Raw genomic sequence first — 434,968 nt, 5'->3', positions numbered from 1 at the left:
AAAGCTCGATAATTTTGTAGTTAGTTTTGACAAAATGAACGTTATTTTGATGATGTACCAACCAGTAGTATTGATGATATTGTTTGAAAATTAAGATTATTAAATAAAAATCTAAATTATCAGCTTGATTTAATTATTATTGATTATTTACAATTAATTAGTGTTTCAGATAATGTTAAAGGAAATCGACAACAGGAAGTATCAACTATTTCGCGAGCTTTAAAAACTCTAGCACTTGAGTTAAAAATTCCAATTTTAGCACTTTCACAGTTATCACGAAGTGTTGAAAATCGCGAAGATAAACGACCTAAATTACACGACCTTAGAGAATCGGGTTCAATTGAACAAGACGCTGATATTGTTATTTTTTTAAGTCGTAATAATTATGAACCTAAAGAAGATATAGGATATAACACTTTAGTTTCAGTAGCAAAAAACCGAAATGGGAAATCAGGAATTGCTGGATTGAGATACAATGGTGAAATTGTTAGCTTTAATGAATATACTAGTGCAGAAAATAGATAAAAATCACTTTTTTGAGTGATTTTTTTAATACTTTTTATTCTTTATTTATGAATCCGTTATATTTCAAATATACAAATAAAACCCAAGGAGAATTAATGAATAATTTTAATAAAGAGAATTTATTGAATTTTTAGCTTTAGATAATGACGCTAAAAACGAACTAGAGTTATTGCTTAGTGATGAGTTTGAAAACTCAAATTATTTTAAAATTTTTTTAAGAAAAATAATATTTCAAGCTCAAGGATTTTTCAAAAAACTGTTATTGAAGATATCAAAAAAGAATCTATAAATTCTACATACTTGAAAATTTTAAAAATTTTGGAAAACCAATTATATTATTTAAGTGTAAATCCATATGTTCAGTTTTTTGAAGAATATGAACCTCAATTAGAAAATTAGTTTGAGTTAATAATACACCTCATAATCAAAAGAATTTTTACAAACTAAAGCTCTAAAATCATTTGTTGAAGATACAATTCAGGATAATCAAACACATCTTAAAGATAAATTTAAAACATCTTTATTTAAACTTGGAGAAGATGGTCAGATTACTTTAACCAAAGCTTATTTTTTAGATAATATTGATATCAAAATTCTTTTAACTAAGCTCAAGCACCAACATAAACTTTTGTTTAATAAAAATCAGTATGATGATGCTAAAAATATATTTCTTTATTAGAAAGTATTATTAATAATTACGAAGAAACAGATTATGCTTATAAAACAATTAAAATTTTAGATTTAAATCCTACTTTAGAAGTTGCAAATCAAATAAATGAATTATTAGGTACAAGACTTTACAATTTATCAGAGCTTGAAATTGCTGAAGAATTTATGAAAAATAACAACAATTATATTGGTGATGAATGTTATTGAAAAACAAAAATTAAAAACGAATTCTTAAATATTTCCAATGACAAATTGAAAGGCATATCTAATTTTGTGAATCTAGCACATGTTGTTTTAGAACATACTAAAGATTCAGAGTTTTATGAATATAATAACTCAGACATAGACGCCCCACATAAAGCAGTTCCTGAAGAAGAAATTTATGAACGAATATTAAATTATTGATATAAAAAACTTAATTCTAATAACTAAGAGAAAAGGCAATTCTTTTCTTAAAGAACCACTTTTTAAGTAATTTTTATGTATTTTTTTAGCTTAAAAATTAACACCGTTATACTCTTATTAAACACACAAAATTAACCCAAAGGAGAATTATGTTAAAAACCTTAAAAACAAATGAAAAAAGCTTAAATATACTAAAACAAAAAGGTATTAATATTGCTAAATTAGAAGAACAATTAAGTTTAAATCTTAGTAAATATTCTCAAATAAAGGTAAAAAGATTAAATGAATTAATTAATTTAAATTCTTCAATTCCTATGTTTTTACAAATTCAAGCTCTTCGAATTTTAAGTAATGATGGTTCAATTGAAACCTTTAACAAAATTAGCAATATTTTAGATGAAAAATTTGATGATTATCAAAATCAAAAAGATGAATATATGGCAAATAATTCAATTATGCTAGGTTCTAATTTTAAAACCGAACTAAATCAAGATTTAAACCAAAATGGAATAGAAACTAGATATTCATATGTTTTTAATGATATTTTAAATTGTGATGATGACACATATTATAGCTTAAACGACACTTTAAATGGATTATCTAAAGAAACTTGAGAAGATTTCAAAAGTGAATTACTTGATTCATTATTTGATGAAGTTGGTATAAAAACCTAACAATAATTGACTTACTAAGAAAGAAAATATACAAATATATATTTCTTTTATTGTTTTTATATATTTTGTTGTGTAAATTAAATATTAATAATTAACCAACAAAATGGGGGGATAGCAAAGCGGCCAAATGCGGGTGGCTGTAAACCACTTTCTTATGATTCGGGGGTTCAAATCCCTCTCCCCCCACCATTATAGACTCATAGCTCAATGGTTAGAGCAACCAGCTCATAACTGGTCAAATACAGGTTCAAATCCTGTTGAGTCTACCATATCACCATTATAGGGTGATTTTTATACTTTCAACTTTCAAATTACTATTAATAATATTAAACCTATAAAAATCACTTTTTAATACTATTTTTAAGTACATTTTATACTTTTATGATAAACCTGTTATACTCAAAAAATAGATACATAAAAATGACTTTTTTAGAAACTCCCTTTCTTGTTATTTTTACTGTTGCTAGCTTATTATTGTTAGCTTTTTCAATCACAATTTTATCATTGTTATTTTATTGTTTCTGATTAAAAGCTTGTTATAAGTTCAAATCTATTTTTCTAAAAAATAGATTAAAAATTATTAAATATTTTAAAAAGGATAAGTAAATATGAATGAATTATGAAATGAATTACTTCCATATGTATTTTTTGTAATTATGTCTATTGTGTTTATTCTTTTGTTTTGAGTTTTATAACTAAGTTAAAGTTTATTTTTCAATACAAAAATTTAAAGGAGCAAAAAATGTTATTATACAAATTAGGTGAAATTGTTTATAAAAAGAGCAACAATTTAATTTTTGGAAACAAAGGAGATGGGTATCTTGTTATTGTCTCTGATGAATCTAGATATAAAATTAATGAGAAAGTAAAATTGTATTTATACGAATACATAACTGAATATAACAAAACTACTTATGGTTTTAAAGATTTTAATGAACTATTATTGTTTCTTGATTTAATTTCAATTGATAAAATTGGTCCTAAAATCGCTATGGGTATTCTTGATAAAGGTTGAGAAAATGTAGTTAAATTAATTACTCAAGAAAATTGGCAAGAGATTTCAAAATTTCCATTTGTAAATGAATCTACCGCACGCCTTTTATGCGTTGAATTATCTGAAAAATGAACCAAAATTATGAATTGTAAATCCAAAGATAAAAGTTCTTCTAAATTAAAAATTAACAAACTAAAAGAGATCCTAAATTAGCTTGGATTTAAGAAAAACAAATTGATTTTGATGTTTCTAAAGTTGATATTACAGACAAATTTGACAAGATAGTTGAAGAAAGTATTGAAATTATCGTAGCTAATCATAATGAAATTAATCTTATCACAGATTAATTTTAAAGTTATTAATATCGACTAAAAAATCACTTTTTTAAGTGATTTTTTGGTAATTTTTATCCTTGTGTTTTAAATCCGTTATACTTCAAATATACAACCAAATCCCAAAGGAGAATCAAAATATGTTTGAAATAACTTCGAGAAACTATAAGATATTTGATTATTTGGAAAAATATTTTGGTTTTAAAGAGAAAAACTTTTTTAAATTAATTAATAAATATCTTAAAACTTTATCCCAAGAAGAACAAAATGTGTATTTAAAATATTTAAAAAATATATTTTTAACTAATCAACCAAATATTCTCAAAGATTTATACAATATTTTTTTAAGTGTAAATATTTTGTCTTTTAATTGTACTTTAGAAACTTTAGAAGAAATTCATAACGTTTGAACACTAAATGAAAATCAAGATAATTATTTTTCGGATTTTTTGATGGATAAAGATATATACAGAGGTTTTGGGTGAAAAGAAATTTTAAGAGATAATTCTGAAGAATTCACAGAATTTAAAGAGTTTATTTATAATATGAATGATGAAGAATTTTATCAATTTAAAAAGATAAAATTTATTAAATTTTCCAAAACACAAATAATTGAAAAAGCTTTAATAGCCTTTTATAACCAAACTATTTTAGAAAAAATTTTTAAAATTACTCCCCAAGGAAAACGTAATTTAGAATTTTTAAATACAAAAACCCAAAAGGATTATAACTCATATGAATTATTAAAAAAACTTCAAAACCAAACTGCTTTATTAAATAAAAACATCAAAAATCAATATATTGAAAATGTAAATTATTTGATTAATTTTAAAAATTCTTTTTCTATAGTTTTGTGATTATTTAAATTACTCCTACTTAATTGTTCTCCTAAACTAGTTTTTGAATTAGTTTTACTTTTAAAACAAAATGAAGAAATTTTCAATTATTATAAAAAACAAAAAGATTTAAACTTATTTGAAAATTATTGACAAGGAGCAGAAATTTTAGACATTATCAACAAAGATTACTCACAAGAAAAAATCAATCAAACACAGGCAAAACATATCATTGAAACTATCAAACAAAATAGATACTATGAATTTACTAAAAGTTCATATTTTGTTAAAAAAATATCTAAAGAACAAATTATTTTAGATATTTTAAGAGAAATGGTAAGTATTGAAGAAACAAAAATTCAATATAAAGACTAATATTCCCAATTATTATTGAGAAACTCTAACTTTTTAACTCATTACTTTCAACAATTTTGTGCTTAATTTAAAACCACCAAATTCATTGGTTTTATTTTTATTAAGATTTATAAATATTTTTCTTTTAATAAAATACAAATAAAGTAATTTATACTTAACTTGACATAAAAAATAAAATCGCATTTTTATGCGATTTTTAAGTACTTTTTTCTCATTGAAACTCATTCCGTTATACTCAAAATATGAATAAATACATAACCAAAATCAAAGGACATCAATTATGAATACAATTTTAATTCAATCACAAGGAACGAAAAATTTAGCTTATGTTCAAGAAAAAGTAGATTTTAATGTAAAAGATTTTTTAAGTAAATTAGATATGGAAATTAAAACTCTATCAATTGAAGAGCAAAAAGACTATATATCTAAATGCGAATATTTAATTAATTATAAATTTCAAGACCCTAACCAAGGTGTATTAGTTTTTCAAATTTTAGACTTAGATTATTCATATGATAACTTAACTGAAATTTATTATATTTTAGACGAAGAATTCGATGATACTAGAACTTTTAGTTCTTTTAGTGAAAATAAACCAGATATTAAAGCAGGTTGCGATTGATATGACACATTAGATAAATCACTTCAAGAATATGGACTTCAAAGCAAATATGCTTATTTAACTAATGAAATCTTAGAACTTCAAGGAGATAAAAATTACTATTTTTTACCTGATTATGATAGTCCTTTAAAAGCTCTTTCAAGCACTGAATTAATTAATTTAATTTTCACTTTTATGCTTAACCTTAAGCAAAAAACCAGCAATTTAAGGAGTAAAAATGAATATTTATAAAGATTTTCAAGAATTTATTTCTCTTCACAAGATTAATTTAAATACAACTCAAAAAAACCAAATTCAAAAAGTACTTGATTATTTACAAAGTAAAAATTACTTTTTGACTACTATCTTATATAAACTTAATCTTGCTATTGAATTTGAAAAGGTAAATAAAGAAGAATATTTACAAGATTTTATCGAAATTTTAAGCACTGAATTACTTGAACCAAATGAATTAAAGAAAATTTTAAACATTTTATCTTTGGATATAAAACCACTAACTCTTAAAAACATTAATGAATTATTAAAAGGTAATTTAAAATCCACTGAAGTAGGTCAAAAATATGTTCAAGAAAGCAGTTTATATAATTTTGAACAAATTTATAATTTAGCTAACACAGATATTAAACAAAACCTAAGTTCAAGTCCATATATTAAAGTCTTAACTCAAGCCATCGAAGAACTTGATGAACAAAATTCAACATCTTGATATGAGTTTAATTTAAATACTAAGGAATTATATGGACTGGATTTTAAATCTTTAGTAATTGATATTATTACTCAATTACATTCATCTTTAAAAAATCAACCATTAAATAATAAAGGAGTTTAACAATGCTTAAATTCGAAAATTATAATTCAATAATTCAGCAAAATGATTTTAACGACTTTTTAAAAGTTCTTAATATCGAATTTGATAGTGATAATAAATATTTTGTTGATGAATTAATTTCTGCCATTAATCAAAATAAAGAAAATTCTACTTATTTTTTAAAAGGCTTTTATTCAAAGATAAAAACTTATTTTGAAAAACTTTCTTTTAATGACCAAAAACAATATATTAAATTTTTATCAGGTATTTTTTGACCTACAGAAATTGACATGTCAACTGGTATTTTTGAAGAACAAGAAGATATGTTAAAGTTAGCTATTAAAAATTTAAGTATTAATCCAACATTAGAAAATGTCAAAAAAATTTGAGGTATGTTTAATTATGATTTTTATGATACTCCTGAATGAATTGAATATAAACAAAATAAACTTATCTTAAGTTATGATGAAATTTTAACCCAAGCTGATGAAGATTTTAAAATTAATGGAGCAAGGAGTAAATATCTCTTTATTGTTGATGAATTATTAAAACTAAATGAAGAAGACGAAACTGCAAGTTATCAAGACTACGAAATTGATAAGGAATGAAAATATTTTGATGAAATTAATAGTTCAAAGTGAAAAATCCTTTTAGAAAAAGCACTTGAAAATACAATTAAATCAAAAGTTTCTATGTAGTTTTTCAATAAATAAATTATTAATGTAAGCTAAAAATGTGTATATAGTAATAATTTATAAAACCAAAATCAAGGTTGTCCAAAATGAAAAAAGCTAATATATTAAATTTAATAAAGTATTATAGCGAAAAAATGATTGAGCTTTTAGAAATGAAGTTTATCAAATTGCTAGCAAATTTGACAAATTAGGAGATTATCAATTAGCTGAATATGCGATATCTTTAATGAATCCTTATGATAATTGAGTTCCTGATTTAAAAACAACAGATATAAATGCTCTGAATGCTTTATATTTACCCAAAAAAATTTTTAATCTTCCTAAAATAATTGAAAAAGAACTTTTAGGAATAATGAAAGCTATTGAATTTAAAAATGGACCAAAAAAGTTTCTTTTTCAAGGTCCACCAGGAATTGAAAAAACTCATTGTGTAGGAGTTTTAACAAATACAACTAAAAGGCAACTTTATCTTCTTAATTGAGTACAAATTATTAGTAAATCCTTTGAAGAGTACAAAAAAATATCTTGATGAAACTTCTGAAGAAATTAATAAACATTTTAAACTAAATGAAGTTATTATTTTACTTGAAAATATAGAAGTTTTATTGGAATATCAAAATCATTCAGAATATTTAAAATATTGAATGATTTTAGCAAATCATTTGAAATATCTAAATGAACAAATTATTCTTATATCTACAACTAATAAATATCCAAAACTGCCTAAATTACTAGTAGAAAATTTTGATGTAATAATTGATTTTAGTCAATATCAAAGGGAAAAATTACAATTAATTGCTCAAAATTATTTTAAAAAATATACACAAGATTTTGAAGTTTTGAATTTAAGTTTTAAGCTTTTTGAAAAAATCATTTCAAAAGTTGAGCAACTTCCTTTTCCAGGACAATTAAAAAAGATTATCAAAAACTCACTTGCTTTAAGTGCTGATACTCCAAATAATTTTTGACAATCACTTCATAAGAAATTATTTTCACAAGAGAAAATCGACCTAAAAACCTTAAAAAATCAAGGTTTGAATTTAAAAGAAATTTCCAAAATTACTAATTTATCAATAAGCAAAATTCATTCTCCACTAAGCTAAAATCACTTTTTTAAGTGATTTTTTAGTACTTTTTATATTTATAATTTGAACCCGTTATACTCAACATATACATAAACAAACCTAAAGGAGAAAATATGACAGAAAATATAATAAATTTCAAAAAACAAGAATTTATTGAGTTTTTAAACTTAAATAATACTAATCAAAAAGAATTAGAACTGTTGCTTAGTAAAGATTTTGAAAAGTCAAAATATTTTAAAAATTATTTAAATGAACACAAAATTTATAAACTTTTAGACTTTGAACAAATAGTTAAAGCATCAATTAGCAAAAATCCTATTAATTCTCATTTTATCGGAATTGCAAAAATTTTAGATAGAATGCTTTGGCATAAAGATTTAAATCCATATGTTCAGTTTTTTGGTGAATTCGAACCTCAATTAGATAAATTAGTATGATTTAACAATTCTCCATACGAGCATAGTAAGGAAGTTTTACAAAAAAGAGTATTTATCTCATTTGTTAAAGATACAATCCAGAATAATCAAACACAGCTTAAAGAAAAATTTGCAACATCTTTATTTTGAATTGATGAAGATGGACAAATTACTTTAACCAAAGCTTATTTTTTAGATAATATTGATATTAAAAAACTTTTAGACAAATTTGAAAAACAACATGACATTTTACACCAAAAATTCGAAGATATAGCTCAGGAATATGCTGATAATTTAAGTACTATTATTAATAATTCAGAAAGTAATGAGCTTGTTTACAAAATTTTAAAAGTTTTAAACACAAAGCATAACTTTGAAATAGTTAAGCAAGTAGCGGAATTTAATTCTACAGCATATTCAAATATTAGAGATCTTGAAATTGCTGAAGAATTTATTGATAATAATGATAAATACATCGGAACTGGAATAAATTGAGAAGAGAAAATTAACGAAGATTTAGAACAATATGCTTGAAAGGGAGTTCAAAATTCAGTTTTTGTTAAAATAGCAAATGATGTTTATGACAAAACTGAAGATGATGAGTTTTATGAACTTGATGATTCAATGAATTTAAAATGTGTTCCAAAAGAAGAAATGTATGAACGCATCATTAATTATTGAGTTAAAAGTCTTAAATAATAATTAAACAATCGCATTTTTTATGCGATTTTTTTATCTTTATATATTATTCCGTTATATTCAAAATATAAAAAAGATAAGGAGAACCAAAAATGAAAAAATTTAAAATTAATTGAACCAACCGATTATTTCTACATTTAGAAAAGATAAGTTCTTTTTCGTTAATTAAAAAAGTTAATAAAAATTTATTGTTCTATAGTGAAAAAGAACTTGAAAGAATAAATTATTGAATTGATAATTTTCTTTGAGATCGATTTTCAAAAAAAGCACTAGAAATTTTAAGCTATGATGCTACAATTGAAACTTTTAAACAAATTACTGATATTTTAGATGAAAAATCTACAGATTTTGAAAAATGAAAAAAATATATAGAACTTAAAGAGTTAAAAAGAAGATTTAAAACATCAAATAAGTTTAATCTTGTCTAAAAATATATATTTGTTAAATTGTTTTATTGAAACTTTATTTTCATAAAAATTACATTTTTTAATGTAATTTTTGTCCTTTTTAGAGCTATATTTTAAATCCGCTATACTTCTTTTATATAAATGAACATCAAAGGAGAATAACACATGTCAACAGACAACCAAACAACAATTGAAACTTTAAAAAAATGCTTTAAAAGAGAATTTAATGAGAAAACACTAAATCTTTTAAAAGATATTTTTACAATAGATAATTCACTAAAAACATATGAAAAAATTATCAGAATTTTTCGAAAAGATAATGAATTTTTCGAAAGCGATCAATGAAATGAATACATCAGCTGTTATGGAGTTGTGTATGGTTTAACACTGAAAGAAGAAGTAAATACTTCTTTAGGAAAATATGGTTTAAATAGTTTTTATATTAAAATTGCTGATAAAGTTGCTCAAATTGATGAAAGTCAATGATATGAAATAAACTCCGCAAAGACAGAAATTTGACCAATTAATTGAGTAGAAGTAGAAATTTGAATGTTAGAAGATTTATTATATGAAATTGAACAAGAAAGCGATTGAGAAGATAATGATTATGGATATGAAGAAGAAGAATAGCAAAGCTTTAATTTCACTTATTGACCAATTATCGATAAACAAAAAACAAAAGAAAGATTTATCCTTTTTTAACATTGCTAAAATCGGCAAACAAAATTTACAAGAATTTAATGAGCTTTCAGCTAGAATAACAAATTCAGCTTTAGAATTAATTATCAAATTAAAAAATCAACTTCTTACTATTTGTGATTGACAAAAACAAAAATATATAGAAAATATAAATTACTTAATTAATTTTGATAATTCTAAATTAGGTCCTTCAGTTAATTGACAAATTTTTGCTCTTTTAGAGAAAAATTCTTCCCCTAATTTTGTGTCTGAGTTAGTTTTATTGCTCCAAGAAGACAAAAACACAATTAAGTCATATATAGATGAATATTTAAAACCAAATAAATCCTTTTCTTGAGTAAAATCTTCTTTAGAATTAAAAGAACATTTAATACAATTAATAAACAATTCTAAAGAATTATCTAATTCTAAAAGTTCTTTAAAAACTAATGAACTTTTAAATACTATCATAGAAGATCGTTATTATGGATTTAGAAATCTCCAAAAACTAAATCTTTTAGAAACTTGTTGGGTTGTTTCGTTGATTTTAAGTCAAATTTTTAACACGTTTATAAAAACTCAAAATAGTTTGTAATAAAAAACCAACGCAAAAAAAATAATAAAGACTTATAAATTAGGTATTTTTATAAACCGGTCGCAATTTGCGACCGGTTTGTTTTATATATTAATTAATAAAAACCACTTTTTTAAGTGATTTTTTAGTACTTTTTAGGCTCTATTTATTAACCCGTTATACTCGAAATATAAATAAATATTTAAATATAAAAGGAGCTAAAAATGTTTGAATTAGCCACTAAAACTGTTGTTAATTTTTCAAATAAACAACTTGAAGAATTTACTACATCAATGATTACTACAATTATATTTGTGAGTTTTTTGGTTTCGCTTGGAACGATTGCATTAGTAAAATTAATTAAAAATCTATTTAAAAAAATCCGAAAAACCAACAAATCAATTACTTGTGAATGTAATAATAATTCAGTAGCTCAAGTCGAACAATAATGCTTGTTTTAACTTTATAAAATAAAAAATAATATTAACAAAGGATAACATATGCTAACAAAAAACAAATGAAATAAAGCAACTTTTGAGCTTTTAGAAGATTATTATGATTTTAATACTAATGAATTTTTAAATGTAATTAACAAAAATCTAAAAACCTTACCTACAGATAAACAAACAAAATATCTTAATGAACTTGAAGAAATTTTCAAAGAAAACAATTCCACAAATTCAAATTATTCTGAAGAAGAAAGAGTTAAAATATTATATTTAGCTACTGATATTTTAAAGCTAAATCCACCTTATGAGTTTATTAGAGGAGTTAATTTAGTTTTACAGGAACAATTCGGATATGATGAAGATGCTTACTTTATTTGCGAATATTTAGATCAATTAAATATTAATGCTGGTCGAAGATGATGAGAATATTTAAGTGAAGAACTAAAACAAGATGGAATAAAAAGTTCGCTTTTTAAATTTAATTTTGAAATAGGGGAATTTTCACAAGATGATTATTATATGTTTACAGGTAAGCGATTTGAATGAATTTCTTTAGAAAAATTAGCGTTAAAAGTCTTAAAATCACTTAAAAAAGTTTTATTATTTTTAAATAAACAAATTTGATGAAAACAATCTGATCAATTTGCTCAAAACTTAGATTTTTTAAAACAAAAATATGATTTTGATATTCACAAAAACATTAACGAAAAATTCTTCAAACAAGTAGCTAAGTTTTATACCACCACCCAAATGACATGAATTAAGTATTTAGAAGATATTATTAATTCAAAAATCATTAAAGATGAAAATCTTGGAAAATATATTACTGATATTTTAAACACTACTAAAAATTCCGAAGTTATTTTTGAATTAAATGGAGCTTTTAAAGATGAAAATTATTTTGAACAGTGTCTAAAAAAGGCGTCAAAAGAAAGTGATGAATTTGCTAATGGCACAACAATTTTAAATTTTTTAGATAAAAACCTTAAAGCTCAAGGAACACACTATTTAAAAGATAATGATATCTTTATATATTCTGTCATTGATAAAAAAACTTGGTATTGAATTGATGAAAATTCTTATCCGATTGCGGATATGACCCAGGACGAAAAGAATGAGCAAGTATTAATTTACTTTTCAAAAAAATATTCAAAATAAATTGTTTATTAAAAATAACCGGTAACAAATTGTGACCGGTTATTTTTTGAAATTATTAAATTGAAGAAGATTGATTAAATATTTAATAAAAACTCAAAGTAATATCATAAAAATATCTTATTTTTGGGTTTCCTGGGATTTTTGTTTAAATAAAAGTTTAAGTAATTGATGCTTTAACCTTTCTTCGTTAATTTCTTTAACTCGAATTGGGTTTTCACTAAATTGATAATATTGATCATCTTTCATTTTATCAATTAAATCTAAATATTTAGCATAGTAGCTTTGATAGCCAAGCTCTTTCAATTCTTCATCAGCTTGGGTTTTGATATGTTCTCCTAATTCAATAACATTCTTAGATAAATATTCTTGAGCAAAATTCTCTGAAAATTCGTGTGTTCAAATATCAAAAACTTCTTCAACATTTTCGACACTTGGATCTAGGAAAATAATATTTAAAGCTAGAATATAAATTTTTAAATCATTTAAATAATGATACTCATTCAAAATATTACAATCATATTTCCGATTAATAATGGTGCTTATTTGCTTGATATATTCTTCTTTTTGACATTTATTTGATATTTGCTCAACAACTTCATATAAGATATTTAAAAGCTCAATATGACCAAATTTAGCACCATATAATTTAGCGTCTTTTAAAAAATTTCAAGTTCCTTTGGAAATATTAAAAATAGAAATTGCTCTTTCTCAGTTTGTTAAAGACTTTTTAATCCCTGCTTTGTTTTGATACTTTTCTCACATATGATTAATAATTTCAAACGCAACTCCTGCGTGTCCTATGGAGATTATATCTCCATTAAAAGCAGGGTCATAACAAAAATATGGGCTTACAGTTGTTGGGAATAAAACTTTGGCTGTTTTAATTAAATAAGCATATGGACTTTTAATTCCTTTTTCTTTAAGAGAAATATCAATTTTTTTGATTAAATTCTCTTCCGAATCAATATAAAAAGTTGACATGTATTTTTGAGCAGATTTAGATTGACCAAAATCTAAATAAATAATATTAAATAAATCGCACAACTTCTCATAAGTGGGTTTAAAATTTAAAATCCTAAATGCGTTTAGAATTTTATTATCAGATAAATCTCCCTTGAGTAATTTATTTAATTTATAATCATAATCTTGGACTTGATTTGGCTGAAGTAAACTTCTTTGATAAAGAACTTTCTCTAAAAAGTCATTATCTAAATAATGTCATTTAATTAGATAATTTAAATATTCTTTATTGTAATTTGTCGTCATTTGTCTCCTTTAAATTAATTATTTTTGTTGCAATTGAAGTATAACGGAATATAAAAATAGCCCTAAAAAGTACAAAAAATCACTTAAAAAAGTGATTTTTTAAATAATAGCTATTAAGAAAAACATAATACCCAAAATTAAGGTTAATGTTGATAGTAAATTAAATCTTCTTTTTATATAAGAAGATTTAAAAATTTATTTCTTACTTTGTTTTTACGGTATAATAATCTTGCAGCTGACAAATGTGGTGAAGTGATTAGCACAGTGGGTAATTACTTATAATGTGCAGTTCGAACTTGTCATTTACCCCATTTAACAAAAAACGTCTTCTAGGGGCGTTTTTTCTTGCTAATGCTTATATAATGTTGCTACACAAAAAGCATTTTATAAAAAGAAGTAAAAAACTTCTTTAATATAGGAAGTTTTTAAATAGATATATTAATAAATAAAAAAGTTAGAAAAATTAAGAAAATTTTTCTAACAATATTCAACAAAATTCTTTTAATAAACTAAAAAATACTATATTTTTAAAGGAAAAAATATGTTTTATAAATAGCACTTAGAACTAGTCAAAAAATAATTAAATTTTAATAATGGAGAGATGTTAAAATATCTCTCCATTAAAATTATAACTGGTTTTTAAATATGTTTTCTTTAATTTATTTAAGTATAAATGAGGTAAAGATTATTTATTACTTTGGACAACTTTTATTACAAATTAAAAAATTATCGATTGTCATTAATTTCCTTAATTTTTAATAAAACATTGCGAATTCAAAAATCAAGATTCATTGTGTCTAATAATAAATCTTCCCGAATGTTCTGAGCATAATAAGCTAAATCTCGTATTTCTGAGTTGTTAATGTATTTTTTACCAAGAGTTCTGATTGCCTCAATTAAAATTATAAATTTCAATGAATGTGAACTGATGTATTTTTTTGGTCTGCGAATAAAAGTAATTTTTCAAACACGATAATAATATTCTTTTGAAAGTCCATTCGAAATATATTCAAAAACAGCAGGAACTTGTGTTGATACACCAGTGTAATTAAGTGTTGCATTTTTAGCAGGAGCAATAGTTCAACCATTTTTCTGGGCGATTTTTTGCGCAACTTCTTCGGGTCTTGGATAAGAATATCTTTTAAGGATATTGCTATAATAAGGTTTAACATATAGACCATTAATTAACCTTTCAATTTTACCTTCTTTATTTAACCGGTGTAAAATTAATTTAATATTATTTTTATCCCCTAGTTCTAAAAAATCGCTAGCAATATAAATCTTTCCAGGATTTTGAAACATAGTTTGTTCAATTTGTTGCTTTAATGTTTGCATCTGTACTCCTTTGTTTTTTACTATTAAAATTATAGTGCTATAGATTTAAAATTTTATTAAAAGGTTTCAATATCTATAATTTTCATTGATATTTTTATAATAAAAAGATACTTAAAATAACACAAATAAAGATCAAAATACTTATTTTTGTTGTTTTAAATGTTTAAGAAAAAATAGTGAATAACTAAATGACGAACGAAATGTAAATAAATATATCCTATGATAATTATAGGACTAAATAATTTTAAAAACATCTAATATATATTAAATCTCTCTAAAATAATGATTTTAAAAACTAAGACAACTTATATTTTGTCTTAGTTTTTAAATATAGTTTAAATGAATTTATATACTTAAAAATTAAATTTGAAAATAAGTATTTACACTTTTTGAGCAATAAAAGTTTTATTTGTAATTCTGTAGAAGATATTTGTTCTTTGATGTTTCTTTGATGTTTCTTTGATGTTTCTTTGATGTTTAATATTAATTTTCTAAAGAATGAATTAAATAAAAAGCAAGTTTCATCATTTCTTTGTAAAATTGTTTCAATTTTCTCAAGAGTATTTAATGAATCATCATATATTAAAATTTCATTGATAATATTTAATTCTTTTTCTAAATAAAAATTAGTTTCTAAAATGTTAATAAGAGTTTGAAATTTTTGAGTTTTATATTCAGTGAGTTTGGATTTTATTTGAGATAATTGATTTTTTAAAAAATATTTATTAAGTTTTTTAAAACATCTTCAAGTTTCTTCATATTTATTTCTCCTGAGGGTTAATTTTATGTTTCTAAAAAGAGAATAACGGGATAATGTGTAAGGAGAAAAAAGTACTAAAAATCGTATAAAAATCAAATTTTTAAATATTAACTAAAAAAGATAAAAAAACTAAGTCTAAGGAGATGCTAAGACTTAGTTTTTTATTAATGATCCGATTATAAAATCAAAAATCGTTATTTTTATGAAGAAATTTTTGATTAAAAAATGACATAAAATTAAGAAAAATCAAAAATTTATTAGGAGTTTAAATTTAATTTTTATTTTTGAAAATTAGTATTTTAATAATAAATACTTAATGGAGCAAAAATTATGTATTGCTCCATTAAGATTATAACGGGTTTTTGAAAATGCGATATATATCATTAAAAATATTTAAATACTTTCAGGAAGATCTTTGTATTCGTATTCTTTAGGATTTTTAAAAAACATTATAGTAGTTTCATATGAACTAATTTCAAGTTTAAATTGGTCCATATGTTTAGAACTTCTTTCTAAAAATAAGTCTTCATCATCTTTAAGTTCGAAAGTTTCTTTAGAAAAATTAGTTGTTTCGCTATAATCAAATCAAGTTAAATTAATTGCTTTTCATCTTCCATCAACATAAACTTCGTTTCAAGCGTGATATCCATCTGGAACAGGATTAGAAACATCTATTGCAACAGGTCCACCTAAAATTCGAACTGGAATGTTTAAAATTGTTAGTGCTGCAGCTAAATTCATCGAATATCCAACGCATTGAATTTCAGGATCATTAGTAAAAATTTGAGATGGATTATAAAATCCATATCCATTATAGTTAAATTTATGTTTTATAGGAGATAGATATAAAGAATTAGTAGCAATATAATAAGCTACTGCTTTGATTTTGGTTTTATCATCTCAAGTATTATTGATAATTTTAGGTAAAATTTCTTTTCAATGATTAAATCATTTTTTGTATTCGGGAATTGGGTTAATTCATTTTGCGTCAGTAAAAGTGCTTTTGCCTTGTTTAATTTCTTCTTCGGTTAGAGGGATTGTACGATCTACTATATAATTATTATCTTTTGTTCTTTTATGAACAGGTTTTATTAGTTCTGAATATATAGATTTATATAAACCATCAGAAAATAAGTTTGGCCGCTCTCATAATAAATTATTATAGATATTGAAAGTATTCAAAGAACCTATACCACGTTTGTCTTTTAGTGATAAAAAATTTTGATATTTATAAAATTTTTCGTAATCAAAATGTTTCAATTGGCTAGTATCATAAAATTCGTATTCCTTGTTTTCGACGTTAATTTTTTTAGGCTCAAAATTTAATGTATTTTTAAAATTATTAAATTTTAAATTTAATTTATTTATTTCGTCTATTGTTTGAATATTAGTATTTTCGTATTTTGTGTACAGTTCTTTAGAGTTTTGCTTTTTAACATCATTTATATTTACTTTTTCGGGATGTTGTGGGTTTGCGGTTCAAAGCTCATCATAAATATCTGGAGCAAAGTTAATTTGTCTTTTCATATAATCACTAATTATTTTATTATCTTTAAATTTTTCATCTATTTTTAAAGCTTGAATATTTTTATCTTCAATTTTGTGATTTGCTCTTCTTTATTTACAAAAATTCAATTTCATCTTTGATAGTATTTAAGTCAGTTTTTAATGTATTCGTCATTAATTTGAACTAATTGATAATTTCCACTATAGTATTTGCTAGGGTCTAGCGAGAACTTATTATTTTTATCTATTCCTCATTGAAAATTCACTAATTCATCATAATTATTTTGGTAGTAATATAAAAGTTTTTTTAATCTTTCTAAAGGTTGAAGATAGTAAGGATATTGTTCATATAACTTAATTTGCTCTTGTAATTTATAAATATAAAAATCTTTTAAGTAATATCATGTTGGTATTTTTTGTTATCAGATGTTCATGTATAAATATCATCTGATTTTATAGAAAATAAATTATTTCAATCCTGTATATCTTCTGAATAATCAAATAATTGAGGTTTATTTAAATATGTTTCTTTCCAAGTATTATAATTTTCAAAAATTTTGTTTCAATTTGTTCTGCGAATTTCAAAATAGTCATCAATATTTTTTGCTTGGTCAATTGAATTAATACTATCGCTGAAAAATGCTGAAAAATCTTTTGAAGTTGGAAGTTCTTTTGAATCTAAGACAATTTTTTGAAGTTTGCTTTTCAGTTTTGTCAAATATTCTTGATTTCAATCTGATAATCCTGGTTTTGATGATGCTTTTTTAGGTGGTTGAGGCGAGTTAGGTGTTTGTAATTTTTTATTATTAAAATTGTTTTTTGTTTCACTTGATTCTAATGGACTAGCATTCTTATTTGGTTTTGGATTTAAAGGTGTTTCTTTTTTTAATACATCATTTGAGTTTGACGAATCTTTTCTTGGTATTGTTGGAGATTGATTTTCGTTTTCTAATGGGTCCTTTTTAGATTTGATATTTATGATGTTTGTATAAGATTTTTGTGGAAATGAAGAAATGCTTGTTTCTTTTGGAAACGAAAGACTTGGAGTTAAAAAAACCAAAGCTGTAGTAGCTAATGTGATAGTTAAAAGTAATGTAAATTTCTTGGTTTTTGATTTGAAAAACTTCATATTATTTTAATTATAACGGTATTTATATCAAAAATATAAAAGAAATATCACAGATATTCTGTGATATTTAATTGTTTTTTTCTGAAGGTCAAGGGTTTGCGTCATCTCATCTTTTTTTGGTTTTGTTTCAAAATCTTGCATATTTGGGACTATGAATATTAGAATTAGGATAAAGCAATTCCAGTTCATCCATTGCTGGTTTTTGTTTTTCTGGTGGTAGTTTAGAAAGTTTTTCTTCTAAAATAGAATCATCTAAAAAAGTATTAGGATCAATAAGCGGGTTAAAAAGATTTGGAATATTATTTGTTTCTAAAGGAGTAAGAGTTTGAAGTTCTCAAGGTCTACCTTGAATTTTAGAAACATATTGTTGGTTTTTAACTACTACTTTAACATCAAGAATTTGAACACTATAATTAAAGTCAATTTGAGTATTTTCTCCTTGGGGGTTTGAGAAATTAATATCTTTGATACCCAAATAGTGTTTATATGTTAAGTGATTTTTAGAATCACTTGAAACTACAAAAAGCTCTCTCTTTGATTGATTTGAAGAGATTAAGAAAGAAATTACACCTTGATTTGGGTTATACTGAATTATTTGTTCTTTGATTTTATAATCTTGTTTACCATTTATAGTTGTAGAATCATTAAAATCAACATATTTAACTACTAGAGTGTTTTGAGTATTTGGAGATGTGATTAAAGAAGATTGATTTTCTGTTGGTGTTAAATCAAAAATACTTTTTGAATAATCGATATTTTCTTTTGAAACAAAAACGTCAATTTTATCAGTTAAAGACATATTTTGATTAGGGTGATTGATTTTATATTCTTGTTGGGCTTTAGAAATTCGACGCTTATATGATTCAGATAAAACAAATAAAGAATTGTTTAGTCTCTGGTAGGTTTTAGAATTAAGCAACTTACTGCTTAATTCCTTAACTTGATTAAGTTGGGTTTGTAGTTCAGAGTTTAGTTGGGTAATTTGATTTTCTTGTTGGATAGTTTCTTCGGTTTTAGCTGAAAGTCTTGATTTAACATCGTTTAATTGATTTCTAAGAGAAGAAACTTGTTGATTTGATTGATTTAATTGGTTATTTATATTTTCAATTTGCTTGTTTGAATTTTCTTTATTTTTATTAATCATTAAATCTTGAATATTTAATGATTCTTTATTTAGATTATTAATTCTTTCATCATATTGCTTTAATAATTTAATTTGATCATTTGGAGTATCGGCATTTGTTGGTAAAACAGTTGCTTGTGTTAAATTTTCTAAAACTTCAGTGTTTATTGAAAGTTTCTTAGCATTAGCAACAAGTGTTTTAGCTGAATTTAATTTAGCATTATAATCAGAAATTGCTTTGTTAAGATTTATTAATAAAGCACTTTTAAATTGCGAAGATTTTTCATTTAAAGAATTTAATTCTCTTTCAAATTGCTGTTTTGATGATTGTAATGTTGTGATGGTTTGAGTTTGTTTTTGAGCTTTAGCATCATAATCTTGTTGTAAGGTATTTCTGTAAAGATCATTAAGTCTTGTAGAAGATTCAATTAGAGCTTTAATGCTTGCTTGTTGTTCTTCTAAGGTAGCGTTTTCATCAAAAGTTATAATTGGTTTTGCTAATTCTTGGGTTAACTTATCACTATTAACACTTGAATCTAATTGACTAAGAAAGTTTTGTGCTTTGCTTTTAAGAGTATCATAGACTGTTTTAACAGCCTCATAAGAACTTTTGGCTTGAGTTTTGTTATTAGCCAGTTCAGAATTTAAAGAATTTAATTCTCTTTGGATTTGTTCTTTTGATGCTTGCAATGATGTGATTATTTGAGTTTGTTTTTGAGCTTGAGAATCGTAATCTTTTTGTAAAACATCACCATAAGCATTATTAAGCGATGTTGAAAAATCAATTAAGGCTTTAATGCTTGCTTGCATTTGGTCTAAAGTAGCGTTTTCATCAAAATTTGGAATGCTTTGAGCAAGTTGATTTTGTAAGGTTGTTAAATCCACTCCGCTTTGAGCTACTCCAAGTAAAGTAGTTGCTTTGGCTTTAAGATTATCATATACTTCTTTAACAGCATTGTAGGAGATTTTGGCTTGAGCTTTATTATTATCAATTTCATCATTTAAAGAGTTAAGTTGAGTTTGAGCTTTAGTTAACAATTCGTTAGTAGTTTCTAACGTTTTTTTGTTTTGAGCTAATTGAGCTTGAACTTCTTGTAAAGTGTTTTGAGTTGATGCTAATTCTTTTTGCTTACTATCAAGCTCAGTTTTAGTTATTTCAAGTTCACTTTGAGTTTTGTTTAAACTTGCTTTTGTTTGTTCATACTGAGCTTTTAAAACATCTAAAACATTGCTTTTGTACTCATCGATAACTGCTTGAGCTGAATCAAGTGCTTTTTTCACAACAGGAGAAAAGGTTTCGGTGTAATTATCAGCACTGTATTTGGTTTTGATGTCTCTAAGAGCGTCAATTTGAGTTTTAAGTCTATCAGCTAAAGTAATCGCCTCACTTACAGTTGAAGATCTAATAGTGGTTTCAATTCCGGTAAGGGATGAAATTTGACTATCAAGCATTGAACCTAAGTTGGTGATTAAATCCTTTTTAATTTCAGCAATAGTAGCTTCTAAAGAAGTTTTATCTTTAGTTAAAGCATCAACTTGAACTTGGAGATTTTCACTTTGAGTAGTTAAAGATTCAATTTGCTTTTGTTGAGCTAGAATTTGAAGAGTTTTAGCATTATTTTCTCCCATCAACAATGAAATAGTATCAAGACGAATTTGTTCAAAATTTCTAATTACTTCTTCAAAAGAGTTTTGGACAGTGTCCACATCATAACTAAAGACATTTGAATAATCACTATCTGCTTGAGCTTGTTTTAAAGATGAATTCATTTTATTAAGCAATTCTTCAAAGACTATTTTTTTAGTAGCTATAAGCTCTAAAGTTATTTGTATTTTGGCTTTAAGGTCATTAACTTTAGTAGTATTAAGGCTTTGCAGTTTTAAATTATCAAAATCATTTAAGGTAGTTTTAAATTCTTCTAATAATTGTAAGTAAAAACTTAAATTATCAGCAAGCTTTTCAGAAAGTAATTTGATTTTTTGGTCTCTTAGAGAAATTTGTTTTTCTAAAGAACTCACTTCACTTTGATGAATAGCTATTTGCTCATTCATTAAGTCAATGGCAGTAGATAATTGTGCTAAATAGATTTTCTGAGCTTTAGATAAATTATTAAAAGCTACTGTGGTCTTAGGTAAATCATCAAAATTATTTTCGTTGATATTATCAAGAAACTTTTGAGCTTTTAAAAGGGAATTTTTAATTGCATCTTTTGTTTCGTTTGTAAGATTTTTATTACTTTCTAAAGCCCGTTTTAAAGTTGTGGATAATAAATCTATTTTTGTTTTTAAATCATTTTTAAAATCCATAATTGGAGTTTTAAGGTCTTTATATCCAACGTTTTTAATAACTTCAACAACAGTTTTTCCGCTTTTTAATTCTTGTGAAAGAGCATTTAAGGATTCAGAAAAATCACTATTTGAAATTTTGGAATCTTGTAGGTCTTTAATCATTGTTTCTAAATTTTGTTGTTTTGCTTGTAAAGTAGTAATTTTAGTTTTGTCATTTTGATTTTGAGCTTTTAATGAATTGAGTTTAGCATTAAGTTGAGAAATTGTTTGTTTAAGTTTGGAAATTTTATTTTCATAATTTAGCGACGAGAATAAATATCCTATTCCTACTCCTGTAGCTAAAACACTAACTCCAAGTGAAGATGAAAGTAATATTTTTTTAGTTTTAGGTTTCATTTTATATTCCTTCCTGTTTATTTTTATGTTTATATTTGCATTTTAACGTGCAAAAAATAAAAAATAAAAAAGTACTAAAAAATCACATTAAAATGCGGTATTTTCAAAAATAAAATTATTTCTTTGATAATTACTTAAAAAATCTAAAAATTAAAATTTTAAAATTTTTTACTTAAATAAAAGTAAATATAATACTTAATTTTATGATTAGAAAAAATAATGTAAGTATTTAAAAGATTTTATTTAATATATGTTAAAATTGCATCTAATATATTTAAATTAAATATAAATAGTAAGTATAGTATATAAATTAAGAATAATATTTTATATTCTAGTAAGAATATAAATAATAAATATAATATTATTTTTTAATATCAGTATTTAATTAAATACAAATATAATACTAATCTTTAATATCATAAGAAGTTTTTTGATTTAAAATTAGCGTTATAATATTGCTATGAATGAAAATGCCCAGAGATTAATTAAAGAGCATTTGGAAAGTTTGTTTTTTGAACAAGAGCAAGCTTTTGCTCATTCCCAAGCCCGTAAAGATTTAGGATGAAACATTCGTCAAATTCGTTGTCGAAAAATTAAATCAAAACAAGGGGTATTTAATTTTAAAAGATATTTATTTATCGATAAGCAAAACCAATATCATTTTTATGATAATAATCCTATTTGAACTATTCCAAAACACAAAAATATTGACCTTTCAATTATTGAAAATGTTGTTGCCTTAAAAAAGGAAGGGATGTCTAATCGAGCTATTAAAGAAATTGCATATCAAAATATGATTTGTGCTAAGACAATTACTAATATTTTAAAATCCCAAACCCAACAACAAAAGATCAACTTCAAACAACCAACTGATAGCGGAAGAATTTTGTATTTGGAAGTAGATGATACGTTTTTAGATTTACGCAATAGTTCAAATACAATAAACAAAAATCGTGTTCGAGTAATAGTAGCTCATAAAGGTAAAAATTCAAATAATGAAATTGTTCACAAAACTGTTATTGTAGAATTGGCTTTAACTAAAAGTGGTAGCGGAATTGATGATGCTTATATTGAAACTATAAGAAGTAAAATTGAAGAAATATATGGGAATGATTTTGATCAAATTATTATTTATGGTGATGGCGCCTCTTTTATTAAGACACTTGCTAAAGCTTTAAACGCTAAGTACATTTTGGATTGATTTCACATTATTCATAAACTCTTTTCTCTTTGTGGTTTTGGAAAATATAAAACTGAAAACAAGAAAATTTTTCTAGATTATTTGCTTACTTATGAAGTAAGCTTATTTAAAACTATTAAGTTATTGCTCTTACAAGGAAAGTGAGAGTTGGCACTTCAAATTCTTGTATATGAATTTAAAAATAAATGAGACAAAATCTCTAAAATCAAAAAGAAACTTTTACAAGATTTCATAAAATATATTAAAAATAATAAAGACTTTATTAAGGACTTTGAACAAGAATATCATATCGGTTCACATACAGAGGCGTTTATATCACACCACATAAAAAAATATGGCAAGAAAAAGTTCGCAGTTTTTGGGGTTGATACTTTTAAAACAATTCTCCTTTTTAACACCAAAAGCAATGAAAATTTAATTTTTATTTAACTTTTTATACATTAAATTATTTTAAAAAAATCAATTTTGATATTCTTTTTAGAGAATTAAAAAAGGAACAATTTTAAAATTGTTCCATTTTGTGTTGTATAATTTAATTGCTTTAAGAGATGTATTTTAACTAATATACTCTTACCCACATGTTTTTCCCATCTATCTCAATTGATTTTATAGAAGATAGAAAATTTACGAATAATCAATATTTGTTTTTTATTTCGATAATAAGAAATGCAATTTATGAAAAATATTCCTGAAATAATAAGTCCCATTGAAGTAAGGTTAAAAAAGAAAAAATACTTCTACCTACTATTGAAGGTAAAATAGATTATAAATTTATAGATAATTTTATTAAAGAGCTGGAAGCTCAAAGAATCGCTGAGCTGGAAGCTTATTTAACTGCTACAGGTCTTAAAGATTTTAACTTAACTAAGGAAGAAGACTTAGCGATAAGAAGACTATTAAATGATAAATCATTAAGTTTAAATTGGGAAAAATATAAAATTAAAGATTTATTCGAAGGATTTAACGGAAATTTTGATATTCAAAAGAAACACATAAATAATAAAGGAATATTTGTTGTTTCTTCCGGCCTTACAAATAATGGAATAATTGGTAAAACTGATGTAAACGCAAAAGTATTTAATAAAAATACAATAACAATTGATATGTTTGGTAATGCTTTTTACAGAAATTTTGATTATAAAATGGTGACTCATGCAAGAGTTTTCTCTATGAAAACGTTATTTTATATGTCTATAAAAACAGGACTATTTTTATCTAGCTCATTAAAATTCTTAAAAGAAAAATTCAATTACGATTATATGTGTACTTGGGAAAAAGCTTCAAATGAAGAAATTATTTTACCCACAAAAAATGAAAAAATTGATTTTGAATTTATGGAAACTTTAATTTCAGCAGTGCAAAAATTAGTTATTAAAGATGTTGTTCAATGAGCTGATCAAAAAATTGAATTAACAAAACAAATAGTTCAACAATAGATAGCAGAAGAAATTTAGTAAAAATTCAGTTGTCGACTAAATGTAGACAACTGAATTTTATTTAATTAAATTAATAACAAAAAAATCTAAATTTCTAGTTTTTACATAAATTTTTATTGATATATTCAAACTTCAATAATAAAGAATAAATTATAATTTATTTAATGAAAACAACCGCTTTTATCAATGGGAAAGTATATCTTTCAAATGAACAATTTGCACAAGCTTTTCTTTTAAAAAAAGATAACTTTTTAAAAGTTGGATCAAATAAGGAAATCCTAAGTCAAAAACCAAGCAATATCATCAATTTAGAAGGAAAAGTTGTTATCCCTGGTTTTATTGATAGCCATGTTCATTTCTTTTATTCTGCTAAATATATGCATTATTTAAATATTAGTTCTGCAAAAAGTTTTGCTGATATAGCAAATTTAATTAAACAATATCAAAGCAAGCATAACATTAAACAAAACAGTGTTTTAATTGGCTATGGTTTAAGTGAATTAAACTTAAAAGAATCTAAATTACCCACAAGAGAAGATCTTGACCATATGCTTGAAAAAGTGGCTTTATTTTTATGAAGAAATGATTATCACTCAGGAGTTTATAACACTAAGGCTTTAAAAAGACTTAAAGCTTTTAAGAAAAATATTATCGATCCTGGTTCAATTATTGAATTAGATGAACAAGGATGACCTACTGGTTTTGTTAGAGAAATGATAACTTGAAGAGTTGATAGTCTCATGTCTAATTCACATATTAAAAGAGAAGCTAATTATCTTAAGGATTATGTCAAATATGCAAATTCATTAGGCTTAACTGGGATTTATACTTGTGATTTAAGAAATTCAACCTGAGAACAAAGTCTTGAGCAAATTCAACTACTTAAAGATGAATTATCTTTAGAAGTTTATCACCAACTATGATTAACCGAACCAAAATGATTAGAAGATTTTATTAACAAAAAAGAAACAATTACATTACCTGATAATCACAAATTAGGGGCAATTAAAGTTTTTGCTGATGGCACTGTTTATTCAAAAACAGCAGCTTTTGATGAAGAACTTGCTCAAAAATTTCAACAAAAAGCTTTAAAACCTTATACTGAAAATAGTGATTTTGATAAATATGTCGCAAGGATTAATAAATTAGGTTTAGCAATAACTACGCATGCAATTGGTAATTATGCTATTGCCTCATTAATAAAAAAATATCAAAAAGTCAGCAAAACAAATAAAGCAAGAAATGCAATTATTCATGCTTCATATTTAGATGATAATTTACTTACACAATTATCTCAAAGTAATATCCCCGTTGCTTTTGAAATGTGTTCTATTAACTATAAGTTTTCCGATCAACTCCATGAAAGCTTTTTACCTTTTCAATCCGCTCTTAAAAAACAAGTTCATGTCGGAATGTCAACAGACCATTTAGTATTTCCTTTAAATCCGTTAAATAATATTTATGCAGCACTTAATCATCCAAACAAAGAGCAAAGAGTCACTATTTATGATGCAATAGATGCATATACAAAGGGATCTGCTTATTTTATGAATGCAGAAAAAATAATGGGGCAAATTCAAAAAGATTACCTTGCTAATTTTATTCTTTATGAAGAAGATATATTTAATTTAAATAATTTCGAACAATTAAAAACAATAAAACCATTTCAAACATGATTTCGAGGCAAAGTTGTTTGATCTAAGAAAAAAGAAGATAAATAAAAATAGCAGAGAATTAATTTCTCTGCTATTTTATATCTTTTTATTTAATTAATATTTTAGATTCGTGAGCTTCTAAAACATTAGCTTTTTGATCTTGCATAATTAAAGAACTAAATAAAGTTGTGTGTTGAATATATTCTTCCAATGTATATGTATTATTGCTAAAGTTGTGCATAATAGTAATTTCACTATTGTTATCCACAACTTTATATATAAGCAATCCATCATCATAATTAACCTTAACAAATGATAATTTTTGATTAATTTCTTCAGCAGAAATTAAATTAAAATGAGGGTATTGTAATTTAAATTTGTTTAAATTACTTACAAAATCATAAATATGCTCTTTAACACCATTAATATTTAAGTTATTTCATTTTATTCCATTAACATAATCAGTAGTTTTGTATGAATTTTCATGCACAGAATTTTTATCAGCATTTAAATTCAGATAGTCTTTAATATTCATTTTTTCACATTTATTTGCATCAGCTCCGGATATATCACAAGGTTTACTTTGAAGCAATTCAGTTCCTGCAAGAAGTAGTTTTCTTCCTGGAGTTGTGTAAAGCATAATGAGTGATTTTCGATACATTTGTAAAAGTTCTTTCAAACTTTTATTTTTTGCATGCACTGCAATTTTATCTCACAATGTTAACCCATCATGGCAAGCTACATACCCTAAATTTGTGTTTGTATCATTATTAAAAAGATCATAAAAATGTTCTGAGTGTGGAATATCTTTTCAATGATATTCCTTAATATTTCCTACTACTGAAGAGATATATTTATCAAATTGATCTTTGCTTTTTTCAAAGACTAAGCCCTTGATACTTTTATCATTTTCATAACAAGTAATGGCATTACGCATAGTATCATTAAAATACCCAAATTCAAAATTATTTGTTTTATATCCTTTAATGTAAGTGCTATTAAACTCTAAATCTGAATAAGGTCATGCCTCACCATGTAAAATGATGTTTGGCTTGATTTTCCGAAGTTCTTCGGAAATTTCTTCGTGAGTTTTTTTATCAAAAAAACACGATAAATCAAATCTAAATCCATCAATGTCAAAATACTCAACAAAATATTTTAAAACATCAATAATAAGCTTACGAGTCATTGCTCTTTGAGTTGCAAGTGGAGGTTGGTCAACTGGTTTGACTTTTGCGTTTTCTCTAAAATAATATCCAGGCAAAATGTTATTTAAAATATCATTATTAAATAAGTGATTAAAGACTACATCTAAAATAATTCCAATTCCTTTTTGGTGTGCTTGGTTTACAAAATGTGCAAATTCATCAATTCTCACTTTAGGATTTAAAGGATCTGAACTAAAAATTCCATTAATTGAAAAATAATTATGCGGATCATATCCTCAGTTATAATTGGTGCTAAATCCGCTTCCTTCTCCTTGGTTTATAATGCTTTGATTAAATTCATTAACTGTATAAGTACTTTGAATAGGAAGAAGTTGTAAGTGAGTAAAGTTTAATTGATTTAAATGATCAAAAATCCCCACTTCTAAAGCTGCATTAAAAGTACCTTTGGTATTTTGTAAAGCATTTGGATATAAGCTAGTATAGTCTCGAATTTGAAGCTCGTAAATAATTGCTTCATTAACCGAATTAATTTTCGCTTTTAAAGGAGATGGTTTTTTAATTTCATCTTGTCAGTTGAAAATAAAACCTTTACCCACTTTTTCATGAAAATGGTTAAATGGAGCCATTGATTTTGCGTATGGATCTAAGGCAATTGTGACATGATTATTTTTATGGGTAATTTGAAATTGATAATAAAAATGTTGGTATTTTTTATTTAATAAAATTTTTCAAATTGGACCTTCTTTAATCATTTGTAAAGTTTGATAATCACTTGCTTGATAATTCGAAAAAAGCAAAATTTCCACATTTTTAGCTAGTGGTTGCCATAATTTAATTTGAATATAATCTTGGAAATAGACAACTCCTAAATCATCTTCTAAATAAGCAAATTCCTTGTCAAAAGCTTGTATTTGGCTTTCTGATAATTTTTTAAAATTCATAGTAATTAAATTGTACTTATTTGTTGGTATTTATAAGCTTAATTCTTGAATATACAAGTCAAAAGGTTTTTAAAAAGATAACTTTTGTGATTAATAAGTAAATAATTTGACTTATCAAGAATTTATGAATTTTTTGGAGTTGTTTTTTTATAATTTACATACCTTTAATTTATATTAAATTAAAAATAACTCAAAAAAGGATTAAACATGAAAACAATTAAGTTAGCTGATCGCATTATTTATCAAATTTTTCCTAGATCATTTATGGATTACAATAATGATGGAGATGGCGATTTAAAAGGAATTACTTCAAAACTAGACTATTTGCAAGATTTAGGGATTAATGCAATTTGACTTTGTCCAATTTATAGCACTAATTTTGTTGATGCAGGGTATGATGTGCTAAATTACAAAGATGTATGAAAACAATTTGGAACTTTAGAAGATTTTAAAGAACTTGCTACTGAAGCTCAAAAGAGAGGAATTGACATTATTATGGATATTGTTTTAAATCACGTTTCCAACGAACATGAGTGATTTAAAAAAGCTATTTCTTCAACAAAAAATGTTGAACACAATTACTTTATTTGGCGAGATGAACTATCTGAAGAAGAAAAACAAGCTCAATCAATTTTTGGTGGAAGTGCTTGAGAATATGTCCCTGGAATTAATAAATATTACTTTCACTTATTTGCTAAAGAACAAGTTGATTTAAACTGAGAGCATCCTGACACTCTAAAAGCCATGGTTGAAGTAATTAACTTTTGATATGATTTAGGGGTTAGAGGATTTCGACTTGATGCTATAAAACATGTTTCAAAAAAATTCAACGAATTTAAACATAACCCCAATTTTGCTTGATGTAAGGGAGCAGTTGAATATTTAAAGGAATTTAATAAGCTTGCTTTTACTGATAAACCTGATGCTTTTACTTTAGGTGAAGCTAGCGGAATTACTCATGATGAACTTATTGAATACGGAATTACTAACAAAGTGTCTGATAATTACTATAATTTTGCGTGGTGATGAATTGGTTGAGGAAAACAAACCGGTAGAAATGGATATGATTCACTTTGAGATTACAAAGAATTTGCTTATCAACAAAGAGCTTTCCAAGTTGATGAAAAGATAGCTCCACAAATGATTACCAACTTTTCATCAAATCACGATACTTCTCGGAGCATTTCACGTTGAGGTTCCGAAACCATTTTTCGGAACCAAAGTGCCAAAACCCATGCAATGATGCTTTTTGCTTTAAAAGGAGTTCCTTGCATTTACTACGGAGAAGAAATTGGACTTTTAAATACTCATTTTGATAATAGGAATGAATTTAAAGATGTAGATACTCACAACTCATTTGCAAATATGGTTGATCGAGACCAAATATATAGCGAAGAAGAAATGTTACTTTATTCAAATATTAATTCTCGCGATGCTGGGAGAGTGATCATGCAATGAGATGCTTCGATAAATTCAGGATTTAATGTTGGTGCTAAACCTTGAATTAAAAATGGTAGATTTACTAGTGAAATTAATGTTGCTAAAGAGCAAAGCAGTCCAAATAGTATTTTAAATTTCTATAAAGAAATTATTAGTTTAAGAAAAGAAAAATATCATCAATTGTTAGTATATGGAAAATCAGATATTGAAGTTTTAAATAGTGGAGTTATCAAAATAACTCGAGAAAGCGAAACTGAAAAACTTATTGCATATATTAATTTAACTGAAAAAGAATTAGAATTTAACCAAAATATTAGCGAACTTATTTTATCTTCATGATCAGATAAAAAAATCCCAACCAAATTACTTAGACCATATGAATCAGTCTTAGTCAAAGAATAATAAATTTTTAAAGAGAGAGAAAAACCATGGAATTTTTAAAATATGATTTAGAGAAAAAAACGGTTTCACAAATTAAATTCAACAAAACTAAAACTGCAAAAACCGAGAGTATTTTTGCATTAGGGAATGGATATTTAGGACTTCGAAGTGCTGATGAAGAACCAGCAATTTACAATAAAGAAGACTTTTTTGTTAATGGCATTTTTAACAAATCTTCTGAAGAAGATGTATCTGAATTAGCTAATTTAGCCGATTTAATGACCACTCCAATTTTAATTAATGGAAAACAAATTCAATTAAGCGAAAAAGATTTTTATTTAAAAACTCTTTTTATTAAAGAAGGAGTTTTAACTCGTCAAATCATTATCGAAAGAGAAGAAGGAAAATTTGAACTTAATTTTGAGCGTTTTGTATCACAAGACCAAAAAAATGTGTACGCACAAAAAATAAGTTTTAAAGTTTTAAAGCTTGCTGAAAATCATTCACAAATTAAACTTAGCGTTATTCCTGGTATTAATGCTCAAGTAACTAATACTGGATCGCAACACTTTGCCGAAGGATTAAAAAGCCGTCCTACTACTGAATCGTTGCAAATGAAGCAATGAACTACTTTTTCAAAGCGTTTAGTAGTACATAATTTAGTTACTCAAGCTAAATTGAATAATCAAAAAATTGTTGGCGGTAATGATGATTATTTAATTACAATTAGTCGAAGAAAAGTAGCTTTTAAGATTAATTTAACCTTAAAAGAAAATGATGAATTTGAACTTGTAAAACTTATGTCAGTGCATACAAGTGTTGATTCAGAAATGGAAATTTTAAATGATGAACTTGTTATTAAAGATGCAAATAAAAAGCATCAAGAGCTTTTAAATTCTAATTATGAAACTTTAAAAGAGCAATCAATTAAAGTGATGCACCAAAAGACTTGAAATCAGTTTTTTGTAGAAATTAACGGGAAAAATGAGCAAGCTAAATACGATACTTTAGCATTAGAATTTGGAATTTTTCACCTAAATTCATTTGTTCCTGAAGATTCAATTTACAAAAATGTTGGAGCTAAAGGACTTAGTGGGGAAGGATATCAAGGACACACTTATTGAGACACTGAATTTTTCATTAATCCCAATTACTTATTTACTAACCCAAAAGTAGTTCGTAATTTACTTACATACAGATATTTAGGTCTTCAAGGAGCCCGTAATAAAGCCAAAGAAATTAAAGAAAGGCCTCAAGAAAGTAATCTTGAAGGAGCTCAATTTCCGTGAGAAATGGCTTGACCTACTGATGGAGAAGTATGTCCATATTGAGGTCAAGCAGATATTGAAACTGGAGAACAAGTTCCAATTGCATCGCGTAGACAGGAAATTCACGTTTCTGCTGATGTAGCCTATGCAATTAATCAATATTATCAAGTCACCGGTGATATTGAATTTATGCAATCAATGGGTTATGAAATGATTATTGACACAGCATATTTTTACACAAACAGAGCTGAAAAACAAGCAAATGGGCAATATTATATCAATGATGTTATGGGTCCAAATGAATATAAAGGGAACATTGATAATAGTGCTTATATTAATAAACTTGCACAAATTAATATTGAGTTAGCACTAAAAGTTATTAATGATTTATCTGCAACTTCTGAAGGTAAAACACTTCTGCAACAAATTTATCAAAACATTCCGTATCCAATTAATGTGGATAAAATGAAAGATGTTTATGCAAATTTAAAACAGCAACTTCCTAATGAAAATTTAATTATTGCTGAAAATGATTCGTTTTTATCATTGCCTAAAAATGATGTTTCTGCATTTCAAATGCTTGGAGATGCTGGTAAGAAGCTTTTTAATACCAAAGAAGGACACAAACTCCTTGCTTCACAACTTGTAAAGCAAGCTGATGTAGTGCTTCTTACATCTTTAATGCCACATTTATACGACAAAAAAGTTCGAGAAGCTAATTTTAACTATTATGAACCAATTACCACTCACGATTCTTCGCTTTCAGCTGCAACTTATGCAATTGAAGCTGCCCGTTTAGGCAAAATTGATAAAGCTTATGAGTTGTTTAAATATGCAATTAATATTGACTTAGGAACTAATATGGATTCTTCAAATCAAGGAATTCATGCTGGAAGTTTAGCGGCAATTTGGCAAATGATTGTCTTTGGATTTGGAGGACTTGATTGACACAATGATTCTCTAAGCATTCATCCAAATTTACCAAATGCCTGAGATTCATTAAAATATACCTTTAGTTATGCAGACGGAGAATTTATGGTTCTTGTTGTAAAAGATAGCTTTGAAATTGATTGTTTAAAAGCTTCTTCAAAACCGCTGATAATTAATAATAAAGAAATCTTTTTAACTCCAAATACTAAAGAAACTTTTAAAATTCAAGGATAAAATATATGAATAAAGAAATTAAAGGTTTTGTATTTGATTTAGATGGTGTTTTAACTGACACGGCACATTTACATTATTTAGCTTGAAAAAATGAACTAGCTAAATACAATATTGAATATTCTCAAGAGGAAAATGAACCCTTAAAGGGTCTTCCGCGAAAAGAAACCTTAGTAGCTATTTTAAAATTAAAAAATTTGCTTTCACAGTTTTCAGAGCAAAAAATTGAGCAAATGTGTTTTAATAAAAATGAAGAATATAAACAAATGCTTCAAACATCTTTAAATCCAAGTGCAATTTTACCAGGGATAGAAAATTTTTTAAAAGAACTAAAAAATAAAAAATATAAGCTTGCAGTAGCATCTTCTTCACATAATGCACCCCTAATTTTAGAAAAAATTCAACTAATTAATTACTTTGATTTTATTGTTGACCCTGCAAATGTTAAAAATGGTAAACCGGCTCCTGATATTTATTTACTGGCTGCCCAGGGAATGAATTTAGTCCCACAAGAATGTGTTGGAATTGAAGATGCCCCTTCAGGAGTTAAATCAATTATTGAAGCAAATATGCGTTCAATAGCAATTATTCCGCAAGGACAAGAGCATTTATTTGACCACAGTGATCTTGTAATTCATTCAACTGAAGAATTAATTTTAAATGATATTTTAACAAAAATATAAGCATTACTCTCGATTATTCGAGAGTTTTTAATATTTCAATTTATTTTTTTGTTTTTATATATTTATATGTGTTATAAAATTTAGGTTATGAAAAAATCTAAAAAACTAAAATTTTTATCTACTATCTTTGCTTTTTCAGCTGCAACAGTTGCTTTAGCAACAAGCTGTCAAGATAATAAACCAACAATTCTTAACTACCCTACAGACAAAGCGGCTTCAGATAATAAAATTGTTTTTGCTTCAGGCCAAACTCGTTTTCATCCACTAATGATTGCTTTAAAAGAACTAATTCCTCTTTATAATGAATCAATGAAAAATAATCCTGATTTTCTAAAAGTAGAATTATGAGATCAAGAAAAAACAGGTGCTAAAAGCGAATTGGAATTAACTAATAAAAACGAAGACTATATAAAATTAAATTCTGATAAATTAGCTAATCTAATATTAGGAAATCAAACAACTGCTTATGTAATTAATAAATATGGCAAACTTTTAGATATTACTTCAATTTTACCTACTAGTGATTTTCCTCAAAAAATCCTTAAAGCACACACTCAGTTAGTTGGAGAAAATTTATCAAAGACTAAAATCTACAATATACCTTTTGATGTTTCGGATACAAACGGATTTAGTGTAAATATAGATTTATTAAATAAAGCATTAGAATTAGCCCAACAAGCTGGTGCAACAGTCGATAAAACAGGTAAATTTTTTGAACATTTAGATGCACAAAAAAATAAAGGAAATACTATTCCAGAAAATTCTGCAATTAATTTTTTAAAAGCTAAACCAGATAGCTTAAAAGGTTATACAATTAATGAAAAAACATTTAAAGGTTTAAATAGTTTATTTGAATTTGCTAGAAAATTAAAATCAGCATTAGAAGTTGATAAAGAAAAGGTAGCAAAATACGGTAAAAGCATCAGTAATTTACAAGTATTTTCTATTGATTATCAGCAAGATGAATTCTTTAAATCTATTAACAACCAATTAAAAGGTAAAAAGTTATGAGAATTAGAACCAACTAATGGTCAATATGACTTTTCAAAAATTAAATACAATATCAAAGATAATCAAGAAATGCAAACTGTTTTTAAAAACACTTTTGACCAATTTGTAAAAGATAATCAATCAGATGTTGTACAAGAAGTTAATGCTGTAAGTGGTAAAGCAAATCCAACATTATTTAGAGATGTAAAATATGAGAATAACATTAGCGAAGCAGGCGAATGAGCTTCTTGACATATGAGACAATATCAAACTATTTTTGCTGTTGTTGCATCTGTGGGGTTAGAACAATCGGTTAACTCAAAAACATCTCGTAGTTTTTTTAAAGGTCAAGATCCTAAATCTTGAGCAACAAGAGATGATGTTTTCTTACAAGAACAAGTTACAAAAAATAATGCTGATGATACCTTTTCAACATACATTGAAGGGGGTTCAAGTTTAATTCCTGTTTCAGTAGATAATAATGGCAAAGAAGATAAAGCAACTTTATTATTTTTAAACTGATTATACAAACAAAAAGTTAACTATAATGGAGAAGAAATAGCTGTAAGAGATTTAATGACAAGAAAATCAGCTTACTTTATTCCGTTAAAAGATGTTGTTAATCGTGGTGTTGATTATTACAACAACTCAGAAAAACAAATCAATGATAAAATTACCGAAAATAAGGCAAAAATTAGTCAAAACGATGCTGATAAAGCAAAATTAGAACAAGAAACTGAAGTTTTAGAATCTGATTCTAATTACACTCATTCTGGTGCTTTATCATTTAAATCATTGGATGATTTTTTAAAAGATTCTAATGAAGATTTATTAAACCTACCTAAAAATGAAAAAACCAGCAAGATTAGTAAAAAAATCGAAGACTTATTACTTAGTTCAACTTTAGATAAAAGCCCAACTAAGGTAACCGGAGAAAAAGCTTTAGAAGAAGTATTAAAAATTATTAATGATCAAAGTTAAAAAACAAAAATTAATATAAAAAATGTACCTTTAAAAAGTTATTGTCTAAATAACTAAAAAGTGGTACATTTTTTATTAACTTTAAAGACTATCAGGAAGATCTTTATATTCGTATTCTTTAGGGTTTTTGAAAAACATTATAGTGGTTTGATATGAGGCGATATCAAGTTTAAATTTGTTCATTCATTCTGAATTACGTTCTAAAAATAAATCTTTATCATCTCTAAGTTCATATGTTTGGTGTTCAATATCTGCTTCATATAAGTCTCAATTAGTTAAATCAATTGCTTTTCATCTTCCATCAATAAAAACTTCATTTCAAGCGTGACCTGAATTTGCTATTGTTGATAAAGGAGAACCTGAATATACACCACCCAAAATTCGGACTGGAATGTTTAAAATTGTCAGTGCCGCAGCTAAATTCATCGAATAACCAACACATTCAATTTCTGGATCGTTAGTGAAAATTTGAGTTGGATTATAAATTCCATAACCATTGTAATTAAAATATTTGTTTGTTGGAGATAAATAAATAGTATTGGTAATAATATAATAAGCAACCGCTTTAATTTTAGTTTTATCATCTCAAGTATTATTGATAATTTTAGGTAAAATTTCTTTTCAATGATTAAATCATTTTTTGTATTCGGGAATTGGGTTAATCCAGTAGCCATCATTAAGAAGAGATTTTCCTTGTTTTATTTCTTTTTGTGTTATAGAAGAAGAGGAATCAAAAATTAATTTATTTGATTTTATTCTAGTGTGAACGGGTTTTATTAGTTCTGATTTTATATTTCGATATAAACCATCAGAAAACAAGTTTGGTTGATCTCACAAGAGGTTGTTATAAACTTCAAAATCAGGAACAACAGCAGTCAAAACAGGGTCTAGATTTATATTGTCATGATATTTAAAAAATTTTTTAAAATTAAATTTTTTTAATTGTTGGAAGTCTTTATTTCTATATTTTTTATTATCAATATTTAAATCTGAAAAGCCTCCATAAATTTGAAAATTGTTGTATTTTAATCCGAATCTATTTATTTCGTCAATTCTTTGCTTTTTGAGCTTGTTACTCTTTTTAGCAAAATTCGAAAAATTCATTTCCTTAACATCATTGTAATTTACTTTTTCAGGGTGTTGAGGATTTATAGTTCAAAGCTCATCATATCTATCTGGAGCAAAATTTATTTGATTTTTTATGTAATTGCTAATGATTTTATTATCTTTAAATTTAGGATTTATTTGTAAAGCTTTAATTTTTTTATCTTCAATTTTATTGATTTGATCTTTTTCTTGTACAAAAACCCAATTTCACCTTTGATAAAATTTTAATCAATTTTTAATATATTGATCATCGATAAAAATCTTTTGATAATTTCCACTATAGTATTTGCTAGGTTCTAATGTGAACTTGTTGTTTTTATCTATTCCTCATTGAAAATCAACATATTCTTCATAATTATTTTGATAGTAATATAAAATCTTTTTTAATCTTTCCAAAGGTTGAATATAGTATGGATGCTGTTCATATAACTTGATTTGTTGCTTTAGTTTATAGATATAAAAATTTTTTATGTAATTTTCTAATTCTATTTTTTTATTATTAACTGATGATGAATAAATATTTTTTGATTTTTCATTAAAAATTTTATTTCACTCTTGTTGATCTTCTTGAGATAATACTAGTTCATCTTTATTTAAAAATGCTTGTTTTCATATGTTGTAATTTTCGAAAAATAAGTTTCAATTTGAATGGATTTGTTGTAAAAAATAATCTCCATTTAAAGCTTTTTTAACTTGGTTAATCTTTTGATTTATAAATAACAACAAATCTTCTGAGATTGGAAGATTTTTACTTTCTAATTTAATCTTTTCAAATTTGTGAACTAGAGGCATAAAATCATATTCAGGACGTTTTGGTGCTTTGAATATTTTTGATTCTTCACCAAAGTTTTTGTTTAAAATTTCAGTTTTTGGAATTAAGAAATCATTATTTTTAGCTACAAAAAATAAAGGAAAAACAATAGATGATGTTATTATAACCCCACAAACTAAAGGTAACAGTGTTTGAATTTTTTTATAAGTAAAAATCTTTATAAATTTCATATTATTTCAATTATAACAATAATTAAATTGCTGATATATTAGAAACATCCTTTCAGAGATATTCAAATTTTTTAATCGAAAGAAAACTCTTTTTTTATAATTTCTTCAATTCCTACAATTGGAGCTCTAGAAAAAAGTTTTTCAATATTGACTTGCTGGCGAAGATAAGCGTCCTGAGTTTTAATTTTTAGATAATCACCTGCAACATTAATAAATTCTAATTGCGACTGGTCAGCATTAACTAATTTCACAAGAAGCAATTCTGTATGAAGTGCCTCCCTAGCTGAATCGTTGATATTATACTGTTTTACTTTTGAACTATATGCAATTTTTTGGTTTTCTAAGAAAACTTTGCGTTCATATATTCAGTCTATATATTTTAATTTTTTTGTATCATCTTTTTCTTCAGTATCGATGTAATAAATTCTGAATGTGTATTTTTCGGCATTTGGGTCCATTATTTTAACTCTGAATTTGCTGATAACTGAAATACGATCTAGTTTAAAGCCTGGATTTTGATATTCAAAGTATTTGTTATAATTTTCCTTATCGTGTTGTGGATCTGAATATCCTGTTATTAATTTATCAGATCAACCATTAATTGAATAGGCAAATCGATTGGTAGCATTTTGGTAAAGATTGGAATTTAAGATTACGTTTTTATACTTGATGTAATTATCTGTTGCTTCTTTAATTTTGGTATTTGCCACATCTAATTGTTTCTGAACAGATTGTTTTTGCTCTTGTAATTTAGCAATTTGCTGTTGGTCGTAATTTCTCTGGTTATCAGCATATTTTTGTAGTTGTTCATTCCGATCATTTGCCTCTTTGGAAGATGCATTTGCATTGTGAAGTTTTTTATTTAAATCAACTTGTTCTTTAGTTAGTTGATCGTTTTGTTCTGTTAACCTTTTCAACTCTTCTATAGATTTTTGATTTTGTTTTTCAGATTTTTTAAGAATTTGACCTTGTAATTTTAATGTTTCAGAAGATAAATTAATAATTCTAGTATTGTATTTTTCGACAAAATCAATTTGTTTAGTCAAATCATTTCCTGGAGCTTGTAAATCTTGCAAGGCAAGAAATTTTTCTAGCTCTGAAGTGTTGATTTGATATTGCTTAGCAGATTCTTTTGTTTTTTGAGCAGCATTTTTTCTAGTGATATAAGCACTAGTTAGTGCTGACACATTTCTCGATAAAATGTTAGAAAAATTTGCTTGTTTTGCTTGTAAATCTTCAATTGATTTTTCGATTAAATCCTTTTGAGATTCAAGACTTTGAATTTGTTGTTGTGATTTTTGGTTTTTAAAAGCAAAATCTTTTTGATAAGTATCGTTAAATAAATTATTTAATTGAGTTATTTTATCGAGTGAAGACTTAATATTAGCTTGCATTTGTTCAAGAGATATATTTTCTTCAAAAGGTACTATATCTTCATTTAATTTGCTTCTTAACTCTGAAACATCAATACTTGATTCCATTTCTCCAATTAAAGTATTTGCTTTAACTTTAAGATCATCATATACAGATTTCACAGTGTTAAATACTACTTTGGCTTGAGCTTTGTTAGTGGTTATTTGAGCATTTAATTCTTGGAGTTGAGATTGTGTTATTCTTAAGGTTTCTTGAGTGGTATCTAATGATAATTTATTTTGTTCTAATTCTGCTTGAACAGCATTTAAAGAATTTTGAGTATTAGTAAGTTCTTGATTTTTTGCATTAAGTTCAGATTGAGTAGTACTTAATTGCTCTTTAGTGGAATTTAAACTATCTAAAGTACCTTGATATTGAACTTTAAGTGCGTCTAAAACATTACTTTTGTACTCTTGAATAACTTCTTGAGCTACTCTTAAAGCATCATTAAAAACAGGTGTAAAAGTTTGAGAATAATTATCTGCTGTGTATTGAGTTTTTAAATTAGTTAAAGTTTGAATTTGATGTTTTAACTTATCTGCTGGATCGGTCGCATTTGTATCACCAGTGCTTCTAATAGTTTCCTCAATTCCGCCTAAATTAGTAATTTGATTTTCAAGCAATAAAGCTAAGCTGCTCATTAAATCATTTTTGGTTTGTTCAAGATTTTGTTCTAAAGAATTAATGTTAGCTTGAAGTGTTTGATTTTGACTTTCTAAATGAGCAATTCGTTTAGATTGATTTATTATTTGTAATCCTTTTTCTTGATTTCATTTTGTGTATGAAGGAATAATTGCATTTCTTATTAAATCGTATTCTTTAACGATTTTTTCAAAACTTTTTTGCACTATATTTAAATTAAAAACTTGAAAATCTGAATAGTCGTTCTTTTCTTCAGCTTCGGTCAAAGATTCATTCATTTGATCTACCAATCCAATAAAAAGACTCTCTTTTTTAGTTATAATTTTTAGTGTTTCTTGAATTTTATTTTTAATTTTTTCGGGCTGATCCGAATCAGTTTCTCCAAAATCAAAACCATTAAAATCTTGTAAATTATTTTTAAATTGTGCAATTAATTCTAAATAAAATCTTAATTGACTGATAAGTTTTTCAGCTAAATCTTTAATTTTTTGATCTCTCTGACCAATTTGTTCTTTAAGATCATTTACTTCTTGGTTGTGTTTGTTAATTTGTCTAACAATTAAGTTAATACTACTATTTAATTTATTAAGAAAAATGTTTTGTGACTTTTGGATTGATTTAAAAGCCTTAACTGCACTTTTTGTATCGTTAAAAGTAATTTCATTTAATGAATTTAATAAGCTTTTTGCTTTGTTTAGCGATTCAGTAACCCCTTGACGAGTTTCTTGGGTTAAATTATTATTTTCTAAAAGATTTTTAAGAGTTTTATTTAAAGATGAGACTTTTTTAACTAAGTTGCTTTTTCAATTTAAAAGTGGTTTTTCAAAAGTTTTGTATGCATCTTCGGAAATTTTTTGATAATTGAATTTACTGATAAAATCATTGAAATTTTCACTAGATAAATCGCTTTCTTGTAAGTTTTGAACTAGAAATTGCAAATTTTTGCTTTGTGATTGTAATGATTGAATTTTTAATTTATCTTGTTTGTTTGCGAGATTATATTTTTCAAATTTTAAATTAAGTTCATTTATTTGATTATTTAAAGCGCTAATTTGATATTGATTAATAGTTTTGGCAGTTCCATAACCTATACCAAAAATAGTTCCTATAAGTGGGATTAATCCTAAAAGCAATAATTTTTTCTTTGATTTTTTAGTCATAAGTTTTTCCTTTGCTAGAGATAATGTATATAGTTTTATTAATTAAAAATTAATTTTTATTTTTGAGCTAAATTACTCGATGTTGTTGTTTTGTGTAAGTTTTTATCACTGAATAACAAAATTAAAGACTTCTTATAAAATTGTAATATTTTTCATTTTTACTCAAGTGTTTATGTTATAATTAAACTCTATTGTATTTGAATATTTACTAAGTAATTAAATTAAAAAATGCTTACATAATTTTTAATTAACACTTATTTTTGATTTTAAAGATGATTTTTAGATTTTGTTATTAAAAATCTTTATCTAAATTACAATATGTACCTCCTTGAGTTTTTATTTAAAAAGTTTGTAATTACAATTTAAATTAGCTTCAGATATATTTAAAAAATGAAAATAAATTTCAAAGTTTAAGATTTATAAAATTTTTGCAAAATTAAATTGATTTTTTCATGAACTATTTAATAAAATTAACAAAATTTGCTATCTTTATTTTGGAAATTTCTTTTATATAAACTTTTTAAATTTTGTATACCAATATTTTTTACTGTTTGATTTAAAATATTATAAAAATTACCCATTTTTATAATATTCTTCTTGTCAAAAACACTCGAATAAGACATATAAACAACAACAACAAATAACTTAAAACAAGAGTTAAAGACTTTAAAGGAAACAAATTATTATTGGTATCTTAATTATATTAGTACTTTTAAAAATGAGCAAAAATAAAATGGAATTTTTGAAAATTATGTAAAGTTAACCACAAAAAGATTACTTTTTGTGGTTTTTAATATAAATTTAAAAAGAAGATTATCAAAAAAATAAATTTGGTAGTTTTACTACAATAAGCATACTTTATATTTTTATTAATTTATTAAGTAATTTAAAAACCTTTTTAGTGATTTTTTAGCATTTATTTAATTAAGACGATATACTTTTGTTGAATTATATTTACAAATACTAATTATCTCTGTTAAAAAGAGTAAAATTAATGTTAATGCTCAAGGGAGTTAAAAATGAGTCAATTAATTAAACCTAAATTCAAATCTAAAATAATATTTAGTAAAAAGCTTGCTAATTTTCACAATTTTCTTAATTTTGCTTTAATTATTTTTTTAATTGCTTATATTGTTTTATTTGCAGTATTATTGGGTGTATACGGAATTCCTAAAGAACAAAAAACTAATCAAAAACAATCAAATAATTTATATAAAGGACAAGAAATTATTTATGTTATTTATGCTGTGGCAGGTTTATTTGTTCTTGTTTTATGAATTAAAATGGGATTAGTTTGAATTTCATTATCTAACAAAAACCCACAAAAATATCAAGTCGATGTTTCTAGCCTTTCATTTGTTAAGAAAATTTATCTTTTCTTATTTAGTTTTTCAGGTTCTAAATTTGAACAATTTTGCTTAAAAAATAAATTAGAATTTCATTTTATTAGCGAAAGTCAAAAGTCAAACAATAAATAATAGCTTTTAAAGAGCCAATGGGATAATCTGTATTTTAATTTCTAATTTAAAATATCAAAAAAATATTATAATTTTCTTAACTTTCTAGATAAAGTTATGTTTTTTAAAGAAAATCATTAATCTGTCTATCAAGACTAACCATATTTTTATTTAGAAAATGCATTTTTTTAAATTTTTTTCATTTTTATTGAAATATTTGCTTTATATCTGTTATAATTATTACCTGAGGCATTTGAATGTTTACTAATAATTAACTAAAAAATGATGGCATAATTACCTTATTAACATCAAAAAACAGTTTTATATGATATTTTTTAGAATTTGTTACTTAGAAATAAAAGCTTTATCAAAATTATGCTATTTACCTCCTTGATTTTTTTTATTTAATTAGTTTGTAATTACAATTTAAATTAGCTTCGGGTATATTTAATAAATGAAAATTATTTCATTTTTAAATTGATTTTATACAAACATACAAACAAATAGTTTTTAAATTTTTATTGCCAATAATTTTTATTGACACATGGCAAAACAACTATAAAGAATTTATATTTTTTATAGTTGTTTTTTTATTAAAAACTTTTAAATAAGTTGACAAATACAAAATTAAGTTATTTTACTAATATTTACATTTAAATATTGGTGTTTATTTGAGCTGTAAATTTTGTAAAATTGATTTAAAGAGGAGCAATGAAAGAAACAGTATATACATTTTTTAATCAAAAACAGCTTGATAAATTAACTAAAACCGAACTCAATTTAATTAATTTTGCTTCAAAATATCCAGAAAAATTTTATCGATGCTCAATTAAGCAACTTTCTAATAATACAGGCATTTCTTTATCAATAATATCAAGACTTGCAAAAAAGCTAGATTTTGATTCTTTAAAAGATATGCAGTTTTATGTGTATCATAATTTTTTAAACACTGATTTAAAGGTCTCTGAAAATATTAATTATGACAAACTGATTTTAAAGCAGTTATTTTTGTTTTATAAAGAAAGCATTTCACAAACTTCACATCTGCTTAATTTAAATGAAGTTAATGAAGTGATTCAACACATTTTATCGCATGAACGGATTTATTTATATGGAGCTGGTTCTTCACATTTATCAGCATCAGAACTAGCTACCAATATGCAAAAATTAGGAATTAATTCAGTTGCTTTTAGAGATTTTCATTCACTTCTTTTAATTACTACACAAATTGATATTGAAAATAAATTTGTTATTTTATTTTCAAAAAGCTGCAATACCAGAGAAATTAAATTTATTGTTAATTTATTTACCAAATACCATATTAAATTTTGTTTAATTACTTCAAATAAACAATCCAAAGAAAAATATGAAAACGTAATTTTATATTCAACAATAGAGCAAAGCAAACGGTTTGTCTCAATTTCTTCAAAAATCAATCAACATTTTATTGCTGATTTAATTTTCTTAATTTTGCAAAGTAAAAAAGTCAAAAATTATGATGATAAGTTATCCTTTAATCTTGATATTTTAGAACAATGAAACAAATAATTTTTCATTTATTTGCCAATTATCCGAAATTATTTTCTTTTCTTAAAATATAAAAATGCTAGTTATAAAATAAAAATATGGAAAGACATGAAGTATTTAAACGCGATTATGTTTTTATAAAAGAGAATTTAAGTAGCATTGATGATGCTTTTGCTTTTATTGCTAAAAAAGCAAAAGCTTTAAAAATCGCCACATCAGAAGATAATTTAATTAAATCACTAAAACAAAGAGAACTGGAATTATCAACTGGAATTGAAAAAGGGTTTGCTATTCCTCATTGTCAAAGTGATGCAATTGAAAAACCCAGTTTGTTTTTTATAAAAACTAATGATTCAATAAATTGAAAAACTTTTGATAATTCAAAGGTAAAGTATATGTTTGTGATACTAATTCCAAATAACAATAAAGAAGCTTTACACATGGATATATTAGCGAAAGTTTCTACTATTTTGTTAGATTTGGACAAAGTTGAAAAACTTACTCAAAGTGATTCTGCAGATGAAATATATGAAATAATCAGCGATTATTTGATGAATAAAAATTTAGACAATTCTCACATTTTAAGCGGTAAAAAAGTAATTGGTATTACTTCGTGTGCTGTGGGAATTGCTCATACTTATTTATCGGCAGAAACACTTAATAATACCTTAAAGCAATTAGGATATAGTCCCAAAATTGAAACGCGTGGGTCAGTTGGAATTTTAAACAAGCTTACTCAAACAGATATTGCTGAAGCTGAATTTGTTATTATTGCTTCAGATGTGCAAATTCCGCTAGATGATTTTGGCGGTAAAAAAGTTTATATTACCTCAACTAAAGAAGCTATTCATAATCCTAAAGAAGTAATCCAAAAAGCAAAAAATGCAAATATTTATCAAGTTACTAAAGTTAAAACAACCTCAACAACTCAAACGCAACAAGGTCTTTTAAGACATATTATTAATGGGATTTCGTACATGATTCCTTATGTTATTTTTGGTGGAATTATGATTGCTATTTCCTTAGGTTTTGGAAAGAGCATATACGGAAATAATGCCGCTGCTCCAAAAGGTGATTTTCTATGATGAATTTTAGAAATTGGAGTGGTTTCATTTACCTTAATGATAGGTGCCTTAGGTGCATATATTGCATATTCGATTGCGGGTCGGGCCGCTCTAATGCCTGCGTTTGTGGTCTCATTTATTGCTAATAAAAGTGATTTATTCTTTAATATTGGTGGTATTTCAGCAGTTACGCCAATGGGATTTATTGGAAGTATTTTATTTGGGTTATTAATTGGTTATACAGTTAAATGAATTACCAATTTCAAAATTCAAAAATCAGTAAGTGCACTTATTCCAATGTTTATAATTCCAATTGGAGTTACCTTATTTTACAGTCTGTTAGTGATTTTTGTTGTTGGTGCTCCAATTGGTTGAGTTATGGATAAATTTATCGCTGCACTGCAAAGTATTTTTACAACAAAATCTAATTTAGGAATAGGGATTGCCTTTTTATTAGGTATTTTACTTGGAGCAATGGCTGGTTTTGATATGGGAGGACCAATTAATAAAGTTGCTTTTTTAACTTCAACTGCATTAGTTTCGCAAAAAATCTTCCAACCTATGGGAATGGTTGGGGCCGCTATTCCAGTTGCTCCTTTAGGAATGGGACTAGCAACATTAATTTTTAGAAAGAAATTTAGCAATAACGAAAAATCTTTAGGGCTTTCAGCAATTTTAATGGGATTTATTGGAATTTCTGAAGGAGCTATTCCTTTTGCGGTCGCCGATCCTAAACGTGTAATTGTAGCAAATGTAGTAGGTTCATCAGTAGCTGGTGGTATAGCTGGTGCTTTAAGTGTTTCAAATGCAGCGGCGCACGGAGGACCAATTGTTGCAATTTTAGGTGCAGTAGGCTCTCAAACTCACGGAACTGGATTAGGAATTTTATTTTTCTTTATTAGTATAATCGTAGGAACAACAATTACTGCCTTAATTTATGGTTTTTGAAAAGATAAAAATATTAAAAAGTCATCAAAATTAGCAATAATTTTAGAGAAAATCAATTTCTTTAAGAGAGGAAAAAATGACAGCAAGAAAGCTTTTTAATGCTCAATTATCAAGGGATAAGATAATTTTTATAATCTTATTAACATTTGCTGTTATTTGCTTAATAGCAGGGATAGTTTTGGTTGCTTTAGGAAGTGCAGACTATCTAAAATTTGTTGAATTACACCTTGAAAAAAGTTCTAAACAAATTCAAATTTCTAAATTTATTTATGGTATATTTTTATTAATTTGAGGAGTTTTGTTACTTGTTTTAAGTGCATTATTCGGAAATTCACAATTTAATAAAAAACTCAATAAAAATGAATAAGATAATATTTTTAAAACCATATTTTAAAGAAACTTTGTGAGCTAATGACAATATTAAGCAAATGTACAACTTGCAAAATAATGTTGGTGAGGCTTGACTTATCTCTGTGATAAAAGGTTGCGAATCTGCAGTTAGAGAAACCAATCAAAAATTTAGCGATTTTATTAAGGAAAATCCAAACTTTTTTAATTTAACAAATGAACAAGCAAAGACATTTGTTTATCCCAATTTAACAAAATTTTTAGATGCTAAGTTGCCATTAAGTATTCAGGTTCATCCTGATGATGAATATGCTCAAAAATTGGGAACTTTAGGAAAAAATGAATGTTGATATGTTCTAAAAAATAGCCAAGATCCTTTTATTTTAGGAACAAAAACTACAGATATTGAGAAAATTTCAAAAACTATCAATAGTAAAAATATCGAAAAATATTTAAATAAAGTTAAACTTGAAATTAATGATTTTGTCTTTATTGAAGCTGGTTTAGTTCATGGGGTCCCTGCTGATACGTTAGTTTTTGAATTACAACAATCTAGCGATATTACATATCGCTTATATGATTATGAGCGAGTGGATCAATTAGGACAAAAAAGACAAATACATATTAATGAATCCCTAGAAACAATTAAGTTGCACCTTCAACCCGAAATTCAAAAAACATTAACTAATGGTTTTTATAAAACTAAAAACTTTAATTTAACTAAAATAGAATTAAATGACCAGGAAATGACTATTTCTACACAAAAATCAAAACATTGCATTGAAATAGTTATTTACAATGGTGAAGGTTTTATAGATGCATTAGAAGTAAAATCTGGAGATGTATTGATAGTAAGTAAACAAAAGCTTAATTTTAAATTAAAAGGAAAAATGCAATTGTTTTTAAATTATTTATAAAAGCTTTTTGATGCATAAAAGAAGAAAAATGTTTAGTTAATAACTAAACATTTTTTATAATATAGGAACTATGGATGAAATTGCAACTATAAAAAATGTAGTTTTAAAAAAAGATAACAAAATTATTTTAAACATTCCAGAATTAAGATTGCCTAAAAATAAAATAATTTCTCTAGTGGGACCTTCTGGAGCTGGTAAAACTACATTGCTAAATTTACTCTCTAAAATAGAAATTGCAAAAAATTCGGAAATTAAGTTATATAAGGATATAACAACTTCTGATATTGGATATATTTTACAAGAAAACTTTCTTTATGAAGAAATTAGTGTCTTTCAAAATATTTATTTAAGTGCAAAAAATTCCTTTGTGTGACGTAAGGAAAAACGAAGTGAATTTTTACAAAATCCAAAAATTTTAGAATTTAAAAACTCTAAATATATCCACAATCAAGTAAATCATTATTTAAATAATACCAATCCTAAAAAAGAAAAATCTCTTTTTTGAAGGTTGTGAATTTTGATGTTTTGATTTTTTTTATTTAAAGATTTTAAGTTTTTCAAACAACTTATCACACAATTAAGATTAAAAAAATTTTTTAAAAAAGATTTAGAATTTATTGCTAAAAAAGTTGAAATAACCGAAATTCTCAATAATAAAGCTCAAAACATCTCAGGGGGTCAAAAGCAAAGAGTCTTAATAGCTAAAGCTATTATCAAAAAATCACAATTAATTTTAATGGATGAGCCTTTTTCGGCTTTGGATGTAAAAATCAAGGAAAAAACCATTGAGTGAATTGCAAAAATTAAAAAGGAATTTAATTTATCAATTATTTTAGTGACTCACGATCAAAATGATGCACTTAAACTTAGTGATTATATATTGGTGCTAAGAAATGGTCAAATTGAACAATTTGACACAAAAGATAATGTTTTGGAATACCCTGCAACTTTTTTTGTAGCAAATTTTTTCTGTTTTCCAAAACTTAATTTAATTTCCGAAGATGTCAATAGCAAATCTTTCATAAAACCTCGGGACATTTATATTACTCTTGCTAATAATTTAGATAGTCAGTGAAAAATCATAAGTAAGGAAAATATTGCTGATTTAACTATTTATAAAGTCACTAATGAAAAGTCCACTTATATAACGCTAAGCACTAATAATAAAATGAATATTGGTGATTGAGTAGATGTAAAAATTGATCAAGAAAAAATCTTGAAATTTCAAAATGAAGAAATTGCAATTTAAATTTAACAAAGAAGTGCTCAAAAAGTATTCTATAGCAATACTTTATATGCTTCCGCTTTTTGTGATTATTTTAATTTTTTATATCTACCCAATTATTAATATTATCAGTGAATCTTTTGTAATCTTTCCTAGTGAAACTAAAAAAACTATTTATCAATATGGGATAAATAATTATAGCAAGGTCTTTATTGATCCAGATTTTAAAGTGGCTATATCTAATTCGACCTTTTTATTTTTTGTTCCAACTTTCTTTTCATTACTGTTTTCAATTATCATTGCTTATTTAATTAGTTCGCTAACTTTAAAAAGAACTAGAAATTTCTTTTTAAAGTTAATATACTCACAATTTTTTATCTCTAGCTTTACAGTTGGATTAGCATTTATTTTGCTTTTTAGTCAAGAAAACTTATTTTTTGAGTTTTTTCATTCAAAGAAAAGTTTTATATATGGAAACAACAAACTTAACATTAAATTTTACCTATTTATTTTCCAACTTTGAAGATCACTTCCCTTTAATATAGTTATTTTTGGATTTATTTTTAGTCGAATTAATGAAAAATATAAAAAACTAATTCAAATTGATAACTTAACTTTTTTTGATAAATTAAGATATTTATATTATCAAGAATTTAGTAAAGCTTTTATTTTAGTTGCTTATACAAATTTAATTTTTTCGTTTTTAATGTATCCTGGTGCAATTATTGAAGAAGATAAAATTCAATCAAGCAACGCGCACACATTAGCTAGTTATGTTTTCTCACTAACTAAACCTTTTGGTGGAGTGCTAACTGTTGATGCTAATAAAGCCTATGCAGCTAGTGTAATTGTTATTTTATATTTACTATTTTTATTTATTGCCACTTGATTTAGTTATTTTATGCTTAAAATATCAATTAAAAAAATCATTGGTAAATCCAAAAAGGAGGCAAAATGTATAAAAAAATCATCAAAGACATATCAATAATTGCCTTGGTTTTACTTTTGATTTTTATTATTTTATTTCCTCTTTATATCCTTATTGTAACATCACTAATGTCTACTTCCGCTACAACAAATAAAGAATATTCGCTCTTTTTTAAAGAATTGGAATTTCAAAATTTTAGCTTCTTTAAAGATACTATGTTTTGAAATGCAATTTTAATTTCACTAGAAAGCTCACTTGTTTTAATTTTTGCTCGTTTAATTATTTATTCATTATTTGCCATTGGCTTATCAAAACTCAGTAAAAAAATTACTAAATTTATTTGAATTATTATATTAGTATTTTCGTTTATCCCTGAATTTACAATTTATTTTTCGCTTAATAAATTATTAAATGATTTACATTTAACAAACTCACTTACTCCAATTTCTTTAGTAACAAATGGAATTTTCTCTTACTTTTTTATGTATAACTTATCAATACATTTTGAAAAAAGTAAACAAAAATATCATAAAGCCTCTTTAATTGATAATTTAAACATCTGACAAAAAATGTATTTAGTATATTGAAAAGAGATGAAAGAAATTTATTTATTATTAATTGTTTTTAGTTTTGTTTCAGTGTGAAATGACTTTTTATGGCCAAATTACTTATTAAGTGGGACTGACACAAAAACAGTTGGAATTTGATTTAGACAAATTGGCCCTACTCCAGCAGGAGGATATTTTATCAACATTCAATCAGCAGGAGCTTTAGTAGTTGTAGCATTACCTTTAATTGTTTATTTTATTTTTTCAAGCAAAATTGTTAAATCAATTTAGATTTGAAAAATTATTTTAAACCTAAAATTTAGGGAACAAAAACAAAGCTTAGGTTAATTGAGAAATCATTGATTACACTCTTCATTTAAGTTAAAAAATATAAAATTCATAAATATTTTATATGGAGCTGGGTAATAGGTATTTAAATATAAACACAAGAACTCTGTTGTTTCACATTGTTTAGATTAATTGATAAAATATTAATCTAAAAATATTTTTAATATTTTGTTTTAAAATAGAAATAATTATTTCTGATTAAATTTAGATAAAAAAAGAAGTAAATTAAGGATTGCAAATGGAAAATAATTTAGATAATATTACATATTGAACAATTATCATATTCAATTTTTATTTTTATCCTAGAGCTTTATATTTTTATGCAATAAATTTAAACAAATGAAAATTTATTTTACTTTTAATTAATTTGTTATTTTTAAAGATCAAAAACAACAAAAAAAGTTGATTTGAAGACAAATCATTAAAAGAAGCAATTTTTAAATTGTTGGGTAAAGTAGAATATGAAAAAAGAGTCGTTTTTAAAAATATAATGTTTGATATTTTTATTAACTGTATTTTCTTATATTCAGTAATTATTGCTCCTCTTTTCATCGATATAAAGCAAGAGTTTTTCTACTTAGAATATTATTTCTTAATTTGAATACTTTTTTCACTTTTTGGAATTTTTTTATCAGTCATAGTTTTTTATAAATTTTTTCAATTTAAGCAAAAAATAGAAAAATTTAACATTTTTAATGTGTTTATAATCAAACCAATAAAAAACTCAAAAAATACTCAAAGTTCAAATGGCAAAGAATTGTTTTTATTTTTTTCGAATATTTTTAGCAAAAAAATAAATGCTTATGTTTTAAATGAAGAAAAAATTGTTAGTTTTTTAGGTAATGATACTAAAACTATAATGTATATTTATATATACGACATAAGCAACTTTAATGCTCCCTATTTTGTTTTTGAGCATAAAGAAATGATAAAAAATTATGAGGGAGCAAAATGGTAAAATTTGGTTTTTATATTTCTTTAATATTTCTTTTCATCGATTTACTGATTTTATTACTTACAATGCTTGAACGTTTTTATTGAATTTTTAAGAAAATAGAAAGCGATTTAATAACTATTGCGATTAAAAAATCAAATTTTGTAATAAAAAATAAAATTAAAGTACACAAAATGTTCACAGAAAGTATTTGTGTCATCGAAAATCTAACTAATAGAACTAATAAAAAATTATTTTATAAATTTTTAATATTTGCAATTTATTTTTCGTTAGTTTTTTGAATATCTTTTAACATCAATGAATTTTCAACATCATTTTTTCAAATTTTTCATTTAGTATTTTATTCTTTTTTTACAATTACGTGAATGTCAATATTATTTTCTATAATTTATAGAATTTTCAGAATTAAAAAGATGGTTAAAATAAAAAACAAAATATCTTCAGATGATAAGGCTAAATTATTTTATTTAAATTTAAATAATAAAAAAGATACAGATTTATTTCATACAGGATCTATAAAAAATCTTAAAGCTAGTGGAATTTTAATAAACAAATTAGAACAAAATACAGAAATAATAATCTCATATAACTCTATTGGTTATAAAAATGTTTTTAATATTAATAAACAGAAAATTATGTTGAACAGAGATATTCTTCTGTATAAATTAAACGGGAATAAAGAAAAAGCTAGAATTATTCATTACTTGCTCGTTGTTTATTCAAATTACGAAAAAGAAGAATTTTATAATGCTAATTACAATGAAAATATAAATTATTTTCTTTATTTAGAAAAATATTATAAAAAGTAAAATTTAAATATATAAATTAAAATTAATTTAGAAGAAATAATATGAAAAGCTTATTTTTAAAAGTAGGAAAACCAGTTGCTAATTTATCTCAAATTTCTTCTGTTATATCAACTAGTTCAACACCAGAAAACCATATTAAAATAAAATTTTATGGTTATTAAGTAAAAGAACAAAAAATTAACTTTTAATGTTCTTTTACTCAATATAAATAATTCAAACTAATTATCAATCATTAAGAAGACTTTTTAAAAAAGTGCTTATAATATAGAATATGAGAATTAAAGATCCTCAAAATTTAATTGAAGAAAATAAAATAGTTGAAGTTAAAAGAGCTAAAATTAAGCAATCTCTTTTAACGTTTGGAACTTTTTATCGGGTAAAGTCACTAAAATTACAAATCTTTTTTACGCTCATTATTGCAATTTTATTCGCCTTATTTCAATACATAATTGTACAAATTACCGGCTTATATGAAATGGGGATAGCCGCCATTTCTCAATCAGTTGCTCGACTTAGTTATTCGCTTTTAGAAGGAAATGAGAATCGTTTTGTCATTTATAACAGTATTTTTTGAATGTTAAATTTATTTGCTAATATTCCGCTATTTTTCTTATCATGAAAATTCATCGGAAAACGATTTACTTTATTAAATTTAGTTTTTATGAGTACTGTATCAATAACTGGATTAATTATTAGCAACTTAATTACTAATAATGAACACTTATATATTTTTGGTCATTTAGATGAACATAAGCTTGTATCGTGAGAAAAAGGAACTTTTTCAGATTTTTCAATTATTTTTTATGCTCTATTATGGGGAGCAATTCAAGCTGTATGTACTGCAATTTTACTCATTATTGATAGCTCTTCAGGAGGATTTGATATTTTAAGTGTGTATTTATCACATAAAAAATTCAAAAACGTTGGGCCACTTCTAATGTTTTTACATTTAGGATCATTTATTTTTGCTTACTTTATTGGAAGTTATTTAACTAATGGACTTACCACACATAACTGAAAACTTACTAACCTTTTTAGCCCTGCATTTGTGAGCGGAGTGTTAATGGTACTGTTTAATGGATGGTTTTTAAACATTCTTTTTCCCAAATTCCAAATGGTTAAAGTTGAAATTATTTCTTCTCAACCTTGAACTATTATTGAGCAAGTGAACCAACTTAAAGAATATCGTTTTGCTACTAGCGTTAATGAAGTTAAGGGTGGTTATACTAAAGAAACGCAAAATATTATTGTTACAACATGCTTATTTATTGATGCAGCTAAATTCATTGAAGTGGCTAGAAATGTGGATCAAAATGCCTTTATTAGCATTGCCAACCTTAAAAAAGTTGATGGATATTTATATGTAACTAACATTCAATACAAATCATTATTTAAAAAGAAAAAGTAACTCTCTCAAAAAAGTCTCGAAAAAGATCAAAGAGACTTTTTATATAATTTTAATAATGTCTAATATAACTATTAAAGAAGCGATTTTTTTAAACCAAAAACAAGTTGGTCAAAATGAATTTTTGACAACTTTTTTAACTTCACAAGGTCAAGTGACTTTATTTGCACAAGGATTAAATAAACCACTTTCTAAAAATGCTAGTAATTTAGTTGAGGGAGGACTGTGCATTATTGAATATTTTCAAGCTCGTCAAAAACAAAAAATCGGTCGTTTAAAAAAAGTTTCTTTACTTGGACAATATAATTTTGGGGATGAATTTGTTTTTAGGCTACTTAAAAGAATACAAAATATGGCTTTAAGTATTCATTTTGACAATGAATTTATTCAAACTTATCACCTTGTTAATGGCATCTTTAACAATGAACATTTTTTTCAAGTGATTAATTTATTTTTAGTTACTTTAATTAAATATCATCAAGTGGAAATTAACGTAAATAGCTGTGTTTTATGCTCAAGCAAGAGAATTACTTCTTTTGATTTAAATCAAGGAGGGTTTTTGTGTTCAAGTCACTGTCAAAAAACAAAATCAGCTCAGCTATTAGAGCGAATTTATTATCTTTTTAATGCTCCTACTATATATATAGGAAAAAGCCAAAGCGATCTTGATAAAATTATTTATTTTCTTTTAACTAGTTTTTGCATTGAGAAGTTAATTTTAAACCCCTAGTTAAAAGAACTTTAAAATTTAAAAAAATCCAAAAAAATATTTTCGAAAAAAATTTTTCTATGTATAATTAGAAAGCTAACAACAGCAAAAAGTTCTTTGAAAACTAGATATATAACAATACATGACAGTCAATTTTTTCGAGAGTTTGATCCTGGCTCAGGATGAACGCTGGCTGTGTGCCTAATACATGCATGTCGAGCGGAGTTTATTTATAAACTTAGCGGCGAATGGGTGAGTAACACGTACTTAACGTACCCTTTAGATTGGAATAACGCTGAGAAATTAGCGCTAATGCCGGATATTTATTATCAACGCATGTTGGTAATATCAAAGAAGCGTTTGCTTCACTAAAGGATCGGGGTGCGGAACATTAGCTAGTTGGTAAGGTAAAAGCTTACCAAGGCGATGATGTTTAGCGGGGTTGAGAGACTGAACCGCCACACTGGGACTGAGATACGGCCCAGACTCCTACGGGAGGCAGCAGTAGGGAATTTTCCACAATGAGCGAAAGCTTGATGGAGCGACACAGCGTGCAGGAGGACGGCCTTCGGGTTGTAAACTGCTGTTATAAGGGAAGAAAAAGTAGTGTAGGAAATGACATTACCTTGACGGTACCTTGTCAGAAAGCAACGGCTAACTATGTGCCAGCAGCCGCGGTAATACATAGGTTGCAAGCGTTATCCGGAATTATTGGGCGTAAAGCGTCTGTAGGTTGTTTATTAAGTCTGGCGTCAAAACTTGGGGCTCAACCCCAAATCGCGTTGGATACTGATAAACTAGAGTTATTTAGAGGTTAATGGAATTTCTTGTGAAGCGGTGGAATGCGTAGATATAAGGAAGAACACCAACATGGCGAAGGCAATTAACTGGGAATACACTGACACTGAGAGACGAAAGCGTGGGGAGCAAACAGGATTAGATACCCTGGTAGTCCACGCCGTAAACGATGATGATTAGCTGATGGACACCATCGGCGCAGCTAACGCATTAAATCATCCGCCTGAGTAGTATGCTCGCAAGAGTGAAACTTAAAGGAATTGACGGGGATCCGCACAAGCGGTGGAGCATGTGGTTTAATTTGAAGATACGCGTAGAACCTTACCCACTCTTGACATCTTCTGCAAAGCTATAGAGATATAGTGGAGGTTAACAGAATGACAGATGGTGCATGGTTGTCGTCAGCTCGTGTCGTGAGATGTTCGGTTAAGTCCTGCAACGAGCGCAACCCTTGTCCTTAGTTAAATGTTCTAAGGAGACTGCCTAGGTAACTGGGAGGAAGGTGGGGACGACGTCAAATCATCATGCCTCTTACGAGTGGGGCAACACACGTGCTACAATGGATAGTACAAAGAGAAGCAAGATGGCAACATGGAGCAAATCTCAAAAAACTATTCTCAGTTCGGATTGAAGTCTGCAACTCGACTTCATGAAGTCGGAATCGCTAGTAATCGTAGATCAGCTACGCTACGGTGAATACGTTCTCGGGTCTTGTACACACCGCCCGTCAAACCACGGGAGCTGGTAATGCCCGAAGTCGGTTTTGTTAACTACGGAAACAACCGCCTAAGGCAGGACTGGTGACTGGGGTTAAGTCGTAACAAGGTATCCCTACGAGAACGTGGGGATGGATCACCTCCTTTCTACGGAGTACATAAAAACATCTAAATTAGATGTTTAATTTACCTTAAAGACTATTTTTTAAAAATCAGTCATGTAGCTTGTTGAATAGTCCAAGTGATATATATCTAGTTTTGAGAGAACTTTAATCTCTCAAATATGTTCTTTGAAAACTGAATAGTAAAGATATTTAATTAATATAACAACGACATCAAATAAAACAATTAGTCAATTTGTTTTGTGATACCGAGTTATAAATTATTAGTAATAATAGTTTATTAAAATGTCTTTGAATACATCAACAATAGGAAAATACATAACTTTTAAATAAGTAAGAGTTTGTGGTGGATGCCTTGGGTCTGGAAGTCGATGAAGGACGTGATTACCTGCGAAAAGCCTCGTGGAGCTGGATATACGCTACGATACGGGGATGTCCGAATGGGGAAACCTAGTTAGAGGAAAGTCTAACTGCTTAGCGATGAATCTATAGTCGCTATAGACGAGAGACGTTGTGAACTGAAACATCTTAGTAGCAACAGGAAAAGAAAATAAATAATGATTCCATCAGTAGCGGCGAGCGAAAGTGGAACAGCCCAAACCAACATATGTTGGGGTTGTAGGACTATCTACATGAAGTTACAAAATTTTGTTATAGCAAAATTAGTTGGGAAACTAAAGCATAGAGGGTGATACTCCCGTATGCGAAATGGCAAAATCTTCTGATAGCATCCTGAGTAGGGCGGGGCACGTGAAACCCTGTCTGAACCAGCCGGGACCATCCGGTAAGGCTAAATACTAACCAGACACCGATAGTGAACTAGTACCGTGAGGGAAAGGTGAAAAGAACCCCGGGAGGGGAGTGAAAGAGATTCTGAAACCACTTACTTACAATTAGTCAGAGCCCGTTAATGGGTGATGGCGTACATCTTGCAGTATGGACCGGCGAGTTATGTTATCATGCGAGGTTAAGTGGAAAAAAGCGGAGCCGTAGAGAAATCGAGTCTAAATAGGGCGACATTAGTATGATGACATATACCCGAAACCAGGTGATCTATTCATGAGCAGACTGAAGCTTGGTTAATCCCAAGTGGAGGGTCGAACCGTAGTACGCTGAAAAGTGCCCGGATGACTTGTGAATAGCGGAGAAATTCCAATCGAACTTGGAGATAGCTGGTTCTCCTCGAAATAGCTTTAGGGCTAGCGTGTGATGTTAAACTTTGGTGGTAGAGCACTGAATATGGAATGGCCGCGCCTAGCGGTACTGACTATAATCAAACTCCGAATACCATTGTGTATTATCATGCAGTCGGAACCGGGGTGCTAACGTCCCGGCTCGCGAGGGCAACAACCCAGATCGTCGGCTAAGGTCCCAAAATTGTGTTAAGTCAGAAAGGTTGTGGGGTTTCATAAACAACTAGGAGGTTGGCTTAGAAGCAGCCATCCTTTAAAGAGTGCGTAATAGCTCACTAGTCAAGAGACCCTGCGCCAATAATGTAACGGGAGTAAACACAATACCGAAGCCACGGGTACATTTATGTACGTTAGAGGAGCGTTCTAAACGCAGTGAAGTCAGATCGTGAGAACTGGTGGAGCATTTAGAAGTGAGAATGCCGGTATGAGTAACGATTTGTAGTGAGAATCTACAACGCCTATTGGGAAAGGTTTCCTGGGCAAGGTTCGTCCACCCAGGGTTAGTCAGGGCCTAAGGAGAGGCTGAAAAGCGTATCCGATGGACAACAGGTTAATATTCCTGTACTATCAATAATAAGTGATGGAGTAACGGAGAAGGATAGCACTACCTATTAATGGATTTAGGGGTAAGCTTTTACTGGTGAACATAGTTAAATGCGTGTTCTATAACTGGGAGAAGTGATGCATAGGCTTTAATGTCAAATTGTGTGATTTCATGCTTCCAAGAAAAGCTTCTAAGCGTTATAACATTATTGGTACCTGTACCAAGAACGGACACACGTTCCCAAGATGAGTATTCTAAGGCGAGCGAGAAAACTAGTGTTAAGGAACTCTGCAAAATGACCCCGTAAGTTCGCAAGAAGGGGTGCCTATATTTATAGGCCACAGTAAATTGTGAGGGGCAACTGTTTATCAAAAACACAGCTCTCTGCTAAACCGCAAGGTGAAGTATAGGGGGTGAAGCCTGCCCAGTGCCCGAAGGTTAAGCGGATGCGTTAGCTTATTAGCGAAGCGTTGAAGTGAAGCCCGGGTGAACGGCGGCCGTAACTATAACGGTCCTAAGGTAGCGAAATTCCTTGTCGGCTAAATACTGACCTGCACGAAAGGCGCAATGATCTCTCAACTGTCTCAACACTAGACTCGGTGAAATTATGGTCCCAGTGAAAACGCTGGGTACCCGCATCAAGACGAAAAGACCCCATGGAGCTTTACTACAACTTCGTATTGGAACTTGGCCTAACATGTGTAGGATAGGTGGGAGACGGTGAGATTAAGGCGCTAGCCTTGATGGAGTCATCCTTGAAATACCACCCTTGGTATGTTGAGTTTCTAACCTGCTACCTTTATCAGGTAGGGGGACAGTGCGTGGTGGGTAGTTTGACTGGGGCGGTCGCCTCCTAAAAGGTAACGGAGGCGTTCAAAGGTACACTCAATATGGTCAGAAACCATATGTAGAGCGCAAAGGTAGAAGTGTGCTTGACTGCGAGACCTACAAGTCGAGCAGGTGCGAAAGCAGGACTTAGTGATCCGGCTGTATGTTATGGAACAGCAGTCGCTCAACGGATAAAAGTTACCCTGGGGATAACAGGCTTATCTTGCCCAAGAGATCACATCGACGGCAAGGTTTGGCACCTCGATGTCGGCTCATCGCATCCTGGAGCTGGAGTTGGTTCCAAGGGTTTGGCTGTTCGCCAATTAAAGCGGTACGCGAGCTGGGTTCAGAACGTCGTGAGACAGTTCGGTCCCTATCTGATGTGGGCGTTGGAATATTGATGAGAGCTGCTCTTAGTACGAGAGGACCGGAGTGGACGTACCGCTGGTGTTCCAGTTGTTTTGCCAAAAGCATAGCTGGGTAGCTAAGTACGGAAAGGATAACCGCTGAAAGCATCTAAGTGGGAAGCCTCCTCAAAGATAAGTATTCCCTTGAAATTCCTTATAGACTATGAGGTTGATAGGATGGAAGTGTAAGTGTAGTAATACATTCAGCTGACCATTACTAATAAATTGATCGGTTTAAAAGTTAAGATGTATTCAAAACATTTTAATAAATTATTATTTTAGAAATACTATTCAGTTTTCAGAGTGCATAGTAGTACCGCTAAGGTACTTTTTTTTATGCTTTTGTAAGCTATTTTCTAGCTCTTATTATCATATTTTTAATCAAAAACCAAGCAATTATAAAATTTTTTAATAATTAAAAAATATTTTATGAATTTTTAACCTAAAAAAAGAAAATTCCAAAAATCAAAATAATTAATAAACACAATTTTAGTAGCTTTTAGAATTTTTCAACTCTTAATAAACTTATAAATGCAAACTTTTAGTATTTTTTGATTAAAAAATCAATAATTTCAATAGTTTATAATAAGAGTTATGAACATTCGCAGAAATAAATTATTGAGAAATTTATTGATTTTAAGTTCACCTGTTGCTTTAGTAGTAACTTCAGCTTCATGTGAAAACATTAAATCCATGAATCCTGATAAAAACAACAATATTAATAACCATCAAAGTATTCACGATTCTCAAGGCGATCTATCTTTAAATACTAGATCTAGCTCATCAGACCCACAGAAAAATAAATCAGATTCAACACCTTCGCCAAGTACAACAACAGGGACTTCTCAAAAAGATGATTTGCAAAAGCAAAAACCTAATGATAATGAATCTTCAAAAGAAGATAAAACAACTGGTACAATGTCAGATAAATTAGGCTCAGAAAGCACTAAAACAACCCCAAGTGTATCGGAAAATAATTCTGGTTCAGATTCAACTTTATCAACCGCAAAGAATGAAGATAAAAGCTCTAAAGCAAATCAAAATATTAATTATGAAATCGTATTACAATCTTCAGTTGAAGATTTAAAAAAATTCTTAGAAGATAATCAAGGACAAGAACCAAATAAAAAACTACCAATTACAAAGGTTCAAAATTATGTTTCATTTAATGATCCAAAGAATAAAAATACCGGTGATTTAGGATTTGGATTTGCTGGATATAATAAAAATGATGAGAACAAAATTTTTGTTCTTAAAAAAGGTTATGCACAAAAGGTAAGTCTTGATGAAGGTAAGTATATAAAGGCTGAATATAATTTAGATACAGGAATTTTAACTTTACATGTTAATTTGAATGATGACACAGCGGAAAAATTAACTTTAAATTTAAATGATAAAACTATTTTTGCTACCAAAGAAACTAAGTTACCAGAAAGCAAAAGTAAAAAAGAAGATAAGAATTCTAAACAAACAAGTTTACAAAAATCAGAAAGTACTACGAAAGTAAACGATTCAAAATCTCAAAGCACTCGTAAAACAAATAAAGAAAAAACTTCTAATAAAAATGATGGACAAAATCCAAATGAAACCGTCTCTAAAGAATCTAAAAAGAAACAAGAACCAGATAATACAAGCCACAAAACAGAACAAAATGCTAATGAAAAACTAAATAATGAAACAAAACCTTCAGAATCTCATCTCCAATCTGATGCCCCTCAAGATAATTCAGAAACAAGTTCTGAAGGTCAACCCCCTTCAAAAACCTCTTTAACAGAAACTTCTCAAGAAAATGCTTCTCAGCGACAAGAAGAAAACAAAGAAGGATCTAAATCAACAAACAGTCAATTAGATTCTCCAACAAAAAATCACAAAAGCGAAGAGTTAAATACTGAACATCCGCAATCAGATCAAGCTCATTCACAAACTACTGATAATAAAGCTACTTCTTCTGAAACCATTTCAAAGAAAAATAAAGAATCTGATTCAATTCCAGGAGAACAACATTCAGATGACGCTAAACAAACCCCTTTAAATAAACAAAGTGGACACGACGGAGAACAAGCGTCCAATTCACAGAATTCAAGTGAACAAACAAATTCATCTAAAGCTCAACCAACAGAAGCTCAAAAACGTGATTCTGCAACACTTCAAAATGATAAATATGAAATTGTTTCAAAATCTACTGTAGCTGAATTAAAAAGCTTTTTGGAGAAAAATCAAGGTTCTGGAAAAAATAAAAAATTACCAATTGTCAAAATGCAAAATTATATCAGTTGAAATAATCCTCAAAATAATAAAGGAGGTGATTTAGGATTTGGTTTTGCAAGGTATGATAAAAAGGATGAAAAAAATAAAATTTTCATTCTTAAAAAAGCCTATGCTGATAAGATTAAACTTACAGATAGCAAATATATTCCTGCAAATTATGATTTAACAACAGGTATTCTTATTTTAACAGTTACTTTAAAAGATGGTGGTACTGAAACACTGACTTTAAATTTAAATACTCAAAAATAAATCTTAAATTTTTACTCACAAAAAATAGGTAGAAAAGTTAATTTCTACTCTTTTTTTATCTGCTTATTTTTTAAAAATAAAGGAGTATAATAAAAAAGTATTTTTAGAAGGGCAAAAATATACATGAAAAATTTATTTTTTATCCTTTCTAGATTGGTTTATAAAGCAAGAAACAACTGGAAAGAATTTTGAAGTTCCAAAGATATATTAAGAAAGATTATTTACACTTTCTTTCTTTTAGCAGTATTTGTGGTTGGGACTACAATTACTGTTCCCTTTATTAGGGTAAAAATCGGATCAGATTTAACCAGTTCAAATAATTCCTTTATTGACACTTTGAATTTAGTTGGAGGTGGAGGACTAAGGCAATTTTCGCTTTTTGCGTTAGGAATTAGTCCTTTTATTAATGCTTCGCTAATTATGATGATTTTGCAAACTCCAATTTTTCCGCCAATTTATAAGTTATCTCAAGCTGGACCACATGGAAGAAGAAAAATCAACATCATTACTCGGATTGCAACACTTGTAATTGCATATCCGCAAGCAGTCTTTTTAATGAAATCGCTCTCAGCAGGGAATAATCCCTTTATTAGTGTTATTGGAACTAATGTTTTTACTCAAGGAGCAATTGAGTGATTTATTGTCCCAATGATTTTAACAGCTACTTCTTTATTTGCCTTATTTATTTCTGAACAAATTACCAATAAGGGAATTGGGAATGGAACCAGTTTAATTATTTTTACTGGAGTTGTTGGGAGATTACCACAACAATTTTTAGCGGCCTTTAAATATTTTGTTGGTGATATTGCTAATTCGAATGGAACTTTAGTTGGAATTATTACCTTTTTAACTTACTTAGTGATTTACTTTTTATTTATTTCGATTTTAGCTATTGTTTATAACGCTGAACGTTGAGTTCCAATTCAACAAATTGGAGCAGGAAGAAGTAAATCACTTAAAGAAATGGGTAAACTACCAATTAAGTTAAATCCTGGTGGAATTATGCCAATTATTTTTGCCATGATGGTATTATCATTCCCTTCAATGATTGCAAATTTACTTCCAAATACAAGTGCTTCAAAACAATTTATTAACGAAGAGCTACAATTTACTAAACCAATTGGACTTTCGCTTCTGATTTTAATCACCTTTGTTTTTTCAATTATTTTAGGATTGCAACAATCTCGTGCAGATAAAATTGCTGAAGATTTTGCTAAAAATTCTACCTTTATTCCAGGGGTGCGTCCTGGAGAAGAAACCCAAGATTATTTAATTGCTATTGTTTTTAGATTATCTTTAGTTTCGGCCTTTTATTTAATTATTATTGCTTCAATGCAATTTATTGAAATTTTAGCCGGACTGCCAGCTTCAATTTCTTTTGGTGGAACTGGATTGATGATTTTAGTTTCGGTATCTTTAGAGACAGTATTGCAATTAAGTGCTCGATTAAAATCAGCAAGATTATCAAAATTAAGACGTCAATCAAGACAATACTTAGTAGATAAAAAAGAAAAAGAAAATATTAATAATAGAGGACTATTATGATAAAAAAAAACTTAGTTTTTATGGGGCAACCCGGAGTTGGAAAGGGGACAGTAGCCTCTTTTTTAACCAAAATATGTGATATTAAACATGTTTCAACTGGAAGCATTTTTCGTGAAGAAATTGCTAATAAAACTCCACTTGGACTTGAAGTTGAAAAAATTGTAACCACTGGGGGATATGTTCCAGATTCAATTACTAATTCAATTGTGCAAAAAGCCATTTTAGAGTTACAAGCTCAAAATCAAAAATTTATTTTAGATGGATATCCTCGAACTTTAGAGCAAGCGAAATTTTTAAAATCAATGGAAAATTTAGACTTTTTAACAGTAGAACTTTTTGCACCAGAAAATGTGATTTTAGAGCGTTTAAGTGGTCGAAGAAGTTGTCCTAAATGTAAAAAAGGATACCACGTAAAATTCCACCCTCCTAAAGTGCAAGGGATTTGTGATGTTGATAGCGAGCCACTAATTATGCGTAAAGATGATCAGCCTGATGCAATAAAAGATCGTTTAGAAATTTACAATGAAAAAACTAAACCATTAATTAATTATTATGATTCACAAGGAATTTTAATTAAAATCGAATCAAGTCAAACTCCCGAGTCAATTGCTCAAAAAATCCTTGAAAAAATTCAATAATATGATAGAATGAATATACTTTAAAAAAAGTATATTTTTTTATGAAATCAAATTTAATTAAAACTTCTGAGCAAATTGCAAAAATTACTAAAAGTTGCTCAATCTTGGCAGAAGTTAAGCAAATAATTTATGACTTTGTAAGACCAGGAGTTTCATTAAAAGAAATTGATCAATTAGCTTTTAATGAAATCAAAAAACGAAACGCCGAACCTGCCTTTCTCGGTTTATACGGGTTTCCTGCTACAGCTTGCATATCTGTAAATGAACAATTGATCCACGGTATTCCAAGTAATTATGTTCTTCGAGATGGGGATTTACTAAGTGTAGATTTAGGATGTAAATGAAAAGGATACCACTCAGATAGTGCTTTTACAATAGGTGTTGGAAAAATCTCACCAGCAAATCAAAAATTAATTGATGTTGCCGTTGGAGCTTTTAACGCAGGGTTAAAAGCAATTAAAAAGGGAGCTCGCATTGGTGATATTTCTCATGCAATTGGGACATATATTAAACGTGCAGGATATTATACTCCCGAAGAATTTTGTGGACACGGAATTGGTTTAAACCTTCATGAAGTTCCCAATGTTCCAAATGACGGAAAAAAAGGAACTGGGATGCTTCTTAGAGATGGAATGGTTATATGCATTGAACCAATGATTACCCAAACTCCACGTATTAAAGCGTTAAGCGATGGTTGAACTATTGTTTCAGAAAATAACAGTAATACATCACACTATGAACATACTGTATTAATTAAAAACGGTAAGGGAATAGTATTAACGAAAGGAATTTAATTTGGCAAAAGATGCTATCAAATTTAAAGCCGTAGTCAAGGAAGCTTATTCAACTGATTTATATTCAGTTGAACTTGAAAACGGCATTGTAATTAAAGCTCATATTTCAGGAAAAATGAGAGTTAATCACATTCGGATTTTACCTGGAGATACTGTTGATGTAGAAATGAGTCCTTATGACCTTACTCAAGGACGCATTACCTATCGTCACAAATAAAGGAGAATGACATGAAAGTTAGAGCAAGTGTAAAAACAATGTGTAAAGATTGCAAAATTATTAAGCGTAAAGGAATTATCCGTGTTATTTGTGTTAATCCAAAACATAAACAAAGACAAGGATAGTTTTAAGAAAGGAATAAGTTAAATGGCTAGAATTTTAAACGTTGAAATTCCAAATGACAAACGTGTGGTTGTTTCTTTAACCTACATTTATGGAATTGGACGAACAATTGCAAAAGAAATTTGTACCAAAGCTAAAGTTAGTGAAGATTCTCGTGTAAAAAATCTTTCTGAAGAAGAACTTTCACGTATTCGTGAAGCTGCAAAAAATTATGTTACTGAGGGAGACCTTCGTAGAGAGGTTAACCTTAACATTAAACGTTTAATGGAAATTAAATGTTATCGTGGAATTAGACATAGAAAAGGTCTTCCAGTACGTGGACAATCAACTCAAAAGAATGCTCGTACCCGTAAAGGACCTCGTAAAACTGTGGCTGGAAAGAAAGGTAAATAGATAATGGCTCGTAAATCGAAGAAAAAAGTTGTTACAACTGGAATTGCTCACATTCATTCAACTAACAATAATACTATCGTTACCTTTACCGATGAACAAGGAAATGTTATTGTTTGAAGCAGTGCTGGAGCTATTGGATACAAAGGAACCAAGAAAAAAACTCCTTATGCAGCCGGATTAGCAGCTGCAGCAGCTTCTGAAGCAGCTAAAGCTCATGGATTTAAATCAGTTAAAGTAGAATTAAAAGGACTTGGAGCAGGTAAAGATGCTGCAAGAAAACAAATTGAAGTTTCTGGAATTACCGTTTCAGAAATTAAAGATGTAACTCCTACACCTCACAATGGTACAAGACCACCAAAACGTGTGCTTAAACGTGAACGTGCTAAAAAATAGTTTTTAAAGAGGTTAATTATGGAAAAAATGACAAAACTAGATTACCTACAAAAAACTGAAAATAACAACAATGATTTTAATTTAACAGTGCAACTTAAACCTCTTGAAAGAGGATTTGGAAACACCTTAGGAGTTGCGTTAAGAAGAGTTTTACTTTCAAATATTACTTCACTAGCACCTTTTGCTGTTAAAATTGAAGGTGTTGAACATGAATTTCAAACTCTTAAAGATGTAGTTGAAGATGTTCCAACTATCTTAATGAACATTAGAAAAGCTCGTTTTAGTTTTAATCCTGAAACTTTGGGAATGGATGAAATCTTAAAGGCTGAACTTGTTATTAAAGCCCCAGGGAAAATTAAAGCTAATTCTTTACAAGTTGTTTCGCATCCAAATATTCAAGTAGTAGATCCTGCTGTTGAAATTGCAACTATTCAATCTGAAAAAGCTTTAAGATTAGAAGTATTTATGCGTCAAGGAAGAGGGTTTATGTCTTTTGAAGAAAATAAAATTCTTATTTCTAAAGTAGAAGACAAAATCCAATCAAATATCAAAAAAGGAAAATTAATTGCAGTTGATTCAAACTTTTCGCCAGTTGAAAATGTTAATTACAGTGTAAAAGAACTTAACTCAGCTTCTCCACAAATTGAAGAAGAATTGCAATTAAACCTTAAAACTGATGGAACAATCAAACCAAAACAAGCATTAAAACAAGCAGCAGAAATATTAATTGGGCATTTTTCTCGTATTGGTGAAGTGGATTCGATGAAAGTAGATATTTTCAAAGAAGAAATTATCGAAGAAGGAGTGGAATCTCCAGAAATTGAAATTAATCAAATTAATTTATCAGTACGTTCACTTAATGCACTCAGAAGAATTAAGAAAACCAAACTTAGTGAAATTGCACGAATGACTTACGAAGAACTTGAACAAGTGAAAAACCTTGGTTCAAAATCATTAAATGAAATCATTGAAAAATTGCACGAATATGGCTTTAAACTAAAAGAGGGGGATGAGTAATATGGCAAATCCAACACAAATTTATTCACGTGATACCAAATGAAGAAATGGTGTAATGCGTTCACTTGTTAGTGAACTTGTTGTTAATGGGAGAATTACAACTACTTTAACTCGAGCAAAAGAATTAAGAAGACACGCTGAAAGAATGATTACAAAAGCGAAAAATCCAACCCTTGCAAATCGTAGAGCAGTGGCTGCTTATGTACGTGATATTAAAAATAAAAGTGGTCAAAGTGCACTTAAAGTTTTATTTGACGAAGTAGCACCAAAATATGCACAACGAAGCGGAGGATACACTAGAATTATTAAACTTCCTAAACGTCTTGGTGATGCAACTCGAATGGCAATTATTGAACTTGTTTAATTAATAATTTCTTTGTTATACTTTAATTACAATTACAAAATAATGATTTTCAAACGTAGCTATAAGCTACGTTTTATTGAGTTTTTGTGGATTAATTTACACAAAAAACGAAGAAATAATTTACATTAAGATATAATTTTTTTATGTTTGAATCAATAAAGAAAACGCCCCATAAACTACTAAGATTAATTAACCAAATAGTTTGAATTAATCAAGATCTTTCAGATGATGCTTTATTTAAGGTTTCAAAAATCCAAAAGCTTAAATTTAGCTATGCATTAATAATTATTTTTGCTTGCTTAATTTCCTTTGCAAATTTATTTGTTCCGAGTGGACAACAATCTTCCACAGTTGCAAAAGTTTTTATTTCTATAGCACAAGTTCCGGTCTTTTTTATTTTTGTGGCCGATTTTACTTTACATTTAATTACCTACCATTTTCAAAACAAAGAAAAAAATCTTTTCAAATTGTATTTAAAATTTTTACTTTCTTATTATAGTATAGTTGCAATTTTGTGTATTTTAGCTTCAATTAATTTAATTAGTGTGTTTGCAAATATAAATGCAATTAATCAAAAAGTTTTAGATTTTTTTAATGGTTTAGGATTAGTTAGAATTTTAAGGTTGCTTATTGTATTGCAAATTTTTGCACCATTTGCAATTATTTTTAAAGTTTTTAAAGATCAATCTAAAGTGCTTTTAAATATTTTTGTTTTAGTCATTGTTTTAATTGTGCTTTTTGCTTTAGTTATTTGAAATGCTGAAGTTAGTCATCACAATTCACAAGTTAATGCTTTTATCCAAAATTATGCATCTACTCACAATTTAAGCTTTGATATAGCAAAAACTCAAGCTTTAAATGAACCACAATATCCACAAATTCCAAGTAATAGTGTTTCAAATTTTGGAGATGCAATTTATTTTACTACTATCACTTTGACAACAATAGGTTATGGAGACTTTTCTCCACAATCTTCAACAGCAAAAATTATTGTTATTATTGTTTCGCTTGTTGGAATTGCGGTAATAGCAATTCCTTCAGGGGTTATTGCAGGGAGTTTCTTGCAACAAATTCAAAATAAGCTTACAAACAACACCAATAAGGAGAATAAAAATGATTAAACTTGGCTCACATATATCATTTAAAAAACCTGGTTATTTAGCTGATGCAGGTGCTGAATCACTTTCAAATGGAGCAAACACAATGATGATTTATCTTGGTGCTCCGCAAACAACACTCAGAACTTCAGTAGAAAATTATCAACTTAAAAAATATGAAGATCTTTTTGAATCAGCGATTCCAAAAGAAGATATTATCGTTCATGCTCCATATATTGTTAATCCTGCTAATCCTGACAAATCAACCTTTTCAGTAGAATTTTTAACTAAAGAAATCGAAAGAATGAACTATATTGGAGCTAAATATTTAGTTCTTCACCCTGGAGCATATACTAAATATTCTCCTCAAGAAGCCCTTGATACATTAGTTGATAGTTTAAAAACAATTCTTTCAAACACTAAAGATGTAGTTATTTGTGTTGAAACAATGTCTGGAAAAGGAAGTGAAATTGGAATTAATTTTGAACAAATTCGCTACATTTTAGATTGGGTTAATTCTGATCGAATTGCTGTATGTCTTGATACTTGTCACTTATGAGATGCTGGATATAATTTAAAAGAATATCAACAGTTTAAGGACCAATTAAACAAATATAACTTACTTAAAGATGTTAAAGTTATTCATTTAAATGATTCAAAAAATGACCTTTCATCACATAAAGATCGCCACGAAAATATTGGAAGGGGATTTATTGGTTATGAGACTTTAAAACAAGTTGTTCATGACCCTGATTTTGACAACATTCCAATTATCTTAGAAACTCCATGAACAGATAAAGGTCCAATTTATAAAGAAGAAATTGCCTGATTACTTGATAAGAAAAATTAATTTTTAAACACTACTTTGAGTAGTGTTTTTAAATAATTTAGCAAAAAAGCTTTTGAATTGCTAAATTATGATACAATAAACTTATGAGCAGAATTAGTTATAAACTTGAACAAATCCTTAGTGGCACTATTGAACTCTATATTCATGATAAACAGCCAATTAGTAGTGCACATTTAATTGAAGAAAAGGAAATTAAATTTTCAAGTGCAAAAATTCGTTATTTAATGAAAGAACTTGAAGATTTAGGATATTTAAAAAAAGCTCATTCTTCAAGTGGGAGAATTCCAACTCCAAAAGGATTAAGTTATTATGCAAAATATATTGCTCAAGCTAATGAAAAATTATTAGAAAAAAAACTCAAAAAATCTTTTGAAAATAAAAAAATCAGAGCTTCATTAACGGTAGCTCAAGCTGCAGAAACAATTGCAGATATTACTGGATTAACATTAATAACGACTAAATTTGATAAAACTTTAATTTTAAAAAGCATTGATTTAGTCCCAATTAGCTCATTTGTTGCAACTGCGGTAATGGTAGTTTCAAATGGGGAAGTGCATTCAAAAATGATTTCTTTAGAAGACCGAAAAGTAAAAATGGAAGATTTAAAAATTGCTGTTAGAGTTTTTAAAGAAAAATTAATTGGAGTAGCACTTGAGGATTTAGTAGAAAAAGCTTATGCTCTTAAAGAGATTCTTAAAAAAGAAGTTTCAAATTACCTTGAAATTATTGAGAAATTTGTTCATAATATTTTTAATATCAAAACTAAAAACAATGTTTATGGACGCAAAGAACTAATTTTAAGTCGTAATTTTACTCGTGAAGAAGTTAATCAAATTATAGACATGGTTGAGAATCATTCAATTTGAGAAAAAATTGAAAATATATTAGATGAACATCAAAATTTAAAAATCGCTATTAATGATGTGAGTGCCTTTTTAACAAAAAGGATTAATACCGCAATTGGAACTACTGAAATTTCAATTGTCGGACCTCAAGATAGTGATTTTAATGAGATGAAAAGTGCACTTAGTTTATTTGAAAAGTTTTTATTAAAAGGAGATAGCGATGAACAAAATTAAAAAAGGCGACGTATTAAATGGAAAATTTACCTTTAAAGATTTAGATGGAAATAAAATTGAAAAATTAAGCGGATTTAAAAGTATTGTTATTGGAGAAAATGATCTTCAAAGTAATTTAGATGATTTTTTAATTGGCAAAAAATACAAACGCAATTATCATTTTGAAATAACTTTAGATGAACAGCATAAAAATCAAGATTTAGCAGGAATTAAAGTTTCAGTGGAAATTAATGAAGCCCAAATTAGTCCTAAAGTTGTAGTTAAAGAAGATTTAAACCAAAAGTTAGAACAACTAAAAAAGGAAAATGAAGATCTTAAAAAACAAGTAGAAGCCTTAACTGCTACACTTAAAACTAGTGAATATGTTTTTAAAGATAAAATGATTCAAGCAGCTCAAAAAGCTAAAGAAACTATTGAAGAAAAAACAGCTGAATTAAGCGAAAAATTTAATAAAGAAAAATTAGAAATTAAAAAGTATGCACTACAAAAATTTATTGAAGAATTTGCAATACCTTATAATAACTTAATTTTAGCAGTTAAATCAGGTCAAAATTCCGCAAATGATCAAGTGCAAAATTATTGTTATGGCTTTTCATTAGTTCTTAAACAACTTGAAGATGCATTAAATATTAGCGGAATTAAAATTATTGAACCACAGGTGGGAAGTTTATTTGATGCACATGAGCAAGAAGTAATTGATTTTGACACAGACCCACAAAAACAGCACGAAGAAATCACAGGCGTAGTTCGCTTAGGATTTAAATTAGGGGAGCGAGCAGTTGTTCCAGCCCAAGTAAAAATAAATAAAAATTTATAAAATTTAGCAATTAAAAGCTTTGACTGCTAAATTTTATGTTATAATTAAATCGTATAAAAGATTATATTTAAGGAGATAAATATGGCCAAAGAAATCGTATTAGGAATTGATCTTGGAACAACAAACTCAGTTGTTTCAGTTATTGAAAACAAACAACCAGTTGTACTTGAAAACCCAAATGGAAAAAGAACAACTCCATCAGTAGTTGCATTTAAAAATAGTGAAATTATTGTTGGAGATGCAGCTAAAAGACAAGTAGAAACAAATCCAAACACCATTGTTTCTATTAAAAGATTAATGGGAACAACAAAAACTGTACATGCAAATAATAAAGATTACAAACCTGAAGAAGTTTCAGCAATGATTCTTTCTTACATGAAAGAATATGCTGAAGCAAAATTAGGGACTAAAGTTTCAAAAGCAGTTATTACTGTTCCTGCATATTTTGATAATGCTCAACGTGAAGCTACAAAAATCGCAGGAAAAATTGCTGGACTTGATGTTTTAAGAATTATTAATGAACCTACAGCTGCAGCGCTTGCTTTTGGACTTGAAAAAACTAATAAAGCAATGAAAGTACTTGTGTATGACCTTGGTGGAGGAACTTTTGACGTTTCAGTGCTTGAGCTTGAAAATGGAACTTTTGAGGTGCTTTCAACTAGTGGAGATAACCATCTTGGGGGAGATGATTGAGATCACGCTATTGTCGAATGAATGATTAAAGAAATTAAAACAAAATACAAATTTGACGCTAAATCAGATAAAATGGCTATGGCTCGTTTAAAAGAAACTGCCGAAAAAGCTAAAATTGACCTTTCAGCTCAATCGGTTGCTTCAATTAATTTACCATTTTTAGCAGTAACTGCAGATGGACCAGTTAACGTTGAATTAGAACTTAAACGTAGTGAATTTGAATCAATGACCTCGCATTTACTTGATCGAACCAGAAAACCAATTGAAGATGCGTTAAGAGAAGCTAAAGTAACTGCTGCTGATTTACATGAAGTATTACTTGTTGGGGGAAGTACTCGTATGCCAGCAGTTCAAGAATTAGTTAAAAGAACTTTAGGAAAAGAACCAAACCGTTCAATTAATCCTGATGAAGTAGTTTCGATTGGAGCAGCAATTCAAGGGGGAGTGCTTGCTGGAGATATTGATGATGTGCTTTTATTGGATGTAACTCCACTTACTTTAGGAATTGAAACAATGGGTGGAATTTCAACTCCTTTAATTGCTCGTAACACTACAATTCCAGTAACCAAATCACAAATTTTCTCTACTGCTGCTGATAACCAAAGCGAAGTTACCATTAGAGTAGTTCAAGGAGAAAGAGAAATGGCTAGTGATAATAAATCATTAGGTCAATTTAACTTAGGAGGAATTGAGCCAGCTCCTCGGGGAGTTCCTCAAATCGAAGTAAGCTTTACTATTGATGTTAATGGAATTACCACTGTAACAGCTAAAGATTTAAAAACTAATAAAGCAAACACCATTACTATTGAAAATTCTTCAAAACTTAGTGAAGAAGAAATTCAAAGAATGATTCGTGAAGCTGAAGAAAACAAAGAAGCAGACGCTAAACGTAAAGAAGAAGCTGAAACCATTGTTCGTGCAGAAACTTTAATTTCTCAAGTAGAAAAAGCAACTGCTGAACAAGGAGATAAACTAGATCCTAAAGCTAAAGAAGAATCAGAAAAACTAATCAACGAATTAAAAGAACTAATGGATAAAAAAGACATTCCAGCACTTAAAGAAAAACTTGATCAAATGGAAAATGTCATGAAAAACTTTGCAAATTACTCTGCTCAACAGCAAGCAACCCAAGAACAACCAAATGCTCAAAGCGAAGATGAAGCTACAATTGTTGAGTAATGTTTAATGAAAAAGCTATAACCTCTTCTAAAGAGGTTTTTCTTTGAAAATTTTTCATATTTATTGTGAAATTTTTAAAAATCCATAAATTAAAAAAGCGAATTAAAATATAATTAATACACAAAAGGGGTTTGAATGAGTTACAAGGCATTATATCGAAAGTATCGACCAACATCATTTGACCAAGTTGTTGGCCAACAACATATTATTAATACATTAAAAAATATAATTTTAACTAGAAAAATAGGACACGCATATTTATTTAGCGGCCCAAAAGGTTCAGGAAAAACATCACTTGCAAATATCTTTGCAAATGTTTTAAATTGCATGCATGGAGAAGATCCGACTATTGCATGCCAAAATTGTAAGGATAAAATCGGAAAATCTCTGGATATTATCGAAATGGATGCAGCCTCAAATAATGGCGTTAATGAAATTAGAGATTTAAAGGAAAAAATTGAGCAATCCCCAATTCATTCACGTTTTAAAATTTATATTATTGATGAGGTCCATATGCTCACTAAAAGTGCCTTTAATGCCTTACTTAAAACTTTAGAAGAACCTCCTGCTCATGCTATTTTTATCTTTGCCACTACTGATCATCAAAAAATTCCATTAACCATTATTTCTAGATTACAACGATTCAACTTTTCAAAACTAACCAATGAACAAATTTATGAACATTTAGTTAAAATTTTAACTAAAGAACAAATTAATTTTACTCCTGAAGCAGTTAAATTAATTGCTCGATTATCTTCAGGAGCAATGCGTGATGCTCTTTCAATTGCTGACCAAAGTGCTTCATTTGGAGGTGGAAGTATTAGTGTTGAAAATTTAAGCACTAATTTTGGAATTGCTTCAAATGATTTAATTATTGATTTGATTAATTTACTTTATCTTGGAAAGGTAAAAGAAACATTAAAATTATTTTATCAACTCAAAACTTTAGGTTCAGATCCAAATCAACTAGTTATTAGTTTGCTTAACATCATTAAAGAGTGATTGATTTATCATTTAACTAAGTCGCTTGATTTTATAGAATGAATTGGAATTGAAGAAATAAATTTATTAAAAATTAACAAAGCTTTTGCACTTGGTTTTTTAGAGGAACTTAATGAAGTGTTAATTAAAATTTCTCGTTCAGAGCATCCTTTTGAATTGCTTGAAGTATTTCTTTTAAAAATGTGTTCAAAAGAAAACCCTTTAAAAAAAGAAATAGTAGTTTCAAAAATTCAAGATAAAACACCAGAAATTCAACAAAATATAGTTATTGAACAAAAAGATGAAGAATTACCTGATGAAGTTCATGATTGAGGAGATTTAAGCAAACTTTCAAAATCTCAAAACATAATTCAAGAAGATTTAAATTTTAGTACTCAAAATTTTGATTTTGAAGAGAAACAGCAAAATAATGAAGTAGAAGTTCCAAATTTAAATAAAAAATCTGAATTAGAATTTCAAAATCAAGATGATTTTGGTTTAAAGAAAACATTTGATGAAATTGATAGCGAAACAAAAGTTATTGATTTTAGTGAAAATTTTACTCAGAAAATTAGTGCAATAGAAACTTATGAAGATAAATGAAATGATCAAGAAATTGCCAATTTATTGCATATAATTCAACAAGGAATTCAACCCAACACTAAAAATAGTTTTAATGATAATAAAAATTTATCAGAAAAAATAATTTCCCCTTCTGAAAAAGTAAAATATGAGAAAATGAAATTGTTAGAACCAACAAAAATCCTTGCTTCTACAAATACTTATATTTTACTTACTTCAGATGATGATTCGATTTTAAATAAAATTTATCAAATCAGAAACACTGAAGATTTTCAAAAATATATTAATAGTATTTTCTCAGGATACAAACATATCTTTTTAAGCTCAAAACAACAGCGAAAAAGAGCCTTTAATTTATTTAAAAATCAATTTACCAGCGGAAGTATTCCTGAAGATTTAAAAGCAATTGAACAGCTAACTTATTTAGAAAATCGATTTAAAGATCAAAGCACCGAAAATAAAATTAAATCAATTTTTGGTGGAGCAGTTAATCTAATGAAAAGAGGAAAAAATGAATAACGAAATGTTAAAACAACTTAAAAAAATGCAATCTCAAATGGAAGCAAAACAAAAAGAACTTGATGAAAAAGTTTTTACTGTCGAAAAACAAGGAATTACTGTCAAAATGAAAGGAGACTTTACTCTTGTTTCAGTTAATGTAGATGAAGCATTAATTGACCCAGAAGATAAAGATATTCTTGAGGATTTAATTGTAATTGCAATAAATGAAATAATTGATTTAATCAAAGACGAACTTGAAAAAATCACTCCACAAATGCCTGGTGGAATGCCATTTTAATGTTTTTTTCAGATTCAATTCAAAAATTTATTGAAGAAATTAGAAAACTTCCAAATGTTTCAAAAAAACAAGCTGAAAAAATTGTTTTATGAGTGCTTGAACATACTGAAAGTGAAGTAGGATTACTTGCTAATTCCTTCAAAAGACTAAAAGAAAAAGTTCATTTTTGCAACTTATGCCAATCTCCAAGTGAAATTGATTATTGCAAATATTGCGATAATTCGCAACGAGATAACCAGCTACTTATTGTCGAAAATTTTACTGTCATTGATAAAATAGAAAATGCTGGTTTTTACAAAGGAAAATATTATACATTTAAAAGTTTGTTAAAAAAAGAATCAGATGTAGATAAAACACTTTTTGAAATTAATTCATTAAAAGAGTATGCAAAAACTTTTGATGAAGTTATTTTAGGAATTTCACCAACTTTACATGGAGAAATGACCAACGTTTTAATTAAAAAAGAATTAACAAAAATGGGGATTAATGTTTCGCAATTAGCTATCGGAGTTCCAATTGGTGCTTCAATGGATTATATTGATGAAACAACATTAAAATTTTCGTTAATGCATAGACAAAAATAAAGGGAGGAGAAAAAATGTTTATCACTTTTGAAGGATTAGACGGAAGCGGAAAAACCACAATTATCAACAAATTAATGCAATTTTTACAAACCAAATTCAATTTAAGCAATATTGTGCTAACTCGTGAACCAGGCGGTCAAGGGCTTGCTGAAGCAGAAAAAATTCGAGAAATTATTTTAGATTCATCTTCAGATCTTTCAGCAGTAGCTGAAGCAATGCTTTATTCTACTAGTCGTAGAATTCACCTTGAAAAAGTCATTTGACCAGCACTTCAAAGTGGCAAATTAGTTCTTTGTGATCGTTATATTGATAGTTTTTATGCATATCAAGGATTTGCTCGAAGCTTAGGGTATGATTATGTAAAAGCTTTAACTGAATTAGTTATTGATAAAGCTTATCCAGATATTACTATCTTTTTTAACCTTACTCCACAACAAGCAAAAATTCGTCGTAATAGCACTAGATTAGTTGAAGATCGGATGGAACAAGAAAAAGCAACTTTTCATGAAAGTGTTTATAATGGATATTGAACCTTAATCAAGGAAAATCCAAGTCGCTATTTAATTATTGATGCTTCTCTTAGTGAAGAGGAAGTTTTTGATCAAGTGATTAATAAATTAATGGAACATCCACAATTTAAGGACTTTTTAAGCAAACATGCTCACTAATGAACAAATTAAATTTTTTCAAGATATTAAAATAAATAACAAATTATCACATTTGTATTTACTTTTTAGTTCAAATTTAAATGTCATCGAAAATGATTTACGAGATATTTTTTGTATTTTCAATAATGTAAAAAAACACTTTATTTCTTATACTGATTTCCCTAATGTTTTACTCATTGATAATGGTGATGAAAAAATTAAAAAAGAAGAGCTTGAAGAAGTTTTTATTAAATCTCAACTTTTTAATTTTCCTAATCAGCGGATTTTTGTGATTATCAAAAACATTGAAAATGCATCTGTTCAAGGACTTAATTCAATTTTAAAATCAATTGAAGAACCTTCATCTAACATCACCATTATTTTAACAACAACTAAATTGCATGCACTTTTAGATACAATTGTTTCTCGAAGTTATTTAATTTCTCTTAAAGAGCCAAATACACAAATTTTATTTAACAAACTGAAAAAACAAAATCTTTTTAATGAAAAAAGTGAATTACTAGGACATATTTTTAATGATGAAAAACTCATTGCAGAGTTTATGCAATCTGAGAATTTTAAAAAAATAATTAACTTAATTAAAGTTTTAAGCGATTCGATAAAAAATAAGCATTTACTTTATGCTTATTTAACTAAATTTCTTCAAGAAGAAACGCCATTAATTAACAAATTACTTGTTAGTGGAATGATTTTTATTTTTAGTGCTACTTATAAAAAAGTTAAATTTGAATTTAACTTAGGTATTAGTGTTTTATCTTTAAGTAAAGAATTAAAAAACCAAAAACCAAAGCTAATTAATGCAATTACATTTTTAGATACTTTTTCTAAAGCAACACAGTCTTCAAGAAATTTTAATTTAGTTAAAGAAAAATTATTAATTAATTTAATGGAATTATATGAATAAACTTTATATTGTCGGAACTCCAATTGGAAATTTAGAAGATATCACTTTAAGAGCTTTAAGAATTTTAAAAAACAGTGACGTAATTGCTTGTGAAGATACTCGAGTAACTGCTAAGTTACTTGATCATTTTGAAATTAAAGGTAAAAAACTCATTACATATAATAATTTCACTGAAAAAAACAGTGCTAAAGGAATTATTGAGTTACTAAAATCTGGAAAAAATGTTTCGCTAGTTAGCGATGCTGGAATGCCTGTTATTAGCGATCCAGGCTTTGAAGTTATTAAGTTATGTAAAGAACAACAGATTGATTTTGAAATTATTCCTGGAGTTAATGCAGCCATTAGTGCGTTTATAGGAGCTAATTTTTCAAATACTTTTACTTTTTTAGGTTTTTTAAAAGATAAAAGTTCTCAACGAATTAATCAATTAACTTCGCTTACTTTAGGAACTTATATTTTTTATGTTTCTCCACATAAATTACAAGCTTCCTTAGAAGATATAAACAAAGTTTTTCAAGGAAATGAGCAAATTTGTCTAGTAAAAGAACTTACTAAAATTTATGAAAAATGATATTTTGGAAGTGCAAATGAAGTTTTAAAAAATCTGCTAGCAGATAATGCTTTAAAAGGTGAATTTACTTTAGTTTTACATTTACCTAAAATTAAAGTTGTTAAAGTTAATAAATATCCAAAAGCAAAAAAATAAAATGCCTTGCGGCATTTTTTAATTTTTATAATTTATTTAAAAACTCTTTTAAAGCATCAAAGTCAATAAGTTCATGCACTACATCATTTACTTGTTTGTAAACAACTTTATAATCTTTATCTAAAACTAATGCTGCTCTAGCGTTTAAAAACACTTCATCCATTAATAATCCAAGTGATTGAGCCACTTCTCTGTGTTTGTAATCACTCATTAGTTTTACGTGTTTGATTTGATGTGAGTCTACATATCCTGCTAAAGCAGTTGGTAAATCTTGTGAAAGCCCTACAAAATTTACATTTGGGTATTCAGGTGCGATACTTTCAGTTTGAGTAACATGTCTATCACATACTCTTCCGCCTACTGATGGGTAAAGGGTTAAAACGGTATATTTTCCATCATTTTGAAACTCTTTTGTTTCAAAAGTACCTGGAAGTACTCCTTTAACAGTTACTGTATCTCCAAGTTGCACTTCTGTTCCAAGAAGAGCATATTCTTTATCTAAAAAATTAACTTTTTTCATATTGATTCTCCACACTATTAGTCTTTGTTAAATATGTTAAAATTATAACACTAATACAGAACATAAAAATGATAAAAAAAGGAAATTTATATGAAAATCAAGCATTTTTTTGCATTTTCGGGATTACTTGCTTCGATTGGATCTATTGCAGCAATTGCAATTATTTCTTCATCACAAGCTAAAATTATTGCAAGTAATACAAATGGGAATTCACCATTAATTAACCAAGAAAAAGCACAGTTAAACACTACTGAAGGAATTTCTGAAGTTCAAGAAACAAATTCTAGCACAAATAGTGAAAACCAAGGTTCTTCGCAACAAACTCAAACAATTATGCTTAATGACGAATTAGTTAGCAAAATTGATAGTCAAATCAAAAAATCAAAACTTTATAATTCACTATTTAGTTTTGAGGATTATGAAAACTACGGAAAATTTTTAATTAATAGCGGAACCTTAGTTAATGATAAATTCTCTCCAGAACAAGTTAGAAATTTTGTTAATTCAATGGTTGTCAAATTGCAATTGCTTTCAGAATTATCAAATAAAATTAGTACTTATCAAAAAGCTACTGCCGAAAATAAAGCCAAAGCCTTAGAAGAACTTCAAAATTATATTGACGAAAATAAAGATGATGCCAACGCATTACTTACTGATAGTAAAATGGATTTATCTAATTACTTAAATGAAGAAAACTCGATCATTAGAAAACTCGGAAGTGCATCTAATGAGCAAGTAAAATTAGCTGAATTAGTTAAAAAATGAACTCAAAAAACCAATCAAGTTATTTTAAATAATAAAACTAGATACCCTGGAAACTTAAGGTCTCAAGTAGAAGATTTTGCTAAGACAAATTCTCGTAATTTAGTTTTTAAAAGCAAATTAACTGAAGCTAAAAAATTCATTCTTTCAAAAGGACTAATTTTAGTTAATGCAAAATCAATTAAAGCGTTTATTCAAAATCCTACTGCTTTAGGTGGTGGAAAAGAAATCATTAATTATGCATTAAAAAAACTTTATCCAACTTTAGCTGATAATAGTGAAGAAAAAGCAGTTTTAACTTATTTAAAATATGCAATTGAAACTCAAAATCTTAAGCAAGAAGAAATTATTTTATTAAATAAATTATATGGAAAATATTTACTAGAAGATTTATGAGCTAAAAAAGATGACGCTTCTTCAATTATCCCTAGTCGTCCTGGTGGAGGATCAGCAGAGATTTAACATCAAGCCCAATTTAGGGCTTTTTGTTTTTAAACTTTTGTGCATAATTTCTGCATATTTACAGTACAAAGATATTAATTTTCTGCAACATTTCCACATTAAAAAATGCTTGGGTATAAGTTTTTCAAGCCTCCAAAAAATCTAATTAATGCAAAAAATGAGTACTTATTGTACTTAATATATCTTTTTAGCACAAAAATCGCAATAAAAAATCTTAAAAATATATCGTTAAGTTTGCTATTGTTTTTAAAAAAACTTATATAATTTTTTTATACTAAAATCACAAAATGACAAAATTGTGTTCGCACAATATTTTGTCTTAAAACTATATTAGGAGAAAAATGAGTCTTAAAAATAAATTAATTATAGGTGCTTCAGCTACATCAATAATTCCTTTAGCTACTTTATCGTGTTCAAACGAAAGAACACCAGCTGAGAATAAGGCTATTGTTGATGCAGTTGCATCTTTAGTTCAAGTTTCTGTATACGATAAAGAATCAACTAATGATAATGCTCGAGTTAAAACCAATATTGACAATGTATATTCAACATACGTAAAAAGTGATCGTGATGTTATTTTCCATGGATTTAATAACCAAAAATATCAAGTAGTAGAAACATCATATGAAAACTTTAATGGATACACAGTTGTTAAATTTAAACTCAAAGACATTAAAACATCAACTTTAAGTGAACAAAGAATTTATACCATTAGAGGATTTAAACTAAATCCTGAGTACTCAGTTCCTCTTACATCATCGCAAGAATCAAGTGTTGATTTATTTAAATCTGAAATGAAATTAGAAGCAAATACTGATGTTGCTGCTAGAGTCAAAGAATTTAGTGATTTATCAGAATATGTTGAAAAAGCTCCTCAATACACAAATAGTCAATTTACTGAAGATTTAAAAAATTTACAAGAATACTTGGAATTTTTACAAAAAAGATTTGAAGCTGAAAATTACTCAGATAGTTTTGAAGTTAAATCTTTAGGTGATTATCATGACCACCAAGTTGATATGTTTGATTCATTATACTCTAAATACAAAGATTCCCTTAACAGATTATTAACTCTTAAAGCAGTTGCATTCTTAAATGATAATACCAAAAACGGACTATCTGATAAAGATTTAAATACTTATGTTCAAGCTTTTAAAGACAAAGTTAAAGAAATTAGAGAAAATACATACTGAGTAAGAAATAAAGAATTTCGTGATAAATACAATTCTGAACTTGAATCTATTTTAGATCAAATCGATACTTTACAAAGTAAAGAACAAGATAAAAAAGAAAAATTACAAAAAATTCTAGAACAATTTGGACAAAGTGATCTTACACCTGAAGAACAAGTTAAATATGCGATCCTTAAAGTTCTAAGTCCTGAAGATGGAGCAAACAAACTTGTACAAACAATTCAAGGTGATATTGATAAACTTCGTGAAGCTGACCAAAAAGTTCCTGCTACAAACGAGCAAAAAGACGGAGCAGATAGATATAAAAACTTAATTAGGGTTGCTCAAACACAAATTTTAAATTTCCTTATTCCTTGAGAACCTTTAAAATTCGAAAAAGATGACGAATTAATAAAAGAAGTATATGGAACTACTACACAACCAAATGGTGCACCAACTAATTTTGAAAATTTCCGTGAAACATTAAAAGATAAATTTTACAAAAATCTCTTCCAAATTAGCAAAACCTTTGATGAAAATAAATGATATACTGAAGAACAATTTAATAAAGATGTAGAAACTCTTAGTGATTTCTTAATATTTTTATTAGAACAAAAAGTTACAGATAAAGACAATCCAGCTACAGCTCATTGAAAATTCGAAATTAATAATTTATATGATGTTAAAAAATATAACTTAGATAAATTTTTAGAACTTGAATCTGGATATAAAGCAGCAGCTACTAATTTAAATTCAATGCTAGTTAATTTAACTATTAAAGCAGATACAGCTTCAAATTCTAGCAGTAATGGACAACAAACTAATAAAACTTTTGATTTAACTGCATTAAAAACAAAACAAACAGAAGTATTGAAAAAATTTGAAGAGAAAAAATTCACTGAAAAACCAGAATTTAGAGGTTTATTACCTTTTGTAATAAGAGCTTTTGGTAAAGAGTCAAATAAAATAGAACAATTTGCTAAAGGGTTATGAGAGCATGAATTTGTTTCAATGGGACTAAATGAGCAAGGATTGGTAGATAAATGAGAAAAAATTCTTAATGATTTATTTAAACCAGGACAAGTAAGTGAACAAATTGAAAAAGAACAAATTGAAAAAGAACAAATTGAAAAAGAACAAATTCAACTATTTAAAGATTACAATTTAGATCCTGAACATGTTAAAAAAGTTAAAGAATATGTTATTGCAAAATACATTGATCAGCTTGAAAAAGTAATTGATTACGTAGATAAAAAAATAACTGCTTTTAGCACAACAGACATGACAGATGAACAAAAAAATACTGCTAAGTTAATGCAAAAATGACTTAGAGTTGCTCAAGTTTACATCCCAGCATGAAGAGGTGTTACAGCTAAAGAGGGATCAACAATCGATTACAAGGAAGCAAACCAAAAAGAAAAAGAATTTTGAGAATCATTTGACAAATCTAAAGACCCTTTATATAAAGATAATGTAACTTTATTTAATTCAGATTTACAATACTATCTTAAATTCATGGAATTTTTACAAGCTGAAAATGTAAATAAACAAACAGAAGTTGACAATTTTATAAAAGGTGCTAAGGAAGCCAAAGAAGATGCATCAAGTTTAACTAAACAAAAACACTACTACGAAGCAAATGTTGATTTATTTGCATCAAGATGACCTCAATTTAAAGAAGTATTTGGAAGACTCAGAGGACTTGTAGCATACAACTGACTTGAAGAAAAAAATCATTCAGAACTTGTAACTCCAGAAGCATTACAAAAACTTTACAACGAAACCAAAGACAGAGCAAAAGAATTATTCTTTGTTGATATGACAGATGAAAATGCTACAAAATCAAATGCTAAACCAACTTCAAATCCTGCAAAAGATGTTTATGATGCTCACTTTGATTTTGTAAAAAATACATTTAAAGAATTCAATGCATTAGGTGGGGATACTTCAGATGATAAAACTAAAGTTATCGATGAAGAAAACACCACTTTTGCTGATACAGATGCTCAACTTCGGGACAGATACTTACAATATAGAAAATTAACTGCACTTCAAAGCAGACTCGCTTCTGTTGAAGAAGCTTATGCAAATACACCTGTTTCAGAAGAAGAACACAACCATATTGAACAACTTAAAAACTATCTTAAGGGATTTAGACCTACTAACAAAGAGCAATTCCTTACATCTATTAAAAACAAAGTATATGCAATGCTTACTAGACCTGACACTTTCCCAGGTGGTCCAGAAGGAGATAAAGCTAAATATTCTGTAGAAGCATTTTTAGGTAAAGAATATGATCCAGAAAATGGTTCAGCTTATCAAGGTGATTTAAGAGACGTTGCTAACTTCTTAGATTATTTAGACGCTTCAGAAGCAGCAAAACTTCAACCATCATTACCAAAAGTTCCAAAACCTAAAGAAAAAGTAGAATACAGTTTAAAACAATATTCAGATAATAAACTTGCTACATATCTTGAATTAGAGAAAAAATTCAAAGATGCAATGAATAAAATTAATTCATACGTAGTTGAATCATTCCTTGAAAAAGAAACAACAGATACCAGATTTAAAGATACCAGTGCAAACATTAAAAGTCTTATCGAAAAATACACTACAGAATACACTAACTTATTATCAAGTAATTCTAATCATTTAACCAATGATACTTTCAAAGAAGAAAAAGCTGTTTTAGATGCTTCAAAAGCACTATTAGACAAAATTAAAGAAGATAGTTTCAATTTTACAAACTTGATGAGAGATTACTTTATTGTATCATTACCTAACGATAATGGCGTAGATTCTAAAAACTACATTAGAATAGAAGAATTATCTAAATTTATTTTATTCCTAAAAGCGTTTGAAGCTCATTTAGATGACTTTAAATCAAGTTCATTAGTTGATGCTCAAAAATCTGATTTAGCCGCTAAAGAAAAAGAATTAAATGATAATAGTTATGTAGTAGATAATTTAGATGTTCTTTCTGCTCAATTATTTGCTGTTAACAAAGAATTCTTGCATCCAGATCATGACGCTGATACTACAAATAATATCGACAAACATTCATATTCAGAAGCTGATTTAACTAAGGATATAAGATTAATTATTAACTTCTATCAAGAAGCTAAAAAATTAGACACATTAATTAAACAAGCAAATTCTAAAAATTCTTCAAGAATTTACAGAAAAACCCTTGAACACTATAACGGAGTATATTCTTTAGCTAAAATTGCGTTTGAAGGTGCTCTTAAGAGAGTTTATGAGAATAAATTAGATCTTTACAAACTCAAAGCTAAAGAACTTAAAGAACTTACCGCTGTTAATAATTTCGATACAAACATTCAAGGAAATAACCAAGGTTCTAGAGTATTCTATACCACAGCTACTGCTACACAAAAAACACTTCTTATCTTATTTGGTCTAAAAGAAGATAATTCAGCAGATTCAACAGTAACTGAAAAACAAAAAGAAGATAAAGCAAAAGAAGTACTTGGTAGCGATGCAAAATCAGGAGATACAGCTGGTTCAAAACGTATTAATCTTGCAACTGCAATTAGCAAAGAACTTAAATTATTTATTTTAAACATTTCACAAGCAAAAGGTAGTGTATCAACTCCTTCTAGTGAAACTCCAGCTACAAGCTCTACAAATACAGCAAGTACTACAAACTAATAATTAATGCATAAAAATAGGTTCACAAACCTATTTTTATTTTGTTATCAAAATATATAAAATGTTAATCTGTTGAAAAATCAATGATAAAAGTCCAAATTTTGTATAATTTAAATAAATTAATTTATTTAAATTTAAACAAGAGAGGTTATTTTGAGAAACAAAAATAGAGTTATCGGAATTAGTATTATTTTTGTAATATTTGCTATCTCTTTTGTAGCACTTTTAATTGCAATTATTTTTAATCTTGGGAATGCATACATTTTGGGATGGTTATCACTTGGAGTTGTATCTTCACTAGCTGTTGAGGCAACTTTATTATATTTTGTTCTCTCAAAATTTGTTAAATCTAGAGAACTAATCAAAAAATCGTTTAACTCGTTTGTTGAAGATATTATGTCTAATAATAATATCGGAATTATTATTTATGATTCAGGGCAAGAAATTATTTGGAGTAGCTCATTTTTAAAATCAAAGTTTAAAAATAATTTTATCGGTTGAAGTGTTGATGATTTTTTTGCTAAGTTTTTTAGTGATAAAAAGAAAATAGATTTAAATGAAAATAAAATCGAATTTTCTGAGAATGATCATATTTATGAAGCTCAATTTTGGCCTATTTCCAATACTATTGTTATTAGAGATATTTCTACTGAAAACTTATTTAAGACCCAAGCTTGAGAACAAAAACCAGTTATTGGAGAAATTGAAATTGATAACTTTCAACTGTATCAATCAATTCTTTCTGAAGAACAATTTTTTAGACTTAATAAAGCTGTTATTGATACTATCGAAGAATATGTTAAAAAATATAACATTATTTATCGCCAATATACTAATGGTAAATTTGTTATTCTTACTAATGAAAAAACTTTATATGAACTTAAAGAAGATCAATTTGATTTATTTATGAAAATCAATCAAAAAGAAATTGAAGGGTTAAACAAACTTTCATTATCAATTGGATTTGCTAGCGGTTGAAGTTCATTTCAAAAACAAATTGAAGAAGCAAAAAAAGCCCTTTTACAAGCTCAAAATCGTGGTGGAGATCAGGTTGCAATTTTTTCAAATACTCAAAATCCAATTTATTATGGTTCAAAATCCGAAATTGTCGCTGATAATAGTCGGACCAAAATTAAAAATATTGCTTTAGAATTACAAAGTAAACTAAAAAATCCACAAATTGACAAAGTAATTGTTTATGGGCATAAAATGGTTGATTTAGACGCTATTGGAGCTGCTTATGGAATTTACCAAATTGCTAAAGGATTTGGCAAAGAAGCTTATATTGGGAATTATAGCTTTGATCACACCACCAAAATGATGATGTCGGAGATGAAAAATGTTTTTGATGGTTCTTTTTTAGTTTCAAATATGGAAACTTTAACTAAAATGACCAACGAAAATACTTTAGTGGTATTAGTGGATAATTCGGATGTTCAAAGAACTGATAATCCTGACGCACTAAAAAACACCGATCGCAATAATGTATTTGTTTTGGATCACCACCGAATTGGAAAAAGTATTGATTATTGTCCTGTGACTAATATTTACATTGATACAGGTGCTTCATCAGCTTCAGAAATTGTTACTGAAATTATTTCCTTTATTGAAAATAAAGTCATCATTGACCCAGTGACTGCACAATTATTGCTAAATGGAATTTATTTAGATACTAATCAATTCTCTAAATCAGTATCCCAACGGGCTTTTGCAGCTGCTGGATATTTAGAAGCTAAAGGAGCCAAAGGCTCAATAGCTGGAGAAATTTTAAAAATTGATAATGAAACTCGTAAAACTGTAGATTTAATTTTAAAAAATCTCACTGAAGTTAAAGAAGGTTTTTTCCTTGCTTATTCAAATATTGAAGCTTCAAATGATACTATTTCAATTGCAGCTGATGAGATTTTAAAAATTAAAGGACGAGTTGCTTCCTTTGTAGTAGCTAAGTTAAAAGGCTCAAAAGAAAAAGCTAAATACAAACTTAGTGCTCGAGGAATTAATACTAATGTTCAAATTATTTGTGAATCTGTAGGCGGAGGGGGACATTTTAACTCTGCGGCAGCCCTTTCGCAAGAAGACTTAAATGTTTTTGTTGATAACATTAAACACGCAATTATAATGACAGGAGCAAAGAAAAATGAAAGTAATTTTACTTAAAGATTGTAAAGAAGGAAAAGCAAATACCATTGTTGAAGTCTCAAATGGGTATGGAAGTAATTTTTTAGTTAAAAATGGATTTGCTTTACCATATAATGAAAAAACCGCTAAAACTTTAGAGCGTAAATTGCAACAGCTTTCAGCTGATGAACACCAAAAACGTTCTGAATTTTTAAAGTTAAAGGAAGCTTTAGAAAATCTTACTCTAAAATTTGTACTTAAAGCAACTGTGGATAAAAACCACAATTTAAACGTTCACAAGAGCGTTTCAACTAAAGAAGTCCACGAAGAATTAAAAAAACTTGGATATACTCTTCCAAAACATGCATTGGAAAAAATTCATTTTGTCTCTGAGGGAAGTCATGAAGTGACTGCAAATTTATATAAAGATATTAATGCACTCATTAGATTGGAAATTACAATAAATGTTTCAAAATAATAATTCCGAAAAAAACTATCTTACGCTTATTGAACCGTTTTTAAATCCACAAACTCTATTTCAAGATGATGAAGTGGAAAAAAACGTTCTTTCATCAATGATTGCTGATGAAGAAATGCAACAGCGTGGAGCTCAATACTTAAGCGAAAGTGACTTTTTTATCCCCGAAAATAAACAAGTTTTTCGCTATATTTTATTTTTAAAAAGCAAAATAGGGAGTGTCTTTCCATTTTTTGATTTTGCTAATTTAATTGAAAATTTAGAAAAAATCCAAAACAATAATGCTTTTAGCTTAGTTAATTCAGTTTTAATTTCACTAATATCCACAAAAATTATTAATGAGACGCATTTTTTAACTAACATTGAAAAATTAATTGACCTCACCAAAATGCGTAATTTAGAAGCTTATTATACTTATGAACTTAAAAAAATCCAAAATCCACAAGATCATTTTGAATGAAAAGAAGCTTACCAAAACATTCAGCAATTTCTTTCTGATAACTCACAAAACTCAATTCATAGCAGTAGTTTTAAGCATATTCGCGAAACTTCAAGCGAATTAATTCAATCAATTAATGAACGCATTATTGGAGAAAGCGATGAGTTTTCAATTAAAACCAAATTTGAAGCTATTGACAAATATGTTAATGGCTTTAAACCAGGACAATTTATTATTTTAGCAGCTCGTCCAGGAATTGGAAAAACTGCCTTTGCACTTAATATTGCTCGAAACATTACTTTAGAAAATCTTTTAAGCACAAATTCTGCAGTAATTAATTCTTTAAATGAGGAAACTCCAAGAGTTCGAAATGTTGCTTTTATTTCACTAGAAATGCCTGCCAGTGAGCTAACATCACGTTTTTTGTCAACTCACTCAGAAGTCTCATTAAATAAAATTCAAGATCCTAAAAAATTAAATTCTTACGAAAAACAAAAACTTGATTCGTTTTCATTAAGTTTTGATAAAATGAATGTATATTTTGATGATGTTCCAACTAGTAGCATTGATGATATTACTTGAAAATTAAGATTGCTAAATAAAAATTTAAATTATCAACTAGATTTAATTATTATTGATTATTTACAACTTATTAGCGGACCACCAAATGGACGCGGAAACCGCCAGCAAGAAGTCTCGATTATTTCTCGGAATTTAAAAACTTTAGCACTGGAATTGAAAATTCCAATTATGGCATTATCACAACTTTCTCGGAGTGTTGAAACTCGCGAAGATAAAAAACCTCAACTTCACGATCTTAGAGAATCTGGTTCAATTGAACAAGATGCTGATATTGTAATCTTTTTAAGCCGAAACGCTGATAGTAAGCAAGAAGATATGAGTTATAATACTTTACTTTCGGTTGCTAAAAACCGTAATGGACAACTTGGAATAGCTGGATTGCAATACAATGGTGAAATTGTTAGTTTTACCGAATATGTTAAACAAGAAAACAAATAAGGAGCTTTATGGAACCTTTCTCCCATCAAAAAATTATCACTTATAAAGGAGTTAGATAATGCCTTTACATTTGATAATCATTTTTTTAGTTATTTTATTTATTTTGTTTTTACTTAGTAGCATTTTTAGTGGAAGCGAAACTGCTTACACTACTATTTCAGTAGCTAAAATTAACTTTTTAGTGGAAAACAAGGCTCGAAATGCCTTGTTAATCCAAAAACAAAAAAATAAATTTAATCAAATTTTAGGAACCATTTTAATTGGAAATAATATTGTTAATGTTGGTTCATCGGTACTTAGCTCATTTTTATTATCGCAATTTTTTGCACAAGATAGCATTATACCAACTATCATTTCCATTGCAGCAGTAACTCCAGTTTTACTGATTTTTGGAGAAATTGGCCCTAAATTGATCGCCAAACATCACACGGTTAAATACTTGCAAATCTTTGCTCCTTTTATTGAAATTATGTACTGAATTTTATGAGTTATAACACTTCCAATTAGTAAAATCGGGAAAGAAGTGCTAGTTACTCATACTGAAGATGAACTTAAAACCATGATTAATTTAGCTCAAAATGAGGGAGTGTTACAAACTGGTGAGAGTATTTTGGTTAAAAATGCACTGGATTTAGACTCAAGAAAAGTCCAACAACATTACATTAAGCTTAAAGATGTTTCGTATTTAGATTATAAAGACAACATCGCTAAAGCCAAGTTAGTCTTTAAAGAAACTAATTATGCACGACTTCCAATTATGAAAAATGGTGAATTAATCGGAATGGTTATGCTTAAGGATATTTTTCATCTTCAAAGAGGAAAAATTATTAATTATATGTAAAGTGTTCCATATATTTCAGCTAATTCATTGCTCTCTTCGGCACTAGATAAACTACGTAAAGCTCGGGCACAAATGGGATTTGTGGTGGAAAACAATAATTCTACTAAAGTTAAGGGAATTATTACCATTGAAGATATTTTAGAAGAGATTGTTGGTGAAATTTACGATGAACACGATAATGATGAGCAAATTTATGAACTTTCACTGGAAACTTCGGAAGTTAACTCCGACCTGTTTGTGTATGATGTTTTTAAACAATTAGATATTGAAGTCTCACTTCTTAATCAAACTGAAGAAGAACTGACTTTAGAGCAATATTTACTGCTAAAAACTGGCGATAAAAAGTTATACAAAAAAACTTCCTATACTTTAGATAATAAGTATCAATTTAAAGTTATTTCGCTTGCTAAAGACAAAAAATCCCACAGCATCATTGAAATTAATAAACTATAGCATCAGGATAAAAATTGTCTGCAGACAATTTTTATTTTATCAACAAAAAAGTTACATTTTTATCTACATAAAGTAAAATTTAAATATAAGGATTTTAAGAAGGTATTATGGATATTAAAAAATTATTAAATAGTAAGGAAAATCAACGCAAAAAATCTGATTCTAAAATTGATCCAGAACATTTTATCAATTTGCGTAAAGCCGAAATTGCTCGCATTATTGAGCAAACTTATGATTTAGAAGGGAATTTGCTTCCGCAAAAAACTCAAGAAGAAATTTTAGCTGATGCTAAAAATCAAAAAAAAGCACTTATTAAAAATTTAATTTACATTGCTATTATTGTCTTTGTGATTGTATTGCTCATTTTAGGAGCTTATGCAATTAGCAAATTTGCTGGATAAAGCATGCTTGTGATTTTTATTTTATTAATTGTTTTATTAACTTTTTGAGTGGCAATAGCAATTTTACTAGTGCTTTTATGACCAAGAATTAGCAATTTTATTTCCAAAAAAATTGTTCGTAATAAATATTTAAGCTTAGGAAAATCATCCCAAGAACGCTTAATTTATGAACTTAAAGACACTGTGGAATATTTATCAAAACGTAAAATTGGAGCTCTAATTACCTTAGAAAATAATGAAAATTTAGACAATTTACGTACTGATGGAATTATTTTAAATGCGAACTTATCTAGTTCCTTACTTATTGCTATTTTTAATAAAGATAGCCCTATTCACGATGGAGCGGTGATTATTCGAGATAATAAAATTTATTATGCATCTACTTTTTATAAAATCACCAAAAAAAGTGTTGATAATTCTTATGGATCTCGTCATCGAGCTGCTCTGGGAATTTCTGAGCAATCTGATGCAACCACTATTGTTGTTTCTGAAGAAAGCGGAGCAATTAGCATTCTTAAGGGTGGATTGATGACTAAAGTGCCAATTAGCGAATTTAAAGAAACACTTCTTAAATACATTAAAGATTAAAAGCTCAATTTTTAAAAAGGAGGTTCAATGTTAGAAAACAAAAATTTTGATTTACCAAATGATATTGAAGATAAAATCCTTCTTGAATTAATTGAGTTAATTCATAGTAAGAGTATTAAAAAAATTCGTGATTTTTTAGATGAATATACTTTAGCTGATATTGCATATGCAACTCAAAGTTTAATTCCTAGTGATCAGCTCTTTTTGTTGCGTTCACTCAAAACTGCTGATGTGGCTGAACTTTTTTCATATTTAGATGAAGATGTACAATTCCAGCTAGTTAATAATTTAACTGAAGATTGGGGAATGAAGCTCCTACAAGAGCTTCAAACTGACGAGCTAGCCGATATTTTAGAAGATCTTCCAGCCAATTTAACTCGCAAAATTTTAAATCATACTGACCAAGAAAAACGTGATAAAATTAACGCAATTTTATCTTATGATGATGATCAAGTCGGAAGTATTATGTCAGTTGATATTTCAACTTTAACTAACACTTTAACTTGTAAAAAAGCACTAGCTAAAATCCGCCGAGATTATCGCAATAAAGTGGAATTAAGCCATAACTTATATGTAGTTAATCAAAATGGAATGTTACTTGGCTCAATAATGCTTGAGGAAATTGTCTTTTCTGATGAAGATGTTATTATTGATGATATTTATTCGCCAGCAAGATCGGTTTACACTTACGATTCCAAAGAACAAGCAGCATTAATTTTTGCTGATCAAGACCGCTCAACGCTTCCAGTTATAAATCGAGAAAATTATCTTATTGGAATGATTACTTCTGATGATGTAATTGACGTTATTCAAGAAGCAGCTACTGAAGATATTTATAAAATGAGCGGAATTAATCCCGATGCCGCTGAAGAAAGTTATTTAAAAACAACCGTTAAAACTATTGTAAAGTCCCGTATTTTGTGGTTATTGGTACTAATGCTTTCAGCAACTATTAGTCAGCTTGTAATTGAAAAATTTACCAATATTAGTCAGGAATTTATTGTACATTCCTTACATATTAACATTTCAGTTGCTATTATTGTGGGACTAATTCCAGTTATTTCTGGATCTGCAGGAAATGCTGGTTCACAAAGTTCAACTACAATAACTCGGGCCACTGCTTTAGGAGATTTAGAGTTTAAAGACGCTGGGAAAGCTATTTTAAAAGAAGTTAAAGTGGCTTCAATTGTGGGTCTGATAATGTTTGCTTTTAATATTTTAAGACTCTATTTATACTTTTTAATTTTTAAAAGTGAAGCGAGTTGATGAGCACTAACATTTGTTATTTTAGGAAGCTCTATTTCACTTTTTGTAGTTGTAATTTTTGCAAAGTTTTTAGGAACTATTATCCCTATTTTTGCAATGAAACTTAAAAAAGATCCAGCAGTAATGTCTGCTCCAATTTTAACCACCCTTTCTGATGCACTTTCAACATTGATTTTCTTTGGAATTAACATTGGAATGCTGGCTCTTGGGGTAGCTTTAAAAATTGTGCCTTTAGCTAAATAAAATCAATAAATAAGTAAAAATAAATCAAGGAAGATATGGAAATAGCCAATATTGAAAAATTAAAATTACTTGCCGAAGAATTAAAGCAAGCTCAAGAAGAAATAAAAACAATTAAACGAGAAATGAAAGATATTGTTGATGGGACTGAAGTAGAAATTGATGAACCTTTATCAGGTGGTGGGAGAATTACTTATAAAAAAATTACTCCAAAACCTACTTTTAACTATCGTCAATATAGTGCTTATTTACACAGCGAAATCCAGCGTTCTACTTTAAGCCAAAAAGATTTAGAAAAAATTATGCAACAATTTACCGAGCAAAAACCAGATAAATGAAGATTAAAAATACAAAAATAGGAGATTTATGGCTGATTTATATATATGAATTATCTTTGGAGCGTTAATTATTTTAATTGTTGGATTTATTTTTTATAAAATAATTTCAGAAAAAATTACCGCTCGTAAAGAAAAAAAGTTACTTATAGAATTTAAAGCCGAAGCTAAAGCTTATACCCAATCATTAACTATAAGTGTCAATCGTTTAATTGAACTTAATGAAGAAGAATTAAACAATTTTGAAGTTAGTGTGGGAAAAATGAAGATGAAAGATATTAATTTTATTCCAGCTGAATACCTTAAAGATTTAATGAATTTAGACAAATTCAAACGGTTTGTGCTACCAAACCCTGAATTTGCTACCTTTGTTAAAAATTTAAATAATTTAAAAGAGATCAAAGCTAATTCATGGGTATCAAAATGTTCTAAGGAATTAAGTTTTTTTAAAGAACAAGCAAATAAAGTCAAACAAGATATCTCTGATGAAGCATATCAAAAAGAAATAAATTTTTTAAATCAATATTATGCTTTTGAAAAAAGAAAAATAATTGAGCGGAGATAAATAACTTATGAAATGAAAACTTAATATGAAATTTAATATCACCAAAGAAAATTTTCCCAATATTTTAACAATGGTGCGGATTTGAATTGCATTTTTATTGGTTGCATTTTTAATCTTTTTTGGAACCGAAATATATAGTGATTTTAATAGATTTCAAAAGTATCGCATTTCTCTTTCTTGAATTATGTTTGTCTTTTTTACTCTTGCTATTGCAACTGATTTTGCTGATGGGTATCTGGCTCGCAAATGAAAAGTAGTTTCAGATTATGGAAAACTTTGAGATCCGCTTGCCGATAAGATAATCACAATTGTAGCTCTTGTTTATTTAATTTTAGCTAATTGATTTAATCCTGGTTTAGTTGTTTTAATTGTCATTCGTGATTTAATTGTTGATGGTTTAAGAATTCAAATGGCTCGTAAACAAATGGATGTTAAAGCTTCTAAATTAGCAAAAATTAAAACTTTTTATATTTCGATTTTAATTATTGTAACTTTACTGTTAAATGGAATTTTCCTTAGTTCAAATGGAATACCTACTAATGTTGAAAATCTTTATTCAACAGCTCAAAAAGCACTTTCAATTGTTGTTTTAATTGGATTAATTGGAGCTGTTATTATCAGTTATGTTTCGGGATATCAATATTTAGAAAAATCACTTAAACACAAACAGTAGTTTGTGTTTATTTTTTGATAAAATAAAAATATGAAAAAGTTCAAAAAACTTTTAAAAATCTTATTACCTTTAAGCACTATAACTTTAAGTGGGTTAAGTGTTATTTCTTGTGATAATTTGTTCCAAAAAAACTTTTTTAGAGATAGTGTTATAGAATTTCAAAACTTTGTTAAAGAAGTTGAAAGAAAATCTTCTTTAAGTAAAGAGAATTCCCAAAAGCTTGAATTTATGCTTATATCACTACATAATTCTGAAAATATTTATCAAAATATTTTACATCAAATTGAAATTAATTCTTCAACTGCATTAAATCCTGTATCCCAACAAAAACAACAAATGTTATCAGCCCAAATTCAATCACTTCTTAGTGTTGGAAGAGAATTATTAAAAAAACTTTTAGATAACTCACTAAAATACGATTCTTTAGAAGCAATAACTCCCTATTTATTACTTGATACTGAGAGTAAACAGAACTTTTTAGGAATTACTTCAGCAAAGGAAGAATTAAACAAATATTCAAGCGATTTATTAAAAGAACCAAAGTATAATCAATTAAATGATGCTCAAGATCACTACTCAGATCAATTAAATAACTTTTTTAATAATGTGGCTTTAAGTTTTTTTCAAACTAAGATTTTAAATCAAGTTTTTACCTTTCAAGATTATGAACATTTACAAAGAGAAATTAATAATCAACAAGAAATGTACCTTAAATTAGTGGATAAAATAAATAAAAATGAAGTTATAAGCAATCAAGAAATTGAAGAAATAAAAAATTCATCTTTTGTTAAAGAGTTTCAACCAAAATTAGATGAATATATTAAAATTAACAAAAAATAGAGCAGAAAATTTAACTGCTCTATTTTAATTTTTGTTTAGATCATCATTATTGAATTTTATTTCTTCACTGGCTTTATTGTAAATATCAATTTTATTTTTAATTTCAATTTTTTTAACAAATCAACCTCTGCCTGAAGCTTGCTGAATAAAGTCATCTATTCTGTTTTTACCATATATTTCTCTTAAAGTTACAACAACACCAAATGCTAAATTTTTCCCGTCTAAAAAACTTTGTCTTGCTTTTGTTTTAATGCTTATTCCTCAAGAATAATTTTTGATTACATCTTTTGGTTGTCTAGGCCTTCCTTCTGCTGTTGTTTTATTTTCTCGAATATGCTTAACATTATCTCATTTTCTAAACAATTTACGAGCTTTTGATTCTTTTAGAGATAAATTTTCATTTTCAGATTGTCTATTTTCATTGATTGATTTAATAGTTGTTTTTTCGTTTTTCAAAACTAATGCACCAAAATGAATGTCCATTTCTGTATTTGTGTAATCAACTCCTTGGTTTCTTGAACATTTAGGAAAATAACACAAAGTACTTTTCGAAACAAAAGGATGTTTCTTTATCTTAGAATCAATAGGGACAGGAATATCGTAGCTATAAGTATCATATTTTTCTGAAACTCCACTAATTAAAAATTTTATCTCCGAAGGATCTGTCTTTATAATATCGTTTATATGCTTAGGGACAATACCATATCCTATAAGATTGTGATCATTTAAATTATTTTCTCAACCTGCTGCTGAATCAATAATAAGAGCCTTTGCTAATTCTCTTGTTAAACCCAATACTTCAATAAGGTAAGCTACTTTTCTTGTAATTCAAGGGACCGCAAATGATGTTCCTGCTATTTTAGCTTCTCCGTTTGGTCCGCATACTTTTATATAATTTCCTCTAGTACCACCATAATAACTTACATCTGGTTTTCGAAAAAAAGATAATACAGGACCTTTTCTTGCATAATTAGCAGGCTTACCATCAAATCCCACAGAATTTACTACTATTGAATTAATTGAATCAGCTGGATCACCAATTTTTTCAACATTAGGTAGTTCTTTATTTGTTCCTGCAACCACAAATATTACATTATTTTCGTATTGAATTTTATCTAAAAGAGCAGCTATATAAGAAATGTAATTTTCTTGAATCTCTATTTTAGAACCTAATGATAAATTTCAAACCTTAATATCTCTATTAGAAACAATTATTTCCTCAATAGATTTTAAAATACTTAAAATACTAAATTCACTAGCTGGAGCAACTCCAAAGTGTCTAACTTTAAAACGACCACATCCATCGTCTAATTCAGGATTTATTGTTGGTCCATCTACAATAATTGATGAAACCATTGTACCATGTTCATAGTCTTTTTGAGAAGTAGTAATGTTTTTATCAAGCATATTTTTAAATTCAACTCATTTTGAAAAATATACTCTTTTATCAAATAGTGTATCTATTACACCAATAGTAGGTTCATTAGTTGGGTCTGGTATAGCGACTACTCAATCATTATTTTCTAAAGAACTAACAGGATCAATACTCATAAGATCTTTTACTCCCATTGATATTAAATAAGGAGCTTTATTTTTGAGTTTGTTATATTGATCTTTGGTTAATGAAACAGTAGTGTTATCAACAATACTATAATTTAATGTTTCTATTTCTAATTTTTCTAGAATTTCAGATATTTTAGTTCCTGTATCATAAATTGTAATAATCGAATTTCCATCAAAATCTTTAACCTCTTTTTGTACATCAAACCCTTCTAAATAATATGCATCAACAATAATATTTATAAATCTGCTTTTTGGAATTGATAATTCATTTTTCCCTTCAAAAAGATTACCAATTTTTTTCTTGTTAATTTCATTTATATCATTGTAACTTATTTCTTGCTTTGAATTTGCTTTCAAAAACGAAATAATTAATTGAATTTTATTTATCGCTTCATTTAAAATTTTGTTAGTAATACAATAAGTTATAATGTGTTTCTTTTCTTCTTTTCCTTCTGTTATATTTACTTTAAATTTTGCTCCAACAACAAGTTTGTTGTTCGCTTCAGAATCTTTTCCAAATATTCCTTTTATTCTATTGCTTTTTGCAACTATTTCTTTATAATGAGCTCTTACAAGAACTTTATTTAATAGTTTTTCGTTTAATCAAAATTTCTTAACTTCTTCTAAATCACTTCTTAATTTTTCTAATTTTTCAATTTTAACAAAACTTTCTTTAGGAATATTAGAGGCACCGCCTCCGTTGTTTGATTTTCTTTGTTTTAAATCACCTTTTAATTGAAGAATCGGATTCATTATTTATTACTCCTTCAAATCTCTGGATGCTTTACTTTTTGAAACCCCTGTAAGTATTTCTATTTCTCTTAAAGTAAAACCTTGTTTTTGTAATGTTTTAAGATCGTTTATATCCTCATTACATGCAATTTTATATATTCTTCTAAAATAATCATCACCATCACTTGGTGAACTAAATGCTAAGGATGTTTTTATTAAATTTTTTAATTCACCTGGAAGAGGTATATCTTTCATTAAGGAGATTATTTTTTTAAATAAACGCATATTTCGATTAGCGGTTTTGAATTTTGATAAATAGCTATTTAAAATAATTTCTGATATTTCAATTAAGTCTTCACGGGTATATCTACTAAAATCAATTACATAATCAAATCTTCTTATTAAAGCTTTCTCAAAATGTTTATAAAGATTAGTTGTGGCAATTAGTACAATTTTTTCATTTAAATTATCTAGTCCATTTAAAACAGTTGTAGTTGCTCTTCCCATTTCTCTATGGTCATCAGAATGTGTCCGATCTAAAGCTAAAGCATCAATTTCGTCAAATAAAATTACTGCTTTTTCAGGAGCGTTTAAGCTATTAATTTCATAAAATAATTGAGCAATATTTTTTCCTGTTTGCCCTAATTTACTATCAATTAAAGTTGTAAAATCAACAATAAACAGATCTCTTTTTAGTATTCTTGCTATTTGTTTTGCGCTTTCTGTTTTTCCTGTTCCAGGAGGACCTTGAAATAAAAATTTGTTTATTGCTATTTGTTTTGCGGCTACATTAATTATTCCTAAAATATCATTATTTATAGCATCAGGAATAGGTAATGGATCAGTATTCACAGAAACTTTTTTAACAAAACTTGAGTATTTTTCATTTATTTGTGGAACAAAAGTGTTTTGTCCAGAGAGCAAAGACATAACATATTCGGCTAATTGATAATCTCCTATTTTGTCAAATTCACTTGCGATTTGATAAGCTTCATTTCTGAAAGCTCAATCATTTTTTTCACTATAATACTTTATTAAATTAATAACGTTAGCTTTTTTCATTTTGCTCTCTCCATTTTCCTATTTATCCATTAAAATTTTACCACATAAGGGACAAATAAATATATTTTGGGACATTTTTTATAAAAATACAAGAACAATAAAAATTATTTGTTCTTGTATTAATGGTTAATTTATAAAAGCAGAAATTTCTAATTTTGATATTTACGACCTAAAATTGTGTTAATTCTTTCTTTTGTAGGCTCAAAAACTAAATAAGTTCCAGCTACGCAAGCATCAGCTCCTGCTTTAAAGCAAAGCGGTCCGGTTTGATCATTTATCCCACCATCAACTTGAATTAAATATTGATAAGCTTTAGCTGCACGAATATTTTTAAGTTCTCTGATTTTATTTACAGATCCAGAAATAAATGTTTGTCCTCCCTTACCAGGTTCAACAGACATAACTAAAACTAGAGCTAAATGTGGCAAAAATTCCTTAATACTTTCTACAGGAGTATTAGGTTTAATTGCAAGCCCAATTTTTAATTGATCTTTGTTTTCGATTAAATAATTTAAAAACTCATCAGTATCATCAACTATTGCTTCATAATGAAAAGTAATTAAATCGACATAATCACTAAGTAAATTAGCATATAAATATGGATCAGTGACCATTAAATGAGCATCTTTAAAATGCTTAGGAGCATTTTTATCAATGTTAATAATTTCACTAACTTCAATAGCATTATTTGGAACAAATTCACCATCCATAATATCATAATGAATTCATTTTATTCCTTGCTCAATTAAAGTTTTTGCCATACTTAAACGCTGATTTTCTGGTACATTTAGTAGACTGGGAGTTACATATTTTTTCATTATTTTTCCTTTTCTGTAAGTTGGGATTGTAATTTTAAATAATTATCATATCGAAACTGAGGGATTTTTGCTGTATTTATTGCTTGTTTAATGGCACACATCTCAGTAGCTTCATTAATATGTAAACATGAGCGAAACTTACACCTTTGAGCTAAAATATCAAATTCCTTGAAACTACGGGCCAATTGATATTTATCCATATCTAAATCTAGCGATGAAAAACCCGGAGTATCAACTAAATAACCATTGTTAAATTCAGTAATATGAATTGCTCTAGTAGTATGTTTCCCTCTTCCGAGTGCTTTTGATATCGCTTGAGTTTGATAATTATTATTACTTAATTTGTTAATGGTAGTAGTTTTTCCAACACCTGTTTGTCCCATAAATACTGAGTATTTGTCTTTGAAAATTGATTTTACTTCATTAATATAAGTTGGATTGTTATTATTAATTAAATAACATAAATAGCCCATATTTTGATATTTTTGAAAAATATTAATATCAATTTCTAAATCAGCTTTAGTAAAAAACAAAATTGGATTGATTTTTTTATTTTCCACAATGCTTAAATATTTATCAAGTAAAAAACTACTAAATTGTGGTTCCTTAAAAGACATTAGTAAGATCATTTGGTCAATATTAGCTACTTTTGGACGGATAAACTCATTTTTACGAGGCAAAATTTGTGATACTTGATCATTTTCCACAATGATATTATCTCCAACTAAAGGAGTTAAATTTAAATACCTTAATTTACCAGCTCCTGGAATTTTAATTAATGCCCCATTAGCTAATTTAACAGTGTAAATTCCGCCTATAATACTAAAAATTTTTCCTTGCATTCAATCACCTATTTTACACCGACAAACATTAAAATTAAAACATTGATAATTACTAAAAGCACAAAAATCAGACCAAAAAGTAAAAATTTATTTGAAGCAAAAAATAAATCTTTACTTTTTTGAACCTGTAATGTTTTAATATTTAAAGGTTTTTCTGCTTTTCCTTCTGGAGTTAGTGCTTTACTTAAATCCTTATTAAATTGCCAAACGTTTTCATAACGTTTTTTAGGGTCTTTAGCTACTGCTTTTGCAATAATATTATGAATTGATCATGGGACATCAATAAATTCACGAATGTTAGGGAAAGTTTTTTCTTTGTGCATTTTAATTGTTTCGTATTCATCTTTTCCTTTAAAAGGATATTTTCCAGTTAGCATTTCAAAAAAGACTATTCCTAGAGCATAAATATCAACGGCTTTAGTAATTTTAGAATTAATTTCAGGAGCTGCATAATAAGGCGAACAGACAACTGTACTAGTTTTTGTGATTCTTTGAGAATTAGGAGTTAATGAAATTCCTAAATCAACAATTTTAATTTCTTGATTTTTCGTTACAATGATATTTTGACTTTTAATATCTCGATGGATGATATTAAAAACATGTAATTCTCCAATACCTTCGTTAATTTGCTTCATATAATTAATAGCTCTACGGGTATCTAGACGACCTTTTTTAGCTAGTAAATTGCTTAGTGTTTCTCCTTGAATGTATTCCATTACATAAAACATTTCTGCTTCATCTTCGTAAAATTCTTCAAATTTAGGAATAAATTTGCTACTTATTTTATCAAGTAAATGAGCTTCAGATTTAAATCGAAGGGCATTATTTGTTTGCATTGCGTTTTTATAATATTTTAAGGCAAATTTTTGATTTGGATTATTTTTTGGATGGACCAAAAAAACCGAACCCATTCCGCCTGAGCCAATGAGTTTTTCAATTTGATATTTTTGATGAACTTTTGAACTTTCTAAAATATATTTATTTTTCATCTTTATGCTCCATATCGATAATAATTGCACTTATATTATCGGTAGATTCAGCTAGAGTAGCCCGCTCTAAAAGTTCATCAATTTGCTCATTTGGGGTAAGCTCCATATTTAAAATATGTTGAAGCTCCATTAAGTATAAAAAACTATGCACTCCATCACTAGTAATAAGAAATTTAGCAATTTTTTGATAAATTTCACTTTCAATTTCTTCAAAATGAATTGTGGTTTTAATATTTAATCCTACTGCAGATGTTAAGTATGAAGCAAGCGGATTTTTCTTAGCAACTTCAATGCTATGTCCTTCTTCAATAAGCTTATTTTCAACATTATTATCTTTTGTTGCTTGAATTAAGTTTTTATTTTTAGTTAAAATATAAACTCTTGAATCTCCAGAATTAAATAAAAGTGCTTTTTGTTGAGTTGGTAAAATAATGGCTCCAGTTAAGGTAGTTCCCATGTTTTGAGTAATTTTGTTTTGTAATGCAGCCTTTTTAATTAAACTTCGACATTTGAATACGGTTTTGTCTACTCATTGCTCAATTTGTGTAAATTCGGTGAATTTAAATTCTTTTTGGAAATTAATTCCGAACTCAGAAACAACAATATTAGCTGCAATATCTCCCCCTGAATAGCCGCCAATTCCATCGCATAAAATTGCTAAAGTAGCTCATTCGTTTTCAAAAACCCCTATTCGATCATCATTTTTTGAGCGATAGTTTCCTTTAATTGATTTACTTGCTATAATCATTAATTCCTAATTCTTTATGTAAAATGTTACGAATTTCTTCTGCGGCTCGCTCCGGAATGTCGTTAATAATTGTGTATTTAAAAATATTTGCTTCATTGAGTTCTTCGCTAGCTTTTTGTAAACGAGCTTTGATAACTTCGCTAGTTTCAGTTCCTCGATTAATAATGCGTTTTTTGAGTTCTTCAACTGAAGGGGGAGCTAAAAAAATGGTAATGAGATTGTAATTATGCTCATTATTTTTTAACAATTTTTCAATAACTTGTTTTGCTCCACGAGTTTCAATTTCAAGCATAGGCACACGGTTTTTTGCATGGATTTTATCAAGTTCAGAGTACAGTGTTCCATAATAGTTGTTAAAATGATATGAGAATTCAATAAACTTGCGTGATTTGATTTTATGTCTAAAATCATCTACGCTAATAAAATGATAGTGAATCCCATTAATTTCACCTTCTCGAGGTTTGCGGGTAGTTGCAGAACACGAAAGATATAAATTTAATTCCTCAAAATCAAAAAGCAATCTTTCTACTGTTCCTTTTCCAACTCCACTAGGTCCTGTAAAAATGATAATTGGTTTACCTTTTTGTGCCATAATTGTAATTTATTATACCAATTTTTCGAGCATAAATAAAAAGCTTTAAATTCTAAAGCACTTAAAATTTAGTAAAATTAAATAGTTAAATAGGAGGTATTATGTTTTTAAGATTTAATAAGCCTTCTAATGTTTTTTGCAATGCACAGGTACGCAAACTTGGCCAAAAATTAAATACTAAAAAAATTGGGCATACTGGAACTCTTGATCCGCTTGCAAGTGGATTGTTAATTATCGCCACTCATCAAGATACTAAACTACTTGAATATATTTCTCACACTACTAAAACATATATTGCACAATGTCAGTTTTTTTATGAAAGTAATTCGCTGGATAATTATAATAATACTCCACAATTTAGTGGAAAAAAGGAATTTACAAAAGAGCAATTACAAGAAGCTATTAAGTACGTTTCTGCTCAGAGTGAACAAATTCCACCTAAATTAAGTGCAAAAAAAATTAATGGAATAAGAGCTCATCAACTGCTTCGAGAAAATATTGATTTTGAAGTTAAACCACAAAAAATTCAAATTCATTATTTAAAATTACTTAATTTTGATGAGCAAAATTACATTGCTGAATTTGAAATGAAAATTTCTTCAGGCGGATATGTACGTTCAATTTTACGCGATATTGCATTCTTTTTAGACACTACTTGTGTAATGACTAAACTAAAACGCATAAAAATTGGAGAAATTAGTTTAGAAAACTTACCAGAAAATGAGTATGACGAAATAGATTTTCAAAAGTTAATCAACTTTCCAACTTTTGAAATAAATTTTCACCAAGAACAAAAACTCAAAAACGGAAATGAATTTGAAATTTTAAAAGAAAATGGGCAATATTTAGTTGTTAAAAACTCTCAAATTATTTCAGTTGGTGAAGTTAAAAACAACAAATACTACCCTAAAAAAGTATTATTAGAAAGGATATAAATGAAAACACTACACGGAAAAATTAAAATGGCAGCTTTTGATGTTGATGGAACTTTACTTCCAAATTCACAAATACATTTTGGACTTGAAACTAAAAATATGTTTGCTCAATTAAAGGAGCAAAACATCATTACCGTTTTAGCTACAGCAAGAGAATTTGCAACTATTGGAGATTTTTTAGAACAACTTAAGCCTGATTATTTTATTGGATCAAACGGTTCTTTTATTTGAGATGTTGCTAAAAAAGAGTTTCTTTTTAAAAAAACTTTAATTAAAGAAGAAGTTATTCAAGTTTATCATGAATTTAAAGATGATATTAAAGGAATTTCAATTTCAGATTTTGATAAGGTGTTTAAGTCTCCGAATTTAAATTTAGAAAGTTGATTTGTTGGACCAAATGCCCATAATTACGTGGATTTTGATGAAGAATTACTTAGCCATGATAATTTGTTTTTAATTACCATTAACAGAGAAAATCCACAAGAACTAATTCAAAGAATTAATGATTACATTGAAAAACATAACTTATCAATGGAAGTAAATTCAATTTGAACCAGAGGATTATTCATTTTACCTAAGAATATCAATAAGTTTTACACTATTAATTATTTATGCCAAAAATTAGGAATTAGCACTGAAGAATTAATTACTTTTGGGGATGGATCTAATGATTTTGAGATGATTCGTGATGCTGGATATGGAGTGGCCATGGAACGAGCAAGCGAAAAGCTTAAAAGTGTTGCAAAAGATGTTGCTATTGATTGTGAATACCAGGGTGTATACTTAAAACTTAAAGAGTTAAAGATTATTTAAAAATATGATTATTTATAATATTGATAATTTTGAAGTTCAAGATAATGATAGTTTTATTATTGGTTCATTTGAATCTTTTCATCTAGGTCATTTTCAGTTATTAAAAAATATTTCCACAAATTCAGGGAGAAAAATTATTATTTGCTTTAATAATGAAGAATTAATGCCTAAATTTGGCAAATATTTTTTTACTGATAATTTTGCAAAATATACCACCTTATCTTCATTAGGTATTGATGGAGTTATTGAATTAAATTTTTCAAAAGTTTCACTTATGGATGGAAAAGATTTTTTAGAAAAAATCTTTTTAAATAAAGCAGTTAATATTACCGTTGGAAAGGATTTTAAATTTGGGAAAGGAGCAAAATATGTTGCAGAAGATATTGCTCAAATTCTCCCAAATGCCAAAGTAAGTGTTTTAGATTTATATAAAGTAAAAAATGTTAAAATTAGCACCAAAGATCTTAAAGATCTTTTAGAATTTGGAGATATTGAAAAACTCAATTTACTATTGCCAAGAAATTATGCTTTTTCAGGAACTTTCAATGCTCCAAATCTTCTTGAAGTTAGTCAAAAACTCACTCCACTTCATAGTGGGATTTATGTTGTTTTAATTAAAAGTCCAATTATGGTTTATTATGGAGTAATTCATCAATCTTTAGATTCTAATAAATATATTTATTTAATTGATAAAGACACCAAATTTCCGCAAAAACAGAGACTTTTAGTGGAGTTAATAACTAAAATTAAAACAATTACTTCAAAACCAAACGATATTGTTAGTGAAGAAGATATCCAAAAAGCCAAATCTTATTTTATAAAAAACAAAAACTTGATATAATAAATTAACAAAATTGAAAACATAAATTTTAAACTTGGTTAAAAAATAAATATTTTAACTATGTTTAAAACATAATTAAGGAGATAATTATGGTTACTAAAGAAAAAAAAGCTGAATTAGTTGCTAAATACGGCAAAAACCCAAAAGATACTGGAAATGCGTTTGTTCAAATTGCGATTTTAACTGAGGATATTGAACTTTTAAAACCACACTTCCAAAACAATCCTAAAGATAACCACTCAAAAAGAGGTTTCTTAGCAAAAATCGCTAAACGTAAAGTATTATTACAACATCTTAAAAAAACTAATCCAGCTGAATATTTAAAATGTCTTGAAGAACTTAAAATTCGTAAATAATGAAGTGCTTAAGGCACTTTTTGTTTTGTTTTTGATTTAAAAAGGTGGAAAAATCCTGTAAAAGTTTTATTTTTAATTTTTTTGATTAAAATAATATTAACTAACTGAATGGAGTTAGTATGGAAGACAAACAAAAATTAATTAAAGATACCTTAAAAGAAATCGAAAAACGTTTCGGTTCAGAATCAATAATGATTCTAGGAGATGTTCCCTATGGGGATACTGAAGTATTCTCAAGTGGAAGCTATGTTTTAAATAAATTATTAGGGATAAATGGGTTTCCAAAGGGAAGAGTTATTGAAATTTATGGACCTGAAAGTTGTGGAAAAACAACTTTGTCATTACACGCAATTGCTGAAGTGCAAAAAAATGGCGGGATAGCAGCTTTTATTGATGCTGAACATTCAATTGATCCTGTTTATGCACAAAATATTGGAGTAAATGTCGATACATTACTTTTATCACAACCTGATTCAGGTGAGCAAGCTCTAGAAATTGTTGATTTGCTTTCTAAAAGCGGGCATGTGGATTTAATTGTAGTAGATTCAGTTGCTGCACTTGTTCCTGAAGCTGAATTAAATGGAGAAATGCGAGACCAACAAATTGGTCTCCAAGCTCGTTTGATGTCTAAAGCTTTACGAAAAATTACCGCCAGTTTAAACAAAAATAAAACCACTGTTATTTTTATTAATCAAATTCGTGAAAAAGTTGGAGTTATTTTCGGAAATCCTGAAACTACTACCGGTGGTAGAGCCTTAAAATTTTACTCTTCAATTCGAATTGAAGTTCGCAAAGGCGGAGTTTTAGGGGACGGAAAGGATTCAATTGGTAATGAAGTGAAATTTAAAGTGGTTAAAAATAAACTTTCAGCACCATATAAAGTCGGAACTAGTGAAATTTTATTCTCGCGAGGAATTGACACACTTGGTGAAATTATTGATTTAAGTGTTGAAAATGGAAATTTAGTTAAAAAAGGAGCTTGATATTCATATGAGGGCAAAAACGTTGCCCAAGGTAAAAAAGCCATGAAAGACTTTTTAACTGAAAATCCTGACATTAAAACCAAACTATCAACAAATTTATAACCAGCAAATCAGGAATTATCCCTGATTTGCTTTTTAAATGTTAAAATTTATATACTATTATGAAGATTATCTCTAACAATAAAAAAGCCTTTCGTGATTATGAAATTTTAGATAAATATGAAGCTGGCATTTCTCTTTTGGGTTGAGAAGTTAAATCTGCACGAGCAAGTCAGGTTAATTTAGCTAATGCTTATTGTTCAATTTATAAAGGAGAAATGTTTTTAAAAGAAGCTCATTTTAATAAATACATGCTTTTAAAAGTTGATGAACTTCGTGATAGAAAATTATTACTTCATAAAAGTGAAATTGCTAAAATTAACTTTACTTTAGAAACGCAACCTTTAACTTTAATTCCGCTAAAAATGTATTTTAAAAATGGTAAAATTAAACTGGAAATTGCTCTTGCTAAAGGACTCAAAAAATACGATAAACGTCAAAAACTTGCTCAAGAAGAAACAAATAAAAGATTACAAAAAGCAATTAAAAATTACCTTTAATTATGGGGATGTAATGGTTTCGACACGTGTGGGTGTTTGTATGTTGCAGTGGTGTGGTTCACCTTAAAAACTACTAGGTTTCAATAAACGGAAAATCTAAACAAGTTTCACCATCAATGATGGTACAAAATCAAACCTTTGCTTACGCATTTTAATTAGCGTCAAAGTCATCAACCAAAACTCCTTTATTGGATTGGTGGGTCTAAAGGATAGTGGATAAAGTGACGTTTTATTCATGAAAACTTGTCAAAGTTATAAATTAGCTTTTGTTAATTTAGAGATTTAATAACTTAATTAAAATTAACTAAACTGTAGAAGCATACCTGCATTTGCATGTGGACACGGGTTCGACTCCCGTCATCTCCACCATTTTAGAAAAAATGGTCTAATACAATTGTATTGGACTTTTTTATATAAATTAAGATTTATTGTAATGCTATTTTTAATAACTTTTCAATGCTTTTTAATATAAAACTTTATAATTAAAAAGCGATATTATAAAGAAGGGTTTTATGTACATTTCAGAAGAAGAATTTGATGAAATAATTACAAAACATCTTAAAGGTGGAGAAGATTTTTATATTTTGTTATTGCAGAAAATTATAAATAATCCATCAAGATATTCAGGATTATTTAGACTTTCTAATGCTAAACAAAAATTACTTCAAAATATCACACAAAGTAATGAAATTAAGTTTGGAGATATTTTAGAAGAAATAACAACTAAGTATATTCAAAAGTTAGGTTATACTAATTTTGATAAACATTTGATTAATTCTAAAAATGCAACATATCTAAACCTTGATCAATATTTTGGTGATGAAAAAGCAATTTATGTTGTAGAAATGAAAGTGCGTGATGATCATGATAGCACCAAAAAACGTGGACAATATGCAAATTTTCAAGAAAAAATAAACTTAATTAAGCACAAGCATAATGCAAAGCCAATTAAGGCTTCTATGTGATTTGTTGATGACCAACTTAAGAAAAATAGGAAGTATTATCTTAAAAAAATGAAGAACACTAAAATAGAAGGTGTTGAAATGAATTTGCATTATGGAGGCGAATTTTTTAGTTCTTTAAAAAATGGTCATACTTTATGAGAAGAACTTAAAAAACATTTAAAAAATTATAAACAAAAAAATTCAACAATCGAATTTACTGTACCGGATTTTGGAACAAGTAAAGAAATTTTACAAGCATTAATAAAATTGCCTGACAAAGATTGAAATAAATTAAATTCTAATGAAGAACAATATATTTTATTAAGAAATGAATTATTTCAACCAGGAGATAATTTAGAAAAAGCTAAAAGACAAAGATTAAATTTAAAATAATTTTTTAAGCAGCACAGGAGGAAAAATGGAATTTAAAAACAAAATTTTAGTTGGTGATAATATTGAAATAATGCAAAAAATTCCTGAGAAAACTTTTGACTTTTGTTTTGCTGACCCTCCTTATTTTATGCAAATTCCGGAGGGTAAAAAACTTTATCGTGTTGAAGGTAGCGAGTTTGACGGGTGCGATGATGATTGGGACAAATTTACTTCAATGGATGAGTATAAAAAGTTTACTTATAATTGATTAAAAGAAGTAAAAAGAGTATTAAAAGACGATGGAACAATTTGTCTGATTTCCGGAATGCAATCAATTTATGAAATAGGTTCAATTTTAAGAGAACTTGGATTTTGAGTAATTAATGACATTATTTGAAAAAAGAGTAATCCAACCCCTAATTTTGCAGGAACACGTTTAAATAATAGTCATGAAACTTTAATTTGAGCTTCTAAAAGTAAAAAGAGTAGATTTACTTTTAATTATAAAACCGGTAAATTTTTAAATAGTGGAAAGCAAATGGGTTCTATATGAGAATTTGCAGTTTGTTCAGGAAATGAGCGTTTAAAAGATGAAAATGGAAATAAATTTCATAACACTCAAAAACCTGAAGCACTTTTATATCGAATTATTGCTCTTTTTACTAAAGAAAATGATTTAATTTTAGATCCTTTTGGTGGCTCAATGACTACTGGAGCAGTTGCTAAAAAAATGGGACGAAATTTCACTATGATTGAAAAAGATCCTAAATACATAAAAATTGGACAAAAACGAATCGATTCAGTAGTTCCAAGTATTGGAGAAGTAGAAAAGGGAAGTTTTGATATCAAACCTTTGAAAGTTTCTTTTAAAGAAATGATTAGTGACGGATACTTTCAAATTAATGAAACTTTTTATCATAAAAATGGGGAAATGGCTATTTTGCATGATGATAATGGAAAATTAAATTATAAAGATGAAATTTCATCTATTCACGAAATAAGTGCATTAATGATGAATAAAAATAGAAAAGTTAATGGATTTGAATATCTTTATGTAATTAGAAATAATATAAAAATATCAATTAATCAAATTAGAATAGAATACCGAAATAGTAAAATTCAATTATTATTAAAACAGAATTAAAATATAAAAGCATCTTTCTTAAAAGATGCTTTTATATTTTTATAACCCTTCACCAGCGTGGTAATAAATTATTTATTAATTTAAAATAGATAATGAACGCATTACTAAGTCTACATCCTTATTTTCAAGCTCTTGAATGATGTGCAAATATGTTCTTTCGGTTGTATTAATGCTAGAATGTCCAAGTCTTTTAGCCACGCTTGCAATACTTACGCCAGCAAATAATAATAGGGATGCATGTGTATGTCTAAGTCCATGAATTGTGATAATTGGTAATTGTGCCTTTTTGCAACGTCTTTGAAGAATATTGTTAATAGTAGAATTGTAAATAGAATTTTCTAATTTTATAAAAATAGGTTTATCTGGATCAAGATTTTTAATTAAACCAGCAAATTGAGAAGCTACCATTCAATCAATTTTAATTTTTCTAATAGATGATTTATTTTTAGTTGGTTGAAAACCGCCATCTGATTTATAATCTCATGTTTTGTTAATTGTAATATTTTGAGAAGCAAAATCAAAATCATTAGGAGTAAGAGCGATTGCTTCTGAAAACCGCATTCCCGTTTTAGCTATTAATAAAATTAATCAATCATAATTTAATTGTTCATCTAATTTTAAGTTTTTTAAGAGTGTATGAAGTTGAAACTGGTTTAAATATTTAATTTTCTTTTTTCTTGGAGTTTTTCCTTTGATAATCACCTTCCGAGTAGGATCTCGAGAAATTATTCCTTCATCTACTATATCTAATATAGCCGATTTCATTTGATGGTGAAAATCCATTGTAGTTTGTCTCTCGTGACTAAGAGCAAAATCGTTAAGTAGTTTTTGGTAGGTAATTCGATTAAGATCACAAACTCTTAATTTTGGAGCAAGCTTTTGAATTCATGATAAGGTTAACTTATATTTATTCATTGTAACTTTTCGAATAGATCCTTCTTTATAAATTGTTATCCATCTTTGAAAATAGTCATAAAATAATTCTTTTTTTGAATTTTTTATCATTTAATCCTTTCTATTGACTAATAATTACTCACGCTGGTGAAGAGTGATAAGATTATCGAGTTGAAAGAAGAATTTTCCGAGTTTTTCTTGTTCATTGAAAATCGGTAATGAAAGAAATAAAGTTAAAATGCTTTCTTTATCAACAGACATAATTGTCGCTCCATAAGCTTTTTGTCTAATAATGTATTCTTTGTTTTTTAAAACGTAAAACAAAAACTTATTTGATATTTTTTCGTTATTTTTCAAATAAATAATGTAGCAGTGAGAGCTGGCTCAAAATCTTTTTTGTTGGAAATCTACATATCCAGCTGCTCCACCTTGGGCAATTGTAATTGTATTAGCCTCTTGATTATATTTATTAAAATATCCTGTAGGAGATGTTCCTCCATTAATGACAGGATATAGCCCATAATGAAACATTTTTTCCTTATTTAACTGCTCTCCTTTAGTGATATCTATTACTTCTTTTAACTTACGCTGTTTTCAAGATTCACTAAAGCCTCTAAAACGAATAGATGGAGTATTTTTATAATCATTAGGGAGCATTTTTTTCAATAAGGACTTTTTAATTTGTTCAAGTTTTAAATACTTACGCTGATGAAAAGAGATAAGGTTATCAAAATTACTAAAGAATATTGATGTTTTTTCTTGAAATTTTAGTGAAGGAATAAAAATTTCTGTATTTTCTATATCTGATATAGAGAGAAATGGTTGCCCACCTTTTTTTAATTTTTCTAATTTTTTTAAAACTAAACAATAATATAAATATTTATCTAAAACAATATTTGAAATACCTTTTATAATTGTTCCGTTATATGTTACAAAATGTTTTCCTTCAGCTCAAACAACATTACCTACTGTTCCTATATGTCCAACAATTATTCCGTTCTCGTTATTTCACCTTTCTGTAAATGAAACAATTCCATTAGAACCATAAACGGGATATACCCCCCGTTTTTTTGGTATTGTATTGCCCTCGCCATATTTCATTATAGTTATTTGTTTTAACTTATACTGTTCTCAAGTGATAAAAAACAACGTAGAATTTCCACGTCGTTTATCTAAAATTAAATTTTTTTAATCTTCAAATTTCCTTTTTAATATAAAATCTTTTATTTCTTTGTATGTTTTAATTTTAATTTTACCTTCAGAGAAAGAAATAGATTCCTTGTTTTTTCAATAAAATCTTGCTTTATCTCATTTTACAGTTTCAAATAACTTAGTGAAAATACCACCTTCATTATAATTTGAGGAATTTAGATTTCTATCTATTAAATCAAACGTCATTCTCTCGTCAATTCCAAAAATCTGAATAAAATCCTTAATTTTCTTTTCTCTATGATTTCATTTGTACTCAATTAGATAATCTCTTAATTTCTTATTTCCTTTATTTTTTAAATTACCATTTCTAAAATCTTCTCTTATTTTTTCAAAATAAAATTGTTCATTCTCTGAAAGCATAGCATATAATTTTTGCGTTTTTTCTTCATTATTTTTTTCATTGCTTATGACTTCTGAAAAAAGTTTTTCAATATAATTTTCATCTATTAAAACGGGACTACTCTCATTTATGTTTGAAATTACATCATATTGAATTTTTTGATATTTATTTCTTGGTATTCTAGTTTTTAGGTCTTCATATCTTTTTTCTAAAGTTCAAATATCTTGTTGATTAAATAGCATTTTTATAGACCCCTTAAAATCCTCTTCGTCAAATTTATATTCAAGATTATTGAAATTAAAACCCTGAATCTCTGAAGGCTCAAGATATTTTTTAAATTGTCTGAAAAGCTTTTTGAATCTGGATTTATCTTCTTCAGTATTGGGTGATTTTTCAAAATTTTTAATTTTATTGCTATTGAAAAGTCATTTTATTTCATCGAATGTTTCATTTAGTTTTTTTAAATTTTGATGTAATTTATTTACAAAAATACCCTCAGTATTATTAAAAGAGTAAAGCTTAAAAGCCTCTTTTATGTTTTTTTCCATAGTGTAAGGATAGCGATAGTATTTTATTATTCCGTGAGGTTTCCCCTCTAACTCTCCAAAAATGCGATTCGTTCTTGAAAAGGATTGAATTATATCCTCATATTCCATTTTTTTATCTACATATAATGTATTTAATCATTTAGAATCGAATCCTGTTAGCATTTGTTTTACAACAATTAAAAGATCTAATTGCTTTTCTTTTTTAATGTGAATTTCATTGTATGGTTTTTTATGAGAAAGTCTAAGAGATATATCTTCTTCATAAGAACTGTACTTAGAAATACTGAAATTTTGGTTAAAATTATAATTGTAATCATTTATTATTTCAATAATTGATTTTTCTTTAAAAATCGCTTTTTCATCATTATTTATATTTTCGTTAAATAGACAGGCAATTTTTATTGAAGGAAGATTATTTTTTCCCATCATTTCTTTAAACAGTTTATAGTATTTGATTGCTGTTTCAATTTTTGGAACAGTAAAAATAGCATGAAATTTCGAATTTCTACTTGTTTCGATCCAATTTTTCAAGATATCTTTAACAACGATATAAGGATGAGTTTTTTCAATTGGGATATTTTCATTAAAATCATATTGCATATCATTTATATAATCCTCAATCCCTTTGTTATTTTCGTCTGAAATCATTGGTATTTTTTTGAACTTGTCATAAATTTCTCTTTTCACAGGATCTGTAAGAGCTTCTTCGACATTAGAAGCTTGGCTTTCTCTTAAGGCAATTTTAGTTCTTAATTCATCATAGCTAAAAGTTTTTCTTTTATTTGTGTCGAATCCAAGAACATTTTTATCTCTTATACCCTCGAAAATAGTGTATGTATGCAAAGGTTCTCCGAATATAGAATCTGTTGTAAGATTTTTTTTGTTATTTTTTGCTCTAATTGGAGTACCTGTAAATCCAAAATAAATAGCATTTGGGAAATAATCGTTTTTAATTTTTTTAAGCATTTTACCAAATGTTGTTCGGTGACATTCATCTACAATAAAAACTATTTGTTTTTTTTGAATAATTTGTAAATCTTTAGAATTATATAGTTCGTCACAAATTTCACTCATTTTCTGTATTGATGTTACTATAAGTTTGTTTGTTGATCTTTTTAGTTTTAATTTTTTTATCAAATCATATTTATTTTTTGTTTTTTGAAATGTTTTTTTGTCGTCATCTTCAGGTTGATCAACCTCGAAAGAATTATATGCTTCACGAGATTGGGAATACAATTCAACTCTATCAAATAAAAAAACAACTTTATGTGCTTTATCTGTATCTGAAATTAACTTTGCGGCCTTAAAACTTGTCATTGTTTTCCCAGAACCTGTTGTATGCCAAATATAACCACCACGATTATCGTTTTTATTTCATCTTGCATTATTAACTCTGTCAAGAATGGCTTCAACAGCGTGGTATTGATAACTTCTCAGTACTTTTAATTTTTTATCACTAGTATCTGGTATTGTGTAAAATCCGATTAATTTATGAGCTTCTGGTATTGAAAGTAAATTATCAGCTATACCTGTTCAATTTTTGTATTCGTTATTATTTTTGTCCATTCATTTAAAATAAAGGGAAGGGTCGAATTTTTTTCCAGGATTAGCAAAATATCTAGTTTCCTCAGGAGTCATAGCAACAAAAACCTGTACAAGAGAAAATAGACCAGTAAAAACTTCCTCATTTGCATATTTTTGAATTTGAAATATAGCTTCATCTAACTGGTTTTTTGATTTTTTGAGTTCTATATGTATAAGTGGCATACCATTTATTAAAAGTGTTAAATCACCTCTTCTATCACTAATTAATGGTTTCGAACTTTTAAAAATTGGTTGTCTAACAATTTGATATGTACTTTCACCACCAGCTATTTGATTTTTATCATATATTTTTAAATCAACTTCTTTTCCGAATTTTGCAGTGTGTTCGGGATGGTCTCTTACAATTGTTATAATTTTACCATTTATAAAATTATTTAATTCTCAAGGAGTTTTAAATTTATTTATATGTTCAATTAATTGCGCTTTTTCTCCTTCTGTTAATTTATATTTATCCAAAGAATTGATATTTTTGTTGTTTTTAAAAAGAATTTCAGCTCAATTATCTATAAGTTGCTTTTCGTCTTTATATTCAAGTATTTCAGGATCTCATCGTCTATTAATAAGTCTCTTTATAAGAGCATTTTCGAATTCTTTTTCGGTTTTAAACATACTATTACCGCCTTTTTATACAAGCATTTTTTCTAACAATGATTTTTTTATTTTTTTAAGCTTTTCACACTTATGCTGGTGAAGAGTGATAAGATTATCGAGTTGAAAGAAGAATTTTCCGAGTTTTTCTTGTTCATCCCCATTTGGGTAATTTATAGGAAAATTTTCGATTATGTTTTGATTTAAATTTTTTATAATTGAGCCAGTTATTTTTTTATTTGTATATTCAGTAAAAATTGAAGAATTTAAAAAATAAAAAAGAAATTTGCTATCAAAGAATTTGGAAACATTTTCAATATTGTATACACCAGAATTTAGTGTTGCGGGTTTATCTAAACCTTCGATGAATGCAACTTTTCCTATTGTTCCTGCCTTAGTAATTAGGACATTCTCGTTTTTAATTTGTATTTTTTTATCTTGTAAATATCTCCACTTTTCAACATATCTACAACTTTTAAAATTAACACGTCCATTATCAAAATCAGTTCCTGTAATTAAGTAATAATCGCCGCTTTCCAAAAATTCAGATTTTCTTAAGTTTTGCCACCCTATTCTTGCATGTATTAAAGCTACTTCTTTTAACTTACGCTGTTTTCAAGATTCACTAAAGCCTCTAAAACGAATATATGGAGTATTTTTATAATCATTAGGGAGCATTTTTTTCAATAAGGACTTTTTAATTTGTTCAAGTTTTAAATACTTACGCTGATGAAAAGAGATAAGGTTATCAAGACTATAAAAAAGATTTCCGAGTTTTTCTTGTTCATCCCCATTTGGGTAATTTATAGGAAAATTTTCGATTATGTTTTGATTTAAATTTTTTATAATTGAGCCAGTTATTTTTTTATTTATATATTCAGTAAAAATTGAAGAATTTAAAAAATAAAAAAGAAATTTGCTATCAAAGAATTTGGAAACATTTTCAATATTGTATACACCAGAATTTAGTGTTGCGGGTTTATCTAAACCTTCGATGAATGCAACTTTTCCTATTGTTCCTGCCTTAGTAATTAGGACATTCTCGTTTTTAATTTGTATTTTTTTATCTTGTAAATATCTCCACTTTTCAACATATCTACAACTTTTAAAATTAACACGTCCATTATCAAAATCAGTTCCTGTAATTAAGTAATAATCGCCGCTTTCCAAAAATTCAGATTTTCTTAAGTTTTGCCACCCTATTCTTGCATGTATTAAAGCTACTTCTTTTAACTTACGCTGTTCTCAAGTTTCTGTAAAACCCTTAAATCTTATGGTAGGAATCGATGCTTTTTTTATCATTTTAATCACCTTTTAGAATTTTAGCTAATTCTTTCAGAGCACCTTTTTCTAAATCATTAGCATCTATTTCTTTTATTAATTCAGAAAGATCAGATTCTATTTTTTTAATATTATTATTAAGATCTAAAAAAGTTTGTTCATATTTGTTAATAATATTATTTATTTTATCGGCAATGGAAAGTATTGATTTTTTAGCAATTGTATTAATTTGTTCTATTAGATTATCAATTCATTTTTTTCTAAGAAGGAAACTAATTGCTTCACTAGAAAGATTTTCAATTTCTTCCTTTGCTGATAAATCAAGTTTTTTAGATAATTCTTTTAATTCATCATTTACTTTTTTTTCATCTTTTAATAAACTGTTTATCTCAAGAACTTTTTTATCAATTTCTTCTAGTTTATCTTTTTTATTTTTTATTTTTGAAACGTAGTTTTGAACTTCTTGTTTACTAAAACTTTTTTCGTCTTCTGTAATAAGGGAATCGATATGGATTCTTTCTTCTTGTGAAAGATCTTCTATAATTGAAGTTTTAAATGAAATTATTTCTTCAATTTTCTGTTCTTTTCTTATTAATAAATCAAATTCTTCCTTTAAAATAGTGTTTTTTACAATTTCTAGCGGGATTATTTTACCAATTCATTTATATATTTTTTGGTTTTTCTTCCCTGACACATTAATAAGCTCAACAAGTCGAATAGCTTTTTCTCCTTCATTTTTTATTATTTCTAAATCTAAAGCGATATTTATTCAATTTTCATAAAAAATTTGATAAACATTATATTTGTCTATTAATGAAAAATTCTCTAATTTTTCAAAAATATATTTCTCAATTTCATTTTCTTCTTTAGAAATATCAATTATGTTTCATTTATTAATTATCTTTTCGGATAAAAAATCACTAAATTTATCGAAATTATTTTTAAATTTTTCTAAATATAATTTTACTTCTTCGTTATTAAGTATAGTATCCGATATATTGTCTGTATTTAGTTGAGAAAAATGTTCATTTTGTTCTTTAAATATTTGCTCTTTTAATGTAGGGAATTCATTTCAAAAATAATTTAGTTCTTCAATTTCAGTATTAGGAATTCCTCCGAAAATCGATGCAAAAATATCAAAAGATTCTTCTTTTTCGTTAGCACTTATATATCTAGAAATATTTAGATTATAATCATTTTCACGAATTTCCTCCTTAGAAACAACTCTGGAGTATTTTTCTATATTTTTTCTACCTAATACAGTATCAACAATTTTTTTGATTTCTTTTGCTCTTAGTTTATTTTTTTTATCACCTTTAATGAATTCTTTAGAAGCGTCAACAAATAGAATATCGGTATTTTCTCTTTTTTTCTTCAAAACAATAATTATTGTAGGAATTCCTGTTCCGAAAAAAATATTAGGTGGTAGGCTAATTATTGTTTCTATATTATTTTTCTCAATTAGTCTTTCTCTAATTTTGGCTTCTTCATTTCCTCTAAATAAAACACCATGAGGTAAAACAATAGCCATAATACCATGATTTTTTAGATGATAAAGATCATGAAGTAAAAATGCATAATCTGCTTTTGATTTAGGAGCTAATCCATAACCTTCGAATCGAGGCCCAATCTTGGGTGCCCAATCTTGTGAATAAGGAGGATTAGATACTACAGCATCTACTAATAAAGGGTCATTTAAAATATTTTCATTTTCATCATTTTTTAAAGGTCAATCGTCTACAAGAGTATCGGCATTTCTTACTTTAATATTATCAGGAATAACCCCTCTCATAATTAGATTCATTCTTGTTAAATTATATGTTTCTTCCTTTAGTTCCTGTGCATAATATTGAATACTATTTGTATCTGAAATATATTTACCAATACTTTTACCAATTGTAATAAGCAACGATCCTGAGCCGCTTGTAGGATCATAAATTTCAATTTTGTCTTTATTTTTTAAATTTTTTAAATGATTTGCGACAATTTCAGACATTAATTGAGAAACTTCGTAAGGTCTATAAAATTCCCCAGCTTTTTTTCCAGCATTTGCAGCAAACATACTTATTAAATATTCATAAATAAATCCTAGTACATCATAGTTTTGGTTTCCGTCCATCGGAATCGGTTCAATCAAATCAATTAAAGAATTAATAGCATTAATTTGAGATTTAGCATTTTCTCCTAATCTACTTATTCCAGTTTCTAATGTTCGAAAAATACCTTCAAAAATATGTTTGTGATTTTTATCTAAATTTTTTGAAAACGCATTAATAGCATTTCTAACATCTGAAACATCAAAATCTCCCTCTTTTTTTATTCAAGTAGAAAACAAATTATTATAAGAAATAAAATATTTAAGCCTATCTTTACAGTACTCGATAGTTTCATAATCATTTTCATTTAAATTTTCTTTAATTTCTTGATCGGTTCATCCATCATTTCTTAAAAAATTTTCAAGTTTATCTGATAGAAATTTATAAAATATAAAACCTAGAATATAATTTTTATATTCGCTAGCTTCTATTTTCGAACGCATTTTGTTTGCTGCTTCTCAAATCTGAGAAGCTAATTCTTGTTTATTCATTTTATTGGACCTCGTTTTAAAAATGTTAATTTAATCTTATTTTATATTTTTTAAATCAATTTTATATAAATTAGTTATTTTTTATCAAAATAAAAAGACCTCTAGTTTAATATATGATATGAACCCCTAAAGTTGGACAATAAAATCCAAAATTAAGGGGTTCATTTTTATGAAACTAAGTTACGAAGACAAAATCAAAATATATCAATTACGTAAAAAAGGATTTACTGAAAAATCTTTAACAATAAAATTTAGAGTAAATCGTGCAATTATAAATTATATTGTCGCACTGATAAATCTTCACGGGATTGAAATTGTTAAAAAGACTAAAAATCAATATTATTCTCCACAACTAAAATTAGAAATGATTAATCAAGTTCTTCTTAGAGGACATTCTACAAGAGAAATTTCACTTCAATATGGATTACCTAATTGAGGGATTCTTTCAAATTGAATTATTCAATACAAGAAAAATGGGTATACTATTGTTGAAAAGAAAAAAAGGAAGGCCATCAAAAATGGGACGTAAACCAAAGAAAACTTGAGAAAAATTAACACCACTTGAACGACTTGAAAAAGAGAACGAATATCTTAGAACTGAGGTGATTTTCCTAAAAAAGTTAAAAGGGATCCCGTTGGATCAAAAAGACTTACAGAATATAAAAGCCAAAAAGTTAAAGAAATGGTCGACGAAGGATTCTCATTAAAAATTTTATTAAAAATTGCTCAACTATCACGTTCAACTTATTATTATTATTATTATTATTATTATCTTAAAAAAATCAATTTAGCTGATAAAAATAAAAATTTTAAAGACGAAATTATATCTATATATAATGAACATAGAGGCAGTTATGGATATCGTCGTATTACTTTAGAACTCAAAAATCGTGGATATTTGGTAAATCATAAAAAAGTAAAAAGACTTATGAATTTGCTAAATTTAATTGGCAGAAATCGTAAGCGTAAAAAATATAAATCATACAAAGGCGAAGTGGGCAAAAAAGCTCCAAACCTTATTAATCGAGATTTTTATTCTAAAAACCATTGCAAAAATATTACACTGATATTACTGAATTCGCTTTACCCAATCATTCTCAAAAACTTTATTTGTCAGCCATTTTAGATTGTTTTAATAGCGAAATTATAAGTTTTACTATATCTCACTCCCCAAATTTATTGCAAGTTGAAAAAATGCTTAAAAAGGCTTTCACAAAAGCTAAATATAGTGGAACAATTTTACACAGTGATCAAGGTTGACAATATCAACATAATAGTTATCACAAATTTTTAAATTCTAAAGAGATAAAAGCTTCAATGTCCCGAAAAGGTAATAGTCCAGATAATGGGATGATGGAATCATTTTTTGGAGTTTTAAAAACAGAAATGTTTTATGGCAAGGAACATACTTTTAAATCGCTTGAACAATTAGAAAAAGCTATTATCAATTACATTGATTACTACAGTAACAAAAGAATTAAAGTTAGATTAAAAGGACTTAGGCCTGTCCAATACAGAACAAAGTTCCTTCAATCATTTTTTGTCTAACTTTTGGGGTTCATATCATTTTTATATAGTTAAATTTTTTACTCAATCTTCTATATATTTAACATTAAAAAAATAACACTGTTTTCGAATTATTGCATCTCATTGTTCTAATGAAATTTGCATTAACATACCATGATTTGGATTTGTTAAATCGGAAAGGACAATTAAATAGTGCAAAAAACAATGTTCTTCAAACGAAACAATTAAAGATAATCCGTTATTATATTTTTCTTTATCAAGCATTAATTCTGCACCACTGATAAAAATTTCATCAACATGATGTCGTTGATACTTTCAAGAATTTTCGGAAATTTTATAGTTTTTAACATAATCTTTTATTCTCAAATCTTTATAAGGTAAAAAATTATTTAATTGATATTTATCTAGAATCTTATTTAAAACTTCAAAATAAATTGTAACTCATTCATTTTGCGAAAAATCGTTATTTTTATTTGTTGTTTTTTCGGTTTCACATTTTGATTCGTCGTTTTGAGTTTTTAAACTTTTTCTTTTTTTAAAAAAACTAAACATATAACAAAATTCTATCACATAAAAATAAAAAATAAGTTTAATTTGTAAACTAGAACAGGAAATGATGAGAATCCTGTCTTTTTATTAATCTAATTTTTTTAAAAAAGTAATATGAAACAATTAAATGCAAACCAATGACTTAAATGATTTGACCATTATTGAAAATGCTAAAAACAATAAAATTTTCCTAAAATTCAAGCGCTTTTAATAGAAGATTTTTTGTAAATTAAAAATAAAAAGTCATTAATAAATTGAAAATAGAATTATCAAGTCTTTTTATAAATCCAAATTTTAATTTTATCTTAACAGCTTAATTTCGTTAAAATAGACCTCCTTAAGTTCGGATTTTATTGAGCAACTTTCTGTGTTCATTTTTTCGAATCATTTTCTAAGAAAATTAATTTTTATACAATAGCCTTTCTATTTTTCTAACAATAAATTTTGTATACTGTTATATTTTTATTCCTAGAGAATGATTTTCATGCTCTTTTTTTAGCTTTTTATCTCACAATAATTCATTATTTTGACTTATTCAGCTTCTTCAATGTCAAGGTGTAATTAATTGTTCGGTCTTTAGTGATGAAGAAATAGCGGCCTCTAAGTTTTTAACATATTCTAATATTAAATCATCTTGAATTTTAAATTTTTTACATTGCTCTTTTATTATTGAGATAATTTTATCTCAGTGATAAAAACGTTCGAAAAACAAAATAGATTTCCTATTTAAATCAAAACAAAATATTAAAAAGTGTAGCAGTAGATGCTCTTCAAAAGAAACAATTAAAGCTTTTCCTTTTTTATACTTATTCATTGATATTTGTAATTCTAATTTACCAAAATATATTTCATCTACGTGATGACAATGAAATTTTCAAGCTTTTGCAGGTTTAGGACCATCTAAATAAGTATATCTTTGATTATTTAAATGTTTTAATTTTTTCTTTAGTTCATCATAAGGTTGATAATCTTCTAATTGATACTTTTTTAATAATACTTTACAAACTTCAAAATATTTTTCGAGAGATTTTTTCTGTAGTTTTTTTCTTTCCAAATCTCCTCATAATTTTCAACTGTCAAGTATCATGTTTCGTTCCATTTTTCATAATCCAGATAAAATACGATCCTGTCTTCTTTCAAATCGTTTTATTTCTTTAAAAAGATTTTTTAATTCTTTATTCTCGAAAGAATTAGATAATATTTTTCTATTTGCATTATGAATTTCTTTATACATTTCTCGCATTTCTTCTAAAAATGATTTCATTTCTTCTTTTGTTAGCTTTTTTCTAAAAAATAATTTCATAAAAAAATTATAGCAATAAAAAAATTACCATTTCTTTCTTAAAAATAGTTATGCAAATTAATTATAAGATTAAATTTTTTAAAATTTGCTTAGCAATTCTTTTTATTACTGTAACCGATACACTATTACCAGCTTGTTTGTATAAATGAGAATTTGCTTGATTTGGTAAAACAAAATCCTTATCAAATCCTTGAAATTTAAAGCATTCTTGAGGAGTTAGTTTTCTAATTCCATGTTTTGTGTAAATAATTGGAACATTATGTCCACCAGTTCCGCAATTAGCTGTTAGAGTAGGACATACATTTGATTTGTTTTCTCTAACATATCTTCTACGTCACTGATAAATGTTTTTAGAATTATTTACTTGCTCGCTTAAAACATCGAAATGTTTAAAATTATCTTTAGTGTAATAATATTTATTATCAACTTTATTTTCAAAACCCACAATATCAGAAATTTGTGTTTTTAATTCTATTTTTTGTGGAAATTCAAATTTTTCATAATGATTTTTATCCAAAAAACCAACAATGTAAATTCTTTCGCGATTTTGTGGAGTATTTCCGTGTGTCATAGTGTTTAAAACTTGGTGTTTAACAAAATAACCTGCATCATGCAGTTTTTGTAATATAATTTTAAAAGTGTTTCCTTTATCATGGGAAACTAAATTTTTAACATTTTCTAAAAATACCACTGAAGGTTTTTTCTCTAAAATTATTCTTTCAATTTCAAAAAATAAATTTCCTCTTCCTTTTTGATCGTCAAAACCTTGTCTGTATCCAGCAATTGAAAAAGCTTGACACGGGAATCCAGCTAACAGAATATCAAAATCCGGAATTTCACTTGCTTTTACTTCTCTAATATCACGAATATCAACTTTTAAATTAAAATTACTTTCAAAAGTTTCAACAGGTTTTGGATTGTATTCACTAGCATAGACAGTATCGCAAACTTGCTTAAAACCTAAATCAATACCTCCTACACCTGCAAAAAAGCTTCCGCATTTTAACTTATTCATTATTTACTCCTTGTTTTTAGTAATTTCTCTTGTGTTCATATTTACTGTTGCGTAATGATTTATTTTATAAGGTATTAAAATTTTATTAATAATTGAAAATCGTGGTCTTCTTTTTTGCAGTTTTTGTTCGTTAAAAGTTTCGTTTTCGTTAACTTTAATATTATCTAATATAGAGACATCAATTTTGTAAAAATAAAACACATCATTTGCATAATCTAATCTAACAAATTCTAAAATTTCAAACTTTGACTGTGGTCCAAAACTAGTTAAATCTCTATTAAAATTACTTGTAGCTTTAATTTGAACTCTATTACCTTGCTTTATCTATAGCGTCAGCACTACCATCTTTTGCTGTTTTGTGCTTATAATCATTTATAATACAACATATTTTTCAGTTATATATTCTGGTATGTTTATTCCTCTTGTAAAATCAACTTTTATTTTAGTATCTAGAGTTTTTCAAAGTTTATATAACTCAAACACTAAGTGTTTTTCAATGATGTTTTTCATATTTATATTATAAATTATTAAAAAATACCTAATTAATTTTTAGGTATTTTCTCATTCTTAATATCATTTTTCGTTTTACAAAAATAATGTTTAGAAAATAATTTAATGCTAAAATTATTGAAATAACGAAAATATCTCCTGGAAAATAAATTCAATTAAAAGTTTTGGTATCTTTATTATAAAGTGGTAGTCATGATAAAGCTAATGTTATTCCTAGGACAAAGATAAGCATAGAATGAATGGTTATTTTAGATATTTTATAAACAACCATAAAAATGCTAACACTTGTTCATAAAAACATTGTTATAAAAGTGATAATTAATTTTCAATAGGGAGGATAGTATAAAATTATTCCACTAATAGATTGAGTTAAGACAATTAAAGTTATGAGGTTTATACTAAAAAGAATTCACAAGCTTCATTTAATTATTTTTGCATGAGTTGATTTATTCATAATTGTTTTTTAAGTTAGTAACTAATTTAACAAAATCTTCAAAACTTAGAGTTATAGTATTATTTTCACCGTATTTACGGTATGAAACAGTTTTATTTAAACGTTCATTTTCCCCTAAAATAAGTTGAAATTTGGATTTTGACATTTGAGCTTCACGAATTTTTTTATTCATTCTTTCATCGCGAAGATCGACTTTGCTCCGAAAACCTAAAGCATATAATTTATCATTTACTTGTTTAGCATACTCAAAATCATGTTCCATATTTACTGGAATAATTGTAATTTGTTTTGGAGCAAGCCAAAATGGCAATACCCCCTTAGTTTGTTCAAGTAAAATCGCAACAAAACGTTCATAAGTACCAATTAATCCACGGTGAATTAAAATTGGCATTTCCTCTTTTCCTTCTTTATTAGTAAAAGTGATATTAAAACGTTCTGGGAGTAAAAAATCTAGTTGCAATGTTGAAACAGTAATTTCATGTCCAAGTGCAGTAAAAATTTGGATATCCATTTTAGGACCATAAAAAGCAGCTTCTCCTACTTTTTCTTGATATTTAACTCCAAGTTCATCTAAAACATTGCGAAGTTGCTCTTCAGCTTGATCTCACATTGCATCATTATCATAATATTTTTCTTTGTTATTTTTATCTCTAAGAGAAAGAGAAATATAATCGATTTTAATTTTAAAAATATCTAAAGTTTCTTTAATTAACTCATACATATATTTAAATTCTTGAGCAATTTGGTCTTTTATTACAAATAAATGCCCTTCAGTGAGAAGCATTCCCCGCACTCGTTCAAGTCCAGTTAAAGCTCCTGATTTTTCATAACGATAAAGTTGTGATTGTTCCGAAAAACGAAGCGGTAAGTCACGATATGAACGCTTTTGATGATTATAACAAAGCACATGATGTGGACAAGTCATTGGACGTGGATAGAGCTTTTGATTTTCAGCAATAATTGGTTTAAACATATCATCTTTATAATGAGCTAAATGTCCTGAAGTTTGATATAAAGTTTCTTCACCAAAATGCGGAGTTAACACTTCAGTCATTCCATATTTACGATCCATTTTTAAAATTAAGTTACGAATTTCATTATGAATATACATTCCATCTTCAAGTCAAATTGGCAATCCTTGTCCTGCGTATGGATGAAAAGTGAATAAATTTAATTCTTTTCCAATTTTACGGTGATCACGTTCTTTACGGTCTTTAAGAATTTCTAAATATTGATTTAACTCTTCAGAACTTTGTCAACTTGTTCCGTAAATTCTGGTTAATTGGATATTATCTGAGTTTCCTCTTCAATAAGCTCCAGCAAGCGAAACTAATTTAAAATGTTTGATATTTTTGGTGTTTTCAACATGCCCACCAGCACATAAATCAACAAAAACTTTTTCATTATTAAGTGGATCAATTAGTGCATAGAAAGTCACTTTTTTTTCTGCAGCTTTAAGTTCATCATAAAGTTCTTGCTTATATGGTTTATTTTCAAAAGAATACTCATCAATAGAAACTTCTTGCATTACTAAATTACGAGAAGCTAGTTTTTTCATTAGTTTTTCAATTTTTGCTAATTCAGTATCACTTAAAGGATTTTCAAATTCAAAATCATAATAAAATCCCTCTTCAGTAGCTGGACCAAATCCTAGCTTAACTTGTGGATATAATTTTTCTACTGCAGCTCCAAGTAAGTGACTTGTGGTGTGATTTAATTCTTTATTTGCTTTCATTTTCTTCTCCGTAAAGACCCATGTGTAATTGGACTTCATTTATAGTTTCTTTTGCTATTTTTTGTGCTTTTTCTTTTCCTTGCTCAATAATTTTATCGACATTTTCCAGTGCTAAATGATATTTTTGTTGAATATCAATAAGCAATTGTTTTACAATATTAGCAACTTGCTCTTTAAATTCTTTATAATTGGAATTTACAAAGATTGCTTCAGCTTCTTTTAAGGAAATATTTTTTAGCGAAGCATAAATATTTAATAAGTTTAACACTCCTGGTTTGTTTTCTGAGATATAAACTTTTCCTTCTGAATCAGTAACAGCTTTAAGGATTTTTTTATATGCTTGTTCTGGATCTTCAAGTAGATAAATTGTTCCTTTAGTACTTTTTTCGCTTTTAGACATTTTGGATGTTGGATCAACTAAAGATTTAATTTTAGCTCCTATTTGCGGAATAAAACTTTCAGGAACATTTAATTTTAATTTGTATTTACGATTTAAACGCTCAGCAATGTTTCTAGTTAATTCAATGTGCTGGGTTTGATCCTCTCCAACAGGAACAATTTCAGGATTATAAAGTAAAATGTCCGCAGCCATTAAAACTGGATACATTAATAAGTTACTTGGAATTTTCATAGTTCCGTTAGCTTGGATTAGTTTTTGAGATTTATCTTTAAATTGCGTCATGCGTTCAAGTTCACCAACAGTTGTTTCTGAGTTGCAAAGTCACATCATTTGCAAGTGCTCAATAACTGAAGATTGATAAAAAATAGTTGCTTTTTCTGGATCTAAACCACAAGCTAAATATAACGCAACGGTGCTTTTTCGTGCTTGAGCAAGTTCTTTTGGGTTAACTGTTCCTGTTGTTAGTGCATGCATATCAGCAACAAAAAAATATGATTCATATTGGTCTTGAAGTTTAATAAAATTAGCAATTGCACCAATATAATTACCTAAAGTTAGTTCGCCAGTTGGTTTTATTCCACTGATTAATCTTTTCATTTTACTCCTTAAAATGTGCAAGCAAAGTTATTTAAATTATAAAACAAAACGCCTTGTTTTGTTGTGATTTTAATTAGATTTTTATTCAAACAAAATTACTTAATTACTCATTTTAAACCTTCAAAATTATCTTAAAAAATAACTAATTTTTGATGCTAATTACACCATAGGGCAAATTTTTCTATTTTTTAAGTTTTAGTATAATGATTATATGTAAATAGTGACAAATATCAAACTTGTAATACTTTAGTATTACACTAAGGAGAATTTTATGTCTAAAAAGAGAAATCTTATTATTGGATTGTCTTTACTTTCACTTTCAAGTGCTTATGTTGCTTCGTGTAATGCACCAGGTTCTTCAGCTCCAATTCAAAAAGAAGATCCTCAAATTCCATTAACAACTGAAACTGTTAAAAAACAAGGTGAAGCACCAGAAATTGCAAATCCAGATCAATCGCTTAATGGGAATTCTTCAAATTCGTCGTCGCTTTTTTCAAATCCAGTTGATTCTAATGTTGCAAAATTAATTTCAAAAAACTTAATTAAAGCTAATGAAAAAATTAATTATGTAGCTTTTGGAGATTCAATTACTGCTGGGTTTGACGGAACGCTTCCGGCTGATTATCAAGGAGAAAAAAGTGCTGATGGTATTATTAGCGGAGTATCTTATCCGGCCTTTTTAGCTCGTTTATTAAATACTAACTCACGGGTAAGCGAGTTTAAAAATTTCGCTCATTCAGGGGCAACTATTTTAGATTGACTTAAATTTTTAGGAGTTGATTATCCAAGTGATAATAAAGCACAAGTTTTTAAAGCCATTTACAAAAATGAATTTGATAAGACCTTAAAAGATTTTAAAGAACGTCTATCTCGTGCTAATTTAGTTACTTTTACTTTAGGAGCTAATGATTTTTTTGAATTAGTTACCAAAAACATTCAAGATTATAATTTAGTTGAAATTTTTAAAACTTTAATTTCATCTAGTCCCTCATATGGAGAATTAGTAAAGTTTGTTAATGATGTTTTAGGAAAAAGTTTAACTGAGATAAACCAAAGAATTAATACTTTAATTGCTACTATTAAAGTATTAGCTCCACATGCTAATATTAACATTATTAGCTACCCAACACCACTGTTAGGGCTTAAAAAGATTTTTGATGAGTATGTAAAAAGTCTTTTTGGAAATTTACCAATTAACATTCAACCACTTGATTATTTAATTGGACTACTTAATTCAGGACTGAAAAACGCTGCTAAAATAGGTTCAATTAATTACATCAATTTATATAATTCAGCTTACTGAGGTGAACATGCTTCAGAGTTTTCGAGCATTTTAATGGACATTCACCCTAATACTTTAGGGTATAAAAAAATGGCCATGGACCTTTATTTAAAATTAACTACTGATTATTTTGGAACACAAAATTACGGTAATTATGATTTTAATAAAGAGTTTTTAAATAGTGATTCCGATACTTTAGAATTTCAAATTCAACCAACTCAAACCCAAGAAGAAGTTCTTGGTGTTTCGACCCCAGCTTATTTAGGAGCTTTAAGTACTTTTGAAAAGGATGTTAATCCATATCGTAATGAAAAAAACTTTGGAGCAAGAGTTGCTGATTTAATTAATGTTTTTGGAGATTTGCTTTCTTCAAAAGGAATGCAAGATAGCATTTATAATCTCCAAGTTCAATTACGTGAACTTAAAAATAAAGGAGAATTGACTTTAAATAAAGTTCCTACAATACTTATTTCCAGTTTTTTAAACGAAACAAATATTGTGAAAGTCCTTTCGGTTATAGCTGATAGTGAAATTTTAAAAGAAAACAAAGAACGGGTAACTGAATTATTTAACACTTTGTTATTTAATGGTTTAAGCACTTATAAAGAGCAAATTGTTGATTTTTTAGGTGCAGAAATAGCTAAAGTAACACAAAATAAACTAAAAGAAGATTCAGTTAAATCCATTGTAAATAATATTTTATCTGACCAAAATTTTGCAACATTACTGAAAAATATTTTAACTATTTTTATTAATCATTCAGAAAATTTTAAAAATGTTGCTACTTATAAAGATCTTCTTTTAGGCTTTTTAAGCAATCAAGAAGATTTTGAAAATCTTTCAGATTCACTTTCTTCAATTGCTGGCTATATTCTCGAAACTCCTGATATTCAAGAGCTTTTTGCTGATATTTTCTATTCATTTTTAGTAGATAACAAGCTTAACGAGAATATTTTAAGCGATCAAACAACTAAATTTACTAAGGATTTATTAAGTTTTGCAAGCAATTCGCTTGTTAAAGATAACCTACTTAAAGATATTATTAAAGAAATTTTAGATCATTTAAGAAGCAATCCAAATACTGATTTAAATAGTGCTTTAAAATCAGCTTTTGGAAATGTTTTTAGCTCATTATTTAAATTTGACGATAATAATACAAAATTAGTTAGTTTATTGAAAAACTTATTTAATTCAAAAGTTATTAGTGATAATAAAAATTTAATTAAACAATTAATTAGCAATCTTTTAAATTCAAAACAAGGATGAATTTCTTCACTGGTAAATATTTTACTTCCTAAAAATGTTTCTGCAGAGTTAAATAACTACGGAGGAAGTGAAAATGTTAAACTTTTAATTAAATACATTTTTAGCTTAGATAAAACCAAAGAAACTATTAATGAGGTTCTTGGAGCTTTAGTTGATCATTCAACAGAATTTAGTAACTTTAATAGTTTTGATGAGCTTCTTCAAAAAGTACTTTCAGCATTAAACTTAGATGATATTAAAGATAATTTAAATTCAATTATTCAAAGTGTCCTTTCTTCATCTGAAGTAGCTAAAATCGGAAACAATTTATTGCTTAATGCTTTGGGAAAATTAGGTCTTGATACTAGTGATATTAAAGTTTTTAAATTTGCTAGTGATGTATCTAGTTCACTTAAATCATTAGTTGATTATTTAGGAATTACCGATCAAATTATTGACACTATTTTTGCAAAAATAAAACAAGCTCAAGCTAGTTCAGATCATTCAATTGAAATTTTATCAAGCATTCCTGCAGAGATTTTTAAGATTATTTCTGAACGCTTAAGCAAAGATACCTTTAGCTTTGTTAAAGGATTGTTAAAACTTCCACTTGTTAATTCAGATAACTTTAAAATAGTTTTTGTGCAGGTAATTGACAAACTTTGAGATAAATGAAATCCTGCTAATTTTATTTCTAAACCATTAATTTCGTTTTTACTCCCTCAACTTAACAAATCCCCATTAAGTGATTACCTAGATAAAAATGAAATTACCAACTTTATTTATCAGTTAGTTAAAACCAATTCGTTTAAAGAAGTAATTTTAAATTCAATTAGTTTTATTATTCAAAATCCAATTTGAGATACTAATATTAATAGCTTTAAAGACTTAGTTTTAGGGTTACTACAAGATAAAACACTCAAAAATATTTTTAAAGATTCACTTAGCAAGTTAATTGACGATACTTTAGATACTATTTCATTACAAAAAAGTTTCGCTAAAACTATCAACACTCTTCTTAAACCATACTCAGTTTCTTTAGAAGCACAAAAATTAGAAACTTTAGGAAAAGAGTTTGCTTCATTTTTAAAAGAAATTCTCAACAAAAATAATTTAAAAGAGAATCTTCTTGATGCAATTTTTAATGTTCTAAGCACAGCAAAAAATTTCCAAGATATTCCTCTAACACTTAAAGATTTAATTCTTCAAGCCCTTGATTTGGAAAATTCACCACTATTTATAAGTTCAATTTTAGGGTCTCAATTAGTTGCTTCTCAAAAAGAAAATCTTAAAAATCTTTTTGAAGAATTGCTAAATAAATTAAAAGATTCAGATCAAAAAGGTTCATTACTTAGAGATATAGGATTTAATAATTTAGTTACTCAAAATCTATTAACTGCTGAAGAAGTTAATAACTTAGCAGAATTTTTCTTTAGTAACGATACCTTAACTAATGTTATTAAAAAATTATTTAATCATGTTGTTGATAATTCTGCAGACTTAGCTTCTGCAACTAATTACAATGATTTTATTGATAATTTAGCTTACAAACAAGATTTTGTTTTAGAACTTAAACAACCGCTTAAAGACTTGCTAAATACACATTTAAATAGTAATTTAGTTAAAAATATTGTTTCTAAATCACTTCATAGATTTTTAATTACTCAATCAATAGATAACAATTTAACTCAAGAACAAACTGATAAAGTTGTTAGCGATTTAGTTTCTTTTGTGCAAGGAAATACACTTATAACCACATTTATTAATCATTTTATTGACAATTTTGTGGATAATGCATATAATGGTGGTTTATCACATTTTGAAGAAAGTATTTCAAGATCGCTTAATTTGGCTTTTGAAAATACTTTTGATTTTTTAGGTCAAGCTGGTTATGATAAACTTGTTGAATTAATTAATAATTTAACTAGTTCACAACTTTTAAATGATAATAAAGAGTATTTTAAAACCTTATTAAACAATATTATTGATAAATTACCACAACTTAATGCTGGTTCTTTAGTTTTAAAACTGCTTCCACAAACTCCACAAATTTTTATTGAAAATTCAATTACTGCAGAGAAATTTAATTCTTTAGTTAACTTGATTTTATCTTTAGATGAAAGTAAAGCAATTTTAAAATCAGTAGTTAATAGCTTATTAGATTCATATCAAAGCTTACAAAATGCTACTTCACTAAATGATTTAGTTTCAAAATTCTTTAAAGTAATTAATTTTAGCGATATTAAAAACAATGCTAAAAAACTTTTAACCACATTAATTGAACAACCAGATTTTAAACCATTACTTAAAAATATTTTTAATGAACTATATAAATATTTAAAACTTAATCCCGAAGAATCTTATAATGTTGAATTTATTGATGGATTAAGTAATAATTTTAAAGAAACAATTGATCAATTTAATTTATTTGATCCGATTGTTGATAAAATCTTCGAAAAACTAACCCAAGCTTCTCAAAATAATCAACCACTTGAAATTTTAAAGGCTCTACCAGCAGATCTTGGAACAATTATCGGAGATCAAGTTACTAAAAATCCCAAAGATTTTATTAACAAAGTTTTTAACTTATCACTTTTTGTTAATAATAAACAAGCTTTAAGCGATTTACTAAAAGCTATCTATGGAATTTTAGGTCAAAACAATGTTTTTGATGATTTAATCAAAAACAAAGTGATTCCACTTTTGATGGAAGATCAAGCAAGTAAGTTTGTTGATGCTGAAGAAATTGGAGATTTATTACTTAATACTTTTAGATCAGATAATTTTCAAAACTTTTTTTATGGAGCAATTGAATTATTAACTCATAATCAAGATTGAGTAAATCATCTAAATACTCCAAAAGAGCTGATTAATTCAATTTTAGCCATTCCAAGTTTTACTGATAAAATTCAACAACATATTAAACCACTTGTTAAAGAAGTGATTCAAAAGAATAAATTAACCTTAACTTTAACTAAATTAGTTTATAAATGAGCTTTAGAAAACGGATTTAATTTTGATGCTAACGATATTGGTGTTGTTACTAAAAATGCTTTAAGCTCAATTATTCCTTATTTAGAAAATATCGGAACTCTTGATGTAATTATTAATAAGCTTTTTGAATTAATTCAAAAACACAAAAATGTGGATTTAATTATTTCAAATCTTGCTAATGAATTAGTTTCAACTTTTGATTTTTCAAGATTTGATTTAATTAAACATTTACTTGGTAGCGATTTATTTACCAAAGATCAAGACATATTAAAAGATTTTTTAGTTAGTTTTGTTGAAGAATTTACAACTAAGGATTTATATACACAATTAGTTGATAAGTTCAGTTTAAATTCAACATTTTCAACACTAAATTTAACTCAAGATCAAGTTGATGGATTAAATAGTTTTGCTCAAGAATTGTTAAAAGATAATCATTTATTTGATCTTATTAAAAAAGCTATTCCTTATCTTGTTGATAATGCTCAAAATCTATCTCAAGCTAACTCATATTCACAATTATTGCTTAAATTATTTAAAAATGAAGCACTAATTTCTTTAATTGAAAATCCATTTATTGAACTAGCTAAAAAAGGATTACAAAACTCTAATGTCCAAAATCTCTTAGGAATATTACTTTCTCAAACAGTTAATAATTCAAAATATAGTTGAGTTTTTAATGGTGTGGAAAAACTTCACGATTTATTTACTGATATATTTGGGCTATTTAGTCAAGGTCAAAGTGAATTTAGTGTTTTAGAAAAAGTTTATCAGGGAGTTTTAGAGTTTGCTAAAGATCAAAATGCTACTTCATTAAATGATTTTGTTAATAAAATAATTACTCATTTTAATACTTTATTTAGTGAAGAAAATGTACTTAAGTTAGTGCATCTTAGTGCAAATTTATTTCCAAAAAACGAAGCCAAAATAAATAAAATTATTGAAAATATCTTTAATAAAATTAAAGATGATTCGAACTTTATTAGTGATTTAATTTCATTTATTCCTGCAGAAATTCAAGATAAAATCAATCCTTATATTTCAAGAGAGAACTTAAATTATCTTACTCAAAAAATATTTAGCTTACCAAAATTTAAAGAATTTGTTTTATCAACATTTACTTCAATTTTTAGCGATAAAGATAAAATTACTCAAACATCTTCATTTAAAGATTTACTTAAATTACTTTTATCAAAAGCAGACTTTGCTAATAAAGCAAAATTAGCATTTAAAGAATTTGTTCAATTATTAAAATCGGATACTAAATTAAAAGAAATTGCGAAATTTGCACTTACAAATCTTATTGATGAAAGCAGTGAAAACCTTAATAAAGACCAAATTTCACAATTTTCAAGTGATTTAGTCAATTTAGGATTTGATTTATTAAATACACTTGGCATTTATGAAACTGGTGTTGATGCATTATTTAATTCACTGTCAACTCTTTCAAAATCAGCAAATCCACAATTTAATTTAGCATTATTTAATCCTTTAGTTGATGTGGCTATTAATGAATTTAATAAAGATAACCAATCATTTATTAAATCAATTACTTCATCACAAATTTGAACAAATAACAAAGATGTAATTAGCGAAGTTTTACTTTTATTTGCTAAAAAATTAATTTCAAATGGAACAATTACAAAAATTATCAATCAAGAAATTGAAGCAATACCAGATCCATATGCTAAATATTTTGATAAAGAAGCAATAAAAGCACTTGTTAATGAGATTTTACAAGCAGAAAATGTTTATAAATTAGTTGAATTTGTTATTCACTATTTAGTTAATAACACCAGTTGAACTGATCATTTAAATGATTATGAAATTTTAACTCTTAATTTTATAAAAGATTCAAACATTTTAACTGCTCAAAAAACCAATTTAAGTAATTTAATTAACAAAATTTTAGATTCAAACAATACTACCCACGTAATTTTAAAGACCGTTAACACCTTATTAAAAGAACAAGGATACACTCAAGATATTACTAGTGAACTTGCTTTAGGAATTAAGGATTTTGCTCAAGAATTTAATCAAAAAGATCCTCAAAACACAATCATTGATAAATTAATAACTCTTTTAGATAAAAAAGTTAAATCAGGAAATTCTTTTGATCAAGTTTTTGAAGGTTTTAAAAACGATCTAGTTTCAACTTTAGAACTTAGCGATTTTAAACTTGCTAAAGCTCTTATTGATTCAATTTTATTTAAAAACACTAATAAAGAATCGGCAAAATCAGTTTTAAAATTCTTATTCGAAAAATATTACAATAATACAAATATAGCTAAAATTGTGGACTTAGTTCCTTTAAATTCAATTTCTCAAGTTTTAGGTGATAGTGTCGATCATTTAAAAACCCTTTTAAATAATATTTTAAATAATGATAATTTCAAACAAGCAGCAAATAAAGTTATTGATTTTGTAATTGATCATATTGAAGACTTTGAAAATGCTTCTTCATATAATGATTTAGTTAAAATTGCTTTTGGACAAAGCCAATTTACTACTTCTCTTAAAGATCATGCAGTTGCTTTATTAAATGTTCTTGTTAAAGATTCTCAATCTAGAAGTGTGATTAGTAATTTAATTACCAAAGAGTTAAATAAACCAGAAGCTGAAAGATTTTTAAATGGAGTTAGTGATAAAACGACACTTGTCAATAATCTTTTAGAACTATTTGATGTTTTTGATACTCAACTAGGAATTAGTTCAGTAATTTATGAATCTTTAGTTGATTTCTTTAAAGATAATGGCATAGACTTTAGTAATATTGGTGGACTTATAGCTTCAATTTTTGATGGAATTAAGAATTCTTTTGCTGTAGATACTGAAAATAAAATCGCATCAATTATTAGAAATATTTCAAACTCAAAATTACTAACTCAAAATTACTAACTCAAAATAAACAAGACCTACTTACTATTTTTGATAATGCTTTTCAAACTATTTCTTCAGAAGAATTTGCTAATATAGTCGATACTTCCTTAAGCAATAATGTTAAAGCTGAACTAAATAAATATATTTCAACAAATTCATTTAAAGGGTTGATTAAATTTATTCATTCAAACACACATTTTAGAGATCTTTTAAAAGCAGTTATTCGAAATGTTTTAGATCAATTTAATCAATTTTCTGCAGTTACTTCATACTCAGAAATTCTTCAAAAAACTTTTGAAATTATTAATATTGAAAAACTTGAAAATTCTTCAAAAGAACTAATTAAAGACCTTTTAGATACTCAAGAAATCAAAAACATTCTTTTAGATTTTCTAAAAACCACTTTAAGAACTTACGAAACTCAAGTTGACGAAACTGATATTTCAAGTTTTCTTACAACTTTTGCAAACAATTTCCAAACTTTAATTGGAACTGTTGATTTATTAAATCCGATTTTAGATAAGATCTTTGAAATTCTTAAATCAAGTGAATTTAAAGTTACTCCAGTTCAACAAATAAGCAAAATTCCTACTGAAATTAATAAGATTTTCAAAGAAAAAGTTGCAAATAACCCAAAAGATTTTGTTGATAAAATTTTAGCTTTAGATTTTATTTCCACAAATAAAGATACTTTAAGTAAAACCTTAGTTCAACTAACTAATGGATTAAATAAGCATGGAATTATTGCTGATTTAATCAAACCAAGCATTAATGCTTTGGATATTAATAAAGAGATTTTCAAATATCTTTCAAAAGAAAATTTAAATGCTTTAATTAAAGTAATTTTAAAAAATGAACAAATTGCCCAAGTTGTAGGAGTTTTAATTCCACAATTACTCGAGGATACTAACTGATTAACTAAAGTTAATAATCCACTAGCAATGCTTTTTGAAATTATTAAAAAACCAACTATTTTTAATAAACTTCAAGAACAGGGAAAAACCTTTATTGAATCACTTTTAAAAGAAGGTGCTCTTCATAATATTGCAACAAGTTCACTTAGCTATATCTTTGATAAATATAATGTCACCTTAAATAACTTTAATAAAGCTGAATTTGTGGAGCAAAGTTTAAATAATTTTGTTGATATTTTAAAATCAGCACAAATATTTGATTCTCTTTATAGTAAAATTTTTGATAGTTTAAGCAATTCAAATAGTTTTGAAGATTTTAGCTTAAAAGTTCCAAACCAACTAAATCAAGTTTTTAACAATTCCCATTTTGAACTTCTAAAAGCAATTCTTAATTCTCAATATTTAACAAATCAAAAAGAACAAATTAAAAATCTTCTTGATGCATTAATGTATTGAGGTTCAACTAGACCTAATGAAATTAAAAATTTCATAAGCAATTTTAATTTGAATAATTTAAACGATATTCTTGGTATTTCGGTTGAACAAAGTGCAAACACTATTTCACAATTGCTTTCGATTAATCCATTTAGAGACATTGCTAGTTCATTAATTGCTCATATATTAGATAATGCTCAAAATATTGGAAATTCTGCTTCATACAATGAACTTGTTAAAAATACTTTTAGCGATAATGATTTTAATACTTCATTAACTCAAAACTTTGGTAATTCGCTTGAATTAATTTTAAGTAATTCAACAATTAAAGAGACTTTTGCTCAAGTTTTAGTTAAATTATTTAAGCAAAATGATCTCAGTTGAGTATTTACAAATATTTCCAATCCGCAAGAACTTGTTGCTAACTTATTTGATGTATTAAAAACTTTAGATAATCAATTTAATCTGTTTGAATCTTTAATTAGTCAAGTATTACAAGTTCTTCAAAACCAAGGATTTATGGGTGATTTTTCACCTGTACTTGAAACTTTAATTAATAAATTCAAACAATTATTTGCACAAGAACATTTTGAAGAAAACCTTTTAATTATTATAAAAACCTTATTATCTTCACAAGTTGTGCAACAAAATGCTTCAGAACTTAAACAGCTATTTAAAAATATTCTAGATTATGTTGTCCAAAAAGTAGATTTTGGAACTATTATTTGAAATCAGCTCCCTCAAAATACTCAGCAATGAATTGAAAATAACTTATTTGATTCAACCACTTTAATTAAAATAGCTAATTTAGCCACTAAATCAGAAAAACTTAGAGAGATTATTAATGATTTAATTTCATTTATTGTTGATAATCCTCAAGAAATTACTAATACTCACAACTTACTTGAGATTTTGAGAAAATATCTTGAAAATGATATTAATGCAAATTCATTTAAAACTAAATTTAATGAGCTTATTTTAGAAATCCTTTCATCTCCTGAATCTTCAGAAGGAATTAAATCAGCCGCGACTAAATTCTTCAATTTCATTGAAGTGCCAATTAGCTCAGAAATTCAATCTTTAATTGATCTTTTAGGAACCCAACTAGCTCCTTTTGCAAATCGATTAGGATTAATTAATCAAGCAATTGAAGGTGTAATTAACTTAGTCAAAAATCAAAATGGTTCAATTTTTGAAGCAATTACTAATTTAGGTAAAGAAATTGTTACTTCAATTAATCCAACTGATTATGAGTTCTTTAAAAAATTCATTGGCGATGAAGTTATTACTAACAACAAATTAATTATCAAAAATGCTCTTAATAAAATTATTGATGCCTTTGTACAAAGACCAGGAAAATTAGAAGCTATTTTTGATACCTTAAATGTTGGAAAATTAGTTGTTGGATATGATGCCACAACCATTAATAATATGTTTATTAACATTCTTCGAGACAATAATATTGTAAATGTTATAAAAATGCTTACCGAAAGCCTTACATCACACAATAATGAATATGCAAAACTTAATTCATGACCACAAGCTTTAAATTACTTTATCAAAAATGCTAATGAAAATGCAATTAAAAATAATTTCAAAACTTGATTTAGGAATGTTGCAGGCCACTTAAATTCATATTTAAGTACAGGTGTTGGAGCTATTTTGCATAGTAAGCTTAAATCGTATGGTTATAACTTAAATAATGATGCTGATCTTACTTTAGTTAAACAACTTGCAAATGGAATTTTTATTACACTTCAAAGCGAAAGAGCTATGAGCGATCAAATGATTGATAAAATTGTCTCAAATATCAAAGCAATTGATTTTACTAAAGTTAATCACCCTGCTCAAGCATTTTCAAAAGCAATTATGGTTGGAGCTTTCTCGCCAATTTTAACTAGTGATAATAAAATTAGTATTTCAAAAATCTTTGGACTGGCTTCATTTTTAGATAGATTAATTGAAAATACCGGGCCTCAAACTTACTCAGGATTAATTAATAGATTATTTGATTCTTCATCACTTGATAATGTAACCGGAATTTACAAAATGCTTAATTCGGTATTAAAACTAAAACTTAAATCTAGCTCTTCAGCATCTTCTAAACCAATTTCAGGACCAAATGCAAATTATTTCTGAAATACACCTTTTGCTCCAGAAGTGAAATTTGACGCATATAATCTTTTCAAAATTAAAGACAGAGTTAAAGCATTTATGAAACCATTTTTTAAACAAATTTTTATTAAAATGTATTCAGATGCTGTTGCAGGGAAATGACATCAAGAAAACTTCCAATCAAATGAAGGATTTAAAGCTCTTTATAGAATTCATACTTTATTACTTTGATTTGGAAAAGATTTTGGAGTTCCATTCTTCTGAAATGGTACTTGAGATAATTATGAAGCTTATGTTTCTGGTGCTCAAGAACAAGCTTGAAATGAAGCTTATAATAGATTTAAAAATCAACTTGGTTCAAACCAAAAACGTCTTAAAACTCTCGGAATAGAAACAACAACAAAAACAGAATGGGTTTGATTCAAAAAAAGAACTACAACAACAAGACATTTTTGAAGAACTTATACTATGGGTAGTGATAAAAATAGTACCGATAATTCTAATTATTCAAAATATCAGGTTCTTGCTTACATTTACTTTAGAACAACAAATCCACAGGATAGACATAATAGAAGCAAAACCAAAACTAGAGTATTGCTTGAATCGCTTAAAAATGGATATCTTGGAGATTTAACCACAATTAAATAACCATAATTAATTTGATTAAACATAAAACAGGAAAATTTAAAATAAACTCCCAAAATTTAGTTGTTAAAACTAACTAAGGAGCAAGTTTTAAATTCTCCTGCTTTTTTATTAGTTTTTTTCAAAGCTTAATTTTTAGGGTTTACTTTCTAGTATAATTAGTTTAGGTAGCGATAATTATTTAAATTGTAATACTGAAAGTATTACATCAAGGAGATCATATGTCAAAAAGCAAAAACCTAATTATTGGTTTATCTTTATTATCAATTTCGAGTGCTTATGTAGCTTCGTGTAGTGCCCCTGGTTCATCAAAACCAATCCAAAAAGTGGACCCAAAAATTGATTTAGGTTCTCAAAAAAATAAAGAACAACCAATTTCCCCTGTAATTTCTAATCCTAATACTAGCACAAGTTCTGCTCCAGTTCCTGAAAGTCGTTCATCTTGATGATCGTGACTTTTTTCTAATCCTGTCGATTCTAATGCAGCAAAAACAGTTTCATCAAAACTAATCAAAGCCCAAGATAAAATTAACTATGTAGCTTTTGGGGATTCGATTACTGCAGGATTTGACGGAACTCTCCCAGCAGATTATCAAGGAGAAAAAACCCAAAATGTAACAATTACAGGACTTTCATATCCTGCATTTTTAGCTCGTTTATTAAATAATCAAAATCGGGTAAATGAATTTAAAAACTTTGCTCATTCAGGAGCAAGTATTTTAGATTGACTTGATTTTTTAGGAGTAGATCACCAAAATCAAACAAAATCACATGCATTTAGAAATATTTATGGAAATAATTACAATGATGCTTTAAAAGATTTTAAAGATCGGCTTTCCCGTGCTAATTTAGTGACATTTACCTTAGGTGCTAATGATTTATTTGAATTGGTAGCAAAAAACATTCAAGACTATAATTTATCTGATATTTTTAAAACCTTGCTTTCAAGTAGTCCTTCATATGGAACCTTAGTAAGCTTTGTCAATGATGTTTTAGGAAAGAGCTTATCAGTTATTAATCAAAGACTTAATACTTTAATTGCTAATATTAAAGTATTAGCTCCGCATGCAAATATTAATATTATCGCTTATCCAACACCATTACTTGGAATTAAAGAATCTTTTGATCAATACTTTAAAAGTCTTTTCAGATTTTTACCAATTATTAGCATTAAACCGCTTGATTATTTAATTGGAGTGCTTAATTCAGGGCTTAAAAGTTCCGCGAAAACAGGATCTATTAACTATATAAATTTATATAATTCAACTTATTGAACTGATAATGCAACAAATTTATCAACTATTTTATTTGATATTCACCCTAACACTTTAGGGTACAAAAAAATGGCCATGGATTTATATTTAAAACTTACAGTTGAAAAATTTGGAGTTTCAAATTACCAAAATTACGACTTTAACAAAGACTTTTTAAATAGCGATTCAGACACCTTAGAATACCAAATTCAAACAACACAAAATCCAAATCAAGTGCTAGGAACTTCAACTCAAGACTACTTAAGCAACATTTCAAGTTTTGAAACTCAAATGCAACCATATCGAGATGAAAGAAACTTTGGAAAAAGAGTTGGAGATTTAGTTAATATTTTTGGTGATTTACTCACTACTAAAGGAATTCAAGATAGCATTTATAACCTTCAAGTTCAATTGAGAAACTTAAAGGAAAGCAATCAATTATCTTTAAGTGCAATTCCTACTTTAATTGCTTCGACTTTTTTAAATGAAGTTAATATTGTTAAGTTAGTTTCGACCCTTTCAAAAAGCGAAGTTATTAGAGACAATAAAGAACGCATCACACAAATTTTTAATTCTATTTTAGAAAATGGACTTAATGCTTATAAAGGATCTATTGCTGAGCTACTAAGTAATAAACTTTTACAAGCAACTCAAAACAAACTAAAAGAATCATCGGTAAAATCAATTGTAAATAAAATTTTAGCTGATCAAAATTTTGAGAAGTTTTTAAAAACTCTTTCAAATATTTTTATATCTCATCCAGAAAATTTTGAAGCGGTTCAATCTTATAAAGATATTTTATTGGCGTTTTTAAAAAACAATGAAGATTTTGAAAATCTTTCAGATTCATTTTCATCAATTGCTGGATATGTTTTTGAAAATTCACAAATTCAAGATCTTTTTGCAGATATTTTCCACCAATATTTAGTTGATAATCAGCTTAATTCCAACATTTCTAGCGATCAAAGCAAAAAATTCACTAAAGACATATTAACTTTTGCAAGCGATTCACTTCTTAAAGATAATTTGCTCAAAGATACTATTAAAGGGATTTTAGATGATTTAAAAACCAATCCAAATACTAATATAACTAGCGTTTTAAAATCAGCTTTTGGAAATGTTTTTGATTCACTTTTTAAATTTACTGATGATAATTCAAAATTAATTAGCTTACTTAAAAAGTTACTTAGTTCAGATTTAATTTCCCAAAATAAAAATTTAATCAAACAATTAATTAGCAATATTTTAAATTCAGACCAAGGAATTTCTGTCGGAATTGTTTCTAAATTTATCCCTAAAAATGTGGCCGAACAACTTTATCAATATGGCGGAAAAGAAAATGTTGCATCTTTAATTAAGTATCTTTTTGATCTTAATCCAACCAAAGAAATTATTAATAACATCACTTCAGTCTTTGTTGAAAATTATAAAAGTTATGCAGATTTTCAAACTTTTAATGATTTAATTCAAAAAATTCTCGCTTCAGTTAATTTAGATCAAATTAAAAGTAATGCAAATTTAATTGTTAATGACTTATTATCTTCGCAACAATTTGCTCAAATTATCAACAATTTATTACTTAACACTTTAGCGACACTAGGATTAAATTCTCAAGATTCAAAAGTCTCGCAATTTACTGATGAAGTTTCTAAATCACTAAAATCATTAGTTGATTATTTAGGAGTTAAAGAAGAAATTATTAACTTAGTATTTGATAAATTTAAACAAATTCAAACTAATGGAAACTCGCTTGATGTACTCTCAAATATCCCAAGCCAAATTCTTGAAATTATTTCAAACAAAGTAAACCAAGATACTTTTGGATTTGTTAAAGGTTTAGTTAAACTTCCGGTTATCAATTCTGTAAACTTTAAAGAAGTCTTTGCTCAACTCACTGATAAAATTTGAGATAAATTAAATCTAGCAAGTTCAATTTCTCAACCACTTATTTCTACTTTAGAACCTCAATTCACCAATCCAAATATTTCTAAATATGTGGATAAAGATGAAATTATTGTCTTTATTGAAAATCTTGTTCAAACAAATGGGTTTAAAAATGTTATTGTCAGCTCAATTGATTTAATTATTCAAAATCCAATTTGAGAAACCGATGTTAATAACTTTAAGGATTTATTTGTTGGCTTATTAAAAGATAAAAATCTTAAATCAATTTTTAAATCATCACTTAGTCAGTTAATTGATGATACTTTAAGCACAACCTCATTAGAAAAAAGTTTTGCTAAATTAGTTAATGCTTTACTAGAAAGATACCAAGTGTCTTTAAGCGATGATAATTTAGCACCTTTAGGAACTGAGTTTACTGGATTTTTAAAAGAAGTTTTAAATCAAAATGATCTAAAAGAAAATATATTAGATGAAATTTTTGAAGCTTTAGCAAATTCACAAAACTTACAAAATATTAGCTCAGTTATTTTAGACAATGTAGTCAAAGCGTTAAATTTAAATAGTTCATCAACATTTATTAGTTCAATTTTAGCTTCTGAATTTGTTGCAAGCAAAAAAGAAAACATCAAAACTCTTTTTGAAGAGTTTCTAACTAAATTAAGCGCTTCAAATCAAAAAGGAGTATTCCTTGAAGATTTAGGTTTAAGCTCCCTAGTTGCTAAAAATGTGCTTACTAGTGAGGAACTTAACACTCTTGCACAATTTATTTTTAGTAGCAATTCTTTAATGAGTGTTATTAAAAAGATTTTTAACAATGCAATCGATAACGGGAAAGAACTTGCTTCTTCAAACACATACATTGAAATTTTGGATAATTTAACTTACAAGCAACCTTATCTGTTAGAACTTAAACAACCTTTAATTGATTTATTAAATCAAAATCTTGAAAATGAGTTAATTAAGAAAATTATTTCAAAATCATTACACAACTTTTTAGTTAAAGAAAGTTTAGATACTGGACTAACTTTAGATCAAAGCACTAAAGTAGTTAGTGACTTAATTTCTTTTGTTAAAAACAACTCTTTAATTACTTCATTAATTAGCAATTTTATCAATGAATTTGTTGATAATGCATACAATGGAACTCTTTCGCAAATTAATGAAATTTTATCAAGATCACTTAATTCAGCTTTTGAAACAACTTTTGATTTTTCGAAAGATGGTGGAGTTCAAAGGGTTCTTTCATTATTTAATCAGTTAACCAATTCAAACTTCTTTGCACAAAATAAGGACTATTTCAAAACTTTATTAAATAATATTGTTGAAAAACTACCTCAACTTAATGCTGGTTCTTTATTAATTAAATTGCTTCCAGGACAAACTCAAGAATTTATTGCAAGCTCAATTACTTTAGAAAAATTTAATCCACTAATGAATTTAGTTATCGGATTGGGTGATACAAAAAATATTTTAAAAGAGATTATTAACAGCATTTTAGATTCATACCAATCACTTCAAAATGTCACTTCATTTAATGATTTAGTTTTAAAAGCAATTAAAACCATTAATTTTGACAATATTAAAACAAATGCTAAAAATCTTTTATCGACATTAATTGCACAAGCAGAATTTAAACCGCTATTAAAAAGTATTTTCAGTGAACTTTATAAATCACTAAAACTCAACCCTGAAGAATCTCATAATGCTAAATTTATCGAAGATTTAAGCAGTGACTTTAAAACAATTATTGACCAGTTCCAATTACTTAACCCACTTTTAGATAAAGTATTTGAAAAACTTTCACAAGCATCAAAAAGTAATCAACCTTTAGAGGTTCTTAAAACCCTTCCAGGAGATCTTGGAACAATTTTTGCTCAAAAAGTAACTAATAATCCAAAAGAATTTATTAGTAAAGTCTTTAATTTAGCAATTTTTAATAGCAATAAATCAGCATTAAGCGATTTAGTTAAAGCTATTTATGGAATTTCACAGCAAAATGAAATTTTTGAAAACTTAATTAAAGCTAGAGTTATACCACTATTGTTACAAGCTCCAGCTAGTGAGTATGTTGACGCTGAAGAAATTGGCGATTTATTACTTAATCTTTTCGAATCAGATGGTCTTAAAAACTTTATTTTTAGTTCAATTGATTTATTGCTCAATAATCAAGATTGACTTAATCACCTTGATTCACCAAAAGCACTCATTAATTCGATTTTAAAAATTCCTTCATTTACAAATCAAACAAAAGCAAGTTTTGCTCCACTTTTAAAAGAAGTTATTTCTAATAACAAAATCAAAGAAACTTTAGCTAAGTTAGCTCATAAATTTGCAAGTGAAAATGGATTTAATTTTGAAACTAAAAAATTAAGTATCGTTGCCAAAAATGCAATTAGATCTGTTATTCCTTATTTGGAAAGTTTAGGAGTATTACAATCTTTAATTGATAATATTTTTGGAGTTATTGAACAACAAAAAGATGTTGATTTAATCATTTCAAATCTTCCTAGTGCAATAAATTCTACTTTTGATTTTTCGAATTTTAAATTTGTAAAACATTTACTTGCTAGTGACTTATTTACACAAAATCAAAACATTTTAAAAGAAATTTTAAGTAGTTTTGTCGATCAATTTACCACTAAAAATCAATATTCACAATTAGTTGATCAATTAAATATTAATAATTTAGTTTCAAATTTAAATTTATCTCAACAACAAATTAATAATTTAAATACTTTTATTAAAGAAATATTAAAAGATGCTAATTTTAACAACATTGTAAAAGCTATCATCCCTTATTTTGTGGATCAAGCTCAAAATTTATCCCAAACAAACTCATATAATGAATTAGCAATTGCAGTTGTTAAAAATGATCAGCTAATTCCTTTAGTTAAACAACAACTTAGCACTTTAATTAAAAAAGCATTACAAAATAGTGATGTTCAAAGCATTTTAGCAACTCTTGCTAACAATGCTCTTAATAGTTCATCATACAACTGAATTTTCAACGGGATTCAAAATCCTGAAGATTTATTTAAAAATTTATTTGCTTTATCAGAACAAATTGAAAGTGAATTTAATATTTTAGAAAAATTCTTCCAAGGAGCTTTAGCATTTACCCAAGATCAACAAGCAAATTCTTTAAATGATTTTGTTAATAAATTGGTTAAAGAATTTAGTAATTTATTTAACTCAGAAAATCTTGAACAAAATGCAATTAAATTAGTTGGACTTACTACTAATTTATTACCAGCAAACGAAACTAAATTAAGCAAAATTGTTGAAAATATTTTAGATAAAGCTAAAGATAGCTCTGATTTTATAAATCAATTAATTTCATTTATTCCTGCAGAAATTCAAGAAAAAATTACTCCTTATGTTTCAAAAGATAATCTTGGATATTTAGTTCAAAAGCTATTTAGTTTATCAAAATTTAAAGAATTTGTTTTAGATGGATTTAGCTCAACTATTAGATCAAAAGAGCAAATTAAACAAGCTTCTTCATTTAGTGATTTAGTTAAATTAGTGCTATCAAAACTAGATCTTGCAAACAAAGGTAAATCTGCATTTGAAGAACTTATTACCACATTTAATGCTGATACAAAACTTAAAGAAATTGTTAAATTAGCTCTTAGCAAAGTATTATCTGAACAATTTAACTTTGTTAGTTCAACACAACTGACAAACTTTTCTTCAGATATTAGTGATCACATAATTACTTTATTACAAAATCTTGGTGTATATGATCTAAGCATTACAACACTATTTAATAGCCTTTCAACATTTATTAGCTCATCAAATCCAGATTTAAAAACTCAGGTTATAAATCAACTTTTAGAAGTTGTAACTAACAAATTCAAAGAAAATCCACAAAACTTTATTAATAGCATTGTTTCTTCACAAATTTTCTCAAACAATAAAGCAACAATTAAAGCAATTTTGGTCTTTGTTGCTAAAAAGCTAATTACTCAAGAAACAATCCAAAGTCTTCTTGAAAAGGAAATTAACTCTCTTTCTGAACAAGAAGCTAAATATCTTGATAAAGATACATTAAAAGAGCTTCTAAAAGAAATTTTAAGTTTAGAAAATCTTGAACAATTACTTCAATTTAGCATTAATTATCTTGTAGAAAATACTTCATGGGTTAATAATGTTTATGACATTAATGCATTAATATTTAAATTTATTAAAGATTCGCACATTTTAAGCACCCAAAAAACACAATTAAGCATCTTAAATAATAAGATTTTAGATTCGGATAAACTTAATAAATTAATTCAAAAAGCTATTAATGTTTTCTTAAAAGAACAAGGATATAGTCAAGAAATTAACCTTCAACTAGCTTCAGGAATTAAAAACTTTATCCAAGAATTTAATGAAAAAGACTCTCAAAGAACACTTATTGATAAATTACTTTCGCTTTTAGAGCAAAAAGTGCAAGCTTCAGATTCATTATCCCAAGCATTTAGAGAATTTTCTTCTTCACTAGTTTCGACATTACAACTAGGAAACTTTAAGCTTACTAAAGCGTTAATTGATTCGACTCTATTAAAAGGTTCAAATAAACAAGAAGTTAAAAACATTCTCAAATTTTTCTTTAATAAATATCACACCACAGAAAATGTGGATAAACTACTTAGTTTAGTTCCTTTTGATTCAATTGCTCAAGCTACTGGTGATACCAAAGAACACATTAAAACACTATTAAGCACCATTTTAAATAACAACAACATTAGATTAATAGCTGACAAAACAATTACTTTTATTGTTGATAATGTCGAAATTTTTGCAAATGCTTCTTCATATAGTGATTTAGTAAAAATTGCATTTGCACAGCAATCGTTCATTGCATCAATTAAACAAAACTTTATTGATTTACTTAATGTTATTGTTAAAAACCAGCAGTCAAAAACACTTCTTTCTCAGTTAATCAGCAGTGCATTGAATAATTCTAAAATTCAAAACTTTTTAACAGGAATTACAGATAAAAACAGATTAGTAAACAATCTTTTAGAAGTATTTGATATTTTTGATGAGCAATTAGGAATTAGTTCGATTTTATATGAATCAGCAGTGCATTTCCTTAAAGAAAATGGCCTTGCCTTTGAAAATATTGGCGGATTAATTAATTATATTTTTGAAGGATTGAAAAATTCATTTGGAGAAAATACTGAAAGCAAAGTTGCAGCACTTGTTCGTTCACTTTCTCATTCAAAATTATTAAATTCAAATAAAGATGACTTACTTGCAATTTTTGACAATGTTTTCAAAAATATGCAATCTGATAATTTTGCTAATTTAGTTGAAAACTCACTTAGTGATACTTTTAAAGATCAAATTAATAAATATCTTTCAAGTCAATCATTTAAAGAATTAATTAAATTTATTCACTCAAATGCACACTTTAAAGAACTTTTAATTGCTGTCCTTAGAAACTCACTTAATAAATTCAACGAATATGCTTCAGTGCAATCATATTCAGATATTGCTCATAAAACTTTGGAAATTATCAATGTTCAAGGTCTTGAAAATTCACTTAAAGATTTAATTAGCGATCTTCTAACTACATCGCAAGTTCAAACCATATTGCATGATTTTCTTAAAAAAACCTTAAAAACTTATCAAACAGATGTTGATGATGCTCAAATTCAAAGTTTTCTTCAAACATTATCAAGCAATTTCGCTCAATTAATTGAAGCAATAAACTTAGCAAATCCAATTTTAGAAAAAGTCTTTGAAATTATTAAATCTAACAACTTTATAACTAATCCAACTCAAGAAATTAGCAAAATCAAACCAGCTATTAGTGGTATTTTTAAAACTACAGTTTCTAGTGATCCAAAAACTTTTGTTGATAAGATTTTGGCTTTAGAATTTATTCAAAGCAATAAAGAAGGTTTGGCCAAAACCTTAACTCAACTTGCTAAAGGATTAAATGCTCAAGGAGTTATTGCTAACTTTATCAAACCATCAGTTGAAGCCTTAGATATTAGCAACGAAGTCTTTAAATATGTTTCAAAAGACCAAATTAACGCTCTAATTGAAGCGATTTTAAAAACTCCACAATTTTCTTCATTATTAGAAACAACTGTTCCAGAGTTAATCAAAGATACTAGTTGATTAAATACATTAAACAACCCTCTAAAAATGATTTTTGACATCATCAAAAAACCAACCATTTTTAGCGAGCTTCAAAAGCAAGGTAAGGGATTTGTTGAAACACTTCTTAAAGATAATGCATTGCACAATGCAGTTACTAATTCTTTAAGTTATGTCTTTGATGCTTATAACATTACTTTAAATAACTTTAATAAAGCTGATTTTATCAAACAAAGTTTAAATAATCTTGTTGATATTTTAAAATCTGCAAACTTATTTGATCAGCTTTATGAAAATGTATTTAATACTTTAAACACTTCAACAAGCTTTAATGAATTTGCAAGTCAAATTCCTGCGCAATTAACAAAAATTTTAAGTACTTCACACTTTGATTTTGTTAAAGCTCTACTTAATTCTACTTATGTAGAAAATCAAAAAGAACAACTTAAAAACCTTATTGATTCACTAATGTATTGAAGTTCAACTAAGAGCGATCAAATTCACAGCTTTTTAAGTGCTCTTAATTTAGAGCCAACTTTAAGTAAATATCAACTAAGTGTTAATGATGTAACCAATGCAATTTCACAAATTTTTGGTTTAGCTCCTGTTAAAAATGTTTTAAGCTCATTAGTGCATCATACACTTGATAATGCAAAAAGTATTTCAAATGCAAGTTCATACAATGATTTAGTTAAAAATACCTTTGCAGATAGTACTTTTAATACTTCAATTAAAGAAAATGTTAAATTATCACTTAGTTCTTTACTAAGCAATGACTTAATTAAAGATTTTGTTGCAAAAATTGTGGTTAAAAATCTTAAAGACAATAATTTATCATGACTTTTTGATAGTATTGAAAATCCTCAAGAGCTAGTTAAAATACTATTTGATACTGTTGAGAAATTAGATGAAGAATTTGATCTATTTTCGGGAATTATTTACCAAGGAATTGATTTACTTCAAAGTCAAGGATTTATGGGTGATTTTTCATCTATACTTACAAATTTAGCTAATAAAATAAAAACTTTATTAACCGAAGGTAATATCGAAAGCAACCTTTTAAGAGTCATTAAAACCCTTTTAAAATCTCAAGCATTTCAACAAGCTGATGATCAAGACTTTGATTATCTTGATGATGTAAAACAATTGTTCAAAAACATTTTTGATTATGCTGCTGAAAATGTTGATTTTGGAAATATTATTTGAAATTCACTTTCTCAAAATACTCAACAATGAATCGAGAAAAACTTATTTAGTCATACTTCTTTAATTGAACTTACAAATAGTGCTTTAAAATCTGATGAAATTAGTCAAATCATTAATGATATTTTTGCATTTATTTTAAATAATCCTCAAAATGTCCAAAAAGCAAGCAACTTAAATGATGTTCTAAAAAAATACTTTGATATACAAATTAACGTTAGTTATGTTAAAACAAGACTTACAGATGTTATGGTTAGAACATTATCAAATCCTCATTTTGCACAAGCTCTTAAAGTTGCAGCTACAAAATTCTTTAATTTTATCGAAGTTCCTATTACTAAAGAAATTACTCAATTAATTAGTTTATTAGAAAATGACTTAGTTCCACTTGCTAATAAAATTGGATTAATTGATCAAGTTTCTCAAGGATTAATTAAGTTAATTAAAAATGAACAAGGTTCAATTTTAGAAGTGCTTCCAAAACTAGGGAACCAAATATTTGCTTCTGTTCAATTAACTAATTACAATGTCTTTAAAAAATTCATTGGAGATGATATTGTTTCAAATAATCAAAGCATCATTAAAAATGCACTTGATAAAATTATCGAATCCTTTGTATACCGTGACGGAAAATTAGAATCAATTTTAAATAGTTTAAAAATTGGTAGTTCAATTGTAAGTTATGATGGAAAAACTATTAATAACATGCTCATTAATGCTGCAAGAAACACCAACATTATGAATGTTATTAAAATGCTTACTGCAAGTTTTGTTCAAAATAACAAAGCTTATGAGCAATTTAATAGTTGACCTGAAGCCTTAAATTACTTTATTAAAAATGCAAATGAACAAAATATTAAAAATAACCTTAAAGTTTGATTTGATGAAATTGCAGGACAAAGCAATTCTTACTTAGCACAGGGATTTGGAGCAATCCTTCATAATCTCTTTAAATCAGCTGGATATAATTTTGATAATAACGCTGATTTAGCAATGATGAAACAAATTGCAAATGGAATACTAAAAACCTTAGTTTATGATAGTGCGATGATGAATGAGATTATTTTTAAAATCATTCACAATATTCGATCAATTGATTTTACAAGGGTAATTGAACCAAGAGGAGCATTTTCTAAAGCAATTTTAAGCGGTGCTTTAGCTCCACTTTTAAGTGATGATGGAGAAAATATTCTTACTTCTAAATTATTTGATTTAACTAAATTGATCAATAGATTAACTGATAATATCGGTGCAGACACTTATACTAGATTTATTAATAGACTTTTTGAAAGTTCTTCGCTTGAAGATGTAACTGGAATTTATCATTTTTTAAATGGACTCTTAGAGTTAGATATTCAACCAAAACATCACAATGCTTCAAATTTAAACCCTTCATTTAGAAATGGACGTCTTGACCCAGAATATAAATGAAATAAACCTTTTGCTCCAAATGTTAAATTTGATTCTTATAATATTTTCAAAATTAAAGCAATAGTTAGTGACTTTACATCAACTTTCTTTAGACCAATTTTTATGAAAATTTATGCTGATGCAGCACAAAACAAATGAAATATTAATAGTTTTAAAGTCAACGATGGATATAAAGCTCTTTTCCGTATGCACACCTTGCTGCTTTGAATTATCCATGATAAAGCTAATTTAGGATTTTTATTCTGAAATGGAACTTGAGATAATGTTGAAGCTTACATTGCTTTCGGACAAGAAAAAGCTTGATCAGCAGCATACAATAAATACAAACACCAAATTAGCTCAAATGACCGAATTTTACGTAGTTTAGGAACCCATAGTGGAGGATGATGAAATGGATATGCAAAAACATTCTGAAGAATCTACACTAGTGGAAATGATCAAAATTCAACTAATAATGGTAATTATTATGATGATCAAGTATTAGCATATATTTACTTTAGAAAATCTAACCCTCAAGATAGACATAATCCAAGTAAAACTAAAACTAAAGTCCTTCTTGAATCCCTTGAACAAGGATACATTGGAAGTCCAACAAGAGTTAAAGAATAAGTAGAGCTCTTAAATTTGAAAACTCAAAAATAACGCAAGTAATGCGTATTATATTATTATTATTATTATTATTATGTTTAATATATCCTATATTAAAACTATTTTGAAATATAGGATTTACAAATAAAAGGTTTAATTAACCATGGCTTTTATATTAAATACAAATTTTTACGAAAAGAGGATACAATGAAAAAAATATTATTTGAAATAGGACAACCAATTTCTAATGTCGCACAACTCTCTTCGGTTGTATCTAGCAACCCCAATTCAGAAAGTATAAGTAAAAATCTTGAAAAAGATTTAACTAAAGAACAAAAAACTTTTATAGATATTTCTGATGAATTATGAGTAGAGAATAAGGATCTTTTAAGTAAATTAACCAATTTGATTGTTGATAATGGAAATTCTAAACCAAAATCTGTTAATTTTTTAAAAAATGAGGAATTTCAAGAATTATTAAAGCAATTTTTGAATAAATTATTCGAAAAAAAATTAATTTCAAAAGAAATATATGATGAAAAAATTAATAATATTAAGCTAATTAGTGATGAAGAATTTAAAAAAATTGTTTTACAACTTTCTGAATTTTCATTTGAAGAATCAGTTTTAAAGAAAAAAATATTATGAGAAGTTCCGGAAGAACTTAAATTCAAAAATAATAATAAATTTGTTCTTTTAGATGAAAATAAAAAATATCGATTAAATTTCGTAACAGGAGACAAAAACACAAAAGCTCTTTCTTTAACTTATCAAAAAGTAAAAGAAAAAATCGATCAGATGGTAATGTTAAAGGAACTTATGAATGAATGAAAAGCAGCAAACGTTACAAAAGCAATAGCATTAAAAAGAGCTCTTGGATTAAGCGCGTCATCTATTTTATGAAATAGCCTTTCGATTTCATTTGATAGAATAATATCAACAGCAGGGGCGTTCGGAGCTTTTTTGACTTCTGTTTTATCAATGGATTCATATAAACAAATGACAGAAATTGAAAAAGACATCGAAAATGCTGAAAAAAGAGTTGAAGAATATAGTAAATGATTTTTTAATATGGGGGATCCTTTTAAATTGTTAAAAGAATTACAAAGTGATATTTCAACACACGCATCTTTGGTTAATTCAAGTATAGGCTTAGTATCATCAAGTTTTCGTTTTTTAAATAAAGAATTACCCAAGAATTTTTTGGGAAAATTTTTAAAAGGATGAGAAAAAGTCACAACTACAAAAACATTTGTTCGTTTTAATTTAGGAAACGATTTTCTTGCGATTTGATTAAATAAAGATGAAGAAGAAAGAACAATTGAAAAAATTGAATATATATCACAAAAAGAAAAAGAAATTGACGATCTTTTGGAAATATTAAATAAACAACTTGATAGTCTTAAGCAAGATAAATGGGTTGTTATTAACGAAACAAGACAAACAGATTATTATTTTAATAGAGGAAGAGGCGGAAGAAATAAAGTTTTCAGAAATCTTAAAAGTGGTGAAGAAAAAACACTTGATGAAATGCTTAAATATAGTAAATCTCAATTAAAAAAATGAGGACTGCAAAAAGTACATCATCCTAAAAAAGGTTGATACATCAGAACAATACCAAACAAAATTAAAGAAGATAACTTGGGATAATTATTAATCCCTTGTTTAAATTAAATTTTACTTATGAAATTTAACAAAAATAAAATCATAAAATTTTTACATATCTCAATCTTTTTTGGTGGTCTTAATTTATTTTTAATTAGTTGTTCAAATCTAAAAACATTTACAAAAATCCTAAAAGAAAAATCAACGGAGGGAACACATATTAATTTTTCTCTAGTACCTCCTCAAATAATTAAGGAATATTTTGAAAGTTTTAAGATTCTTTATAAAGCGGGATTTTTTTACAAGCTATTGCTTGTACCTGATCAAAAAACTAGATTAATTGAGGTTCAAAGTATTGATTTTGATCATGATGTTAATCAGCAAAGTTTTCGCTTTAGATATTTGTCTGATATTGTCAAAGCTGAAAAATTTTATGAAGTTGCTATGTATCTTAGTTCAGTTAAAATAGGAGAAATTAATCACCAATTATTAGATTTGAAAAATGAAGAACTTCTTGTAATGGATTTATCTCAAAAATGAGTTGAATTTGATTTTAATAAAAAAGATCAGTATCTACCAACAAAATTCGATGAAAATGGAGATTTTATTATTCAATACAAGATTCGTGCTAAAAATACCAATCAAATAAATAATTACTATACCAAAATCCAAATAAATAAACAAAAACAAGATTAATTATGTAGTTAATTTCCAATTTTAAATATAAAACATTATATAAAAAGGACTTTATTGTGCAATGTACAAAAAAGTCCTTTTAATTTGCTTTTTTAGTTTATTTTATTCTTTATAAGATAAATTGCTATTTATTTTTTTGGGATTTTTGCTATATAATTTATCTTAAATTAATAAGGAGATTTTATGAAAAAGAGATTATCAAAAATTTTATATAGTAGCATCTTTTTGAGTGGAATTGGAGTTGTATCAGTAAGTTGTTCAACAAATCAAAAGCAAGGTCAAGGACAACAACAAGGACAACAACAAGGACAACAAGCTAATACCAAAGACGCTAATCATTTAGATTTAGATTCAAGTTTATTAAAACTTAATTATGTACCTTCAAAAATTGTCAAAGACTTATATGAAGGAGGAGTTTTTAGTAAGTTAGCATTAATTCCTAGCACTAAAGAAAACTCAATTGATATTAAATTTGGAAATGTTGAAGATAAAATTAGCCAAAATCAATTAGGTTTTTTAGAAAATTTTTCAAAAAATCCTTTAGTTACACAATATGCTAGCAAATTTTTAGAAATTTTACCATTTACAAAATTTAAAGATGCTTTAAATGGATTTAAAATCGGTCAAATTAATCAAGGAACTGAGAAAAATAAAACCAATGAGTTTTATCAAAATGATGAATTTTTAGTTAAAGACTCTTCAGAAAATTGAACAAAACTAGACTTTACCAAAAAAGACCAATATTTACCAATAAAACTTGATAAAGATTCAAATTTAGTGATTGAATATCAAATTAAACACGAGGGATCAACTCACCCAGTTACATATAATAAAGTTATTCAAACCAATAATAATGAAGGAGCTTTAAACACAGAGACTGCTGATAATTTAGCAAATTTAGCAACAGAAAATGAAGAACAAATTAAAGCTTTTGCTTTAGGAATGAAGCTAGATCCTGCTAATATTCCTTTACTTAGCTCATTTTTTACTAATTTAGATTCTGAATTTAAAAACTATATTACTTTTTTAACTGATAAATCTTCAAAATTAAGTGATAATTTAATTAAATTAGTTACAGATGCTAAAAATAAAACATTAACTAATAAATCATTTATTGATCAATATTTTGAAATTAAGCAATTTTTCGGAGAATCATTACAAAAACTAGTTAATCTTTTTGTTAAAAAAATTAATGAAAGCAAAACCTTAACAGCTGAACAAATCAGTGCTAAATTAGATGCCTTAAAAAAACCAATTGAATTAGTTAAAATTTTAAGCACTGAAAAAGAATCTCTTGATTTAGTAATTGCTTTTATTGAAAAATATAAAGATTCCAAAAATCAAGAACAAGATTTTAAACTAGAAAGTCTTTTAAGTCCAAATAAAAAAGCTTTACAGTGACTTGGGGTTGACCTTAGCGAATTAGAAACATTACAAGCAACACCAAAAGATCTTCTCTTAGTTATTTCAAGTCTACTAGGAAATAATTTTTAAACCTAATATTCATTAAAATTTTCAGATATTTCATTAAGGCAAGAATTATTTCTTGCCTTTTTTATCTAATTTTTGTGAAGAAACGAATTATTTTTATTAGTTATATTTTAATAACATTTAGGATATAATAGAATATATTATGAAGAAAAAAATAGCGAAAATTTTATATAGTGGGATGTTTTTAGGAGCAATTGGTTCTCTTTCTGCAGGTTGTTCAACTGATAAAGTAACTGTTAAACAAATTCAAAATAATAATATTGGAGCTAATCACATTGATTTATCAGATAGTTTATTGATGCTACGTGAAGTTCCTTCACAAATTGTGAAAGATTTATATGATGGCGGTTTTTTAAATAAATTAACTTTAGTTCCAAGTGATAAAGCAAATTCAATTGATATTCAATTGATTTTAGTAAAAGAAAATCCAAATCAGAAATTAAATGAATTAATAAAATTAATTAAAGAAAATCCACTTCAGGAAAAATATATATCGTCTTTTCAAGAGTCATTATCAAAAAATTTAATAAAAGGATTTAAAATTGGTGAAATTCGTCAAGGTAATGTAAAAAATACCATTCACGAATTTTATGAAAAAGACACTTTCTTTGTTAAAGATAATAAAGGAGAATGAGTAAAATTAGACTTTGCAAAGAACGATCAATATTTACCAATTAAACTTGATTCAAATGGAAACTTATTAATTGAGTATAAACTTCAAGAAGAAGATTCTCAAGAAGCAATCGTTTATGAAAGAAAAGTGGAAACTAATAACGATCAAGAACCACTTAAAAAAGAAATTGCTGATGCATTAACAAATTGAGTTACAAGCAATGTAAATTTAATTAATCAAAGCAATGCTTTTTTAGCTGGACTTCCACTTTTATTAGAAGCTTATAAAGAAAAAATTGATAAATTAGATCCATTATTAAAAGATTTTGTTAATTCCTTAGCTGAAAGATTTTCTATATGAGGTAAAGAATTTTCTGAATTTGTTGATCATTCAAAAAATCAAACCTTGACTAATAAAATACTTAGTGAAAAATACTTTAAAACTAAAGAATTATTTACCTTTTTTATTCAAAAAAGTTTTGAATTATTTGAAAAAGTGATCATTAAAAACAGAAGTATAAGCGATGATCAAATTAATAATCAAATTGAAAAAATTAAAAGAGTTATTCAAGAATTTAATAAATCTAAATCTGAAGAAAATATTTCAGAAAATGTTAAAAAATGAATCGAATTTTTAAATGAATACGAAAAAGATCATTCTAAAGATCAATTACTTTCAAATAACGAAACTGTTTCTGAACAAGATGAAAAAATCATTAAATGATTAGGCTTTGACTTGAAAAAGATAAAAGATTTAAAAGCTACAACTAAAGACATATTATTGCTTTTCTCATGATTATCTAATGAGCTTTTTCCAAATGAGGAAATCAGTTAATAAACTTATTTATAGACAATACTCAAAAGACAAGAAAATTCTTGTCTTTTTATTATAATTTAAAGTTTATTTACATTTTTTGATATTAATAGATATAATTATTTTAAGATATAATGAGGTGTAATATGAAAAAGAAATTAGTAAAACTTTTATATAGCGGAATATTATTTACAGGAATAGGAAGTATTTTAATTTCTTGTGCAAGTAAACCACAAATGCAAACTAAAACTCCCCCAAAAGAAGAAGTTATAGAAAATAACAAACCACCAGTTCAAGGAAATTACCTTAATTTATCAAATGATTTAACACAAGTTTTTGAAAAAAATTTTCCAATATTTGATGATTTGTATTCAAGCGGATATTTTGATAAGTTAATTCTTTCGCCAACTCAAAAAGATCATTCAATTGATATTCAAACTAACGGTTTTTCAAAACCAATTAAAGAAGGTGAGCAAGAACCAGATTTTCTTAAAGGATTCTTTACCGATTTTTTAAATGTACCAAGTTTTGTAAACTCATTAAGTAGAGTTAAAATTGGAGAAGTGAATCAGTCAAATCAAAAAAATGCAGACAAGCAATTTTACGCTAAAGATGAGTTTTTTGTTAAAGATGCTTCAGGAAAATGGGTTAAGTTAGATTTTGAAAAACAAGGACAATATTTACCAACTAAACTTGAAGATGGAAAATTGCTTGTCGAATATAAAATTAAACACGAAGGTTCAAATGAATTAACTAATTACTATAGTTCTCTTAATATAAGTGGAAATAGTAAAGATCAAGTTCCTTTAAGTAATGAACTAATTGATAGTTTAGAAAAATTCCAAAAAGCTAATGCATCTAAAATTGATAACTTTAGAAAAACTTTAGAAAATTTTAGTAAAAAAGCAGATTCATATACTAATTTATTATCCACAATAGATCCTCAATCCAAAACATTATTAAATGATTTAAAGGATAAAATTACAGATTTATCAGATACTATTTTAGCTTTTGTTGAAGAAATTAAGCAAAAAAGCTCAACTAATTTTACATTGATTCAATATTACTTTCAAATTAAAGATGGCATTTCAGATATTTATAATAAAATCATTGATTTAGTTTCTATTGTAGTTGAAAAAAATAGAAATTTATCAAAAGAACAAGCTCAAAATTTAATTAATTCTTTAAAAGAAATCTTTACAAAAGTTCAAGGTAAAAAATTATCATATCCATTTAAAGCAATTGAATATTTTTTAAATTTAAATGAAAATGCAATACAAAATGATCGTTTACTTTTTAACATAAATGATTTAAATAACTATCAACAAGTAATATTAAAACTTTTTGAAATAAACCAAAATAAACTAATTGATTTAAAATTAAAACCTTCAGATATAGTTTTACTTTTAGCCCAAATTTTTAGCTTAAATCAAGCATAAAAAGCCAAAAAAAGGATTTAAATCCTTTTTTTGTTTAATTTTTTAAAATAATCCAAAAATACTTGATTTAAGCCATTTAAAAATGATATTTAAGATTTAAAATTGATAATTTTAATAAAGTACAAAATCTTCTTTTTTTGTTCTTTATTTGTGAAGATCAAGCAAATAGTATATTTATAATTAAAAAATCTGATAGTACAATTTTTATAGTACAATCAGGAGAAATATATGAAAAAGAAATTAATAAAATTCTTATATAGTGGAGCATTTTTTGCTAGTATAAGTGCAGTTGCAATAAGCTGTTCAAATTCTCAAAATCAAGAAACTGCTCCAGGAAAACCAACAAATACTAATCAAGAAAATAATAACAATCCTTTAAATTCACCACAAGACCCGACAACAAATAATCAACAGAATATGGAAAATTCAAATACACCTTCTCCATCTCCTACTAATGTTTCTGAAAAAGAACACAAAGGTGAACACATTGATTTTTCAAAATCTTTATTTGAAGTAGCTAAATATGATAATTGAATTGTGAAAGATTTAAGTGAAAGTGGATTATTAAATAAATTAGAACTTGTTCCTAACGGAACAAATAATTCAATTGATCTTAAAATGATTGATTATTCAAAAGAAAAAGATGCTCAAAGTAAAAACGAATTGGTTGAAAATTTCATCAGTTATTATTTTGATTTAACTAATTTTTGAAAGGCAATGACTTTCTTTAAATTAGGAGAAATTACTCAGGGAACTCAGAAAGATAAAGTACATCAATTTTATGAAAAAGATCAGTTTTTAGTTCAAGATTCAAGTGGAAAATGAGTAAATTTGGATTTTAAAAAAACTGGGCAATATTTACCTACAAAACTTGATAAGGATGGTAATTTAGAAATTACATATAAAATTCAACATCAAGATACAAATGAGTTAATTACCTATCATTCAACTATTGAAATTAGTAAAATCGATCCCAAAGACCCAAAATATGAAGATCACAATTTAAGCAATGAAGTGCTTGAAGATTTTGAGAAATTTATTACCCAAGAATCAGATCCAATTGGCAAAGCTCATGGTAATATGGATCAATATCTTGTTTTAGCAAATACATATAAGCTAGTTTTAAATACTTTAGATGATAAAACCAAAAAAGTTCTTGATGAGATGATTCATTATCTTCAAGTTGCTCGAAATTGAAGTCAAAAATTTGCTCAACAAGCCGAAGATAAAGCTTTAACTGTTGGAAGTGTTCGTCAATGATATGTTCAAGTTAATGTTTCACTAGCGTATATTTTTGAAAAAGCTATTGGTTTACTTGTTGATTGAGTTAATGCAAATCGAAATTTATCTAAAGAAGAAATAAAAACAAAAATCGATCAATTAAAGGAAATTTTAACAAAAGCAAAAAATAGTTCAAATCAATTACCAATATTTAAAATGCTTGAAAATCTTTTAACTAAATATGAGGATCTAAAATCTAAAGATAGTGTACTTTTAACCCAAGAAGATTTAACTAATAAAGATAAATTAATTGTTAAATGACTTGGAATTGAAAACGAAAAAGATGTTTATGATTTAAAACTTAAAGCAGTTGATGTTTTATTATTATTTGATAAAGTATTTGAGTTTTTTAAACCAAAACAAGGTTAATTTTTAATCCTTAATAAAACAACAAAAAAATTGTTCCTTGTTTTTTTACTTCTATTAAGAATTTACCTTTTTATGGCGCTTTGTATTATTTTCAAAAAATAAAAACAGCATTATTTTAACTAATGCTGTTTTTTTGTCAAACAATAACAAAACGTTCTTTTCCGCTAATATCTTTAATGATTTTAATATTAAAAACTTTTTTCATATTTACTCAAAATTTAGAGTGAAAAGGATTAATTTCAAAAATTATCATTCCGTTTTGATTTAAATATTTTCATCCATCTTTTAAAATTTGTTTGTAAAAAAATAAACCATTATCTTGAGCAAAAAGAGCTAAGTGAGGTTCAAAATCTAATACACTTTGATTTAAAATTTCTTCATTAGAAAGATAAGGAGGATTGGAAATAATTAAATCATATTTATCATTAACATTTTCAAATAAATTCGACTGAATAATTTCAATATTAACACTATTAAGCTTAGCGTTTTGTTGTGAGGAAGCAATTGCTTCATTGTCAATATCTACACAAGTTACAGTTAAAGATGGATTATTTTTCTTTAAAGATATTCCGATAAACCCGCTTCCACTACATAAATCTAAAATTTTGACAAATTTATATTTTTTAATTCATTGCAATGCATAAAAAATTAATTCCTCGGTCTCATAACGTGGAATTAAGACTTTTTGAGATACATCAATTCGAACATTTGCTAAATCCACATATCCAATAATTTTTTGTACTGGATATCCTAATTTAAGCATCTTTTCTTCATTTTTAGATATTTCTAAAGGTAAGTTATATCTTCTTTTTTCAAGCAATAAATCTTCTTTGGTTGGCATTATAATCCAGCTTCTTTGATTTTTTCATTTTGTTCTTCAGTTAGCAATGCATCAATAATTGGATTTAATTTTCCTTCCATTATTGGACCTAGTGAAGTTGAATAGGAAATCCGATGATCAGTCACCCGATCTTGTGGGTAGTTATAAGTACGAATTTTTTCGCTCCGATCACCTCGACCAGCTAATTTACGATACATTGATTCTTCTTCTTGTTTTTTCTTAAGTTCAATATCATAAAGCTTAGATTTTAAAATCCGCATGGCAATTTCTTTGTTTTGAATTTGACTTTTTCCTTCTTGACAAGAAACGACAATATTAGTTGGCAAGTGAGTAATACGCACTGCTGAATCGGTTGTATTAACTGATTGACCACCATTTCCAGAAGAACGAAACACATCAATTCTTAAATCTTCACTTTTAATTTCAATTTCAATATCTTCATCAATTTCAGGCATTACAGTAACTGTGGCTGTCGAAGTGTGAACCCTTCCTTTAGTTTCAGTAACTGGCACCCTTTGCACTCGGTGTGCCCCAGATTCAAATTTTAGTTTTGAATAAGGTTTATCTCCTTTAACAGCAAAAGTAATTAGTGAGAAACCTCCTGAATCTGAAGGAGAAGTTTCTAGCACAGTAACTTTCATATCATTTGCCGAACAATATTTAGAATACATTCGAAATAAATCTCCTGCAAAAATATTCGCTTCATCTCCTCCAGCTGCTCCCCTAATTTCAACAATTACATCACGATTATCATTTTCGTCTTTAGGTAAAATGAGAATTTTTAATTCTTCACTAAGCTGAAGCATTTTGTTTTCTGCTTCTGTAATTTCTCCCTTGGCAAGCAGCACCATTTCTGGATCTTTTTCCAGAAGCATTTCTTTGGCACTTTTTAAATTTTCTTCAGCTTGTAAATATTCGTTAAATGCATTAACAATATCTTTAATTGAATTAATTTCTTTAGATATTTGAGTATAGACTTTAATATCACTAACAATTTCTGGATCGGCTAATTTATTTTCTAATTCATCATACTTTTCTTTAATTTGAATTAGTGACTTATACATTGTATTTTCCATATTGTTTTTATTTTATCAAATCTTTAATTTACATTGGATTTTTTAATGTAAATATTACCACAAAATGGCCATTTAAAAAAGTCGTTTTTTTTTTTTTTTTTTTGAAAAGAATATAATAATATTATCTAGTTAAAGAAACGGATTCATCATGAAAAAAATTACTCTCAAAAAAAGTTTGTTATTACTGTCAATTTTACCAATTGCCGGCCTTGGAGTAGCTTGTGGAAGCGTCCAAAATAATAACGGAAATCCCACTCAAGGAAGTGGATCAAGTACCACAAATCCACCAGGTCAAACCAATCCTTCTCCTGGACAAAATCCAGGACCAACATTAAATGTTCAAGAAGGAGATTTAGGAGATATTGGAATTGGAGGTCCTGGTGGTGGGCCTTCAGCAGGAGGTGGCGGCACTGGTGGTGGAAGTCCATTTGGACCTGCCCCAGGACCACAAGTTCGAATTCCTGGAAGACCAAATTTAAGCCCCGATAAATATGAAAAATTAAGCGTAGAAGAAAAAAATAAAGTTGATTTAGACGCATATACAGACGCTTTGAAGCAATATTTTGGAGGACTTTCATATACCTCAGCTAAATCACCAATTAAAAATGCTTCAGAAATTAGTGATTATGATAAAAAAGCTCAAAAAGATGATCAACCAAACTATGAAAGTGCACTAGTGAGAAATTTCTCAATTGTTAAGGATAATAAATTAGTCCTTAACCCTATTTCGCAAAAAGCTTCAGCTGCATATTGAGATTCAGTTTCGAACAATAGAGGTTTATCAAGATATTTACCAAACCAAAAATATAAAGATATTGCATTGCAATCATTTGCAATTACTTTTAATAACGGAAATGAATTAATTAGCAAAAATGATGGTTGAGTTGAAAGAGGGACTGCGTGGATTTTAGATTATGAGCTTGATAGTAAAGGGTATCCAACAAAATGATATTTAGCAACTAATTTACACGTTGCCGCTCAACTTTTAAAAACTACAGCAGATACTAAATATTCGAATGTAGCTAACTTACAGGAAGAAAAGAAAGAATATGACAAAACAACCGCAAGAATTGCTGAGCTAGAAAAACTCTATAACGAGGTTGCTCAGCCATATGCTCAAAAAATCAAGGCAATTCAAGACGAAGCAACTCGTTTTAGACAATTAAGAGATCAAGCAAATAATGAAGATAATACCACCGAAGCTAAAAAATATGATGAATTAAGAAACAAAGAACTAGCAAAACTAGAACCAATTCAAAAAGAAGGTAATGAAAAAATCGATAAAGAATGAACTAGCAAATATGCAGTTGAATATGGTAAAGAAAAAGATAAACTAAAAGGCCTTTGACAAGGAACAACTAAAAGTATTCGTCTTGAACACTTTAATAACGAAACTGCAATTGATCAAGATTTAGACACTAATCTTGATGCAGTTACTGTTGATTCGTTTTATTTTAAACCTGAACAAGTCAAAATTGTGTATGGAGCAGTCGATTTTCTTAATCAAAGTCCAAAAGATTATTTAAGTAGTGATTCTCCATATAAAGATACTCAAGAAATGGCTGATTTTGCGGTTTTAGAATTTGATTTTAATTCTAACGATACTAAAGGGTATTCGTATCATTCAAATAAAGAAAAAAGAGACATTACTGTGAGTTCAGCAGCTGATCTAGCAAAAATTGCAACCTCAGATTTTGCAAATTGAGAATCAAGCAAAAAATTTAAATTTGCCAAAAATTCTTTATACAAAGATTATGACAAACTTAAGAATGAAGAAGTTGAAGTAACTGCTGATGGAAATCAAAAAGTCAAAACTAAAAAAATTAATGTTAATTTATTGGCTTTAGGATTTCCTGGTTCAACAACAGATAATCAAATTGATACTGCTTATAAAGAAAAAGAATTTATTGATAAACTCAAAGTTACACAAAGTATTTGAGTCAATAAACCAATTTACATTAGAAGTGAATTTCAAGCTTCAGGAAAGCATCCTACTAAAGATTATGGTTCAGGATTTTCAAAAGCTTTTGGATTAAGAAACTTCTTATCTAAACCTGGAATTAGTGATTATACTATTACCTCTCCTGTTCTTACTGCAGAAAAAAATCAACCTTTTACCATGCCTTATTTTAAAGATACTACATCTTCATATCAAGGTCGTTCATATATTAATTATGGATTAGGTTATACTCTTGGTTCTTGAGAACCGCTAACTGGAGCTTCAGGCTCAAGTGTTCGAACAATTGATAATGAAATTGTTGGAATTAACTTTGCTGCTGGAGATTCTGTTGGAAGCTCTCTTACTTCGCTTGTACAAGCATTTAGAAGTGAAGGAATTGATTATGGCGGATTTTATGGTTCATACAAATTAGGACAATACGATCTTATTTATGGTGGTGGAAAAGACCAAAGAACTTCATACCGCCAAGCTCTTAAGGAAGCTCGCCCAAATATCAAAACATATTTATTCCCTAATGGTGCTGATGAAGATAAAGTTCCAAGTGAATACAAATTTAGCAATTAATAGGAGGAATCATGATTAAAGCTAAAAAACAAAAAATTCTGTTGAATTTATCTCCTTTTACTGCTGTTGGAGCAATTAGTGCGGTTGCTGCGGTTGTAGTTTATTCATCAATTAATAAGAATGCTTCAAATCAAGTGTTTATTTCTAGTAGAGAAATTAATTCAAATTTAATTAACAATGCAGTCCAAACTGATTTTGTTCATGCCTCAAATAAAGATAACAATCTTAAGAAAAGTGAACCAGTCAAACAAATTAAAGAAGAAGTAGTTCCTCCTAAAAAAGAGGAAATTAAAAAAGTTGAACCACTTCCAAAACCTATTGTGCAACCCAAGCCAGTTGTTACTCCACCTAAACCTAAAGTAGCTCCAGTAGTAGAAAAACCAAAGCCAGTAGTAGAGCCTAAGAAAGTAATTGTCGAAACCCCTAAACCAGCAGTTGTTGAACCTCCTAAGGTACTTAATGTTAGCGAAGGAGCTCCTGTTGATACTAATGCTCTTCCAGATTTAGATACTAAAACATTAAGTTCTAAACCCGCTAAAGGTAATATAACTTCAGGTCAAAAAGTTGCTATTAAAAATGCAATTAGTGTTTTAGCTCAAATTGGGAATAATTTACCACGTGAATTTGATGAAGCAACTAGAAAAAAATTTATTGATGCTATCGAAGAATATACAGTTGCTGTTTCGGGAAAACCAGCTAATTTTTCTAAAGAATGGTATGACCAATATTTCCACTTAATTAAAAATGATGGTAAAAATCTTGAAGAAAAATTAGCAGATGCTAAGAAAAATGGAATAGGAGATATTCTAGGATTTTGAAGAACTGATAATATCGATCCTTCGTATTGATTTAAATATCAATATCAACAAATTCAAAAAGATCTAGACAAAGAGCTTGATAATGGAATGATCCCTATTATTTCATTAAATCCAACTGAAATTGGTGGAATTGTTTGAGGATATGCTGATCCTTCAAAAAACCCAGTTAGAAATAGACAAATTGCTAATAACAAAAAAAGATTTTTCGGATATACAACAGAATATCAAAGATCGCCATACGATATTATTAACAATCAATATGAAGGTTGAAAAACTGTTTATGATACTACATCGTGAACAAGTTTTGGAATTACAGAAAATGAAGGAATTAAAGTTTTAAAAATTCAACCTGAATCAGATTTTGCTAAGGAACAATCTAAAGGACAACCTAGAATTTTAGTTGAGCTAGATGCCGCTAATCCTAAAGGATATGGCGATTTCCTTAAATTCCTTCAAAACGTCGAAAAAGATCCAAGTAAAAAAATTGATGCTATTGTCATTCGTAATATGGGAAAAGTTGACAAAAAACAAAAATTTGAAAATATTTTAAGTCAACTTCCTAATTCGGTTAAAAAACTTACTTTAGTTTTCTCAGCACATGACACCAGTTCTCTTAAAGGTCTAAAAAATAAAAATATTGAGGAATTAGAACTTTATACTTCTGCTGGTGGAATTGATGGAGATTGAGGAATTAACCCTAATTCACTTAAAGGTGTTAAATACATTAGTTTTGATTATGAACCAACTAATAAAAATGCCGGTTCAATTGTCTTTGATAGACTTAGATTTGACACTGAAGATAATCTTTCAACAATTAATGATGGTCTAAAAATGGTTTTTGATACTAGAAAAGACGAAAGAGTCTTCCAAGGATATTGAGGACCTGGTTCATGACCATTAAAATTAGATTTTGGGAATATTCCTTCAATTCGAAGCTTAAAAGGAATGAATCTTTACGGAAAAGTCTTTAAAGAACTTACTTTATATAATGCTTCAAATACTTTTGAAGTTGACTTACCAACATTAACACAACAACAATGATACGTGTTAATTGTTAAAGGTCTTGAAAGAGCCAAATTGTACTTTAAATCTCCTACTAGAGTAGATACCTTATACTTAAAAGGAAATACTATCCCTAGCTCATATGGTAGAGATTTATATGGGTTAATTGAAGCTGGAAAAGATTTATTTAATACTGTATATGTTGATACTCAAGAAATCGCAAATACTTTAAACCAATCGCAAGCTTTTAGAACCTTCCATAAAACAGCGGTTGTAAAACCAAGTAGTTTCAATCCAAAAGGAGGAACTAATGACATTAGCTTTGACTAAAAATACCTCCCTTTGGTTTTATTTTAGTAAAGAAAATATCCTAAAGTTAATATCTTTTATTGCAACTTTTGCGATATTTTCTTTTTTTGTTTTTGCTTTTAATACCCAATTACAGTCAAATAGCTTTATTTTAAGCTGAAAAGATATTTTTAATACCGAAACAATTACTAATAAATCACATAACTTTTTAGGTCTAGGCACATTCATAATTTTTGCAGTTGTGTCTCTAGCAAGCTTATTTAAAAGTTTTAGTATTTTAAATAATAACAACCTAAAATTTAAGCACTATATTTATTGGTATGTTAATTATTTAGTTTTAGCAATTGTTGCTACACTGTTAAATTGATTTTTACCTCACAAGGTAAGCTCTCAACCAATTCATTTACTTTATAAAGCTTTAATTGTATTGTGATATTTATTTGTTTCACTTGGTTATCAAATTCATGCTTTAGTTTTTAGAGCTAAGCATTTAATTAATATCCGTAGAAGTGTTGTACTTAGCTCATTAGAATACTTTTTTAAAGTGCTTTTAATTGGTGGATTTTTATTAGTTTTATATTTATTTGTTCACAAAATTACTGATAATGACGCATTATATTTTAACAATGATGTTCTTAATTATTTAGATGATTTAAAATCAAATAATAAAGCACTTTATTTTGTATATATTTTATTAATTTTATTATTTGTTATTTCACTACTTATTGTTGAATTTTTAAGTGCTAAAAATCAAAAAGAAAGTATTGTTGCTTCAAAAAATAAAATTTCAAGTTTTCTTGCTTTTATTGGAGCAATATTAATTGGGATTTTTGCTTTTAGCATTTATTTAATTTTTATCAAAAATCCTTTTCTTGAAAATGCTCTTGATTTTGAAAAAGAAATTAATTTAGTTTATCTTATTATTTTAGCTATAGGATTGTTTATTATTTTAAGTTTAATAGCTTTTAAAAATCTTATTTTTGTTAAAGGGTTAAAAGCAACCAAACAAAATGCTGTTAAATTAGTTATTAATTTTAATTTAGTGATTTTATCATTAATGAGTTTACTTAATTTACTTAAAGTTAATTATTATAGTCAGCAATTTAGTAATTTAATTATTTTGTTTGCTTCGTTAGTTATTCTTATGATGCTAGTTGTAAATAAGCATGTTGTTGATAAATTAACCTTTATTAATTATGCAATTGTTCTTTTACTAATTATTGGTACTTCGTTTATAAATTGCTTTGAATACACTTCGGTTAATTTCAGAAACAACTCGCTAGTTTATTCAAGTTCTTCGATAATTTATTCAGCAAGAATTGCAATTGGTGCCTCAATTTTATTATTTTTAGAAATCTTACGCAAATCTTCTAAAAAAATATTTTCATTAATGCTTGTTCTAGGTAATTTAAAATTAGTGAAAGCTTATAAGGAGTAAATCATGTTAAAGAAAAAATCAAAAAACCCCCAACAAATTGAGTATCAAGCTTTAATTTATCAAGTTTTTCATGACACCGTTTCTCAGAAAGATTTTGTTAACCAACAAAAACTACTTAATACTTTTGAAATTCAAGAAAATTTAGGACTCAAAAGTCCTCACTGACTTAGGATTTTAGAAAAACTCAAAAAGTTTAAAAATTCACAAAAAAATCTTTTACTCAGAAGTTTTGCAGTTCGTTGAAATCGAAATGAGAAATTTAGTTTTACTAAACTTGTTCCAAGTATCACTACTCCTGATAGTAATGCATTAGACATTAACTTAAAAAACTCTACTATTGCAGAAGAAAATAACCTTTTAGAAAAATTTAACTTATATCTTGAAGAATTACTTTCTAAAGGTTATAAGCTTGAACTTATTAAAGATACTGTGATTTTTAAAGATAAAGCTTCAAATAATTTCAAAATTTTATTTAGTGAAGGGTTGTTAAGCTAATGAACTTGAAGAAAATTAAAGAAAAGAAAGTTAACTTAGATAAGATTTATAAAATTATTGAATCTAAAAAAAATATTACCTTAGTTAATATTTTAAAACTCTCTAAAGAAATTTTGTTTTATTTACAAAGATCAAATTTTTCAAAAGATTTAATTACATTACTTAATGAAAAATTTTCAATTGATAATTCATTTTTAAGTAAATCTCCAGTAATTGAAACAGTTAAAGGAAAAAAGATTTGAGTTTATATTACCGAAGAAGAAAAATACGGAACCAATTCATATCAAAAACATTACAAAACACTAACTGAAAATGCTGATTTTAACGAAGATTTGTTTATTTTAATTGGAGAAAAATCCCAAGAGTTACCCGTATCTACTGAACAGCAAATTCTTTTTAAAAGTGATGAAAATATCGTCTTAAAATTAATTGAAATTTTACCGAAATTAATTATTAATATTTTTAAACAATATAAAATTTCAGAACTGAATTTTGTTATTAATTCTTCTAAAATCAAGCAAAAATATATCACTTTATTTCCACTAGAAAAAAATAATTTTGAGCTAACTTATTATTCGCAAAATGGACCTTTAAATACATTTGATTTAGATAAATACAAAATTCATCCTGAACCAAATTTATTTGTTGAATCACTATTTGAGCATTATTTAACTTTTTCGGCAATGTCACTTTTAATGGAATCAGCACTTGTAAAAGAAAAATATAACCTTGTTGCACAAAATAAGTCTTTAAATGATTTAGAAGAAAAAATTCGTAAGCATAAAATTTTATATCTTCGTACTAAAAAGGATCTTGAAATTGAAGAAATCTCGATTTTAAGCCCTGATAAGGATTTAATTCATACTCAAAATGAGGTCTCTCATGGTTAAATTAAATTTTATTTCCACAAAAAACGTGGTTAACTCAATTAAAGTTAAGGACATTTTTGTTAGTCAAACTTTAAATGATAATTGAATTAAAGTCCAACAAAATTCAATTGTAAGTTTTAAAAATATTTTAGTGAAATTAACTTTGGAAAATGAACAAAATTATTATTTATTAATTGATAATTTATTCTTAAAACGTGATGAAGAACAAGCAACTATTTATTATGATGTTTTCATTAATAGTTTCGTCCAAAAAAGTGATAAAAAATACTTGTTACAACTCAAAGAGAAACATTCAAAAATTAAAAAACAAATAGCACAAAATAAGATTGCAAAAATGTTTAACTGAAGTAATATTGATGAAACTAAGTACGAGTTACTTAAGCGAGAAGAATTTTACTTAAAAAGACAAATTTACTATTCGTTAATTAAAAAGGAGCTACCATGAAATTAAAACATCTTTTACTTTCGCTAAGCTCACCATTGGTTATTTTTCCGATTGCTTTTAGTGTTTCTGCTGATCCAAAAGATGGAGAAACTCAAAAAGATTCAGATAATAAAGACAAAGATAAAGAACAAGAAAAGCCAAAAACACCTCCAAATTATGCAGAAATTAAACCAAAACAAGAGAAACTAATTAAAGAGGAATTTGAAAAAGCTTTAAATAGAGTTGAAGGCAATATTAGTGCTGCAATTAAAAAAATTGAAGATTTAAACGAGAAACCACTTCCAAATGATTTATTGGTTAAGGTTGCTTATTATAAAAAAGTTGCTAATTTCATTAAAAATAACACTAAAAAAATTATTGAAAATCCACAACAATATGGTTTTGATGTTATATTTCCCCATATTTTAGTTGATAAAGAATATAACTTTGGAGAAATTAAATACAATGATAAAGATTTTTCTCCAGTAATTATTGGAACAAAAGCTCCAAATAATTATGAAGGACTTAAGAAAAGCGATTCAAAAAGTACCATTAAAACTGATGGTAAAAAACCAACAGTTAATACTACTGATGAAAAAACTGTTTTAAGTACCACTGCTCAATATTTTTCAGGAATAGGAACTGCAACTGAAAAAATCTTTATTAATGCTAAAGATTTACCTAAATTTCCTGAACAAACAGATTTCATTCTTCAAGAAAATTCTCAATATGATTTAAAACTTCCTGAAGGATTTAATAGTTGAGATGACTATATCAAAGATAAAATCACTAAAGAATTTACTGCTTATGATATTGAGCAAAATGTTTTATTCAATCAGCAAGATGATAAAAAACCTCAATCGGTCAAACCACCAATTGTTCCATTAATTGATGGAGATTCAGGACGTCCTCCGGTTTTAGAACCAACTATTGAAAATGTGCCACCCCTTGAGCCTGTTTTAGGATTTGAGAAAATAGCTTCTACAAATAATGAATTAGTTGGTCTTTTTCAAGCTAATGAGGAAGTTTTTAATAAAGAATATATTTGATGAAAAAACACATTTTTAGAATCATTTGATTATACAGTGACTAAACTTGAAAATACTAATAACAATTTAGAAGCTGAAGTTTTAATTATTCAAAAAAGCAATCCAGCAAATAAAAGAACATATAAAGCACCAGTTAAAAGATATCGAACTGCTCAAGAAAGTGCTAGTTATCAAAAAGTTTATCAAGAATTTTCGAAAGTATTTATTGAATTTTTAAAATCACTAGGACTAGATGAAAAACTTGATTATGAAAAATTAGCCAATAGTTCATTAGCTGAAGCGCTATTTAATCAAGTTTTTTTAGGTGTTAAATTAATTAATGAAGATCAATTTAAAACTAAATTAGACAATCTGGTCCAAAAATATCAACTTAATACCAATATTGTTAAAAATGACGGAAAAGTTGAAATTCAAAATGATCAATTAGCTCAAAAAGCTCAAGAATTTTTAATTAATGCTCTTTCAGCTCAAGAAATTAATCAATATAAATTTTTTAATTATTTAGCAAATGCTTATGAATCGCTTTATTCAAATGTTCTTGCTCAAGGCCAAAGAAACATTAAGACCATTGAAACTAATTTTCAAAAATTAGATTTACAAGTTAAAGATTTAAGTTCAGGATTTAGATCACTAAATTCAATGTTGAAAAACTTTAAAATTCAAGCAATTAAAAATAATTTTTCACTAAGTGATTTTAATTCATATAATAAAGCACTCAAAGACGTACATAAACAAATTACCGATGTATCGCTTTTAACTAAAAATGAAGCCATTTCAGATAAAGAAGATCCCAAAGCAAAGCTTTTTAAAACCGCTTATGATAGTTTAAACTTAAATTACACCGAAGATCATTCCTTAAGCAATATTTTATTGTGAAGCTTTGCTGGTCTTTCGATTTTTGGTGGATTAATAATGTTCTTCATGTGAATTTTTAAAAAAATCTTTGCAAAACGCAAACTAAGTAAGGAACAAAATGACAAATAAATTAATAATAACTTCAGTTAATGAATATATTGTCCAAATTTCAGGGACACATAATTTTACTCAAGGGGAGTTTTTAGTTTTAAAAAATAAACCAGAAGTAAAATTTATGATTATTAGCGCAAATCAAACTACTGCTTTTGCTTTATGTACCACTACTAAAGAAAAATTTTCAGTTGGTTCAGAAGTGCTTCCCGTTGCAGAAAATAAGCTGATTAAAACTTCTCCAGAATATTTTGGAAAAATTATTGATATTCATGGAAATATTGTCTTTCCAATTTCAACTAAACCAACTCATTTTTTAGATGTGCAATCAAAAAGTGTCCAAGCTGAAAATGATTTAATGGTTTATCAAACTTTAGAAGAGCAACTTAATACTGGATATGCCATTGTTGATTTGCTTATTCCGCTTGGAAAAGGACAAAGAGAGCTTATTATTGGAGATCGTCAAACTGGAAAAAGTTTCATTGCCCTTAATACTATTATTAATCAAAAAAATAAAAATGTTAAATGTGTTTATGTAGCAATAGGTCAAACCCAAAATCAAGTATCTTGAATTTATCAAACCTTAAAAGAACATGGAGCTTTAGATTACACTTTTATTGTTAATGCTTCAGCTGAAAATCCTTTTGAGCAATACTTAGCACCATACATTGGAATGGCTCATGCTGAAAATCTTTCACACTTTGATGATGTTTTAATTGTTTTTGATGATTTAACCAAGCATGCCAACGTATATCGGGAAATTGCTTTATTAATTAAAAAACCAATTGGTAAAGAAGCTTATCCAGGAGATATGTTTTACGCTCATGCCCGTTTACTAGAACGGAGTGGAAAATTTGTTGGACGTAAAACCATTAGTGCATTGCCAATTTTACAAACCATTGACAATGATATTACCTCACTTATAGCTTCAAATGTTATTTCAATTACTGATGGCCAAATTGTAACTAGCAGTGAATTATTTGCTCTTAATAAATATCCAGCTATTAATATTGACTTATCAGTATCTCGGATTGGAACTAGATTACAAAAACCAATTGTTTCCCAAACAACTAAAACAATTAACACTATTTACCGTGCATTTAAACGTCAAACTAAGTTAGCTGCTTTAAAATACGATTTAAATGAAGAAGTTAATAATTTAATTCTTTCAGGAATTCAAATTGAAAAATTATTTAACCAAAAAGGAATTACTTCATATGATGAATACGATTTATTCCTTACATCTCAAATTATTCAATTTAACATTTTAAATAATCTAAAAGAAGATCAAATTCAACGAGCAATTGAATTTATCATTAAATATGTTAAAGAAGACAAAGTATCAACTGAATTAATGAACAATATCATTTTAAATAAACTCACTGATGTTAACGCACCTAAAGATTACTTTAGTTTCTTGCTTAAAACTTATTCAGACACATACAATTTAAACTGAAAAATTACTGCTCATAAAGAGTATTTAAACTTAAATTCAGCCTTAATTAGTAAAATTCATTCATCATTTAAAGGAGCAAAATAATGCAAGGAAAAATCACCAAAGTCTGAAGTGACGTAATTGAAGTTACTTTTGAAAAAAACAATTTACCTTTACTTGAAACTTTATTAGTTGATGAACACAATTCAGTTTTACTAGTTAAAAAAATTGTTTCTCAAGAAGCTATTTTAGCTGTAATTGTTAAGCAAAGAGCTGATTTTTCAATTAATGGAAAAATCAAAGCTTTAAACCACGGATTTATGGTTCCAGTTGGTCAATCTTCAAAGGGATTAATTTTTGATATTTTAGGAGAACCATTAAATAGTAAACCAACTAAAAAACTCCAATATGTTGAAATTAATTCAACTAACAAACCAAACCCTAGTTATGAAAATAAATACAAAATTTTAGAAACTGGAATTAAAGCCATTGATTTCTTTATTCCAATTTTAGATGGTTCAAAAATTGGAATTTTTGGAGGAGCAGGGGTTGGAAAAACTGTGTTAATGAAAGAGATTATTTTCAACCTTTCAAAACAACAAAATAACACTTCTGCAATTTTTGTTGGTTCAGGAGAGCGTTCTCGTGAAGCAATTGAACTTTATGATGATTTAAGAGATTCAAATTTAATGGATTCTTCAATTATGTATATTTCTAAAATGAACGAAAACCCCGGAGCCCGGATGAGTATTGTTCCAGTAGGAATTACTGCCGCAGAATACCTTCGTGATGTAGAAAAAGAAAATGTTTTATTATTTATTGATAATATTTTCCGTTTTATTCAAGCTGGAAATGAAACTTCTTCTTCACTTGATAAAAAACTTTCAGTTGGAGGATATCAATCAACTTTAAATACTGAAATTTCGCAAGTAGAGCAAAGAATTTACAGCAACGAAAATGGATCAATTACTTCATTTCAAACTGTCTTTTTACCAATGGATGACCTTTATGATCCTTCAGCTGTAGCAGTGTTTAATCACCTTAATGCTTCGATGTTTTTATCACGTGAAATTACCGCTAAAAACATTTTCCCTGCTTTTGATCCACTTGCTTCTTCTTCAACAAACGTAAACCCTGATGTGATTGGACTTGAACATTATAATGCCATTTTAGAAGCTAAATTTGTGCTTCAAAAATACAAAGAACTTGAAGATGTTATGATTATTTTAGGATTTGATGAACTTGATGAAGAATCACAAACTATTGTTAAAAAAGCCCTTCAACTCCAAAACTTCTTCTCACAGTCATTCTTTATGACTGAACACTTTAGAAATACCCCTGGAGTATTTGTTCCGCTTAAAAAAACCGTTCAATCAGTGATTAAAATTCTTCGTGGAGATTATTTACATTTATCTCCAGAAAAATTCTCATACATTGGTTCAACTGAACATTTAGATAAATTAAAATAATTTCAAAATGAGCTTAGCTCATTTTTTTTTTTTTTTTTTTTTACCAAGAATTGATAAATGTATTGCTTAAGTTTTTAAAAAATATTATAATTTAAATAACATTTTATCAAACACAAAATATAAGGAGAAAATATGTCAGCAATTAAAAAAATTCACGCTCGTGAAGTGCTAGATTCACGTGGTAATCCAACTGTGCAAGTTGAAGTATGAACTGAATATGATGGATATGGTTCAGCGATGGTACCTTCAGGAGCTTCAACTGGTTCAAGAGAGGCACTTGAACTCAGAGACAAAGGTTCTAAGTACGAAGGAAACTGATTTGGTGGTAAAGGAGTTATGTTAGCTGTAGATCACGTTAATAAAGATTTAGCTCCTGAATTACTTGGGATGGAAGTAACTGACCAAAGAGGAATTGATTTAAAAATGGTTGCTCTTGATGGAACTGCAAATAAAGAAAAAATGGGAGCAAACGCAATTTTAGGTGTTTCTCTTGCAGTAGCTCGTGCTGCAGCTAATGAATTACAACTTCCTTTATACAAATATCTTGGAGGGTTTAACGGACACTTATTGCCTGTTCCGATGTTAAATGTTATTAACGGGGGTGAACACGCTTCAAATACCATTGATTTTCAAGAGTTTATGATTATGCCTGTTGGAGCAAAAAGCTTCAGAGAATCAATGCAAATGGCTAATTTTGTTTTCCATAACCTTGCTAAATTACTTAAAAAAGCAGGTCATGGAGTTCAAGTAGGTGATGAAGGAGGATTTGCTCCAAACTTTAAATCACACGAAGAAGCACTTGATTTTTTAGTTGAAGCAATTAAATTATCTGGATACAATCCAGCTAAAAGTGGAGAAAAAGCTGTTGCTATTGCGATGGATTGTGCTTCAAGTGAACTTTATAAAGATGGAGTGTATACCTTTAAAAAACTTAAGGAAGCTATCGAAGCTAAAAAACCTGGCTTTGAACACCTTGAAGGAGTAAAACTTACCTATACCACCGAAGAAATGATTGATTATTTAGGCAAATTAGTTGATAAATATCCAATTATTTCAATTGAAGATGGACTCGCAGAAGCTGATTGAGCAGGATTTGCACAATTTACAGCTAAATATGGACACAAATTACAAATTGTTGGTGATGATCTTACTGTTACAAATACATCAATCTTAAAACGTGCTATTGAAGAAAAATCGATGAACTCAATTTTAATTAAAATTAATCAAATTGGATCATTAACAGAAACTTTTGAAGCAATTCAAATGGCTCAAAAAGCAAATATGACTGCAGTAGTTTCACACCGTTCAGGAGAAACTGAAGATTCAACTATTGCTGATATTGCAGTAGCAATGAATGCAGGTCAAATTAAAACTGGTTCAATGTCTAGAACTGATCGAATTGCTAAATACAATCGTTTACTTGCTATTGAAGAAGAACTTGGTGAATCGGCAAAATTTGAAGGACAGCAAGCTTTCTACAATATTAAGTTATAATTTGAAAATATCATTTTACCCCAAAATTTGGGGTTTTTTAATCTCCTTTATAAGAAAAATTCATTTTTAAATAAACACATATAACAAAATTAGGAGCTCTTATATTACTTTTTTTACGTACAAAAGGAAGGATTAATATGTTAAAATTTTTTGATTTTTGCTCAGGTATTGGTGGCGGAAGAATTGGATTAGAAAATATCGGAATGTCATGTGTTGGACATTCTGAAATAGACAAAATAAATGCTAATACTTATAATCTTTTCTTTAATGACACTAGAAATTACGGAGATGTAACTAAATTAAAAATTAGTGAACTTCCAGATTTTGATTTTATGATTGCTGGATTTCCGTGTCAAAGTTTTTCAATTGTCGGAAAAAGAGCTGGTTTTAATGATAAAAGAGGATTAATAATTTATTCACTTATAGAAATACTTAAACAAAAAAATATCAAATATTTCATTTTGGAAAATGTTAAAGGGTTACAAAATCACGATAAAGGACAGACACTCCAAACTATCCAAAAAAATCTTGAAAGTATTGGTTTCAATGTTTATTGAAAAGTTTTAAACAGTCTTAATTTTGGGGTTCCACAAATGAGAGAAAGAATTTACATTGTTGGTTTTAAGAAAGAACATGATAATGGAAAATTTGAATTTCCTAATAAAAAAATCATAAGCAAAAATTTTGACTATTTTTTAGATAAGCATAATAATTCTGAGTTGAATATTGAAAATAATACCTTTCAAAAATATCTTTCTAATAAGTATAACAAAGATAAATTTAACGCTCAAGAAATCTTAAATTGAGAAAATTATGTAGTTGACTGGAGACAATCAGATTTAAGAGTTTATAAAAAAGTATTTCCTACACTAAGAAATGGTAGACATGGTCTGCTTTATGTTAAAAATAAAAAGTTAATCAAAGTTAACGGTTATGAATCTCTTTTGTTGCAAGGTTTTCCCAAGCAAATTGCTAAAAAAGTTAAAAAATACAAATTAAAAGATAACAAGGTATTATCTCAAGCAGGCAATGCAATGACAGTAAATGTTATTGAATCGATTGCAAAAGAGATGATTAAAAATATAAAAGCATAATGAAAATGTAAAAATCATAGCAACAATTTAAACATTAAAAAATACCCCCCATAAGTTAGGTAAGGAAAATCTAATTTATTTGGTATTTTGTTTATTTTTTTATATTCAAAAGTTCTTCTTTAGCCGAACTAATGGTCATTAATTTTAAAATTAAGCAAATCAGAAGTGGAACTCATCCACAAATCAATAAAGATATTCCAACAAATTCTAAGTTTAAAAAAACAATCTCTTTAACACAACAAAAAAGCGATTTGATATAATAAAAATACTAAAAAAATAAAAGGAGAAAAATGGATCTTCAAGTTAAAGTGGATTTAAAAAATGGTTTAACTAATCAACAAGTTTTATCCCAAAGAAGCAAATTTGGTTTAAATGAAATTAAACATCATAAGAAATTTAATTTCATTAATTCTTTTTTAGCCCAATTTAAAGATTTTATGATTATTTTACTTTTAATTGCTGCCACAATATCATTTGCGGTAGCTATTTATGAGCATGCAAGTGGTTCTAGGCATGGAAGTGAAATTATTATCGGTTATATTGAACCAGTTATTATTTTAATAGTAGTAATTTTAAACAGCATGCTAGGGACTTATCAAGAATATAAAAGCGACCAAGCTGTTAAAACCTTAGAAAAAAATAATCAACTTAATGCTAAAGTCATACGAAACGGAAAAATGAGTGTGCTACTTGCTAGCGAAATAGTTCCAGGTGATTTAGTAGTCTTAGAAGCTGGAGATTATGTTCCTGCTGATGGAAGGTTAATTGAAGCATACAATTTAAATGTTGTTGAATCAGCTTTAACAGGAGAATCGCTTCCGGTAGCAAAAATGGTTCTTGCGGATAATTTAAAAAATAAACCTTTAGGAGACCAACTAAATGCCGTTTTTTCAGGGACATATGTAACTAACGGAAGAGCAATTGTGTTAATTGAGCATACCGGAAATAAAACCGAACTTGGAAAAATTAATAAGTTAATTAATGATCAAGAACTTGCCCTATCTCCGCTACAAATTAAACTAAATAAACTCAGTAAGATTTTCGGAATTTCAGGAGTAGTGTTATTTTTAGCTACTACATTAATTCAAATTTTATTAAATGGATTTTTTGGTGGATGAAACAATGTTGCTACTTATTCAGATTCACTAGTAATTGGAATTTCCCTTGCAGTGGCAGCTATTCCTGAAGGATTAATTACCTTTACAACTGTATTACTAGCAATTGGTGTTGCTAATATGACCAAGCAGCGAGCAATTATTAAGTCGCTCCCTTCAATTGAATCGCTTGGTTCAACTCAAGTTATTTGTTCAGATAAAACCGGAACACTAACTGAAAATAAAATGAAAGTAGTTCAATTTTGAGATTATGAATTTCCAAATAGCGATCCAGAAAATTCTAAAGCACTTCATTCGTTAATTGCTTGTTGTGATGCACAAGTACATTTAGAAAAAAATGGGCAATTTTCTGAAGCAGGAGATCCCACCGAAATTGCAATTTTACGCTATGGACTGGATTTTCATGTTAGTGCTAATAGTGTTTTTGAAAAATTTCCAAAACTTGATTCACTTCCTTTTGATAGCAATCGAAAAACCATGTCAGTACTAATTCAGGGAAAAAACGGAAAATCCTTAATTACTAAAGGAGCTCCAGATGTTATTTTTAATAAATGTCATAATACTCCTGAACAAGCCAAAATTTTAAACGAACAATGATCCAAGCAAGCATATCGTGTGATTGCAGTTGCGTATAAAAGTATTAATGAAAATCAAGAAAGCATTTCACATGATGATGAAGAAAATCTCACATTTTTAGGTTTGATTGCACTAGTTGATCCGCCGCGAGAAAGTGTTAAAGCAAGCATTAAACAAGCTCAAGAAGCTGGAATTAAAACCATTATGATTACTGGAGATCACTTAACAACAGCTGTAGCTATTGCTAAAGAATTAAACATTTACAAAGAAGGTGATAAAGCTCTTAAAGGAGAAGAACTCGCTTAATGAGCGATGAAGAATTACGAAATAATGTCCATTTAATTTCGGTTTATGCACGGGTAAATCCTCTTGATAAACTCCGCATTGTCAAAGCTTGACAACATCATGATAAAGTTGTTGCTATGACTGGAGATGGAGTTAATGATGCCCCAGCACTAAAAGCTGCTGAAGTAGGTTGTGCTATGGGAATTACTGGAACTGAAGTTTCCAAACAAGCAGCAGATATTATTTTAACTGATGATAATTTTAATACCATTGTTAATGCAGTTAAATCAGGTCGAGAAACTTATAAAAAAGTCAAAACCGTTATTTTGAATTTACTAATTTCCTCAGTTACTGAAATTATTATTATGCTTATTGGTCTTTTCTTATTTAGATTTATTTTCCAAAAAAGCATTGGAAATGCAGAATTTGTCGTTCTTTCAGCTTCACAGCTTCTTTGAGTAAATTTACTCACTCACGGACTACCAGCTATTGCCCTAGGAATGACTCCAAGCGGAATTGATGTAATGAAAGAAAAGCCAATTAATAAACAAGATAGTGTTTTTGCCTCAGGAATGGGGAAAAAGTTGCTAATTCATTCAGCAGTGTTATCATTTTTTGCTCTACTAGCATACTTAATTGTTGGAGTGATAGCTCAAGGATTAAATGTCACTGGAGAAGAATTTGTTAAAGTGACTTCAACTGCTTGTTTTGTGTCCTTAGGGATTGGATCTTCATTAAATTCGATGAACTTAATGAGTTCAAAAAGCATTTTCCAAAGCTCTCCAAAAGTATTTTATCTTGTATATATTGCATGTAGCTTTTCGCTTATTTGCGTTCTTACTTCAGCGTATATTCCAGGCTTTTCTGAAGTGTTTAAAAACGTACCAATTAGCATTTATAATAAATCCAGTGCCTTTTGAATTATTCCAATTTTCTTTGGGTTTGGACTAATTGCCTATAGCGAAATTGTTAAAGTACTAAATTTACGTGTTTTTAAAAGAGAGTTTTTAATTTAATTTGAAAATAAGGGTTTAAACCCTTATTTTTTATATAAGTTATTTAAAAAATAATTTTGCTTTTAAAGACTTTGTTATATAATAATAGAGCAACTAGCAAAATGGGGGGATAGCAAAGCGGCCAAATGCGGGTGGCTGTAACCCACTTTCTTAGGATTCGGGGGTTCGAATCCCTCTCCCCCCACCATTTTGCCCCATAGCCAAGCGGTAAGGCATCGGGTTTTGGTTCCGACATGCGTTAGTTCGAATCTAACTGGGGCAGCCATATCACCTTGGGGTGATTTTTTTATACTTTTATACTCAAAATTTAGAACTTTTAATATAATAAAATATATGAAAAAATTAGATAAAATTACTCCTTTAGAAGAAGATTTTGCCAAATGGTATACTGACGTTGTAAAAAATGGTAATTTAATTAAATATGGTTCCACAAAAGGTAGCGTAATTTATCTGCCCAATTCCTACGGTATTTGAGAGTTAATCCAAAATCAATTTAACAAAATATTAAAAGAAAAAGGGGTGCAAAATGTGTATTTACCCCTTTTAATTCCTGAATCGTTATTTAAAATCGAAAAAGAGCATCTTGAAGGCTTTAACCCTGAGTTAGCAACAGTTACACATGTTGGAAATAAACAATTAAGTGAAAAATTGTTTATTCGTCCAACTTCAGAAGTCTTATTTGCTGAATTATTTAAACAATCAATAGATTCATATAATGATTTACCACTTATTTACAATCAGTGAGCCAATGTTTTACGTTGAGAAAAAACTACTAATCCATTTTTGCGTAGTCGCGAATTTTTGTGACAAGAAGGACACACTTGTCACTCAAATCCACTTGAAGCAAGAAAATTTACCCGCTCAATGATTAGCACTTATGCTAAGTTTTTAAAAAATTATTTAGCTATTCCAGTTGTAATTGGTAAAAAAACTCCATATGAAAAATTTGCTGGAGCATGCTCAACATACACAATTGAAGCGATGATGAAGGACGGAAAAGCTCTTCAAGCAGGAACAAGTCATTATCTGGCTCAAAATTTTTCAAAACCATATCAAATTGAATTCAAAAACAAAAACAACCAAAAAGAGTTTGTTTATGGAACTTCATGAGGAATTACCACTCGCTTAATTGGAGCTATTATTATGACTCATGGTGATAATCGCGGAATTATTATCCCTCCAAAAGTGGCCCCAGTTCAAGTTGATATTTTAGAACTTTTTGGAGATAAAAGCGATAAAGTTAAAAAAACAGTAAATCAGCTTGAAACACTTTTATCCAGAAAATTCAGAGTAAGAGTTGATCGTAGTGATAAAACACCAGGATTTAAAGCTTCAAATAGCGAAATTCAAGGCGTTCCACTTAGAATTGAAGTTGGACCCCGTGATTTAGAAAATGATATGGTTACATTAATTAGACGTGATACTCTTGAAAAACAATTAGTTAAAATTGATGATATTAAAAACTTAATTGGAAAAACTCTTGATGATATTCATAATAATTTGTACGAACAAGCACAAATTAGGCTAAATAACAACACTATTTTTGTTGATAATTATGAAGATTTTAAAAAATATATTGCTCAACAAAAATTTGTTATTGCACCATTTTGTTGTTCTGATCACGCTGAAATTCACATTAAAGAAGAAACTGGAGCATCAAGCCGATGCGTCCCAAAAGAATTTCAAAAACCTGATGAAGAAAAAGAATGTATTTATTGCGGATGCTCTTCAAAAACTAATCGCTATGTCTTATTTGCTAAAGCTTATTAAAAACTGCAAATTGCAGTTTTTTTCGTATTTTTTTGAAATTTTCTTATTACTTAAATGAGGTAAACATGGAAAATAAAAAATTATTTAGTCAAAAAGACAAAATTAAAGTAAATTTAACTGCTGAGTTAATCGCCTTTAAAAATACTTTTAAAAGTATATTGGATCAATCGCTTAAAGGCGATTATGTTGATAAGCCATTATTTGAAAAATTAAATCAATGTATTGAAAATTTACACAAATTGGACCAAAAAATTATTCTCAGTCAATGAAAACATGGGGAAGAAAAATGATATATGAACTATTTTTCGCGATCAACATATTATAAAAAACGCAAAATTGCAATTAATAACTTTTTACATTGTTTTATAAATGATCGTGTATCCAATTAATTACCAATATAATATTTCTGAAGAAAGTTCATATATTTTAGAAAACCAACAAATTCGTTGTCGATGAGACTCAAAAGAGCTTCCAAAAAACTTTTCAGCACATTTTAACGTTGATAAAATTATGAGCAATGGTTATTTTGACATTAATTTTGCTTCAAATTTAGTTAATGATAGAAAAAATCATTATTCTTTTTCGGTATTAATTAATAATAAAGTCATTGTTGATAATTTTAAAGAGAATTTAAATAGTTTTAATTTAGGTTTTGAAAACATTAATTTAGAATACTCTAAAATTAAAAGCATTGTTTTAGTTTTTAAAAACAATAAAAAAGACATCGGAACTTTTTATATTGATTTTTCTGATTTTGATAATATTGAGCAAAATATTGTCATGAAAAATATCTATTCTAATGCCAAAGTTATTAGTGAATATAATTTTACTTTATCAGAAGATAATTATAAAGTATCAAAAAATTATTTAAATATTAATTTTGAAATTAATGATTTATCAAATACTCAAAGAACTGAAAATTTAGGTAATTTAAAAGTATTTTATTACCCGGAAAATAATTTCATTTTCCACAAAAAACGAAAGAATAAGTCCACTCCTCAACTTGAAGGAGTTACAATTAGCTTTGATAAATTTATTAGTAAAAAATTAAATATTAAACCACAAAGTCAAAATTTTAATTCAAGCAATTGAGATAATAAAAAGCATTTTTCAACTGAATATAAACTTCCTTTTCATTATAATACGCTTACTAGCGATAATAGTTTTTCAATAAGTAATTTTGCAAATTCAAAATCAGGAATTATTTTACCAAGATATTTTTCAGGAAACTTTGAAAGCGAAATTTCAGTTAAATTTAAAGAATTTAAACTAAATTTTTTGCGTAATATTGTGGTTAATAAAAATTCTCGAGCACTTCCAAAAAGTAAAAAAATTCTAAAAATCATTGAAATTGAGTATAAAGAAAATCAAAAAAATTCTTTTGAAATTTCAATTGAAAAAATCATTGATTTTAATTTAAAAGGAAAAATCACTGATATCACATCATTATTAATTTACGCAAAACGTAAAGATGAATAATTGAACAAACAACAAAATTAAGTATTTTGTAATCCTTTTACTCTCAATTGGTGCTGGAATTGGAGGATATTATGCTTACAAACACTTTCAAAAACCATTTCAAAAACAAAAACAAGATGATCATATTTCTGAAACACAAGAAGAAATAAACATTTTTCCTGAGCTTCAAGAAAGTTATTTTGAAGATTTTTTATCTACAAAAAACAGTGAAAAAATTATTAATGAAGATTTAGTGTATGAATTAATTAATGATTTAGCAAAGCGTATTAATGTTCCTGAAGGAAATATTAATTTTCACTGAGAAATTATCAGTGAATATGAAATAAATATTTATGTAAAAATTCTTTCAAATAATCACGAGTATAAAAAAGCTTACAAGTTTAAATTAGACTATGAATAATTTATAAAATATTATAATTATTCTATGAATAAATCAGTTAAAGAAATTGTTTTTGAAGAATTGAAAAAATACAGTAAAAAACCTTTTAATGAAGAAACTTTATTAGAAGAATTAAAAATTGATTCGCTAGATTTAGTTGAAATTGTCGTTGATGCTGAAGAACATTTTAACATCGAAATCCCTGATGCAGAGCTAATTAAAATTAAAAAAATTAGTGATATTATTTTGTTAATTGAAAATTTAAAAAAATAGCTATAATTATATAGCTTAGGCTTAGGAGTATAGTTCAACGGTAGAACAACGGGCTTCAACCCCGTGTGTTGTGGGTTCGAATCCTGCTACTCCTGCCATTTTTTATTTCTCTTTTTTCAAAATTAGTTAGAAAGATTATAATTTTAATATATGAGTAAAAATAAATATTTCAGCTTCATAGGAACCGGAGCGTGAGCTAGTGCACTTGCTAATGTGCTAGCACAAAATGGACATAAAGTTAAAATGTACGGAATTAACGAAGAAGAAGTTGCCGAAATTAACCAAGGATACAATCGCAAATTTTTTGGTTCACGCTTATTTGCTCACCCGAAATTTATTCAAGCATCCACTGATTTATCCTTTGTTTTAGAGGGTTGTGAAACCTTAGTTATTGCAGTTCCGTCTTTTGCATTTCGAAGCGTACTTAAACAACTTTCGGAAGCATTGAGATTTCGTAGAGTCAATATTATTAACGTTTCAAAGGGATTTGATGAACAAAGCGGAACGTTTTTATCAGATTTAATTAAAAACAAATTAAGACGCAATTTAAAAAATTTTGCAACTTTTTCAGGACCTTCATATGCTATTGAAGTTTTTAATGAACACTTAACTTTAATTAACATTTTTGCTTCAAATAAAGAATTTCGAGACAAATTAATTGCTAAATTTAACAATTATTATTTTAATTTAGTTCCTTGTGAAGATGAATATGGTGGAGAAATTTTTGCAGCTCTTAAAAATGTATTAGCAATTGGAATAGGAATTTCTTCATACACTCATCCAGGTAAAAATTCCCATTCTGCACTAATTTCGGTAGGAACCAAGGAAATTTTAAGTATTATTAAGCAACTAAAACCTAGTTCGGATTTAAGTGTTGGCTTTGAACTTGTTGGAACTGGAGATATTTTCTTAACTTGTTCATCTACTCAGAGTCGAAACTTTACTTTTGGATACTCAATTGCTGAACGAGGACTTAGAGAAACATTAAAAAACCAAAAATTAACTGTTGAAGGGTATTCAAGCGCTAAAGCTTTGAGCAAACTAATTGCAACTAAAAACATTAAAAATATCCCATTACTTGAAAACATTATTGCAGTGTTAAATGGCTCTAAAGAACCGCTTTTATTAACAGATTTTATTACTAATAAATAAGAGAAAACAGGTCCTAAAAACCTGTTTTTTGTGCAATTTTTCAGTTGCAAAATAATATCCAAAATAAACGTAAATAAATTTATTTTATGGTAAAATTATTTTACTAATTGCGTACTAATACGTCTTTAAATTTACAAAGGGGATTTATGAGTCAACAAAACTACAAAATTCGCAAGTTTGGACCTAAAACAATAAGAAGAGATTATTCAGTTACCAAGCATTCTTACCCTGTTGAAGATATCCTTTCAACTAGCAAAGAAAGCTTTACATTGTTTATCAAAAAGAAAATTCAAGAGCAACTTCTTGAAATTTATCCAATTGAAGCTGCTAATAAACAAGTTTCACTTGATTATGTTAAAAACAGTTTACGTTTAGAATTGCCTTTTAAAAAATCTACTTCAGAAAGTGAAGAGATTAAAAAGTGTAAAGCTAAAGGAATTAATTTTTCAGTTAAAGTTTATGCAACTTTAAAACGTGAAATTACTGGAACAGGAGAGGTTAACACCGATGAAGTTTTAATTGGAGAAATCCCGTACATGACTTCAGGAGGAAGTTTTATTATCAATGGTAGTGAAAAAGTTATTGTTTCTCAACTTATTCGTTCACCTGGAGCTTACTTTGGACTTAATGTTAGAAACAAACAATCAGATGATCTTTTTAACAAAGTTGAAGTATTACCTCGAATTGGTTCGTGAATTGAAATTTCTCACAAAACCACTTCAAATACCCTTGATACAGTTAAAGTTAAAATTGATAAAAACAAAAACGTTAACTTAGGAACTTTTTTAGGATCATTTGGACTTGGACAAGATGAAATTATCAAACTCTTTGGAAAAAGCGAACTTTTAGAAGAAACCATTAGAAAAAATAAATTCATTTCTAATGGTGAAATTTCTAAAGAAGAACTTATTGACCTTTGTCAAGAAGAGCTTTTTAGAGGACTTAGAAAAGGAGACCGGATTTCTGAAGAGTCAAAGAAAAGTCTCCTTCCAGGGATTTTGTTTGATAAAAAACGCTACAATCTTTCAGTTACTGGAAGATACATGCTTAACAATAAACTTTCAGTAGTTGACCGTATTACTAACACCTATTTAGCTCAGGATGTTAAAACCAAAAGCGGAGAAATTTTATACCATAAAAATACTTTAATTACCATCAATATTGCCAAAGAAATTGCTGAAGGATTTAAAGAAGGTATTTTAGCACTTGAAACTATTCCAGGAATTGATGTTGAACATGTTTATCATAAGTTAATTAAAAACAATAAAAATCTTGGTAAAAGAAATAAAATTGCCAAAATTAAAGTTTATCCAAACAAAAAATGAATGCTTGAAAAAGCTGATGAACCAGTTCTTGTTATTGGAAATGATCCTCGTTCAACAGAAGCTCATTTACTTATTTCAGATATTGTTGCAGTAGTAAATTATTACTTTAATTTAATTGAAGGAATTGGACAAGATGACGATCCAGATGCCCTTACTAATAAACGGATTGTTAGCGTTGGAGAATTACTTGAAGGACAACTTTCTGTTGCCCTAGCAAAACTTGAAAAAACTACCCGTGAGAGAATGGGAGCTAAAGCCCCTGAAAAAGTTACAGGGAAAAATGTTACTAACAACAAATTAGTAACTAACCAAATGAAAACTTTCTTTAATTTATCAAAACTTTCGCAATTTATGGACCAAATTAATCCACTTTCGGAAGTTTCAAACAAACGGAGAGTTACTTCACTTGGACCTGGTGGTTTAAATCGTGATACTGCCCAATTTGAAGTTCGGGACGTCCATTCAACTCACTATGGAAGAATTTGTCCAATTGAAACTCCTGAAGGACCAAACATTGGATTAATTCTTAATTACGCTACTTTTGCGAAGGTTAATGAACTTGGATTTTTACAAACTCCTTATTTTAGAGTTAAAGACGGAATTGTTAATTATGATGAAGTAGTTTATTTAACTGCTGCTGAAGAAATTGGATACGCATTTGCACAATCTTCAGTTAAAGTTGATGATAATAACAAAATTATTACACCAACTTTAACAATTCGAAAAGATTATAACTATGTTATTGGAACTCCTCTTGATGTTGATTTTATTGAGGTATCTTCAAAACAAATTGTTTCCCTAGCAGCTACAGCTATTCCTTTCTTGGAAAACGATGATGCTAACCGTGCACTTATGGGGTCAAATATGCAACGTCAAGCAGTACCACTATTAGAAGCGGAAGCTCCTTATGTTGCTACTGGAATTGAAGCAGATATTGCCAAGTATTCTTCGTATAATTTAACTGCAAAAAATGCTGGTGAAGTAGTTCTTGTTGATGGTTCAAGAATTCACGTTAAACAAGAAGGGGGAGTTACTGATAGATACTTCCTTAGAAACTTTGAACGTTCAAATCAAGGTACTATTATTCAACAAAAACCAATTGTTGAAGTTGGACAAATGGTGCAAAAAGGCGACTTGCTTGTTGATGGTTCGAGTTTTAAAGATGGAGAAATGGCTCTTGGTAAAAATGTTTTAGTTGGTTTTACCACTTGAAATGGATATAACTTTGAGGATGCTATTATTATCAGTGAGCGTTTAGTTAAAGATGATGTTTATACATCAATTCACATTGAAGAACAAACTATCCAATTTAGATCTTCACGTGCTGGAGAAGATCAATTAACTCGTGATGATATTCCGAATGTTTCAAAATACTCAATTAGACATTTAGATGAACAAGGAATTGTACGTGTAGGTTCAGAAGTTGTGGCTGGAGATGTTTTAGTTGGAAGAATTTCTCCAAAAGGAGAAGATAATCCAACTCAAGAAGAAAAACTGTTAATGGCTATTTTACAACAACGCCCTCAAAATGTTAAAGATACTTCGCTTAAAGTTAAAAACGGACATAATGGGACTGTAATTCACGTTGAAGTTCTTTCTCGTGAAAAAGGTGATGTTCTTGAAGATGGAATTGACAAAATTGTTAAAGTTTCAGTTGCTCAAAAACGTAAAATTAAAGTTGGAGACAAAATGGCCGGTCGTCACGGGAACAAAGGGGTTATTTCAATAGTGCTTCCTGAAGAAGATATGCCATATCTTGAAGATGGAACACCACTTGATATTATGCTTAACCCTCAAGGGGTTCCTTCACGGATGAATATTGGTCAAGTTCTTGAACTTCACTTAGGAATGGCTGCTCGTAAATTAGGAGTTAAATTTGTTACACCTTCATTTGACGGGGTTAAAAAGAAAGATATTGAAGATGCTCTTGTTGAAGCGGGTCTTGATAAAAGTGGAAAACAAACTTTAATTGATCCAATTACTGGTCGTAAGTTTGATAAACCAATTTCAGTTGGAGTTATGTACATGCTTAAACTTAACCACATGGTTGATGATAAAATGCATGCTCGTAGTGTAGGGCCTTATTCACTTATTACCCAACAACCTCTTGGTGGAAAAAGTCAAAACGGGGGACAAAGATTTGGTGAAATGGAAACTTGAGCTATTGAATCTTATGGAGCTACAAATGTTCTTCAAGAGATTTTAACTTATAAATCAGATGATATTTCTGGGAGAAATGCCCTTTATAGTGCTTTAGTTTCGGATACTAAAGAAATTCCAAGTCCTGGAATTCCTGAATCATTTAACGTGTTAAGTAATGAACTTAAAGGATTAGGGATGAAATTAGAATTATCACAACAAGATAGTAATGAAGAAGAGAAAATAAATCAATACTTAGAAGTTGCAGGAGAAAGTTATGAGTAATTTTACCGATAGAAAAACTGATAATTTACTAAACAAAATCACACTTTCACTAGCTACTAATGAAGATGTGTTAAGTTGATCACATGGTGAAGTAACTAAACCTGAAACCATTAACTATAAATCATATAAACCAGAAAAAGATGGTCTTTTTGATGAGTTAATTTTTGGACCAACTACTGATTATAAATGTCCAGTGTGTTCAACTAAATACAAAAAAAGTGATGAAAACACTAACTGTACTAAAACTCCAGCTTGTGAAAAATATAAACCTAAAATTCTTCCAAAAATTACTCGAAGAACTCGAATGGGTCATATTAAACTTCATAATCCTGTTGTACACTTTTGATTTTTCAAAATTGATCACTCAATTATCGCTAAACTGTTAGGTTTAAGAGTTGCTGATTCGAATACTCCAGTTTCTAAAACCGATTTAGAAAATCTTATTTACTATAAATCGCACATTGTTCTTGAAAGTGGGAGTTTAAAATCGCTTAAGAAAAATACCATTATTAATATTAATGAAGCAGCCTCTATTTATGAAGGCGCTTTAATGGAAATGCTTGAAAGCTATGATAGCGACAGCGAAGAGTATGAAGACATTAATACCGCTTTAGAAGAACTTAGAGAATACGCTTCATCAAAAATGGGTAAAGATTATGGAATTGATTTTTATGAATACAATGACATAATTCATGAATTTTCAGACGCAAAAATCGGGACCGGTTCACAAGCAATTGAATATTTACTTAAAAATATTGACTTAGAAGCAGAAGCAAAATTAGTTCAAAGTAAAATTGATGAAATTAATACTTCACCTAATTACTCAATCACTAGTTTACAAGATCGTTCAAAACTTTATAAACGTTTAACTATTATTAATTCATTTATTAAATCAGGTCAAAAACCTACTAATATGCTAATTTACAATCTTCCAGTTATTCCAGCTGACTTACGCCCACTTGTTCAGCTTGATGGAGGAAGACACTCTACTAGTGATGTTAATGAACTTTATCGTCGGATCATCATCAGAAACAACCGTTTAGCTAAATGAAATGAATCTGATGCCCCAATGCTGATTAAACAAAATGAGTATCGGATGATTCAAGAAGCTGTTGATGCTTTAATTGATAATTCAAGAAAAAAACCTTCTCCAGTTTCTTCTAAAGATGGACATCCTTTAAAGTCAATTTCTGATGCTCTGACCGGAAAAAAAGGACGTTTCCGTCAAAACTTACTTGGAAAAAGGGTTGATTATTCGGGACGTAGTGTTATTGTTGTTGGGCCAACACTTAAAATGTATGAAGTAGGAATTCCTAGGGACATGGCTGCAAAATTATTTGAGCCATGAATTATTAAAGAAATTATTAAATCTGAAGAAAGCGTTAAAAACGTTAAATCAGCAAAAAAACTAGTTGAAAGCTTAAACCCAACCATTTGACCATATGTTGAACGAGCTATTGAAGGTCGTCCAGTACTACTTAACCGTGCTCCTACTTTGCACCGTTTATCAATTCAAGGATTCCAACCAGTTTTAATTCGTGGGAAGGCCATTAAATTACACCCGCTAGTTACAACTGCTTTTAACGCTGACTTTGATGGGGACCAAATGGCTGTTCACGTTCCAATTAGTGAACAAGCAGTTCGTGAAGTTAAAGAATTAATGTTAGCTTCAAAAAATATTCTTGGACCTAGAGATGGTGAGCCAATTATTAACCCTTCTCAAGATATGATTTTGGGTCTATATTACTTAACCATTGAAAAATCAGGTGCAAAAGGTGAAGGTAATTACTATGCAACTTATAATGATATGATAAATGCATACGAAAATAATTACATTACCTTACATACTAGAGTTGTTCTTCCAGTAGAAGCAGTTAATAAAATTTCAGTTCTTAATGCAACTAATAAACCATACATTGTTTCAACTGTTGGGAAATTTATTTTAAACCAAGCCTTTCCTGGAGATTTTGAATTTGTCTTTGGAAAACGAGTTACAACTATCTCACAAACAGTTAATGGACAAGTTAAACTCAAAGAAACAGAGACAATTCATACTTCTGAAAATGCTTTAAAAGAATATACCTTTGAATATGGAACTAACTTTAGAGAAGCAATTAAACTCATCCCAATAAATAGTGCTTTAGTTAAAAAAGATATTGCCAAAATTATTCGCCGTATGTACGAAAAATACGTGGCAGTTGTTACAATTGAAGACATTGCTACTGTGCTTGATACTGTTAAAGATAATAATTATAAAAATAAATTTGAAGAGTGTGCAAGCTTAAAAGATTATAAAAATGAAGAAATTTCCACTTCGCACGCTTCACTTATTAATAAATTCATTCAAGAAGAATTTGAAAACATTAAGTTTAAACATTTCATTAAAAATGAAATTTACGAAATTGATCTTAATTTATCGCATTACACTGAACTTCTTGAAAATGTTTGGTTTAAATATTCAAATTATGTAGCATCAATTTTGGATAACATCAAGGATTTAGGTTTCCAGTATTCAACTATTTCAGGAACTACTATTTCCATGAATGATATTACTACCTTGCCAACTACTCAAGATAAAATTAAAGAAGGTGAGAAGTACGTTGAACAACTTAAAAAATATTTTGCTAATGGTTATTTAACTGATGATGAACGTTATAATTTAACTATTCAAAAATGATCTCAAGTTAAAGAATCAATTGAAAAGGATCTTAAAGAAGTTACTAAATCAGACTTAGAAAACCCATTATTTATGATGTTTACCTCTGGAGCACGTGGAAATGCGTCAAACTTTACTCAGCTTGCCGGAATGCGTGGACTTATGAATAACAACGCTAAAGTGCTTAAAGCCGATGCAGAAAATGACCGTGTGGTTCGTTCAACTGTGGAAATTCCAGTTAAATCTTCATTTTTAGATGGACTAACAGCTTATGAGTTTTATTCATCAACTCACGGGGCTAGAAAAGGACTTACAGATACAGCCCTTAACACCGCTAAATCTGGATATTTAACTCGTAGACTTGTGGATGTTGCTCAAGGAATTGTAGTTCGCGAAGAAGATTGTGGAAGTGATTTTGGATTTGCAGTTAAAGATATTAAAGATACCAAAACTGACACTGTTATTGAATCATTAATTGAAAGAATTGAAGGTAGATTTACTAACCGCCCAATTTATGATTTAAATGGAAATATAATCATTGAAGCAAATTCACTTATTACTCCAGAAATTGCCCATGCAATTGTTAATGAACACGGAAAAACTGAAGTTGAAATTCGGTCAGTTCTTTCATGTCATACTCGTAATGGAGTATGTAAACGTTGCTATGGAAAAGATTTAGCAACTAATAGAATTGTTAATATTGGAGAAGCTGTTGGAGTTGTTACTGCTCAATCAATTGGAGAGCCTGGAACTCAGCTTACAATGCGTACCTTCCACACCGGAGGAGTGGCTGGAGTTGCTGATATTACTGGAGGATTTGGTCGTTTAATTGAGCTTATTGATGCTTATGATCTTCCTTGAGGTCGTCCAGCAGTTATTTCACGAGTATACGGAACTGTTAAAGCAATTAAACCAGCTAAAGATAGCTCAGGAAAAGATTCAGATACTTTACTTGTGGAAATTGAAAGCAAAAACAAAGATGGAGCTTTAGAGATGCATCCACATGCTGTTAAAGTTTCACAAAAACTAAGAGTTAAAGTTGGCGATTTAGTTGTTCCTGGTCAAAAAATTGTTGAAGGACCAATTATTATCAATGATCTTTTAGAAAAAGCAGATACTAGAGCTGTGCAAAATTATCTACTAAAAGAAGTTCAAAGACTTTATCGCTTACAAGGGATTGCAATTGCTGACAAATATATTGAAATTATTATTCGTCAAATGCTTTCAAAAATTATTATTACTGATCCAGGAGATTCGGACTTTTTCACTGGTAGTTTAGTTGATCGCTTTATTTATCAAAGGGAAAATGGCCGTTTAATCGCACAAGGAAAACGTCCTGCTTTTGGGGAAGTAAAAATTAAAGGAGCAAAACAAACTCCACTTCTTAGTGATTCGTTTTTAGCAGCTGCTTCTTATCAAGAAACTGCGAAAATTTTGGTTAATTCTTCAATTTCAAATCGTGTAGATTATCTTCAAGGTCTTAAAGAAAATATTATTTTAGGGTACAAAATTCCAGCTGGAACTAACTCTAATTATGAACCAAAAAGTAAATATGATATCCGTGATCCGAAAACTTATTTCACTAATAAACACGATGCTAGCCAAGAGTTAAGTGAAGAAATTCTGTATGATATTGATAATATGTTTGATTCAAACGGATTAGAAGAAGTCGAACTTTATGAAGATGATTCAAACATTGATACTTTAGATTATGACTATGGTCTTGATGAATAATTTTTACTAGAAAAAACACCTTAACGGTGTTTTTTTATCCAAAAATTGTGTAAAAATAGTTATTTTAAATTTTTGAATTTTCTATTTAAGAAGCAAGATATAACCACCGAAAAAATGCTTGTATTTTTTGTGTTTGTGTTATAATTAGAAAGCAATTTATAGAACCGAAATAAATTCCAAAAATTAACGTAGGAGGATGATGATGAGACAAACAACAATTGTTAACACACAAAAAGCTGACAAAAAATGATACGTTGTTGATGCAGAAGGCCAAGTTGTAGGTCGCTTAGCTGCTTTTGTTGCTTCAGTTCTTAGAGGAAAAACAAAACCAACTTTTACACCACATGCAGATATGGGAGATAATGTTATTATCGTTAATGCAGAAAAAGCGATTTTAACAGCTAAAAAAGAAGAGGACAAAATTTACTATTCACATTCAGGATATCCTGGTGGACTTAAAAGCATCAACGCTGCTAAATTAAGAGCTAAAAAACCTACCGCTGTAGTTCAAAAAGCTATTTTCGGAATGCTTCCACACACAAAATTAGGAAACAGCCAACGTCGTAACGTTTTTATTTACGCTGGTTCAGAACACAAACACCAAGCTCAAAACCCAGAAAGATTAGAGGTTAGATAATTATGGCTAAGGAACAATTACAATACCGTGGATTAGGAAGAAGAAAATCTTCAGTTGCTCGTGTTATCATTAAACCTGGAAAAGGTGATTTTGTTATTAACAAAAGAAAAGCAAGAGAATATTTAACTTCTGATATTTATCTTAAAGACGCAAATCAACCATTTGTTTTAACAGAAACCATGGGGCAATTTGATGTTTCTGTTAATGTAGCTGGTGGAGGTCTTAGTGGTCAAGCTGGAGCGATTCGCCTTGGAATTGCACGTGCATTATTAGAAGCTAGTGCTGATTATCGTGCAGTTTTAAAAGAAGCAGGAATGCTTACAAGAGATGCTCGTGCTAAAGAACGTAAAAAACCAGGTCTTCGAAAAGCACGTCGTGCAAGACAATTCTCAAAACGTTAATTTTTATAATAATTATTTTTTCCTTTTATATCCTTAAAATCTTAAAAAGTGATATAATAGGAATACACTTGCGAGCGTAGCTCAGCTGGTTAGAGCACACGACTGATAATCGTGAGGTCGATGGTTCAAGTCCATTCGTTCGCACCATTTCATTTGATGACCAAAGTCAGGATAAAGGTCCTGATTTTTATCTGCTTTTAACTTGATTTTATGCTTATTTTTTTAAAAAAATATTTTATAATATATTAAAAGTAATTTTAAATATAACACTATTATTAAAAAACAGTTACTTACAAAGGATTTTTATGAAAAAGCTAAAAAATAAATTATTACTTTTATCTTCGGTGGCTCTTGTTTCAGCTCCTGTTTTAGGTGTTTCTGCACAAATTCCAGCAATTAAAGATACTCCAAATGCAGATGGAGAAGGTGGTTTAACTGGAGGTTCTGGTGGCACCGGAACTGGAACAAATAGTGGCACTGGCGGAAATGCTGGTTCTGCTGCAACAGGTTCAGGTACATCTAATGATGCAGGAGCTTCAACCGGCGGGACATCAGGTGTAGCAACAGATACTAACGCAAGTGGAGTAGATGCAACTAGCGATCAAGCTTTACAAACTAAAAAAGCAGAATACAAAACAACAATTGAAGGTTTAGCTAGAAAAGATGATGAACATCCATTTTTATCTGCTGCACAAATTGCAGTTTATAAAGAAAAAGCAGATGGAGCGAGTGTTACAGGTGAACAAGTTGACCAATTTCTCAAAGAGGCCAATGAAGTTGCCGCATTAATGCTTACTCTTTTAAAAGATTCTACAAGTGAATTATTTGATAAATTAACATCTTCAACTCGTTTTGAAACTAAAGTATCAGATGCTACAGATGCAAAGACCTATAAAGAAGAATTAACTGAAGCAAAAAATAATGCTCAAACTCAAATTAACCAACAAACAAAATCTGCTACAACATTATCAACTAAAGATCAAGTTCAAGGACTTATTGATAAATTTGTTGATAGCTATAACAAAGGAGTTGTTTCAATCCTTGATTTAATTTTAAACGGGAATAATCCATTATCACTTAACTCAGTTATTACTTCATATTTAAAAGAGCTTTTAAAGGTTTCAAAAGAAGATTTATCTAGTTCAACAAAAACACTAAAACCAGAAAACTTAAATGCGATTTTAACAGTTGATTCTGCAGTTGATCAATTAGTACAAACTAGTGCTGAAGTTAAAAAATTCGTAGAAGAAAACCAAGATCTTAAAGCAAATGTAGCTAATATTTTAGGAAATCAATTAATTTCTAAAGAAGACAAAGACAAATTAAATGAAGATTATAACAAATTATCATTGTCTTTAGATTCACAAGAAGATGCTAAAGTTGGTGAAGAATACGTAAAAGATCCAGAATCATTTAAAAAAAACTTAGAAACTTTAACTAAAAAATACACCGAACTTAAACAAGAAAACGAAAAAACTGCTCCATATAATGCTGTTTTAACTCAAGCTATTGGATTAAACGAACTTCAAGTACAGTATTTTGCAACCGAAGGTAAAAAGACAGCTGACAACAGTCAAGATCCAAGTGAAGTAGAAACTTTTAAAGCGTTAGTTAAAAATGTTAATGACGAAATGATGACTTTGAGAAAAAATCTTAAAGAATACGAACCTAAATTAAAAGAATTTCAAAATTCAGATAAATTAACTCAAGAGAACAAAGACTCTATTAGCTCAGTTCTTAGAAGAGCAAATGATCACTTAACAAATTTCAATAAAGATGCTCAAGAAATTCAAAGTGTTGCTTCAAATGTAGCAAGAGAATACTCAAAAGCATTAGAACTTACTTCATTAGCTGATGCAAAAAAACTTGCTAATTTAGAAGACCCTAAACCTACATATTACGAATACATTGTAATTGGTGCTGTTTCATCATTATTACTATTAGCTGGATTATTTATGACTTTATTTTCAAAAAGTAAAAAAGCTAAAGCTCCAAAATCAGACAAAGAATAATAAAAAGTGCTAAAGCACTTTTTATATTTGAATTTCTTAGTTATTTTGCATCTTTTTGTTTTTGAATTTTATCTAATTTTTTAAAAGCCTTATCAACTGCATCGTAAACGCTTGAACGAGTTGTTGCTAAAATTTCAGCTACTTCAGTATAAGATAAATCTTTATAAAAATAAAGTTCAAAAGCCTGCTGTTGAACTTTTGTTAACATAAATCCATACTTTTCATATAATAGAGTATATTTTTGAATATTATTTAGCGACTTTTTATTTTCTTTATTCATTAATCAAATCCTTAGTCATTTGATAAATGAACATTTCTAAATCAAACTCTTGCAAATCATCAAGTTTTTCTCCTAAACCAATAAATTTAACATTTAATTGATATTCATCTTTAATTGATAAAACAATTCCGCCTTTAGAAGTTCCATCCATTTTAGTTAAAACAATTCCGGTTAAATTCGCAATTTCTTTAAATGCTTTTGCTTGAGAAAGTCCATTTTGTCCATTAGTTGCATCAAGTACTAATAATGACTCATGGGGTGCACTTGGTTCAAAACGTTTAATTACTGAAATCATTTTATTTAATTCGTTCATTAAATTAACTTTATTTTGCAATCTTCCGGCAGTATCAATAATTAATAAATCATAATTATCATTTTTAGCTTTTTCCATTCCTTTATATACCACCGAAGAAGGATCGGCTCCTTCCTTATCAGGTTTGATAATATCAGCATTAATTCTTTGAGCTCAAATTTCTAGCTGATTAACAGCTCCTGCACGAAAAGTATCAGCAGCAGCTATTAAAACTTTTTTACCTTCTTGCTTAAATTTATGAGCTATTTTGGCAATTGAAGTAGTTTTTCCACTACCATTAACTCCCACAAAGACAAAGACATTTAAACGTCCTTGTTGATAATCCAAAGTGGTGTTAGTAATACTATCATTAGCATAAACAACAAACATTTGGTCAGCAACAATTTCTCCAATTAATTTTGGGTCATCAATATTATTAGTTTTTACTTCACGTTTAATTTTTTCAATAATTAAATATACCAGTGAGGCATTAATATCTGACATAATTAATAATTCTTCTAATTCTTCAAAAAACTCTTCATCAATTTTATTATAACGGTTTTGTAATTCTAAAATTTGTTTTCCAAAATTACTAGCATTTGAAAGTCCAGTTTTGTATTTTTCTAACTTTCCTGATTTGAGTAAATCTTGTTCTTTTATGCTTGATTTATCAGTGTTTTTGAAAAAAACTTTACTTACTAAATTTTTAAAAAATCCCATGTTTTTATTTTACCATTTTTAATTAGTTATAAACTTTTAAGACCTATAAAAACGTCAGATTTTTATTAATTTGTGCTATTAATTCTTTTAAAAAGATTCAAAAATAATATAATACAATAAATTTATTTATTTTAGGGAGAAAATGTGAATAAACGAGTAATTATCGGGATGAGTGGAGGGGTTGATTCCTCAGTTGCAGCATATTTATTATTGCAAGCAGGATACCAAGTTGAGGGTTTATTTATGCGTAATTGAGACAGTATTTTAAATAATGATGTATTAGGAAATGAAGATATTACTCAAGATGTTTGTCCGCAGGAGCAAGATTATCAAGATGCTTTAGCAGTTTCTAATACTCTTGGAATTAAGCTTCACCGAGTTGATTTTGTCCAAGAATACTGAGAAAAAGTCTTTGAAAACTTTATTGAAGAATATAAAAAAGGACGTACTCCCAATCCTGATATTTTATGCAATAAACACATTAAATTTTCTTCTTTTGCTAAGTATGCTTTTAGTCAACTTAAAGCCGATTATATTGCCATGGGTCATTACGCTAAAGTAGAAAATGGACATTTATATCGAGCCAAAGATCAAAATAAAGACCAAACATATTTTTTAGCACAATTAAGTTCTGAACAACTTTCAAAAGTTATAATGCCACTTGCTAACTTAAAAAAAGAGCAAATTCGTGAAATTGCAACTAAATTAAATTTAACAACAGCTTCTAAAAAAGATTCTACTGGTATTTGCTTTATAGGCGAACGAAATTTTACTAAGTTTTTACAAAATTATATTCCAGCTCAAGAAGGGGATATTGTTGATATTACAACAAAGAAAAGACTTGGTAAACACATTGGTTGTTTTTATTACACCATTGGACAACGAAAGGGGCTGAATTTAGGTGGGATGAGCGAACCATATTATGTTTGCGGGCATAATGTTAAAGAAAATATTTTATATGTAGCTCCTTCTTCACAAACTCAGTGACTTGAATCAAATAATTTAATTGCAAGCAATTTAAACTTAAATAATTTAGATTATAATCCTGAAAATTTAACTGCTAAATTTAGATATCGTCAGCAAGATATTAAAGTAACTATTGAAATTAATGGAACTAATGTAAGAGTTTTTTATCCTCAAAAATCCCAAGCAATTACCCCTGGGCAACAAGTTGTTCTATATGATGGGGATAAGTGCATTGGAGGAGCAATTATTGAAGAAGTTTATATGGATAATCAAAAACTCACATATATTTAGAGGTAAAAATGAAATCAAGTGAAATTAGAGAAAAGTGACTTAAGTTTTTTGAATCTCAAGGACATTTTATTGTTCCTTCAAAAAGCTTAATTCCACACAATGATCCATCATTACTTTGAATTAATAGTGGAGTTGCTACTTTAAAGGATTATTTTTCTGGAAAAAAAATTCCACCATCAAAAAGATTAACAAATTCTCAAAAAGCAATTCGAACCAATGATATTGAAAATGTTGGAATTACTGCTCGACATCACACATTTTTTGAGATGTTAGGAAATTTTTCAATTGGAGATTACTTCAAAAAAGAAGCAATTGCTTTTGCGGTTGATTTTTTAGTTAATGTTTTAGAACTTCCAAAAGAAAAACTTTATTTTACCTATTATTATGAGGATTTAGAAACCAAAAATTATTGAATTTCACACGGATTTACTGAAGAGCATTTAATTCCAGGAGATAAATCAACTAACTTTTGAGAAGTGGGTTCAGGGCCATGTGGGCCAAATACTGAAATTTTTTATGATCGGGGAGCAAAATATGATTCTCGAGGAATTGAATTACTAAAAAAAGATATCGAAAATGATCGATACATTGAAATTTGAAATATTGTTTTTTCAACTTATAATTCTGATGGAGAGGGTAATTACACTGAATTAAATCAAAAAAATATCGATACTGGAGCTGGGTTGGAGCGAATTGTTTCGATTTTACAAGATGCACCAACTAATTTTGACACTGATTTATTTTTACCAATAATTCAAGAAATTGAAAAATATACTCCTTATCAATACAAAATTAATAATTATTTTGTTAAAGATGAGCAACAAACTTTAATTAACACTAATTTTAAAGTTATTGCTGACCATATGCGAACTGTGGTAAATGCTATTAATGATGGAGCTAAACCTTCTAATGTAGGTCGTGGGTACATCTTAAGACGCTTAATTCGTCGTTCAATTCATAAAGCAATGCAACTTAAAATTAATCAAAAATTATTTTTACATAAGTTAGTAAAAATAATTGCCTCAACACTTCCGTATGATTATAATATTACTAATATTGAGCAAATAATTTTGGATGAAGAAATTTCATTTTCAAAAACAATTCAAAGCGGAAGAGAACTTTTAGAGCAACATATTTTGGTAAATGATAAGTTATTTCCTGGAGATGTAGCTTTCAAATTATTTGAAACTTACGGATTTCCAATTGAGCTTACAGTTGAAATTTTAAATGAACAAAACATTCAAGTTGATATGGAAGCATACGATCAAGCTAAAGAAAAACATTCAGAAGCTTCAAGAGGTTTAAAACTTTCGGGAATGGATAAAGTTATTAATTCACTTGCTTTAATTGATAAAAAACTTGATCACTTTATTGGCTATGATTTTGAAGAAGCTTCAACTAAAATCTTAAAATTACTAACAGATCAAGACGAAGTTACAGAAAATGAAGGAATTAGTTATTTAATTTTAGAAAAAACTCCTTTTTACGCTACTAGCGGAGGTCAAAAGCATGACCGCGGATATATTTTGCAAAATAATAATAAACTTGAAATTTTAAATGTTTTTAAAGATAAATTTAACAATCATATTCATAAGGTTCAAGGAAAAGTTAATCTTAATGATCCAGTGCAATGTTTTGTTGATAAAAAAATTCGTTTAGGATTAAAAAGAAACCACTCAGGAACTCACTTGCTTTTTTGTGCTTTACGCACAATTTTAGGATCTCATATTGAACAAATTGGTAGTGATAATAATGAAGAAAGATTAACTTTTGACTTTCCAAGTGATGAAAAACCTTCAAAAGAAACTATTGTAAAAATTGAAAATTTAGTACGTCAATACATTCAAAAAGATGTCAAACGTAACTATTTAGAAACAACAACTGAAAAAGCAAAAGCAATGGGAGCAATTATGACTCTTGAGGAAGCTGAATATATGGATCCTAAAAACATTAGAATTGTTGAATTTGAAGGAATTACAGCTGATTTATGTGGTGGAACACACTTAGAACATTCAGGAATGCTAGAAAGTTTTAAAATTGTTTCAGTAGAGAAAAAAGCAGCAGGAATTTATCGAATTAGAGCTATTTCCTCTTTTGAAATTGTTAATAAATATTTACAAGAGCAAGTTAATTTATTAAATGAACAACTTCAAAAAGTCATTCAAAAAAATCAAGATTTAGATCCAAAATACCACATTATTGTGCTTAAAAAAGAAAATTTAGAAGAACAAATTAATTATTTACAAAACTTAATTGAAACTGCCAAAGAATACAATAAAGAATTAACTAAAAAACATTCACAACAAAATACTCAAATTAACTTAGAGCAAATTACAAATATTCTAATTAATAATAATAATGATGTTTATCTTTTTGAAGTTCCAGCAAATGCATTAAAAACATCAGTTTCAACTCTTAGAGAAAAACATCCACAAGCTTTAATTGTAGGTTTTGATTCCAATAATATGCTTTGTATAGGATCGAAAACTTTTAATTCCAACAAAATTGCTCAACAACTTTTTGTTTCATTTAACGGTAAAGGTGGTGGAAATAATTTGTTAGCAATGGGTAAATGCAATCTGAAAGTTTCTCAAGAGACATTGCTTGAACAAATTAAAAAATTATCATGAGAAAATTAGGGATGGATTTAGGGACTAAAAGTTGTGGATTTGCAATCACTGATGAAAGTGAAATTATTGCAACCTCACTAGAAAATTTTCTTATGGAAGAAGGCGATTTTCAAGCTGTTATTAACAAAATTAGAGAATATACAAAAGAATATAAAATTGATGGTTTTATTTTAGGATATCCGATAAAAATTAGTGGAGAAAAAAGTCAGCGAACTTTTATGGTTGAAAATTTTAAGCAACTACTTAAAAAAAACTTTAATATCCCAATTATGCTGATAAACGAACAATATAGCACCAAAAAAGCTCAAGAAATTATGATTAGTGCCGGATTAAATGCTAAAAAAAGAAAAGGATTTAAAGATAAATTAGCAGCTCAAATTATCTTGCAAGATTATTTACAATATTACAAAGATAAATGAGGTAAAAATGACTAAAACTCAAATAGGACTTTTTATTTCAATGGGAGTAGTTGCCTTAATTGCCCTTATTTTAGTTCTTTTTTTAAGATGAAAGATTAAAAAAATCAAACAGCAATATCTTAATCAAGATCGAGAGCAAACTTATTTAATGCTTCAAAGATTAAGAAACGATTTAGGGGAACTACCTTTTAATTTGAAGGACCATTTAAAAAACGATTATAAACCTTATGATATTGAAGCAGTCATTAATACGATTTTTACTAATGATTTTAATTCAATATTAATTATTGATAATAAGGATGTCTTTTTACAAGCTGTTGTTTCAGCTAAAACAAAAAGAAAAATGTATTTTTTAAAAGAATATAATTTTTATCCACAATATTTAGAACTTTTAGAAAAATATCCTGATGAATTACAAGAAAGCAATTTGTTTGAATATAATGGACAAAGCTTAAATTTTGTAGCAGTTTTTAATAATAATTATTCTCTTGAAGAGGTTTTTGAAAAATATTTTAAAGTATTAGAAAATCAATCAATGATGATGATTTTAACAACTAATTATCGCAAAAAAGAATTAGTAAACTTTGTGAAATTAATTAAGAAAACTAATTTACTATATGAAATCTCATATGTTGAAAGTAAATTTTTATATATTGTTAAGCAATAAATTACAAAATTGCTATAATTAAATACAAAAAGGAGCATTATGGTATCAAAAAGTGAAAAAATTTATTTAGCTAAAGAAACTTTAGAAAAGTACAAAAAAGAATACGAATATCTAGTTAATGTAGAGCGTCCTGCAGTGCAAAATGCACTTAAAGAAGCTCGTGCACAGGGTGACCTTTCAGAAAATGCTGAGTATGATGCAGCTAGAGATCGTCAAGGAATTGTTGAAGGGCGGATTAACGAACTTGAAACAATTATTGATCGTGCTGAAATTATTGAAAATGCTAACAGTGCTTCAATTGGAATTGGAGCAACTGTAACATTAAAGTTCATTGAAACTGGAGAAATTAAAAACATCACTATTATGGGAACTCATGATGCAAATCCATTTGAGGATAAAATTTCAAATAAAAGCCCATTAGCAGTTGCAATTATGGGTAAAAAAGCTGGTGATGCTGTTGAAGTTGATGCTCAACAAAAATTTAATGTGGAAATTATCAGCGTAACACAACAAAACTAAAGATTTATTCTTTGGTTTTTGTTTAAAAATTTTTCAAGGAGTATGTATGGTTATTGGAATTTCAGGAATGATTAGTAGTGGTAAAAGCACTCTTTCAAAAAAACTTAATAAATATTATAAAAAATCACTGCTTTTAAATGAGTATGAAGAGCAAGATGAAGTTTTTAATACTTATTTAAAATGGTTTTATGAACAAAAACCAAACATTGATGTGAGTTTTCAAGTCTATGTTGTCGAAAATCACACTGCAAGTGTTCGCAAAATTGTTGATAAGTTTAATCAAAAAAACTTAGATAAAAATGAAGATATTATTTTTTTAGATCGTTTTAGTGCTGAACATTATGTATTTGCATCAGTGAATTTAAAGAGTTTGCCGAAAAAATCTTTTAATGCTTATAAAGCACTTTTTAATGAACTAGTAAGCAATGAAGAGCTTCCTGAATTTACTATTTTCTTAGATATTAGCTTTGAAAATTTTCAAAAACGTCTTTTTAAACGAGGACGAGAAGTTGAAATAAGCAATTATGAAGCTAACAAAGAATATTTTTATGAACTATACCAAGCTTATAAGAAAACTTTCTTAGATATTGTTAAAAAGTACAAAATTAACTATGTTGTAATTGATACTAACAACAAAACCGAAAAAGAAGTTTTTGAAGAAGCTATCAAAGCAATTGATCAATACAAAAAAGAAAGAGTAACTAATGAATAAAGATCCAAGAATTCTAAAAATCTTATTTGACCAAGAGTATATTAATGCTCACATAAAAAAATGTGCTCAGTGAGTAAATGATACTTTTAAAGATAGTTCATCATTAATTTTAGTTGGTTTGTTAAAAGGATCGGTGCCATTTTTGGCTCAATTAATTAAAGATGTAAATGTTGATCACCAAATTGATTTTTTAATTGCTTCTAGTTATAATGGTTCTCACGCTTCAAGCGGAAGTGTTAAAATCATTATGGATTTAAGTGAAGATATTGAGAATAAAGATGTTTTAATTGTTGAAGATATCATTGATAGTGGAATTACTTTAGAAAAAATTAAAAGCTTACTCCTTGCTCGTAATCCGAAGAGTTTTAGAATTTTAACTTTAATGAATAAGCCACATAATCGAAAAGTCAACCTTGAAGCTGATTATTATGGTTTTACTGTTCCGGATGAATTTTTAGTAGGATTTGGACTTGATTATCAAGAAAAATTGCGAAATTTACCTTATATTGGAATTTTTGATCCTAAATATATCAATAAGAAAAAGAAATAATTTTTTAACCAACAAAAGTAAATATTTTGTTGGTTTTATTTTTCCTTTTTCCCGCATAAAATGATATTAAAATAGATTAAAGAAGTAAAAATATTTTAGTAAAATTTTAAGTATATACTTTTTTAAAAGAAGGAAAATATGGATAAAAAATACACACATTTATTTGAGAGATTAAATGTTTACATGAATATTGAAGCAATGTCTCGCTACGAAGAACCAGTAGTTGATGAGCTTAAGAAAGGTATTGCTAGCGATACTTTTGAAGTATATCGAGATGGATTTGGTTCAGTTATTTTTCATAAAAAGTCAAAAAATCCAAAAAATCCAAATGCACCTAAAGTAATGTTAGCAGCACACATGGATGAGGTTGGTTATATTGTTCGTAGTGTTGAAAAAAATGGAAATTTATTAGTTTCAACTATTGGAGGAGTTTGACCAAATGTAGTTATTGGAACTAAAGCTACTTTAGTAGTTAATGCTAGTGGTAAAAAATTCACTGGAGTTTTTGGTCACACTTCAATTCACATTTTGGAAGCTGAAAAAGTTAAACAAGCAATTACTGAAAAAGAATTATTTGTTGATTTTGGATTTATGTCTGATCAAGAAGCTTTTGATCATGGAGTTGAAGTTGGAGATCGAATTTACATTTCTGGAGAAACAGTTATACTTGAAAATAATTTAGTTGGTGGAAAAGCAATGGATAATCGTGCGGGAGTTACTGCAATTGAACTTATTGCCAATCAAGTAGCAAATTTAGATTTAGATGTAGATTTATATATCGTTGGAACTGTGCAAGAAGAAGTTGGTACTCGAGGAGCAAAAACTTCAGTTAGTTTAATTAATCCTGATGTTGCTTTTGCTGTTGATACTGGAGCTTCACATGATACCACTGGTGCAATTAAAGGCACTCCGGTATTAGGTAAAGGAGTTAATTTACTTGTTAAAGACGGCGGAACTCTTGGAGACCCTAAAATTTTAGATTTACTAATGCATTTAGCTAAAACCCATAATATTCCGGCATATAAATATATTGCAATGGGTGGCGGAACTGATGCTAGCGTACTTCAATATGCTCGTGGAGGAGCAAAAACTGTCTCAATTTCAATTCCGCAAAGATATTTACATAGCCCAATTGGGGTTGCCTCACTAGTGGATATTCAAGCTACTGTTGATTTAATGGTTGAATTTATTAAAGCTTATTCGCAAGAAAAACACGAAGAATTATCTTATAAATAAAACAAATGAAAGATACTCTTAAATATACTCAAAGTTACGAAACGGAAAAATCGCTTCAACATTATTCTGAAGCGATTTTTAATGTTGGGATGCTTAAAGCTGAACAGACCTTGCTCAAAAAATATTTTGGAAATAACTTAGATATTAAAATTGCTGACTTAGGATGTGGACCAGGAAGATTTTCTCTAAATGCATTATTATTGGGATATTTAAATATTGATGGTTATGACATTAGTAAAGCTTCAATTAAATTAGCTAAATATATTCAAACTAAAGAAATGTTTCAAAAACCTAATACCCAATTAAATTTTTATCAAGCTGATTTAACAAAAAATAATTCATTAAAAGAAAATCATTATCATGTTGCGTTTTTTACTTTCAATTCTTTAATGTGTATTCCAGGACATCAAAATAAAATTAAGGCTTTAAAAAACGCTTGAAATTCGCTTTTAAAAGGTGGAATTTTAATTTTTACTGCTGATGAAGTTGATAATGATATTAAAAAGCAACAACACATTCAGCAAGCAGCTGAACGTTTAGTTAAAAGTAATATCACTAACTGAAGAGCTGAAGATGTAATTTATCAAATTGAAAATAAAGAAGGAGTTTTGTGCTTTTATAATAAAGAAGATATTTTGAAACTTCTACAAGAAAGTAGTTTACCCAAACCTATTTTCATTGCCAAAAGGGATGAGATTGCCCAAGAAACCTTGCAAGGACAAAAATTTTCAGATAATGCATATTATTATGTTTTAAGAAAATAGTCTTATTTGTTGAATTTATGCATAAAAAAGTTTATAATTACATTTATGAATTTATCAAAAATATTTGAAATGCAAAAGGATTTGGATCAAAAAATTAAAGAAAAATCCTTCATTTCAAATCCAGATTTATCTGAAGATCAAATTGTTATTAACGGAACAATTGCATTAGTAGTTGAAGCTTCTGAATTTGCTAATGAAATTCAAAGTTTTAAATATTGAAAGAAAAATAAAAATGTTATAACTGACAAAGTTTTGGAAGAATTTGCTGATTTAGTTCACTTTTTAGTGTCTTTTTCGAATCGTTATGGTGTGCATTATGAAATTGAACCAGTTATTTGTTCTTCAAATTTAAACATTCAGTTCCAAAATCTCTTTATTGCTTTAGCTGAAATAATGAAAAAACCTAGCAAGGAAACTGTTTATTATGCCTTTCAAGTTGCCATTGGAACTTTTGAAATGTTAGGATTTAATTATGAACAATTAAGTTATTGATATGCAGCTAAAAATCATACTAACTATCAAAGAATAAGAAATAATTATTAATTATGATATAATTACAATACCTACGCCCAAGTGGTGGAATGGTAGACGCTGCGGACTCAAAATCCGCTGGAGCAATCCGTGCAGGTTCAAGTCCTGTCTTGGGCACCAATTTTTCAAAAAATAGTTTTAGTTTAATTACTTGTGCAGGGTCATTTTTGTATGATCCTCTTTTTTTATTTTTATTTAAGCAAATAAGCTACCTAAATATTAGGTAGCTTATTCTTCATCTTCTCATTCCATTTGGTGTCCATAAATTGAAACTGTATCACCTCTTTTAATTCCACGACGTAATAACTCATCTCATACACCAATTTTTTTCATCATATTATTAAAACGAATTAAGTTATCATATGAATTAATTGGAATTTTGTGATAGAATTCTTGGACTTTTTTACCAGTAATATCAAAGTGTCCTCGATATGGAGAGTTAATAAGATAATCTGGCTCAAAAGTAATAACTTTTACTTCTTCAACTTCCTGTTCAACTGGCTTTAATGATTCTTGTTGAATTAATTCTCACAATTTTTGCTTAACCTCGTCTAAATTTTCTCTCAAAATTGCTGAAATTGCTACAACAGGAACTTCAGGGAATTTTTCCTTAAATTGGGTTAAATGCTTTTTGAATAAAGGCATATCACTTTTATTTGCAATCACTATTTGTGGTTTTTGTTCTAGCTTATATTGATAAGATTTTAATTCGTTATTAATTATTTGATAATCAGTAATTGGATCTTTATCTTCGCTTCCAAAATCAATAACATGAGCAATTACTCGACAACGTTCAATGTGTTTTAAAAATTGAATTCCTAATCCTTTACCTAGAGATGCTCCTTTTATTAAACCAGGTAAATCAGCTACTGTAAAGGAATTTTCGTGAAATTCAACCATTCCAAGTTGTGGAACAAGGGTGGTAAATTCATATTCAGCTACTTTAGCTTTAGCATTAGAAAGTGCTGATAGTAATGTACTTTTTCCTGCACTAGGTTTCCCGACAATTCCTGCATCAGAAAGAATTTTAAGCACAATTTTAGCTTCAAATTTTTCTCCAGGCATTCCATTTTCAGAAATTCTTGGAGCGGTATTTTTAGAGGTTTTAAATTTAGTATTTCCTCTCCCTCCTTTTCCACCTTTGGCTATTAGATAAGGTTTATCAGGTTCAATAACATCAGCTACTAATTTATTTTTGTTATAAACGAGAGTTCCTACAGGGACTTTAATATATTTGTGAGGAGCATTAGCACCATACAGATTTTTAGGCCCACCTTTAACTCCGTCTTCAGCGACAATATGTTTATTCTTGTAAAAACTTAATAATGTGTTTTTTCCTAAGTCTCCAACAAAGTAAATATCACCGCCTTTTCCGCCGTCTCCTCCATCTGGACCACCTTTATCTACGTGAGCTTCTCTACGAAAAGACACCATCCCATTTCCTCCCTTGCCAGCTTGGACGTTAATTGTAATTTCATCAATAAAGCGTGCCATATTTATCTCCTTTTCAACTTTTAGTTTTTAAATAATACCATATTTTCTCTGTTGCTTAAATTTACAATAAAAAACAACTTTTAAAAGTTGTTTAATATTCAAAATCATTAATTCCAGGGAAGGTTTGCTCATCAGGAACTGATATATCTCAGTATTTACTTTCAATTCTTTTTTGAATTTGTTTTTGTTTGAACAATTCAAGTTTTGATCAAATTCACGAACAAATAAAAATTGATGAATACACTCCAATTGAAATTCCAAATAGCATTACAATATTAAATGTTAAATTGGTTGCGTTTCCAAATGTTAGTAAAATAAATACTGCAAAAATTGTAGATAATGAAGTATATAAGCTCCGTTTTAAGGTATCTGAAATTGATTGATTTACAATTAGTTTGATATCTTCTTTGCTTAAAATTTGATTTGGATATTCATTGTTGATTTTTTCTTTGATTCTATCAAAAGTAACGATAGTATCATTAATTGATAAACCAATAATTGAGAGCATTGCAGCCACAATAATTGTTGAAATTTGCAATCTAGTAATGATAATAAAGGCCATTACAATGACAAAGTCATGCATTAAACCAATTACAGCAGCTATAGCAAAAGTTCAATTCATTCTAATTAAGGTATAAGCAATAATTCCCACAAAAGCAACAGCGACCGCAATTAAAGCATTTACAACAATTTTTGAAGCTTCAGAAGGAAGAACTTGAAGTTCTGATAATGAAACATCACTTCTAATATTTTGAGCTATTTCACGAATTTGAGCTATTTGTTCTGGAGAAAGAACTTGCGATGTTTTAATGCTGATTATGTAGTTTTCAGTTGATAAACTTCCTTTATGAATTGAAATTATTTTAGCTGCATCTATTAGGTTAATATTTTGAGCATTTTTAATAATTTCTTTTTGAATTGCTTCAGCTTGAGATTTTGTTAAATTTCCAAAAGAATCTCCCTGAGTTAAAATTGAAATATCAATTCCGCCACTAAATTCTAACGATCTGTTAATTCCGGTTCAAAATGATTGATTTGCACCAGCAATAGAACCAAAAACAATTAACGAAGCAAGAATAAACAGTGCCGATCCTAAAGCAAATCATTTAGCTTTATTTAGATAATCAATATTGTTAATTTTTCTTGTAAATTTACCGGGATTATTAATTTTAGCTTTTCTAATTCCTAGTCATAATAATCTTTTATCAAAAAATCCTGTTCCAACAATTAATGTTGCAAGGAAACGAGTAAATATTAGCATAACTACCAATGTAAAGAATATTGACAAAATTAGCGTAATTCCAAATCCTTTAACTTCTTTAGTTCCTAAGTAAAATAGAATAAACCCAATAATTATAGTTGTAATATTTGCATCAATAATTGATGAAAGCGAGAGTCGATTGGACGTTTTGAAGGATTTATCCAAGGAATCTCCAGAATAAACTTCGGATTTAAGTCGCTCAAAAGTAATAACGTTAGCATCAACACTAATTCCAATCCCAATAATTAAAGCAGCCAAAGTTGATGGACTATATTCACCTTTAATTGCAGTGAAAATTAGTAATACAAGGAACATATATAAAGCAATTGAAAATGAGCTAATTATTCCAAGCAATCCATAATTAATAATCATAAAGACTGCAATTGCAATAAATACTAATAATCCGGCAATCATTGCATATAAAAATGATTTATTTTGCAATGTTGAATCTAAATAGTGAGTTGAAACAACTGATAAATTATAATTACTTAATCCAAAATTAATTCGATTAGCTAAATTAGTTGCTTGATTATTGGTAAAATTTCCGTTAATAACAATTTTTTCACTATTTAACGGACCATCTACATTGGCAACACTAATTAAATAACGACCCTCAATGTCGATTACATTTTTTTTAAAGGGATTTGGACGAATATTTGGTTGCTTTGTAACTGGATCGGTAATTATTTCAAAAGGTTTATTTCCCACATGAACAAAATTTCATAAATTCTCACGAGCTTCAGCTCAATCTTTTGGATATTTATTTTTAGCTAAATCAATTAATTCCAAAATATTTAATCACATCAAAATTGAACGATTTTGTCTTTTTGAAATGTTTAAAGTAGCACTAGTTCATTGTTTTATTGCTTCTTGATTAGCTAGTTTTAATTCAACAACATTTCTACCATTATTTTGGATTATGCTTTTAGCTTCATTGGTAGCAAATGGAGGAATTCAATTAACCGGAGTTCCTTTATCTAAGGAACCATCTTCAACAAAAGTCCCATCAAAAAACAAAGGTTTTAAGTTTGAATCAGTAAATGTTAAAACTGGTTTATTAGTAATTTCCTTTAAAAATTGATCTCTTTGAGAATCATTTAAATCACCACTTTTGGTAATTCGAATTTTTCCATCTCCTTCAGAGCTTACAGAAACACCATTTAAACCAGTTCCGCCAGTTAAACGATCAAAAAGAGATTTATTAACATTTTCAGTTAAAATTTTATCAGCGTTTTTTCCATTTGATGTTACTTGAACAACAACTTCAAGACCGCCCCCATATTCAATTGATTTATTAACATTTTGAGAAATATAATATTTGCTTCCAAAACCAATAGTTATTGCAGCAGATCCAAGGGTTAAAACGCTAATTAAAATTCTTTTTCAATTTTTTAACTTGAAAAATTCTTTAATAGGTTTCATATTTATATATTTTACCAAAAATAGTGATTTTTAAGCTTATTCTTTTAACTAAGCGAGAGTTTCTCTTTAATTAAATAATCAACTCCTTTAGAAGTAATTTTTCGACCTCTAGAATTTTTTTCAATGAGTTTGAAATATAGCAAAATTGGCTCAATATCATTGAGAATATTCTCTTTAGATGTGGATATTAGTCCTGTTATTACATCTAGCGAGACAGCTTTTTCATCAAAGCCCTCTCGTAAAACTTGTAAATACTCAATGTGATCTTTAGAAAGACCAAGTGGGTATAATTCCAAATAACTAAAAGTCTTTTTGATAATTTTATGATCAATAACTCCATTATTTAGGGAAATAGCAAAATCTTTAATTCGACTAAGTAAATGATTAGCAATTCGAGGAGTTGAACGAGAATATGAAGCGATAGTTTTTATTTGAGCTTCGGGAACTTGAATTTCTAGCTCTTTAGCTGAATTTTGGATGATTTGTATTAAATCATGCAAATCATAATTAACAAATCGTCCGATAAAACCAAAGCGATCTTTTAATGGTTGAGATATTTCGTTTAATTTGGTTGTTGCCCCAATTAATGTAAATGGTTTAATTTTCATTCGAATTGCTTTAGCATTTGCATCTACCCCAATAATTAAATCAAAAACAAAATCTTCCATAGCATTATAAAGAAACTCCACAACTAATTTATTAATGCTATGAATTTCATCAATAAAGACAATATCTCCTTCTTTAACTAGTGATAAAACTGAAATAATATCAGCTTTCTTTTCGATATTAGCTCCTTGAATGTAATGAATATTTTTATTAGTTTCATTTGCGATAATTGTGGCTAAAGTGGTTTTACCTAAGCCTGGCAAACCGTGTAGTAAAATATGATCTAAGATTTTGTTTTGTTTTTGTGAACTATCAATCATCGCCTTAATTGTTTTAATTAGTTTACGCTGTCCAATAAATGATTTAAAATTATGCGGACGCAAGATTGATTTCATTTTGATTAGTTGCGATGATTTCGATGCTATCTTCAATCATTTGTTCTAGATTTTTTGATGTATCAACTTTAGAAACAGCAAAATCAATTTGCTTTTTCTTAAACCCAAGGGTATTGAGTGTTTCGCTAAGTTGTTTAAGTAATGATTGAGAAGTACTTTTGTCTTTGATTTTGCGATTCATAATTTTGGTTCATTTTCCAGATAATTCAACGCATAAAAAGCGAGCAGTTTTCTCATTAACAAATGGAATTTTTGCAATTTCTTGTCAATTTTCTTGAGTAATTAATTCTGCGATATATTCTCAACCTTGATCAAGAATATTCATAGCAATTTTTGGACCAATTTTATCAATTGAAATTAAATCAATAAATAATAAACGCTCCTTAAAATCTTTAAAACCATAAGTAGTTTTATTATATTCGGTGTTGTATTCATAAAAATACATTTTAATTTTGTCATGGACTTGGTATCTCGATTCATTGGAAATAACTACAATATGTCCATCTCCTTTGCTTTCTAAAATTAAATTATTATTGTTTTTGTAAACAATTTCTCCTAATTTATAAAGTAACATTTTTAACCTCTTTTCATTTTGTTAATAATCAAAAATAAAAAAATAACCAGAAAAAAGATTTTTCCGGTTATTTTCCACACTAAAATTAATTATTGAATACGGTCGTTAAGTGCAACGTATCCTTGAACTTTTTTACCTTTGTAAAAACCACAAAATTTACATACAACATGCTGTTCGATCATTTGTGTACAGTTTTTACATGCAACAAGGTTAGGCATTTCTAAAGCAGAGTGACTGTTTCTTTTGTGTTTACGTTGTTTAGATGTCTTTCTTTTTGGTACTATAGCCATATGGTCCTCCTTTTTGTGGTTTTGTGTAAATGCTTTTTAATTATATCTGAAAAATCAAAATTAAAGAGCATTTTTTTAAAATATTTTAGTCCTTTATTTTAATAAATAATTCATCAAGTTGATTTTGTTCAACACCAGAAGGAGCGTTTGTAAAAACGTCCACACTTTTAGCATTTTTAGGAAATGCAATAACATCACGAATGGTTTTATTTTTAGTTAATATCATTGTTAAACGATCAATACCCAAACCAATTCCACAGTGTGGTGGAACTCCATAATCAAGACCTTTAAGGAAAAATCCAAATTTATTTTGTTGTTGTTCTTTATCCATTCCGATGAGTTCAAACATCTTTTCTTGCATTTCTCTATCGTAAATACGTGCAGATCCAGAACCAAGCTCAAATCCGTTTAACACTAAATCATAACTTTTAGCTTTCAGTTGACTTTTTGGCAATGTATTGATTTCTTCTAGAGTATTATCAAATTGAGTAAAAGCGTGATGAGCAGCCATTCAGGTATTATTTTCTTTATCGTATTCAAACATCGGTCAATCAATAATTCAAGCAAAATTATATTCATCTTTAGCTCAGTTGTATTTTTCGTTAAGTTCAACCCTTAAAGCCCCTAAGGCTTGAGAAGCGTTTTCATATTCATTAGCAACAATTAAATATGTTCCAGTAGTTTTTCCTATTTGTTTGATTAATTTTTCAACTGATTGAGGCACTTTTTTAGCAAAATTTGTGTCTTTAAGTTCATTATTTTCTAAGGTAAAGTAAAATAATATATTTGCTTTGTTTTTTTTAGCAATTTCTTCAAGGAATTTAAAATCTTTTTTTGTAATTATTTCATCAATTGCTAATAGTCTTTTTGAAGGAGCATTTTTAATGATTTCAAAATCTGAATCATCACAAAAATTGTCAATATCAGTGATTTTATTTTCAAAACGTAAATCTGGTTTATCACTTCCGTAATCACGAATGCAATCATTAAAGCGAAGCTTTTTAAATGGAGTTGCAATTTCAACATTCATGACTTTTTTCATAAAGTGTTTAAAGAGATTTTCAATAATTTCCATAAATGAAGACACATCTAAAAAACTTGTTTCAATATCAAGTTGAGTAAACTCAGGTTGACGGTCTTTTCGAGAATCTTCATCTCTAAAACAACGAGCAAATTGATAGTATCTTTCAAATCCTGAAATCATTAATAATTGTTTAAATAACTGCGGAGATTGTGGCAAGGCAAAAAATTCATTTTTATTACGAGTCGGAACTAAAAAGTCTCTTGCACCTTCAGGAGTTGCTTTTGCAAGCATTGGAGTTTCAATTTCCATAAATTCTTGTGAGTGCATAAACTCTCTAATTGAAAAAAATAAATCATTTTTTAATTTAAGAGTTTTTTGCATAACTGGACGACGCAAATCTAAAAATCGATATTTTAAACGCAAATCTTCTTTAGTTTCTAAATCATCTTTAATGGCAAATGGGAGTTCTTGAGCTACTGAAAGAACTTTGTAAGATTTAACCAAAATTTCAATATCTCCAGTTTCTAAGCTTGGATTTGGATCTTTTCTTTGGACTACAGTTCCAAAAACTTCTAATACACTTTCTTTTGAAAAATTAATTGGTTGATTAAAAACCAATTGAATAATTCCGTATTTGTCTCTTAAATCAACAAAATTTAATTCTCCAAAACGTCTTTTATTTGCGACTCATCCATAAAGAGTAACTTCTTTCCCTTGATCAGAAATTCTTAGCTGATTATTTTTAATTGTTTTATTCATACAATTTCCTTTTAAGTATTTTTAATTATAAATCCATATAAATCATTTGAAGCTAGTTCCATATCTAGAAGATCAAGTTCAATTTTTTTATTTTTAACTAAATCCTTGAGAACAACTATATCTGGATTTGAAATTTTTGGATCTTCATAAAGTAAAAAACGAACATTTTGTTTTTTAGCCATCTCAAAAAGCTTTTTACTCTTGGTTAATTCAGGAACAAAAGTCATTTTAAAATTATCTCCTTCAAAATTTAAACCTAAGTAAAATGAATATAAATTTTCTAAAACACTGGCTTTTTCAGAAGCTCCAATTAAAATGTCTCTATTATCAACAAAACCAAGATTTGGAACTATTCTAGTATTATCAGTATCATCTAAAAGATCGCCTAAAAATTCAATTATACGATCAACACCAAATCCAAATCCAACACTAGAAAGTTTTGGACCTCCTAATTCTTCAATTAAATTTGAATATCTTCCTCCTCCAATTAGAGTTGTTTCTCCTTGATTGGTTTTTCCGACAAATTCAAAAACAATTTCGTCATAATAATCTAATCCACGAACTAAATTTGGATCAATTTTGTATTTAAATTCATATAAGTCAAGTTTGTCAAGAACATCTTGGAAATATTTTTTGGATTCAGGTGAATAAAAATTAGAAATTTGAGGAGCATTTTTCATAAAAGGCAACTTTGAATCAACTTTATCATCTAAAATTCTTAACACATTATTTGAAGCAAGGCGTTGTTGGGATATTTCACTTAATTGATCTTTGTAAGGAAGCAGAAATTCTTTTAAAGCTTCTTGGTATTTAATTCTGGTTTGTTCATCTCCAATGGAATTAATTTTTAATTCAACTTTTTTTCCTGCTTTTTGTGCAAAAAAGTCCATTAATAACTGACCAGTGAAAATAACATGGGCATCTTTATAAGGGTTTTTATTTCCTACATATTCAACCCCAGCTTGATAAAATTGCCGATATCTTCCACTTTGTGGACGCTCATATCGAAACATTGGTCCTCAATAAGCGAATTTATCAATTTCACTTTGTGCATATCATTTATTATTAACAAATGCTCGTACAAACGAAGCAGTACCTTCAGGTCTTAAAACAATTTCTCGACCACCTTTATCAACGAAAGTAAACATCTCTTTTTGGACCATGTCACTGTTTTGATTTGTGCGTTTAAATAATTCAGCATATTCTAAAATTGGAGTTTCGATCATTGAAAACCCAAACTTTTCTACTAAGTATTCAAAAATACTCAGAGCGGCTCTTTTTTTAGTGTATTGACCAATTGAATAATCAATTGTTCCTTTAACTTTATTAATCATTTTGCCCCCTTAAAAAATAGTTACGCTATCTTAATTTTACAATATTTAAAGACAATAATAATCTAAGAGAAATAAAAAGTTAAAAACCTTTAAAATGGAGTTAATTTGTGGTTATTTTTCCATAGTTTTTTTAAAAAAATCTTGACTTTTATTCAAGGTAATTTATACTTATGGGGCTATGAAAAAATCAATTATTTTTAAGTTAATAAGTCTTATTTCAAGTAGTGCAATTGCAGTTATTACTTCTGCTTCTTGCACTACAAACCCAATCTCTCACAGTGAAGGTGATTTTGCTAAATCGCTTTCTCAAGCATTACAAAACTCAAAGGAAAATTTTAAAGTAAATATTACAAAAGTTCACAATCAAAACACTTTACAAAAAGATAAAGCTATTGTTAATAGCAACGATAAAGATAATTCAAATAATGTTGATTTGGTATCTTTATCCACAAAAAACAGTATACAAAATAACAATTACTTAAAAACCCAAGCTTTCAATAAGGTTGTTTTAAACTCTAGACGTCGAACAGCTAGACCAAGAGTCCAATCAGCTGAAGGTTTAAAAATTGTTCATTGAAACATTTTAAATTATCCAAATTCAAAAAGAAATGAAAATCAATTTAAAGTTTCTGTTATTAGCAAAGTTCTCTCAGAAATTAATCCAGATGTAATTGGATTAACTGAAATTAATAATGGAAAATGAGATTCAGTAAATTTAATTGTTGATAAGCTCAATTCAATGACAAATCGTCATTATGAAATGGTTTATCAACCTGAAAGTGATTACAATTCAAATTCCTCTGAAGCAGTTAAAGAATCGGTGGTCATTTTATATGATACAAATAAAGTTTCTCCACTTCCTTTTAAAGATGGAAGTGTTAAAAAATCTTTTAAAGATTATGTTGAATATCCGCTTGAAGATGAATATGATTCAACAGCATATGTTCGTCCTCCATTTGGAGTGATGTTTAAAGTCAACGGTACTCGAAAAGCATTTACCACCATTTTTGATCACTTTGATTCACCAGGTAGAAAAGAAGGTGAAGTTAGTTTTGCAGATTTAAATTATACTTATCCAAGCAACTTAAGATTTACCAGAAAAATTGGTTCACAAGAAGGAGCAGAGGCATTTAATTTAGACAAAGTATTTGATTACTTTAAACAAAACGGAGCTAAAAATATAGTTTTTGGAGCTGATACAAATATTCCAGCAAATTCTTCTGATATTTTTGTGAACTTAGTAACTAACGGTTATTTAAGCGGGTGAGAAGATCAATATAGTGCAAGCACCTCTTTAAAAAGTTCAAAAAGCATTAAAGATGCTGTTTTAGATGGAGAATATGATTTAGCATATGCCGAACCATATGATCGCATGTTTTATGATGGGAACAATTTTGTTCAAGACCCACAAAATCGAGACTGATTTAAATTTGATATTTTTAAAAATTACATGGAAAATTCCGAATTTAAAAACTATGTAGATAGTGAATATCAAAGAATTTTCAGAAAAAGACTTAATACCGGAGAAAATTTAGATAAAAACTCTAATAGCATCTGATTTGCTCTAAGAAACAATGTTTCAGATCATTTACCAGTTTGATTATCATTAAGATTTAAAAGATAAAATAAAACATTTAATTATAAATATTAAAAATTGAAAAAAATAAAAACAAAAAATCATTACAAAACTCAGAACAAAGAAAAATTTCTTTTTTGAGATTACCAATATTATTAATCAAAATAAAATCAGTTCTTGAAATATTGCAATAAATATATTTAATTTAGAGTTTCAAGAATCATAGTGTTGGCATTTTATAATTTAAAATAACATAAAGATTATATGAATCTCAAAATTTTGACAGCAAAAATCTAAATTTAAGAGATTCATATTATAAATTATCTATCATATTTATTAATATAACAACAATTAAAAACTTAGTTCTTTTTTGCAGAACTAAGTTTTTTTTTTTTTTTTTTAAATTTTTTATTAATAATACTTTTCCAATTCCATAAAAAATTGTATATTATCTTCATTTTTGACATCATAAAATTCTGCATCAGTTCGATTTGAGTACACAATTAATAAGTAATGAATATATCTTGCATCTTCTTTATTATCATTTAGGTATTCTTTCAAGACATCCCTATTCCATAAAATTGATTCGTTATAGTTTTTTACCAATTTATTAGTTGATAAATTAGATATAAAGAACTGTTGTTTATTTGAGTTAACACTTAATTTATAATTTTGAAAATTCTTTAAAGAACCCTTAATATTTAAATTTAAAATTTCTTTTCTGCTTATTGTTAAATCAAACAATGGACTTTGAACATCTATTTTAAGTTTTTTAGATAAATTTTGTAACTTCTTAATATGTAAAATTTTAATAATAACATAAATAATTCAAAATACAATTTCTGCTATTGCTATAGCTAAAAGAATCAAAAAAATTATGTTAAAAATATACAAATAAAAATTTTTAATATTTACTGATTGTAAATTTCTAGAGTCCGGAACTCATGATAATCAAATTAAAAGACTTAAAATTATATTCAAAAGCAATATTGAAATAATATATTGATAAATTATTTTTAAATTTCTAGTTTTAAAACTTTTACAAATACTCTCAATACCTTTTACAAAAAACGGATGAACTTTAATTTTATTTTCTAGGCAGAATTTAATTTTTTTAATTCCGAAGGAATATAAAAATTCATTTATTTTTATTCATCATGCACGGTAGAATAAGTAAAAAAGAAAAAATAAACATGTTATGGCAAAAAAGATAGATCAGTTTATGTATGTTCCATAAATTAGATTCATTTTGCTTCCTTATAATGTTTAATCATGAGTTTGTTTTCAAATACAAAATAAGGTGCTTTGAAATTATTAATGTCATAAATGTAAATATACATAATTGACTGAGCTTGCTCACCAAATATTTGTTTAATTTTTTCTTCGTAGATAATTAAATTTTTTCATTTTTGAAAAATATTTTTAATTTTAAATGTAAAAGCTAATTCATAAGAGAAAGCAATGGTTTTTGTTTTTTCTTGTTTTTGATAATTCATTGATTGTGAAATTTGTTTAATGTTATTTTTTTTAGCAAAATTATATTTTTTAAGAACCTTTTTAAATTTTTTCTTTTTATTTAAAAATAAAATCAAATAAGAAGAAAAACATATAGGGATTAAAATTGATATAATTGGCAACAGAATATTAAATACAATTGCTTCTTCAACTAAAAAATAATTATAAAGCACCAAGGTAGTAATAGATAAAGTAACAGAAACAAAAGTTCAAAATAAATAAAAAGAAACAAATTTTTTCTTTTTTATTATCTGCTCAATAAACTCATTAATTGCCTTGTTTAGTAACGGATTTTGAAAAAAATTATCCTGATTATATTTGATTTTTTCAATTGATAAGTCAATAAAAATAATAAACATGTTTATTGAAAAATAGTTTTTTAATCATTTTTGAGAAGAAATATAAAATGTTCCAACAAAAATAAGCGACAATATTATTGAAAAAACTAGCATTTTTTTATCCTAAATTATCTGATTTATCTTTATTCGGAATACTTCGTATATATCATCCGGTCTTATGATTATAAACTTTTTGTAACCCTCAAAGTTTTAACTCTTCCCTACTATATTCAAGCATTTCTTCGAGTGTTTTTACTTTATCAGTTTTGAGATTTTTAAAAAGTAAGTTTTTTCCTCCTCTTCCTCCACGAGAATAATAATCTGATTTACGACTTTCTTTAACAACTACTCATTTATCTTCTCTTAGAGATTCTATTCCACTATTTAATGTTTCTAATGCTTCTTTGAATTCTTCTTCTTTACTATCGAGATAATCGAGAGCTTTATCTAATTTTTTTATTTCATCAACATTAAGTCATATAGCTAGTAAATCATTACCAAGAGAAATAAAATGAAATGTCTTTAAACTAGTTGTTTTCTTTAAATAAAATAAATATCTGTCGTATCAAGCTTGAGGAAAATTACCTGGAATATAATGGCTTAAAACTCAACTAATAATTTCATTAGTAAAAGATAATTTCGATCAGATTTTACCATGTCAATTTTTAAAATCATTAAATACTTCATGAGGTCCAAAATATAATTCTACACTCTCTTTTATTTGATTTTGTATGTCGTTGATGTGCTTTTCGATTTGTTCAATAGTATATTGAAATGAAAGTGAAATCGCAGAAGAAACTAAAGAAATTTTTAGAAGCCTTTGTTCTTTTGCTTCTAAAGATTCTTTTGTAAGATTTTTTATTTTGTTTTGATAATAATTTTTAAAATACTTTTTGAATAATTTTCCGTTTTTTATTTTGTCGCTTAATGTAATACCTGTAGCAACAATAGAAGCACTACTAGGAGCAAGAGCTGCTTCTAAGGTTATTTTCTTTGCTAAAATTCATTTTTTTAGTTCGGGTATTAAGTTTTTTGTTATCAATTCAAATTGAGTTTTTTTAACACTTAGCTGTTCAAATGCTAAAGCGTGAGTTTTTGAATTTTCTTCTTCGCTAATATTTACTTCATATCCTTTGTAAGGGTTTATTGCTATTCAGCGAGTTTCATCTTCAAAACTTTTTTTGTTAGAATTTTGAAATTCATATTCATTAGAATAATCTTGAAATGTTGATATAAAATCTTTAAATTGTTGGTGACTTTGATTCTCGATATTATTGATTGCTTTTTCGTAATCAGTTTTAGATATTTTATTTTCTTTTATTAATTCAGATAAAATTGTTTTAGATAACTTTTCTAAATCTTCTTTTTTTATATTTTTAAAAAATTCTGAAAGCGTTTTTTTCTCTTCTTGCAATTTATTTAAATTATTAAAAATAATTTTGTTTTTACTCTCTAAATCAGTAGATATTTCTTTAAATAAACTTTTTTCTTGTGTTTTTATTACTTGAAAACTTTGGTTTTTTGTTTCAACATTTGCGTGACTTGAAACAGATGATGAAAGTTCTGTTAGATTTGAAATAGGATCACCAATTTTAAAAAATAATGATTTCACGATATTTCCTTATAATTTATTTTTTAGTTATTTTTCGTATTATAGACTAAAAAATTAGTTTTAAAGAGTTAATTTATAATAATTTAATATGAGAAAAACCAAATTTATTTTCTGGTCCTTTATATAAATTTATATATTTAGAATTAATAAAACCTGTTCATAAAATAACAAAAGAATATAATTATGTATTAGATTATACAAATTCTCTAACCTAAGAAAAAATGTAGAAAGATAAATCTGTTCTGGATGATGTACAATGAATTAATTCAATTTCTTAACACAAAAAATGATTTAATCATAAAAAGAATTTTTGCCTCAAATTATCAATAAAAATTGAGATGAAAAAAATAAAATCAAAGCAATTGTCTATTCATAATATAGCTAATACAGCTTGCTTGTCTCCGATGAAACAAAAATTTAATTTATAATGGTAATGGATTTTATAAACCGACTCAAATTTTTACAAACGAAACAGAAATTCAATGTTTAGGATACTCGATGAACTTAGTAGCGACACTAACAATTTTAAATATTGCAGTTAAAATTTTAAGCACTTATTTTGCTGTTATTACAACTGCAACAATTTCAAGGGATGAACATTCTTGGAATTAAGTTTATGTTGACGGAAGGCGAAAAGTAATAGATTTAACAAATTGGGATTAAACGAAAAAATAATGACAATAACTTAAATTTTGAACTTAGAGATAATAAAGATTTATTTTTAAAACTAAATTCAGAATGAATGAACAAACTCCAAATTGATATTGTTTCACATCAAAGAACTATGATGTTTTTCAAAAATCTTTCAAAATATGAATATAAAGGATTTCCTGATAGCATTTAAAATTAAATTAAATAATAATATGCATTAAAAAAGTTAGGAAAAAGACTATTAAAAACTTAGTTCTATAACCCAAAGAACTAAGCTTTTATTTTTTAATATTTAATCATCTTAATTATTATATTCTCATAAAAGTTTTTAAAAAATATACCAAAAACCACAAAATAAGACCATTTTGTGGTAATTTTGCATATTTTCAAAAAACTCTTTTTATTTATAAGTATTTTTAAAATTCCAAATATAATTAAGATGTCAATAAAAATTGTTTACTTTGAAAATCTTGTTTTAAGTTGCTTTTATATATCTTATTTAAGTTTTTTGCTAAAACAATAAAAATTATTGACAATAAAATATTAAAAGTTTGTATGTGAGTAATTTTAAATATATCTGAAGTTTATTAAATTATAAAATACAAACTAATTAAATAAAAACTCAAGGAGGTAATAGCAAAATTTAGATAAAGTTTTTTTGTTTTTTAACGAAATTCTTACAAAAATATGGTTTTTTATAACTGATATTAATTTTTAATAATAAAATTACGCAATTTTTTTTTTTTTTTTAATTTAATTAATAGTAAATATTCAAATGCAGTAGATAATAATTATAGCATATAAATATTTGATTAAAAATTAAAAATGTAGTTTTAAAACAAAACTTTATCTGAAAAAAGCAAAATTCTAATATATTAAAAATTCCACATTTAAAAGAATCTCAAAAGTTCTTTTAATAAAAATTACCAATTTAATTACTAAGAAAGGTTCAAATATGAAAAGAATAGCCAAAAGGCACTTATTATTAGCTCTTGGAGGAATTTCTCTTATGGGTATTACTTCAGGTATAGCTATTGGAATTACAAAAAATATTTATGAAAATCAAATCAACAAATTCAATTTAGAATTTCAAAAATACAATTTTGCAAATAAAGCAGATAAGTTAAAAGTGCAAACATTACAATCTCAAAACAAGAATTTGCAATTTATAGTTCAAGACTTACAACAAAGTAACTTAAATAATGAAAATTTAAACGATTTACTTAATCAATTAAATCAACAAAAAATCTTCGAAACTGGATATAAAGCTTTTGAAAAACCACTTTTAACTTGAAAAAGTAATTTAGCTAAAAAAGTCTCAACTCTAACTAAAAGTCTAAAAAATCTTTTAGACAAAAACAATAATTTAACTAAAGAAACTCAACAAGGAATTACTAACTCACTTAATAAAGCAAAAAGCTTATCAAAATCATTAAAAGATATCACTTTTAATGACGCAAACAGTGCAGTTAAGGCTTTTAAGGATGTTCAAAAAGCTCAAAACATTTTTCTTAATCAATTAAATACTAGCATTAATTTAATTGTTGGACAAATTAACAAACACAACCAAGAAGTAAATGATCTTAAAGAACAAATTGGTCAAAGAGATCAAAAAATTAAAGAATTATCTCAAAAACTTACCAGTCAATTAAGTTTTTATTTAAAAATGATTTCACAATTTAAAAAGAGTTTAAAAGATTTTGAAGATTTTGATTTTGGACAAACTGATGCAAATCAATCTGAAAAAATCAAAACCAAAATTCGTAAAACTTTAAATCTTATAACCAGAAAAAAAGCTATTTTTACTGAAATACTTGATCAAATGAAAGAATTTTTAGTTGATGATAAAGATGGCAATGATTATTCAGATGTTCAAAATTATGATTTGGATACAGTACAAAAAACTTTTGAAAAAATCTTTAAAGAATATGATTTAGTTAGAAGTTCTATTATTCCTTTATATAAAAAATCAAATCAAGAAAAAGGTTTACAAATTGTTGATCAAGCTAAACAAATTAGTTCTTTAGAAAGTCAAAATAAAACCCTTCAAACTCAAATTGATTCTTTAAATACCCAAAAAACCAATTTAGAAGAAAATCTTTCTAAAACCAAAGAAGATTTAATGAATCATTTAAATTCAGTACTTGAAAATCAAATTACTGTTTTAGGTGGAATTGAACAAACCATTAGAAGCACTGATGATTTAAATGCTGAAAGTTTAGCAAATCGTCTTAAAAACCAAATTAACACATTAAAAGAGCTTAAAAACAAATACACTGCCGAAAATTATGCTCAAACTTTCACTCCAATTGTTAATCAAACACTTGCATTTGCTCAACAAATTATTGAAGAATACAAAATAAGCATAGTTGTTCCTCTTCGATTTAAATACCAAAATACTTTAGAGAATTTAAACACTACTAAAGAACAATTACAAGATATTCAATTACAGTTAGCATCAAAACAAAAAGAACTTGAAGATACTCAAAATTCTTTAGCATTAATTCAAACTCAATTATCTGAGAGTAAAAATTCTCTAGTGTTTACTCAAAACCAACTAGAAACTTTAAATAACGAAATTACTGCTAACAAAGAAGAAGCTTTAAATAACTTTAATGCTATTAAAGCAATATATGATAATCTTAAAGTAAAAGCAAATACTTTAATTAATAAAGCAAATAGCAGTATTAATTTAGAAAGTTTAAGAACTCAACTTAATCAATCAATTTTAAATATTGAAGATACTGATACTTTAGAACAAAGACAATCAAAAATTAATTCTTTAATTAATCTTTCAACAAATTTTAATAATACTTATGGAGATATTTTACAAAAAGATTATGATGCTAAAGCTAAAGTTTTAGAAGATTCAATCACAAGTTTAAGAACTTCAAAAAATGAACTTCAAGGAACTGTAAACTCTCTGCAAGAAAAACAAACTACCTTTTCAAATACTTTAGCTACTGATATTACCAAGATTTTACAAGATTATAATCAAAGAAAATCAGAAGCAACTGCTTTTATTTCTAAAGCTAAAGAATATAAAATTGATACATCAGAACTTAATCAATTACTTCAATTAAGTGATTTACAAGTTCCTAGAAATAGCTTTGATGAACAAAGTAATTTTATTAATGAGTATACAACTCGAATTATGAATTTAACATCAAAAAGTATTAGTCTTCAAAATGAAATTATTAATGAAATTAAAACAAAAACAAGTCAAGAAATTTCTAACAAAAATAATAATAGTAATAATAAAATTAAAAAATTAAAAACAGAAAAAGACAATCTTCAAAAGAATTTAGATTTAGCAAATCTTGAAATTAAAGGTAAAGCTATAACAATTGGACATCTTACAAATCAAGTTGAAGATTTAGAAGAACAAGTAAGAACTTGAAAATCTAAAGCAAATAACTCAGAAATTCAAAAGAATCTTTTATCATTAAAAGAACAAGAGATTCAACAAAAAAATACAGAAATTTCTCAACTAAATTCACAAATTCAAAGTCAAAATAATTTAATTAATGAAAACAAAGTTAAATTATCAAAAGCTCAAAGTGATTTAATTACTATGACAAAAAATTATACTAAATATAAAGATGTTATTTTAAAATCAAATGTTTATAAAAATGCTACCCAAGGACAGGGTGTATGACTTAAAAATAATTACTTTAATCAAGCAGTAACAGGATATTCTGATGTAGAACACTATAAAGATCATATAGATTACGGAAAATATTTCACTTTGTTAAATCCAGGAACAGAACCAGAAAAAGTTTCGGTTATTAACAAATTCAAAGTTAGAGTAAGAAATCCCCAAGCTTTAAAACATACATTCAGAGTTTATTACATAGATACTTATCAGTCAGATGATGCTAAAAAATTAAAATATACGGATATAGAATATGATCACCAAAAGCTTTTTGAGACAAAAGATCATACATACTATTCAAAAATAGAAACATCAGAAACTGGTGATAGTTTATATCTACAAACAACTACAGAATATTTAATTTTGAGATTAACTAATGATAACTTAAATCAAATAGAATTTACTGATGTTATCGCTTCTTCATCATCGATTTATGACGAAGAAAGATACGGAGAAAATCCTGCTGATGATTTTGCTATGAAACCAACACTTAGCTCTAGATACCCAGTGGTAGGAATAGAAGAAATTGAAAAAAATTAAAATATTTTAAATATTAGGGCGATGTATTTAATTATAATTAAATTAATATGAAATTTAAAAGAATTTTATCTTCTAAAAAACTTCAAGCATTATCGGTTTTAATATCACCTTTTCCTTTAGTGGTTATTTTAGTTTCATGTGAAAAAAATCATCCAAAAGAAAATCAAAGTAATTCTCAAAAACAAGACAATAAAAATTATGATAATCAACAACAATCTTCATCAGTAGCAATTAAAGTAGAAGAAGAAATTAAACCTGTTAAGAAAGATTCTGAAGATAAATTAGAAAAAAAGGATAAAGGCGATTTAAAAAAGCCCGAAGTTCAAACTAATAAAGATGTGTATTTTTTTCCAAAAGATCAAAACAGTAATGAAAATAATTTGCATATCAATAAAAAAGGTTTTGAAAAACCTGAAGTATTACTAAACCCTAAATATCAAAAAGAATTAAAAGAGTTAAAATTTAAACTTCAAGCAATTTTAGAGAGTAAAACTTCACCATTTTCTAAAGAATTTTTAGTTTTTATAAATGAAAAAATTAATCAAATAGATAATATTAAAAATGACATAGATTTTTTGAATTTACATTCATCATATTTTGAACATTTTTTGGAAATATACAACGCTTGAAAACGTGCATATTTAAATTCAAATGAATTAATTACAACAATTGAAGATAAAAATCAATGAAATAAAGCTTTTGCTAAAAAATTAAACAATCTTAAAAAACTTTTTCAACAAAAAAAAGAGCTTGATTTAGGGGATTACTTAAAAGATTTTTATATTTATAAGCTAAAGCAACAAATCAAGTTATATGAACAGCATCCATACTATCTTCAACCTTTAGAACGTTTAAAAAAACTCTTGTACCATTATCAAAATAATTACAATAAATATGTGAATTTTCAATGGGGAATTGATAAAAATAACAACTTTTCTTTAGACCCAAGTAAATATTACAGTGGTAATTATAATCAAGTTTGAATTAATGATAAATATGTTGAAAATTGGCTTAAATACTATCAAAGATGAAATTGAATTTTTATAAATAAAGAAGATCAAATTGCAAAAATTAAAGATGAAGATATTAAAGCCTTACAAATCGATCCTAAATTCAAAAATAAAAAAGTTTTAACTGATTATATAAATAGGCAAATTAATTTTGCTCCAGACAATCATTATAAACTTTGAACTATCAATGAACAACACCCAGAAAAAGTTAATTATAATGATGTTCGAAGTTCAAAATTCGAAACTTATTATGACAAAAAAGAAAAAATTTCCCAACAAGTAATTAACGAAATTAATAAATTAAATTTAGTGAATCAGATATTCGAGCTCCAAAAAGATGGTATAGGAATAATTGAAGATGATGACAAAAAATCTAAAAAGCATGTAATTGGACATAGTATTAAAAATTTTAATTACAAAAAATTCTGAAAATATCAAAAATATAATAACCTTAACAAATTAAGTATGGTAAATGAAGGTTATAATGTCTATAATAATTTATTATGAAAGGAACCAAATTTATTTTCTGATGGTTCTTTCCACTCTAATATTTCAAAAGAATTAGCAAAAGTAAAGAATATAAGATCTATTGACGGATCAATATTATTTGATAAAATTGAACCTTTATCTATAGATGAAGCGAAAAAAATAGGCAAGGATCTTTGAATTAATCCAACATCAGAATATAAAAGATGATTTAATCATTGAAAAGAAGTTTTACCGAAAATTATCAATAAAAAATGAAATGACAAAACTAAAATTAGGGCGGTTGCTTATTATATTGTTGCAAATACAAGTTATTTAGTTTTGCCTAATGATGATTTCAACTACAATGGATATGGATTTTATAATCCAACTCAAATTTTCACCAACGACCCAGAAATTAAATGTGTAGGATATTCCATGAATTTATCAGCAGCTCTAACTATTTTAAATATTCCAGTTCGTATTGTAGGTGGCCCATACTTTGGAGATTCTAAATCTACAATCGCGAGTGGATTTCATGCTTGAAATGAAGTTTTTGTTGACGGAAGATGAAAGGTAATTGATTTAACTAATTGGGATTTATATGAAGGTGAAGACTCTCAAAAACCAACATATGAACTTAGAGATGATGTTGATTTATTTTTAGAACGCAATTCTGAGCATATGAACAAATTTAAACTCGATTTAGGTTCTTATGAAACTACTTTAATGTATTTTAAAAACCCAAAAGAATATGAATATTTAGATCTTCCTGATAGTCTTTAAAAAATTGAAAATATATAGTTAAGACAATAGCGATACGTATTCCAAAAGTTAGATACTCAAAATAACTTATGGAGTATGTATCCTTTTTTGTTTCTTTTTTAAATATTAAAGAATATTATTAGAATTAGACGCAGAGATGAATTGAACATTATAAATTTAATTTAAGCTAAAAATGTGAATTGAATGATAAATAAAACTCTAGATATAACAATATTTACACTTAATTATTAACAATTCATTTTTATATTTTTTTCTAGTTTAATAAAAAATAACCACAAAAAGAAAATCTATTTTGTGGTTATTTTTTCACATTTTTGCAAAAAAATATTTTTTATTTCTGTATTTTAAAAAGTACATTTATAATTAAATTGTCATACAAAAGATATTTGTTTTAAAGTTATTAACTCCTAACTTTATATAGCTCTAATTATAAAGATACCTATTTTTATAATATGCTATCCCAAATAGCAAAAATATTGACGCAAAAATTTAAAAAGTTTGTATAGAACAATTTTAAAGATGAAAATAACATATTTCATGATAGGCGAAAATCATCAATATTATTTTCATTTTTAAATCTATCTGAAGTTAAATAAAATTGTAAATGCAAACTTTTAAACCAAAAAACTTAAGGAGGTAAATAGCACTAACTTAGATAAAGTTTTTTATTTTTAAATAACAAAAATCTAAAAAATATTATCTTTAAAACTAACGCTAAAGTGTTCGTTAGTTAATTTTGTAAATATTTTTTAATTTAATTATTAATAAACATTTAAACACAACAGAAAGTAATTATAACATAAATATTTAATTAAAAAATTAGTTTTAAAGTAAAAATATTATAAGTTATATAAATTAATCTTTAATTTTTGTTTTTAATAATAAAACCTTATCTAAAACCAGCAAAAGTACAATAGTATCTATTTTACTTTTTAAATAAAAATTTCTGATTATTTTTTTAGTTTTATTATCAAAGAAATTTAAAAAGTAAAATTTCCAATAAATCAAACTTCAAAAGCTCTTTTGATAAATGTTAAAAATAATATAAAACTAAAAATTATTATTAAAAATAAAAAAGGATTCAATATGAAATTATCAAGAAAAAGAAACTTACTGCTATCTTTTACAGGAGTATTGCTTCTAGGAGCCGGTATTGGTATAGGTTTTGGGAGCGGAAAAACAGTTAACCAAAATAAAATTAATTCTTTAAATCATCAAATAAATGAACTAAATTTGCAATTTCAAAGATACAGTCTTGCAAATAAAGAAGATAAATCAAAAATTCAAACATTACAATCACAAAGTAAGAATTTACAATCTCTAGTTCAAAATTTGCAAGAAAGCAATTTATCTAGTGAAAATTTAGATGATTTTTTAAGTAAAGTCAATCAACAAAAAATCTCTGAAGATGAATATAAAGTATTTGAAAAACCACTTCAAAATTGAAAAAGTAATTTAGTTAAAAAAGTTTCAGCTTTAACTAAAACGCTAAAAAATTTCTTAAATAAAAACAATAATTTAACTGAAGAAACCCAACAAGGAATTACTGAATCGCTAAACAAAGCAAAAAATTTATTAAATTCACTTGATCAAATTGCCTTTAATGATACAAAAAGTGCAGTTAAGGCTTTTAAATTAATTCAAAAATCACAAAATATTTTTCTTAATCAATTAAATAGTAGCATTAGCTTAATTGTTGGACAAATTAATAAACATAATCAAGAAGTAAACACTCTTAAAGAACAAATTGGTCAAAGAGATCAAAAAATTAAAGAATTAGCTGAAAAACTTGCTAGTCAATTAAGATTTTACTTAAAATTAATTAAACAATTTAAGAAGAGTTTACAAGATTTTAATGATTTTGATTTTGAACAATTTGGTGCAGATCAATCTGAAAAAATTAAAGCTAAAATCAACAACACATTAAAACTTATAAAAACAAAAGAAACCATTTTTAGTGAATTGCTAGATCAAATGAATGACTCATTAGCAGATGTTCAAGATAATAATGACTATTCAGATGTGCAAAGCTATGATTTAAATGTAGTACAAAATAGTTTTGAAAAAATTGTTAAAGGATACGATTTAATTAGAAATGCTCTTATTCCTTTATATACAAAATGGAATCAAGAAAAAGGGTTAGAAATTGTAAATCAAGCTAAGCAAATTAGTGATTTAGAAAATCAAATTCAAACTTTTCAAGCTCAAATAGATTCTTTAAATACCCAAAAAACTACTTTAGAAGAAGATTTCTTAAGCACAAAAACTGAACTCGAAAATACTAAATCAGAACTTGCTGAACAACAACAAAAACTTTCAAATAATGAGAAAGCTTTAGATAATATCAACACAGAATTAGCACAAACCAAAAACTCGCTAGAATCTACTCAAGAATCTTTAAGAAATACTCAAGTTCAACTTGCTACTTTAAATTCTGAACTAGATAGCAACAATTTACAAGTAGAAAGTATTTTCGATTCTATTAAAACTGTATATACGAATCTTAAAGACAAAGCAAATCTTTTACTTGGAGAAATTGATAATAGTATTGATGTTTCACAGTTAAGAAGCAAATTAAACGAACAATTGGTAGTTTTTAATGAAAGTGCCTCAACTGAAGAGAAATTAGCAAGTATTAAAAATTTAATTCAAAAATCAACAGATTTAGGTAATTTATATAGTGAAGTAGCTCAAAAAGATTTTGATTTTAAAACTCAAAAATCAAATGAACAAATCAATACTCTTCAATTACAAAACCAATCAATTGAAACTCAAATTCAAGAATTACAAGCAAAACAAGCAAGATTTTCAAGTGTATTATTTAATAACATTACAACTCTAACTAATACTTATGCTAGCAGAAAAGTAGAAGCTCAAAAAATTGTAGAAAAAGCTAAAGGATTAAATATTTCAACTACAGAGATTGAAGAGTTGCTTGCTTTAGAAGATTTACAAGCAACAGGAAGTGATTTAAATGCTCAAATTAATTTTGTTGAGCAATACATTAATAGAATTAGTGAATTATCTTCAAAATTATTAGAACTACAAAACACAATTTTAGATAAAACAACCGCTCAATCAGATCAAACTAAAAAAGGACTTAAAAAACTCGAAAAACAAAAAGTTAAATTAGATAAAGAAAAGAAACTTCTTGATACAAAACTCAAACAAGAAAAACAAACTAGTGAGACTTTGCGTCAAACAATTCAACAAAAAGACACCGAAATTAATAATCTCCGAAATAGAGCTGATACCGCAGAAAGAGATTCTAATTTCATAAAAAGCTTATCCCAAAGATTACAAAAAGAAAAAGATCAAGCAATTCAAGATAGAGATCAAGCTTGAAGAGAAAAAAAGCAAATTCAAGAATTAGCTAATAACCAAAAAATTGAGTTTAATTCACAAATAAATTCTCTAAAAGAAACCAACAGCAATCTTGAAAAAGATAAAAATGAACTAAAAATTACAAAAGGCCAACTTGAACAAGAAAAAACGCATTTAGAAAATCAATTGAATGAAAAAAATATAAAACTCAAAGAGACAATAGCTGATTATACAAAATATAAGAACATAATTTTAAATTCAATTGTCTATAAAAATGCAATTTCCGATTCTTCAAATTATAACTGGAAAACCCATGAATATGATCCATGGGCAAACTTGGCGTATATTACTCCATTAACTGCACCACTTGCAGTTTTGGGTAATTACACAAAAAACCATAATATAAATGCAACTTTAACTGGATACTCTGACCCAGGTAATGACAAACAAAGTTACAGTAGCACTTTTATCAAAATAAATCCTGGAAAAGAACCGGATCGTGTTATTGCCGTGAATAAAATCAAAGCAATTATCAACTGAGATGAGCAAGAAAATGCAAAATTAAGGTATTGATACATCGATACCACCGAACCTGTAGAATCAAACCAATTAAAATATTTCGAATTAGACTGAACTAAAGATATGATTTTTAAAGAAAAAGATAAAACCTGATATACAGAAATCCACAATGAGAGCAATTATGATAATTCACAAATTCAGTCAGAATATTTAATTACTAAAGCAGTCTCTAAAGAGAAAAATCAAGTTGAATTTACAAATGTTATAGCAGATTACCATAAAAATAAATCTACAACAAACAACTCTTTATCAGGGTTAAAAGCCAAAACCATAATCATAGGAATTGAACAAATAAGATAGGTAAAAAGATTCTTGAATGATTAAAATCAAATATATCTATATCACCATTATAATTATAATAATATGAAATTTTTTAATTTTCTTACATTAAAAAATGTTAAATTCACATTGCTTTTAGCAAGTATACCAGTTACTACATCTTTTGTTTATTCCTGTCAAAGTCTTATACCTTATAAAAAAAATTCAGTCCAAGAGAAATTGGTAACTTCTAATCAACCAGGACCTGAACTAGTTTCGGAAAATGTTCCCATTAATTCCCGAATTAAAGATGAAAATCCTAAATTACAAATAAAAAAAATAGATTTAAACCAATATAAAACAAAACTATCAGATTCGAATCGAGAAGAATTATTAGAAATAAAATTAAGTCTTCAAAAAATTGTCTTAGATTTTAAGAATTTTCCAATTTCAGAAGATTTTTTATCATTTGTTAATGATAATATCAAGAAAATTGAACAAGCTAAATATGATGATGATTATTGAAACATAAAACGTACACAATGAATCTATTTTTTTAATAACTATAAATCTTGAAAAGAAGAATTTAAATACACTAAAGATTTAATAACATCAGACAATGATAAACAAATCCAAAATGAAATACTAATTAGAGCACTATCTTTTATTAAAGAAGGGAATATTGATAAAATTACTGAATTCTTTTTGCTGAAACCTAAAGAATTTTACATTTACAAACTAAAACAACAAATTAAGCTATACGAACAACATCCATACTATCTTCAACCTTTAGAAAGATTAAAAAAGCTTTTATATTACTATCAAAACCATTATGAAGAATATGTTGATTTTCAATGGGGCATAGATAAAAACAATAAGTTTTCTTTAGAACCAAGCAAATACTATAGTGGAAATTATCAATTAGTTCAAATTAATGACGAATACATTAAAAACTGACTTAAATACTATCAAAGATGAAATTGAGTTTTTGTAAAACCAGAAGACCAAATTCCTAAAATTGAAGATAAAAATATCAAAGCTTTACAAATAGATCCAAAATTTAAAAATAATAAAATAATTAGTGATTATATAAAAAGACAAATTAACTTTGCCCCAGATAAATATCAAGAGCTTTGAAATATAAATCCACAACACCCTGAAGAAGTAAAAGCTAATGATGTTGAACAATTCGATAATAATAAAGATAAAAAATATAATAAAATACCCGAAAAAACAGTTTTTGAAATCAATCAACTATACTCAAAACAAAAATATAACAACTTTCAACCTTGAGGTACCTATGATTACGTCAATCCTTATAAAATAAATATTAATAATAAAAAATATCGTCTTAGAGATTATCAAAACATAAAAAATTTTAACTTTGAAAAATTTTTAAAATACCAAAACACAGATATAATTCCGGACTCTGATTTAATATGATTGTTTTCCGATTTTAATGTATATAATAATTTATTGTGAAAACATCCAAATTTATTTTCAGATGCTCTTTATTCTAATGTTAAAGAATATTTAGTTAATCCAACTCAAAGAAGAATAACAGAAAATGGTTATATAGTAGATTACACATTTAGTTTGAAAAAAGAAGAAGCCAGAAAGAAAAGGAAAGAGATTTGAAAAAACCCAATTCCCGAATACAAAAAATGATTTAATCATTGAAAAGAAGTTCTACCTAAAATTATTAATAAAAATTGAGATACCAAAACCAAAATAAAGGCAGTAGCTTATTATATTGCTACTAATTCTATTTATTTATCTCCTAGAGATAAAGATTTTAATTACAATGGTTACGGTTTTGCTAATTCGACTCAAATTTTCACAAACAACCCAGAAATTCAGTGTGTTGGATATTCAATGAATTTAGCAGCTGCATTAACAATTTTAAATATTCCAGTAAGAATTTTAGGTGGTCCATACTTTGGTTCTGATATAGCAACAATCGCAGATGGATCTCACGCTTGAAATGAAGTTTTTGTTGATGGAAGATGAAAAGCGATTGATTTAACTAATTGAGATTTGCCTGAAAATTATAGTTCTAAAAGAAAACCGAAGGCATTTGAGCTTGACGATAGTGGCGATTTATTCTTAGAACGTAATTCAGAATGAATGAATAATTTTAAATTAAGTGTTTCTTCATATCAAAGTACTATAATGTTTTTCAAAAACCCTAAAGAATACGAATATAAAGATCTTCCCGATAATATTTAAAATTAAATAGCAAAAATAACCAATACTGATATGAACCCCAAAAGTTAGACAAAAAATTATTGAAGGAACTTAGTTCTGTATTGGACAGGGCTAAGTCCTTTTAATCTAACTTTAATTCTTTTGTTATTGTAGTAATCAATGTAATTGATAATAGCTTTTTCTAATTGTTCAAGCGATTTAAAAGTATGTTCCTTGCCATAAAACATTTCTGTTTTTAAAACTCCAAAAAATGATTCCATCATCCCATTATCTGGACTATTACCTTTTCGGGACATTGAAGCTTTTATCTCTTTAGAATTTAAAAATTTGTGATAACTATTATGTTGATATTGTCAACCTTGATCACTGTGTAAAATTGTTCCACTATATTTAGCTTTTGTGAAAGCCTTTTTAAGCATTTTTTCAACTTGCAATAAATTTGGGGAGCGAGATATAGTAAAACTGATAATTTCGCTATTATAACCATCTAAAATAGCTGACAAATAAAGTTTTTGAGAATGACTAGGTAAAGCAAATTCAGTAATGTCAGTGTAACATTTTTGCAATGGTTTTTTAGAATAAAAATCTCGATTAATAAGGTTTGGAGCTTTTTTGCCCACTTCGCCTTTGTATGATTTATATTTTTTACGCTTACGATTTCCGCCAATTAAATTTAGCAAATTCATAAGTCTTTTTACTTTTTTATGATTTACCAAATATCCACGATTTTTGAGTTCTAAAGTAATACGACGATATCCATAACTGCCTCTATGTTCATTATATATAGATATAATTTCGTCTTTAAAATTTTTATTTTTATCAGCTGAATTGATTTTTTTAAGATGATAATAATAAGTTGAACGTGATAGTTGAGCAATTTTTAATAAAATTTTTAATGAGAATCCTTCGTCGACCATTTCTTTAACTTTTTGGCTTTTATATTCTGTAAGTCTTTTTGATCCAACGGGATCCCTTTTAACTTTTTTAGGAAAATCACCTCAGTTCTAAGATATTCAATCTCTTGTTTAGCTTTTTCAAGTGGTGTTAATTTTTCTCAAGTTTTCTTTGGTTTACGTCCCATTTTTGATGGCCTTCCTTTTTTTCTTTTCAACAATAGTATACCCATTTTTCTTGTATTGAATAATTCAATTTGAAAGAATCCCTCAATTAGGTAATCCATATTGAAGTGAAATTTCTCTTGTAGAATGTCCTTTAAGAAGAACTTGATTAATCATTTCTAATTTTATTTGTGGAGAATAATATTGATTTTTAGTCTTTTTAACAATTTCAATTCCGTGACGATTTATCAGTGCGACAATATATTTTATAATTGCACGATTTACTCTAAATTTTATTGTTAAAGATTTTTCAGTAAATCCTTTTTTACGTAATTGATATATTTTGATTTTGTCTTCGTAACTTAGTTTCATAAAAATGAACCCCTTAATTTTGGATTTTATTGTCCAACTTTAGGGGTTCATATCATACAATTAAATGTATTGGTTATTTTCTTTTAACAAAGCATATAATGATAAAAATTACACAAAGTATAAAAACATAATCTTAAATTCAATTATTTACAAAAACGCAATTTTTTAATTCTACAATTTATAACCGAAAAATCAATGAATTTGATCCGAATACACTTTGAACAATTGTCACTCCGATAACTGCACCACTTGCACTTTTTTAAATTACACAAAAAACCACAATATAAATGCATCTTCAATCAGATACTCTGTTCCAGATAATGATAAACAAAATTGAGGCAAATATTTTACTGATATTAATTATGAAAAAACCAAATAATGTTGTTTTGAATAAAATCAAAGTAATTATCAATTGAGACCATTAAGGTATTGATATATTGATACGACTGAATCTGTGGAATCAAACCAATTAAAATATTTTGACTTAAACTTAACTAAAGATATGTTTTTAAATAAAAAATCAAACCTGATATACAGAAAATCACAAAGAAAATAATTATGATAATTCCCAAATTCAGTTAGAATATTTAATTACTAAAGCAGTTTCTAAAGATAAAAACCAAATTGAATTTACAAATGTTATATCAGATTATCATAAAAATAAATCTACAGTAAATGATCCTTTACTAGGGTGAAAAACCAAAACTATAATTGTAGGAATTGAGCAAATTGGATTGGAAAAAATTATTAAATTATTAAAAACAAATAAATTTATATTATTATTATAATTAGTGTTATATTTTAAAAATATGAGATTTCTTAATTTTATTACATTAAAAAGTGTCAAATTCACACTACTTTTAGCAACCACACTAGCAACCACAACTTTTGTTTTTTTACCTCAAAGTCTTTTTTATTTTAAGAAAAGCGATATTTCCTTTTTTCCTCAAAAATCAAATATATACATCTTAGAAAATGAAAAAGCAAAACCATCTAAACCCCCTAAAAATGAATCTTTTAAATTAAAATTATTTAACTGACAACAAAAAGAATTAAATGAATTAAAATTTAAACTCCAAAAACTCATTCTAGATTTTAAAGAATTTCCAATTTCAAAAAATTTTTCATCTTTTATCAATGATACTATCAATCAAATTAATCAAGCGAAATATGATGATTATTGAAATTTATCTAAAAACTTTTTGAGTTTCTTTCTAAAATATGATTTTTGGAAGAAAAAATTTAAAGATACAATCGAATTAATAACATCATATATTGATAAACAAAAACAAAAAGAAATATTTAGCAAAGCATTAATTTTTGTTAAAGACTCAAAAATGGATAGTTCTTCTAAAGAATTTTTGAAAAAAATGCAAGAATTTTATATTTATAAATTACAAGAGCAAATTAAGTTATATGAACAATATCCTTACTATCTTCGACCTTTAGAAAGGTTACAAAAACTCTTGTATTACTATCAAAATCATTATGAAGAATATGTTGATTTCCAATGAGGAATAGACAAAAATAACAAATTTTCACTAGAACCTGACAAATACTATAGTGCAAATTTCCAATTAATTTTTATTAATGATGATTATATTAAAAACTGATTAAAATACTATCAAAGATGAAATTGAATTTTTGTTGATAATAAAAATAGAATTCCTAAAATTCAAGACAAATATATTGAAGCTTTACAAATTGATGAAAAATTAAAAAATAATCAAATAATTAGTAATTACCTCAAAAGACAAATAAATTTCACTCCCGATAAATTCAATTCCCTTTGAACTATAAATTCAAAAAATCCTGAAAATCTAACATCTAGTGATGTTAATCGATTGCACCAAATAGAATTAGATACAGTATATATTGAAAGTCAAAAAAAGTTAACCTCTGAAATTAATAAATTATATTCAAACAAAAAATATAATAACTTTAAATCTTTAGGAGACGAAATAGTTAAAGATATAAATTTTAATAATAAAAAATATACTCTTTTAGATTTTCAGAATTTAAAAAATTTTAACTATGAAAAATTTTGAAAATACCAAAATAAAACTTTAAAACCAGACTCTGATTATATAGAACTAGAATCTGATTTTAATATATACAATAACTTATTATGAAACCAACCAAATTTATTTTCTGATGCTAAATATTTAGGTCTTGAGGAAGAACAAATTAATCCAGTTCAAAGAAGAATAAGAGAAAATGGTCATATAGTAGATTACACATTTAAAATCAAAGAAGTAGAAGCTAAAAAACAGGGAAAAGAAATCTGAATTAACCCAATTCCTGAATACAAAAGATGATTTAATCATTGAAAAGAAGTTTTACCAAATATCATCAACAAAAACTGAGATACTAAAACCAAAATCAAGACAGTAGCTTATTATATTGCCACTAATTCTGTTTATTTATCTCCAGTAGACAAGTATTTTAACTATAATGGATATGGATTTTATAATCCGTCTCAAATTTTCACAAAGGATCCAGAAATTCAGTGTGTTGGTTATTCGATGAACTTAGCAGCTGCGCTAACAATTTTAAATATTCCTGTAAGAATTTTGGGAGGGCCATATTTTGGTTCTTCTCTATCAACGGTGGCAGAGGGCGGACACGCTTGAAATGAAGTTTTTGTTGACGGAAGATGAAAAGCAATTGATTTAACTAATTGAGATTTACCTGAAAATTATAACCCTAAAAGAAAACTAAAAACCTTTGAACTTGATGATAGTGATGACTTATTCTTAGAACGTAATTCAGAATGAATGAATAATTTTAAATTAAGTCTTTCTTCATATCAAAGTACTATAATGTTTTTTAAAAATCCTCCACAATACGAATATAAAGGTCTTCCTGATAGTATTTAAGATAAAATAATATGCATTTAAAAAATTAAAAAAAGATTATTAAAAGCTTAGTTCTATGAGTCAAAGAACTAAGCTTTTATTTTTTAATATTTAGTTATTCTAGTTATTATATTTTCATAACATCAAAGGGCTAATGACTTTTAAAAATTTAAGATAATCAGAATCTTGATGCTATTTTTAGCCTAATTTTTTTTATATTCATTGAACAAAAAAGTCAAATTTTTTATTTTTAAAAGTATTCTTTGCACGTTGCCACTATTTTTATATTTTTAACAAACAATTTATCTTTATATTACTTTTAGAGTTCATATTTTTTATTTTAGTTTTTAATGAATGTACTAAAAACCACAAAATAGAGCCATTTTGTGGTAATTTTCCATATTTTCAAAAAATTCTTTTTATTTATACATATTTTTAAAATTCAAAATATAATTAAGATGTCAATAAAAATTATTGACAATAAAATATTAAAAGTTTGTATATTAGTAATTTTAAATATATCTGAAGTTTATTAAATTATAAAATACAAACTAATTAAAAAATCTAGGAGGTAAATAGCATAATTTAGATAAAGTTTTGTTTTTTAATCAAATTTATACAAAAATATCATTTTAAAGTTGATATTAATTTTTGATAGTAAAATTACGCAAATATTTTTTAATTTATTTAATAGTAAATATTCAAATGCAATAGAAACTAATTATAGCATATAAATATTTGATTAAAAATTAAAAATGTAATTTTAAAGCAAAATTGTAAATCTGATGAAGAAATCTATGATTTCGATTTTTAAAACAAATCTTTATACCAAAAACAAAATTCTAATATATCAAAATCCAACATTAAAAGAATCTTAAAAGTTCTTTTAATAAAAATTAATATCAATAATCAAGAGAGGTTTAAACATGAAAATAATATCCAAAAGGCATTTGTTATTAGTTATTGGAGGAATTTCGCTTATAGGCGCTACTTCAGGTATAGCTATTGGAACTACAAAAAATATTTATGAAACTAAAATTAGCTCTTTAAATGAACAAATAAATTTACTTAATTTGCAATTTCAAGAATATAGTATTGCAAATAAAGAAGATAAATCAAAAATTCAAACATTACAATCACAAAGTAAGAATTTGCAATTTCTAGTTCAAAACTTACAAGAAAACAATTTATCTAGTGAAAATTTAGATGATTTTTTAAGTAAAGTCAATCAACAAAAAATTTCCGAAGATGGATATAAAGAATTTGAAAAACCACTTCAAAATTGAAAAAGTAATTTAGTTAAAAAAGTATCGACCTTAACTAAAACACTCAAAAATCTTTTAAACAAAACTAATAATTTAATCCAAGAAACCCAACAAGGAATTACTGAATCGCTCAATAAAGCAAAAAATTTATTAAATTCACTTGAACAAATTACTTTTAATGACACAAAGAGTGCAGTTAAAGCTTTTAAAGCTATCCAAAAATCACAAAACATTTTTTTGAATCAATTAAATAGTAGCATTAGCTTAATTGTTGGACAAATTAATAAACACAATCAAGAAGTAAGCAATCTTAAAGAACAAATTGGTCAAAGAGACGAAAAAATTAAAGAATTAGCTGAAAAACTGGCTAGTCAATTAAGATTTTACTTAAAATCAATTAAACAATTTAAAAATAGTTTACAAGATTTTAATGATTTTGATTTTGAACAATTTGGTGCAGACCAATCTGAAAAAATTAAAACTCAAATTCAAAAAAATTTAAAACTTATAAAAACAAAAGAAACTGTTTTTAGTGAGTTACTAGATCAAATGAATGAATCATTAGCAGATGCTCAAGATAATAACGACTATTCAGATGTGCAAAGCTATGATTTAAATGTGGTGCAAAATAGTTTTGAAAAAATTGTTAAAGGATACGATTTAATCAGAAATGTGCTTATTCCTTTATATACAAAATGAAATCAAGAAAAAGGATTAGAAATTGTAAATCAAGCTAAACAAATTAGTGATTTAGAAAGTCAAACTCAAGTCCTTCAAGCTCAAATAGATTCTTTAAATACCCAAAAAACTACTTTAGAAGAAGAACTTTCTAAAACTAAAGAAGATTTATTAAGCACAAAAACTGAGCTTGAAAATGCTAAATCAGAACTTACTGAACAACAACAAAAACTTTCAGATAATGAGAAAGCTTTAGATAATATCAATACAGAATTAGCACAAAACAAAAACTCGCTAGAATCTATTCAAGAATCTTTAAGAAATACCCAAGCTCAACTTACTACTTTAAATTCTGAACTAGATAACAACAATTTACAAGCAGAAAGTACTTTTAATTCTATTAAATCTGTATATGATGATCTTAAAGTTAAAGCAAATAATTTAATTAGAGAAATTGATAATAGTATTGATGTTTCACAGTTACAAATCAAATTAGATGAACAATTAATAGATTTTAATGAAATCACTACAACTGAAGAGAAATTAGCAAGTATTAAAAATTTAATCCAAAAATCAACAGAGTTAAGTAATTTATATAATGAAGTAGCTCAAAAAGATTTTGACTTCAAAACTCAAAAATCAAATGAACAAATCATTAATCTTCAATCACAAAACCAAGCAATTCAAACTCAAATTCAAGAATTACAAGCAAAACAAGCAAGATTTTCAAGTGTGTTATCAAGGAATATCACAACACTAAATAATGCTTATAATTCAACAAAAACCGAAGCCCAAAAAATTGTTGATACTGCTAAAAGATTAAGTCTTCCAACTACAGAACTAGAAAACTTGCTTAGATTACAAGATTTATCAAGTCTAGGAAGTGATTTAAATGCTCAAATAAATTATGTTGAGCAATACACTAATAGAATTAGTAAATTATCTGAGAAAACTTTAGAAATGCAAAATGCTATTATCGATAAAACAACTATTCAAGCTAACCAATCTAAAAAAGAATTAGAAGATACCAAAAAGCAGAAAAAACAATTAGAAAAAGAAAAGAAATTATTAGCTAAAAAAGACACTCAAAACCAAGCAAAAATCACCAAGTTGCAAAATACCATTAGTGCTAAAGAAAAAGAACTTCAAAATGCTATTTCTCAAAAAGATCAAGCTCTAAGAGAAAAGGAACAAATCCGAATAAACGGCGAAATTCAACATCAACAAGACCAAAATACAATAAATGACCTTAATGACCAAAAAGGCCAGTTAAATTCTAATTTATATGTTACTAAAAAATCATTAGAAACAAGTGAAGCAATTCGACAACAACTTAATAAAGAAAAACAAGAACTACAAAATCAATTAGACAGCGCGAAAATAGACCTTAATGATAAAATTAATAACTACAAAAAATGAAGAGAAGCAATCATAAACTCAAATCTCTATAAAAATGCGACTGAAACTTACAATTATAAAAATGATTCAGGAAGAACTAATGCCCTTACAGGGTATGGAGATTATTATGATAAATATTACTTTGGTGATTACTTTAGCAAATTATATCCTGGAAAAACCCCTGATAGTGTTTCTGTTATTCAAAAATTTCCCCTTAGGTTAAGAAATAAAGCCCAAGGGGAACACACCTTCAGAATTTGATACATCGATACAAATGAATCTGACTCAACCAAACAATTAAAATCAACAATCAAAACCTGAGAATACAACATGTCTGATAAATGACAAATTGGTCTTGGAGAAATGTATCACAATTCATCTGCTAAAGACAGTAATACTAATTATATACATTCTGAATATTTTGTTATTAATAAAATAAATGATTGAGCTCCTAATAAAGTTGAATTTATCTACGCTATGGCTAGTTGAGATAAAAATAAAAAATTGATTTGAGATCTCAAAGCAAAACAAGTAATAGTTTCAATCGAAGAGCTAGATAATAATTAATAAGATCTTGTGTTACTACAAATTAAAAACAACAAAAGTTCTGCTTAACAGTTAACCAAATAGTCTTTTTTTGTGAACTTTTATAATTAAAATAATATGAAGTTTTTAAAATTACAAAGCATGAAATTAACATTACTTTTAACTAGCACACCAGCTACTACATTTTGTGTTTTTTTATCTCCAAGTCTTATACTTCACAAAACAAAAATCATTTCTTATTTTTCACAAAATTCAGGTATTTCAGCTTCTCCTGAACCTCCTTTTTCTATTAATAAAAATAATATACCTAAATTAAGAATAAAAAATTTTCCTAAAGAAGAACTTTCATATTGAGAAAAAGCCGGATTATCCGGAATAAAATCTAATCTTCAAAAAATTATTTTAGATTCTAAAAAATTCCCAATTTCAGAAGATTTTTTATCATTTGTTAATTATAATATCAGACAAATAGAACAAGAAAAAGATATAGTTAAAGATTATGATGATTATTGAAATGTAAAACGTATACAACGAATCTTTTTATTTTATAATTATAAACTTTGAAAGCAAGCATTTTTAAATTCTGATGATTTAGTTTTAACTTCTGAAGATAAAGATGAATGAAATAAAATTTTCATTAAAAAATCAAATGAAATTAAAACTTTATCAGAAGAAAACCAAATAATCAATTCAAAAAACTACTTAAAAGATTTTTATATTTATAAGTTAAAACAACAAATTAACTTATATGAACAACATCCATATTATTTTCAGCCTTTAGAACGTTTAAAAAAAATTTTATATCACTATCAAAATAATTACGAAAAATATGTTGATTTTCAATGAGGAATTGATAAAGATAATAAATTTTCATTAGACCCTAGCAAATATTACAGCGGAAATGTTCGGCAAGCTTATGTTGATGATAAATATATTTCTAATTGATTAAAATATTATTCAAGATGAAATTGAATTTTTGTTAAACCACAAGATCAAATAGATAAAATTGAAGACAAAGATATAAAAGCTTTACAAATAAATGAAAAATTTAAAAGCAATAAAATAATTAGCGACTATATCAAAAGACAAATAAATTTCGCTTCAGATAGATATCATAAACTTTGAACTATAAATTTGAAAAACCCCGAAAAAGTAAATATAAATTATTTTAAAAAGCAAGACTCTACATACTTGTTTTCAGAATATAATAGAATTCAAAACCAAACAATTGACGAAATAAATAAATTAGGATTAAAATTTAATAATTTCCAAACAAAAATAAATTTTGATATTAAAAAAATCAAAAATGGAGATAAAGAATACAAATTTTTTGATAATAGCCAATTAAAACGTTTTGATTACGAAAAATTTTACAAATATCAAAATTTTGTAGAGTTATCAAAAAACAAAATAGCTAGTTCTGGACCTGGTTTTAATATCTATAATGATTTATTATGAAAGCAACCCAACTTATTTTCAGATTCTCATTACCGCTCCTTTTATTCAGAACTAATAAATCCCGTTCATAGAAGAATAAAAGAAAATGATTATATAGTAGACTACACAAACCCATTAACTGAAGAAGAAATCAAACAAGGTAAAAGTACTTTTAAAGATGCTCAGTGAATTAATCCAATTCCCCAATACAAAAAATGATTTAATCATTGAAAAGAAGTTTTACCTAAAATTATCAATAAAAACTGAGATATAAAAACCAAAATTAAGGCGTTAGCTTACTATATTGCTACTAATTCTTTATATCTTTCTCCGATAGACAAACATTTTAATTACAATGGGTATGGATTTTATAATCCAACACAAATTTTTACAAATGACCCTGAAATTCAGTGTGTTGGTTACTCGATGAATTTAGCTGCCGCTTTAACTATTTTAAATATTCCTGTGCGAATTTTAGGAGGTCCTGTTGTAGGAACTCCAACGGGAACATTCGCAGAGGGTGGACACGCTTGAAATGAAGTTTTTGTTGACGGAAGATGAAAGGCAATTGACTTAACAAATTGAGATTTAAATGAAAACACATTTGATAAAAATATCAGTTATGAACTTAAAGATGATGAAGACTTATTCTTAGAACGTAATTCTGAGTGAATGAATCAATTAAAACTTAACATTAGTTCATATGAAACTACCTTAATGTTTTTCAAAAACCCGCCAGAATATGAGTACCAAGATCTTCCTGATAGTCTTTAAAAAAAGATATGAACCCCGAAAGTTGGACAATAAAATCCAAACTTAAAGGGTTCATATCTTTTATTAATTACAAAAATTGAGCTTGAGCAATAAAAAATTCAATCAATCAAGAATTAACAGAGGCAAAATAAGAACTTAATGATAAAATTAATACTTATAAAAAATGAAGAGAAACAATCATAAACTCAAATCTTTATAGAAATACCATTGAAACTTACATTTATAAAAATGATTCAGGACGAACCAATGCCCTTACAGGGTATGGAGATTATTATGATAAATATCGCTTTGGTGGTTGATTTAGCACATTATATCTTGGAAAAACCCCCGATAGTGTTTCTATTATTCAAAAATTTTCCCTTAGGTTAAGAAATAAATCTCAAAAAGAATATTCCTTCAGAATTTGATACCTTGATACAACAGAAACTGACCCAACCAACAATCAAAACCTGAGAATACAACATGTCTAATGAATGAACTCGGGGTTATGGAGAAATGTATCACAATTCATCTGCTAAAGACAGTAATACTCATTATATACATTCAGAATATTTAGCTATTAATAAAATAAATGATTGAGCTCCTAACAAACTTGATTTTTTCTATGTTATGGCTAGTTGAGATTATGATAAAAACCAGATTTGATATCTCAAAGCAAAACAAGTAATAGTTTCAATTGAAGAACTAGATAATAATTAATAAGATTTTTGTGCTATTCGAAATCAAAAAACCCAAAATTTGGACTTAACTGATATGAACCCCTAAAGTTGGACAATAAAATCCAAAATTAAGGGGTTCATTTTTATGAAACTAAGTTACGAAGACAAAATCAAAATATATCAATTACGTAAAAAAGGATTTACTGAAAAATCTTTAACAATAAAATTTAGAGTAAATCGTGCAATTATAAAATATATTGTCGCACTGATAAATCGTCACGGAATTGAAATTGTTAAAAAGACTAAAAATCAATATTATTCTCCACAAATAAAATTAGAAATGATTAATCAAGTTCTTCTTAAAGGACATTCTACAAGAGAAATTTCACTTCAATATGGATTACCTAATTGAGGAATTCTTTCAAATTGAATTATTCAATACAAGAAAAATGGGTATACTATTGTTGAAAAGAAAAAAGGAAGGCCATCAAAAATGGGACGTAAACCAAAGAAAACTTGAGAAAAATTAACACCACTTGAAAAAGCTAAACAAGAGATTGAATATCTTAGAACTGAGGTGATTTTCCTAAAAAAGTTAAAAGGGATCCCGTTGGATCAAAAAGACTTACAGAATATAAAAGCCAAAAAGTTAAAGAAATGGTCGACGAAGGATTCTCATTAAAAATTTTATTAAAAATTGCTCAACTATCACGTTCAACTTATTATTATCATCTTAAAAAAATCAATTCAGCTGATAAAAATAAAAATTTTAAAGACGAAATTATATCTATATATAATGAACATAGAGGCAGTTATGGATATCGTCGTATTACTTTAGAACTCAAAAATCGTGGATATTTGGTAAATCATAAAAAAGTAAAAAGACTTATGAATTTGCTAAATTTAATTGGCGGAAATCGTAAGCGTAAAAAATATAAATCATACAAAGGCGAAGTGGGCAAAAAAGCTCCAAACCTTATTAATCGAGATTTTTATTCTAAAAAACCATTGCAAAAATGTTACACTGACATTACTGAATTTGCTTTACCTAGTCATTCTCAAAAACTTTATTTGTCAGCTATTTTAGATGGTTATAATAGCGAAATTATCAGTTTTACTATATCTCGCTCCCCAAATTTATTGCAAGTTGAAAAAATGCTTAAAAAGGCTTTCACAAAAGCTAAATATAGTGGAACAATTTTACACAGTGATCAAGGTTGACAATATCAACATAATAGTTATCACAAATTTTTAAATTCTAAAGAGATAAAAGCTTCAATGTCCCGAAAAGGTAATAGTCCAGATAATGGGATGATGGAATCATTTTTTGGAGTTTTAAAAACAGAAATGTTTTATGGCAAGGAACATACTTTTAAATCGCTTGAACAATTAGAAAAAGCTATTATCAATTACATTGATTACTACAATAACAAAAGAATTAAAGTTAGATTAAAAGGACTTAGCCCTGTCCAATACAGAACTAAGTTCCTTCAATAATTTTTTGTCTAACTTTTGGGGTTCATATCAAACTGCTAACCAAAGGGGCCTTTTTTCTTTTTTATGTAAACCGTTATAATTAAAATAATATGAAGTTTTTAAAATTACAAAACACGAAATTCACATTACTTTTAATTAGTGCATTAGGCACTGCATCTTGTGTTTTTTTGCCACAAAGTCTCATACTTCATAAAGAAAATAGAATTTCTTTATTTTCACAAAATTCAGTCGGGTTCCCACCTAGTTCACTAACAGATAAAATTCCTTGAGAAGAGCTTTCGTATTTAGCAAAACAAGGATTATCTGAAACAAAATCTAATCTTCAAAAAATTATCTTAGATTATAAAAAATTCCCAATTTCAGAAGATTTTTTATCATTTGTTAATGATAATATCAAACAAATAGAACAAGATGAAGATTATGATGATTATCGAGACATAAAACGTATACAACGAATCTTTTTACTTCACAACTATAAAATTTGAAAACAAGCATTTTTAAATTCTGATGATTTAGTCTTAACTTCTGAAGATAAAGATGAATGAAAGAAAATTTTCATTCAAAAATCAAATGAAATTAAAACTTTATCAGAACAAAACCAAACAATCAATTCGCAAAATTACTTAAAAGATTTTTATATTTATAAGTTAAAAGAACAAATTAAATTATATGAAAAATATCCATACTATCTTCAACCACTTGAAAGATTAAAGAAAATTTTGTATTACTATCAAAATAATTATGGTGAATTCGTGGATTTTCAATGAGGAATTGATAAAAATGGTAAATTTTCACTAGAGCCTAGCAAATACTATAGTGGAAATTATCAACGAATTAAAATTAATGACGAATATATTAAAAACTGAATTAAATATTATCAAAGATGAAATTGAGTTTTTGTAAAAACAGACGATCAAATCTCTAAAATTGAGGATAAAGATATTTTGGCTTTACAAATAGATAAAAAATTTAAAGATAATAAAATAATTAGCGATTATTTAGAAAGACAAATTAATTTTCAACCAAATAGATATTTTGAGCTTTGAAACATAAATGAACAACACCCAGAAAAAGTAAATTACAATGACGTTAAACAAAAAGGACTAAGAATTTTTTCAGGATATTATAATAAAGAAATATCAGTAATTAGTGAAATTAATAAACTTAATTTATCAAAAGTTTCCTTTCAAAAACCAACCGTTAATTTTAAAAAAGATTTATTTGATAATAAAGAATACGAATTTTTGGACTGAAGCTCAATAAAAAAATTTGATTACAAAAAATTTTACAATTATCAAAAACTAGTTGAAATAAAGGATGAATACTCACTTGGATCAATTGAAGGCTTTAGTATTTACAACAATCTTTTATTTGAAAAGCCAAATTTATTTTCAGATGGTTTATATAAATCTATAAATTCAGAACTAATAAAACCTGTTCAAATAAGAAAAAAGAAAATGGTTATATAGTAGACTACACAACTGAGCTAACTGACGAAGAAGTTAAAAAAGGAAAATCTGCCATTGATGATGCTCAATGAATTAATCCAATCCCTGAATATAAAAAATGATTTAACCATTGAAAAGAAATATTACCTAAAATTATTGACAAAAATTGAGATTCTAAGAAGAAAATAAAAACAGTTGCTTATTATATTGCAACTAACTCTTTATATTTATCTCCTATAAAAAAGAAATTTAACTACAATGGTTATGGATTTTACAATCCAACTCAAATTTTTACCAACGATCCCGAAATTCAATGTGTTGGTTACTCAATGAATTTAGCGGCGGCTCTTACAATTTTAAATATTCCGGTTCGCATTTTAGGAGGCCCTGTTGTAGGAGATGCATCTGGTCCAATTTCCAATGGGTCTCATGCTTGAAATGAAGTTTTTGTTGACGGAAGATGAAAAGCTATTAATTTGACTTGATTTGATTATAATGAAAATTCTTATATTCAGAAAACATTCGAACTTAAAGATGATGAAGATTTATTCTTAGAGCGAAGTTCTGAGCATATGAATCAATTTAAGCTTGACATAGCTTCATATCAAAGCACTATAATGTTTTTTAAAAACACACCAGAATACGAATATAAAGATCTTCCTGATAGTATTTAAAGTTAAATGACAATAATAATAATAATAACCAATACAATTAATTGTATTGGTTATTATTTAAAAAATCAAAACAACAAATTAGTTTTAAAGGTAAATGTACTATCGAAACCCTTGTAAAAAATAATATTTCCTAATTTAAATTAAATTTGATGTTTTTGTTAAAAAAGTATTTTTTATTTTTGGTTCATAAATAATAAAGAATATAATTTATTTATCATGAAAAAGTTGATGAATTTTAAGCTATTAAGTATTCTTTTAAGTAGCACAATTCCAATCGCTATTTCAAGCTCTTGTTCATCAGCTTATGAATCTCAAAGTAGTCCTCAAAGCGAAAGTGATTTTTATAATTCTTTAAGTAAAGCAATCAAAAATGCTGAAAATCTTAAAAAAACTATAAATAAAAACACTCCATCTAAAGAAAATGACACTACACCTATAAATCCCAATCCAAGTGATTTTAAAAGTAATACTTTGTCTGAAGATAATATACAAAATAAAACCAAAAAAACTTTAGAAAGTGATAAGAACTTACAAGGAACTACATCTCCAAAAGTTGCACAAACTGAAAAACCTATTTCAGTAGAATCAAATAAAACAAACACCCCTCAAATTCAAGAAGCAGAAGGGTTAAGGATTGCTCATTGAAACATTTTAAATTATCCAAATAAGCAACCGCAAACAAATGAATTTAAGGTTTCAATTATTAGCAAAATTCTTTCAGAAATTAATCCAGATGTAATTGGATTAACTGAAATTAATAATGGTAGTTATGAAGCTGTAAGTTTAATTGTTGATAAATTAAACTTACTTGCAAATTCAAAGCGCCACTATCAAATGATTTATCAACCTAAGAGTGATTATAACGAAGATTCTTCAAAAGATGTACAAGAATCGGTAGTTATTTTATATGATACTAATAAATTATCTCCAATTCCTTTTAGTGACGGTACTACTCAAAAATCATTTAAAGGTGAAATTGATTTGCCATTTAAAAATGAAGATTATGTAACTTCATATGTACGTCCACCATTTGGGGTGATGTTTAATGTAAATGGAACTGAAAAATCTTTTACAACAATATTTGATCACTTCGATTCTCCTGGTAAAAAGAAGGGGATTGAAAAAGGCTTTAATGATTTAAATCATAATTTGAAATTATTTAACGGAGCAATTGGTTATCAAGAAGGAGTTGAAGCATACCATTTAGATAAGGTTTTTGATTTCTTTAAACAAGCAGGAGCTAAAAATATAGTTTTTGGTGGGGATACAAATATCCCTGTAGATTCTTCAGATCTTTTTATTAATTTAGTGACTAAAGGATATTTAAGTGGTTGAAGTGATAATCAAGAATCAAGCACCTCTTTAAGAATGCCAGCAAGACTTAGAGAAGCAACTTTAGCTCAAAATTATAATGATGCATATGCTCAGCCTTATGATCGCATGTTTTATGATAAAGATAATTTTGATCAAGATCCAAAAAATCGTGATTTATTTAAATATGATATTTTCAAAAACTATATAGAAAATCAAGAGTTTCAAAATTATGTTAATAATGAATATCTTCGACTTTTTAATGTTAAACTCAATAAAGGAAAAAAGGCAGACAAAAACTCAAATAGCATTTGATATGTTCTAAGATATATTGTTTCAGATCATCTTCCAGTTTGATTATCTTTAAGTTTTAAAAATTAAAGTATTTTCATTATTAAACTAGCTTAAATTTTTAATGTATTTCAAAAGTAAAGTAATAAAAAAATAACTTGGAGATACATTTGATTTTTTAGCTGGTTTTTTTATTAATTATCGAAATGAACAAAGTTGTTAATATGTTAAAAAATAAAAAATCTCAAGAAAAACTTGAGATTAAAAGATTTTGATTTTTTTAGTCTTTTATCTTCTTCGAGTAAAAATTGATAAAACATAAAATACTAATAAGGCAAAGTTAACAAAGAGATCTACTCCATTTTTAAAGGCTAATTTTGCAATTTCTGAATTATCTGTAAGCACTAAAGTTTCGCTATCTTGAAAAGTTTTTCTTCATGTAAAAAAGGTTCCAAATGATAAAAATAAAGTATATAAAAGAGGTAAGATAAAATCAACAATTCTATAAAATCCACTATTTGTGCTTGGGGTTGTAAAAAATAAAATAAGCGAAACAAAAAAAGTAAAAAGAATCACAAAAAATAGTGTTATGTAAACTTTTTTAATTTTAGTTAAATCCACTAATCCAAAATATGATAATGCACCAGTAATGAGTATAATTACCGCAGGAATTATAAAAATAGCAATTAGAATGTATTCATTTAAATCACCTGTTATTTTTAAATAGTATAACCCGCTAGAAATTAATAGCGGTAAAGTGATTTGGACCACTAATCAAAAAGCAAACGTAATTCCCACACCTTTTTTTCAAGAAGAGCCATAAGCAATCGAAACTCCAAAATAAACAAAAAAGGCAAACATCATAACAAAATAAAGATAAAAGAATTTATCAGAATGATATTTGCCAACCCAATCAAAAAGGAAAAATTCTCCAACTATTAGTCCTGAAAAAATTAATAAACTAATAGCAAAAGTTAAAAATGTAAATGCATAATACTTTTTGTGAGCTGCATTTAATTCAAATGTTTGAAAGTTGTTTTGATTTGTTTTATTAAAAAGATTGTTTAACATATTAATAATTATATATTTTTTACTAAACTATAAGCATTTTTTAAAGTTGAAAAAATTCTAAATTCTAATGTCCTCAAAATTAACTATTCCATCACTAGATAGTGGAAATTGGTAATAATTTTGTACAAGAACTTTGTTTAAGTTTTTTGAATTATCAATATTTTTGGTATCAAATGGAAGCACAATTAAATTATTAAGTTCATTAATTAAATTAATTTGAGCTTTTAAATTTTGATTTTGGATGAGCTTTACAGCTTTTTCTAAATTAAAATCAATTGATTTTAAAATCGGATAGTTATTAAAAGCGAATTGATTATTTAAATAAGTTCTTGTTAAATGGTTATTCCAAATTAATTTAAAATAACTTTCAATAGTATTATTTGGATATTCGAATATTTGAAATGAAATAAAATAATTATTTTCCTGTAATTCTTTTAAAGATGTCTTTTGAACTTTAACTCTCATTTTTGGTGATATTGAGTTTAATAAATTTACATAATATTCAAATAATTGAATTTCTTTTTCTGAATCAGAATCTAAAATCGGCACATTAAATTGCAATATTTTTTGAGAATTATTTAAATATTTATCAATAATGAAATTTAATTCTTTTTTAATTTCCTCAAAAACAATGCTTGGTAATTGTTTTTGAAAATCTAAGATATTCTTTTTAGTAAAATAACTATTTTTTAAATCAAAATAATTAACTTTTTTATTTGTATTTTGAGAATAAAGATAAATATCTTGAATATTAATTTCACTATAAGCATCACTTAAAGTTTTAATGTTGCTATGTTCACTTTTGTTGTTATTTAGTTTCATTAATGGTAAAGATAATGAATTTCAATAATATTGATTATCTAAATAAAGAGCTTTTGCAAACAGTGAATAAATTCTACTTAAATAATATTTAAAAAGATAACTTGCTTGGGAATTTTGGAAGTAAAATTCTTTAAAGGCATCATTAAATTGATTGGGTTTTTGTTTGTCAAAAGAATTGGCAAAATAAAATCTTTGATTAATTTGCAAATTATTACTTTGAAAAATTTCTCTTAAACCATATTGTCGTGAACGACCTAAAATATCATCTTTTTGAATGTTATTAAAAATATTAAAAGGAACTTCAGAAATTAAATTTTGTCTAAAGGAACGCAGTTGTTGAATTCTGAATGTTTCAATATCTAATGGAGTTGGGTTATATTTTAAAGTTATTTGATCAATAGTATTAAGAGCAATATTAAAACTTTTATCAGGTGAAAATTTGTTTTTTATTAGTCTAATTAAATTTATTTGATTTTGATAAGGTAAGTATTTGGAAAGATAAAGTTTATCTTTATAGTTATTTTTTGCTTTTAAGTTTATTGGTTGGGGGTTAAAGATCATATTAGCCATTAGCTCAAATTTAATAAAACTATCAGCTAAGTTTTTGCTAGATTTAATGATAAGCAAGTTATTTTTAGCACTAATTTGCACCCCATATTGTTTTTCGAAATCTTTCATAATTTGTGGAGATAAATTTGAAATAAGATCTTGGGCTTGAAATTTATTATTACTTAAATCACCATTATATTTAGAATAATAAAGATCATTTTTTAATTCAAATGTAATTTGCTGAGCTTTTTTTAAATTGTTTCAAAAATCAGGATGATTAATTGAAGTAATGTCGCTAGAAAAAAGATTGGTAATGTAGTTATTGTTTAAATCTGTATTATTTGTGAAATTATCATTAGTATAAGTTAGTGAAGTATTATCAGCAAAATGCAACTTAATTGCCGATGCTAAATAAAAAGATAAACGACTTTTTGAAGGTTGAGTGATGATGTTATTAACTTTATCGACAATTAAATTATCAAAGGAATTATATTTTAGTAGAGGTGCAAAAAGAGCTTTTTCAATATCATTTTGATATTTACGATTTTCAAAAATAGGAAAAATGCCATCAGCATACTGATTTGCTTGATTATAATTTCTTACATAATTTTGTTTGCTTTTAATTTGAGAAGGAGAAGCGCATCCAACCACAAACGAAGTAAACAAAAGCGGCAAAGATGTTAATCATATTTTTTTAAATTTCATTTTTTCCTATCTATTTCAAAAGTTTTTTGCCACATTAATTGCAAGCATTTTTCACAAAATAATAAATAAAATCGAAATGGTAAATGTGCAAATAAATAATCCGATATTTGAAGGATTATCGATAATTTGCTTATATAAATTTCCGATATTTGCATGTTGATAAATATCGGAGATATTAAAAAAAGCAAGTGAAGCTAATGAAATAAGTCCAAGAGAAAGTTGCTCAGCAAGTAGCGGTAAACATGTGAAAAAGTTTATTTTTACAATTCGATAAATAATTTTTCAAGGACTAAGACCTAAAACTTTATAAGCAAGAATGTATTGCTTTTGCATAATTATTACAGTATTGTTATATGCAAAGTAAAAAATAGCAAAAAATCCAATAATTCCTAAAATTAAAATTGCTTTAATAAATGAATATCCACTTAAACTAAAAACAATAATATTTAAAAACAAAAATGGAATAATCATTAGTACGCTAATAATTCAAAAGGAAATTTTTGAAGTTTTTCCTTGATAAAAATATCCTAATGTTGTTCCGATATAAATTCCTAATATTCCCTGAATTAGTGCAGATATTAGTAAAATTAAAAACGTTAACGAAAAAGAATTTAGTAAAATGGCTAAATTATCTACTCCATTGTAATTTGTTCCTAGTAAATAAAAAAGATGTTTTCCACTAATAGCTTCAATGACATTATAAGGATTAAAAGTTATTGTAAAAGTAGATTGAAAATTTTTTATATTATCTAGCTTAATTATTCCTTGATCTTGAAGTTTAAATAAATAATCAGTATAAGGCCCTTTGTCAAAAGAGCGACTAATTATCGGATAAAGCGAAGAAGGAAGATTATAAGTTAAAAAGCTATCATGATCAGGAATATAACTAGAATTTTGGTAAGTTAAATTAGCAATTCAGATACCAAAAATCCAACAAATAGTAATAATTACCAAAGTTAGATTTAACTTATTTTTAAAAAATCTTTTAGTAAGTGAGTAATTTACGGAATTTTTGAAGTTTTGATTTTCCAAATAAGTACTATTTACTTTGGTAAACGAAAATTTATTGTTCATTAAATCTCCTTTTGAAAGTAAACACACTTTTATAAAGATTATCTTTATAAATTGGATTTGCTGACACTAATATTAATTCAATAATAAGTTGAAAGATGATAATTGAAATTACTGTTGCGAAAATAAAATACAAAATTAAATAAATTTCACCTTGACTAAATGCATTAATTAAAATAATGCTTTGACCTTGAAGTTGAAACACTCTTTCTACAATTAATGAATACGAAAGGACAAAAGCATATAAAACAGTAATTGAAGAAGAAAAATTTACAAATGCATTTTTCAACACATGTTTAAAGAAAATTCTTGTTTCTGAAATTCCCTTTGCTCGAGCAAATTTAATGTATGTTTGTTTTAAAACTTCACTAGTAGATTCTTTAACTTTTAAAGTAAAAAAAGACATACATAATACAAAAATAAGTAAATTCGGAAAAAATAGACTTTGAATTACTGATGCAATTTGGTATTCTTCAGGTTCAATAATTAAAGAAGGCCAGTTAATTTGTTCTGAATAAATAATTAAAATAGGAGCTAAAATAAAAATCGGTAGTGAAGAAAATAAATATAAAGTTCCAACAATGAATTGGTCAAAAAATTTATTTTTAATATAAGCACTTAAACTTCCAAAAATAAGTCCAAATAGTAACGAAATTATAAAAGAAGGGATAATTAAGAGCAAGCTTTTTTGAAAGTAAAAATCATAAAACTCCCCAACCTTACCAAAAGAAATTTGGTTATTTGAATTAACAATAAAGCCAAATTTAAAACTAAAAATACTTCCAAGATATTTAAAGTAATTAGTTAATATATTACCAACTGGTGAAATAATAAAGGACAAAATAAAAAATGAAAGACTTAGTACTAAAAATAAGGAAACAAGTCCTCATAATCCTTTTTTTAGCACTATATTTAAGGCTTTCATTTTAATCTCTCTACAAAAAAACCGCAGCAATTGCGATCTTTATTAGGCGATGTTTTCTTTCTTTAAAACTTCTTTAATTGCTTCAAAGGCAGCGTCTTCATCAGTTCCGTCAAATTTAAATGTTACTTCAGATCCACTTTTTACACCTAAAGCCATAACATTCATAATTGATTTTAAGTTAGCTTCTCTTCCATTTGAAACTAATTTGATATTTGAAGAGAATTTAGTTGCCACTGAAACTAAATTTGAAGCTGGACGAGCGTGTAGACCAATTGGATCTAGAATTTTTACTGTAATTTCTTTCATAAACTCCTCTATTAAAAATATTTATGATTTATAGAAAAATTATAGCAAAAATTACGCTTTATTTTGCAGATATTGCTAAAAGATAAATCAGCTTTAGCTAAAAAATGGTATTATTTAATTAATATACTTTAAGGAGCAATTTATGGGAGTTTTAACAATTGTCTTGATTATCATTTCCTTTTTTATAATTATCATTTCGTTATTAATGTCTCCAGATTCAAATGGTTTTTCAGGAGCCTTAGTAGGTTCAGGAGATTTAGACTTATTTAAAGTTTCAAAAGAAAGAGGGGTTAAGAAAATTCTAAAATATTCAATGTTTACTTTAGGAGCATTGTTACTAATTGGATCAATTGTAATTAGAATTTATTTTGTTAGATAATGAAAATTGAACAGATATACCAGTTTATCAAAAACTCAAAAAGCAAAAGTTTTTTAGAAATTGCTCGACATTTTAAGATTAAACCCAAAGACAATCATCAGTTAAACAAAATTCTAGCGATTTTACAAAAAGATTGTAAAGTTTTTCGCAATGAAAAAGATGAATATTATGCTCCTGAATTAATTAATACTACTTCAGGTGTTTTTTTTGCTTCAACTAAAGGAAGCTTTGGTTTTGTTGATTATGATATTGATGAAGAAAACAAAACTAAAAAAAGTGTTTTTGTTAAATCATTTAACTTTAATGGGGCTATTACAAATGATATTGTTCAAGTAAATATTTATGTTAATCCTCATGATGAAAATAATCTTAGTTATGGAGTAATTACTCACATTTTAGAGCGTAAAAATGATGCTATTATTGGTTTTATTAAGCAAAAAAATAATACTTTTTACTTTTTACCAACTGATTTACGCTTTAAAAATTGTTCTTGAGCATTAATGCCTTCAACTACTGAATATAAATTAAATGATTTAGTAGTGGCTAAAATTCTAAAATATGAAGGAAAAATTGTCTTTATTGCTGTTGAAAAAATCATTACCAACGAAGCTGATCCGATGGTTTTTGTAAAAGCTTATTTAGAATCAATTAAAGCTCCTGAAAACTTTCCGAAATCTTTAGCTTCAGAAATTAGTGAAATTCCTGATGATATTTACAATGAAGATTTATCTAATCGAATTGATTTAAGGGACAAACTTATTGTAACTATTGACGGAGAAGACACCAAAGACTTTGATGATGCAATTAATGTTGAAAAACTACCAAATGGAAATTGAAAATTAGGAGTATATATTGCTGATGTTTCCTATTATGTTAAAGAAGATACTTTATTAGATAAAGAAGCTCTTTTAAGGGGAACAAGCACTTATTTAGTGGATCGAGTAATTCCGATGCTACCTGAAAAACTCTCAAATGGAATCTGTTCTCTTAACCCAGATGAAGATCGTTTTGTTCTTGCTTGTGAAATGGAAATTGATAAAGATGGTCAAACAATTAAAAGCAATATTTTCCAAGGAGTTATTAACAGTAAATTTCGATTAACTTATAAAAATGTCAATCATTTTTTAGATACTGGATTTATTGATACAAGCAAACATCCACATTTATCAGAACAATTAGCAAATATGCTCAATCAAGCAAAGGAGTTAAGCTTAATTATTCACAAGTGAAAAACTAATCAAGGATATATCGATTTTGAAATTGATGAACCTAAAATTAAGCTTGATGAACACGGATTTGTTAAAGATATTGTTATTAATAAACGAGGATTTAGTGAAGTTTTAATTGAAGATTTTATGGTAAGGGCTAACGAAGTAGTTGCTCAAACCCTTTATCAAGCAAAATTACCACTTTTATACCGAGTTCATGAAATTCCTAATGAAGAAAAATTATCAACTTTAATTAATTCTCTTGAAGTAGTTAATTTACCCACCCCAAATTTTAAACATTATCAAATTACACCAAAATTATTTGCAGATTTTGTAGAGCAAGTTAAAAATAATCGGGATGATGATTTTGTCAAATTACTTTTTTTAAGAACTATGCAAAAGGCCGTTTATTCACAAAATAACATCAAACACTTTGGACTTGCTAGCGATCACTATTGTCATTTTACCTCTCCAATTCGAAGATATCCAGATTTAATTATTCATCGAATTATTAGAGATTATTTAATTGATAAAAAAGCTGTTAATGTCGAAAAATTGAGTACAAAACTTGCAGAATTTGGTGAATTAAATACCGCAAGTGAGCAAAAAGCAGTCCAAATTGAACGAAAAGTTAACGATTTAAAATTTGCTGAGTACCTAAAAAGTAAAATTGGACAAAGCTTTAAAGCTCAAATTTTGAGTGTTTTAAATTTTGGATTTTTTGTGGAATTTGATTTTAAAGCAAGCGGATTAATTCATAAAAGTAATTTATTTGATGGAGATTTTGAAATTAATGAAAATGCAACTAAATTAGTTTCAAAAAATAAAACTTATACTATTGGGGATATTGTTGAAGTTACTGTTATTAATGTTGATTTAGTTGAAGGAAAAGTTGATTGTGTTTTAACAAGCCAATATGATCAATACTTAAACAAAATAAAGAGGGAAAATCAAGATCGTGAAAAAAGATTTGCCAGAAAATCTCAAAAATAGAAAATTACTAAAAAATTCTTTAGGTTTTGATTCGAACTTATGAATTTTTCAAGATAAAGATATGTTTAATTATTCAGTTGATACTATTTTGCTTGGTAATTTTATTTATTTAAATAAAAAAATTACTCGGGCTTTAGAAATAGGAACCAATAACGGAGCTCTTTCGGTATTTGTTGCTTCCAGAAGCGAAAAATTAAAAATTGATGCAATTGAAATTCAAGAAAAAGCAGCAGAATTAGCCCTTTTTAATGTTGAGCAAAATAACTTAGAATCACAAATTCAGGTAATTAAAGCTGATTTTAATGATTATTATAAAGAATTAATTAAAAAGACTTCTCGCAAATATCAAGTTATTTTTTGCAATCCTCCATTTTATCAATTTGATAAAACTAAAATCTCAAAAAAAGTTTCAAACGAAAAATTAATCGCCACTCATGAAATTAAATTAACTTTAGAAGATTTAATTTTTGGGTGTTCGAAAATAATTGAACAAAAAGGGTTTTTAAGCTTAGTTTTACCAGTTGAACGATTTGTTGATTTGTGTGAAATTTTAAGAAAATACAAATTTGAACCTAAAAGAATTCAATTTATTTATCCAAGAATTTACGATAAAGCAAAATTTGTACTTCTTGAAGCTCGTTATCAAGCAGGTTGAGGATCACATTTTTTACCTAATTTATATTTACATGATCAACATAATAAAAATGATCATGAATACTTACCTGAAATTAAACAATTGTATAAGCCAATTAAAATTTAGGAGCTAATATGTCAAAAACATTTTTTATTACTACACCGATTTATTATGCTAGTGGAGACTTACATATTGGTCATTTGTACACCACTACATTAGCTTGAGTTATTGCCAATTATAAAAAATTACAAAAATATGATGTTAAATTTTTAACTGGAAGTGATGAACACGGTTTAAAAATTCAACAAAAAGCAAATCTTGAAGACAAATCTCCTCAAGAATTTGTTGATCAATTAGCTTTTAAGTACCAAAAAATGTGAGAAGAATTTGGGATTAGTTATGATTTTTATTCACGAACAACTAGCGATGCACACAAAGAAACTGTTAAGCAAATTTTTAAGTATTTTTTAGAAAAAGGTTTTATTTACAAAGGTTCTTATCAAGGGCTTTATTCAGTAAGCGATGAAGAATTTTTAACTCAAAATCAAGCAGTTTTAAAAAATGGAGAATATTTTCATCCTACAAGCGATCATAAATTAGAATGAGTTTCTGAAGAGAGTTATTTTTTTAAAATGGGCTTATTTGAAAAATGACTTTTAGAATATATTGATTCAAACGAGAATTTTGTAGCTCCACAAAAAGTAAAAAATGAAATTAAAAACAATTTTTTACTTAAAGGACTTGAGGATTTATCATTGTCTCGAACTAATGTTTCATGGGGAATTAAAATTGATTCAGATCCAAAGCATACTTTATACGTATGGCTTGATGCCCTTTGCAATTATATAACTGCACTTGGATATAAACCTTTTACAGAAGTTCAAAGTCAAGATTTTCAAAAATACTGAGAAAGTGAAAATGCAGAAGTTTTGCATTTAATTGGAAAAGAAATCTCTCGCTTTCATGTTATTTACTGGCCTATTTTTCTTAAAGCTTTAAATTTAAAACAACCAACAAAAATTCAATCACACGGTTGAATTATCACTCCAACTGGAAAAATGTCTAAATCAAAAAACAATGTTGTTAATCCTTATAATTTATTGGAAAAATATCATAAAGAAATGATTAAATATTTTTTTGTTAGCCAAATTGCTTTAGGAGAAGACGGAATTTATGAAGAAAAAAGGTTTGTTGATACAATTAATGCTGATTTAGTTAATAATTTTGGAAATTTAGTATCTCGAACTTTAAAAATGATTCAAAATAGTTTTGACAAACCTCTAAAATATCAAAAATCACAAAATTCTCTAGATAATAAAATTGATCAAGAAATAGTCAATTCTTTAAAAAGATATCAAGATCATTTTGATTCATTAGAAATTGATAAAGGCCTTAAAGTAGCAATTAATTTATCAAGTGATTTAAATAAATATATAGATGATACTCAACCTTGAACTTTGAAGGGTAATCTCAATAGATTAGAGGAAATACTAGTTAGACTTTTAAATGGGATTTATGCTGTAAATTGTTATTTAAGCGTAGTATTAAAAGAAAAATCTAAAGAAGTTTTAAAAGCATTGAATTTACAAGAAATAAGCTTAGATTTAATAAGTGATTTTAATAAATTCAATCAAATAAAAACCAATGCTCCTATTATTTTATTTAACAGGATTAAATAATTTATTGAAGGTGCTTTTAAGCACTTTTTTCTTTTAAATAGTATAAAAAAGCTTAAATTAGCTTAAAAAAGTATATTTTTTTGGGTTTAAATAATAATATATGTGCTAAAATATAAAAGAGTTTTAATTATTTTAAAACAACTATAAAGTAAAAAATATATCAATGTAATTGTGGATTCGCTTGGGTGTGCTCCAATAATTTGAGTGCTAGGCGTTAGAAGCAATTATTAATCAATAACAAACTAAAGGAAAAATTATGGAAAACAAAAAAACTGTTGCTGAAAGACCAGTAAAACAACAGCAAACACCTATTGTTTCAAAAGATAAGTTATTAGAAGCTGGGGCATATTTTGGACACAAAGCTAAAGATTGAAATCCAAAAATGAAAGAATATTTAGTTCCAAATAAAAAAAATAAAGGTTCTCATATTATTGATTTAACTAAAACCCAAAAATATTTAGAATTTGCTTATTCGCTTGTAAACAAATTAGCTTCAAAAAATGCTTCATTTATTTTTGTAGGAACCAAAAAACAAGCTAAAAAAGTAATTCAAGAGGCAGCACAAAGAGTTGGTGCTCATTATGTTTCAGAAAGATGACTTGGTGGAACATTAACAAATAGTCGTACCATTATGTCAAGTGTAAAAACAATGGATGAACTTGAAGCTAAAAAAGCACAAGGATACAAAGGATACACTAAAAAAGAAGCACTTGAATTTGATAAAAAATTAGAAAAACTTCACAAAAACTTAGATGGTATTAAAAATATGAAATCGCTACCTCAAATTATGATTGTAGCTGACCCTATTGAAGATGCAATTGCTGTTAAAGAAGCAAGAAGAAAAAAAGTCAAAGTTATTTCACTTCTTGATTCAAACGCAAACCCAGATTCGGTTGATTTTGGAATTCCTGCAAATGACGATTCTGCAAAATCAATTACACTTATTATCACAATTTTAGCTGATGCAATCGCTAAAGCTCAAAACAAAGAACAACTTTATGCATACCAACCAGATGAAAAAGTTGTTTTACCAGAATTTCAATCAAAAAAAGTTGAACAACAACCACTTAATTAATTAAAAAATATAAATAGCATTAGGAGTAATCATGGCTGATTCAAAATTAGAAAAAATCAAAGAATTAAGAGCAAGAACTAATTCTGCTCTTGTTGATGTTAAAAAAGCTCTTGAAGCAACCGATTATAATATGGACGCTGCAATTGCTTGGTTAAAAGAAAATGGAATTGTAAAAGCTGCTAAAAAAGCAGGTCGTGTTGCCGCAGAAGGTGTAGTTAGTGCATATGGTGACCGAAATAATGCAGTTCTTGTTGAAGTTAATTCAGAAACTGACTTTGTTGTTAAGAATGATAAGTTTAATAAGTTAGTTAATGAAATTACTCCTGCTATATTTAACAGCAGAGTTAATACACTTGAAGAAGCTTTAAAAGTTAAATTAGCTGATGGACAAAGCGTTGAAGAAGCTTTAACTGAAGCTACCGCCGTAATTGGAGAAAAAATTACCCTTAGACGGATTATGTGTATTAACTCTGGAGAAAATCAAGTTTTAGGAATTTATGTTCATGCAAATAACCAAGTTGCATCTGTTGTAGTTGTAAATGGTGAAAAAGCTGACGTTGCAAGAAATGTTGCTATGCATGTTTCTGCGATGAACCCTGAATTTACTCTTGTTTCAGATATGCCTGCTGAAAGAATGCAAGAAATTAAAAATGGTTTCGAAAAACCTGCTGGGTTTGATTCAAAACCATTAAACATTCAAGAGAAAATCCAAGAAGGTTGATTAAATAAACAACTATCAGAGTTTGTTTTAACACACCAACCTTTTGTTATGGATGATGGGGTTTCAGTAGAAAAATACTTAGCCAATAATTCAAGTTCTTTAGTAAAATCATTTAGATTTGAAGTTGGAGAAGGAATCGAAAAAGTTCAATCTAATTTTGCTGAAGAAGTAGCTGCGGCTGCAAATTTAAAATAAATTAATTTATATTTTATGTATTTGATGACTAAATAAATTCTTAAAATAAGGGTTTATTTAGTCATCTTTTCTTTATTTTCAATTCTAATCACTACATTTACGTTCTTTATGTTTAAAATTAAGTTTGTGCTAAAAGCTCATCTTTTAAACTTAAATCATTTATTTTATCGTTAATTTTTTGCTCTATAAAGCCAAAATTCTTTTCTTCACGAGCAACAAAAGCACGTTTGTTTTCAATGAGCTGATGAATTAATAATTCAATTGCTTGTCTTTGATCTTCTGAAAAATTTAAGGTTTCAAAAATTTCTTTTAATTTAAGATTTTTATTAAGAAAATCAATAATAGCACTTTGAGCAAAAATAGTCTCTTTATCAGATAGTAACTGAAGTTGATCCCTTTTTAAGTTCTGGATTTCTTCTTTAAACTTTTTAAATGAATTAATTTTTTGAATTATTTTTTCACCTTGATCTTGAGTTATAAAATTGAGACTTTCATAAATATAAGATGAAGTATCTTTGATAAAATTTTTCATTAAGTAAATTCTTTCTTGTTCAATTTTAGCAATATCAAGAAAATTTTTATTAATTTGCAAAATTAATTCTTTTATTTGGATTAAATTAAAAATCAAGTTAATAAAACTTTTACTCAATATTTCTAAATTCTCTTGCTTTAATCAATCATCTGAATTTGCAAAATTAATTTGTTGATTATATTCATTTCAAAAATTTTTTAATTGACTATTTATTAAATTAAAATAACTTTCATTAAATTGACTCAGAAAAATTTCGTTTTGTTTTTCAAAAGATCCAGTAAAAGATTTAATTAACTCAATTAAAGCACCGATTCGTATTTTTGAAATGCTTTTATTATCATTAGAATTTAAATCATTTAAACTAGTTTCATTATCTAAAAATGTTGATATTAGTAATTCACTTAAGGATCTGTCTTGGTAAATTTGTGTTCAGATATCACTTTTATTATAAAACTGATCTAACAATAAATCTTCTTGATATTTTTGATAATGAGAAATTAATTTTTGAAAGTTATTATCTTCTTTAAAGGCTAATGATTTAAAGTTATTAAATTCATTTATAAGATCACCGCTATACTTAATTTTAGCTTTTTGATTATTTGGTGAAGAAATTATATCTTCTATATCTTGTTCTTTTTGCTTTGAAATTTCGGGTTCTGTGGTTTTAGAATTGTTAATTGCTGTTTTGTTTTTAGTTAAAAAATAAACACCTACACCTGTTATAGCTGAAACGCTAATAATAGCTATGAATAGTTTTAAATATTTTCGAATAATTGTTTTCATATCAATTAAGTAATAAAAAAATTCACATAAAAGTAAAAAAAATAAAAAAAAAGAAAGTTTTTGAGATTACACATTTTACAAGCCTAAATATGTAATCTCAAAAATTACAAAATATGATAAAATAAAAAATATATTGTACTTTTGATGGTACTTATATAGTAAATTTAAAGAAAGGCGACTATGAAAAGGAAATTAAAATTGTCATTATTGCAGAAAACTCTTCTTGCAGTTTCAACAGTTGTTATTGGTTCAGGTGCGACATTAGGGGCAATGCTCGCTTATTCTAATAACTCTGATGAAGTTTTAGGGTCATACTCTGCAATTCCGAAAAACCTTTTAAAAAATGATTACAGTATTATAAGAGATGAAAACGGTAACTTAAAAGCCAAAGTTAATATTGTTGATCCGCTTAAGCAACGAACTGTAGCGAAGATGTCAGATGATGGTTCTCAATACTGATTTGTAAATGACGAAGAACATAAAATGAACTTTAATGAATTTTTCAACGCATATTACAAAAGATTCCAAGAAAGTTTCATTCAAGAAATTAAATATGGTTCATTTAATTTTTACAATGAGTATGTTCTTGCTGTTAGACCAGAAAGATTTTTAGAATTTAGTAAATGATTTATTGATAATGTTGCTTGAGGACCTGATTTACTTACCTTAAGTAGTTTTAGAATTGTTCCAGGGGTTGAAAGAAGAGGAAACTCAATTACTTTAGGTAACCATACAACAATTCATAAGGAATCTAGCGAAATCAAATTCTTTCCAGATGCGTTTTTTGGTGTTGCACCTATTTTCTCAAGTATTGGTGGTGAAGGGAATGCGCCTGACGCTTTAACTGAAACTACTTTTCAAGCTCCTGTTTCAAAATTTCAAGCTGATGGATTTTTAGAAAATCTTGTTAAAATTTCCATTTTAAAAAACAACGAAAGTTTAAGAGATTCTCAAGGATTGCCTTTATACAGAAAAGAAAGTATTCTTAGTTTTAAAAATATTTTCTTTGTCGGAAAACTAAGAGGACAAAAAGTTAAGGTTTTGGTTAATAAGGAACATAAAGAAGAGTATCGTAAATATAACGAAGAATTAAAAATTTATGATTCCAACTATAAAAAATGATTTTTACAAAGAAACGGAAGAGAACCTAAACTTCCAGCTCCTAATTCTTTATTTTCATCAATTAGGGACGCAAAAGAAAGGGCAACAAAAATTTCAGCATTTCAAAATGCTCAAAATTTATTATTCCCTGCTGATATTACTGAAACAGAATTTAAAGAAAAAATTAAAGAATTTGGAGAAGAATATAAAAATGTTTCATTTAATGATTTAGTTGAATATCAAATTACTGATGCCCGTGGAATCTCTGTTAATCCAGATGATTTAATTGAATCAAATAAGACAGCATATTTAACTCTTGATTTAACTGACGGAAAATCAGAATTTACTATTCCATTATATGACGGAGTTTCTTCGCCAGCTCAGTATTATGCCGAACAATTTCTTGAACAAATGGTTAACTCTAAAATCAAAAACTTCCTTGATTTTTATGATGTTGACCAATATTTAGGAAAAAAAGTTTACTTATATCAAGATAGTGATCACAAAGTATATTATTCAAATTCAGTAGAAGCTCTTAATCTTGAATCTAAATTTGATGAGAATAACTTAAAAGAATTAACAATTAAAAGCTTTGAAGTTAAAGGACAAGTTTTTACTGTAACTTTTGAACACCAAGATAAAGAACAAAAGAAAAGTGAAATTACCGAGACTTTTGATGCACTTAAAACTGACAAAGAAATTTCTTTAGGAGATTTATTTAGATCTCTTAAATATGCATTAGGATATACTGGTGCTCTAGTTCCGCGTACTCTTACAGCTACTCCTGAAACTTTAACAGCGGTTGATCAAAGTGGAAAATTACTCAAAGGACTTGCTTCAAGGAAGTTTCAAATTTATTCAGATTCATACAATGGAATTTTAGACGAAATTTCACAAAAATTCCCATTTTTACTTAAAAAACAAAATGGACCTCACTTAGTTAAAAAAATTGATACTAATGGAGTTTATAAATACACCATCGAAGAAGGAGAATATCAAGGATTTTCAGTTGATGATAATATTGGAATTCCAATGATTCTTGCAAACACTCTTAAAAACTACAAAGGGGTTTCATATGATTTCTTAAAATATGTCGGAGCTCACGAATACGGTCATCACTATACTCTTGAAAAAGGTCAAGCTATTGACGAAACAGATAGCGCTGTACTTGTTGGAGGGATTTCAGTTAATGGAGGAGCTTCAGATAGTTCATACTATTCATTTAAAGCACTCAAAAATTATATTGAAGCTCGCACTAACTTATTGGTTCGCAGAGTTGATGCACAAGGAAACCCAAACCCAAGAGGAACATTTACTCAATTTGGATACATTAAAAATGACGGGACTCATACTAGATGAGAAACTTATGATGATGTTTGAGGGTCAAAATCTAAAGACATTTTTAACACAGTTAAAAACCCAGACAGAAGATTTATTCAAACTTTTGAAGGGCTTCAAGAAACCGCTAAACGAAGAAACATTCGTTTAGGAGATTTGTTTTTAGCAAACTCACTAGATTCAAATTCAGGAACTTTAAATCCATTTATTGAAGGTCAAGGAAAAGTTATTTATAATGAAAATGGACAAAAAACCTTTAAAACAATTAGTTTAACACAGATGCTTTCTCAATTTAAAGATGGACAAGGGAACCCAATTAAATTTACAGGAACTAATTCATCAAATCTTCAAGTTCAACCTTTTGATTTTAAGGTTAATGAAGATGGAACAATTAAAATCACTAATGTAAGATTAAAAAATAAAGATGGCTCTCCAGCAATTAAAGTGCCTTTAAACAAGACTTTAACTCCCGAAGAGCTTCAATATGTTAATGCATTGTGAAAAAGAGTTAATGATAATATCAAAGGTTTATATAATATAGATGATGCTGATAATGGATGAAATTCTTCTACATCATCGGCAGATGGAAAAAGAAAAATCGTTTGAAAATCATTGCTAAATTCTGTTGTTCCAAAATCATTTTTTGATAGCATTATTTATCGTAATGATGATTTGTCTAATGAATTTAATCCAGAAAGTAATGGTCTTCTTTGAATTAATGGTTCTCCAAATAAACACATAAACCCTCAAAGAAAATCAAATCTTTACTATGCAGTTAAAAATGATAATTCAGATTCTAACTTTGATGTCTTAAATAAAATATTTCAAAATCAAAAAGAAGATGAAAGACCAGAAGGACTCGGTTATGCTGGATATGAAGCGGCATTTTACTACTACGGAAAGGTTTTAAGCTTTGTTGATTCAAAAAATTCTCCAAATGCAAATTATGTTTTTCCAGTTGGGGCAACAAGAGGTCTTTCTTCAAGTCATTCTATTACTTCAAGTTTATTTGGGACTTATTACCAAAGATTTTTTGGAGCAGAAAATAATTCAGTATATCAACCAACTCCTAGTTTTTTAATCAGCGAAGGGTTTGGAGTGAGTGCCGGAGTTACGAATAAAGAAGTTGATCTATCTAAATCTGGAGTTTATTTTGTTGGATTAGATAGTTCAAATCAACCAATTCTTGATTATTCAAAAGCTACCCAAGTTTCTAAAGTTGGATATAATTTGTTATCAAGTTCATACTTAACATTAAGTCAAAGTAAATTAGATAAGTCATTTGCAAACAATATCTTAACTGCAACAGTTAGAAATAAACAATTGCCTGTATTTAATACTCTTAAAGATATGTTTGAATTTGGATCAGTTGATTATTCAAAAGCCACATATTCAGGTGATGAAGAAAACGAAGCATATAATTGAGATATAAATTATGTTAAAACTAAGTTCAATTTAGATAAATTTAAAGCTGAAGTTTCTCAAGAAGCTGATTCGCCAATGAAAAATACAATTGTCGCTAGCGAACAATCACTTGCAAATGAAGTAATGAAGAGATTTATTCGTTCTTCACTTTTCTTAAGTATTAAAGAATTTAAACTTAAAGACTTAGAAAAAAACAAAGCAATCTTTAGCAGTGATTATGGAATGAATTTCCTTAATTCCAAATTTAATGAAAGTTATGTTAAAACCACTCTTAATTCAAATGGATTTAAATTTAACATTGAAAAGTTCCTTGAAACTATTAAGGAAACATTTGATCAATATTACAACAAAACTGCTAAAGGTCAATATGAAAGTAATGCTGTATCCAAAGCTTTTGAAAATATTTCCTTAAATGATTTATTTATGCTTTTAGGAAATGTATTAATAATACAAAGTGATTCTAATAATACTTCATTAGCAAATGCTTTGTTTTTAGATTTTACTGATGGGACTCCATCTTCAGATGCTATAGATTACTTTAACACTAAAAACGAACCACAAATTGCTGATAAATTTACTGATTATGTGTATACAATGCCTGAAACTTTAACTAGAGATTATGTTCAAACTACTTTTGTTCCTTCAAATAATGATTTTGGGAATTTACCAACATATTTAAGCAATGTTAGTGAAGCAAACACTGGATTAGATTATGTTAATGATATTAGCTCATTATCAATTTGAAATGAACGTATAAATAGTAAATCTGCAATAGTTAACGGAATTGAAACAATACTTCTTACTCCTTCAAAACCACATGAATATTTTGCTAAGCGTTCAGAAATTCAGCAAAAATACCAAAAATTAGCTCTTGAAGCTGATGCAAAAATTTCGCAGTTTGAAAAAAGTACTCCCGAAGAATTAAAACTTTCAAAAGAAGAATATGCATTGCAATTAAATGCTTTACAAACTCAAAAACAAGAAATTAATTTTGATAAAAACAAAGAATTAAGCAATTTACTTAAATTATACGATTACGATATTACCTTACCAGATATACAACAGCAAACTAGAATTAAATCATCATATTTTGGAAAATTAAAATCAAATAACAACGGATACTTCAAAGATAAATGAGAAAAAGAAAGTATTGGTATTGAGCTTTATGATCCAACCACTGGAGACGAAATTATTGATAATACTATTAGATTGCTTGATTTAGACGGTAAAAAAGTAACTTCACGTCCAAGAGCGTTTTTCCTTTCACAGCTTTATAACTATGGGGTTGGTGATAGAACTGTTTCAGGAATTTACAGAAATAAAGACTTTGATGCTTTAGCACTTTATGGATATGTAAAAAATGAAGATGCAGCAAAAATTGATCGTTTAAAATTTACTAACATTAAAACTGGAGAAGCTAAATATCTTCATGTTAATGTTGATAAAACTAATAATATTTTTTATCTTAAAAAACAAGCTGATCCAACTTCTAAAGTTACTTTAAAAGATGAGGGTTATAGTACTTGAATTTCTGATTATGCACTAATGGGTAAATATAGAGATGCATTACTGTTCCCAGGAAACTCATTTACTATTGATTTTGTTGACAAAGATGGTAACGAATTAAAAGATAAAGACGGAAAATCAATATTTACACTAGGTCATGGTCAATCTCTTACCGAAAATGGTAAAGACGATTCTAATGCACCAATTAAAATTTCAGCAAAAGGAAAAGACAAAAATAACAAAGAAATTGATAAAGCTGTAATTGAAGTTGACTTACAATTTAACGTTATTAGATAATAAAAAATAGGAGGGCAAATGAAAAGAAAATTAAACCTAAAAAAGACACTTCTTTTAACGAGTTCTTTGTTAACAGGATCTTTAACAGCTGTAGCCATGAGTTGTTCAGCAGCCCCATATGATCCAGATAATTTTAATTCAAATGTTAAAAAAGAATATGATTTTGGACTTGCAACTGATCCAATTAATAACCTTAATTATGTTAGATATAGTTCATTAGATAGAGTAATTCCTTCTCTTGTTGAATCATTTACTAAAGAAGGACCAACTACTTCATTAAAATCAATTATTTCTATTGGAAGTTTTAAGTTTGCTTTAGTTGATACACCAATTTCTGTTAATCCAAATAATCCAAAAGCAGATTTTGATGAAATTTTTAAACAAAATAAAAATAAATTCTCTGAAAAAGATGGATATGGAGGAGTTTCTGGCGCTCATCTTTCGCTAGATGATTTTGAAATTTTGGGAGGATTAGGAAAAGAAAGTGGAAATGATGCTATAAGACAATCATCAATTTATGCTTTTAAAAACCCTAAAAACCAAAACAACGTCTCGGCTTTTACTGGATTTTTAAATAATGGAAATAGTGTTTGATCTAATGGTGATACAATCACAGCCCAAGATTTACGTGATTACTTTGAATATATTTTAGATTTAAACACTGGGTCTCAAAAACTTAATAAAATTCTCAAATTAACAGGAATTAGAGGAGCAGAAGAATTTGTTAATGCTCAAAAAGAATACATTAGTAAATTTAATAAACCATACCCAAATCCTTGAGGAAGAAGAAAATACATCTTTAGTAAAGATTTTGGTAAATATGTCCAAGATCCTAATGACAAAGTGTGACAATATTATGAAAAAGATCCGCAAAAACCAGGTGAGTTTTTAGATAAAGAATATGTTGATAAAATTCACAAAGCGGCTTTAAATTTTGGATTTTATACTGGACAATTATTTTTAGATTATGGAAATGAAGAAATTTTTAATAATTTAGATTTAAATCCTGATTTTAGTTATGATGCACCAGTACAAGACTTTATTATTAAAGACGTAGAAAAAGGAACCAAAACTATAAAATTAGTTCGTAATGAGTATGTTAATCCCTATCAAAATTTTGATAAAGGAAAATCTGCATACCAAACTCTAGCAAATGATGAATATTCATTTACTATGATTTTTGATGAAAATAAAACTCCTTCTCGAATTAATTTGATTTTTTACATTTTGCCAGCTTTATTCCCTATTAATCGTAAATATATTGAAACTGAAGTTGGTGGAATTGATAACTATGGAGCTGATGTTTCGAAATTTTTAACTAGTGGAGCATTCAAAATCGCTTCTCCTAATGATGTTGTATTTGGTCCGCAAGGGTATATGCTCTTAACAAAAAATCGTGATTATTATGACAACGCAAACACCATTTCTAATAAAATTAAAATTTACTTTTCAACAGATAAAACCACAAATTCAACTCTTTTTGAAGATGGATATATTTCACAAACTTATATTCCAGCTGAAAAAATTGTTTCATATTGATCAAATCCTGCAGAAAAACAATATCTTAATAAAAATCAAGGAGTTGGGACCATTGCTTTTGGGTTTAATCTAGATCCAGTTACTAACTCAGAAAGTTATATTAACGATCAAGATTTAAGAAATTATATTTATTACTCAATAAATCGTGGAGATTTACTCAAAACCGTTAACTGAGATTTCTCTTTTCCAGTTAATACTTGAACAGCTTTTGGGTCGCATAAACTAGATGATGGGCGTTCTCTTGAAATGTTTTTCGACGGACAAGAAAGCAAGGCTAAAAATGGTGAAACATTTGAATTACAAAACTATGAGTACTTAGTCCATTTAGGAAAAACATTCCAACTTGAGAGAACAAATCGGAGAGATTTAACTTATTCTGAAAATACTGCTAAATTCTATTTAGAAAGATTTAAGAAAAACCACCCAGAATTAAAAGGAAAATCAATTACTCTTAGATATTTAAATAATTCAACTGAAGAACAAAGAAAAGCAGGAGCGGCTCTTCAAGAAACTCTGCTAAGAAATTCAGAAGGGTTTGTTAATATTGATATTAAAGCATTGCCAGAAAATACTTATGCTTCATTTATTGAAACTGGTAAATATGACATTATTTACCGTAATTATGATTACCTTAGCGGAAATACAGTACAAGATTATGTTGGTGTGTTTTATAAAACAGATGAAATTAATCCGTTAATACAAAAAAATATTGGATTTACAAATAATCCAGTTGGAGCTTGAACATACCAATCTTATATCTCAGAATTGCTTTTAGAAAAACTTTTACCTTCTAATAAAAATGAAGTTAAAAATCCTAATGTTTCAAAAGAAGAATTGCTTAAAGAAATATTTGCAATTGGACTACAAGTATATTCAGAAGATCAAAGTATTAAAAATGCAATTGAAAGTTCAAGTAGTTTAAGTGATATTTCTAATCAAATCAATAAACTCTTAAGTACTTTTAAAACAAAAATTTTATCTAAAACTAAAAATATTTTGTACTCAGCATTATTTAATAACAATTTATTCTCAACAACTCTTCTTGAATATTTAGCAATAAATAACTCTAATAAAGTTAAGAACCTACTTTTAAGTGTAGGAATTTCAAAAAATAATCTCAAAAATTCAAGATTAGATAAACTTTTACAAATTTATCTTTATTATCTGTTAGATACCAACACTCTAGATGCAGTAAATAATTTTAAAATCCATGTTAGAGGAAAAGATAAAACCAAAGATTTAACTTTACAAAGTTCATCACTACCACTTGATCCAATAACAGGAAAAAGTTACAATTTAACTTTAGCAGATAAATTAGCTTTAACAACTTTTGATACTGCCGAAAGATTAGAAGCATTAATTGTTCCATTTAGTGATTATGAAGAAAGAATTCAGTATTTTAAGCAAGTAATTAATCGATTGAGTAATTTAACTGATGAACAAAAACAAGCATATTATAATCAATTAGAGCAGCAAACTGAAATCGAAGATATGAAGGATATCTTTATTGATGCCTTAGAAAAAAATAATGACCAAAACGAAACAGTTGGATATTTATTTGATTTCCAACTCAAAGAATTAAAATTATGATCTAAATTCAATGATTTATCAATGAGACATTTTGATCAAAAAGAAAATAATCAAAACACAGGTGTTTCTGAAAATGATATTGATTACTCAGGAAGACTCGATGCTTTTTTTAGTGGAAACTTTACCGACGAAGAATCTTATAGAGGATGAAATTCAACTTTAGATGTGTTTATTTTTGTTGCACTTCTTGAAAAAGTTATTCGTGATGGTTCGCCAATAATTCCACTTATGGAAGTTGACACTAACTGAGAAATCACTAAAATTGGTGGAGTTAGGGGTGTATTTAGTTTCAAATTACAATTTGCATATGATGTAACTAATCCGCCAAGACCAGGATTACCTAGAAAGAGAGATGCATAGATGAATGAATTAACAAAACTAAATCAAACTTATAAGCATTTAAAAGGAAACTATAAAGAAAGTTCAAGTAAAGTCTTTTTTACAAATAAACGTGTTTCTGAGCATTCATTTAAAGATTTTTTCTCCTTTACAGAACATCCGGTTTTTAGAACCTTTTGAAAAATTTTTAAAATCATTTTAGAATTTTTTGTCATTGGATTTATCGTTATTACCATAGCCTTTTTCTTAATTAATGCAGTTCCTGGTTCTAACTCTCTTACTGCCGGATTGCAAGAATCTCAAAGAATTGCAATTGAGCAAAAATATGGACTTAATTTACCAATTTTCCTTAGATATTTAAACTACCTTAATGGACTTGCACATTTAGATTTTGGAATATCACTTTCGTTATTTCCAGCTCAGCCAATTTCTGATTGAATTGGAGCTAGATTTTTAAAATCATTTTACATTGGAATTTTTAGTGTTTTCCTAACAGTTATTATTGGAATTCCGCTTGGAATTTGAGTTGGAAAAAACCCAGGGAAATTTATTGATAACTTTTCAACTGTTATTGTGTCAATTTTCTCTTCAGTACCTTCAATTGTCTTTGCAGTTGTATTGGTATTTTTAGGAAGATTAGTAGGAATTCCATATGTATTTGATCAAAAAAACTTTGCAACTTACATACTACCAGGTCTTGCTCTTTCGCTTACCAGTATTATTGTTTATATTAAATATATTCGTACTGAATTAAACCGTGAGCTTAATTCAGTGCATGCGAAATTTGCTTATCTTAAAGGTGTTTCAAAAAATAGATTCGTTTGAAAACATGCTCTTAAACCTTCACTTTTCCCAATTGCAACCTTTTTCCCAGCTGTTATTTTTGGATCATTTTTAGGAAGTATTTTTATTGAACAAATTTTCTTTATTTCTGGTTCAGGAGCAACACTGCTTCAAGCAATTCAAACTAAAGATTATAATGTTATCTTATTTTTAATGGTTATTTTTGCGATTTTAACTATTTTATCTTATGCTACACGTGATTTATTATATGAAGCAATAGACCCAAGAGTTAGAAGGAGAGGTAAATAATGGCTAAATTTTTAGAAAATTTGAAAAATAAAACCTCCCAAAAAATTGATTCTTTAAGAAAATCTCAAGAACTTTCGCAAACTAATTTAGAAAATCTCGAAGGAGCCCCTAATGCATTCATGCAACCAATTAATTATAAAAAATGAAAATTAATTGGAGATGCTTTTGAATATTCAGAATCACAACATTTAGGGAAAGAAACAAAAGTTTTCAAAGAATTTATTCACCGTTTCTCACAAAATACTGGTGGAGTATTTGGGTTTTGAATTTTAGTCTTTTTAATTGTTTTAGCACTTTTTATACCATTTTTTACTCAAGACCCACTTCTTTCAAATGTTAACGGAAGATACTTATCTTTTGGTCAAAGAGATAATCATGGAGTTTATCACTTTTTAGGAACTGACATTCAAGGTCGTGACTTATGAGCTAGACTTTGATGAGGGCTCCGTTATTCAATTGCTCTTGCAATTGTTACAGTTTTAATTGAAGTTGTTATTGGAGTTTCGATTGGAATTATGATGGGACAATTTGAAACTTTTGACAAAATTATGACTTTTATTATTAAAATTATTTCAATTGTTCCAACTATTTTAATTTTAATTTTAATGGCCATTGTTATAAATCCAAGCTTTTGAGTAATTGCCCTTGCACTTTCACTTACTTCATGAACTGGAATGGCTAACCAAATTCGTGCTCAAGTAAAAAGAGCTAAAAACTTTGAATGAGTAGCAGCTTCTCGGGTGCTAGGGACTCCAACCATTAAAATTCTTAAAAACTACATTCCAGTTATTTTACCAATTTTAATTACTCAACTTGTGTTCTCAATTCCTGGTGTTATTTTAGCTGAAACTTCGCTTGCTTTCATTGGACTTAACATCGAAAATACTGCTACTTTAGGAAATTTAATTTCCGAAGGACAAAAAAACTTCCCACAATACTTAAGATATGTCTTTGTACCATCAGCTGTTTTAGTTTTAATTACTACCAGCATCCAGCTTATTGGAGCTAGTGTCCAAGATTCACTTAGAAGACAAAGATAGGAGAATGTAAATGCTTAAAAAATTATTTTCAAAAAACAAAGACACAAATTCAAATTCTTCTATTTTTTCATTAGAATCGTTAAAAAACAAGTTGTCAAAGGGAAGAAAAAAATTATTAGCTTTTGATTGAGACAAGTTTTATAAAGATGTTCAATATAAAACTTTTAATGATGGAACTAAATTACCAATTGCAGCTGAAATTAATGATATTTATTTAAGTTTTACTAACCCTGCTCGCCCTGGGGAAAAAAATAAAGTTCTTCGTGGGCCATCAATTCAAATTTACGAAGGAAAAGTTCACGCTATTATTGGTGAATCCGGATCAGGGAAAAGTGTCCTTACTTCACTACTTTATGGACTTACTGGAGATAATGCTGTCATTGATTCAGGGGAAATTAAGCTTTATAATAATAATGTTGAAAATTTCACCTTTAAAGATTGAGAACGTTCAGGTTACCGTGGAAAAGTTGTTTCAGCAGTATTCCAAAACCCAATGTCTACTTTAAATCCAACTATGAAAGTTGGAAAACAAATTATGGAAGGGATGTTGGTTAACAAAATTGTTAAAACTAAAAAAGAAGCTTACAATCGTGCGGTAGATTTCTTACGTAAAACAAAAATTAACGATCCTGAAGCAGTAATGAAACTTTATCCTCATGAAATGTCAGGAGGAATGATTCAAAGGGTAGTTATTGCTACAATTGTGGCTTTAGGTTCAAAAATTTTAGTTTTAGATGAGCCAACTACTGCTCTTGACCCTACTGTTCAAGCACTTGTGCTTGACGTTATTAAAGAACTTCAACATGAACTCAAACTTTCAATTGTCTTTATTACTCACGACTTAGGGGTTGTTGCTTCAATTAGTGATTACATTTCAATTATGTATGCTGGTCAAATTATTGAAGAAGGAACTGCTAGAGAAATTCTAAAAAATCCCCAACACCCTTATACTTGAGGATTAATTGCTTCAATGCCTGACGTTAATAAAGGGGAGCGTCTTGCAACTATTAGAGGTAGTGTTCCTTCTTCACTTAATAACATCGTTGGAGATGCTTTTGCTGTTAGAAATGATTATGCTTTAGATATAGATTTTGTTGAAGAACCACAATTTTACTGAGTATCTGAAACTCACAGAGTTAAATCGGCACTTTTAGATGATAGAGCTCCAGAATATCAACCACCTGTTTTAATTCAAAAATTATGAAAGGAATTTGCTGAAAGTAAAAATAAATATGAGAAATAAAAAGAAACATAGATTTATTACTTTAGACCCATTTAAAGAAAAATTATTTTTTGGACCAATAGCAAACCTTATGCAAGCAGGTAAAGAAGAACAAAAATTCTTTTATGATACTCAAACTAGATACGGAATTTTCAAAACTAATACTTACAGACCAATTTTAAAAGGAACTGAAGAGATGCTTACTCCAAAGCATGGTGAAGAAATTCTAGTTAAAATGAGAAATGTTGATATTACTTATGGAAGTGGTTCTAAATCCTTTAGAGCTATTAAAGATTTATCACTTAATATTTACAAAGGTGAAGTTTTAGGACTTGTTGGAGAATCTGGATCAGGAAAATCAACTACTGGAAAAGCACTTGTAAGTTTAATTCCTTATTCACACGGAAAAATCCAAATGTTAAATATGACTTTACCAAAAAAACTTAAACGTGGATTTAAATTTGGTAAAGCACTCCAAGAATATAAAGCCATTGATAATTTTTTAGTTAACAAAGTTCAAATGATTTTCCAAGATCCAGCCAACTCTTTAAATCCACATGTTAACGTGGAAACAGTTGTTTCTGAAGGATTAGAAAACACTAAAAACGCCAAAGAAATTTACTTGTATAATATCGATCAAGAAGTTTTAAAACAAACTTTTGCATTAATTTCTAATTTAGGAAAAGAGCAAACTTTTACTAAAGAGCTTTTTGATAAGTTAAATACTAAAGTTGGAATTAATGAAGAACAAGGTTATAAAACTCTTTATGAAGAGTTTGAACCAATGTTAGTTTCAGAGCCTCAAGCTCATGAGTATTTAATTAGTACCAAAGCACATCGTGAAGCTCAAATGAAACTTTCTGAAAAAGAATGCAAAAAAATTCTTGTTAAAGAAATGCTTAAAAACGTAGGACTTGATGAATCGGTCCTTAGACGTTATCCACTTGAATTTTCAGGAGGACAACAACAACGGATTGGAATTTCCCGTGCGGTGGTACTTCGTCCACAACTCTTAGTAGCTGATGAACCAATTTCAGCACTTGATGTGTCAATTCAAGCCCAAGTTGTTAATATTTTCAATGAACTAAAAGAAAAATTTGATTTAACTATTTTGTTTATTGCTCACGATCTTCGGATGGTAGAATATATTTCTGATCGGATTGCAGTTATGAATAAGGGAACTCTTTTAGAAATTGGAAAAACTAGTGAAATTGTTAATAATTCATTGCACCCATACACTAAATCTCTTTTAGATGCGGTTCCTTCAATTGATTCAGAAAAAGGAAGTTTAATTGGATATGTATATGACCCTTCAATGCATAATTACACCGATAAAATTCAACCTGAATGAATTAAAATCAATGATGATCACTATGTTTTAGGAACTCCTGAAGAAGTTGCGAACTGAAAAAAAGGAAAATATTAAATAATAATGAAAAACCAATTTAAAAAATTATTATTACTTTCAAGCGGATTAATTTCCACTTTATTTGTGGCTGGACAGTGCTCTTCAACTCCTGAAAACAATAATTTAACTACTTCTGATACTGGTCAGAATGGCAAACAAAAAGAAGATAAACTTGTTGGAACTAATGATAAAACAACCGAAGATTCAAAACAACAAACAGATATAAGAACTTCACCAGAATCCGAAGAAACTGAAATAAATCTAAATGTCATAGATGAAGGATTGGCTATTAATCCATTTCCAACCGAGAAAAACCAAAATGGTGATATTGTTAAGTTTTCAAGAGTAGCTTGAAATTTGAATAAATCAAAAAAAGATTTTGTTAGAGAACTTAAAAAAGTATCTGCTGATTATAAAGTAAAAATCAAAGATACAGCACAATTAAAACTTTTAAGAAGCTTCTATATTAGAGATACTAATGATATTTCTTATAAAGGTACACCTGATAATTTAGCAGTAACCTTGCATGTTCCTCGTTTTGTTGTTAAAAAAGAAGATCAAGATAAACCAAAGCCACCATCTACTTTAACTTCTTATACAATCTCTGTACCTTTTAATTGAATTCCAAAAGATCAAAAAACAGAAAAAGACCTTGATGGTAAACTATCAGTTACTCAAAAAAATGCTAAAAAAGGACTTTTAGAACTAAGAGAGCAGACTATCAAAAATTTATTTATGAAATTTCCGGCAACTTTTGGACAACCAGCTCACTATGATTTAAAACTTCTTAATAAAGCTACGCCAGCAAAATATCAAACTCTTTTATATTCAGTTTCGGCACTTATTTTAACTATAGATTATTTACTTAAAAATCATATTTTTGACTCTCACATTAATCAACTTTTAAGGGGAGTACAAATTTTAGATGAAAGTGGAAACCCAAGTAATGAATTAACTGAAAGATTTTTTGCAACTCAATTTAAAGCTTATCCTGCATCAGATAATTTAGGTGGATATGCTTTTGCCTTTACATACTTATATTTAGTTCAAAAAAACGCCGCTTTAGTTAATTTTGAAAACAAAAATTCATAAAAAATAAACATAGCAAAAAGCTATGTTTTAATGTTTTTGAAATCATTTTTTTATATAATACTAACGAAAATAAAATATGAAAAATTTAGCTAATAAATTACGTCCAAACACCATAAAAGAGGTAGTTGGACAAGAACATATTAAAAAGCTTTTTTCAGAAGTTGTTAATAAAAATCTAACAACTAGTTTTTTGCTTTTTGGTGAAAGCGGAATTGGAAAAAGCTCACTAGCAACAGCATTAGCTAAAGAACTAAAAAAGACATATGGATACTTTAACGCAGCTACAGATTCAAAAAAAGATTTAATTAATCTTTTAGAAAGTTGCGAAATTATTATTGTTGATGAAATTCATCGTCTAAATAAGGATAAGCAAGATATTTTGCTTCCGTATTTAGAATTTGATAAAGTGATTGTTTATGCAACTACTACTGAAAATCCATATTTTAAAGTTAATCCAGCTTTAAGAAGTAGAATGCAAATTTTAGAACTTCATAAACTAACAAACGAAGATATTGTTAAAGGTTTAAAACTTAATATTAACAAACATTTTCAAAATCTCAATATATCTGATGATTTATTAAATAAACTTGCGTTTATGTCAAGCGGAGATTATCGAATTGCGTTAAATAATTTGCAAGTTCTGGCACTTTTAAAAAGCGATTCTTCACAGGTTACCCAAGAAGATCTTAGAATAATTGTTCCTAATGTACAATTTTATTCTGACGCAAAAGGAAGTGGACATTATAATAATTTATCAGCATTGCATAAATCCTTAAGAGGAAGTGATGTAGATGCATCAGTTTATTATGGAATGCTTATTGCTACTAGCGGAGATTTTGATGGATTGTTTCGGCGCATGCTCGCAGTTGCTTATGAAGATATAGGTCTTGCATCTCCTACAACAGCTATTAAAGTTCATCACGCTATTGAAGCTTACGAGCGTTTAGGAGTTCCAGAAGGATTGCTACCAATTACTTATGCACTAATAGAATTGGCCTTAGCACCAAAATCTAATTCAGTTGTTAAAGCTCGCGATAAAGCTTTAAATATGATTAATTCAGGTCATATTTATTCAATTCCAAAACATCTTAAAGATGCTCATTATGCATCAGCAAGCAAACTTGGTGATGGTGTGGGATATAAATATCCACACAATTATTTAAATAATTGGGTAAAACAACAGTATTTACCCAAAGAACTAATTAATGAAAGGTTTTATGAACCTGGAAATAACGATAAAGAACAAGCTATTTTAAAATATTGAACCAATTTAAAAAATAAGGAGTAATAAATGAAAGATATTTTTCAAAATATTAACCCCTTAGAGGATTTAGAAAAAATCACAAATTATCTTTATGGACCTCAAGGTCCTTGGTATACTCTTCGATAAATTTTAGTTTATATACAAACATAAACTTTTAGCTTTAATAAAGCTAATTAAAATTTAATTGAAGGGAATATTATTTCAAATGAAAAACAAAATTTTAAAATTTTTATTTATTTTATCAGCACCAATTACTATATCAACTATTTCGGCTTCTTGTATTGCTAATGAAGATACAAAAGGACAAAATCCATCAAAAAATGAGCAAGAAAAAGTCGAAAAAAATAACTCAAACATTCAAAAAGAAACTGAAATTTTAAATTCAGAAGATAATTCTCAAGAAACCGATCAATATATTGATCAAAATTTGGAAGAAACAAAAGAAGTTCCTTTTCCAGTTTACCAAATTCAAGAATTCACTTACAAATTTCCAAGAACAGCATGAGATACTGACATTAAAAAAGCAGATTTTGTCAAAGAAATGCAAAAAGTTTCAACTAATTTTAATGAAACAATTAAAGACTTAAATATGCTTAAACTTTTATCCAAATTTTATATTAAATCAACAGAAGATGTACCTTATAAAGGTACAAAGGATAATTTAGCAGTTCTTTTATATGTTCCTATAGACATTACTATTCAATATAATGATGGAGAAAAAGTTGAAATAACTGAATCATCTAAACATAAAATTCCATATACTTACATTTTTAAGGATGAAAAAGCTGAAGAAGAACTTGAAAAAAAGTTAACTGCAAAACAAAAAAATGCTAAAAAAACTCTTTTAAATATAAGAAAACAACTATTAAAAAGCTTATTTGTGCAAAGAACTTCAAATAAAGGTGAATTAATGTATGAACTTAAGCTGATTAAAGATACTAAAGATGTTGAAAAATATTCAGATTTTGTTTATGCAGTTACAGGGTTATTTTTAACTATTGATTATTTACTTAAACACCACATTTTTAATTCTCACATTAATTTATTATTACAAGGACAACAAATTTTAAACTCAAAAGGAAATCCAAGCGAAGAGCTAACTAAAAGATTTTTTGCAACTCAATTTTCAAGATATCCATATAAGTTTAATTTAGCACCTCATGCTTTTGCTTTTACTCAATCATATTTAATATTTCAAAATAATATTTTACTTGAAGAGAAAATGGATAACAAGTAGTCAAACACATAGCTTTTAGCTATGTTTTTCTTTTTTATTAAGCACATTTTTATCTAAAAAAGCTATAATAGAAATATTGATTATTTACTAATAAAAACGACTACTTAATAATCAAAAAGAATTGCTAAAAGTCTCAAATTAAGGAGCAATAAATGAAAATAAATCTTGAAAATATTAATACTTTAGAAGATTTAAAAAAAGCTAAAAATTCTTTTTATGGATCTCAAGGACCTTTAGTTGAACTACAACAAAAACTAAAGCAAGCTCCAGTGGAACAAAAAAGAACTTTAGGACAAGAAATTAATGTTTTAAAAAAACAATATGAAGAGTTTTTTGCTTTGGCAGAAGCTAAAATTAAACAAATTGAAATTGACAATAAACTTAATAGCGAATTTGTTGATGTGACCATTCCCTTAAAAAGAAGAGGTTCGCTCAATCCAATTACCATTATTGAGAATAAATTACGAGATTGATTTTATTCACATGGGTATTATGAACAAGAAGCTGGTGAAATTGTTTCTGATTTATATAATTTTGAGCGTTTAAATATTCCGCAAGATCATCCTGCTCGAGCTATGCATGATTCGTTATATTTGAATGCAACCACTTTGCTTCGGACACATAATACTGGAGTTACTGCTACTGTTTTAGAACAAAATGCTAACAAAGAAGTTTCAACTTTTGCAATCGGAAAAGTTTATCGACATGATGAAGACGATGCAACTCATTCGCATCAATTTACTCAGATTGATTTTGTAAGTGTAGGACAAGTGAGTTTTCCAAATCTAATTTGAACGCTTAAAGATTTATTGTCTTACGTTTTAGAAGAGCAAGTTAAAATTCGTTTAAGACCTTCATATTTTCCGTTTACTGAACCAAGTGTGGAAGTTGATGTATTTTACAAAAATAGATGAATTGAAATTTTAGGAGCTGGAATGCTTCACCCTAATGTTTTAAAAATGGCTGGTTTTAATCCGCAATTTAATGGATTTGCCGCTGGAATTGGAGTTGAGCGTATTACAATGATTAAATACGGATTTAGCGACATTAGAGATTTGTATAAAAATGATTTAAGAATTATGGAGCAATTTAAAGATGAAAGATAGTTTTTTAAAAATTCTTCAAAGTGAAGGTAAAAAAGCATATTTTAACAATATTATTGAGGGGCTTAGGAATTACAGTACTTTTGAAATTGTGCCTCATCAAGTCGATTTATTTCGTGCTTTTGAATTTTTTCAAGTACATGAAACAAAAATTGTTCTTTTAGGACAAGATCCATATCCGACTGAAGGAGTTGCAGATGGATTAGCTTTTTCAACACGAAGCAAAAAAACTCCTGTGAGTTTAAAAAATATTTTTAAAGAATTAACTTTAGAATTTTCTAACATTAAGTTAAAAAGTAATGATTTAACCCCTTGAGCAAAACAAGGAGTATTATTACTTAATGTTCATTTATCAACAGTAATTAACAAACCACTTGAACATAAGGATATTGGTTGAGAAAATTTTACTCAAGTTGTTTGTGAAGAAATTATTAAGCAAAATGAAAATGTTATTTTTATTGCACTTGGAAAATATGCTCAAGAGTTTGTTGAAAAATTATCTCCTTCTCCTAAATATGTTATTAAAAGTTCCCATCCAAGTCGTTTTTCAGCTAATAAAGGTTTTTTGGGTTCTTTTATTTTCACTCAAGCAAACAAAATTTTAAAAGATAATGGTTCTGAAGAAATTAATTGAGAATTAAAGGAGGCAAACTAAAATATGATTTTATCCTTAAAACATTTAAATACCTATTTGCCAGAGTATAAATTAACTTTGGAAATTGAAAAACACCTAAATGAATTAGGATTTGAAGTTGAATATATTAAACCATTTTCAGATGTAAAAGGTTTAAGATTCGCTAAAGTTTTAGAAGTTTTTGATAATCCTAATGCAAGCAATTTAGATGTTGTAAAAGCCCAACTATCAGATAAAGTAATAACAATTCAAACAGCAAATAAAATTTTAAAACCTGGAGATTTAACTATTTGTTTTGTTGAGGGTTCCTCTAAAGGGAAACAAGTTTTTGGATCAAAAAAACTCCAAGGAGTTATTTCAGAAGGAATGTTTGCTTCTTGAAGTGAAATTGGCTATGATTATTCGCTTTTAAGCCCTAAAGATCAGGTTTTAGTCCTTCCAAGTAATTTTGCATCCCTTGAAGATGATCCGATTGAAAAATTAAATTTAGATGATTATTTGCTCGAAATTAGTCCTACGGCTAATCGGAATGATGCTAATTCTTATATGACTATTGCAATGGAACTAGCTGCTTTTTACAATACCAAATTAGCTTTAAATAATCAAATGATTAAGCCATCATTTATTTCAAAAATTCAAGTTAATAAAAAAGATGCTGAAGAGTTAATGTTTTTAGAAGTTCTTGGTAAAAAAGAAACTTCATTACAAGAAAAAATGCTCCTTGCAAAGCACGGAATTGATTCTCAATTTAATTGAGCTATTAATTTAACCAATTTGTGTTTAATTGAAAGTGGAGTTCCTGCACATGTATATCCAAAAAATAAACTTTCAAGAAATTTAAGTGCTCAATTATATAGTGGAACAAGTAAAATTTTAGGGAATAAAGAAGTTAAAGTTGAAAATGTATTAACTATTTTTGATAATAAAAAACCAGTTTCCTTTGCTTGTGTAATGGGTCTTGAAGAGTATAAAGTTACTGAAAGTGATGAAGAATTTGTTTTTGAAATTGGAGTTTTTGATCCAAAACTTGTGCGTCATGGGTCAAAAGAAATTAAAATTCTTTCAAATTCTGCTAATCAAGGATCTCGAAAAATTAGCAAAGAAATTGCTCTTAGAGGAATGCAATATCTTCAACAACAAGCAAATGGTTTAAAATATTCAAATATTGTTAACGAAATTCCAAAACTTAATAAATTAGAAATTCTAAATGATGAAAAAATGCTAAAACTTTATTCAGGGATGGAAGATTTGTCAGTTTTTAATTCAGCCAAAGAAAAATTACAAAAATTAGGATTTGAATTTTCAAATTCACTAATTAAAGTACCAAATTATCGATATGATGTAACTATTTTCGCTGATATTATTGAGGAATTATTTCGTTTTTATTCGTATGATAATTTTCAGGATGCTCAATTTAAAAATACTCCAATAAAAACTCAAAAAAGAAACATTACTAAAAATTTACTAGCTTTTAAAGGATATGATGAAGTTAGAACATTCACACTAGTTTCGCAGGAAAAAGCAAAATTTAATCCTTTTAATTTTGAGCAAAATATCAATTTAATAACCTTTGTTTCCAAAGAAAGAGAAGTTATTCGTAATTCAATTATTAGCTCTTTAAATGAGATAGTTGAATATAATCAAAAACGTAAATTAAATAACATTAACATTTTTGAAAAAGGAATGATTAATGATAATGTTTATGTCATCGGAATGTCTAGCACTACTAAAAATTTTAAAGAATTTGCTAATGATGTACTTGATTTTATTCCTTACGAGGTGAAATTAATTCCTTTTAAGGATAATAATTTAATCCATTATAATACTAGTGCTAAAATTATGCATCAAAATAAAATGATTGGATGAATCGGAAAATTACACCCTCAATTTGATAACACAAATGCTTTATATGCAGAATTTTTAGATACTTTTAATGATAATTTAGCTAAATTTACTTCTGTTAATTTAGAACCATATAAAAGTATTGATTTAACTTTTGAATTACAACTTAATGAACATATTTCTGCTAAAATTGAAGCAATTAGCAATCTTGGTGAAGTTTTTGAAATTAATCAAATTGATGATTTTTATAAAGAAGCGACTAAAACTCGTTTTGTAACTTTAAGAATTGTTGGACAAACAAGTGAAATTCAAAAAATTGATAATCATTTTAATAAGTAGGTTATATGTACAAAAAAATTGCTATAGAAGATAAAGTCGTTCAAAACGCCATTAATGCTGAATTTAAGCGCCAAAGATCTCATATTGAACTTATTGCATCAGAAAATTATGTCTCTGAACAGGTTCTTAAAGCTCAAGGAAGCGTACTGACTAATAAATACGGTGAAGGATACCCTGGAAAAAGGTATTATGGAAGCTGTGAAAATGTTGATGTTGTCGAAAGTGCAGCTATTGAACGCTTAAAGAAAATTTTTAAAGTCAAATACGCTAATGTTCAATCGTATTCTGGATCAGTAGCTAATGCAGCAGCAATAGCTTCAGTGGTTCCAGAAAAAGGAAAAGTAATGGGGCTTAGTCTCTCATCAGGAGGACATTTAACTCACGGATATAAAATTTCTTTTAGTGGAATTTTTTATAATTCAATTACTTACGATGTTGGAGAAGATGGATATTTAGATTATGATCAAATTGAAGAAATTGCTCTTAGAGAAAAACCTGATCTTATCATTTGTGGATATTCAGCTTATCCAAGAATTATTGATTTTAAACGCTTTCGAGAAATTGCTGATAAATGTGGAGCTAAATTATTAGCTGATATAGCTCATATTGCTGGTTTAATTGCTGGGGGAGTGCATCCTTCTCCTGTTGGATATGCTCACATAATTACTTCAACTACCCACAAAACTCTTCGTGGAGGACGCGGGGGAGTAATTATGACTGATGATGAGCAAATTGCTAAAAAAGTTGATCGTTGAGTTTTTCCTGGATATCAAGGTGGACCTTTATTTCATGCTATTGCAGGAAAAGCGGTTGCTTTTTATGAAGCCTTACAACCACAATTTAAACAATATGCAAAAGATGTTGTTAAAAATTCAAAAAGCTTTGCTTCAGCATTTAAAAAACTTGGAGCTAAAATCATTTCTGGCGGAACTGATAATCATTTATTTTTAATTAATGTTTATGATACTTATAAAATTACCGGTAAACAAGCTGAAACAATTTTAGAAAAATTTAACATTACTATTAATAAAAATTCAATTCCTTTTGATACTTTGTCGCCAATGGTAACTAGTGGAATTCGTTTAGGAAGTGCTGCAATGACCAGCCGGGGATTTACAAAATGAAAAGAACTAGCTCATTTAATTGACAAAATTTTAAAAAATTACGAGTTTTTTAATTCTAAATCTGCACAAAGTAAGGATGAAAAAGAAAAAATTCAAAAACAAATTAAGTTATGAACTAAAGAGTTCCCGATTAAAAAAAGTTATTTAAATTAAAGACAAAAAAATCTTTGTCTTTTTTGTATTGAAAATACTTTTATTTGATAAAATAAAAAAGCAATACATAAAGACAGCAACGGCTTAAAAGCTTAATCATGTTGCCGAGTGTATCTCTTAGTTAGTTTGTATTGCAATATTTTTGAAAGGAGGCATAAACAGTGTCTGAATCAAATTTCAAAATAGCAAAAAGAAACACAGTTAATGAAATTGCAGATAAAGTTCAACAAGCAAAAGCAATTGCTTTTGCGGAATATCGTGGTCTTTCAGTGGCAGAACTAAAAGAACTTAGAGTTGAAGCCAAAAAAATTGGTGTAGAAATTAAAGTTTACAAAAATAGACTTTTTAAAATTGCTGCCGCAAAAACCGGTTTTGAAAACCTTGCAGATCATTTAGTTGGACCAAACATTTTTGCGTTCTCAAAACAAGATGATATGTCTGCTGCAAAATTACTTGTTAAATTTGCTAAAACTCACAAACTAATGGTTATTAAAGCAGGAACATACGAAGGTCAAGTTATTGATGCTAGTGGTGTTAAACAAGTTGCATCTCTTCCAACATACGAAGAAGCACTTGGAATTCTTGCACGTTCACTTATGGCACCATTACAACAAATCTCATTATCACTTAAATTAGTAAGTGAAGGAAAATCAGAATAATTAAAAAATAAAATATAGCATAGAAAGGTATAATTATGGCTAAATTAACAAAAGAAACATTTATCGAATCTCTTAAAGAAATGTCAATTAAAGAAGTTATGGAACTTGTTGATGCAATGAAAGAAGAGTTTGGAATTGACCCTTCAGCAGCTGTTGCTGTTGCTGCAGCTCCGGCAGAAGGTGGAGAAGAAGTTAAATCAAACGTTAAAGTTGTAATTAAAGCTGATAATGGTAAAAAAGTACAAATCATTAAAGCTGTTAAAGAATTACTTGGAAACTCACTTATGGAAGCTAAAAAACTTGTTGATAATCTTCCAGCAGTAGTTAAAGAAAACATTAAACCAGAAGAAGCAGAACAAATTAAAGCTGCTCTTGTTGAAGCTGGTGCTGAAGTTTCAGTTGAATAATTTTTTATAAATTATAGTTAAAACATCATTTTAAAATGATGTTTTTTTGTTGCTTTATTAAGTATATTTTTTATAAAAAATTGCAAATTTTGCCTTTAATTATAGAAACATTTCCACAAATTAATTCTAAATTATTTGCTCTTTTTTAGGAATTAAAAGTTTTTAAACATTTTTAAAATTCATTTTTTCTAAAAATTTAATACCTAATCAAATTATTTTTATTATCCTAAAATTAGGAGAGTGGTTTTAGGAAAAATAATAAAAATTAATTTCTTTTCTTATGATTATTCCGATTAAATTGGTAAAAAATCATTTTGCAACATCAATAAGAATTAGACCCTATACTTTTTCGTTGGCTGATGTTGCTTATAAAAATAGAAGTTAGTTAAATTAAAATCTAAAAAATTACAATCCTAGAGATTCTATTAAATATCTTTCAAATTAAATAGAATCTAAACTAAAATAGTTTTTTAGAAAGGAATGTTAATGTTAAAAAAGCTAACCTCTAAATTAACATCTAAAGGTTTTACTACTAATCAAATTTTTGCGTTAATTATTTTAGCTGCTGCAGATGTTTTTGTTATTGCTGCGCCTTATTATATCAAAAACATTGTACCCAATTTGCATCTTTATTTAGGTGTGCGTGAAGATGATGTAGCTAAAATAACTGCAGTTATTGGTTGGGTAACCTTAGCTACTCAACTTCCAGGTGGATTTTTAGCAAATAAATTTCCCTCTCGTTGATTACTTTTTTTAGCCGTTTTATCAACTGGTTTAATTGGTTTTTGGTTTGGGATTACCGTTTTAAATCAACAAAGTTTTGATAAAGATTCTCTAGTTAATACTTATAAGGCTATTTGAGGTCTTTGAGGAATTAGTTCAACACTAATTTTCTGAACTCCACTTTGAAAACTTGTTTCTCAACAAGCAACAAAAGAAAATCAAGCTTTTGCTTATGGAATTCAAGGTACAGCCAATGGATTTTTAGGTTTATTTTTTGTTTATGTAATTGGAGTTATAGTAACTTATGTTTGAATTCCAGCTACTAGCAAATCAGATAAAACTCCTTTTGCTGTATATTCATTTTTACTTTCAGCTTTCTTAGTTGCTACAAGTTTTATGGTGCTGTTCTTTGTAAAAGAAAAATATACAAAATCTGAAGAAAAAATTACCGTTTCTAACTTGATGCATAAGTTAAAAACTAATCTAATTAGTATTTTTAAAGCTATGAAAAATTGAAAATTATGAGCAATGTCTATTTTTGTAATGGGTGCTTATATTTTTCAATCAGTTCTTGGATATTACATTATTAATATGATGGAAAATGTTTATATAGCCCCTGTTATTTTAGTTTCGATTTTAGCTGGACTAAGAACCTATGGTCTTAGAATGCTTGTTTCAGGATATGTAGGTCGCTTTGCAGATAAGTTTAAATCATATGTTTTATTACTTGTTTTTGCTTTAATGGCTGGAATGGCCTGTTTAGTTGTCTTTACTATTTTGCCTTCGTTTGGAACCAACTTTGCACAAAATTCAGCACTAAAAGTATTTTTCTTAATAATACTTTCAATTTGTTTTATTTTAGGTGGTATTGTAACTTGAACAATAGTAACACTCAGATTTACTCAAATTTCCGAAGTTCACATTGAGAAAAAAGCTTATGCTTCATCAATAGGATTAATTAGTTTTATTGCCTTTTCACCAGATGCTTGATTTTATGAACTTGCTGGTTATGTGGGAGGAATTTACACTCCAGTTGGAGCAACAAATACTTCTGCTTTTGGATATCAATTAATTATTTTAATTGCAATTGCTTTTGCTTTTATTGGCTTGATAGCTGGATTGATAGTATTTTTATCAAATAGAGCTGAACTTAAAAGATTAGGTAAAACTGATTATCGTTGAAGGGAATTACAAAATGATTAGAAAAAAACAATTACTCTTAGCTCATCGTGGCTATTCAGGAATTGCTCCTGAAAACACTAAATTAGCTTTTATGCTAGCTTATGAATATGGTTTTGATGGAGTTGAACTGGATGTTCACATGACTAAAGATAAGCATTTAGTCATTATTCATGATGAAACCACTGATCGTACTGCATTAGTTAGTAGAAATATCGAAAACTCAACTTTAGCACAACTAAAAAAAGATGATCATTCAAGCTTTTTTAAGTTTGAAGTACAAAAACAAAGGATATTAACTCTTGATGAATTTTTTCAATTGTTTTTAGATAAGTTTAAATTAATTAATGTTGAAATAAAAACTGACGTAAAACTTTATCCTGGAATTGAAGAAGAGCTTGATAAATTAAAAGATATTTACCCACAAATTTTAGATAAAGTTGTTTATTCATCATTTAATTTCTCTACCCTTGAAAGAATGTATGCTTTAGATCCAAAATACAAACTAGCCTTTTTATGGTGGAAAAAAACAGAGTTTAAAAAAATTTCTCATAAAAGAATAAAGCAAGTTTGTAAGTATCTAAACCCTTGAACCGTTTTGTATGATAAACACAAAGATGAATATAAGACTTTAGGATTACCATTTATGCTTTGAACATTAAATACTGAGAGAAAATATAAACAATACTTAGAAGATGATAAAGTTTTTGCACAAATAAGTAATCATAAATATAAAAAATAAACCCCTTAAATTTTTAAATAAACAGGAAATAATCTAATTACAACCCCCCTCCTTTAATATTTAAATTTCGTAGTTCATTTCGTCATACCTGTCTTTTCATTTAATTAATAATAACAATAGATAAAATTTCAAAAGTAACAATTTAAATAAGTTTTTAATTTCTAAAAAAGCAATTAAAAAGCATAAATTTAATTTATGCTTTTTAATATTTACCGATAATTTTTTTCTCGATATATTTATTTCTTAAATGAATTAGTGGAATCATTAAAGAAGCAAGTATTGCAGTATAAATTGGAATGCTAATAATTGATCTAAAGATAATTGGAAGCATAACTATAACATAGCTTTTTTGCAGTGTTAATTTAGATTTAGGTGATATTCAAGTTTTTCATCTGATAAAAGCAAATGGTCCTCAAATTCATCTAAAAATAACAATAATTAAAACAACCGAAGCAAATGATATTAGAGTTACAATTAAATTATTTTTAGTAAGGGATTCTTTTTTAGAAAGGAGATATTTAACACTTAAAAATGTCATAATTCCCACGATTACCGCACTTAAAATTCCTAAAATCACAAAAGTTGTAATTGAAATTTCTTTAAAACCAAATGTTTTTGATATTTTAATTGCACTAATTTCCTTGATGCTAGTTTGTCATCAAAAAATAACAAATAATGATGCAATAGTAACTCATAAAAAGACATTTGATAATATTACTGATAATTTTTTATTTTTTTCAAATAAATCAAAAAACATTGACATTAAAAATGTGGAAATAATTGGAACAATTCCATAGACCCAATGTCAAGTTGCGACACTACCTGAAATTAATAATCCAAAAAAATCAGCTAAAATACCAACTAATGCAGCTTTAAAGTATCTTAAAAAATAAGAAATAACAATATAAAACAGAAATTCAAATGATAAACCGCTTCTCCCTGCGGTTGCATTAACAATTAAATAAAGACCCAAAAGCAATCCACTTATTGCTATATCGATAATATCAAGTTTAAAAAACTCTTTATAACTTAAAAGTTTTTTAAAACTATATTTTGAAACTCCTTTCAAATTAATAAATTGATTTGTCTTTACTAAGGATAAGTTTGTTATTATTTTTTCTTTAACAAAACAATAATATATTGGCGGAAACAATCCTAGTAAAAACAACAAGTAGTATGTGTATTTACTTCGAACTTTTAAGTGAATATTTTTTAAATTAATGTTTCTAATGTAAAAATACGCATCTCTTCAAAGTACAATAAATGAAGTAATGAGTGCTACTACTGAAATTATTAAGAAAATATTTCTAGTTTGCACATCAACTTTATCTAATGAAGCATACATAACCAATGTTATGAGACTAATAAAGAGTGCAAGACCACTTGCGATGCTCGAATACAAAGTTTTTCGTGAGAAAAGAAAGTGCTCATTTTCTCGTTGGGTAATATATAAATTCTGTTGTGAGTTAATAAGCAAAATTATATCCTATTTTAGGAATTATTTACATTATGCTTTTGATCATTTATATTATTACTTAAGTAAATTAAATTAACCCGATCATTGTTTTGGGCAATATTTTCATTGATTGTACTTAAAACTTTTAATCTGAACAAATCATCAATTTTTCCATTTATAAATTCATTTGTCACATTGCTTGCAAATTGTTCAAATTCTGAAGTTAAGCACATGTAAATTGCGTTTAAATTACAATAAAAATCACTAGTTTGAGTTTTGGTAAAGATTTTAATTGCATCTTCAACACTATCTTGGTCAATTTTTGAAAGATCATCAACTAACTCAACAAAGAAAATGCGATCATCAATTTCAAAAAGAGTTAGTAAGTATTTAATCTTCTTAGTATGTTGTTTGTTTATTTTAAATATATTAAAAATTTTATTTTCCATAATTTCCTCCACATCTAAGTAATAAGTTTTTTCTCGAAAAATTAAAAAAAATTTCAATTATTTATATTTTTTATGTAAATGTTTCCACAAAATCCTTTTTGATTTATCCCCACTTTTTTAGTACTAAAACAATTTTGTGCATTTTTTTAATACAAAATTTTTACTTATATTTGTGAATTCTTAAAAATATTCTTCTTATAATTAAGTTGAGAGAGTAGTTAATAGGAGGAACAATGAAAAAATATGATGTTGCCATAATTGGTGCAGGGATTATTGGTGGTTCAATTGCGTATGAATTAGCTCAATATGATTTAGATGTGATTATTTTAGAAAAAAATCCTAAAGTTGCTAATGAAACTTCAATTGGAAATTCAGGACTAATTCACGGGGGTTTTGACCCTGAACCACATAAAATCGAAGCTAAATTAAACCTTTTAGGAAATCAAAAATGACATAATAAATGATTTAAAGATTTAACTTTTCCAAGAGTTAAAATCGATTCAATGGTTTTAGCTTTTGACAATGAAACTGAAATGGAACATGTCAAAATGCTTTATGAACGTGGAATTGAAAATCATCTAGATCCTAAAGATTTAGCAATTTTAACCAAAGAAGAAGTACTCAAACGTGAACCAAATGTTAATCCTAATGTTTGTGGTGCACTTCTTTGTACTTCTTCAAGTGCAATTCATCCCGTTGAGGCCACCAAAGCACTAATTGGTGCCGCAAAACAAAATGGAACAACATTAAAAGTTAATGCAAAAGTAACCAAAATTGTCTACAAAGATAATTTATTTGAAATTACAGTTAAAGATTCTGAAACAATTTATGCTAAAAAAGTAGTCGATGCTGCAGGACACTATGCTGATGTGATTGCAAGTGAAAATGGGTTTGATGATTTTAAATAAAAAACCCGTCGAGGAGAGTATCGTATTATCGATAATTATGATCCGCATTTAATTTCCTCAGTTTTGTTTAAAGTTCCAACAATTCATGGAAAAGGAATTATTGTCGCTCCAACTTTAGATGGTCAATATTTAGTAGGTCCTACTGCTGAAGAGGATGTTGCTAAGGAAGATACTAGATTAGTCACTAGAGAAAAATATGATTACATCGGCGAAATTGGAAAACAAATTATTCCATCTTTAAAACTTGAGCGAACTATGATGACAATCTCTGGTTCTCGTCCAATAGATATTGAAACTAATGATTTTGTGATTCGTCACTCGAAGAAAAATAAGCATTTTGTTATTGCTGGAGGAATGCAATCACCAGCACTTTCGTCAGCACCGGCAATCGCAGAGGAAATTGTTAAGCTACTTGAATTAGAGTTAAAACCTAGAAAAAATTACAATCCTAAATATTCAATTGATGTATTTTAAATTACATAATTTACAAAAAAGGAAAATATGCACAAAAATAAATATCTTATTACTCTTGATGAGGGAACAACTTCATGCCGTACCATCGTTTTTGATAAAAATGCAAAAATTGTGGCTACATCTCAATCTGAATTTACACAATATTATCCAAAAAGTGGTTGAGTTGAACATGATGCATTAGAAATTTGAAACACTCAACTTTCAACAATGCAAGCTGCTAAACATAAAGCCGGAATTAAATCTACTGATGTACAAGCAGTTGGGATTACTAACCAACGTGAAACTGTTGTGTTATGAGATAAATCAACCGGATTACCAGTTTATAATGCAATTGTTTGGCAAGACCGTAGAACTAGCGAATATTGTGAGACTTTATCTAAACACGTTGAAAAAGTAAGAGAAAAAACCGGTTTAATTATTAACCCTTATTTTTCTGGAACTAAAATTCGTTGAATTTTAAAAAATGTTCCACAAGCTCAAAAAGTTCTTGAAGAGGGAAATTTATTAGCTGGAACAATTGACACATGACTTATTTGAAAATTAACTGGTGGAAAAGTGCATGCAACTGATGTTTCAAATGCATCAAGAACATTGCTTTTTAATATTAACACCATGTCATGAGATCAAGAATTGCTTGATTTATTTGAAATTCCATCCCAAATTCTTCCTGAAGTTAAATCATCTTCAGAAGTTTATGGAACTATCGAACCAGCACACTGATCACTAAAAGCAGTTGGAGAAGTCCCAATTGCAGGGGTTGCAGGAGATCAGCAATCAGCTCTTTTTGGACAATTGTGTACCAAAGAAGGAATGGTGAAAAATACTTATGGGACTGGATGCTTTACTTTAATGAACATTGGAGAAACTCCAATTTTATCTAAAAATAAACTACTTACTACCGTTGCATGACAATTAGGGGATGCAAAACCTGTTTATGCTCTTGAAGGATCAGTATTTATTGCTGGAGCTGCAATTCAATGAATTAGAGACGGTCTTAGATTAATTTATAATGCTGCTGAATCAGATTTTTATGCTAATTTAGCTCAAAAAGAAAATACTCACCAAGTATACCTTGTTCCTTCATTTACTGGACTTGGAGCTCCATATTGAGATTCATATTCTCGGGGAGCAATCTTTGGACTTGAACGAGGAACTAAAAAAGAACACATCATTAAAGCAACTCTTGAATCAATTGCATTCCAAAGCAATGATTTAATTAAAGCAATGTCAAGTGATGTTAATAAAAAAATTGAAGTGCTTAAAGTTGATGGTGGTGCAAGTAATTCGAACTACTTAATGCAATTCCAATCTTCGATTTCTTCAGTAAAAGTTGTACGCCCTAAAAATGTGGAAACAACTGCTCTTGGAGCAACATTTTTAGCAGGACTTGCAACCAAATACTGAGATTCACTTTCAGAAATTGAAGCTTCACTAGAAGTAGATAAAGAATTTACTCCACAATTACCAGAAGTAGAAGTAAAAAAACTAACTCATGGATGAGATGTTGCAGTTAAACGAACATTTAATTGAGTCAAAGAAGTAGAAGGAGAATAAAATGGACGCAGTTTCAACACAATATGTGGCTGGTTTTATTAGTGAGTTAATCGGAACAATGATCCTAATTTTATTAGGGAATGGAGTTAACGCTTCAGTTAGCTTTAAAAAAATGTACGCACATAACTCTAGAGCAAATTGAGTCGCAATTATTATGGGGTGAGGATTTGCGGTTCTTGTTGGGGTAATTACTTCAGCTTCATTATTTAACGCAATTGTTGGTAAAGGAACTGCTGGTGATCTTTCAATTGGTTCTGCACATTTAAATCCAGCAGTAACAGTAGCTTTATTTGTAAAAACTGGATCAGCAATTACTGGAACTCATTTTGGATTAGCTATAGTTTATATTATTGCTCAATTTTTAGGAGCTGCACTTGGACAATCAATTTTAAACTTTATTAATTACAAACACATTCTAGAAAATCCAGCAGCAACTCTTAAAGGAACAAGCTGTACTGGTTCAACTCATAGAGAAGCTTGATTGCAAAATGTTTCGTATGAATTTGTTGGTACTGCAGTACTTTTAGCAGTAGTTTTAGGATCAAGTGCCCTTGCAAAAATGGAAGCTGGATGACTTGTTTCGCTAGCAGTTATGGGAATTGGACTTTCACTTGGTTCAGCTACAGGATATGCAATTAACCCAGCTCGTGATTTAGCACCACGTATGGTATATTATTTAACCACTAAATTACTTAAAGATAAAATGCAAGGAGAAATTGTTTCACCAGATTGAAATTACGGATTATTAGTACCTGGACTTTCTCCTATTCTTGGAGCAGTTTTTGTAGGAGCTATTGCCACAGCCTTTTAAAAATATATAAATACAAAAAAAGTAGCGTAATTGCTACTTTTTTTAGACATTTTAAGCATTAATTTGCTTTGAAAAGTTTTTAATTTCTTTTAGCGTTTCTTGAAGATCTTCAAGAGTTTTACCTTCTAAATTTGATGCTGTTGCTATGCAAAGACCTTCAACAAAAGGTGCATCAGCTAAAATAACATTAGCATCTGCAAGCATTTCAATAGCCATTTGCGAACTCATCAGCGAAGAACCAATTTCACTAAAAACAATAATTCCGCTCCCGTTATTAACTTGATTGATTTTTTCAATAATATAATTAACGTCACATCCATATTCAGAACTATCAGGCAGTCCACCAGCATTAACGATTTTAAAATCAGAATGTTTCATAATTAGTGCTAATTTAATAGCTTCTTCAGCTAAGTTTTTACTATGAGAAACAACCACAAAATTAACCATTTTGACTTAACTCTTTAACAACAATTTCAAGCATGTAATAAACACTTTGAGACCCTGGATCGGTAACTCCAATACTTCTTTCGCCTAAATATGAAGCTCTACCTTTTTTAGCAATTAGATTTTTGGATTGCTCTAAGTGATTATGAGCAATTGTTAATGCTGTTTCAAGAGCTTGATTTTTGGAAATGCCTTGAGCTAATTGTTCATAATAAGTAGTTGCAAAAGGAACTAAAATATCAACCATTGTTTTATCGCCAATATTAGCTTTTCCGCGCATTTGCACTGCCAAAGCACCATCTAAAAGTCCTTGTGCGAAGTTAGAACTTTGTGCAAGTTTTAAAAATACACTTCCAAGTAGTGGGCCACTAGAACCACCAACTTTGCTCATTAAAGTCATGGCAATATGATTGAAAAGATCCTTATGTGGTTTATCTGCATAATTATCTAAAGTTGGCAAGAGCGCTTCAAATCCCCGTTTGAGATTAATTCCATGATCTCCATCTCCAATTAAGCGATCTAATTCGGTTAATTCATCAGCTTTTAATTGGATAACTTTGGTAATTTTTTTAATAATTTTAATAATTAATTGACTATTCATATCTTTTCTCTTTAAAATAAAGTACTTTTAATTTCAAAATCTAAGTATTTAGTCATTTCCTCATCAAGCTTAACTAAAGTAATTGAAAATCCAGGCATTTCTAGTGAGGTCATGTAATTTCCTACTAGTGATTTATGAACTGTAATTCCGTGTGCTTTAAGTTGATTGTTTACTTCTTTATTAACAATGTATAGCTCCATTAAAGTTGTTGAACCTAGACCATTTACCAGCACAGCGACTTTTTCGTCTTTAATGTTACTTTCTTTAAGTAATAATTTAAGCATGTTTTCAACATGAACTTGAGCACTGGCAAGTTTTTCTTTGTGAGTTCCTGGTTCTCCATGAATTCCAAGTCCCATTTCAATTTCATCTTCAGCAAGTTCAAAGCTTTTCTTTCCACTGGCTGGAATTGTAGCTCCTCCTAAACTCATTCCTAATGTTTTGGTATTACTAATTACTTTATTAGCTAAAGTTTGAAGTGCTTCTAATGAAAGTCCATTCTCAGAAGCACTTCCAACAATTTTATGAACAAATACTGTTCCAGCCACCCCACGACGACCAGCTGTATAAAGACTATCTTCAACAGCAATATCATCATTAACAATAACACTTTTAACATCAATTCCGTTAGCTTGAGCCATTTCAGCAGCAAGTTCAAAATTTAAGACATCACCAGTATAATTTTTAATAATTAACAAAACTCCTTTTCCTTGAGTTGTTGCTTCGATGGCTCCATAAACTTGATCTACTGCAGGGGATGTAAATACTTCCCCAAGTACAGCAGCATCAAGCATTCCATGTCCAACAAACCCTGCATGTGCGGGTTCATGACCACTTCCTCCACCAGAAATTAAAACAACTTTTTCTGGAATGTGTTTTTTAGCAATGACATTATAATTTTCTACTTTGTAAACATTTGAGTTTGCGTAAACAATTCCTTCAATCATTTCCGAAACAACTGTTTCAACATTATTTAAAATTTTTTTCATATTTTCTCCTATCGTTTTATTTAGATAATTAAATTATACTTTTTACTCCTAAAAATGTTCATTTTATGGAAAAAATTCCGCAAAAAAACAAGCTTTTTTAGCTTGTTTTGGTGTAAGCAACTAAATTTGGGTTAGGATTGTACTTACGTCCTTCTTTTGCTTGCATTTTTCCATTTAAAATAACTGCATCAGCTGAGAAAGAATTGTTAATTTTAAAGATACTTTGACCTACTCCATAATAATCTACAGGAACATTTAATTGCTCAAAGAGTTTTATTTTTTCTTCGTCAAATCCACTAGATACAACAATTTTATATTTTGTAGCCCCGGCTTGATCAAGAGCTTTTCGTAGTCGAATAATTTGCTCAGGGTTAACTCCATATTGGGGTTCTTCATTATCAAACATATGATCAACCATGTTTTTTGATGTATCAATTCGAACTCCTCAAACTTTATCACCCAATGCTTCTCAAACTTTTAGCGAATCACTAATAACATCGTTATTATAATCAACTAGAGCAATTAATTTAGACTTTGGAAAAATCTTGTGATAAGCTTTTGTAGCTTTAACTACATCTCCTTCAAAACCTTGAATAAGGACATGTGGCATTGAACCAAAAACTTCTTCATCATCTTGTAAATCTGAAGTATTTTTTTGAGCTAAAGTTGAAACTAACTTAGCTCCCCCAATAGCAACAGCATGTCCATCAATTTCTTGATTTATATAATGATCAGCTCGATCACCCATGAAAATAATTTCTTTGCCATTGGCAGCTTTTTTGCAATGATGCATATTAGTTGCTATTGAAGTATTCCGAGATAAAACACCATCAATTAAACCTTCTCAAATTCCAAATTCATGATAAGGACCAATAAGCTCTAAAACTACATCTAATGAGTTAATATGACTGCCTTCAGGAAGGTATTTGATGGTATATTTACTTGTATTTGTTAGTTCTTCAAGCAAAGATAAAACTTCATTTATTCCAGCTAGGATTGCATCATCTTTTCGTTGAAAAAATTGCATTGTAATAATGTTATTTGGACGTTCTTGTTGCAAAATCTCTTTAGTTTTATGAAAGTAACTTGCAATGTATTTTTCTTTTTTAACCATGAAAACTCCTTAGAGTTTCCGACTATTTTTGTTTCTTTATTCAGACTATACTGTCGGTTTAGGAATTTCACCTAATCGTTCTTTTAAAAAGTACGAAGACTATCACTTCCGGTTTAGATTTTCACTAAGTCAGAAAACTTTACCCATATTATAAACTTTTTAGCAAAAGCAAAGCTAATTTTTACCCTAAAGCTTAAAAATTCAGGATATTTTAACATTAAATTGATTTAATACTTAAATAAGTGCTAAAATTTAATTAAATAATTTTAATTAAACTTAAAGGATGGAAAATGATGATTAAAACACTCAATGATATTTCAGTATCAGGTAAAAAAGTAATTGTAAGGGTGGATTTAAATGTTCCTGTTAAAGATGGAGTAATTACTTCAGTAAAAAGAATTGCAGCAGTAGTTCCAACTATCAAGAAACTTGTTGCTGATAATGCAAAAGTTATTTTACTCTCACACTTAGGAAGAGTTAAATCAGTTGAAGATTTACCAAAACGTGATTTAACACCTGTTGCTGTTGAGCTTGCAAATCAACTTAATCAAACTGTAACTTTTGTAAATGCAACTAGAGGAGAAATGGTTGAAAAAGCTATTGATGAAATGCAATTTGGAGAAGTAATTTTACTTCAAAACACTCGTTATGAAGATTTAAATGATAAAGCCGAAAGCAAAAACTCGCCTGAACTTGGAAAATATTGAGCCTCTCTTGCTGATGTTTATGTTAATGATGCCTTTGGTACATCACATCGTGCACATGCTTCAAATGTAGGAATTAGTACTTATATTAAAGAATCAGCAATTGGATATTTAGTTGAAAAAGAAACTGAGGCACTCCACAAAGCAATGGATAATCCAGAACGTCCATATGTAGCTATTGTAGGTGGAGCAAAAGTTTCAGATAAAATTCAAGTTTTAGAAAACCTTGCAAAAGTAGCAGATAAAATGATTGTTGCTGGTGGAATGGCTTACACCTTTAAAAAAGCTCAAGGGTATAATGTTGGAACTTCACTTGTGGAAGATGATTACTTAGAACTTGCTAAAAATTTCTTACAAAAATATGGAGATAAAGTTGTACTTCCCGAAGATCATTTATGTGCAACAGAATTTGCAGATGTAGAACCAGTAGTTCAAGGTTATGGTGTTGAAGATGGATTTATGGGTCTAGATATTGGTCCTAAGTCAGTGGAATTGTTCAAAGAGACAATCCAAGGAGCTAAAACTGTAGTATGAAATGGACCTGTTGGAGTTACTGAATTTGAAAATTACAAAAATGGTACCTTAGAAGTTTGCAAAATGATCGCTTCTCTTGAAGGAGTTTACTCAGTTGTTGGCGGAGGAGATTCAGTAGCAGCAGTCCAAAAATTAGGAATGGAAGATAAATTTTCACATGTATCAACAGGCGGAGGAGCTATCTTAGAAATGCTCCAAGGACGTAAACTTCCAGGAATTGAAGCAATTCAAAGAAAAAACTAAAATTTTAGTTGATAAAATCCAAATCGAATTGATTTGGATTTTATTTATCTAAATTCTTGCTTTAGTGCTATTATTTAAATTATGAAAAATATTATTGACGTAAAAATTGAAATTCAAAAAAATTCACGAATTAAATATGAATACAATCGTAAAACTCAAGAAATTGAAGTTGATCGAATTTTAAGAGGAGATTTTGTTTATCCAGCTAATTACGGTTTTATTCCAAATGCACTTGATTGAGATGGAGATGAACTTGATGTTCTTGTATATTCTGATGAGCAATTTGCAGTTGGTTCAAAACTAAAAGTTAGAATTATCGGAGCAATGAAGATGATTGACGATGGAGAAACTGACACTAAATTAATTGGTGTGCACGCTGATGATTATTGTTTAGATCACATCCAAGAACTTAAGGATTTACCGTTACCATTTTTAGATACTGTTAAAACCTTTTTTAGCACTTATAAAAATTGAAAACGTCCTGGAATTACTAGTGTTGAAGGATTCGAAAATACTCAATGAGCTCTTGCAGAATATCAAGAATGTGTTCAATTAATGCAAGAATATGGCTCAATGGACAAAAAAGAATTTATTAAATTAATGCAACAAAAACATCCTGAAAAATACACTAAATAATTTTAAAAAATCAATAAAAATAGAGAAATTTTTAGTTTCTCTATTTTTATTTTTTCTAAAAAAGCAAAATAAAAAAATGGCGGAACAGAGAGGATTTGAACCTCCGCGGGAGTTGCCTCCCCTACAGTCTTAGCAGGACCGCCTCTTCAGCCTCTTGAGTACTGTTCCACATCTTTGTTAGCTTTTAAATTATATATTAAAAAGATTTTATTTAAAGAATAAAATTTAAGAAATATCATATATCCGCAAAAAGACAAATATAAAGAAACAATATCTTTAATTAAAAATCCTAAATATTTTTCTAAATAATTATATATAAATATATAATTACCATATGAAAACAAAAAAATATAAGTTATTAAAAAATTTGTTTATTTTAGCAACACCTGTTACTATTTTTGCAACCTCAGTGTCATGTTCTAATTCAGGAACTAAAAAACAAGATCCACAAAATGGTTCTCAAACAAATGGACAACAAACTGATCCAGGAAATTCCGGTCAACAAGGAAATACAGGTAATGTAGGAGCTGGAGAAGGTGAAGGATCAGCAAATGCAGAAGGACAAAACCAAGGACAAAACCCTCAAACCGCCAACTCAGGATCAGGAACTACAACAGGAACTACAACAGGAACTCCTTCTTTATCTGCTTCATCTCAACAACTTAAAGCCGAAATTCAAGAAATTTCGCTTTATAATGATCAATTTGGAAAAGAAGTTTATGAACAATACTTTAAAGATTTAAAAAACCGTAAAGATTCATTTGTTAATCCAAAATATAGTAAAGAACAGTTTGAAAAAGATACCGAACGTTTGGCAAAATATTATTCTCAAGTTTTAGAATTATCTGAAATTTTAAAAACTAAAGGTGATTCAGAAGTTAATAAATATGTAGATTCTATAAAATCACAAAGCGATTCAATTTTTAAAGTTGAAAACGGAGTTACATCGGTTAATGTTTTAGAAGTAAATTCCTTGTTAAGTAAATTAAATACTGAAAATGCTAAAACCGTTAGAGGAAAACCTAATAGTATTCCAGGATTTATAAGCATTGGATTTGGATTTGGTGGCAGAAGTTCAGAATTTAATAACGTAGCAAAAGAACAAACTGATGCCGATAAAGCTAAATTAAATAAATAAGTAATCGCAAAAAAGAACAATATGAAAATATTGTTCTTTTTTAGTCTTTATTTATTAAAAATACTTATTGTATCTTTAAATGTGAATATTCCTTATTTTCTTCATATATCTCAGGATTATATTTAAATAAATAATTTAAAGCAATTTTCTTTAAAATAATCGAATTTACAATAATTTCAGGACGAATTGAACTAGGGGCATCAACAGGTAAAAAGTTTTGAGCATAACTTAATTCTTTTCGGAATTCTTCTTCACTAATATCAATTCTTAATTTCATTCTAAAAACCATTTGTCAAAAGAAGTTATATATAGTAGCAACCACATAATCTTGCGGATTTCCATGATAATCAGGTCCAAAATTTAAATGAGCAAGATCGCTTTGAATTAAATCTTCTGGAATATCGATGAGTTTATTACTTTGAATAACTTGATTGACAATGCTATTTCCATATTTAAAAAGAGCATCATTAAAAATTTGGGTTCGAGTTGTTTTGTAAATATCATCTTTTACATCTTGGAGATTTTTAAAGTTTTTACCTAAAATATCTTTAGCATTTTCATCAGTAATAGGTTGATTTTTAAAAAGCATTGCACTTTCAATTTCAAAAATTAAAGGTTGACCTAATTTATCGCTTTCAAAAACCTCTCCAACTTTTTTATTCATTACTAAGTTTTCTAAGGGTTTATTTTCGTGATTTGAAGCATAAATTGTGTGCATACGTGCATTTTGTCTTTCTTTATCACTTACTTTAACTGTAACTAAAAAACCCTCTTGGATAGTTTGTTCTCCTGATAAATTAATTCTAAAAGCATAATCTTTAATAAAGTCTTCAATGAAAGTTTGAATTTGTTCTTCGTAATTTTCTTGCATTTGAAAATTTTCTTGTGGTTGAAAATGAGCATTAAAATTATCTAATTCATCAAAGTAGTAAATTTTAAATTCCCCTTCAAGTTTTTCGGGAGTTCTTTTACTAATTATTTCAATTGGTCGAAAATAAATAATGTTTTTTGAATTAGCTAAATATGAATTCCAAATTTTTTGTAATTCAGGCAAAATGAACATTTTATATGCATAATCTAAGATTTTTTCTTGAGTAATTTTGATAGTCGAATCTTCTTGAGCTTGTTTTTGCAGTGTTTTTAGGGCATCGCTTTGGTAATTAACTCAAGTTACAACATCGATTTTAATAGGGTGTGTTAAAAATTTCATTAGTCCTCTCTTCTTTACTTTAAATTTTACTAATATAATTAGCAATTTAGTGACAAAATTTCAATTTTCAAAACAAAAGATGCTCAATTTAGCATCTTTTAAACAATAATTAAACAATTTTAAGGACCACTTCTTTGGATTGGTGTTTTCCGTGTAAATTGTCCCTTTCTATGTGTATAATCTCAATGTTTTCGTTAGCTTTGGTATGGAGACCATGTTTTTGTCCTCTGCGATAATTTTTAATTAAACCATTTAGATCATCAAGGGTGTTTGCTTGAGCAACTACTTCCCCATTTGAAACTAATTTAGCTTTGTATTTGTACATATTTTAACCTCCGAAAAAATGAATTATATCTACAATAAAATTATAATAAATTATTACTTTAATTACTGAAAATGGAAAAATTACCATATTTTGTTTTTTAAAAAGTAATTTAAAATGAGTTCTTAAAGTAATTCAATATTATTTTTTTTGCAGTATTTTTGTGTTTGTTCATCTCAAGTTGAAACTTGAACTTCTCCGATGTGTTTTTTCTCAAGCAATAACATCGATAAACGGCTTTGACCAATTCCTCCACCAATTGTAAATGGAAGAGTTTCATTTAAAATATTTTGGTGATATTCACCCATTTTTGAATCATCAACATTTAAATAATCTTTTTGTTTTTGTAATGCATTTGCATTAACTCTAATTCCCATTGATGAAACTTCTAGCGCTGCATCATTAACTTTATCATAGAAAATTAAATCACCATTTAAGTTTCAATCATCATAATCAAAAGCACGTTTTGAATGCTCTTTTCCATCAGGGAGTTTATATCCTACACCAATAACAAAAAAGGCTTTATATTTACGTGCAAATTCGTTTTCACGCTTTTCAGCAGGAAGTTCTGGATATAGGTCATATAGTTCTTGGGAAGTGATGAAAGTTAATTCTTCAGGGAAATCGTAAACTAGATTTGGAAAATCTAAAATTAACTCTCTTTTTACAAATTTAATTGATTCATAAATTTTTAAAACAGTTTGTTTTAAAAAATCTAAATTACGATCACTTTGATCAATAATCATTTCTCAATCTCATTGATCAACATAGTATGAATGTTTATAATCTAATTCTTCTTCACGACGAATGGCATTCATATCTGCATAAATACCCTCATATTTTGCAAAATGATATTTTTGTAGTGCAGTTCTTTTCCATTTTGCCAATGAGTGAACAATTTCGTGTTGATTGTTAATTGATTTTGGGAAAAAAGTTACTGGAGTTTCTCCGTTTAACCCATCATTAATTTTTGAATTACTTTCAACAAATAATGGTGCACTAACACGTGTTAAATTTAATCTTTTGTGTAGTTGCTTGGTAAAGTCAAATTTTAAATCTTGAATAGCTTGTTGAGTTTGTTTGATGTTTAATTTTGATTTATACATTTATGTCCTTTATTTTAAAATATTATTTAATTGCTCTTCTGTTAAAATTTTAACATTTAAATCTTGAGCTTTTTGTAATTTACTTCCAGCATTTTCTCCAGCAAGTAAATAAGTTGTTTGTGAGCTTACTGATGAGGCAACTTTTGCTCCATTAGAGATTAAAAGATTTTTGTAATGATCTCGAGATTTTGATAATGTTCCAGTAATTACAAAAGTAAATCCTTGGAGTTTAGTTCCTTTAGTAATTTTTTGATAATTAAATAAATTATCTAAAGTTTTTAGTAAAACTTGATTTTCTGCTTGGTTAATAAAAATTTTTAAATTATCAACAATAACATTTCCAATTGTATTAATTAAGGTTAACTCTTCTAAGTCCATGGCAATTAAATCAGATAATTGTTCAATTTTCTCAGCTATTAACTCAGCTACCTGAGCTCCAATTGTTTTAATACCAATGGCAAATAACGCTTTAGCAACAGTGGTATTTTTAGCTTTTTCAATGCTAGCAATAATCTTTAAAACTTTCTTTTTTCCAATTTTTGGAAGAGCTTCTAATTGTTCTTTTTGATTGTGCAATTGAAAAATATCTAAAATATTTTTTAAAAGATTTTCTTTGTAAAATAAACGAATATTTTCCTCACCTAAATCCATAATATTAAGTGCATCTCTTGAAGCAAAATGAACAATTGAACGAATAATTTTCTCATTACATTTGCTGTTTTCACACATTTGATCGACTAATTCTTCAGTTTCAACTAGTTCACTATCACATGATGGACATTTTAAAATTTTCGGAAATACTTCGGGAGTATTTTTTTGAACTAACGCTATAACTTTTGGAATTATTTCACCAGATTTAATGACCTTGACTAAATCACCAATGTTTAAATTCATATTGTGAATGTATTCATAATTGTGCAATGTTGCTGATTGAACTGTCGTTTGATTTAATTGAACTGGAGCTAATTTTGCTAAGTAAGTAATTTTGCCAGTACGTCCAACTTCAGCGCTAATATCTAAAATCTTAGTAATTGCTTCTTCAGTTTCATATTTAAAGGCAATTGCATATTTTGGAAATTTAGAAGTAAATCCTAAGGGTTCTCAAAATTTCATTTGGTTAACTTTAATGACAAACCCATCACAATCATAAGGTAAATTAGGTTTAATATTTTTAAATTCTTGAATTTTTTGAATGACTTCTTCAATATTTTTTACGTTCTTGATGTACTCATTAATAACAAATCCATGCTTTTTTAAAAACATTAATGCATCTATTTGTGTGTTAATGTTGTGCAATTCTGGGGAAACAATTTCATAAACAAAATAATCTAAATTTCGCTCTTTGACAATTGTTAAATCTAATTGTCTTAATGTTCCGCTAGCTGCATTTCGAGGATTGGCAAATAATTTTGGTTCACTTTTTTGATACTCAAAAGATAAAATATTTTTTTCTTTAAAAAAAGCTTGAACTTTTTGAGTGTATTCATTTAATAATTTTTGGTTATTTAATGAACTAGTTTTTAGTTGCTCTCCTTCCAAGAGCAAATCCTTAAATTCTTGCAAATGATCAATAAATAAAGAATTTTCCAAATGGTTATTGACAATGTTTTTTAAATTTTTTAGTGCATCAATAAACTCAGTTTCATTAATAATTTTTTCATTAGCTTTGTTGTAATTTTGCTTACTTAAATACACTTCCCCACGAATTTCAAGATCATTTAAATAATCAATTTGCAAAGGAATGTTTTTAATTTGTTTAATGTTTTCAGTTACAATTTCCCCAGTAACTCCATCTCCACGAGTTACAGCTCGAATTAACTCACCATTGCTATAGTGAAGCGAAATAGATAATCCATCAATTTTAGGTTCTAAGCTATAAGTTTGTTCATTTAAACTAACTTTATTAATATCAGTGTCAAATTTAACAATATCTTCAATTGAGTAAGCTTTATTTAATGAAAGCATCACTTTTTGATGAGTAAATTTAACAAATTTATTTGACGTAGTTGCCCCAATTTTTTGAGTTGGAGAGTTTTTACGCACAAATTCAGGGTATTGTGTTTCTAACGCAAGCAATTCTTGATATGCTTGATCATATTGTTCATCAGAAACACTTGGAAAATCTAAATCATAATATTCGTAATTTCAAAAATTAATTTGCTCAACTAAGCTATTAATTTTTTTCTTAATAAAGTTTGCTTGCTCTTTAGTTGATGTTTTCATTATTTAATTATAATATTACTTATACTTAAAGTAGCAATTTTTTGGTAAAATTAATAAACAATAAAAGGAGCAAAAATGGCATTAAAAGCAGGGATTGTAGGTCTTCCTAATGTAGGTAAAAGCACTTTATTTAGTGCAATTACTAAAAAGCAAGTAGAATCTTCTAATTATGCTTTTACTACCATTGAACCAAATATTTCAACTGTAGCTCTTAAAGATGAGCGTCTTGATAAAATTGCTCAAATTGTTAATCCTAATAAAATTATTCATGCTACTTTTGATTTTGTTGATATTGCTGGGCTTGTCAAAGGAGCTTCAAAAGGTGAAGGACTTGGAAATAAATTTTTAGCAAATATTCGAGAAGTAGATGCAATTATTCACGTTATTAGATGCTTTGAGAATAAAGATATTGTTCATGTTGCTGATTTTGTAGATCCGGTTCGAGACAAAGAAATTATTAATTATGAATTAATTTTAGCTGATTTAGAAACAGTCACTAACGTATTAAATCGTGTTGCTAAAAAAGCTAAAAGTGGTGATAAGCAAGGAATTATTGAGCAAAATGCTGCTTTAAAAATAAAACAAGCTCTTGAAAGCGAAATTCCTGCACGAGATGTAAGTTTAACCGAAGAAGAACTTCATTACATAAAAGGATATCATTTATTAACTTTAAAACCAGTTATTTATGTTGCTAATTTAAGCAATGATCAAATTATCAATTATCAAGATGATTTGCTTTTTCAGAAACTAAAAAAATCCTTACAGCCTGAGGATAAATTAATTCCCATTTCAGTTCAATTAGAAAGTGAATTAATTTCTCTTGAAGATGACGAAGAAAAATTAGAATTGCTTCAAATGTATGGAATTGAGAAAAGTGGTCTTGATATTTTGACTCGAGAAGCTTTTGATTTACTTAATTTAGAAACATATTTTACTGCTGGAGTTGTGGAAGTTAGAGCTTGGGTTTATCACAAAGGGTGAGCTGCTCCAAAATGTGCTGGAGTAATTCATAGTGATTTTGAAAAAAAATTTATTAAAGCAGATGTAATTTCTTATCAAGATTTTATTGATAATAATGGTGAACAAGGAGCTCGAAACGCCGGTAAATTGCGTTCAGAAGGAAAAAATTACATTATGCAAGATGGTGATGTTTGTCACTTTAAATTTGGTAAATAATCACTTTTTTTGGGGGTTTAGTATAATGGCATTATAGCAGTCTCCAAAACTGATGATAAGGGTTCGATTCCTTTAACCCCCGCCATATAGCATGTGGTTGATACAAAAGTATCAGCTTTTTTTATACAAAAATAAATAAGATTTTACTCTTATTTATTTTTCTTTAATTAAAAAAGTATAATCAAAAGGTTCAATATATACATCTTTTTCTTTGATATTTTTAAATGAATAGTTAATTTTGAAAAGTTGTTTTTGATTTTGATTAATTTTCTTAATTAAGATATTTTTACTAAATCTAGACACTTTAATCTTTGCTTGTTCAAAATCATAATGAGAATTTTCTTTCATTATTTGTAAAGCTATTTCTAAAATCATTTGATTTGAATAAGTATTATTGATGAGATTTTGAGCCTTTGAAAGGTTAAGATTTGCTAAAAATTTTAAACAAAGAGAATTATTTAAAAATTTGCTTAAAGCAAACAGAGACTTAATTTTGCTAACAAAAAACAAAATACTATCATTAGTTGATAAAAGGTTATTTATATCAAAACAAATTTTTGTTCTTGATTTTGCAATTTTCTTCAAAGCTACTTTTTGTTTATTTAAGCTTTTAAAATCTCCATCATTTCAAAGTAAAATAAATTTTTGAGAGTTTAATTTGCTTCTATAAGCTAGTTTAAAAAAATTGTAAGAGACTAAATAGTGAATATTGCTTTTTTCTTCAAATATTTTTTCTAATATTTTATATCTACTAATATATTCGTTCTTTTTTATTTTAAGGTTACTAAGATCAAAATCCAAAATAATAAATTCATTAACATTTAATTGCTTAGATAATGATTCGACAAATAATTTAATTTTTTGGTTGGATTCATCTTTTGAATGTGGAAATTGGTTAAGATCCAACCCTAGTTTTTGTTTGTTTAAATTTTTCAAAAATTCATTTAGATAATCTAATTGATCAATTTTAGACAAGTTTAAATTTTGAATAATTCAGCTACTTAAGTTAGTTTGCTTTAAATTAATACTAAGCATAAAGTTGACTTTAGTTTTTCTTAAAGCTTTAATAAAATTAAAATAAATCATTAATTTATTTTTAAAATTTTTATCAAGAAGCTGACTTTTAGAACTGTATTTAATGATGAAATCAAAAATATCGTTTAAAACAACTTTTATTAAATAGCTTCTTTTTACAACTAAATTCAAAACTTCTTTTAAATATTGATGAATTTCTTCAGGATTTTGATTTATAAAAACATCTTTATCAATGAAAATGATATTTTGATTAGAAGAATTAGTCATTTAATTCCTTATTGGCAAAGTATTTTATTAGAAAGTTTTCAAAAATAATTTGTGCATCAGCTTGGGAAGATTTAAAAATACCATCTAGTTTTTCTAATTCGATAATTATATTTTTTATCTCTTTTTCAGTATATTTATTTAAAATTCATTTTGCTTTTTTAATCCGAAATTCGTGTACTTTTAAAAAATCTGATATTTTTTGAGTATCTCATTGTAATTTTTCTAAGTGTAGCACTCTATGAGCAAGAATGAAAATGTTCGAAATTTGTGAAACTAAATAATTAGAATCGTTTCCTTCGTATTTTTTTTGTTGATAGTTTTTTCAAATCTTACTAAAATCTTTGCTTTCAATTGAATTTGAAAAAGAATATGGATCATCTAAAATGTATTGGCCAACTGATTTGTCAATGACATCTTTAGTTATTATTTTTGTTTCAAGCATTAATTTATTAATTTCTTGAATTATTAAAGTTAAATTATCTGGTAATTTTTCAATAAGATATAGTAAATCAGTTAATAAAATTGTTCCGCCTTTAGTTTTGATGTATTTTGTCAATTCCTTAGGAAGATCTTTTTTTGAAATTTTATTGCAAACAATAACTTTTTTATTTTCTATAAAAGCTTCTAGGAGCTTAGATTGTGGTAATTTGTCTTTTTTGAAGATAAAAATCAATTCATTTATTTGTTCATTATTAATTAAGTTTAAAATTTGATTTTCGACTAATATTTCCTCATTATTTAAATTTTTAAGTAAAAATAAAGGAAAATTTTCTACAATAATTAGTTTCGGATCGCTAAAAAGAGAATTGGTTTCTAAATTGTTAAAAATATCATTTAATTCATACTTATTACTTAAAACAACAATATTTTCGTCTTTGTATTTTGATTTTATTTGCTCAATTTTTTTATCAATAAAATAGTTTTCTTCACCATAAATTAAAAGCATATAGTTATTATATTATCTAATTTCTTAAAAACTTTAATTTTCTGATTAATAATCCATAAAAAGCTAAAAAATTAGCTATTTTTATACTTCAATACAAATATAGATTGTTTATTTCAAAGACAATATAAAATGACGCAAAGACAAAAATTTGAGTGAAATAATCAAATGTTGAGTTAATGATTAAAACAAAAGGCGAAATCCAAAAACTAAAAAATAACAAAAACACACAAATTTCAATAATTGGAGTAATAATAAGGGAGATAATAAAAGAAAGTGGATAAAATTTTTGAGCAAAAATAAATACTAATAAAGCAGAAAAGAGCCAAATATTAAAATAATCAGCTATAAATTGTTTTATCGTTAAGGATTTATTGATTTTTAAATAAATAAATCCACTTAATAAAAATGAAAATCAAAATCCTAATGAATATGAGTACCAAGGATTAATTGTTAGTACACCCAAAGAAACTGCAACTAGTGCTTTTAATTTTAAATCTTGTGAAACTTGATTATGTTTAAAAGTATATATTTCTGTAAAAATTATTAAAAAAATCGCTTTAATTGATGAAACAGTCCAATTACAAAAGAAAAAATACACTAAAACAATAATTAATGGTAAAAAATTTAAAGGTTTTATTTTTTTAAAGATCGTCTTTAAAAAATACATAATTAAATTAAAATGCATTCCACTTAAAACAACTAAATGAACAATTCCTAAGAAGTTATATTGCTCAATAATTTCAGAATTTGAATATCCAAACAAAAGTGTTTTAACAATTTGATTAAATTGTTGATATTGAAAAATTTCTAAATTAAAAAACCAAGACTTAGGAGTATGTTTATAAAATTGAAGTGAAGTAATATTAAGTTGATGAAATACTCCTTGAGTCTTAAAGAAGTTATATTTGGGATTTATTTGCTCAATTTCTGAAGTAATTAGGTATTTTGCATTTAAAATTAGTGAATTTCAAGCTTGCTTTTTAAAAACTAAATAATTTCGAAAATATTGATCTTGAAAAATCAATGTTTTGGGAGAAATTTTATTTAAAATAAATATTTGCTCATTTTTTTGCACAGAAACTAAGTTAATATTTATTTTTCAGAGAATAAAAACAATTACTGCAAACAAAATTAAACATAAAATCCACTTAAAAGACTTTAAATTGTTAAATAAAATAAGCAAAGTAATAAATACAATTAATACAAAAATTGCATAATTAAATTTAATTAATAAAACAAAACTTAAAGGAGCAATTAATATTAGTAATGTAATTATTCCAGGATTAGGAAGCTTTGTAATTTCTTTAAATTTACCGGTCCAATTCCTGAAATTTTCAAAATATCATCTCACGTTGGAGTTCCTTGGTTACTTTTTTTGTAATTAAGTAATGTTTTAACAATTCGTTTGGCAATATTTAAATGTTCAAATTGTTTTTCAGAAGTAAAATCCTTTCATTTTAATGAGTAATTCTTAAAAGGGATAAAAATAGGTTCTTTAGTTGAAGCTAGTTCGTTTAAATTAAAACTTGAAATATCGCTATTGGCAAACATTTTTGCTTTAAAAAATACTTCTCGATATGTTAGCGGAGTTTGACTGTAAATAATCCCTGAATTTTCAACTGCTCCAGAAATGCTATATTTGTATTGCATGGGGTTAGATTTTTTAATTTCCTCGGTGTTATTAAACTTGTATAAATAAATTAACGTCACTGGAATAGCAACAATTGGCAACATGACAAAAAGTAACTTATTGATTTTTCATTTCATTGCATTTATGTAATAAAACTTTTACAAAAGTTTTAAAAAAAGAAATTTTTCTGTTATTTTTCTTAATTTTAAATATGGTAAAATTAATTTACATCGGCCAGCAGCTGCTTTATAAAAGTAGAGGAAAGTCCGTGCTAACACCACCTGTAATGGTGATAAAGTTCACGTTAGGTCCAATAAACCTAAGCTTAGACGACAAGTGCCACAGAGACGAGTAAAGTGAAACGAGGTAAACTCCGTGAGTTAGAAACCCAAATTATGGTAGGGGAATTTTGACTAGGAATTAAAACGATGTCAAAAAATGTTAATACATTAGATAAATTGCTGGCACTGCTAAAATGCAGTACAGAACACGGCTTATAGATGTGAGACAGTCCACTCTTTTGGATTGTTTTTTTTTTTTTTTTTTTCAAAATTTGTACAAAAAAAGAGCTTTTAAAGCTCTTTTACTCAAAATAAAGCGGAATATATACAAAGCAAAGTAAGAAATAAAAAGTATAACTATCATACAAAATATCACTATAATATCCCTTAATTACTTGTTGAATATCTAGTTTTAGTTTAGCGTTAATTTGCATAAACGAACTAATTCCAACAAAATCATAAATAACTGATTTTTCATTATCACTGGAAATTAATTTAAATGAATTAACTAAAGTTCCTTGAGTATCATTGATTCTTTTTACTAGTAATTCTTGTGCATATGGGGTAAAAATTCGGAAAATATTTTGTCGATTGTTTTGGTCTGCTTTAAGGGTAAAATTTGAGTTAAATTCACGATTTTCTAGCTCCATCCCTTTAGAGAGTTTTTTTGCTAATCAGTTTTTAGAAAAACTTCCAGCAGTTAAGCTTCAATCAAAAGTTTTATCGCCCATTTTGTGGTTATATACTTTAATTAGCCCACGGAAAACATTTCTTATTTCATCACGATCTTTGCGTTGAACAACGTATTGTCAGTGTAAAAAGTAATATTCAACTGGATATTTATTATCAATTATTCATGAAGCAATTTTATTTGATGAAACAAGCACTGGTGGCGTTTCACAATCAGGTTCTACTCTGCTTAAATCTTGCTTGGTTAAATGTGGTTTATCGTTTTGACTCAATAAGGTTTTAAAATTAGAGTCATTTGGAGTTACGTACTCAATTTCTGAGGAAATATTTTTAAAAGCTTTCTGATAAATTAAGTCTGAATTACCTAATTCGTTGGCAATTTTTCTGTTAATAATTAATTTAGCACTACGAAATTTATATAAAAAGATAAAACCAATAATAAAGAAAATTAAGGAAAGAATAAGTATTGCTAAAGCACTATATAACTTAACTTTATAATAATTATCTCTAAATGAATTAGAAACTCCATAAACAAAACTTAAAATAGCTCCTATTGCTGAAAGAGTTCCTAAAATAAATGAACCAATAAAAACAGACTTTATTTTTTTGAGTTCATCAATTTCTTTTTGTGAAAAGTATTTTTCCACTTTTTCTACAACTAAAGGATAAATATTTTGATCACATTTAGCTTTGAAAGTTTCAAAATCTAAGTATTCTTTAACAATTTTCATTTAAAAAACCTTAAATAAAAAATTAGAAGTTAAATTTAACATCTTCTCTTTTAGCTGCAGAAGCTTGATATAAAGGTTTGGTAGTAAGACCTTGAAACGAAGCCACTACTGAATTAGGTCAAGTGAAAATAACTGAATTAAATTCATTTACGTCCATATTGTAAACTCTTCTAGCAGCTGCAATTTCTCTTTCTAAGTATGCTGATTGATCCATTAAATCTTTAAATAAAGTCGATGATTTTAGATCTGGATAATTTTCTGAAACAGCAATTAAACGCCCTAAAATACTGCTATTAAGTGCTTCAATTTGACTTGCATTGGCAGTTGGATTTGAATAAATTAATGAACGCATTTGTGCAAATTCGTGAGTCATGGTTTCTTCTTGTTTTTTGTATGCAGCAACTGCATCAGCAAGTTTAGTTAAGGTATCAAAACGTTTAGTAAGTTGCACATCGATTCCAGAAGCTGAGTTGTTGATTTTATTTTGCATTCTTAAAAATTTGTTTTTAGTCACAATATAGTGAATTCCTAAGGTAAAAATCCCTAAAGTAAATACATAAACAAGAGTACCTGCAGGACCTGATTTAACTGCAATGCTTCGATTATCAGCAGCAGGATTAAATTCTTGTGTGTTGTTTGGGGTTTGGTCAAATAAGTTTCCCATATTCTAATCTCCTAAATTATTTTTTTCATAATTGTTATAAAACAATTATAAAAGATTTATTTTTAAAAAATATTTGGATTTTTATTTTTTGTTTTTATAATTATACTACACTCGAATTTTTCAATTCGTTTCTTTTTATTTTTACTTTGGGTCTTATAACATATTTTGTATAATTTTATTATTAAATTATTAATTAAAGTAAATCGAGGTCCTTTTAAAATGAAAATCAAAAAATATGCTTTTATTGCTTGAAGCTTTTTAGGTACTATTTCAGCAATTTCGCTTGCTTCTTGTAATAATGCTAATAAAAACCAAATTCCAACTCCACAACCAGCTCCACAAAAAGAACAACAACCTAGTAATGAGCAAGATCCAAAGCAATCTTTAGCTCAATTTGAAATTGTTTCATTAGATAACATTAAATCTGAAGTTGAACATTCTAAAAATAAAAATTTTAAAACAGTTCGCTTTAGAAAAAGAGATGATAATATCTTAACTGGTTCAGGAGGAGAACAAAAAGAATTAATTAAACTTAAAGATGATTTGGATCTTTCAAAAATTTCTTTTTTAGAATTTCAAGATCGTAGACATAGAAATAGAAGGTACGATTATTTAGAAGGTCTTTTAGATCTTGATAAAAAAACTATCACTATCAAATACACTTATGATGGCAAAGATCAAAGTTTTATCATTCATTATAATCAAGAATCAAAAGAACCAGAACCTCCAAAACAAAACGAAACACCAAAAAGTAGTTCAGATTTTGAAGTTGTAAACGCTTATAATATACAGTCAGAAGTACTTTTTAATTTAGGTAAAAATCGCAGTAATATTAGATTTAGAAAAGGAAGCGATAATGTTTTAACTGCTTCTGGAGGAAAGGAATTAAAACCTTTAATTAAGCTTAAAGATAATTTAGACATTTCAAAATTATCTTTTATTCATTATCAAAAAAATAACGATCCTTCAATTCAATACGACTATCTTCAAGGAGAAATTAATTCAGATAAGCAAATAATTACTATTAATTATCAATACGATGGAGAGCAAAGAACCTTTGTAATTAATTATGGACAAAAAGATTCTAAAACTCCTAAAAATAACTTAGTTAATGTAACCATTAGTGCTAAAAAACATACTTACACTTACGATTCAACCAATGATTATTACAAAGCTTTAGAAGGGCTTTCAGGACAAAATTTGTTTAATAAAATTACTCAGTTACAAACTGCAAACCATAAAACCACTTCATATGATAAACTACCAGATTTTTATAATTCTAGTGATGCTTTTAAAGATAAATATTTTGAAAAAGATAATAGCATTTTAGATATTTATTCAGAAAACCCAAGCGGAAGTGATCCGTATGTTTATCAAATCTATAAAACAAATGGAGGTTCTAAAGAAGGAGATGGGACCAATCGAGAACATCTTATTCCACAATCATGATTTAATAAACAAGAACCAATTAGAAGTGATGCTCAGTTTGTATGACCTACTGATATTAAAGTCAACGCCATTCGAGCTAACTATCCACATGCACTAGTTGCAAGCGTCTCACAAACAACTAAAAATGGCTCAAAACTAGGAAAACACTCTAATAAACAAACTGTTTTTGAACCAATAGATGCATTTAAAGGCGATGTTGCACGAGCTTATTTATACTTTGCAATTACTTATAATCAAAAAAATATTTACAATGGAGACACTAATATTTTTACCAAAAACTACCCACATATTCAAAATCAGTTTTTAAATACTTATTTATCTTGAGATCAAAGCGATCCTGTTGATCAATTTGACATTACTCGCAATAATGCAGTTGCCAAATATAATGGTTTAAGAAATCCATTTATTGATTATCCAAATTTAATTGAAAATCTATTTGGAAATAATCCCAAACCATTTGTTAATAGAGGAATTTTAGTTAGTGCTACTTAATTAAAATAATTAAATCAGTATTAAAAAGTAAGTCTTTGATATGAACTCTTTAAGTTTGGATTTTTATTGTCCAACTTTTAGCGTTCGTATCATCTTTTCTTACTTTTTTAATACTGGAATATATTCCAGATTTTTTTGTAAAAAAATAAAGATATTTTAAAGATTAATTTTTAAAGTTGTAATATTTATAAAATATAGCTCATTTTAAAAGAAAGGATTGTATGCATGAATATTCAAATAAAAGTTGAAGAATTTTTTGAGAATTAACCAAAGGCTATCGTGGCTGAGCTTTTACTAATATTATCTTAGTTATGTTAGAAACAGTTTCTAATGTAACAATGCCTTTTTTAATAGGTTATTTAATTGATGCAATTAACCGTCCACTTGATCAAATCCAACAAAATATTAATAAAGTTTATTTATATGGCGGATTGCTCATTTTATTTGCTATTTTAGGATTAAGTTTAGGTCTTATAGCAGGAGTGGCAGCATCTAAATCTGCAGCTGGACTTGGTAAAAATATTCGTTCAGCATTATTTTATAAAGCGAGCAGATTTTCATTTGAAAATATCGATAAATACAGTGTTGCTACATTAATTAATCGGATGGGAAATGATGTAACTAACATTACTAACGCTTTTAACAAGATGATTCGAATTCCGTTTCGAGCGACTTTTTTACTAGTTTTAAATTTAGTTTTTTCAATTAGTGCTAGTCCACAATTATCAGTAATGTTTTTAGTCATTTTGCCGATGTTAATTATTTTTACTAGTTTAATTTGGTGAAAAACTTATCCAGTTTTTAAAAGTATGTTTAAAGTTTATGATGATTTAAATCACAAAATCCAAGAAAATTTACAAGGAATGCGAACAATCAAATCATATGTAACTGAGAAAAAAGAAGCTAAAAGCATTTTTGAAAAGGTGGCTAAATTAACCAAAATTAATATTTATGTTGAACATGGATTAGTTTTAGGAGTCCCAGCATTTATGGTTCCAATTTTTACAGCAACACTATTTTTGGGTGGATATGGAACTCATTTAGTGTTAAATGGAAGCATTACTACCGGAACTATTGTCTCTTTTTCTTCGTATATTTGACAAACTTCAGTTGCAGTTACTATGTTTATTGGAGTTGTTGGAGAAACAGTTATTGCTGGCCCAAGTGCAAAGCGGGTATTTGAAGTTATTAAAGAAGTTCCTTCAATTTCAGAAAATTTAAACGGACTAAAACAAGTAGCTAATGGGAATGTGGAATTTAAAAATGTTTCTCTTAGATATACAAGCAATAAAGGAAATAGTTTACGGAATGTCTCTTTTAGTGTTGCTTCAGGAAAAACTTTAGGAATTGTTGGACGTACTGGAGGCGGAAAAACTTCATTAGTTTCACTAATAGGTCGCTTATATGAAGCTTCCGAAGGAGAAGTTCTTGTTGGGGGTAAAAATGTTAAAGAATACAACATTCATTCACTTCGGGATGCTGTTGCTATTGTTTTACAAAAAAATAGCCTTTTTAGCGGAACCATTCGGGATAATATGCGTTGAGGAAATCAAAATGCTACTGATGAAGAAATTTATCAAGCATTAGGACAATCAGGGATTTTAGATTATGTGATGCAACTAGAAAATAAACTTGATACTATTGTAGATCAAGGGGGAGTGAATTTCTCTGGAGGACAAAAACAACGTCTTTGTATTGCTCGTGCATTAATTAAAAATCCTAAAATCTTAATTTTAGACGATTCAACTTCAGCAGTAGACACCAAAACTGAACGTCTTATTCAAGAAGCGCTTACTCAAGAAATTAAAGATTGCACCAAAATTATTATCGCTCAGCGGATTTCTTCAGTTATTCACGCTGATGAAATTATCGTTGTAGATCAAGGAGAAATTGTTGCTCAAGGAACTCATGAGCAACTAATTAAAAATAATGAATTTTACAACTCAATTTATCAAGCACAACTAAATGCAGGAGGAATTAATGAGGATTAATTTTGATACCAAAAGCAACTCAAGATCTACTCCACATGTTAAATTAAAATTCGCTGAAAAGAAAGCATTTTTTAAAAGAGTTCTCAATTTAGTGTGAAAAGATCATAAAGCAATTATGACCTTGGTGTTTATTTTGATTTTTATTTCTAATATTGGAATGATTTTTAACCAAATCTTTTTAGGAAAAGTTTTAATTGATGGATTATTAACTGATCACAAAAATGGTGGATTAATTTCCAAAGATCAATTTGATTGAAATAAATTTTACCTAATGATGATTCTGGGTGTTTTTATGTTTAGTTTGGGAATATTATTTAACTTCCTATATCAATGAATCATTGTAAAAATTACCTTCAAAACAATGGCTAAGTTGCGGAATGATTTATATGTTCATTCACAAACTTTACCAATTAAATTCTTTGACCAAAATCAAAAAGGAGAAATTTTATCGCGTTATACTAGCGATATTGATACCTTAAGACAATTTATTTCTAAATCAATTCCAGCAACAATTAATGCTTCTGTAACACTTATTGTTTCATTTGCAATTATGTTATGACTTAGTTGAATTTTGACTTTAATTACTTTACTTTTAGTTTCAGTTATTTTATATGTGATGAAAACCTTAGGTTCTGCATCAGGAAAATATTTTAGAAAACGTCAACAATTAAATGGAAAAATTATCGGTTTTACCGAAGAGATGTTTAGTGGTTTAAAGGTAGTTAAAACCTTTAATCAAGAAGCAAAATCAGTGGAAAAATTCGAAAAACTTAACAATAAATTTTTTGAAGCAGAAAATAAAGCTAATCGAATTGCCAATTTACTTTTCCCTATTGCAATGAATTTAGGATTAATTGTTTTTGCAACTGTTTCAATAGTTGGTTCTATTATTATTTCCTTTGAAAGCAGTCGAAACTTTTTTGGTTTAAGTGTAGGAATTTTATTTTCGTTTTCACAATTTGCACGTTCTTTTGCTTTCCCAATTTCTACAGTTGCTGAACAATCAAATGTTATTGTAATGGCTTTAGCTGGTTCACAAAGAGTTTTTGACATTCTTGACCAAAAACCTGAAATTAACCAAGGAAAAGTAAAATTAGTTAAAATTTCTAAAGATGAAAATGGGAATTTTATCGAAGAAAATAAGGAAAATCTTTTTAGTATTTTTGCTTGAAAATTACCAAATAAAATTGGAAATGAACAATACCAAATTACCAAAGGAAAAATTGAATTTAAAAACGTTTCTTTTGGATATAGTGATGATCAATTAATTTTAAAAAATATTTCTTTAATAGCTTATCCTGGACAAAAAATTGCTTTAGTTGGACCTACTGGAGCAGGAAAAACAACTATTACTAATGTTTTAAATCGCTTTTATGAAATTCAAAGTGGAGATATTTATTTTGATGATATTAACCTTAGAGATATTGAAAAAAGCTCCCTTCGTGAAGCTTTGGTAATGGTATTGCAAGATACTCATTTATTTACTGAAACCATTCGTAATAACATCGCTTATGGAGCAGATATTATTCATGAAGAATTAATGTACCTTAGTGCTGATACAGCTAATATTTCTTATTATATTAGTAATTTAAAAAGCAATTATGAAACAGTTCTTTCTGACGGAGGAAATGAACTTTCTCAAGGTCAAAAACAACTCTTTTCCATTGCTCGAGCCGCTTATCATGATGCTCCAGTAGTTATTTTGGATGAAGCTACTTCAAGCATCGACACTAAAACTGAACAATTAGTCCAACAAGCAATGGATAAACTTATGTCTAATCGCACTAGTTTTGTGATTGCTCACCGACTTTCAACAATTAAAAATTCAGATTTAATTTTAGTTCTTAAAGATGGTCAAATAATCGAAAGAGGAAATCATAATGAACTTTTAACTCAAAATGGTTATTACTCAACATTATGAGCAAATTCTAAAGTGCAAGCTTAAAAAATCAAATCCATTTTTACTTATGATTGTTAAGTAAAAATGGATTTTTTTATTTAAAAGAATTTAATTCTTATCATTTAAATTTTTACATTTCTTAAACTTTAAATAAGTTTATTAAAAGATATTTTTGAAATTAAAAAATTATCATACTTTTAAATTTAATTATTTTTACAAATATGTCCGTAAAATGTGGATAAAATAGCTAAAATTAAAATAGCTTGTATAATTTATTCACATACAAAAAATTATAAGAAAGGAGGACAAAAGTGTTTTATAAAGCTCATCGAATCTGGGAAAAATATTACGGTTCTGAACAAGTAGCAGTTGATTTTGCAGGAAGAGAAATAAGAAAATCTTCATATGGAAATATATTTTCTAGATACAATTGAGACCTTCATCACATCTTTCCTAAATCCAAATGCGGATCAAATGATGAAGAAAATCTACTTTGTGTTCACGTTCTAACTAACAGAGAAGCAGCTGATAAAACTTCTTTTTGAGCTAATGATCAGGCCTTTGAAGTTGTTTTAAGTAAAAGAAAAACTAGAATGTTGGGCAAAAAAGTTTATAGAATAAGAGAAAAAGAATCTTGACTTGATTAAAACAACGTTGTTTTCTTAAATATTGACACAAAGTATTTCTTAAGAAAATTTCATTTATATTAAAAAATTAAAATTGTGGAATAATCCAAATTTAATCACAAATAATTAAATATTTCAATAAAAATTTAAGGAGATTTAAAATGAATGATTTAGCTTATAAAGTTTGAGAAAAAGCATTTGGAAACAAGGAAGTTGCTTTTGATTTTGCGGGAAGAGAAATCCATAAATCTGCATACGGAGATCAAAATTCAAAATACCGTTGAGATATTCATCACATTTACCCAAAAGCTAAGGGGGGTTCAAACGAATTGCATAATTTAATTCCTGCTCATATAGATACAAACAGAGAAGCAGGAGATAAAACAGCCTACACAGCAAATGGAAGAAATTTTGAAGTTATTAAAGATAAAGAAAAAACTAAAAAATTAGGCAAAAGAGCTTATGAAATTCGTGAAAAATAACTTTTTAATTTAATTTTATAAATTTACCATAAATAATGCAAAACAAAATAACGGAATTTTTCCGTTATTTTTATATATTTTATGTTTTGATGATTTCTACAAGAAAAGTACTTATAAATTTTATAAGCATAAATAATAAACAATGATATGAACCCTAGAGTTGGACAACAAAATCCAAACTTAAGGATTCATATCAATTTTTTTAGTTTAGTTTTTTGATTTTTTTATATTTTTTAGATTTAATATTTGTTAAAAAATATTATAATGTTTAAGTTTTAATTAATTTATTTTGAATTTATAACCAGAAAAGATAAATTTATTTAATCATTTAATTAATAAAATAAAATGAGGTTTATTATGAAAAAATACAATAAAGCACTCGTAACATTAGGGATATCAACTGGTATTACAGGAGCTGGGGCAATTGCATCTTTAGGTGCTATATTGTCATTACATAACAATCACAAAAATTTTCCTAAACAAACATACTTTTTTATGGAATTAAAAAACGAAGTTGATAAAACAATTTCTCAGTTAAAAGATCTTTCAAAATCAGATCAAAATAATAAAGAGATTAAAGATCTTTATTTAGAAGTAGATTATGCAAATCAACTTCTTGCAAATGAAAATTCAAGCATCGCAACAATGCTTCAACAAAGAAACAAACTAAGGCACTCTTCGCCTAAGGCACTCTTCGCCTAAGGCACTACTTAATGTTGCTAAAGACCCAGAGAAAGAAAGAAAACTTTTAAAAGAATATTATTCTTTAGTTAAAGATGTTGATTTTCAAAACTTTATTAAAACTGCCAAAGAAAATGTTCTTAAACAACTTTCTACAGCTAATAAACAAAATGCACTTAAAGCTTTTTATGAAGTTGTCGATCCACTTATTGAGCAACAAAACGACTTTTCAATTGGTCTTGAAACTAAAATTTGGACCAATCATGAACAACTAATTAAAAACAACACGACTAAATTTAATTCTCAAGAAAAAAGCACTTTATTTTCTACTATTGATCAAATTTTAATTTTACTTAATCAACCTCAATATTCAAGGGACGCGCTAGTTGAGTACGAAAAAGTTTATGATCAAATGATTACTAAACTTTCAACAGAAAAAGAAAAATCTAATAAATCATTAAATAATTTCCTTGAAAATGTTATTAAAGTTCGTAATGAAGTTATTGATTTAAAAACTGACGAATCACTAAAAAACAATTTTTTAAATCGAATTGATAATTATAAAAACCAAGCTTTAAATCCAACTCCTACTTTAGCTCTTGATAAAGATAAAGAAATTAGTTATTTAAATGATTTGGTTAATAACCAACTTAAAACAATTATCAAAGAAACTCCTAACACAAATAAGTTGTTACAAACTTTATCAGCAAATTTAAATAATCTCAAATCCATTTCAAAAGATTCGCAAATTCAAAAATTAGTTAATTTACAAATTCAAAAGATTCAAAATAACCCCAAAGAAACTCAGGGTGATATTTTAAATAGCATTGTTCAAGCGACAAATTTAGTTTCAAGTGTTAAAAATATTGAAAATTTAATTAGTTCTATTAAAAGTAAAATAGGGCAATATTTAGATCAAAAAACCCTTAGCGGAGTTGACGCTGAGTCTTTTAGTGATTCATTAAGTACCATTATTAATTCTGATTTTGATAATATTAATGAGTACTTAGAAAAACTCAATTCATTACACAATAATATTTATGATAATGTTTTATTAGCTTCACTATTTCGAAACTCATTAACAAAATTAAATGAGCAAGTTTTAGATTCGCTTAATAAAGGTTTTAATATTGATAAAAAAAGTTTATCTCAAATAAATGTTGAAATTAATAAGTTACTTAATTCAAATCCACCAGTTAAACAATTAAACGAAGCTTTATGAATTAACTCAAATCAACTAAGAGAAATCAATCGAATCGAACTTAAAAACTGATACGATTTTACTCAATCTTTAACTAGCGATAATGATAATGTAATTGCTAGTGATATTAAAAGCCAATTAAAATTTTTAAACAAGCAAGCCGAAGCTTTAATTGCAAATAATTCTGCTGCTATTAGAGAAGATTTACAAAGTTTAATTAAACTTTATCAAAAATCGCGTGAAAAAATTCATATTAGCCAAGGCAATGAAAAAGCTTTATTGCATCAAACTCAAACAAAAAATTCAATATTTAATACTTTTGTTAATCAAAACGGAGAAATTAATTCATCATTTGCTCAAAAATTACTTAGTCAAGTACAAGAATTAAAAAAACAAAGCCAAATAATAACTCAAAATCCGTCTTTAACTAATGAGCAAAAAGAGTTGAAATTTAAAGAAATTTCTAATTCTCTTAACAACTTAGAAAAAACTTCTAAAAATTGAAAAGAATTAGAAAAATTAGTTTCTTTAGGCGATGAAACTATTGCTTCATCAAATCGCAAAAAATCTGAGCAAATTTACTTAGAAAGAGAAATTTCAAAAATAAAAGAGATTAAAAATAGTATTTTAAGTGCTTTAGATAATGCAGCAAATGTCGATAATTTAGATCTTCTTACCCAACAAATTACTCAAGCTATTAAATATTATAAAGAAAAGCAAGCTGATTATCAAAGAACTCAAGCTCCATTAGAAAATGCTAAGGAAATTAACGAGACTTTTGCTCCTTATTCATTAAATGGTGCTCCAACTCCAATGCAAAAGAAATTTCTTGATAAGTTAAGCGAATATCAAAAGCAATTAGCTTCAACGAATTTGACTGATGATAAAAGAAAAGAGACTAATGAAAAAATTACTCAATTAATGGATTTGGTTGAATTAGCTAAAGAGCTTGAAGTTAAAAATAACGAATTAAAATCATTAGTGGATAATAATGAGCATAATGATTATTCTAGTTTTGCTCCTACAAGTGAATTTACTAAGTCCAAGCAACTCAACACCGAAGTTGTCTCTTTTATTGAAACCTTTTTTAATTCAGACCCTGATAAAAATCAAATTAAATCCAAAATTGAAGCTCTTAATAATTACTATAAAACACTATCGCTTGATATTTCGGTTGCATTATTGAAAAAAACTAACAAGGAAATATTGGATAATAAAATTATTACAACTAATTTCGTAAGCCAAAGTCCTTATGCAGAAATTAATGCTTCATTTGAAAACATTAACAGTATTACTAAGAATTTAATTAATGATAATCACAAAACCCAAACACAAATTGATGAGTTAGAAAGCACTATTAAAAACTATTTAAAATTAGCTAAAACCCTTAAAAATAGTGCAGATAAATTACAAACAATCAACCAAAATGATAATTCGATTGCTTATGAAGCATTATTAAAATCAATTATTAATATCCCAAGTAGCGGAAGTGTTAATGAGCCAAATAATTCACTGATTAAATTTGGTGATTCACCATCTGTAATTGATTTTAAAACACGAATTTTAACAGGTGAAATTGCCAAAACCCAAAGCCGAATTGAAGCTCAAAATCATCTTAAAAACTTAGAAAGCGTTTATTCATCAAACGAGAGAAATCATGCTATTTTCGATCACGCAATTAGTGTTTATGATGCTAAAATTCAAAATTACAAAGAGCAAATTGGGCAATTTTACATCTCAAAAGGGAATTTAATCAACTTACGTGATGAAATTGATTTTTACATTAAAAAGGCAACTGAGCAAAAAAATAGCATCCAAAATGATTGAGATGTAGCTCTAAGTTTAAAAAATAGTAAAAAAACTGAATATGATAGTCAAAAAAATGCTGATTGATTAACAAATACTACTCATACAGATAAAGTTTTTGCTGATTTTGACTCTTTAAAAGACGCAGCTAATACTAACGGGAAAAAGACAACCTTAACAGCTCAGCTACTTGCTAAACTTAATGAACTTCCTCTTGCGTATGCAAAAGATGCATTTATTCAAGCTTCAATTAATTTAACTAGTAAATTAGACCCATTTACTAGTTATTCAGAAGAAATTAAAAATGCTTATAGCAATTCATGAAAAGGAATTATAAGCAATTGAATTAATGCTTTAAAAACCACTGTTAATAATTACACTCAAACATCATATTTAGTTAAAATTAAGCAAGATTACCAAAAACTTTCGGCTCTAAATTCTTTAATTACACAATTTAAGGTTGTTTTTGATTATTTTGGCAAAAATTCACAAAGTAACCCAAATCAAAGTAACCTTCAAGTATTAACTAATCAGCATCCAAACAATACTCTTTTTGACCAATTAAACAATAAAACTCCGTATCAAGTCTCAGAAACTACTTTATATGAAAAAACTCCTGAAAGTATTTTAGGTTTAGCAAACCAAATTAGAGATGTGTATTTTGATAATGTTTCTCTTGAAGAAGCTAAAGCAAGCGAACTTGAAAAAATCAACAATTATTTAGCTGAAGTGGATAGAAAATTAAATGCTCAAAACAATCATATCGATTCAAGTTTAAAAACTCAAATTGATACTAAGTTAAATAATTTAGTTACTCAAACTAATGCAGTTCAGAATAAAAATCAATTAATTAGTATTGATAATTTACTTGGAGAAGTTCAATTTAAAGAAAACAATTTAAAACAACTAGCAATTACTACTAAGCAAGCAGAAAATTTAGTAAGCACACACTCAAATATACCTACTGATCAGAGCGGAAAACAAAGTATTATTACTGACATTTCAAAAACTTACAATAGCTATAAAAATTCTTATTTATCGCTTAATTCTTTGGAATTAATTTCCAAAGAACAAAATTTACAAGAGCAAATGGCTTTATTTAACAAATTTGTTCAAGTATATAATTTAGTTGAAAGTCAAAAAGCAAAAATTCCAACATCATATAATCAAGGAACTGGGTCTAAGGGTACTCAACAAGAAGGAAAAACTAAATTAGAAGCATATTTTAATCATTTAAAAACAATACTAAATACAACTCCAATTACTCAAGCAAAATTATTGAACCTTGAAAATACCGTTAATTCTTTAACTGATTTAATTTCAATTCAAAAAGAAAAATTAAATATTCAAAATCAAGTTGTTGCTGACAATGATTATAATAATTTCAACTACAAAAACACAACAAACTTTAACTATGGTTTTGAAAATGATGCTCAAAAACTCGCTGATATTATTTTAAAAAGCATTCCTAATACTACAAAATCTGCTAGCGAAATTAGTACCATATTAATTCCAAATTTGGTTAATGAATTTCAAAATCAATATGATTTATATTTAGCTCGTAAAAAAGCTCTTAATCTTTTATATAGCAATACAGCAACTGAAAAAGGAATTAAAGTTAAAGAAGTTGAAACACTTTATCAAAGTGGAACTAATAACGTTAATGTACAATTTACTAAATTAAAAGATAAAGCTGATGAATTTTTCCACACTCAAGCTCAAGCAATTAGTAAAGCTACTGATAAAACTCAAATTGATCAGGCAATTAGCAATGCAGTTGAAATTGATGCTTTCTTTGATAAATACAAGCAAATAGCTCAGTTAATTACCCAAGCTAATGCTAAAATTACTTCATTAAATAGCTTAGATTCAAGTATTCAAAGTAACGTTAATGTTACTGTTTCAAAAACTATGTTACAAGCACAAATAGATACTGGTTTGTCAAATTATTACACTCTAAAGGATAACATTCAACTTGATCGTAATATTTTAATGCTTGATACATATGTAGCTCGCTTAAATTTAGCTATTGAAATAGCTAAAATCCAAAATGAGTTAAATAAATTTAACTCTACTCCAGGAAATGCTGAATATCTAACTAGTGATGCTAAAGCTCCTTTACTAGAAATTCTTAATAAACCATTTACTGAGTTAAATAAAAATTATAATTTGGAAACTAAAGATGATTATGATCGCTTATTAGAAAAATATATTACTGGTTCAACGGACAATTCATATACTATTGCATTTATTAACTCACAAATTTTGCAAATTAATATTTACAAAGCACAGCAATATTTGGATACTTATAAAAAACATCATAACACTAATCCAAATTATGAACCTCGAGATATTCAAGACCTTTACACTCAATTAGAGCAAAAAATTACTCAAGCAACAGCTATTTTAAACGCAAATCCACATAATGAAGATCAAAAACTTAAAGTTGCTTTGGAGATATACAATTCCAACAATGGAGTGCTTGATCAGATTATAAAAGCAAAAACTCAAAGAGCTAAAAGAGATTTATCGCTACATTTATCGCTTGACAAATATATTGATAACCATTTCCCGAATGTAAATAATTCTCCACGGATAAGCGATTTTAAATCAGTTGCATTAGATCCACTTGAAAATATTGATATTTCAAGTCCGACTAAATTAGAAACCTTTAATACTAATTTAATTAGTGCTCATGAAAAGTATATCCAACAACAAGTAGCGGTTTTTAAATGAGAAGCTCATAGATACAATTCATATAAAAATAAATTTAATGAGTTTTATACTTTATTGAATTCTCAAAACACCAATGGAGTAAGTCAAAGTTTTATTTTTGAAACAACTGGAATTACTCAAGCTGATTTAGTTGATTTTGAGCGAGCAATTAATCCAACTGCTACTGATAAACTTCATACCAAAGCTAAAGAATACGCAAATAAAGTAAATCAAAGTGATGATGATCTTAAAAAATGAATTGAAAATATTAGTGGAAATGATCCAATTGAAACTTTAACAAAGGTAGCTGATGAATTTGTTAATTATTATCAAAATCTCATTTCAATTAAATCAATTCCTTCAATTTTAATTAAAATTAGCAATTTAACACGTATTAAAGAACAATTAGCTGATCTAAATTCATCAGAAAATGTGCGTAAAATTATAAAAGATACTCATTTACAAACAGCTGAGTTAGAAACTAAAATTAATGCCTTTTTAACCGAAATTAATGTTTTAACAAGCAATTCTCAAAGTGATATAAAAAATGAAATTGATGAATCAAATGTTTTATTTACTACTGATACTCCAGCAAATATTACCACTGAGAGACAAACATACTTTAATAATTATAAAAATATTGTTGTTGCATTAGCTAAAGCCAAAGAAAAATTGCTTAATTTAGTTTTTGGAAACAGTGATGCTGATCAAAATACTTTACAAAAAGCCTTATCGAAATTCCTTACAGGGGTTTCAGACTATGAGGGAAGAGCTAATTTAAATAATTTATTAAAATATCTTGCTTCAAGTACCCAAGCTGAGCCTAATATTGCACCAGATCAAGATAAATTCACCTTAGTTAAAAGTGAATATAACAAACTTGCAATTCCTTCATTGGCAAGCAATACAGAGTTAAATAATCTTACTGCTAGCACCGCAAGTGATTTTGATATTTTCAGTTCTGTTACTAAGGGATTTGACTTAGCTTATAAATTATTTAAATGAACTACCGATCCAAATAACATTAATTTATTTTTTGAGTATTTAACTCAAAAAACTAACGGAAAATTCAATTATGAAGATATTATCGCAAAAGCAAGTACCACATTAGAAAGTTTTAAAAAAATTCTTCAAGGAAATGATGTTAATGAAGAAGATATTACTATTAATGGAACTACTTATAAAGCCAAAAAATTAAATTCTTTATTTGATACAAATGGAACTGGATTAATTGGAAGTTTATTTGAAAAATTTAATATTTTAAAAGGAAATTCTTCAATTTTTAATATTAATAATGTTGAAGTTTTTGCTTATAAATCATCTAGTGATCCAAATGCTGAGTATGTCCAATCTCATTTAACAGATGATCCAAAAATTCGAAGAGGATTTATTGATCTTTACTTTAGGTTTACTGAACCTGCTTCAGTAAAAGATGAAACTAGTGCCTTTAGTAATGTACAAAGTTTTGGGGTTAAATTTGAAAATATTGGAATTAACTTTAATATAATTAATACTTTTAGCATTACCAAAGAAAATATTTCTGATGAAGCTCATTTAAATGCTCCACTATTTACTGCTGAAGAAGCCGGTTGAAATAATTTGGAAGCACCATCACGGTTACTTAGTGCCTTTAATAAATATTCTTTAGTTAAAGCAATTAACGATAATGCTTCATTTTATTCAGAAGATATTACTGAAGATATTGATGCAGCTCCTTCAAGCACCACTACTTCTTCACCTGATTTTAGAATTAAAGTTAAATTAACAGGAAGTTATAAAGGATATACTCAAGTAGGAAATCAAATCTTTTGAAGAACAGTAAATCCTTATTTTGTTTCTGATGAAGGAGTTCAATATCAAAGTGAAATTGATCATTCAAGAAGGCTTATTGGACCTAAAGATCAAACTACTTATGATTGAGTTAATCAGTATCAGTATAAATATAATGTAACTACAGATAAAGGAAAAAATTTACTATTTCTTCCGTTTGTTATTGGAATTCCAATGACTAAAAAAGGAAGTAATGACGGAACGGTATTAATGGTAATTACTTGACAAATTTTAAATAGATTTGACAAAGTTCAAACATCAAATCCTCAAAATATAACTCTTGGAGGAAACACTGATGTTTTAAGACACGTTTTCTTCTTTAGACGCTCAAATGCAGGAAAAACTAATAATTCAACTAAAACCTATTCAAATTTCTTTTCTCATGTGATGAGTAAAATTAAATACAGAGATTTAGAAGGATTATCATTTAAAGCCTTGAATTTACAAAGAAGATTTGGTGGCTCTCGTTTATGACCTGTTGATGGATTAATTCAAACAATTGAAGATATTTCAGGAAAAGATAAAGGAATTGGAGAACAAGACTTTACAAATGCTATCGGATCAGATGGATTCTTTAACATTAAGTTCAAAGTTCATTAACAAGGAGTAATTATGTTTAAAAACAAAAACAAAAAACTAACTAAAGCATTAATTATATCATCAGCAATAGTAGCTTCAGCTACTGTTGGTATGGGAGTGACTTTATACACAATTCACTCCAATGAAAATGTTAATTTATCTACAGTTTATGGAAATTTTCTTCAAGGAGAAAACTTATTTAAAATTTACTCTCCTTATATTGAAGAGTCTCAAGAGCAAAAAGATAAAATTATTCAGTCTTATTCAGGAGCTAAAAATCAATGAAAAGATCCAAATAAAAAACTTCATGAGAAATTAGTAGCTTTGGATTTAGCACAAGAAAAGGCATTTAGTTTTTATATTGCACACTTAAATAATTTGAATTTTAAAGGTCAAGAATTAGCAACATTTTGAAATAAAATTATTTCCAATCAAGAAAATCGTATTCGTGAACTTGATTTAAAAGATGCTTTAACTCAACGTAAACAGGATCAAAGTATTAAGTTTTTTGAAAACTTATACAATACTAATAATCCCAATAAAAGTGAGTACTTAACGAATTTATCACAAGAAATTACTAAATTAGTTAAACAACAAAATGACGCTTTAAATCCATATATTGCACTTCTTGAAGGAACTTCTCATATGCTTGATAATCTTCCTTTTGAAGGACTCAAAAAAGATACCACTTCATCCCTTAGTCATTTATATTCTCGAATTATTAGCACTGATATACGTTTAAATGAAATTCAAATTGCTTCTCAAGATACAAGTGGTGAAGTTGAAAAACTGCGACTTGTTCTTAATGGATCGCAAAATGAAATTAACGAAATTAATGAATACTTAAAACAAATTCAACCTTATGTTCATAACTCTGCATATAATGCAACAGAAAAACAAAATATCCAAAAGTTTTTAGATTCGGCTAAAATTAATCTTAATTTAGCCCTAACTAAAGCAAATATTAACCAAATTCGCAACAGTGTAGTGACTTTTTATGAACAAATTTCCGATAGTCAAAAAACAGTAGCAGAAATTCAGCAAGTAATTAGAGATTTATCTGCTTATGTAAATAATTTTAATTCAACGCTAAGTTTTAATAAAGATACTCTTAATTTGTTAATTTTACAAGTGGCATCAATTAATGATAAGCAAAAACTTATATCAGCTAAAAATAATTTATTTAGTGATTTTTACTCATTAAAATTTGCAAACTCATTAATTGAAGAATTGACCACTAAAACTAATGAAGCTCTAGAAAATCGTATTATCAGTAAAACCAAAGCAACTTTAATTAATTCACAACTTCAATCTATTGTTAATAGAAATTTACCAGTAAAACAATTAGTTGATCAGTTATTTTCTTTTTATAGTACTCAAATTAAAGAACTTGAAGATTTAAGTTACTTAAATAGCGAATTACAACTAATTCAAAGCCAAATTACTGAAGTTAAAAACTTTAAATTTACCAGTAAAGATATTCAAAATCAACTTAATCAATTAAATAATGAAGTTATTAAAACTTATTCAAATAATATCTCAATAGCTTATTTAAAAACAGTTAAAAATAAGCTTAATGAAACTTTAAGAACTATTTTAAAAATCAATTTAAAAGAATTAATTCCTTTATTAGAACACGAAGTTAAAATTCTTGAAACACTAAATAACCCAAAAAATGAAGTAATTATTAAGGAAGTAAAGAAATTAAATAAACAATCTCTAACAATGGCTAAAGATTTTAATCCAATTTCTTCTGCTGAAATTATTAGTCAAATAAAAATTTATGAAACTAAGCTTCAAAATCTAATTAGTGCAAACAAACAAAGTCATGCCGAAATTTTTTCATCTTTTACTGATGATTATTTAAAAGTTGCCTTTTCAAATAATGATGATAGTTATATACCAAATGAAAACGAACAAAAACGAATTAATTTATATAACAAGTATAAACAAAATTTAGAGCAACTTCGTAATAAAGTTAACTCCGGAAATGGAGATGATAAACTAGAACTAGATATTTTAGATCTTAATTCAAAATTAAAAAATTTAACTAATACAGCTAATGATTTTCGTAAATTATCACTTCTTGATAAAGAAGCTTTAGCTACTTTAGCTGAGAAAAAAGCTAGTGTCAACGCAAATGTATTTAAACCATATATAGAAATACTTGAAGAAGTTCATGCACAATTAAAGGGACTTTATGAAAATCCAAATGTAACTAATGACCAAATTATTGCTACTCAAAACCAATTACAAAAAGCAATTAAAGACCTAAATGAAGCAGATCTTAATGTTTTATTAAGTCAAACATTAGCACAATTAAAAACTAGCATTAAAACAAATTATCAAAACGATTTTTCTTCACAAGAAACTCAAAATTTACTAAAAAATTACAATGAGCTTTTGAATAATTCTTCAAATGATTTAACTGCTCAGCAACAAAGAGAATCCATCTTAAAAACCAATGAATTAATTGACATTACTCCATTTTTATATGGGTTAGAAATTAATAAAAAACGTTTACTCACAATTATAGGGGAATATACATCTGCGCCATATACAGCAAGTAAAACCAATCAAGCAATAACTATTGCTCAATCAGAAATTAAATCTGCTGATGAGTTAGTGGGTCGCTTAAATAATTTAAATAATATTCCAAATAAGCAATTATTTAAAAACAAAAAAGATGAGCTATTTAAGCGAGGAAATGAAATTTTACTTGCTTATGAGCAAGAAAAAATTGAAGAAATTAACAATCACATTCAAGCAACTAAAAAAACCAAAAACACCCCAGCTAATATCAAATATATTACAAGTCTTGAAGCAATTGATAATTATTTTTCAGTTCAAAAATCTCAAACTAATTATCAAAAAGCTCTTATTGTCAGTGAAAAGATGGAATTATTAAAAAAATTAGCTGATTATTCTTCGCAATTACTTGATTTGTATAATTTATATAATCAAGGTACAACTAAAGTATTATCAGATTCTATTGAAAAATTACTTGCTAATAATAATTTATCACTCAGTGATGAAAAAGATCAAATTAATGTTAAAATTGAGACTTTAAGCAAAGCAAAATCAGTTATTAAAGCTAAAAATGAATTTATTAAAGTTGTTCAAGGATTAAATGCAATCTTAGAAGAAAATAAAGATTGAAAAATTTATGCATCATTAAAAAGAGATATTAGCTTAGTTGAACAAGAAAGCAATTCACTTATTTATAATAATGAATTATCTGTAGCACAAATTAAGCTTAAAAAAGCTCAATTTGAAGCTAAAATCAAGCAATATACAACCACTAAAAAAGATCTTTTGGATGCATTTAATCAAGCAATTAGTAAAACAAATGCTAAAGAAACGTTTTTAAGCAATAATATTACAAAATTACAAAGCACCAATTCCGGATATTCATTTAACACTTATTTTAGCAATGTTCAAAGTGAATATGATCAAGCTAAGCAATCAAATCAAAAAAGTAATTTTGACACTGATGATATTAATAATTTTGCAACTAAACTTGAAATTGGTTACCAAAAAGATTTAGCTTTAAATAAATTAAATGATCTTCAAATCACTGCTTCTTATAGTGCCTTTGGAAATGATGATTTACATACAAAAATTAAAAAATCTTTTGAGCTATTTAAAAATATCCTTACTAATAATTTAACTTCAAATAGCTTGAGTTTGGAAAATACTAAAGAAATTAATCAAAAGATTATTGAATTTGATAAATTATTTAATTTTCAAAAACGAATTGCTAATTATGTAACTAAAAATACCACTCATAATAATCAAAAAACTACCTCAATTGAAAATCTAAAAAATGGCATTGAAAATTTATTATTTGTTTCATCAGATTCTTTAAATCAAATTGAAGAAAAATATTCGTCGCTATATGAAAATTATCTTAATAACGCTGAAATTGATGAAATTCGTGAAAATATTCTTGCTAGTTTAGAAAATGATAATTTAACTAATGGTTCATATGGTGTTGCAAAATTGCTAAGCAATGCTCTAGGAACTACTTATGATAGTGATGTTGAAACTAAATTAAACAATTATGTTAATAAAATTAAAACAAAAGTGCCAAACATTACTTCAAAAGATTTATTAACTGAAGTTAATCGTATTAAAGATGAAATTCCAGCATTAGCCCAACTAGCTATTAGTGTAAATCAAGCTAAAATTACCTTGGGTTCATTGCAAAATTCAAGTTCAAGTTTAGTTAATACATATTCGCAAAAGCTGAATGAATTTATTGATCAAGCAAGAGAAAGTTATTTTAAAGATAAGCCAAATAATGAAAAGAATAATATTAAATTCTATATTCAATTAAGCGATCAAATTAACTTTACTACTCAAAAATTAAGGATTTCAGATCAACTTGCCACTAAATTAGCTGAAATTAAAGCTTTAATTAACGATCCTTCTTTTAATTTACAAAGTTTAAATGGAGTTTCAGGGCTTGATAAACTTAAAAAGATAAATATTTATTTAGATAGCTTTGAAAGTGTAGCGAATAATAATGAATATAATCAAGAAGTTGTTAATCAAATTGAAGTTTTAGTTCAAAAAGCAAATTTATTTAAAAATATTATTCAAACTGATCAAGATGTATTAACATTTACTAGTGCATTATTGGCTCATAATTTTCCAAGTTCAGCTCACGATTTAAACGATGCTCTTTCACTAGTGTGAGACAGTATCCCTCAAAACGAAACTTACTCAAACCCTTCACTTGGAAATGATGTTCAAAATCAGTATTTAGTTAATGATTTGTTTAATTTAAATACTCAAAGTGTTGATCAATATGAGGTTTTAACTAATAAAATCATTCAAGAAATTAATCTTAAATTAGCTTTAATTGAAGCTAAAAGTAATTATCGCAATCAAACAAATGAAAAAATTATTCATTTAAAGAAAGTTGAATTTACTCCATTAGTTCACGATGAGTTTAAAAATTCTTTAGCTAATTTTTTAGATAATTTAGAAAAACAAAATAACACTCAAAACACACTAACAATCTCTCCAGATGAAAGTGGTGCATTAAACATTATTCGAAACAAAGTTAATGCAATTGAAAATAACTTAGATAAACTTAAAATTTTAGCTCAAAAAGCTTATGAGTTAAATGCCTATAATAATATTCTTACTAGCAATGAAAAATTAGTTATTGATGCGAAAAATGAAGCTAACGAATTAATTAATCAAGCTTATGGATATTATAATGATGCTACAAAAATGGTTCTTACACGTGAAAATTCAATTGAAAATCTTACTCAAAAATTAAACAATATGCATTTTAAATTGAATTTACTAAGCAAATATGATGCAGTTAAAATTAAATTTGATAATGATTTTACTTTAACAGCAGATCAAAAAAGAGTAATTCAAAATAAATTAGATCAATTTATTAGTGCATATAATTTACCAAATGCTAATTTAGAAACATTATTTAAAATTTACTTTAGAGATGTAAAAGATATTCAACCAAGTGAAGGTCAAGAAGTGAAAAATTCTTTAATTGAATATACTCTTAATAATGCTATTGATTTACAAAGAGAATATAATCAAGCTCTTGGGTTTATCGCTTTGCAAGATAGTACTATAGATAATGCTAAGGTCCAAACAATCTTTAATCAAATTAAAAATTTAATTGGTGGAGAAGCTGGAGTAATTGTAACTTTAGCTAATAAAGCTAATAAAGAAGAAGCTAAAATCCAACTTTCTAACACAATTAAAGCAAGCATTAATCGATTAATCAGTGCTAAAAAAGAACAATTAGCACAACAAAAAAATGCTAATGAGAAAATTAAAGAATTTTTTGATGCTACAAAAAGTCATGTGAATTCTAACAGTACTCAAAGCGAGTATATTGATAATTTTATTGCAAAGGGAATTACTGATTTAGACACTGCAATTAAAAATAAAGACACTTTATCATACTCAAAAGTTAATGTTTATTTAAGTAATGCTAAAGAAGTGGCTAACTTACAAATTTTTGATTTATATGCAAAAGGAATTAATGCTGTTGAAAACATTCAAAGTAAGGTTTTAGATTATGTTAATGATTTTGCTCCAAGTAAAACAATTGTTCGTGCTGGGGTAAATGTCGATAATTCTTTATACCAAGGTATTGTAACTTTAAAAGATACAATTAATACTGCTTTAGGGTCTGATTTTAGCAATATTAATAATTATGAACAAAAAATCAATTCATTAGTAAATATTATCAAAGGAAATTATCAAAACACTTTAAATAATTTTGTAAATTCACTTAAAGAAAAATTTGCTGAAAAATTTGAAGCTCAACAAGGAAGTGATCAATGCGGATTTTATGTTAAATTAATTAATAAATTTGACACTTTAAAAGCTAATATAACTGGTCAAAATTACAATTTATTTAAAGAAAATAATATCGAAGATCTTGAGAATCAATATGATACTTTTAAAAATCAATATGAAAGTATTAATAACATTTATCAAACCTTGGAAGATAAAAATGATTCAGTTTCACTAGCTAATTTTGCTACGTTACTTAATACTTTTAATCAAAGTTTTTTAAATTTAGTTTCAAGTATTAAAGATGCTGTAACTAATGCACTAGCAAAAAATCCTCTTGAAGAAATTTTTGCTGATCTTTTTGAAACTATTAGATATAATAGCGTTTCAAGTGAAACTGATGCAATTAAAAATGCTTTTGATACCTTTAAGCAAGGAATTTTAACTACTTTAAACAGCGTAACTACTGCAAATTTTGATTTTAACTCTCTAAATAAAACCAATTCTTTAACTACAACTTTAAGTACATTATTAAATAAAATCACTAATTATAATAATTGAATTAAAGAAGATCAAAATAAACAAATGTTACTTAGTTCGCTAAATGATGATCCAAAAAAGTCAAACCCTCTTACTCCTCGTGAAGCCGGACTTGATGGAGCTTTTAATCATAAATATAAAGTCATAATTGCCAAAGATGATGTTACTCGAAAAGAATTTATAAAAAGATTTGAAGTTTTAAGTCATAATGCTCAAAATGATTTAGTCCAAATAGATAATAATGATGAATTTTTAGATATGTTTGAGCAATTTGCATACACTAATAAAGATGTAAAAGATAACAGTGATTTAAAATCAATTTTTTCACCATTAAAATTAAAAGTTTATCTTAAAAAATATTCTACTAATGGTTGGTTTGATTTAATATCTCAAACCCAAGATGAAGTCGATCGACAATCACTTAAAGCTAAAGTTGTGTATTCATATGAATCAAATAACACCAATATTGGAAAATTACAAGTTGAAAAAGAAATAGTAATTTCTTTTAAGACTTTAGATACTATCGCAATTCCAAATCAAACAACAAGCATCTTTATTGATAATAACAAAGTTGGAATTGATACTAAAGTTGAAGTTTTAGATGTTGATGAAGCAGGATGAAATATTCCACAAATATCAGATGCAAATGCAAGCAATGCTTCTCAAGTTAAAGATCAAGTTATTACTAAAGTGTATAACAAAATGAATGCAGCAATTTTTGGTTTAAACTCTAATAATAGCACTAATTTAAGCACTAATGTAATTGTGCCAAATAACACTTATTTAAGTAGTTTAAACACCTCAAATGATGCAAATTTACAAAATATCCGCTATACAACTACAAGCACTCAAAATGGTAAAACCGCAACTAGATTAAGTGCATATTTAGATAAAAACAATCGTAATAAACATAGTAAATATGGTTTTGATTTCGAAAATCAACTGACTATCCCAATTACTTATAATGTATCGTTAACTTCAAATAAAGATTTTGAGATTTTAAATATTATCCCAAGTGATCAAGAAAAAGGATTTGCTTTTTTACAATTAAATGGTGGATTTATTACTGGATTACCTGGTTATGGTGGATTTTCAGGAAATTGACATCCTGGAACATATGATGAGATTTTTGTTCGTCGTGGAGGGACATTTGCAAATATTTATAATGATCCATATTTTTGATTTAATACCTCTCCTAACCGCCTACCAACTGGATTAAATTTAAATTTGTATTTCTTTAATATTGATTATGATGTAGTCAAAAGAAAGGTTTACTTTTATAATTCGTGAACTGAAAATAGTTTATTTGTTTTTAATAAAAATACTTTAAAACAAAAATTAGATGCTTATAAAAACAATAATTCTTTAAAAAGTTCTGATAAAACATTTTTAAGTAAATTTTCATCTAACTTTGGAAAAAATATTCAAAACTACCAACCAAAACCTGAAGAATTAGCTAAAGCATTTTCTATTTTCGCTTCCTTTAATAACCAAATTTTTAGAACAAATACTAGTAATAATGATAATTGATTACCAGTGTCTAGCAATGATGCTCTTGGTGGATATCCTGTATTTCCAATTAATGGCGGACAAAGTACTGTTTATCGAACTGATGTAAGCAATCCAAGTTCAGCTATCTTAAGACCAGTACCAAGCAAAGATTGAAAATCATCCGGAAATCAGCTTAAAAAAGCAACTGCTCAAATTGCTTTAACCTCAGCTATGGTTAATAAATTTTGATTTAAAATTCGTTAATTAATTATCTGCTGATTTAATAAGAAATAATTGATATGGACCACCAAAATTCTAAAATTATGGGGTTCATATCATATTTTTTTCGTTATTGCAAACTTTCAAGAAATGTAGCAAAAGCTTTACTCATAGATTCGGCCAAGGGTTGAAAAACAAAATTTGATAATTCTGAATTGCTTGGACATGGGATTGTTCCAACTCACATAAACGATATAATACAAACTCCAGATGATGAAATTAAATTTATTATCGAAGCAAATTCAACGCTATATGATAGATTTTCTAAATCCATCCCTCTTCCAAAAGTAAATAATAATCACCCTTTTATAGTTAAGGCAACACTATATTATGCAGTTCCAAGTACAAGAGAACAAGGGGGTTGATTATACAAACATTGAATTGGATCTAAAATTTGGAAAAGTTTTAGAAAAAAAACAAGAAATTTTCCCTATAAACAATAATTTTCAAACATTAGATAACTATAAAATAACCGAAGAAAAAGCAAGAGATGATTATCAAAAATGAGAAAACGTTAAGCATATTTGTGAAGGAATTTTAGGACCTAAAGGTAAACCACGTAAAGGTAAAAAAGTAGGAAATTCACAAGGTAATTGAGGTTTTAGTGTAAAGAAAAAAAGTAGATTATCAAGTTCTTAAAAAGAAACTATTCCTTTTACGTTAATTATTACATTAAAAGAAGTTAAGGGTATCAATAGAATTAATGAATTTATATCACTTATAAGTTATTTATATTGAGAAGTTGAAGAAATTAAAGTTAACAATAATATCGATATTGAAAATAAAATTGATCAAGAAATTGAACTTAATTAATATTTTCGGAAATATTGCTATTGGATTTAAAAATATTTATTGAAATGTTAAATAGTTTCTTAAATTTTATTAAGACTAAGGTTTATATATAAAATTTTAATGCATTGAAAATAAATGGATAGATGGGAAAAACATGTGGGTAAGAGTATATTAGTTAAAATACATCTCTTAAAGCAATTAAATTATACAACACAAAATGGAACAATTTTAAAATTGTTCCTTTTTTAATTCTCTAAAAAGAATATCAAAATTGATTTTTTTAAAATAATTTAATGTATAAGAAGTTAAATAAAAATTAAATTTTCATTGCTTTTGGTGTTAAAAAGGAGAATTGTTTTAAAAGTATCAACCCCAAAAACTGCGAACTTTTTCTTGCCATATTTTTTTATGTGGTGTGATATAAACGCCTCTGTATGTGAACCGATATGATATTCTTGTTCAAAGTCCTTAATAAAGTCTTTATTATTTTTAATATATTTTATGAAATCTTGTAAAAGTTTCTTTTTGATTTTAGAGATTTTGTCTCATTTATTTTTAAATTCATACACAAGAATTTGAAGTGCCAACTCTCACTTTCCTTGTAAGAGCAATAACTTAATAGTTTTAAATAAGCTTACTTCATAAGTAAGCAAATAATCTAGAAAAATTTTCTTGTTTTCAGTTTTATATTTTCCAAAACCACAAAGAGAAAAGAGTTTATGAATAATGTGAAATCAATCCAAAATGTACTTAGCGTTTAAAGCTTTAGCAAGTGTCTTAATAAAAGAGGCACCATCACCATAAATAATAATTTGATCAAAATCATTCCCATATATTTCTTCAATTTTACTTCTTATAGTTTCAATATAAGCATCATCAATTCCGCTACCACTTTTAGTTAAAGCCAATTCTACAATAACAGTTTTGTGAACAATTTCATTATTTGAATTTTTACCTTTATGAGCTACTATTACTCGAACACGATTTTTCTTTATTGTATTTGAACTATTACGTAAATCTAAAAATGTATCATCTACTTCCAAATACAAAATTCTTCCGCTATCAGTTGGTTGTCTAAAGTTGATCTTTTGTTGTTGGGTTTGGGATTTTAAAATATTAGTAATTGTCTTAGCGCAAATCATATTTTGATATGCAATTTCTTTAATAGCTCGATTAGACATCCCTTCCTTTTTTAAGGCAACAACATTTTCAATAATTGAAAGGTCAATATTTTTGTGTTTTGGAATAGTTCAAATAGGATTATTATCATAAAAATGATATTGGTTTTGCTTATCGATAAATAAATATCTTTTAAAATTAAATACCCCTTGTTTTGATTTAATTTTTCGACAACGAATTTGACGAATGTTTCATCCTAAATCTTTACGGGCTTGGGAATGAGCAAAAGCTTGCTCTTGTTCAAAAAACAAACTTTCCAAATGCTCTTTAATTAATCTCTGGGCATTTTCATTCATAGCAATATTATAACGCTAATTTTAAATCAAAAAACTTCTTATGATATTAAAGATTAGTATTATATTTGCATTTAATTAAATACTGATATTAAAAAATAATATTATATTTATTATTTATATTCTTACTAGAATATAAAATATTATTCTTAATTTATATACTATACTTACTATTTATATTTAATTTAAATATATTAGATGCAATTTTAACATATATTAAATAAAATCTTTTAAATACTTACATTATTTTTTCTAATCATAAAATTAAGTATTATATTTACTTTTATTGAAGTAAAAATTTTGAAATCTTATTTTCTTTAGATTGTTTAATTTTTTAAATAATTATCAAAAAATAATTTTATTTTTGAAAATACCACATTTTAATGTGATTTTTTAGTACTTTTTTATTTTTTATTTTTTGCACGTTAAAATGCAAATATAAACATAAAAATAAACAGGAAGGAATATAAAATGAAACCTAAAACTAAAAAAATATTACTTTCATCTTCACTTGGGGTTAGTGTTTTAGCTACAGGAGTAGGAATAGGATATTTATTCTCGTCGCTAAATTATGAAAATAAAATTTCCAAACTTAAACAAACAATTTCTCAACTTAATGCTAAACTCAATTCATTAAAAGCACAAAATCAAAATGACAAAACTAAAATTACTACTTTACAAGCAAAACAACAAAATTTAGAAACAATGATTAAAGACCTACAAGATTCTAAAATTTCAAATAGTGATTTTTCTGAATCCTTAAATGCTCTTTCACAAGAATTAAAAAGCGGAAAAACTGTTGTTGAAGTTATTAAAAACGTTGGATATAAAGATCTTAAAACTCCAATTATGGATTTCAAAAATGATTTAAAAACAAAAATAGATTTATTATCCACAACTTTAAAACGAGCTTTAGAAAGTAATAAAAATCTTACAAACGAAACAAAAGATGCAATTAAAAATTCTCTTTTAAAAGCTCAAAAGTTTCTTGATAATATCAACGAAAATAATTTTGATGATTTACCTAAGACCACAGTAGCTTTTAATAATTTATCTAAAGCTCAGAAAATCTATTTAGCACAATTATCTACTGCCATTGACTTAATGAATGAGCAAATAGCTATTCATCAAAGTGAAGTGAGTTCTTTAGAAAAACAAATTTCTCTAAGAGACCAAAAAATCAAATTACTTTCTGAAAAGCTTGCTGATAATTTAAGTTTTTACTTACAATTATTAGAAGAATTTAAAACTACCTTAAATGATTTTGATAATTTAAAACTGCAAAGCCTTAATACTGCTAAAGTTAATGACCTTAAAGCCAAAATACAAATAACCTTAGAGCTTATAGCTACTAAAAAAATAGTCTTTGAAGAATTGCTTAATAAAATGAATTCATCTTTAAAACAAGCTCAAGCAGATAGTGATTATTCAAATGTCTTTAGTTATGATGTGGACACTGTCCAAAACTCTTTTGAAGAAGTAATTAGAAATTTTGAACAAATTCGTCTTGATACTATTTCATTGTTGATGGGAGAAAATAATGCTAAAACTCTTCAAATTCTAGCTCAACAAAAGCAAATTGAATCTTTAACTACTCAAAGTGAAAATCTCCAAGTTCAAGTTGATGCTTTAACTAAAGATAAAACTTCTTTAGAAGCTACTATTGCTGAAATTAAAAAGGATTTAACCACCAACTTAGGTTCAATGCTTGATAGTCAAATTTCATCCCTTACCGGAATTGAAACCACTATTAGATCTTCAACTGTAAGTGAGGCGATTACTTTAGCTGATAGACTTAAAACTCAAATTGACGCTCTTAGAGACATCAAAACCAAATACAGTGCTGATAATTACACCGAAACTTTTTCTCCTGTTGTGAAAAAAGCACTTGATTCAGCTCAAGCAGTTATCGATGAGTACAAAAGCAATGTTTTAGATGTTTTAAAAGCTCAGTATGAACAAACAAAAGCAAGTTTAACCAAAACTCAAAGTGAACTTGAAATAACTAAAACTGAGCTTGATAGTAAGCAAAAAGAATTAGCATCAACTCAAAACACTTTACAAGAAGTTCAAACTCAATTAGCTCAAAACAAAAAAACGTTAGAAACTACTAACGAATTGTTAACTAAAGCTCAAACTCAACTTAACTCTTTAAATGATGAAATTGATAATAATAAATCTCAAGCCAAAATCTCCTACAATGCTGTTAAAGAAGTATATGATAATCTTAAAGCCAAAGCAACTACTTTACTTGGAGTAGCTCAAAGCGGAGTGGATTTAACAGCCTTACAAAATCAAATCGCTCAAAGCATTCCAAATTTTGATGAAAACGCTACTTTAGACCAAATGCAAGCAAGCATTAAAGCCTTAATTGATTTTTCGACATCGCTTAATAATACTTATGGTGATGTTTTACAAAAAGATTATGATTCTCAATCCCAAAAACAAACTCAAATAATCACGTCATTGCAGCATCAAAAGAACAAATCCAAAGAGAATTAAATTCTTTAAATTCTGAACTGGCTAATAACAAAACTCAAGCCAAAAGTTCTTATGAGGCTGTTAAAACAGTCTATGATACTCTTAAAAGCAAAGCACAAAACTTTCTTAGTCAATTAGATCCAAGTGTTAATAGTGATAAGTTAACCCAAGAATTAGCAAAACCAATTATAACTTTTGATGAAAACACTACCTTAGAAGAACAACAAGCAAGCATTAAAGCTCTAATTGAATCTTCTACAAGACTTAATGATGCTTACAGAAATACCTTACAACAAGATTATGATGCTAAAGCTCAAAAACAAACTCAAACCATCACATCATTACAATCATCAAAACAACAATTTGAAAGAGAATTAACTTCTTTAAATGAAAAATCTTCGCAATTTAAAAGTGCTTTATTAACAAATCTTAACAAAGCAATTTCTGATTATAATGCTAAATTAAATTCAGCTAAAACACTTGTTGCTAATGCTAAGAAACTTTCAATAAACACTAAAGTTTTAGAAATTTTAACCCAAGCAACTGCTTTACCAACAAATGCCGATACTCCAACTGATCAAATTGAATTATTAAAGCAATATGATGAAAGAATTAATAATCTAAATAAAGAATCATTAAATATTCAAGATTTAATGATTAATAAAAATAAAGAAAATTCAAACAAGCAAATTGAAAATATAAATAACCAATTAAATCAATCAAATCAACAAGTTTCTTCTCTTAGAAATCAATTAAACGATGTTAAATCAAGACTTTCAGCTAAAACCGAAGAAACTATCCAACAAGAAAATCAAATTACCCAACTAAACTCTGAACTACAAACCCAACTTAATCAAGTTAAGGAATTAAGCAGTAAGTTGCTTAATTCTAAAACCTACCAGAGACTAAACAATTCTTTATTTGTTTTATCTGAATCATATAAGCGTCGAATTTCTAAAGCCCAACAAGAATATAAAATCAATCACCCTAATCAAAATATGTCTTTAACTGATAAAATTGACGTTTTTGTTTCAAAAGAAAATATCGATTATTCAAAAAGTATTTTTGATTTAACACCAACAGAAAATCAATCTTCTTTAATCACATCTCCAAATACTCAAAACACTCTAGTAGTTAAATATGTTGATTTTAATGATTCTACAACTATAAATGGTAAACAAGATTATAAAATCAAAGAACAAATAATTCAGTATAACCCAAATCAAGGTGTAATTTCTTTCTTAATCTCTTCAAATCAATCAAAGAGAGAGCTTTTTGTAGTTTCAAGTGATTCTAAAAATCACTTAACATATAAACACTATTTGGGTATCAAAGATATTAATTTCTCAAACCCCCAAGGAGAAAATACTCAAATTGACTTTAATTATAGTGTTCAAATTCTTGATGTTAAAGTAGTAGTTAAAAACCAACAATATGTTTCTAAAATTCAAGGTAGACCTTGAGAACTTCAAACTCTTACTCCTTTAGAAACAAATAATATTCCAAATCTTTTTAACCCGCTTATTGATCCTAATACTTTTTTAGATGATTCTATTTTAGAAGAAAAACTTTCTAAACTACCACCAGAAAAACAAAAACCAGCAATGGATGAACTGGAATTGCTTTATCCTAATTCTAATATTCATAGTCCCAAATATGCAAGATTTTGAAACAAAACCAAAAAAAGATGAGATGACGCAAACCCTTGACCTTCAGAAAAAAACAATTAAATATCACAGAATATCTGTGATATTTCTTTTATATTTTTGATATAAATACCGTTATAATTAAAATAATATGAAGTTTTTCAAATCAAAAACCAAGAAATTTACATTACTTTTAACTATCACATTAGCTACTACAGCTTTGGTTTTTTTAACTCCAAGTCTTTCGTTTCCAAAAGAAACAAGCATTTCTTCATTTCCACAAAAATCTTATACAAACATCATAAATATCAAATCTAAAAAGGACCCATTAGAAAACGAAAATCAATCTCCAACAATACCAAGAAAAGATTCGTCAAACTCAAATGATGTATTAAAAAAAGAAACACCTTTAAATCCAAAACCAAATAAGAATGCTAGTCCATTAGAATCAAGTGAAACAAAAAACAATTTTAATAATAAAAAATTACAAACACCTAACTCGCCTCAACCACCTAAAAAAGCATCATCAAAACCAGGATTATCAGATTGAAATCAAGAATATTTGACAAAACTGAAAAGCAAACTTCAAAAAATTGTCTTAGATTCAAAAGAACTTCCAACTTCAAAAGATTTTTCAGCATTTTTCAGCGATAGTATTAATTCAATTGACCAAGCAAAAAATATTGATGACTATTTTGAAATTCGCAGAACAAATTGAAACAAAATTTTTGAAAATTATAATACTTGGAAAGAAACATATTTAAATAAACCTCAATTATTTGATTATTCAGAAGATATACAGGATTGAAATAATTTATTTTCTATAAAATCAGATGATATTTATACATGAACATCTGATAACAAAAAATTACCAACATGATATTACTTACAAGATTTTTACATCTATAAGTTAAAAAAACAAATTAACTTATATGAAAAATACCCATACTATCTTCAACCTTTAGAAAGGTTAAAAAAACTTCTATATTACTATAAAAATAATTATGGTGAATTTGTAAATTTTCAATGGGGAATTGACAAAAACAACAATTTTTCTTTAGACCCTAGCAAATACTATAGCGGAAATTATCAATGAATTCAAATTGATAATGAATATATTATAAATTGACTTAAATATTATCAAAGATGAAATTGAATTTTTGTAAATAAAGAAGATCAAATTCCTAAAATTGAAGATAAAAATATCAAAGCTTTAGAAATAAACGAAAAATTTAAAAATAATAAAATAATTAGTGATTATATGAAAAGACAAATTAACTTTGCTCCAGATAGCTATGATAAACTTTGAACAACAAACCCAAAATACCCTGAAAAAGTAAATATAAATGATATTAAAAAGCAAAACTCTACAGAACTGTACACAAAACACAAAAATACTAATATTCAAACAATTGACGAAATAAATAAATTAAATTTAAAATTTAATAATTTTCAAACTACATTAAATTTTGAGTATAAAAAAATTAACGTCGAAAACAAGGAATACGAATTTCAAGATAATAGCCAATTAAAAGATTTTGATTACGAAAAATTTTGAAAATATCAAAATTTTGTAGAACTAAAAAACAAATTTGGTTTTGGTTCTATTCCTGATTTTAATATCTATAACAACTTATTATGAGACAAACCAAATTTGTTTTCTGACGGATATTATAAATCTATAAATTCAGAACTAATAAAACCTGTTCATAAAAGAAAAAAAGATTATGACTATATAATAGACTACACAACTTCACTAACAGACGAAGAAATCAAACAAGGCAAAAGCACTTTTACTGACGCAAAATGAATTAACCCAATACCTGAATACAAAAGATGATTTAATCATTGAAAAGAAATTTTACCTAATATAATAAACAAAAATTGAGATGATAAAACCAAAATCAAAGCAGTAGCTTATTATATTGCTACTAATTCTTTATATCTATCTCCTATAAAACATAAATTTAACTACAATGGTTATGGATTTTATAATCCAACTCAAATTTTTACCAATGATCCTGAAATTCAATGCGTTGGATATTCGATGAATTTAGCAGCAGCACTAACAATTTTAAACATTCCAGTTCGAATTTTAGGTGGACCTGTTGTAGGAACTCCAACTGCAACATTTGCAGAGGGAGGACACGCCTGAAATGAAGTATTTGTTGATGGAAGGTGAAAAGCAATAGATTTAACGAATTGAGATTTAAATGAACAAACATTTTATAATAAGAGTGCTTATGAACTTAAAGATGATGAAGACTTATTTTTAGAACGTAATTCTGAGTGAATGAATCAATTAAAACTGGATATTAGTTCTTATGAAACCACCTTAATGTTTTTCAAAAACCCTAAAGAATACGAATATAAATATCTTCCTGAAAGTATTTAATTTTTTCTGATATCCAAAAAATATTCTTTATACTTATATTGTGGTAATATCAAAATATTAATCCAAAAGCTTTTCCTTAGTTTTTTATAATTTTTTAAATTAAAATCACTTTTTTAGTGATTTTTTTGTTCTTTTTATCATTTGTTTATGAACCCGTTATACTTTAAATACATTTTAATTATTTATTTAAAGGAATAAAATGCCAACACAATATGACCAAAAACGTTTAGATTTATTAATCGATAAACAAAAACTAGATAAAAACTTTTTAGATAAAGTTATTGCTCAAAAAAACAATTAAATTCAAATCAAAAATAAAACTAATGTAAATAACCTTAAACTAAATTGTCATTGAATAATAATAATAATAGTAGTAGTAGTAGTAGTATTTATTCCAAATAAACTACCAAATAAACTACCAAATAAACTATTCTTCTTATATTTAATAACTCTAAAATAACAATTTGATGATTTAAATCATTTGCAAAAATTGCATTTTTACTCTGTTATACTCAAAATATATAAATAAAATAAAACATAAAGGAGATATAATGATAAAGCTTAATTCTCAAGGAGAGATAAACACAAAAAGAATTAATATTTGTACAACGAAACTAACATTTTTAACAAAATTAAAGGAAAAAACCACTCAAATTGCTGATACTGAGCAAATAAAGTTGTTAAATTTAATTTTAAATTTTCCATTTAAAGTAGATGAATTTAAAAATGGATTTTTATGTTATGCTTTTAAAATCTTAAGTTTAGATATCTCAAAACCTACTTTAAAACGAGTTATTGATATTTTAGAAGATAAATTTGACCCTATAGCTAAAGACAAATATATAAAAGAAAACCGTTTAAAATTAGGTTCTAGGTGAAAAGAAATAGCTAGCAAAGCTTTAGCTAAGGTAGGAACTAAAACTAAATATGTACATATTATCAAAGATATAAATAATTGTAAGGATGATTTGTATTATTTTGTTTTACCAAGTTATGATGAAATTGTTTTAGATGATTTTGAAGATTTAAAATTTGAGATGTTTGAAGAACTTGAAGAAGATATTAAAAAACAATTACACTAATTTATAAAGGAGTAAAAATGCCCCTTAAAATAAGTTCAAAACAAGAACTGATTTTTAATCAGCATTTAAAACCTAAATTTAACTGAGAAAAATTTTTAGAAAAAGCAAACCAAGCTATTGAAGATAGTTCTGACAAAACTTTAGCTAAGTATTTACAAGCTATTATAGATTTTGACTTTTTATCTCTAACAGACAAAATTGATATTCCCTTTAAAATTTTAAATTTAGATTTATCTTTACAAAGAATCCAAGATGTAGTTAATATATTATATAGGGGTTTTGTTTTGGTGGATTATGCTAAACAATATCTCAAAAATAACAAAATTCTCAATGACAAACAATATAAAAAAATACTGCGAAAAAATCTTGCTAACTCAAAAAGCAAAAACAATAGCAATAGCTATAATATAAAAAAATGTTTAAAAGAATTAAATTCCTGGAATTATTTTAAGATCGATTTAGATAATAACACTATTTACGAATATACTCCAAGCGAATTAATTGGTAATATGCTTGAACAAATGTATATTGATTTAGTTGAAGAAACTTATAAACAAAAATAAACTTTTTATCATAGCGATGTTTTTAAACTTTCACAAAATGCTCAAAATAACTTATATCTTTTTTCTTTAAAACATTTTGTTAATATTCCAGAATTTTTAGAAACTTTAGAAATAAATTAAAAACCTTTCTTTAACCTACACAAAAACGATATCTTTATTATTTTAAATCTATTTTAAATAGTATTGATAATTTCGTTCTTATTCAAATGCCACTAAAAATAGCTAATTTAGATTGCTCTTTTAATCAAATAGATAGCTTGGCGTTAAAATTTGCTACTTTCAAACCACCAATACTTAACTTTTTAATTTTGAAAATATATAAAAATTAATAAATTCTTTATATGTATATATCATTTAAAATCACATTTTAATGTGATTTTTTAATACTTTTTTTCTTCTTGTATATTAAGTCGTTATACTAATTTTAATTAAATTAATAACAGTAAAGGATAAAAATGAATAATATACAAACAAAAGCACCACCTAAAAACCAACAAGTAGATTCATTTAGAATTTTTCAACAGAAGTATTCTCAAAATAAAAAGAACAAATATTTTTTAACTCTTTTTAGCATTGAGAATAGAATTTTTATAATTGAGCTATTGGATGATATGAGCAAAATTTCTGAACAAATCAGAGAAGATGTTGCAAAATTGCCTACAAAATCAAATGCTCCACATAATTTATATGTTTCTTTTAATAAAATATTTATGTATAAAGAATTATATTTTCAAGCAAATTTTGAAGATATTACCGATAAATTTATCAATAACCAATTAGCTGATTTGTTTAGATTTAATGTTTACAACAAAATAGCAAATTTTATAGCTACATACATTAAGTTAATTGATATGACTAAAAAATAATGAGAATTCATAATATAAAAAATCACTTTTTTAAGTGATTTTTTAGTACTTTTTTATGTTTTAATTCCACTACGTTATACTCAAAATACACATATAAAACCACCTAAGGAGATACAATGTTAAATATTAACAAGAACGGTAAAAGAAAATTAAAAGTAGTTAAGAACTTTTTAGATACTGATAAATTCTTGAACAAAATTATTGAAGAATTACAAAATATTAATGATGATTTCATTAAAAATGAATATATTAAAAATTTAGAAAAAATCATTAACGATCCTTACCTAGATTATTTTGGAATTGAATGAACATTTAAAATTATTAACTTCGACCCAAGTCCTAACACTGTTAGAGAAATAATCCCTATTTTTCTTGAAGAATATGAAAAATCTTCTGAGCAAAAAATATTTAAATGACAAAAATATAATGATCCCAAAAGATATTGAAGAAAAATTCAACGAATTTTTAAAAACAAATAAATCAGATAAAAAATTTTCTAAAATTTCTTCACAAATCCAAAATCTTAAAGAAAAAGTTCCAAATAATTATTTTAAAGTTAATTTAAACAATTGATTAATAGAGCAAGCTGATATTTTTAAAATTCCCTTTTGAAAAAATTTGGTAATTAATTTATTTTGAAAAATAGTCGAACCACGAGTTAAAGCTAAAGAATTTTCATATCATTCTGATATTTTTAAAATTACCGATAAAACTTCATCGGTGTTAACTTTTTTAGAACTAGCAAACGGAATTGATATTGACAATTTCTTAAATAATTTAAAAGCTCAAGCAAGCAAGCTTAATAATCACAAAAAACAAGAATATATCGATAATATAAATTATATTTTCAATACTTGTCCAAGCAAAACACTTGCTTATTACGCAATACTGCTTATTAATCTTGATATGTCTGAAGAAATTGTAGTAGAAGTTAAAAAAGTTATTAAATATGATTTTGAAAATTCCCGATTTTTCAAAGAAAATCCTTTTTTTAATTCAGATTATCTAAAAATTACTGTTTTTGATCCAAAAGAAATTGCTATTGAATGTTTACAAGTATCATTAAATAAAAAACTAATGATTTCAGCAAACAACTAAAAAATTTAAAACTAAATCACTAATAAACAAATCACAAAACAAAAAGGAATTTAATATGAAATCTTTATTTTATCCAAACAATTGAATAATAATTTTTCCAATATTTTGCTGCATTATTTCAGTAATGATAATGTTATTTTTAACAACACTTCACAAAAAATCAAAAAAATACCACCAAATGAAACAAAAATTTCCGTTTTTATTTCATAAAAAATGAAAAATTTTTTTCGTTATTTTTTCGCTATCAATAGCTTTTATATCTATAATAACATTTATATTTCTTCAATTTTACCCTTTTTTAGATATAGGTATATTAGCTAAAGCTTTATAAATCGCATTTTTTATGCGATTTTTTAGTACTTTTTATATTTATAATTTGAACCCGTTATACTTTAAATATATAGAAAATTTAAATAAAGGATTGATAATGAGCAATATTTTAACCAATAAAGAAGAAATTGAAATTCCCTACAAACTTAAATTAATAGATGATAGACTGACACTTAACAAAAACGGAAAATATAATTTTAGAAATTTATATTTTTTCAAAAAAGACCCCTTTGAGTTAATTAATATTTTAAAAATCCAAATTAATTCCTTAGAAAATAATCAAAAAGAAGAATATATTAAAAATATTAATTTCTTATTTAATTGATGAAATAATGAATACAAATATAAATTAGATATTATTGATTTAATTTTTAAAATATTATTTTTAGATTTATCCCCATATATGGTTTTTACTTTGAAATTAATTTTAGAAAAAAATAAAAAACTTATTGAAATTTATTTATGCAAAGTTTTTTTAAACAACCTTAATGTGAAAAAATTACGTGGCTTAGAACCTCATCAATTTGAAATTGTAAATTTTCTTCAACTAAAAATTTCAAAGGAAAAGTATCGCTATTTAAATAGATATAAAGAAGCTTTACAGCTTTATCCTATTGATAAGATAATTTCAGATGTTTTACATTTTATTTACTTTGAAACTTTATTTAAATAAAATAAAATCACTAAAATAATATTTTTTAGTTTCTAAGTATAAAAATAGAAAGGAAATTATGAAAAATTCTAATTCATTTGATGATTTAATAAATTTTAATGAGATTTTTAAGGATTTTAAAAAAGAAATAGAAAAGATTATAAATCCTAAGAGCATCAAACCAAAAACCAAGGAAAAAAGATAATGTTTCAAAATCGATTCACTAAAAATTATTTAGATTTAATTAAACCGTTCATAAATCCACAAACTATTTTTCAAGATGATGAAGTGGAAAAAAGTGTTCTTTCATCAATGATTGCTGATGAAGAAATGCAACAGCGTGGAGCTCAATACTTAAGTGAAAGCGATTTTTTTATCCCTGAAAATAAACAAGTGTTTCGCTATATTTTATTTTTAAAAAATAAAATAGGAAGTATCATTCCATTTTTTGATTTTGCTAATTTAATTGAAAATTTAGACAAAATCCAAAATAATAATGCTTTTAATTTAGTTAATTCAGTACTTATTTCACTAATATCTACAAAAATTGTTAATGAAACTCATTTTTTTGCCAATCTTAATAAACTTATCGATCTCACTAAAATGCGTAATTTAGAAGCTTATTATACTTATCAATTAAGGAATTTTCAAAAAGCTCAAGCAAATATTAATTGAAAAGGTTCTTTTGAAAATCTTCAACAATTTCTTTTTGACAACTCACAAAATTCAATTAGTAGCAGTAGCTTTAAACACATTCGCGAAACTTCAAGTGAATTAATACAATCAATTAATCAGCAAATTGTCGGAGAAGATGATGATTATGTTATTAAAACTAAATTTGATGGAATTGATAAATATGTCAATGGTTTTAAACCAGGTCAATTTATTGTTTTAGCAGCTCGACCAGGAATTGGAAAAACTGCTTTAGCTCTTAACATCGCTCGAAATATTACATTAGATAATATTTTATCGTTAAATTCTTCGGTAATTAATTCTCTTAATAAAACTTTAACTCCCAAGATAAAAAATGTAGCTTTTATCTCACTAGAAATGCCTGCAAGCGAACTTACTTCACGCTTTTTATCAACTCATTCAGAAATACCGCTTAGCAAAATTCAAAATCCTAAAAAACTTAATGCTTTTGAAAAACAAAAGCTCGATAATTTTGTAGTTAGTTTTGACAAAATGAACGTTTATTTTGATGATGTACCAACCAGTAGTATTGATGATATTGTTTGAAAATTAAGATTATTAAATAAAAATCTAAATTATCAGCTTGATTTAATTATTATTGATTATTTACAATTAATTAGTGTTTCAGATAATGTTAAAGGAAATCGACAACAGGAAGTATCAACTATTTCGCGAGCTTTAAAAACTCTAGCACTTGAGTTAAAAATTCCAATTTTAGCACTTTCACAGTTATCACGAAGTGTTGAAAATTGCGAAGATAAACGACCTAAATTACACGACCTTAGAGAATCGGGCTCAATTGAACAAGACGCTGATATTGTTATTTTTTTAAGTCGTAATAATTATGAACCTAAAGAAGATATAGGATATAACACTTTAGTTTCAGTAGCAAAAAACCGAAATGGGAAATCAGGAATTGCTGGATTGAGATACAATGGTGAAATTGTTAGCTTTAATGAATATACTAGTGCAGAAAATAGATAAAAATCACTTTTTTGAGTGATTTTTTAATACTTTTTATTCTTTATTTATGAACCCATTATATTTCAAATATACAAATAAAACCCAAAGGAGAATTAATGAATAATTTTAATAAAGAAGAATTTATTGAATTTTTAGCTTTAGATAATGACGCTAAAAATGAACTAGAGTTATTGCTTAGTGATGAGTTTGAAAACTCAAATTATTTTAAAATTTTTTTAAGAAAAAATAATATTTTCAAGCTCAAAGATTTTCAAAAAACTGTTATTGAAGATATCAAAAAAGAATCTATAAATTCTACATACTTGAAAATTTTAAAAATTTTGGAAAACCAATTATATTATTTAAGTGTAAATCCATATGTTCAGTTTTTTGAAAAATATGAACCTCAATTAGAAAAATTAGTTTGAGTTAATAATACACCTCATAATCAAAAAAAATTTTTACAAACTAAAGCTCTAAAATCATTTGTTGAAGATACAATTCAGGATAATCAAACACATCTTAAAGATAAATTTAAAACATCTTTATTTAAACTTGGAGAAGATGGTCAGATTACTTTAACCAAAGCTTATTTTTTAGATAATATTGATATCAAAATTCTTTTAACAAAGCTCAAGCACCAACATAAACTTTTGTTTAATAAAAATCAGTATGATGATGCTAAAAAATATATTTCTTTATTAGAAAGTATTATTAATAATTACGAAGAAACAGATTATGCTTATAAAACAATTAAAATTTTAGATTTAAATCCTACTTTAGAAGTTGCAAATCAAATAAATGAATTATTAAGTACAAGACTTTACAATTTATCAGAGTTTGAAATTGCTGAAGAATTTATGAAAAATAACAACAATTATATTGGTGATGAATGTTATTGAAAAACAAAAATTAAAAACGAATTCTTAAATATTTCCAATGAGAAATTGAAAGGCATATCTAATTTTGTGAATCTAGCACATGTTGTTTTAGAACATACTAAAGATTCAGAGTTTTATGAATATAATAACTCAGACATAAACACCCCACTTAAAGCAGTTCCTGAAGAAGAAATTTATGAACGAATATTAAATTATTGATATAAAAAACTTAATTCTAATAACTAAGAGTAAAGGCAATTCTTTTCTTAAAAAACCACTTTTTAAGTAATTTTTATGTATTTTTTAGCTTAAAAAATTAATACCGTTATACTCTTATTAAACACACAAAATTAACCCAAAGGAGAATTATGTTAAAAACCTTAAAAACAAATGAAAAAAGCTTAAATATACTAAAACAAAAAGGTATTAATATTGCTAAATTAGAAGAACAATTAAGTTTAAATCTTAGCAAATATTCTCAAATAAAGGTAAAAAGATTAAATGAATTAATTAATTTAAATTCTTCAGTTCCTATGTTTTTACAAATTCAAGCTCTTCGAATTTTAAGTAATGATGGTTCAATTGAAACCTTTAATAAAATTAGCAATATTTTAGATGAAAAATTTGATGATTATCAAAATCAAAAAGATGAATATATGGCAAATAATTCAATTATGCTAGGTTCTAATTTTAAAACCGAACTAAATCAAGATTTAAACCAAAATGGAATAGAAACTAGATATTCATATGTTTTTAATGATATTTTAAATTGTGATGATGACACATATTATAGCTTAAACGACACTTTAAATGGATTATCTAAAGAAACTTGAGAAGATTTCAAAAGTGAATTACTTGATTCATTACTTGATGAAGTTGGTATAAAAACCTAACAATAATTGACTTACTAAGAAAGAAAATATACAAATATATATTTCTTTTATTGTTTTTATATATTTTGTTGTGTAAATTAAATATTAATAATTAACCAACAAAATGGGGGGATAGCAAAGCGGCCAAATGCGGGTGGCTGTAAACCACTTTCTTAGGATTCGGGGGTTCAAATCCCTCTCCCCCCACCATTATAGACTCATAGCTCAATGGTTAGAGCAACCAGCTCATAACTGGTCAAATACAGGTTCAAATCCTGTTGGGTCTACCATATCACCATTATAGGGTGATTTTTATACTTTCAACTTTCAAATTACTATTAATAATATTAAACCTATAAAAATCACTTTTTAATACTATTTTTAAGTACATTTTATACTTTTATGATAAACCCGTTATACTCAAAACATAGATACATAAAAATGACTTTTTTAGAAACTCTCTTTCTTGTCATTTTTACTGTTGCTAGCTTATTATTGTTAGCTTTTTCAATCACAATTTTATCATTGTTATTTTATTGTTTCTAATTAAAAGCTTGTTATAAGTTCAAATCTATTTTTCTAAAAAATAGATTAAAAATTATTAAATATTTTAAAAAGGATAAGCAAATATGAATGAATTATGAAATGAATTACTTCCATATGTATTTTTTGTAATTATGTCTATTGTGTTTATTCTTTTGTTTTGAGTTTTATAACTAAGTTAAAGTTTATTTTTCAATACAAAAATTTAAAGGAGCAAAAAATGTTATTATACAAATTAGGTAAAATTGTTTACAAAAAGAGCAACAATTTAATTTTTGAAAACAAAGGAGATGGGTATCTTGTTATTGTCTCTGATGAATCTAGATATAAAATTAATGAGAAAGTAAAATTGTATTTATACGAATACATAACTGAATATAACAAAACTACTTATGGTTTTAAAGATTTTAATGAACGATTATTGTTTCTTGATTTAATTTCAATTGATAAAATTGGTCCTAAAATCGCTATGGGTATTCTTGATAAAGGTTGAGAAAATGTAGTTAAATTAATTACTCAAGAAAATTGGCAAGAGATTTCAAAATTTCCATTTGTAAATGAATCTACCGCACGCCTTTTATGCGTTGAATTATCTGAAAAATGAACCAAAATTATGAATTGTAAATCCAAAGATAAAAGTTCTTCTAAATTAAAAATTAACAAACTAAAAGAGATACTAAATTAGCTTGGATTTAAGAAAAACAAATTGATTTTGCTGTTTCTAAAGTTGATACTACAGACAAATTTTACAAGATGGTTGAAGAAAGTATTGAAATTATCGTAGCTAATCATAATGAAATTAATCTTATCGCAGATTAATTTTAAAGTTATTAATATCGACCAAAAAATCACTTTTTTAAGCGATTTTTTGGTACTTTTTATCCTTGTGTTTTAAATCCGTTATACTTCAAATATACAACCAAGCCCCAAAGGAGAATCAAAACATGTTTGCAATAACTCCGAGAAACTATAAGATATTTGATTATTTGGAAAAATATTTTGGTTTTAAAGATAAAAACTTTTTTAAAATAATTAATAAATATCTTAAAACTTTATCCCAAGAAGAACAAAATGCGTATTTAAAATATTTAAAAAATATATTTTTAACTAATCAACCAAATATTCTCAAAGATTTATACAATATTTTTTTAAGTGTAAATATTTTGTCTTTTAATTGTACTTTAGAAACTTTAGAAGAAATTCATAACGTTTGAACACTAAATGAAAATCAAGATAATTCTTTTTCGGATTTTTTAATGGATAAAGATATATACAGAGGTTTTGGGTGAAAAGAAATTTTAATAGATGATCCTGAAGAATTAACAGAATTTAAAGAGTTTATTTATAATATGAATGATGAAGAATTTTATCAATTTAAAAAGACAAAATTTATTAAATTTTCCAAAACACAAATAATTGAAAAAGCTTTAATAGCCTTTTATAACCAAACTATTTTAGAAAAAATTTTTAAAATTACTCCCCAAGGAAAACGTAATTTAGAATTTTTAAATACAAAAACCCAAAAGGATTATAACTCATATGAATTATTAAAAAAACTTCAAGACCAAACTGCTTTATTAAATGAAAACATCAAAAATCAATATATTGAAAATGTAAATTATTTGATTAATTTTAAAAATTCTTTTTCTATAGTTTTGTGATTATTTAAATTACTCCTACTTAATTGTTCTCCTAAACTAGTTTTTGAATTAGTTTTACTTTTAAAACAAAATGAAGAAATTTTTAATTATTATAAACAACAAAAAGATTTAAACTTATTTGAAAATTATTGACAAGGAGCAGAAATTTTAGACATTATCAACAAAGATTACTCACAAGAAAAAATCAATCAAACACAGGCAAAACATATCATTGAAACTATCAAACAAAATAGATACTATGAATTTACTAAAAGTTCATATTTTGTTAAAAAAATATCTAAAGAACAAATTATTTTAGACATTTTAAGAGAAATTGTAAGTATTGAAGAAACAAAAATTCAATATAAAGAGTAAGATTCCCAATTATTATTGAAAAACTCTAACTTTTTAACTCATCGCTTTCAACAATTTTGTGCTTAATTTAAAATCACCGAATTCGGTGGTTTTATTTTCATTAAGATTTATAAATATTTTTCTTTTAATAAAATACAAATAAAGTAATTTATACTTAACTTGACATAAAAAACAAAATCGCATTTTTATGCGATTTTTAAGTACTTTTTTCTCATTGAAACTCATTCCGTTATACTCAAAATATGAATAAATACATAACCAAAATCAAAGGACATCAATTATGAATACAATTTTAATTCAATCACAAGGAACGAAAAATTTAGCTTATGTTCAAGAAAAAGTAGATTTTAATGTAAAAGATTTTTTAAGTAAATTAGATATGGAAATTAAAACTCTATCAATTGAAGAGCAAAAAGACTATATATCTAAATGCGAATATTTAATTAATTATAAATTTCAAGACCCTAACCAAGGTGTATTAGTTTTTCAAATTTTAGACTTAGATTATTCATATGATAACTTAACTGAAATTTATTATATTTTAGACGAAGAATTCGACGATACTAGAACTTTTAGTTCTTTTAGTGAAAATAACCCAGATATTAAAGCAGGTTGCGATTGATATGACACATTAGATAAATCACTTCAAGAATATGGACTTCAAAGCAAATATGCTTATTTAACTAATGAAATCTTAGAACTTCAAGGAGATAAAAATTACTATTTTTTACCTGATTATGATAGTCCTTTAAAAGCTCTTTCAAGCACTGAATTAATTAATTTAATTTTCACTTTTATGCTTAACCTTAAGCAACAAAACCAGCAATTTAAGGAGTAAAAATGAATATTTATAAAGATTTTCAAGAATTTATTTCTCTTCACAAGATTAATTTAAATACAACTCAAAGAAACCAAATTCAAAAAGTACTTGATTATTTACAAAGTAAAAATTACTTTTTGACTACTATCTTATATAAACTTAATCTTGCTATTGAATTTGAAAAGGTAAATAAAGAAGAATATTTACAAGATTTTATCGAAATTTTAAGCACTGAATTACTTGAACCAGATGAATTAAAGAAAATTTTAAACATTTTATCTTTGGATATAAAACCACTAACTCTTAAAAACATTAATGAATTATTAAAAGGTAATTTAAAATCCACTGAAGTAGGTCAAAAATATGTTCAAGAAAGCAGTTTATATAATTTTGAACAAATTTATAATTTAGCTAACACAGATATTAAACAAAACCTAAGTTCAAGTCCATATATTAAAGTCTTAACTCAAGCCATCGAAGAACTTGATGAACAAAATTCAACATCTTGATATGAGTTTAATTTAAATACTAAGGAATTATATGGACTGGATTTTAAATCTTTAGTAATTGATATTATTACTCAATTACATTCATCTTTAAAGAATCAACCATTAAATAATAAAGGAGTTTAACAATGCTTAAATTCGAAGATTATAATTCAATAATTCAGGAAAATGATTTTAACGACTTTTTAAAAGTTCTTAATATCGAATTTGATAGTGATGATAAATATTTTGTTGATGAATTAATTTCTGCCATTAATCAAAATAAAGAAAATTCTACTTATTTTTTAAAAAGCTTTTATTCAAAGATAAAAACTTATTTTGAAAAACTTTCTTTTAATGACCAAAAACAATATAGTGAATTTTTATCAGGTATTTTTTGACCCACAGAAATTGACATGTCAACTGGTATTTTTGAAGAACAAGAAGATATGTTAAAGTTAGCTATTAAAAATTTAAGTATTAATCCAACATTAGAAAATGTCAAAAAAATTTGAGGTATGTTTAATTATGATTTTTATGATACTCCTGAATGAATTGAATATAAACAAAATAAATTTATCTTAAGTTATGATGAAATTTTAACCCAAGCTGATGAAGATTTTAAAATTAATGGAGCAAGGAGTAAATATCTCTTTATTGTTGATGAATTATTAAAACTAAATAAAGAAGACGAAACTGCAAGTTATCAAGACTACGAAATTGATAACGAATGAAATTATGTTGATGAAATTAATAGTTCAAAGTGAAAAATCCTTTTAGAAAAAGCGCTTGAAAATACAATTAAATCAAAAGTTTCTATGTAGTTTTTCAATAAATAAATTATTAATGTAAGCTAAAAATGTGTATATAGATTTATAAAACAAAAAGCAAGGTTGTCCAAAATGAAAAAAGCTAATATATTAAATTTAAAAATGGACCAAAAAAGTTCCTTTTTCAAGGTCCACCAGGAATTGGAAAAACTCATTGTGTAGGAGTTTTAACAAATACAACTAAAAGGCAACTTTATCTTCTTAATTGAGTACAAATTATTAGTAAATCCTTTGAAGATTACAAAAAATATCTTGATGAAACTTTTGAAGAAATTAATAAACATTTTAAACTAAATGAAGTTATTATTTTACTTGAAAATATAGAAGTTTTATTGGAATATCAAAATCATCCAGAATATTTAAAATATTGAATGATTTTAGCAAATCATTTGAAATATTTAAATGAACAAATTATTCTTATATCTACAACTAATGAATATCCAAAACTACCTAAATTACTAGTAGAAAATTTTGATGTAATAATTGATTTTAGTCAATATTCAAGGGAAGAATTACAATTAATTGCTCAAAATTATTTTAAAAAATATACACAAGATTTTGAAGTTTTGAATTTAAGTTTTAAGCTTTTTGAAAAAATCATTTCAAAAGTTGAGCAACTTCCTTTTCCAGGACAATTAAAAAAGATTATCAAAAACTCACTTGCTTTAAGTGCAGATACTCCAAATAATTTTTAACAATCACTTTATAAGAAATTATTTTCACAAGAGAAAATCGACCTAAAAACCTTAAAAAATCAAGGTTTTAATTTAAAAGAAATTTCCAAAATTACTAATTTATCAATAAGCAAAATTCATTCTCTACTAAGCTAAAATCACTTTTTTAAGTGATTTTTTAGTACTTTTTATATTTATAATTTGAACCCGTTATACTCAACATATACATAAACAAACCTAAAGGAGAAAATATGACAAAAAATATAATAAATTTCAAAAAACAAGAATTTATTGAGTTTTTAAACTTAAATAATACTAATCAAAAAGAATTAGAACTGTTGCTTAGTAAAGATTTTGAAAAGTCAAAATATTTTAAAAATTATTTAAATGAACACAAAATTTATAAACTTTTAGACTTTGAACAAATAGTTAAAGCATCAATTAGCAAAAATCCTATTAATTCTCAATTTATCGGAATTGCAAAAATTTTAGATAAAAAGCTTTGGTATAAAGATTTAAATCCATATGTTCAGTTTTTTGGTGAATTCGAACCTCAATTAGATAAATTAGTATGATTTAACAATTCTCCATACGAGCATAGTAAGGAAGTTTTACAAAAAAGAGTATTTATCTCATTTGTTAAAGATACAATCCAGAATAATCAAACACAGCTTAAAGAAAAATTTGCAACATCTTTATTTTGAATTGATGAAGATGGACAAATTACTTTAACCAAAGCTTATTTTTTAGATAATATTGATATTAAAAAACTTTTAGACAAATTTGAAAAACAACATGACATTTTACACCAAAAATTCGAAGATATAGCTCAAGAATATGCTGATAATTTAAGTACTATTATTAATAATTCAGAAAGTAATGAGCTTGTTTACAAAATTTTAAAAGTTTTAAACACAAAGCATAACTTTGAAATAGTTAAGCAAGTAGCGGAATTTAATTCTACAGCATATTCAAATATTAGAGATCTTGAAATTGCTGAAGAATTTATTGATAATAATGATAAATACATCGGAACTGGAATAAATTGAGAAGAGAAAATTAACGAAGATTTAGAACAATATGCTTGAAAGGGAGTTCAAAATTCAGTTTTTGTTAAAATAGCAAATGATGTTTATGACAAAACTGAAGATGATGAGTTTTATGAACTTGATGATTCAATGAATTTAAAATGTGTTCCAAAAGAAGAAATGTATGAACGCATCATTAATTATTGAGTTAAAAGTCTTAAATAATAATTAAACAATCGCATTTTTTATGCGATTTTTTTATCTTTATATATTATTCCGTTATATTCAAAATATAAAAAAGATAAGGAGAACCAAAAATGAAAAAATTTAAAATTAATTGAACCAACCGATTATTTCTACATTTAGAAAAGATAAGTTCTTTTTCGTTAATTAAAAAAGTTAATAAAAATTTATTGTTCTATAGTGAAAAAGAACTTGAAAGAATAAATTATTGAATTGATAATTTTCTTTGAGATCGATTTTCAAAAAAAGCACTAGAAATTTTAAGCTATGATGCTACAATTGAAACTTTTAAACAAATTACTGATATTTTAGATGAAAAATCTACAGATTTTGAAAAATGAAAAAAATATATAGAACTTAAAGAGTTAAAAAGAAGATTTAAAACATCAAATAAGTTTAATCTTGTCTAAAAATATATATTTGTTAAATTGTTTTATTGAAACTTTATTTTCATAAAAATTACATTTTTTAATGTAATTTTTGTCCTTTTTAGAGCTATATTTTAAATCCGCTATACTTCTTTTATATAAATGAACATCAAAGGAGAATAACACATGTCAACAGACAACCAAACAACAATTGAAACTTTAAAAAAATGCTTTAAAAGAGAATTTAATGAGAAAACACTAAATCTTTTAAAAGATATTTTTACAATAGATAATTCACTAAAAACATATGAAAAAATTATCAGAATTTTTCGAAAAGATAATGAATTTTTCGAAAGCGATCAATGAAATGAATACATCAGCTGTTATGGAGTTGTGTATGGTTTAACACTGAAAGAAGAAGTAAATACTTCTTTAGGAAAATATGGTTTAAATAGTTTTTATATTAAAATTGCTGATAAAGTTGCTCAAATTGATGAAAGTCAATGATATGAAATAAACTCCGCAAAGACAGAAATTTGACCAATTAATTGAGTAGAAGTAGAAATTTGAATGTTAGAAGATTTATTATATGAAATTGAACAAGAAAGCGATTGAGAAGATAATGATTATGGATATGAAGAAGAAGAATAGCAAAGCTTTAATTTCACTTATTGACCAATTATCGATAAACAAAAAACAAAAGAAAGATTTATCCTTTTTTAACATTGCTAAAATCGGCAAACAAAATTTACAAGAATTTAATGAGCTTTCAGCTAGAATAACAAATTCAGCTTTAGAATTAATTATCAAATTAAAAAATCAACTTCTTACTATTTGTGATTGACAAAAACAAAAATATATAGAAAATATAAATTACTTAATTAATTTTGATAATTCTAAATTAGGTCCTTCAGTTAATTGACAAATTTTTGCTCTTTTAGAGAAAAATTCTTCCCCTAATTTTGTGTCTGAGTTAGTTTTATTGCTCCAAGAAGACAAAAACACAATTAAGTCATATATAGATGAATATTTAAAACCAAATAAATCCTTTTCTTGAGTAAAATCTTCTTTAGAATTAAAAGAACATTTAATACAATTAATAAACAATTCTAAAGAATTATCTAATTCTAAAAGTTCTTTAAAAACTAATGAACTTTTAAATACTATCATAGAAGATCGTTATTATGGATTTAGAAATCTCCAAAAACTAAATCTTTTAGAAACTTGTTGGGTTGTTTCGTTGATTTTAAGTCAAATTTTTAACACGTTTATAAAAACTCAAAATAGTTTGTAATAAAAAACCAACGCAAAAAAAATAATAAAGACTTATAAATTAGGTATTTTTATAAACCGGTCGCAATTTGCGACCGGTTTGTTTTATATATTAATTAATAAAAACCACTTTTTTAAGTGATTTTTTAGTACTTTTTAGGCTCTATTTATTAACCCGTTATACTCGAAATATAAATAAATATTTAAATATAAAAGGAGCTAAAAATGTTTGAATTAGCCACTAAAACTGTTGTTAATTTTTCAAATAAACAACTTGAAGAATTTACTACATCAATGATTACTACAATTATATTTGTGAGTTTTTTGGTTTCACTTGGAACGATTGCATTAGTAAAATTAATTAAAAATCTATTTAAAAAAATCCAAAAAACCAACAAATCAATTACTTGTGAATGTAATAATAATTCAGTAGCTCAAGTCGAACAATAATGCTTGTTTTAACTTTATAAAATAAAAAATAATATTAACAAAGGATAACATATGCTAACAAAAAACAAATGAAATAAAGCAACTTTTGAGCTTTTAGAAGATTATTATGATTTTAATACTAATGAATTTTTAAATGTAATTAACAAAAATCTAAAAACCTTACCTACAGATAAACAAACAAAATATCTTAATGAACTTGAAGAAATTTTCAAAGAAAACAATTCCACAAATTCAAATTATTCTGAAGAAAAAAGAGTTAAAATATTATATTTAGCTACTGATATTTTAAAGCTAAATCCACCTTATGAGTTTGTTAGAGGAGTTAATTTAGTTTTACAGGAACAATTCGGATATGATGAAGATGCTTACTTTATTTGCGAATATTTAGAACAATTAAATATTAATGATGGTCGAAGATGATGAGAATATTTAAATGAAGAACTAAAACAAGATGGAATAAAAAGTTCGCTTGTTAAATTTAATTTTGAAATAGGGGAATTTTCACAAGATGATTATTATATGTTTACCGGTAAGCGATTTGAATGAATTTCTTTAGAAAAATTAGCGTTAAAAGTCTTAAAATCACTTAAAAAAGTTTTATTATTTTTAAATAAACAAATTTGATGAAAACAATCTGATCAATTTGCTCAAAACTTAGATTTTTTAAAACAAAAATATGATTTTGATATTCACAAAAACATTAACGAAAAATTTCTCAAACAAGTAGCTAAGTTTTATACCACCACCCAAATGACATGAATTAAGTATTTAGAAGATATTATTAATTCAAAAATCATTAAAGATGAAAATCTTGGAAAATATATTACTGATATTTTAAACACTACTAAAAATTCCGAAATTATTTTTGAATTAAATGGAGCTTTTAAAGATGAAAATTATTTTGAACAGTGTCTAAAAAAGGCGTCAAAAGAAAGTGATGAATTTGCTAATGGCACAACAATTTTAAATTTTTTAGATAAAAACCTTAAAGCTCAAGGAACACACTATTTAAAAGATAATGATATCTTTATATATTCTGTCATTGATAAAAAAACTTGGTATTGAATCGATGAAAATTCTTATCCGATTGCGGATATGACCCAGGACGAAAAGAATGAGCAAGTATTAATTTACTTTTTAAAAAAATATTCAAAATAAATTGTTTATTAAAAATAACCGGTAACAAATTGTGACCGGTTATTTTTTGAAATTATTAAATTGAAAAAGATTGATTAAATATTTAATAAAAACTCAAAGTAATATCATAAAAATATCTTATTTTTGGGTTTCCTGGGATTTTTGTTTAAATAAAAGTCTAAGTAATTGATGCTTTAACCTTTCTTCGTTAATTTCTTTAACTCGAATTGGGTTTTCAATAAATTGATAATATTGATCATCTTTCATTTTATCAATTAAATCTAAATATTTAGCATAGTAGCTTTGATAGCCAAGCTCTTTCAATTCTTCATCAGCTTGTGTTTTGATATGTTCTCCTAATTCAATAACATTCTTAGATAAATATTCTTGAGCAAAATTCTCTGAAAATTCGTGTGTTCAAATATCAAAAACTTTTTCAACATTTTCTACACTTGGATCTAGGAAAATAATATTTAAAGCTAGAATATAAATTTTTAAATTATTTAAATAATGATACTCATTCAAAATATTACAATCATATTTCCGATTAATAATGGTGCTTATTTGCTTGATATATTCTTCTTTTTGACATTTATTTGATATTTGCTCAACAACTTCATATAAGATATTTAAAAGCTCAATATGACCAAATTTAGCACCATATAATTTAGTGTCTTTTAAAAAATTTCAAGTTCCTTTGGAAATATTAAAAATAGAAATTGCTCTTTCTCAGTTTACTAAAGACTTTTTAATCCCTGCTTTGTTTTGATACTTTTCTCACATATGATTAATAATTTCAAACGCAACTCCTGCGTGTCCTATGGAGATTATATCTCCATTAAAAGCAGGGTCATAACAAAAATATGGGCTTACAGTTGTTGGGAATAAAACTTTGGCTGTTTTAATTAAATAAGCATATGGACTTTTAATTCCTTTTTCTTTAAGAGAAATATCAATTTTTTTGATTAAATTCTCTTCCGAATCAATATAAAAAGTTGACATGTATTTTTGAGCAGATTTAGATTGACCAAAATCTAAATAAATAATATTAAATAAATCGCACAACTTCTCATAAGTGGGTTTAAAATTTAAAATCCTAAATGCGTTTAGAATTTTATTATCAGATAAATCTCCCTTGAGTAATTTATTTAATTTATAATCATAATCTTGGACTTGATTTGGCTGAAGTAAACTTCTTTGATAAAGAACTTTCTCTAAAAAGTCATTATCTAAATAATGTCATTTAATTAGATAATTTAAATATTCTTTATTATAATTTGTCGTCATTTGTCTCCTTTAAATTAATTATTTTTGTAGTAATTGAAGTATAACGGGTTCATAAACAAACCCTAAAAAGAACCAAAAAAATCACTTAAAAAAGTGATTTTTACTTCAGAGTATTTAAACCCATAAAACTTGATGATTTTTGTTTATTATTAATTATGATGCTTCTAAATAATCTAAAATCATTGATATTAATTCATTATTATCAATTTCATCAATGGGATAATTATCATCATCTACTCAATATCATTTGTTTTTATTCAGTGTTTTTAGTAGACTATTAATTTTGTAATTGTTCACAAAATAACTTTTAGTTCCGTGTTTTTTCATTTCTTCATCTAAGTTTTGAAGAAATGTTGAACCTTTTAAAATTCCCGCAACTTCTTCATCAACCATTTCTTGAGCAAATTTATCTAAAAAATATTGGTGTTGCTTTAAAATTATATTTAGATTAAACATCATATTAAATGACTGATTTTTTGATAAAACATCTAGAATTTTTTGATTGATTTGTTGCTCTTTATAATATTCGTTATTTAAAAATTTATTAACCCAATTTAGGTAAAACATTTTATCACTGAGATTATATTTTTTTGATTCTTTAATAAATTTATCAATTAATTGATTAAAGTCAATACCTTTGTTTTTAAGGTATTGTATATTTTTTTGTCCTCTAGAATCAAGAATTAAGAAATTTTGTCCTTTTAAGGATTGTTCAACTTGTAAAATTGTTTGTAAAATTCTATTAGCAAGTTCTTCTTCGGGTAATCAATCAAACTCCTCACCATTTTTTTGATAATATTGATCAAATTCTAATTCTCTAATTTTTTCAATTAAACTAATATATGAAATATTAACTCCATTTTCTTGTAAGTCTTCATGTAAATTTTGATTTCATGTTGCTCCTGTGTAAATATCATTATCAATTAGGTAATTGCTAATATATTCATATTCTTCGTTATATTCAAAAGCATAATCTAGTGTTTTAGAGATTTCTTTTAAAATCTTATAACTAGGGTTTAAATTTAAAATTTGTGTGGCTAAAAATAAATTTTTAGCCTTGTCTTCTTTTTTTGAATTTAAAGATTCATTTAAATAAGAACTATCGAAAATTTGTTTTAAATCATAGATATAATTTTCTCTTTTTTTATCTGATAAAGTTTGAATATGTAAATTAATTTTATTTAAAAATTCATCAGTGTTATAATCCAATTGATTTTCTAAATACTCAAAAGTTTCTTTGATTTCTGGGGTAATTTTAAACATTATTTTTTGCTCCTTAGATAATAAAAAATATCTTATTCAGATTATAATGGGTTAATTTGTAAGGATAAAAAAAGACAAAAAAATCACTTAAAAAAGTGATTTTTTAATATTAGCTTAAAATCTCTAAAATTCAATTTAATGTTGATAGTAAATTAAATATTATTTTTATATAAGTAAGATTTAAAAATTCATTTCTTACTTTGTTTTTACGGTATAATAATCTTGCAGCTGACAAATGTGGTGAAGTGATTAGCACAGTGGGTAATTACTTATGATGTGCAGTTCGAACTCGTCATTTACCCCATTTAACAAAAAACGTCTTCTAGGGGCGTTTTTTCTTGTTAATGCTTATATAATGTTGCTACACAAAAAGCATTTTATAAAAAGAAGTAAAAAACTTCTTTAGTATAGGAAGTTTTTAAATAGATATATTAATAAATAAAAAAGTTAGAAAAATTAAGAAAATTTTTCTAACAATATTCAACAATATTAAACAAAATTCTTTTAATAAACTAAAAAATACTATATTTTTAAAGGAAAAAATATGTTTTCTTTAATTTACTTAAGTATAAATGAGGTAAAGATTATTTATTACTTTGAACAACTTTTATTACAAATTAAAAAATTATCGATTGTCATTAATTTCCTTAATTTTTAATAAAACATTGCGAATTCAAAAATCAAGATTCATTGTGTCTAATAATAAATCTTCCCGAATGTTCTGAGCATAATAAGCTAAATCTCGTATTTCTGAGTTGTTAATGTATTTTTTACCAAGAGTTCTGATTGCCTCAATTAAAATTATAAATTTCAATGAATGTGAACTGATGTATTTTTTTGGTCTGCGAATAAAAGTAATTTTTCAAACACGATAATAATATTCTTTTGAAAGTCCATTCGAAATATATTCAAACACAGCAGGAACTTGTGTTGAAACACCAGTATAATTAAGTGTTGCATTTTTAGCAGGAGCAATAGTTCAACCATTTTTCTGAGCGATTTTTTGTGCAACTTCTTCGGGTCTTGGATAAGAATATCTTTTAAGGATATTGCTATAATAAGGTTTAACATATAGACCATTAATTAATCTTTCAATTTTACCTTCTTTGTTTAACCGGTGTAAAATTAATTTAATATTATTTTTATCTCCTAGTTCTAAAAAATCGCTAGCAATATAAATCTTTCCAGGATTTTCAAACATAGTTTGTTCAATTTGTTGCTTTAATGTTTGCATCTGTACTCCTCTGTTTTTTACTATTAAAATTATAGTGCTATAGATTTAAAATTTTATTAAAAGGTTTCAATATCTATAATTTTCATTGATATTTTTATAATAAAAAGATACTCAAAATAACACAAATAAAGATCAAAATACTTATTTTTGTTGTTTTAAATGTTTAAGAAAAAATAGTGACGAACGAAATGACGAACGAAATGTAAATAAATATATCCTATGATAATTATAGGACTAAATAATTTTAAAAACATCTAATATATATTAAATCTCTCTAAAATAATGATTTTAAAAACTAAGACAACTTATATTTTGTCTTAGTTTTTTGAAATACTTGTAGAAGAAGTGTTCTTCAATTATAATAATAAGATATTACTTCATTAGGAAGTGTAATGTATTTTAAAGATGTTATTTTTAATTTATTTAAACATAAATAAGGTTATTAATTTTTATTATTAAATGATTTGATTTGTTCGTTTATTTCGTTTTCATATTTTTGTAAGACACTTATGATTTTGTCAAAGCTAACAGCTTTTCCGTAAATCATTGTTCTCATTTCTTTATAATCGTTGCTAAAAATTTCTAAAGCTTTTCCTGGTGGAATGAGTTTTAATTTTCCTTGATAAATTTCATCATATTTAGCGTAATTACGACGATAAAATTTCTTTTTAAATTCAACAACATCAAAAAGTAATTTTAATTCCAAAAAACTTCTTTTTCCTATATTACTTTCAAGCATTTTATATATATCATAATAATGCCTTGAATATCTTTTTGTTGGATAGTTTCCGTTTGTTCGGTTAGCCTCACGATGTAATATCGTAGCCTTTTCGTAAAAAGTTCTAAGCGGATCGACGATTTTAACAGATATTTCATCATCAAATTCTTCGCTATAAAATTCAGACACATAAGTTCTTATTGTTTTTTGATATGCCGGTATAGGTTCTGATATCTTACCAATTTCTAATCTAATTATGCCTAGAATAGAAGAATCAACAGGATATTCTTTGGGATAATCAAATAATATATTAAATTCATCTTTTTCGTCAATATAAAATTTAAATTCTTTGTCTTTTAAAATTGGACTAAGTTTTTGCTCTAAAAATGGGATTATTTCATTTTTTAATAAAATTACTATATTATCATTAAGTTCTTTGATAAATTTTTCTTGTTTTGTATTACTTCTACTTTGGTAAACATATTCTTTGGTATAATTCAAAGCTTTTCAACTCAAAGATAAATCAATATCTTCCGAAAATCTTTCTATTAAATTATAGCCTTTTGAAAGGCTAGTTCCACCTTTAAAAACCAGATGCTCTTTATGTTTAAAATCACTAAAAAGATGCTTTAAAACTATACAAATTCATAAATCTTTCTCAACGAAAAGCAATTAGGTATATTTAGTTCTTTTGCTGTATTGCTAATGATTGTTTTTCTTTCTTCTTTAGATAAATCAAAAAGACTATCTATAGTCATTAATCTCCTTAATTTTTAACAAAACATTTCTAATTCACAAAGAAAAATCATTTGTATCTTTTAGCAAATCTTCTTGAATGTTTTGGGCATAATAAGCTAAATCATGTATTTCTGAATTGTTGATATATTTTCTTCCTAAAGTTCTAATTGCCTCAACTAAAATTCTAAATTTCATCGAACGTGAAGTAATGTATTTTTTGGGTCTATGAATAAAGCTGATTTTTGCTTTACCATAAAAATACTCTTTTGATGGACCATCTGAAATATATTCAAACACAACAGGAACTTGTGTTGAAACACCGGTATAATTAAGTGTTGCATTTTTAGCAGGAGCAATGGTTCAACCATTTTTCTGGGCGATTTTTTCAGCAACTTCTTCGGGTAAAGTATAAGAATACTTTTTAATAATATTACTATAATAAGGTTTAACATATAAACCATTAATTAGTCTTTCGATTTTACCTTCTTTTGTTAATCGGTGTAAAATTAATTTAATATTATTTTTATCTCCTATTTCTAAAAAATCGCTAGCAATATAAATTTTTCCAGGATTTTCAAACATAATTTGTTCTATTTGATATTTTAATGTTTGCATTTTTGCTCCTATTTATAGTTAAATTATAATACTATAATTTTCGATTTTTGCAATTTTTGTTCATATTTTTTATTTTAATCTTTAAGAGATAATTAAAAAAGAAATGTAAATAAATATATCCTGTGATAATTATAAGACTAAATAATTTTAAAAACATCTAATATATATTAAATCTCTCTAAATAATGATTTTAAAAACTAAGACAACTTATATTTTGTCTTAGTTTTTAAATATAGTTTAAATTAATTTATATACTTAAAAATTAAATTTGAAAATAAGTATTTACACTTTTTGAGCAATAAAAGTTTTATTTGTAATTCTGTAGAAGATATTTGTTCTTTGATGTTTCTTTGATGTTTCTTTGATGTTTCTTTGATGTTTCTTTGATGTTTCTTTGATGTTTCTTTGATGTTTCTTTGATGTTTCTTTGATGTTTCTTTGATGTTTCTTTGATGTTTCTTTGATGTTTCTTTGATGTTTCTTTGATGTTTCTTTGATGTTTAATATTAATTTTCTAAAGAATGAATTAAATAAAAAGCAAGTTTCATCATTTCTTTGTAAAATTGTTTCAATTTTCTCAAGAGTATTTAATGAATCATCATATATTAAAATTTCATTGATAATATTTAATTCTTTTTCTAAATAAAAATTAGTTTCTAAAATGTTAATAAGAGTTTGAAATTTTTGAGTTTCTTTTGAGTTTTATATTCAGTGAGTTTGGATTTTATTTGAGATAATTGATTTTTTTAAAAAATATTTATTAAGTTTTTTTAAAACATCTTCAAGTTTCTTCATATTTATTTCTCCTGAGGGTTAATTTTATGTTTCTAAAAAGAGAATAACGGGATAATGTGTAAGGAGAAAAAAGTACTAAAAAATCGCATAAAAATCAAATTTTTAAATATTAACTAAAAAAGATAAAAAACTAAGTCTAAGGAGATGCTAAGACTTAGTTTTTTATTAATGACCCTCTTATAAAATCAAAAATCGTTATTTTTATGAAGAAATTTTTGATTAAAAAATGAAATAAAATTAAGAAAAATCAAAAATTTATTAAGATTTTAAAATTGATTTTTATTTTTGAAAATTAGTATTTTAATAATAAATACTTAATGGAGCAAAAATTATGTATTGCTCCATTAAGATTATAACGGGTTTTTAAAAATGCGATATATATCATTAAAAATATTTAAATACTTTCAGGAAGATCTTGATATTCGTATTCTTTAGGGTTTTTGAAAAACATTAAGGTAGTTTCATATGAACTAATGTTAAGTTTAAATTGGTCCATATGTTTAGAACTTCTTTCTAAGAATAAGTCTTCATCATCTTTAAGTTCGAAAGTTTCTTTAGAAAAATTAGTTGTTTCGCTATAATCAAATCAAGTTAAATTAATCGCTTTTCATCTTCCGTCAACAAAAACTTCATTTCAAGCGTGTCCGCCCTCTGCCACTGTTGCTATAGGAGAACCTAAGTAGGGTCCTCCTAAAATTCTGACAGGAATATTTAAAATTGTTAGAGCAGCAGCTAAATTCATCGAATATCCAACGCATTGAATTTCTGGATCGTTTGTGAAAATTTGGGTAGGATTATAAAATCCATAACCATTATAGTTGAATTGTTTTTTTATAGGAGATAGATATAAAGAATTAGTGGCAATATAATAAGCTACTGCCTTAATTTTGGTTTTATCATCTCAATTTTTATTGATAATTTTAGGTAAGATTTCTTTTCAGTGGTTAAATCATCTTTTGTATTCGGGAATAGGGTTAATTCAATGGGCATCTTTTCAAAATCTTTTACCTTGTTTAATTTCTTCATCAGTTAGTTCAGATGCGTAATCTACTATATGATCATTTTCTTTTGTTCTTTTATGAACAGGTTTTATTAGTTCTGAATTTATAGATTTATATAAACCATCAGAAAATAAGTTTGGTCGCTCTCATAATAAATTATTATAGATATTGAAAGTATTCAAAGAACCTATACCACGATTATCTTTTAGTTCTAAAAAATTTTGATATTTTCAAAATTTTTCGTATTCAAAATCTTTTAATTGGCTAGTATCATAAAATTTATATTCCTTGTTTTCGACGTTAATTTTTTTATTATCCTCAAAATTTAATGTAGTTTGAAAATTATTAAATTTTAAATTTAATTTATTTATTTCGTCAATTACTTCCTTTCTTTGTGCGTTGTAATCTGTATTCAAAACATCTTTAAATTTAACTTTTTCGGGATATTCTGGATTCGTTAACCAAAGCTCATCATATCTATCTGGAGCAAAGTTAATTTGTCTTTTAATGTAATCACTAATTATTTTATTATTTTTAAATTTTTCGTTTATTTCTAAAGCTTTAATATCTTTATCTTCAATTTTAGCGATTTGATCTTCTTTATTTATAAAAACTCAATTTCATCTTTGATAGTATTTAAGTCAGTTTTTAATGTATTCGTCATTAATTTGGATTCATTTATAATTTCCACTATAGTATTTGCTAGGGTCTAGCGAGAACTTGTTATTTTTATCTATTCCTCATTGAAAATTCACTAATTCATCATAATTATTTTGGTAGTAATATAAAAGTTTTTTTAATCTTTCTAAAGGTTGAAGATAATATGGATATTGTTCATATAACTTAATTTGCTCTTGTAATTTATAAATATAAAAATCTTTTAAGTAATTTTGCGAATTGATTGTTTGTTTTTTCTCTGATAAAGTTTTAATTTCGTTTGATTTTTGAATGAAAATTTTCTTTCATTCATCTTTATCTTCGGAAGTTAACACTAAATCATCAGGATTTGAAAATGCTTGCTTTCAAAGTTTATAATTATAAAATAAAAAGATTCGTTGTATACTTTTTACGTTTCAATAATCATCATAATCTTTAACTATATCTTTTTCTTGTTCTATTTGGTTGATATTATCATTAACAAATGACAAAAAATCTTCTGAAATAGGGAATTTTTTAGAATCTAAAACAATTTTTTGGAGATTAGATTTTATTCCGGATAATCCAGTTTTTTGCAAATATGAAAGTTCTTCTTTAGGAAGATTTTTTATTCTTAATTCAGGTATCTCAGATGGTTTTGGATAAACTGAGATACTTGGATTTTGTGAAAAATAAGAAATTTTGTTTGTTTTGTGAGGTATAAGACTTGGAGTTAAAAAAACCAAAGCTGTAGTAGCTAATGTGCTAGTTAAAAGTAATGTAAATTTCTTGGTTTTTGATTTGAAAAACTTCATATTATTTTAATTATAACGGTTCTCAAAAAAAAAAAAAAAAAGACCCCTTTTATCTGACAGTTTTGATATGAACCCCAAAAGTTAGACAAAAAATTATTGAAGGAACTTAGTTCTGTATTGGACAGGGCTAAGTCCTTTTAATCTAACTTTTAATCTAACTTTAATTCTTTTGTTATTGTAGTAATCAATGTAATTGATAATAGCTTTTTCTAATTGTTCAAGCGATTTAAAAGTATGTTCCTTGCCATAAAACATTTCTGTTTTTAAAACTCCAAAAAATGATTCCATCATCCCATTATCTGGACTATTACCTTTTCGGGACATTGAAGCTTTTATCTCTTTAGAATTTAAAAATTTGTGATAACTATTATGTTGATATTGTCAACCTTGATCACTGTGTAAAATTGTTCCACTATATTTAGCTTTTGTGAAAGCCTTTTTAAGCATTTTTTCAACTTGCAATAAATTTGGGGAGCGAGATATAGTAAAACTGATAATTTCGCTATTATAACCATCTAAAATAGCTGACAAATAAAGTTTTTGAGAATGACTAGGTAAAGCAAATTCAGTAATGTCAGTGTAACATTTTTGCAATGGTTTTTTAGAATAAAAATCTCGATTAATAAGGTTTGGAGCTTTTTTGCCCACTTCGCCTTTGTATGATTTATATTTTTTACGCTTACGATTTCCGCCAATTAAATTTAGCAAATTCATAAGTCTTTTTACTTTTTTATGATTTACCAAATATCCACGATTTTTGAGTTCTAAAGTAATACGACGATATCCATAACTGCCTCTATGTTCATTATATATAGATATAATTTCGTCTTTAAAATTTTTATTTTTATCAGCTGAATTGATTTTTTTAAGATGATAATAATAAGTTGAACGTGATAGTTGAGCAATTTTTAATAAAATTTTTAATGAGAATCCTTCGTCGACCATTTCTTTAACTTTTTGGCTTTTATATTCTGTAAGTCTTTTTGATCCAACGGGATCCCTTTTAACTTTTTTAGGAAAATCACCTCAGTTCTAAGATATTCAATCTCTTGTTTAGCTTTTTCAAGTGGTGTTAATTTTTCTCAAGTTTTCTTTGGTTTACGTCCCATTTTTGATGGCCTTCCTTTTTTCTTTTCAACAATAGTATACCCATTTTTCTTGTATTGAATAATTCAATTTGAAAGAATTCCTCAATTAGGTAATCCATATTGAAGTGAAATTTCTCTTGTAGAATGTCCTTTAAGAAGAACTTGATTAATCATTTCTAATTTTATTTGTGGAGAATAATATTGATTTTTAGTCTTTTTAACAATTTCAATTCCGTGACGATTTATCAGTGCGACAATATATTTTATAATTGCACGATTTACTCTAAATTTTATTGTTAAAGATTTTTCAGTAAATCCTTTTTTACGTAATTGATATATTTTGATTTTGTCTTCGTAACTTAGTTTCATAAAAATGAACCCCTTAATTTTGGATTTTATTGTCCAACTTTAGGGGTTCATATCAGTTTAAGTCAAACTTTTGGGGTTTTTGGTTTGAAATAGCACAAGAATCTTATTAATTATTATCTAGTTCTTCAATTGAAACTATTACTTGTTTTGCTGTAAGATCTCAAATCTGGTTTTTATTTTTATCTCAACTAGCCATAACGTAGTAAAACATAACTTTATTAGGGGCTCAATCATTTATTTTATTGATAACTAAATATTCTGAATGTATATAATGAGCATTACTGGTTTTAGCAGTTGGATTGTGATAAATTTCTCCATAACCCTGAGCTCATCCATCAGACATGTTGTAATTTCAGGTCTCGATTGTTGATTTTAATTGTTTGCTTGGGTCAGTTTCGGTTGTATCAAGATATCAAATTCTGAAGGTGTGCGGTCCTTGTGATGTATTTCTTAACCTAAGGTTAAATAGTTGAATAATAGAAACACTATCGGGGGTTTTTCCAGGATATAATGTGCTAAATCAACCACCAAAGCGATATTTATCATAATAATCTCCATACCCTGTAAGAGCATTGGTTCGTCCTGAATCATTTTTATAATTTGAAGTTTCAGTGGCATTTTTATAAACATTTGATTTTGTAAGTGCGTTATTATATTTTTTGTAGGTTTCTATTGCCTCTCTAAGTTTGTTATTTGCGTCGTTTAATTCATTTTGTAATTCTTGTTTTTCTTTATTAAGTCTTTGGTTTTGGAATTCGAGAGTGTTGATTCGTTCAAGAGATTCAGAATTTGAGTCTTGATTTGGTGGATTTAATTGTCATTTGAACAAATTTCTTTCAATCTATCGATTTCATTATTGAGATTTTTTATTCTATCTTGGTCTTGTTGGTGTTGTAATTCCTTGAGTTTTTGACTTGTGGCTTTATCTTTTAGAGCTTGGTCTCTTTGAGAAATAGCATTTTGAAGTTCTTTTTCTTTAGCTTGAATAGTTTTTTGCAATTGAGCGATTTGAGCTTGATTTTGAGCGTCTTTTTTAGCTAATAATCTATTTGTTTCTTCTAATTTTTCTTTCTGTTTTTTGATATCTTCTAATTCTTTTTTAGCTTGAGCAGTTTGAGAAGTGGTTTTATTTAAAATAGCATTTTGGAGTTTTAAAGTTTCTTCACCTAATTTACTAATTCTAGTAGTGTATTGTTCAACAAAATCAATTTGTTTGGTTAAATCATTTCCTGGAGCTTGTAAATCTTGTAAACTAAGTAATTTTTCTAGTTCTTCAGTTGGAAGACTTAAGCTTTTTGCAGTAGCTACAATTGTTTGAGCTGCAGTTTTTCTTGAACTATAAGCACTATTTAGGGTTATGATGTTTTTTGATAAGACACTCTTAAATCTAGCTTGTTTCTCTTGTAAATCTGAGATACCATTTTGAATGGTTTCCTTTTCTTTATTAAGTTCTCTGATTTTTTGGTTTGTTTGGGATTGTTTGAACTTAAAATCATCTTGAGCGGCTTTATTAAATAAATTACTTAACTGAGTAGATTTATCAATTAAATTTTGAATGCTTGCTAGTTGTTGAGCAGATGAGTCTTTAGGATTAAAAATTGGAACATTTTCATCTATCAATTTTTTAAGCTCTGAAACATTAATACTTGAATCCATTTCTCCAATTAAAGTATTTGCTTTGGCTTTAAGGTTAGTATATGCTGAATTAACTGCTGTAAAAGTATTTTCGACTTTTAATTGATTGTCTTTAAGTTCTTGTTTTAAGGTTTGAAGTTGATTATTAGTGGTAGTTAAACTTTCGGTAGCTCGGTCTAATTCTTGTTTGTTTTGAGCTAAGCTTTGATTAACTTCCGCTAAAGATCTTTCAACCTCTGATAGACTGTTTTGTTTTAAAGTAAGTTCTGATTTGGTTTTTTCAAGCTCTCCTTGAGTTTGAGCTAAAGTTGCTTTAGTTGATTCAAATTCTGTTTTTAAAGCATCTAAAACATTGCGTTTGTACTCATCAATAACTTGTTGAGCTGAATCAAGAGCTTGTTTAACAACAGGAGCAAAGGTTTGTGTGTAATTTTCGGCAGTATATTTACTTTTAAGACCTTGTAAAGCGTCAATTTGAACTTTTAATTGATTTGCTAAAGAAATTGCTTGGGGGATATTTGAAGACCTAATGGTATTTTCAATTCCATTTAAAGAGGTAATTTGACTATCAAGCATTGAACCTAAGTTAGTGGTTAAATCCTTTTTAATTTCAGCAATATTGGCCTCTAAGGTTGCTTTGTCTTTGGTAAGAAGAGTAATTTGGTCTTCATTGTCTTGTTGTTTTGCTTTTAAAGCATTTACTAATTCGTTAGCTTTAAGCACTTCGCCAGAAAGTTTATTACTGTGTTCATTGTAAGCGTTAAGAATTTGAGTGCGAATATCTTCATATTTTTTAAGAACTTCATCAAAACTCTGACTTAATTTAGGTAAATCATAGCTAATAATTGGAGTTTCAAAATCTTCTTCTAAGTTAAGATCAGACATTTTTTGTTTTGAAGTGTTTACAATTTCTTCAAAAACTACTTTTTTGTTGTTGAAAATCTCAAGAGCTTGAGTAATTAATCCTTTAATAGTATTTGCTGAACTAGGAGTAAAAACATTATCAAAATTTGAATCTTTAAAAGTAGTCAAATTCTTTGAAAGTTCTTCAATTTTTTGTAAGTAGAAACTCAAAGTATCATTACTTTGTTTTACTAATTTTAAAATTTGGTCATTTCGAGTTTTGATATTTTCGACATTGTGAGCAATTTTGGTGTTGTTTTGATCAAGTTGGGTTTTCATAATATCTAAAGCAGTTTGAACTTGAGCTAGATAAATGTTTTGCGATTTAACAATTTTTTCTAAAGATGCTTTGGCAGTTTCAATATCACTAAATGAATTTTCATTTAATGAAGATAAAAGATTTTGCCCTTTAGCAATAGATGCTTTAATTAATTTTTTAGTATCTTCAGTTAAAAGGTCATTATTTTGAAGTTGCTCATCTAATGTTGAACTTAAACTAGTAATTTTCTCTTGTAAACTATTTTTATATTCAATAAGCGGAGATTCAAGTTGTTTATATCCAACATTTTTGACAATTTCACCAACACTTTTACCTGAACTAATTTCTTTTGATAAAGATGTAAGAACATTATTAAAATCACTTTTATTTAAAGTTGTTTCGTTAAATTGTTTAACAAGTATTTCTAAACGTTCGTTTTGAGCTCTAAGAGTTGTAGTAGTGTATTGGTCGGTTTTGTTCTGATCTCTGAGCCTTTTAATTTCTGCTAGCAATTTAGCATTTTCTTCTTTAAGTTTGGTAATTTTTTTGCTAAGAACTGAATATGTAGGAACAGCACCAATAATTGTTCCAGCAATAATAGCTGGAAGAGCAACTGAAGAGCCAATTATAAGAAATTTTCGTTTTTTAGTCATGTTTTTTCCTTTCTATATTTTTTAATATATAACACTAAAAGTTATTTTTGGTCTGATTTACTACAGAACTTAAGAGTATAGTGCTAATAAAACAGATACTGTAATAATTAATCCAAAATATAATATAGCTAATAAAGTGTAATATTTGTTCCTTTCTTTTGCTTTTAGTGCAAAAAGAGTATAACGTGTTCATAAATAAAGCTTAAAAAGTACTAAAAAATCGCATAAAAAATGCGATTTTATTGTTTTTGTTATTATAAACAATCCATAAATTAGGATAACAAATCAGAAAGACATGGCACAATTCCTATTGTAGCTACAATTCATAACAATCATATTGATTCAAATTTAGGAATTCATCAAAAGATAGTAAAAGCACTTGGTCATAATATCATTCATATTCATATACAATTTTGAAAAGTTAATATATTTTTGCTTTTTTATTGATTTTTAACTCCCTTGAGTACTATAAAATCCTTAGGTAAAAATAAGTTGTTTGTTAAAACTAATGACGCAAACATTGGATTTGTCTTTACTTCTTTAGTTGGTTTTTCTACATCTAAAGCATAATCACTAAGAAAATACATTCTTCGCTCAAAAGCAATCATTTGAAAGTTATTTAGATCGTTTAATTGACGAACAAAACTTGATGTTAAAAAGAATTGATTGCCATAAATTAATGCTCATTTAATATTAGGTCCAAGTGATTGTAAACGTGCTAATGTTTGAGCTTTTCCTGTAAAAGGAGGGTTTGAAATAATAATGTCAAAAGGTTCTTCAGGGATATAATTATAAAAATCTTGTCCGGTGTTTATATGAGTATTAATAACCTTATATCCCCTTTGTCTTAATACTGTTGGAAAACTTGAAATATCCAAATCAAATGGACATCAAACAGTCATATCCTTAGTAAGTGCTTTGGTGCTTTCTAAGTAATTGATGATATATTCTACTCATTTTCTAGGCGTGTAAAGTTCATTGTTTTTACTAAATTGTTTTTTAATCATTATTTGCTCCTTTACTTTTTCAAGTGCTTTATTTTATAAGGATAATGGAGCAAATAAATAGATCTAAAAAATCACATTTTTTAATGTGATTTTTGATGATTTTTTACATTTAACAATTTAAAAATTTATACTTCAAATAAATCTAAAATAATTATTTTTTGAAAGGAATGACAAATGACAATACCAAAACCTTTAAAACTAACAACAAAAATTTGAAAAAATCACACCGAAACTTTAAAACAAGAACTTGATATTTTTCCGCAAAAAGATTTATGTAAAAAAGTTATAAAAAATTTAGCTAAAATGTAATTTATAAAGAGAATTTATGATTAAAGAAAAAAATATTATTTGTTTAAATAAACATTCCTTAAAAGCACAAAAAGAGCCTTATTTAAAGCATTTTAATGTTATTGATGATAAATTAAGCACCTTACTTATAAAAACAAATAAAGGGCTAACTAAGCTTAATTTTAGCTATTATTTAGATGAAGATATTGCCATAGAAATCTTTGAAGATTTAATTACTCAAGCTTTTGAGTTTGCTAACACTTCAGAAGATCAAGTTGATAATACTAAAATGGGAATTTTTAAAGATAAAGTGCTTTTGCATTATCACAATTATATTAGCTACATTGATACTTTAGAAAAGCAAAATAATTTTGATTTGCTTGCTTATATTGTTGCTAATTTAGCTAAACAACATATTTTAATCAACGGAAATAAGCGAGTAATATTTGCTTTTATGGTGTTATTTTTACAAAATCTATGTGGACTATATTTAAGCACTCAAAAAAATGATAAACAATATACTGAAATAATTAATAATTATGTAATTCATAATAAAGAAAAACATTTAAATTTATATATTAAAAACTTTATTTTAAACAACACTGTTATTGCTTAAAATTAAAGTAAAAAAAGCAAGATTTTATCTTGCTTTTTAAATACTTTTTTTACGAGTAAAGATTTTTTTAATTATTCGATAAAGCAATAAAGTTAATGGAATAAAAATTAAAAATAACACACAAAATACATAAAAATAAAATCAGTATTTTTTAATTTGCGAAGTATGCTGTTTAACTAAAGTTTCATATTTAGTAAGTTCGCTTGAAAAAGTTCCTGAAATTAAATTAATACGATATTTGACAAAAACATAACTTAAAGCACTAATAAACATTGTTGATGCTAAAATAATTAAATTAGTTAAGCAAAACAACGCTACATTACCAAAAGAATTTTTTAATCCATCTTTAATGTTAAGGCGTCAGTGAAAATTACTCTTTACAGAACCTAAAGTAGTATCTACATCTTTAAGTAAATAAATAATCAAAATGAATAACCCATAAAATGTTAATAAAAAGATATTAATTCAAATTAAATGAACTAAAAATTTGTTTAATGAAAGATATTTTTTAAAAAAGATTGCTGATTTATCACTAGTAATTTGAATATCTTTAATTAAGCTTTCTCTTCATAATCTAAAGGAATTATTAATTAATTTAAAATCTAAAAACTTAGCTAAAACCAGGACAAATGATACTGCGTTATAAATGTTTAAAAACACAGCAACAGTGTATTGAAATTCAAAATTAATAATATGAGTGTATATTAGTGTTGAAATTATGGCTGCACTAAGAAAAGTTAACACAAAAAACCATAACATTATTAAAATGTATTTTCGTTCAAAGGTTAGACTTTTTAAAAAATATTCTTTAGCAAATCAATCATATCCTGTAAAAGCCTTTGATTCTAAAGTTTCTGGGATATTTTGGTGTTGAGATATAGCTTGATTATTTAAGGGTTCTTGTGATGAAAATGGCGTTTTTAAAAAAGAAAGCTTGTTAATTAACACATTGAGTTTCTCCTTTGGTTATTCTTGTAATTTGGTTCTAAAAATAAGTTTTTGTTCATAATCATTATAAAAAAATCTAATCATTTGTTTATTTGAACTATCAGGTAAAAAGATTGCCTCTCCAACAGTTGAATTAGCGATATAATCTTTTTCGCTTTGAAGTAATTTAGCACTATCAGGGAGCATATTATCAAAGAATTTGATATCTTCTTGAGATATTTTAAGGACAAATTTATATTGAGTTTGCTCTAAAAGTTGTTTAGTTAAATTTTTAATATTTTCATTTAAAGCAAAATCTTTAAAGCTTTGTGTTCCTTGAATAAGTAGCCCCCAAAACTTTCTTAGTGTTTTAATAGCATCAAATAAAAACGATACTAAATATAATCCACCAGCTCCACCGATAAATTTATGAATTTCATCAACAACAATAACAATACTACGTCATTTATGTTGATTTTCTCATCCATAATTTTGAATGTTATAAAATAAGTTATCAATAATAGCTTTATTAAAATTACTAATTAAGATATAACATATAATTTCTGCTTCTTTTTTTGATGAATTTAAAATACTTTGAAGATTATATGAAATGATATTTCCATTAAAATCGATCACTTTATCAGTGTTAAAATATGAATAATTACCATTTTCTTTATCAAAGTTATTTTGTAAAAATCTAAGTGCTTTAATTAAGCTTTCTTGAGTGTAAATATTGTTATTAAGAGTTGAAAGTTCTTTAATATCTAAATTATCAGCATATTTAATAACATCTTCAAAAGTAATTGGTTTAAGTGTTTCAATATCATTTTCTTCATTAGCAAACCCTGCTAAAGTATAAGTTTTTCGAACTAATAAACTTAAAAAATCAAGTTCTTCAGCAGTAATTTGCTCATTTAAAATAGTAAAAAGACCTTTTAAAAATTCGATTTTCTTTTTAATGATTGATTTATTAGAATTTTTATGTAAGGTTATTCCATCATCATCAATGTAATAATCATTTTTAAGTTCAAGTAAATTAGTTTGAAACTTTGAAATATCAGTTAAATTAACTACTTGACCATTGAACTTTTTGGTAATTTTAGAATAATCATTATTAGGGTCAATAAATAAAACCCGATCGTTTTTTAAAATGTGTTTTAATGCTACTTTAGAAATAGCGGCCGTTTTACCACTTCCTGTTTCACCGATAAAAAACATTGAAGAAGATGGACGAGTAAAGGTCTTTTTCATATCATCAAAGAAAATTAGTCCATTTGAATAGCTTTGAGATGCTAAAATAAAATAATCTTCATCATTAAAATATTCATAAGTAAAAGGTCAAGTTCGAGCTAAGTTTAAACTGGAAAAGACAATAGAGTTTTCAAAGCTATTTTGAAGATTAAAAAATTCTTTAAAAGCTTTAATCTGATTAAGATGTCAATAATTAAATTCTAACTTATAACGCTCATTTCTTGCTTTTAAAATATTTAAAATTTCATCTTTTTGGGTTTTGAGTTGTTCTTCGGTTTTATTTTCTTTATCAAGGACGATACACTCAAAAACAGATACATTAATAAAAGACACATCAAAGCGATTAAATTCTTCGATATATTGATCTAGTGCTTGTAATTCTAATTCAAAACTACGTCTTTTAACAGTTGATTTTGAGTCAAAATGCTCAAATTCTAAAATATCTTGAGCTTTATCAAGCATTTTAGTTGAATGTTCTGCTCCATATGGAGAACAATCAACTAAAACATTAGAATGTTGATTTTGAAAAAATGCTTGAATAAAAAATTCGCTTATATTAATCGGAACTTCCTTTAAAGAAGAAAAAATAACTCTTTTATTATCAAAATCTACACTGTCTTTATTAATAAATAAGTTATCAACTACATACTTTGTATTTTCTTCTTCTATTTGATGCCTTCCGAAAAATAAATTATCAAAAAATTCTAAGATTTTTTCTTTTTTGCTCACAATTTCTGGATTTAAAAAATTAATAAGTTTTAAAGCACTTTTTAAAGATGTTAAAGAGCTTTGATAATCATTATCCACAGCTACTAAAATAAAATATGAATGTCTCTTTGAATTAAAATGGTTTTCAAAGTGATTTAATTCGGCTGCATAATTAATATAATAATCTTTGTATAAATCTGAATTTTGTTGTTCAGGATTTAAACTTTCAAAAACATTTTTAAGTTTTTGATTATTTTTTTCATAGTTATTTTTTAAGTTTAATTTTAAGAATTTAAAAGGGGTTTTTAAAGCAAATAAAAATGAATTAAATTTATAAACAAAACGGTCAATTTCTTCTTGAGAGTATTTTCAAATGTTTTTTCCTTGTAATTCCACTAAAATTCATTCAGTATCATCATAAATAATTGCTCCATTTTCATCAATTCTTTGAAAAGGAGAAAAATTAGCAACTTGATTTTGGTTATATTCTTTTTGAGAAAAAGAATATTGAATAGAGTACCAAGTATTTTTATAACGTCTTAAACTATTTTTGTTAGTTGGTAGTCCCCATATTAGAGTAATAGAACAAATTAATATAAAAATTCCAAAAACTCATCAATAACTTAACAAAAATAAAAATGTCAAAGAAATTAATATACTAAAAACAATCGAAATAAAGATAAAAATAAAATCACTTTTTTCTAATTTAGAATCTAAAATTCTAATCTTTTTATTTTTAATGTTATTTGGTTGAAGCATTTTATTTATCTCCTTTATTTTGTGAAACATTTATTTGTTTAGAACTTTTAGTTTGACCAGAAGTATTTTCTACTTCGATATTTATATTAATTTCACTAGAATTATTTGTTTTTGGTTGATTATCTATAGGGATTGGAAAAATTGGATTTTCTTTAGCAAATGATTTAATTTGAGTTAAATTAATAGGGTTGTATGAACTCTTATTTGCTGATGGATTTAAATTATCATTTTGTTTAGGAGCAACTGTAGTAGCGTTTGAGTTTGAGTTTGGAATTTGTTGAGTTTTAAACTTATTAGCACTTTGTTGAACTTTAGATTTAACTTTTTTAGGTACTATTGCTGAACCAAAACCACTGACTAACCTTGTTCCACCAGATAAATCTAAACCATTATTAAACCCAAAATATGCGGGGAATTTTTCGAGAAGTTTTGAAAATGAAGAAGTTAAAGCAAAACATAAAATAGCAGTTAAAATCATTTCTCCAACCCAAGATACAATAACAACATCTTTGAAAATATTAAGAGAATGAATTATTGGTAAAACAAGTTCAATTAAAAGAGAAACAAAACTATAACCTATTAAACAAAACAAATAAGAAAGAATTAAACCTTTAATTTCGTTTCAATATTGTTTACTATCTTTTGAATTTTTGTCATAAAAAAGTAATTTAATATTATAAATTGGTGAAAGCAAAAGCATTAAAAGAAGTTTTCATATTAATTTTGCCATTCCTAAAGCAAAATTTAAAACAAGCATTAAATAAATGAGAATTAATACAAATCCCCGTAAAAGAAAGCTCATAGAATCCCCAGAATAAATGGTTCTTCATTGACTAAAATCTCATCAGTAATATCTTTTTGTAAGTTCTCTTCATTCATTAACATCCCAACCGCGGTTTTTATTTCATTCTACAAAGCGGATTTGATCTCACAAACTATCAGATATTGAAGTGTTATTCAGTCCTGCTGATTGTTTAATAAGAAGAACAATAAATTTTAAAATTACTGTCATAAAGTAAATTCCAAATGGAAGTAAAAGTACAATAGCTACATACTTAGGAAGATTGCGAATAAATTTTCTAAATGCTCCACTTTCGGGATATTGTGTTTGATATTTTAAAGCACGATATGCTAAGTATGGAACAAACAAGCCAATAGGTAATAAAAATATTAAAAAAAGTGGATTAAAGTGAAAGTTAGCAAAAGAAAAATTATTTAAGTCTAAATTTGATTTTCCAAAAAATATTAAATTAAATAAATTAAAGCTAATAAATTGAAAAATAAAATCTAAAACTTGAACAACCAAAAAGGGAATTCAAATAAAAATTCAAAATGGTGGAGTAACAACCCCATATAAAATAGAATCAACTAATCAAGAAAACATAAATTTTTAAAATGCCTTAAGTATAATTGCTGTGATTATTCCTGCAACTAAAAGAACAACAAACCCTAAAGCAACCATTAATAAGGCATTTTTTGCTGAATCTTTAGCGTCCTTTTTGTCGCTGCCTTTTGTTTCTGATACTTTTTTAGAAGCTTTGTAGTACATTCAAAAACCAACGCCAATAAGAGCTAAAGCTATAGCGTAAAAGAACAAAGGACCAACAACTTCAATGATTGATCTTCCAAGGGATTTTATTGGTTTAACAATACTATCAACACCGAAGTCATCTTTGTTTTCAAAAAATCTTGTAATTTCTTTTATCATTGTTTTTCTCCTTTAGATATTAACTTGAACGATTTTTTAAATTTTAATCATTCATTTTGAGTATAACGGAATAATATATAAGGATAAAAAAGTACTAGAAAATCGCATAAAAAATGCGATTTTAATGTTTTATTTTAAAAAAATTAGTTTAATAATTTAAATTCTAATTTGTTTTTATCACAAAACCTTTCTAATGTAGTTTTTGAAAAACTAAATAAATACAAACAAATTTTTTTCAAAAAGGTAAGATTAGAAATATTAATTTTGTAATTTTGAATTTGACTTTGTTTACTTTTTCTTAAAAAAACAAAAAATACAATAATTTTTACTCATAAAGAAATTGCTAAAACACTACCAACTATATAAATTACATAAACAAAGGGGTTTATTTTTTGAGATTGTGTTGCTTTATTAACTGTATAACCATATAAAGCTAATAACACAGCATTTAAAATTATGTAAGAAAGTGCGAAAAATACCAATGTAAAACTTAGGAAGTTTTGTAATTGAGCGATTTTGTTGCTATATGTTTTTTTAAGTTTATTTGTGCTTGTTTTGCTCATGTTTAAATTCCTTTTTGTTTTAATAATTAAACTATTAAAACCTTTTTATGCTAACAATAGTATAGCGGAGTGTTAAAACAATCGCAAAAAATCATTAAAAAAGAATTAAAAAACTAAGATAAAAATTATCTTAGTTGATCAAAATTTAAATTAGTATCTTTCTTTTTGAGTTTAAAATTACTTTTAACATGTAAATAAGCAGTAATTAAATCTGATTTAGAAAATCCTGGAATAATAGTATTTTTTTGAGAAAGCTTATTAAAATCTATTTGTTTTAAAATGGTTAAAGCAATTGGATTGATAATTTTAATAAAAATATATTGTCTATTAGTGCTAAGTTCACTTTCTTTAGTGATTATTTTAGAATAATCATAAAATCCTTGTCGAATAATAGCTAAATCTCATTGATATTTGTCTTTATTAAAAAATTTTAAGGTCTTAGGAGTGTTGTTATAAGTGTAGGTAATAAAATCTTCGACTTTTAACTTTGGAGATTGTAAAATCCGTTTATTTGGTAAAAATGATTTCACTTTTGGATTACTTCATAGTTGAAAAACACAATTAACATCATATTGACTATTTCTAACTAAAAAAGAATTTTCTGGTAAATCAATTTCTCAAAGCAATTGAGCGCCTTGGAGAACATGTTTGTGTTTTGAATACTTTTTGAAACTCATCGGAAGTATTAAAGCAACATAAGGTGATTCGCTTAGTCCTTTATTTAAAAATTTTAATGCTAAAGAACCATTTTTTCCAAAAGGTGGGTTTCCAATAATGAAGTTATTTTCATTATAAGGAATATCTTCTAAAAGATAATCTTTAATCATTAAAAGTTTATTTTTACTAAAACTTTTATCAATTTCATAAGCTAAAATATTTTCCGCTTTAATTCCATAATTAATAAGTGAATTGATAAAATTTCCACTTCCAGCACTTGGTTCAATAATAGTGCGTTGATAAATGCTATTTGAGAAAAATTCAGTAATTTTACGAACTAATAAGTCGCTAATTTTAGGGTTAGTAAAAAATTGCTCTTTCTTTTTATTATTCATTGAAAGTCCTTAAAAACGTAATTAATTTATCTTCTCAATTCTTATTTAGGTTATTATCAAAAATACCAATGTTTCTATTAGTAGCAAAAGATAAAGAGTAGTTAAAAGATTTTCGAATTTTAGGTACAAGTCCGAAGATATTTTCGCTACTTTGTGATAGTAAATGATGTTGTGAAAGCTTTTTCTTTAAATCATTTAACATTTGTTTTTCATCAATTAAATCAAAAAACGAATTTAAATAACTACGTGTTGAATTTCCTAAGAAGTCTTCCCCTTTAAAAAATGTAATATTGTTGTTGGTTTGAATATATACATAAAAAGATGAAGCTTTAGGTAAATTAGAATTTCATACTGGAAGAGAACTTTTGTTTAAATTACTAATGCTTTTAATTTCTAAGCAGAAAACATAATCATTACAAAAAATCAAGATATCAGGAAATTGTTGAGTTCCAAATGGATGAATTATAAAGTGATTTTTTAGAGTTTTAAAAGGATTTTGAATTAATTCGATGTTGTTTTTGCTTAACACTTGAACTTTTAAAGTTTTTCATTTTTGCTCAACTTGCTCATAAGTAATTTTTTCATCAAACATTAATTCTTTATTATAAATATGTTGAAGTTTATATTCCTTATCATTACTTAATTTAACAAAATTTAAACTATCTAAAAGTCGTTGCATTACGTCTTCAAAATCTTTTGATGATTTGCTCTGATAAAATTTACTTTTAGAGTTTTGAATATTTAAAAATAATTCTGAGAGTATTTGATAGTTATTTAACATAGTTCTTTCCTTTCGTTTTTTAGCGGGAGTGAAAGTTTTTTAAATAGTAATTTCAAATTCGATTAAACCTTTAATTGTTTGGTAAAAATATTCTTTTTGGTTTTTTATAAAAATATTGTTGTTATCTTCTAATAAAATATTTTGAGCTATAAATTCCAATGAAAAAGGACTTGAAAAATAAGTGATTTTTCCATACATTTTCCTATGTTCTAAAATCTTATAAAGCTTTTCAAAAAATCATTTTGGTAATTGTTCAAAACCTAAATTATCAAAAATCACTACACTAATATTGCTTAAATTTTTAACTATTAACTCACTATTTTCATCAGGGTTATTAAAAGTAGATTTAATGTAATTCATTAAATTTGATACATTGATATAAGCTACTTGAACATGATTTTTAACAAAATCATTAGCAATTGAGTTAAAAATTTTTACAATGTCATCAGTATTTTTACTTTGTATATAAAAACCTTTTTTAATTTGTTTTATGTTGCTTTGAAATTGTTTTTGGTGATTTAATAAGTTAGTAGGAACTAAAGATGAAAGCTTTAACTGACTAAAAAAATATTTATATTTAAAAAATCCTAATTCTTTATATTTAATTAATTGATTTTGTAAAAAAGCTTTAGCTTTTGCGTTATCAGCATACCGAAATGAAGCACTTAGTTTTCCATTTTCATCACGAAAAAGTTCAATAATGTCTATATATTCATTTGGCATTATTTGACGATCGTGAATTTTTAAAAAATAATCTATATTATTAACAATTTCATTATCGCTAATTTGAAGTTTTGAAATTATTTCTGATAAATACGGGTCTTCTTTGATGTTTTGAATTTGTTCTTTGCTAAATAATAAAGCACTATAAATTTTGCTTTTCATATTTTTCCTTAAAGGTATTATTTTACTTTCGTTTAAGCTTTCCGCGACGTTTTAAATATCTTCAAGTTATTAATATTCCAACAACTAAGCTAACGCTACCTAAAACTCCAAAAACAATTGATAAATCACGATTTCTTTTAGCTTGAGCAATTGCTTTTTGTTTCTTAATTTGTTCTTTTTGGGCATCAATTTCTTTTTTAATTGTGTTTGTTTTTTGCTCTAATTGTTCGTGAATATCTTTATCAATATCATTTAAAATATTTGAAATTTCTTCTGAACTTAATTGAACTTCACTTAAATTTTTGAGCAAAATTTGCTTGGTATTGTTTTTAATTAAAGTATATAAATGTAAAGTAGTTTTAAGTTCCTTATTATCCACTAGCAAATTAATAATTGCTTGTTTTTCTTTGTTAATTTGTTTTGAAGAAGAATTAATAACAAGAGAAATGAGTTGATTAATTTTATTTAAAAAATCATTTTTAAATTTGTTATCAGCTAAATCAAAGCTATCAAAGTTTTTAAATTGCTTTAAAATAAGTTCTAATTTTTCTTTGCTTTGTATATTTACTTGGGTGGTAATTAAATTGTTAAACTGCTCTAAAATGTTTTTATAAGAGCCTAAAACAATATATGTTTTTGAAACATTAAAACTAATATTTTCACTATAAATAGCTATGAGTGTTTTGATTTCTTCAAGAGTAAAATCACTATTAATTTGGTAATCTAAGACATTTTCTTTATTAGTTAAAAACTCAATAATATCTTTAAAAATTTTCTTAACATTATCAGCATCAACTAGGATATTGTCAAATGTAAAAATATCATTAATATTTAAGTAATTTAAATTATTAGTTTTATTAAAAATATCAACACTTCAAAAATTCTTATATAAGCTTTGATATTGTTTTAAAGGTTTTAACTCAAAAGAACTTTGAGAAACTTTCTGCTTAGAATAAAGCGTCTCCTTAATTTTTAAATAAAGATCTTGTAGATTTAAATGCTTAATTTGATAAATATTTTTAGGTTTAAAAGTATCAAATAGTTCTTTTAAAATATTTTGAGTGTAATTGATATAATCTTTAACATTATTATCATCAATAATAATTGAAACTTTTGTTAAATTTTTTAAATCTCAAGGGGCTAAATTTACTAAAGAAATTGTTTTGGTAAATTTTGTACAATTTGGCTCTTTGCAAAGACTAATGAGTTTAAGATTAATTTGTTCAGTTTGCTTGTTTATTAATTTAATTAAAGCATTTGAAAATTCAGTTAAATTATCAATATCTCAATTGATTTGATAATATTTTTTAGGATTGAAATTATCTTCAATTTCTAAAATTAATAAGTCAATAAGTTGTTGAATTGAAATTTGTGAATTATTTAAAAATGGATAAATATTAATTAAATCTAAATTTAAGGAATTAAAGATATTCCCTTTATCAGATAAGAACTTCAATTTATAAGGGTCTAAAACAAATGTTTTATCTCCTTTAGAAACTTCAATAATTAATTCGATATCATCAAACTGATAAAGAATTTTTAGCTTATATGTATATAAATTAAATTCTTCTAAGGAAATATTTTTAAATCATTCTCTGGAAAAATGGCTTTTAAATTCTGTTTCTTTAAATAAGTTTTTATTTTTATTTTGAGTATATTGGTCAATTACAGGTTCATTTAAAATGAATTTCCTTTTAATTTCTAAAGTCTCTTGGTCGATTTTAGAAATTCCTGAAGTATCTGGTTTAGTATAATCAGCAACTAAAGATTTAAAGTTTAAAACTATCTTTTTAATAATAGGTTGTTGGTTAAAAAATACAGAATTAAATTTGAGTTCATACTCATATGAGTAATAATAATCATTATCCCCTTTCGGAGAAAGCTTTTTAAAGCTTACACTTTGTAAAAATAAATTATTAGATTTAAATAATTTACGATTAAGACGTTGCATATAAGTCTTATTTTTAAGCATTTCAGTGATTAAGTCATCGTTTTTTAAAGCAAGGTTTTCAAGTTGTTGTTTTACTTCTAAGTCTTGAAAATGTGAAGATTTGAATTTATTATATGCTTGATCTAATTTAAAGTCATTATCTAAAAATGCTTGTTGTGCTTCTAAAAAGACAATGTTGTATTTATAAAATTTAGTATGAGTTAAATCAAAAGTGTTATCTTTAAGTTCTAAAACATCGTTAATAATATCGGAAAAATTATTCTCCCAATTACTTTCGAAAAACTTAATTTTTCCTTGTAAAGTTCCAGAATATTTAATAAAACTTTTTCAATAATTTAATACATCATAATAACTTAGACTCTTGATTTTTTCAGAGGATATTTTTCATATTTCAGTTAAATATCTTGAAAAAAGTTTTCCAATTTTGCTATCATAAAAACGCTCAATATAAGGCCGATTAATTACATCAACTAAATCTTCCTTAGCTTTTTCTGATGTATCTTGAATATTTTTATCATCCAAATTTAATAATAAAAAGTTGCTTTGTCCGCCTTTTTTAGATGAAGCAATTAAATAAGTTCCATTAGCTGAGAAATAAAAGTTTTCAAAGCTATTTTCAATTCCCTTTTCGGTATTTCTAAGAACTTTAACATAAGACTGATTACCATTTTCAAAAAATGGCTCAATACTTAAAGATTTAGCATTTGGATTTAATTTGTAAATAAGAACTAAATCTGCATCTTGTGCTATTTTAAATTCAATTCCACTAGTACTTGAAATTGATTGAGCAACAATTCCTTGTGGAGCATTAAATTGATAAATACTATTTTCAAAAAAGACTTTATCGGTATTATAAAAATAAGTTCCTAACGGCAAATTATTATTTTTATAATAATTATTAAGAAAATAATTATTTTCAATTGAAAACTTATTTGATAATTTATTATTAAATTCATCTTGAATAAATTTTGGATATTGCAAATATTGAGTATAAAAATTACTTTCAGGTAAATTTACTCATACTAAATTGCTTTTTATTCCAGTTTTTGGATCAATGTAAGGATCATAATCTGGATTGGGGATTTGATTACCATTTTCATCTAAAATTGGTTTCCTATCAATTGTGGTTTTAAAACTAGTAATTCGATTAAATTGAGCATATTGCTCTTGTGGATTTCAATTAAGCAATTTAAAATCTGAATGAGCAATTGTTGATGAAACATCTCATTTTTCAGTATAAGAAACAATTTCTGAACCTGTAATTTTATTAAATTTTGTAATTTTTAATTCTATTGGAGTGTTAGTGTCTCATAAATTAGTATTAGCATCCTTTTTTAAAATACTTGCTAAATTAAAAGTAAAGTGTTTGTTTTTTACTTCTAAATTAATTCCATTGACAATAACTTTTTCATCTTCATTTTCTGAATAAAAATCAAATCCAAAAGGAGCAAAAAAGACAAAGTGATTATCAACGCTTTCATCAAAAACTTTAATAGTTTTTTGTTCTTGTAAGTTTTGATTATTTTCAAAAGTATATGAATAATTATTAAAACGTTGAATGCGTAATTCAAGAGCTTTTTTTAATGTTTTAAGAGTATTTTGTGAAAGTTTGTAATTTGGATTTGACAAAGATTTATTTAGCTCACCTTGAGCTTGTAAATAATTGCTAGAATTAAAGAAATTAGTTTTATTAATAAAATTAATTTGTCCTTTAATTTTTCAAGTTTGCTTTTGAATATTACTAATATGAATAATGAAATTTTTTTGTTCTTGATTATTTATATAATCAATATTAAATAAGTAATTTTCTTTTTTATAGCGTTCTTGAGCAAAAAAACTTTTAAGTTGAGTAGATAAATAATTAATCAAACTTTCAAATTCACTTGAATAATCGATATTAATTGAACTATTGTGGTACACATCTTTATTTATGTTTAAAGTATCCTGGATAATTTCACTGTTATTAATACGCAATTTTAAAAACTCTAAAACTTCAGTAATTAAATTATCTTCAACTTTAGCACTGATACTAATTGGCACTAAAGTTGCTACAATTGGTAATGATAAAAATAAAAATTTTAATTTTTGAAGTTTTTTATTGATTATTCTCATTCTTCTTTATCAAAAATAATGCTTGAAGTTTCATTAGGTTTTTGAAATTGCGTAGGATTATTTTGGGATTGTGAAATTAACTGATTTGTGTTTTTGAATTCTTCATTTAAATTGTTAAATTTATTATGAAGAATTTCGAGACTATGAGCTAAAACATAAGTGAAATTTTTTGCTTGTTGAGCATTATATCCAGTAATGATGTGTCCTTGAATAAATAACGAAGTATCTTTTTTAAGTGAGTGTTCCCATATTTTAAAGTTTTTAGTTAAGTAAACAGAAATATATGATTTGCTTTTATCGTCATTTTGAGTTAAAATTGTCAAAAAAGCATAATATTCATTTTTTCTATTTAAGATTCATTTAATCGGGTTAACTAAAGTTCCTTTTAAATATACTTGGTTCATAAAACTCCTTTTTAGTTTACAAATATAAGATTTGAGTTTTTTTACTCACAACATATGAGTATATTTCTAATAAAGATAATGAATTATCAAAATCTACCAGCGAAATTTTGTCTAAAGAAAAATCGCAAGAATTTAAAAAATTATCTTTTGAACTGGTTGTAAAGAATTTTTTGGGATTGACAAAAAATTTTTTATTTAAAAGACTTTGAAAACTAATTTGAGTGTTTAAATCTTCCTTAAAAGGTTCTTTTAATAATTCGGTAAAAAAGATTTTGTCTTTATTTTTATTGGTAAACATTAAAAATAAGTTTTTATTATTTTCTTTACCAGTATAAGTAAAAATATTAAGTTCTAAGTTATTGGTCATTATTTGATTTCCTTTCTTTAATTGGTGGTTTATGAACTAGTAAATCAAAGTTTACTTCGTTAAAATGGGTTTGTAAAATTTTAATTGATATTTGTTGAGAGAGAAAAATTTTAATTTGTTCAAATAATTGTTTATCTTCTAAAGCTTTAAAATCATTCTTTGTTTTTTGATCAATTAAAAAAGCATATAAACTTTTAACATTTTTCTTATAATCAAAATTATCAAAGTCAAAAAACTCAATAAATTCATTATAAGTATTTGAAAATAAAGCATAATTTTCAGAATTAATAAATCGAATAAACAACTCAATTAATTTATTAAAGTTGCTTTGATTTGTTTGTTGTTTATAATCAATTAATGAGTTAATTATTTCCCGTTGTAAATATGCTAACTGCTCTCCTTTGATAGCAAAAAGAACAAAATATTGTAAATCTGAAATGCTTTTATTAAATCAAATATGCTCATAATTAAACTTTTTTATTTGAGCATCTTTTGTTATCTGTTGAATTGAAAATTCAAATGTATCATCCTGGTTTGTTTGTTGAATTTCTTCATTTTTTAATTCATTAACATAATCATTATCTCTATAATCTAATTTTGTTTTTACTCAATTTCGATTTGCTAGAAACTCATTTTTACGTTTGTTTCAATTTTTTAAAGCAATTGGAGTGGTTTCTGAAATTAAAAAATATTCAAAGGCATCATCAAAACCAAAAAAACCTTGGTTATCTTCTTCGCTTTGAAATTCTGCTTTTAAAGATGGTTGTAAGGGTTCTGGGGAATTTTTTTGAGTTTCAAATGAAGAATTATCAACAAAACGAAAAACATTTTTATTAAAAACACAACTGCTTAAGAAAATATTGCTAGAAATAAGAACTCCTAAAGGAATTAAAAATTTAATTTTTAACATTAAATCGAACCATCAAAAGATTAGGATCTACATCTTTAAGTTTTTCGGCATTTTTCTTATTAATAGTTGCTCCTTGAGATTTATAACGATAAATTAAATATGCAATATCTTTATTCTTTTGTTCTGAATCTAAAATTTTGCTTAAAATATGATTAAAATAAATATTTCTAATTAATTTAACTAAAATTAGTAAATCAAAAATTAAAACAATATTAGATAAAACAATTAAAACAGCAAACATTTCTGTTGATATTTTTCTTACAGAAAATAAATAGAAAAATATTGGAATAAAAGTTAAATTAACAGATCCTACATTAACTAAATAATTAAGATTTCTTTTGTGTGGAAAAAAGATTTCAAAGATAAATTTAGTAATTAAGCTAATTATAAAAATAGGAATAAATAATTCGAATAATCACAAGTACATTATTGAGTCTCCTTTATTTGTTCAATTTTTGAAGATTCGTGTGTATTTTTTAAAAGTTCAATTTGAAAAGAATGGTTATATGAACTAGATGCTTTACGTTTTAGTTCATTAGCTCGTGTTATAATGTTAGCTTTTTGAGCTGCTAAAAATTTAAGATTTTCATTTTTTTGTAATTGATTAATCATTTGATCAATTTGTGTGATGTTGTTGTTCTTTATTTTTTTATAAATTGATTGAATTTCGCCAAATGATGGATTAGAAGATAATTGTTTAACTTGTTGAAGTTCTAAGTTTATGTTATTTAAAAATACTTTTTCTTGATGTTTTAAAGATTCAATTTCAGTTTCATCTTTAATATTTTTAAAAGCTTTTGGAGTGTTATTGATAATTTCTTTTTTAAGCTCATCAACAGCTTTTTGTTGAGTGAGTTGATAATTGTATTTTAAAAAGATTTTTTTATACTTAAATTTATAAAATAGATTTTGGATATTTTCGCTAAACTTAAATAAAACTATTAATAAACTTCAAAGTAAAATAAAAACACTTAATCAAATATACTCTTTTGAAAAATGAAAATAATTAATAAATATAACTAACTGACCACTAAAAAAGATTGGTCATAAAGCTTTAATATAAAACATTTTGGTTTTGGATGGGATCATTTTGTTCTCCTTTGGTTAATTGTGTTTGTAGTTGTGGGATTAAATCAAAAAAATAAATTTTAGTAAGCCATTGGTAAAGAACATTCAAAGTTATAGGAATAAATAATCCATTAGGTCCAAGTTTATAATATGGACGATCTAAAAAGTTTTTATCTCATAGTGCTCGTGAAGCTTTAAATAATGAACTATAAATTCCTTCTTTTTTAAAATTTGAATGAATAATTTTCATTCATTTTTTCGGTTCATAAATTTCCTTATTCTGACAATACTTGCGAATTGTTTCTTTATAAAACCTTAATTTTTTAGTAGTGATGAATTTATGTCGTTCAATATCAATGAGCTCATATAAAGAAAGCTTTTTGCGTTGTGATTGAGTTTTATAATGATGTGGTAATAATCAAAAATTGTGCTTATTTAAATAATCAAAAATATTGCTAAAAATACTATAAAGAGCTTGAATACTAATAGAATTTCCGGCAAGAAGTTTCATTTGAGTTTCGGTAATTAAATCGCTTTGTTCAATTAAATTAAAATCTTCTTGATCAAATCCCATATAAACAAAAGCTTCTTTTGGTGAAATAATTCTCAGTGTATTTTGCTCAGGAAAGTAAAATTTTAAATCAGAATTTGTTCCTTGTGCTGTAAGTGTTGGTCCTTTACCTTGAGCTAAGAAAACTTGAGCATATGAATTAAAGTTTGAAAAATTGTTGCTCAATCTTGTACTTGTGATGTTATTAAAAGATGTTGTAAATTTTCCTAATGGGTGTTTAGTTAATAAATGATTATAGTTTCGATAGTCTAAGTTAGGATCTAAAATATCTTCCAAAAAAATTTCTTTTTGCTTGACATCTTTAAATTTAAAAGGTTCTGAAGATACAGATTTTAAAATCGAAACAGCATATACCCGTTTACGATTTTGAGCCGACCCTAAATTAGCTGAATTAATTACTTCTCAAGTAGTGTGATATCCAATAGTAGATAAAAATTCAACTCAACGTTCAAAATCTCCTAAAAATTTTGGTCCAACTAAAGCAGGAACATTTTCTAAAATTAATACTTTTGGTAATTTATCTAAATTAGTTTCTAAAATCCGTTTAACTTCATAAATTAATTGACTTTGTGGATTATCAAATCCTTGTTGGGGTCCAGCTTGTGAAAAACCAACACAGGGAAATGAATAAGTAAAGATATCGATATTTTCAGGTAGTTGAGTAAACTGTTTAATATCAGTATGGTTATTTGGTGGGGATTTTTTATAAACTTTCCTAAAATACAAAGGATTAACAAATGAGTAAAGGTAAGGAAACATCCTTTGTAGTTTTTCTTCGCTAAGTGAATTAAAATAATTAACTTTGATTTCGTTTTTAGTATCAAAACTAAAAGTGTAAGGAGTAAGTTTTTCAATTAATTGTTCTTTAGTAAAATTTTTTTCGGGTTTAAGGTGGCCAAAATTTAAAATTTGATATGAAATAATTTGATTAATTCCCCATTCAATAGAACCAACGCTTTCAACGTGAAAACCTTTTTCGTTTCCAAGTTTTTTAAGAGCTTTTATTTGAGCTCCAAGCCCAGCAAAAGCTTCAAATATTCTAAGTGTCTGCATGATTAATTTTTTTATTTCCTAAAGTATTTTTGATTATTAAATTTTCATCGGGTTGTATTATTTTTCATTAAATCTCCTTTGCTTTAAAATAAAAAATTCACACCCCTAAGGATGTGAATTTTTCTCTACCCACAAATTTTACAGACTATCATCAATTGAATAAGCATCTTGTAAAATAGTAAACTTATTGCTTTGAAAAAATGCTTCAGGTTTTCCATTAGCTGTAATCGAAATTACTCTTTCTAAAACTGTCGCTTTTAATTCATTAACATAACCTGCATAACCTTGATTTTCTGTTGATGCAGTTACTGCTGGTAAATTAAATTCTTTATTTGGTTTTTTTAATAGATTTGATACTTTTAATTTTATTTTTTTGGTTTTTAATTTTTTAAATAAATCCTCTATTTTATATTCCTCTCACTGGATAGTTTTTAACTGATTTTCCAGTGAGGTATTTACTTTTTTAGATTTTCATCCTCTAAGTTTTTACTTTTAATTAAATTTGAAACTTCTCATGCAAGAAAATCAGCAACAGTATTTTTAAAATCATTTAAAACAGGTATTTTTATTATAGGTTTAGATTGATTTCAATCAGCTCCATTTTTCGGATTAATATAACCTTCAAAATATTGGTCTTCATTAAAAATTTTAAGTTTTTTCCTTCCAAAATGAACAAGATCAACAACTTCTTGATATCTTTGCTTTGCATGATCTGAATCTACTAAATTAATTTTTATTTTTTTGCGACTTGTTCGAGTATATCCATCATAACTAAAATCAATAAACTTAACAAGATTATCTTTGTGGTGTGGTTCACCAACTTTAAAAACATAAATATAAGTTTGCACACTTGATTTTCCAATAAAAATATCAATAGGCATTTTAATACTTGCTAATAAGGTGTGTTTTTCCAATATTGATTGATTATGTGATTTAGCTTTTCCGGTTCCAGCTGATGCTTGAATAATAATTGAAGCATATCCTTTATCCATTAAATTTAATGCTTTTTGCACAAAAATCATTCCATTTCCAGATGCTGAATAAGGCGGATTTAAAATAAAAGCAGTAGCAGGAAATTTTTGATTTTCTTTTCCAAATTCATAATTTCCTTCAAATTCAAGTAGCGAATCTTTATTTAAAATATTAGAGCTCCCATCTCCCATTAAGATCATATTAATAACAGCAAGCATATAAATTTTTTCTAAACGCTCAACTCCTAAGAGTTGTTCTGCATTAATACTAATGATTTTTTGTGTTAATTCTTCTGGAGATTTAATTTTTCTTTTAGCATCTTCAATCATCTCATTTCGAGCGGCTACTAAAAGACCTCCTGAACCGGTGGCAAAATTTCAAACATAACTATCTTTATTAACTTTTGCAAGTTTTGCTAAAAGAGTTGCTACATATGAAGGTGTTAAAACTACATCGTTCTCTTCGTCTTCGCTAAAACGAAGTCACTTATACATTTCATTAAACAATTTCCCAGTAAAATCTGTTGTAAGACCTGTTTTATAGTAAAAGCCTAAATCATCAACAATTTTGATAAAAATTCTTTTAAGTTGACTTTCACCATTAACTGACTTATTAATTCTTTCGGATTTAAGTGTATTTTCTAAGGTTCTTATAATAAGTTCTTTTTTAGTGTTTGGAATTTTTTTCTTATCAAAAAAGTTAGAAATTTTTCGAATAAGAATATCTCCGTCTCTTTCTCCTGTTTCTTCTGAAGAATTTAAATCATTTTTAGAAAGAGAAGTTACTCCTTCTTCTGGAATACCTAAAGTAGCGATAATTGTGGCCGCAACTAAATAAATACGATCTTCTGGAGAAAGGCCCGTTTCATTTTGATAAATATCATTATTAAGCTTAATTAAGCTGGCATCAATAGCTTTTTCACGTTTTCTTTGCAATGCTTTGAGTTCTTCTTCGGTTAAAGATAGTAATTTAACTTTATCAATAAAATCATCAAAGTGTTCTTTTTTAAGAAATGATAAGTCGCTATATTCTCCAACTTTTTGACCTATTCCAAAGTTTTCTTTAGAAACATAATAAACACCGATTAGATGTTTTGGATTATTAAAACTATCAAGATATCCTGTTACACCAATGGCAATTACATCGGTGTAACTAGTAAGGTGAAGCAAAGCATTTGCATAATGAACCGCTCCATTAACAGCATAATCTCTAATGTTTTCAAATATTGGTTCATTGTTTTTGTTTCAGTTATTCACTTCGCCTTTGGAATTTAATTTTTCAAGTTTATTTTTATATCCTTTATATTCAATTAAAATAGGATAATATTTTCCGCTTTTACTTTTAAGTAGTAATTTAGCATCAGGACGATTTCCTCCTGATCCTCCGTTTTTAGATTCGTAATCTTTTAACGCATTATCAATTTCGAAGTTTAAACTTTGTTGTTCTATTTTAACATCTAATCCATAACTTCTTAACACTAAATTAAATGCATCTCTAATAAGAGGTTCTATAGATTGTGTCTTTTGCTGGTGTCTTTTGCCACTTTTTTCTCCTTAAAATATTTGTTTTAAATTAAATTTTTATTATGAAAAAGTATATTAATAAAATTATACATTTAATAAATAAAGCAAAATAATTAAAAAATAAAAAAATCAACTAGGTCAGAAAATTATAAATCATGTACTAGTTGATTAAGTTTAGATTTTTGATGTCCAAATTTTATGGTTTACATTATATTTTATTCAATTTCTTGAACAGAAATTATTGGTCTTGATGATGAAATTAATTTAGAAATTGTTATGTGTGGATAAATGTCTGAATTTGAGTATGTTGATCTTTGTATATTTTTATCTAAAACAGATGAAGAAGCAATAACATTGGTAAATTCAATTTTATTACTTGAACCAGCAATTAATTTTGTGATAACAAATTCTGTGGTATATAGTTTTTTACCAGGATATTTTCACTTAGTTTCTTCTGAATATAACTCTGTATAAAAAGTTGTATTATTTTCAAGTTTTTTTCTATCAATTTGAATATCTTTGAATTTAAGCTTTTCAGAATCGTTAGTTTCTTTATCGTCAATGTAATAAATTCTGAATTTGTACACATCTTTTTGTGATTTTTTAGTCAATAAATTGAGTTTATTAGTAACAGAAACTTGTTGTGGGGTTATTCCAGGATTTAAAAGAGTGAAATATTCTCCATATTTGTCTTTGTCTGATTTACTTGTGTACCCTGTTTTGATTTGTTGATCGGTTGTAGATAAATTGGTGAAATATGGATCAAACATAAAACCTCTAGTTGCATTTTGATAAACATTTGAATTTAAAATAACGTTTCTGTATTTTGTATAATTAGCCAGAGCTTCTGATAGTTTATCTTTGTTTTGGTTAATTAAATTATTTTGATTTTGAATTTCTCTGCTTTTTTGTCGAAGTTCTTCTTGGGTTGAAGATAAAATTTGATTTTGATTTTCTAATTGATTTATTTTTGATTTTAATTGTTTTTCTAAATCTTTAACTCGATCTGTTAAATGTCCAATTATTCTTACTTTACCTTGAATTTCAAAATTCGCAAGATCTAAATTATGTTGAAGTTGTTTATTTCTATCAGAAATAGTTTTGGATAATTTGTCAGATTTTTTAAACAACTGATTTTGAAGATTAATACTTTGTTTTGATAAATTGATGATTCTAGTTGTATATTCGCTAATAAAATTAATTTGTTGTTCTAGATTATTTCTAGGAATATTCAATTCTGTTAATTGAAGAACTGAATCAAGTTCTGATGTATTAATTTGATATTGTTTAGCTTTATCTCTAATAGTGGTAGCTTTTGATTTTATTTCATTATACTCTTGTAATACTTTATTAATATTTGTAGCTTGTTTTCCTTCTAAAAAGTTTATAGTTGCTTGAAGTTCGTTTTTTGAATTTCTCAAACTTGTAATTAAACCTGTTAATCCTATACTTTTAGCTTCATAATCTTTTTGTAAAGTATCGCCATAAGCACTGTTAAGATTTGTCGAAAGATTAATTAAAGATTTTATTTTTTCTTGAATTTGCTCTAAGGTATCAGTTTCTTCAATATTTAAAATCTGTTTATCAAGTTGAGTTCTTAAAGCTTGTAAATCAACATTGCTTTCTACTTTAGTAGTTAAAGTATTTGCTTTAACTTTAAGATTATCATGTATTTCTTTAACGAAATTAAAAGTATCTATGGCCTTTTCTTTGTTAGAAAAAATTTCATTATTTAAAGTTTGTAAATGACTTCGAGTAATTGCTAAGTTATTTTGACTCTCAGATAATTGAATTTGAATTAATGATAAAGCACTTTGAGTATCTTCAAGTTCTCTTTGTTTTGATGATAATTGAGATTGAGTACTTTGTAATTGTTCTTTAGTTGTATTTAACTCATCTAAAATATTTTGATACTGAGATTTCAAAGGATTAAATACGGTAATTTTATATTCATTAATAACTTCTTGAGCTGTTCTAAGTGCTTGGTTAATAATTGGTGTGAAAGTTTGATTATAATTTTCGATATTATATTTACTTTTAAGATCTTTTAATTTATCGATTTGATCTTTAAGATTATTTACTAAACTTTCAGCATTTGAATCATCTGAGTTTCTAATAGTATCTTCAATTCCGCTTAAAACGGTAATTTGATTTTCAAGTACTGAATTTAAATTATTCATTAAATCTTCTTCTAAGGTAGTTTTTTGAGCATTTAAAGAATCTATTTGGACTTGAAGGTTTTGATTTTGAGTTTCTAAATTAGTAATTTGTTTAGCTTGATTTACAATTTGTGTTCCTTTTTCTTGATTTCATTTTTTATATAAAGGAATAATAGCACTTCTAACTAAATCGTATTCTTTAACAATTTTTTCGAAATTTTTTTGTACTATATTTAAATTATAGCTTTCAACATCTGAATAATCATTGTTTTCTTTAGCTTCATCTAACGATTCATTCATTTGATCTAGCAATTCACTAAAAAGAATTTCTTTTTTGGCTATAAATTTTATTGTTTCTTGAATTTGGGTTTTAATTTTTTCAGATTGAACCGCATCAGTTTCTGCAAAATCAAAATCATTAAAATCTTGTAAACTATTTTTAAATTGTGCAATTAATTTTAAATAAAATATTAATTGACTAATAAGCTTTTCGGCTAATTCTTTGATTTTCTCATCTCTTTTAGCAATTTGATTATTTAAATCATCAACTTCTTGTTTATGCTTGCTAATTTGTCCGATAATTAAATTAATACTACTATTTAATTGATTCAGAAAAATATTTTGAGCTTTTTGAATATTTTTAAAAGCTTTAATTGTACTATCTTTGTCATGAAAAGTAATATCTTTTAATGAATTAAATAAAGTTTTTCCTTTATTAAGTGAATCAGTAACTCCTTGACGAATTTCTTGGTTTAAATTATTGTTTTTCTCTAAAAGATTTTTGAGTGTTTTATTTAAAGTAGAAACTTTTTTAACTAAATTAGCTTTTCAATTTTGAAGTGGTTTTTCTAATTCTTTATATCTAATTTCAGATTCAGAAATTTTTTGTAGATTTACTTCACTTAAAGAAGCATCTAAATTTTCGCTAGATAAGTCGCTTTCTTGTAAGTTTTGAACTAAAAATTGTAAATTGTTGCTTTGTGATTGTAATGTTTGAACTTTTAATTTGTCTTCTTTATTTGCAAGATTATATTTTTGAAATTTTAAATTAAGTGCATTTAATTGATTATTTAAAAAACTAATTTGATTTTGGTTAATAGTTTTAGCAGTTCCAAAGCCTATTCCGAAACCCAAAATAGTTCCTATAAGAGAAAATCCTCCAAGAGATAATAATAAGTGTTTTTTAATTGATGATTTCATTTTTGGTCCTTGTATAATTTTTAATAATATTTCCAGTTTTATATTAATTTTTAAGTTCTCTGATATTCAAACTGGAAAAATAAACAGAAACATTTGTTTACTTAATTTTTATATTTTAATTTAATAAAAAATGAACCCCTTATTTTGAATTTTTACTATTCAATTTTCAAGGTTCATTTCATATTTAAACTACTACTTTTACTTGTTTGAATTTACGATTTAAGACAATATCATTGGTTAAAAATCCATATTTTAAGCGTGATTTAATTAAAATAATCATTTCGAAAAAGCTAAGGAACATCGCAAGTCACGCGACAACATAATTAACTCGATCACTAATAGTAGATTGATTAACGTTAAAAAGTCTTCCATCTGGTCCGGGAATTTGAACCGTTACAGTAATTGTAAGTTGAGCTGGTTGTAAAGCGATAATAAAGAAAATCATTACAAATGCTAGCAAGATTAATCAAACAGAAACTTTAATGATTTTATTTCCATTAAAGCGATTTGAAAAAAGTCCAACTAAAGTAACAATTGCTAAAATAATACCAAGCGAAAGAGATGTAATAGCTATTGATACTAGTGATAAAAAGATTGTTTTAAGTTGAATTGATGTTGAACGTAATTCAATAATTGAATTCGTTTCAGCTTCGTTTTTACCAGCAAGTACACTTTTTAAGTGGTCTTTTAATCATTCTTTTTCAAAAATAATTCTTGCAAAGAAGTTATTAATTAAAACAACTAGTAAAATAACTGCAATTATTCCAAATAAAAGAGCAACTAACACTAAAATTTTTCGTTGAGCATAGCTTTTAAAGTAATTCATTAGTTAATTCTTTTCTGAGTTGCTTTATCAAAAATATGCACTCTTGAATGGTCAAATTTTAAAGCAATATTTTGATAAAGTTCATACTGTTCGTTATTTGAAGCAGTGATAATAAACTCTAAGTTTTCATTAATTTTAGCTAAAACAAGTTGGTCTTTTCCAATTAATTCAATGTTAAAGACAACAGCTTCAGTATCGCTTAGCTCACTGGTTTCTAAGATTTTGATATCTTCACTTCTAAATCCAACCACTAGTTGTTGGTTTTCGGTAAGTAACTGTGCAGTTTGAGATTCTACATTAATACTTAAACTTTGATCTAAAGAATGTAATTTTCCATTTTTATACACCGCATCAAAAGTGTTCATTGTTGGAGAACCGATAAATTTAGCAACAAATAAGTTAGCCGGTTTAAAGTAAAGTTCTCTTCCAGTTCCACTTTGTTGAATTGAACCGTCATTAAAGACTACAATTTGATCTCCCATAGTCATTGCTTCAAGTTGATCGTGAGTAACATAAATACTGGTAGTTTTGAGCATACGGTGAATTGCGACAATTTCCCGTCTCATGCTTTCACGAAGTTTAGCATCTAAGTTTGAAAGTGGTTCATCCATTAAAAACACTAGTGGTTTACGTGAAATCGCCCTTCCTATAGCTACCCGTTGTCTTTGACCACCAGAAAGATCTCTTGGTTTACGGTATAAATAATCTTCAATTTTTAAAATTTTAGCTACATCTTTAACCCGACGGTCGATAATATCTTTACGTTCTTTGGCAATTCTTAATCCAAAGGAAATATTATTATACACGTTCATATGTGGATAAAGAGCATATGATTGAAATACCATCGCAATGTTTCTTTCATTTGGAAGTAAGTTATTGTAACGTTTATTGTTAAAAAGTAAATCCCCAGAAGTAATTGAGTTTAACCCTGCAATCATTCTTAATAAAGTGGTTTTCCCACACCCACTAGGCCCTAAGAAAATACAAAATGATCCTGGTTTAATTTCTAAATTAATATCTTTAAGAGTATATTTTTCGTTTCCCTCATATTTTTTAGATAAATTTACCAACTTAATATGTGCCCCATTATTTATGTTGGTAATTTCTCCCAGTTGAGTGATCATTTTATCTAGATCAATTTCTTCAAAGTTATGTTCTTCGTTGAAAGTTTCGACATTATTGTTTTTATTAAAAAGTTTTTTTATCATAATTATCCTTTAACAGCTCCTTCTGAAAGTCCTCCAACAATAAATCTTTGTAAGTACATAAATAATGCAAAAGCAGGAATTGAAGCAAGCAGCGAACCAGCTAAATATGCTCCATAGTTAATTTGTTTGGGTTCAGTTTCAATAAATGTAAGCAGTCCAATTGCAAGCGTTTTAGTTTCATTTTCAAATAGCACAAACCGTGGTAGAATAACATCAGTAAATGGAATTAAAAAAGATCATAATGCTACCATAATTAGTGAAGGTCGAATTACTGGAAGTAAAATTTTAAAGAACAATCCTCAGTTATTACATCCATCCACTTTTCCTGAATCATCAAGTTCTTGCGAAACAGTATCAAGATAACTTTTGAGCATAAAAGTATTTGAAGATATTGCTCCTCCAGTATAAATAACAATGAGCATATACACAGGGTTAACCCCTACAGAAGTTCCCATTTTAACAATGATAAACAAAGTAATAAGCGATGAAGTGGCTGGAATCATTTGCAATAGCATAATTACGGCAAGTGAATATTTTGAACCAGCAAATTTAAATCTTGAATATGCATAAGCATTAAGAGCTACTCCAGAGGTAGCAAAGATCATTGTTAGCGTAGCAATAACTAAGGTATTTTTATATCAAGTTCCAAATAAACTACGAGAATCGGTAAATAAATAAGTAAAGTTATCAAACCCAAATTTAAATGGAAGAATGGAAATAATCCGAGGGTTATTAACATTAAATGAAGCGGTGATTAGCGAAAATACTGGAAATAAGATAATAATAGCTCAAAAAATCAAAATTAAGTAGTTAATAAATAATCATACAATTTCCATTGGTGTTGGTGCTTTAGTATCAGATTCATTAAAATTAATTCTCTTTAAAGCCTTCTTTTTTGGAGAGGTTTTAATGGTGCTGTAAATAGGTTTAAAAAATTTGCTTTCAGTCATTTTTTAATCTCTCCTTGTAATAGTTTTGATAAACCCTCTTGCTGAAATTGAAATAGTCATAAGTGCAGCAAGAGTAGTAAGAGCAGCAGCAAAAGCTTGATCTGATTCAATTGAAACTGCTCCTTGAGCAATTTTAAATACTCAAGAAATAATAATATCTGTGGTTCCTTCTCTAAATACAGTCGCATCTAAATACTGAGGTCCTCCACCAGTGAATAAGCTAATAGTAGTAAAGTTGTTAAAAGCTCCAACAAATTGTCCAATAAGCATTGGCGCAATCATCATAATAAGCTGTGGAATGGTTAAAAATCAAAACAAGTGCCGTCCTTTAGCTCCATCTATTGAGCCAGCTTCATAAATATCTTTTGGAATAGATTGTAAATTACCCGTTACAAGCATGAAAATTCACGCATATGAAATTCAAGTTTGTACTAAAATTACTAAAATTCGCACCCTTAAAACATTATCAAAAAGTCAGTTAATTGGTTTTTGAATAAGTCCAAGTTTTAATAAAATAAAGTTGAAATATCCTGTATCTCCTCCAACAAAAGAGTTTTTAAAGAAAGTAACAGTAATAAAGACTGGAATAGCTCAAGGAATAATGTAAATTAATCTGAAGATTTTTTTCCCTTTTAAGCGATTGTTGTTAACTAAAATTGCTATTGTAATTCCCAAAATAATTGGAAGCAAGGTTGAAAAAACACTTCATACTAAGGTTCAGGAAATAACTCTATAAAGCGAAGTAATAAGACGGTTTTCCCTAAAGATTCATCATAATCCTCATTGTTTTAGTCCAACTCATGAAACTTTTTGAGTAACAGGATCATGTAAAAATCCAAAGTCAGTAAAGGAAATTAAAATTGAAGTAACAACTGGAGTAGCAACTACAAAAATCATTAAAACTCAACCAAAAAGTGAAATCATTCATGGGAATCCGCTAGTATTTAATCATCTTTTAGTTGAAGATCATTTACTTGGTCTAAGTCCATGTTGAAGGGCTATGGCTACACGGCGAGCTCCAATAGCTGAAATGCTAAAATATGTCAGCGTAAATACAAGTAAAATAATTGAAACTACACCACCAAAAAGGTAATAACGAGCATCAGGTAAAATTCCTGCATCTACATTCCTAATATCAGCTCCTAGTTCAATTAATCCGAGTACTCCTCCGATTTTATCTCAGTATGCTCCAAAAGAAAATGGAACAAATCCTGCATAAAATAAAATTGAAAAAGCTAACATTATTGCCCCTTTAGCATATTGCTTAAATCAAATTAATTCAGGGCTTCCTGGTAAAATAAATCCTAAAATTGTAGCTCAAATGCTAATGTTTTTAATGCATTCAGTTGGAATTGATTTTTGAGCTTCGTTAATTTTACTTTCAAAGATCTTTTGATCGATTTTCATTTCAGCTTTACGTCTAAAATATAAAGTTCAAAGAGTATTTTTAATTCTTGAAACTTCATTATTTAATTTAATGTCATTAACTGATTCTTTATAATTAATCTTAGCTTCAATTTTTAGGTTTTTATAAGCTTGTTTTGATATAGCTTTAGAAGATAATTTTGCTTTAATATCTTTTAAAGCATTTTTATAATTATTCTTAGCTACTTTAATTGCTTCTTTTAGTTTTTGTTTTTGTGCAACTACTAAGTTATTAGCTTTCATTATTTCTTTAGTAGCAGTAGCTTGACATTCTTCTAAAAGAAACTCTAATCGGGTTTGGTTTAAATCCACTGATAAGGTTTTATGTGCATTACCAGCTTCTATGTCAAAATAACCATTGTAAGTATGTGATTTTAACAATTCACCTTTTTTAACTAAAAACTGTCCTTTGTAAAAATGTTTGATAATCTTTTTGGTATATCATAAATTAACATGGCCTTTAACTTTTTTAGAAATAACTTCAAAAGTGATTTTTTGTTCTTTATTAAAGGCTTCTGAATTTAAGGAAAGGTTTTCAATAGTTAAATTAGGAAGTTCTAAAATTGTTTTAGTTAAATAAAGAATATCTTTTTCATTAGAATCTTTTACTAGTGAATTAATTTTTGTGAGTTGATTTTGATATTCTGATTTTAAAGTATCAATTTTTTGCTGTGCTAATTTTTTAGCATTTTCAACTGATAAAATATTATTTTTTTCTTGGTTTTTGATTTGGTTTTTATGATCATTTATTGATTTGTAAAAAATTTCTTTTTTAAGTAGGATTTTCTCTTTATTTTCAGCATATTTTTGATTATATTCATATTCGGCTTGTAAAATTCTTTGTTTATAATCAAGTTTAATATTTTGTCTTTGGACTTTATATTCATGTTTTAAAACTTCATATTTATCCTGAAATTCTTGATAGTACTGTTCTTTTTTCTCTTGCAAGTAATTTAGTTTTTCCTGAAGTGCTTCAACAAAATTTTTGATAAGCAAATCTTTATCACTTGATTTTAATGAGATAAAAGTATTTTTGTGTTGATAAGATAATGCTTGTTTAAATAATTTATATTCCTGAAAAAGTTTTTCTTCTTCAAGTTTTGTGTCTTCTTTTAATTTAATTAATAATTGTTCTTTAACTTCTAAAGTATCATCAGTATCCTTTAAAGATTTTTGGAAATCTTTAACATATGCACTCAATTCTTTTTTTCGTGCTTTGATTTTATTAATTTCAAAGTTAACAAAGTCTTCAAAAGAATTAGTAAAATTTAAGTTTTTGTATTGTTCTTTTAAAACTTTTATTTTATTAACATACGCAACTTTATGACTTGATAATTCACGCTTTAAGTTTGCTTCAAGTTTTGACCTAGCTCTTAAAAATAAGTCTTTTTCAACTTTTTCTTGAAATTTTAGTGAGCTAAGCATTCTTTGAATTTTAACTTTAGCAATATGTTTATAAGCTTTAAGTGTTTTTCCGCTCTCAGGGATAATGGGATCAAACTCTTTGCTATACCAATTATATAATTTCAGTTGTTCCAAGCTTACCTCCTTTGTTTTTTAATATTTTGAATAAGTTCATATCGATAAACTTTTCGTTTAATAAATAATTTAATAGTGTAATAAATCATGTAAAGACTAATAATTGATGCGAAAATTGAAGATAAACTTCCAAAGACTTTTTGTAAAGTATTTAGTTTATTAAAATCACTCCAAAAAGGTAAAAATGCCATAGCGATAAATACAATAGTTCAAAGAATAAAAAAGATATAGCCTGCTTTGATTTTATATCTTAAAAAATAAGCATAAACACAAAAGAAGACTATAACTAAGGAATTTGCAATATAAGACAATAACTTAGTGACTTTAATATTTTCCAGCTCTTGAGTTGATGTGGTGGTAATTAAATTATTATCTACAAATGTTGATAATAATCAAAACATTAATGAAATAGTAATAATTGTGCAAAGAGCTAACAAAATATAAAAATCTCTTTTTTCTAAATGTAAATTTAATTTATTTTTTGCCTGTTGTTTGATCAAAGTTAATTGATGTTGAGCTAGTTGTTGCTTTGTTAATTGTATCGCTTGCAGCAGTAAATCTTTCGTTTAGTTTCTCTAAAATTTTATTTTCAAATCAGTTTAAATCCTTTGTACCACTTTCTTGAGCAATGTTTTGTAAAAATAATACATTACCAAAGGTTTGACCATTTCAATTATCTCAAACATTTTTTTCAAATTGTGGGTTTGAATGATCGATTCTGTTTGATTGGAAAACAATTTGTCCCTGTCCACCTTCCTTAATAGGAGTTTTTGATTCAACAACTTGAAGTAATTTATCAAAACTTAATGTTTTTTCAAAATTTGCAACTTCGCTTGATGCTTCTTCTAAAGTAGTTCCTTTTGGTGTTAGAAAGATTTTTTCTTGTTCTTTAACTTTCTTAGTAACGAAGTCATATCATAAAGCTTGGTTTACGTAATTATTTAAATATAATTTAACTGCTTTTTTAATTATTTGATCATCTGCAGGAGTAACTGCAACTTCTTTTATAAATTGAAGTGCTTTATCTTCAACTTCCTTGTATAAATTATCAAGAGAGTTGTTTTTTAAAGAATCTAAAACCTTGTTAACAAGTTTTACCTTATCGTCGTTATTATCTCCGTTAGCTCCAAAGATTTGTTTTTCAACTTTTCTAAGGTGTCATGCTTTATCATCTTTTAATTCTTTGTATTTCTCATTATCAAAAGCTTCTGGTTTAACAATTCCATCATTAATTAATCAAGATTTTTCCTGAAATTGAAATTCTTTTAATGTTTTGCTAAACATTGATGCTAAAGCATTTCTAAGTCCTGTTTCATCTTTAAGAGTTTTAACAAAGTTATCTGTATCTTCTTTTTGGACTAATGGAAGGTTTTTGATGATATCTTTTTGGCCTAAAACATCAAATTTAAGAAGATTAACATCATTTAGAGGTTCTTGAACATTTTTATTTACTTCTCACTCGTAAAATGGTGTATTATCTCTGCTTTTTTCTAAACTAAGAATTGGTTGTAATTCTTTGAGTAATTCTTTGTGAGAAGCATATCCTAATCTTTTAATAAATTCTTTGTAGTGTACATTAGTGTCCTCTAAATTTTGAATAATTTTATTTCTAATTGCTTCACGAGCACCAACAGTAAATTGAACTTTAGAATCAGATTTAAAATATTCAAAGTTAGGGTCTGGAGATACAGCTAATTTAATAATTTGTGAAATAGCTTTTTTTCTTTCTTCTGGAACTCCTGCATTTCTTTGGTTAACCAAAAAACTTCATGCTCCTAGTGCTTGACGATAATGATGACCATCAACAGTTTGGCCAATATTAAAGAAACTTTTAGCTCCACCACTATTTTCGGAATTTTGAAGATCTCAGGTTCCGATGATTGCATAATCTATTTGACCTTTTTTCATTAGTTCAAAAATTTTATTTTGAACTTGATTCATGTCTGAAGTCAATACAGCTTTAAGATCATCTTGCGAAATACCTTTTTTAGCTCAAGGAGTTTCTGAAAATTTATTTGGATCTAATAAATAAGCGGCTTCATATACAGGGAAATAAAGTCTTGTTGCAATTTTAACACCTTCTTTAAAATACTCATAGTATTTGTTTTTTTCGACATTTTGGAAACCAGAAACTGTTCCTCCATCAACACTATAAAGTATTCTGCTCATTAAATCTTCATTTACTCTTTTAAATTCTGGATTTGATTGTTCAATTTCGTTAAAATATCCCCCTAAAATTCCATTCCCATATCAAAAATCTTGTAAACGAATGATTGCTTTACCAGCTTTAACAAGTTCTTCTAAACTGTCAGTATTAGGATCATTAAGTTCTTTCAAGGCTTCTTCTTTATTTTTATTTGAAGCTAAAATAATTCCTTCAAGATTATGTCTAATTCCGAAAAGTTTTTTTAAAACTTTAATATTTTGCCCTGTTCCAACAAATCCGCTTACACTTCCAAAATCAATCATATCTTTTTTTTCTGCTTCAGTTGCATGAATTATTTTAGCAACCTCATCTAAAAGTGTTGGATCAAATTTTTCAAGATCAACTACTTGATTTGAGTTTACAAATGTAGTAACTCTATCATGAGGGGCATAGAAAATATCCGGAACTGATGGATCGGTAATTCCTACTTGAGGATCAAGAGCCCCAAAGACATCTTTATCGATAGTTTTAATTCGATACCCAGCTTTATAACTATCGGTATTTTTAAATAATTCAATTAGTTTATTGTAGAAAGTTTTTTGTTTTCCATCAACAGCGATAATAATTTCTTTTTTAGAATCAACTACTTCTGGATTTCCTGGTGCAACTTGCCCTGTTCCTGCTTCTGGTGTTGAACACGCAACAAGTGTAGCAACACTTCCAAAAGCACCCATTAATAAACTCGATTTAAATAATAATTTCTTTTTAAACATTCATTCTCCATTTCTTCTTTACTCAAATACAATCTCGTTTTTGTTGTATCCTCAAATTGCAAAAATAATCGATAAAGGAAGTAAAAATAAAAGACTTGAGATAATACACAAAATATTAATTACTTTTGCTGTTTCGGTTTTTGAATAAATATAAGCTAAATGCATTAACATAAATATGATAATTAATCACGAAAAAAATGTTGCAATGATCACTAATGTAGCACTATAGGTTTTTAAAGAATTTAAAAACCCTTCTAAATTTTTTTTATTCGAAAGGTCGAAATTGTATTTGGATAAAGAATTTAGTAGTAATAATAGGCTTACAAAAATCATAAAATTAGCAAAAACAATAAAAAGATATTCGATAATTTTAGGTGCATATTTTCGTTCTAAAGGTCGTTTTCCTAAAAATAAAAATCTCATTTTTGTTTTAAAAGGAACCTTATATACTTTTGCTCTATATTTATGATTTTTCATAAACTATTTAAATTATAAAATTATCAAGATAGGATTGGAAAAATTTCCACATTTTTCCATAAAATTTTGATTTAAGATATGACTAGTCAAGTTTTTAGGTTAAAATTATTAGTTTAGGAGTATTAGGAAAATTTATATTTTTTAAGTAAAAAATAAAAAGCATCTTAAAAAATAAGATGCTTTTTGGCTTTCTATTTATCAAAATTAATGGTTGTTGAACTTCCGCTTTGACTATTAATTCCCTTAGTTGATTCTTTTCATCTGTTTGAAACTTGCTCCATAATTTTGTTTTTGAATCAGTTAAGATCTTTTGTACCACTTTCTTGAGCAATACTTTGTAAAAATGTCACATTTCCAAAAGTTTGTTGATTTCAATTTTCTCAAATATGATTAATTAAAATTGGATTTGAGTGATCAATACGATTTGCTTGGAAAATAATTTGTCCTTGCCCTCCATCTTTAATAGGTTTTTTTGCTTCAAGGACTTCAAGAAGTTTATCAAAACTTAAAGTTTTTAAAAATTGATTAACTTCATTTTTAATTTGCTCAAATTTTGCCCCTTTTGGAAGATTTTTTTCTTTTTCTTTAACTTGATCTTTGATAAATATTTCTCATAAGGCTTGATTTACATAGTTATTAAAATATAAGCTTGCAGCATTTTTAATTACTTCTTCGCTTGCAGGACTTGATGCTACTTCTTTTATAAATTTAATTGCTTTATCTTGCACTTCTTTTTGTAAAGTTTCAAGAGTATTGTTTTTTAGTGATTCAGAAATTTTATTAACAAGTTTTTTGGTCTCATCGCTACTATCTCCATTAGCTCCAAAAATTTCTTTTTCGATTTTTCGAATATGTCAACCTTCTTTGTCTTGTAATTCTTTATATTTATCATAAACTTCAGATTTAACAATTCCATCTTTAATTAGTCAATCTTGTTTTTTAAATTGAAAATCAGTTAATGATTTACCAAACATTGCAGCTAAAGCATTTCTAAGCCCAGTTTCATCTTTGAGGGTTTTATTAAAGTTTTGTATGTCTTTACTTGCAACTTCAGGCAGATTATTAAGAGTGCTATTTTGAGTTCAATCATCAGACTTAATAATGTTTTTGTCATCAAGAGGTTTTTCTTTATTGGTACCAGTTTCATATTGATAAAATGGTGTTTTGTTTTTGTTATTATCTAAATCAACAATTGGTTGAATGACTTTAAGTAATTCTTCGTGTGATTTATATCCTAAACCTTCATAAAATTCTTTGTAATGCTTAGAAGTTTCAGCAGCTTCTTCGATAAGTTTTTCTTTAATTTTATTTTGAGAAGCGACAGTAAATTCTACTTTAGAATCTTCTTTAAAATATTCATAATTAGCTTCTGGAGAAAAAATAAGTTTTAAGACTTGAGAAATGGCTTTCTTTTTCTCTTGAGAAGCACCGACATTTCTAAGATTAATTAAATAACTTCACGCACCTAGTGCTTGGCGATACTGATGTCCATCAACAGTATTAATAACATTAAAAAAAGCTTTTGCATCTCCAGCAGTTTGGGCTACTTGTAAATCGCCTGTAAAAATAATTCCATAATCAATTTTACCTTGTTTCATTAGTTCAAAAATCTTGTTTTGAACTTGATCTACATTACTAATTAATACTGATTTAAGATCAGCTTGTGAAACACCATTTTTAGCTCAAGGAGTATCTTTAAATTCACTTGGAGTTAGAATATATGCAGCTTGATAAACTGGTCAATAAAGACGAGAAGCAATATCAACACCTTGTTTAAAGTATTTATAATATTCATTTTCTGCCTTATTTTCAAATCCTGAAAGAACTACCGCATTTTTTGGATAAAGAATTTGTCCCATTAAATCGATATTTTTATTTTTAAGTTCAGGATCTTTTTGTTGCAACTCAGCAAAAAGACCACCTAAAATTCCATTCCCATACCAAAAGTCTTGTAAACGAATGATTGCTTTACCGGCTTTAACAAGTTCTTCTAAACTGTCAGTATTAGGATTATTTAGTTCTTTTAATGCTTCATCATGAGTTTTTGTAGTAGCTAAAATAATTCCTTCAACATTGTGTCTAATTCCAAAAAGTTTTTTGACAAAATTTGTTTTGCCATTTTCAGTAGCAGTTCCTGAAACAGTACCAAATTCTAAAAGGTTTTGTTTTTCTGTAGCGTTTGTTTGCATAATTTCAGAAATTTCATCTACAAGTCTAGGATCAAATTTATCAAGTTCAATAACAGCTTTTTTAAATGCTAATTGAGTTACCCGATCTTGAGGAGCATAAAAAATATCCGGAACTGAATTATCGGTAATTCCCACTTCAGTGTTAAATGCATCCCAAACTGATTTGCTAATAGTTTTAATTCTATACCCTGCTTTGTAGCTATCAGTATTTTTAAATAATTCGATAACTTTATCATAAAAGGTTTTTTGTTTTCCATCTACTGCTATAATAATTTCTTTTTTAGAGTCAGTTGTTTGCCCACCTGCAGAACTTGTGCAAGCTACAAGTGATGCAATACTTGAAAAAGTTCCAATTAAGAAAGTTGATTTTAATAATGATTTCTTTTTGAACATATGTCCTCCATTTATTTTGTTTCTATATTTTAATTATAGAAATATCAAAAAGTAAATGAGAAATTTTTTCCACATTTTTCTATATTTTTCTAAAAAATGATGCCTAGTCAAGTTATTAATAAGTAAATTTTCATTTAATAAAAATAGAATAGTGAAAAAATTACTATTCTATTTTTCAGTTAATTAACTTTTTTAATTTTAATTACAGCTAAACCGCCAATTCCTTTAAGCTCAACATTTTTAGTTGTTACATCAATTTTTGCGTTTTTTTGAATTAGAACTTTTTCGATATTAAAGTTATCTTTTAGTTTAAATGATGAGTTTATTTTTCCTCAATCAAAAACATAAAGCAAATAATCTCCTTTAGAATTAGTTCTTAAAGACATATTGCTCACAAATTTAAGACCCTTTAAAGTTCCATCTTCAATTACATCACTAGGATTAGCAACAGTATTTGGATCTTGCGAAGGGACAAAATCATAATCATTTCTAATTTTATTTAGCTTTGAAACTAGTGAATATGTAGAATTTGGATCCATAATGGCGTCCTCAATTTTTTGTTCATTTTTAGATAAATTTAAATAAATTCGAGTATCTTTTTCCCCCGAACGGAGTTCGTAAAAATCAACTTGTTTGTCTTTGTTTTTTCAAGGAAAAGCTTCTCTAACTAAATTATCACCTTTGCCTTTTGGACCACCATGCATATTTAATTCCATTCCATCATATAAAATTGGACTTCCTGAGCGTGATAATAAACTAGTTAATCCATAATCTAATAATGATTTATCAAGCTCATTTAATGGTTCATCGGTATAAATATTTTTACCATTAGCAATATTACCTAAACGAACTGAATTGATTCATCTTTCAACATCGTGATTGTCCAAAAATGGCATTCAAGTTGAATTATTTTCTTGGATTTTTTTAAGTAATGATTTTTCTTCATCAAACTTAATACCAACATCAATCTGGTGTTTTCAATGTGAACCATCAATTACGCTATCAAGGCCATTAAATTTTTTATTTGTGTAAATTAGTGATTCTGTAGGCGATTTTCATCACTCTCCAAACATTATTGGGGTAGTGCTTGAACGTGGTTGCTTATCTTCATATGCTTTTTCACTAGCTTTTCTTAAACTTGCAAAAATATCATTAATTTTGGTATTTCCATTACTTTTATCTTTATATGGATTTTTACTATCAAAGAAGTGATAAAAAGCATCATATCTAAATCCATCTACTCCTAATTTTGACCAATATTGTTGAATTGCATCAAGTTCTTTTTTAACTTCGGGATTATTTAAATTTAAATCTGGCATTCCAGCTCAAAATTCAGCTACATATTTTTTATTGGTTGCTTTTTTATCTTTTAAATTTTTAAAAATACCTCGAATTCAATCATTATCTATCCCTAAACCAGGTGTATTTTGATCCACATTTTCTGGTAAAAAGTAATAATATCCTTGATATTTAGGGTCTCCTTGGAGTGCTTTTTGAAACCAAGGATGCTCATAAGAGGTATGATTAAATACTGAATCTAAAATAACTTTTATTCCTTTTTTATGAGCTTCAACTAAAAATTCTTCAAAAGCTTCTTTACCCCCAAGTTCAGGGGCTACATCTAAATAATCAATTACATCATATCCATGATATGAGCTTGCTGGATGAATTGGAGATAAATATAAAGTATTAATTCCTAAATTAACAAAATAATTTAAATTTTCTTTTAAGCCAATAAAATCTCCAATTCCATCATCATTCCCATCAGCAAATGAATAAACGGTTAATTGATATACTGTATTAGATTTATTTTCTTGTTTAAAAGGAGCAATAAATTTTGCATTATTAGCATCTTCGATATAAGATAAATGCTGCCCATAATTTCGTGCGTATTTTTCTTCTCCTCATTTGCTCTTGGTGCTATCATCTGTAAAATTGACACAAGCAGCACTTGAAATTGTTAAAAGAGGAGTGATTAAAAATAACCATTTTAATTTTTTCAGTTTCATATTTTAATTTTACTAAAAACCCTATTTTAAAAGATTTTTGAACTTTAAAAAAAGATATTTTGTGGAACGTTTCCACATTTATTGGATTTTTAGTAGTAAAAAACAAAGACTAAAAATAGTCTTTGTTGGGTATTTAAAATTAGCTATTAGCATTAATTAAATCTGAAATTTTCTTAGCAGCAATTGCTCCATCTGAAGCAGCGGTGACAATTTGACGAATTTCTTTTGAACGAATATCTCCAGCTGCAAAAATTCCTTTAACTGATGTTTGCATTTCTTCGTCAGTTTTAATAAATCCTCGTTCATCAAAAATATCTAAGTCCTTAGCAAAATCAGCAACTGGTAAAAGACCAATATAAGGGAAAAATGAACTTACTTGCAATTCAACAACTGAACCATCTTCAGTTTTAACAACTGCAGCTTCAAGTTTATTTTCTCCTTTAAGTGAAAGAATTTGTGATTTGTAAAATACTTTAAGATTTGGTAATTTTAACATTTCATCAACAAGTTTTTTTTCTGCGTTAAAGTAATCATCTTTAACCACCAAATAAACTTGCGAAGCAATTTTTGAAAGGTATGTCGATTCTTCAACTGCTGAGTTTCCTCCACCTAAAACAATTGAAGGAAGACCTTTATAAAGTGGTCCATCGCAAATCGCACAAAAACTAACTCCACGATCAATTAATTTCTCACAATTTTCAATAAAAGTAGGAACACGATTTTTCATTCCTGAAGCAATTAATACAGTTTTTGAACGGTAGCTTTTTCCTTTGACAGTAAGTACTTCTTTGTCTAAATCACCATGCGAGATAATTTGTTTAACATCTCCGTAGATATACTCAGCTCCATATTGCTTTGCATGTTCAAAAAACGAAGTTGCAAGTTTTCATCCTTCAGTTAATTCAGTTCCAATTCAATTTTCGATTTTACTGGTTGCTGAAAGTTTTCCACCAGGAGCGCTTTTTTCAATAAAAGCTACTTTTAAATTTGCTCTTGAAGCATATAAAGCTGCATTAAGTCCTGCAGGTCCACTTCCGATAATAATTAAATCGTATTTAATATCTGTTGTCATAATAATGTCCTTAAATTTTGTTAGCAACTAATCTTTCTTTAATAAATGAATATACAGCTTTTGGAGATGTTTTTGCAACATAAAGTTGATACTTTAACTCATCTTTGTAAGTGTATACATATCTATATTTAACTTTGGTCACAACATATTCAACCTTAGAAATAAATTGAAAGTAAATAATTCAAAATGCACCAAAAACAATGAAAATAAGTGCAACATTTGAATAAAGAGCAAAAGCTTCTTGCCGAAGTGGTTCCATGCTATAACGCACAAGTCCATATCAAAGGAAATACATTCCCGCGTGAGTTCCTGGTTTAAATAATCCAAAGAAGTTGAATATTCAAACAATGACTAAATAAGCAAATAAGTTCGCAAGTCCTTCATATAAGAATAATGGATAACGATAAGCTCCATTTAATCCAAGTGCATCTGAGTATCGATCTTTAATAAACATATTACTTGAAATAACACTTCCTCAAGCTTTAACTGCTGAACCATCTCAATCAATTTTTCCATACACCTCATGGTTGGTGAAATTTCCTCATCTTCCAACAAATTGTCCAATTAAAATGGTTGGAATAATGATACTTAAAATTTTACGAAAATCAACAACATCACGTTTAAACCATCCATAAATTAAACCGCTTGCAGCTCCTAAGATAACTCCTCCTTGGATGGATAATCCTCCATCCCAAGCAGCATATCAATGGGAGTTTTTAAATGGTTCACTATCATAAATAAGTGCTTCGAAAACATATCCTAAACGAGCACCAAAAATTGAAAGTGGAACAATAATGATAATAAAGGTTAGTAAAATATCAATTTTATAACCTTCGCGCAATCAAAAGTACAATACCGTTAAAATTGAAGCAATAATACCAATCATTAGTAAAATTGAATACGCACGTATTGGAAAAGAACCAAGATTAAATAAAATTTGTGGATCACCTTCTTTGAATGGTACAAGTGGTGTATTAATTGAATCATTCATCTTCAAGTCTCCTTTTTTCAATTTTTTCAATAGCATTTAATCCATCGTGTCTAGCTAAATAAGCACTTACAGCAGCTTCAATTAAAGAAGACACACTTCCCCCTTCTTTTGTGGGAATTTGGATTTTTTTAATTGAACGCCCCATAATTGGATATTTTAAAAAATCTAATCCTAAGCGATCAAGTTTATTTTGTTCTTCTTTTTTAACGAGCTCAACAACTAAATGAATAGGTGTTGAAGAAGCAACCGATTTAACTCCATAAGTGTATTTAATGTCAATTAGTCCCACTCCACGAATTTCTAAAAAATCCTTAGTGATATGAGGAGAAGTACCAACAAAACGATTTCCTAAATCTTTAATTAAAACAGCATCATCAGAAATAAAAATGTGGCCTTTTTGGATTAATTCAAGGGCTGCTTCACTTTTCCCACTTCCACTTGGTCCTACAATTAAAACACCTGTTCCACCAATCATCATCAAGCATCCATGCACTTGAACAATTTTAGCAAAATGATTGTTTAAATAAGTTCCAATGCTAGTGGTTAAATATGAACTGGATAAATAATCACTGTGGACTATTGGAATTTTATATTTTGAACCAATTTCTTTAATTAAATTAACGTTTTCTTGCGAAACTCCTTTAGATAAGATCACTAAAGGAGGTTGAAATGAAAAAACATGATTTAAAGCTCTTTTGGTTCGTTCAAGACCAACTAATTCAAATCATTTACTTTCGCTTGTTCCTCAAGCAATAATATTAAATTGCAAGCGAACGCTTCCAATTTCTTCAGCAAGTTCAAGTCCTGCACGTTTGATTGCTGGAGAAAGAATTTCTAAATTATTCAATTGCACTTCTTTATTAATGACATTAAGCTCAAAAAAAGTAATAATATCATTGGCATACATTTTTTTTGGCATTTTTAAAAATCCTTATTTATTTGAATGTATTATACCTTTTATTGTGCAGTTTTGATAATTTTACGCAGAAATTGTGCAGTGTAAGAAATTGGAGAAGCACAAAGCTGTTCAGGGGTTCCAGTTGCAATAACTTTTCCTCCTTTAACTCCTCCATCAGGACCTAAATCAATAATATAATCAGCACTTTTAATAACATCTAAATTGTGCTCAATTACTAATACCGAATCACCATTATCAACGATACGATTTAAAATGTTAATAAGTTTTTTCACATCATGAGTATGAAGTCCAGTAGTTGGTTCATCCAGAACATATAAAGTTTTTCCGGTGGGTTTTTTCTGTAAGTAAGTTGCTAACTTTACTCGCTGAGCTTCACCACCAGAAAGAGTCGTAGACATTTGTCCTAATTTAATATATCCTAAACCCACATCTTGCAAAATTTGTAGCTTTTCGACAATTTTGTTTTTTGATTCAAAAAACTCAAGTGCTTTATCAACAGACATATCAAGCACATCAGCAATAGTTTTATTGCGGTATTTAATTTCTAAAGTTTCTCGATTGTAACGTTTTCCATCACAATCATCACAAGCAACATAAACATCTGGAAGAAAGTGCATTTCAATTTTAATAAATCCATCTCCAGAACATTTATCACATCTTCCCCCAGAAACATTAAAACTAAATCTTCCTTTAGCGTATCCACGAATTCTCGATTCTTCAACATTAGCGTAAATTTCTCTAATATCATCGAAAACTCCCGTGTATGTAGATGGATTTGAACGAGGAGTTCTTCCGATTGGGCTTTGTGAAACAGGAACAATTTTATCAATATTTTCAAGTCCTTTAATTGAAGTAAAATTAGCTTTTTTGTGAGCATGACCTTGTGCTAATCCCAACGAATATTGAATTCCATGCACTAAAATCTCATTTACAAGTGTGCTTTTTCCAGAGCCACTAACTCCAGTAACTGCTACTAATTTTCCAAGTGGTATTGACACTGAAATATCTTTTAAATTATTTTCCTTTGCTCCGTTAATTGTAATGATTTTACCATTTCCGCTTCGGCGATATTTAGGAATTTCGATTTTTCACTCTCCAGAAAGATATTTTCCAGTTATTGATTGTTTGTTTTTAATAATGGTTTCTAAATCTCCAGAAGCTACTATTTGACCACCCTTATGACCCGCTTCAGGTCCAATATCAACGATATGATCTGATTCTAAAATGGTTTCTTCATCGTGTTCCACTACAATTAAAGTGTTTCCTAAATCTACCATTTTTCGCAAGGTTTCAATTAATTTTAAATTATCTTTTTGATGTAATCCAATTGAAGGTTCATCTAAAACATACAGTACTCCAGTTAAATTAGAACCAATTTGAGTAGCAAGCCTAATTCGTTGCGATTCTCCCCCTGAAAGTGTTTCAGCATTCCGATTTAAAGTTAAATACTCTAGTCCAACGTTTTTTAAAAAAGTTAGCCGATCAGTAATTTCTTTGATAATAATTTTAGAAATTTGAGTTTCATTTTCGCTAAAAGTTTTTTGTAATTGCTCAATAAAATCAAGCGATTCTTCAATTGACATTTGTGTAAATTGGTAAATATTTTTATTTCCCAATTTAACTGATAAAGCATCAGAATTTAATCTTGCTCCTTTACATACATGACACACAAATGAACCCATATATTTTTTTAATCAGTCTCTAATTGCATCACTAGTGGTGTTATAATACATATTTTCGACTTTATCTAAAATACCAGGAATTTCTTTTTTGTATCTGCGACGATTCCCGCTGCTTGAAACTAAATCAAATTCAATAATTTCATCAGATCCATTTTTAACATATTTAAGCAATTTTTCAGGGATTTCGTCAATTGGAGTGTCTTTATCAATTCCATAATGGTTTAATAAAACTTCAAATTCTTGTCACTCTAAATTAAGTGTATTAACAGTATTTTCAAAATACTTAATTCCCCCTAAAGAAATGCTTCTTCATGGTTCAGGAACTAAAGCATTTCAATCAGCTTTAAATTCAACACCAATTCCCTTACAGCTTTGGCACATTCCATAAGGTGAGTTAAATGAAAAAAGTTTTGTTTCGATTTTTGAAATACTAAAATCCTTGTAAATACAAGCATGATTTTTCGAAAAGATCAGAACCTGTCCATTATCAATATTTTCGACTTTAACAATTCCGCCTGAACGTTCACAGGCAATATCAACTGCTTCTGCAATTCGATTTTTGTTTTCTTCAGTTAATGAAACTCGATCAATAACTAAATCAATCACATGACGAATATTTTTATCTAAAGTGATTGTATCTTCAAGTAAATAAATTTGATTATCAATTTTAGCTCTTAAAAAGCCTTCTTTTTTAAGTTTTTCTAGTAAATTCTGATGAGTTCCTTTTTCTCCTTCTACTAGTGGCGAGTAAATAATTAAGCGTGAGTTAAGTTTTTGATTAAAAATTGAAGTGATGATGTCTTTGAGAGTTTGTGAGGTAATTTCAATGTTATGGTTGGGACAATAAGCTCTTCCGATCCGTGCAAATAAAAGTCTAAAATAATCATAAATTTCAGTTACAGTCCCAACTGTTGATCGCGGATTATTAACAGTAGTTTTTTGTTCAATGGAAATTGAAGGACTCAATCCTTCAATTGATTCAACATCAGGTTTTTTGGTCCCGCCTAAAAACATTCTGGCATAACTACTTAAACTATCAACATATCTACGACGTCCTTCTTCGTAAATTGTGTTAAAAGCTAGCGAACTTTTTCCTGAGCCACTAAGTCCGGTAAAAACAATTAACTTGTTTTTTGGCAAAGTTAAAGAAACATTTTGCAGATTATTTTCTCGTGCTCCTTTAATGATAATTTGATCTTTTTTTGACATTTTTCCACCTAACTAGGTAAATCACAACCATTAACAGGGTGTAAAATTAGAGTCATTTTTTCAATTTCTAAGATTTGTTGTGTTGAAAATAATCCATAATCATTAACAAGCGAAACTAAATCTTTAGCTGATCCGTCTAAATTAATAAACCCAAATTTTTCTTTTGCTAATTGGTATAGCGATTCACTAATTTGCTCATTTTTCAAAGCATTCTCAAAATTGTTGATATTTTGCTTTTTTAAAGTACTTTTAATTTTAGCAAATTTATCATTTTTATGTGTGGTATATCCGATAAGCAAATAACCTAATGCAACCGCAAAAGGTTTGGTGTTTTCAACAAAAGTATCATTACGTTTAAAAAGGGAAAAAGTTAGATAATAGTATAACTTTTTATCATCTAACTCTAACTTTAATAAAATCTTTCTAAAGGCGTTATATAACGAAACAACATCAATAGTTTGAATTAATATTAAATCGCTATTATTTTGAATTTCTCTGTATGTATATGTCATATTTTCATTAATAATTTTATAACATTAAATAGCAAAAAGTGCAAAAAAGAGCTAAAAATATGGTTTTTTTAGCTCTTTTCAATTTGTAGCTCAAAAATAATATCTCTAAGTTCCCTTGCTCGTTCATAATCAAGAAGTTTAGCAGCTTCATTCATTTGTTTTTTAAGTTCTTTGATAATTTCATCTTTATCTTTTTTAGCAATTTTTTCAGAACCTTTTTTATTTTTGGTTTTTTTCATTAATGCTTCAACAGCATTCATAATTGAATGACCATGAATAGGTTCAGGAATTGGTTTAATAATTGTTTGAGGAACGATATTGTGAGCTTGATTATAAGCAATTTGCATTTGGCGTTTTTCTTTATTATCATCAATGCAAATTTGCATACTTTTTGAGATTTTATCTGCATAAAAAATTGCTTGACCTTTGTGATTACGAGCTGCACGACCAGTAATTTGAATAAGTGAACGATAATTTCGCATAAAACTTTCTTTATCAGCATCTAAAACAATCACTTTAGATACTTCTGGTAGATCAATTCCCTCTCTTAGCAAGTTAATTCCAATAATTGTTTCAAAAATTCCTGAACGCAGTTTTCGCAAAATTTCATTTCGTTCAAAAGTATTATATTCACTGTGAATATATGCAGCTTTAATTCCCCGTTCGGATAAATACACTGCTAACTCTTCAGAAAGTTCCTTAGTAGTGGTTAAAATAATAGTTTTATCTCCACTTTCGCGTTGCTTAATAATGGTATTATAAATATCTTCGATTTGATTTTTGGTTGGTTTAATAATAATCTCTGGATCTAATAATCCAGTTGGACGCACATATAAACGAGTAACCACTCCTTGAGTACGTTCAAGCTCATAATCCCCTGGAGTTGCTGAAATAAAAACTTTATTAAAATCAAAGACATTTTCTCATTCTTCAAATCTTAATGGACGATTTTCAAGTGCACTAGGTAATCTAAACCCATAATTAACTAAATTTTCTTTTCGAGAGCGATCTCCGGCATACATTCCATGCAATTGTGGCACAAACATATGTGATTCATCAATAAACATCAATGAATCTTTTGGAAAGTAATCTAAAATTGTGTATGGACGTTCTCCAAAGGTTCTTCGGTCAAGATACATCGAATAATTTTCAATTCCCTTACACATCCCAAATTCTTTCATATCATCAATATCATTTTTAACTCTTTGATTTAAGCGGGTAGCTTCTAAAATTTTACCTTCTTGAGTAAAATAATTAATTTGTTGTGATAATTCCTGTTCAATTAAAGGGATAATTTGGTCATAAACTGAATTATCAGTTGCGTAAGCATTCCCAGGAGAAAGTGTATAAATTGCAACTTTTTTAAGAACATTTTTTGTCAGCGGATCTACTAATGCAATTTCTTCAATTTCATCCCCAAAAAACGAAATCCGAACGCAACTATCCTCTGAATCAGCTGGGCGCACAAATACTACATCCCCTTTGACAGTAAATTTGCCTGGTGTTTGATCTATATCATTGCGTTCATATTTAATTTGAACTAAATGGGAAATAAATTCTTTTACCGAAATACTTAAGCCTGCATAAAATCTGTAAAAAGAGTCTTTATATATTTCGGGATTTAATGCTCCATAAATAGCACTAACAGAAGCTACTACAATTGTATCTCGACGAGTTAAAAGTGAATTAATAGTGCTAAGACGTAAAATTTCAATTTGCTCATTAGTTTGGGAGTCTTTTTCAATGTATGTATCAGTTTGTGCTAAATAAGCTTCTGGTCGATAATAATCAAAATAAGAAATAAAATATTCAACAGCATTTTCAGGAAAAAAAGCTTTTAATTCACTGTAAAGTTGCGAAGCTAGTGTTTTAGTATGAGTTAAAATAATTACTGGTTTATCAAAATCTTTAATTACATTAGCAATTGTAAAAGTTTTTCCTGATCCAGTTACTCCTAAAAGAACTTGCTCCTTAACTCCATTTTTTATTCCTTGAGTTATTTCTGCAATTGCTTTTGGTTGATCTCCACTTGGTTGATAATTTGAATGTAATTTAAAAAGACTCATATTTTAATTATAGTTTAATATTACTTATTTGCTTAAATTGAAGATAAAAACAAAAAATTCTGAAAAATATTTGTATTTTTTGTTTTTGTATTATAATTATAAGGCAACAAAATAATGCGAGTGTAGTTTAATGGTAGAACTTCAGCCTTCCAAGCTGACTGTGAGGGTTCGATTCCCTTCACTCGCTCCAAATCATATTGTGTCCTTAAAACACCTTATCTGGTGTTTTTTATTTTTTAAAATAAATAAAAGAAAATGCACTAAAGTGCATTTTCCAAAACATATAAAAAAGTATAGATAATATTATATAAGAAGAAAAAAACGAGAGAGATGAAAGTCTTATGTATTAAAATCTATAAATATCGATGGTTCCAGATAGAAACTCTAAGTAAATAATAAAATAAGTATGTTAGAAAATATTAAGCGAGTATACTCTTTCTAAAAGAAAGAGGAGATCAACTGATGGATCTCATAATAATTATAAAGTTTTCGCAGTTTTCGAAGCAAAAAATGGATATTTTTCCACATTTTTTCCAGTTTTATTTGGTTTTTAAAAGATTTGAAAATAAATATAATTAGAACATGCGAAAATTTATTCCTGCTCAAAAAATTCAAAAAGACCAAATTTTAGATTTTTTATATCAAAATGAACCATTTTTAAATACTTTTTTAATTTCTGATATTGAAAACTTTGGTCTTTTTGCTGATAATGATGTTTTTACTTATGTAAATGAAGGCCCTTTGAAAGATGTTATTTTATATTTTTTTGGAAATTTAGTTATTTATTTAAAAGATGAGCATTTTGATGAGCAATCTTTTATTGAAATTGTCAAAAATCATAATGTTTTAAATATTTTACTAGTTGGAATAAAATATCAAAAACTTTTGAATTTACTCCAAAAATTTGGATTTAATTATTCACTTTATCAAGAAACTTTTATGAAAATAAATAAACAAAAGTTTAAACAAATTTATTCACAAGCAAACTTAAAATCTAAAAAAATCAAGCTTGAAGATATTCCTTTAATTATTAAAGCTAGCAAACAAATTGCTGAATTTGAAGGACTTGGAGAAAAATTAAATGATCCAAAATATTTGCAAAGTGCTTTTAACAGCGGATCATATTTTGGATATGTTATTAGAAATTCTCATCAAATTCTTGCACATGCAGCTTCTTCAGCAGTAACTAAACAAGCAGTAATGATAGGAAGGGTTTTTACTAATATTGATGAACGTCAAAAGGGTTATGCTTTTGATTGTCTCTTAAATTTATGCAATAATATTTTAAATTCAAACAAAACCCCAATTTTGTTTTGAAATAACATCCATGCAGGTAAATTGTATGAAAAAATTGGCTTTGAAGTTATTGGAGACTTTGTTGTTTTAGTAAAAAACCCTTAAAAATCTATATAATTTTAGAATTATAAAAAATTAAAAGGAAGAAAATGTTTTCAGTTAAAAAAATATTACAAAGACCTAAATATTTTAATAATAGAACTTATCAATTACAAGGGTGGGTTGTTTCAAACCGTGGAAATAAAAAAGTGAGATTTATTTCAATAAATGATGGGTCAACTATTAAATCACTTCAAGTAGTATTTAAAGATCAAAGTTTTGACTTTGAATTACTTGATAAGCTTAAAAATGGTTCAGGAATAGTTGTTGAAGGAATTTTAAAAGAAACCCCACAAGCTCAACAACCAATTGAGCTTGAAGCAACTAAAATAATTAAATATTCAGTTGCTGATGAAGATTATCCAATTCAAAACCAAGAAATTAAACTTGAAACTTTAAGAGAACTTCCACACTTAAGACACCGTACTAATTTACTTAGAGCAATTATGCTTGTTCGTTCAACTTTAGCCCATGAAGTACACCGCTACTTTATGCAAAGAGATTTTTATTACATGAATTCGCCAATTATTACTAGCAACGATGGAGAAGGAGCCGGAGAAACCTTCAACGTTAATGATGGTGATAAAGAGCCATTTTTTGGAAAAGATAAAAAAGCAACCTTGGGGGTAACTGGACAACTTCATGGTGAATCTGCTGCACTTGGATTGCAAAAAATTTATACTTTTGCTCCAACTTTTCGTGCAGAAAAATCAAATACTAAACGTCATTTAGCTGAATTTTGAATGATTGAACCTGAAGTGGCTTTTTATGATCTTTATGATGATATTGCTCTTGCAGATGATTTACTTAAAGTAGTTATTCGTAATACTTTATTTAAAAATAAAGACGAAATTCAGTATTTAAATGATAACTTAGATAATAGTTTAATTAATCGAATCGAGGAATTTCTTAATACACCATTAAAAATTGTTGAATATAATGATGCAATTGACCAATTAGCACAAGTTAAGCACCTTTTTGAAAATCAAGATATTAAATTTGGTCTTGATTTGGCTACTGAACACGAAAAATATCTAACTGAAGTAATTTACAAAGCTCCTATTGCTGTAGTTAATTTTCCTAAAGATTTTAAAGCTTTTTACATGAAACAAAATGATGATGGTAAAACAGTTGCTTCATTTGATTTACTAGTTCCAGGTGTTGGAGAACTTGTAGGTGGAAGTCAAAGAGAAAACGATATTAATAAACTTACTACCCGAATAAACGAACTTGGGATTAATAAAGAAGATTTACAATGATATTTAGATCTTAGAAGATTTGGGAATGTTGGTTCTGCCGGATTTGGAATTGGTTTTGAACGTCTTGTTATGTATATAACTGGGGTTGAAAATATTAGAGATGTGATTCCTTATCCAAGAACTTCAGGTAATATTCGTATGTAAAAAATTAGCTAAGCTAATTTTTTTATATACAATTTTTATAATGAAATACGTTAAAATTGGAATTGTTGCTGAATATAATCCATTTCACAATGGTCATATTTATCAATTGCAACTTATTAAACAAATGTTTCCTAATTGCAAAATTTTTGTAGCAATGTCACATAAATATTCGCAAAGAGGTGATTATATTTGCATGTCTTGATATAAAAGAAAAAAAATTGCAAAAAAATATGGAGTAAATAAATTTATAAAGCTAAAAATAAACATTTCCGCACAAGCTGCCCATATTTTTGCTCGTGAAAGTGTTTTAAAATTAGCTAAAAAAGGAATAAATTATCTAGTTTTTGGTAGTGAAAGTGGAGATGCAAAGAATTTGTTAAAAATTGCTAATATTTTAAAAAATAACAAGCCTGAGTATGACCAATTAGTAAAAAAATATCTCAAGCAAAAAGGTTTGAGTTTTCCACGAGCCACAAATTTAGCACTTCAAGATCTAACTGGAAGTAATATTTCTATGCCAAATGATATTTTAGGAATTGAATATGTTAAAACCATTGTTAATGAAAATTTACCAATTACTCCAATAGCTATTAAACGAACCATTGATTTTCATAGTGAACAAACCACAAATAATTTTGCTAGTGCAAGTAAAATTCGTCAAATGGTTGCAAAAAATGAAGATATTTCTCCATTTACTCCAGTTAAATTAAAAGATATTTCTAATAGACAAATTCAGCAAACATATCCAAAATTTCAACGCATTATTAAAAATACACCTGCACAAACTCTTGCGGGTTATAAAATGATTTCCGAAGGAATGGAAAATCTTTTTAAAAAACAAATTAATTCACCTGATTATGATACCTTTATTGAAAATTGTGTAAGCAGAAGATATACTGCTTCTCGCATAAAACGTGCATATTTGTTTGTTTTAAAAAGAATTAAAAAATAAATTAGATTAAAAAAGACAATTTTTTGCCTTTTTTGAATGTCTAATTTAAATTATTTTTGCTGTTATAGTTCCGTTTTCATTTTCTAAATAAATATCTTTATTTGAAGCTCCATCACTTCCTTGATTGTTAGTAACTCTTCTAAATTTAGGAATTGAAATAGCTTTCTTAAAATCAATTTCATTACGTTGAGCTTTCCCATCATTATTAAGATCTTTTCAGAAATAAATTTTATCATTTTCCTTTAAATTAACATAATTATCAGTAGTATATGGATAATAGACTTCATCAGCATCTGGGTATAATCTAGTTTGTAATTGTTCTTCTCTTTCATCAGGATCTAAAATTGATGCACCTTGATCAAATGCACTTTTACCAAAGAAATTAAAAGTATCTTGATACTGAAATTTTGTGCTAGTAATATTTCCATTGCTTGAAACAATTGCAAAACCACTTTCTTGCTTATCTTTTAAATATCCGCTAAATTTGACAAAATTTCGTGCAACACTATCAGTTCACAATTTTTCGTGTAATTTGTGAGTATCAGTAATTTTATCTTCTCATTTTCAAATGGTTTTAGGAAAAATTTGAGCAATTGCTTTTCCATATCCCATTGTATCTAGGAAAAGCTTATAAAAAGGTTTTGAACGATTGTTTTTAAATTCTTCTTTTAAAGTATAAAGTCTTGATGAATCATAATCTTGATTATTATCAGTAAGTCTTCCTTTGTAATTAAAAGGAAAAACAGTATTTGGAAAGGCTAAATAATCATCTTGATTAAACCCTTTATTTGTATAAGCTACTGTTGAAGGAGTTAAATAAGTTCTAAGTCAGTCATTCCCTGCACCATAAGTAAGTAATGCTACTCGATCATTTGTACCAATAGTGCTTCCGAATCAACTAAAAAAATAGTTTTTATTTTCTTCGGAACTTCTTGAAAGCCCACTATTGAGTTGATAATAATTCTCAAATGCATATTTTGTATATTCACGAGCAACCGATTCAGTTAATGAGTAAATATATTTAATATTAGCAGGTCCAATTTTAAAATTTCCATCAGTTGAATATAAAATATTAGCATCGTTTAGTAAATTGAATTTATCCTCATAACTATTAGCATAAGTTCATAATTCGCTTGGAGAAAAGATACTACTTAAATACTTATTTTTATAAAGTTGAGGTGCTTGATCATAAGAACGATTTCCAGAAAGATCTGCTTTTAAATTAACATTCCAATTTAAAAGGTTTTTAAATTCTTCAGTAAAATATCCATTTCAAAGTTGCACTTCTGAACCATGATTTTCCTCAGAGGCACCATGATAAATAATTCTAGCATTATTGTAACGATCTTTAGAATTACCGTATTTATCAATAAGCAATCCTACTTGAGCATAACTATTAGCCCAGTGGTGAATATATTCATGAAATAAAGTTCCCATTAAAGCACTCATTATTGCATAAAGTCCAATTCCTTTTTCAAGGAGTAAATATCCATTTAAATAAATGTTTTTATTTTGGGTAACATACACTCCATTTGCAGAAGCTGGAATTACAGTAAAATCATTAATATTAATTCCTTGAAGTTGGTGAACTTCTGGTCCAAAAGGAACTTTTCGCTTGAATTCTTGAGCAAATTTAACTAACGCATTTTTTCCTAACATATATCTATGAACGCCGTTTTCATCAGTTGCATATGAATATTCTTTAAAAGCTACTCCTGTATAAGGCTCAACAAATTGCAAATAAAAACGTTTATCAGTATCTTCTTTTTCTTCTACTTTTTGAAAATCTTCAACAGTAGAATTAAGCTCTTTAAGAATTTTTTCTTTTTCTTGATCAGTTAAATTATCTTGATTAACAAGAAAAGTTTCTTCTTCAGTAATAGGAACAATACGGTGTGGAGAAGTATCCTTATCATTAAAATCAACATATTTTGTTAACAATTTAAGATCACTTAAATTTACAGCTGCAAAATTATTTCTGGTTTCAACAGTAGGAGGGGTTTTTTTTGTTTTTAAATCTTCAAAAAAACTGCAACTTGCAGATGTTGCAACAACACTTAAAGTTAAAGGGATAGTTAAAAGAATTTTTTTGAATAAAGCCTTTTTCATAATGCTAATAATTATATTCTTTATTTTATAAAGAAATTAAATTTATAAAAACAATAGCAACAGTGCTATTGTTTGAATTTATTGGACTATTTGCTTAGTATATTCAATTCTTTTATCTGCTCATTTGACAACATCTTTAATAACTAATTTTTGAACTGCTGAAATTAAAGTTTCCATAAATTCAAAATCAATTTCTCCGTTTTTTGTGGGTAAATGAAATTTAATATTATTTATAAAATCAAAATCTGAATTAGTTCCTCAAGATAATTTTTCTACAGATTTTTGTAAACACAACGAAATAAATCTTAATTTATAATTTGTCATTTGCTTGAATTTAGGGAGTAAAATCTTAATATTATTGCCTGTAAAAAAATCTTGCTTTTGATAGAAAACCTTAAATGTGTCTTGTCCAAATGTTAGAGAATCTCCAGGATTTGAAAAATTAATATTTTCCTTAATAAATCCTACAATACCATTTGTTTTTGAAGTTCTAGTTACATAAGGTAATAAGCCATTTTCTTGCTTTTTGTAAATATTAAGTTTATTTGCGTTAAATGTTTTTTTACTTGAATTCACTTCAAACAAATCATTAATTTTGAATTCGCTTCATTTTATATCTAAAACATTAGAGCCTAAATTATTTGATAGTCTTCTTATCGCTAAGTCTTCTTCCTTAGTTAAATTAAAATCTTTAAGACCTGTAGCAGTTAAATAAGCTTCCAGCTCAGCGATTCTTTGAGCTTCCAGCTCAGCGATTCTTTGAGCTTCCAGCTCTTTTGTTAGTTCATTGATAAATTTAAAATCAATTTCTCCGTTTTTTGTCGGAAGTCATATTTTGTCTGTTTTCAAAGATTCTAAAGTTGGATAGCTTGAATATCCTCCTGTATATTTTTCTAATCATTTATTAACAGCTGATAAAACACTTAAATTTATTAAATCGACATTTCTAGGAGATAAAATAAATATATTTTGACTAGAATATCAAGGATTTTTTCTAATTTGTGCATGCACATATCCAATTTGATTTACTGATATTACATTATGATCATTTGGTTTGGTACTTAATTCTTTAACATATCCTTGAACTCCATAATTATCTTTGCTTCTACCTATAAATTCAATAGTTTTAGAAGATTTTTTAACAAAATCCATCTTTCCAGCATCAAAACCTCTAGAGGTTTTTACCTCAAATAAATCGCTGATTTTATATTCTTCTCACTGGACAAAATTTAACTTATTTTCCAGTGAGATATTTACTTTTTTAGATTTTCGTCCTCTAGATTTTCACTTTTGATTAAATTTGAAACTTCTCAAGCTAGAAAATCAGAAACAGTATTTTTAAAATCTTTTAAAACTGGAATTCTTTTTATAGGTTTGGATTGATTTCAATCAGCTCCATTTTTCGGATTAATATAACCTTCAAAATATTGGTCTTCATTAAAAATTTTAAGTTTTTTCTTCCCAAAATGTACAAGATCAACAACTTCTTGATATCTTTGTTTAGCTTTATCTGAATCTACTAAATTAATTTTTGATTTTTTACGATTGGTTCGAGTATATCCATCATAACTAAAATCAATGAATTTCACAATATTATCTTTATGGTGTGGTTCGCCGACTTTAAAAACATAAATATAAGTTTGTACACTTGATTTTCCAATAAAAATATCAATAGGCATTTTAATACTTGCTAATAAGGTGTGTTTTTCTAATATTGCTTGATTGTATGATTTAGCTTTTCCGGTTCCAGCTGAAGCTTGAATAATAATTGAAGCATATCCTTTATCCATTAAATTTAATGCTTTTTGAACAAAAATCATTCCATTACCAGATGCTGAATAGGGCGGATTTAAAATAAAAGCAGTTGCGGGGAATTTTTGGTTTTCTTTTCCAAATTCATAATTTCCTTCAAAATCAAGCAACGAATCTTTATTTAAAATATTAGAACTTCCATCCCCCATTAAAATCATATTAATAACAGCAAGCATATAAATTTCTTCTAAAAGTTCAACTCCTAAGAGTTGCTCTGCATTAATGCTAATGATTTTTTGTGCTAAGATTTCAGGAGATTTGATTTTTCTTTTAGCATCTTCAATCATCTCATTTCGAGCAGCTACTAAAAGACCTCCTGAACCGGTGGCAAAATCTCAAACATAACTATCTTTATTAACTTTTGCAAGTTTTGCTAAAAGAGTGGCTACATATGAAGGAGTTAAAACAACATCATTAAGCTTATCTTTT

Annotated in this window: 314 protein-coding genes, 12 tRNA genes, 2 rRNA genes, 2 other RNA genes, 4 pseudogenes and 1 riboswitch (1 of these 335 only partly in view); of the genes and pseudogenes, 219 read left to right on the top strand and 115 right to left on the bottom strand. The window is 26.9% G+C overall.

What is annotated here, in order from left to right; translation table 4 throughout:
* Positions 1-54: 54 nt before the first annotated feature.
* The 18 genes and pseudogenes from EXC58_RS04640 to EXC58_RS04555 all read left to right on the top strand — a co-directional run.
* Positions 55-525 (top strand): annotated as a pseudogene (locus EXC58_RS04640) (DnaB-like helicase C-terminal domain-containing protein); the annotation flags it as partial.
* Positions 526-1,359: 834 nt separating this feature from the next.
* Positions 1,360-1,626 (top strand): hypothetical protein, encoded by a 267-nt coding sequence (locus EXC58_RS04635; RefSeq protein ID WP_129725920.1) that lies wholly within the window; start codon positions 1,360-1,362, stop codon positions 1,624-1,626.
* A 122-nt stretch (positions 1,627-1,748) separates the two neighbouring features.
* Positions 1,749-2,273, top strand: a complete 525-nt coding sequence (locus EXC58_RS04630) for a hypothetical protein (protein WP_129725918.1) — start codon at positions 1,749-1,751, stop codon at positions 2,271-2,273.
* A gap of 105 nt (positions 2,274-2,378) precedes the next feature.
* Positions 2,379-2,462: transfer RNA gene (locus EXC58_RS04625), tRNA-Tyr, on the top strand.
* Positions 2,463-2,466: 4 nt separating this feature from the next.
* A tRNA-Ile gene (locus tag EXC58_RS04620) sits at positions 2,467-2,542 on the top strand.
* A gap of 473 nt (positions 2,543-3,015) precedes the next feature.
* Positions 3,016-3,480, top strand: coding sequence for a Holliday junction branch migration protein RuvA (ruvA, locus tag EXC58_RS04615; RefSeq protein ID WP_223211630.1), 465 nt, complete (start codon positions 3,016-3,018; stop codon positions 3,478-3,480).
* A 259-nt stretch (positions 3,481-3,739) separates the two neighbouring features.
* On the top strand, positions 3,740-4,810 hold the full coding sequence (locus tag EXC58_RS04610; RefSeq protein ID WP_129725916.1) for a hypothetical protein: 1,071 nt from the start codon (positions 3,740-3,742) through the stop codon (positions 4,808-4,810).
* Between the two features lie 280 nt (positions 4,811-5,090).
* Positions 5,091-5,663, top strand: a complete 573-nt coding sequence (locus EXC58_RS04605; RefSeq protein WP_129725914.1) for a hypothetical protein — start codon at positions 5,091-5,093, stop codon at positions 5,661-5,663.
* Complete coding sequence (locus EXC58_RS04600) at positions 5,650-6,261, top strand: hypothetical protein (RefSeq protein WP_129725912.1); 612 nt, start codon at positions 5,650-5,652, stop codon at positions 6,259-6,261. The genes EXC58_RS04605 and EXC58_RS04600 overlap by 14 nt, the downstream gene beginning before the upstream one ends.
* A gap of 2 nt (positions 6,262-6,263) precedes the next feature.
* Entirely contained in the window at positions 6,264-6,938 is a 675-nt protein-coding gene (locus EXC58_RS04595) for a hypothetical protein (protein WP_129725910.1), read from the top strand.
* A 223-nt stretch (positions 6,939-7,161) separates the two neighbouring features.
* Entirely contained in the window at positions 7,162-7,485 is a 324-nt protein-coding gene (locus tag EXC58_RS04590) for a hypothetical protein (protein WP_129725909.1), read from the top strand.
* The gene (locus tag EXC58_RS04585) at positions 7,439-8,038 is read left to right on the top strand and encodes an AAA family ATPase (RefSeq protein ID WP_129725908.1); all 600 of its coding nucleotides are present in this window, start codon (positions 7,439-7,441) and stop codon (positions 8,036-8,038) included. The genes EXC58_RS04590 and EXC58_RS04585 overlap by 47 nt, the downstream gene beginning before the upstream one ends.
* A 95-nt stretch (positions 8,039-8,133) precedes the next feature.
* Complete coding sequence (locus tag EXC58_RS04580; protein ID WP_129725907.1) at positions 8,134-9,135, top strand: hypothetical protein; 1,002 nt, start codon at positions 8,134-8,136, stop codon at positions 9,133-9,135.
* A gap of 92 nt (positions 9,136-9,227) precedes the next feature.
* The gene (locus EXC58_RS04575) at positions 9,228-9,563 is read left to right on the top strand and encodes a hypothetical protein (RefSeq protein WP_129725614.1); all 336 of its coding nucleotides are present in this window, start codon (positions 9,228-9,230) and stop codon (positions 9,561-9,563) included.
* Between the two features lie 144 nt (positions 9,564-9,707).
* Positions 9,708-10,172, top strand: coding sequence for a hypothetical protein (locus EXC58_RS04570; protein ID WP_129725613.1), 465 nt, complete (start codon positions 9,708-9,710; stop codon positions 10,170-10,172).
* Positions 10,156-10,815: a hypothetical protein gene (locus EXC58_RS04565; protein ID WP_129725612.1), complete on the top strand. Its 660-nt coding sequence runs from the start codon at positions 10,156-10,158 to the stop codon at positions 10,813-10,815. The genes EXC58_RS04570 and EXC58_RS04565 overlap by 17 nt, the downstream gene beginning before the upstream one ends.
* Positions 10,816-11,018: 203 nt before the next feature.
* Entirely contained in the window at positions 11,019-11,243 is a 225-nt protein-coding gene (locus EXC58_RS04560; protein ID WP_129725906.1) for a hypothetical protein, read from the top strand.
* Positions 11,244-11,294: 51 nt separating this feature from the next.
* Positions 11,295-12,401, top strand: coding sequence for a hypothetical protein (locus EXC58_RS04555; protein ID WP_129725905.1), 1,107 nt, complete (start codon positions 11,295-11,297; stop codon positions 12,399-12,401).
* A 117-nt stretch (positions 12,402-12,518) separates the two neighbouring features.
* On the opposite strand, the gene EXC58_RS04550 is transcribed toward EXC58_RS04555, so the two are convergent.
* The 7 genes from EXC58_RS04550 to EXC58_RS04520 all read right to left on the bottom strand — a co-directional run bounded on the left by EXC58_RS04550 (position 12,519) and on the right by EXC58_RS04520 (position 22,205).
* Positions 12,519-13,667, bottom strand: coding sequence for a hypothetical protein (locus tag EXC58_RS04550; RefSeq protein ID WP_129725904.1), 1,149 nt, complete (start codon positions 13,665-13,667; stop codon positions 12,519-12,521).
* 726 nt (positions 13,668-14,393) lie between these two features.
* Positions 14,394-15,002 carry a DUF6088 family protein gene (locus EXC58_RS04545; protein ID WP_129725903.1) on the bottom strand — a complete coding sequence of 203 codons (609 nt, stop codon included), beginning with the start codon at positions 15,000-15,002 and terminating at the stop codon, positions 14,394-14,396.
* Positions 15,003-15,297: 295 nt separating this feature from the next.
* A complete protein-coding gene (locus tag EXC58_RS04540; protein WP_129725902.1) occupies positions 15,298-15,858 on the bottom strand; it encodes a hypothetical protein in 561 nt (186 codons plus the stop codon).
* Between the two features lie 297 nt (positions 15,859-16,155).
* Positions 16,156-17,289, bottom strand: a complete 1,134-nt coding sequence (locus tag EXC58_RS04535) for a transglutaminase-like domain-containing protein (RefSeq protein ID WP_129725901.1) — start codon at positions 17,287-17,289, stop codon at positions 16,156-16,158.
* A 44-nt stretch (positions 17,290-17,333) separates the two neighbouring features.
* Positions 17,334-17,534 carry a hypothetical protein gene (locus tag EXC58_RS04530; RefSeq protein WP_129725899.1) on the bottom strand — a complete coding sequence of 67 codons (201 nt, stop codon included), beginning with the start codon at positions 17,532-17,534 and terminating at the stop codon, positions 17,334-17,336.
* Between the two features lie 125 nt (positions 17,535-17,659).
* Complete coding sequence (locus EXC58_RS04525; RefSeq protein ID WP_129725897.1) at positions 17,660-18,397, bottom strand: hypothetical protein; 738 nt, start codon at positions 18,395-18,397, stop codon at positions 17,660-17,662.
* A gap of 67 nt (positions 18,398-18,464) precedes the next feature.
* Complete coding sequence (locus EXC58_RS04520; RefSeq protein WP_129725895.1) at positions 18,465-22,205, bottom strand: coiled-coil domain-containing protein; 3,741 nt, start codon at positions 22,203-22,205, stop codon at positions 18,465-18,467.
* Between the two features lie 460 nt (positions 22,206-22,665).
* Here EXC58_RS04520 and EXC58_RS04515 point away from each other — a divergent pair, with 460 nt between their 5' ends.
* The 3 genes from EXC58_RS04515 to EXC58_RS04505 all read left to right on the top strand — a co-directional run bounded on the left by EXC58_RS04515 (position 22,666) and on the right by EXC58_RS04505 (position 26,563).
* The gene (locus EXC58_RS04515) at positions 22,666-23,835 is read left to right on the top strand and encodes an Mbov_0401 family ICE element transposase-like protein (RefSeq protein ID WP_129725893.1); all 1,170 of its coding nucleotides are present in this window, start codon (positions 22,666-22,668) and stop codon (positions 23,833-23,835) included.
* 149 nt (positions 23,836-23,984) lie between these two features.
* On the top strand, positions 23,985-24,842 hold the full coding sequence (locus EXC58_RS04510; RefSeq protein ID WP_129725891.1) for a restriction endonuclease subunit S: 858 nt from the start codon (positions 23,985-23,987) through the stop codon (positions 24,840-24,842).
* Positions 24,843-25,006: 164 nt separating this feature from the next.
* Positions 25,007-26,563 (top strand): amidohydrolase, encoded by a 1,557-nt coding sequence (locus EXC58_RS04505; protein ID WP_129725889.1) that lies wholly within the window; start codon positions 25,007-25,009, stop codon positions 26,561-26,563.
* 40 nt (positions 26,564-26,603) lie between these two features.
* Here the strand turns inward: EXC58_RS04505 and EXC58_RS04500 are convergent, their stop codons facing one another.
* Positions 26,604-28,607 (bottom strand): alpha-amylase family glycosyl hydrolase, encoded by a 2,004-nt coding sequence (locus EXC58_RS04500; protein ID WP_129725887.1) that lies wholly within the window; start codon positions 28,605-28,607, stop codon positions 26,604-26,606.
* Between the two features lie 207 nt (positions 28,608-28,814).
* On the opposite strand from EXC58_RS04500, the gene EXC58_RS04495 reads away from it, so the two are divergent.
* The 4 genes from EXC58_RS04495 (at position 28,815) to EXC58_RS04480 (ending at position 35,511) form a co-directional block, all read left to right on the top strand.
* Positions 28,815-30,449, top strand: a complete 1,635-nt coding sequence (locus EXC58_RS04495; RefSeq protein WP_129725885.1) for an alpha-amylase family glycosyl hydrolase — start codon at positions 28,815-28,817, stop codon at positions 30,447-30,449.
* Positions 30,450-30,475: 26 nt separating this feature from the next.
* Positions 30,476-32,860: a glycosyl hydrolase family 65 protein gene (locus EXC58_RS04490; RefSeq protein WP_129725883.1), complete on the top strand. Its 2,385-nt coding sequence runs from the start codon at positions 30,476-30,478 to the stop codon at positions 32,858-32,860.
* A gap of 5 nt (positions 32,861-32,865) precedes the next feature.
* The gene (gene pgmB / locus EXC58_RS04485) at positions 32,866-33,540 is read left to right on the top strand and encodes a beta-phosphoglucomutase (RefSeq protein ID WP_129725881.1); all 675 of its coding nucleotides are present in this window, start codon (positions 32,866-32,868) and stop codon (positions 33,538-33,540) included.
* A gap of 87 nt (positions 33,541-33,627) precedes the next feature.
* The gene (locus EXC58_RS04480) at positions 33,628-35,511 is read left to right on the top strand and encodes a P68 family surface lipoprotein (RefSeq protein WP_129725879.1); all 1,884 of its coding nucleotides are present in this window, start codon (positions 33,628-33,630) and stop codon (positions 35,509-35,511) included.
* Positions 35,512-35,592: 81 nt separating this feature from the next.
* Here EXC58_RS04480 and EXC58_RS04475 read toward each other — a convergent pair whose 3' ends face one another.
* Positions 35,593-37,620 carry a transglutaminase-like domain-containing protein gene (locus tag EXC58_RS04475; protein ID WP_129725877.1) on the bottom strand — a complete coding sequence of 676 codons (2,028 nt, stop codon included), beginning with the start codon at positions 37,618-37,620 and terminating at the stop codon, positions 35,593-35,595.
* Positions 37,621-37,691: 71 nt separating this feature from the next.
* Positions 37,692-40,835, bottom strand: coding sequence for a coiled-coil domain-containing protein (locus EXC58_RS04470; protein WP_129725875.1), 3,144 nt, complete (start codon positions 40,833-40,835; stop codon positions 37,692-37,694).
* A gap of 1,019 nt (positions 40,836-41,854) precedes the next feature.
* Here EXC58_RS04470 and EXC58_RS04465 point away from each other — a divergent pair.
* The 34 genes from EXC58_RS04465 to rsmI all read left to right on the top strand — a co-directional run bounded on the left by EXC58_RS04465 (position 41,855) and on the right by rsmI (position 77,571).
* Positions 41,855-42,313 (top strand): hypothetical protein, encoded by a 459-nt coding sequence (locus EXC58_RS04465; RefSeq protein ID WP_129725873.1) that lies wholly within the window; start codon positions 41,855-41,857, stop codon positions 42,311-42,313.
* A 690-nt stretch (positions 42,314-43,003) separates the two neighbouring features.
* Positions 43,004-43,840 (top strand): MurR/RpiR family transcriptional regulator, encoded by an 837-nt coding sequence (locus EXC58_RS04460; protein WP_129725871.1) that lies wholly within the window; start codon positions 43,004-43,006, stop codon positions 43,838-43,840.
* Positions 43,841-43,917: 77 nt separating this feature from the next.
* On the top strand, positions 43,918-45,930 hold the full coding sequence (locus tag EXC58_RS04455; protein ID WP_129725869.1) for a PTS fructose transporter subunit IIABC: 2,013 nt from the start codon (positions 43,918-43,920) through the stop codon (positions 45,928-45,930).
* Positions 45,908-46,198 (top strand): hypothetical protein, encoded by a 291-nt coding sequence (locus tag EXC58_RS04450; protein ID WP_129725867.1) that lies wholly within the window; start codon positions 45,908-45,910, stop codon positions 46,196-46,198. Before EXC58_RS04455 ends, EXC58_RS04450 begins: the two co-directional genes overlap by 23 nt.
* Positions 46,191-47,096, top strand: coding sequence for a type I phosphomannose isomerase catalytic subunit (locus EXC58_RS04445; protein ID WP_129725865.1), 906 nt, complete (start codon positions 46,191-46,193; stop codon positions 47,094-47,096). The genes EXC58_RS04450 and EXC58_RS04445 overlap by 8 nt, the downstream gene beginning before the upstream one ends.
* A gap of 70 nt (positions 47,097-47,166) precedes the next feature.
* Entirely contained in the window at positions 47,167-48,345 is a 1,179-nt protein-coding gene (locus EXC58_RS04440; protein ID WP_129725864.1) for an ATP-binding cassette domain-containing protein, read from the top strand.
* Positions 48,326-49,309 (top strand): sugar ABC transporter permease, encoded by a 984-nt coding sequence (locus EXC58_RS04435; RefSeq protein ID WP_165177565.1) that lies wholly within the window; start codon positions 48,326-48,328, stop codon positions 49,307-49,309. Before EXC58_RS04440 ends, EXC58_RS04435 begins: the two co-directional genes overlap by 20 nt.
* A complete protein-coding gene (locus tag EXC58_RS04430) occupies positions 49,276-50,088 on the top strand; it encodes an ABC transporter permease subunit (RefSeq protein WP_129725860.1) in 813 nt (270 codons plus the stop codon). Before EXC58_RS04435 ends, EXC58_RS04430 begins: the two co-directional genes overlap by 34 nt.
* Before the next feature lie 1,425 nt (positions 50,089-51,513).
* Positions 51,514-51,909, top strand: coding sequence for a hypothetical protein (locus EXC58_RS04425; protein ID WP_129725858.1), 396 nt, complete (start codon positions 51,514-51,516; stop codon positions 51,907-51,909).
* 271 nt (positions 51,910-52,180) lie between these two features.
* Positions 52,181-53,317, top strand: coding sequence for a YitT family protein (locus EXC58_RS04420; RefSeq protein ID WP_129725855.1), 1,137 nt, complete (start codon positions 52,181-52,183; stop codon positions 53,315-53,317).
* Positions 53,318-53,372: 55 nt separating this feature from the next.
* Positions 53,373-54,044: a recombination protein O N-terminal domain-containing protein gene (locus EXC58_RS04415; RefSeq protein WP_129725853.1), complete on the top strand. Its 672-nt coding sequence runs from the start codon at positions 53,373-53,375 to the stop codon at positions 54,042-54,044.
* A 133-nt stretch (positions 54,045-54,177) separates the two neighbouring features.
* Positions 54,178-55,684: ribosomal RNA gene (locus tag EXC58_RS04410) — 16S ribosomal RNA — on the top strand.
* Positions 55,685-55,982: 298 nt separating this feature from the next.
* A 23S ribosomal RNA gene (locus tag EXC58_RS04405) occupies positions 55,983-58,873 on the top strand.
* The 16S and 23S rRNA genes sit together here, the layout of an rRNA operon.
* Positions 58,874-59,225: 352 nt before the next feature.
* Positions 59,226-61,148, top strand: coding sequence for a hypothetical protein (locus EXC58_RS04400; protein ID WP_129725851.1), 1,923 nt, complete (start codon positions 59,226-59,228; stop codon positions 61,146-61,148).
* A 123-nt stretch (positions 61,149-61,271) separates the two neighbouring features.
* Positions 61,272-62,696, top strand: coding sequence for a preprotein translocase subunit SecY (gene secY, locus EXC58_RS04395; protein WP_129725849.1), 1,425 nt, complete (start codon positions 61,272-61,274; stop codon positions 62,694-62,696).
* Positions 62,690-63,331 (top strand): adenylate kinase family protein, encoded by a 642-nt coding sequence (locus EXC58_RS04390; RefSeq protein WP_129725847.1) that lies wholly within the window; start codon positions 62,690-62,692, stop codon positions 63,329-63,331. Before secY ends, EXC58_RS04390 begins: the two co-directional genes overlap by 7 nt.
* A 41-nt stretch (positions 63,332-63,372) precedes the next feature.
* Positions 63,373-64,125: a type I methionyl aminopeptidase gene (map, locus tag EXC58_RS04385; protein WP_129725845.1), complete on the top strand. Its 753-nt coding sequence runs from the start codon at positions 63,373-63,375 to the stop codon at positions 64,123-64,125.
* A 1-nt stretch (position 64,126) separates the two neighbouring features.
* Positions 64,127-64,342, top strand: coding sequence for a translation initiation factor IF-1 (gene infA, locus EXC58_RS04380; protein WP_129725843.1), 216 nt, complete (start codon positions 64,127-64,129; stop codon positions 64,340-64,342).
* Between the two features lie 11 nt (positions 64,343-64,353).
* The gene (gene rpmJ, locus EXC58_RS04375) at positions 64,354-64,467 is read left to right on the top strand and encodes a 50S ribosomal protein L36 (RefSeq protein ID WP_129725841.1); all 114 of its coding nucleotides are present in this window, start codon (positions 64,354-64,356) and stop codon (positions 64,465-64,467) included.
* Positions 64,468-64,489: 22 nt separating this feature from the next.
* On the top strand, positions 64,490-64,858 hold the full coding sequence (gene rpsM, locus EXC58_RS04370; protein WP_129725839.1) for a 30S ribosomal protein S13: 369 nt from the start codon (positions 64,490-64,492) through the stop codon (positions 64,856-64,858).
* 3 nt (positions 64,859-64,861) lie between these two features.
* Positions 64,862-65,251 carry a 30S ribosomal protein S11 gene (rpsK, locus tag EXC58_RS04365; RefSeq protein WP_129725836.1) on the top strand — a complete coding sequence of 130 codons (390 nt, stop codon included), beginning with the start codon at positions 64,862-64,864 and terminating at the stop codon, positions 65,249-65,251.
* Positions 65,252-65,269: 18 nt separating this feature from the next.
* Positions 65,270-66,268: a DNA-directed RNA polymerase subunit alpha gene (locus tag EXC58_RS04360; RefSeq protein ID WP_129725834.1), complete on the top strand. Its 999-nt coding sequence runs from the start codon at positions 65,270-65,272 to the stop codon at positions 66,266-66,268.
* 1 nt (position 66,269) lies between these two features.
* Positions 66,270-66,632, top strand: coding sequence for a 50S ribosomal protein L17 (gene rplQ, locus EXC58_RS04355; protein WP_129725832.1), 363 nt, complete (start codon positions 66,270-66,272; stop codon positions 66,630-66,632).
* A gap of 143 nt (positions 66,633-66,775) precedes the next feature.
* Positions 66,776-67,753 (top strand): potassium channel family protein, encoded by a 978-nt coding sequence (locus EXC58_RS04350; RefSeq protein WP_129725830.1) that lies wholly within the window; start codon positions 66,776-66,778, stop codon positions 67,751-67,753.
* Positions 67,746-68,579 (top strand): deoxyribonuclease IV, encoded by an 834-nt coding sequence (locus EXC58_RS04345; protein ID WP_129725828.1) that lies wholly within the window; start codon positions 67,746-67,748, stop codon positions 68,577-68,579. Before EXC58_RS04350 ends, EXC58_RS04345 begins: the two co-directional genes overlap by 8 nt.
* An 83-nt stretch (positions 68,580-68,662) precedes the next feature.
* Complete coding sequence (locus tag EXC58_RS04340; protein WP_129725826.1) at positions 68,663-69,658, top strand: heat-inducible transcriptional repressor HrcA; 996 nt, start codon at positions 68,663-68,665, stop codon at positions 69,656-69,658.
* Entirely contained in the window at positions 69,645-70,475 is an 831-nt protein-coding gene (gene grpE / locus EXC58_RS04335) for a nucleotide exchange factor GrpE (protein WP_129725824.1), read from the top strand. Before EXC58_RS04340 ends, grpE begins: the two co-directional genes overlap by 14 nt.
* A gap of 81 nt (positions 70,476-70,556) precedes the next feature.
* The gene (gene dnaK / locus EXC58_RS04330; protein WP_129725822.1) at positions 70,557-72,347 is read left to right on the top strand and encodes a molecular chaperone DnaK; all 1,791 of its coding nucleotides are present in this window, start codon (positions 70,557-70,559) and stop codon (positions 72,345-72,347) included.
* Between the two features lie 135 nt (positions 72,348-72,482).
* Positions 72,483-74,429 (top strand): DNA polymerase III subunit gamma/tau, encoded by a 1,947-nt coding sequence (gene dnaX, locus EXC58_RS04325; protein ID WP_129725820.1) that lies wholly within the window; start codon positions 72,483-72,485, stop codon positions 74,427-74,429.
* The gene (locus EXC58_RS04320) at positions 74,422-74,709 is read left to right on the top strand and encodes a YbaB/EbfC family nucleoid-associated protein (RefSeq protein ID WP_129725818.1); all 288 of its coding nucleotides are present in this window, start codon (positions 74,422-74,424) and stop codon (positions 74,707-74,709) included. The genes dnaX and EXC58_RS04320 overlap by 8 nt, the downstream gene beginning before the upstream one ends.
* Positions 74,709-75,293, top strand: a complete 585-nt coding sequence (locus EXC58_RS04315; RefSeq protein ID WP_129725816.1) for a toprim domain-containing protein — start codon at positions 74,709-74,711, stop codon at positions 75,291-75,293. The genes EXC58_RS04320 and EXC58_RS04315 overlap by 1 nt, the downstream gene beginning before the upstream one ends.
* Before the next feature lie 14 nt (positions 75,294-75,307).
* Positions 75,308-75,961, top strand: coding sequence for a dTMP kinase (tmk, locus tag EXC58_RS04310; protein WP_129725814.1), 654 nt, complete (start codon positions 75,308-75,310; stop codon positions 75,959-75,961).
* Positions 75,951-76,865 carry a hypothetical protein gene (locus EXC58_RS04305; RefSeq protein ID WP_129725812.1) on the top strand — a complete coding sequence of 305 codons (915 nt, stop codon included), beginning with the start codon at positions 75,951-75,953 and terminating at the stop codon, positions 76,863-76,865. The genes tmk and EXC58_RS04305 overlap by 11 nt, the downstream gene beginning before the upstream one ends.
* Complete coding sequence (gene rsmI, locus EXC58_RS04300) at positions 76,858-77,571, top strand: 16S rRNA (cytidine(1402)-2'-O)-methyltransferase (RefSeq protein WP_129725810.1); 714 nt, start codon at positions 76,858-76,860, stop codon at positions 77,569-77,571. Before EXC58_RS04305 ends, rsmI begins: the two co-directional genes overlap by 8 nt.
* A gap of 25 nt (positions 77,572-77,596) precedes the next feature.
* Here the strand turns inward: rsmI and EXC58_RS04295 are convergent, their stop codons facing one another.
* Positions 77,597-78,091 (bottom strand): redoxin domain-containing protein, encoded by a 495-nt coding sequence (locus EXC58_RS04295; protein ID WP_129725808.1) that lies wholly within the window; start codon positions 78,089-78,091, stop codon positions 77,597-77,599.
* A 90-nt stretch (positions 78,092-78,181) separates the two neighbouring features.
* On the opposite strand from EXC58_RS04295, the gene EXC58_RS04290 reads away from it, so the two are divergent.
* The 14 genes from EXC58_RS04290 to EXC58_RS04230 all read left to right on the top strand — a co-directional run bounded on the left by EXC58_RS04290 (position 78,182) and on the right by EXC58_RS04230 (position 94,413).
* Positions 78,182-79,315 carry a hypothetical protein gene (locus EXC58_RS04290; protein ID WP_129725806.1) on the top strand — a complete coding sequence of 378 codons (1,134 nt, stop codon included), beginning with the start codon at positions 78,182-78,184 and terminating at the stop codon, positions 79,313-79,315.
* A 341-nt stretch (positions 79,316-79,656) separates the two neighbouring features.
* On the top strand, positions 79,657-84,156 hold the full coding sequence (locus EXC58_RS04285) for a hypothetical protein (RefSeq protein WP_129725804.1): 4,500 nt from the start codon (positions 79,657-79,659) through the stop codon (positions 84,154-84,156).
* 153 nt (positions 84,157-84,309) lie between these two features.
* The gene (locus EXC58_RS04280) at positions 84,310-86,313 is read left to right on the top strand and encodes a GGDEF domain-containing protein (RefSeq protein WP_223211629.1); all 2,004 of its coding nucleotides are present in this window, start codon (positions 84,310-84,312) and stop codon (positions 86,311-86,313) included.
* Entirely contained in the window at positions 86,294-86,752 is a 459-nt protein-coding gene (gene rplI / locus EXC58_RS04275) for a 50S ribosomal protein L9 (RefSeq protein WP_129725802.1), read from the top strand. The genes EXC58_RS04280 and rplI overlap by 20 nt, the downstream gene beginning before the upstream one ends.
* On the top strand, positions 86,739-88,211 hold the full coding sequence (locus EXC58_RS04270) for a DnaB-like helicase C-terminal domain-containing protein (protein WP_129725800.1): 1,473 nt from the start codon (positions 86,739-86,741) through the stop codon (positions 88,209-88,211). The genes rplI and EXC58_RS04270 overlap by 14 nt, the downstream gene beginning before the upstream one ends.
* Before the next feature lie 58 nt (positions 88,212-88,269).
* The gene (locus EXC58_RS04875; RefSeq protein WP_268809180.1) at positions 88,270-89,052 is read left to right on the top strand and encodes a CNNM domain-containing protein; all 783 of its coding nucleotides are present in this window, start codon (positions 88,270-88,272) and stop codon (positions 89,050-89,052) included.
* Between the two features lie 12 nt (positions 89,053-89,064).
* Positions 89,065-89,505, top strand: coding sequence for a CBS domain-containing protein (locus EXC58_RS04870; protein ID WP_268809187.1), 441 nt, complete (start codon positions 89,065-89,067; stop codon positions 89,503-89,505).
* Positions 89,506-89,612: 107 nt separating this feature from the next.
* The gene (locus EXC58_RS04260) at positions 89,613-89,906 is read left to right on the top strand and encodes a hypothetical protein (protein ID WP_129725798.1); all 294 of its coding nucleotides are present in this window, start codon (positions 89,613-89,615) and stop codon (positions 89,904-89,906) included.
* 3 nt (positions 89,907-89,909) lie between these two features.
* Positions 89,910-90,494, top strand: a complete 585-nt coding sequence (locus EXC58_RS04255) for a diadenylate cyclase (RefSeq protein ID WP_129725796.1) — start codon at positions 89,910-89,912, stop codon at positions 90,492-90,494.
* Between the two features lie 27 nt (positions 90,495-90,521).
* On the top strand, positions 90,522-92,003 hold the full coding sequence (gene mgtE, locus EXC58_RS04250; protein ID WP_129725794.1) for a magnesium transporter: 1,482 nt from the start codon (positions 90,522-90,524) through the stop codon (positions 92,001-92,003).
* Between the two features lie 35 nt (positions 92,004-92,038).
* Complete coding sequence (locus EXC58_RS04245) at positions 92,039-92,359, top strand: hypothetical protein (RefSeq protein WP_129725792.1); 321 nt, start codon at positions 92,039-92,041, stop codon at positions 92,357-92,359.
* A 7-nt stretch (positions 92,360-92,366) separates the two neighbouring features.
* Complete coding sequence (locus tag EXC58_RS04240; protein ID WP_129725790.1) at positions 92,367-92,900, top strand: MHJ_0274 family protein; 534 nt, start codon at positions 92,367-92,369, stop codon at positions 92,898-92,900.
* A gap of 25 nt (positions 92,901-92,925) precedes the next feature.
* Entirely contained in the window at positions 92,926-93,573 is a 648-nt protein-coding gene (gene pgsA, locus EXC58_RS04235) for a CDP-diacylglycerol--glycerol-3-phosphate 3-phosphatidyltransferase (RefSeq protein WP_129725788.1), read from the top strand.
* A 30-nt stretch (positions 93,574-93,603) separates the two neighbouring features.
* Positions 93,604-94,413, top strand: coding sequence for a hypothetical protein (locus EXC58_RS04230; RefSeq protein WP_129725786.1), 810 nt, complete (start codon positions 93,604-93,606; stop codon positions 94,411-94,413).
* A 24-nt stretch (positions 94,414-94,437) separates the two neighbouring features.
* Here EXC58_RS04230 and EXC58_RS04225 read toward each other — a convergent pair whose 3' ends face one another.
* The 7 genes from EXC58_RS04225 to gmk all read right to left on the bottom strand — a co-directional run bounded on the left by EXC58_RS04225 (position 94,438) and on the right by gmk (position 101,759).
* A complete protein-coding gene (locus EXC58_RS04225; protein ID WP_129725784.1) occupies positions 94,438-96,729 on the bottom strand; it encodes a S8 family peptidase in 2,292 nt (763 codons plus the stop codon).
* A 6-nt stretch (positions 96,730-96,735) separates the two neighbouring features.
* Positions 96,736-97,770: an ATP-binding protein gene (locus EXC58_RS04220; RefSeq protein WP_129725782.1), complete on the bottom strand. Its 1,035-nt coding sequence runs from the start codon at positions 97,768-97,770 to the stop codon at positions 96,736-96,738.
* Between the two features lie 149 nt (positions 97,771-97,919).
* Positions 97,920-98,588 (bottom strand): ribulose-phosphate 3-epimerase, encoded by a 669-nt coding sequence (locus tag EXC58_RS04215; protein ID WP_129725780.1) that lies wholly within the window; start codon positions 98,586-98,588, stop codon positions 97,920-97,922.
* Positions 98,588-99,430 (bottom strand): ribosome small subunit-dependent GTPase A, encoded by an 843-nt coding sequence (gene rsgA, locus EXC58_RS04210; protein WP_129725779.1) that lies wholly within the window; start codon positions 99,428-99,430, stop codon positions 98,588-98,590. Before rsgA ends, EXC58_RS04215 begins: the two co-directional genes overlap by 1 nt.
* An 8-nt stretch (positions 99,431-99,438) precedes the next feature.
* The gene (locus EXC58_RS04205) at positions 99,439-100,419 is read right to left on the bottom strand and encodes a serine/threonine-protein kinase (RefSeq protein ID WP_129725778.1); all 981 of its coding nucleotides are present in this window, start codon (positions 100,417-100,419) and stop codon (positions 99,439-99,441) included.
* Positions 100,409-101,167 (bottom strand): PP2C family protein-serine/threonine phosphatase, encoded by a 759-nt coding sequence (locus tag EXC58_RS04200; protein WP_129725777.1) that lies wholly within the window; start codon positions 101,165-101,167, stop codon positions 100,409-100,411. Before EXC58_RS04200 ends, EXC58_RS04205 begins: the two co-directional genes overlap by 11 nt.
* Positions 101,151-101,759: a guanylate kinase gene (gene gmk, locus EXC58_RS04195; RefSeq protein WP_129725776.1), complete on the bottom strand. Its 609-nt coding sequence runs from the start codon at positions 101,757-101,759 to the stop codon at positions 101,151-101,153. The genes EXC58_RS04200 and gmk overlap by 17 nt, the downstream gene beginning before the upstream one ends.
* Before the next feature lie 101 nt (positions 101,760-101,860).
* Here gmk and EXC58_RS04190 point away from each other — a divergent pair, with 101 nt between their 5' ends.
* From EXC58_RS04190 to EXC58_RS04150, 9 genes are all read left to right on the top strand, one after another.
* Positions 101,861-102,694 carry a pseudouridine synthase family protein gene (locus EXC58_RS04190; RefSeq protein WP_129725775.1) on the top strand — a complete coding sequence of 278 codons (834 nt, stop codon included), beginning with the start codon at positions 101,861-101,863 and terminating at the stop codon, positions 102,692-102,694.
* Positions 102,695-103,507 carry a YcsE-related riboflavin metabolism phosphatase gene (locus EXC58_RS04185; protein ID WP_129725774.1) on the top strand — a complete coding sequence of 271 codons (813 nt, stop codon included), beginning with the start codon at positions 102,695-102,697 and terminating at the stop codon, positions 103,505-103,507.
* A gap of 4 nt (positions 103,508-103,511) precedes the next feature.
* Positions 103,512-104,348 carry an FAD synthase gene (locus EXC58_RS04180; protein ID WP_129725773.1) on the top strand — a complete coding sequence of 279 codons (837 nt, stop codon included), beginning with the start codon at positions 103,512-103,514 and terminating at the stop codon, positions 104,346-104,348.
* Between the two features lie 89 nt (positions 104,349-104,437).
* A complete protein-coding gene (gene rpsO, locus EXC58_RS04175) occupies positions 104,438-104,704 on the top strand; it encodes a 30S ribosomal protein S15 (protein WP_129725772.1) in 267 nt (88 codons plus the stop codon).
* Between the two features lie 119 nt (positions 104,705-104,823).
* Positions 104,824-105,789 carry a recombinase RecA gene (recA, locus tag EXC58_RS04170; protein ID WP_129725771.1) on the top strand — a complete coding sequence of 322 codons (966 nt, stop codon included), beginning with the start codon at positions 104,824-104,826 and terminating at the stop codon, positions 105,787-105,789.
* Positions 105,790-105,848: 59 nt separating this feature from the next.
* Entirely contained in the window at positions 105,849-106,286 is a 438-nt protein-coding gene (gene smpB / locus EXC58_RS04165; protein ID WP_129725770.1) for an SsrA-binding protein SmpB, read from the top strand.
* A 4-nt stretch (positions 106,287-106,290) separates the two neighbouring features.
* Positions 106,291-106,655: a transfer-messenger RNA gene (gene ssrA, locus EXC58_RS04160) on the top strand.
* Positions 106,656-106,798: 143 nt separating this feature from the next.
* A complete protein-coding gene (locus EXC58_RS04155; protein ID WP_129725769.1) occupies positions 106,799-107,623 on the top strand; it encodes an HpyAIV family type II restriction enzyme in 825 nt (274 codons plus the stop codon).
* Positions 107,624-107,648: 25 nt separating this feature from the next.
* Entirely contained in the window at positions 107,649-108,746 is a 1,098-nt protein-coding gene (locus tag EXC58_RS04150; protein ID WP_129725768.1) for a DNA-methyltransferase, read from the top strand.
* Between the two features lie 75 nt (positions 108,747-108,821).
* On the opposite strand, the gene EXC58_RS04145 is transcribed toward EXC58_RS04150, so the two are convergent.
* The 5 genes from EXC58_RS04145 to EXC58_RS04125 all read right to left on the bottom strand — a co-directional run bounded on the left by EXC58_RS04145 (position 108,822) and on the right by EXC58_RS04125 (position 117,801).
* Positions 108,822-109,751: a site-specific integrase gene (locus tag EXC58_RS04145; protein WP_129725767.1), complete on the bottom strand. Its 930-nt coding sequence runs from the start codon at positions 109,749-109,751 to the stop codon at positions 108,822-108,824.
* Positions 109,752-109,775: 24 nt separating this feature from the next.
* Positions 109,776-110,741, bottom strand: a complete 966-nt coding sequence (locus EXC58_RS04140; protein WP_129725766.1) for a restriction endonuclease subunit S — start codon at positions 110,739-110,741, stop codon at positions 109,776-109,778.
* 87 nt (positions 110,742-110,828) lie between these two features.
* Complete coding sequence (locus tag EXC58_RS04135; RefSeq protein WP_129725765.1) at positions 110,829-113,954, bottom strand: type I restriction endonuclease subunit R; 3,126 nt, start codon at positions 113,952-113,954, stop codon at positions 110,829-110,831.
* 15 nt (positions 113,955-113,969) lie between these two features.
* Complete coding sequence (locus tag EXC58_RS04130) at positions 113,970-115,235, bottom strand: restriction endonuclease subunit S (protein WP_129725764.1); 1,266 nt, start codon at positions 115,233-115,235, stop codon at positions 113,970-113,972.
* A gap of 1 nt (position 115,236) precedes the next feature.
* A complete protein-coding gene (locus EXC58_RS04125) occupies positions 115,237-117,801 on the bottom strand; it encodes a type I restriction-modification system subunit M (RefSeq protein WP_129725763.1) in 2,565 nt (854 codons plus the stop codon).
* 169 nt (positions 117,802-117,970) lie between these two features.
* Here EXC58_RS04125 and EXC58_RS04120 point away from each other — a divergent pair.
* Positions 117,971-119,349: pseudogene (locus EXC58_RS04120) on the top strand (IS3 family transposase).
* A 21-nt stretch (positions 119,350-119,370) separates the two neighbouring features.
* On the opposite strand, the gene EXC58_RS04115 reads toward EXC58_RS04120, so the two are convergent.
* From EXC58_RS04115 to trpS, 7 genes are all read right to left on the bottom strand, one after another.
* The gene (locus EXC58_RS04115; RefSeq protein WP_129725762.1) at positions 119,371-119,880 is read right to left on the bottom strand and encodes a hypothetical protein; all 510 of its coding nucleotides are present in this window, start codon (positions 119,878-119,880) and stop codon (positions 119,371-119,373) included.
* 451 nt (positions 119,881-120,331) lie between these two features.
* Complete coding sequence (locus EXC58_RS04110; protein WP_165177562.1) at positions 120,332-121,111, bottom strand: hypothetical protein; 780 nt, start codon at positions 121,109-121,111, stop codon at positions 120,332-120,334.
* A 130-nt stretch (positions 121,112-121,241) separates the two neighbouring features.
* Positions 121,242-122,195: a DNA cytosine methyltransferase gene (dcm, locus tag EXC58_RS04105; RefSeq protein WP_129725760.1), complete on the bottom strand. Its 954-nt coding sequence runs from the start codon at positions 122,193-122,195 to the stop codon at positions 121,242-121,244.
* A gap of 3 nt (positions 122,196-122,198) precedes the next feature.
* On the bottom strand, positions 122,199-122,396 hold the full coding sequence (locus EXC58_RS04785) for a hypothetical protein (RefSeq protein ID WP_220096557.1): 198 nt from the start codon (positions 122,394-122,396) through the stop codon (positions 122,199-122,201).
* Between the two features lie 171 nt (positions 122,397-122,567).
* A complete protein-coding gene (locus tag EXC58_RS04715) occupies positions 122,568-122,705 on the bottom strand; it encodes a hypothetical protein (RefSeq protein WP_165177559.1) in 138 nt (45 codons plus the stop codon).
* 446 nt (positions 122,706-123,151) lie between these two features.
* Positions 123,152-124,894, bottom strand: a complete 1,743-nt coding sequence (gene thrS, locus EXC58_RS04095) for a threonine--tRNA ligase (protein ID WP_129725758.1) — start codon at positions 124,892-124,894, stop codon at positions 123,152-123,154.
* A complete protein-coding gene (trpS, locus tag EXC58_RS04090; RefSeq protein ID WP_129725757.1) occupies positions 124,881-125,891 on the bottom strand; it encodes a tryptophan--tRNA ligase in 1,011 nt (336 codons plus the stop codon). The genes thrS and trpS overlap by 14 nt, the downstream gene beginning before the upstream one ends.
* A gap of 271 nt (positions 125,892-126,162) precedes the next feature.
* On the opposite strand from trpS, the gene EXC58_RS04085 reads away from it, so the two are divergent.
* The 9 genes from EXC58_RS04085 (at position 126,163) to EXC58_RS04045 (ending at position 159,184) form a co-directional block, all read left to right on the top strand.
* Entirely contained in the window at positions 126,163-134,307 is an 8,145-nt protein-coding gene (locus EXC58_RS04085; RefSeq protein ID WP_129725756.1) for an SGNH/GDSL hydrolase family protein, read from the top strand.
* A 149-nt stretch (positions 134,308-134,456) separates the two neighbouring features.
* Complete coding sequence (locus EXC58_RS04080) at positions 134,457-138,401, top strand: hypothetical protein (RefSeq protein WP_129725755.1); 3,945 nt, start codon at positions 134,457-134,459, stop codon at positions 138,399-138,401.
* A 218-nt stretch (positions 138,402-138,619) separates the two neighbouring features.
* Positions 138,620-150,898 (top strand): SGNH/GDSL hydrolase family protein, encoded by a 12,279-nt coding sequence (locus EXC58_RS04075; protein ID WP_129725754.1) that lies wholly within the window; start codon positions 138,620-138,622, stop codon positions 150,896-150,898.
* 186 nt (positions 150,899-151,084) lie between these two features.
* Positions 151,085-152,527, top strand: coding sequence for a hypothetical protein (locus EXC58_RS04070; RefSeq protein WP_129725753.1), 1,443 nt, complete (start codon positions 151,085-151,087; stop codon positions 152,525-152,527).
* Positions 152,528-152,560: 33 nt separating this feature from the next.
* Positions 152,561-153,178, top strand: coding sequence for a hypothetical protein (locus EXC58_RS04065; protein ID WP_129725752.1), 618 nt, complete (start codon positions 152,561-152,563; stop codon positions 153,176-153,178).
* Positions 153,179-153,361: 183 nt separating this feature from the next.
* Positions 153,362-154,672, top strand: coding sequence for a hypothetical protein (locus EXC58_RS04060; RefSeq protein WP_129725751.1), 1,311 nt, complete (start codon positions 153,362-153,364; stop codon positions 154,670-154,672).
* Between the two features lie 139 nt (positions 154,673-154,811).
* Entirely contained in the window at positions 154,812-156,116 is a 1,305-nt protein-coding gene (locus EXC58_RS04055) for a hypothetical protein (protein ID WP_129725750.1), read from the top strand.
* 125 nt (positions 156,117-156,241) lie between these two features.
* A complete protein-coding gene (locus EXC58_RS04050; RefSeq protein ID WP_129725749.1) occupies positions 156,242-157,534 on the top strand; it encodes a hypothetical protein in 1,293 nt (430 codons plus the stop codon).
* Positions 157,535-157,762: 228 nt separating this feature from the next.
* Positions 157,763-159,184, top strand: coding sequence for a hypothetical protein (locus tag EXC58_RS04045; RefSeq protein WP_129725748.1), 1,422 nt, complete (start codon positions 157,763-157,765; stop codon positions 159,182-159,184).
* Positions 159,185-159,299: 115 nt separating this feature from the next.
* Here the strand turns inward: EXC58_RS04045 and prmC are convergent, their stop codons facing one another.
* Together prmC and prfA are read right to left on the bottom strand one after the other, a co-directional pair.
* Complete coding sequence (gene prmC, locus EXC58_RS04040; RefSeq protein ID WP_129725747.1) at positions 159,300-160,025, bottom strand: peptide chain release factor N(5)-glutamine methyltransferase; 726 nt, start codon at positions 160,023-160,025, stop codon at positions 159,300-159,302.
* Positions 160,025-161,101: a peptide chain release factor 1 gene (prfA, locus tag EXC58_RS04035; protein ID WP_129725746.1), complete on the bottom strand. Its 1,077-nt coding sequence runs from the start codon at positions 161,099-161,101 to the stop codon at positions 160,025-160,027. Before prfA ends, prmC begins: the two co-directional genes overlap by 1 nt.
* A 148-nt stretch (positions 161,102-161,249) precedes the next feature.
* Between prfA and mip the strand changes: the two genes are divergently transcribed.
* The 29 genes from mip to EXC58_RS03900 all read left to right on the top strand — a co-directional run bounded on the left by mip (position 161,250) and on the right by EXC58_RS03900 (position 195,742).
* Positions 161,250-163,625, top strand: a complete 2,376-nt coding sequence (mip, locus tag EXC58_RS04030; RefSeq protein ID WP_129725745.1) for an Ig-specific serine endopeptidase MIP — start codon at positions 161,250-161,252, stop codon at positions 163,623-163,625.
* A gap of 11 nt (positions 163,626-163,636) precedes the next feature.
* Positions 163,637-165,775: a putative immunoglobulin-blocking virulence protein gene (locus EXC58_RS04025; RefSeq protein WP_129725744.1), complete on the top strand. Its 2,139-nt coding sequence runs from the start codon at positions 163,637-163,639 to the stop codon at positions 165,773-165,775.
* Complete coding sequence (locus EXC58_RS04020) at positions 165,756-167,192, top strand: MSC_0624 family F1-like ATPase-associated membrane protein (protein WP_129725743.1); 1,437 nt, start codon at positions 165,756-165,758, stop codon at positions 167,190-167,192. The genes EXC58_RS04025 and EXC58_RS04020 overlap by 20 nt, the downstream gene beginning before the upstream one ends.
* 3 nt (positions 167,193-167,195) lie before the next feature.
* Positions 167,196-167,687 carry an MSC_0623 family F1-like ATPase-associated protein gene (locus EXC58_RS04015; RefSeq protein ID WP_129725742.1) on the top strand — a complete coding sequence of 164 codons (492 nt, stop codon included), beginning with the start codon at positions 167,196-167,198 and terminating at the stop codon, positions 167,685-167,687.
* Positions 167,687-168,577: an MSC_0622 family F1-like ATPase gamma subunit gene (locus EXC58_RS04010; RefSeq protein ID WP_129725741.1), complete on the top strand. Its 891-nt coding sequence runs from the start codon at positions 167,687-167,689 to the stop codon at positions 168,575-168,577. The genes EXC58_RS04015 and EXC58_RS04010 overlap by 1 nt, the downstream gene beginning before the upstream one ends.
* Positions 168,570-169,028: an MSC_0621 family F1-like ATPase epsilon subunit gene (locus EXC58_RS04005; RefSeq protein WP_129725740.1), complete on the top strand. Its 459-nt coding sequence runs from the start codon at positions 168,570-168,572 to the stop codon at positions 169,026-169,028. Before EXC58_RS04010 ends, EXC58_RS04005 begins: the two co-directional genes overlap by 8 nt.
* Positions 169,019-171,034, top strand: a complete 2,016-nt coding sequence (locus EXC58_RS04000; RefSeq protein WP_129725739.1) for an MSC_0620 family F1-like ATPase-associated subunit — start codon at positions 169,019-169,021, stop codon at positions 171,032-171,034. The genes EXC58_RS04005 and EXC58_RS04000 overlap by 10 nt, the downstream gene beginning before the upstream one ends.
* The gene (locus EXC58_RS03995) at positions 171,024-172,556 is read left to right on the top strand and encodes an MSC_0619 family F1-like ATPase alpha subunit (RefSeq protein ID WP_129725738.1); all 1,533 of its coding nucleotides are present in this window, start codon (positions 171,024-171,026) and stop codon (positions 172,554-172,556) included. The genes EXC58_RS04000 and EXC58_RS03995 overlap by 11 nt, the downstream gene beginning before the upstream one ends.
* The gene (locus EXC58_RS03990) at positions 172,556-173,920 is read left to right on the top strand and encodes an MSC_0618 family F1-like ATPase beta subunit (protein ID WP_129725737.1); all 1,365 of its coding nucleotides are present in this window, start codon (positions 172,556-172,558) and stop codon (positions 173,918-173,920) included. Before EXC58_RS03995 ends, EXC58_RS03990 begins: the two co-directional genes overlap by 1 nt.
* Before the next feature lie 132 nt (positions 173,921-174,052).
* Positions 174,053-175,414: a phosphopyruvate hydratase gene (gene eno / locus EXC58_RS03985; protein WP_129725736.1), complete on the top strand. Its 1,362-nt coding sequence runs from the start codon at positions 174,053-174,055 to the stop codon at positions 175,412-175,414.
* Positions 175,415-175,551: 137 nt separating this feature from the next.
* A complete protein-coding gene (dcm, locus tag EXC58_RS03980; RefSeq protein ID WP_129725735.1) occupies positions 175,552-176,508 on the top strand; it encodes a DNA (cytosine-5-)-methyltransferase in 957 nt (318 codons plus the stop codon).
* Between the two features lie 131 nt (positions 176,509-176,639).
* The gene (locus EXC58_RS04865) at positions 176,640-176,768 is read left to right on the top strand and encodes a hypothetical protein (RefSeq protein ID WP_268809174.1); all 129 of its coding nucleotides are present in this window, start codon (positions 176,640-176,642) and stop codon (positions 176,766-176,768) included.
* 30 nt (positions 176,769-176,798) lie between these two features.
* Positions 176,799-178,505, top strand: a complete 1,707-nt coding sequence (locus EXC58_RS03975; protein ID WP_235666106.1) for a cation-translocating P-type ATPase — start codon at positions 176,799-176,801, stop codon at positions 178,503-178,505.
* Positions 178,505-179,500: an HAD-IC family P-type ATPase gene (locus EXC58_RS04840; protein ID WP_235666105.1), complete on the top strand. Its 996-nt coding sequence runs from the start codon at positions 178,505-178,507 to the stop codon at positions 179,498-179,500. Before EXC58_RS03975 ends, EXC58_RS04840 begins: the two co-directional genes overlap by 1 nt.
* 103 nt (positions 179,501-179,603) lie before the next feature.
* A tRNA-Tyr gene (locus EXC58_RS03970) sits at positions 179,604-179,687 on the top strand.
* Between the two features lie 3 nt (positions 179,688-179,690).
* A tRNA-Gln gene (locus EXC58_RS03965) sits at positions 179,691-179,765 on the top strand.
* A 68-nt stretch (positions 179,766-179,833) separates the two neighbouring features.
* Positions 179,834-181,270 carry a proline--tRNA ligase gene (gene proS, locus EXC58_RS03960; RefSeq protein ID WP_129725734.1) on the top strand — a complete coding sequence of 479 codons (1,437 nt, stop codon included), beginning with the start codon at positions 179,834-179,836 and terminating at the stop codon, positions 181,268-181,270.
* 65 nt (positions 181,271-181,335) lie between these two features.
* Positions 181,336-181,659, top strand: coding sequence for an MG284/MPN403 family protein (locus tag EXC58_RS03955; RefSeq protein WP_129725733.1), 324 nt, complete (start codon positions 181,336-181,338; stop codon positions 181,657-181,659).
* Positions 181,640-182,749, top strand: a complete 1,110-nt coding sequence (locus EXC58_RS03950; protein ID WP_129725732.1) for an MHO_1580 family protein — start codon at positions 181,640-181,642, stop codon at positions 182,747-182,749. Before EXC58_RS03955 ends, EXC58_RS03950 begins: the two co-directional genes overlap by 20 nt.
* Positions 182,742-183,149, top strand: a complete 408-nt coding sequence (locus tag EXC58_RS03945) for an MHO_1590 family protein (RefSeq protein WP_129725731.1) — start codon at positions 182,742-182,744, stop codon at positions 183,147-183,149. The genes EXC58_RS03950 and EXC58_RS03945 overlap by 8 nt, the downstream gene beginning before the upstream one ends.
* 24 nt (positions 183,150-183,173) lie before the next feature.
* Positions 183,174-183,401 (top strand): phosphopantetheine-binding protein, encoded by a 228-nt coding sequence (locus tag EXC58_RS03940; RefSeq protein ID WP_129725730.1) that lies wholly within the window; start codon positions 183,174-183,176, stop codon positions 183,399-183,401.
* Positions 183,402-183,424: 23 nt separating this feature from the next.
* Positions 183,425-183,499, top strand: a tRNA-Trp gene (locus EXC58_RS03935).
* A 52-nt stretch (positions 183,500-183,551) separates the two neighbouring features.
* Positions 183,552-184,553 (top strand): NAD(P)H-dependent glycerol-3-phosphate dehydrogenase, encoded by a 1,002-nt coding sequence (locus tag EXC58_RS03930; RefSeq protein WP_129725729.1) that lies wholly within the window; start codon positions 183,552-183,554, stop codon positions 184,551-184,553.
* Positions 184,554-184,699: 146 nt separating this feature from the next.
* The gene (rpoB, locus tag EXC58_RS03925; RefSeq protein WP_129725728.1) at positions 184,700-188,302 is read left to right on the top strand and encodes a DNA-directed RNA polymerase subunit beta; all 3,603 of its coding nucleotides are present in this window, start codon (positions 184,700-184,702) and stop codon (positions 188,300-188,302) included.
* The gene (locus EXC58_RS03920) at positions 188,295-192,692 is read left to right on the top strand and encodes a DNA-directed RNA polymerase subunit beta' (protein WP_129725727.1); all 4,398 of its coding nucleotides are present in this window, start codon (positions 188,295-188,297) and stop codon (positions 192,690-192,692) included. Before rpoB ends, EXC58_RS03920 begins: the two co-directional genes overlap by 8 nt.
* Positions 192,693-192,894: 202 nt before the next feature.
* Complete coding sequence (rplM, locus tag EXC58_RS03915) at positions 192,895-193,329, top strand: 50S ribosomal protein L13 (RefSeq protein WP_129725726.1); 435 nt, start codon at positions 192,895-192,897, stop codon at positions 193,327-193,329.
* Between the two features lie 2 nt (positions 193,330-193,331).
* Positions 193,332-193,730, top strand: coding sequence for a 30S ribosomal protein S9 (gene rpsI, locus EXC58_RS03910; RefSeq protein WP_129725725.1), 399 nt, complete (start codon positions 193,332-193,334; stop codon positions 193,728-193,730).
* Positions 193,731-193,800: 70 nt separating this feature from the next.
* A tRNA-Ile gene (locus EXC58_RS03905) sits at positions 193,801-193,877 on the top strand.
* A 158-nt stretch (positions 193,878-194,035) separates the two neighbouring features.
* Positions 194,036-195,742 carry a hypothetical protein gene (locus tag EXC58_RS03900; protein WP_129725724.1) on the top strand — a complete coding sequence of 569 codons (1,707 nt, stop codon included), beginning with the start codon at positions 194,036-194,038 and terminating at the stop codon, positions 195,740-195,742.
* 40 nt (positions 195,743-195,782) lie between these two features.
* On the opposite strand, the gene EXC58_RS03895 is transcribed toward EXC58_RS03900, so the two are convergent.
* Positions 195,783-196,022 carry an RNA polymerase sigma factor gene (locus EXC58_RS03895; protein ID WP_129725723.1) on the bottom strand — a complete coding sequence of 80 codons (240 nt, stop codon included), beginning with the start codon at positions 196,020-196,022 and terminating at the stop codon, positions 195,783-195,785.
* The gene (gene ftsY / locus EXC58_RS03890; protein WP_129725722.1) at positions 196,015-197,034 is read right to left on the bottom strand and encodes a signal recognition particle-docking protein FtsY; all 1,020 of its coding nucleotides are present in this window, start codon (positions 197,032-197,034) and stop codon (positions 196,015-196,017) included. The genes EXC58_RS03895 and ftsY overlap by 8 nt, the downstream gene beginning before the upstream one ends.
* A 144-nt stretch (positions 197,035-197,178) precedes the next feature.
* Between ftsY and mnmA the strand changes: the two genes are divergently transcribed.
* The 11 genes from mnmA to EXC58_RS03835 all read left to right on the top strand — a co-directional run bounded on the left by mnmA (position 197,179) and on the right by EXC58_RS03835 (position 206,439).
* Positions 197,179-198,291, top strand: a complete 1,113-nt coding sequence (gene mnmA / locus EXC58_RS03885; RefSeq protein ID WP_129725721.1) for a tRNA 2-thiouridine(34) synthase MnmA — start codon at positions 197,179-197,181, stop codon at positions 198,289-198,291.
* Positions 198,292-198,299: 8 nt separating this feature from the next.
* On the top strand, positions 198,300-200,930 hold the full coding sequence (gene alaS, locus EXC58_RS03880) for an alanine--tRNA ligase (RefSeq protein ID WP_129725720.1): 2,631 nt from the start codon (positions 198,300-198,302) through the stop codon (positions 200,928-200,930).
* Entirely contained in the window at positions 200,918-201,355 is a 438-nt protein-coding gene (gene ruvX / locus EXC58_RS03875) for a Holliday junction resolvase RuvX (protein WP_129725719.1), read from the top strand. The genes alaS and ruvX overlap by 13 nt, the downstream gene beginning before the upstream one ends.
* Positions 201,348-202,007, top strand: a complete 660-nt coding sequence (locus EXC58_RS03870; RefSeq protein ID WP_129725718.1) for a BC85_0335 family putative methyltransferase — start codon at positions 201,348-201,350, stop codon at positions 202,005-202,007. Before ruvX ends, EXC58_RS03870 begins: the two co-directional genes overlap by 8 nt.
* Positions 202,008-202,046: 39 nt before the next feature.
* Complete coding sequence (gene greA, locus EXC58_RS03865) at positions 202,047-202,526, top strand: transcription elongation factor GreA (RefSeq protein WP_129725717.1); 480 nt, start codon at positions 202,047-202,049, stop codon at positions 202,524-202,526.
* A 46-nt stretch (positions 202,527-202,572) separates the two neighbouring features.
* Complete coding sequence (locus EXC58_RS03860) at positions 202,573-203,238, top strand: deoxynucleoside kinase (RefSeq protein ID WP_129725716.1); 666 nt, start codon at positions 202,573-202,575, stop codon at positions 203,236-203,238.
* A complete protein-coding gene (gene hpt, locus EXC58_RS03855) occupies positions 203,231-203,788 on the top strand; it encodes a hypoxanthine phosphoribosyltransferase (protein WP_129725715.1) in 558 nt (185 codons plus the stop codon). Before EXC58_RS03860 ends, hpt begins: the two co-directional genes overlap by 8 nt.
* A gap of 138 nt (positions 203,789-203,926) precedes the next feature.
* Positions 203,927-205,024, top strand: a complete 1,098-nt coding sequence (locus EXC58_RS03850) for a M42 family metallopeptidase (RefSeq protein WP_129725714.1) — start codon at positions 203,927-203,929, stop codon at positions 205,022-205,024.
* Positions 205,025-205,029: 5 nt separating this feature from the next.
* Positions 205,030-205,788, top strand: coding sequence for a class I SAM-dependent methyltransferase (locus tag EXC58_RS03845; protein ID WP_129725713.1), 759 nt, complete (start codon positions 205,030-205,032; stop codon positions 205,786-205,788).
* 45 nt (positions 205,789-205,833) lie between these two features.
* Entirely contained in the window at positions 205,834-206,331 is a 498-nt protein-coding gene (locus EXC58_RS03840) for a dUTP diphosphatase (RefSeq protein ID WP_129725712.1), read from the top strand.
* A gap of 24 nt (positions 206,332-206,355) precedes the next feature.
* Positions 206,356-206,439 (top strand) — tRNA-Leu (locus EXC58_RS03835).
* Between the two features lie 108 nt (positions 206,440-206,547).
* On the opposite strand, the gene obgE is transcribed toward EXC58_RS03835, so the two are convergent.
* The 7 genes from obgE to hisS form a co-directional block, all read right to left on the bottom strand.
* The gene (obgE, locus tag EXC58_RS03830; RefSeq protein ID WP_129725711.1) at positions 206,548-207,813 is read right to left on the bottom strand and encodes a GTPase ObgE; all 1,266 of its coding nucleotides are present in this window, start codon (positions 207,811-207,813) and stop codon (positions 206,548-206,550) included.
* A gap of 91 nt (positions 207,814-207,904) precedes the next feature.
* Positions 207,905-210,496, bottom strand: a complete 2,592-nt coding sequence (secDF, locus tag EXC58_RS03825) for a protein translocase subunit SecDF (RefSeq protein ID WP_129725710.1) — start codon at positions 210,494-210,496, stop codon at positions 207,905-207,907.
* A 44-nt stretch (positions 210,497-210,540) separates the two neighbouring features.
* Entirely contained in the window at positions 210,541-211,497 is a 957-nt protein-coding gene (gene ruvB, locus EXC58_RS03820) for a Holliday junction branch migration DNA helicase RuvB (protein WP_129725709.1), read from the bottom strand.
* The gene (gene ruvA / locus EXC58_RS03815) at positions 211,472-212,071 is read right to left on the bottom strand and encodes a Holliday junction branch migration protein RuvA (protein ID WP_129725708.1); all 600 of its coding nucleotides are present in this window, start codon (positions 212,069-212,071) and stop codon (positions 211,472-211,474) included. The genes ruvB and ruvA (EXC58_RS03815) overlap by 26 nt, the downstream gene beginning before the upstream one ends.
* 89 nt (positions 212,072-212,160) lie before the next feature.
* On the bottom strand, positions 212,161-212,361 hold the full coding sequence (rpmF, locus tag EXC58_RS03810) for a 50S ribosomal protein L32 (protein ID WP_129725707.1): 201 nt from the start codon (positions 212,359-212,361) through the stop codon (positions 212,161-212,163).
* An 85-nt stretch (positions 212,362-212,446) separates the two neighbouring features.
* Positions 212,447-214,144, bottom strand: coding sequence for an aspartate--tRNA ligase (gene aspS / locus EXC58_RS03805; RefSeq protein WP_129725706.1), 1,698 nt, complete (start codon positions 214,142-214,144; stop codon positions 212,447-212,449).
* Positions 214,145-214,155: 11 nt separating this feature from the next.
* Positions 214,156-215,478 carry a histidine--tRNA ligase gene (hisS, locus tag EXC58_RS03800; protein ID WP_129725705.1) on the bottom strand — a complete coding sequence of 441 codons (1,323 nt, stop codon included), beginning with the start codon at positions 215,476-215,478 and terminating at the stop codon, positions 214,156-214,158.
* A 178-nt stretch (positions 215,479-215,656) separates the two neighbouring features.
* On the opposite strand from hisS, the gene EXC58_RS03795 reads away from it, so the two are divergent.
* A complete protein-coding gene (locus tag EXC58_RS03795) occupies positions 215,657-217,102 on the top strand; it encodes an MnuA family membrane nuclease (RefSeq protein ID WP_129725704.1) in 1,446 nt (481 codons plus the stop codon).
* Positions 217,103-217,465: 363 nt separating this feature from the next.
* On the opposite strand, the gene EXC58_RS03790 is transcribed toward EXC58_RS03795, so the two are convergent.
* The 3 genes from EXC58_RS03790 to EXC58_RS03780 all read right to left on the bottom strand — a co-directional run bounded on the left by EXC58_RS03790 (position 217,466) and on the right by EXC58_RS03780 (position 220,519).
* On the bottom strand, positions 217,466-217,924 hold the full coding sequence (locus tag EXC58_RS03790; protein ID WP_129725703.1) for a hypothetical protein: 459 nt from the start codon (positions 217,922-217,924) through the stop codon (positions 217,466-217,468).
* A 368-nt stretch (positions 217,925-218,292) separates the two neighbouring features.
* The gene (locus EXC58_RS03785; RefSeq protein WP_129725702.1) at positions 218,293-219,021 is read right to left on the bottom strand and encodes a hypothetical protein; all 729 of its coding nucleotides are present in this window, start codon (positions 219,019-219,021) and stop codon (positions 218,293-218,295) included.
* 4 nt (positions 219,022-219,025) lie between these two features.
* The gene (locus tag EXC58_RS03780) at positions 219,026-220,519 is read right to left on the bottom strand and encodes a hypothetical protein (RefSeq protein WP_129725701.1); all 1,494 of its coding nucleotides are present in this window, start codon (positions 220,517-220,519) and stop codon (positions 219,026-219,028) included.
* A 1,606-nt stretch (positions 220,520-222,125) separates the two neighbouring features.
* Here EXC58_RS03780 and EXC58_RS03775 point away from each other — a divergent pair.
* The 4 genes from EXC58_RS03775 (at position 222,126) to EXC58_RS03760 (ending at position 234,016) form a co-directional block, all read left to right on the top strand.
* Positions 222,126-225,365, top strand: a complete 3,240-nt coding sequence (locus EXC58_RS03775; RefSeq protein ID WP_129725700.1) for a hypothetical protein — start codon at positions 222,126-222,128, stop codon at positions 225,363-225,365.
* Between the two features lie 47 nt (positions 225,366-225,412).
* A complete protein-coding gene (locus EXC58_RS03770) occupies positions 225,413-227,626 on the top strand; it encodes a transglutaminase domain-containing protein (protein ID WP_129725699.1) in 2,214 nt (737 codons plus the stop codon).
* A gap of 1,086 nt (positions 227,627-228,712) precedes the next feature.
* Complete coding sequence (locus tag EXC58_RS03765; RefSeq protein WP_129725698.1) at positions 228,713-231,829, top strand: coiled-coil domain-containing protein; 3,117 nt, start codon at positions 228,713-228,715, stop codon at positions 231,827-231,829.
* A gap of 63 nt (positions 231,830-231,892) precedes the next feature.
* Positions 231,893-234,016 carry a transglutaminase-like domain-containing protein gene (locus tag EXC58_RS03760; RefSeq protein WP_129725697.1) on the top strand — a complete coding sequence of 708 codons (2,124 nt, stop codon included), beginning with the start codon at positions 231,893-231,895 and terminating at the stop codon, positions 234,014-234,016.
* A 56-nt stretch (positions 234,017-234,072) separates the two neighbouring features.
* Here EXC58_RS03760 and EXC58_RS03755 read toward each other — a convergent pair.
* Positions 234,073-235,425 (bottom strand): annotated as a pseudogene (locus tag EXC58_RS03755) (IS3 family transposase).
* A gap of 809 nt (positions 235,426-236,234) precedes the next feature.
* Here EXC58_RS03755 and EXC58_RS03750 point away from each other — a divergent pair.
* From EXC58_RS03750 to EXC58_RS03715, 8 genes are all read left to right on the top strand, one after another.
* The gene (locus tag EXC58_RS03750; protein ID WP_129725696.1) at positions 236,235-238,304 is read left to right on the top strand and encodes a transglutaminase-like domain-containing protein; all 2,070 of its coding nucleotides are present in this window, start codon (positions 236,235-236,237) and stop codon (positions 238,302-238,304) included.
* A 905-nt stretch (positions 238,305-239,209) separates the two neighbouring features.
* Entirely contained in the window at positions 239,210-242,191 is a 2,982-nt protein-coding gene (locus tag EXC58_RS03745) for a hypothetical protein (protein WP_129725695.1), read from the top strand.
* Positions 242,192-242,287: 96 nt separating this feature from the next.
* Positions 242,288-244,381: a transglutaminase-like domain-containing protein gene (locus tag EXC58_RS03740; RefSeq protein ID WP_129725694.1), complete on the top strand. Its 2,094-nt coding sequence runs from the start codon at positions 242,288-242,290 to the stop codon at positions 244,379-244,381.
* 462 nt (positions 244,382-244,843) lie between these two features.
* A complete protein-coding gene (locus EXC58_RS03735; RefSeq protein WP_129725693.1) occupies positions 244,844-245,080 on the top strand; it encodes a hypothetical protein in 237 nt (78 codons plus the stop codon).
* A gap of 105 nt (positions 245,081-245,185) precedes the next feature.
* Positions 245,186-246,537, top strand: a protein-coding gene (locus EXC58_RS03730; protein WP_129725212.1) for an IS3 family transposase whose coding sequence is annotated in 2 segments (ribosomal slippage) — positions 245,186-245,627 and positions 245,627-246,537 — 1,353 coding nt in all. Because the reading frame shifts where the segments join, the coding sequence is not laid out codon by codon here.
* Between the two features lie 89 nt (positions 246,538-246,626).
* Positions 246,627-248,006, top strand: coding sequence for a hypothetical protein (locus EXC58_RS03725; RefSeq protein WP_129725692.1), 1,380 nt, complete (start codon positions 246,627-246,629; stop codon positions 248,004-248,006).
* Between the two features lie 308 nt (positions 248,007-248,314).
* Entirely contained in the window at positions 248,315-248,659 is a 345-nt protein-coding gene (locus tag EXC58_RS03720) for a transglutaminase domain-containing protein (RefSeq protein ID WP_129725691.1), read from the top strand.
* Positions 248,660-248,887: 228 nt separating this feature from the next.
* Positions 248,888-250,351 carry an MnuA family membrane nuclease gene (locus tag EXC58_RS03715; protein WP_129725690.1) on the top strand — a complete coding sequence of 488 codons (1,464 nt, stop codon included), beginning with the start codon at positions 248,888-248,890 and terminating at the stop codon, positions 250,349-250,351.
* 198 nt (positions 250,352-250,549) lie between these two features.
* On the opposite strand, the gene EXC58_RS03710 is transcribed toward EXC58_RS03715, so the two are convergent.
* From EXC58_RS03710 to EXC58_RS03690, 5 genes are read right to left on the bottom strand one after another with little or no spacing between them, the layout of a single operon-like run.
* Positions 250,550-251,332 carry an MAG0110 family membrane protein gene (locus tag EXC58_RS03710; RefSeq protein WP_129725689.1) on the bottom strand — a complete coding sequence of 261 codons (783 nt, stop codon included), beginning with the start codon at positions 251,330-251,332 and terminating at the stop codon, positions 250,550-250,552.
* Positions 251,333-251,389: 57 nt separating this feature from the next.
* Positions 251,390-253,408, bottom strand: a complete 2,019-nt coding sequence (locus EXC58_RS03705) for an OppA family ABC transporter substrate-binding lipoprotein (RefSeq protein WP_129725688.1) — start codon at positions 253,406-253,408, stop codon at positions 251,390-251,392.
* A 6-nt stretch (positions 253,409-253,414) separates the two neighbouring features.
* The gene (locus EXC58_RS03700) at positions 253,415-254,482 is read right to left on the bottom strand and encodes an ABC transporter permease (protein ID WP_129725687.1); all 1,068 of its coding nucleotides are present in this window, start codon (positions 254,480-254,482) and stop codon (positions 253,415-253,417) included.
* The gene (locus EXC58_RS03695; RefSeq protein WP_129725686.1) at positions 254,472-255,404 is read right to left on the bottom strand and encodes an ABC transporter permease subunit; all 933 of its coding nucleotides are present in this window, start codon (positions 255,402-255,404) and stop codon (positions 254,472-254,474) included. The genes EXC58_RS03700 and EXC58_RS03695 overlap by 11 nt, the downstream gene beginning before the upstream one ends.
* A gap of 42 nt (positions 255,405-255,446) precedes the next feature.
* A complete protein-coding gene (locus EXC58_RS03690) occupies positions 255,447-255,710 on the bottom strand; it encodes an HPr family phosphocarrier protein (RefSeq protein ID WP_129725685.1) in 264 nt (87 codons plus the stop codon).
* A 142-nt stretch (positions 255,711-255,852) separates the two neighbouring features.
* Here EXC58_RS03690 and secG point away from each other — a divergent pair, with 142 nt between their 5' ends.
* The 6 genes from secG to tsf all read left to right on the top strand — a co-directional run bounded on the left by secG (position 255,853) and on the right by tsf (position 262,594).
* Entirely contained in the window at positions 255,853-256,089 is a 237-nt protein-coding gene (gene secG, locus EXC58_RS03685; RefSeq protein WP_129725684.1) for a preprotein translocase subunit SecG, read from the top strand.
* Positions 256,089-258,290, top strand: coding sequence for a ribonuclease R (gene rnr / locus EXC58_RS03680; RefSeq protein WP_129725683.1), 2,202 nt, complete (start codon positions 256,089-256,091; stop codon positions 258,288-258,290). Before secG ends, rnr begins: the two co-directional genes overlap by 1 nt.
* Entirely contained in the window at positions 258,256-259,050 is a 795-nt protein-coding gene (locus tag EXC58_RS03675) for a tRNA1(Val) (adenine(37)-N6)-methyltransferase (RefSeq protein WP_223211628.1), read from the top strand. Before rnr ends, EXC58_RS03675 begins: the two co-directional genes overlap by 35 nt.
* A gap of 8 nt (positions 259,051-259,058) precedes the next feature.
* Positions 259,059-260,603 carry a methionine--tRNA ligase gene (metG, locus tag EXC58_RS03670; protein ID WP_129725682.1) on the top strand — a complete coding sequence of 515 codons (1,545 nt, stop codon included), beginning with the start codon at positions 259,059-259,061 and terminating at the stop codon, positions 260,601-260,603.
* A gap of 256 nt (positions 260,604-260,859) precedes the next feature.
* Entirely contained in the window at positions 260,860-261,678 is an 819-nt protein-coding gene (rpsB, locus tag EXC58_RS03665; RefSeq protein ID WP_129725681.1) for a 30S ribosomal protein S2, read from the top strand.
* Positions 261,679-261,709: 31 nt separating this feature from the next.
* The gene (gene tsf, locus EXC58_RS03660) at positions 261,710-262,594 is read left to right on the top strand and encodes a translation elongation factor Ts (protein ID WP_129725680.1); all 885 of its coding nucleotides are present in this window, start codon (positions 261,710-261,712) and stop codon (positions 262,592-262,594) included.
* Between the two features lie 118 nt (positions 262,595-262,712).
* Here tsf and EXC58_RS03655 read toward each other — a convergent pair whose 3' ends face one another.
* The gene (locus EXC58_RS03655) at positions 262,713-263,909 is read right to left on the bottom strand and encodes a hypothetical protein (protein WP_129725679.1); all 1,197 of its coding nucleotides are present in this window, start codon (positions 263,907-263,909) and stop codon (positions 262,713-262,715) included.
* Between the two features lie 180 nt (positions 263,910-264,089).
* Between EXC58_RS03655 and EXC58_RS03650 the strand changes: the two genes are divergently transcribed.
* From EXC58_RS03650 to EXC58_RS03570, 17 genes are all read left to right on the top strand, one after another.
* Positions 264,090-269,576 carry a PDxFFG protein gene (locus EXC58_RS03650; protein WP_129725678.1) on the top strand — a complete coding sequence of 1,829 codons (5,487 nt, stop codon included), beginning with the start codon at positions 264,090-264,092 and terminating at the stop codon, positions 269,574-269,576.
* An 18-nt stretch (positions 269,577-269,594) separates the two neighbouring features.
* Positions 269,595-273,065, top strand: a complete 3,471-nt coding sequence (locus EXC58_RS03645; RefSeq protein WP_129725677.1) for an ABC transporter substrate-binding protein — start codon at positions 269,595-269,597, stop codon at positions 273,063-273,065.
* On the top strand, positions 273,066-274,136 hold the full coding sequence (locus tag EXC58_RS03640; RefSeq protein WP_129725676.1) for an ABC transporter permease: 1,071 nt from the start codon (positions 273,066-273,068) through the stop codon (positions 274,134-274,136).
* Entirely contained in the window at positions 274,136-275,176 is a 1,041-nt protein-coding gene (locus tag EXC58_RS03635) for an ABC transporter permease (RefSeq protein WP_129725675.1), read from the top strand. Before EXC58_RS03640 ends, EXC58_RS03635 begins: the two co-directional genes overlap by 1 nt.
* 10 nt (positions 275,177-275,186) lie before the next feature.
* The gene (locus tag EXC58_RS03630) at positions 275,187-276,419 is read left to right on the top strand and encodes an ABC transporter ATP-binding protein (protein WP_129725674.1); all 1,233 of its coding nucleotides are present in this window, start codon (positions 275,187-275,189) and stop codon (positions 276,417-276,419) included.
* A gap of 70 nt (positions 276,420-276,489) precedes the next feature.
* Entirely contained in the window at positions 276,490-277,824 is a 1,335-nt protein-coding gene (locus EXC58_RS03625) for an ATP-binding cassette domain-containing protein (protein ID WP_129725966.1), read from the top strand.
* 6 nt (positions 277,825-277,830) lie between these two features.
* Complete coding sequence (locus EXC58_RS03620; RefSeq protein WP_129725673.1) at positions 277,831-278,898, top strand: hypothetical protein; 1,068 nt, start codon at positions 277,831-277,833, stop codon at positions 278,896-278,898.
* 76 nt (positions 278,899-278,974) lie between these two features.
* Positions 278,975-280,186, top strand: coding sequence for a replication-associated recombination protein A (locus EXC58_RS03615; RefSeq protein ID WP_129725672.1), 1,212 nt, complete (start codon positions 278,975-278,977; stop codon positions 280,184-280,186).
* 181 nt (positions 280,187-280,367) lie between these two features.
* A complete protein-coding gene (locus EXC58_RS03610; protein WP_129725671.1) occupies positions 280,368-281,399 on the top strand; it encodes a hypothetical protein in 1,032 nt (343 codons plus the stop codon).
* A gap of 152 nt (positions 281,400-281,551) precedes the next feature.
* Positions 281,552-282,505 carry a phenylalanine--tRNA ligase subunit alpha gene (pheS, locus tag EXC58_RS03605; RefSeq protein WP_129725670.1) on the top strand — a complete coding sequence of 318 codons (954 nt, stop codon included), beginning with the start codon at positions 281,552-281,554 and terminating at the stop codon, positions 282,503-282,505.
* Positions 282,495-283,157 (top strand): uracil-DNA glycosylase, encoded by a 663-nt coding sequence (locus EXC58_RS03600; protein WP_129725669.1) that lies wholly within the window; start codon positions 282,495-282,497, stop codon positions 283,155-283,157. Before pheS ends, EXC58_RS03600 begins: the two co-directional genes overlap by 11 nt.
* Positions 283,158-283,160: 3 nt before the next feature.
* Positions 283,161-285,317, top strand: a complete 2,157-nt coding sequence (locus EXC58_RS03595; protein WP_129725668.1) for a phenylalanine--tRNA ligase subunit beta — start codon at positions 283,161-283,163, stop codon at positions 285,315-285,317.
* Positions 285,318-285,322: 5 nt separating this feature from the next.
* Entirely contained in the window at positions 285,323-286,594 is a 1,272-nt protein-coding gene (gene glyA / locus EXC58_RS03590) for a serine hydroxymethyltransferase (protein ID WP_129725667.1), read from the top strand.
* A 161-nt stretch (positions 286,595-286,755) separates the two neighbouring features.
* Positions 286,756-287,253, top strand: coding sequence for a 50S ribosomal protein L10 (rplJ, locus tag EXC58_RS03585; protein WP_129725666.1), 498 nt, complete (start codon positions 286,756-286,758; stop codon positions 287,251-287,253).
* A 35-nt stretch (positions 287,254-287,288) separates the two neighbouring features.
* On the top strand, positions 287,289-287,660 hold the full coding sequence (gene rplL, locus EXC58_RS03580; RefSeq protein ID WP_129725665.1) for a 50S ribosomal protein L7/L12: 372 nt from the start codon (positions 287,289-287,291) through the stop codon (positions 287,658-287,660).
* A 486-nt stretch (positions 287,661-288,146) separates the two neighbouring features.
* A complete protein-coding gene (locus EXC58_RS03575) occupies positions 288,147-289,586 on the top strand; it encodes an MFS transporter (RefSeq protein ID WP_129725664.1) in 1,440 nt (479 codons plus the stop codon).
* Complete coding sequence (locus EXC58_RS03570) at positions 289,582-290,304, top strand: glycerophosphodiester phosphodiesterase family protein (RefSeq protein WP_129725964.1); 723 nt, start codon at positions 289,582-289,584, stop codon at positions 290,302-290,304. The genes EXC58_RS03575 and EXC58_RS03570 overlap by 5 nt, the downstream gene beginning before the upstream one ends.
* Before the next feature lie 202 nt (positions 290,305-290,506).
* Here EXC58_RS03570 and EXC58_RS03565 read toward each other — a convergent pair whose 3' ends face one another.
* Both EXC58_RS03565 and EXC58_RS03560 read right to left on the bottom strand, forming a co-directional pair.
* Positions 290,507-291,781, bottom strand: a complete 1,275-nt coding sequence (locus EXC58_RS03565) for a hypothetical protein (RefSeq protein ID WP_129725663.1) — start codon at positions 291,779-291,781, stop codon at positions 290,507-290,509.
* A 14-nt stretch (positions 291,782-291,795) separates the two neighbouring features.
* Complete coding sequence (locus EXC58_RS03560; protein ID WP_129725662.1) at positions 291,796-292,209, bottom strand: hypothetical protein; 414 nt, start codon at positions 292,207-292,209, stop codon at positions 291,796-291,798.
* A gap of 233 nt (positions 292,210-292,442) precedes the next feature.
* Between EXC58_RS03560 and glpO the strand changes: the two are divergent.
* The 3 genes and pseudogenes from glpO (at position 292,443) to EXC58_RS03545 (ending at position 295,956) form a co-directional block, all read left to right on the top strand.
* Positions 292,443-293,591: pseudogene (gene glpO / locus EXC58_RS03555) on the top strand (type 2 glycerol-3-phosphate oxidase).
* Positions 293,592-293,618: 27 nt separating this feature from the next.
* Positions 293,619-295,145 carry a glycerol kinase GlpK gene (gene glpK / locus EXC58_RS03550; protein ID WP_129725661.1) on the top strand — a complete coding sequence of 509 codons (1,527 nt, stop codon included), beginning with the start codon at positions 293,619-293,621 and terminating at the stop codon, positions 295,143-295,145.
* A 1-nt stretch (position 295,146) separates the two neighbouring features.
* Positions 295,147-295,956 carry an MIP/aquaporin family protein gene (locus tag EXC58_RS03545; RefSeq protein WP_129725660.1) on the top strand — a complete coding sequence of 270 codons (810 nt, stop codon included), beginning with the start codon at positions 295,147-295,149 and terminating at the stop codon, positions 295,954-295,956.
* 51 nt (positions 295,957-296,007) lie between these two features.
* Here the strand turns inward: EXC58_RS03545 and dhaM are convergent, their stop codons facing one another.
* The 4 genes from dhaM to EXC58_RS03525 all read right to left on the bottom strand — a co-directional run bounded on the left by dhaM (position 296,008) and on the right by EXC58_RS03525 (position 299,104).
* Complete coding sequence (gene dhaM / locus EXC58_RS03540; protein ID WP_129725659.1) at positions 296,008-296,403, bottom strand: dihydroxyacetone kinase phosphoryl donor subunit DhaM; 396 nt, start codon at positions 296,401-296,403, stop codon at positions 296,008-296,010.
* Positions 296,396-297,001 (bottom strand): dihydroxyacetone kinase subunit DhaL, encoded by a 606-nt coding sequence (gene dhaL, locus EXC58_RS03535; protein ID WP_129725658.1) that lies wholly within the window; start codon positions 296,999-297,001, stop codon positions 296,396-296,398. Before dhaL ends, dhaM begins: the two co-directional genes overlap by 8 nt.
* An 11-nt stretch (positions 297,002-297,012) precedes the next feature.
* A complete protein-coding gene (dhaK, locus tag EXC58_RS03530; protein WP_129725657.1) occupies positions 297,013-297,990 on the bottom strand; it encodes a dihydroxyacetone kinase subunit DhaK in 978 nt (325 codons plus the stop codon).
* 97 nt (positions 297,991-298,087) lie between these two features.
* The gene (locus EXC58_RS03525; RefSeq protein ID WP_129725656.1) at positions 298,088-299,104 is read right to left on the bottom strand and encodes a nicotinate phosphoribosyltransferase; all 1,017 of its coding nucleotides are present in this window, start codon (positions 299,102-299,104) and stop codon (positions 298,088-298,090) included.
* Between the two features lie 25 nt (positions 299,105-299,129).
* Positions 299,130-299,247, bottom strand: a riboswitch (FMN riboswitch).
* Between the two features lie 150 nt (positions 299,248-299,397).
* Here EXC58_RS03525 and EXC58_RS03520 point away from each other — a divergent pair.
* Positions 299,398-300,585: a phosphoglycerate kinase gene (locus EXC58_RS03520; protein ID WP_129725962.1), complete on the top strand. Its 1,188-nt coding sequence runs from the start codon at positions 299,398-299,400 to the stop codon at positions 300,583-300,585.
* Between the two features lie 81 nt (positions 300,586-300,666).
* A complete protein-coding gene (locus EXC58_RS03515; protein WP_129725655.1) occupies positions 300,667-301,221 on the top strand; it encodes an inorganic diphosphatase in 555 nt (184 codons plus the stop codon).
* Positions 301,222-301,298: 77 nt separating this feature from the next.
* Here EXC58_RS03515 and EXC58_RS03510 read toward each other — a convergent pair.
* Positions 301,299-301,389 (bottom strand) — tRNA-Ser (locus EXC58_RS03510).
* A gap of 166 nt (positions 301,390-301,555) precedes the next feature.
* Here EXC58_RS03510 and EXC58_RS03505 point away from each other — a divergent pair.
* The gene (locus tag EXC58_RS03505) at positions 301,556-302,359 is read left to right on the top strand and encodes a hypothetical protein (protein WP_129725654.1); all 804 of its coding nucleotides are present in this window, start codon (positions 301,556-301,558) and stop codon (positions 302,357-302,359) included.
* Between the two features lie 64 nt (positions 302,360-302,423).
* Here EXC58_RS03505 and EXC58_RS03500 read toward each other — a convergent pair whose 3' ends face one another.
* The 4 genes from EXC58_RS03500 to ligA all read right to left on the bottom strand — a co-directional run bounded on the left by EXC58_RS03500 (position 302,424) and on the right by ligA (position 307,220).
* Positions 302,424-303,569, bottom strand: coding sequence for a trigger factor-related chaperone (locus EXC58_RS03500; RefSeq protein WP_129725653.1), 1,146 nt, complete (start codon positions 303,567-303,569; stop codon positions 302,424-302,426).
* Positions 303,570-303,678: 109 nt separating this feature from the next.
* Positions 303,679-303,894 (bottom strand): MAG6790 family protein, encoded by a 216-nt coding sequence (locus tag EXC58_RS03495; RefSeq protein ID WP_129725652.1) that lies wholly within the window; start codon positions 303,892-303,894, stop codon positions 303,679-303,681.
* Positions 303,895-304,016: 122 nt separating this feature from the next.
* A complete protein-coding gene (asnA, locus tag EXC58_RS03490; RefSeq protein ID WP_129725651.1) occupies positions 304,017-304,997 on the bottom strand; it encodes an aspartate--ammonia ligase in 981 nt (326 codons plus the stop codon).
* Between the two features lie 9 nt (positions 304,998-305,006).
* On the bottom strand, positions 305,007-307,220 hold the full coding sequence (gene ligA, locus EXC58_RS03485; protein ID WP_129725650.1) for an NAD-dependent DNA ligase LigA: 2,214 nt from the start codon (positions 307,218-307,220) through the stop codon (positions 305,007-305,009).
* Between the two features lie 75 nt (positions 307,221-307,295).
* Here ligA and ychF point away from each other — a divergent pair, with 75 nt between their 5' ends.
* Complete coding sequence (gene ychF / locus EXC58_RS03480; RefSeq protein ID WP_129725649.1) at positions 307,296-308,396, top strand: redox-regulated ATPase YchF; 1,101 nt, start codon at positions 307,296-307,298, stop codon at positions 308,394-308,396.
* An 11-nt stretch (positions 308,397-308,407) separates the two neighbouring features.
* A tRNA-Trp gene (locus tag EXC58_RS03475) sits at positions 308,408-308,481 on the top strand.
* A gap of 68 nt (positions 308,482-308,549) precedes the next feature.
* Here EXC58_RS03475 and EXC58_RS03470 read toward each other — a convergent pair.
* The 4 genes from EXC58_RS03470 to EXC58_RS03455 form a co-directional block, all read right to left on the bottom strand.
* Positions 308,550-309,698: a hypothetical protein gene (locus EXC58_RS03470; RefSeq protein WP_129725648.1), complete on the bottom strand. Its 1,149-nt coding sequence runs from the start codon at positions 309,696-309,698 to the stop codon at positions 308,550-308,552.
* The gene (gene holA / locus EXC58_RS03465) at positions 309,691-310,644 is read right to left on the bottom strand and encodes a DNA polymerase III subunit delta (protein WP_129725647.1); all 954 of its coding nucleotides are present in this window, start codon (positions 310,642-310,644) and stop codon (positions 309,691-309,693) included. The genes EXC58_RS03470 and holA overlap by 8 nt, the downstream gene beginning before the upstream one ends.
* A gap of 16 nt (positions 310,645-310,660) precedes the next feature.
* Positions 310,661-311,773 (bottom strand): ComEC/Rec2 family competence protein, encoded by a 1,113-nt coding sequence (locus tag EXC58_RS03460; protein WP_165177556.1) that lies wholly within the window; start codon positions 311,771-311,773, stop codon positions 310,661-310,663.
* A gap of 143 nt (positions 311,774-311,916) precedes the next feature.
* On the bottom strand, positions 311,917-312,411 hold the full coding sequence (locus EXC58_RS03455; RefSeq protein WP_129725645.1) for an MAG0490 family ComEA-like DNA-binding protein: 495 nt from the start codon (positions 312,409-312,411) through the stop codon (positions 311,917-311,919).
* An 89-nt stretch (positions 312,412-312,500) separates the two neighbouring features.
* Between EXC58_RS03455 and rnpB the strand changes: the two genes are divergently transcribed.
* An RNA gene (gene rnpB / locus EXC58_RS03450) (RNase P RNA component class B) lies at positions 312,501-312,776 on the top strand.
* Positions 312,777-312,857: 81 nt separating this feature from the next.
* Here the strand turns inward: rnpB and EXC58_RS03445 are convergent.
* Both EXC58_RS03445 and EXC58_RS03440 read right to left on the bottom strand, forming a co-directional pair.
* Positions 312,858-313,976 (bottom strand): hypothetical protein, encoded by a 1,119-nt coding sequence (locus EXC58_RS03445; RefSeq protein WP_129725644.1) that lies wholly within the window; start codon positions 313,974-313,976, stop codon positions 312,858-312,860.
* Between the two features lie 22 nt (positions 313,977-313,998).
* Positions 313,999-314,640 carry a LemA family protein gene (locus EXC58_RS03440; RefSeq protein WP_129725643.1) on the bottom strand — a complete coding sequence of 214 codons (642 nt, stop codon included), beginning with the start codon at positions 314,638-314,640 and terminating at the stop codon, positions 313,999-314,001.
* 219 nt (positions 314,641-314,859) lie between these two features.
* On the opposite strand from EXC58_RS03440, the gene EXC58_RS03435 reads away from it, so the two are divergent.
* From EXC58_RS03435 to EXC58_RS03395, 9 genes are all read left to right on the top strand, one after another.
* Positions 314,860-316,581 (top strand): endonuclease, encoded by a 1,722-nt coding sequence (locus EXC58_RS03435; protein WP_129725642.1) that lies wholly within the window; start codon positions 314,860-314,862, stop codon positions 316,579-316,581.
* A 221-nt stretch (positions 316,582-316,802) separates the two neighbouring features.
* A complete protein-coding gene (locus tag EXC58_RS03430; protein WP_129725641.1) occupies positions 316,803-318,572 on the top strand; it encodes an ABC transporter ATP-binding protein in 1,770 nt (589 codons plus the stop codon).
* Positions 318,562-320,517: an ABC transporter ATP-binding protein gene (locus EXC58_RS03425; RefSeq protein ID WP_165177550.1), complete on the top strand. Its 1,956-nt coding sequence runs from the start codon at positions 318,562-318,564 to the stop codon at positions 320,515-320,517. Before EXC58_RS03430 ends, EXC58_RS03425 begins: the two co-directional genes overlap by 11 nt.
* 266 nt (positions 320,518-320,783) lie before the next feature.
* Positions 320,784-321,119, top strand: a complete 336-nt coding sequence (locus EXC58_RS03420) for an HNH endonuclease signature motif containing protein (protein ID WP_129725639.1) — start codon at positions 320,784-320,786, stop codon at positions 321,117-321,119.
* A 140-nt stretch (positions 321,120-321,259) separates the two neighbouring features.
* On the top strand, positions 321,260-321,580 hold the full coding sequence (locus EXC58_RS03415; protein ID WP_129725638.1) for an HNH endonuclease: 321 nt from the start codon (positions 321,260-321,262) through the stop codon (positions 321,578-321,580).
* A gap of 357 nt (positions 321,581-321,937) precedes the next feature.
* Entirely contained in the window at positions 321,938-322,282 is a 345-nt protein-coding gene (locus EXC58_RS03410; protein ID WP_129725637.1) for a hypothetical protein, read from the top strand.
* A gap of 391 nt (positions 322,283-322,673) precedes the next feature.
* Positions 322,674-330,413 carry a synaptonemal complex protein 1 gene (locus EXC58_RS03405; RefSeq protein ID WP_129725636.1) on the top strand — a complete coding sequence of 2,580 codons (7,740 nt, stop codon included), beginning with the start codon at positions 322,674-322,676 and terminating at the stop codon, positions 330,411-330,413.
* A gap of 12 nt (positions 330,414-330,425) precedes the next feature.
* Positions 330,426-338,972 (top strand): rhoptry family protein, encoded by an 8,547-nt coding sequence (locus EXC58_RS03400; RefSeq protein WP_129725635.1) that lies wholly within the window; start codon positions 330,426-330,428, stop codon positions 338,970-338,972.
* Positions 338,973-339,317: 345 nt separating this feature from the next.
* Positions 339,318-339,626 (top strand): hypothetical protein, encoded by a 309-nt coding sequence (locus EXC58_RS03395; protein WP_129725634.1) that lies wholly within the window; start codon positions 339,318-339,320, stop codon positions 339,624-339,626.
* 458 nt (positions 339,627-340,084) lie between these two features.
* On the opposite strand, the gene EXC58_RS03390 is transcribed toward EXC58_RS03395, so the two are convergent.
* A complete protein-coding gene (locus EXC58_RS03390) occupies positions 340,085-341,254 on the bottom strand; it encodes an Mbov_0401 family ICE element transposase-like protein (RefSeq protein ID WP_129725633.1) in 1,170 nt (389 codons plus the stop codon).
* A gap of 468 nt (positions 341,255-341,722) precedes the next feature.
* Between EXC58_RS03390 and EXC58_RS03385 the strand changes: the two genes are divergently transcribed.
* The 27 genes from EXC58_RS03385 to EXC58_RS03260 all read left to right on the top strand — a co-directional run bounded on the left by EXC58_RS03385 (position 341,723) and on the right by EXC58_RS03260 (position 365,659).
* Positions 341,723-343,753: a coiled-coil domain-containing protein gene (locus EXC58_RS03385; RefSeq protein ID WP_129725632.1), complete on the top strand. Its 2,031-nt coding sequence runs from the start codon at positions 341,723-341,725 to the stop codon at positions 343,751-343,753.
* 632 nt (positions 343,754-344,385) lie between these two features.
* Positions 344,386-345,462 carry a hypothetical protein gene (locus EXC58_RS03380; RefSeq protein ID WP_129725631.1) on the top strand — a complete coding sequence of 359 codons (1,077 nt, stop codon included), beginning with the start codon at positions 344,386-344,388 and terminating at the stop codon, positions 345,460-345,462.
* Positions 345,463-345,529: 67 nt separating this feature from the next.
* Positions 345,530-347,773: a transglutaminase-like domain-containing protein gene (locus EXC58_RS03375; protein WP_129725630.1), complete on the top strand. Its 2,244-nt coding sequence runs from the start codon at positions 345,530-345,532 to the stop codon at positions 347,771-347,773.
* Positions 347,774-348,324: 551 nt separating this feature from the next.
* A complete protein-coding gene (locus EXC58_RS03370; protein WP_129725629.1) occupies positions 348,325-348,855 on the top strand; it encodes a hypothetical protein in 531 nt (176 codons plus the stop codon).
* Positions 348,856-348,872: 17 nt separating this feature from the next.
* On the top strand, positions 348,873-349,418 hold the full coding sequence (locus EXC58_RS03365) for a hypothetical protein (protein WP_129725628.1): 546 nt from the start codon (positions 348,873-348,875) through the stop codon (positions 349,416-349,418).
* 455 nt (positions 349,419-349,873) lie between these two features.
* Complete coding sequence (locus EXC58_RS03360) at positions 349,874-350,284, top strand: hypothetical protein (protein ID WP_129725627.1); 411 nt, start codon at positions 349,874-349,876, stop codon at positions 350,282-350,284.
* Positions 350,285-350,400: 116 nt separating this feature from the next.
* On the top strand, positions 350,401-350,763 hold the full coding sequence (locus EXC58_RS03355; RefSeq protein WP_129725626.1) for a hypothetical protein: 363 nt from the start codon (positions 350,401-350,403) through the stop codon (positions 350,761-350,763).
* A complete protein-coding gene (locus EXC58_RS03350) occupies positions 350,711-351,382 on the top strand; it encodes a hypothetical protein (RefSeq protein WP_129725625.1) in 672 nt (223 codons plus the stop codon). The genes EXC58_RS03355 and EXC58_RS03350 overlap by 53 nt, the downstream gene beginning before the upstream one ends.
* Before the next feature lie 427 nt (positions 351,383-351,809).
* A complete protein-coding gene (locus EXC58_RS03345; protein ID WP_129725624.1) occupies positions 351,810-352,385 on the top strand; it encodes a hypothetical protein in 576 nt (191 codons plus the stop codon).
* A gap of 58 nt (positions 352,386-352,443) precedes the next feature.
* Positions 352,444-352,569 carry a hypothetical protein gene (locus EXC58_RS04860; protein ID WP_256556529.1) on the top strand — a complete coding sequence of 42 codons (126 nt, stop codon included), beginning with the start codon at positions 352,444-352,446 and terminating at the stop codon, positions 352,567-352,569.
* On the top strand, positions 352,569-354,041 hold the full coding sequence (locus tag EXC58_RS03340) for a DnaB-like helicase C-terminal domain-containing protein (RefSeq protein WP_129725623.1): 1,473 nt from the start codon (positions 352,569-352,571) through the stop codon (positions 354,039-354,041). The genes EXC58_RS04860 and EXC58_RS03340 overlap by 1 nt, the downstream gene beginning before the upstream one ends.
* A gap of 95 nt (positions 354,042-354,136) precedes the next feature.
* Positions 354,137-355,147 carry a hypothetical protein gene (locus EXC58_RS03335; protein ID WP_129725622.1) on the top strand — a complete coding sequence of 337 codons (1,011 nt, stop codon included), beginning with the start codon at positions 354,137-354,139 and terminating at the stop codon, positions 355,145-355,147.
* A 122-nt stretch (positions 355,148-355,269) separates the two neighbouring features.
* The gene (locus EXC58_RS03330) at positions 355,270-355,794 is read left to right on the top strand and encodes a hypothetical protein (protein WP_129725621.1); all 525 of its coding nucleotides are present in this window, start codon (positions 355,270-355,272) and stop codon (positions 355,792-355,794) included.
* A gap of 105 nt (positions 355,795-355,899) precedes the next feature.
* Positions 355,900-355,983 (top strand) — tRNA-Tyr (locus tag EXC58_RS03325).
* A gap of 4 nt (positions 355,984-355,987) precedes the next feature.
* Positions 355,988-356,063: transfer RNA gene (locus EXC58_RS03320), tRNA-Ile, on the top strand.
* A 473-nt stretch (positions 356,064-356,536) separates the two neighbouring features.
* Positions 356,537-357,001 (top strand): Holliday junction branch migration protein RuvA, encoded by a 465-nt coding sequence (gene ruvA, locus EXC58_RS03315; RefSeq protein WP_223211626.1) that lies wholly within the window; start codon positions 356,537-356,539, stop codon positions 356,999-357,001.
* 259 nt (positions 357,002-357,260) lie between these two features.
* Positions 357,261-358,331 carry a hypothetical protein gene (locus tag EXC58_RS03310; protein WP_129725620.1) on the top strand — a complete coding sequence of 357 codons (1,071 nt, stop codon included), beginning with the start codon at positions 357,261-357,263 and terminating at the stop codon, positions 358,329-358,331.
* A 280-nt stretch (positions 358,332-358,611) separates the two neighbouring features.
* Complete coding sequence (locus EXC58_RS03305; RefSeq protein ID WP_129725619.1) at positions 358,612-359,169, top strand: hypothetical protein; 558 nt, start codon at positions 358,612-358,614, stop codon at positions 359,167-359,169.
* Positions 359,170-359,171: 2 nt separating this feature from the next.
* Entirely contained in the window at positions 359,172-359,783 is a 612-nt protein-coding gene (locus EXC58_RS03300; protein ID WP_129725618.1) for a hypothetical protein, read from the top strand.
* 2 nt (positions 359,784-359,785) lie between these two features.
* Positions 359,786-360,460: a hypothetical protein gene (locus EXC58_RS03295; RefSeq protein ID WP_129725617.1), complete on the top strand. Its 675-nt coding sequence runs from the start codon at positions 359,786-359,788 to the stop codon at positions 360,458-360,460.
* 95 nt (positions 360,461-360,555) lie between these two features.
* Positions 360,556-361,161, top strand: a complete 606-nt coding sequence (locus tag EXC58_RS04780) for an AAA family ATPase (RefSeq protein ID WP_220096562.1) — start codon at positions 360,556-360,558, stop codon at positions 361,159-361,161.
* Positions 361,162-361,391: 230 nt separating this feature from the next.
* Positions 361,392-362,393, top strand: coding sequence for a hypothetical protein (locus EXC58_RS03285; protein ID WP_129725615.1), 1,002 nt, complete (start codon positions 361,392-361,394; stop codon positions 362,391-362,393).
* A gap of 92 nt (positions 362,394-362,485) precedes the next feature.
* Entirely contained in the window at positions 362,486-362,821 is a 336-nt protein-coding gene (locus EXC58_RS03280) for a hypothetical protein (protein ID WP_129725614.1), read from the top strand.
* 144 nt (positions 362,822-362,965) lie between these two features.
* On the top strand, positions 362,966-363,430 hold the full coding sequence (locus EXC58_RS03275) for a hypothetical protein (protein WP_129725613.1): 465 nt from the start codon (positions 362,966-362,968) through the stop codon (positions 363,428-363,430).
* Positions 363,414-364,073 (top strand): hypothetical protein, encoded by a 660-nt coding sequence (locus tag EXC58_RS03270; protein ID WP_129725612.1) that lies wholly within the window; start codon positions 363,414-363,416, stop codon positions 364,071-364,073. The genes EXC58_RS03275 and EXC58_RS03270 overlap by 17 nt, the downstream gene beginning before the upstream one ends.
* A 203-nt stretch (positions 364,074-364,276) precedes the next feature.
* Entirely contained in the window at positions 364,277-364,501 is a 225-nt protein-coding gene (locus EXC58_RS03265) for a hypothetical protein (RefSeq protein WP_129725611.1), read from the top strand.
* A gap of 51 nt (positions 364,502-364,552) precedes the next feature.
* A complete protein-coding gene (locus EXC58_RS03260) occupies positions 364,553-365,659 on the top strand; it encodes a hypothetical protein (RefSeq protein WP_129725610.1) in 1,107 nt (368 codons plus the stop codon).
* Between the two features lie 117 nt (positions 365,660-365,776).
* Here the strand turns inward: EXC58_RS03260 and EXC58_RS03255 are convergent, their stop codons facing one another.
* The 11 genes from EXC58_RS03255 to EXC58_RS03210 all read right to left on the bottom strand — a co-directional run bounded on the left by EXC58_RS03255 (position 365,777) and on the right by EXC58_RS03210 (position 380,654).
* Positions 365,777-366,925 carry a hypothetical protein gene (locus EXC58_RS03255; RefSeq protein WP_129725609.1) on the bottom strand — a complete coding sequence of 383 codons (1,149 nt, stop codon included), beginning with the start codon at positions 366,923-366,925 and terminating at the stop codon, positions 365,777-365,779.
* 153 nt (positions 366,926-367,078) lie between these two features.
* On the bottom strand, positions 367,079-368,188 hold the full coding sequence (locus tag EXC58_RS03250) for a hypothetical protein (RefSeq protein WP_129725608.1): 1,110 nt from the start codon (positions 368,186-368,188) through the stop codon (positions 367,079-367,081).
* Positions 368,189-368,813: 625 nt separating this feature from the next.
* A complete protein-coding gene (locus EXC58_RS03245) occupies positions 368,814-369,422 on the bottom strand; it encodes a DUF6088 family protein (RefSeq protein ID WP_129725607.1) in 609 nt (202 codons plus the stop codon).
* Between the two features lie 442 nt (positions 369,423-369,864).
* Entirely contained in the window at positions 369,865-370,812 is a 948-nt protein-coding gene (locus tag EXC58_RS03240; protein ID WP_197723786.1) for a nucleotidyl transferase AbiEii/AbiGii toxin family protein, read from the bottom strand.
* Positions 370,776-370,898 carry a hypothetical protein gene (locus EXC58_RS04855; protein WP_268809166.1) on the bottom strand — a complete coding sequence of 41 codons (123 nt, stop codon included), beginning with the start codon at positions 370,896-370,898 and terminating at the stop codon, positions 370,776-370,778. The genes EXC58_RS03240 and EXC58_RS04855 overlap by 37 nt, the downstream gene beginning before the upstream one ends.
* The gene (locus EXC58_RS03235; RefSeq protein ID WP_129725606.1) at positions 370,885-371,493 is read right to left on the bottom strand and encodes a DUF6088 family protein; all 609 of its coding nucleotides are present in this window, start codon (positions 371,491-371,493) and stop codon (positions 370,885-370,887) included. The genes EXC58_RS04855 and EXC58_RS03235 overlap by 14 nt, the downstream gene beginning before the upstream one ends.
* Positions 371,494-372,682: 1,189 nt before the next feature.
* Entirely contained in the window at positions 372,683-374,740 is a 2,058-nt protein-coding gene (locus EXC58_RS03230; protein WP_129725605.1) for a transglutaminase-like domain-containing protein, read from the bottom strand.
* A gap of 93 nt (positions 374,741-374,833) precedes the next feature.
* Positions 374,834-376,197 (bottom strand): IS3 family transposase gene (locus tag EXC58_RS03225; protein WP_129725604.1). Its coding sequence is split into 2 segments (ribosomal slippage): positions 374,834-375,756 and positions 375,756-376,197, totalling 1,365 coding nucleotides; the frame shifts between segments, so codons are not numbered across the junction.
* A 106-nt stretch (positions 376,198-376,303) separates the two neighbouring features.
* A complete protein-coding gene (locus EXC58_RS03220) occupies positions 376,304-377,026 on the bottom strand; it encodes a prefoldin domain-containing protein (RefSeq protein ID WP_129725603.1) in 723 nt (240 codons plus the stop codon).
* Positions 377,008-379,647 (bottom strand): coiled-coil domain-containing protein, encoded by a 2,640-nt coding sequence (locus EXC58_RS03215; protein WP_129725602.1) that lies wholly within the window; start codon positions 379,645-379,647, stop codon positions 377,008-377,010. The genes EXC58_RS03220 and EXC58_RS03215 overlap by 19 nt, the downstream gene beginning before the upstream one ends.
* A 440-nt stretch (positions 379,648-380,087) precedes the next feature.
* Complete coding sequence (locus EXC58_RS03210; RefSeq protein ID WP_129725601.1) at positions 380,088-380,654, bottom strand: sugar-phosphate nucleotidyltransferase; 567 nt, start codon at positions 380,652-380,654, stop codon at positions 380,088-380,090.
* Positions 380,655-380,828: 174 nt separating this feature from the next.
* Between EXC58_RS03210 and EXC58_RS04850 the strand changes: the two genes are divergently transcribed.
* Entirely contained in the window at positions 380,829-380,963 is a 135-nt protein-coding gene (locus EXC58_RS04850; protein WP_268809164.1) for a hypothetical protein, read from the top strand.
* Positions 380,964-380,979: 16 nt separating this feature from the next.
* Positions 380,980-381,558 (top strand): Fic family protein, encoded by a 579-nt coding sequence (locus tag EXC58_RS03205; RefSeq protein ID WP_129725600.1) that lies wholly within the window; start codon positions 380,980-380,982, stop codon positions 381,556-381,558.
* 36 nt (positions 381,559-381,594) lie between these two features.
* Here EXC58_RS03205 and EXC58_RS03200 read toward each other — a convergent pair whose 3' ends face one another.
* From EXC58_RS03200 to uvrB, 32 genes are all read right to left on the bottom strand, one after another.
* The gene (locus EXC58_RS03200) at positions 381,595-382,506 is read right to left on the bottom strand and encodes an MSC_0882 family membrane protein (RefSeq protein WP_129725599.1); all 912 of its coding nucleotides are present in this window, start codon (positions 382,504-382,506) and stop codon (positions 381,595-381,597) included.
* Between the two features lie 18 nt (positions 382,507-382,524).
* Entirely contained in the window at positions 382,525-385,203 is a 2,679-nt protein-coding gene (locus EXC58_RS03195; protein ID WP_165177547.1) for a hypothetical protein, read from the bottom strand.
* 1 nt (position 385,204) lies between these two features.
* Complete coding sequence (locus tag EXC58_RS03190; RefSeq protein WP_129725597.1) at positions 385,205-386,587, bottom strand: Mbov_0396 family ICE element transmembrane protein; 1,383 nt, start codon at positions 386,585-386,587, stop codon at positions 385,205-385,207.
* 6 nt (positions 386,588-386,593) lie between these two features.
* Entirely contained in the window at positions 386,594-386,911 is a 318-nt protein-coding gene (locus EXC58_RS03185; protein ID WP_129725596.1) for a hypothetical protein, read from the bottom strand.
* Between the two features lie 143 nt (positions 386,912-387,054).
* Positions 387,055-387,474 (bottom strand): hypothetical protein, encoded by a 420-nt coding sequence (locus EXC58_RS03180; protein ID WP_129725595.1) that lies wholly within the window; start codon positions 387,472-387,474, stop codon positions 387,055-387,057.
* Between the two features lie 125 nt (positions 387,475-387,599).
* Complete coding sequence (locus EXC58_RS04765) at positions 387,600-388,526, bottom strand: DNA methyltransferase family protein (protein WP_197723785.1); 927 nt, start codon at positions 388,524-388,526, stop codon at positions 387,600-387,602.
* Entirely contained in the window at positions 388,519-389,307 is a 789-nt protein-coding gene (locus EXC58_RS03170) for a hypothetical protein (RefSeq protein WP_129725594.1), read from the bottom strand. The genes EXC58_RS04765 and EXC58_RS03170 overlap by 8 nt, the downstream gene beginning before the upstream one ends.
* 39 nt (positions 389,308-389,346) lie before the next feature.
* A complete protein-coding gene (locus EXC58_RS03165) occupies positions 389,347-390,192 on the bottom strand; it encodes a P-loop NTPase family protein (RefSeq protein WP_129725593.1) in 846 nt (281 codons plus the stop codon).
* 22 nt (positions 390,193-390,214) lie between these two features.
* A complete protein-coding gene (locus EXC58_RS03160) occupies positions 390,215-394,255 on the bottom strand; it encodes a hypothetical protein (RefSeq protein ID WP_129725592.1) in 4,041 nt (1,346 codons plus the stop codon).
* Complete coding sequence (locus EXC58_RS03155; protein ID WP_129725591.1) at positions 394,246-394,659, bottom strand: single stranded DNA-binding domain-containing protein; 414 nt, start codon at positions 394,657-394,659, stop codon at positions 394,246-394,248. The genes EXC58_RS03160 and EXC58_RS03155 overlap by 10 nt, the downstream gene beginning before the upstream one ends.
* A gap of 16 nt (positions 394,660-394,675) precedes the next feature.
* Entirely contained in the window at positions 394,676-395,026 is a 351-nt protein-coding gene (locus EXC58_RS03150) for a hypothetical protein (protein WP_129725590.1), read from the bottom strand.
* A complete protein-coding gene (locus EXC58_RS03145) occupies positions 395,016-395,936 on the bottom strand; it encodes a hypothetical protein (protein WP_129725589.1) in 921 nt (306 codons plus the stop codon). The genes EXC58_RS03150 and EXC58_RS03145 overlap by 11 nt, the downstream gene beginning before the upstream one ends.
* Complete coding sequence (locus tag EXC58_RS03140) at positions 395,923-396,363, bottom strand: hypothetical protein (protein WP_129725588.1); 441 nt, start codon at positions 396,361-396,363, stop codon at positions 395,923-395,925. Before EXC58_RS03140 ends, EXC58_RS03145 begins: the two co-directional genes overlap by 14 nt.
* A complete protein-coding gene (locus EXC58_RS03135) occupies positions 396,363-397,025 on the bottom strand; it encodes a hypothetical protein (RefSeq protein ID WP_129725587.1) in 663 nt (220 codons plus the stop codon). Before EXC58_RS03135 ends, EXC58_RS03140 begins: the two co-directional genes overlap by 1 nt.
* Positions 396,991-398,628: a DNA cytosine methyltransferase gene (locus tag EXC58_RS03130; RefSeq protein WP_129725586.1), complete on the bottom strand. Its 1,638-nt coding sequence runs from the start codon at positions 398,626-398,628 to the stop codon at positions 396,991-396,993. Before EXC58_RS03130 ends, EXC58_RS03135 begins: the two co-directional genes overlap by 35 nt.
* A 455-nt stretch (positions 398,629-399,083) precedes the next feature.
* Complete coding sequence (locus tag EXC58_RS03125; protein ID WP_223211625.1) at positions 399,084-401,078, bottom strand: HsdM family class I SAM-dependent methyltransferase; 1,995 nt, start codon at positions 401,076-401,078, stop codon at positions 399,084-399,086.
* A 260-nt stretch (positions 401,079-401,338) separates the two neighbouring features.
* Positions 401,339-404,482: a coiled-coil domain-containing protein gene (locus tag EXC58_RS03120; protein WP_129725584.1), complete on the bottom strand. Its 3,144-nt coding sequence runs from the start codon at positions 404,480-404,482 to the stop codon at positions 401,339-401,341.
* A gap of 184 nt (positions 404,483-404,666) precedes the next feature.
* On the bottom strand, positions 404,667-405,308 hold the full coding sequence (locus EXC58_RS03115; protein WP_129725583.1) for a hypothetical protein: 642 nt from the start codon (positions 405,306-405,308) through the stop codon (positions 404,667-404,669).
* Positions 405,308-406,516 carry an ABC transporter ATP-binding protein gene (locus tag EXC58_RS03110; protein WP_129725582.1) on the bottom strand — a complete coding sequence of 403 codons (1,209 nt, stop codon included), beginning with the start codon at positions 406,514-406,516 and terminating at the stop codon, positions 405,308-405,310. Before EXC58_RS03110 ends, EXC58_RS03115 begins: the two co-directional genes overlap by 1 nt.
* Positions 406,517-406,518: 2 nt before the next feature.
* Positions 406,519-407,466 (bottom strand): sugar ABC transporter permease, encoded by a 948-nt coding sequence (locus EXC58_RS03105; RefSeq protein WP_129725581.1) that lies wholly within the window; start codon positions 407,464-407,466, stop codon positions 406,519-406,521.
* 3 nt (positions 407,467-407,469) lie between these two features.
* Positions 407,470-410,430 carry an ABC transporter permease subunit gene (locus EXC58_RS03100; RefSeq protein ID WP_129725580.1) on the bottom strand — a complete coding sequence of 987 codons (2,961 nt, stop codon included), beginning with the start codon at positions 410,428-410,430 and terminating at the stop codon, positions 407,470-407,472.
* Between the two features lie 2 nt (positions 410,431-410,432).
* Positions 410,433-410,831: a hypothetical protein gene (locus tag EXC58_RS03095; RefSeq protein ID WP_129725579.1), complete on the bottom strand. Its 399-nt coding sequence runs from the start codon at positions 410,829-410,831 to the stop codon at positions 410,433-410,435.
* 73 nt (positions 410,832-410,904) lie between these two features.
* A complete protein-coding gene (locus EXC58_RS03090) occupies positions 410,905-413,349 on the bottom strand; it encodes a hypothetical protein (RefSeq protein ID WP_129725578.1) in 2,445 nt (814 codons plus the stop codon).
* Between the two features lie 18 nt (positions 413,350-413,367).
* On the bottom strand, positions 413,368-413,772 hold the full coding sequence (locus tag EXC58_RS03085; RefSeq protein WP_165177545.1) for a hypothetical protein: 405 nt from the start codon (positions 413,770-413,772) through the stop codon (positions 413,368-413,370).
* A gap of 245 nt (positions 413,773-414,017) precedes the next feature.
* The gene (locus tag EXC58_RS03080; protein ID WP_129725576.1) at positions 414,018-416,408 is read right to left on the bottom strand and encodes a hypothetical protein; all 2,391 of its coding nucleotides are present in this window, start codon (positions 416,406-416,408) and stop codon (positions 414,018-414,020) included.
* 179 nt (positions 416,409-416,587) lie between these two features.
* Positions 416,588-418,417, bottom strand: a complete 1,830-nt coding sequence (locus EXC58_RS03075) for an alpha-amylase family glycosyl hydrolase (protein ID WP_129725575.1) — start codon at positions 418,415-418,417, stop codon at positions 416,588-416,590.
* A 139-nt stretch (positions 418,418-418,556) separates the two neighbouring features.
* The gene (locus EXC58_RS03070; RefSeq protein WP_129725574.1) at positions 418,557-419,489 is read right to left on the bottom strand and encodes an NAD(P)/FAD-dependent oxidoreductase; all 933 of its coding nucleotides are present in this window, start codon (positions 419,487-419,489) and stop codon (positions 418,557-418,559) included.
* 10 nt (positions 419,490-419,499) lie between these two features.
* Positions 419,500-420,480, bottom strand: a complete 981-nt coding sequence (lgt, locus tag EXC58_RS03065; protein WP_129725573.1) for a prolipoprotein diacylglyceryl transferase — start codon at positions 420,478-420,480, stop codon at positions 419,500-419,502.
* The gene (gene hprK / locus EXC58_RS03060) at positions 420,464-421,399 is read right to left on the bottom strand and encodes an HPr(Ser) kinase/phosphatase (RefSeq protein ID WP_223211624.1); all 936 of its coding nucleotides are present in this window, start codon (positions 421,397-421,399) and stop codon (positions 420,464-420,466) included. The genes lgt and hprK overlap by 17 nt, the downstream gene beginning before the upstream one ends.
* Before the next feature lie 38 nt (positions 421,400-421,437).
* Entirely contained in the window at positions 421,438-424,290 is a 2,853-nt protein-coding gene (gene uvrA / locus EXC58_RS03055) for an excinuclease ABC subunit UvrA (RefSeq protein ID WP_129725571.1), read from the bottom strand.
* Between the two features lie 8 nt (positions 424,291-424,298).
* Positions 424,299-424,802, bottom strand: coding sequence for a hypothetical protein (locus EXC58_RS03050; RefSeq protein ID WP_129725570.1), 504 nt, complete (start codon positions 424,800-424,802; stop codon positions 424,299-424,301).
* Between the two features lie 68 nt (positions 424,803-424,870).
* Entirely contained in the window at positions 424,871-426,868 is a 1,998-nt protein-coding gene (gene uvrB, locus EXC58_RS03045; protein WP_129725569.1) for an excinuclease ABC subunit UvrB, read from the bottom strand.
* A 116-nt stretch (positions 426,869-426,984) separates the two neighbouring features.
* On the opposite strand from uvrB, the gene EXC58_RS03040 reads away from it, so the two are divergent.
* From EXC58_RS03040 to EXC58_RS03025, 4 genes are all read left to right on the top strand, one after another.
* A tRNA-Gly gene (locus EXC58_RS03040) sits at positions 426,985-427,058 on the top strand.
* Positions 427,059-427,450: 392 nt separating this feature from the next.
* Positions 427,451-428,269 carry a GNAT family N-acetyltransferase gene (locus tag EXC58_RS03035; protein WP_129725568.1) on the top strand — a complete coding sequence of 273 codons (819 nt, stop codon included), beginning with the start codon at positions 427,451-427,453 and terminating at the stop codon, positions 428,267-428,269.
* 44 nt (positions 428,270-428,313) lie between these two features.
* Entirely contained in the window at positions 428,314-429,666 is a 1,353-nt protein-coding gene (asnS, locus tag EXC58_RS03030; RefSeq protein WP_129725567.1) for an asparagine--tRNA ligase, read from the top strand.
* 31 nt (positions 429,667-429,697) lie between these two features.
* Entirely contained in the window at positions 429,698-430,618 is a 921-nt protein-coding gene (locus tag EXC58_RS03025) for a nucleotidyltransferase (RefSeq protein WP_197723792.1), read from the top strand.
* Between the two features lie 45 nt (positions 430,619-430,663).
* Here the strand turns inward: EXC58_RS03025 and EXC58_RS03020 are convergent, their stop codons facing one another.
* From EXC58_RS03020 to EXC58_RS03010, 3 genes are all read right to left on the bottom strand, one after another.
* A complete protein-coding gene (locus EXC58_RS03020; protein WP_129725565.1) occupies positions 430,664-432,727 on the bottom strand; it encodes an MYPU_1760 family metalloprotease in 2,064 nt (687 codons plus the stop codon).
* A 78-nt stretch (positions 432,728-432,805) separates the two neighbouring features.
* Positions 432,806-434,041 carry a restriction endonuclease subunit S gene (locus tag EXC58_RS03015; protein WP_129725564.1) on the bottom strand — a complete coding sequence of 412 codons (1,236 nt, stop codon included), beginning with the start codon at positions 434,039-434,041 and terminating at the stop codon, positions 432,806-432,808.
* A protein-coding gene (locus EXC58_RS03010; protein ID WP_129725563.1) for an HsdM family class I SAM-dependent methyltransferase crosses the window boundary here: on the bottom strand, positions 433,981-434,968 show its 3' portion. The gene runs 1,010 nt beyond the window's last position; 988 of the gene's 1,998 nt are visible here — the last part of the coding sequence; its start codon lies beyond the right edge, outside the window — the gene reads right to left on this strand; it ends in the stop codon at positions 433,981-433,983. The genes EXC58_RS03015 and EXC58_RS03010 overlap by 61 nt, the downstream gene beginning before the upstream one ends.

The sequence above is a fragment of the Mycoplasmopsis citelli genome (assembly GCF_900660645.1).
GTDB lineage: Bacteria > Bacillota_I > Bacilli_A > Mycoplasmatales > Metamycoplasmataceae > Mycoplasmopsis > Mycoplasmopsis citelli.
Note: the sequence above shows the minus strand (reverse complement) of the source record. Positions and strands in the feature narration are given on the sequence as shown.